387 protein-coding genes, 9 tRNA genes, 15 pseudogenes, 1 riboswitch and 1 other annotated feature (2 of these 413 running past the window's edge) are annotated in these 461,373 nt (G+C 54.8%); of the genes and pseudogenes, 229 read left to right on the forward strand and 182 right to left on the reverse strand.

The genetic code is table 11. The annotated features are described in order from the left end of the window. A protein-coding gene (gene mnmC / locus KB890_RS21810; RefSeq protein WP_004180775.1) for a bifunctional tRNA (5-methylaminomethyl-2-thiouridine)(34)-methyltransferase MnmC2/FAD-dependent 5-carboxymethylaminomethyl-2-thiouridine(34) oxidoreductase MnmC1 crosses the window boundary here: on the reverse strand, positions 1-1,290 show its 5' portion. 699 nt of this gene lie to the left of the window's left edge; the window shows 1,290 of its 1,989 coding nt (coding positions 1-1,290); its start codon is at positions 1,288-1,290; the stop codon falls past the left edge of the window. A gap of 158 nt (positions 1,291-1,448) precedes the next feature. Between mnmC and fabB the strand changes: the two genes are divergently transcribed. Continuing rightward, on the forward strand, positions 1,449-2,669 hold the full coding sequence (gene fabB / locus KB890_RS21815; RefSeq protein WP_002913291.1) for a beta-ketoacyl-ACP synthase I: 1,221 nt from the start codon (positions 1,449-1,451) through the stop codon (positions 2,667-2,669). 209 nt (positions 2,670-2,878) lie between these two features. Beyond that, on the forward strand, positions 2,879-4,054 hold the full coding sequence (locus KB890_RS21820) for an MFS transporter (RefSeq protein WP_004149211.1): 1,176 nt from the start codon (positions 2,879-2,881) through the stop codon (positions 4,052-4,054). 86 nt (positions 4,055-4,140) lie between these two features. Here the strand turns inward: KB890_RS21820 and flk are convergent, their stop codons facing one another. Continuing rightward, positions 4,141-5,118, reverse strand: coding sequence for a flagella biosynthesis regulator Flk (gene flk, locus KB890_RS21825; protein WP_004180772.1), 978 nt, complete (start codon positions 5,116-5,118; stop codon positions 4,141-4,143). A 110-nt stretch (positions 5,119-5,228) separates the two neighbouring features. Here flk and pdxB point away from each other — a divergent pair, with 110 nt between their 5' ends. The 10 genes from pdxB (at position 5,229) to KB890_RS21875 (ending at position 15,045) form a co-directional block, all read left to right on the forward strand. Continuing rightward, positions 5,229-6,365: a 4-phosphoerythronate dehydrogenase PdxB gene (gene pdxB / locus KB890_RS21830; protein ID WP_002913228.1), complete on the forward strand. Its 1,137-nt coding sequence runs from the start codon at positions 5,229-5,231 to the stop codon at positions 6,363-6,365. 63 nt (positions 6,366-6,428) lie between these two features. Then, entirely contained in the window at positions 6,429-7,442 is a 1,014-nt protein-coding gene (locus KB890_RS21835) for an aspartate-semialdehyde dehydrogenase (RefSeq protein WP_002913227.1), read from the forward strand. Then, complete coding sequence (gene truA, locus KB890_RS21840; RefSeq protein WP_002913226.1) at positions 7,442-8,254, forward strand: tRNA pseudouridine(38-40) synthase TruA; 813 nt, start codon at positions 7,442-7,444, stop codon at positions 8,252-8,254. Before KB890_RS21835 ends, truA begins: the two co-directional genes overlap by 1 nt. Positions 8,255-8,280: 26 nt before the next feature. After that, complete coding sequence (locus KB890_RS21845; protein ID WP_002913221.1) at positions 8,281-8,940, forward strand: DedA family protein; 660 nt, start codon at positions 8,281-8,283, stop codon at positions 8,938-8,940. A gap of 185 nt (positions 8,941-9,125) precedes the next feature. Continuing rightward, complete coding sequence (gene accD, locus KB890_RS21850) at positions 9,126-10,046, forward strand: acetyl-CoA carboxylase, carboxyltransferase subunit beta (RefSeq protein WP_002913220.1); 921 nt, start codon at positions 9,126-9,128, stop codon at positions 10,044-10,046. A 75-nt stretch (positions 10,047-10,121) separates the two neighbouring features. Continuing rightward, positions 10,122-11,390, forward strand: coding sequence for a bifunctional tetrahydrofolate synthase/dihydrofolate synthase (gene folC, locus KB890_RS21855; RefSeq protein WP_002913219.1), 1,269 nt, complete (start codon positions 10,122-10,124; stop codon positions 11,388-11,390). Then, positions 11,380-12,066, forward strand: coding sequence for a cell division protein DedD (dedD, locus tag KB890_RS21860; protein ID WP_022631297.1), 687 nt, complete (start codon positions 11,380-11,382; stop codon positions 12,064-12,066). Before folC ends, dedD begins: the two co-directional genes overlap by 11 nt. Before the next feature lie 217 nt (positions 12,067-12,283). After that, positions 12,284-12,772 (forward strand): colicin V production protein, encoded by a 489-nt coding sequence (gene cvpA / locus KB890_RS21865; RefSeq protein WP_002913214.1) that lies wholly within the window; start codon positions 12,284-12,286, stop codon positions 12,770-12,772. A gap of 33 nt (positions 12,773-12,805) precedes the next feature. After that, positions 12,806-14,323, forward strand: a complete 1,518-nt coding sequence (gene purF, locus KB890_RS21870) for an amidophosphoribosyltransferase (protein ID WP_004180758.1) — start codon at positions 12,806-12,808, stop codon at positions 14,321-14,323. Between the two features lie 137 nt (positions 14,324-14,460). After that, positions 14,461-15,045: a UbiX family flavin prenyltransferase gene (locus tag KB890_RS21875; RefSeq protein ID WP_004180755.1), complete on the forward strand. Its 585-nt coding sequence runs from the start codon at positions 14,461-14,463 to the stop codon at positions 15,043-15,045. 65 nt (positions 15,046-15,110) lie between these two features. On the opposite strand, the gene KB890_RS21880 is transcribed toward KB890_RS21875, so the two are convergent. Then, complete coding sequence (locus tag KB890_RS21880; protein WP_004140952.1) at positions 15,111-15,272, reverse strand: hypothetical protein; 162 nt, start codon at positions 15,270-15,272, stop codon at positions 15,111-15,113. Between the two features lie 40 nt (positions 15,273-15,312). Here KB890_RS21880 and argT point away from each other — a divergent pair, with 40 nt between their 5' ends. The 5 genes from argT (at position 15,313) to hisP (ending at position 19,390) form a co-directional block, all read left to right on the forward strand. Then, positions 15,313-16,095, forward strand: coding sequence for a lysine/arginine/ornithine ABC transporter substrate-binding protein ArgT (gene argT, locus KB890_RS21885; RefSeq protein WP_004180753.1), 783 nt, complete (start codon positions 15,313-15,315; stop codon positions 16,093-16,095). 267 nt (positions 16,096-16,362) lie between these two features. Continuing rightward, positions 16,363-17,145, forward strand: a complete 783-nt coding sequence (gene hisJ / locus KB890_RS21890) for a histidine ABC transporter substrate-binding protein HisJ (RefSeq protein WP_002913209.1) — start codon at positions 16,363-16,365, stop codon at positions 17,143-17,145. Positions 17,146-17,209: 64 nt separating this feature from the next. Then, positions 17,210-17,896, forward strand: coding sequence for a histidine ABC transporter permease HisQ (locus KB890_RS21895; protein ID WP_002913208.1), 687 nt, complete (start codon positions 17,210-17,212; stop codon positions 17,894-17,896). Beyond that, on the forward strand, positions 17,893-18,609 hold the full coding sequence (hisM, locus tag KB890_RS21900; RefSeq protein ID WP_020324243.1) for a histidine ABC transporter permease HisM: 717 nt from the start codon (positions 17,893-17,895) through the stop codon (positions 18,607-18,609). Before KB890_RS21895 ends, hisM begins: the two co-directional genes overlap by 4 nt. Before the next feature lie 7 nt (positions 18,610-18,616). Further along, positions 18,617-19,390 (forward strand): histidine ABC transporter ATP-binding protein HisP, encoded by a 774-nt coding sequence (hisP, locus tag KB890_RS21905; protein ID WP_002913206.1) that lies wholly within the window; start codon positions 18,617-18,619, stop codon positions 19,388-19,390. A gap of 5 nt (positions 19,391-19,395) precedes the next feature. On the opposite strand, the gene KB890_RS21910 is transcribed toward hisP, so the two are convergent. Next, positions 19,396-19,923 (reverse strand): GNAT family N-acetyltransferase, encoded by a 528-nt coding sequence (locus KB890_RS21910; protein WP_004180750.1) that lies wholly within the window; start codon positions 19,921-19,923, stop codon positions 19,396-19,398. Between the two features lie 119 nt (positions 19,924-20,042). Between KB890_RS21910 and KB890_RS21915 the strand changes: the two genes are divergently transcribed. Continuing rightward, the gene (locus tag KB890_RS21915; RefSeq protein ID WP_004217247.1) at positions 20,043-20,159 is read left to right on the forward strand and encodes a hypothetical protein; all 117 of its coding nucleotides are present in this window, start codon (positions 20,043-20,045) and stop codon (positions 20,157-20,159) included. On the opposite strand, the gene KB890_RS21920 is transcribed toward KB890_RS21915, so the two are convergent. From KB890_RS21920 to yfcG, 3 genes are all read right to left on the reverse strand, one after another. Further along, on the reverse strand, positions 20,139-21,032 hold the full coding sequence (locus tag KB890_RS21920; protein ID WP_004180748.1) for a TIGR01777 family oxidoreductase: 894 nt from the start codon (positions 21,030-21,032) through the stop codon (positions 20,139-20,141). The genes KB890_RS21915 and KB890_RS21920 overlap by 21 nt on opposite strands. An 18-nt stretch (positions 21,033-21,050) precedes the next feature. Continuing rightward, a complete protein-coding gene (gene folX, locus KB890_RS21925; RefSeq protein WP_002913200.1) occupies positions 21,051-21,413 on the reverse strand; it encodes a dihydroneopterin triphosphate 2'-epimerase in 363 nt (120 codons plus the stop codon). A gap of 65 nt (positions 21,414-21,478) precedes the next feature. Continuing rightward, on the reverse strand, positions 21,479-22,108 hold the full coding sequence (gene yfcG, locus KB890_RS21930; RefSeq protein ID WP_004174988.1) for a GSH-dependent disulfide bond oxidoreductase: 630 nt from the start codon (positions 22,106-22,108) through the stop codon (positions 21,479-21,481). Between the two features lie 180 nt (positions 22,109-22,288). On the opposite strand from yfcG, the gene yfcF reads away from it, so the two are divergent. From yfcF to yfcD, 3 genes are all read left to right on the forward strand, one after another. Then, a complete protein-coding gene (gene yfcF, locus KB890_RS21935) occupies positions 22,289-22,927 on the forward strand; it encodes a glutathione transferase (protein WP_004180746.1) in 639 nt (212 codons plus the stop codon). A 62-nt stretch (positions 22,928-22,989) separates the two neighbouring features. Next, complete coding sequence (yfcE, locus tag KB890_RS21940) at positions 22,990-23,541, forward strand: phosphodiesterase (RefSeq protein ID WP_004174991.1); 552 nt, start codon at positions 22,990-22,992, stop codon at positions 23,539-23,541. Between the two features lie 57 nt (positions 23,542-23,598). Next, positions 23,599-24,150, forward strand: coding sequence for an NUDIX hydrolase YfcD (gene yfcD / locus KB890_RS21945; RefSeq protein ID WP_002913197.1), 552 nt, complete (start codon positions 23,599-23,601; stop codon positions 24,148-24,150). Between the two features lie 92 nt (positions 24,151-24,242). Here the strand turns inward: yfcD and pta are convergent, their stop codons facing one another. Further along, on the reverse strand, positions 24,243-26,390 hold the full coding sequence (pta, locus tag KB890_RS21950) for a phosphate acetyltransferase (protein ID WP_002913196.1): 2,148 nt from the start codon (positions 26,388-26,390) through the stop codon (positions 24,243-24,245). A gap of 200 nt (positions 26,391-26,590) precedes the next feature. After that, positions 26,591-27,793 carry an acetate kinase gene (gene ackA / locus KB890_RS21955; RefSeq protein WP_002913195.1) on the reverse strand — a complete coding sequence of 401 codons (1,203 nt, stop codon included), beginning with the start codon at positions 27,791-27,793 and terminating at the stop codon, positions 26,591-26,593. Between the two features lie 337 nt (positions 27,794-28,130). Here ackA and yfbV point away from each other — a divergent pair, with 337 nt between their 5' ends. The 4 genes from yfbV (at position 28,131) to KB890_RS21975 (ending at position 31,748) form a co-directional block, all read left to right on the forward strand. Further along, a complete protein-coding gene (gene yfbV / locus KB890_RS21960) occupies positions 28,131-28,586 on the forward strand; it encodes a terminus macrodomain insulation protein YfbV (RefSeq protein WP_002913194.1) in 456 nt (151 codons plus the stop codon). 87 nt (positions 28,587-28,673) lie between these two features. Beyond that, the gene (locus KB890_RS21965) at positions 28,674-29,168 is read left to right on the forward strand and encodes a YfbU family protein (protein ID WP_002913193.1); all 495 of its coding nucleotides are present in this window, start codon (positions 28,674-28,676) and stop codon (positions 29,166-29,168) included. A gap of 11 nt (positions 29,169-29,179) precedes the next feature. Beyond that, the gene (locus tag KB890_RS21970) at positions 29,180-29,839 is read left to right on the forward strand and encodes a sugar phosphatase (protein WP_004174996.1); all 660 of its coding nucleotides are present in this window, start codon (positions 29,180-29,182) and stop codon (positions 29,837-29,839) included. A gap of 76 nt (positions 29,840-29,915) precedes the next feature. Next, entirely contained in the window at positions 29,916-31,748 is a 1,833-nt protein-coding gene (locus KB890_RS21975) for an SLC13 family permease (protein ID WP_004180741.1), read from the forward strand. A 44-nt stretch (positions 31,749-31,792) separates the two neighbouring features. Here KB890_RS21975 and yfbR read toward each other — a convergent pair whose 3' ends face one another. Both yfbR and alaA read right to left on the reverse strand, forming a co-directional pair. Then, the gene (yfbR, locus tag KB890_RS21980) at positions 31,793-32,392 is read right to left on the reverse strand and encodes a 5'-deoxynucleotidase (protein ID WP_002913188.1); all 600 of its coding nucleotides are present in this window, start codon (positions 32,390-32,392) and stop codon (positions 31,793-31,795) included. Positions 32,393-32,473: 81 nt separating this feature from the next. Continuing rightward, the gene (gene alaA, locus KB890_RS21985; RefSeq protein WP_002913185.1) at positions 32,474-33,691 is read right to left on the reverse strand and encodes an alanine transaminase AlaA; all 1,218 of its coding nucleotides are present in this window, start codon (positions 33,689-33,691) and stop codon (positions 32,474-32,476) included. 872 nt (positions 33,692-34,563) lie between these two features. Here alaA and KB890_RS21990 point away from each other — a divergent pair. From KB890_RS21990 to nuoN, 14 genes are all read left to right on the forward strand, one after another. After that, positions 34,564-35,490 carry a LysR family transcriptional regulator gene (locus KB890_RS21990; protein ID WP_002913183.1) on the forward strand — a complete coding sequence of 309 codons (927 nt, stop codon included), beginning with the start codon at positions 34,564-34,566 and terminating at the stop codon, positions 35,488-35,490. A 651-nt stretch (positions 35,491-36,141) separates the two neighbouring features. Further along, positions 36,142-36,588 carry an NADH-quinone oxidoreductase subunit NuoA gene (gene nuoA, locus KB890_RS21995; RefSeq protein ID WP_002913181.1) on the forward strand — a complete coding sequence of 149 codons (447 nt, stop codon included), beginning with the start codon at positions 36,142-36,144 and terminating at the stop codon, positions 36,586-36,588. A gap of 15 nt (positions 36,589-36,603) precedes the next feature. Then, entirely contained in the window at positions 36,604-37,278 is a 675-nt protein-coding gene (gene nuoB, locus KB890_RS22000; RefSeq protein ID WP_002913178.1) for an NADH-quinone oxidoreductase subunit NuoB, read from the forward strand. Between the two features lie 86 nt (positions 37,279-37,364). After that, positions 37,365-39,173 carry an NADH-quinone oxidoreductase subunit C/D gene (gene nuoC, locus KB890_RS22005; RefSeq protein ID WP_002913162.1) on the forward strand — a complete coding sequence of 603 codons (1,809 nt, stop codon included), beginning with the start codon at positions 37,365-37,367 and terminating at the stop codon, positions 39,171-39,173. 2 nt (positions 39,174-39,175) lie between these two features. Then, positions 39,176-39,676 carry an NADH-quinone oxidoreductase subunit NuoE gene (nuoE, locus tag KB890_RS22010; protein WP_002913160.1) on the forward strand — a complete coding sequence of 167 codons (501 nt, stop codon included), beginning with the start codon at positions 39,176-39,178 and terminating at the stop codon, positions 39,674-39,676. Next, on the forward strand, positions 39,673-41,010 hold the full coding sequence (gene nuoF, locus KB890_RS22015) for an NADH-quinone oxidoreductase subunit NuoF (RefSeq protein WP_002913158.1): 1,338 nt from the start codon (positions 39,673-39,675) through the stop codon (positions 41,008-41,010). Before nuoE ends, nuoF begins: the two co-directional genes overlap by 4 nt. A 32-nt stretch (positions 41,011-41,042) precedes the next feature. Next, a complete protein-coding gene (nuoG, locus tag KB890_RS22020) occupies positions 41,043-43,769 on the forward strand; it encodes an NADH-quinone oxidoreductase subunit NuoG (RefSeq protein WP_004149179.1) in 2,727 nt (908 codons plus the stop codon). Continuing rightward, a complete protein-coding gene (nuoH, locus tag KB890_RS22025) occupies positions 43,766-44,743 on the forward strand; it encodes an NADH-quinone oxidoreductase subunit NuoH (RefSeq protein WP_002913156.1) in 978 nt (325 codons plus the stop codon). The genes nuoG and nuoH overlap by 4 nt, the downstream gene beginning before the upstream one ends. A gap of 14 nt (positions 44,744-44,757) precedes the next feature. Next, positions 44,758-45,300, forward strand: coding sequence for an NADH-quinone oxidoreductase subunit NuoI (nuoI, locus tag KB890_RS22030; protein ID WP_002913152.1), 543 nt, complete (start codon positions 44,758-44,760; stop codon positions 45,298-45,300). 11 nt (positions 45,301-45,311) lie between these two features. Then, positions 45,312-45,866 (forward strand): NADH-quinone oxidoreductase subunit J, encoded by a 555-nt coding sequence (gene nuoJ, locus KB890_RS22035; RefSeq protein ID WP_002913150.1) that lies wholly within the window; start codon positions 45,312-45,314, stop codon positions 45,864-45,866. Beyond that, positions 45,863-46,165: an NADH-quinone oxidoreductase subunit NuoK gene (nuoK, locus tag KB890_RS22040; protein ID WP_002913148.1), complete on the forward strand. Its 303-nt coding sequence runs from the start codon at positions 45,863-45,865 to the stop codon at positions 46,163-46,165. Before nuoJ ends, nuoK begins: the two co-directional genes overlap by 4 nt. Further along, positions 46,162-48,003 (forward strand): NADH-quinone oxidoreductase subunit L, encoded by a 1,842-nt coding sequence (gene nuoL, locus KB890_RS22045; protein ID WP_004151106.1) that lies wholly within the window; start codon positions 46,162-46,164, stop codon positions 48,001-48,003. Before nuoK ends, nuoL begins: the two co-directional genes overlap by 4 nt. A 169-nt stretch (positions 48,004-48,172) precedes the next feature. Continuing rightward, entirely contained in the window at positions 48,173-49,702 is a 1,530-nt protein-coding gene (gene nuoM, locus KB890_RS22050; RefSeq protein WP_004180733.1) for an NADH-quinone oxidoreductase subunit M, read from the forward strand. Positions 49,703-49,708: 6 nt separating this feature from the next. Beyond that, positions 49,709-51,166, forward strand: a complete 1,458-nt coding sequence (nuoN, locus tag KB890_RS22055) for an NADH-quinone oxidoreductase subunit NuoN (protein ID WP_004151107.1) — start codon at positions 49,709-49,711, stop codon at positions 51,164-51,166. Positions 51,167-51,220: 54 nt separating this feature from the next. On the opposite strand, the gene rnz is transcribed toward nuoN, so the two are convergent. Beyond that, the gene (gene rnz, locus KB890_RS22060) at positions 51,221-52,141 is read right to left on the reverse strand and encodes a ribonuclease Z (protein WP_004180731.1); all 921 of its coding nucleotides are present in this window, start codon (positions 52,139-52,141) and stop codon (positions 51,221-51,223) included. Positions 52,142-52,198: 57 nt separating this feature from the next. Between rnz and KB890_RS22065 the strand changes: the two genes are divergently transcribed. The 7 genes from KB890_RS22065 (at position 52,199) to menE (ending at position 59,803) form a co-directional block, all read left to right on the forward strand. Beyond that, the gene (locus tag KB890_RS22065) at positions 52,199-52,660 is read left to right on the forward strand and encodes a GNAT family N-acetyltransferase (RefSeq protein ID WP_020324241.1); all 462 of its coding nucleotides are present in this window, start codon (positions 52,199-52,201) and stop codon (positions 52,658-52,660) included. 135 nt (positions 52,661-52,795) lie between these two features. Continuing rightward, positions 52,796-54,085, forward strand: a complete 1,290-nt coding sequence (gene menF, locus KB890_RS22070) for an isochorismate synthase MenF (RefSeq protein WP_020324239.1) — start codon at positions 52,796-52,798, stop codon at positions 54,083-54,085. Positions 54,086-54,167: 82 nt separating this feature from the next. Then, the gene (gene menD / locus KB890_RS22075) at positions 54,168-55,838 is read left to right on the forward strand and encodes a 2-succinyl-5-enolpyruvyl-6-hydroxy-3-cyclohexene-1-carboxylic-acid synthase (protein WP_004214600.1); all 1,671 of its coding nucleotides are present in this window, start codon (positions 54,168-54,170) and stop codon (positions 55,836-55,838) included. Then, positions 55,835-56,593, forward strand: a complete 759-nt coding sequence (menH, locus tag KB890_RS22080; RefSeq protein ID WP_020324234.1) for a 2-succinyl-6-hydroxy-2,4-cyclohexadiene-1-carboxylate synthase — start codon at positions 55,835-55,837, stop codon at positions 56,591-56,593. The genes menD and menH overlap by 4 nt, the downstream gene beginning before the upstream one ends. A 14-nt stretch (positions 56,594-56,607) precedes the next feature. Further along, positions 56,608-57,465, forward strand: coding sequence for a 1,4-dihydroxy-2-naphthoyl-CoA synthase (menB, locus tag KB890_RS22085; RefSeq protein WP_002913098.1), 858 nt, complete (start codon positions 56,608-56,610; stop codon positions 57,463-57,465). Next, a complete protein-coding gene (gene menC / locus KB890_RS22090) occupies positions 57,465-58,430 on the forward strand; it encodes an o-succinylbenzoate synthase (RefSeq protein ID WP_004180723.1) in 966 nt (321 codons plus the stop codon). Before menB ends, menC begins: the two co-directional genes overlap by 1 nt. Then, entirely contained in the window at positions 58,427-59,803 is a 1,377-nt protein-coding gene (menE, locus tag KB890_RS22095; protein ID WP_004180721.1) for an o-succinylbenzoate--CoA ligase, read from the forward strand. Before menC ends, menE begins: the two co-directional genes overlap by 4 nt. Before the next feature lie 55 nt (positions 59,804-59,858). Here the strand turns inward: menE and nudI are convergent, their stop codons facing one another. Then, complete coding sequence (nudI, locus tag KB890_RS22100) at positions 59,859-60,284, reverse strand: nucleoside triphosphatase NudI (protein ID WP_004180719.1); 426 nt, start codon at positions 60,282-60,284, stop codon at positions 59,859-59,861. A gap of 137 nt (positions 60,285-60,421) precedes the next feature. On the opposite strand from nudI, the gene KB890_RS22105 reads away from it, so the two are divergent. From KB890_RS22105 to yfaU, 7 genes are all read left to right on the forward strand, one after another. Further along, on the forward strand, positions 60,422-61,363 hold the full coding sequence (locus KB890_RS22105) for an Rpn family recombination-promoting nuclease/putative transposase (protein ID WP_004180717.1): 942 nt from the start codon (positions 60,422-60,424) through the stop codon (positions 61,361-61,363). Between the two features lie 273 nt (positions 61,364-61,636). Then, positions 61,637-62,179, forward strand: coding sequence for a YfaZ family outer membrane protein (locus KB890_RS22110; RefSeq protein WP_002913070.1), 543 nt, complete (start codon positions 61,637-61,639; stop codon positions 62,177-62,179). Between the two features lie 102 nt (positions 62,180-62,281). Then, a complete protein-coding gene (locus KB890_RS22115) occupies positions 62,282-63,478 on the forward strand; it encodes a nicotinamide mononucleotide deamidase-related protein YfaY (protein WP_004151110.1) in 1,197 nt (398 codons plus the stop codon). A gap of 204 nt (positions 63,479-63,682) precedes the next feature. Next, positions 63,683-64,468 (forward strand): IclR family transcriptional regulator, encoded by a 786-nt coding sequence (locus tag KB890_RS22120; RefSeq protein WP_002913046.1) that lies wholly within the window; start codon positions 63,683-63,685, stop codon positions 64,466-64,468. Between the two features lie 10 nt (positions 64,469-64,478). Beyond that, positions 64,479-65,684 (forward strand): L-rhamnonate dehydratase, encoded by a 1,206-nt coding sequence (rhmD, locus tag KB890_RS22125; RefSeq protein WP_004184969.1) that lies wholly within the window; start codon positions 64,479-64,481, stop codon positions 65,682-65,684. 42 nt (positions 65,685-65,726) lie between these two features. Next, positions 65,727-67,016, forward strand: coding sequence for an MFS transporter (locus tag KB890_RS22130; protein WP_002913045.1), 1,290 nt, complete (start codon positions 65,727-65,729; stop codon positions 67,014-67,016). Between the two features lie 14 nt (positions 67,017-67,030). Beyond that, positions 67,031-67,834 carry a 2-keto-3-deoxy-L-rhamnonate aldolase gene (yfaU, locus tag KB890_RS22135; RefSeq protein ID WP_002913043.1) on the forward strand — a complete coding sequence of 268 codons (804 nt, stop codon included), beginning with the start codon at positions 67,031-67,033 and terminating at the stop codon, positions 67,832-67,834. 21 nt (positions 67,835-67,855) lie between these two features. Here the strand turns inward: yfaU and glpC are convergent, their stop codons facing one another. From glpC to glpA, 3 genes are read right to left on the reverse strand one after another with little or no spacing between them, the layout of a single operon-like run. Then, positions 67,856-69,034 (reverse strand): anaerobic glycerol-3-phosphate dehydrogenase subunit GlpC, encoded by a 1,179-nt coding sequence (gene glpC, locus KB890_RS22140; RefSeq protein WP_020324244.1) that lies wholly within the window; start codon positions 69,032-69,034, stop codon positions 67,856-67,858. Then, positions 69,031-70,290, reverse strand: coding sequence for a glycerol-3-phosphate dehydrogenase subunit GlpB (gene glpB / locus KB890_RS22145; protein WP_015958752.1), 1,260 nt, complete (start codon positions 70,288-70,290; stop codon positions 69,031-69,033). The genes glpC and glpB overlap by 4 nt, the downstream gene beginning before the upstream one ends. Beyond that, entirely contained in the window at positions 70,280-71,902 is a 1,623-nt protein-coding gene (glpA, locus tag KB890_RS22150) for an anaerobic glycerol-3-phosphate dehydrogenase subunit A (RefSeq protein WP_002913020.1), read from the reverse strand. Before glpA ends, glpB begins: the two co-directional genes overlap by 11 nt. 271 nt (positions 71,903-72,173) lie before the next feature. On the opposite strand from glpA, the pseudogene glpT reads away from it, so the two are divergent. Next, positions 72,174-73,519, forward strand: a pseudogene (gene glpT, locus KB890_RS22155) (glycerol-3-phosphate transporter). 9 nt (positions 73,520-73,528) lie between these two features. Then, on the forward strand, positions 73,529-74,599 hold the full coding sequence (gene glpQ, locus KB890_RS22160; protein ID WP_020324250.1) for a glycerophosphodiester phosphodiesterase: 1,071 nt from the start codon (positions 73,529-73,531) through the stop codon (positions 74,597-74,599). A gap of 463 nt (positions 74,600-75,062) precedes the next feature. On the opposite strand, the gene yfaE is transcribed toward glpQ, so the two are convergent. The 4 genes from yfaE to ubiG all read right to left on the reverse strand — a co-directional run bounded on the left by yfaE (position 75,063) and on the right by ubiG (position 79,907). Next, entirely contained in the window at positions 75,063-75,317 is a 255-nt protein-coding gene (gene yfaE, locus KB890_RS22165; protein WP_002913017.1) for a class I ribonucleotide reductase maintenance protein YfaE, read from the reverse strand. Continuing rightward, positions 75,317-76,447 carry a class Ia ribonucleoside-diphosphate reductase subunit beta gene (gene nrdB, locus KB890_RS22170; RefSeq protein ID WP_004140835.1) on the reverse strand — a complete coding sequence of 377 codons (1,131 nt, stop codon included), beginning with the start codon at positions 76,445-76,447 and terminating at the stop codon, positions 75,317-75,319. The genes yfaE and nrdB overlap by 1 nt, the downstream gene beginning before the upstream one ends. Positions 76,448-76,548: 101 nt before the next feature. Next, positions 76,549-78,834, reverse strand: a complete 2,286-nt coding sequence (gene nrdA / locus KB890_RS22175) for a class 1a ribonucleoside-diphosphate reductase subunit alpha (protein WP_002913016.1) — start codon at positions 78,832-78,834, stop codon at positions 76,549-76,551. 344 nt (positions 78,835-79,178) lie between these two features. Further along, complete coding sequence (ubiG, locus tag KB890_RS22180) at positions 79,179-79,907, reverse strand: bifunctional 2-polyprenyl-6-hydroxyphenol methylase/3-demethylubiquinol 3-O-methyltransferase UbiG (protein ID WP_002913014.1); 729 nt, start codon at positions 79,905-79,907, stop codon at positions 79,179-79,181. 146 nt (positions 79,908-80,053) lie between these two features. Between ubiG and gyrA the strand changes: the two genes are divergently transcribed. Further along, positions 80,054-82,687, forward strand: coding sequence for a DNA topoisomerase (ATP-hydrolyzing) subunit A (gyrA, locus tag KB890_RS22185; protein WP_020324481.1), 2,634 nt, complete (start codon positions 80,054-80,056; stop codon positions 82,685-82,687). Positions 82,688-82,818: 131 nt separating this feature from the next. Beyond that, the gene (gene rcsC / locus KB890_RS22190; RefSeq protein WP_002913009.1) at positions 82,819-85,659 is read left to right on the forward strand and encodes a two-component system sensor histidine kinase RcsC; all 2,841 of its coding nucleotides are present in this window, start codon (positions 82,819-82,821) and stop codon (positions 85,657-85,659) included. Between the two features lie 45 nt (positions 85,660-85,704). On the opposite strand, the gene rcsB is transcribed toward rcsC, so the two are convergent. Next, on the reverse strand, positions 85,705-86,355 hold the full coding sequence (gene rcsB / locus KB890_RS22195) for a response regulator transcription factor RcsB (RefSeq protein ID WP_002913007.1): 651 nt from the start codon (positions 86,353-86,355) through the stop codon (positions 85,705-85,707). A 15-nt stretch (positions 86,356-86,370) separates the two neighbouring features. Then, complete coding sequence (gene rcsD, locus KB890_RS22200) at positions 86,371-89,028, reverse strand: phosphotransferase RcsD (RefSeq protein WP_002913006.1); 2,658 nt, start codon at positions 89,026-89,028, stop codon at positions 86,371-86,373. A gap of 771 nt (positions 89,029-89,799) precedes the next feature. On the opposite strand from rcsD, the gene KB890_RS22205 reads away from it, so the two are divergent. The 6 genes from KB890_RS22205 (at position 89,800) to mgtE (ending at position 97,156) form a co-directional block, all read left to right on the forward strand. Beyond that, positions 89,800-90,903: a porin OmpC gene (locus KB890_RS22205; RefSeq protein WP_002913005.1), complete on the forward strand. Its 1,104-nt coding sequence runs from the start codon at positions 89,800-89,802 to the stop codon at positions 90,901-90,903. A 104-nt stretch (positions 90,904-91,007) separates the two neighbouring features. Then, entirely contained in the window at positions 91,008-92,060 is a 1,053-nt protein-coding gene (gene apbE, locus KB890_RS22210) for an FAD:protein FMN transferase ApbE (protein WP_004180700.1), read from the forward strand. Positions 92,061-92,133: 73 nt separating this feature from the next. Then, on the forward strand, positions 92,134-93,198 hold the full coding sequence (gene ada / locus KB890_RS22215) for a bifunctional DNA-binding transcriptional regulator/O6-methylguanine-DNA methyltransferase Ada (RefSeq protein WP_002913002.1): 1,065 nt from the start codon (positions 92,134-92,136) through the stop codon (positions 93,196-93,198). Next, the gene (gene alkB / locus KB890_RS22220) at positions 93,198-93,851 is read left to right on the forward strand and encodes a DNA oxidative demethylase AlkB (RefSeq protein ID WP_004140817.1); all 654 of its coding nucleotides are present in this window, start codon (positions 93,198-93,200) and stop codon (positions 93,849-93,851) included. The genes ada and alkB overlap by 1 nt, the downstream gene beginning before the upstream one ends. Before the next feature lie 74 nt (positions 93,852-93,925). Continuing rightward, on the forward strand, positions 93,926-95,569 hold the full coding sequence (locus tag KB890_RS22225) for a multidrug ABC transporter permease/ATP-binding protein (RefSeq protein WP_094965463.1): 1,644 nt from the start codon (positions 93,926-93,928) through the stop codon (positions 95,567-95,569). A gap of 150 nt (positions 95,570-95,719) precedes the next feature. Further along, on the forward strand, positions 95,720-97,156 hold the full coding sequence (mgtE, locus tag KB890_RS22230; RefSeq protein WP_002912996.1) for a magnesium transporter: 1,437 nt from the start codon (positions 95,720-95,722) through the stop codon (positions 97,154-97,156). On the opposite strand, the gene KB890_RS22235 is transcribed toward mgtE, so the two are convergent. Continuing rightward, positions 97,119-98,279, reverse strand: a complete 1,161-nt coding sequence (locus tag KB890_RS22235) for a SulP family inorganic anion transporter (protein WP_020324457.1) — start codon at positions 98,277-98,279, stop codon at positions 97,119-97,121. The genes mgtE and KB890_RS22235 overlap by 38 nt on opposite strands. 359 nt (positions 98,280-98,638) lie before the next feature. Here KB890_RS22235 and mqo point away from each other — a divergent pair, with 359 nt between their 5' ends. After that, entirely contained in the window at positions 98,639-100,273 is a 1,635-nt protein-coding gene (gene mqo, locus KB890_RS22240; RefSeq protein ID WP_002912994.1) for a malate dehydrogenase (quinone), read from the forward strand. A 66-nt stretch (positions 100,274-100,339) separates the two neighbouring features. On the opposite strand, the gene eco is transcribed toward mqo, so the two are convergent. Both eco and KB890_RS22250 read right to left on the reverse strand, forming a co-directional pair. Beyond that, positions 100,340-100,831, reverse strand: a complete 492-nt coding sequence (gene eco, locus KB890_RS22245; RefSeq protein WP_014343358.1) for a serine protease inhibitor ecotin — start codon at positions 100,829-100,831, stop codon at positions 100,340-100,342. Between the two features lie 174 nt (positions 100,832-101,005). Beyond that, positions 101,006-102,115, reverse strand: coding sequence for an AI-2E family transporter (locus KB890_RS22250; RefSeq protein WP_002912992.1), 1,110 nt, complete (start codon positions 102,113-102,115; stop codon positions 101,006-101,008). Positions 102,116-102,510: 395 nt separating this feature from the next. Here KB890_RS22250 and KB890_RS22255 point away from each other — a divergent pair, with 395 nt between their 5' ends. Together KB890_RS22255 and KB890_RS22260 are read left to right on the forward strand one after the other, a co-directional pair. Beyond that, a complete protein-coding gene (locus KB890_RS22255) occupies positions 102,511-103,356 on the forward strand; it encodes a DUF6387 family protein (RefSeq protein WP_023304935.1) in 846 nt (281 codons plus the stop codon). A gap of 157 nt (positions 103,357-103,513) precedes the next feature. Beyond that, complete coding sequence (locus KB890_RS22260) at positions 103,514-104,845, forward strand: DUF4062 domain-containing protein (protein WP_020324475.1); 1,332 nt, start codon at positions 103,514-103,516, stop codon at positions 104,843-104,845. 172 nt (positions 104,846-105,017) lie between these two features. On the opposite strand, the gene KB890_RS22265 is transcribed toward KB890_RS22260, so the two are convergent. Next, on the reverse strand, positions 105,018-105,572 hold the full coding sequence (locus KB890_RS22265) for an SLATT domain-containing protein (protein WP_020324465.1): 555 nt from the start codon (positions 105,570-105,572) through the stop codon (positions 105,018-105,020). Continuing rightward, positions 105,565-106,878, reverse strand: coding sequence for a nucleotide-binding domain-containing protein (locus KB890_RS22270; protein WP_020324454.1), 1,314 nt, complete (start codon positions 106,876-106,878; stop codon positions 105,565-105,567). Before KB890_RS22270 ends, KB890_RS22265 begins: the two co-directional genes overlap by 8 nt. A 466-nt stretch (positions 106,879-107,344) precedes the next feature. On the opposite strand from KB890_RS22270, the pseudogene KB890_RS22275 reads away from it, so the two are divergent. From KB890_RS22275 to KB890_RS22285, 3 genes and pseudogenes are all read left to right on the forward strand, one after another. Beyond that, positions 107,345-107,551: pseudogene (locus tag KB890_RS22275) on the forward strand (ISNCY family transposase); the annotation flags it as partial. A gap of 113 nt (positions 107,552-107,664) precedes the next feature. Further along, a complete protein-coding gene (locus tag KB890_RS22280; RefSeq protein ID WP_031280849.1) occupies positions 107,665-107,940 on the forward strand; it encodes an ECs_2282 family putative zinc-binding protein in 276 nt (91 codons plus the stop codon). Then, positions 107,940-108,419: a hypothetical protein gene (locus tag KB890_RS22285; RefSeq protein WP_022631300.1), complete on the forward strand. Its 480-nt coding sequence runs from the start codon at positions 107,940-107,942 to the stop codon at positions 108,417-108,419. Before KB890_RS22280 ends, KB890_RS22285 begins: the two co-directional genes overlap by 1 nt. Before the next feature lie 189 nt (positions 108,420-108,608). Here the strand turns inward: KB890_RS22285 and KB890_RS22290 are convergent, their stop codons facing one another. The 7 genes from KB890_RS22290 to KB890_RS22320 all read right to left on the reverse strand — a co-directional run bounded on the left by KB890_RS22290 (position 108,609) and on the right by KB890_RS22320 (position 116,582). Beyond that, a complete protein-coding gene (locus KB890_RS22290) occupies positions 108,609-110,930 on the reverse strand; it encodes an AAA family ATPase (RefSeq protein ID WP_020324484.1) in 2,322 nt (773 codons plus the stop codon). Continuing rightward, positions 110,893-111,579, reverse strand: a complete 687-nt coding sequence (locus KB890_RS22295) for an ABC-three component system middle component 1 (protein WP_020324450.1) — start codon at positions 111,577-111,579, stop codon at positions 110,893-110,895. Before KB890_RS22295 ends, KB890_RS22290 begins: the two co-directional genes overlap by 38 nt. Continuing rightward, on the reverse strand, positions 111,569-112,807 hold the full coding sequence (locus KB890_RS22300; RefSeq protein ID WP_022631301.1) for an ABC-three component system protein: 1,239 nt from the start codon (positions 112,805-112,807) through the stop codon (positions 111,569-111,571). Before KB890_RS22300 ends, KB890_RS22295 begins: the two co-directional genes overlap by 11 nt. 152 nt (positions 112,808-112,959) lie before the next feature. After that, complete coding sequence (locus KB890_RS22305; RefSeq protein WP_020324474.1) at positions 112,960-114,216, reverse strand: integrase domain-containing protein; 1,257 nt, start codon at positions 114,214-114,216, stop codon at positions 112,960-112,962. Positions 114,217-114,422: 206 nt separating this feature from the next. Continuing rightward, positions 114,423-114,499: transfer RNA gene (locus KB890_RS22310), tRNA-Pro, on the reverse strand. A 76-nt stretch (positions 114,500-114,575) separates the two neighbouring features. Further along, a complete protein-coding gene (gene yejM / locus KB890_RS22315) occupies positions 114,576-116,336 on the reverse strand; it encodes an LPS biosynthesis-modulating metalloenzyme YejM (RefSeq protein ID WP_002912990.1) in 1,761 nt (586 codons plus the stop codon). Positions 116,337-116,354: 18 nt separating this feature from the next. Then, positions 116,355-116,582, reverse strand: coding sequence for a YejL family protein (locus tag KB890_RS22320; RefSeq protein ID WP_004195346.1), 228 nt, complete (start codon positions 116,580-116,582; stop codon positions 116,355-116,357). 186 nt (positions 116,583-116,768) lie between these two features. On the opposite strand from KB890_RS22320, the gene yejK reads away from it, so the two are divergent. Next, a complete protein-coding gene (gene yejK / locus KB890_RS22325; protein WP_020324366.1) occupies positions 116,769-117,776 on the forward strand; it encodes a nucleoid-associated protein YejK in 1,008 nt (335 codons plus the stop codon). Between the two features lie 19 nt (positions 117,777-117,795). Here the strand turns inward: yejK and KB890_RS22330 are convergent, their stop codons facing one another. Further along, positions 117,796-118,557, reverse strand: coding sequence for a DeoR/GlpR family DNA-binding transcription regulator (locus tag KB890_RS22330; RefSeq protein WP_002912986.1), 762 nt, complete (start codon positions 118,555-118,557; stop codon positions 117,796-117,798). Positions 118,558-118,639: 82 nt separating this feature from the next. Here KB890_RS22330 and KB890_RS22335 point away from each other — a divergent pair, with 82 nt between their 5' ends. Beyond that, a complete protein-coding gene (locus tag KB890_RS22335) occupies positions 118,640-119,236 on the forward strand; it encodes an NUDIX domain-containing protein (RefSeq protein ID WP_004144265.1) in 597 nt (198 codons plus the stop codon). Positions 119,237-119,254: 18 nt separating this feature from the next. Here KB890_RS22335 and KB890_RS22340 read toward each other — a convergent pair whose 3' ends face one another. Then, entirely contained in the window at positions 119,255-120,541 is a 1,287-nt protein-coding gene (locus KB890_RS22340; RefSeq protein WP_019704991.1) for a serine hydrolase domain-containing protein, read from the reverse strand. Between the two features lie 104 nt (positions 120,542-120,645). Between KB890_RS22340 and KB890_RS22345 the strand changes: the two genes are divergently transcribed. Further along, the gene (locus tag KB890_RS22345; protein WP_002912983.1) at positions 120,646-121,533 is read left to right on the forward strand and encodes a LysR family transcriptional regulator; all 888 of its coding nucleotides are present in this window, start codon (positions 120,646-120,648) and stop codon (positions 121,531-121,533) included. Positions 121,534-121,591: 58 nt separating this feature from the next. Here KB890_RS22345 and rplY read toward each other — a convergent pair whose 3' ends face one another. Both rplY and KB890_RS22355 read right to left on the reverse strand, forming a co-directional pair. Beyond that, positions 121,592-121,876, reverse strand: coding sequence for a 50S ribosomal protein L25 (gene rplY / locus KB890_RS22350; RefSeq protein WP_004189006.1), 285 nt, complete (start codon positions 121,874-121,876; stop codon positions 121,592-121,594). A gap of 134 nt (positions 121,877-122,010) precedes the next feature. After that, positions 122,011-123,768 (reverse strand): DEAD/DEAH box helicase, encoded by a 1,758-nt coding sequence (locus tag KB890_RS22355; RefSeq protein WP_004144263.1) that lies wholly within the window; start codon positions 123,766-123,768, stop codon positions 122,011-122,013. Positions 123,769-123,915: 147 nt separating this feature from the next. On the opposite strand from KB890_RS22355, the gene rsuA reads away from it, so the two are divergent. The 3 genes from rsuA (at position 123,916) to KB890_RS22370 (ending at position 126,504) form a co-directional block, all read left to right on the forward strand. Next, positions 123,916-124,635, forward strand: a complete 720-nt coding sequence (gene rsuA / locus KB890_RS22360; RefSeq protein ID WP_002912977.1) for a 16S rRNA pseudouridine(516) synthase RsuA — start codon at positions 123,916-123,918, stop codon at positions 124,633-124,635. Continuing rightward, a complete protein-coding gene (locus tag KB890_RS22365) occupies positions 124,632-125,828 on the forward strand; it encodes a Bcr/CflA family multidrug efflux MFS transporter (RefSeq protein WP_002912975.1) in 1,197 nt (398 codons plus the stop codon). Before rsuA ends, KB890_RS22365 begins: the two co-directional genes overlap by 4 nt. Before the next feature lie 331 nt (positions 125,829-126,159). Continuing rightward, positions 126,160-126,504 carry a YejG family protein gene (locus KB890_RS22370; RefSeq protein WP_002912974.1) on the forward strand — a complete coding sequence of 115 codons (345 nt, stop codon included), beginning with the start codon at positions 126,160-126,162 and terminating at the stop codon, positions 126,502-126,504. A gap of 3 nt (positions 126,505-126,507) precedes the next feature. Here KB890_RS22370 and yejF read toward each other — a convergent pair whose 3' ends face one another. From yejF to KB890_RS22415, 9 genes are all read right to left on the reverse strand, one after another. Then, positions 126,508-128,097 carry a microcin C ABC transporter ATP-binding protein YejF gene (gene yejF, locus KB890_RS22375; RefSeq protein WP_004151118.1) on the reverse strand — a complete coding sequence of 530 codons (1,590 nt, stop codon included), beginning with the start codon at positions 128,095-128,097 and terminating at the stop codon, positions 126,508-126,510. Between the two features lies 1 nt (position 128,098). Next, positions 128,099-129,124: a microcin C ABC transporter permease gene (locus KB890_RS22380; protein ID WP_020324348.1), complete on the reverse strand. Its 1,026-nt coding sequence runs from the start codon at positions 129,122-129,124 to the stop codon at positions 128,099-128,101. Beyond that, positions 129,124-130,218: a microcin C ABC transporter permease YejB gene (locus KB890_RS22385; RefSeq protein ID WP_004175058.1), complete on the reverse strand. Its 1,095-nt coding sequence runs from the start codon at positions 130,216-130,218 to the stop codon at positions 129,124-129,126. Before KB890_RS22385 ends, KB890_RS22380 begins: the two co-directional genes overlap by 1 nt. 9 nt (positions 130,219-130,227) lie before the next feature. Further along, on the reverse strand, positions 130,228-132,033 hold the full coding sequence (locus KB890_RS22390) for an extracellular solute-binding protein (protein WP_020324335.1): 1,806 nt from the start codon (positions 132,031-132,033) through the stop codon (positions 130,228-130,230). A 68-nt stretch (positions 132,034-132,101) separates the two neighbouring features. Continuing rightward, complete coding sequence (locus KB890_RS22395) at positions 132,102-133,664, reverse strand: cyclic di-GMP phosphodiesterase (RefSeq protein WP_020324282.1); 1,563 nt, start codon at positions 133,662-133,664, stop codon at positions 132,102-132,104. Between the two features lie 188 nt (positions 133,665-133,852). Beyond that, positions 133,853-134,422, reverse strand: coding sequence for a bifunctional murein DD-endopeptidase/murein LD-carboxypeptidase (gene mepS / locus KB890_RS22400; RefSeq protein ID WP_002912967.1), 570 nt, complete (start codon positions 134,420-134,422; stop codon positions 133,853-133,855). Between the two features lie 425 nt (positions 134,423-134,847). After that, entirely contained in the window at positions 134,848-135,561 is a 714-nt protein-coding gene (locus KB890_RS22405; RefSeq protein ID WP_002912965.1) for a phosphatase PAP2 family protein, read from the reverse strand. A gap of 37 nt (positions 135,562-135,598) precedes the next feature. Beyond that, positions 135,599-136,576, reverse strand: coding sequence for a CobW family GTP-binding protein (locus tag KB890_RS22410; protein ID WP_004144255.1), 978 nt, complete (start codon positions 136,574-136,576; stop codon positions 135,599-135,601). 120 nt (positions 136,577-136,696) lie between these two features. Further along, positions 136,697-138,163 carry a mannitol dehydrogenase family protein gene (locus KB890_RS22415; protein ID WP_004200498.1) on the reverse strand — a complete coding sequence of 489 codons (1,467 nt, stop codon included), beginning with the start codon at positions 138,161-138,163 and terminating at the stop codon, positions 136,697-136,699. Between the two features lie 207 nt (positions 138,164-138,370). On the opposite strand from KB890_RS22415, the gene uxuA reads away from it, so the two are divergent. Continuing rightward, the gene (gene uxuA, locus KB890_RS22420) at positions 138,371-139,561 is read left to right on the forward strand and encodes a mannonate dehydratase (RefSeq protein WP_020324303.1); all 1,191 of its coding nucleotides are present in this window, start codon (positions 138,371-138,373) and stop codon (positions 139,559-139,561) included. 70 nt (positions 139,562-139,631) lie between these two features. Here the strand turns inward: uxuA and yeiP are convergent, their stop codons facing one another. Further along, a complete protein-coding gene (gene yeiP, locus KB890_RS22425; RefSeq protein WP_002912951.1) occupies positions 139,632-140,204 on the reverse strand; it encodes an elongation factor P-like protein YeiP in 573 nt (190 codons plus the stop codon). Positions 140,205-140,351: 147 nt separating this feature from the next. On the opposite strand from yeiP, the gene KB890_RS22430 reads away from it, so the two are divergent. After that, positions 140,352-140,606, forward strand: a complete 255-nt coding sequence (locus KB890_RS22430) for a YkgJ family cysteine cluster protein (protein WP_004175066.1) — start codon at positions 140,352-140,354, stop codon at positions 140,604-140,606. Between the two features lie 39 nt (positions 140,607-140,645). On the opposite strand, the gene setB is transcribed toward KB890_RS22430, so the two are convergent. Continuing rightward, complete coding sequence (gene setB / locus KB890_RS22435; RefSeq protein WP_020324354.1) at positions 140,646-141,827, reverse strand: sugar efflux transporter SetB; 1,182 nt, start codon at positions 141,825-141,827, stop codon at positions 140,646-140,648. A gap of 336 nt (positions 141,828-142,163) precedes the next feature. Here setB and fruB point away from each other — a divergent pair, with 336 nt between their 5' ends. Genes fruB through fruA form a run of 3 tightly spaced genes read left to right on the forward strand, consistent with a single transcriptional unit; the run spans position 142,164 to position 145,944 of the window. Next, on the forward strand, positions 142,164-143,294 hold the full coding sequence (gene fruB, locus KB890_RS22440; protein WP_002912947.1) for a fused PTS fructose transporter subunit IIA/HPr protein: 1,131 nt from the start codon (positions 142,164-142,166) through the stop codon (positions 143,292-143,294). Continuing rightward, complete coding sequence (gene fruK, locus KB890_RS22445) at positions 143,295-144,233, forward strand: 1-phosphofructokinase (protein ID WP_002912941.1); 939 nt, start codon at positions 143,295-143,297, stop codon at positions 144,231-144,233. It abuts the gene before it with no gap. Positions 144,234-144,249: 16 nt separating this feature from the next. Continuing rightward, entirely contained in the window at positions 144,250-145,944 is a 1,695-nt protein-coding gene (gene fruA, locus KB890_RS22450; RefSeq protein ID WP_002912939.1) for a PTS fructose transporter subunit IIBC, read from the forward strand. Between the two features lie 51 nt (positions 145,945-145,995). On the opposite strand, the gene nfo is transcribed toward fruA, so the two are convergent. Together nfo and KB890_RS22460 are read right to left on the reverse strand one after the other, a co-directional pair. After that, positions 145,996-146,850, reverse strand: coding sequence for a deoxyribonuclease IV (nfo, locus tag KB890_RS22455; RefSeq protein ID WP_020806192.1), 855 nt, complete (start codon positions 146,848-146,850; stop codon positions 145,996-145,998). Positions 146,851-146,922: 72 nt separating this feature from the next. Further along, complete coding sequence (locus KB890_RS22460; protein WP_002912935.1) at positions 146,923-147,972, reverse strand: YeiH family protein; 1,050 nt, start codon at positions 147,970-147,972, stop codon at positions 146,923-146,925. Positions 147,973-148,237: 265 nt separating this feature from the next. Between KB890_RS22460 and yieE the strand changes: the two genes are divergently transcribed. From yieE to cirA, 3 genes are all read left to right on the forward strand, one after another. Next, positions 148,238-149,104 (forward strand): DNA-binding transcriptional regulator YeiE, encoded by an 867-nt coding sequence (yieE, locus tag KB890_RS22465; protein WP_002912932.1) that lies wholly within the window; start codon positions 148,238-148,240, stop codon positions 149,102-149,104. Positions 149,105-149,282: 178 nt separating this feature from the next. Then, positions 149,283-150,752 carry an amino acid permease gene (locus tag KB890_RS22470; protein ID WP_002912929.1) on the forward strand — a complete coding sequence of 490 codons (1,470 nt, stop codon included), beginning with the start codon at positions 149,283-149,285 and terminating at the stop codon, positions 150,750-150,752. Positions 150,753-151,250: 498 nt separating this feature from the next. Continuing rightward, positions 151,251-153,224: a catecholate siderophore receptor CirA gene (cirA, locus tag KB890_RS22475; protein ID WP_020324292.1), complete on the forward strand. Its 1,974-nt coding sequence runs from the start codon at positions 151,251-151,253 to the stop codon at positions 153,222-153,224. Positions 153,225-153,294: 70 nt separating this feature from the next. Here cirA and fghA read toward each other — a convergent pair whose 3' ends face one another. Next, positions 153,295-154,128, reverse strand: a complete 834-nt coding sequence (gene fghA, locus KB890_RS22480) for an S-formylglutathione hydrolase (protein WP_004151123.1) — start codon at positions 154,126-154,128, stop codon at positions 153,295-153,297. Between the two features lie 360 nt (positions 154,129-154,488). On the opposite strand from fghA, the gene folE reads away from it, so the two are divergent. The 6 genes from folE (at position 154,489) to mglC (ending at position 161,468) form a co-directional block, all read left to right on the forward strand. Next, positions 154,489-155,157: a GTP cyclohydrolase I FolE gene (folE, locus tag KB890_RS22485; protein ID WP_002912924.1), complete on the forward strand. Its 669-nt coding sequence runs from the start codon at positions 154,489-154,491 to the stop codon at positions 155,155-155,157. 15 nt (positions 155,158-155,172) lie between these two features. After that, the gene (gene yeiB / locus KB890_RS22490) at positions 155,173-156,330 is read left to right on the forward strand and encodes a DUF418 domain-containing protein YeiB (RefSeq protein WP_020324375.1); all 1,158 of its coding nucleotides are present in this window, start codon (positions 155,173-155,175) and stop codon (positions 156,328-156,330) included. 155 nt (positions 156,331-156,485) lie between these two features. Continuing rightward, positions 156,486-157,508: an HTH-type transcriptional regulator GalS gene (galS, locus tag KB890_RS22495; RefSeq protein WP_002912919.1), complete on the forward strand. Its 1,023-nt coding sequence runs from the start codon at positions 156,486-156,488 to the stop codon at positions 157,506-157,508. Between the two features lie 296 nt (positions 157,509-157,804). Continuing rightward, positions 157,805-158,803, forward strand: coding sequence for a galactose/glucose ABC transporter substrate-binding protein MglB (gene mglB, locus KB890_RS22500; RefSeq protein ID WP_020324332.1), 999 nt, complete (start codon positions 157,805-157,807; stop codon positions 158,801-158,803). Positions 158,804-158,921: 118 nt separating this feature from the next. Next, a complete protein-coding gene (gene mglA / locus KB890_RS22505) occupies positions 158,922-160,442 on the forward strand; it encodes a galactose/methyl galactoside ABC transporter ATP-binding protein MglA (RefSeq protein WP_002912876.1) in 1,521 nt (506 codons plus the stop codon). Between the two features lie 15 nt (positions 160,443-160,457). Further along, positions 160,458-161,468 (forward strand): galactose/methyl galactoside ABC transporter permease MglC, encoded by a 1,011-nt coding sequence (gene mglC / locus KB890_RS22510; RefSeq protein ID WP_094932891.1) that lies wholly within the window; start codon positions 160,458-160,460, stop codon positions 161,466-161,468. Between the two features lie 70 nt (positions 161,469-161,538). On the opposite strand, the gene sanA is transcribed toward mglC, so the two are convergent. From sanA to KB890_RS22530, 4 genes are all read right to left on the reverse strand, one after another. After that, complete coding sequence (gene sanA / locus KB890_RS22515) at positions 161,539-162,255, reverse strand: outer membrane permeability protein SanA (protein WP_002912870.1); 717 nt, start codon at positions 162,253-162,255, stop codon at positions 161,539-161,541. A gap of 275 nt (positions 162,256-162,530) precedes the next feature. Further along, positions 162,531-163,415 carry a cytidine deaminase gene (gene cdd / locus KB890_RS22520; protein ID WP_020324339.1) on the reverse strand — a complete coding sequence of 295 codons (885 nt, stop codon included), beginning with the start codon at positions 163,413-163,415 and terminating at the stop codon, positions 162,531-162,533. Between the two features lie 127 nt (positions 163,416-163,542). Beyond that, entirely contained in the window at positions 163,543-164,238 is a 696-nt protein-coding gene (locus tag KB890_RS22525; RefSeq protein WP_002912867.1) for a CidB/LrgB family autolysis modulator, read from the reverse strand. Further along, positions 164,235-164,633 carry a CidA/LrgA family protein gene (locus tag KB890_RS22530; RefSeq protein ID WP_002912865.1) on the reverse strand — a complete coding sequence of 133 codons (399 nt, stop codon included), beginning with the start codon at positions 164,631-164,633 and terminating at the stop codon, positions 164,235-164,237. The genes KB890_RS22525 and KB890_RS22530 overlap by 4 nt, the downstream gene beginning before the upstream one ends. A 357-nt stretch (positions 164,634-164,990) precedes the next feature. On the opposite strand from KB890_RS22530, the gene dusC reads away from it, so the two are divergent. The 6 genes and pseudogenes from dusC to mdtQ all read left to right on the forward strand — a co-directional run bounded on the left by dusC (position 164,991) and on the right by mdtQ (position 173,759). Beyond that, positions 164,991-165,923, forward strand: a complete 933-nt coding sequence (gene dusC / locus KB890_RS22535) for a tRNA dihydrouridine(16) synthase DusC (protein ID WP_002912862.1) — start codon at positions 164,991-164,993, stop codon at positions 165,921-165,923. 356 nt (positions 165,924-166,279) lie between these two features. After that, positions 166,280-167,644, forward strand: a complete 1,365-nt coding sequence (locus tag KB890_RS22540) for a carbohydrate porin (RefSeq protein WP_004189044.1) — start codon at positions 166,280-166,282, stop codon at positions 167,642-167,644. Positions 167,645-167,799: 155 nt separating this feature from the next. Further along, positions 167,800-168,633: a transcriptional antiterminator BglG gene (gene bglG, locus KB890_RS22545; protein ID WP_002912842.1), complete on the forward strand. Its 834-nt coding sequence runs from the start codon at positions 167,800-167,802 to the stop codon at positions 168,631-168,633. Between the two features lie 30 nt (positions 168,634-168,663). Beyond that, positions 168,664-170,638 (forward strand): annotated as a pseudogene (bglF, locus tag KB890_RS22550) (PTS beta-glucoside transporter subunit IIABC). Between the two features lie 15 nt (positions 170,639-170,653). Continuing rightward, positions 170,654-172,048, forward strand: coding sequence for a glycoside hydrolase family 1 protein (locus KB890_RS22555; RefSeq protein ID WP_022631304.1), 1,395 nt, complete (start codon positions 170,654-170,656; stop codon positions 172,046-172,048). A gap of 271 nt (positions 172,049-172,319) precedes the next feature. Next, positions 172,320-173,759 carry a multidrug resistance outer membrane protein MdtQ gene (gene mdtQ / locus KB890_RS22560; protein ID WP_009307417.1) on the forward strand — a complete coding sequence of 480 codons (1,440 nt, stop codon included), beginning with the start codon at positions 172,320-172,322 and terminating at the stop codon, positions 173,757-173,759. 33 nt (positions 173,760-173,792) lie between these two features. Here the strand turns inward: mdtQ and KB890_RS22565 are convergent, their stop codons facing one another. Continuing rightward, positions 173,793-174,362, reverse strand: a complete 570-nt coding sequence (locus KB890_RS22565) for a DedA family protein (protein WP_009307418.1) — start codon at positions 174,360-174,362, stop codon at positions 173,793-173,795. Positions 174,363-174,516: 154 nt separating this feature from the next. On the opposite strand from KB890_RS22565, the gene KB890_RS22570 reads away from it, so the two are divergent. Further along, on the forward strand, positions 174,517-175,104 hold the full coding sequence (locus KB890_RS22570) for a Yip1 family protein (protein WP_002912831.1): 588 nt from the start codon (positions 174,517-174,519) through the stop codon (positions 175,102-175,104). A 188-nt stretch (positions 175,105-175,292) separates the two neighbouring features. Next, complete coding sequence (gene pbpG / locus KB890_RS22575; RefSeq protein ID WP_004180615.1) at positions 175,293-176,243, forward strand: D-alanyl-D-alanine endopeptidase; 951 nt, start codon at positions 175,293-175,295, stop codon at positions 176,241-176,243. 222 nt (positions 176,244-176,465) lie between these two features. Here pbpG and KB890_RS22580 read toward each other — a convergent pair whose 3' ends face one another. Both KB890_RS22580 and dld read right to left on the reverse strand, forming a co-directional pair. Next, positions 176,466-177,020: a GNAT family N-acetyltransferase gene (locus KB890_RS22580; RefSeq protein ID WP_002912829.1), complete on the reverse strand. Its 555-nt coding sequence runs from the start codon at positions 177,018-177,020 to the stop codon at positions 176,466-176,468. An 85-nt stretch (positions 177,021-177,105) separates the two neighbouring features. Beyond that, a pseudogene (gene dld / locus KB890_RS22585) lies at positions 177,106-178,850 on the reverse strand (D-lactate dehydrogenase). A gap of 194 nt (positions 178,851-179,044) precedes the next feature. Between dld and bglX the strand changes: the two are divergent. The 5 genes from bglX (at position 179,045) to KB890_RS22610 (ending at position 185,222) form a co-directional block, all read left to right on the forward strand. Further along, the gene (bglX, locus tag KB890_RS22590; protein WP_009307419.1) at positions 179,045-181,342 is read left to right on the forward strand and encodes a beta-glucosidase BglX; all 2,298 of its coding nucleotides are present in this window, start codon (positions 179,045-179,047) and stop codon (positions 181,340-181,342) included. Positions 181,343-181,478: 136 nt separating this feature from the next. Then, entirely contained in the window at positions 181,479-182,396 is a 918-nt protein-coding gene (locus tag KB890_RS22595) for a glycine betaine ABC transporter substrate-binding protein OsmF (protein ID WP_002912823.1), read from the forward strand. Positions 182,397-182,403: 7 nt separating this feature from the next. Beyond that, positions 182,404-183,561 (forward strand): ABC transporter permease, encoded by a 1,158-nt coding sequence (locus KB890_RS22600; RefSeq protein WP_022631306.1) that lies wholly within the window; start codon positions 182,404-182,406, stop codon positions 183,559-183,561. After that, entirely contained in the window at positions 183,554-184,501 is a 948-nt protein-coding gene (locus KB890_RS22605) for an ABC transporter ATP-binding protein (RefSeq protein WP_022631307.1), read from the forward strand. Before KB890_RS22600 ends, KB890_RS22605 begins: the two co-directional genes overlap by 8 nt. Continuing rightward, the gene (locus KB890_RS22610) at positions 184,485-185,222 is read left to right on the forward strand and encodes an ABC transporter permease (protein WP_022631308.1); all 738 of its coding nucleotides are present in this window, start codon (positions 184,485-184,487) and stop codon (positions 185,220-185,222) included. Before KB890_RS22605 ends, KB890_RS22610 begins: the two co-directional genes overlap by 17 nt. On the opposite strand, the gene KB890_RS22615 is transcribed toward KB890_RS22610, so the two are convergent. Next, on the reverse strand, positions 185,197-185,310 hold the full coding sequence (locus KB890_RS22615) for a protein YohO (RefSeq protein WP_002912762.1): 114 nt from the start codon (positions 185,308-185,310) through the stop codon (positions 185,197-185,199). The two genes, KB890_RS22610 and KB890_RS22615, sit on opposite strands and share 26 nt — an antisense overlap. A 229-nt stretch (positions 185,311-185,539) precedes the next feature. Between KB890_RS22615 and KB890_RS22620 the strand changes: the two genes are divergently transcribed. From KB890_RS22620 to KB890_RS22630, 3 genes are read left to right on the forward strand one after another with little or no spacing between them, the layout of a single operon-like run. After that, a complete protein-coding gene (locus KB890_RS22620; protein WP_002912760.1) occupies positions 185,540-187,228 on the forward strand; it encodes a sensor histidine kinase in 1,689 nt (562 codons plus the stop codon). Further along, entirely contained in the window at positions 187,222-187,941 is a 720-nt protein-coding gene (btsR, locus tag KB890_RS22625) for a two-component system response regulator BtsR (RefSeq protein WP_004144215.1), read from the forward strand. Before KB890_RS22620 ends, btsR begins: the two co-directional genes overlap by 7 nt. A gap of 47 nt (positions 187,942-187,988) precedes the next feature. Further along, positions 187,989-188,459, forward strand: coding sequence for a YehS family protein (locus tag KB890_RS22630; RefSeq protein ID WP_002912756.1), 471 nt, complete (start codon positions 187,989-187,991; stop codon positions 188,457-188,459). 114 nt (positions 188,460-188,573) lie between these two features. Here KB890_RS22630 and metG read toward each other — a convergent pair whose 3' ends face one another. Then, positions 188,574-190,607, reverse strand: coding sequence for a methionine--tRNA ligase (metG, locus tag KB890_RS22635; RefSeq protein WP_031280870.1), 2,034 nt, complete (start codon positions 190,605-190,607; stop codon positions 188,574-188,576). Between the two features lie 153 nt (positions 190,608-190,760). On the opposite strand from metG, the gene apbC reads away from it, so the two are divergent. After that, complete coding sequence (apbC, locus tag KB890_RS22640; RefSeq protein WP_002912751.1) at positions 190,761-191,870, forward strand: iron-sulfur cluster carrier protein ApbC; 1,110 nt, start codon at positions 190,761-190,763, stop codon at positions 191,868-191,870. Here the strand turns inward: apbC and KB890_RS22645 are convergent. After that, complete coding sequence (locus KB890_RS22645) at positions 191,867-192,328, reverse strand: GNAT family N-acetyltransferase (protein WP_004200478.1); 462 nt, start codon at positions 192,326-192,328, stop codon at positions 191,867-191,869. The two genes, apbC and KB890_RS22645, sit on opposite strands and share 4 nt — an antisense overlap. Then, a complete protein-coding gene (locus KB890_RS22650) occupies positions 192,303-192,620 on the reverse strand; it encodes an RcnB family protein (protein WP_002912749.1) in 318 nt (105 codons plus the stop codon). The genes KB890_RS22645 and KB890_RS22650 overlap by 26 nt, the downstream gene beginning before the upstream one ends. 183 nt (positions 192,621-192,803) lie before the next feature. Between KB890_RS22650 and KB890_RS22655 the strand changes: the two genes are divergently transcribed. Continuing rightward, a complete protein-coding gene (locus KB890_RS22655; protein ID WP_004149074.1) occupies positions 192,804-193,703 on the forward strand; it encodes a LysR family transcriptional regulator in 900 nt (299 codons plus the stop codon). Here the strand turns inward: KB890_RS22655 and KB890_RS22660 are convergent. Both KB890_RS22660 and KB890_RS22665 read right to left on the reverse strand, forming a co-directional pair. After that, on the reverse strand, positions 193,693-195,036 hold the full coding sequence (locus KB890_RS22660; protein WP_002912743.1) for an NCS2 family permease: 1,344 nt from the start codon (positions 195,034-195,036) through the stop codon (positions 193,693-193,695). The two genes, KB890_RS22655 and KB890_RS22660, sit on opposite strands and share 11 nt — an antisense overlap. A 2-nt stretch (positions 195,037-195,038) precedes the next feature. Next, positions 195,039-196,850, reverse strand: coding sequence for an adenine deaminase (locus KB890_RS22665; RefSeq protein ID WP_021467963.1), 1,812 nt, complete (start codon positions 196,848-196,850; stop codon positions 195,039-195,041). A gap of 120 nt (positions 196,851-196,970) precedes the next feature. Here KB890_RS22665 and KB890_RS22670 point away from each other — a divergent pair, with 120 nt between their 5' ends. Further along, positions 196,971-197,885: a LysR family transcriptional regulator gene (locus tag KB890_RS22670; RefSeq protein ID WP_004175111.1), complete on the forward strand. Its 915-nt coding sequence runs from the start codon at positions 196,971-196,973 to the stop codon at positions 197,883-197,885. On the opposite strand, the gene KB890_RS22675 is transcribed toward KB890_RS22670, so the two are convergent. Further along, positions 197,882-198,304, reverse strand: a complete 423-nt coding sequence (locus KB890_RS22675; protein ID WP_004200472.1) for a universal stress protein — start codon at positions 198,302-198,304, stop codon at positions 197,882-197,884. The genes KB890_RS22670 and KB890_RS22675 overlap by 4 nt on opposite strands. Positions 198,305-198,489: 185 nt before the next feature. Next, positions 198,490-198,587: riboswitch (TPP riboswitch) on the forward strand. Between the two features lie 34 nt (positions 198,588-198,621). On the opposite strand from KB890_RS22675, the gene thiM reads away from it, so the two are divergent. The 3 genes from thiM (at position 198,622) to fbaB (ending at position 201,392) form a co-directional block, all read left to right on the forward strand. Further along, a complete protein-coding gene (gene thiM / locus KB890_RS22680) occupies positions 198,622-199,395 on the forward strand; it encodes a hydroxyethylthiazole kinase (protein WP_022631310.1) in 774 nt (257 codons plus the stop codon). Next, positions 199,392-200,192, forward strand: a complete 801-nt coding sequence (gene thiD / locus KB890_RS22685; protein ID WP_002912707.1) for a bifunctional hydroxymethylpyrimidine kinase/phosphomethylpyrimidine kinase — start codon at positions 199,392-199,394, stop codon at positions 200,190-200,192. Before thiM ends, thiD begins: the two co-directional genes overlap by 4 nt. Before the next feature lie 147 nt (positions 200,193-200,339). Next, positions 200,340-201,392: a class I fructose-bisphosphate aldolase gene (gene fbaB / locus KB890_RS22690; protein WP_002912704.1), complete on the forward strand. Its 1,053-nt coding sequence runs from the start codon at positions 200,340-200,342 to the stop codon at positions 201,390-201,392. 58 nt (positions 201,393-201,450) lie between these two features. Here fbaB and KB890_RS22695 read toward each other — a convergent pair whose 3' ends face one another. The 3 genes from KB890_RS22695 to KB890_RS22705 all read right to left on the reverse strand — a co-directional run bounded on the left by KB890_RS22695 (position 201,451) and on the right by KB890_RS22705 (position 205,199). Then, positions 201,451-202,734 (reverse strand): RbtT/DalT/CsbX family MFS transporter, encoded by a 1,284-nt coding sequence (locus KB890_RS22695; protein WP_004890769.1) that lies wholly within the window; start codon positions 202,732-202,734, stop codon positions 201,451-201,453. An 81-nt stretch (positions 202,735-202,815) separates the two neighbouring features. Continuing rightward, positions 202,816-204,423: an FGGY-family carbohydrate kinase gene (locus tag KB890_RS22700; protein WP_009307430.1), complete on the reverse strand. Its 1,608-nt coding sequence runs from the start codon at positions 204,421-204,423 to the stop codon at positions 202,816-202,818. A 26-nt stretch (positions 204,424-204,449) separates the two neighbouring features. After that, positions 204,450-205,199 carry an SDR family oxidoreductase gene (locus tag KB890_RS22705; protein WP_004180592.1) on the reverse strand — a complete coding sequence of 250 codons (750 nt, stop codon included), beginning with the start codon at positions 205,197-205,199 and terminating at the stop codon, positions 204,450-204,452. Between the two features lie 254 nt (positions 205,200-205,453). Between KB890_RS22705 and KB890_RS22710 the strand changes: the two genes are divergently transcribed. Continuing rightward, positions 205,454-206,455 (forward strand): LacI family DNA-binding transcriptional regulator, encoded by a 1,002-nt coding sequence (locus tag KB890_RS22710; RefSeq protein ID WP_002912681.1) that lies wholly within the window; start codon positions 205,454-205,456, stop codon positions 206,453-206,455. Positions 206,456-206,477: 22 nt separating this feature from the next. Here KB890_RS22710 and KB890_RS22715 read toward each other — a convergent pair whose 3' ends face one another. Beyond that, a complete protein-coding gene (locus KB890_RS22715; RefSeq protein WP_004144198.1) occupies positions 206,478-207,419 on the reverse strand; it encodes a sugar-binding transcriptional regulator in 942 nt (313 codons plus the stop codon). A 206-nt stretch (positions 207,420-207,625) separates the two neighbouring features. Between KB890_RS22715 and dalD the strand changes: the two genes are divergently transcribed. The 4 genes from dalD (at position 207,626) to KB890_RS22735 (ending at position 212,525) form a co-directional block, all read left to right on the forward strand. Then, the gene (dalD, locus tag KB890_RS22720; RefSeq protein ID WP_022631311.1) at positions 207,626-208,993 is read left to right on the forward strand and encodes a D-arabinitol 4-dehydrogenase; all 1,368 of its coding nucleotides are present in this window, start codon (positions 207,626-207,628) and stop codon (positions 208,991-208,993) included. 9 nt (positions 208,994-209,002) lie between these two features. Continuing rightward, entirely contained in the window at positions 209,003-210,466 is a 1,464-nt protein-coding gene (gene xylB, locus KB890_RS22725) for a xylulokinase (RefSeq protein WP_022631312.1), read from the forward strand. Positions 210,467-210,536: 70 nt separating this feature from the next. After that, a complete protein-coding gene (dalT, locus tag KB890_RS22730; protein WP_002912654.1) occupies positions 210,537-211,814 on the forward strand; it encodes a D-arabinitol transporter in 1,278 nt (425 codons plus the stop codon). 48 nt (positions 211,815-211,862) lie between these two features. After that, positions 211,863-212,525, forward strand: coding sequence for an HAD family hydrolase (locus KB890_RS22735; protein WP_004175126.1), 663 nt, complete (start codon positions 211,863-211,865; stop codon positions 212,523-212,525). 194 nt (positions 212,526-212,719) lie between these two features. On the opposite strand, the gene yegS is transcribed toward KB890_RS22735, so the two are convergent. From yegS to KB890_RS22775, 8 genes are all read right to left on the reverse strand, one after another. Further along, positions 212,720-213,616, reverse strand: coding sequence for a lipid kinase YegS (gene yegS, locus KB890_RS22740; RefSeq protein WP_004151134.1), 897 nt, complete (start codon positions 213,614-213,616; stop codon positions 212,720-212,722). A 243-nt stretch (positions 213,617-213,859) separates the two neighbouring features. Further along, positions 213,860-215,221 (reverse strand): prephenate-dependent tRNA uridine(34) hydroxylase TrhP, encoded by a 1,362-nt coding sequence (gene yegQ, locus KB890_RS22745; RefSeq protein WP_004144192.1) that lies wholly within the window; start codon positions 215,219-215,221, stop codon positions 213,860-213,862. Positions 215,222-215,539: 318 nt separating this feature from the next. Continuing rightward, positions 215,540-216,262: an envelope stress response regulator BaeR gene (baeR, locus tag KB890_RS22750; RefSeq protein ID WP_004175198.1), complete on the reverse strand. Its 723-nt coding sequence runs from the start codon at positions 216,260-216,262 to the stop codon at positions 215,540-215,542. After that, positions 216,259-217,737: an envelope stress sensor histidine kinase BaeS gene (baeS, locus tag KB890_RS22755; RefSeq protein WP_022631313.1), complete on the reverse strand. Its 1,479-nt coding sequence runs from the start codon at positions 217,735-217,737 to the stop codon at positions 216,259-216,261. The genes baeR and baeS overlap by 4 nt, the downstream gene beginning before the upstream one ends. Next, positions 217,734-219,149 carry an MFS transporter gene (locus KB890_RS22760; protein WP_004149057.1) on the reverse strand — a complete coding sequence of 472 codons (1,416 nt, stop codon included), beginning with the start codon at positions 219,147-219,149 and terminating at the stop codon, positions 217,734-217,736. The genes baeS and KB890_RS22760 overlap by 4 nt, the downstream gene beginning before the upstream one ends. 1 nt (position 219,150) lies before the next feature. After that, the gene (gene mdtC / locus KB890_RS22765; protein WP_022631314.1) at positions 219,151-222,228 is read right to left on the reverse strand and encodes a multidrug efflux RND transporter permease subunit MdtC; all 3,078 of its coding nucleotides are present in this window, start codon (positions 222,226-222,228) and stop codon (positions 219,151-219,153) included. Beyond that, positions 222,229-225,351, reverse strand: a complete 3,123-nt coding sequence (locus KB890_RS22770) for an MdtB/MuxB family multidrug efflux RND transporter permease subunit (RefSeq protein ID WP_004149055.1) — start codon at positions 225,349-225,351, stop codon at positions 222,229-222,231. After that, positions 225,351-226,589, reverse strand: a complete 1,239-nt coding sequence (locus tag KB890_RS22775; protein ID WP_004175207.1) for an MdtA/MuxA family multidrug efflux RND transporter periplasmic adaptor subunit — start codon at positions 226,587-226,589, stop codon at positions 225,351-225,353. Before KB890_RS22775 ends, KB890_RS22770 begins: the two co-directional genes overlap by 1 nt. 300 nt (positions 226,590-226,889) lie before the next feature. On the opposite strand from KB890_RS22775, the gene KB890_RS22780 reads away from it, so the two are divergent. Further along, positions 226,890-228,164: a dicarboxylate/amino acid:cation symporter gene (locus tag KB890_RS22780; RefSeq protein WP_022631315.1), complete on the forward strand. Its 1,275-nt coding sequence runs from the start codon at positions 226,890-226,892 to the stop codon at positions 228,162-228,164. A gap of 273 nt (positions 228,165-228,437) precedes the next feature. Here KB890_RS22780 and KB890_RS22785 read toward each other — a convergent pair whose 3' ends face one another. The 5 genes from KB890_RS22785 to yegD form a co-directional block, all read right to left on the reverse strand. Next, positions 228,438-229,049, reverse strand: coding sequence for a helix-turn-helix transcriptional regulator (locus KB890_RS22785; RefSeq protein ID WP_022631316.1), 612 nt, complete (start codon positions 229,047-229,049; stop codon positions 228,438-228,440). Between the two features lie 115 nt (positions 229,050-229,164). Next, positions 229,165-229,305 (reverse strand): small membrane protein, encoded by a 141-nt coding sequence (locus KB890_RS27710; RefSeq protein WP_004146563.1) that lies wholly within the window; start codon positions 229,303-229,305, stop codon positions 229,165-229,167. A gap of 237 nt (positions 229,306-229,542) precedes the next feature. After that, positions 229,543-230,244, reverse strand: coding sequence for a response regulator transcription factor (locus tag KB890_RS22795; RefSeq protein ID WP_019705215.1), 702 nt, complete (start codon positions 230,242-230,244; stop codon positions 229,543-229,545). A 14-nt stretch (positions 230,245-230,258) separates the two neighbouring features. Then, entirely contained in the window at positions 230,259-232,115 is a 1,857-nt protein-coding gene (locus KB890_RS22800) for a sensor histidine kinase (protein ID WP_031280879.1), read from the reverse strand. Positions 232,116-232,404: 289 nt separating this feature from the next. Further along, positions 232,405-233,757, reverse strand: coding sequence for a molecular chaperone (yegD, locus tag KB890_RS22805; RefSeq protein ID WP_022631318.1), 1,353 nt, complete (start codon positions 233,755-233,757; stop codon positions 232,405-232,407). Between the two features lie 137 nt (positions 233,758-233,894). Between yegD and alkA the strand changes: the two genes are divergently transcribed. From alkA to asmA, 4 genes are all read left to right on the forward strand, one after another. Continuing rightward, complete coding sequence (gene alkA / locus KB890_RS22810; protein ID WP_022631319.1) at positions 233,895-234,743, forward strand: DNA-3-methyladenine glycosylase 2; 849 nt, start codon at positions 233,895-233,897, stop codon at positions 234,741-234,743. Between the two features lie 114 nt (positions 234,744-234,857). Then, positions 234,858-235,499, forward strand: a complete 642-nt coding sequence (udk, locus tag KB890_RS22815; protein ID WP_002912442.1) for a uridine kinase — start codon at positions 234,858-234,860, stop codon at positions 235,497-235,499. A 90-nt stretch (positions 235,500-235,589) separates the two neighbouring features. Beyond that, on the forward strand, positions 235,590-236,171 hold the full coding sequence (gene dcd, locus KB890_RS22820; protein ID WP_004151145.1) for a dCTP deaminase: 582 nt from the start codon (positions 235,590-235,592) through the stop codon (positions 236,169-236,171). A gap of 30 nt (positions 236,172-236,201) precedes the next feature. Then, positions 236,202-238,049 carry an outer membrane assembly protein AsmA gene (gene asmA / locus KB890_RS22825; RefSeq protein WP_004180531.1) on the forward strand — a complete coding sequence of 616 codons (1,848 nt, stop codon included), beginning with the start codon at positions 236,202-236,204 and terminating at the stop codon, positions 238,047-238,049. Positions 238,050-238,691: 642 nt separating this feature from the next. Here the strand turns inward: asmA and KB890_RS22830 are convergent. Then, entirely contained in the window at positions 238,692-240,275 is a 1,584-nt protein-coding gene (locus KB890_RS22830; RefSeq protein WP_004151147.1) for a TerC family protein, read from the reverse strand. Between the two features lie 765 nt (positions 240,276-241,040). On the opposite strand from KB890_RS22830, the pseudogene galF reads away from it, so the two are divergent. Both galF and KB890_RS22840 read left to right on the forward strand, forming a co-directional pair. Then, a pseudogene (galF, locus tag KB890_RS22835) lies at positions 241,041-241,969 on the forward strand (GalU regulator GalF). Positions 241,970-242,329: 360 nt separating this feature from the next. Beyond that, positions 242,330-242,959, forward strand: coding sequence for a phosphatase PAP2 family protein (locus KB890_RS22840; protein WP_020956624.1), 630 nt, complete (start codon positions 242,330-242,332; stop codon positions 242,957-242,959). A 546-nt stretch (positions 242,960-243,505) separates the two neighbouring features. Here the strand turns inward: KB890_RS22840 and KB890_RS22845 are convergent. Beyond that, the gene (locus KB890_RS22845; RefSeq protein ID WP_032444491.1) at positions 243,506-243,628 is read right to left on the reverse strand and encodes a hypothetical protein; all 123 of its coding nucleotides are present in this window, start codon (positions 243,626-243,628) and stop codon (positions 243,506-243,508) included. 290 nt (positions 243,629-243,918) lie between these two features. Here KB890_RS22845 and KB890_RS22850 point away from each other — a divergent pair, with 290 nt between their 5' ends. From KB890_RS22850 to ugd, 18 genes are all read left to right on the forward strand, one after another. Further along, complete coding sequence (locus KB890_RS22850) at positions 243,919-245,358, forward strand: capsule assembly Wzi family protein (RefSeq protein WP_022631320.1); 1,440 nt, start codon at positions 243,919-243,921, stop codon at positions 245,356-245,358. Between the two features lie 145 nt (positions 245,359-245,503). Then, the gene (locus KB890_RS22855; RefSeq protein WP_022631321.1) at positions 245,504-246,637 is read left to right on the forward strand and encodes a polysaccharide export protein; all 1,134 of its coding nucleotides are present in this window, start codon (positions 245,504-245,506) and stop codon (positions 246,635-246,637) included. Between the two features lie 2 nt (positions 246,638-246,639). Next, positions 246,640-247,074: an arsenate reductase/protein-tyrosine-phosphatase family protein gene (locus KB890_RS22860; protein ID WP_022631322.1), complete on the forward strand. Its 435-nt coding sequence runs from the start codon at positions 246,640-246,642 to the stop codon at positions 247,072-247,074. A 15-nt stretch (positions 247,075-247,089) separates the two neighbouring features. Beyond that, positions 247,090-249,252, forward strand: coding sequence for a polysaccharide biosynthesis tyrosine autokinase (locus tag KB890_RS22865; RefSeq protein ID WP_085921146.1), 2,163 nt, complete (start codon positions 247,090-247,092; stop codon positions 249,250-249,252). 109 nt (positions 249,253-249,361) lie between these two features. Beyond that, on the forward strand, positions 249,362-250,789 hold the full coding sequence (gene wbaP, locus KB890_RS22870; protein WP_031280885.1) for an undecaprenyl-phosphate galactose phosphotransferase WbaP: 1,428 nt from the start codon (positions 249,362-249,364) through the stop codon (positions 250,787-250,789). Between the two features lie 60 nt (positions 250,790-250,849). After that, positions 250,850-251,959: a glycosyltransferase gene (locus tag KB890_RS22875; RefSeq protein WP_022631325.1), complete on the forward strand. Its 1,110-nt coding sequence runs from the start codon at positions 250,850-250,852 to the stop codon at positions 251,957-251,959. Next, positions 251,949-252,836: a glycosyltransferase family 2 protein gene (locus KB890_RS22880; protein ID WP_022631326.1), complete on the forward strand. Its 888-nt coding sequence runs from the start codon at positions 251,949-251,951 to the stop codon at positions 252,834-252,836. Before KB890_RS22875 ends, KB890_RS22880 begins: the two co-directional genes overlap by 11 nt. Before the next feature lie 195 nt (positions 252,837-253,031). After that, entirely contained in the window at positions 253,032-254,471 is a 1,440-nt protein-coding gene (locus KB890_RS22885) for an MOP flippase family protein (protein WP_031280889.1), read from the forward strand. A 21-nt stretch (positions 254,472-254,492) separates the two neighbouring features. Beyond that, positions 254,493-255,341, forward strand: coding sequence for a glycosyltransferase family 2 protein (locus KB890_RS22890; RefSeq protein ID WP_124724668.1), 849 nt, complete (start codon positions 254,493-254,495; stop codon positions 255,339-255,341). An 18-nt stretch (positions 255,342-255,359) separates the two neighbouring features. Further along, positions 255,360-256,136, forward strand: coding sequence for a glycosyltransferase domain-containing protein (locus KB890_RS22895; protein ID WP_071784515.1), 777 nt, complete (start codon positions 255,360-255,362; stop codon positions 256,134-256,136). A gap of 11 nt (positions 256,137-256,147) precedes the next feature. Continuing rightward, on the forward strand, positions 256,148-257,188 hold the full coding sequence (locus tag KB890_RS22900; RefSeq protein WP_022631329.1) for an EpsG family protein: 1,041 nt from the start codon (positions 256,148-256,150) through the stop codon (positions 257,186-257,188). A 127-nt stretch (positions 257,189-257,315) separates the two neighbouring features. Next, the gene (locus KB890_RS22905) at positions 257,316-259,325 is read left to right on the forward strand and encodes a hypothetical protein (protein WP_124724669.1); all 2,010 of its coding nucleotides are present in this window, start codon (positions 257,316-257,318) and stop codon (positions 259,323-259,325) included. Between the two features lie 266 nt (positions 259,326-259,591). Further along, positions 259,592-260,998 carry an NADP-dependent phosphogluconate dehydrogenase gene (gene gndA / locus KB890_RS22910; protein WP_014343305.1) on the forward strand — a complete coding sequence of 469 codons (1,407 nt, stop codon included), beginning with the start codon at positions 259,592-259,594 and terminating at the stop codon, positions 260,996-260,998. A 222-nt stretch (positions 260,999-261,220) separates the two neighbouring features. After that, positions 261,221-262,285 carry a dTDP-glucose 4,6-dehydratase gene (gene rfbB, locus KB890_RS22915; RefSeq protein WP_014343304.1) on the forward strand — a complete coding sequence of 355 codons (1,065 nt, stop codon included), beginning with the start codon at positions 261,221-261,223 and terminating at the stop codon, positions 262,283-262,285. A gap of 26 nt (positions 262,286-262,311) precedes the next feature. Further along, positions 262,312-263,181 (forward strand): glucose-1-phosphate thymidylyltransferase RfbA, encoded by an 870-nt coding sequence (gene rfbA / locus KB890_RS22920; RefSeq protein ID WP_004175258.1) that lies wholly within the window; start codon positions 262,312-262,314, stop codon positions 263,179-263,181. Continuing rightward, positions 263,171-264,103: a dTDP-4-dehydrorhamnose reductase gene (gene rfbD / locus KB890_RS22925; RefSeq protein WP_224146630.1), complete on the forward strand. Its 933-nt coding sequence runs from the start codon at positions 263,171-263,173 to the stop codon at positions 264,101-264,103. The genes rfbA (KB890_RS22920) and rfbD (KB890_RS22925) overlap by 11 nt, the downstream gene beginning before the upstream one ends. A 14-nt stretch (positions 264,104-264,117) precedes the next feature. Next, positions 264,118-264,672 carry a dTDP-4-dehydrorhamnose 3,5-epimerase gene (gene rfbC, locus KB890_RS22930; protein WP_004175260.1) on the forward strand — a complete coding sequence of 185 codons (555 nt, stop codon included), beginning with the start codon at positions 264,118-264,120 and terminating at the stop codon, positions 264,670-264,672. A 179-nt stretch (positions 264,673-264,851) separates the two neighbouring features. Then, positions 264,852-266,018, forward strand: a complete 1,167-nt coding sequence (gene ugd / locus KB890_RS22935) for a UDP-glucose 6-dehydrogenase (RefSeq protein WP_004175261.1) — start codon at positions 264,852-264,854, stop codon at positions 266,016-266,018. Positions 266,019-266,440: 422 nt separating this feature from the next. Here ugd and KB890_RS22940 read toward each other — a convergent pair whose 3' ends face one another. Together KB890_RS22940 and KB890_RS22945 are read right to left on the reverse strand one after the other, a co-directional pair. Continuing rightward, positions 266,441-266,563, reverse strand: a complete 123-nt coding sequence (locus KB890_RS22940) for a small membrane protein (protein ID WP_022631332.1) — start codon at positions 266,561-266,563, stop codon at positions 266,441-266,443. A 399-nt stretch (positions 266,564-266,962) separates the two neighbouring features. Continuing rightward, positions 266,963-267,967: an NAD-dependent epimerase gene (locus KB890_RS22945; RefSeq protein ID WP_004175262.1), complete on the reverse strand. Its 1,005-nt coding sequence runs from the start codon at positions 267,965-267,967 to the stop codon at positions 266,963-266,965. Positions 267,968-269,012: 1,045 nt separating this feature from the next. On the opposite strand from KB890_RS22945, the gene rfbA (KB890_RS22950) reads away from it, so the two are divergent. The 8 genes from rfbA (KB890_RS22950) (at position 269,013) to KB890_RS22985 (ending at position 277,715) form a co-directional block, all read left to right on the forward strand. Continuing rightward, positions 269,013-269,780, forward strand: coding sequence for an O-antigen export ABC transporter permease RfbA (rfbA, locus tag KB890_RS22950; protein ID WP_002912373.1), 768 nt, complete (start codon positions 269,013-269,015; stop codon positions 269,778-269,780). Then, positions 269,780-270,520, forward strand: a complete 741-nt coding sequence (gene rfbB / locus KB890_RS22955; RefSeq protein ID WP_014343303.1) for an O-antigen export ABC transporter ATP-binding protein RfbB — start codon at positions 269,780-269,782, stop codon at positions 270,518-270,520. The genes rfbA (KB890_RS22950) and rfbB (KB890_RS22955) overlap by 1 nt, the downstream gene beginning before the upstream one ends. Positions 270,521-270,535: 15 nt before the next feature. Continuing rightward, on the forward strand, positions 270,536-272,431 hold the full coding sequence (locus KB890_RS22960; RefSeq protein WP_019724801.1) for a DUF4422 domain-containing protein: 1,896 nt from the start codon (positions 270,536-270,538) through the stop codon (positions 272,429-272,431). A gap of 15 nt (positions 272,432-272,446) precedes the next feature. Continuing rightward, the gene (rfbD, locus tag KB890_RS22965; protein ID WP_022631335.1) at positions 272,447-273,601 is read left to right on the forward strand and encodes a UDP-galactopyranose mutase; all 1,155 of its coding nucleotides are present in this window, start codon (positions 272,447-272,449) and stop codon (positions 273,599-273,601) included. Next, positions 273,598-274,491 carry a glycosyltransferase gene (locus tag KB890_RS22970; RefSeq protein WP_022631336.1) on the forward strand — a complete coding sequence of 298 codons (894 nt, stop codon included), beginning with the start codon at positions 273,598-273,600 and terminating at the stop codon, positions 274,489-274,491. Before rfbD (KB890_RS22965) ends, KB890_RS22970 begins: the two co-directional genes overlap by 4 nt. A 61-nt stretch (positions 274,492-274,552) precedes the next feature. Further along, positions 274,553-275,250, forward strand: a protein-coding gene (locus KB890_RS22975; protein WP_223174630.1) for an IS1 family transposase whose coding sequence is annotated in 2 segments (ribosomal slippage) — positions 274,553-274,802 and positions 274,802-275,250 — 699 coding nt in all. Because the reading frame shifts where the segments join, the coding sequence is not laid out codon by codon here. 18 nt (positions 275,251-275,268) lie between these two features. Beyond that, positions 275,269-276,411: a glycosyltransferase family 4 protein gene (locus KB890_RS22980; protein WP_211778005.1), complete on the forward strand. Its 1,143-nt coding sequence runs from the start codon at positions 275,269-275,271 to the stop codon at positions 276,409-276,411. A 95-nt stretch (positions 276,412-276,506) separates the two neighbouring features. Further along, the gene (locus KB890_RS22985) at positions 276,507-277,715 is read left to right on the forward strand and encodes a glycosyltransferase family 2 protein (protein ID WP_020801535.1); all 1,209 of its coding nucleotides are present in this window, start codon (positions 276,507-276,509) and stop codon (positions 277,713-277,715) included. A 69-nt stretch (positions 277,716-277,784) separates the two neighbouring features. On the opposite strand, the gene KB890_RS22990 is transcribed toward KB890_RS22985, so the two are convergent. From KB890_RS22990 to hisL, 12 genes are all read right to left on the reverse strand, one after another. Continuing rightward, positions 277,785-279,245, reverse strand: a complete 1,461-nt coding sequence (locus KB890_RS22990) for a glucosyl transferase GtrII (RefSeq protein ID WP_020801539.1) — start codon at positions 279,243-279,245, stop codon at positions 277,785-277,787. Between the two features lies 1 nt (position 279,246). Further along, entirely contained in the window at positions 279,247-280,227 is a 981-nt protein-coding gene (locus KB890_RS22995) for a glycosyltransferase family 2 protein (protein ID WP_020801547.1), read from the reverse strand. Next, the gene (locus KB890_RS23000) at positions 280,224-280,601 is read right to left on the reverse strand and encodes a GtrA family protein (RefSeq protein ID WP_004198893.1); all 378 of its coding nucleotides are present in this window, start codon (positions 280,599-280,601) and stop codon (positions 280,224-280,226) included. The genes KB890_RS22995 and KB890_RS23000 overlap by 4 nt, the downstream gene beginning before the upstream one ends. Positions 280,602-280,793: 192 nt before the next feature. Further along, positions 280,794-281,393, reverse strand: a complete 600-nt coding sequence (gene hisIE / locus KB890_RS23005) for a bifunctional phosphoribosyl-AMP cyclohydrolase/phosphoribosyl-ATP diphosphatase HisIE (protein WP_002912260.1) — start codon at positions 281,391-281,393, stop codon at positions 280,794-280,796. Next, positions 281,387-282,163 (reverse strand): imidazole glycerol phosphate synthase subunit HisF, encoded by a 777-nt coding sequence (hisF, locus tag KB890_RS23010; protein ID WP_004180497.1) that lies wholly within the window; start codon positions 282,161-282,163, stop codon positions 281,387-281,389. The genes hisIE and hisF overlap by 7 nt, the downstream gene beginning before the upstream one ends. Then, a complete protein-coding gene (gene hisA, locus KB890_RS23015) occupies positions 282,145-282,882 on the reverse strand; it encodes a 1-(5-phosphoribosyl)-5-[(5-phosphoribosylamino)methylideneamino]imidazole-4-carboxamide isomerase (protein WP_022631339.1) in 738 nt (245 codons plus the stop codon). Before hisA ends, hisF begins: the two co-directional genes overlap by 19 nt. Next, complete coding sequence (gene hisH, locus KB890_RS23020; protein WP_002912227.1) at positions 282,882-283,472, reverse strand: imidazole glycerol phosphate synthase subunit HisH; 591 nt, start codon at positions 283,470-283,472, stop codon at positions 282,882-282,884. Before hisH ends, hisA begins: the two co-directional genes overlap by 1 nt. Then, on the reverse strand, positions 283,472-284,539 hold the full coding sequence (gene hisB / locus KB890_RS23025; protein ID WP_004144133.1) for a bifunctional histidinol-phosphatase/imidazoleglycerol-phosphate dehydratase HisB: 1,068 nt from the start codon (positions 284,537-284,539) through the stop codon (positions 283,472-283,474). Before hisB ends, hisH begins: the two co-directional genes overlap by 1 nt. Beyond that, the gene (gene hisC, locus KB890_RS23030) at positions 284,536-285,597 is read right to left on the reverse strand and encodes a histidinol-phosphate transaminase (protein ID WP_022631340.1); all 1,062 of its coding nucleotides are present in this window, start codon (positions 285,595-285,597) and stop codon (positions 284,536-284,538) included. Before hisC ends, hisB begins: the two co-directional genes overlap by 4 nt. Continuing rightward, entirely contained in the window at positions 285,594-286,898 is a 1,305-nt protein-coding gene (gene hisD, locus KB890_RS23035) for a histidinol dehydrogenase (RefSeq protein ID WP_004175275.1), read from the reverse strand. The genes hisC and hisD overlap by 4 nt, the downstream gene beginning before the upstream one ends. A gap of 39 nt (positions 286,899-286,937) precedes the next feature. Then, complete coding sequence (gene hisG, locus KB890_RS23040) at positions 286,938-287,837, reverse strand: ATP phosphoribosyltransferase (RefSeq protein ID WP_002912152.1); 900 nt, start codon at positions 287,835-287,837, stop codon at positions 286,938-286,940. A gap of 47 nt (positions 287,838-287,884) precedes the next feature. Then, positions 287,885-288,007: a sequence feature (His leader region), on the reverse strand. Next, entirely contained in the window at positions 287,983-288,033 is a 51-nt protein-coding gene (gene hisL, locus KB890_RS23045; RefSeq protein ID WP_004899375.1) for a his operon leader peptide, read from the reverse strand. Its footprint overlaps the feature before it by 25 nt. Positions 288,034-288,209: 176 nt before the next feature. Between hisL and KB890_RS23050 the strand changes: the two genes are divergently transcribed. The 4 genes from KB890_RS23050 to plaP all read left to right on the forward strand — a co-directional run bounded on the left by KB890_RS23050 (position 288,210) and on the right by plaP (position 291,611). Next, positions 288,210-289,034, forward strand: a complete 825-nt coding sequence (locus KB890_RS23050) for an SDR family oxidoreductase (protein ID WP_004152513.1) — start codon at positions 288,210-288,212, stop codon at positions 289,032-289,034. A gap of 38 nt (positions 289,035-289,072) precedes the next feature. Further along, a complete protein-coding gene (locus KB890_RS23055) occupies positions 289,073-289,963 on the forward strand; it encodes a LysR family transcriptional regulator (protein WP_004175276.1) in 891 nt (296 codons plus the stop codon). A gap of 237 nt (positions 289,964-290,200) precedes the next feature. After that, positions 290,201-290,263 carry a membrane protein YoeI gene (gene yoeI, locus KB890_RS27845; RefSeq protein WP_096335043.1) on the forward strand — a complete coding sequence of 21 codons (63 nt, stop codon included), beginning with the start codon at positions 290,201-290,203 and terminating at the stop codon, positions 290,261-290,263. Continuing rightward, positions 290,253-291,611, forward strand: a complete 1,359-nt coding sequence (gene plaP, locus KB890_RS23065) for a putrescine/proton symporter PlaP (protein ID WP_004148994.1) — start codon at positions 290,253-290,255, stop codon at positions 291,609-291,611. The genes yoeI and plaP overlap by 11 nt, the downstream gene beginning before the upstream one ends. Before the next feature lie 181 nt (positions 291,612-291,792). Here the strand turns inward: plaP and KB890_RS23070 are convergent, their stop codons facing one another. Continuing rightward, entirely contained in the window at positions 291,793-292,104 is a 312-nt protein-coding gene (locus KB890_RS23070) for an ArsR/SmtB family transcription factor (protein WP_002912109.1), read from the reverse strand. Positions 292,105-292,343: 239 nt separating this feature from the next. Here KB890_RS23070 and fusA point away from each other — a divergent pair, with 239 nt between their 5' ends. After that, positions 292,344-294,446 (forward strand): elongation factor G, encoded by a 2,103-nt coding sequence (gene fusA / locus KB890_RS23075; RefSeq protein WP_004180492.1) that lies wholly within the window; start codon positions 292,344-292,346, stop codon positions 294,444-294,446. 223 nt (positions 294,447-294,669) lie between these two features. Here the strand turns inward: fusA and sbcB are convergent, their stop codons facing one another. Continuing rightward, complete coding sequence (sbcB, locus tag KB890_RS23080) at positions 294,670-296,094, reverse strand: exodeoxyribonuclease I (RefSeq protein WP_014343294.1); 1,425 nt, start codon at positions 296,092-296,094, stop codon at positions 294,670-294,672. Between the two features lie 180 nt (positions 296,095-296,274). On the opposite strand from sbcB, the gene dacD reads away from it, so the two are divergent. The 6 genes from dacD (at position 296,275) to cobT (ending at position 301,886) form a co-directional block, all read left to right on the forward strand. Further along, positions 296,275-297,438: a serine-type D-Ala-D-Ala carboxypeptidase DacD gene (gene dacD / locus KB890_RS23085; protein WP_031280898.1), complete on the forward strand. Its 1,164-nt coding sequence runs from the start codon at positions 296,275-296,277 to the stop codon at positions 297,436-297,438. A 176-nt stretch (positions 297,439-297,614) separates the two neighbouring features. After that, positions 297,615-298,088 (forward strand): DNA gyrase inhibitor SbmC, encoded by a 474-nt coding sequence (sbmC, locus tag KB890_RS23090; protein WP_004144123.1) that lies wholly within the window; start codon positions 297,615-297,617, stop codon positions 298,086-298,088. A 98-nt stretch (positions 298,089-298,186) separates the two neighbouring features. Further along, positions 298,187-299,245 (forward strand): FUSC family protein, encoded by a 1,059-nt coding sequence (locus KB890_RS23095; RefSeq protein ID WP_002911885.1) that lies wholly within the window; start codon positions 298,187-298,189, stop codon positions 299,243-299,245. Between the two features lie 167 nt (positions 299,246-299,412). Then, positions 299,413-299,736, forward strand: a complete 324-nt coding sequence (locus KB890_RS23100; protein ID WP_022631342.1) for a DUF496 family protein — start codon at positions 299,413-299,415, stop codon at positions 299,734-299,736. Positions 299,737-300,050: 314 nt separating this feature from the next. Further along, positions 300,051-300,791: an adenosylcobinamide-GDP ribazoletransferase gene (gene cobS, locus KB890_RS23105; protein ID WP_004180482.1), complete on the forward strand. Its 741-nt coding sequence runs from the start codon at positions 300,051-300,053 to the stop codon at positions 300,789-300,791. 27 nt (positions 300,792-300,818) lie between these two features. After that, positions 300,819-301,886, forward strand: a complete 1,068-nt coding sequence (cobT, locus tag KB890_RS23110; protein ID WP_022631343.1) for a nicotinate-nucleotide--dimethylbenzimidazole phosphoribosyltransferase — start codon at positions 300,819-300,821, stop codon at positions 301,884-301,886. A 42-nt stretch (positions 301,887-301,928) separates the two neighbouring features. On the opposite strand, the gene KB890_RS23115 is transcribed toward cobT, so the two are convergent. Then, positions 301,929-303,038 (reverse strand): adenosylhomocysteinase, encoded by a 1,110-nt coding sequence (locus tag KB890_RS23115; protein WP_004180479.1) that lies wholly within the window; start codon positions 303,036-303,038, stop codon positions 301,929-301,931. Positions 303,039-303,236: 198 nt separating this feature from the next. Between KB890_RS23115 and KB890_RS23120 the strand changes: the two genes are divergently transcribed. Next, entirely contained in the window at positions 303,237-303,968 is a 732-nt protein-coding gene (locus tag KB890_RS23120) for an HPP family protein (protein ID WP_002911879.1), read from the forward strand. A gap of 21 nt (positions 303,969-303,989) precedes the next feature. Here KB890_RS23120 and KB890_RS23125 read toward each other — a convergent pair whose 3' ends face one another. Continuing rightward, positions 303,990-304,379, reverse strand: a complete 390-nt coding sequence (locus tag KB890_RS23125) for a tautomerase family protein (protein ID WP_004175282.1) — start codon at positions 304,377-304,379, stop codon at positions 303,990-303,992. Positions 304,380-304,494: 115 nt separating this feature from the next. Between KB890_RS23125 and KB890_RS23130 the strand changes: the two genes are divergently transcribed. After that, on the forward strand, positions 304,495-305,451 hold the full coding sequence (locus KB890_RS23130) for a LysR family transcriptional regulator (RefSeq protein ID WP_022631345.1): 957 nt from the start codon (positions 304,495-304,497) through the stop codon (positions 305,449-305,451). Here the strand turns inward: KB890_RS23130 and KB890_RS23135 are convergent. Further along, positions 305,411-306,151, reverse strand: a complete 741-nt coding sequence (locus KB890_RS23135; protein ID WP_022631346.1) for a lipoate--protein ligase family protein — start codon at positions 306,149-306,151, stop codon at positions 305,411-305,413. The two genes, KB890_RS23130 and KB890_RS23135, sit on opposite strands and share 41 nt — an antisense overlap. Positions 306,152-306,197: 46 nt before the next feature. Continuing rightward, a complete protein-coding gene (gene shiA, locus KB890_RS23140; RefSeq protein WP_022631347.1) occupies positions 306,198-307,517 on the reverse strand; it encodes a shikimate transporter in 1,320 nt (439 codons plus the stop codon). A 307-nt stretch (positions 307,518-307,824) separates the two neighbouring features. On the opposite strand from shiA, the gene KB890_RS23145 reads away from it, so the two are divergent. Beyond that, entirely contained in the window at positions 307,825-308,322 is a 498-nt protein-coding gene (locus KB890_RS23145; protein ID WP_016831857.1) for a putative pterin-binding protein, read from the forward strand. 10 nt (positions 308,323-308,332) lie between these two features. Continuing rightward, entirely contained in the window at positions 308,333-310,243 is a 1,911-nt protein-coding gene (locus KB890_RS23150) for a putative bifunctional diguanylate cyclase/phosphodiesterase (RefSeq protein ID WP_016831855.1), read from the forward strand. Here KB890_RS23150 and KB890_RS23155 read toward each other — a convergent pair. Beyond that, positions 310,240-310,368, reverse strand: a complete 129-nt coding sequence (locus KB890_RS23155; RefSeq protein ID WP_004144110.1) for a hypothetical protein — start codon at positions 310,366-310,368, stop codon at positions 310,240-310,242. The genes KB890_RS23150 and KB890_RS23155 overlap by 4 nt on opposite strands. 97 nt (positions 310,369-310,465) lie before the next feature. Between KB890_RS23155 and KB890_RS23160 the strand changes: the two genes are divergently transcribed. Both KB890_RS23160 and KB890_RS23165 read left to right on the forward strand, forming a co-directional pair. Further along, a complete protein-coding gene (locus KB890_RS23160) occupies positions 310,466-310,798 on the forward strand; it encodes a TehB family protein (protein WP_002911866.1) in 333 nt (110 codons plus the stop codon). A gap of 6 nt (positions 310,799-310,804) precedes the next feature. Beyond that, positions 310,805-311,140 (forward strand): DUF1869 domain-containing protein, encoded by a 336-nt coding sequence (locus tag KB890_RS23165; protein WP_002911862.1) that lies wholly within the window; start codon positions 310,805-310,807, stop codon positions 311,138-311,140. Between the two features lie 5 nt (positions 311,141-311,145). Here the strand turns inward: KB890_RS23165 and KB890_RS23170 are convergent, their stop codons facing one another. Next, entirely contained in the window at positions 311,146-312,060 is a 915-nt protein-coding gene (locus KB890_RS23170) for a LysR substrate-binding domain-containing protein (RefSeq protein WP_022631348.1), read from the reverse strand. A 131-nt stretch (positions 312,061-312,191) separates the two neighbouring features. On the opposite strand from KB890_RS23170, the gene KB890_RS23175 reads away from it, so the two are divergent. The 3 genes from KB890_RS23175 to KB890_RS23185 all read left to right on the forward strand — a co-directional run bounded on the left by KB890_RS23175 (position 312,192) and on the right by KB890_RS23185 (position 314,974). Further along, on the forward strand, positions 312,192-312,767 hold the full coding sequence (locus tag KB890_RS23175) for a hypothetical protein (protein WP_016532101.1): 576 nt from the start codon (positions 312,192-312,194) through the stop codon (positions 312,765-312,767). A gap of 192 nt (positions 312,768-312,959) precedes the next feature. Continuing rightward, positions 312,960-313,796: an alpha/beta fold hydrolase gene (locus KB890_RS23180; RefSeq protein ID WP_004180471.1), complete on the forward strand. Its 837-nt coding sequence runs from the start codon at positions 312,960-312,962 to the stop codon at positions 313,794-313,796. A gap of 206 nt (positions 313,797-314,002) precedes the next feature. Next, positions 314,003-314,974 carry a sensor domain-containing diguanylate cyclase gene (locus KB890_RS23185; protein WP_002911798.1) on the forward strand — a complete coding sequence of 324 codons (972 nt, stop codon included), beginning with the start codon at positions 314,003-314,005 and terminating at the stop codon, positions 314,972-314,974. Here KB890_RS23185 and KB890_RS23190 read toward each other — a convergent pair. Continuing rightward, complete coding sequence (locus KB890_RS23190; protein WP_022631349.1) at positions 314,971-316,074, reverse strand: AarF/UbiB family protein; 1,104 nt, start codon at positions 316,072-316,074, stop codon at positions 314,971-314,973. The genes KB890_RS23185 and KB890_RS23190 overlap by 4 nt on opposite strands. Positions 316,075-316,215: 141 nt before the next feature. Between KB890_RS23190 and KB890_RS23195 the strand changes: the two are divergent. Beyond that, positions 316,216-316,302: pseudogene (locus KB890_RS23195) on the forward strand (type II toxin-antitoxin system PemK/MazF family toxin); the annotation flags it as partial. A gap of 53 nt (positions 316,303-316,355) precedes the next feature. Here the strand turns inward: KB890_RS23195 and KB890_RS23200 are convergent. Continuing rightward, positions 316,356-316,431, reverse strand: a tRNA-Asn gene (locus tag KB890_RS23200). 5 nt (positions 316,432-316,436) lie between these two features. Here KB890_RS23200 and KB890_RS27850 point away from each other — a divergent pair. The 3 genes from KB890_RS27850 to KB890_RS23210 all read left to right on the forward strand — a co-directional run bounded on the left by KB890_RS27850 (position 316,437) and on the right by KB890_RS23210 (position 318,264). Next, the gene (locus KB890_RS27850; RefSeq protein ID WP_004217523.1) at positions 316,437-316,589 is read left to right on the forward strand and encodes a DUF5951 family protein; all 153 of its coding nucleotides are present in this window, start codon (positions 316,437-316,439) and stop codon (positions 316,587-316,589) included. A gap of 34 nt (positions 316,590-316,623) precedes the next feature. Further along, positions 316,624-318,060, forward strand: coding sequence for an EmmdR/YeeO family multidrug/toxin efflux MATE transporter (locus KB890_RS23205; RefSeq protein ID WP_004151469.1), 1,437 nt, complete (start codon positions 316,624-316,626; stop codon positions 318,058-318,060). Positions 318,061-318,188: 128 nt separating this feature from the next. Continuing rightward, positions 318,189-318,264, forward strand: a tRNA-Asn gene (locus tag KB890_RS23210). A 161-nt stretch (positions 318,265-318,425) separates the two neighbouring features. Here the strand turns inward: KB890_RS23210 and KB890_RS23215 are convergent. Together KB890_RS23215 and pmrD are read right to left on the reverse strand one after the other, a co-directional pair. Next, the gene (locus tag KB890_RS23215; protein ID WP_004148975.1) at positions 318,426-319,880 is read right to left on the reverse strand and encodes an AMP nucleosidase; all 1,455 of its coding nucleotides are present in this window, start codon (positions 319,878-319,880) and stop codon (positions 318,426-318,428) included. A gap of 129 nt (positions 319,881-320,009) precedes the next feature. Further along, on the reverse strand, positions 320,010-320,255 hold the full coding sequence (gene pmrD / locus KB890_RS23220; protein WP_004141189.1) for a signal transduction protein PmrD: 246 nt from the start codon (positions 320,253-320,255) through the stop codon (positions 320,010-320,012). Between the two features lie 272 nt (positions 320,256-320,527). On the opposite strand from pmrD, the gene KB890_RS23225 reads away from it, so the two are divergent. Next, positions 320,528-322,150, forward strand: a complete 1,623-nt coding sequence (locus KB890_RS23225) for an alpha/beta hydrolase (protein ID WP_022631350.1) — start codon at positions 320,528-320,530, stop codon at positions 322,148-322,150. Here KB890_RS23225 and KB890_RS23230 read toward each other — a convergent pair. From KB890_RS23230 to KB890_RS23240, 3 genes and pseudogenes are all read right to left on the reverse strand, one after another. Beyond that, positions 322,061-322,993 (reverse strand): nucleoside recognition domain-containing protein, encoded by a 933-nt coding sequence (locus tag KB890_RS23230; RefSeq protein WP_004184763.1) that lies wholly within the window; start codon positions 322,991-322,993, stop codon positions 322,061-322,063. The two genes, KB890_RS23225 and KB890_RS23230, sit on opposite strands and share 90 nt — an antisense overlap. A gap of 120 nt (positions 322,994-323,113) precedes the next feature. Continuing rightward, positions 323,114-324,076 carry an MDR family oxidoreductase gene (locus KB890_RS23235; protein ID WP_228298338.1) on the reverse strand — a complete coding sequence of 321 codons (963 nt, stop codon included), beginning with the start codon at positions 324,074-324,076 and terminating at the stop codon, positions 323,114-323,116. Continuing rightward, positions 323,967-324,792, reverse strand: a pseudogene (locus KB890_RS23240) (TetR/AcrR family transcriptional regulator). Before KB890_RS23240 ends, KB890_RS23235 begins: the two are co-directional and overlap by 110 nt. 591 nt (positions 324,793-325,383) lie before the next feature. Between KB890_RS23240 and KB890_RS23245 the strand changes: the two are divergent. Beyond that, complete coding sequence (locus KB890_RS23245; RefSeq protein ID WP_004148971.1) at positions 325,384-327,018, forward strand: Na+/H+ antiporter; 1,635 nt, start codon at positions 325,384-325,386, stop codon at positions 327,016-327,018. A 333-nt stretch (positions 327,019-327,351) separates the two neighbouring features. Here the strand turns inward: KB890_RS23245 and KB890_RS23250 are convergent, their stop codons facing one another. After that, positions 327,352-329,478, reverse strand: a complete 2,127-nt coding sequence (locus KB890_RS23250) for a CHAT domain-containing protein (protein ID WP_049243950.1) — start codon at positions 329,476-329,478, stop codon at positions 327,352-327,354. Positions 329,479-330,599: 1,121 nt separating this feature from the next. Between KB890_RS23250 and KB890_RS23255 the strand changes: the two genes are divergently transcribed. The 3 genes and pseudogenes from KB890_RS23255 to KB890_RS27855 all read left to right on the forward strand — a co-directional run. Beyond that, a complete protein-coding gene (locus tag KB890_RS23255; RefSeq protein ID WP_021551862.1) occupies positions 330,600-332,384 on the forward strand; it encodes an ATP-dependent nuclease in 1,785 nt (594 codons plus the stop codon). Further along, complete coding sequence (locus tag KB890_RS23260; protein ID WP_049016890.1) at positions 332,371-334,188, forward strand: ATP-dependent helicase; 1,818 nt, start codon at positions 332,371-332,373, stop codon at positions 334,186-334,188. Before KB890_RS23255 ends, KB890_RS23260 begins: the two co-directional genes overlap by 14 nt. A 174-nt stretch (positions 334,189-334,362) precedes the next feature. Next, positions 334,363-334,452: pseudogene (locus tag KB890_RS27855) on the forward strand (hypothetical protein); the annotation flags it as partial. A 166-nt stretch (positions 334,453-334,618) separates the two neighbouring features. Here KB890_RS27855 and KB890_RS23265 read toward each other — a convergent pair. From KB890_RS23265 to KB890_RS23280, 4 genes are all read right to left on the reverse strand, one after another. After that, the gene (locus KB890_RS23265) at positions 334,619-335,323 is read right to left on the reverse strand and encodes a hypothetical protein (protein ID WP_049202859.1); all 705 of its coding nucleotides are present in this window, start codon (positions 335,321-335,323) and stop codon (positions 334,619-334,621) included. A gap of 856 nt (positions 335,324-336,179) precedes the next feature. Further along, entirely contained in the window at positions 336,180-338,159 is a 1,980-nt protein-coding gene (locus tag KB890_RS23270) for an exonuclease SbcC (protein ID WP_049120017.1), read from the reverse strand. Next, the gene (locus KB890_RS23275; RefSeq protein ID WP_021551857.1) at positions 338,156-338,662 is read right to left on the reverse strand and encodes an ABC-three component system middle component 4; all 507 of its coding nucleotides are present in this window, start codon (positions 338,660-338,662) and stop codon (positions 338,156-338,158) included. Before KB890_RS23275 ends, KB890_RS23270 begins: the two co-directional genes overlap by 4 nt. Beyond that, positions 338,659-339,867 (reverse strand): ABC-three component system protein, encoded by a 1,209-nt coding sequence (locus KB890_RS23280; RefSeq protein WP_032431981.1) that lies wholly within the window; start codon positions 339,865-339,867, stop codon positions 338,659-338,661. The genes KB890_RS23275 and KB890_RS23280 overlap by 4 nt, the downstream gene beginning before the upstream one ends. Before the next feature lie 423 nt (positions 339,868-340,290). Here KB890_RS23280 and KB890_RS23285 point away from each other — a divergent pair, with 423 nt between their 5' ends. Beyond that, positions 340,291-341,235 (forward strand): ArdC family protein, encoded by a 945-nt coding sequence (locus KB890_RS23285; protein ID WP_049017039.1) that lies wholly within the window; start codon positions 340,291-340,293, stop codon positions 341,233-341,235. A 193-nt stretch (positions 341,236-341,428) separates the two neighbouring features. Here KB890_RS23285 and mobC read toward each other — a convergent pair whose 3' ends face one another. From mobC to ybtA, 29 genes and pseudogenes are all read right to left on the reverse strand, one after another. Continuing rightward, positions 341,429-342,175, reverse strand: a complete 747-nt coding sequence (mobC, locus tag KB890_RS23290; RefSeq protein ID WP_021551854.1) for a MobC family replication-relaxation protein — start codon at positions 342,173-342,175, stop codon at positions 341,429-341,431. Between the two features lie 9 nt (positions 342,176-342,184). Continuing rightward, complete coding sequence (locus KB890_RS23295) at positions 342,185-344,044, reverse strand: type IV secretory system conjugative DNA transfer family protein (RefSeq protein WP_063116534.1); 1,860 nt, start codon at positions 344,042-344,044, stop codon at positions 342,185-342,187. A gap of 709 nt (positions 344,045-344,753) precedes the next feature. Next, the gene (locus KB890_RS27615; protein ID WP_087205727.1) at positions 344,754-345,005 is read right to left on the reverse strand and encodes a dpoa decarboxylase; all 252 of its coding nucleotides are present in this window, start codon (positions 345,003-345,005) and stop codon (positions 344,754-344,756) included. A gap of 87 nt (positions 345,006-345,092) precedes the next feature. After that, the gene (locus tag KB890_RS23300) at positions 345,093-345,398 is read right to left on the reverse strand and encodes a hypothetical protein (protein ID WP_000754360.1); all 306 of its coding nucleotides are present in this window, start codon (positions 345,396-345,398) and stop codon (positions 345,093-345,095) included. A gap of 35 nt (positions 345,399-345,433) precedes the next feature. Next, positions 345,434-345,832, reverse strand: coding sequence for a cag pathogenicity island Cag12 family protein (locus tag KB890_RS23305; RefSeq protein WP_000592251.1), 399 nt, complete (start codon positions 345,830-345,832; stop codon positions 345,434-345,436). Continuing rightward, the gene (gene virB11 / locus KB890_RS23310) at positions 345,829-346,854 is read right to left on the reverse strand and encodes a P-type DNA transfer ATPase VirB11 (protein WP_000125558.1); all 1,026 of its coding nucleotides are present in this window, start codon (positions 346,852-346,854) and stop codon (positions 345,829-345,831) included. Before virB11 ends, KB890_RS23305 begins: the two co-directional genes overlap by 4 nt. Next, positions 346,844-348,094, reverse strand: a complete 1,251-nt coding sequence (virB10, locus tag KB890_RS23315) for a VirB10/TraB/TrbI family type IV secretion system protein (RefSeq protein WP_023339226.1) — start codon at positions 348,092-348,094, stop codon at positions 346,844-346,846. Before virB10 ends, virB11 begins: the two co-directional genes overlap by 11 nt. A 43-nt stretch (positions 348,095-348,137) precedes the next feature. Continuing rightward, positions 348,138-349,046, reverse strand: coding sequence for a P-type conjugative transfer protein VirB9 (gene virB9, locus KB890_RS23320; protein ID WP_000976328.1), 909 nt, complete (start codon positions 349,044-349,046; stop codon positions 348,138-348,140). Next, a complete protein-coding gene (locus KB890_RS23325) occupies positions 349,043-349,726 on the reverse strand; it encodes a VirB8 family type IV secretion system protein (RefSeq protein WP_000003229.1) in 684 nt (227 codons plus the stop codon). Before KB890_RS23325 ends, virB9 begins: the two co-directional genes overlap by 4 nt. 221 nt (positions 349,727-349,947) lie before the next feature. Beyond that, positions 349,948-351,021, reverse strand: a complete 1,074-nt coding sequence (locus tag KB890_RS23330) for a TrbL/VirB6 family protein (protein WP_001593439.1) — start codon at positions 351,019-351,021, stop codon at positions 349,948-349,950. Positions 351,022-351,024: 3 nt separating this feature from the next. Continuing rightward, entirely contained in the window at positions 351,025-351,267 is a 243-nt protein-coding gene (locus KB890_RS23335; protein WP_001593437.1) for an EexN family lipoprotein, read from the reverse strand. A gap of 7 nt (positions 351,268-351,274) precedes the next feature. Next, complete coding sequence (locus tag KB890_RS23340) at positions 351,275-351,982, reverse strand: TrbJ/VirB5 family protein (protein WP_045391609.1); 708 nt, start codon at positions 351,980-351,982, stop codon at positions 351,275-351,277. Between the two features lie 17 nt (positions 351,983-351,999). Further along, complete coding sequence (locus tag KB890_RS23345) at positions 352,000-354,738, reverse strand: VirB4 family type IV secretion/conjugal transfer ATPase (RefSeq protein ID WP_094965467.1); 2,739 nt, start codon at positions 354,736-354,738, stop codon at positions 352,000-352,002. A gap of 12 nt (positions 354,739-354,750) precedes the next feature. Continuing rightward, the gene (locus KB890_RS23350) at positions 354,751-355,044 is read right to left on the reverse strand and encodes a TrbC/VirB2 family protein (protein WP_000600171.1); all 294 of its coding nucleotides are present in this window, start codon (positions 355,042-355,044) and stop codon (positions 354,751-354,753) included. Continuing rightward, positions 355,044-355,754, reverse strand: coding sequence for a lytic transglycosylase domain-containing protein (locus KB890_RS23355; RefSeq protein ID WP_001593436.1), 711 nt, complete (start codon positions 355,752-355,754; stop codon positions 355,044-355,046). Before KB890_RS23355 ends, KB890_RS23350 begins: the two co-directional genes overlap by 1 nt. Before the next feature lie 72 nt (positions 355,755-355,826). Then, a complete protein-coding gene (locus tag KB890_RS23360; protein ID WP_001231171.1) occupies positions 355,827-356,060 on the reverse strand; it encodes a hypothetical protein in 234 nt (77 codons plus the stop codon). A gap of 568 nt (positions 356,061-356,628) precedes the next feature. After that, a pseudogene (locus tag KB890_RS23365) lies at positions 356,629-356,778 on the reverse strand (Hha/YmoA family nucleoid-associated regulatory protein); the annotation flags it as partial. Positions 356,779-356,999: 221 nt separating this feature from the next. Next, on the reverse strand, positions 357,000-357,209 hold the full coding sequence (locus KB890_RS23370) for a TraR/DksA family transcriptional regulator (protein ID WP_001112403.1): 210 nt from the start codon (positions 357,207-357,209) through the stop codon (positions 357,000-357,002). Further along, positions 357,199-357,780: a DUF2857 domain-containing protein gene (locus KB890_RS23375; protein ID WP_001593435.1), complete on the reverse strand. Its 582-nt coding sequence runs from the start codon at positions 357,778-357,780 to the stop codon at positions 357,199-357,201. Before KB890_RS23375 ends, KB890_RS23370 begins: the two co-directional genes overlap by 11 nt. After that, a complete protein-coding gene (locus KB890_RS23380; protein WP_001513329.1) occupies positions 357,765-357,947 on the reverse strand; it encodes a hypothetical protein in 183 nt (60 codons plus the stop codon). The genes KB890_RS23375 and KB890_RS23380 overlap by 16 nt, the downstream gene beginning before the upstream one ends. Before the next feature lie 21 nt (positions 357,948-357,968). Further along, positions 357,969-358,154 carry an AlpA family transcriptional regulator gene (locus KB890_RS23385; protein ID WP_000205185.1) on the reverse strand — a complete coding sequence of 62 codons (186 nt, stop codon included), beginning with the start codon at positions 358,152-358,154 and terminating at the stop codon, positions 357,969-357,971. A 139-nt stretch (positions 358,155-358,293) separates the two neighbouring features. After that, positions 358,294-359,220: a hypothetical protein gene (locus KB890_RS23390; RefSeq protein WP_211778007.1), complete on the reverse strand. Its 927-nt coding sequence runs from the start codon at positions 359,218-359,220 to the stop codon at positions 358,294-358,296. An 872-nt stretch (positions 359,221-360,092) separates the two neighbouring features. Then, a complete protein-coding gene (gene fyuA, locus KB890_RS23395; RefSeq protein ID WP_000784549.1) occupies positions 360,093-362,114 on the reverse strand; it encodes a siderophore yersiniabactin receptor FyuA in 2,022 nt (673 codons plus the stop codon). A 130-nt stretch (positions 362,115-362,244) separates the two neighbouring features. After that, positions 362,245-363,822, reverse strand: a complete 1,578-nt coding sequence (gene ybtE, locus KB890_RS23400; protein WP_094965470.1) for a yersiniabactin biosynthesis salycil-AMP ligase YbtE — start codon at positions 363,820-363,822, stop codon at positions 362,245-362,247. Positions 363,823-363,825: 3 nt separating this feature from the next. After that, positions 363,826-364,629 (reverse strand): yersiniabactin biosynthesis thioesterase YbtT, encoded by an 804-nt coding sequence (gene ybtT, locus KB890_RS23405; protein WP_000194282.1) that lies wholly within the window; start codon positions 364,627-364,629, stop codon positions 363,826-363,828. Next, positions 364,626-365,726 (reverse strand): yersiniabactin biosynthesis oxidoreductase YbtU, encoded by a 1,101-nt coding sequence (gene ybtU, locus KB890_RS23410; RefSeq protein WP_000982853.1) that lies wholly within the window; start codon positions 365,724-365,726, stop codon positions 364,626-364,628. Before ybtU ends, ybtT begins: the two co-directional genes overlap by 4 nt. Beyond that, the gene (irp1, locus tag KB890_RS23415; protein WP_094965472.1) at positions 365,723-375,214 is read right to left on the reverse strand and encodes a yersiniabactin polyketide synthase HMWP1; all 9,492 of its coding nucleotides are present in this window, start codon (positions 375,212-375,214) and stop codon (positions 365,723-365,725) included. The genes ybtU and irp1 overlap by 4 nt, the downstream gene beginning before the upstream one ends. Positions 375,215-375,301: 87 nt before the next feature. Next, positions 375,302-381,409, reverse strand: coding sequence for a yersiniabactin non-ribosomal peptide synthetase HMWP2 (irp2, locus tag KB890_RS23420; protein ID WP_094965475.1), 6,108 nt, complete (start codon positions 381,407-381,409; stop codon positions 375,302-375,304). Positions 381,410-381,599: 190 nt separating this feature from the next. Then, positions 381,600-382,559 (reverse strand): yersiniabactin transcriptional regulator YbtA, encoded by a 960-nt coding sequence (ybtA, locus tag KB890_RS23425; RefSeq protein ID WP_000140406.1) that lies wholly within the window; start codon positions 382,557-382,559, stop codon positions 381,600-381,602. Between the two features lie 256 nt (positions 382,560-382,815). On the opposite strand from ybtA, the gene ybtP reads away from it, so the two are divergent. The 4 genes from ybtP to ybtS are packed head-to-tail and all read left to right on the forward strand — an operon-like array spanning position 382,816 to position 388,922. Further along, positions 382,816-384,528, forward strand: coding sequence for a yersiniabactin ABC transporter ATP-binding/permease protein YbtP (ybtP, locus tag KB890_RS23430; protein ID WP_001327262.1), 1,713 nt, complete (start codon positions 382,816-382,818; stop codon positions 384,526-384,528). Continuing rightward, a complete protein-coding gene (ybtQ, locus tag KB890_RS23435; RefSeq protein ID WP_001593429.1) occupies positions 384,515-386,317 on the forward strand; it encodes a yersiniabactin ABC transporter ATP-binding/permease protein YbtQ in 1,803 nt (600 codons plus the stop codon). Before ybtP ends, ybtQ begins: the two co-directional genes overlap by 14 nt. Then, positions 386,310-387,590, forward strand: a complete 1,281-nt coding sequence (gene ybtX / locus KB890_RS23440) for a yersiniabactin-associated zinc MFS transporter YbtX (protein ID WP_001593428.1) — start codon at positions 386,310-386,312, stop codon at positions 387,588-387,590. Before ybtQ ends, ybtX begins: the two co-directional genes overlap by 8 nt. A 27-nt stretch (positions 387,591-387,617) precedes the next feature. After that, complete coding sequence (gene ybtS, locus KB890_RS23445) at positions 387,618-388,922, forward strand: yersiniabactin biosynthesis salicylate synthase Irp9/YbtS (protein WP_000703034.1); 1,305 nt, start codon at positions 387,618-387,620, stop codon at positions 388,920-388,922. 193 nt (positions 388,923-389,115) lie between these two features. Here the strand turns inward: ybtS and KB890_RS23450 are convergent, their stop codons facing one another. After that, entirely contained in the window at positions 389,116-390,378 is a 1,263-nt protein-coding gene (locus KB890_RS23450) for a tyrosine-type recombinase/integrase (protein WP_032425812.1), read from the reverse strand. A 174-nt stretch (positions 390,379-390,552) separates the two neighbouring features. Between KB890_RS23450 and KB890_RS23455 the strand changes: the two are divergent. The 3 genes and pseudogenes from KB890_RS23455 to KB890_RS23465 form a co-directional block, all read left to right on the forward strand. Continuing rightward, positions 390,553-390,870 (forward strand): annotated as a pseudogene (locus tag KB890_RS23455) (ABC transporter ATP-binding protein); the annotation flags it as partial. A 29-nt stretch (positions 390,871-390,899) separates the two neighbouring features. Beyond that, positions 390,900-391,847 carry an ABC transporter substrate-binding protein gene (locus tag KB890_RS23460; RefSeq protein WP_040167328.1) on the forward strand — a complete coding sequence of 316 codons (948 nt, stop codon included), beginning with the start codon at positions 390,900-390,902 and terminating at the stop codon, positions 391,845-391,847. Then, on the forward strand, positions 391,847-392,866 hold the full coding sequence (locus KB890_RS23465; protein WP_000930220.1) for a FecCD family ABC transporter permease: 1,020 nt from the start codon (positions 391,847-391,849) through the stop codon (positions 392,864-392,866). Before KB890_RS23460 ends, KB890_RS23465 begins: the two co-directional genes overlap by 1 nt. Positions 392,867-393,071: 205 nt before the next feature. On the opposite strand, the gene KB890_RS23470 is transcribed toward KB890_RS23465, so the two are convergent. Then, positions 393,072-393,554, reverse strand: a complete 483-nt coding sequence (locus KB890_RS23470) for a Fur family transcriptional regulator (RefSeq protein ID WP_060503931.1) — start codon at positions 393,552-393,554, stop codon at positions 393,072-393,074. A gap of 150 nt (positions 393,555-393,704) precedes the next feature. Between KB890_RS23470 and hisI the strand changes: the two genes are divergently transcribed. Continuing rightward, positions 393,705-394,106 (forward strand): phosphoribosyl-AMP cyclohydrolase, encoded by a 402-nt coding sequence (hisI, locus tag KB890_RS23475; RefSeq protein ID WP_094965570.1) that lies wholly within the window; start codon positions 393,705-393,707, stop codon positions 394,104-394,106. Between the two features lie 36 nt (positions 394,107-394,142). Next, positions 394,143-394,604: pseudogene (locus KB890_RS23480) on the forward strand (GTP-binding protein); the annotation flags it as partial. Here the strand turns inward: KB890_RS23480 and KB890_RS23485 are convergent. Continuing rightward, positions 394,585-395,661 (reverse strand): IS110 family RNA-guided transposase, encoded by a 1,077-nt coding sequence (locus tag KB890_RS23485; RefSeq protein WP_000227969.1) that lies wholly within the window; start codon positions 395,659-395,661, stop codon positions 394,585-394,587. The pseudogene KB890_RS23480 and the gene KB890_RS23485 overlap by 20 nt on opposite strands. Before the next feature lie 281 nt (positions 395,662-395,942). Between KB890_RS23485 and KB890_RS23490 the strand changes: the two are divergent. Next, positions 395,943-396,740, forward strand: a pseudogene (locus KB890_RS23490) (GTP-binding protein); the annotation flags it as partial. Positions 396,741-397,006: 266 nt separating this feature from the next. Here KB890_RS23490 and KB890_RS23495 read toward each other — a convergent pair. From KB890_RS23495 to KB890_RS23510, 4 genes and pseudogenes are all read right to left on the reverse strand, one after another. Continuing rightward, positions 397,007-398,656 carry a nucleoside recognition domain-containing protein gene (locus KB890_RS23495; protein ID WP_001190536.1) on the reverse strand — a complete coding sequence of 550 codons (1,650 nt, stop codon included), beginning with the start codon at positions 398,654-398,656 and terminating at the stop codon, positions 397,007-397,009. A gap of 11 nt (positions 398,657-398,667) precedes the next feature. Beyond that, complete coding sequence (locus tag KB890_RS23500; protein WP_004141234.1) at positions 398,668-399,798, reverse strand: NAD(P)/FAD-dependent oxidoreductase; 1,131 nt, start codon at positions 399,796-399,798, stop codon at positions 398,668-398,670. Between the two features lie 70 nt (positions 399,799-399,868). Further along, a pseudogene (cysS, locus tag KB890_RS23505) lies at positions 399,869-401,250 on the reverse strand (cysteine--tRNA ligase). A gap of 81 nt (positions 401,251-401,331) precedes the next feature. Beyond that, complete coding sequence (locus tag KB890_RS23510) at positions 401,332-401,784, reverse strand: Fur family transcriptional regulator (protein ID WP_000211298.1); 453 nt, start codon at positions 401,782-401,784, stop codon at positions 401,332-401,334. 97 nt (positions 401,785-401,881) lie between these two features. Between KB890_RS23510 and KB890_RS23515 the strand changes: the two genes are divergently transcribed. From KB890_RS23515 to KB890_RS23535, 5 genes are all read left to right on the forward strand, one after another. Continuing rightward, the gene (locus tag KB890_RS23515; RefSeq protein ID WP_040198874.1) at positions 401,882-403,081 is read left to right on the forward strand and encodes a CobW family GTP-binding protein; all 1,200 of its coding nucleotides are present in this window, start codon (positions 401,882-401,884) and stop codon (positions 403,079-403,081) included. A gap of 70 nt (positions 403,082-403,151) precedes the next feature. Next, a complete protein-coding gene (dksA, locus tag KB890_RS23520; protein WP_000165782.1) occupies positions 403,152-403,574 on the forward strand; it encodes an RNA polymerase-binding protein DksA in 423 nt (140 codons plus the stop codon). A gap of 63 nt (positions 403,575-403,637) precedes the next feature. Beyond that, positions 403,638-404,573 carry a GTP cyclohydrolase FolE2 gene (gene folE2 / locus KB890_RS23525; RefSeq protein ID WP_000020322.1) on the forward strand — a complete coding sequence of 312 codons (936 nt, stop codon included), beginning with the start codon at positions 403,638-403,640 and terminating at the stop codon, positions 404,571-404,573. Then, positions 404,563-405,123, forward strand: a complete 561-nt coding sequence (locus KB890_RS23530) for an LbetaH domain-containing protein (RefSeq protein WP_000944851.1) — start codon at positions 404,563-404,565, stop codon at positions 405,121-405,123. Before folE2 ends, KB890_RS23530 begins: the two co-directional genes overlap by 11 nt. A gap of 129 nt (positions 405,124-405,252) precedes the next feature. After that, positions 405,253-406,119 (forward strand): tunnelling fold family protein, encoded by an 867-nt coding sequence (locus KB890_RS23535; protein ID WP_151393778.1) that lies wholly within the window; start codon positions 405,253-405,255, stop codon positions 406,117-406,119. A gap of 16 nt (positions 406,120-406,135) precedes the next feature. On the opposite strand, the gene KB890_RS23540 is transcribed toward KB890_RS23535, so the two are convergent. From KB890_RS23540 to KB890_RS23560, 5 genes are read right to left on the reverse strand one after another with little or no spacing between them, the layout of a single operon-like run. Next, complete coding sequence (locus KB890_RS23540; RefSeq protein ID WP_000709111.1) at positions 406,136-406,945, reverse strand: DUF1460 domain-containing protein; 810 nt, start codon at positions 406,943-406,945, stop codon at positions 406,136-406,138. Between the two features lie 15 nt (positions 406,946-406,960). Further along, entirely contained in the window at positions 406,961-407,788 is an 828-nt protein-coding gene (locus KB890_RS23545; RefSeq protein ID WP_021575195.1) for a metal ABC transporter permease, read from the reverse strand. Then, positions 407,782-408,642, reverse strand: coding sequence for an iron/manganese ABC transporter permease subunit SitC (sitC, locus tag KB890_RS23550; protein WP_040167306.1), 861 nt, complete (start codon positions 408,640-408,642; stop codon positions 407,782-407,784). The genes KB890_RS23545 and sitC overlap by 7 nt, the downstream gene beginning before the upstream one ends. Continuing rightward, complete coding sequence (locus KB890_RS23555; RefSeq protein ID WP_000075719.1) at positions 408,639-409,460, reverse strand: manganese/iron ABC transporter ATP-binding protein; 822 nt, start codon at positions 409,458-409,460, stop codon at positions 408,639-408,641. The genes sitC and KB890_RS23555 overlap by 4 nt, the downstream gene beginning before the upstream one ends. A gap of 3 nt (positions 409,461-409,463) precedes the next feature. Further along, complete coding sequence (locus KB890_RS23560; RefSeq protein WP_000939730.1) at positions 409,464-410,378, reverse strand: metal ABC transporter substrate-binding protein; 915 nt, start codon at positions 410,376-410,378, stop codon at positions 409,464-409,466. Positions 410,379-410,630: 252 nt separating this feature from the next. On the opposite strand from KB890_RS23560, the gene thrS reads away from it, so the two are divergent. From thrS to KB890_RS23595, 7 genes are all read left to right on the forward strand, one after another. After that, positions 410,631-412,589 (forward strand): threonine--tRNA ligase, encoded by a 1,959-nt coding sequence (gene thrS / locus KB890_RS23565; RefSeq protein ID WP_053091880.1) that lies wholly within the window; start codon positions 410,631-410,633, stop codon positions 412,587-412,589. After that, a complete protein-coding gene (locus KB890_RS23570; RefSeq protein ID WP_000595497.1) occupies positions 412,582-413,433 on the forward strand; it encodes a M14 family metallopeptidase in 852 nt (283 codons plus the stop codon). Before thrS ends, KB890_RS23570 begins: the two co-directional genes overlap by 8 nt. Next, positions 413,430-414,776: a dihydroorotase gene (locus KB890_RS23575; protein ID WP_040167315.1), complete on the forward strand. Its 1,347-nt coding sequence runs from the start codon at positions 413,430-413,432 to the stop codon at positions 414,774-414,776. The genes KB890_RS23570 and KB890_RS23575 overlap by 4 nt, the downstream gene beginning before the upstream one ends. Positions 414,777-414,836: 60 nt before the next feature. Beyond that, positions 414,837-415,859 carry a porphobilinogen synthase gene (hemB, locus tag KB890_RS23580; protein ID WP_040167317.1) on the forward strand — a complete coding sequence of 341 codons (1,023 nt, stop codon included), beginning with the start codon at positions 414,837-414,839 and terminating at the stop codon, positions 415,857-415,859. 152 nt (positions 415,860-416,011) lie between these two features. Then, positions 416,012-416,347, forward strand: coding sequence for a hypothetical protein (locus tag KB890_RS23585; protein ID WP_004141207.1), 336 nt, complete (start codon positions 416,012-416,014; stop codon positions 416,345-416,347). 41 nt (positions 416,348-416,388) lie between these two features. Beyond that, positions 416,389-417,573, forward strand: a complete 1,185-nt coding sequence (locus KB890_RS23590; protein ID WP_004175377.1) for an NAD(P)/FAD-dependent oxidoreductase — start codon at positions 416,389-416,391, stop codon at positions 417,571-417,573. 363 nt (positions 417,574-417,936) lie between these two features. Then, a complete protein-coding gene (locus tag KB890_RS23595; protein ID WP_001419900.1) occupies positions 417,937-418,191 on the forward strand; it encodes a hypothetical protein in 255 nt (84 codons plus the stop codon). 223 nt (positions 418,192-418,414) lie between these two features. Here the strand turns inward: KB890_RS23595 and aztD are convergent, their stop codons facing one another. The 7 genes from aztD to KB890_RS23630 form a co-directional block, all read right to left on the reverse strand. Next, positions 418,415-419,665 carry a zinc metallochaperone AztD gene (gene aztD, locus KB890_RS23600; RefSeq protein WP_032105361.1) on the reverse strand — a complete coding sequence of 417 codons (1,251 nt, stop codon included), beginning with the start codon at positions 419,663-419,665 and terminating at the stop codon, positions 418,415-418,417. A 38-nt stretch (positions 419,666-419,703) separates the two neighbouring features. After that, positions 419,704-420,654 carry a zinc ABC transporter substrate-binding protein AztC gene (gene aztC, locus KB890_RS23605; protein WP_004175378.1) on the reverse strand — a complete coding sequence of 317 codons (951 nt, stop codon included), beginning with the start codon at positions 420,652-420,654 and terminating at the stop codon, positions 419,704-419,706. Positions 420,655-420,685: 31 nt separating this feature from the next. Continuing rightward, positions 420,686-421,543: a zinc ABC transporter permease AztB gene (gene aztB / locus KB890_RS23610; RefSeq protein ID WP_001104308.1), complete on the reverse strand. Its 858-nt coding sequence runs from the start codon at positions 421,541-421,543 to the stop codon at positions 420,686-420,688. Next, positions 421,540-422,277 carry a zinc ABC transporter ATP-binding protein AztA gene (gene aztA / locus KB890_RS23615; protein ID WP_049016581.1) on the reverse strand — a complete coding sequence of 246 codons (738 nt, stop codon included), beginning with the start codon at positions 422,275-422,277 and terminating at the stop codon, positions 421,540-421,542. The genes aztB and aztA overlap by 4 nt, the downstream gene beginning before the upstream one ends. Before the next feature lie 278 nt (positions 422,278-422,555). Next, positions 422,556-424,529, reverse strand: a complete 1,974-nt coding sequence (locus tag KB890_RS23620; protein WP_094965566.1) for a PhoX family protein — start codon at positions 424,527-424,529, stop codon at positions 422,556-422,558. 184 nt (positions 424,530-424,713) lie between these two features. Next, complete coding sequence (locus KB890_RS23625; protein ID WP_000059621.1) at positions 424,714-425,970, reverse strand: tyrosine-type recombinase/integrase; 1,257 nt, start codon at positions 425,968-425,970, stop codon at positions 424,714-424,716. A 161-nt stretch (positions 425,971-426,131) separates the two neighbouring features. Next, a tRNA-Asn gene (locus KB890_RS23630) sits at positions 426,132-426,207 on the reverse strand. Between the two features lie 330 nt (positions 426,208-426,537). Here KB890_RS23630 and nac point away from each other — a divergent pair. The 3 genes from nac to ldtA all read left to right on the forward strand — a co-directional run bounded on the left by nac (position 426,538) and on the right by ldtA (position 429,532). Then, positions 426,538-427,455 carry a nitrogen assimilation transcriptional regulator NAC gene (gene nac, locus KB890_RS23635; RefSeq protein ID WP_002911729.1) on the forward strand — a complete coding sequence of 306 codons (918 nt, stop codon included), beginning with the start codon at positions 426,538-426,540 and terminating at the stop codon, positions 427,453-427,455. Between the two features lie 106 nt (positions 427,456-427,561). Beyond that, the gene (cbl, locus tag KB890_RS23640; protein ID WP_004175385.1) at positions 427,562-428,512 is read left to right on the forward strand and encodes an HTH-type transcriptional regulator Cbl; all 951 of its coding nucleotides are present in this window, start codon (positions 427,562-427,564) and stop codon (positions 428,510-428,512) included. Between the two features lie 78 nt (positions 428,513-428,590). After that, positions 428,591-429,532 carry a L,D-transpeptidase gene (gene ldtA / locus KB890_RS23645; RefSeq protein WP_022631352.1) on the forward strand — a complete coding sequence of 314 codons (942 nt, stop codon included), beginning with the start codon at positions 428,591-428,593 and terminating at the stop codon, positions 429,530-429,532. Between the two features lie 149 nt (positions 429,533-429,681). Here the strand turns inward: ldtA and KB890_RS23650 are convergent. The 4 genes and pseudogenes from KB890_RS23650 to mtfA all read right to left on the reverse strand — a co-directional run. Beyond that, a pseudogene (locus KB890_RS23650) lies at positions 429,682-429,879 on the reverse strand (hypothetical protein); the annotation flags it as partial. A gap of 30 nt (positions 429,880-429,909) precedes the next feature. After that, positions 429,910-430,661: pseudogene (locus tag KB890_RS23655) on the reverse strand (LysR substrate-binding domain-containing protein). Positions 430,662-431,013: 352 nt separating this feature from the next. Next, positions 431,014-431,089 (reverse strand) — tRNA-Asn (locus KB890_RS23660). Positions 431,090-431,189: 100 nt separating this feature from the next. Further along, positions 431,190-431,990 (reverse strand): DgsA anti-repressor MtfA, encoded by an 801-nt coding sequence (gene mtfA, locus KB890_RS23665; protein ID WP_004227143.1) that lies wholly within the window; start codon positions 431,988-431,990, stop codon positions 431,190-431,192. A 90-nt stretch (positions 431,991-432,080) separates the two neighbouring features. On the opposite strand from mtfA, the gene KB890_RS23670 reads away from it, so the two are divergent. Then, positions 432,081-432,170 (forward strand) — tRNA-Ser (locus KB890_RS23670). Between the two features lie 272 nt (positions 432,171-432,442). Here KB890_RS23670 and ompC read toward each other — a convergent pair. Further along, positions 432,443-433,588 carry a porin OmpC gene (gene ompC / locus KB890_RS23675; protein WP_002911596.1) on the reverse strand — a complete coding sequence of 382 codons (1,146 nt, stop codon included), beginning with the start codon at positions 433,586-433,588 and terminating at the stop codon, positions 432,443-432,445. A gap of 538 nt (positions 433,589-434,126) precedes the next feature. Between ompC and drpB the strand changes: the two genes are divergently transcribed. From drpB to KB890_RS23695, 4 genes are all read left to right on the forward strand, one after another. Continuing rightward, entirely contained in the window at positions 434,127-434,408 is a 282-nt protein-coding gene (gene drpB, locus KB890_RS23680) for a cell division protein DrpB (RefSeq protein WP_004151461.1), read from the forward strand. A 42-nt stretch (positions 434,409-434,450) separates the two neighbouring features. Next, positions 434,451-435,158 (forward strand): phosphohydrolase, encoded by a 708-nt coding sequence (locus tag KB890_RS23685; protein WP_002911594.1) that lies wholly within the window; start codon positions 434,451-434,453, stop codon positions 435,156-435,158. 76 nt (positions 435,159-435,234) lie between these two features. After that, on the forward strand, positions 435,235-436,635 hold the full coding sequence (locus KB890_RS23690; protein WP_004180450.1) for a DNA cytosine methyltransferase: 1,401 nt from the start codon (positions 435,235-435,237) through the stop codon (positions 436,633-436,635). After that, a complete protein-coding gene (locus KB890_RS23695) occupies positions 436,616-437,110 on the forward strand; it encodes a very short patch repair endonuclease (protein WP_002911592.1) in 495 nt (164 codons plus the stop codon). The genes KB890_RS23690 and KB890_RS23695 overlap by 20 nt, the downstream gene beginning before the upstream one ends. Here the strand turns inward: KB890_RS23695 and yedA are convergent. Beyond that, entirely contained in the window at positions 437,085-437,996 is a 912-nt protein-coding gene (gene yedA, locus KB890_RS23700; protein WP_004180449.1) for a drug/metabolite exporter YedA, read from the reverse strand. The two genes, KB890_RS23695 and yedA, sit on opposite strands and share 26 nt — an antisense overlap. Positions 437,997-438,179: 183 nt before the next feature. On the opposite strand from yedA, the gene KB890_RS23705 reads away from it, so the two are divergent. After that, complete coding sequence (locus KB890_RS23705) at positions 438,180-439,091, forward strand: DUF808 domain-containing protein (RefSeq protein WP_002911591.1); 912 nt, start codon at positions 438,180-438,182, stop codon at positions 439,089-439,091. A gap of 114 nt (positions 439,092-439,205) precedes the next feature. After that, on the forward strand, positions 439,206-440,885 hold the full coding sequence (gene dgcQ, locus KB890_RS23710) for a cellulose biosynthesis regulator diguanylate cyclase DgcQ (protein ID WP_004180448.1): 1,680 nt from the start codon (positions 439,206-439,208) through the stop codon (positions 440,883-440,885). Between the two features lie 299 nt (positions 440,886-441,184). Here dgcQ and KB890_RS23715 read toward each other — a convergent pair whose 3' ends face one another. Continuing rightward, the gene (locus KB890_RS23715) at positions 441,185-441,406 is read right to left on the reverse strand and encodes a YodD family protein (protein WP_002911589.1); all 222 of its coding nucleotides are present in this window, start codon (positions 441,404-441,406) and stop codon (positions 441,185-441,187) included. A 133-nt stretch (positions 441,407-441,539) separates the two neighbouring features. Here KB890_RS23715 and dsrB point away from each other — a divergent pair, with 133 nt between their 5' ends. After that, positions 441,540-441,731 (forward strand): protein DsrB, encoded by a 192-nt coding sequence (gene dsrB / locus KB890_RS23720; protein ID WP_002911586.1) that lies wholly within the window; start codon positions 441,540-441,542, stop codon positions 441,729-441,731. Positions 441,732-441,763: 32 nt separating this feature from the next. Here the strand turns inward: dsrB and rcsA are convergent, their stop codons facing one another. Next, on the reverse strand, positions 441,764-442,387 hold the full coding sequence (gene rcsA, locus KB890_RS23725; protein WP_004180447.1) for a transcriptional regulator RcsA: 624 nt from the start codon (positions 442,385-442,387) through the stop codon (positions 441,764-441,766). Between the two features lie 372 nt (positions 442,388-442,759). Here rcsA and yedD point away from each other — a divergent pair, with 372 nt between their 5' ends. After that, positions 442,760-443,194 carry a lipoprotein YedD gene (yedD, locus tag KB890_RS23730; RefSeq protein ID WP_004189223.1) on the forward strand — a complete coding sequence of 145 codons (435 nt, stop codon included), beginning with the start codon at positions 442,760-442,762 and terminating at the stop codon, positions 443,192-443,194. 41 nt (positions 443,195-443,235) lie between these two features. On the opposite strand, the gene amyA is transcribed toward yedD, so the two are convergent. After that, entirely contained in the window at positions 443,236-444,723 is a 1,488-nt protein-coding gene (gene amyA, locus KB890_RS23735) for an alpha-amylase (protein WP_004175398.1), read from the reverse strand. A 200-nt stretch (positions 444,724-444,923) separates the two neighbouring features. Between amyA and tcyJ the strand changes: the two genes are divergently transcribed. From tcyJ to sdiA, 5 genes are all read left to right on the forward strand, one after another. Then, entirely contained in the window at positions 444,924-445,724 is an 801-nt protein-coding gene (gene tcyJ / locus KB890_RS23740; RefSeq protein ID WP_004141135.1) for a cystine ABC transporter substrate-binding protein, read from the forward strand. Between the two features lie 95 nt (positions 445,725-445,819). Further along, positions 445,820-446,806 (forward strand): D-cysteine desulfhydrase, encoded by a 987-nt coding sequence (gene dcyD, locus KB890_RS23745; protein ID WP_004180445.1) that lies wholly within the window; start codon positions 445,820-445,822, stop codon positions 446,804-446,806. Between the two features lie 15 nt (positions 446,807-446,821). Continuing rightward, a complete protein-coding gene (gene tcyL, locus KB890_RS23750; RefSeq protein WP_002911547.1) occupies positions 446,822-447,490 on the forward strand; it encodes a cystine ABC transporter permease in 669 nt (222 codons plus the stop codon). Beyond that, the gene (tcyN, locus tag KB890_RS23755; RefSeq protein WP_004151455.1) at positions 447,487-448,239 is read left to right on the forward strand and encodes an L-cystine ABC transporter ATP-binding protein TcyN; all 753 of its coding nucleotides are present in this window, start codon (positions 447,487-447,489) and stop codon (positions 448,237-448,239) included. The genes tcyL and tcyN overlap by 4 nt, the downstream gene beginning before the upstream one ends. 317 nt (positions 448,240-448,556) lie before the next feature. After that, on the forward strand, positions 448,557-449,279 hold the full coding sequence (sdiA, locus tag KB890_RS23760) for a transcriptional regulator SdiA (RefSeq protein WP_002911542.1): 723 nt from the start codon (positions 448,557-448,559) through the stop codon (positions 449,277-449,279). A gap of 67 nt (positions 449,280-449,346) precedes the next feature. Here sdiA and KB890_RS23765 read toward each other — a convergent pair whose 3' ends face one another. Next, positions 449,347-449,571, reverse strand: a complete 225-nt coding sequence (locus KB890_RS23765; RefSeq protein ID WP_002911541.1) for a DUF2594 family protein — start codon at positions 449,569-449,571, stop codon at positions 449,347-449,349. A gap of 461 nt (positions 449,572-450,032) precedes the next feature. Between KB890_RS23765 and uvrY the strand changes: the two genes are divergently transcribed. The 8 genes from uvrY to KB890_RS23805 all read left to right on the forward strand — a co-directional run bounded on the left by uvrY (position 450,033) and on the right by KB890_RS23805 (position 455,439). Continuing rightward, entirely contained in the window at positions 450,033-450,689 is a 657-nt protein-coding gene (uvrY, locus tag KB890_RS23770) for a UvrY/SirA/GacA family response regulator transcription factor (RefSeq protein ID WP_002911539.1), read from the forward strand. Beyond that, entirely contained in the window at positions 450,686-452,518 is a 1,833-nt protein-coding gene (gene uvrC / locus KB890_RS23775; protein WP_002911538.1) for an excinuclease ABC subunit UvrC, read from the forward strand. The genes uvrY and uvrC overlap by 4 nt, the downstream gene beginning before the upstream one ends. A 57-nt stretch (positions 452,519-452,575) precedes the next feature. After that, positions 452,576-453,124 (forward strand): CDP-diacylglycerol--glycerol-3-phosphate 3-phosphatidyltransferase, encoded by a 549-nt coding sequence (gene pgsA / locus KB890_RS23780; protein ID WP_004141115.1) that lies wholly within the window; start codon positions 452,576-452,578, stop codon positions 453,122-453,124. A 150-nt stretch (positions 453,125-453,274) separates the two neighbouring features. Further along, positions 453,275-453,350: transfer RNA gene (locus KB890_RS23785), tRNA-Gly, on the forward strand. A gap of 40 nt (positions 453,351-453,390) precedes the next feature. After that, positions 453,391-453,464, forward strand: a tRNA-Cys gene (locus KB890_RS23790). 13 nt (positions 453,465-453,477) lie between these two features. Continuing rightward, positions 453,478-453,564: transfer RNA gene (locus KB890_RS23795), tRNA-Leu, on the forward strand. Between the two features lie 226 nt (positions 453,565-453,790). Beyond that, complete coding sequence (locus tag KB890_RS23800) at positions 453,791-454,672, forward strand: dihydrodipicolinate synthase family protein (RefSeq protein ID WP_004180444.1); 882 nt, start codon at positions 453,791-453,793, stop codon at positions 454,670-454,672. Between the two features lie 98 nt (positions 454,673-454,770). Next, on the forward strand, positions 454,771-455,439 hold the full coding sequence (locus KB890_RS23805; protein WP_004141106.1) for a YecA/YgfB family protein: 669 nt from the start codon (positions 454,771-454,773) through the stop codon (positions 455,437-455,439). A 24-nt stretch (positions 455,440-455,463) separates the two neighbouring features. Here KB890_RS23805 and tyrP read toward each other — a convergent pair whose 3' ends face one another. Beyond that, the gene (tyrP, locus tag KB890_RS23810) at positions 455,464-456,675 is read right to left on the reverse strand and encodes a tyrosine transporter TyrP (RefSeq protein ID WP_004891013.1); all 1,212 of its coding nucleotides are present in this window, start codon (positions 456,673-456,675) and stop codon (positions 455,464-455,466) included. Between the two features lie 191 nt (positions 456,676-456,866). On the opposite strand from tyrP, the gene KB890_RS23815 reads away from it, so the two are divergent. Then, positions 456,867-457,106, forward strand: a complete 240-nt coding sequence (locus tag KB890_RS23815) for a YecH family metal-binding protein (RefSeq protein ID WP_004175410.1) — start codon at positions 456,867-456,869, stop codon at positions 457,104-457,106. Between the two features lie 35 nt (positions 457,107-457,141). Here the strand turns inward: KB890_RS23815 and ftnA are convergent, their stop codons facing one another. Beyond that, positions 457,142-457,639, reverse strand: coding sequence for a non-heme ferritin (gene ftnA, locus KB890_RS23820; protein ID WP_004141101.1), 498 nt, complete (start codon positions 457,637-457,639; stop codon positions 457,142-457,144). 57 nt (positions 457,640-457,696) lie between these two features. Further along, on the reverse strand, positions 457,697-457,876 hold the full coding sequence (locus KB890_RS23825; RefSeq protein WP_020324969.1) for a hypothetical protein: 180 nt from the start codon (positions 457,874-457,876) through the stop codon (positions 457,697-457,699). A gap of 170 nt (positions 457,877-458,046) precedes the next feature. On the opposite strand from KB890_RS23825, the gene KB890_RS23830 reads away from it, so the two are divergent. Continuing rightward, positions 458,047-458,685, forward strand: a complete 639-nt coding sequence (locus KB890_RS23830) for an RpiB/LacA/LacB family sugar-phosphate isomerase (protein WP_004180443.1) — start codon at positions 458,047-458,049, stop codon at positions 458,683-458,685. Between the two features lie 49 nt (positions 458,686-458,734). Here KB890_RS23830 and KB890_RS23835 read toward each other — a convergent pair whose 3' ends face one another. Continuing rightward, entirely contained in the window at positions 458,735-460,156 is a 1,422-nt protein-coding gene (locus KB890_RS23835; protein ID WP_004148871.1) for an MFS transporter, read from the reverse strand. A 150-nt stretch (positions 460,157-460,306) separates the two neighbouring features. Between KB890_RS23835 and KB890_RS23840 the strand changes: the two genes are divergently transcribed. Further along, entirely contained in the window at positions 460,307-460,558 is a 252-nt protein-coding gene (locus KB890_RS23840; RefSeq protein WP_002911524.1) for a DUF2766 family protein, read from the forward strand. A 37-nt stretch (positions 460,559-460,595) separates the two neighbouring features. Here KB890_RS23840 and KB890_RS23845 read toward each other — a convergent pair whose 3' ends face one another. After that, positions 460,596-461,373, reverse strand: partial view of an MFS transporter gene (locus KB890_RS23845; RefSeq protein WP_002911522.1) — the 3' portion only. Its footprint extends 734 nt past the window's final position; 778 of the gene's 1,512 nt are visible here — the last part of the coding sequence; its start codon lies off the right edge, out of view — the gene reads right to left on this strand; the stop codon is at positions 460,596-460,598.

The raw sequence follows: 461,373 nt of genomic DNA on the forward strand, positions 1-461,373 counted from the left end.
ATAACCATAGTGCACGTGCAGTCCGCGCGTGGCCGCCAGCGCCAGCAGCTCGGCGGTGAGCTGCTGCGGGCACAGCCAGCCGCCGGCCGGATAGGTGATGCCGCTGCAGCCGGTATCGACGCCGGTCAGCCCGGCAACCTGTTCCGCCGTCAACGCGCAGGCGATGTCCGGGGGTAAATTCAGCGCCAGCATCTGGGCGATTTTATGCGCGCTTTTCTCATCCCAGCCGAGCTGGGTAACACCGCACCATTGGTGATCGAACATCACCGGCAGCGCGTCATACATTCGGCGGGCGAAGGTAAAGGCGGCCGGAAAAAAGCGTGCCAGCGCCGGATCGTGCTGACTTAACAGCGGATACAGCGCGCCCTGGCGATTGCCGGAGGCGCCCTGCGCTGGAGCCTCATCGGCGCAGTAAAGGGTCACCTGCCAGCCGCGGCGCAGCAGCGCCAGGGAGAGCAGGGCGCTGGCGATCCCGCCGCCGATGATGGCCGCCTCGCGGGCATCGCTGCTACTGCGAGCGAACCAGGGGACGCGCGCAGGAAAGCTCAGCGTTTGCGCCATCTCGCCGGTCAGCATCTCCCGCTTGCGGCCGAAGCCTTTGCTTTTACGCATGGTAAAGCCGGCCTCCTGCAGGCCACGGCGGACAAAACCGGCGGAGGTAAAGGTGGCCAGCGTCCCGCCGGGTCGCGCCAGGCGCGCCATGGCGCTGAACAGATCCTGAGTCCACATGTCGGGATTTTTCGCCGGGGCAAAGCCGTCAAGAAACCAGGCGTCCACCTGCTGGTTCAGCGAATCATCCAGCTCCCTGGTCAGCTCATTGATATCGCCAAACCACAGATCGAGCGTCACCCGCCCGCCGTCGAGCAGCAGACGATGGCACCCGCCGAAGGCCGACGGCCATTGCGCCTGCAGCTGCTGCGCCCACGGAGCCAGCTCTGGCCAGCGCTGGTGCGCCAGGCGGAGATCCTCAGCCTTCAGCGGATATTTTTCAAAACTGATGAAATGTAACCTTTGCAAGGTAACGTTCGGGTTATCACGAACAAAAACGTCAAATGCCTGCCAGAGGGTGAGGAAATTGAGCCCGGTGCCGAAGCCGCTCTCCGCGACGATCATCAGCGGGCGAGGGTGGCTGGGGAAGCGCTCCGGCAGGCGATTTCCGCCGAGAAAAACGTAGCGAGTCTCTTCCAGACCGTTGTCATTGGAAAAGTAAACATCGTCGAAATCTCGGGAAACAGGTGTACCCTCAGCGTTGAATTCCAGGTTGGCGGGTTGTATGGCGTTTTGTTTCACGTAAGTTACTCGAATCACAAGGCGTAGCACGATCTTAACGATGTGTGCCTGAGGGCGCAAATTTATACACAAAATGTCTGATCGGACTTGTTCGGCGTACAAGTGTACGCTATTGTGCGACACGAAACTTAAAATAGTGCGACTTACAGAGGTATTTAATGAAACGTGCAGTGATTACTGGCTTGGGCATCGTTTCCAGCATCGGTAATAACCAGCAGGAAGTCCTGGCATCTCTGCGTGAAGGACGTTCAGGGATCACTTTCTCTCAGGAGCTTAAAGATTCAGGGATGCGCAGCCACGTATGGGGCAACGTCAAACTGGATACCACTGGCCTCATTGACCGCAAAGTAGTGCGCTTTATGAGCGACGCCTCCATCTATGCTTACCTGTCCATGGAACAGGCTGTTGCCGACGCAGGTCTGGCGCCTGAAGCATATCAGAATAACCCGCGTGTCGGCCTGATCGCAGGCTCCGGCGGCGGTTCCCCGAAATTCCAGGTCTTCGGCGCCGATGCCATGCGTAGCCCGCGTGGTCTGAAAGCCGTGGGCCCGTATGTGGTCACCAAAGCGATGGCTTCCGGCGTTTCCGCCTGCCTCGCTACGCCGTTCAAAATTCACGGCGTTAACTACTCCATCAGCTCGGCCTGCGCCACTTCCGCCCACTGTATTGGTAACGCGGTAGAGCAGATCCAGCTGGGCAAACAGGACATCGTCTTTGCCGGCGGCGGCGAAGAGCTGTGCTGGGAAATGGCCTGCGAATTCGATGCCATGGGCGCGCTGTCCACTAAATACAATGACACCCCGGAAAAAGCGTCCCGTACCTATGATGCTAACCGTGACGGCTTCGTTATCGCCGGCGGCGGCGGTATGGTCGTGGTGGAAGAGCTGGAACACGCCCTGGCGCGTGGCGCGCACATCTATGCCGAAATCGTCGGCTATGGCGCGACCTCCGATGGCGCAGACATGGTCGCCCCGTCTGGTGAAGGCGCAGTGCGCTGCATGCAGATGGCGATGCATGGCGTTGATACGCCGATCGACTATCTGAACTCCCACGGTACCTCCACTCCGGTCGGCGACGTGAAAGAGCTGGGCGCCATCCGCGAAGTATTCGGCGACAACAGCCCGGCTATTTCGGCAACTAAAGCGATGACCGGCCACTCGCTGGGCGCGGCGGGCGTACAGGAAGCCATCTACTCCCTGCTGATGCTGGAGCACGGCTTTATCGCGCCGAGCATCAACGTTGAAGAGCTCGACGAGCAGGCTGCCGGCCTGAACATCGTCACCAAACCGACGGACGCTAAGCTGACCACCGTAATGTCCAACAGCTTCGGCTTCGGCGGCACCAACGCCACGCTGGTGATGCGTAAATACAACGCCTAATCAGCATGTGATGCGCAAAGGGGAGCCACCGGCTCCCCTTTTTTGTCATCTTGACAGGGTAAGAGCCCGCAGGCACACTGCTCGCGGATCCATTAGTCTCTCCACTAATGCGTAAGCGTTTAACGTCAACCAACGCGCCTTAACCCTGATAATCAGGTGGAGGGGGCGTGTCGCTTTGCTCGCCTTACTCTGCGAATCTGGAGTAATGCATGTCCGCAGTTACTGAAACAACATCCAATTCTTCGGCCAATTTTTCGCTTTTCCGTATTACGTTTGCCGTCTTTTTGACCTATATGACCGTTGGTTTGCCGCTGCCGGTGATCCCACTCTTTGTCCATCAGGAGCTGGGATTTGGCAACACCGTGGTTGGCGTGGCGGTAGGGATCCAGTTCCTCGCCACCGTTCTGACCCGGGGGTACGCCGGACGTCTGGCAGACCAGTACGGCGCTAAACGCTCTGTCCTGCAGGGGATGCTGGCCTGCGCCCTGGCGGGCGCGGCATGGCTGGCCGCTGCGCTGCTGCCGCTGCCGGTGCTCGCCAGGCTCGGCCTGCTGCTGCTGGGCCGCTTGATCCTCGGGTTTGGCGAAAGCCAGCTGCTGACCGGAAACCTGAGCTGGGGGATGGGCCTGGTGGGACCGGCCCGTTCCGGCAAAGTGATGTCATGGAACGGCATGGCGATGTACGGCTCGCTGGCGGTGGGCGCCCCGCTGGGATTATTGATCTATAGCCATTTTGGCGTGGCGGTGCTGGCCTGTGTCACCATGGGACTACCGCTCGTCGCCTGGCTTATTAACGGTACCGTGCGCAAAGTGGCGGCCCACGGAGGCGAGCGGCCTTCACTCTGGAGCGTCATCGGCATGATCTGGCGGCCGGGCATTGGCCTGGGCCTGCAGGGTGTCGGCTTTGCGGTGATCGGCACCTTCGTCTCCCTCTATTTCGCCAGCCATAGCTGGCCAATGGCCGGCTTTACCCTGACGGCGTTTGGTGGCGCCTTTGTGCTGATGCGAGTGCTGTTCGGCTGGATGCCGGATCGGTTTGGCGGCGTTAAGGTGGCGATGGTCTCGCTGCTGATAGAGGCGGTTGGTCTGACGCTGCTGGGACTGGCGCCGAATGCCTGGCTGGCGCTGGCCGGTGCGGCGCTGACCGGGTGCGGCTGTTCGCTTATTTTCCCCTCACTTGGCGTGGAAGTAGTGAAGCGCGTCCCGGCGCAGGTGCGCGGCACCGCGCTCGGCGGCTATGCGGCCTTTCAGGACATCTCCTATGGCCTGACCGGGCCGCTGACCGGCCTGCTGGCGACCTCGCTGGGCTACTCGTCGGTGTTCCTTGCCGGCGCCCTCTGCGCGGCGCTGGGGATCCTCGTCACCCTTATCTCATTTCGCCGCTAGGTTATTGTCCGGTCTGAAATCGCTGTAGGAAACACCGCGGCGTTTGGCATGAAAGGGAGCCGCAAACGCCGCCGGTGGCTGCTGGGCTACAGCAGGAACCACAGCACAAGGAGCAGGACAACCGCGCCCAGCGCCAGCTGCCACGGCTTAGCGCTCCACGTCCGCCTGGCGACAGGCTCCTCCTGCGGGATGGCCAGCGTCTCCTGGGCGCGGGCCACCCGCAGCACAAACACCTTGTTCAGCAGCGCCAGGATCTGCGCCGGGCTCAGCGTGGTCTGCGGCGTGACCTGCCAGCTGCGACGGGCAAAGTCGACAATTTTCTGCCACTCCGCGGCCTCCAGTGGCTGCTTGAGCGCTCCCTGCAGCGAGGTGAGCGTCGGCGCGCTTTGCGCACTCAGCGTTTGCCGCGCCTGTAGCCAGTACGAAAGCGGCAGGAAGTGCGTCGCCGGGATCAGCTCCCCGGACTTGACGCCGCAAAGCTCCAGCATGGATTGCCAAATCAGCTTGCTTGGTTCGCCGGTGGCGGCCGCCAGCTTAGTCACCAGCTGATTGAGCGTATTATGCTCGGCTGGCAACAGCGGGCGCAGGGTCGGCGGGCGCTGCTGCGGCTGCGGGATCGACAGCTGGCCATGCTGCAGCAGATGCAGAATGGTCTCCAGCTGCGTCTGGCTAAGGGCATGCAGCGCCGTTTGCCCATAATGCTGACGAATATAATCGCTCACCGCCTGGCGGTTATTGCCCTGACCGAGCAGATCGCTGAGCTGCGCTAAGGTCTGGCGATGATGATGATTATCCTGAGCGGCGGCTAAGCGCTGGTTGAGACTGGCCTCCGCGGCGCTGAAATGGCAGGCCAGCAGGGGCGAGTCGCCTTTCAGTCCGAGGTCATGTTTGACGCAGGCCCACACTTCCGCGTTCTGCTGCGAGGTCAGCGCCACCAGGCGCGTGATCAGTCGCTCCAGAACGGTGCGTTGCTGCATGGAAAGCGAAGGTTCGCCGGTGGCGGCAGTGCCTGATGGGCCTCGCCCTGGAGGACGGTCTGGCATATCAGCAAGGGGGTGCGTCATGATTCATCCTTTCGATATCGCGGTGCAGGAACCAGGTGATGAGTATGCCTGGCGGCCAGATTATGGCACACTTCCCCAGTTAACTCTCGTTCTCAGACAGGTACTGAACTGTGAAAATCCTCGTTGATGAAAATATGCCCTATGCCCGTGAGCTTTTTAGCCGTTTAGGCGACGTGCAGGCGATCCCAGGCCGTCCGGTCCCGGCCGATGCCCTGACCGATGCGGATGCCCTAATGGTGCGCTCGGTCACCCGGGTCAATGAAGCATTGCTCGCCGGCAAGGCCATTAAGTTCGTCGGCACCGCTACCGCCGGCACCGATCACGTCGATCAGGCGTGGCTGCAGCAGGCGGGGATTGGTTTCTCTGCGGCGCCCGGCTGTAACGCCATTGCGGTGGTAGAGTACGTCTTTTCATCGCTGCTGATGCTGGCTGAACGCGACGGCTTTGCGCTGCGCGATCGCACCGTCGGGATCGTCGGCGTCGGTAACGTTGGCGGGCGACTGCAAAAGCGCCTGGAAGCGTTGGGGATCAAAACTCTGCTCTGCGACCCACCGCGCGCCGATCGCGGCGACGAAGGTGACTTCCGCTCCCTCGAGGCGCTGGTCCAGGAAGCCGATGTCATCACCTTCCATACGCCGCTGTATAAAGAAGGGCAATATAAAACCCTGCATCTGGCGGATGAGGCGCTGATAAGCCGCCTGAAGCCTGGAACGATTTTGATCAACGCCTGCCGCGGGCCGGTGGTCGATAACGCCGCACTGCTAAAGCGGCTGGAAGCTGGTCAGCCGCTGAGTGTGGTATTGGACGTCTGGGAGCCGGAGCCGGATCTAAACGTTGAGCTTCTCAAGCGAGTGGATATCGGTACCGCGCATATCGCCGGCTACACCCTCGAAGGGAAAGCGCGCGGGACGACGCAGGTTTTTGAAGCCTACAGCGCCTTTATCGGCCATCCGCAGCAGGTAGCGCTGGACACTCTGCTGCCGGCGCCGGAATTTGGCCGCATTACCCTGCATGGGCCGCTCGATCAGCCGACGCTGAAAAGACTGGTCCACTTGGTGTATGATGTGCGCCGCGATGATGCGCCGCTGCGGAAGGTGGCCGGCGTCGCCGGTGAATTCGACAAGCTGCGTAAAAATTATCAGGAACGTCGCGAATGGTCTTCGCTGTATGTGCAGTGCAGCGATGAGCAGGCGGCGACGCTGTTGCGCCAGCTCGGTTTTAACGCCGTGCATCATCCTGTTCGTTAATGTCTTCTTAATGCCCCTGCCGGATACTCCGGCGGGGCCGCTTTATTTCTGGAGTTAACCACCATGTCTGAAGGCTGGAATATTGCCGTACTGGGCGCAACGGGCGCCGTAGGCGAAGCCCTGCTCGAAACTCTTGCTGAACGCCAGTTCCCGGTAGGAGAGATTTTTGCTCTGGCGCGCAACGACAGCGCGGGCGAACATCTGCGTTTTGGTGGCAAGTCGGTGATCGTCAAAGACGCCGCCGAATTTGACTGGACCCAGGCCCAGCTGGCTTTCTTCGCCGCCGGCGTCGAAGCCAGTGCAGCGTATGTCGAAGAAGCGACCAACGCCGGGTGTCTGGTTATCGATCTCAGCGGCCTGTTTGCGCTGGAGCCGGACGTACCGCTGGTGGTGCCGGACGTGAACCCATTCGTATTAGGCGATTACCGCAACCGCAACCTGATTGCGGTGCCTAATAGCCTGACCAGTCAGCTGTTGACGGCGCTCAAACCGCTGATCGATCAGGGCGGGTTGTCGCGCATTAGCGTCACTAACCTGCTCTCCGCCTCGGGGCAGGGGAAAAAAGCGGTGGATGCGCTGGCGGGTCAGAGCGCTAAGCTGCTGAACGGCATCCCTATCGATGAAGACGATTTCTTTGGTCGCCAGCTGGCGTTCAACATGCTGCCGCTGCTGCCGGATCGTGAAGGTAGCGTGCGCGAAGAGCGCCGGATCGTCGATGAAGCGCGCAAAATTCTTCAGGATGACGGGCTGATGATCTCCGCCAGCGTCGTTCAGTCGCCGGTCTTCTACGGCCATGCGCAGATGGTGAGCTTCGAAGCGATGCGCCCGCTGGCGGCGGAGGAGGCGCGCGACGCTTTTACCCGCGGCGAGGATATCGAACTTTCTGAAGAGGGCGAATTCCCGACTCAGGTTGGTGATGCCTCAGGCAATGCCCGCCTCTCCATCGGCTGCGTGCATAACGATTACGGTATGCCGGAGCAGATCCAGTTCTGGTCGGTAGCGGATAACGTGCGCTTCGGCGGCGCGCTGATGGCGGTGAAGATCGCCGAGAAGCTGATTGAGGAGTACCTGTACTGATGTCTGAGATGGAGCAACAGCCGATCTGTAAAATCGCGCTGGGCATCGAGTACGACGGCAGCAAATATTACGGCTGGCAGCGGCAAAACGAAGTGCGCAGCGTGCAGGAGAAGCTGGAAAAGGCGCTCTCGCAGGTGGCGAACGAACCGATTACCGTCTTTTGCGCCGGCCGCACCGACGCCGGCGTCCATGGCACCGGCCAGGTGGTGCATTTCGAAACCCGGGCGCAGCGGAAAGATGCCGCCTGGACGCTGGGGGTAAATGCGAATTTACCTGGTGACATCGCGGTGCGTTGGGTCAAACATGTACCGGCGGATTTTCACGCCCGGTTCAGCGCCACGGCGCGCCGCTATCGCTACGTCATCTATAATCATCGCCTGCGTCCGGCGGTGTTAAGTCATGGCGTGACGCATTTTCACCAGCCGCTCGACGCCGAGCGTATGCAGCGCGCCGCGCAGTGTCTGCTGGGAGAGAATGACTTTACCTCGTTTCGCGCGGTACAGTGCCAGTCGCGTACCCCGTGGCGCAACGTGATGCATATTAACGTTACCCGCTACGGCGCGTATGTGGTGGTGGATATCAAAGCGAATGCCTTTGTACATCATATGGTCAGGAATATTGTAGGCAGCCTGATGGAGGTCGGGGCCGGAAACCAGCCGGAGAGCTGGATGGCAGAACTGCTGGCAGCAAAAGACAGGACGCTCGCTGCGGCAACGGCAAAAGCGGAAGGGTTGTATCTGGTGTCGGTGGATTACCCGGCCCACTATGATTTACCGGTGCTGCCAATGGGCCCGCTGTTTCTGGCGGACTAATAGGGTCATTAAGGGTAAAGACAAACATGGACTTGATTCACTTTTTAATTGATTTCATCCTGCATATTGATGTGCACCTTGCCGAACTGGTTGCCCAGTATGGCGTCTGGGTTTATGCCATTCTGTTTTTGATTCTGTTCTGCGAAACCGGGCTGGTGGTGACGCCATTCCTGCCGGGCGATTCCCTGCTGTTCGTCGCGGGCGCGCTCTCGGCCTTGCCAACCAACGATCTCAATGTCCACCTGATGGTACTGCTGATGGTCATCGCGGCCATCGTCGGCGATGCGGTCAACTACACCATTGGCCGGCTGTTCGGTGAAAAGCTGTTCAGCAATCCGAACTCAAAGATATTCCGTCGCAGCTATCTGGATAAAACCCACAGCTTTTACGAACGTCACGGCGGGAAAACCATTATCCTGGCGCGCTTTGTGCCGATAGTCCGAACCTTCGCGCCGTTTGTGGCGGGAATGGGGCATATGTCCTATCGTCATTTTGCAGCCTATAACGTGGTTGGGGCGCTGCTGTGGGTGCTGCTGTTCACCTATGCCGGCTATCTGTTTGGCGATTTGCCGGTGGTGCAGGAGAACCTGAAGCTGCTGATCGTGGCGATCATCGTGCTTTCCGTCCTGCCGGGCGTGATTGAGATTATTCGCCACAAGCGGGCGGCGGCGAAGCAGGCGAAGTAGTTTAGCCTGTGTTGCGCGTGGCGGTGCAGAGCGTCACGCGCAGCGGTTTGACCACTTTTTTATCCCATGTTCCGGGATGATATGATTTAATGTGCAACATTCATGGTCTGTAAGAGGCAAAAATGGCATTATGCGCCCCTTACGACAAAACTGGCATCGACCAGGTTCAGGCAGAAAGGTTATCAATGAGCTGGATTGAACGAATTAAAAGCAACATCACTCCCACCCGCAAGGCGAGCATTCCTGAGGGTGTATGGACCAAGTGCGACAGCTGCGGTCAGGTACTCTACCGCGCCGAGCTGGAGCGCAACCTGGAGGTTTGTCCTAAGTGCGATCACCATATGCGCATGTCGGCGCGTAATCGCCTGCATAGCCTGTTGGATGAAGGTTCTCTGGTAGAACTGGGTAGCGAACTTGAGCCAAAAGATGTGCTGAAGTTCCGTGATTCAAAAAAATACAAAGACCGCCTGGCGTCTGCTCAGAAAGAGACGGGCGAGAAAGACGCGCTGGTGGTGATGAAAGGTACTCTCTACGCGATGCCGGTGGTTGCCGCCGCCTTTGAATTCTCCTTTATGGGGGGATCGATGGGTTCCGTCGTCGGCGCACGCTTTGTACGCGCGGTGGAGCAGGCGCTGGAAGATAACTGCCCGCTGATCTGCTTCTCCGCCTCCGGTGGCGCCCGTATGCAGGAAGCGCTGATGTCGCTGATGCAGATGGCGAAAACCTCCGCGGCGCTGGCGAAAATGCAGGAGCGCGGACTGCCGTACATCTCCGTGCTGACCGACCCGACCATGGGCGGCGTATCGGCGAGCTTTGCGATGCTGGGCGATCTGAACATTGCCGAGCCGAAAGCGCTGATCGGCTTTGCCGGTCCTCGCGTTATCGAGCAGACCGTACGCGAGAAGCTGCCGCCGGGATTCCAGCGCAGTGAGTTCCTGATTGAAAAAGGGGCGATCGATATGATCGTTCGCCGTCCGGAAATGCGTCTCAAGCTGGCCAGCATTCTGGCGAAGCTGATGAACCTGCCGGCGCCGGTTGCCGTTTCGGAAGCGCCTCATGAAGGCGTGGTGGTGCCGCCGGCACCGGATCAGGAACCTGAGGCCTGATAAAGCAGAGGGCAGGGCCTGGCGGCGCTGCCCTTTTTTATTCATACGCGTTAACCGTCAATTCTTACGGGCATCATGGAAAAAGATCCTATTCCTCAGGCCACGTCGCCCCTGGCTACGTGGCTTTCTTATCTGGAACATCTGCACAGTAAAACCATCGACCTTGGGCTGGCGCGCGTCAGCGAGGTCGCCGGGCAGATGGATATCGTTAAACCGGCGCCGTTCGTTTTTACCGTCGCGGGCACCAATGGCAAAGGCACCACCTGCCGCACGCTGGAAACCATCCTGATGGCGGCCGGTTATAAAGTGGGGGTCTACAGCTCTCCGCATCTGGTGCGCTACACCGAACGCGTGCGCATTCAGGGGGCTGAACTGCCGGAGGCGGCGCATACGGCTTCGTTTGCTGAAATCGAAGCGGCGCGGGGTGACATCTCGCTGACCTATTTTGAATACGGCACGCTCTCGGCGCTGTGGCTGTTTAAGCAGGCGCAGCTGGATGTAGTGATCCTTGAGGTCGGGCTCGGCGGGCGTCTCGACGCCACCAACATCGTTGATGCCGACGTCGCGGTGGTCACCAGCATCGCCCTCGATCATACCGACTGGCTGGGGCCGGATCGCGAAAGTATCGGCCGGGAAAAAGCGGGCATCTTTCGCGCCGGTAAACCGGCGGTGGTGGGGGAGCCGGATATGCCGCTCACCATCGCGGAAGTGGCTAGCGAGAAGGGCGCGCTGCTCCAGCGCCGCGGCGTCGACTGGCGCTATGAGGTGGAGGGCGAAACGTGGTCCTTCCGCGATACGGCAGGGGCGTTAAGCCACCTGCCTCTGCCTCAGGTGCCGTTGCCGAATGCGGCGACGGCCGTGGCGGCGCTGCGCGCCAGCGGACTTGCCGTGGATGACGCTATCCTGCGCGCAGGGATCCGCGATGCGATGCTCCCGGGACGCTTTCAGATAATCAGCGATGCCCCGCGAGTGATCCTCGATGTGGCGCACAACCCGCACGCGGCGGCCTATCTCGCCGGGCGTCTCAAAACGTTAGCGAAAACGGGACGCGTGCTGGCGGTTATTGGTATGCTGCATGATAAGGACATCGCCGGCACGTTGGCCAATCTGGCCCCGGAAGTCGATGCCTGGTACTGCGCGCCGCTGGAAGGCCCGCGCGGCGCGACGGCAGAGCAGCTGGTGGAACATTTGCGCTGCGGTACAGTCTATAGCAGCGTGGCGCAGGCGTGGCGTGCGGCCATGGCTGACGCTAAAGTGGAAGATACCGTGCTGGTGTGTGGTTCGTTTCACACCGTAGCGCAGGTTATGGAAGAGATAGACGCGGGGAGAATCGGTGGCGAGTAAGTTTCAGAACCGTTTAGTCGGGACAATCGTGCTGGTGGCGCTGGGGGTGATTATCCTGCCAGGGCTGCTGGACGGGCAGAAAAAGCATTACCAGGATGAGTTTGCCGCGATCCCGCTGGTACCGAAACCGGGCGATCGCGATGAACCGGATATGTTGCCGGCGGCAACCCAGGCGTTGCCTTCGCAACCGCCGGAAGGGGCGGCGGAAGAGGTGCGGGCGGGCGATGCCGCCGCGCCATCGTTAAATCCATCGCGTATTCCGGTGAACAGCAACAGCTTCGATGACGTTCAGGAGCCGGTGGCCGCGAAACCGCAGCCCAAGCCGCAGCCGAAACCGCAGCCGCAACAGCAAGCCGCGACGCCAACGCCGCCGCCGGCTAAGCCACAGCAGCAACAGTCACCGCAGCAGCAGGCGGCCCTGCCGGCGCCGACCGGCAAAGCCTATGTGGTTCAGCTGGGCGCGTTGAAGAACGCCGATAAGGTGAATGAGATTGTCGGTAAACTGCGGGCGTCGGGCTTCAAAGTCTATACGTCGCCTTCGACGCCGGTACAGGGTAAAATTACCCGTATCCTCGTCGGGCCGGATGCGTCAAAAGACAAGCTCAAGGGCCAGCTGGGCGATCTGCAACAGATCTCCGGGCTCAGCGGGGTAGTGATGGGCTTCACCCCGAACTGATTGTTTTTTCCGCGATGCGGAAAGAACACGGCGGGGCTAAACGCCCCGTAAACCCTGTCTCAGCCGCCCTGAAGAGGCGAAAGACAGTCTGGCGTTGAATGTTTTTTCAGCGCCATTTTTATTTCTGTAGGGCAAGGAAATCCCTACGCAAACGTTTTCTTTTTCTGTTAGAATGCGCCCCGAACTGGACGACAGGGCGTAAAATCGTGGGACGTATATGGTCTGGATTGATTACGCCATTATGGCGGTGCTGGGTCTTTCTTGCCTGGTCAGCCTGATCCGCGGCTTCGTTCGCGAAGCTTTATCGTTAGTCACGTGGGGTTGCGCGTTTTATGTCGCCAGCCACTACTACGCTGATCTGTCTGTCTGGTTTACGGGCTTTGAGGATGAACGGGTTCGAAATGGGATTGCTATTGCGGCGCTGTTTATCGTGACGCTCATCGTTGGCGCTATCGTGAACTATGTGATAGGCCAGCTGGTGGAGAAGACCGGTTTGTCAGGTACCGACAGGGTATTGGGGATCTGCTTCGGCGCGCTACGTGGGGTGCTGATCATCGCCGCTATTCTGTTCTTCCTTGACACCTTTACCGGGATGGCGAAGAGCGATGACTGGCATCAGTCGCAGTTTATTCCCTATTTTACCCCCGTCATCAGATGGTTTTTTGAATACCTGCAAAGCTCGTCAAGTTTCTTGCCTAAAGTATAGACTTTAGGTCGTTGCTGAACGAGGAAAAGACGTATGTGCGGTATTGTCGGTATCGCCGGTGTTATGCCGGTTAACCAGTCGATTTATGATGCGCTAACGGTGCTCCAGCACCGTGGACAGGATGCCGCTGGCATCATCACCATTGATGCCAACAACTGCTTCCGGTTGCGTAAGGCTAACGGGCTGGTAAGCGACGTATTCGAAGCCCGCCATATGCAGCGTATGCAGGGCAATATGGGGATTGGCCACGTGCGTTACCCCACGGCGGGCAGCTCCAGCGCCTCCGAAGCGCAGCCGTTTTACGTCAACTCGCCGTATGGCATCACGTTGGCGCATAACGGCAACCTGACCAACGCCCATGAGCTGCGTAAAAAGCTGTTTGAAGAAAAACGCCGCCACATCAATACCACCTCAGATTCCGAAATCCTCCTCAATATTTTCGCCAGTGAGCTGGATAACTTCCGTCACTACCCACTGGAAGCGGACAACATCTTTGCCGCGATTGCGGCGACCAACCGCTTGATCCGCGGCGCGTACGCGTGCGTGGCGATGATCATCGGTCATGGCATGGTGGCCTTCCGCGACCCGAACGGCATTCGTCCGCTGGTGCTGGGCAAACGTGACGTAGGCGATGGCCGCACCGAGTATATGGTGGCCTCGGAAAGCGTGGCGCTTGACACCCTTGGCTTTGAATTCCTGCGCGATGTGGCGCCGGGCGAAGCGGTTTATATTACCGAGAAGGGCCAGCTGTTTACCCGTCAGTGCGCCGATAACCCGGTCAGCAACCCGTGCCTGTTCGAGTACGTCTATTTTGCCCGTCCGGACTCGTTTATCGACAAAATTTCCGTCTACAGCGCCCGCGTTAATATGGGGACCAAGCTGGGCGAGAAGATTGCCCGCGAGTGGGAAGATCTGGATATTGACGTCGTTATCCCGATCCCGGAGACCTCCTGCGATATCGCGCTGGAGATCGCCCGCATCCTCGACAAGCCTTATCGACAGGGCTTCGTGAAGAACCGCTACGTCGGCCGCACATTTATCATGCCGGGCCAGCAGCTGCGTCGTAAGTCTGTGCGCCGCAAGCTCAACGCCAACCGTGCGGAGTTCCGCGATAAGAACGTGCTGCTGGTGGACGATTCCATCGTTCGCGGCACCACCTCGGAGCAGATCATCGAGATGGCGCGCGAAGCAGGGGCGAAAAAAGTGTATCTGGCCTCAGCCGCGCCGGAAATTCGTTTCCCGAACGTGTACGGTATCGATATGCCGACCGCCAACGAACTTATCGCTCATGGCCGCGAAGTGGATGAGATCCGCCAGATCATTGGCGCCGATGGCCTGATTTTCCAGGATCTCAACGATCTGATCGAGGCGGTGCGCGCGGAAAATCCGGATATTCAGCAGTTTGAATGTTCTGTGTTCAACGGCGTGTACGTCACCCGGGATGTCGACCAGCAGTACCTCGACTACCTCGATTCCCTGCGTAACGATGATGCCAAAGCGGTTCAGCTGCAGAACGAAGTCGAAAACCTCGAGATGCACAACGAGGGGTAAGCCGTTCACGCGTCGCGGGCCCGCCGTTCCTGATGGACGGCGGGCCTTTTTTTCGCCCGGCAACGGTGCGTCAATGGTTGCGCCAACGGCTATAATCCGGCAAAGTCTGCGGCACGACGCGCAAGGGGTAACAGAACGTGAAACGACTGATTATTGGCATTTCCGGCGCCAGCGGCGCCATCTATGGCGTGCGGATGCTGCAGGTGCTGCGGGATGTGCCGGATATTGAAACCCATCTGATCCTCAGTCAGGCGGCGCGCCAGACGCTGGCGATGGAGACCGACTTTACCGTGCGTGAAGTGCAGGCGCTGGCTGATGTGGTGCATGATGCCCGCGACATCGCCGCCAGTATCTCCTCCGGCTCGTTTAAAACCGCCGGGATGGTGATTTTACCCTGCTCAATGAAAACGCTCTCGGGTATTGTCCATAGCTACACGGATGGTCTGCTGACGCGGGCGGCGGATGTGGTGCTGAAGGAGCGTCGTCCGCTGGTGCTCTGCGTGCGGGAGACTCCGTTCCATCTTGGCCATCTGCGACTGCTGGTGCAGGCTGCGGAGCTGGGGGCGGTGATTATGCCGCCGGTGCCGGCCTTCTACCATCGGCCGCAAAGCCTGGATGATGTTATCAACCAGACCGTCAACCGGGTACTCGATCAGTTCGACATTAGCCTGGAACAAGACTTATTTACGCGCTGGCAAGGGTCACAGGATTGCACCAAATAGGTGCGTGAAATGTACGCTTGCGCTGCGCTGGTGCAAATTTGTCGTCCCGATCAAATCCTCGACATTTATTTCGTCTTTTTGCGCTCAGGCGCTGCGGTTTCGCCAGTAATGCTGGTATCTTCCCTTTTAAGACAATCCTGCAACTTTATTTTAACAAATTTAACCCTGTTCCCGGCACGCACCGGGAAGATGGCACAAAAACTGCAGGATTGATCGGCAATCACCATAACAAGCAACGCACCACATCACGACACTTAAGGGTACTGTATGAAGAAGACGATTCTGGCTCTCTCTTTACTCGTGGGAATGAGCAGCACGGCCAGTGTGTTTGCTGCTCTGCCGCAGAGCATTCGCATTGGCACTGACGCGACCTATGCGCCCTTTTCGTCGAAAGACGCGAAAGGGGACTTTGTTGGCTTTGATATCGATTTAGGCAATGAACTGTGCTCCCGTATTAAGGTGAAATGTACCTGGGTCGGCAGTGATTTTGACTCCCTGATCCCCTCCCTCAAGGCGAAGAAAATTGACGCCATCATCTCCTCGCTCTCCATCACCGAGAAGCGCCAGCAAGAGATCGCCTTCTCTGACAAGCTCTATGCCGCCGACTCCCGGCTGATCGCGGCCAAAGGCTCGCCGATCCAGCCGACGCTGGAGGCGCTGAAAGGTAAGCACGTCGGCGTGCTGCAGGGCTCCACGCAGGAAGCCTATGCTAACGATCGCTGGCGCAGCCAGGGCGTTGACGTGGTGGCATATCAGAACCAGGACCTGATCTATTCCGACCTCTCCGCTGGTCGTCTGGATGCGGCGCTGCAGGATGAAGTCGCCGCCAGCGAAGGCTTCCTGAAGCAGCCTGCCGGGAAAGATTTCGCCTTTGCCGGCCCGTCCGTTAAAGACAAAAAGTACTTTGGCGACGGCACCGGTATCGGCCTGCGTAAGGACGACGCCGAGCTGAAAGCCGCGTTTGATAAAGCGCTGGGCGAGATGCGCAAAGACGGCACTTACGACAAAATGGCGAAGAAATACTTCGATTTTAACGTCTACGGCGACTAAGACTGCCGCAGGCCCGCGCTATCGGGTGGGCCTGCCGCCATGCTCGTGTAAAAGCCCTGAAAAGGTGCATCGCCAGACGCTGTGGATCATTTTAGTGCAAAGGCAGGCGCTTTTGTGGCTAAAAAATGCATAGTTAAGCGTTTGTGATGCAAAAAAATGGCCTTTCTGGTGCATAAATCTTTGCCCTCAAGGGGCGAATAATGGCACGATAACTGGTGTTAATAGTTCTAATAAACCCGTTAGAATGACAGTCTGTCGAGGATAGTTATGAAAAAACTGGCGTTGTCTCTCTCTTTAGCGCTGGCCCTTTCCAGCGTTTCCACGGTCTTTGCCGCTATTCCGCAAAAAATTCGTATCGGTACCGATCCGACTTATGCTCCCTTCGAATCGAAGAATGCGCAGGGGGAATTGGTGGGTTTTGATATCGATCTGGCAAAAGAGCTGTGTAAGCGTATTAATACCCAATGTACCTTTGTGGAAAACCCGCTGGATGCGCTGATCCCCTCTTTAAAAGCGAAGAAAATCGACGCGATTATGTCTTCGCTGTCGATTACCGAAAAGCGTCAGCAGGAAATCGCTTTCACCGACAAACTGTATGCGGCTGATTCGCGTCTGGTGGTGAAAAAGGGCAGCCCGGTAACGCCGGATCTTGCCACCCTCAAGGGTAAGCGCGTGGGCGTGCTGCAGGGTACGACGCAGGAAACTTACGGTAATGAGCACTGGGCGCCGAAAGGTATCGAAATTGTCTCCTATCAGGGGCAGGACAATATCTATTCCGACCTGACCGCCGGCCGGATCGACGCCGCTTTCCAGGATGAGGTCGCGGCCAGCGAAGGGTTCCTGAAACAGCCTATTGGTAAAGATTACCAGTTTGGTGGCCCGTCAATCAAAGACGAGAAACTGTTTGGTGTTGGCACCGGTATGGGGCTGCGTAAGGAAGACAACGAACTGCGTGAAGCGCTGAATAAGGCGTTTGCAGAGATGCGTAAGGACGGCACCTACGACAAGCTGGCGAAAAAATATTTCGATTTTAACGTATACGGCGAATAATTCTCACGCCTCGCCATTGCGTGCGTTTCGCGCGCAATGGTGAATGACAGACAGGGTAGGCAGCATGCTGTATGGGTTTTCACAGGTTATTTTGCAGGGTGCGCTCGTCACCCTGGAGCTTGCGCTCAGCTCGGTCGTTCTCGCCGTCCTGATAGGGCTGGCGGGCGCTGGCGCAAAGTTATCGAGCAATCGTCCACTGGCGCTGGTGTTTGAAGGCTATACCACTCTGATCCGCGGCGTGCCCGATCTGGTGCTGATGCTGCTGATTTTCTACGGCCTGCAGATTGCGCTAAACAGCGTTACCGACGCGCTGGGCATGGCCCAGTTTGATATCGATCCGATGATCGCCGGGATTATTACCCTTGGCTTTATCTATGGCGCCTATTTTACGGAAACCTTCCGCGGCGCCTACTTGGCGGTGCCGAAGGGGCATATCGAAGCGGCTACCGCCTTTGGCTTTAGCGGCGGGCAGACGTTCCGGCGTATTCTCTTCCCGGCGATGATGCGCTACGCGCTGCCGGGGATAGGCAACAACTGGCAGGTTATCCTCAAGGCGACGGCGCTGGTCTCGTTGCTGGGGCTGGAGGATGTGGTCAAAGCCACGCAGCTGGCCGGGAAAAGCACCTGGCAGCCGTTCTACTTCGCCATCGTCTGCGGCCTGATTTATCTGGTGTTTACCACCGTTTCTAATGGCGTACTGCTGCTGCTCGAACGCCGCTATACCGTTGGCGTGAAGAGGGCTGACCTGTGATTGAAATTATTCAGGAGTACTGGAAATCACTACTGTGGACCGACGGCTATCGCTTTACCGGCGTGGCGATTACCTTATGGTTGCTGATCTCTTCAGTGGTAATGGGGGGCATCCTGGCGTTGTTTCTGGCCATCGGCCGCGTCTCGAGCAATAAGTTTATCCAGTTCCCCATCTGGCTGTTCACTTACATATTTCGCGGCACGCCGCTGTATGTGCAACTGCTGGTTTTTTACTCCGGCATGTATACCCTGGAAATCGTCAAAGGCACGGAGCTGTTGAACGCTTTTTTCCGCAGCGGGCTAAACTGCACGGTACTGGCGTTAACCCTGAATACTTGCGCCTATACCACTGAAATTTTCGCCGGCGCGATCCGCTCAGTACCCGCCGGAGAAATTGAAGCAGCGCGGGCCTACGGCTTCTCGTCAGTCAAACTGTATCGCTGCATTATTCTGCCTTCCGCGCTGCGGATTGCACTGCCGGCCTACAGTAACGAAGTGATCCTCATGCTGCACTCTACCGCGCTGGCGTTTACCGCTACGGTACCGGATCTGCTGAAAATCGCCCGCGATATCAACTCGGCCACCTATCAGCCGTTCACCGCGTTTGGCATCGCCGCGGTGCTTTATTTAATTATCTCGTATGTGCTGATTAGCTTGTTCCGTAAAGCGGAAAAGCGCTGGTTGCAGCATATCAAACCTTCTTCGACGCATTGAGAACGCCATGTCCGACAATAAATTAAACGTTATCGATCTGCATAAACGCTATGGGGAACACGAGGTGCTGAAGGGCGTCTCGCTGCAGGCGAAAGCCGGGGACGTTATCAGCATCATCGGTTCATCGGGTTCCGGAAAAAGTACCTTTTTGCGCTGTATTAACTTCCTTGAAAAACCGAGCGAAGGCACGATCGTCGTCAGCGGCCAAAATATTGGTCTGGTACGGGATAAAGACGGCCAGCTGAAGGTGGCCGACAAGAACCAGTTGCGCCTGCTGCGCACCCGGTTGACCATGGTGTTTCAGCATTTCAATCTGTGGAGCCATATGACGGTGCTGGAGAACGTCATGGAGGCGCCGATTCAGGTGCTGGGCTTAAGCAAACAGGAAGCGCGCGAACGGGCGGTGAAATACCTGGCCAAGGTCGGGATAGACGAACGTCAGCAGGCGAAGTATCCGGTGCATCTTTCCGGTGGCCAGCAGCAGCGTGTCTCTATTGCCCGCGCGCTGGCGATGGAACCGGAAGTGCTGCTGTTTGATGAGCCGACCTCCGCGCTGGATCCGGAACTGGTGGGCGAAGTGTTACGCATTATGCAGCAGCTGGCGGAAGAGGGAAAAACCATGGTGGTGGTGACCCATGAAATGGGCTTTGCCCGCCACGTCTCTTCACATGTCATTTTTCTGCATCAGGGTAAAATTGAAGAAGAAGGGCATCCGGATGCGCTGTTTGGCGCGCCGAAAAGCCCGCGCCTGCAGCAGTTTCTGAAAGGTTCGCTGAAATAATCGGCTCATCCGGCGTCTGCGGACGCCGGATGAGCTTCCCGCTCCAGCCGATAGATCCAGTCATCGTAATCGACGCCGTTCAGATGATAGGCTTTCTCCAGCACCTGGGTGCGCACAAAGCCTTGCTTCTCCAGCAGGCGCGATGAGCCACGGTTTTCACCCAGCACCCAGGCATTGATGGCCTGCACCCCCAGGGTGGTGAAACCATACTCGCAGACCGCCCGCAGCGCTTCGCTGGCATAGCCTTTTCCCTGAGCCTGAGGCAGCAGCGCGTAGCCGACGTCAGCTTCGTGCGGATTTTTCGGACTGATGCGGAGCCCAATATCGCCCAGCGCCTCGCCGAATTTATCGCGCAATACAAACACCCCGGGATCGGCACAGCGACTGACGAAGACGCTGCGCAGCGCCCCATCGCTTAACACCTCCCCCATAAAACGCATCACCTGCGGATCCTGGCGCAGGCGCAGAAAAAAGGGCCAGTCATCGGTAACAAAGCGGGTAAGCGAAAGGCGTGGTGTGGTGATGGTCGTCATAAAGCAGTCAATACGCAGAAAGAAAAGCCTACCTTAGCACTTTGCTTCGCCAGGTAACACCGGCGAACCGGCCGGCTGGCGGTGAATTCAGGCGATTAAGGGAGCTGGTTGTCCTGAATATGGCGATGCTGCAGCGCCAGGGTGAGGCCATCCAGGCGTGGAGCATGAGCCAGCAGAATGGAATCAGAGGAGCCAATGCTCCCCTGTGTCAGCCATTAACTCAGCACATCCTTTAGCGCTTCGTCCAGATCGTACCAGCGGAAGGCAAAGCCGGCGGCCTCCAGACGCTTTGGCAGCGCGCGCTGGCCGCCGAGCACCAGGACGGCGGATTCCCCCATCAACAGGCGGATAGCGGCGGCGGGAACGCGGAAAATCGCCGGTCGATGGAGCGCATGACCCAGCGCATGGGCGAACTGCTCGTTATGCACCGGGTAGGGAGAAACCATATTGAACGGACCGCGCAGATCGTTATCCAGCAGCCACAGAATGCCGTTAACCATATCGTCGATATGGATCCAGGCCAGGTACTGTCTGCCGTTGCCGATAGGCCCGCCGAGGCCGAGCTTAAAGGCGGGTGTCATTTTGCCGAGAATACCGCCCCGCGGAGCCAGTACCACGCCGGTGCGCAGCAGGCAGACGCGGGTGCGCTCGCTTTGCGCTTCGCAGGCAATTTGCTCCCAGCGGGCGCACAGCTTATGGGTAAACTCATTGTGCGGTGGCTCTTCTTCGGTCACCACCACCTCGCCGAGGTCGCCATAGTAGCCGATGGCAGACCCGCTGATCAGCACGGAGGGAGGGGGGTCGCTGGCGTGGATCAGGCCCACCAGCCGCTGCGTGAGATCCCAGCGGCTATGGCACAAGCGTTGTTTCTGCTCGGCCGTCCAGCGTTTATCAGCGATGGGTTCACCCGCCAGATTGATGACGGCATCAATATCATTGAGGTGGTGATGGCCCTCGAAATCGCGCCACAGGGTGACGCGCGGATCGAGACGGGCGCGGGCGGTATCCGGATGTCGCGTGGAGACCGTGACGCTATGCCCGAGCTCCAGCAATCTGGGTATCAGATGTCGGCCAATCAGGCCGGTACCACCAGTAAGCAGGATCTTCATACCACCTCCCTGACATGGTTAGCGACGCCAGCTCATGGTCATGGACACCGAGTCGGCATAGCGCAGCGCATGAAGTTTATCAATCTCCACTTCAGCATATGTGACCCAGTGATGTTCGCATGCGATATTCAGCACATCCTGAGTTAATTTTTCCAGCAGCGAAAAACGGCCATTCTCAAGATGGCTGATTATACGCTTGGTAATGGTGCGGTAGTTCAGCGCATCATTGATGTCCTCGCTGTCGCGCGCTTTATCGGCAGGGTAGTGAATGGCTACATTCACTACCACGTCCTGGCGGTTGGCGATCTCTTCCTCTTTAATACCAATAAAAGTCCGCAGGCGCAGGTTCTTAATACGAATAATGGCGTCTGGTTGAGACATTGCAGGCTTCCTCCGTGGTGTAAGTCCTGCAATCATACAACAAAGCGCGACGGGCGAGCAGGGGGTTAATAAAGCTGAATTTTTAACATCGCTTCCGCCGTTGCCGGCCGCTGCTTAATGCGCTCATACCAGTTGTGCACCGCCGGATAGTTCGCCAGATCGATACGCTGTCGGACATGGCAGTTCACCCAGGGCCAGGCGGCGATGTCGGCGATACTGTAGTGGTCGCCGCCAAGCCACGGGCTGCATCCCAGACGCTGATTTAGCACCCCATACAGTCGTTGGGTTTCCACCTGAAAACGTTCAATAGCGTAGGGCACGGTTTGCGGCGCGGAGTGGGAAAAATGTTGATTTTGCCCCAGCATCGGCCCCAGCCCGCCGACCTGCCAGAACAGCCACTGCAGCGTGACGTAGCGTTCCCGCAGCTCGCCACTCAGCAGCTTACCGCTTTTTTCCGCCAGATAGAGCAGGATGGCGCCTGACTCGAAAACGCTCAACGGCGCCCCGCCGTCAGCAGGCATGTGGTCGACGATAGCCGGAACTTTATTATTCGGCGAAATCGCCAGAAACTGCGGATGAAATTGTTCCCCTTTGCCGATATCGACCCGAATTAGCCGATAGGCTAGCTCCGCCTCTTCGAGGAACAGGGTGATTTTGTGGCCGTTTGGGGTGGGTGCATAGTAAAGATCGATCATAATATTTCCCGCCGTCGTGGGTCGCAAACTGTTCGAGTATAGGTGAAGCTGCGCCACCCGGGAGAAATTCCGCAAGCGACCCGGCAGCCAGGCGACGAGTCGTCCGCGTTCGAGCAGTGACATCGCCTGTAAGACAGGCTATGTTGGCTTATTGTCCTGTCTACCACCCTTGAGGAAGCTATGAGCCAGCCTGTCATTACCCTGTGGTCCGATGCCGATTTTTTCTCACCGTACGTGATGTCTGTCTATGTCGCTCTGCAGGAAAAAAGCCTGCCTTTTACCCTTAAAACCGTCGACCTGAACCGCGGCGAACATCTGCAGGCGGGCTGGACAGGCTATGCCGCCACCCGTCGCGTACCGCTGCTGGAGGTTGATGATTTCGCGCTAAGTGAGTCTTCGGCGATTACCGAGTATCTGGATGAGCGTTTTGCGCCGCCGGAGTGGGAGCGCATCTACCCGCATGATCTGCAAAAACGAGCCCGCGCCCGGCAGATCCAGGCCTGGCTGCGCAGCGATCTGATGCCAATTCGTGAAGAGCGATCCACCGCCGTGGTGTTTGACGGGGCGAAAATGCCGGACCTCAGCGAGGCCGGCAGGCAATCTGCGGAAAAGCTGTTTGCCACCGCCACCACGCTACTGGCCCACGGCGGGCAAAATTTATTTGGCGAATGGTCTATTGCCGACGCAGACCTGGCGCTGATGCTCAATCGCCTGGTTCTCAATGGCGATAAGGTACCGGAGGCGCTGGCTGATTATGCGTCTTTCCAGTGGCAGCGGGCCTCAATCCAGCGTTACGTGGCGCTTTCCGCCAAACGCTGAGGCTGATAACCCGCCGCGCTTCCGCTATCATAGAGGCATCGTAACCAGTGGAGATGGAACCTATGAAGCTGATGTTTGCCTCCGATATTCATGGTTCGCTGCCCGCCACGGAACGCGTGCTTGAACGGTTCGCGCAAAGCGGCGCCAGGTGGCTGATCATACTCGGCGATGTGCTCAATCACGGTCCGCGCAACGCGCTGCCTGAGGGGTATGCGCCGGGTGAGGTGGCGGAGCGGTTGAACAGCGTGGCGGAACGCATTGTTGCTGTTCGCGGCAACTGCGACAGCGAAGTGGATCAGATGCTGCTTCGTTTTCCAATGACCGCGCCCTGGCAGCAGGTGCTTAGCGAACGCTATCGCCTGTTTCTGACCCACGGGCATCTCTATAGTCCGGATAATCTGCCGCCGCTGGCCGCTGGCGATGTCCTGGCATATGGCCATACTCATATACCGGTCGCGGAAAAACGCGGCGCAATTTACCTCTTTAATCCCGGCTCAGTGAGTATCCCGAAAGGGGGATATTCCGCCAGCTATGGGCTGCTGGATCAGGGGCGGCTGCAGGTTTTAGCACTCAATGATAATCAGGTTATTGCAGAGGTTGCAATTTACCCGTAATTTAGCCCTCAATCATAAAGACGCGCCGCGAGAGCGCATTTAAAGTAAGGTTTCCTGATGGCGGAACAGAATCATTTGGCAAGCACAGAATGGGTCGATATTGTTAATGAAAACAATGAGGTGATAGCACAGTCCAGCCGCGAGCAAATGCGCGCGCAGTGCCTGCGCCACCGGGCGACCTATATCGTCGTTCATGACGGAATGGGGAAAATTCTGGTGCAGCGACGCACCGAGACAAAAGACTTTCATCCGGGCATGCTGGATGCCACCGCTGGCGGCGTCGTGCAGGCTGATGAGCAGCTGCTGGAATCGGCCCGTCGCGAGGCGGAAGAGGAGTTAGGCATCGCCGGGGTGCCGTTTGCCGATCACGGCCAGTTTTATTACGAAGACAAATTCTGCCGCGTCTGGGGAAGTCTGTTTAGCTGCGTCTCCCACGGGCCGTTCGCCCTGCAGGAAGAAGAGGTCAGCGAGGTGTGCTGGTTAACGCCGGAAGAGATCACCGCCCGCTGCGATGAGTTCACGCCGGACTCCCTGAAAGCGCTGGCGCTGTGGATGACCCGCAACGCCGGTAATGAGTATGATGATGCGGAAGAGAGCGAGCGCGAATAAAGATCGCAAACGCGCGACAGCAATCGTCGCTCGCCTCCTGACGACAAAAAGGCAGCCATTCGGCTGCCTTTTGCTTTGACCACAGCGGCAGATTACTTCTGCTGCTGAGCCGATTGGATCGCGGTCAGTGCGATGGTATAGACGATATCGTCTACCAGCGCGCCACGGGACAGGTCGTTGACCGGCTTGCGCATACCCTGCAGCATCGGCCCGATGGAGATCAGGTCGGCAGAGCGCTGTACCGCTTTGTACGTGGTGTTACCGGTGTTCAGATCCGGGAAGATGAACACGGTCGCGCGGCCAGCTACCGGTGAGTTCGGCGCTTTGGACTTCGCTACGTCAGCCATCACCGCGGCGTCATACTGCAGCGGGCCGTCGATCATCAGGTCAGGACGTTTTTCCTGCGCCAGACGGGTCGCTTCGCGGACTTTCTCGACATCGCTACCCGCGCCGGAGGTACCGGTGGAGTAGGAGAGCATCGCCACGCGCGGTTCGATGCCGAAGGCAATCGCGGATTCAGCGGACTGAATAGCGATTTCCGCCAGCTGCTCGGCGGTCGGGTCCGGGTTGATCGCGCAGTCGCCGTAAACGTAAACCTGTTCCGGCAGCAGCATGAAGAACACGGAGGAGACCAGCGAGCTGCCCGGCGCGGTTTTGATCAGCTGCAGCGGCGGACGAATGGTGTTGGCAGTGGTGTGAACCGCGCCGGATACCAGACCGTCGACTTCGTCCTGTTCCAGCATCAGGGTGCCGAGAACCACGTTGTCTTCCAGCTGCTCACGCGCGACCGCTTCGGTCATGCCTTTGTTCTTACGCAGTTCGACCAGGCGACCCACATAGCTTTCGCGAACCACTTCCGGATCGACGATTTCAATGCCGGCGCCAAGCTCAACGCCCTGGGCCGCGGCTACGCGGTTGATCTCATCCGGGTTACCCAGCAGGACGCAGGTGGCGATCCCGCGTTCGGCGCAAATCGCCGCCGCTTTCACGGTACGCGGTTCGTCGCCTTCCGGCAGAACGACACGTTTGCCGGCTTTGCGCGCCAGCTCGGTCAGCTGGTAGCGGAAGGCTGGCGGAGAGAGACGGCGGCTGCGCTCGGAGGTCGCGGTCAGCGATTCGATCCAGTCGGCGTTGATGTAGTTGGCCACGTATTCCTGAACTTTCTCGATACGCTCGTGATCGTCAACCGGTACTTCGAGGTTAAAGCTCTGCAGGCTCAGGGAGGTCTGCCAGGTGTTGGTGTTGACCATAAATACCGGCAGGCCGGTCGCGAAAGCGCGTTCACACAGCTTGCTGATGCGCGCGTCCATTTCATAGCCGCCGGTCAGCAGAATGGCGCCGATTTCCACGCCGTTCATTGCCGCCAGGCAGGCCGCAACCAGCACGTCAGGACGGTCTGCGGAGGTAACCAGCAGAGAACCAGGGCGGAAGTGTTCCAGCATGTGCGGGATGCTGCGCGCGCAGAAAGTCACGGATTTCACGCGGCGGGTATTGATATCGCCTTCGTTGATGATGGTCGCATTCAGATGGTGAGCCATGTCGATCGCGCGGGTCGCGATCAGATCGAAGCTCCATGGCACTGCGCCCAGCACCGGCAGCGTGCTGCCTTTCTGCAGCTGAGCCGGGTCAATCTTCACGATTTTTGCTTTCGACGAGTCGTCGAAAATTTCCGACAGGTCAGGACGGGTACGGCCCTGATCGTCGACAGGGGCATTCAGTTTGTTGACGATAACGCCGGTGATGCTGGTATTTTTGGCGCCGCCAAAGCTGTTACGGGTCAGTTCGATACGCTCGTTCAGCTGTTCTGGCGTGTCGGTGCCCTGAGACATCACGAAGACGATTTCAGCGTTCAACGTTTTGGCGATTTCAAAGTTCAGCGCCTGGGCGAACTGATGCTTACGGGTCGGTACCAGGCCTTCCACCAGCACCACTTCCGCGTCCTGAGTATTCGCGTGGTAGTTGGCAATGATCTCTTCCATCAGCACATCTTTCTGATTGCTGGAGAGCAGAGACTCAACATGGCTCATCTTCAGCGGTTCAGCGGCGGTGGTGGTGGAGGAGCTGGCGCGAACGATGGTGGTGGTCTGGTCTGGGGCATCGCCACCGGAACGCGGCTGGGCGATAGGTTTAAAGACGCTCAGACGAACGCCTTTGCGTTCCATAGCGCGGATCACACCGAGGCTGACGCTGGTCAGACCTACGCTGGTACCGGTAGGAATTAACATGATAGTACGGGACACGGTATATCCTCTTTCGTTACCGCCAGTATCAGGCGGGATACAAAACAGCACCGCCAGCTATCCGTCATCTTTCAAGTTGCACGTGCGTTGGCTCTACTTGCTCACCCCGGTGGCGTACGCGCTGTACGCGGCCGGGGTTTTGCTGTGTCGCCGCCTTCCTGCTGCTCGAATTATTGCGGGTCAGGGCTGGCGATGTGGAATTATGCGGTCAGACGGCTGGCGTCTTGCGCGATGACCAGCTCTTCGTTGGTCGGGATAACCACGGCAGGACGGGTGCCTTCTTTGTTGATGAAGCCAGACTTGCCGAAGCGGGCAGCAAGGTTACGCTCATGGTCAACTTCAAAGCCCAGTACGCCCAGTTTGCCCAGCGACAGCTCACGCACCATCGCGGCGTTTTCACCGATACCACCGGTGAAAATAACGGCGTCAAGACGGCCGTCCATCAGCGCGGTGTAGGAACCGATGTATTTCGCCAGGCGGTGGCAGTAAACGTCCATTGCGCGTTTAGCGTCGGCTTTTTCCTGATAGTTGTCTTCCACGTAGCGGCAGTCGCTGGTGACTTCGGTCAGACCCAGCAGGCCGGACTCTTTGGTCAGCATTTTGTTGATCGCGTCAACGCTCATGCCCAGGGTGTCGTGCAGATGGAAGATGATGGCCGGATCGATGTCACCGGAGCGGGTACCCATCACCAGGCCTTCCAGCGGGGTCAGACCCATGGAGGTGTCAACGCATTTACCGTTACGGATAGCGGAAACAGAACCACCGTTGCCGAGGTGGCAGGTGATGATGTTGAGCTCTTCCACCGGCTTGTTGAGGATCTTAGCGGCTTCCTGAGTCACGTAGAAGTGGCTGGTGCCGTGCGCGCCGTAACGACGAACGCCGTGCTCTTTGTACAGGCTGTACGGCAGGGCGTAGAGATAGGATTCTTCCGGCATGGTCTGATGGAACGCCGTATCGAATACAGCCACGTTTTTGTCTTTCAGGTGCGGGAAGGATTTCAGCGCTTCAGCGATGCCGATCAGGTGTGCCGGGTTGTGCAGCGGTGCGAAAGACGCGGCGTCTTTAATACCCTGAATTACGGACTCGTCGATCACCACGGAGCTGGTGTATTTTTCACCGCCGTGTACGATACGGTGGCCGATTGCAGTCAGCTGAGCAGACAGTTCTGGTTTTTGTGCCAGAATAGTGTTAACGATAAAGTTCAGCGCTTCACTGTGCGCGGCGCCCGCGCCTAACTCGGCTTCTTGTTTGCTGCCGTCCATTTTCCATTTGATACGGGCTTCCGGCAGGTGGAAGCATTCCGCTAAACCGGACAGATATTCGTCGCCGTTCACGGCGTCAAGGATAGCAAATTTCAGAGAGGAGCTACCGCAGTTCAGAACCAGTACTAACTTACTCGACATGGAAGTACCTTTTTATGATACGTGGCTAAAAAAACGTCAGTGTGTCATTAGCGTAGCGCAGGATGACCTCGACATTTATGATTAACATCATGCCTTGTTCTGTTTTCGGGCACGATGAGAGAAGTACATTTGATTTTATGCCATTTTGCATAATTTTCAGCCAATGGCAGAATATGCGATAATTTGACTAGCCTGGCAAAGAGTCTAACCGCCCTTTCAGGCGGGCACAGGATACCTGATTGCGGCATCCTTTGCCAAAATCTTTTGAACGATGTCATGCATAGTTGGTGTTTTGCGCGAATTTTTTAAGTTTTATATGTAAAGTTGAGGAAAAGCCATGTCGACCCCTGAGAAACGCCCCGTTAGCTTCTTTAGCTTGTTCAACCGCGGGCAGCATTACGCAAAGACCTGGCCTCTCGACAAGCGCCTCGCGCCGGTGTTTATTGAAAACCGCATTATTCGTGCCACCCGCTATGCCATCCGCATCATGCCGCCAATCGCCATTTTTACCCTCTGCTGGCAGATAGCTCTTGGCGGCCAGCTGGGCCCCGCCGTCGCTACCGCGCTGTTTGCGCTGAGCCTGCCGATGCAGGGACTCTGGTGGTTGGGTAAGCGTTCGGTGACGCCGCTGCCGCCCTCCATTCTTAACTGGTTCTATGAAGTGCGCGGTAAACTGCAGGAGGCGGGGCAGGCGCTGGCACCGGTCGAAGGCAAGCCCGATTATCAGGCGCTGGCTGACACGCTTAAGCGCGCCTTCAAACAACTGGATAAAACTTTCCTTGATGATTTGTAATTCACTACGGAAAACGCATATAAAAGAAGGCGCATGATTTATGCGCCTTCTTTATTTCACGCCCTACCGTGCTACAGGAGTCACAACATGGAAATGACCAATGCGCAGCGTCTGATTTTATCCAATCAGTACAAAATGATGACGATGCTCGACCCGGATAATGCGGAACGCTACCGTCGTCTGCAAACCATCATAGAGCGAGGGTATGGGCTACAGATGCGTGAACTGGACCGCGAGTTTGGCCAGCTGACGGAAGAAACCTGCCGTACCGTTATTGATATCATGGAGATGTACCACGCGCTGCACGTCTCCTGGACCAACCTGAAAGACGCGGCGGGTATCGATGAACGCCGGGTCACCTTCCTCGGATTTGATGCCGCCACCGAAGCGCGTTATCTCGGCTATGTGCGTTTTATGGTCAACGTTGAAGGCCGCTACAGCCATTTTGACGCCGGTACCCATGGCTTTAACTCGCAGACTCCGATGTGGGAGAAATATCAGCGGATGCTGAGCGTCTGGCACGCTTGCCCGCGCCAGTATCATCTGAGCAGTAATGAAATTAATCAAATTATCAACGCCTGAGGGAGGTGCCCGTGCAGTGTAAAGGTTTCCTGTTCGATTTAGACGGGACGCTGGTGGATTCCTTGCCGGTGGTGGAGCGTTCATGGTGCAAGTGGGGGGATCGTTTCGCCATTGACCATGATGAAATTCTCAGTTTTATTCACGGCAAGCAGGCCATTACCTCCATTCGCCATTTTATGCCGGGGCGCAGCGAGGAGGATATCCAGGCCGAATTTCGCTACCTCGAGCAGATAGAAGCCACTGATATTGAGGGTATCGTCGCGCTGCCGGGGGCATTAGCCCTGCTGAATACGCTCAATGAGGCCGGGATCCCGTGGGCGATTGTCACCTCCGGCTCGATTCCGGTTGCCCACGCGCGTCACCGCGCGGCGGGCCTGCCGATGCCTGAGGTGTTCGTCACCGCCGAGCAGGTGAAACACGGCAAACCGGCGCCGGACGCCTATCTGCTGGGCGCCGAGCGGCTGGGTCTGCCTGCCGGGGAGTGCGCGGTGGTGGAAGATGCGCCGGCGGGGCTCCTCTCCGGACTGGCGGCCGGCTGTCGCACTATCGCGGTCAACGTGCCCGCCGATGCCCCTCGCCTGGATGAAGCCGACCTCGTGCTGAGCAGCCTGGAAGATCTGGTGGTTGAACGCCAGACTGACGGCGTGGTAAATGTGCGTCTTAAAGCGTAAACCCATGATTTCGCCCCGCGTCGTCGGGGCTTTTTTATGCCACTATGTCGACTCCCACTTGTGACAAGGAAACGTTGTGAACGGTGAATTGATTTGGGTTTTATCCCTCCTGGCCATCGCGGTTGTGCTGTTTGCTACCGGCAAGGTGCGCATGGATGCTATCGCCCTGATGGTCATTGTCGCCTTTGTCCTCAGCGGAACGCTGACGTTAAATGAAGCTTTTTCCGGATTCAGCGATCCTAACGTGATCCTGATTGCCGCCCTGTTTATTATCGGCGATGGCCTGGTGCGCACCGGAGTCGCCACCAAAATGGGGGCCTGGCTGGTGAGCGTGGCGGGGAACAGCGAAACCAAAATGCTGATCTACCTGATGCTCACCGTCGCCGGTCTGGGCGCGTTTATGAGCTCCACCGGGGTGGTCGCCATTTTCATCCCGGTGGTACTTAGCGTCTCGGCGCGGATGAATACCTCGCCATCGCGGCTGATGATGCCGCTGAGCTTCGCCGGGCTTATCAGCGGGATGATGACCCTGGTGGCGACGCCGCCCAACCTGGTGGTCAACAGTGAATTGCTGCGCGAGGGACTGCACGGCTTCAGCTTTTTCAGCGTCACGCCGATTGGCCTGGTGGTGCTGATCCTGGGCATCGTCTATATGCTGGCGGTGCGCTTTATGCTGAAGACGGATAATGGCGACTCCGCACGCGATGGGCGAAAAAGAAGCACCTTCCGCGATTTGATCCGCGAATATCACCTCACCGGCCGCGCTCGCCGGCTGGCCATCCGCCCGGGTTCGCCGATGATCGGTCAGCGGCTGGATGATTTAAAGCTGCGTGAGCGCTACTGCGCCAACGTGATCGGCGTTGAACGCTGGCGGCGGTTCCGCCGGGTAATTGTCAACGTCAACGGGGTATCGGAATTTCGCGCCCGCGACGTCCTGCTAATCGATATGTCCGCCTCCGATGTCGATTTACGCCAGTTCTGCGGCGAGCAAATGCTTGAGCCGATGGTATTGCGCGGCGAGTATTTTGCCGATCAGGCGCTGGATGTGGGGATGGCGGAGGTGGCGCTGATCCCGGATTCAGAGATGATTGGCAAAACGGTGCGTGAGATAGCCTTCCGCACCCGGTTTGGTCTCAATATCGTCGGCATGAAGCGCGATGGCAAAGCGATGGATGGTTCGGTGGTCGACGAGCCGCTGCAGCTCGGCGATATCCTGCTGGTGGTCGGCAACTGGCGGCAAATTGCCTTGCTGGCGAAGCGCGGCCGGGATTTCGTGGTGCTCAATATGCCGGTTGAGGTCGATGACGCTTCGCCGGCCCACAGCCAGGCTCCGCATGCGATTTTCTGCCTGGTGCTGATGGTAGCCCTGATGCTCACCGATGAAATTCCCAACCCGATTGCCGCGATTATCGCCTGTCTGCTGATGGGCAAATTCCGCTGCATCAATGCCGAAAGCGCCTACAAGGCGATCCACTGGCCGAGCATTATTTTGATTGTTGGGATGATGCCGTTTGCCCTGGCGCTGCAAAAAACCGGCGGGGTGGATCTGGTGGTGAAGGGACTGATGGATGTCGCCGGAGGCGAGGGGCCTTATCTGATGCTCGGCTGCCTGTTCGTGATGTGCGCGGCGATTGGGCTGTTTATCTCAAACACCGCCACGGCGGTGCTGATGGCGCCTATTGCCTTAGCGGCGGCGAAGTCAATGGGCGTCTCACCCTATCCTTTTGCCATGGTGGTGGCGATGGCGGCTTCGGCGGCGTTTATGACCCCGGTCTCCTCGCCGGTTAACACCCTGGTGCTTGGCCCGGGCAAGTACTCATTTAGCGATTTTGTCAAAATAGGCGTGCCCTTTACCATACTGGTGATGGTGGTCTGCGTCCTGCTGATCCCGGTACTGTTTCCGTTTTAAGATATTCTGGCCGGGTAGAGCACAACCGCCGCCCGGCCAGAACCTTACAGCGGCGAATCCTGGCTAATTTCGTCCAGCGACAGCTGGAAGCTTGGGACGAACACTTGCATAAAGTAATCCATCTCCGCGCTGCGCCGCGATGCCAGGGTCTTTTCCAGCCGACCTTTGGCCAGCAGAAATTCGTTATTGCCTGCAGACAGCTCTTCGAGGCACTTCAGGTAAGCGCAGAGGGCGTCAGCCTGTTTAACGATCGACTGCTCTTCCTCACTGTAGTGATGCTCATCAATCAGCGGCTCGAAAATATCGCGCAGCTCGTCAGGGACCATATCCACCAGCTTTTGCTGAGCAATTTTCTCAATCGCCTTATATTCCTGGGCAATCTGGGAGTTGAAATATTTCACCGGAGTAGGGAGGTCGCCAGTTAGTACTTCCGAGGCGTCATGGTACATCGCCAGCAGGGCGATACGCTCGGCGTTGACCTGGCCGCCAAATTTGCGGTTTTTAATCGCCGCCAGCGCGTGGGCGACCATCGCCACCTGCAGGCTGTGTTCGGAGACATTTTCGGTGCGCACGTTGCGCATCAGCGGCCAGCGGTTAATCAGTTTCAGGCGGGAGAGGTGGGCAAAGAAATGACTCTGACTCATAGGGACCCTTAATCAGTGACAACATCGGGTTCCATTGTGCGCAGGGATCGCCGCCGGATGCAAATGCCGGCGGCGGCGCGATTAAAGCTGATGGTAGCCGGAGAGGAAGCGGCCAAAGCGGGAGATAGCCATCTCCAGGTCGTCTTCGCGCGGCAGGGTCACGATGCGTACGTGATCCGGCCACGGCCAGTTAAAGGCGGTGCCTTGCACCAGCAGGACTTTCTCCTGCAGCAGGAAGTCGAGCACCATTTTCTGGTCGTCATGAATATTGAAGCGTTTGGCGTCGATTTTCGGGAACATATACAGCGCGCCTTTTGGCTTCACGCAGGAGACGCCCGGAATATCGTTGATAAGCTCCCAGGCGCGGTTGCGTTGTTCATACAGGCGTCCGCCGGGGATGATGAATTCGCTGATGCTCTGATAGCCGCCCAGCGCCGTCTGGATAGCATGCTGGGCCGGCACGTTGGCGCACAGACGCATTGAAGCCAGCATCTCCAGCCCTTCGATATAGCCCTTCGCGTGTTTTTTCGGGCCATTCAGCACCATCCAGCCCTGACGGAAGCCGGCAACGCGATAGGTTTTCGACAATCCGTTAAAGGTCACCGTCAGCAGGTCCGGCGCCAGGGCGGCAATAGAGTGATGCTGGGCTTCGTCGTAGAGGATCTTGTCGTAAATTTCATCGGCGAAAATGATCAGATTATGCTGACGAGCGATCTCCACGATCTCCTGCAGCAATTCTTTGGAATAGACCGCGCCGGTGGGGTTGTTAGGGTTAATGATCACGATCCCGCGGGTGCGCGGTGTGATTTTTGCGCGGATGTCGTCCAGATCCGGGAACCAGTCAGAGGATTCGTCACACAGATAGTGCACCGCTTTGCCGCTGGAAAGCGACACCGCCGCCGTCCACAGCGGGTAGTCCGGGGCGGGAACCAGCATCTCATCGCCGCTGTTTAACAGCGCCTGCATCGCCTGCACAATCAGCTCGGACACGCCGTTGCCGATATAGATGTCTTCCACCGTGACATCGCGCATACCCCGGGCCTGGTAATGCTGCATGATAGCTTTACGCGCCGAGTACAATCCTTTCGAATCGCAGTAACCCTGGGCGGTAGGCAAATTGCGGATGACGTCGACGAGGATCTCGTCAGGAGCCTCGAAGCCGAATGGCGCCGGGTTGCCGATGTTCAGTTTCAGAACCTTATTGCCTTCTTCTTCAAGACGTTTGGCTTCTTTCAGAACCGGGCCGCGGATGTCATAACAGACGTTCTCTAACTTGCTGGATTTTTCGATGGGGGACATGAATCTTGACCTTTTAGCTGTTATCGCCACTCCCTGCCGTGGAAGTCAGCACGGAACAATGTACTCCCCCTCCCCGCTGTTTTGAAGGCTTTGCAGGAGAAGATTTTGCTAACGCCGGATTTTAAGCGCAATTGATTTATCTACCGATTGCGGATTTGGTCTGTGGCTTATGCCTTTTTATGTCGATTTTTTGGTCGTAAATATAGATTTAGTAGCGATTTTGCCATCATTTATCTCGTTTGTTTGCCCGGTAATATGGGGAGGGAGAAGGGGGAGTCGCTAAAAAACGCTATCCTGCATACAAGCGCGATTGGCTTGTAATTTTGATGTTAAATAATTTTAATAAAAAACAGCGTGCGACCACATTATTATTATTTTTAGCGGGTAATAATCTGAGGTTTGTTAATTAATATAAAATGTTGAAAAAAATTTAAAATTGTCTCAGTTAATCCTTATTAAGGCTTATAAAAAGGAGGGGGATAGGTTAGAATATCACCGTTAATATCCGTGTTAACCGCCAAGAACTGCGGTTGCATTGAGATTTAATATATTGTTATTACAGGATTTTATTGTTCCTTTTCTGCCGGAAAGTTACGCCAGAAGAGCGATTTTCTCAGCATCACTGACCGGGTTCCCGCGGCGACGTATGGCGCCTGGCTGGTCGTGGTAATAAATAATAATGAGAAATACGAACAATATATTACTCCGCAGTTCTGCGCATTTGCCCAGACGAGTACTTTGGCATGTAATAACGTTCGTCCAGTTGTTTATCCGCCGTCAGACGGTGAGCACGAGGCTCAGGGAATAGCCGGAAACCTGGCGTAAAGCATCAACAAGGCAGGTCAGCGTTAGCCACCTGTAAGTGAAGAAAGATGATTAATACAACACGTCCCATACTCAACCTCGATCTCGATCTGCTGCGTACCTTTGTCGCGGTCGCTGATTTGAACACTTTTGCCGCCGCCGCCGCCGCAGTGTGTCGTACTCAGTCCGCGGTCAGTCAGCAAATGCAACGCCTGGAACAGCTGGTGGGCAAAGAGCTTTTCGCCCGCCACGGCCGCAATAAGCTGCTGACCGAGCAGGGGATCCAGCTGCTGGGCTATGCCCGCAAAATTCTCCGTTTTAACGATGAAGCCTGTATGTCGCTGATGTATGGCAGCCTGCAGGGGGCTCTGAGCATCGGTGCGTCAGAAGAAACGGCTGACACCATCCTGCCGTTTTTGTTAAACCGCATCGGCTGTTTCTATCCCAGAATGACGTTGGAGATCAAAGTTCACCCCCATGCCGCCATCATGGAGATGTTGGCCGAGGGGCTGGTCGATCTGGCGTTGACCACCCATCAGCCTCCCGGCTTTACCTCTTTTACCCTGAGAACATCACCTACTCTCTGGTATTGCGCAGCGGAATATGTGCTGGCGAAGGGGGAATCTATCCCCCTGATCCTGCTCGAAGAGCCAAGCCCATTCCGCCAGGATATTATCGCCGCGCTGGAAACTGCTCGCGTCAGTTGGCATCTGGCCCACGGAGCTTCCTCGCTATCGGGCGTGAAAGCGGCGGTGAAGGCCGGGCTGGGCGTGACGGCGCGCCCGGTCGAAATGATGAGCCCGGATCTACGCGTGGCTGGCATCAGTGAGGGGTTACCGGCGTTGCCGGACACCCGGTACGTCGTCAGCTGCAATCCGCGGACGGTGAGCGAACTGCCGCAGGCGATTTTTCAGTCTCTGAGCCAGGAGATCCATCCCTGGGAAACGGGCACAGCACTTACTCCGGAAGAGGGAGGGAATACCTTGGTTTTGTAAGGGTATTCTTGCTAACAAAGATCACAAAAACTGGTAACAGAATGTAAGTGCCCAAAAAGAGCCTCAGGAGTTGGTTTCCCGCCTGGCGGCTCTTTTTTTTGCACTCTTATTGATGTTTTGAATCTATTTTGTATTTCTTTGCAGAAAAATCAGCGTATTGGCGTGACAAGGCGCTCAGCTTGTCGACTTTTCCCTGCACTTTCAACACTTCCTGCTAATGTTAAAAAACCGGATGGATTGTTGCCGATTTCCTGGGGTAATTAACAAAACCGTGTCGCAGATCAAGAAAATACCCCTCTTTGGGGGGAGGAATCGAGGCTAAATCCTGTCAAAATAGAAGGGATTTTTGATTTACGACGGAAACGGACACGATTCAACAACACTAAAACCGAACAGTATGCAAGGTTATTTCGCAGAAAAGGGCATTTAATGTTAATGAAAAGATTCCAATGTAAATTAATGTTATGAAAACTTTTGTTAAAGTTGACAAAAGGTTAAAGAAAGGGGTAAAAAGCCACGGCATCTGGGCTTCTCACATCGACCAGGGACGCTTTTTTGCACGGTTATTTTTTATTCCTCCCGTGAAACGCTGTGGCGTTCATCTGCCAGTAAGAGCAGAGGGTTTTGGCGCTACACTTTTTTGGTTAAGCAATGCGTATGTCAACATCCACTGAAGTCATCGCTCATCATTGGGCATTCGCTATATTTCTCATCATCGCTATCGGCCTGTGCTGCCTCATGCTCGTCGGCGGCTGGTACCTTGGCGGTCGCGCGCGCGCGCGTAGTAAAAACACGCCGTTTGAATCGGGGATCGACTCCGTCGGTTCGGCCCGCTTACGTCTTTCTGCGAAGTTTTATCTGGTTGCCATGTTCTTCGTTATCTTCGACGTGGAAGCCCTGTATCTCTACGCATGGTCGACCTCTATCCGCGAGAGCGGCTGGGTCGGCTTTGTGGAAGCCGCAATTTTCATTTTAGTGCTACTGGCTGGTCTGGTTTATCTCGTTCGCATCGGCGCACTGGACTGGACGCCTGCGCGTTCCCGTCGCACGCTGGTTAACCCGGAAACAGACAGTCCCACTAACCGTCATATGCAGTAAAAGCGAGGCAATAAGATGGATTATACGCTCACCCGCATAGATCCTAACGGTGAGAACGACCGTTACCCCCTGCAGAAACAGGAGATCGTTACCGATCCTCTGGAGCAGGAAGTCAATAAAAGCGTGTATATGGGGAAACTCGAACACGCGCTGCATGACATGGTGAACTGGGGCCGTAAGAACTCAATTTGGCCGTACAACTTCGGCCTTTCTTGCTGTTATGTGGAAATGGTGACGTCATTCACTGCGGTGCATGACGTTGCGCGTTTTGGGGCAGAAGTTCTGCGCGCCTCTCCGCGTCAGGCGGATCTGATGGTGGTCGCGGGAACCTGCTTTACCAAAATGGCGCCGGTTATTCAGCGTCTCTACGATCAGATGCTGGAGCCGAAGTGGGTGATCTCCATGGGCGCCTGCGCCAACTCAGGCGGGATGTACGACATCTATTCCGTCGTCCAGGGCGTGGATAAATTCATTCCGGTCGATGTGTACATCCCGGGCTGCCCGCCGCGTCCGGAGGCCTATATGCAGGCGCTGATGCTGCTGCAGGAGTCCATTGGTAAAGAACGTCGTCCGCTCTCATGGGTGGTTGGCGATCAGGGCGTTTATCGCGCCAATATGCAGTCGGAACGCGAGCGTAAACGCGGCGAACGTATTGCAGTGACCAATCTGCGGACGCCGGACGAGATTTAATTTGCGCCTGCGGGCGGGAGAACCACTTCGCAAATCAATCTACAACAGCGCGAAGTCTCGCCGGCAGTCACCACGGACCTTTTGCAATGGTGAACAATATGACCGATTTAACCGCGCATGACGCCGCACCAGCCTGGCAAACCCGCGATCACCTTGATGACCCGGTGATTGGCGAACTGCGCAACCGCTTTGGGCCGGATGCCTTTACCGTTCAGCCAACCCGTACCGGCGTACCGGTGGTATGGGTGAAGCGTGAACAGCTGCTGGAGGTGGGTGATTTCCTGAAGAAATTGCCGAAGCCTTACGTGATGCTGTTTGACCTGCACGGCATGGACGAACGTCTGCGCACGCACCGCGATGGCCTGCCCGCCGCGGATTTTTCCGTTTTCTATCACCTGATCTCCATCGATCGCAACCGCGACATCATGCTCAAGGTGGCGCTGTCGGAAAACGATCTGCATCTGCCGACCTTCACCAAACTGTTCCCCAACGCCAACTGGTATGAGCGTGAAACCTGGGAAATGTTTGGCATTACCTTCGATGGTCACCCGAACCTGCGTCGCATCATGATGCCGCCGACCTGGGAAGGTCACCCGCTGCGTAAAGATTATCCGGCGCGCGCCACCGAGTTCGACCCGTTTGAGCTGACCAAAGCCAAACAGGATCTGGAGATGGAGGCGCTGACCTTTAAACCGGAAGAGTGGGGCATGAAGCGCGGCACCGACAACGAGGACTTCATGTTCCTCAACCTCGGTCCGAACCACCCATCGGCGCATGGTGCGTTCCGCATTATTCTGCAACTGGACGGCGAAGAGATCGTCGACTGCGTACCGGATATCGGTTATCACCACCGCGGCGCCGAGAAGATGGGCGAGCGTCAGTCCTGGCACAGCTACATCCCGTATACCGACCGTATTGAATATCTCGGCGGCTGCGTCAACGAGATGCCGTACGTGCTGGCGGTGGAAAAACTGGCTGGGATCACCGTACCGGATCGCGTGAACGTGATCCGCGTGATGCTCTCCGAGCTGTTCCGCATCAACAGCCACCTGCTGTATATCTCGACCTTTATTCAGGACGTCGGCGCGATGACGCCGGTCTTCTTCGCCTTTACCGATCGGCAGAAAATTTACGATCTGGTGGAAGCGATTACCGGGTTCCGTATGCACCCGGCGTGGTTCCGCATCGGCGGCGTCGCGCACGATCTGCCGCGTGGCTGGGATCGCCTGCTGCGTGAGTTCCTCGAGTGGATGCCGAAGCGTCTGGACTCCTATGAGAAGGCCGCCCTGCGCAACACCATTCTGAAAGGCCGTTCCGTCGGCGTGGCAGCCTATACCGCCAAAGAGGCGCTGGAGTGGGGCACCACCGGCGCAGGCCTGCGCGCCACCGGTATCGACTTCGACGTGCGTAAATGGCGTCCTTACTCTGGCTATGAAAACTTCGACTTCGAAGTCCCGACCGGGGGGGGCGTCTCAGACTGCTACACCCGCGTGATGCTGAAAGTAGAAGAGCTGCGCCAGAGTCTGCGCATTCTTCAGCAGTGCCTCGATAACATGCCGGAAGGCCCGTTCAAAGCGGATCACCCGCTGACCACGCCGCCGCCGAAAGAGCGCACGCTGCAGCATATCGAAACCCTGATCACCCACTTCCTGCAGGTATCGTGGGGCCCGGTGATGCCGGCCAACGAATCTTTCCAGATGATTGAGGCGACCAAAGGGATCAACAGTTACTACCTGACCAGCGACGGCAGCACCATGAGCTACCGTACCCGCGTGCGTACGCCGAGCTTTGCGCACCTGCAGCAGATCCCGTCGGCGATCCGCGGCAGCCTGGTATCCGACCTGATCGTCTATCTGGGTAGTATCGATTTTGTTATGTCAGACGTGGACCGCTAATTATGCACGAGAATCAACAACCACAAACCGAGGCTTTTGAGCTGAGTGCGGCAGAGCGTGAGGCTATTGAGCACGAGAAGCACCACTACGAAGACCCGCGTGCGGCGTCCATCGAAGCGCTGAAAATCGTTCAGAAACAGCGCGGCTGGGTGCCGGATGGCGCGATCTACGCCATCGCCGATGTGCTGGGGATCCCGGCCAGCGACGTGGAAGGCGTGGCGACGTTCTACAGCCAGATTTTCCGCCAGCCGGTTGGCCGTCACGTGATCCGCTACTGCGACAGCGTGGTATGCCACATCACCGGCTATCAGGGTATTCAGGCCGCCATTGAGAAGAAACTGAATATCAAGCCGGGGCAGACCACCTTTGATGGCCGCTTTACCCTGCTGCCGACCTGCTGCCTGGGTAACTGCGACAAGGGACCGACCATGATGATTGATGAGGATACTCACAGCCATCTGACGCCGGAGGCAATTCCTGACCTGCTGGAGCAGTACAAATGAAAACCGTAATTCGTACTGCGGAAACGCATCCGCTCACCTGGCGCCTGCGCGACGACAAGCAGCCGGTGTGGCTGGACGAGTATCGCAGTAAAAATGGCTATGAAGGGGCGCGTAAAGCCCTGACCGGGATGGCCCCGGATGAGATTGTCACGGCGGTAAAAGACGCTGGCCTGAAAGGGCGCGGCGGCGCGGGCTTCTCCACTGGTCTGAAGTGGAGCCTGATGCCGAAAGACGAATCCATGAACATCCGTTACCTGCTGTGTAACGCCGATGAAATGGAGCCGGGCACCTATAAAGACCGCCTGCTGATGGAGCAGCTGCCGCACCTGCTGGTGGAAGGCATGCTGATCTCCGCGTTTGCGCTGAAAGCGTACCGCGGCTACATCTTCCTGCGCGGGGAATATATTGAAGCGGCCCAGCATCTGCGTCGCGCGATTGCTGAAGCCACCGAAGCGGGTCTGTTGGGGAAAAACATCCTCGGCACCGGGTTTGACTTCGAGCTGTTCGTGCACACCGGGGCAGGGCGCTATATCTGCGGCGAAGAGACGGCGCTGATCAACTCTCTGGAAGGCCGCCGCGCCAACCCGCGATCCAAGCCGCCGTTCCCGGCGAGCTCCGGCGTCTGGGGCAAGCCGACCTGCGTCAACAACGTAGAAACCCTGTGCAACGTGCCAGCGATCCTCGCCAACGGCGTCGAGTGGTACCAGAACATTTCCACCAGCAAAGATGCTGGCACCAAGCTGATGGGCTTCTCCGGCCGGGTGAAGAATCCGGGCGTCTGGGAGCTGCCGTTCGGCACCACTGCCCGCGAGATCCTCGAAGATTACGCCGGCGGTATGCGCGATGGCCTGAAGTTTAAAGCCTGGCAACCGGGCGGAGCAGGGACCGACTTCCTCACCGAAGCGCACCTCGATCTGCCGATGGAATTCGAAAGCATTGGTAAAGCGGGCAGCCGTCTGGGCACCTCGCTGGCGATGGCCGTTGACCACGAGATCAACATGGTCTCGCTGGTGCGCAACCTTGAAGAGTTCTTTGCCCGCGAGTCCTGCGGCTGGTGTACGCCGTGCCGCGATGGTCTGCCGTGGAGCGTGAAGATCCTGCGCGCCCTGGAGCGCGGCGAAGGCCAGCCTGGCGATATCGAAACCCTTGAGCAACTGTGTCGATTCCTGGGCCCGGGTAAAACCTTCTGCGCGCACGCGCCGGGCGCGGTCGAGCCGCTACAGAGCGCGATTAAATATTTCCGCGAAGAATTCGAGGCTGGCATTAAGCAGCAGTTCAGCAATACCCATGCAATCAACGGGATTCAGCCGAACCTGCTTAAGACGCGCTGGTAATCTAAAGGTTTTTTATTTTTGGAAGCACGCAAATGGCTACGATTCATGTAGACGGCAAAGAATACGAGGTCAACGGGGCGGACAACCTGCTAGAGGCTTGTCTCTCTCTTGGTCTTGATATTCCCTACTTTTGCTGGCACCCGGCGCTAGGGAGCGTCGGTGCTTGCCGCCAGTGTGCGGTGAAGCAATATCAGAACGCGGAAGACACGCGTGGTCGCCTGGTGATGTCCTGTATGACTCCGGCATCCGACGGCACCTTTATTTCTATCGACGACAGCGAAGCGAAGCAGTTCCGCGAAAGCGTGGTGGAGTGGTTGATGACTAACCACCCGCACGACTGCCCGGTCTGCGAAGAGGGCGGCAACTGCCACCTGCAGGATATGACGGTGATGACCGGTCATAGCTTCCGCCGCTATCGTTTCACCAAGCGTACCCACCGCAATCAGGATCTGGGGCCGTTTATTTCGCACGAAATGAACCGCTGCATCGCCTGCTACCGCTGCGTGCGCTACTACAAAGATTATGCCGACGGCACCGATCTGGGCGTCTATGGCGCGCACGACAACGTCTACTTCGGCCGCCCGGAAGATGGCACCCTGGAGAGCGAGTTCTCCGGCAACCTGGTGGAAGTCTGCCCAACCGGCGTCTTCACCGACAAAACCCACTCCGAGCGCTATAACCGTAAGTGGGACATGCAGTTTGCGCCGAGCATCTGCCAGCAGTGTTCCATCGGCTGTAACATCAGCCCGGGCGAACGCTATGGCGAGTTGCGTCGTATCGAAAACCGCTATAACGGTACCGTGAACCGCTACTTCCTCTGCGACCGCGGTCGTTTCGGCTATGGCTACGTGAACCTGAAAGACCGTCCGCGTCAGCCGGTACAGCGCCGCGGCGACGATCTGATCACCCTTAACGCCGAGCAGGCGATGCAGGGGGCGGCGGATATCCTGCGCCAGTCGAAGAAAGTGATCGGCATCGGCTCCCCGCGCGCCAGCATTGAAAGCAACTTCGCGCTGCGCGAGCTGGTGGGCGCCGACAACTTCTATACCGGCATCGCCAAAGGCGAACAAGCGCGCCTGCAGATGATGCTGAAAGTGCTGCGCGAGGGCGGGATCCACACGCCAAGCCTGCGCGATATCGAATCCTACGATGCGGTACTGGTGCTGGGCGAAGACATTACCCAGACCGGCGCGCGCGTGGCCCTGGCGGTACGCCAGGCAGTGAAAGGGAAAGCACGCGAAATGGCGGCGGCGCAGAAAGTGGCCGACTGGCAGATCGCCGCGATCCTCAACATCGGCCAGCGCGCCAAGCACCCGCTATTCGTCACCAACGTCGATGACACCCGCCTGGATGACATCGCGGCGTGGACCTACCGCGCGCCGGTAGAAGATCAGGCGCGTCTCGGCTTTGCTATTGCCCATGCGCTGGACGACAGCGCGCCGGCGGTTGACGGCCTGAGCCAGGACCTGCAGGGTAAAGTCGACGTTATCGTTCAGGCGCTGGCCGGGGCGAAAAAACCGCTGATCATCTCCGGGACCAACGCCGGCAGCATGGAGATCATCCAGGCCGCCGCTAACGTGGCGAAAGCTCTGAAAGGCCGCGGCGCCGATGTCGGGGTGACCATGGTCGCCCGGGCGGTTAACAGCGTCGGACTGGGCATGATCGGCGGCGGCTCGCTTGAAGAGGCGCTGGACGAACTGGAAAGCGGCGCCGCAGACGCGGTTATCGTGCTGGAAAACGACCTTCACCGTCATGCTTCCGCCGCGCGCGTTGACGCTGCGCTGGCGAAAGCGCCGCTGGTGATGGTGGTGGATCATCAGCGCACCGCGATTATGGACAAAGCGCACCTGGTGCTCTCCGCGGCAAGCTTTGCGGAAAGCGACGGTACCGTGGTGAACAACGAAGGCCGCGCCCAACGTTTCTTCCAGGTTTACGATCCGGCTTACTACGACGCGAAAACCGTAATGCTGGAAAGCTGGCGCTGGCTGCATTCGCTGCACAGCACCGTCAACAACCGTCAGGTTGACTGGACTCAGCTGGACCACGTCATTGATGCGGCGATTGCCGCGCTGCCGCAGCTGGCGGGCATTAAAGACGCCGCGCCGGATGCGACCTTCCGCATCCGCGGCCAGAAGCTGGCGCGTGAACCGCACCGCTACAGCGGCCGCACGGCGATGCGCGCTAACATCAGCGTGCACGAGCCGCGTCAGCCGCAGGATAAAGACACGATGTTCGCCTTCTCCATGGAAGGGAACAACCAGCCGTCCGCCCCGCGTTCGCAGATCCCGTTCGCCTGGGCGCCGGGCTGGAACTCCCCGCAGGCATGGAACAAGTTCCAGGATGAAGTGGGCGGGAAACTGCGCCACGGCGATCCGGGCGTTCGTCTGTTTGAAGCGTCCGCCAGCGGACTGGAGTACTTCACGGCGGTGCCGGCCAGCTTCCAGGCGGAAGAGGGCAAATGGCGAATTGCGCCGTACTACCATCTGTTCGGCAGCGATGAGCTGTCTCAGCGCGCGCCGGTGTTCCAGAGCCGGATGCCTGAGCCGTACATCAAGCTGAACCCGGCGGATGCCGCGAAGCTTGGCGTCAACCCAGGCGCAATGCTCTCCTTTAGCGTGGAAGGCCAGACCCTGCGTCTGCCGCTGGTTATCTCTGAAGGCCTGACCGCGGGACAGGTTGGCTTACCGATGGGCATGCCGGGCATTGCGCCGGTGCTGACCGGATCGCGTATTGATTCACTGCAGGAGGCGAAAGCATGAGCTGGTTAACGCCGGATCTTATCGACATTCTGTTAAGCATCCTGAAGGCCGTGGTCATTCTGCTGGTGGTTGTCACCTGCGGCGCGTTCATGAGCTTCGGCGAGCGTCGTCTGCTCGGCTTGTTCCAGAACCGCTACGGACCTAACCGCGTCGGCTGGGGCGGTTCGCTGCAGCTGGTCGCCGACATGATCAAGATGTTCTTTAAAGAGGACTGGATCCCGCGCTTCTCCGATCGCGTGATCTTTACTCTGGCGCCGGTTATCGCCTTTACCTCGCTGCTGCTGGCCTTCGCTATCGTGCCGGTTAGCCCGACGTGGGTGGTGGCCGACCTGAACATCGGCATCCTCTTCTTCCTGATGATGGCAGGCCTGGCGGTCTACGCGGTGCTATTCGCCGGTTGGTCGAGCAATAACAAATACTCGCTGCTGGGGGCGATGCGTGCTTCCGCGCAGACCCTGAGCTACGAAGTGTTTCTCGGTCTCTCCCTGATGGGCGTGGTGGCGCAGGCGGGGTCATTCAATATGACCGATATCGTTAACAACCAGGCGCATCTGTGGAACGTTATCCCGCAGTTCTTCGGCTTCGTGACTTTCGCCATCGCCGGCGTGGCGGTGTGTCACCGTCACCCGTTCGACCAGCCGGAAGCGGAGCAGGAACTGGCCGATGGTTACCACATTGAATATTCCGGCATGAAATTCGGTCTGTTCTTCGTCGGGGAATACATCGGTATCGTCACCGTTTCAGCGCTGATCGTCACGCTGTTCTTCGGCGGCTGGAATGGCCCGTGGTTACCTCCTTTCATCTGGTTCGCGCTGAAAACCGCGTTCTTCATGATGATGTTCATTTTGATCCGCGCATCATTACCGCGTCCGCGCTATGACCAGGTAATGTCCTTTGGCTGGAAGGTATGCCTGCCGTTAACGCTGGTCAACTTGTTGGTAACGGCGGCTGTCATTCTCTGGCAGGCGCAATAAGGGGTGAATTGAACATGACCTTAAAAGAATTATTGGTGGGGTTCGGCACCCAGGTCCGTAGTATCTGGATGATTGGCCTGCATGCCTTCGCCAAACGTGAAACCCGGATGTATCCGGAAGAGCCGGTCTACCTGCCGCCGCGCTATCGCGGCCGCATCGTGCTGACCCGCGATCCGGACGGTGCTGAGCGCTGCGTCGCCTGTAACCTGTGTGCGGTAGCCTGCCCGGTGGGCTGTATCTCGCTGCAGAAAGCAGAGACGGTAGACGGCCGCTGGTATCCGGAGTTCTTCCGCATCAACTTCTCACGCTGCATCTTCTGCGGCCTGTGCGAAGAAGCGTGCCCGACCACGGCGATCCAGTTGACCCCGGACTTCGAGCTGGGTGAATACAAGCGTCAGGATCTGGTGTACGAAAAAGAGGATCTGCTGATTTCCGGTCCGGGCAAATACCCGGAATATAACTTCTACCGGATGGCGGGTATGGCAATCGACGGCAAAGATAAGGGCGAAGCGGAAAATGAAGCTAAGCCAATCGACGTCAAGAGCCTGTTACCGTAAGGAGAGGGGCAATGGAATTCGCTTTTTATATCTGTGGCCTGATAGCCATCCTCGCAACCTTGCGGGTCGTCACCCACACCAATCCGGTGCATGCGCTGCTGTACCTGATTATTTCGCTGCTGGCGATTGCCGGGGTGTTCTTCTCGCTGGGCGCGTACTTCGCCGGAGCGCTGGAAATCATCGTCTACGCCGGGGCCATTATGGTGCTGTTCGTCTTCGTGGTGATGATGCTCAACCTGGGCGGCACCGAGATCGAACAGGAGCGCAAGTGGCTGCAGCCGGGGATCTGGATTGGCCCGGCCATCCTCTCCGCGGTGCTGCTGGTGGTTATCGTTTACGCCATCCTGGGCATTAACGACCAGGGTATCGACGGTGCGGCGATTAACGCCAAAGAAGTGGGCATTGCGCTGTTTGGGCCGTACGTCCTGGCGGTGGAGCTGGCCTCCATGCTGCTGCTGGCGGGCCTGGTGGTTGCCTTCCACATTGGCCGCGAAGAGCGCGCCGGCGAGGTGCTGAGCAACCGTCTGAACGACAGCGACAAACGAAAAACGGAGGAACACGCATGATCCCCTTAACACATGGACTGATCCTCGCGGCCATCCTGTTTGTGCTTGGTCTGACGGGGCTGGTGATCCGCCGCAATCTGCTGTTTATGTTGATTAGCCTGGAAATCATGATTAACGCCGCCGCGCTGGCCTTTGTGGTGGCGGGTAGCTACTGGGGTCAGGCAGATGGTCAGATAATGTATATCCTCGCCATCAGCCTCGCGGCTGCGGAAGCGAGTATCGGCCTGGCGCTGCTGCTGCAGCTCCATCGTCGCCGCCAGAACCTGAACATCGATTCAGTAAGTGAGTTGCGTGGATGAACATGCTTGCCTTAACCATTCTTTTGCCATTGATTGGCTTTGTGCTGCTGGCCTTCTCCCGCGGGCGCTGGTCGGAAAATCTTTCCGCCGCCGTTGGCATGGGCTCGGTAGGCCTGGCGGCGCTGGTCACCGCGTACGTTGGCGTCGACTTTTTCGCTAACGGCAAACAGGCGGTCAGCGTGCCGCTGTGGACCTGGATGTCGGTCGGTGATTTCAACATCGGCTTCAACCTGGTGTTGGACGGCCTGTCGCTGACCATGCTCTCCGTAGTTACCGGCGTCGGCTTCCTGATCCACATGTTCGCCTCCTGGTACATGCGCGGTGAAGAGGGATATTCCCGCTTCTTCGCCTATACCAACCTGTTTATCGCCAGCATGGTGGTTCTGGTACTGGCCGATAACCTGCTGCTGATGTACCTCGGTTGGGAAGGCGTGGGCCTCTGTTCTTACCTGCTGATCGGTTTCTACTACACCGATCCGAAGAACGGCGCCGCAGCGATGAAAGCGTTTGTGGTGACCCGCGTCGGCGACGTGTTCCTCGCCTTCGCGCTGTTCATTCTTTATAACGAACTGGGCACCCTGAACTTCCGCGAAATGGTGGAGCTGGCGCCGCAGCACTTCGCTAACGGCAGCACCACGCTGCAGTGGGCGACGCTGATGCTGCTTGGCGGCGCGGTCGGTAAATCCGCCCAGCTGCCGCTGCAAACGTGGCTTGCCGATGCGATGGCGGGTCCGACGCCGGTCTCTGCGCTGATCCACGCCGCGACCATGGTCACCGCGGGCGTCTATCTGATCGCCCGTACCCACGGCCTGTTCTTGATGACGCCGGAAGTGCTGCATCTGGTCGGTATCGTCGGGGCGGTCACCCTGGTGTTGGCGGGCTTCGCCGCGCTGGTGCAGACCGATATCAAACGCGTTCTCGCCTACTCTACCATGAGCCAGATTGGCTACATGTTCCTCGCGCTGGGCGTGCAGGCATGGGACGCGGCGATTTTCCACCTGATGACTCACGCGTTCTTTAAAGCGCTGCTGTTCCTGTCGTCTGGTTCGGTCATTCTGGCCTGCCATCACGAACAGAACATCTTCAAGATGGGCGGCCTGCGCAAATCGATTCCGCTGGTATACGTCTGCTTCCTGGTGGGGGGCGCGGCGCTGTCCGCACTGCCGCTTATCACCGCAGGCTTCTTCAGTAAGGATGAGATTCTGGCAGGCGCGATGGCCAATGGCCATATCAATCTGATGGTGGCAGGCCTGGTCGGCGCCTTTATGACCTCGCTGTACACCTTCCGGATGATTTTCATCGTATTCCACGGTAAAGAGCAAATTCACGCGCACGCAGGGAAGGGGATTACCCATCATCTGCCGCTGATTGTGCTGCTGGTACTATCCACCTTCGTTGGCGCGCTGATTGTGCCGCCGCTGGAAGGCGTACTGCCGCAGACCACTGAGCTCGCCCACGGTAGCGTGATGACGCTGGAGATTGCCTCCGGGATCATCGCCATTGCCGGGATTCTGATCGCTGCATGGCTGTGGCTGGGCAAACGCACGCTGGTGACCTCCATCGCCAACAGTGCGCCTGGCCGCTTCTTCGGTACCTGGTGGTTCCATGCCTGGGGCTTCGACTGGTTATACGACAAGGTGTTCGTAAAACCATTCCTCGGTATTGCCTGGCTGCTGAAACGCGATCCGCTGAACTCGTTGATGAATATCCCGGCGATCCTTTCCCGCTTCGCAGGCAAAGGCCTGCTGGTGAGCGAGAACGGTTATCTGCGCTGGTATGTGGCTTCAATGAGCATCGGCGCGGTGGTGGTGCTGGCGCTGCTGATGGTATTGCGTTGATTTGATCGCGCGGTTTTGCCCGGTGGCGCTTCGCTTACCGGGCCTACGAGACCGTAGGTCGGGTAAGCGAAGCGCCACCCGACACAACAAACCGCACTCAAACGTGAATGTAGTCGAATTCGTTGAAAATCGGTCCTGAACGGGACTTTAACAAGGAATAAAAATCGCCATGTTACTACCCTGGCTAATATTAATTCCCTTTATCGGCGGCTTCCTGTGCTGGCAGACCGAACGCTTTGGCGTGAAAGTGCCGCGCTGGATCGCGCTGATTACCATGGGACTGACGCTGGTGCTTGGCCTGCAGCTGTGGATGCAGGGCGGCTATTCTCTGACGCAATCCGCGGGTATTCCGCAATGGCAGTCGGAATTCGTGCTGCCGTGGATCCCACGCTTCGGCATTAGCATCCATCTGGCGATCGACGGACTGTCGCTGCTGATGGTGGTGCTGACCGGTCTCCTCGGCGTGCTGGCGGTGCTCTGTTCGTGGCGTGAAATCGAAAAATACCAGGGCTTCTTCCACCTCAACCTGATGTGGATCCTGGGCGGCGTTATCGGCGTGTTCCTCGCCATCGACATGTTCCTGTTCTTCTTCTTCTGGGAAATGATGTTGGTGCCGATGTACTTCCTGATCGCGCTGTGGGGCCACAAAGCCTCGGACGGTAAAACGCGTATCACAGCGGCCACCAAGTTCTTCATCTATACCCAGGCGAGCGGTCTGGTGATGCTGATTGCCATTCTGGCGCTGGCCTTCGTCCACTTCAACGCCACCGGCGTGTGGACCTTCAACTATGAAGATCTGCTGAAAACCCCGATGTCTCACGGCGTGGAATACCTGCTGATGCTCGGCTTCTTCATCGCCTTCGCGGTGAAAATGCCGGTGGTGCCGCTGCACGGCTGGCTGCCGGACGCTCACTCCCAGGCGCCGACCGCCGGCTCTGTCGACCTCGCGGGGATCCTGCTGAAAACCGCCGCCTACGGTCTGCTGCGCTTTGCGCTGCCGCTGTTCCCGAATGCCTCCGCCGAGTTTGCGCCCATCGCCATGTGGCTGGGCGTGATTGGTATCTTCTACGGCGCGTGGATGGCCTTCGCCCAGACCGATATTAAACGCCTGATCGCCTACACCTCCGTGTCCCACATGGGCTTCGTGCTGATTGCTATCTACACCGGCAGCCAGCTGGCCTATCAGGGAGCGGTGATCCAGATGATTGCTCACGGTCTGTCCGCGGCGGGTCTGTTCATTCTGTGCGGCCAGCTGTACGAACGTCTGCACACCCGCGATATGCGCCAGATGGGCGGCTTGTGGAGCAAAATTAAATGGCTGCCGGCGATGTCGATGTTCTTCGCTGTCGCCACCCTGGGGATGCCGGGCACCGGTAACTTCGTCGGCGAATTTATGATCCTGTTCGGCAGCTATAAAGTGGTGCCGACGATCACCGTCATCTCCACCTTTGGTCTGGTATTCGCGTCCGTTTACTCGCTGTCGATGTTACATCGCGCTTACTTCGGTAAAGCGAAGAGCGAAGTGGCGGCGAAAGAGTTGCCGGGGATGTCCCTGCGTGAACTGTCTATCATCCTGCTGCTGGTGCTGCTGCTGGTGCTGTTGGGCTTCTTCCCGCAGCCGATCCTCGACACCTCGCATGCTGCGATGAGCAACATTCAGCAGTGGTTTGTTAATTCTGTTTCTACTACAAGGCCGTAATTCGCCATGACAATAACTCCACAACAACTGATCGCACTGCTACCGCTGCTGATCGTCGGCTTGACGGTGGTGGTTGTGATGCTCTCCATTGCGTGGCGACGCAATCATTTTCTCAATGCCACGCTGTCGGTTCTTGGACTTAACGCCGCGCTGGTCTCGCTCTGGTTCGTCGGCCAGAACGGGGCGATGGACGTCACGCCGCTGATCCGCGTTGACGGCTACGCCATGCTTTACACCGGTCTGGTGCTGCTGGCGAGCCTCGCGACCTGTACTTTCGCCTACCCGTGGCTTGAGGGTTACAAGGACAACAAAGAAGAGTTCTACCTGCTGGTGCTGATCGCCGCCCTGGGCGGCATTCTGCTGGCCGGCGCGAATCATCTGGCGGCGCTGTTCCTCGGTATTGAGCTGATTTCGCTGCCGCTGTTCGGCCTGGTTGGTTACGCCTTCCGCCAGAAGCGTTCGCTGGAAGCGAGCATCAAATACACCATCCTCTCCGCGGCAGCTTCGTCCTTCCTGCTGTTCGGTATGGCGCTGGTGTATGCGAACTCCGGCAACCTGTCCTTCCTCGCGCTGGGCAAAAGCCTGGCGGACAACATGCTGCACGAGCCGCTGCTGCTGGCGGGCCTCGGTCTGATGATCGTCGGTCTTGGCTTTAAACTGTCGCTGGTGCCGTTCCACCTGTGGACGCCGGACGTTTACCAGGGGGCGCCTGCGCCGGTCTCCACCTTCCTGGCGACCGCCAGCAAGATCGCTATCTTCGGCGTAGTGATGCGTCTGTTCCTGTACATGCCGGTGGGCAACAGCGAAGCGGTACGCGTGGTGCTGGGCCTGATCGCCTTCGCCTCTATCATCTTCGGTAACCTGATGGCGCTGAGCCAGACCAACATTAAGCGCCTGCTCGGTTACTCTTCCATCTCCCATCTCGGCTATCTGCTGGTGGCGTTAATCGCCCTGCAGAGCGGCGAAATGTCGATGGAAGCCGTTGGCGTCTACCTGGCCGGTTATCTGTTCAGCAGCCTCGGCGCGTTCGGCGTGGTCAGCCTGATGTCCAGCCCGTACCGCGGTCCGGATGCTGACTCGCTGTTCTCCTACCGCGGCCTGTTCTGGCACCGTCCGATCCTGTCGGCTGTGATGACGGTGATGATGCTCTCCCTGGCCGGCATCCCGATGACCCTCGGCTTTATCGGTAAGTTCTACGTGCTGGCCGTCGGTGTGCATGCGCATCTGTGGTGGCTGGTTGCCGCGGTGGTTGTCGGCTCGGCGATCGGTCTCTACTACTACCTGCGCGTGGCAGTGAGCCTGTACCTGAGCGCGCCGGAGCAACTGAATCGCGATGCGCCGTCAAACTGGCAGTACAGCGCCGGCGGTATCGTGGTGCTGATCTCCGCGCTGCTGGTGCTGGTGCTCGGTATCTGGCCGCAGCCGCTGATTAGCATCGTGCAGCTGGCGACGCCGCTGATGTAAGTTGATTGACTCAATAAAAAACCGCCGGGATGGCGGTTTTTTTATGCCCGGATTTTACTCCATCTTGTAGACCATAAAGTCTTCTGCCAGCAGCGTGTTAGGGAAAATCTCCCGGCATTCCGCCAGCATACGCAGACAGCCTTCGGCATCGTAGCGCGAGCTAAAGTGGGTGGCGATCAGCGTACCGACCCCCGCTTCTTTGGCAAGCGCCGCGGTCTGCTGACTGGAAGAGTGGCCGCGGCTATTGGCTTTCTCCGCCATCGCCTGCTCAAGGGTGGTTTCGTGGACCATCACATCCGCCCCGCGAGCCATCTCCAGCGCCTGCGGGCAGGGGGCGGTATCGCCGAAGATGGCCAGCGTTTTACCCGGGGTCGCTGGCCCCAGATAGCGGCTGCCGTCGATGACCCGGCCATCTGCCAGCGTGACGCGCTGTCCGCGCTTGAGTTGATGGAACAGCGGCCCGGGAGGCACGCCATCGGCAATCAGCTGGGCGGCGTCGAGGGTGCCGGGCTTGTCATGCTGCGCAATGCGATACCCATAGCACTCCACCGGATGGCTGAGCGGATACGCGGTGACCCGATAGCCCTCTTCGTCGAACACCAGACCAGGGCCGACTTCGATGATGGTGAGCGGATAGTCGGTCCACGAACCGCTCAGGCGCAGCGCGGTCTCAACAAACTCTTTGAGTCCTTTTGGCCCGTAGAGGGTGAGGGGCAGGGAGTTTCCCTGCATCGAGCGGCTGCACAGCAGGCCGGGCAGGCCGAACAGGTGGTCGCCGTGCAGATGGGTAATAAAAATCTTATTCAGTTTGCCGGGATGGTAGGGCGTGTGAAGAAACTGATGCTGGGTCCCTTCGCCGCAGTCAAACAACCACATTTCGGCGCGGGTCGGCTGTTGCAAATTCAGTATTATCGACGTCATATTACGCGTGCGGGTCGGCACCCCGGCGGATGTCCCCAAAAAAGTTAATTCCATCGTCCAGTGTCCTCAGGGCGAGTCGCAAAGTATCAGTATATCAATAAGGAGCAGCAGATGATGACCTGGCAGGATCTCCACCATAGTGAACTCACCGTTCCCCAGCTGTATGCGCTGCTGAAATTGCGCAGTGAAGTCTTTGTCGTAGAGCAGCAGTGCGTCTATCAGGATGTCGACGGCGATGATTTGGTTGGTGAAAATCGCCATCTGCTCGGCTGGCGCGATGGCGAACTGGTGGCCTACGCGCGGATCCTCAAAAGCGAAGAGGAGTTTGCGCCGGTGGTGATTGGCCGGGTCATCGTCAGCCCCGCCGCCCGTGGTGCGAAGCTCGGCTATCAGCTGATGGAGCAGGCGCTGGCCAGCTGTCAGCAGCACTGGCCGCAAAAGGTGATTTACCTCGGGGCGCAGGCGCACCTGCAATCCTTTTACGCCCACTTTGGTTTTACGCCGGTGACCGAGGTCTATGATGAGGATGGCATCCCCCACATTGGCATGGCGCGAGAAAAGCGCGCTGTCTGACTCCTCTGCACCCTCGTCCACACGCAGCTCTGGCCCGGCGAGCGGGTAAGATAAAACCCGCTCCCTCATCATGGGTACTGCTATTCCGCCGTCGAACCCCTTATAATGTGGGGTTTTACTACCGTGGAGGTTTGCGTGCTGTCTGTTTCCACTGCGCTGGCCCGTTTGCAAGACGGCCTGGGCGAGTCATTTCCAGACTCGCCCGGCACGCGAATTATCGATGTTGCCTTTCCGCTGAATGATGCCTTCGATCCGCTACTATGGTGCGGCCAGCAGGCGCAATGGCCGCAGTTTTACTGGCAGCAGCGCAATGGCGATGAGAAACTGGCGACGCTGGGGGCGGTAAAAACCTTTACCTCGCTCGACGCGGCGAACCGCTTTTTACGCCAGTCCGGCCGGCAGGATCTGCGTATCTGCGGCCTGAATGCGTTTGAACCGCAGCAGGGCAGCCTGGCGCTGCCGCGTCTGGAGTGGCGCCGGTGCGGCGGCAGGGCCGTGCTGCGGCTGGTGCTGCATAGTGATATCTCCCTGCGTGAGGATGCCGCGACGGCCCGCGCGTTTCTCGCCAGCCTGACAACCACTCAGGCGACTCCCGGCGCCATACCGCCGTTGCTGAGCGAGCGCCACTCATCCGACTATCCTCAATGGCAGGCAATGATTGCGCAGGCGACTAAGGCGATCAGCGCCGGTGAAATGGATAAAGTAGTACTGGCGCGGGCAACCGACCTGCAGTTTGCCTCCCCGCTGGACGCCGTGAGCATCATGGCGGCTAGCCGGCGCAGCAATCTTAACTGTTTTCATTTCCTGATGGCGTTCAATGCCCGGCAGGCATTTTTCGGCTCCACGCCGGAACGGCTGTGGCGCCGGCGCGGCGCGCTGCTGCGCACCGAAGCGCTGGCGGGGACCGTCGCGAACCATCAGGAAGACGCGAAGGCGCAGCAACTGGCCGACTGGTTGATGAAAGACGACAAAAACCAGCGGGAAAACATGCTGGTGGTAGAGGATATCTGCCAGCGCCTGCAGGGTGAGGCCTCGACGCTGGACGTCCTGCCGCCGCAGGTGGTGAGGCTGCGTAAGGTGCAGCATCTCCGACGCTGCATCTGGACCGAGCTGGCGGCGCCTGACGACAGCCGCTGTCTGCTGCAGCTGCAGCCCACCGCCGCGGTGGCCGGCCTGCCGCGCCGGGCGGCGCTGGCGTTTATTCAGCGTCATGAACCGTTTTCCCGCGAATGGTACGCCGGGTCCGCCGGGTATCTGTCACTGGCGCAAAGCGAGTTTTGCGTGGCGCTGCGTTCGGCGAAAGTGAACCACGACACCCTGCGGCTGTATGCCGGGGCGGGGATCGTCAGCGGCTCTGATGCACAGCAGGAGTGGCAGGAGATAGACAACAAAGCGGCCGGGCTGCGCTCGCTGCTGTGTCCATAAAGCTTGAATGACGATGCATATCAAAACGACGTCACTTTGCCTTATCTATACTTAGCATCAATATTTGATACCGGACAATTTCATGTCAGTAAGCGCATTTAACCGACGCTGGGCGGCGGTGATCCTGGAAGCTTTAACGCGCCATGGCGTGCAGCATATCTGCATCGCGCCGGGCTCGCGCTCGACACCCTTAACCCTGGCGGCGGCGGAAAACCGCGCCTTTATCCATCATACCCATTTCGACGAACGCGGCCTCGGCCACCTGGCGCTCGGCCTGGCGAAGGCCAGCCGGCAGCCGGTGGCGGTGATAGTCACCTCCGGGACCGCCACCGCGAACCTCTATCCGGCGCTGATTGAGGCAGGGCTCACCGGTGAAAAGCTGATCCTGTTGACCGCCGACCGTCCGCCGGAGCTGATCGACTGCGGCGCGAACCAGGCTATCCGCCAGCCGGGGATGTTTGCCTCCCATCCTGCGCAGACGATTTCTTTGCCGCGTCCCTCGCAGGATATTCCTGCCCGCTGGCTGGTCTCAACCATCGACCAGGCGCTGGGGGCGCTGCACGCCGGCGGGGTGCATATTAACTGTCCGTTCGCTGAACCGCTGTATGGTGATATGGATGAGACCGGCGTGGAGTGGCAGCAGCAGCTCGGCAACTGGTGGCAGAGCGACAAACCCTGGCTGCGCCAGGCGCTGCAGTTAGAGAGCGAGAAGCAGCGCGACTGGTTCTTCTGGCGACAAAAACGCGGCGTCGTCGTGGCGGGCAGAATGAGCGCCGCGGAAGGGAAAAAGGTCGCTGAGTGGGCGCAGACCCTCGGCTGGCCGCTGATCGGCGATGTCCTGTCGCAGACCGGGCAGCCGCTGCCGTGCGCCGACCTGTGGCTGGGCAACGGCAAAGCGGTCAGCGAGCTGGCGCAGGCGCAGATCGTCGTGCAACTCGGCAGCAGCCTGACCGGCAAACGCGTGCTCCAGTGGCAGGCGACCTGCGAGCCGGATGAATACTGGCTGGTGGATAATCTGCCCGGTCGCCTCGACCCGGCGCAGCACCGCGGTCGCCGTCTGCTCTCAAGCGTTGAGCGCTGGCTCGAATTACATCCGGCGGAGAAACGCCAGCCGTGGGCGACGGTGATCCCACAGCTTGCCGGGCAGGCGTGGCAGGCTGCGGTCGCCAGCAATGAGCCTTTTGGCGAAGCGCAGCTGGCGCAGCGTATTCGGCGCTATCTGCCGGAGCAGGGCCAATTGTTTGTTGGCAACAGCCTGGTGGTGCGCCTGATCGACGCCCTGGCGCAGCTACCGGCCGGGTATCCGGTCTACAGCAACCGCGGCGCCAGCGGCATCGATGGCCTGATCGCCACTGCGGCCGGCGTGCAGCGCGCCAGCGCCCGACCGACGCTGGCCATCGTTGGCGATCTCTCCGCGCTCTACGATCTCAACTCGCTGGCCCTGCTGCGCCAGGCGTCGGCGCCGCTGGTGCTGATCGTGGTGAATAACAACGGCGGGCAGATTTTTTCTATGCTGCCGACGCCGCAGGACGAACGCCGTCAGTTCTATTTAATGCCGCAGGACGTGGATTTCAGCCACGCGGCGGCGATGTTCGGCCTGGCCTATCATCGCCCTGATGACTGGCCGTCGCTGGATGAGGCGCTGGCCGGCGCCTGGCGCAGGGCGGGGGCGACGGTGATTGAGCTGGCGGTCAATGAGACCGACGGCGCGCAGACCCTCCAGCAGCTGCTGGCGCAGGTAAGTCGCCTGTGATCCTCAGCGCTGCTGTCGACAACGGCCAGCCGGGCTATCCCTGGCTGGTGTTTCTGCACGGTTTTTCCGGCGACCGCAACGAGTGGCGGAAAGTGGGCGACGCCTTTCCCGCCTGGCCGCGGCTGTACCTCGATCTGCCGGGGCACGGCGGCTCCGCGGATATCGCGGTGCAGGACTTTGCCGGGGTCAATACTCTGCTGCAGTCTACGCTTAATAGTTACAACATACATAAGTATTGGCTGATCGGCTACTCGCTGGGCGGCCGGGTGGCAATGAACTTCGCCAGCCAGCCGCGCGCAGGCATGCGCGGGCTGATCGTTGAAGGCGGCCATCCGGGCCTGCAGGATGTAGAGGCGCGGCAGGCGCGGCGCAGCAATGACAGCGCCTGGGCGGAACGTTTTCGCCGCGAGCCGCTTGAGCAGGTCTTTGCCGACTGGTATCAGCAGCCGGTCTTCGCTTCGCTGAATGCCGCGCAGCGTGAGTCATTGGTCGCCTTACGCAGCCGGAACAACGGCGCGACGCTGGCGGCGATGCTGCAGGCAACCTCCCTTGCCGCGCAGGCCGATCTGCGCGCGTCTCTGCAGGCGCGCGATTTTCCTTTTCACTACCTGTGCGGCGAGCGCGACGCGAAGTTTCGCGCCATCGCGCAGACGCTCGCGGCGGATCTCCATCTTATTCACTATGCCGGACACAACGCGCACCGGGACAACCCGGCGGCGGTGATTGCCTGTCTGGCGCAGATTCTGGCAAGTTAACTGAAGGACATTCTATGATCTCTCTTGATGAAGCAATGCTCTACGCCCCCGTTGAATGGCACGATTGCTCCGAAGGCTATACCGATATTCGCTATCACAAATCGACTGACGGGATTGCCAAAATCACCATTAATCGTCCGCAGGTGCGCAACGCCTTCCGCCCGCTGACCGTCAAAGAGATGATCCAGGCGCTGGCGGATGCCCGGTATGACGACAATATCGGCGTCATCGTGCTGACCGGTGAAGGTGAGAAAGCCTTCTGCGCCGGCGGCGACCAGAAAGTCCGCGGCGACTACGGCGGCTATCAGGACGACTCCGGCGTTCATCATCTTAACGTGCTCGACTTCCAGCGTCAGATCCGCACCTGTCCAAAACCGGTGGTCGCGATGGTGGCCGGCTACTCTATCGGCGGCGGTCACGTGCTGCATATGATGTGCGATCTGACTATCGCGGCGGAAAACGCCATCTTCGGCCAGACCGGGCCAAAAGTCGGCTCTTTCGACGGCGGCTGGGGCGCCTCCTATATGGCGCGGATCGTCGGGCAGAAAAAAGCGCGCGAAATCTGGTTCCTGTGCCGCCAGTATGACGCTCAGCAGGCGCTGGACATGGGGCTGGTGAATACCGTGGTACCGCTGGCGGATCTGGAAAAAGAGACCGTGCGCTGGTGTCGTGAAATGCTGCAGAACAGCCCGATGGCCTTGCGCTGCCTGAAAGCGGCGCTGAACGCCGACTGCGACGGCCAGGCTGGTCTGCAGGAGCTGGCGGGCAATGCCACCATGCTGTTCTATATGACGGAAGAGGGGCAGGAAGGACGCAACGCCTTCAACCAGAAACGTCAGCCGGACTTCAGCAAATTTAAACGGAATCCATAATGCGCGTTTCGCAGGTTTACCGCTGGCAGATACCGATGGACGCGGGCGTGGTGCTGCGCGAGCGGCGGTTAAAAACCCGCGACGGGCTGTTCATCCGCCTGCAGGAGGGGGAACGCGAAGGCTGGGGCGAAATTTCTCCCCTGCCGGGATTCAGTGTCGAGACGCTGGAAGAGGCGAAAATGGCGCTGTTAGCGTGGGCACAGGCCTGGCGCGACGGCGCCGAGCCGCCGCTTCCCACGCAGCCCTCCGTCGCGTTTGGCATCAGCTGCGCGCAGGCGGAGCTTAGCGGCGGACTACCGCAGGCCGCGGATTATCGCGCGGCGCCGCTCTGCTCCGGCGATCCGGATGAGCTATTCGCCAGACTGGCGGCGATGCCCGGCGAGAAGGTCGCTAAGGTCAAAGTTGGCCTCTGGGAGGCGGTCCGCGACGGTATGGTGGTCAATCTGCTGCTGGAGGCGATCCCCGACCTGCAGCTGCGGCTCGATGCCAACCGCGCCTGGACGCCGCTCAAAGCGCAACAGTTCGCCAAATACGTTAATCCGGCGTACCGCCAGCGCATTGCTTTTCTTGAAGAACCTTGCAAAACGCGGGAGGATTCTCGGGCCTTTAGCCGCGAGACAGGGATCGCTATCGCCTGGGATGAAAGCCTGCGCGAGGCGGATTTCCGCTTTGTCGCCGAGCCGGGCGTACGTGCGGTGGTGATCAAACCGACGCTAACCGGCAGTTTGCAGAAGGTGCAGCAACAGGTCGCCGCGGCGCATGCGCTGGGGTTGAGCGTAGTGATCAGCTCGTCGATCGAGTCCAGTCTCGGCTTGACCCAGCTGGCGCGGATTGCCGCCTGGCTGACGCCGCAGACTATTCCTGGGCTGGATACGCTGTCGCTGATGGGCGCCCAGCTGGTACGGCCGTGGCCCGAAAGTGCGCTGCCGGTGCTCAACATTGATGCGCTGGAGCCGCTGCTGTGACCTTTAACGACTGGCCCTGGCGGCACTGGCGTCAGCGGCGCGGAGAGGCCCTCGCCTTACGTCTGAATAACCAGCCGCTGACCTGGCGGGAGCTATGCGCGCGGGTTGACGCGCTGGCGTCTGGTTTTGCCGCGCAGGGCGTAATGGAAGGGCAGGGCGTGGCGCTCCGGGCCTATAACCAGCCGGAAACTCTGCTGGCATGGCTGGCGCTGCTGCAGTGCGGGGCGCGGGTGCTGCCGCTGAATCCGCAGCTGCCAGCGGTGTTGCTGCAGGCGTTGTTACCCGCGTTAACCATGCAGCATCAGCTGGTGCTGAATGGCGATGTGTTGCCGGGGAATTTACCGATGTTAACCCTGCAGTTGGTCGAGGGCGAGCATGCTGTTTGCTGGCATGGCGATCGGTTGGTGTCGATGACGTTGACCTCCGGTTCAATCGGCCTGCCGAAAGCGGCGGTACATAGCGCCAGCGCCCATCTGGCCAGCGCGGCTGGCGTGCTGGCGCTGATGCCGTTTGCCGCAGGAGATGACTGGCTGCTGTCGCTGCCGTTGTTCCATGTCTCCGGTCAGGGGATCGTCTGGCGCTGGCTGCTGGCCGGCGCGCGACTCACGGTACGTGACAAACAGCCGCTGGCGCAGATGCTGCACGGCTGTACCCATGCTTCGCTGGTGCCGACTCAGCTATGGCGCCTGCTGAATGATGATGCTGCGGTTTCCCTCAAGGCGGTGCTGCTCGGCGGCGCGTCGATCCCGGTCGAATTGACTGAACGGGCGCGAAAGCAGGGCATACGCAGCTTCTGCGGCTATGGCCTCACCGAATTCGCCTCCACCGTGTGTGCCAAAGAGGCCGACGGCGCTGCGGATGTTGGCGAAGCGCTGCCGGGGCGAGAGGTGAAAATAGTCGCCGGCGAGATCTGGCTGCGGGCGTCGAGTATGGCCGCAGGCTACTGGCGGGATGGTCAATTGTTGTCATTAACCAACAATGAAGGCTGGTTTGCGACGCGCGATCGCGGAGCATTGCATAACGGTCGGCTGACGGTTGTTGGGCGAATGGATAACCTCTTTTTTAGCGGTGGAGAAGGTATTCAACCGGAAGAGGTCGAGCGTGTGATACTCGCCCATCCACAGGTACAGCAGGTGTTTATCGTGCCGCTGGATGATGCGGAATATGGCCAGCGCCCGGTAGCGGTGGTGGAATGCGATGACGGCTGCGAGTTGAGCGCGCTGGCGGCATGGAGCGCTGAGCGGTTAGCGCGTTTTCAGCAGCCGGTGCGTTGGCTGCGGTTGCCGGAAACGTTAAAAAACGGCGGGATTAAGATTTCGCGCCGGGCGCTGTGCGAGTGGGTCAGGCAGCAGACGCATGCGACCGTATCGTAGCCACCGGCATTATCCCGCGGCATAACGCCGGGTGGGTTGAACGCGGTATGCTGGACTAAAGTAGCCCTTTCAGGCTGAGAGTAACGCGGGTGGCGGCATTAAGATCGTAGTTTTTGAGATCTTCGGCTTTGACCCAGGCGTAATTGTCAAACTCCTCGTTGATCGTCACATCGCGATTGGCGCTCACGCAGTCGAAGATGAGATAGATCATGTAGATCGTTTCCTGATGCCCGTCGGGGGAGGTTTTGACGCGGGTATCGTCGCGAAAGCACCATGGCGCGATATGGGTAAGGATGAGTTTTTCGCCGAGCTCTTCGCGTATTTCCCGCCGCAGCGCCTCTTCAATACGTTCCCCTGGCTCCACGCCGCCGCCGGATAAGGCCCATTGCCCGGGAAAAACCCCGCGGTCGGCGGCCATTTTGCAAAGCAGATAATGGCCTTCATTCTCGATCAGCGGGCAAACAATCGTCCTGTGGCGCATGGGTTTTCTCCTGCAGAGGGATGGGGCGGTATGCTGGTGAAATAGTTTGCGAACCGCCTCGGTAAACTGCAAGCGAAATACAGTTCAGGTCTTGTTGAGTGCTACGTTAAGCGAAAATGATTGTATGGAGCACCGCCATGGAAAGGGCGACGAATTCCCCCCACGATGCTGTATTTAAACACCTGCTGTCGCATCGGGCGACGGCCAGGGATTTTCTGGACATTCACCTTCCCGCACCGCTGCGCGCGTTATGTAACCTGAACACGCTGCGGCTGGAGTCCGGGAGCTTTATCGACGACGAACTGCGGGCGAGTCATTCCGATATCCTTTACTCGCTGCAAACGCAGGCGGGGGAGGGCTATATCTATCTGTTGATAGAGCACCAAAGCTCGGCGGACCGCCATATGGCATTTCGCCTGATGCGCTATGCGATAGCCGCGATGCAGCGTCATCTGGATAAAGGGCATACGCAGCTGCCGCTGGTGATCCCGCTGCTGTTTTATCATGGTCGCGTTTCTCCCTGGCCTTACCCGATGTGCTGGCTGGCAGGCTTTGCCGATCCGGACATCGCGCGGCGGATCTATGGTGAAGATTTTCCCTTAATTGATATCACTAGCACCCCGGACGATGAAATCATGCGCCACCGGCGCGTGGCGATGCTGGAGCTGCTGCAGAAGCATATTCGCCAGCGGGATTTGATGGACCTGCATGAGCAGCTGGTCAGGCTCCTGGCGCTGGGATACACTAGCCGCAGGCAGCTTAAGACGCTGTTGCACTATTTATTACAGGCAGGAAACGCCGCCGATCCGGTTGCTTTTTTGCGCCATCTTGCGCAAAACGTTCCCCGGCGGCCGCATAAGGAGACGCTAATGAATATTGCCCAGTTTCTGGAACAACGCGGCCATCAGCAAGGATTAAAGCAAGGTCTTGAACAAGGTCTACAGCAAGGTATCGAGCAAGGTGAGCAGCAGACCGCGGAGCGTATCGCCCGGGCGATGCTTGCTAACGGACTCGACCTGTCGCTGGTGGCGAAACTGACCGGCCTCGCCCCGGAATGTCTGGCCCGGCTGCAGCATTAATTATTCCCTTATCCACCCGCGCCGCGCCGATCGTGCGGCGCCAGCTCTCTGTTTTCGTCAATGTGTCAGCGTTAATCATAATAAACATGAATATTACTGGCGTTGAATAGGCTGTTCGTGGTTCTGGCAACGCTCGATGCCGTAAAAATACGCAACTGGTTACACTCTTGTGAAAATTCATTTCGCCAGGTCATTGATTCCTGATGGGTGCGCAGTAGAATTTTCAGGTTTTTCGGGACTTCTTTGATTTTAATTTTCTGGATAGAGTAAATAATGAAAAAAAGCATTTTTATGGCGCTGGCGGGCGTGATGATGGTTTCTTCGGCGGCCCATGCGATTAGCGTTACCGGTGAAGCCGGCGAGCATTACACCAACCTTGGCGTCGGCTTCGGCACCGAATCCACCGGCCTGGCCGTTTCGGGTAACTGGCTGCACAGCGATAACGACGGCGACGCCGCGGGTTTAGGCCTGGGACTCAATATTCCGCTGGGGCCGTTCCTCGCGACCGTGGGTGGTAAAGGTATTTACACCAATCCGAAACAGGGCGATGAAGGTTATGCGGCCGCGGTCGGCGGCGGCCTGCAGTGGAAAATCGGCGACAGCTTCCGCCTGTACGGCGATTATTACTACTCTCCGGATTCGCTCTCCAGCGGCATTGATAGCTACCAGGAAGCCAACGTCGGCGCCAGCTGGACCATTATGCGTCCGCTTAGCATCCAGGCCGGCTACCGTTACCTGAACCTGGCGGGCAAAGATGGCAACCGCGATAACACCATCGCCGACGGCCCATACATCGGCGCCAGCGCCAGCTTCTAATCTCTTCCGGCGCGGCATCTTCTTGCTGCGCCAGATTTTCCTCCTCGTCAGCATCCCGCTTTGCGTTATAGTATTTCTCACCTGGCAGGCAAGGAGTGAGCAATGTTGAATGTGGAAATGCTGTCCACCGGCGATGAAGTGTTGCATGGTCAAATCATTGATACCAATGCGGCATGGCTGGCGGATTTCTTTTTTAATCAGGGTTTACCGTTAACGCGCCGCAATACCGTTGGCGACGATCTCGATGCGCTGGTGGCGATTCTGCGCGAACGCAGCGAACAGGCGGATGTGCTGATCGTCAACGGCGGCCTCGGCCCAACCAGCGACGACCTGAGCGCGCTGGCCGCTGCCACTGCGAAAGGCGAAGGGCTTATTTTGCATCCGGAGTGGCTGGAAACCATGACCCGCTTTTTTGCCGAGCGCGGCAGGCCGATGGCGGAAAGCAACCGTAAGCAGGCGGAAATCCCGGCCAGCGCTGAGATGATCAACAACCCGGTCGGTACGGCCTGTGGCTTTGCCATCCAGCTCAACCGCTGCCTGATGTTTTTCACTCCCGGGGTCCCCTCTGAATTTAAGGTGATGGTCGAGCAGGAAATTTTACCGCGCCTGCGCCAGCGCTTTACGCTGCCGGACCCGCCGGTATGCCTGCGTTTGACCACCTTTGGCCGCTCGGAGAGCGAGCTGGCGCAAAGTCTTAATCCGCTGACGCTGCCTCCGGGCGTGGTGATGGGTTACCGCTCGTCGATGCCGATCATTGAACTCAAGCTAACCGGACCGGCCAACCAGCGCGACGCCATGCTGGCTCTGTGGCCGGAGGTGCGTAAGGTGGCTGGCGACAGCCTGATTTTCGAAGGTACGGAAGGGTTACCCGCGCAAATCGCCCGCTGTCTGCAGGAGCGGCAGCTGAGCCTGACGCTCAGCGAGCAGTTTACCAGCGGCCTGCTGGCGCTCCAGCTGTCCCGCGCCGGCGCGCCGCTGCTGGCCAGCGAAGTCGTTCCGGCGCAGGAGGAGACGCTGGCGCAGGCGGCCCGCTGGGCGGCCGAGCGGCGCATAAACCATTTTGCCGGCCTGGCTCTGGCGGTGAGCGGTCAGGAAAACGATCATCTTAACGTGGCCCTGGCCACCCCGGACGGCACCTTCGCACTGCGGGTGAAGTTTAGCGCCACCCGCCACAGCCTGGCGGTACGCCAGGAAGTCTGCGCTATGATGGCGTTAAACATGCTGCGTCGCTGGTTGAATGGCCAACCGCTGGCCAGCGAACATGGCTGGATTAACGTGGTGGATTCCCTCTCGCTGTAAGTCATTCCCCCCGGCGCACCGTATCCTCGGGGCGCCGGTCGTCCAACCTGTTGTACTCTTCTGAAAAAATTCTGTGCGTTAAGTCGCAATTTTCTGCTGCGAACGGTCCAGTATACGGGAAAACGATTGCCCCGCGATGTCGCTCACACTTTACCGCCCGGACAATCGCAACACTGATTCCAGTATTCAGGATTGGAGTCCAGTATGTTGGAATCAACGAAAGTCCCGGCGCTGACCCGCGCGATTGAGATCCTCAATTTAATTGGCCGCATCGGCCCCTGCAGCGCGGCGACGATAATAGCGGAGCTGGGGATCCCGAAAAGCACGGTGTATCTGCTGCTGGGCGAGCTGAAAAAGCAGCGCTTCATCAGTATGGATAATCAGGATAACTACTGCCTGTGGACCAAGCTGGTGGAGCTGGCCGGGCAGGCGCTGAGCAAAATGGACCTGCGCGAGCTGGCGCGGCCGCGCCTCACCCGGCTGATGGATGAGTGCGGCCTGCTTTGTCATCTGGGCATTATCGATCAGGGTAACGCCTACTACATTCTGAAAATTGAGTCTCCCGCCACCATCAGCGTGCGCTCGCATGAGGGTAAGAGCCTGTCGCTTTACCGCTCCGGGATCGGCAAATGTTTGCTGGCCTGGCAGCCCGCCAGCGTTCAGGCGTCGATTATCGAAGACCTGCAGTGGGAGCGGGCCACGCCAACGACCATCACCGATGCTCAGCAGCTGCGGGAGGAGCTGGGGCGGATCCGCGCCCGGGGCTGGAGCTTTGATAATGGCGAGGACTATCCGGATGTGCGCTGCGTGGCTGCCCCGGTATTTAACGCCAATAACGACCTGACCGCCGCCATCTCGGTGGTGGGTACCCGTCTGCAAATCAATGAAGACAATCGCGATTACCTGGCTGGTAAGGCGATTGCCTGCGCGAAAGATATTTCACGTCTGCTGGGGTGGAAAAGCCCCTTCGAACAACTCGCCTCATCATAAGGAGAACATCATGACCCTACCGAAAATTAAACACGTCCGCGCCTGGTTCATCGGCGGCGCCACAGCAGAGCAGGGCGCCGGCGGCGGCGATTACCATGACCAGGGGGCTAACCACTGGATTGACGATCATATCGCCACCCCGATGAGCAAATATAAACAGTATGAGCAGTCCCGGCAGTCGTTTGGCATCAACGTGCTGGGGACGCTGATTGTGGAAGTGGAAGCCGACAACGGACAGACCGGCTTTGCGGTGTCGACGGCCGGGGAGATGGGCTGCTTTATCGTCGAAAAACATCTCAACCGCTTTATCGAAGGCAAATGCGTCAGCGATATCAAACTGATCCATGACCAGATGCTTAACGCCACCCTTTACTACGCGGGATCCGGCGGCCTGGTGATGAATACCATCTCCTGTGTCGACCTGGCGCTGTGGGACCTGTTCGGGAAAGTGGTTGGCCTGCCGGTCTACAAACTGTTGGGTGGGGCGGTGCGCGACGAAATCCAGTTCTATGCCACCGGCGCACGTCCGGACCTGGCGCAGGAGATGGGCTTTATCGGCGGCAAAATGCCTACCCACTGGGGGCCGCACGATGGCGACGCCGGGATCCGCAAAGACGTCGCCATGGTGGCGGATATGCGCGAAAAATGTGGCCCGGATTTCTGGTTAATGCTGGACTGCTGGATGAGCCAGGACGTTAACTATGCCACCAAACTTGCCCATGCCTGCGCCCCTTATAACCTCAAGTGGATCGAAGAGTGCCTGCCGCCGCAGCAGTATGAAGGCTATCGCGAGCTGAAGCGCCAGGCGCCTGCCGGGATGATGGTGACCAGCGGCGAGCACCACGGCACGCTGCAGTCCTTCCGCACCCTGTCGGAAACCGGCATCGATATTATGCAGCCCGACGTCGGCTGGTGCGGCGGCTTAACCACTCTGGTGGAGATCGCGGCCATCGCCAAAGCGCGCGGGCAGCTGGTAGTGCCCCACGGCTCGTCGGTTTACTCACATCATGCGGTGATCACCTTCACCAACACGCCGTTCAGTGAGTTTCTGATGACCAGTCCGGACTGCGCCACGCTGCGCCCTCAGTTCGACCCGATCCTGCTCGGCGAGCCGGTGCCGGAGAGTGGGCGCATTCATAAATCGGTCCTGGACAAACCCGGCTTTGGCGTCGAGCTCAATCGCGACTGCAACCTGAAGCGTCCTTATCAACACTGATTGCGTCGGGCCGCCCGGCGGCCCGCGCCTGAGGATATTATGATGAGCAACACTCTGCTGGAGAGCGTGGTGAAGAAAAACCGCGCCCGCTTAATCCCCTTTATGCTGGCGCTGTACGTGCTGGCGTTTCTTGACCGTTCTAATATCGGTTTCGCCAAAGAGACCTACCAGCTGGATACCGGACTCAGCAATGAGGCCTACGCGCTGGGGGCCGGTATCTTCTTTGTGGTCTATGCCTTCCTCGGGGTGCCGGCCAATCTGCTGATGCGCAAATTTGGCGCCAGGCGATGGATCGGCTGCACCACGCTGCTGTGGGGCGTGCTGTCGGCGGCGATGGCGTGGGCGGATACGGAAGCGAAATTCCTGCTGGTACGTACCCTGCTGGGCGCGGCGGAGGCGGGCTTCTTTCCCGGAATGATCTACCTCACTTCACAGTGGTTTCCCCAGCAAAACCGCGCCAGCATTATGGGGCTGTTTTATATGGGCGCGCCGCTGGCCCTGACGCTGGGATCGCCTTTATCCGGTGCGCTGCTGGAGATGCATGGATTTATGGGCCATCCCGGCTGGTTCTGGATGTTTGTCATTGAAGGCCTGCTCGCCGTCGCCGCGGGAGCGTTCACCTTCTTCTGGCTGGACGATTCGCCGCAGCATGCCCGCTTCCTGAGCGCAGCGGAGAAACAGGCGCTGATAAGCGAGCTGGCGCGCGAGGAGGAGAAAAAGATTGCCTCGCGCCTGTCCGATGCGCTGCGTAACGGGCGGGTCTGGCAGCTGGCGCTGATTTATCTGACCATTCAGGTGGCGGTCTATGGTCTGATTTTCTTCCTGCCCACCCAGGTTGCTGCGCTGCTGGGCACCAAAGTCGGCTTCGTTGCCTCGGTGGTGACGGCCATCCCGTGGGTGGCGGCGCTGTTTGGCACCTGGCTTATCCCTCGCTACTCCGATCGCACCGGCGAGCGACGCAATATTGCCGCCCTGACGCTGCTGGCGGCGGCGGTCGGGATTGCAGTGTCCGGACTGGTGGCGCCGGTGCTGGCTATCATCGCGCTGTGCGTGGCGGCGGTCGGGGTGATCGCCGTGCAGCCGGTCTTCTGGACGATGCCGACGCAGCTGCTGTCCGGCACGGCGCTGGCCGCAGGGATTGGCTTTGTTAACCTGTTTGGCGCCATCGGTGGTTTTCTGGCGCCGATCGTGCGCGTGCAGGCCGAAACGTTGTTCGCCAGCAGCGCCGCCGGACTGTTAACCCTGGCCGGCGTCGCCATTGTTGGGGTGGTCATTATCTTTTCATTGAGCCTTACCCGCGCGGTACCCCAGCGCGGCAGCGTACAGCATTGAATAAAGGAATCGCTATGAACGCACTGTTATCTAACCCCTTCAAACGGGGATTATTACGCGGTGAGACGCAAATCGGCCTGTGGCTGAGCTCCACCTCATCCTACATGGCGGAGATCGCTGCGACGTCGGGATACGACTGGCTGTTGATCGACGGCGAGCATGCCCCGAACACCATTCAGGATCTTTATCATCAGCTGCAGGCGATTGCCCCCTATGCCAGCCAGCCGGTCATTCGCCCGGTCGAGGGCAACCGCAGCCTGATAAAACAGGTGCTGGATATTGGCGCCAGAACCTTGCTGGTGCCGATGGTCGATACCGCCGAGCAGGCTCGGGAGGTGGTCTCAGCGACCCGTTATCCCCCCATCGGGAGCCGCGGCGTTGGCGCCGGCGTGGCGAGAGCGGCGCGCTGGGGAAGGGTGGAGAATTATATGGCGGAGGCGAATGACGAACTCTGTCTGCTGATTCAGGTCGAGAGCCGAACCGCGCTGGAGAACCTGGACGCTATTCTCGAGGTGGACGGCATTGACGGGGTGTTTATCGGTCCGGCGGATCTCTCCGCCTCGCTGGGCTACCCGGACGATGCCGGTCACCCTGACGTGCAGCGGGTGATCGAGCAGAGCATCCGGCGCATTCGCGCGGCGGGGAAAGCGGCCGGATTTCTGGCGGTCGACCCGGCGATGGCGGAAAAATGTCTTGCCTGGGGGGCCAACTTTGTCGCCGTCGGGGTGGATACCATGCTGTATACCCAGGCGCTGGACCGCCGGCTGGCGATGTTTAAATCTGCCAGCGCCCAGCCGCAAGAGAAAACGAGCTATTGACGGCGGAGGCTGGCGCTGGGCTCAGACGAGCGCCTTCGCCAGCACCGTCAGCGGATGCTCGCAGCGTTTGCTGGTGGACATCTCAATCTGCCATTTGCAGGTCTCGCAGTCGGTGACGACGAGGTCGGCCCCGCTCTCCTCAATCTGACGGAACAGCGGGGCGCCGATAGCCTGGGATACCGCGTAATTCTCAGTTTTAAACCCGTAAGTGCCTGCGATGCCGCAGCACTGTGAATCCAGCACCTCCAGCTGCAGGCCGGGGATCAGCCGCAGCAGCTCGAGGGTATACAGCGACCAGCCCATCTTTTCCATATGACACGGGGTGTGATAGACCACCTTCAGCGGCAGCGGGCGCAGCGGTAGCGTCCTGCCGGCAGCCAGCTGTTTCCAGATCCAGCGGGTGGCAAGCTCGACCCGATCGCGAAGATCGCTGTTATCGACATCGAGGAGATGGGGGTATTCATCACGTAGCGTAAAGGCGCAGGTCGAGGAGGTGGCAATGATCGGTAGCGTGTTTTCCCGCATCGCGGCGACGTTGCTCTGCGCCTGCTTACGCGCCTTGTCGAAAAAACCGTTGGCGATCAGCGGTACGCCGCAGCATTTTTCTTTTGATAACAACTGCACCCCGGTACCCAGCGCGTTGACGACGCGAATGAGATCTTTACCCAACTGTGGATGGTTATAGTTGACGTAGCAGCCGTGAAAGAAAGCCACCTGTTCGCTGTATTGCTTCTGACGGGCGGCGAGCTGGCGGTAAGCGCGGCGGAAGGTGCCGAAACCATATTTCGGCAGCGTACGCCGGTGATCGATGTTGAGCGTCGCGTCGAGCAGACGGCGCACCGGTTTTAAGCCGGTGGCGGCGTTGACCAGGGGGGCAAAGGGGGTGGAAAGGGTACCCATCAGGTCGGTATGGCTGAGGATGGCGTCGCGCAGGGTCGGCTTTTGCTGGCCGTACTGTGCCCGGGCGCGTTGAATGATATCGCCAATTTTCACATCCGACGGGCAGGCGACCTCGCAGCGCTTGCAGTTAATGCAGTACTTCAGCGCCTCGTCGTACAGCGCGCCATCCTTCAGACGCAGGCGTTCGCCGTCCGGCCCCGCTTGTTTCGGGCCGGGATAGCGCGGATTGACCCGACTTACCGGGCAGGTGGTGGTACAGACCGTGCACTTAATGCAGCTTTCAAAACGGGTATCGTTCATGGCCGGCCTCCGGCAAGGGCGTGGATCTGTCTGGCGGCGTGCAGCGCGGTAACGGCGCAGACGCCGCCGCCACAGCCGAGCTGAATGGCATCGAACCCGCCGAGCAATGAGCCGATGGCGAACAGATTATGGAACGGCTGCCCGCCCAGCAGGGGGCGCAGCAGGGCATCGGTTTTCACGCCGAAGCGCTGCCACGGTTGTGAGGCGAAGAAATCGCGCTGGTACCAGCTTTCCCGTGGCAGGGTCTGGTGAAGGTCGAGGCCGAGGATCGGCTCGCGCACGCTATCGCGAGTGGCGACAAGACCGTTGCTGAAAAAGCTGCCGCTGGCCAGCACGGTAAAGCGCGGACGCAGCGCAATATCGCCGTGATTTCGCGTCCAGACCGCCTCGACGGCGTCCTGTCGATGGCTGATTTTCACCACCTCATCGCCTGCGAGCCAGGCGCCGCCCTCGCGAATGAACTGGCGTTGCAGCTGAGAATGCAAACGCATCCCGGGAACCGAAGGCGGCAGCGTCGGCAGCAGACGCAGCGGGCAGGGTAGACGCGCCTGCAGCCAGTGGTACAGGCGATCGTCGGCGAGGCCAAAACAGGCGGGCATGATCAGCAGGTCATACTGCTGCGCCAGCGGTAGCAGCGCTGCATGCAGGGCCGGCCACATATTCTCATCATCCAGGACGCGGGCGATATTGGCGGCGCGAAACTCGGTCGGGTTGTCACGCAGCACATCCAGCAGCGGTAACTCGATTTCCACCGCCGCGGCGGTAACTCCGTGTTGACCGAGCGCGGCGGCGGCGAGATGCGGCTGAAAATCAGCAAAGCCGCTGATCCCCACCAGACAGGCGCCCTGCGACGGCAGGGGCGCGACAGGCACCTCAAGGGGCGACAGCCATGCCGGGCGCAACGTCCCCAGCGGCGTTACCCGCCGGTGCGGCCGGCGCGCATCGCCCTGCATCACCGCGCCGCAGGCGGCCAGCAGGGCTTCGGTCTGTGTCGCGTATTTGAGTACCGCCTCGGCGCCGAGCCGGGAATAAGGGTGTTCAGGAAGCTGTTCAGCGAGCTGCTGCAGACCTTGTGCGACGTCAGTGACGTGATCGCCGTTGGGCAGCGCCGAGAGCAGGTCTAACGACGCGGAGGAAAAATGCAGCGCGCTCTGCCCGCGGCTGATGATGACGCTGCGCAGGCCGTGCTGATTCAGGGCCAGCCCGCACAGCAGGCCGGCGAGCCCGCCGCCGATAATCGCGCAATCAAACTTCATCCCGGTGCTCCTGTGGCAATCCGCACAGGCCGAGGTAGACCCAGCGGGTGAATTCGCTTTCGCGCAGCGCATCGCCCCAGGCGATGGGCTGCACGCCCTTCCAGCGTTCATTGAGAAATTCCGAGAGCTGGGTTAACGACTGCGCGGGCGTGGTGACGTTAAAGCGCTGCAGCAGGCCGGCAGCGCGGCAGGCGCAGAGTTCCCCCTGACAGGTACCCATGCCAATCCGGGTGCGGCGGCGCAGGTCGAGCAGGGTGTTGACCGCCAGGTTTTCCACCGCGTATTTCACTTCACCGGCAGTGACGGCTTCACATTCGCAGACCAGGCTACGGTGCTGGCGGCTGTCGCCAAGCCAGGACGGGGTGCGATCGCCGTGACGGTAGACGGCCGAGCCGCGCAGCGGGGTGGGGAGGGAGATTATCTTTTGCAGGGTACTTTCCGTTGGCTCCTGTGAACCGGGCAGCGGGGCTTCGGCCGTGGTACAGGGGGTGGTGTTTCCCAGCTTACGACAGACGGCGTCGGTGGCCCACTCGGCCATCAGGCGATAGGTCATCAGCTTGCCGCCGGTAATGGTAATGAAGCCTTCCATACCGTCACGCTGGGCATGGTCGAGCAGGACGATGCCGCGGCTGACGCTGCGCCCGCTGGGATCGTTATCGCTGGCCACCAGCGGGCGGACGCCGGAGTAGGCGCGGAGGATCCGGGTGCGGCCCATGACCGGCGCCAGCTTTTCCCCTTCGCGCAGCAGGGTATCGACCTCCGCCGCTGTTACCCGGTTGTCGTCAATTTCGTCATAAGGAATATGCATTGAGGTAGTGCCGATCAGCGAGATGGTATCGCCGGGCACCAGAATATCGGCGTCGGCCGGCTTACGGCAGCGGTTGATCACCAGGTTGTTAATCCGATGATCGAGGATCAGCAGCGATCCCTTCGCCGGGAACATGGTGATGCGCAGGTCGGCATATTCCGCAATACGCTGCCCCCAGATCCCGGCGGCGTTAACCACCATCCCGGCGTACAGAGTACGGGCCTGGTGAAGTTGGCGGTCGTATACCTGGACGCCGCAGACGCGATCGCCCCGGCGCAGCAGGCCTGTTACTTCGCAGCCGGTAAGGATCTGCGCGCCGTGTTCGCGGGCGTCGAGCATATTGGCCGCGGTGAGGCGAAACGGGTCGATGGTACCGTCCGGGACCTGCACCGCGCCCAGCAGCGTCGGGTTGACGGCGGGCTCCCGGCGCAGCGCTTCCTGCGGCGAGAGCGGCGTGGCCTCTATGCCAGCCTGCTGACAGGCGTCGATAAAGGTTTGCTGCCATGCCAGGTCATCTTCAGGCAGGGTGATAAACAGCCCATTGGTCGGTTCAATACAGTGGCGGGCGATGCGGCGCAGGATGCGGTTCTCACTGATGCATTCGCGGGCGGATTCGTTGTCGGTCACCGCGTAGCGGGCGCCGCTGTGCAGCAGTCCATGATTCCGGCCGGTCGCCCCGGTGGCGATATCATGGCGCTCAATGAGCAGCGTTCGTAATCCGCGCCGGGCGCAGTCGCGGGCGATACCGGCGCCGGTTGCTCCGCCGCCGATGATAATGACCTCGCTATCAAGACGTCCCGTCATCTTCAGCTCCTCTGCTTTCGTTTAACACCATTTAGCCACAATTAGTAAGGTTATTGTTTGATTTCGAGCATATTCGCGCGTTATTTGAGCGTGTTATGTGATTTCGTGCTCACATTGGAACGTTTTGTCATATTTCTGTAACAAATTGTGCGATGTTTCACAGTATCAACTCTACGTATTGCCTACCATCGCGACCATATTTGAAGTTGGTGATTAATCTGGGATTTTGTCGTGACGTCAGTAGAAAACAGCAAGGGCCACGGAGGCTGATATGTTAAGTATTTTTAAACCCGCCGCGCATAAAGCGCGTTTGCCAGCAGCGGAGATTGACCCGCTATATCGCCGATTACGCTGGCAGATTTTTATTGGCATCTTTTTTGGTTATGCCGCCTACTATTTGGTTCGTAAGAACTTTGCCCTGGCGATGCCTTATCTTATCGAGCAGGGGTTCTCTCGTGGCGACCTCGGCTTCGCCCTTTCCGGTATCTCCATCGCCTATGGATTTTCGAAATTCATCATGGGATCGGTCTCTGACCGCTCGAATCCGCGCATTTTCCTGCCGGCTGGCTTGATCCTGGCCGCGCTGGTGATGCTGGTGATGGGCTTCGTGCCGTGGGCGACGTCCAGCATCATGATAATGTTCGTGCTGCTGTTCCTCTGCGGCTGGTTCCAGGGGATGGGCTGGCCGCCGTGCGGCCGGACCATGGTGCACTGGTGGTCGCAGAAAGAGCGCGGCGGGATTGTCTCGGTGTGGAACTGCGCGCATAACGTCGGCGGCGGCATTCCGCCGCTGCTGTTCCTGTTAGGGATGGCGTGGTTTAACGACTGGCACGCGGCGCTGTATATGCCGGCCTTCGGCGCCATTCTGCTGGCGATTTTCGCCTTCGCAATGATGCGCGACACCCCGCAGTCCTGCGGTCTGCCGCCGATTGAAGAATATAAAACGACTACCCGGACGATTACAGCGAAAAGCACGAAGAAGAGCTGACGGCGAAGCAGATCTTTATGCAATACATTCTGCCGAACAAGCTGCTGTGGTACATCGCTATCGCTAACGTCTTCGTTTATCTGCTGCGCTACGGCATTCTCGACTGGTCGCCGACCTACCTGAAAGAAGTTAAACACTTCGCGCTGGATAAATCCTCCTGGGCCTATTTCCTGTACGAGTACGCGGGGATCCCGGGCACGCTGCTGTGCGGTTGGATGTCGGACAAAGTGTTTAAAGGCAACCGCGGCGCCACCGGCGTGTTCTTTATGACCCTGGTGACCATCGCCACTGTCGTTTACTGGCTGAACCCGCCGGGCAATCCGGGCGTCGATATGGCCTGTATGATCATCATTGGCTTCCTGATCTACGGCCCGGTGATGCTGATTGGTCTGCATGCCCTCGAGCTGGCGCCGAAAAAAGCCGCCGGCACCGCCGCGGGCTTCACCGGCCTGTTCGGCTATCTTGGCGGTTCCGTGGCCGCGAGCGCTATCGTCGGCTACACCGTCGATTTCTTCGGCTGGGACGGCGGCTTTATGGTGATGATCGGCGGCAGCGTGCTGGCGGTTATCCTGCTGGTTATCGTGATGCTCGGTGAACGTCGCCATCACCAACAGCTGAAACAAGCCTAAGGAGCGGCGATGAAAATGAAACTTACCGCGCTGATGAGCGGAATAATTCTGTCCAGTTCGGCGCTGTGCTTCAGCGCGACAGCGGCTGATAAAATGGTCATCGCCCACCGCGGCGCCAGCGGGTATCTGCCGGAACATACCCTGCCGGCGAAAGCGATGGCTTACGCTCAGGGGGCGGATTACCTTGAGCAAGACCTGGTGATGACCAAAGACGACCGGCTGGTGGTGTTACACGACCACTATCTCGATCGGGTGACTGACGTTGCGCAGCGTTTCCCGCAGCGGGCGCGTAAAGATGGCCGTTTCTACGCCATCGACTTTACCCTGGACGAGATTAAGTCGCTGAAGTTCACCGAAGGTTTTGAGCCGAAAAATGGTAAGAACGTGCAAACCTATCCCGGGCGATTCCCGATGGGCAAATCCGATTTCCGTATTCATACCTTTGAAGAGGAGATTGAGTTTGTCCAGGGGCTGAACCATTCAACCGGCAAAAACATCGGTATCTACCCGGAAATCAAAGCACCGTGGTTCCACCACCAGGAAGGCAAAGATATTGCCGCCAGCACATTGAAGGTGCTGAAGGAATATGGCTATACCAGCAAGCAGGATAAGGTTTATCTGCAGTGCTTTGACGCCAACGAGCTCAAACGCATTAAAAATGAGCTGGAGCCGAAGATGGGGATGGATCTCAATCTGGTGCAGCTCATCGCCTATACCGACTGGAATGAAACCCAGCAGAAACAGGCCGATGGTAAGTGGGTGAACTACAGCTATGACTGGATGTTCAAGCCAGGGGCGATGGCGCAGATTGCGCAGTACGCGGACGGCATCGGCCCGGATTACCATATGCTGGTAGCGGAAGGCTCGAAGCCGGGGGCGGTGAAGCTGACGGCGATGGTGAAAGAGGCGCACGCCAGCCATCTGCAGGTGCATCCGTACACCGTGCGCGCGGATCAGTTGCCGGAGTACGCGACTAACGTTAATCAACTCTATGACGTGCTGTATAACCAGGCGGGCGTCGACGGCTTATTTACCGATTTCCCGGATAAAGCGGTGCAGTTCCTGGACGCGAAACACTAAAAAGCCGGGTGGCGGCTACGCCTTACCCGGCCTACGAACTGCGGTTTTGTTGACACTGTTCTCGGCGTGCAACGATTTCGACCCGGGAATAACGTTTGTTCTATGTTATTTCCTGGAAGATTGCGCTCCCGATATTTCTTCTGCGTTATGCCTTTCATAGCGCAGGGAGCGCACAGGGGGAGGCCAGTCGCCGCCTCCCCCTGTACCCCCGGGCTCCGGCCAGCAAAATCGCCGCTGCGCGGTCCCTTCGACTTATCCCTGCAGGCTTCGGGTCGGGCCGAGGTAGCGTCCATGCAAAACACGGCCCTCAGCCCGCATCCATGCGGGCTGCCCCGGCCTTCCGGGAACGTCTCAGCGATTTTGAGGCCGTCAACACCGGCAGTTTCAGCAGCCCAGGGCGGCAGTGCGTAAACGGCCGGTCCTGGAACAGTAGATCGGGTAAGCGTAGCGCCACCTGACAAGACTACATCTCGATCTCAATATCGCCTTTCGCCCGGCAGCAGCAGGGCAAAATTTCTCCCGGCTGGATAAAGGCCAGCGGCTCGGTCAGCCAGTCAACCTGGCCGGAGACCAGACGCGTGCGGCAGGAGCCGCAGTAGCCTTCGCGGCACTGATATTCGACGTCGATATTATGCGACTCCAGCGCCGCCAGCAGGGAAGGGTGTTCATCCTGACACTCAAGGCGAGTGTCAGAGATTTTCAGGAAGATCCGCTTCATTACAGCTGGAAGTTACTCAGATCGTCGGCATCGACTTCAGAATCGATCTGGCCGACGAGATAAGAACTGACTTCCACTTCCTGCGGCGCCACCTGAACGTTGTCGGAGACCAGCCAGGTGTTGATCCATGGGATCGGGTTGGAGCGGGTCTGGAACGGCAGATCGAGGCCCACCGCCTGCATGCGGATATTGGTGATGTACTCGACGTACTGGCAGAGAATATCTTTATTCAGGCCGATCATCGAGCCGTCGCGAAACAGGTAGTCCGCCCACTCTTTCTCCTGCTGCGCCGCCAGCACGAACAGGTCATAGCACTCCTGTTTGCACTCTTCGGCGATTTCCGCCATTTCCGGATCGTCGCTGCCGGAGCGCAGCAGGTTCAGCATATGCTGGGTGCCGGTCAGGTGCAGCGCTTCATCGCGGGCGATCAGGCGGATAATTTTGGCGTTGCCTTCCATCAGTTTGCGTTCGGCAAAGGCGAAGGAGCAGGCGAAGCTGACGTAGAAGCGGATCGCTTCCAGGGCATTAACGCTCATCAGGCACAGATAGAGTTTCTTTTTCAGCTCGCGCAGATTCACGGTCACGGTTTTGCCGTTGACGGTGTGGGTGCCTTCGCCCAGCAGATGCCAGTAGCTGGTCATCTCGATCAGCGAATCGTAATAGTGAGAGATGCCTTCCGCACGTTTCTGGATCTGCTCGTTGGTGACGATGTCGTCGAACACGGTCGCCGGGTCGTTGACGATGTTGCGGATGATGTGAGTGTACGAACGCGAGTGAATGGTCTCGGAGAAGGCCCAGGTTTCTACCCAGGTCTCCAGCTCCGGGATGGAGATCAGCGGCAGCAGCGCCACATTCGGGCTACGGCCCTGGATGGAGTCGAGCAGCGTCTGGTACTTCAGGTTGCTGATGAAAATATGTTTTTCGTGTTCCGGTAGCGCCTGGTAGTCGATGCGATCGCGGGAAACGTCAACCTCTTCCGGGCGCCAGAAGAAGGAGAGCTGCTTTTCAATCAGCTTTTCAAAGATGTCGTATTTTTGCTGATCGTAGCGGGCCACGTTAACCGGCTGGCCAAAAAACATGGGTTCCAGCAGCTGATCGTTTTTCGTCTGTGAAAAAGTGGTGTATGCCATTGAAGTGAGTCCTGTTGAACTGTATTGCCCGGCGGGAATGGGTTGGCCGGGCCTACACAAACGTAGGCCGGGTAAGCGTAGCGTTACCCGGCAAAAATACCTTAGATCTTACAAGCGCCGCTTTCGCAGCCGTCGTCCTGGATGGACGGGGCCAGGTCATCCTGGGCGTCTTCAGCGCCATCACGGGTGTTGTGATAGTACAGCGTTTTGACGCCGAATTTATAGGCGTTGAGCAGGTCTTTGAGCAACTGCTGCATCGGCACTTTTCCGGACGGGAAGCGCGTCGGATCGTAGTTAGTGTTGGCAGAGATCGACTGGTCGATAAACTTCTGCATGATACCCACCAGCTGCAGATAACCGTCGTTGTTCGGCATCTCCCACAGCAGCTCGTAGGCGTTCTGCAGGTTTTCGTAATCCGGCACCACCTGGCGCAGGATACCGTCCTTGGACGCTTTGATACTCACGTGGCCGCGCGGCGGCTCTATGCCGTTGGTGGCGTTGGAGATCTGCGACGAGGTCTCGGACGGCATCAGCGCGGAGAGCGTGGAGTTGCGCAGACCGTGGGTTTTAATGGATTCGCGCAATGCTTCCCAGTCGTAGTGCAGGGGTTCGCTGACGATGCCGTCCAGATCTTTCTTATAGGTATCGATCGGCAGGATGCCCTGCGCATAGGTGGTTTCGTTGAACCACGGGCAGGCGCCTTGCTCGATAGCCAGCTCGTTAGAGGCCTTCAGCAGATAGTACTGAATCGCTTCGAACGTTTTGTGCGTCAGGTTGTTGGCGCTGCCGTCGGAGTAGCGTTTGCCATGCTTCGCCAGATAGTAAGCGAAGTTGATCACGCCGATACCCAGCGTACGACGCCCCATCGCACCGCGTTTAGCCGCCGGGATGGGGTAATCCTGATAGTCGAGCAGCGCATCCAGAGCACGCACCGCCAGCACCGCCAGCTCTTCCAGCTCGTCGAGGCTGTCGATAGCCCCGAGGTTGAAGGCCGACAGGGTGCACAGCGCGATTTCGCCGTTTTCGTCGTTGACATCTTCCAGCGGTTTGGTCGGCAGAGCAATCTCCAGGCACAGGTTAGACTGACGCACCGGGGCGACTACCGGATCGAACGGGCTGTGGGTGTTACAGTGGTCGACGTTCTGGATATAGATGCGGCCGGTAGAGGCGCGCTCCTGCATCATCAGCGAGAACAGCTCAACGGCTTTAATACGCTGCTTGCGAATGCTGTCGTCCTGCTCGTACTGGGTGTACAGGCGCTCAAACTCGTCCTGATCGGCGAAGAAGGCGTCATACAGGCCCGGGACGTCGGAAGGGCTGAACAGGGTAATATCGCCGCCTTTCAGCAGACGGGTGTACATCAGCTTGTTGATCTGTACCCCGTAGTCCATGTGACGAACGCGGTTGGCGTCGGTACCACGGTTGTTTTTCAGCACCAGCAGGCTTTCCACTTCCAGATGCCACATTGGGTAGAAGAGGGTTGCCGCGCCGCCGCGCACGCCGCCCTGCGAGCAGGATTTCACCGCGGTCTGGAAATGCTTGTAGAATGGAATGCAGCCGGTGTGGAAGGCTTCGCCGCCGCGGATCGGGCTGCCCAGCGCGCGAATGCGCCCGGCGTTGATGCCGATGCCGGCGCGCTGGGAAACGTATTTCACAATCGCGCTGGAGGTGGCGTTGATGGAATCCAGGCTGTCGCCGCACTCGATCAGCACGCAGGAGCTGAACTGACGGGTTGGGGTACGCACGCCGGACATGATCGGCGTCGGCAGCGAGATTTTAAAGGTGGACACCGCGTCGTAGAAACGCTTGATATAGTCCAGACGCGTTTCGCGCGGATAGTTCGAGAACAGGCAAGCGGCGACCAGAATATAGAGGAACTGCGCGCTCTCATAAATTTCGCCGGTGACGCGGTTTTGTACCAGATACTTGCCTTCCAGCTGCTTAACGGCTGCGTAGGAGAAGTTCATGTCGCGCCAGTGGTCGAGGAAACCGTCCATCTGCTGGAACTCTTCTTCCGTGTAGTCTTCCAGCAGATGATGATCGTATTTACCTTTCTCGACCATCTTCACCACGTGATCGTAGAGCGCCGGCGGCTCAAACTGACCGAAGGCTTTTTTACGCAAATGGAAAATCGCCAGACGCGCGGCGAGGTACTGGTAATCCGGTGCGTCGCGGGAGATCAGATCCGCAGCGGCTTTAATAATGGTTTCGTGGATGTCCGCGGTTTTGATGCCGTCATAGAACTGGATATGGGAGCGCAGCTCTACCTGGGAAATCGAAACGTTATTCAGTCCTTCTGCCGCCCAATCCAGTACGCGATGGATTTTGTCGAGATTGATGCGCTCGGTGGTCCCGTCGCGCTTTGTCACCAGCAGACTCTGATTCATGTGGATTTTACCTGTCCGTGAAAGAAAATATCCCCCGTTTATCCACAGAAGGCCGTTGTGACTAACTCTGTGGATAAATACTATATGTAGGGGGTTGTCGATAAAAGAAACGCTATATGGTGAGTATTTTAGTAAGGAATCTTTTGAGTACAAGGGTTGATTTTGACGTTAAATTGAGGTTGCGGAAGGGTAATAATCCGCAAGTCCACGTCGCATAAGGCCTGGAGAAGAAGTCAATAAAACAGAAAAAAAAATGAAAATTTGATCGAGTGCTGATTTCTTCATCGGAAGAAATAATCACGCGGCTTGATGCCGCGCAATCATCATAAGCGGAGGTGCTGACCTCAGTCCTGTTTGGCGGTTGTATGCAACATATAGTTAACATCAACCCCCGGCGCTAACTTGAAGGTATTGGTCAGCGGATTGTAATGCAGACCGATGATATGCTGCTCTTTCAGAGTAGTCTGATCTACCCAGCCCAGCAGCTCGGCCGGTTTGATAAACTTCTTCACATCATGAGTGCCTTTGGGCACCATCTTCATGACATATTCCGCCCCGACTACCGCCATCAGCCAGGCCTTGCCGTTGCGGTTGATGGTGGAGAAGAAGACCTGGCCGCCGGGCTTCACTAACCGCGCGCAGGCGTGCACCACCGACTGCGGGTCGGGCACGTGCTCCAGCATCTCCATGCAGGTCACGACGTCATACTGCTGGGGATGCTTCGCGGCATGTTCCTCAACTGTTTCCTGAACATAGTCTACCTGAATACCGCTCTCCAGGGCGTGCAGCCTGGCGACCTGCAGCGGTTCGGCCCCCATGTCCAGCCCGGTGACCGTCGCGCCTTCGCGCGCCATGCTCTCGGCGAGGATGCCGCCGCCGCAGCCGACATCGAGGACTTTTTTACCGAACAGGCCGCCGGAGCGTTCGGCAATATAGCCCAGCCGCAGCGGGTTGATGCGGTGGAGCGGTTTGAACTCGCCCTCCAGATCCCACCAGCGCGAGGCGACGGCTTCGAATTTGGCGATTTCAGCATGATCGACGTTAGGGGCTACCGACGTTTTTTCGGCATTCATGGGCGCTTTTACTCCTTTTCTGTTCAGACCTGCGAGTATATCAGCAGCGCGCCATGAATAAACCGTATTGCTTTACCTCTATTAGCGCGGCTGTGTTATAATTTGCGACCTTTGAATCCGGGATACAGTAGAGGGATAGCGGTTAGATGAGCGACCTTGCGAGAGAAATTACACCGGTCAACATTGAGGAAGAGCTTAAGAACTCTTATCTGGATTATGCGATGTCGGTCATTGTTGGCCGTGCGCTGCCGGATGTCCGAGATGGCCTGAAGCCGGTACACCGTCGCGTACTTTACGCCATGAACGTATTGGGCAATGACTGGAACAAAGCCTATAAAAAATCAGCCCGTGTCGTTGGTGACGTAATCGGTAAATACCACCCGCACGGCGACTTCGCGGTATACGCCACCATCGTGCGTATGGCGCAGCCGTTCTCGCTGCGTTACATGCTGGTGGACGGCCAGGGTAACTTTGGTTCCATCGACGGCGACTCCGCCGCGGCGATGCGTTATACCGAAATTCGTCTGGCGAAAATCGCTCATGAGCTGATGGCCGATCTTGAAAAAGAGACGGTCGATTTCGTCGACAACTATGACGGTACGGAGCGTATTCCGGACGTCATGCCGACCAAAATTCCTAACCTGCTGGTGAACGGCGCCTCCGGGATCGCCGTAGGGATGGCCACCAACATACCGCCGCATAACCTGACGGAAGTGATTAACGGCTGTCTGGCGTATGTTGACGATGAAGACATCAGCATTGAAGGGCTGATGGCGCATATTCCTGGCCCTGATTTCCCGACCGCCGCCATTATCAATGGCCGTCGCGGCATCGAAGAGGCCTACCGCACCGGTCGCGGTAAAGTGTACATTCGCGCGCGCGCGGAAGTGGAAGTGGACGCGAAATCCGGCCGCGAAACCATCATCGTGCACGAAATTCCGTATCAGGTGAACAAAGCGCGCCTGATCGAGAAAATCGCCGAGCTGGTCAAAGAAAAACGCGTGGAAGGCATCAGCGCGCTGCGTGACGAGTCTGATAAAGACGGGATGCGCATCGTGATTGAAGTGAAGCGCGATGCGGTAGGGGAAGTGGTGCTTAACAACCTCTATTCCCAGACCCAGCTGCAGGTCTCCTTCGGCATCAACATGGTAGCTCTGCACCATGGTCAGCCGAAGATCATGAACCTGAAGGACATTATCGCCGCGTTTGTACGCCACCGCCGTGAAGTGGTGACCCGTCGTACGATTTTCGAACTGCGCAAAGCGCGCGACCGGGCGCATATCCTCGAAGCGCTGGCCGTTGCGCTGGCCAACATCGACCCGATTATCGAACTGATCCGTCGCGCGCCGACCCCGGCAGAAGCGAAAACGGCGCTGGTTGCCCAGGCGTGGGATCTCGGTAACGTTGCGGCGATGCTGGAGCGCGCCGGGGATGACGCCGCGCGTCCGGAATGGCTGGAGCCAGAGTTCGGCGTACGCGACGGTAAATACTATCTGACCGAGCAGCAGGCTCAGGCGATTCTGGATCTGCGTCTGCAGAAACTGACCGGCCTTGAGCATGAAAAACTGCTCGACGAATATAAAGAGCTGCTGGAGCAGATCGCGGAGCTGCTGCACATTCTCGGCAGCGCCGACCGTCTGATGGAAGTGATTCGCGAAGAGCTGGAGCTGATCCGCGACCAGTTCGGCGACGAACGTCGTACCGAAATCACCGCCAACAGCGCTGATATTAACATCGAAGATCTGATCAACCAGGAAGATGTGGTGGTCACCCTGTCGCATCAGGGGTATGTGAAGTATCAGCCGCTGACCGACTACGAAGCACAGCGTCGTGGCGGTAAAGGCAAATCGGCAGCGCGCATTAAAGAAGAAGACTTTATCGACCGCCTGCTGGTGGCTAACACCCATGACACCATCCTCTGCTTCTCAAGCCGCGGCCGTCTGTACTGGATGAAGGTCTATCAGCTGCCGGAAGCCAGCCGCGGCGCGCGCGGTAGGCCGATCGTCAACCTGCTGCCGCTGGAAGCCGATGAGCGCATTACCGCCATCCTGCCGGTCCGCGAGTACGAAGAGGGCGTCAACGTCTTTATGGCCACCGCCAGCGGTACCGTGAAGAAAACCGCGCTGACCGAGTTCAGCCGTCCGCGTTCCGCCGGTATCATCGCGGTCAACCTGAACGAAGGCGATGAGCTGATCGGCGTCGATCTGACCTCTGGTCAGGATGAAGTGATGCTGTTCTCCGCGGCCGGTAAGGTTGTACGCTTCAAGGAAGACGCCGTTCGCGCCATGGGCCGTACCGCCACCGGCGTACGCGGTATTAAGCTTGCGGAAAACGACAGCGTCGTCTCGCTGATTATTCCACGCGGCGAAGGCGCGATCCTGACGGTGACGCAAAACGGTTACGGTAAACGTACCGCGGCGGCGGAGTATCCGACCAAGTCGCGCGCCACCCAGGGCGTTATTTCGATCAAAGTCACCGAGCGTAACGGTTCCGTGGTCGGCGCCGTGCAGGTGGATGACTGCGATCAGATCATGATGATCACCGACGCCGGGACGCTGGTGCGTACCCGCGTTTCCGAGGTGAGCATCGTGGGCCGTAACACCCAGGGCGTGATCCTCATCCGCACCGCGGAAGATGAAAACGTGGTGGGTCTGCAGCGCGTGGCTGAGCCGGTGGATGATGAAGAGCTGGATGCCATCGACGGTAGCGCGGCGGAAGGCGATGACGATATCGCCCCGGAAGCGGATACCGATGACGACATCGCCGAAGACGAAGAATAATCGTCCGAGGTAAATGTTCTGGAAGGGCCGGGTATTTTCCCGGCCCTTTTTGCATTAACATTGCGGCAAAGCCGGTTTACCGCTACCTTAACCGCATTCTGTTGAGTCCCTGACGGCCGAGCATCGCCACATTGAAATATCTTGCCTCTTTTCATACAACCCTGAAGGTTTCACGTTATCTGTTCAGAGCGCTGGCGGTATTGCTGTGGCTGCTTATTGCGTTTGTCTCAGTGTTTTATATCGTCAACGCGCTGCACGAGCGGGAAGCCGAAATCCATCAGGAGCTTAATCTCAACGCCGATCAGGCCCAGCGCTATATCCAGCGTACCGCGGATGTAATGAAAGAGCTGAAGTATGTCGCCGGTAACCGCTTGTCGGCAGGGGACGCGGTAGCGCAAGGGCAAAACGGCGATATGGCGGTGCCCAACTTTGAACCCCTGTACCCCGATTCCGACTGCAGCGCGATGAGCGCCACCTGGCGTAATTCGCTGCAGTCGCTGGCATGGTTTATGCGCTACTGGCGGGATAATTTTACTGCCGCCTACGACCTTAACCGCATCTTTCTCATCGGCAGCGATAACCTCTGCATGGCCAACTTTGGCCTGCGGGACGTGCCGATTGAGCGCGATCAGGCGCTGAAAGTCCTGCATCAGCGCATAGAGCAATATCGCAACGCGCCGCAAAACGAGCGCGGCAACAACCTGTTCTGGATAAGCCAGGGCGTTCGCCCCGGGGTGGGCTATTTTTACGCCCTGACGCCAGTCTATATGGCCAATCGCCTGCAGGCGATGCTGGGCGTGGAGCAGACCATCCGCATGGAAAGCTTCTTTACGCCGGGCAGCCTGCCGATGAGCGTGACGATCTTTGACGATAACGGGCAGCCGCTGATTTCGCTGGCCGGTGCGGAAGGTAAAATCCAGAGCGAAGCGAAGTGGATGCAGGAGCGGATGTGGTTTGGCTACAGTTCGGGTTTCCGCGAGCTGGTGCTGAAAAAAAGCCTCTCGCCGTCCTCCCTGAGCATCGTCTATTCCGTCTCGGTAGATCAGGTGCTGGAGCGGATCCGTATGCTGATCATCAATGCTATCGTTCTTAATATCCTCAGCGGCGCGATGCTGTTCGCGCTGGCGCGGATGTATGAGCGGCGCATTTTTATCCCCGCGGAGAATGACGCCCAGCGCCTGGAAGAGCACGAGCAGTTCAACCGCAAAATTGTGGCTTCTGCCCCGGTAGGGATCTGTATTCTGCGCACTGCCGACGGGACCAATATTCTCAGTAATGAACTGGCGCACAACTACCTGAACATGCTGACCCACGAGGACCGCCAGCGGCTGACGCAGATCATCTGCGGCCAGCAGGTCAATTTTGTCGACGTGCTGACCAGCAACCATACCAACCTGCAGATTAGCTTTGTTCATTCACGCTATCGCAATGAAAACGTCGCCATTTGCGTGCTGGTGGACGTTTCCGCCCGCGTGAAAATGGAGGAGTCGCTGCAGGAGATGGCCCAGGCGGCGGAGCAGGCCAGCCAGTCGAAATCGATGTTCCTGGCGACGGTTAGCCATGAGCTGCGTACCCCGCTGTATGGCATCATCGGTAACCTCGATCTGCTGCAGACCAAAGCGTTGCCGAAAGGCGTCGATCGCCTTGTGACGGCGATGAACAACTCCTCCAGCCTGCTGCTGAAAATCATCAGCGATATTCTTGATTTCTCGAAAATCGAGTCCGAGCAGTTGAAGATCGAGCCGCGGGAGTTCTCTCCGCGCGAAGTCATGAACCATATCTCCGCTAACTATCTGCCGTTGGTGGTGCGCAAGCAGCTGGGCCTGTACTGCTTTATCGAGCCGGACGTTCCGGAACAAATGTCCGGCGACCCGATGCGCCTGCAGCAGGTGATCTCAAATCTGCTCAGCAATGCGATAAAGTTCACCGATACCGGCTGTATTGTCCTGCACGTCCAGTGCGCGGGGGATTATCTGCAGATTAGCGTTCGCGACACCGGAGAGGGGATCCCGGCGAAAGAGGTATTGCGCCTCTTCGATCCTTTCTTCCAGGTGGGGACCGGCGTGCAGCGCAATTTTCAGGGCACCGGCCTTGGCCTGGCGATCTGTGAAAAACTGATCAGCATGATGGATGGCGATATTGCTGTCGAAACCGAGCCGGGGATGGGTAGCCGCTTTACCATCCGTATTCCTCTGTATGGCGTGCAGAATACCTCACCGGTGAGCAGAGACGGTTTCGCTGGCAAGACCTGCTGGCTGGCGATTCATAACACTTCGCTGGCGATGTTCGTCACCTCGCTGCTCAGCTACCACGGCCTGACGGTCCGCCGCCATGCCGGCGAAACGCCGGACGCCGAGGATGTCTTACTCACTGACGATGAGGCGCTGAGCGGATGGCAGGGAAGGGCCATGGTCATCTTCTGTCGCCGTCATATCGGTATTCCGCAGGAGCGGTCCGCCGGCGAATGGCTGCACAGCGTGACGACTCCCCACGAACTGCTGCCGCTGCTGGGGCGTATTTTCCATGTTGCGCTCGCCAGTGCGGAAAATAGCCCGGCGCTGATGGCCCCGGAGGCGCAGGCCGGCAATAACGACGACATGATGATCCTCGTGGTCGACGATCACCCGATCAACCGCCGCCTGCTGGCGGATCAGCTGGGTTCGCTCGGCTACCAGTGCGTGACCGCGAACGACGGGATCGACGCGCTCAACGTCCTCAGCAAGCAGCACATCGATATCGTGCTCAGCGACGTCAACATGCCTAATATGGATGGCTATCGCCTGACGCAGCGCATTCGTCAGCTTGGCCTGACGCTGCCGGTGATTGGCGTAACGGCCAATGCCCTGGCGGAAGAGAAGCAGCGCTGTCTGGAATCGGGGATGGACAGTTGTCTGTCCAAGCCGGTCACCCTCGACGTACTGAAGCAAACGCTGACGGTATATGCGGCGCGGGTGCGTAAAGGGCGGGAATAATGGGGAGCTCCGTCTCGCCGGGGCGAGACGGAGAGGGCGAAGAGATTACTCTTTGTCCGTCGCGCTCAGCGAGACGGAAGAGAGGTAGTTCAGCAAGGCGATGTCGTTTTCGACGCCCAGCTTCATCATCGCCGATTTCTTCTGGCTGCTGATGGTTTTAATGCTGCGATTAAGCTTTTTGGCGATCTCGGTTACCAGGAAACCTTCGGCGAACAGGCGCAGTACTTCGCTCTCTTTCGGCGACAGGCGTTTATCGCCATAGCCGCTGGCGCTGATTTTTTCCAGCAGGCGAGAGACGCTTTCCGGGGTGAATTTTTTCCCTTTCTGCAGCGCGGCCAGCGCTTTTGGCAGGTCGGTCGGCGCCCCCTGCTTGAGGACGATCCCTTCGATATCCAGATCCAGCACCGCGCTGAGGATCGCCGGATTGTTGTTCATGGTCAGAACAATGATCGACAGATCCGGGAAGTGGCGCTTGATGTATTTAATCAGCGTGATCCCGTCGCCGTATTTGTCACCGGGCATGGACAGATCGGTGATCAGCACATGGGCGTCCAGCTTCGGAAGATTGTTGATAAGGGCCGTGGAGTCTTCAAACTCGCCAACGACGTTCACCCACTCAATTTGCTCAAGTGACTTACGAATACCGAACAGTACGATCGGATGGTCATCGGCAATAATTACGTTCATAGTGTTCATGTATAAGGCTACCTTCTACAGCAAGCTCTTGACGTAAGCGTCAATGTCGCTGATATATTTTTCTATGCCTTGCGCATCCTTTTCGCGAATCAGATGCTCAAGCGTTTCACATAACTGCTTGCCGGGTATCAGATTAAGCATAGCAAATGCCCCTTTGAGGCGGTGGGCGGTTTGCGCCAGAGCAGCAAAATCGCCCGCTTCGATTTCAGTATACAATCTCTGAACATCATCCGGTACCGTATCGGCAAACAGTGCGTAATAGCCGCTGGCATGGAGTTCGGCGTTACTCTCGTTTCCTGAGGTGACGGGCTGAACCGCCTCCTCCGCCAGCTGCTGCTCAATAAGCTGCAGGATAGCCTCCTGCATCGCCGTGCTAATATTAAAGTTGACCCGCAGTTGGCCCGGGCCGATCTTGCGTATCCCGACCTCATCATCGCTTAAAAGCAAGCCTGAAGCAGTAAGATTAGACGGATTATCCGTTAAATAAAGATCAAAGGCTTGACTGGTCGCCCGATCGTCCGGTGTGATGCAGGACGCTCCCCAGCTCTCCAGCTGGCGAGTGACAATCCGCCGCACTTCGCTGGAAGTCACATCCAGCAGGACGATAACGTCATCCAGCAAATGCTCTCCCGCCTCTGGCGCCTCTTCGCTGGCCGGCATTTTCAGATGCAGGGTATAGCGCGTCCCCAGCGACTCCCGGGCTTTAATGGTCAATTGCCCGCCCAGCTTGCGCGTCATGCGGTCGCATAGCCAGAAGGTAAGGGCGTTTGCTTTGCCGTACAGGTCGCTCTGGGTCTCGTTGAGATACGGGAAGTGCATATTGTCGATCTCGTTTGCCGAGACGCCGTTGCCGGTATCCAGAATGCGGAAGGTCAGGCGATCGCTGGCCGACTCATCCTGACAGACGTCGAGGGTGATCTTGCCGATAGGCGTGGTGGTCACTGAATACTGGATTAACAGCACCAGCGTGCGCCGCAGAGCTTCACGGTCGCCATAGCGCTGCTCGCCGGCCGGGAGCGCATTGTTGATGAGCAGCTGCAGACCCTTGCGTTTCATCGCCGGCAGCACTTCCGGCACGACGTCGTCAATAAGCTCCTGCACCGAGAACAACGTCTGGTTGGTTTTCCAGGCATCGCTTTCCAGCAGATTGGCGAGCTGAATGTCATCGATGAGTTTGACCAGCTCATCGGCATGCTGGGCCAGCGTCCGATTCTCTGTACTACTGAGCGCCGCCGCCTCTGCCGCCAGCGTCAGCGCGGGCTGCTTCAGGGCGCTGCCGATGTGCTGCATAAAGGCGGCCCGTCCCTGCTGGTTTTTCTCATACAAGCGCTGGGCCTGCTTGAGCTTTTTATTGACCAGCACTTCGCGGTCCTGATCACGGATGATCAGGATCTGGGTGCGCGGCGCTACCTGGCTGCGATACTGGCGGATTTCATACTGCTCATTATTGACGGTGGCCTGAATTACCCCCTGATGCTGGTCCGCCATATTGGTGATGTTCTGCAGATTCAGGTGCGGAAGCAGATGGTCGGCAATTGGATTGCTGATAACCGTTCGGTTGGCTTCCTGATCGTGAACGAGCAGCCCCAGCGGCAGCAGAGAAACAATCTCTTCGTTAATGGCGCGCAGCAGACGCAGTTCGCTGTTGGCGGCGGAGGGGAGCCCGGCGCCAGACGAATGGCTGCGTCCTTTATAGTGGCGAAAGGTGGTAAAACCAAACAGCGCTAGCGCCAGCAGACCAATGTTGAGCAGCAGCGGCAGAAGAATGTTCTGCATGGACTCCAGCAGCATGGTGCTCATTGGTACCGTCCACAGCAACTGCATACCGGTGGTGCTGATGTCGGTGGCGATGTCAATCTGCATGCCGTTAAAGGTGATCCCGATATGATCGGCGCTCTCTTTATCCGGCGTGGTGGCGAGATTTTGCGACGGGTCAGGCTCGATACGGAAGCTGTCGATGGTCATGCCGGGCGGGATCAGATCGTTAATCGGCAGGTCGAAGGCGACCACCGTGGCAAGGTGTCCGGGCTGGTTGAAGGTGGTGCGTAACGTAAAATAGTGCGCGTTCTGCCAGGCGAGATGGCGCAGCGGCGAGAACGTCTCGCGCTCATCAAGGGTATTAGCCTGCAGCAGCATTTCCGCGCGCCGTGACTCCACGACGCTGCTGATCGTTGACTCTTTGAAGCTCGAAGAGAGGTCCTTCAACGGCAGGGTGGAGACCAGGATCAGACTATTGTCCAGGCCGTTGAGATAGTACATCGACCACGGAATGGTCTCCGCGCCCCACAAAATATCGAGATAATCGGACATTTTCTGCGTCATTTCGAGGGTGGAGCTGTCATGGGAGCCAAAGATCAGGGCTTCGGTTTTACGCCGGGGTTTCTCCAGGTAGTAAACGTCCTGTTTTAAACGCGTCTCCTGCAGACCGCCGCTTGCGGTGTTGACTGAGGTGGCGGCGATATTGTCGTAGATCTGCCAGGTGGCATAGCGCCAGGCGTCAATGCGCTGGTGCAGAGCGTGGGAGACATCAACCACCTGATAGCTTTTCTCCTTCAGCCAGGCATTGACGGCGCTTTGGATCATCACCCCCATTGTCGCCAGCAGGACAATAACCATCAAAATGAAGAAGCGGCTGATGTTGCCGGGGATCAGGGAGAATTTTTTCGGGGTCATCTTGTGGCTGAACGACTCATCATTGTTTGTAAACAGGATGTAGCGCCAGAGTAACTGGCAACAAAGCAGATGCTGCTGGCAGTATAAAGGCTAATGGCGTAAATCCATACTACAGATTGGCACCAGCGGTGCGATGCCGCCCAGGAATTATCTTAGAAACGAAGCGTAAATGAAACCGCGCCGGGAAGGTTAACCGGCGACGATATTGACGGAAACAAAAGGGAAGAATCGCACGAAATAACAAGACATTGGCAGAATATGCACCACTGATGGCCTAATTGATTGATTAATAGTCGTTAGGGAATCATTAGCCGTAGCACAGATAAATTAAAGTTGTGTAAAGAAGGGTAAAAAAAACCGGATGCGAGGCATCCGGTTGAAATAGGGGTAAACAGACATTCAGAACTGAATGACGGTAATAAATAAAGTTAATGATGATAGCGACTCTTATTTTAGCCACCAATGATCATTTTGTTTTACCATTCAGTGCTATAGATATGCTGTCGTCTATCACTTTGATTATAAAAGGTTAAATATTTTTTTTGATGATTAGTGCGTATTTCCCTGACCATTTTGCGGTGAAAAAAGTTCCGCTGAATTTACAAATTGAAACATCTTGTGGGAACTTTGAAACATCTTAGAAGTTTTAGTATCATATTCTTGTTGGATTATTCTGCATTTTGCAGCACAATGAAATAGCCGACTGATTAGAAGGGTAATCAGTAAGCAGTGGCATAATAAAAGGCATATAACAAACAGAGGGTTAATAACATGAAAGTTAAAGTACTGTCCCTCCTGGTACCGGCTCTGCTGGTAGCAGGCGCAGCAAATGCGGCTGAAATTTATAACAAAGACGGCAACAAATTAGACCTGTACGGTAAAATTGACGGTCTGCACTACTTCTCTGACGACAAGAGCGTCGACGGCGACCAGACCTACATGCGTGTAGGCGTGAAAGGCGAAACCCAGATCAACGACCAGCTGACCGGTTACGGCCAGTGGGAATACAACGTTCAGGCGAACAACACTGAAAGCTCCAGCGATCAGGCATGGACTCGTCTGGCATTCGCAGGCCTGAAATTTGGCGACGCGGGCTCTTTCGACTACGGTCGTAACTACGGCGTAGTATACGACGTAACGTCCTGGACCGACGTTCTGCCGGAATTCGGCGGCGACACCTACGGTTCTGACAACTTCCTGCAGTCCCGTGCTAACGGCGTTGCAACCTACCGTAACTCTGATTTCTTCGGTCTGGTTGACGGCCTGAACTTTGCTCTGCAGTATCAGGGTAAAAACGGCAGCGTCAGCGGCGAAGGCGCTCTGTCTCCTACCAACAACGGTCGTACCGCCTTGAAACAGAACGGCGACGGTTACGGTACTTCTCTGACCTATGACATCTATGATGGCATCAGCGCTGGTTTCGCATACTCTAACTCCAAACGTCTTGGCGACCAGAACAGCAAGCTGGCACTGGGTCGTGGCGACAACGCTGAAACCTACACCGGCGGTCTGAAATACGACGCGAACAACATCTACCTGGCCACTCAGTACACCCAGACCTACAACGCGACCCGCGCCGGTTCCCTGGGCTTTGCTAACAAAGCGCAGAACTTCGAAGTGGTTGCTCAGTACCAGTTCGACTTCGGTCTGCGTCCGTCCGTGGCTTACCTGCAGTCTAAAGGTAAGGATCTGGAAGGCTACGGCGACCAGGACATCCTGAAATATGTTGACGTTGGCGCGACCTACTACTTCAACAAAAACATGTCCACCTATGTTGACTACAAAATCAACCTGCTGGACGACAACAGCTTCACCCACAACGCCGGTATCTCTACCGACGACGTGGTTGCACTGGGCCTGGTTTACCAGTTCTAAGTTGCAAGCTGCATAACAAAAAGGCGCCTCTGGCGCCTTTTTTTTATGTCCGGTTTAACCTCGCTGGTATACTCTTGTCGCCCTGGTAAGAGGAGCCTCGATTAATGGATATGACTTTCTTTCGCGCCGCGCTGCTGGGCGCCTGCGTTCTGCTCTCTGGCTGCGATTCAGCTACCACTCCTGCGACCCCCACCGCGACGGCCACCGTGCTGGATGGCAAAACGATGGGCACCTTCTGGCGGGTCAGCGTCATTGGCGTGGATGAGGCAAAGGCCCAGGCGTTGCGCGCCAAGGTTCAGGCCCAGCTGGACGCCGACGATCGCCTGCTGTCGACCTGGAAAAACGACTCCGCGCTGATGCGCTTCAATCATGCCGCCACTACCGAACCCTGGCCGGTGAGCGAAGCGATGGCGGATATCGTCACCCTGTCGCTGCGGATTGGCGCCAAAACGCACGGCGCGATGGATATTACCGTGGGGCCGCTGGTCAACCTGTGGGGCTTTGGCCCGGATAAACAGCCGGTCACCACCCCGGATGCCGAGGCGATAGCCGCGGCGAAGGCGCGCACCGGCCTGCAGCATCTGCAGGTTATTAATCAGAGCGGCAGGCAGTTCCTGCAAAAAGATATTCCCGATCTGTTTGTCGACCTCTCCACTGTGGGGGAAGGCTATGCCGCCGACCACCTCGCGCGGTTGATGGAGCAGGAGGGGATCTCCCGCTATCTGGTGTCGGTGGGCGGGGCGCTGGTCAGCCGCGGGATGAATGGCGAAGGCAAGCCCTGGCGGGTAGCGATCCAGAAACCGACCGACCGCGAAAACGCCGTTCAGGCGATTGTCGACATCAATGGTCACGGCATCAGCACCTCCGGCAGCTATCGCAACTACTATGAACTCGATGGCAAACGCATCTCGCACGTTATCGATCCGCAGACCGGGCAGCCGATAACCCATAAGCTGGTCTCCGTGACCGTCATTGCGCCAACGGCGCTGGAGGCGGACGGCTGGGATACCGGACTGATGGTACTGGGGCCGGAAAAAGCGCAGCAGGTGGTGCGCGAGGAGGGGCTGGCGGTCTACATGATCGTTAAAGAAGGAGAGGGTTTTAAAACCTGGATGTCGCCGCAGTTCCGCACTTTCCTTGTCGGCGAGAAAAATTAAAAAGCAAGATTGCGGGTTTTTTACTGCGGGCTTTACCACAGACTGAGGGTACACTTACAGCTGGAGACCCGTCATGAAACCGATAGTTGCCGATACCGATGATCGCCGCTGGCAGGCGGTCTGCGAACGTGATACCCGGGCCGATGGTCAGTTCGTCTTTGCGGTACTGACCACCGGCATCTGCTGTCGTCCCTCCTGCCGCTCGCGGCGCGCGCGGCGAGAAAACGTACGCTTTTTTGCCGACGTCGCCGCCGCCGTGGCGGCGGGATTCCGCCCCTGCAAACGCTGCCAACCGGATAAAGACTACCCGCAGCAGCAAAGGGTCGACAAAGTGGCGCAGGCCTGTCGGCTGCTGGAGCAGGACGCGCCCCTGACCCTCGAGGCGCTGGCAGGCCAGCTGGCGATGAGCCCGTTTCATTTCCACCGTTTATTTAAATCCGTCACCGGCATGACCCCTAAAGCCTGGCAACAAGCGTGGCGGGCGCAGCGCCTGCGGGAAGCGCTGGAGCAGGGGATACCGGTGACCCGCGCCGCGCTGGCGGCTGGTTTTCCCGACAGCAGCAGCTATTATCGCCAGGCCGACGCAGCGTTAGGGATGACAGCCAGCCAGTTTCGCCGCGGCGGCGCCGCCACCGTGGTAACCTGGACCACGGGCGACTGCGCGCTGGGTCGTTGCCTGGTGGCGCAGAGCGAGCGCGGCGTCTGCGCGGTGCTGCCGGGTGATAACGATGCGGCATTGCTCGACGACCTGCGCCGGCGCTTTCCCAATGCCGAGCTGCGTGAAGGCGACCCCGATTTTTGTCAGCAGATGGCCGAGATTTTCGCCCACCTCGACGACAGCCGGCGGCCGGTATCGCTGCCGCTGGATCTGCAGGGCACCGCGTTTCAGCTGCAGGTCTGGCAGGCGCTGCGGCAGATCCCGGTGGGCGAGACCCGCAGCTACCGCCAGGTGGCAGAGCATATTGGCCAGCCGCGGGCGGTAAGAGCCGTGGCCGGCGCCTGCGCGGCGAATTCGCTGGCGGTGATTGTTCCCTGCCACCGGGTGGTGCGTGAAGATGGCGCCCTGTCCGGTTATCGCTGGGGAACGGCGCGAAAAGCGCAGCTGCTGGCGCGCGAGGCCCAACATGAGGAGGAGTAATGCTCGATCTGTTTAGCGATACCCCACCGTGGCAGGAGCCGCTGGCCCCCGGCGCGGTGGTGCTGCGGCGATTTGCCCGCGAACGCGCCCCGGCGCTGCTGCAGGCGATAGCCGACGTCGCCAGTCAGTCGCCGTTTCGCCAGATGGTCACGCCGGGCGGGTACACCATGTCGGTCGCCATGACCAACTGCGGCGCGCTGGGCTGGACTACCGATCGCCACGGCTATTTGTACGCCCCGGTCGACCCGGTAACCGATCAAACCTGGCCGCCGATGCCTGCCGTATTTCATGAACTGGCGCTGGCGGCGGCCGCCGCCGGCGGCTATCCGGAGTTTTCCCCCGACGCCTGTTTGATTAACCGCTATTGTCCTGGCGCAAAACTGTCGTTGCATCAGGATAAAGATGAACAGGATCTGCGGGCGCCGATTGTCTCGGTCTCGCTGGGCTTGCCGGCCATCTTTCAGTTTGGCGGCTTGCAACGCAGCGACCCGCTGCAGCGGCTGCTGCTGGAGCATGGCGATGTGGTGGTCTGGGGCGGCGAGTCGCGCCTGTTTTATCATGGCATTCAGCCGCTGAAAGCGGGGCATCATCCGGAAACGGGCGATTGTCGTTACAATCTCACCTTCCGACAGGCGGGCGGTCGCCAGTATTAAAATAAGAATTATTCTTGATGTCATCGGCGAGCCGTTTAAACTGCTGGCTGTTTTGCTTTTGCGGATAGCCTGTTATGGAACTTCTCTCTCTCGTCTGGCGCCAGTACCGCTGGCCGTTTCTGGGCGTTATTGCTCTCAGCCTGCTCAGCGCTGCGCTGGGTATCGGCTTAATCGCTTTCATTAACCTGCGTCTGATTACCTCTGTCGATACCTCGCTGCGGGTCCTGCCGGAGTTTCTTGGTCTGCTGGGGCTGCTGATGGCGGTGACCCTGGGTTCGCAGCTGGCGCTAACCACCCTCGGCCACCATTTTGTCTATCGTCTGCGCGGTGAGTTTGTTAAACGCATCCTCGATACCCAGATTGAACAAGTAGAGAAGATCGGCAGTGCGTCGCTGCTTGCCGGGCTGACCAGCGATATCCGCAATATCACCATCGCCTTTGTGCGCCTGCCGGAGCTGGTGCAGGGGATCATTCTCACGTTCGGCTCCGCGGCCTACCTCGCCTGGCTGTCAGGAAAAATGATGCTGGTGACGGCGCTGTGGATGGCGCTCACCATCTGGGGCGGCTTTGTGCTGGTCTCGCGGGTGTACAAACATATGGCCAGCCTGCGCGAAACGGAAGATAAACTGTATCACGATTATCAGACGGTGCTGGAGGGGCGTAAAGAGCTGACCCTCAACCGCGAGCGCGCGGAGTATGTGTTTAACCAGCTCTACCTCCCGGACGCCCGGGAGTACCGGCACCATATCGTTCGCGCCGATACCTTCCACCTCAGCGTGGTCAACTGGTCGAATATTATGATGCTTGGCGCCATCGGGCTGGTGTTCTGGATGGCCAACAGCCTCGGCTGGGCCGATACCGCCGTGGCGGCGACCTATTCCCTGACGCTGCTGTTTCTGCGCACGCCGCTGCTCTCCGCCGTCGGCGCGCTGCCCACGCTGCTCAGCGCCCAGGTGGCGTTTAACAAGCTGCGTCAGTTCTCCCTCGCCCCGTACCGGGCCGACTTTCCCCGGCCGCAGGCGCATCCTGACTGGCAGACGCTGGAGCTGCGCGATGTCACCTTCCATTATCCGGACCAGCGCTTTGCGGTAGGGCCGCTTAATCTGACGCTGAAGCGCGGCGAGCTGGTGTTTTTGATAGGCGGCAACGGCAGCGGCAAGTCAACGCTGGCGATGCTCCTGACCGGCCTGTACCAGCCAATATCCGGTCAGATCCTCGTCGACGGCCAGCCGCTGGCGGCGGAGAGGCCAGAGGAGTACCGCAAACTGTTTTCCGCAGTGTTTACCGACGTCTGGCTGTTTGACCGCCTGCTCGGGCCGCAGGGCGAGGAGGCCGATCCGGCGCTGGTGGCGACATGGCTGGAGCGTCTGCAAATGGCTCACAAGCTGCAGCTGGAGAACGGAAAAATCGCCGACCTGCGGCTGTCGAAAGGGCAGAAGAAGCGCGTGGCGCTCCTGCTGGCGCTGGCCGAGTCCCGGGACATCATTCTGCTGGATGAATGGGCGGCGGATCAGGATCCGCATTTCCGCCGCGAGTTCTACCAGGTCCTGCTGCCGCTGATGCAGCAGATGGGCAAAACCGTGTTCGCCATCAGCCATGACGATCACTACTTCCAGCACGCCGATCGTCTGCTGGAGATGCGCGCCGGCCAGCTCGCCGAACTTACCGGCGAAGAGCGGGAACAGGCTTCCCGCGATGCGGTGGCCCGTACGGCCTGACAATCGCCACGCGCCCGGGGAAAAGCCCGGGCGCCGCTGAAATTTTCAGCGTCTACATCGCTGACGGTTATTATTTCCCCCTCCTCGCGCTATGCTTAAGGCTTCCGGCCCGCAGGCCGGCTCACCATTCTCAAAAGGATTGCCCGATCGATGTCCGTTTTGCATAAAAAAAGCGCCCGCTTGCGTGACGAAGAGCGCGCCCGTCTGATTTGGCTCTTGAGCACCGATAAAGCGGTGACTTCCGCGCTGCTGGGCAAACTGACGCTGGCTGAGCGCTATGATGAAGGGACGCTGGCCGATGACCTGGCCGAAGTGGAAATGCTGGTCTCGCATCTGCCGCCGCCGGATCTCGCCGATGCGCTGGAAGCGCTTCCCTATGACGCCCGCACCGCGCTATGGTGCCTGGTGCCCGACGATAAACGCGGCGAAGTGCTGCTGGAGGCCTCAGAGAACGTCTGGGGCGACCTGATCGACAAGATGAGCGATCCCGAGCTGCTGCAGGCCATGCAGCCGCTGGATATCGATGAACAGGTTTACCTGCTGCAGCATCTGCCGCGCAACCTGACCGGACGGCTGCTGGCGACCCTGCCGGCCGAGAAGCGCGCCCGTATTCGCCAGATTATGCGCTACGCCGACAACAGCGTCGGGTCGATCATGGAGTTTGAGGTCATTACGGTGCGACCGGAGGCCACCCTGGCGGCGGTGCAGCGCTATCTGCGGCGTCTCGGTAAAATGCCGGAAAACACCGATAAGCTGTTCGTTACCACCCGTAACAAGCTGCTGCTCGGCGAGCTGGAGCTGCAGACCATTCTGCTCAATGATGCGCAGAAGCGGGTGGGGGAGGTGATGGAGGGCGACCCGGTCACCTTTCAGCCGCACGAAGAGGCGGAGAAGGTGGCGCGCACCTTCGAACGCGACGACTTGCTCAGCGCCGCCGTCATTGATGCCGACGGCAAGCTGATCGGGCGCCTGACCATCGATGAGATCGTCGATGTGGTTTATGAAGAAACCGATAACGATCTGCGGCGGATGGGCGGCCTGAGCGATGAAGAGGATGTCTTCGCCCCGGTCAGCAAAGCGGTGAAAACCCGCTGGGCATGGCTGGCGGTCAATCTGTGTACGGCGTTTATTGCTTCCCGGGTCATCGACGGCTTCGAACACACCATTTCACAGCTGGTGGCGCTGGCCTCGCTGATGCCGATCGTCGCCGGGATCGGCGGCAACACCGGCAACCAGACGATCACCATGATCGTTCGGGCGATGGCGCTGCAGCAGATCCAGCCCGGCAGCTTTACCTTTCTGATTCTGCGTGAAATGGGTGTTGCGCTGATTAATGGCCTGGTGTGGGGCGGGATTATGGGGGCCATCACCTGGTGGCTGTATGACGATCCGCAGCTCGGCGGGGTGATGACGCTGGCCATGATGCTCAACCTGCTGATGGCGGCGATGATGGGCGTGATAATCCCGATGGTCATGGTGAAGCTGGGGCGTGACCCGGCGGTCGGCTCCAGCGTAATGATCACCGCCATCACCGACACCGGCGGCTTCTTTATTTTTCTGGGTCTGGCGACGCTGTTTCTAATGTAGCCTGCGCTTTTGCCCGCAGGCGGCGGGGGATGATCGCCATCGCGACAATCCCCGCCAGTACACCGATCGCCAGATTGCTGGTTCCCACCGTCGCGGCGACGGTCACCAGCATCACCAGCGTTTCCGGCCACGGATTACGCGCCAGCTCGCCCGGGCGAATGCTGTGCCAGCTAAAGGTCTTCACCGCCACGATCACCATCACCCCGGCCAGAACCGCCATCGGGATCTTCGCCATCACCTGGCTGAGCGCTGTCACCAGCAGGAGCAGCACCAGGCCGGCGATTACCGTTGAGAGGCGGCTGCGGGCCCGGCCCATTTCCACGTTCACGATAGTCTGGCCGATCATCGCGCAGCCGGCGATGCCGCCATAGCAGCCGGCAAGGATATTGGCGATACCCAGCCCGGCGCTTTCCCGCGATTTGTTCGACGGGGTATGAGTGAGATCATCTACCAGCTTAGCCGTCAGCAAGGACTCCATCAGGCCGACAAAGGCGATGCTGAGGGCGCACGGCCAGATTATCTGCAGGGTGGTCAGGTTCAGGGGAACGGTCAGGGCGGTGAACCCCGGCAGGCCGCCGCTCATTGACCCTTCATCGCCGACGGTCGGCAGCTGCTGGCCGGTGGTCGCGGTATAGAGGGTGAGCGCGACGATGGCGATCAGCGGCGCCGGGATAGCCTTAATAACGCGCGGCGCCCACAGGACGATAAGCAGCGTCAGGACGAACAGGCCAACGATTAGCGGTTGTCGACTCCAGAAATGCGGCACCTGAGCAAAGAAAATCAGGATCCCGAGGGCGTTGACGAAGCCGGTCATCACCGCCGGGGGAATAAAGCGCATCAGGCGCGCCATGCCGCACAGACCAAACAAAATTTGAATAATACCCGCCAGAATGACAGCCGGTAAAATGTACCCCACGCCGTGCTGATGCACCATCGGGCCAATCACCAGCGCCACCGAGCCCGCGGCGGCGGTGACCATCGCCGGGCGTCCGCCGAAGACTGACATCGCCAGGCAGAGCACCACCGAAGCAATCAGGCTTACCTGCGGGTCAACGCCGGCAATGACTGAAAACGAAATCACTTCAGGGATGAGCGCCAGGGCGGTGAGCACGCCGGCCAGCATTTCGCGCGTCAGTAAAGACGGGGAGCGGAGGATGGGACGCAGGTTGCCGGAAGCGGCGGGGTCAGAAACTGGGGGCATAAAAAAAGTTCGCAGCTTATAAAAAAAGAGAGAGCGGTGTCAGGCCCTGCTTCCGTGCGGTCTGTCACAAAACCAGGGATGATAGCGCGGAATCTGTCAGCGCACCAGTACAAAAAGTGATTTGGTGTATACATTTATTAAACATTTTTATAACGGATCTCAAAACAGAACTTAAAATTTAAACAATATTTAAATTTTTGAGCTTCGGTGGTAACGTGAGGGGTGAGAATCGTATCACCTGCGCTAAATAAAAACAGCGAGTAAAGTAAGGCTCAAATCCGATGAATAAAAAGATGGCCGTACCACGCTCACAGGCGGTTGGTCCCAACAGCACTCGGACCAACACCCGCCATGAGCAAGAGACGGATGTATTGTTGATTGGCGGCGGCATTATGAGCGCCACACTGGGAACCTGGCTGCAGGAGCTTGAGCCAGACTGGTCTATTACCATGGTTGAGCAGATGTCCAGCGTGGCGGAAGAGAGCTCAAACGGGTGGAATAATGCGGGTACCGGCCACGCGGCGCTGATGGAGCTGAACTACACGCCGCAGACCGCCAACGGCATCAATATCGACAAAGCGGTCGACATCAACGAAGCCTTCCATATCTCGCGTCAGTTCTGGGCGCATCAGGTGACGCGCGGCGTCCTGAACAAACCAAAATCTTTCATTAACAGCGTGCCGCACATGAGCTTTGTGTGGGGCGAAGATAACGTCAACTTCCTCCGTGCGCGCTACGCGGCGCTGCAGCAAAGTGAACTGTTCCGCGGTATTCGCTATTCTGAAGACCATCAGCAGATCAAAGCCTGGGCGCCGCTGGTGATGGAAGGCCGCGACCCGTTGCAAAAGGTCGCCGCCACTCGCTCAGAAGTGGGAACCGACGTCAACTATGGTGAAATTACCCGCCAGCTGATCGCCGGTCTGCAAAAGCATGATAATTTCTCCCTACAGCTGGGCACCGTGGTGCGTCGCTTCAAGCGCAACGCCGACAAGAGCTGGACGGTCACCCTGGCGGATGCCGACAATCGTCGTCAGAAGCGGGTCATTAAAGCTAAATTTATCTTTATCGGCGCCGGCGGCGCAGCGCTGACCCTGCTGCAGGAGACCGGCATTCCGCAGGCCAAAGAGTATGCGGGCTTCCCGGTCGGCGGCCAGTTCCTGGTCTGCGAAAATCCGGAGGTGGTGAACCACCATCTGGCGAAGGTCTACGGTCAGGCCGAAGTGGGCGCGCCGCCGATGTCGGTGCCGCACATCGATACCCGTATTATCGACGGTAAACGCGTGGTGCTGTTCGGACCATTCGCCACCTTCTCGACCCGTTTCCTGAAGAACGGTTCGCTGTGGGATCTGCTGGCCTCGACGAATACCTCAAATATTTTGCCAATGCTCAACGTCGGCCTGGACAACTTCGATCTGGTAAAATATCTGATTAGCCAGGTGATGCAGAAAGATAAAGATCGTCTGGCCGCGCTGTGCGAATATTATCCGGAAGCGCGGAAAGAGGACTGGCGGTTGTGGCAGGCCGGTCAGCGCGTGCAGATCATTAAGCGCGACGCGAAGAAGGGCGGGGTACTGCGCCTGGGCACCGAAGTGGTCAGCGATGATGAAGGCACCGTCGCGGCGCTTCTCGGCGCGTCGCCAGGGGCCTCCACCGCGGCGCCTATCATGCTGCAGCTAATGGAAAAAGTGTTTAAAGATAAAGTCAATTCGCCGGAATGGCAGGCCAAGCTGAAGGCGATCATCCCAACCTACGGTATTCGTCTTGACGGCAACCCGGCGGAGATCGAGAAAGCGCTGGCGTGGACCAGTGAAGTGCTGGAACTGAAATATGAGCCAGCCGGGGCGGTGGATGAGGTACCGCAGGCGGAGCTGAAGCCGCTGAGCGGCGGCAAGCCGATGGCGGATATCGCGCTCTGATAAACGCTCTGACAAAAACGGCAGCCTGCGGGCTGCCGTTTTTTATTGCCGTTTGCGCTGTTCGCCTTAGCGGACGACAGCGTTGCTGATAGTCTCGTCGGCGCGCCAGATGCGATATTTCACATCGACATTGCTCGGCGTGTATACCACGATCGGCAGTTTGCTGTTGTAGCGCAGCATGGCGTCATCCCCGAGGCCGGCAGTGACAAATTTCTTCTCTTTTTTGCCGTCCGGGCAGGCCATCATGGTGGATACCGGGCCGCTCAGCTTCTCAAAGACATAGTAATCATAGCCCCAGCCTTCCAGGGTTTTACTTTCCAGTTCCCCGCCGAGACGATGATGGTTGCAGTCGACTTCCAGCGTCTGGCCGATCATCAGCTCAACCTTGAGCGCCGACTCATCCTGCTGCTGCGGCAGCTGAATAACCTGACGCTTCATGCCTTTTTCCGCTTTCGGGAACGGCGCGACTTTTTCCAGCGGCTGGTCTGCGGCCAATGCGCCAGCGGACATGCAGGCGGCGGTCAGCAGAGAAACGGCTAGCGTAGTGATTTTTTTCACGGTTGATCATCCTTTATTTTCGTTCCTGACAGAGATAGCCTATCATCACTCAGCTGAATGTTAAGATTTATTTACCAATTTTTGCAAAATGAATAGTGTTATCTACTGGTAAGACATCGACCGCGCAGAGCGCAACAGAGGCGCTGGCGGGCCGCCAGCCCCCTGCCGGTAAAGCTATTCATTACGGCTATTTTTCGCTTCCTCAATAAACTCTTCATCGATTTCATCGGTATTGCCGGCATGTTCTCGTCCCGACAGCAGGTTCCAGCAGGCGATAAACAGGGCGGCGATCAGCGGCCCGATCACGAAGCCGTTGATACCGTAGATCTCCATGCCGCCCAGAGTGGCGATAAGGATCAGATAGTCCGGCATCCTGGTATCCTTGCCCACCAGCAGTGGACGCAGAATGTTATCCACCAGGCCAATCACAATCACAAAGAAGCCGACGATAAAGGCGCCCTGCCACAGTTGGCCGGTGGCGAAGAGGTAGATGGCCGCTGGCACCCAGATAATGGCCGAGCCCACCGCCGGGATAAGCGACAGAAACGCCATCAGCGCTCCCCAGAGAATGCTGCCGTCCAGACCGGCGATCCAGAAGGCAAAGCCACCCAGCGCCCCCTGCGCCAGCGCCACGGCGACGGTACCTTTTACCGTGGCGCGGGCCACAGCGGCGAATTTAGCGAACAAATGCTGCTTCACATAGCTTGATAACGGTAGAGACTCGAGGATCAACAGCACCAGATAAGGTCCATCCTTCAGCAGGAAAAACAGCAGATACAGCATGATGCCGAAGCTGACGGTAAAGCCAAAAGTCCCTTTGCCAATCAGAAACGCGCTGCCGGCCAGATACTGACCGCCTTTCAGAGCGGCATCAGAGAGCTGCTGCTGGATCTGCTGCGCGCTATCAAGGTTATGATCGGCGAGGAAGCTTCTGGCCCAGCCGGGGAGATGGGCGAACAGGCTGGCGACCACCGTCGGAAACTGGGTGTCGTTATGCTGCAGTTTGCTGTACACCAGGTTGAGCTCGTAGGCCAGCGAGGAGAGAATGATAGCCAGCGGCGTAAAAACGATAAGACAGATAATGACGATGGTCATCAGCGCCGCGAGGCCATTGCGCTCGCCGAGGCGGGTACGGATCTTGTTTTTGACCGGATTAAAAATCACCGCGAGGATCGCAGCCCAAAGGATGGCGGAATAATAGGGTGAGAGAACATCAAAAAAGGCCAGGGTTACAATGAAGACGATAAGGATGAAAAATCCTTTGGTAAGTCCATTAACTCTCATGTTATCCGCTCCTGCTTATGAGTCATACGGTCGAATAATAGATGCTACGACGTAATTTACCATCAGGATAGTCGTACATCTTCACGATACATTGAAGAAAGGGCACAAATTAAGCGAGCGGGCGGCAACAGGGGAAACAGGCATAAAAAAACCAGCCTTAAAAGGCTGGTTTCTGTGGAGTTTTTGGTCGGCACGAGAGGATTAAATAAAATAATGTAATTTATTAATTTTCATGAGTTTGTGTAAGTGTTGTTTATCTGTGTATGCCTAAGCGTATGCCTAAAAGTGAAAATCATCGCACCAGCGAAAAACTGTCCCGGGCCCCAACATTTCAAGCGATAATAGTATTACTGTAAGCTAAAATGATTAAAATCGCTTTTAGAAGGAAAGGGATGATGAAAAACTGGTCAACGGAACATACGAAAGAGATCAAATCTTGGCTCGACATTGATACTTACCGCAAATTCGAAGAGCTTACGCTTATACGGTTCTATCATGAGCTATGGGCAAGGACGTTGTTCTTCAAAAGCTACAGAGAAAATTTTGAGAGCAAAGCTCTTATGGGATACTACTCGAAAATCTTTAGTGGGAATCCTTTTCTTATAGAAGAGGAAAAGCTTGGATATATGACTCCCGAAAACAAGTTGTTTCAACCTCCTCATTTCTTGCTTACTACAACAGATGATATTGCTCGATTAAGCATACTTTCTTTGAAAAGAGAAATGTATTTCTGGAGTGGCGGGGATGGGTATGCTGTAAATAAAGAGTTTGAAGAAAAACCTGTCTCTGAGAGTATGCCAGATCAGTTTCCCCGGACAGTTATGTTTGAAATAAATTTAGCAAGTGGGACTGACGAGGAAATTGCTGAATCACTTAAGGCTGCACTACCTCAATGGCGAAAAATTAAGGGTATAGAAGAAAATCCCTTGGAGTCAGTTCGGTTTGGGTATGGAACTATCAAGAAACTGATCAACTATCGTGTAATACCTATGCTGGATATTCTGGTCTGGGCCGCCATTAAAAAGATCCGTGTCTCTGACGACAGACTATCCAGGTTGCTATATACAGATGATGACGCAGAAAGTGAAATGAGACTACCCCAGCAGATCAAGGATACTGACCGACCTCTTGCCCTTAAAGCCTCAACAATTGACTTCATCAGGCAGTTTCATTTTTTTATAAACAAGAACAATCATTTGAAAAAAATGAAAATTTCTGATGTAATTAAACTTACAGATTAATGTTAATTTAACATACCTTTATGTTTGGATATGACAACCTCAACTGGTTGTTTCTATTATAAAAATGTTCTTTTGGTTTTCGCTGGCTTACTATGTAATTTAAAATACGTAATTAATGCTCAAAAAGTATAGCAATTAAGAGAAATGCGAGGTTATCTTGGAATCTACTAAATATCAAGTTTTCCTGAGTTCCACATATTCTGACTTAGCAGAAGAAAGAGAAAGTATTATAAAAGCTATTTTGGAAATGTATCATATCCCCATTGGGATGGAGATGTTCAGTGCTGAAGATGAAGACCAGTGGGAAATCATCAGACGAACGATTGAAGTTAGTGATTATTATATTCTTGTTTTAGGTTTAAGATATGGTTCAAAAACATCAGATGGCATTAGTTTCACACAAAAAGAATATGAGTATGCCTTAGAAAGAAAGATACCTATTCTTGCGTTTGTCATGAAAGACAATGTGCCTCTACCAATAGATAGAAGGGACGATGATCTCTCAGAAATTAATGGATTTAGAGAATTAGTGTTAAGAAATTCAAAAATGGCTCAATTTTGGGAGACAAAAGACCAGCTTATAAAAAGCGTATCAATTTCATTGATGAAGCAGATCATGCAGAAACCTGGGATAGGATGGATTCGTGGTGATAAGGCAGATATCGATGGAGCTCTTTCAAAAGAGTTAACATCTTTGAGTAAAGAAAACAGAGAGTTACGAAAAAGAGTTTTGGATCTTGAATCAAAAATTTCATTTAGAAAGCCATCGATCGATGTTTCCATAAATAAACCGACTATCGATGAAAATTTCAATTCATATGAAATCCTAACGATGCCTGATGTTTTGAGGTTACAAAATGTGCCATCACATTTACATAAGTATATCTCTGAAGATGACATAGAGAAATATAATAGGGAGATTCCAAGTCAAAATGAATTATTTAATTATAATAAAGAAATTGAAAGATTTTATAAGATAAATAATTATTCATCAGCACTTGAAATATTAGTGTCTAATATAGGAAGTATAAAAGCAACTAATGTATATATAGATATCGAATTTCCTGATGCTTTTTTAATTTATGAGAATGACGACACATTCAGTGAGCCTGAATCGCCTCTTCCAGTTAATCCTATAATTCGAGCGAAATCGGAATATAGTAAAAATAAATATATGCAAAATTCTGCATTATCCCGTTTACAGACACAGTTAGGTGGTGGTTATAGTGTGATGGATCGTTTTCCATCTTTGAATAATAATCTATCATTTCTGAGTAAAATTCCACCTATCAATCAAAAGTGGTGGACAAAACTTGATGGAAGAAAAATCACGATAAAAATTGATAATTTATTACACACGAGAGAGTCATCATTTGATGATGAATACATGATAGTTCCTTTAACAACAGGAAAGCATATAATTGAGGTCAGGATTATATGTGAGGAATATGAAGAAATAGAAACTAGATATATTGAAATTGATATATAAAAAATTATGTGATTAATAGTGTACACCTGATCCGACAGAAACTTGTAGAAATAATCGGTAACTGTCAGGTCAGGTCTGAGCTAAAACAGTTGAATTAGTGAAATTTGTCAAGCTGAGTATTAACTATCATATCTTATAATTCTCACTCATGTTAAGTTTTTAGGCTATAAGTTCAAGACCGCTTTAATTCTTTTGGTAAAAAGGCATCAATTTCACTATCTGAAAAAGTCATATCCTCCAGTTCCTTTAGAGCCTTTTGTGCGGCTATATAAGCTTTGTAATTTGTGCTCGGAGAACCTGCGTATACAGCCTGTAATTCTTTTGTAAGTTTATCTCTTTTTTCTCTTATTTTATCAAGGGATATATCCCCAATACGTATATCAGTCAACAATGAAAGATATTCTTCTCTTATAATCCATAGATCACAGCCAGCTTGCCGATGCTTTTGAGCTAGTTCTCCTAAATCATAATTTTTTGTATATGTATTTAAAATCAAAAGGATGGTTGAGAGGACAACACTGATAATAGCGCTAACGTTGCCCTTGTCAAAGAAAGTTGAAACTATTCCACCTGTAACTAATGCTGATACGACTATTTGCCATAATTTTATGTTTTCATGCTTACGGATAAGTATGTCAGCACATTTTTCATGAGTTTTATGGGAGTAAACGACCCGTCCGTAACATTCTCTTATCTGCCCTTCAAGGATTAAACGGTCTTCATTCATCACGGTTACCCTCGATTACTATTGGTACATGAATTCTATCTTTGGCAACGACAACTCCGTCTTTAACACAATAGCATTCGACAATGTGATCCCCACGAAAATTGGTGGACTCTATTTTCTGTCTCATCCCGGCATCTGCAACTATTTGTCCTCGAATATTATTTTTTCTCTTTGCCACTTCACCTCTATTCAATACTTTCCAGTATATATCATAAGGTTGTATAACTGAAATCTCTTTCACCTCAAACCTTAAATCCTTTTTATTTCGTAGAGGAATATGTCTTGAGATCATATCACGCAGAAAAAACTCTCGAAAACCATTTTGTTTCACTTCACAATCAATTTTTATGTTTTCTTTAATATCCACAGGGAATTTATCTTCGATAAATTCTTCTGTGTTTTTCCATGTTGCGTGGGTATGGATCGAAAGGGATGCCTTTGATACAGTTTCAGCTTTCGGGAACGGGCGACCATAGACCTTTTTCCATTTATCATTTTCATTCGATTGACCGCTAGCATCAATTGCTTCAAGACACAGATGGTATGCTTTTTTAGCTTTCTTTTGAAATTTTTTCTTAACTTTCACTCGTTGACGACTGCCAGGGGCTGAATACTCAGTCTGTTCTTCAAGTTCATGAATATACTTGAAAAAATCTCTACTTAACCAATCATAATAGTGATAGCTCTTATCATCATACTCAGTTGTTGAGTTTAGAAAATTGTATACCAGAGTATCAATCAGAAGCCCTCCCATAGCTAAGCCATGTTTGTTACGCCATGCCCTTATCATTTTACATAGCCGACGGAGGTTGCTATTTTTGTTTGCGTCAAGGTTATTTATAGCTGTCATTTCAGCTCTGGGCTTCGTTATTTTCCAACTGCCACCGTTTTTCGTGTCAGGATATTTATAACTACAATCCTCTTGTTCAAAAACAGGCTGAACTTCAACATGGAAATTGGTATAAGTTACAGTAACGACAAGTCTGTCCACACGAACTTTCGTCGTCGGATACCTTTTTAATATCGCTGATTTGACATCTTGAAGTAGTTCTAATTGTTTACCGTCTTTGTAATTATCCCATTTTGATTTAGGCATAATATATAGCATATCTAGATCTGAAATACCTCTGATTCCCGTTTTTCTCCCAAATGAACCCACTTGTAAAGTATTTGCTGTATTAGATTCGGTATCTCTGAACTGTTTGTTTAAAGCAGTGGTTAACTCACCATAGCGAGAGCTGATTGTTTCTGCATTATTGATAGATAAATTTGATATAAACCCTGAAAACATTTCAGATATAGTCATCGAATGAACTCCTCACTCTTATATTTTTTGTTTATGTACGCTAAGGGTTTGCTACAACTTCACTTTGGATTTGTGCTGTATGAATAAACAGTTATCTTAGCATAACTTAATCGAACGTTCAGGTGTTTATTTTTATTCATTAACATAATGATCTATAGTTATTTTTATGTAATTTGCCCTCTGATCCTACTTGGCGGCACTCCCTACAGAAAAGGCATCAAAACGGCATTTCGGTTTTTTCGTGATCGCCGTATTTACATCAACGAAGGAAAGAACGCAAGTTAATCAATCTGTATCTGCTTGATTAACATAGAATATGTCATCAACTTCCGCTCCTGGCAGAAAGCTGCCATATACAATAAGTTGAGGGGACGCTGTGAGCGAGAAGCGGAAGCTCACAATTGTCGCTACAGCCGATAGGGGCACTACTAACATTGGCGTATCGTATTGAAAGGGGCCAGGTCACCTCGGTCGTACACTCGAATTTATTAAACTGTTTCAGGATAAGCGTGACAATAATCGTTCACAGGCAATACCTGCCGGTGATGGCCCATCACGGCGACGTAGAAAACCAGCAGACAAGAAATCCCAACGTTCGCTGAATGGTGACGATATGCTCAATGCGTTGAAGACATTACAGTCACGTTCTGAGGAAATATTTGGTACAAGGTAATAGCTTCAGTGTTATGATATTTAAGGAGAATCTAAGTGAATCTCCAAAGTTTTAATCCAATAGCATCCATATTGTCAGCAACTAAAAATGGTATATAAGAAAGGTGAAAATAGATGAAATTGAATCCTGAAAAATACAATAGAAAAATCACTCTATTATGTCCTGTATGCGGGAACTCAGAAATGGAACATGCCGAAGATTCGGAGATCGTCAAATGCATAGGATGCGGAAAAATACTCACTAACGATGAGTTAATCCAAGAAAATGGTGTAAGTATTGATGCGCATGTTAATGAAGTAAAAGAAGAATTGACGAAGGATATACAAAAGCAGTTTAACGACATACTGAAGAAAGCTTTTAAGGGAAGTAAAAACATAAGGATCAAATAATGACTACAAGTGACGTCATCGCTTTAGGAGCGCTTGCAGTATCAATCTACACCATTATATCATCCGAGCTTAAATCAAGAAAAAGCGATAGAGAACAAAAGGTTATTAAAGATGAGCAAGATAGATTACGTAAGTTGCTTCTGGAAAAAGAAACAAAGTCAGCTATCAATGAAATGAAGGCTGAGCTTGGTGCTCGCTTGGTAAAAATAGCCAGAAACAATTACAGGCTAAAAATATACAATAGAGGCAAAGTCGAAGCTAGGAATATAGAAATTCACTTTCCTGATAATGACGGTGATGAATACCTTGTAATATCGGATGTAGAAGACAAGTTCCCATATGAGATACTGCATCCGCAACACGGAATTGAGATCATCGCGGGACTAAGTTTCGGTAGCAAAACTAAATATCGAATAAAACTCATATGGGATGATGATTATAAGAGGAGAAATGAAGAGGAGTTTTTCATTTCAATATGAATTAACTCACTCAATGACTGTATGCTAAAAAGGCCGCTGTGGAAGATATTTCTCAGCAGCCTTTTCAACTTTGCTGGCAGGCGGACATCTGAACTTAGCTTGGACACTGCTTTCGTTGCTGGTACATAACCGCCGACTATGAAGTCGCGTATAGCCCAATAATGTCATTGTTGCTTAGCTGATATCATCTTATTTACTCGTATGTGATTGCATATTAAATGGTTTTTGCGACAAGCCTGCACGCATAAATCTAAACCTGAGATATGAAGAAATATTATCTTCATGTGATGAGAGTATCAACTGCCTATTACTTAACTCACAGCGTAGTAAGTCGCTTAAAGAAGCAATATTTATCTCATCAAGAGATTGAGCTGGATCATCTATCAGAACAAGGGGGGACTTCGCATACACTTTATTAAGTGATAGGAAAAAGGCCAAACTTAATGCCGATAGTTGTCCAGAACTCATTGACATGGTTGCGTCATGTTCTGATTTTTCTGCTGTGCAGAACCTCAGTCTATCTCCATTCCCTTCATCTATAAATAGTCCTAAGCCACGTTGGTAGTTTTGGATAAGTCTACCGCTATAAATATGGAACGTTAACTCTATATCAGCGATAGTTTTTTTAGAATAATCTCTGTTTAGTATAGTTAGTTGTTCCTTTAATGTGGTAATTTTCTTTTTAGCATTTGTTAAGGCTTTATCCATATCTAACAAATCGTTAAGCTCTTTTTTTAAAGCTTTAAGTCTAAGATTATTTGCTTCAATCTTTTTGTATAAGAAGTATTTTTCCTTTCGATTGATCTGTGCTAAGTCTAAGTTGAAAACATCATCTGGTGTGGCGAATGATTCATTCAAGACTGATTCCCAACCTCCAGGAAGTGTGATCAGCTCATTTTTCTTTTGCTTACGTATCAGCGATATTAATGATTGTTTTCTTGATTCTATTTCTTCTGGTATATTTGTAAAAGTCTGCGGGTAAGATATTCCGATTTGTGAAAGCCTTTCATTTATTTTTATTATCTTTTCGAAAATACTCTCTGCCTTTTGTAAACTGTCAAACAAGTTCTTGTCAAATTTAAGTTGTGCTTGTGTTTCGACTAAACGCTGTATTTCAGCATCCTTATATTTATTTATTTCATTAAGTTCAGTTTGTAGTAATTTACCTATGTCATCTAATGAGCCTTCTAATAATTTACTTTTAATATCAATCGCGGCTAATAACAAATCTTTTGTGAGCCAGTCGTGCCCGCAAAGTAAACAATTTTTTTCTGATAGAGATGTAGCCTTCTGATGTTCTTCGGTTAATTTCTTTCTTGCTTGGTTAATGTCGACAAGAATAATATTTTTCTTGCCTATTTCGTTTCTATAATTATCTCGAAGTTGTAAACGCTTTTTGAAATCTAAGATATCCAAATTTACATAAGATTTAATTTTGTCTATGTCTTCCTGAGTTATAGAGTCTTCTTTTTTACGCAAAATTCCTAAAGATAAATTGATCCCATTATTAATTTTATTCTTTTGAGTCTGTTCTGGATAGGATTCAATATGGTGTCCTACTTTTATAACCTCTGTTAAAAGTTTTTCGGTTTTTGTTATGAAGTTTTCTATTCTGATATTATCGATAATTACGCGAAGCTGTTCCTTGTTAGTAATTAGATTTTTAATCAATAAAATTTTGTTTTCATTTGCTTTTGTTGTTTCAATGTCAGAAAAAAATGAAGGGTTCTCAACATCCCATGATGGTGTAATAAGATGGGTTGAGATTTTTTCATATTGAACAGGATTATTCTCATTCGTTCCCAACTCACTTATCGCTTGGATTTGTGATATAAGAGAGTTTCTCTTTTCAGTGAAATTAAGGCCATTGATTTTTCTTGTTAATGCTTTTTCAACTCGACCACACAAATTTATATTGTCAGTTAGTTCACTGACATTCATTAAACCACCGATAGCATTTTTCCGCTCTCTTATACTTTTAGCGAAAATAAATGAACTCTGTCCTTGTTCAAGATAGTTGAGGAAGTTGTAGTTCTCAGTGAATTTTTCGCCTAATATTTTATCAAGTTCATTTTGTGTGATTAAGGTGCTGTTTTCGTAGGAGTCTAACAACTCTAATTTATGTAGTTTAAATATATTAAAATTATCTGCTTTATTGTTCTGTATTATTTTTAAATCGTCTGCAAGTGCTCTGCGTGAAAAGTAAAGTTTTTCATTGTTATCATCCGACATCTCCACACTGATTTCGATATCCTCCTCTCCTTTTGTTTTGTTCCAGAAAAGGTTATCACTATAATTTCTAACGCCTCCTGGCATTATTGTTTGACATAGTTGTTCAATTCTCTTTATTTTTCCTGTAAACAATAATTCTAATGCATCATATACGCTCGTTTTGCCATATCCATTAGGACCTTCAAGTGTCAACAAAGAAGAACTCTCAAAATCGAATTCGACTTTATCAAAAGCCTTGAAGTTATTTATTCTCAGCTTTGATAGCTTCCAGTTCTTCATTTATTAATTCCTCAATTAGCATTTCTAAATTTATATCTGTTTGTTTATTTGCTGTGCTGATCTTATTATATGGCTCAGATAGATTTAATGAATCTACCAGTGTATTGATTTGGAGATCAATTGGAACAATATCCTTTTCTATATCAGGCATCTCTAAAAAAGGTAGTTTAATGAAAATTCTAGCTGCCAGATTATACAGGCTAGGTCGGGATGGATCTGCTTTATATGTGGAGAATTCTTCATGATCTGAGAGAACTGCTTTAAGATTATTGAAGTTCTTCCCGGAAATTAATTGATTCTCTTCAGTCGAATAATACAACACATATTTTTTAAAATGATAAGCATTTTCTTCTATATCAAATATACTTTTTTCATATTGCTTGTAATTTGAAAGCTTGTCGAGTTGAAATACTATTATAAGATCAGTGTTTTTTGCAAAGGCTGGTGCTTCTAAAAGTTCAGTTGGAGTGTTATTAATAATTATCTCATTAATAGAACTCGCATCTTCAAGTTTATCTGTTCTGTAGGTTATTATATATCGACGTAATGCATCCTTCTCCTTTTTAAAAAAATGAATATTATCTGACGTACTTTCAATTTTTATAAAGTGGTGGTCTTCAATAGCCTGTTTTATAAATTCATTTAGCATTTAGTTCCGCCTCTGCTTTATCAGTTGATATAACCCTTAAATCAAATTCCCTTACAATATGGTTATTGTTCTCTTTAGTGCCGTTAACTGTTGTAATTTTTTCTGAGGTTGCTGATACTATCGTTTCATCGGATACTTTATAGGCTATTATGTTATTATATTCATAAAGCAATGATGCAAGCGTGGAATTATCCCTTATGTGTTTTTTCAACTCTTCTTGGAATGAAGTATTTCGTCTTCTTCCATCTCTAATTGTCAAAGCTGTTGGAAGGTATTTGTTTATTTTTTTTGAATAATGAGGCAAGCCTATCAGATTTGGTATGTGAGATATTGCTGATACTACATCAAGATAATCCCGGACATCATCTTCATTTATAACATTGTTTTGTCTATGAGGCTGCAAAGAGGTATGCATCTGTATGGCAGAGTTATAATTTAAGCTATAAATAAATCTGAAAACGTTTGATATCGATTCAATTTGCCTCTCGCTAAAAGCGTCTAAGTCATTGTAGAACTCAGTTTCAATAATATTTGTTATTTTTTCTTTGGTTAATAATGCATGGTATACTTCGTCTGTACGATTAAGGGGAGGGGAGATTAGTAGTGCCAAAAAAATGCTACTTGCTATTCTATTATGGTAGGCAGCATAGTCTTGAGTTTGTCCCTTATGAACTAAGTTGTGAATCAAAATTACTTTGTTGGTTATAAATTCAGAGAGTAAAGTAGATTTTTCAATAATTAAATTTTTTGTTTTAATCAAATTATTGGTATCTAAAAATAATTCAATTTGCTCATCAATCAATTCATTTATTTTTGATAGTAAACAGTATTTAATATCGCCATAACTGTAAAACTCAACTATTTTTCCATCATTGCTTATGTAATTTTCAAAATTATCAAGTTTTTTAGCTACATGAAAATATCTGATTGTATCTTCATCACAGTCAGTAGCTATACATGCTGCTTTATAAATAGCTTTGACATATTCAGAACGATATTGCGATAACTTTGCTTTCACTTGATGAGTTGAAATCACCTTGCCATCACAATAAATAGCAAAGTCATCAGTGCTATCTAATTGCAACTCAAAATCATCAATTATTCTCTGTTGAAATGATTTCTCTGTTAATAATTTCAGGCAGTGATAAAGAGCCACTTTCCCTTGGTAAACAAAGCCCCCCCAAGAACTGATCGCACTTCCTGGCAGTGTTTCCTCTATGTTAGACATTTTTTATCCTATGAAAATTTTTACTAAACATAGCTATAAATCAGAATTCTTACATAGACATACTAATCATTTTAAGTGCGATTGAAATGCAAAATGTTCACTCTCTTGCTCATAACTGTGAGAAAGCTCAATTATGAGAGAAGCTAAAGATTTTAATCGGTATATCCTTCTGTTGAGGTTAACTTGCCAGTAACACTGATTGATGAGTTTCCAAAGGATGCTGCTTCTACATACTCACCCCACCAGCTCATCATCTCTCTACGCTGTTCAAGGTATTGAGCGCGATTGTAGGCTCTCCTAACTTCGTTAGTATCGATATGTGCTAATGCTGCTTCGATCACATCAGGAGGAAATCCTTTCTCGTTAAGGACTGTTGAGGCAATCGCTCTCATCCCATGAGCGACAAGAAGATCTTTGAAGCCCATCCGTTTAAGCGCCATGTTTGCTGTCTGACTATTCATTGGTTCAAGTGGATTACGGTAGCCAGGAAAAACATAATCTCTGTGCTTACTGATGGGCTTCATTACTTCCAGAATAGCCAAAGCTTGCTCAGAAAGCGGAACGATATGCTCACGCTTCATCTTCATGCGGCCAGCAGGGATACGCCATTCTTTTGCGTCAAAGTCGATCTCATCCCAGCGAGTCGTTGACGCTTCGGCAGGTCGGATCATCGTAAGTAATTGCCATTCGATAAGACAGCGGGTTTGTCGTCCGATACTGGCAAATGCCAGAGTTTTCATTAAAAGGGGGAGTTGCTCTGGAGGTAGGGCAGGGCGGTGCTTTACCTTAGGTTTATGAAATGTTCGCCCGATTCGTGCTGCGGGGTTTACAGATACCAGCCCAGAATTGAGGGCGTAATCCATAACTTCATTTATACGCTGGCTTAGACGTTTAACCGTTTCGAGTCTTCCGGCTGCGTGTGTTGGCTCTAACGCTCCGATGAACTGCTGAGCCGTGATGTTAGCAATGGGCATAGAGCCAATATGTGGGAATACATATTTACTCATAGAACGCCAGATATCGTTTAACGTATGAGTTGCCAGCCCCGCTGATTCTTTGGTTTTGAACCATTCGGCAGCGACCTTTTGAAAAGTGTTTTCAGTGGCATTTTTTTGCCGCAACTGTTCAGTTTTTTTATGTTCCTGCGGATCAATATCTTTGCTTAATAGAAGACGGGCATCTTCACGAAGTTGACGTGCCTCAGAGAGAGATACAGCAGGGTAAGCACCAAAGCTAATCATGGCGCGTTTGCGAGTGAAAGGTTTGTAATAGCGGAATCGCCAGAGTTTTGAGCCACCGGGCTTCACCAGTAGTTCTAAGCCGTCCCCGTCATACAGGATAGTGGCACGTTCAGTCGCTTTGGAATTTTTGACTTCGGTGTTGTTAAGGGGCTTTGTCTGACGCGCCATATCATTCTCCAATCACTGGTTAGGCATATGGCTCAGACGACACAATGGATTGTATGCCTAAAGATATGCCTAAAAATGTTGGATTTCACTGTATCAGTGTGGACTTTGCTAGACAACAGAAAAACAGCAGGTCTATGCAACCTACTGTATATTCTGTTTTTTATAGTCTTGTCTGGACTTCACTAGACAAAACGTTGGGGGAAATTTGGTCGGCACGAGAGGATTTGAACCTCCGACCCCCGACACCCCATGACGGTGCGCTACCAGGCTGCGCTACGTGCCGACGCGTGGGGAACAATATTACCCGTTCTCCAGGCGAATGCAAGCGGGTCACGCGCGATTGATTCATAATTAATCAATCAGTTAGCGATAAAGCGTTTTTCGTCAGTCAGGACCTGCAGCAACAGACTGAGCTGCGGTTTCTGATCTTTAATTTTCTCGCCGTCGCGGCTCCAGGTGGTATAGGTGCCGTTATGGTTGAGGACCACGGTGATGGTCGGGGTGGTGATGGCCAGCGTATCGCCGTTGGCCGCGGTGACCCAGTTACGACGCCGCGCGGCGCTGAACAGATCTTCTCCCTGCGAGTACTCATTGGCCGGCGTCGAAACGTGAAGCAGGCGCTGCATCAGCGTAGTCATCACATCTTTGTTATCGGTCAGGGTGGCAATCTCCTGCGCCGGCGTGCCCGGCCAGTGAATAACCAGCGGCACCTGCAGCTGCTCGCGCGACCAGTCGAACGCGTCGTGTTTCGCATTCAGCGGCTTGCCGTGGCCGCCGGTAATAATTACCACCGTATTATCGAGTTTGCCGGCTTCGCGCAGCGCAGTCAGCACCCGATCGATCTGGGCATCAACGTCGCCAGCCGCCTTGCTGTAGCGGCGGACAAAGCCCTGCTGCTGCGTGTCGTCGAGGGTGGTGCCATTGAGCGAGATCCACGAGAACCAGCGATTCTCATCCTGCGCGTAACGGTCCAGCCAGCCGATCCACTGATTGGCCGTCTGCTCGTCGCTCTGGGTCTTCGCGCTCGGCAGCGAGAAATCGGAGAGCAGCGCCTGGCGATACAGCGGGCTGCTAAACCCATCGGAGGAGAAGAGGCCCAGCTGGTAGCCCTGCTGGTTGAGGGCGGTAATCAGCGCGGCGGGAATACGCGCCGAGAGGACACCGTCCATATAGCCAGGCGAAATACCATAGAACAAGCCAAACAGGCCGCTGTCGGCGGTATTGCCCGAGCTCATATGCTGGGTAAAGTTAACGTTTTCTTTGGCAAATGCCGCCAGCGCCGGCATGGTCTTTTCAAACCGCGAGTAGTTCAGGTTGTCGACGGTGATCAGCAGCACGTTGTAGCCCGCGCCGAGGTCACGGTAGCGCAGGTTGCTAAGCGGATACTGGACCGATACCGCCTCCGGCGCCCCTTGCTCCACCAGACGACGCTGATAATCCTGGGCGTCGAGCAGGCCATGTTTCTCAAGGAAACGACGGGCGGTCATCGGATAGGAGAGCGGCAGATTCGCCCGCTGCATAGTGATCGGGCGATAGAAATTGGCGTCCGCCCAGATATAGACCAGGTGGCTGCTGACGAACGACAAAAAGAAGAACCAGGCGACCGGGCGGGCGTAATGGCGGCGGCGCGTCAGGCTGCGCAGCTTTTGCCAGCTCCAGGTGGCGAAGAGCATTTCAATCAAAAAGATGACCGGGACGCTGATAAACATCAGCTGCCAGTCGCGCGCCATCTCATTCTGGTCAGGGTTGATGACCAGCTCCCAGACGACCGGGTTTAAGTGCAGATGGAAGCGGGTAAAAACCTCGCTGTCTATCAGCAGCAGCGTCATCCCGGCGGTGGCAAGGATCACCGACAGGAAGCGCATCAGGCGCTGCGAGACCACGATAAAGGTCAACGGAAAGAGGATCAGCACATAGCTGGTAAACACCAGAAAGCTGAAATGCCCGACGAGACTGACGTACGAAAACAGTCGTCCGGCAAGCGTCGTCGGCCAGTCGGCGACAAAAAGGTAGCGGCTGCCGAGCACCATGGCCAACAACATGTTGAACAGGGCGAACCAGTGCCCCCAGCTAACCATCTGGGAGACTTTTTCTCGGTAGGGCTGACGTAGAGTCACCATATACTGTTGCTGTTATCCTTAATGCGCTGGATCGTCGTTAATCGAAGATTGCAAAGCCTGCGCGAAAGAACGGGCGATGGCCTGACGCTGCGCCGGCGCGACGCTACTGTTGATCAGGTTGGTCACCATATTGCCTAACACCATCAGTGAAAGGTCCACCGGGGCTTTGTGTGATTCCAGGACGTTCGTCAGCTCGCTGAGCAACTGTTCGACCTGTTGATCGCTATAGCGGGAAATTTGCGGCATAAACTCAAAATCTGTTTGTTCGTGAAAGGGCAACATATTACCGTAGCAGCAGCTTTTTTTCCGCATTTTTTCGCCGCGGCGCAAAAGCGCATCAATCGACGGTAACGACGTCGAAATGTGTGGCGCCAGTTGCGTCGGCCACCCGGCGGTGGTTGAATACCGCCCGGTCTAAAAGGAGAGTTTAACATGAGTCTGGATATCGACCAGATTGCCCTGCATCAGTTAATCAAACGTGATGAACAAAATCTGGAGCTGGTGCTGCGCGAGTCACTGCTGGAGCCGAACGCGACGGTCGTCGAGATGATGGCTGAACTGCACCGGGTCTATAGCGCCAAAAGCAAAGCCTATGGCTTGTTCAGTGAAGAGAGCGAACTGGCCCAGGCGCTGCGCCTGCAGCGTCAGGGGGAAGAAGAGTTTCTGGCGTTTAGCCGCGCGGCGACCGGTCGCCTGCGCGATGAGCTGGCGAAATACCCGTTCGCCGAAGGAGGCATTGTCCTCTTCTGCCAGTATCGTTACCTTGCGGTCGAGTATCTGCTGGTGGCGGTACTCAATAACCTGAGCAGTATGCGCGTCAACGAAGAGCTGGATATCCGCTCGACCCATTATCTGGATATTAACCATGCCGATATCGTCGCGCGCATCGATCTCACCGAGTGGGAAACCAACCCGGAGTCGACCCGCTATCTGACCTTCCTGAAAGGGCGGGTAGGGCGCAAAGTGGCCGATTTCTTTATGGATTTCCTCGGCGCCAGCGAAGGGCTTAACGCCAAAGCGCAGAACCGCGGCCTGCTGCAGGCGGTGGATGACTTCGCCGCCGATGCCCAGCTTGATAAATCCGAGCGACAGAACGTGCGCCAGCAGGTCTACGCCTACTGCAACGAACAGCTGCAGGCTGGGGAAGAGATTGAGCTGGAGTCGCTGTCCAAAGAGCTCGCCGGCGTCAGCGAAAAGAGCTTCCAGGAATTCACCGCTGAGCAGGGCTATGAGCTGGAAGAGAGCTTCCCGGCGGATCGCAGCACCTTACGTCAGCTGACCAAGTTTGCCGGCAGCGGCGGCGGATTGACCATTAACTTCGACGCCATGCTGCTGGGCGAACGCGTATTCTGGGATCCCGCCACTGATACCCTGACCATTAAGGGTACCCCGCCGAATCTGCGCGACCAGCTGCAGCGCCGGACGTCAGGCGGCAATTAAGCCCTGCGCCCCGGCGGCGCTACCGCTGAACGGGGACGATCTCCACGCCGCTCTGCACCAACTGTTGGCGCAGCGCGGCGTCGGGTTCTCCATCGACAATCAGCGTACTGGCGAGGCTCAGCTCGCCGATGGCAAAGGCCGACGCGGCGTTGAGCTTCTCCCGGGAGGCCATTACCACGGTTTCTGCCGCCCTGGCCGTCAGCGCGCGCTTGATGCCTGCCTCTTCGTAATCACCGGTGGTGAAACCCGCCCGCGGGTGGACGCCGGTCACCCCCATAAAGAACAGATCGGCGTTGATCCGCGCCATTCCCGCCAGCGTCTCGGCGCCGACGGCGACAACCGAATGTTTAAATACTCTGCCGCCGAGCAGGATCACCTCGATTCGCGGGTGGTCCACCAGCGCCACGGCGATGCCCGGGCTGTGGGTGACCACCGTGCAGCTGAGGTCGGCGGGTAAAAAGCCGATCATCGCCGCGGTGGTGGTGCCGCCATCGACAATCACCACCTGTCCCGGCTGGATCAGGGCGGCGGCGGCGCGGGCGACCGCCTGCTTGGAGGCGATCTGCACGCTTTTGCGCGTTTCAATTGGCGCAATGGCGGCGGATACCGGCAATGCCCCGCCATGGACCCGCTGCAGTTTTCCCTCCGCCGCCAGCTCGCGCAGATCGCGGCGAATGGAGTCCTCGGAGACGTTAAACCGCTGGCTTAGCTCCCCGGACATCACCTGTTTTTCCTCGGTGAGGATCTGGAGGATCTGCTGTTTTCTCTGACTGGCGAGCATCGGTTTTCCTTCATCGAATGATCTTGTTTGTGCATGATTATGCATGTTATGGTGCCTGCTGTCACCTCAAAGGGGAAATAACATGCAAACACATGCACCGCACGTCCGCCACGTTCGCGAGACGCTGCTCTCGGATAACTGGTACACGTTGAAAAAATATACCTTCGAACTGCTGCGTCGGGACGGTCGCTGGCAGGAGCAGAGCCGCGAGGCTTATGACCGGGGCAACGGCGCAGTCATTTTACTCTACAACCGGGAAAAGCGGACGGTGGTCCTGACCCGTCAGTTCCGTTTTCCGGTATTTACTCATGGCCACGACGGATATCTCATTGAGGCGGCTGCCGGGCTGTTGGATAACGCCTCGCCGGAGGCGCGGATCGTTGCCGAAGCGGAAGAGGAGACCGGCTTTCGCGTGACCCGTGTCGAACCCGTCTTCACCGTCTTTATGAGCCCCGGCTCCGTCACCGAAAAACTCTACTTTTTTATCGCCGAATATCAGGCCGATGACCGTCGGGGCGACGGCGGCGGACTGGCGGCGGAAGGTGAGGACATTGAAGTACTGGAGTGGCCGCTGACGCGGGCGCTGCAGGCCATTCGCGATGGCGAGATCATGGATGCTAAAACCATTATCCTGCTGCAACACCTGGCGCTGAATGCCGACACGCTCCTCGCCGGCTGAGCGGCAAGGAGCGGGGAGTTAACGCAGCTCGCGGGCAATGGCGCTGTACATCAGCGCCGCTTCCAACGGCTGAGCGTTGAAGGAAGGTTCCGCCTGCGGCCAGGTCGACCACTGGACGATCACCAGGTGTTCCGCGCGGTTCACCATGATCACCTGGCCGTAGATCCCCAGCGCCCACAGCGACCCTTTAAGCCCTTCCTGCGGCGTCGGCTGGACGTTTTGCGCATTCGCCGGAATTGCGTTATTCCACCACTGATAGCCGTAAATACCCTCCGGATGCGCTGCCGAGACCGAGTTTAGCGCCTTGGTCCAGCTGGCGGCTTGATCGAACCAGCCAGCCGGCACCAGCTGTTTGCCATTGCTTAACCGACCGTCACGGGCGACGAATTCACCAAAGCGGCCCCAGTCTTCAAGGGTGGCGTTAAAGCCGTGGGCGCCGACGTCGTGCTTCCCTTGCTGATAAGCATGCCACACGCCGTCGTGGGCCATCCCGGCCGGCTGCCATAGAGCCTGTTCAAGCCAGGCGGCCAGCGACATGCCGGTGGAGCGCTCCAGGATATCCCCAAGCAGCCAGGCGCCGCCGGAAGAGTAGGACCACTGCTCGCCCGCCGGGTGTTGACGCGCCAGGCCGGTGACGATCTTACGCACGCAGGCATAGGCGCCGGGGTGCGCTTCACACTGGGTCAGGCGGGCGAAATGCGACTGCGGGTCGGTGTAGTCTTCATTCCATTCCACCCCGCTGGTGTGTTGAATCAACTGCTTCAGCGTTACGCCGTCCCAGGCGGTGCCTTTCAGTTCGGGTTCATAAACGGTAATCAGGTCATCAAGGGAGTGGATTTTACCCTGTTGAATGGCGATACCGACCAGCGTCGAGACCACCGATTTGCCTACCGAGCGCGAGGTCCACAGGGTGGTGTCGGTATTACCTTCGGCGAGATATTTCCAGGCGACTTTACCATCTTTCAGCACCAGCATACCGCTGACGTTCTCGCGCTTCAGGTAATCCTGCAAATTCCAGGTGTGGCCGTTGAGCGTATAGCGGGCATCGGTCAGTTGTTTTTCAGCGCGCTCCAGCGGCGTCGAGGCGCCGTGGCGGAAGACATCGCCGATATAGTTGCGATAGTCATTGCGAAAGCCAATCACGCGTGAAGTCTGATCCCAGCTGAGCATGTCTTTGGCCGCGGGTAGCGTTTGATCGTAAGGCGTTGGGCAGACATCCAGCGTCAGGCTGCCGCAGTGTTGCGCCATTGCCGCCGCCGGCAGAGCCGCCAATATTAACGCCAGGGCCAGTGGTTTTCTTATCATTGTCATTTCCTCGTTTGCCATAGATTCGCTGCGCAGTATATAAATCGGCGCGCGCCGGCTAAAATCAGCACATGGGGGATTTTCCCCCTTAAGGGAGAAAAAGGATGAAAACCCTACAGTACTCATTCGCACAGATTGAAGCCTTCGCGACGATTGCTGAGACCGGCAGCCTGTCGCAGGCGGCCATTCGTTTAGCTAAAGACCGGACCACGCTGCGCGATCTGCTGGACTATCTGGAAGATGCTCTGGGCTACCGGCTGTTCAGCCGTGAAGGACGTAGCCTGACGCTAACTGCCGAGGGTGAGCAGCTGTTTCGCCAGGCGCATCTGCTGTTGCGTCAGGCGCAGGCTTTCGAGTCTTTTGCGCAAACGCTGCCGCAAACCGCCGGGCAGGCGCTGCGTCTGGTGTACGATCCCTTCGTGCCGCGTGAATTTCTCTGTGCGCTGGCCGATAACCTGGCCCGACGGCAGATCCGCCTGAGCTGCTGGAGCGCCTCGCGTCGCGAAGCCGAGCAGGCGCTGAGCGATGGCGTGGCGGAGATGGCGATATGTCAGGCTAACAACCGCACGCTGGGGAGCGAAATGGAGTGGCGGGCGCTCGGCACCGTGGATCTGCGTTTCTACGCGGCGGACAGCCTGTTCCACGACGCTCCGCGGCCGCTGACGCTATTGAATCTTTCGTTGACGCCGCAGTTAGTGATGCACCGGCGCAGTGACGATCAAATCGCCCGCCGGCTGCAGATTTCCGGCCATACGCTGTATATGAATGAAATTACCCTGTTGCGCCATGCGCTGGAGCAGGGGAGGGGCTGGGGGTTTTTACCGGACCATTTGCGACCAGGCGAGTGGCAGGGAGTCAGTGAAATCGCGACGGAGGTCGGCAGTCAGGGGCTGAACGTCACTATGGTGATGCTCTGGCTGCCCGGAATGAATAAGCATCGGATGCTTAGCGACATCGTGCACGAGGCGCCGGAGCTTTGGCAGCGCAGATAACAAAACGCCCCGGAGCCTGAGACCCCGGGGCGCTTGCCATACAACTTGCTATCGGCGATTACGCGCGAACGAAGTCGATGTGAGTCAGTTTCGGCTTGAACGCGTGGCGCTGAACAGCCTGAACTTTGACTTTTTCTTCTTTGCCATCAACAACGACGGTCAGAACTTCGCTGTAAAACTCAGCTTTGTCCTGCATGTTCCATACTTTGTCGTGGTCCAGTTCGATAGCAACCGGAGCAGCTGCGCCACCGTAGATGATTGCCGGGAACTTGTTAGCTGCGCGCAGGCGGCGGCTCGCACCCTTACCCTGCTCTTTACGTACTTCTGCGTTGATAGTAAACATTGATGTCTCTCTATATAAAGCCTGCTACAGGCGACCCAGCAACAGGCGGATTATCTGCTTTGCGAATGCAAAAGCGGGCGGCATTATAGCCGCCAAACGACACCCGGGCAATCAAAACCTCAGCTTTCCGGTAATTAACGCAGCTCGTTGGCGCGACGAAAACGCCCCTGATAATCGAACACTTTTTCCCGCACCTGCCAGTACTGCCCCTTCATGCGGGCGACGACAAAGTCCGGATGGCGCAGCAGCGCCTGCTGGGTCACGATATCCGCCGGCGTTATCCAGCGCAGCGGCACCCCGGGGGTGCGGGTATGCGGGCGAATAAAAAGTTGTTCGAAGGCGGTGCGCTGGGCGGGGGTCTGCAGACGGAAGCGCTCACTGACATCCGCCCCGTCTTCATCGTAGTAGGTGATTTTCAGCCACGGGCCCTTCTCGTCGCCGCCGTGCTGCAGGGCCATGCCGCTGCAGCGCAGCACCAGCGCGTCCTTCAGTTTCAGCGCCGCCTTCAGCATATCGTCCGGGTCAACCAGTATAGTGTCGCACTCCCGGCAACGGCGGGCGGCGATGTCGTTTTCCGCATTACACTGCGGACAGTTTTTAAAGCGAAAGCGGAAGTCGCATTGTTCGCGGTGGCCGTCGTCATCTTCGAACCACCCCTGGCAGCGGCGGCCAAAGTGTTCAATCAAGGTGCCGTCGGCGGTGGTTTTGCCCCAGAAGGTATTGGCGAAGCCGCAGGCCGGGCAGAAGACCTGCACCGGCACGTTGTCGCTTTTGCCCTTCGGCGTCCCCACTTCCGGGGCATACAGGTCATGCGGATTGCCGGCGTAGTCGAGGATCAGACAGTCGGTTTTCCCCGGCGCCAGGCGCAGACCGCGGCCAACGATCTGTTGGTAAAGACTCACCGACTCGGTGGGGCGGAGGATGGCGATCAGGTCGACGTGCGGGGCGTCGAAGCCGGTGGTCAGCACCGCGACGTTCACCAGATAGCGATACGCCTGCGCTTTAAAGGCCTCGATGATGCGATCCCGCTCCGGCCCAGGCGTTTCGCCGGTGATCAGCGCCGCCTGGCCTACCGGCAGCAGGCCGGTCACTTCCCGGGCGTGTTCCACGGTGGCGGCAAAGATCATCACCCCTTTGCGGTTTTCGGCGAACTCCACGATCTGGCTGACAATATGCGGCGTGATACGCTGTTGTTTTTTCAGCTCATGGTTAAGATCGGCTTCGCTGAACAGGCCGTTGCTTTGCGCCTGCAGGCGGCTGAAATCGTACTGCACCACCGGCATATCGAGGCGCTCCGGCGGCGTCAGATAGCCGTGTTTAATCATATAGCGCAGCGGTAGCTCATAGATGCAGTCGCGGAACAGGGCCTTTTCATCGCCGCGCACCATCCCATGATAATGGAACTGATAGATCCAGCCCTTGCCAAGGCGGAACGGCGTGGCCGTCAGGCCGAGCAGCCGGATCTGCGGATTGACCTGCCGCAGGTGACCGATGATCTGCTGATACTGGCTGTCGTCATCATCGCTGATGCGGTGGCATTCATCGACGATGAGTAGCGAAAATTCGCTGCGAAACTGGTCGAGATTGCGTGCCACCGACTGCACGCTGCCGAACACCACTTTGCCGTGACTCTCTTTTCGCTGCAGGCCGGCGGCGAAGATATCCGCCTCGAGGCCAAGGGCGCAGTATTTGGCATGGTTCTGCGCCACCAGCTCTTTGACATGGGCCAGCACCAGCACGCGGCCGCGCGCCAGCCTGGCAAGCTCGGCGATCACCAGACTTTTGCCCGCGCCGGTGGGCAGGACAATCGCCGCCGGCTCGGTATGGCGACGGAACCAGGCGAGGGTGGCATCGACGGCTTCTTGTTGGTAAGGACGTAATGTAAAAGTCATGAATTCACGGGGCTAATTAACTGGCGAATAGTATGCCATGAATCTTTTCCCTTGAGTGGTGTTAAGAGCCCGTTATACTAGCCGGTGAAATTCTTCTTTTTCGGGCGATTTGCCCGCTCCAGCACTATGACAGGCTAAAAAAATCTCATGCGACTTGATAAGTTTATCGCTCAGCAGCTGGGCGTCAGCCGGGCTATTGCCGGGCGTGAAATTCGCGGCAGCCGCGTTACCGTGGACGGCGACATTGTGAAAGATGCCTCTTTTAAGCTCCAGCCGGAGCACGAGGTGGAGTATGACGGAAATACGCTGACCCAGCAGAATGGCCCGCGTTACTTTATGCTCAACAAGCCGCAAGGGTACGTCTGTTCCACCGACGATCCCGATCATCCGACTATCCTTTATTTCCTCGACGAGCCGGTGGCGCATAAGCTGCACGCCGCCGGACGGCTGGATATCGACACCACCGGGCTGGTGCTGATGACCGATGACGGCCAGTGGTCGCATCGCATTACCTCGCCGCGCCACCACTGTGAAAAAACCTATCTGGTGGCGCTGGAAAGCCCGCTGGCGGAAGGGACCGCGGAGCTGTTCGCCAAAGGCGTCCAGCTGCATAACGAAAAAGATCTCACCAAACCGGCGTTGCTGGAAGTTATCACTCCGACCGAAGTGCGCCTCACCATCAGCGAAGGCCGCTACCATCAGGTGAAACGCATGTTCGCCGCCGTGGGCAACCACGTGGTTGGCCTGCATCGGGAACGCATCGGCGACATCCTGCTGGATGAATCGCTGGCGCCGGGTGAATATCGTCCGCTGACGGAAGCGGAAATCGCCAGCGTGGGCGCCCCGCAGCCACGGAGTAAAACGTGACGCTGAAGCAGAATTCTTCACTGGGGATTGTGTTTATCCTTGGCCTGCTGGCCATGCTGATGCCGCTGTCTATTGATATGTATCTTCCGGCCCTGCCGGTGATTGCCGCCCAGTATAACGTCCCGGACGGCAGCGCGCAGATGACGCTCAGCACCTATATCCTCGGCTTTGCGCTGGGTCAGCTGCTGTACGGCCCGATGGCGGACAGCCTTGGCCGCAAGCCGGTGATCCTCGGCGGGACGCTGGTCTTCGCGGCGGCGGCGGTAGCCTGCGCCCTGTCGCAAACCGTCGATATGCTGATTGTCATGCGTTTCTTCCACGGTCTGGCAGCCGCGGCGGCCAGCGTGGTGATTAACGCCCTGATGCGCGACATCTATCCGAAAGATGAGTTTTCGCGCATGATGTCGTTTGTCATGCTGGTCACGACCATTGCGCCGCTGGTGGCGCCGATGGTCGGCGGGGCGGTGTTGGTCTGGTTCAGCTGGCATGCCATCTTTTGGATCCTCGCCCTGGTGGCCCTGCTGGCCTCGCTGATGATCGGCCTGTTTATCCGCGAAACGCTGCCGGCTGAAAGGCGTCAGCCGTTCCATCTGCGCACCACGCTGGGTAACTTTGCCACTCTGTTCCGCCACAAGCGGGTACTGAGCTATATGCTGGCGAGCGGCTTTAGCTTCGCGGGAATGTTCTCATTCCTTAGCGCCGGTCCCTTTGTCTACATCAATATAAACCACGTCGCGCCTCAGCACTTTGGCTACTATTTTGCGCTGAACATCGTTTTTCTGTTTCTGATGACCATGTTCAACAGCCGGTTTGTGCGGCGGGTAGGGGCGTTGCGTATGTTCCGCGCCGGGCTGTGGATCCAGTTTGCCATGGCGGTGTGGATGGTGGTCTGCGCGCTGCTGGATGTCGGCTTTTGGTCACTGGTGATCGGCGTAGCGGCCTTTGTCGGCTGCGTATCCATGGTGTCGTCTAACGCCATGGCGGTGATCCTCGATGAGTTTCCGCATATGGCGGGCACTGCTTCGTCGCTGGCGGGGACTTTCCGTTTCGGTATCGGGGCGATTATCGGCGCGCTGCTGTCGATGGCGACGTTTACCACCGCCTGGCCGATGCTGATCTCTATTGCCTTCTGCGCAACCTGCTCTATTTTCTTCTCGCTTTACGCATCCCGGCGGCGAAAAATCGCACGCTAGGTCACATTTTCAGGGGCGAAATCGCCCCTTTCTTGATGCATGTCAACCGCAATGGGCTTCAGGGTTCTGCGATTTGTTTCCTTTATGTAAAATCAATTAGTGTAAAAAGTCGCATTGTTGCGATAAAAAAGTTGTTTTGGATCACAGAAACGGGTACATATAGCGCCAATTGGCTCGCCAGGTATAAAAAATAAAGCGCTGGATTATAAGCGCTTAACCCTGGTCCGCCGCCGCTGTAAACGTTTTCTGCCTCAAGGCAGGACTATTTGTCAACAGTGTGTTAATATTGATGTAAATTTATTGTGAAGCCTTTTGCTTCCGGGGAAACCAAGTGAATACACAACAACTCTCTATCGTACACCGTCTGCCGCAGAGCTATCGCTGGCTGGCCGGTTTTGCGGGTTCCAGAGTTGAACCGATTCCGCAAAACGGCGCGCAGAACGAGAACAGTCTCGTTGCCCTGAAATTGCTGAGCCCGGACGGTGAGAAAGCCTGGCCGGTGATGCATAAGCTCAGCCAGGCGTTAAGCGACATCGAAGTCGACTGTTCCGTGCTGGAGTGCGAAGGTGAACCCTGCCTGTTCGTAAACCTGCAGGATGAGTTTGCCGCCACCTGTCGTCTGAAAAACTTTGGCGTGGCCATCGCCGAGCCCTTCTCCGGCAATAACCCTTTCTGACCGTCAGCTTAGCGCCAGCAGCTGGCGGGTATACTCATGCCGGGGTGCGCTGAAGACGGACTTGCACTCGCCCTGTTCGACCACCTCTCCCTGACGCAGCACCATCACCTGGTGACACAGCGCCCGCACCACGCCTAAATCATGGCTGATAAAAATATAGGCCAGCTGATGCTTTCGCTGTAAGGCTTTCAGCAGGTTCAGGATCTGCGCCTGAACGGTTTTGTCCAGCGATGAGGTCGGTTCATCGAGGACGATCAGCTGCGGTTTGACGATCAACGCTCTGGCGATGGCGATACGCTGTCGCTGGCCACCGGAGAACGCCGCCGGATAGCGCTGGCGGCTGGCCGGGTCGAGGCCGACCTCCTGCATGGCAAGGATCACCGCCTGTTCGCGTTCGGCCGCCGTCAGCGTCGGCTGGTGGACGCGCAAGCCTTCCTCAATGATCTGCTGCGCCGTGAGGCGCGGATTGAGCGACGAGTTCGGATCCTGAAAAACCACCTGCATCTGTCGGCGCAGCGGTAGCAGCTGTCGGCGGTTACGGCCCTGAATCGGCTGGCCGGCGAAGGTTATCTTGCCCCCGGACGGGATCAGGCGCAGCAGGGCCAGGCCGGTGGTACTTTTACCGGAACCCGATTCCCCCACCAGGCCCAGCGTCTCGCCGGCGCGCAGCTGAAAGCTAAGGCTGTTGACCACCCGATGATGATCGACCACCCGACGCAGGATCCCTTTGCGAACGGGAAACGCCACCTTTAAATCGTCCGCCTGCAGCAGCACCGGGGCATCGGCGGCCAGCGGCACAGGCTCCCCGTCCGGCTCGCTATCCAGCAGGCGTTGGGTGTAGGGATGCGCTGGCGCGCTGAACAGCGCCCGACAGTCATTGTGTTCCACGCAGCGGCCGTTCTGCATTACCGCCACCCGGTCAGCCAGCTGGCGGACGATGCTCAGGTTATGAGTGATAAACAGCAGCCCCATGTTCAGCTCCTGCTTCAGCTCGCGCAGCAGTTGCAGAATTTGCGCCTGCACCGATACGTCCAGGGCGGTAGTCGGCTCGTCAGCGATCAGCAGCTCCGGGCGCGTCAGCAGCGCCATGGCGATCATCACCCGCTGGCGCTCGCCGCCGGAGAGCTGATGCGGATAGTCCGCCAGCCGCCGCGGCGCCTGACGGATCCCGACGCGCTCCAGGCAGTCGAGGATCTCCCCGCGCGCCGCCTGTTTGCGCATTCCCCGGTGTAACGACAGCACCTCGTAGAGCTGTTTTTCCAGGGTGTGCAGAGGATTGAGCGATACCATCGGTTCCTGAAAGATCATCGCGATCCGGTTGCCGCGCACGCCGCGCAGGGTCGCCTCATCCGCATGCAGCAGCGACTGGCCATGAAAACGGATGTCACCGCTGGGGTAGCTGGCCGGCGGGGTAGGGAGCAGCCGCAGCACCGACAGGGCGGAGATGCTCTTACCGGAGCCGGATTCGCCCACCAGGGCCAGCGTTTCGCCGACCGCCACCTCGAGCGACAGATTGTGCACCACGGTCTGCGTCTCACCCTGCTGGCGAAAGGCAATAGAGAGATTGTCGATAGCTAACAGCGGGTGGGTCATATTACACCGCCTTACTGGGATCAAAGGCGTCGCGAACCGCTTCACCAATAAAAATCAGTAGCGTCAGCAGCACGGCGACGGAGAGAAACGCGGCAATGCCCAGCCAGGGCGCCTGCAGGTTGTTTTTGCCCTGCAGCAGCAGCTCGCCGAGGGAGGGGGAGCCGAGCGGCAGGCCGAAGCCGAGAAAATCCAGCGACGTCAGGGTGGTAATGGAGCTGCACAGGATAAAGGGCAGAAAGGTGAGGGTCGCCACCATCGCGTTGGGCAACATATGCCGCAGGATGATCTGCCGGTCGCTAACCCCTAACGCCTGCGCCGCCCGAACATAGTCGTAGTTGCGGGTGCGGAGAAATTCCGCGCGCACCACGCCCACCAGCGTCATCCAGCCAAAGAGAACGGTGATTGCCAGCAGCCACCAGAAGCCCGACTGCACGACGCTGGAGAGCAGGATGATCAGGAACAGCGTTGGCATGCCGGACCAGACTTCGATAAAGCGCTGTCCCCACAGGTCGATTTTACCGCCGTAGTAACCCTGTATCGCTCCGGCCAGCACCCCCAGCACGCTGGAGAACAGCGTCAGCAGCAGACCGAAGAGCACCGAGATGCGTGTCCCATAAAGGATCCGCGCCAGCACATCGCCGCCGTTGGCGTCGGTGCCGAGCCAGTTGCTGGCCGAGGGCGGCGATGGAAAGGGAACCGTGCTGGCAAAATTAATTGTCGTCGCGCCGAAGCGCACTGGCGGCCATAGCGCCCAGCCGTGAGTCGCCAGCTGCTGCTGCAGCCAGGGATCCTGATAGTCGGCGGCGGTGGCGAACGCGCCGCCGAAGGTTTGCTCGGTGTAGTTTTTTAACACCGGGACGTACAGCTGGCCCCGGTACTGCACCAGCAGCGGGCGGTCGTTGGCCAGCAGCTCGGCGCCCAGGCTGCAAAGGAAGAGAATTAAAAACAGCCACAGCGACCAGTAGCCGCGACGGTTGTGGCGAAAGCGCGCCCAGCGGGCCTGATTAACGGGACTGAAGAAAGACATTAGCGGCCCTCAAAATCAATGCGCGGGTCGACCAGCGTATAGCTGATATCGCTGACGATATTCAGCAGCAGGCCAATCAGAGTGAAAATATAGAGCGTGCCAAACATCACCGGATAGTCGCGGGAGACCGTCGCTTCATAGCCCAGCAGACCCAGGCCGTTTAGCGAGAACATCACTTCGATCAGCAACGAGCCGGTAAAGAACATACTGATAAAGGTGGCCGGGAAGCCGGCGATCACCAGCAGCATGGCGTTACGGAACACGTGTCCCCAGAGGATCTGTTTCTCACCAACGCCTTTGGCGCGGGCGGTGACCACATACTGTTTGCGGATCTCGTCGAGGAAGCTGTTTTTGGTCAGCATAGTCAGCGCAGCAAAGCCGCCAATTACCGTCGCCAACACCGGCAGGGTGATGTGCCACAGGTAGTCGAGGATCTTCTGATACCAGGGGAGGGTGTCGAAATTTGGCGAGACCAGACCGCGCAGCGGGAAGAGGTCGAAATAGCTGCCGCCGGCAAAAATCACGATCAGCAGGATGGCGAACAGAAAGGCAGGGATCGCATAGCCAATGATAATCAGCGTACTGCTCCAGATATCAAAGCGGCTGCCGTTGCTGACCGCTTTGCGGATGCCCAGCGGAATGGAGACCAGATAGATAATCAGCGTGCTCCACAGCCCGAGGCTCACCGAGACCGGCAGGCTGTCTTTAATCAGCTGCAGCACGGAGGCGCTGCGAAACAGGCTGTCGCCGAAATCAAAGCGCAGATAATCGCTCAGCATCTTCAGATAGCGCTCGTGGAGAGGTTTATCGAAGCCGTAGCGGTGGGTGATCTCGGCGATGACTTCCGGGTCGAGGCCGCGCCCGCCGCGATAGTGACCCTCGCTGATATTGCCTGCGCCGGTGCGGGCATGGCTGGCGCCCATGCCGCCGTCGCTAGCCCCCGGCATCCCGCCGCGCTGATTAAACTCGATGGCGGCGATGGCCTGATCGACCGGGCCGCCAGGCGCGATCTGGACAATAAAAAAGTTAATGGTGATGATGGCCCACAGGGTGGGGATGACTAACAGCAAACGGCGGATCAGGTAGCTGCCCATGGGATGTCCTTAGCGTCTGTCCGCGGGGAGGGTGGCCGCTTTGTTCACGTCGTACCACCAGGTATCGAGGCCGGACGAATAGATGGGGCGGGTCGCGGGGAAAGAGAACTTATTCCACCACGCGGTGCGGTCCTGCGCCATATACCACATCGGCAACATGTAGTTATTCCAGGTCAGCACACGATCCAGCGCCCGACCGAGAGGGATCAGTTTCTGCTTATTGCCCTGCCACTGCAGGATCTGCGCAATCAGCTTATCCACTACCGGGCTTTGCACCCCCGGCGCGTTGTAGCTGGAGTGAATATAGTCGGACGCCCAGGAGATTTGCAGGTCGGTCCCCGGCCAGGGCATGGCGCGCCACAGGCTTGGCATCATGTCGTAATCCCGGCTGCGGCGGCGGTTGCTGTACTGCGAATTATCAACCTGACGAATATCCATGACGATCCCCAGACGCTGCAGGTTGTGCTGAAACGGCAGCACCCAGCGGTCATTGCCTCCGGCCGGCAGCAGTAGCTCAAAGCGCAGCGGCTTGCCGGTGGCGGCGTTGACCCGGCGCTGGTTCTTCACCGTCCAGCCCGCCGCATTGAGCAGGGCGTCGGCTTTGAGTAAGTTGGCGCGGTCGAAGCCATCGCCGCGGGAGACCGGCGGCTGGTAAACCTGGCTGAAGAGCTCCGGAGGCAGTTCGTTTTTCATCGGCGTCAGCAGGGCCAGCTCGGCTGCGTCGGGCAGGCTGCGGGCGGCATATTCGGTGTTCTGGAAATAGCTGTTGGCGCGCTGATAGGCGCTGTAAAACAGCGCCTTGTTCATCCATTCGAAATCGAACGCCAGGGTAATGGCCTGCCGCACCCGGCGATCGGCAAAAATCGGGCGCTTAATATTGAACGCCAGCCACTGGGTATCCTGCGCCGAGGTATTGGTATGCTCATCTTTAATGATGTAGCCGCGGCTGAAGTTGCGACCGACGTAGCGGGTAGCCCAGTTTTTGGCGACGGTCTCTTCCCGGCGATCGACGGCTCCCGCTTTAAAGGCTTCGAAAGCGACATTGTCGTCGAGATAATAGTCATAGCGCAGCGTATCGAAATTCCAGCGACCGCGGTTGACCGGCAGGTCGGCCGCCCAGTAGTCGGCGACGCGGGAATAGGTAATATATTGCCCCATTCGCCAGGCGCTGATGCGGTATGGCCCGCTGGCCAGCGGCGGCTTCGACAGCGGGTCGCTGAGTTTGTGCTGGCGCCAGAACGCCTCGGGCATCACCGGCAGGCTCAGCAGACTCAGCATGTTCTCTTTGCCGGGCTGGCCGAGGTCAATACGCACGGTCAACGGCGCGATGGCCTTCACGGTGGTGCCTTTATAAAACAGGCGAAACTGCGGCACCCCTTCGGTCATAAACTTGTTGAAGGTAAACGCCACATCGCGGGCGGTGATCGGCGTGCCGTCATGGAAGCGGGCGCGCGGGTTGAGCGCGATCTCCATCCAGGAATAGTCCTCGGCATAGCGCGCCCGCTCGGCAATCAGCGGGTAGTAGCTGCCGGGCTCATCATCCGAGGTGGTGAACAGGGTATCGTAGAGCGCCTCCGTGCGTACCGCGGGGTTGCCGCGCAGCGCATAACGGTTGAAGTTATCAAAGGTGCCGATCGCCGCCAGGGTGAGGGTGCCGCCTTTCGGCGCCCTGGGATTGACGTAATCAAAATGACTGAAACCGGCGGCGTATTTCGGTTCGCCGATAATCGCGAAGGCTACGCTTTCCTGAATGGTTTGCGCCTTAGCGTCCAGGCTAAACAGAGCCAGCAGAATCAGAAAGAGGCGCGCATACATAGGCGGCAGAATACCCTGTCATGGCCGGCCCCCATGGCCGACATCCGTTCCCGCATCATAAGTGAGACTTAGCGCGTTGTGAAATAGTTCGCGGGTTCATCGTGCGCAGCCACCAGCCCGGCCAGCGACAGCGGTCGGCTGATCCAGTACCCCTGCAGGAAATGAACGCCCTGGCCGCGAAGCCACTCCGCCTGTTCCTGGGTCTCCACCCCTTCGGCGACGGTCATTAATTTCAGCCGGCGGCTGAGGGTCAGTACCGCATCCAGCACCGGCGAGGTTACTGTTTCAGTACCAATCGCCTGCACAAAACCGCGATCGATCTTCAGATAATCGAAGTTATAGCGTTCGAGATAGATCAGCGCGCTATGCCCGGTGCCGAAATCATCAATCGCGATTTCGAATCCCTGGCGGTGGAGCCAGGCGAAGTTAGCCATCGATTTTTCTTTATCAATCATCGCCCGCTCGGTTACCTCCAGCACCACGTGAAAGTGGTCGGCTGGCAGCGCGGCGGCGAAGCGCAGCATATCGTCGCGGAAGCTGTCGGTCTGCAGATGGGCAGGGGAAATATTCAGCCCCAGCTTCACGCCGCGCGGCAGAATACGCTTCAACACCGCAGCGTCGCTGGCGATCAGCGCGAGCAGGTGATGGGTTAGCGGCACGATCATCTGCTGGGTTTCGGCCAGGTTAATAAAAACGTCGGGCGGAATTTCACCAACCACCGGATGGCGCCAGCGCATTAGGACCTCCACGCCGCTGATACGTAGAGTCTGAGCATTAACCACCGGCTGATAAACGATGTAGAACTGGTTATTTTTGATCCCCAGCAGAATGGATTTTCGCGGATCCGATTTGATCGTCAGCACGTAATAGCAGAGCAGCCCCGCCAGCAGGCCGCAGACGACCCCGAGCAGCAGAGCAAACTGCGTATTTTCCGCCAGCCAGCTGTTGGCATACAGGTAGACCTTCAGCGGTAAGTCCTCGATCTGTGCCTGGCGGATCGGCGCGTTATGCAGCGTTTGCGGATCCACCAGCCGATTACTGAAGGTGGAGATAGCGGTGTGATCGATGGCCAGCGCAATGCCGCTGAAATCGTTTTGCCGCGCGGAATAGAGGATATACGGCGTGAGATTAGCGTTAATCGACACGAAAATGCCGCTGTTTTGATCGCCGGGTTTACCTACCCACAGCGCCAGCGCCGCGCTCTTCGGCATCATCGGCGTGCCTGGTAAAATCGCCATAGCAACGGGTTTGCTGATATCGATGGCCGGGATCAGCTGGCTGAGGGGCGTATTCATGGCTCCCGTAGCCGATGAGCAAAAGGCGATGCCGTTTTTGACCAGCAGGAAAGCGCGGACGTTGGGGCTGAACGCGGCGTGGGAGGTAAGCCCGGAGTCAATATTCTCGCAGGGCTGGTCCACCAGCGGCTGCAGGCCGTCAATGGTCTGGCGCAGGTCGTGAAAATAGCTTTTCAGATAGGTATTAACATTGTTGATAATGGCGTCGAAACGCTCGGCCCGGTTATGGTAGATCACCATAAACTGAATGCTCCCGGCCAACAGCGCGACGATGATCCCCACGCTCAGGCTGGTTAACCAGGTTTTACGCTGGGGCGAAAAGTAGCGAGTAAGCATAGCCAGATTCTTTCCGTGTTATTGAAGCGCATCAACGGAGTGTCGGTCGTCGTTTTTCTCATTCCCACTTAAAAGACATAGCTTATTTTGCGACGTTGAGAACCAGGTGGCAAAAAAAAACACTGCCTGGGGCAGTGTTTTTTATCCCGCAGCCAGCCAAGGGATAACCGGCGGCGGTGGAGGACAGTTTACGAGCGGCTCAGGACTCGACGCGCTTCATTGTAGCGCTTTTTCCAGTATGGCTCATCCATGCTGGAGATAGTCACCCCGCTGCTGGTGGAGGCGTGAACAAACTGGTTGTTGCCGAGGTAGATCCCGACATGGCGGCCGGTAGAGCCGGCGCGAAACAGAACCAGATCGCCTGTACGCAGTTGGGCACGGGAAATCGATTTTCCGGTTTCCTGCTGTTCAGAGGTTGAACGCGGCAGTTCCAGACCAAATTGTTCGCGGAAGGTGCGCTGCACAAATGCTGAGCAGTCGATACCCTTGCGGGTGCTGCCGCCGAGGCGGTAACGCACGCCTTTCCAGCTGGCATACTGATCCATTAAACGGGACTTTACGTCCAGGTTACGGACCATCGTTTCAAATTCATCCTGAGAGGCTTGCAGTGATGATAAATCGCCACTACCCACAGCATGCGTCTCAGAATGCATATTCCTGGCGGTACTTGTTGAACTACACGCGGAAAGCAGAACCGCTACTGCAATCGCGGGGGCTACCCGCAAGATATATCTCAAAATCGGCTGAGATTTGACCATGCTGTTTATTTTCCCTTGTTGTCCTTAACGACAATGTCGTTATAAAAAATGCCAAACGTGTTAGAGCCTAAATACCCATCCGCAATGAGACAATTCCTTAAGCTTAAATTTGTGCAGTCACGCACAATTTTATTCATGCCCTGAATTAATGCTGCGGAAAAGGCAAAACGAGAACGAGATTACCCTATCAAACGCCGCATGGCGAGCGGTTTTGCGCGATTTCTTATAAGTATTTTGGTGACAAAAAGTGAATCATCGGGAAAGGCCAAAATTACGGCAATATCGGGCAAAAAACAGACAATTCCTTCATTTGTCACGGGATTAATGTGACAAGAAGATGAACGTCATGTTGAAAAAAAGGAAAATGTAAAAAGGGACCCAAAAGGTCCCCTTATAGTTAATGACTCTGGCGGCTGCCGGATACATTATTTGGCCGATATTCTGCTGGGTAAGTAGCGATCGAAAAAGGCGATCAATTTATCGCTCAGCGGGGTCATCAATACCCAGGGCGCGCCGATCAGCACGGCGGTCAGGGAGCCGACGGCAATATCGCTAAACCAGTGGGCGCCAATCATTACCCGCGGGAAAGCAAAGACCACAAAGATAATCAGCGCGACGCCCAGCGCGCGACGGCCAAAATAGCGCCACATAAAGCTCGCGAAGATCAGCAGCATCATCCCATGATCGCCAGGGAAGCTGTCCTTCGACGCATCCTTAGTGGGGAAGTTAACGACGTCGCTGACGCGGGTAATATCGCTAAAAAACAGCGACGGGCTGGCGCGCTGTACCGGCATCAGGTGTTGTGCGAGCTGGTTGATGATCACCGCCGCCAGCAGCATCACCAGGCCCATGATGGCGATCTGACGACGGCCTGCAGTCGGCGCCTTTAGCCAATAGCTCAGCATCAGGCAGCCCATCGCCAGCAGCGAACAGGCGTCGAAGGCGCGATTGTTGATGATCGCCAGCAGCCAGGCATAAGCATGGCTGACGCTGACGCCATGGTTAAAGAAATGGAAGATCGCGGAGTCGACCGGCAACCACGCGCCATGGTTGGCTGGCAGATACCAGGAGCAAAATAGCGCTACACCCGCGATGTTAAGCAGCAGGATTAAAGGAATTCGGTTTTTCATCATAGCCATTGCGATTTTGTGACAGTCGGCGGCAACCTTAGCCGCCTTAACTTAAACGAAGCCTCAACAATGAGGTCTGGAGTGCGTTCCAGTCGGCTTCATTCGCGGAAATAAGCTCGATCCGGCTATCGGGCGGAGCGACGCTGAGGGTCTCGATATGGAGATCCTCCCCCTGACGGTTGATTCGCACCGCCCCCTCGGCAATGCGCATCACGCCTTTAACGCGCCCCACTGGCGCCAGCCTGGCCCATTCGAGCAGGCCGATGGTGTCAAAGACCGTCTCCGCGTCGAAGATCCAGCCGCAGCCCTGATAGCCCTGGCCATTGTTGAGATGTCGGCGCCAGCGCTGGTGTTCCGCCAGGCTGAGCGCGGCGAGGCCGGAAGTGGGGGAATGGCGGTGGGCGTGCTCCGCGCTCGCCGGCAGCGGGGCGGTGTTCCGTCGTGGCTCATCGAGCAGGGTCAGATCGATATTGCCCTGGATTGCCGACACCTTGCGACGCTCGCCGCCCCAGCGCTGCCACCAGTCGGCCAGCGCCCGGGCGCTTTCGGGGGTTTCCCGATCACTTTTATTCGCCACAATGATGTCCGCCGCGGCCAGCTGATCGCGGAAGTTGTCGTTGCTGACGGCTCTTTCATCCAGCAGCTGGCGGGGATCGAGGATGCACAGCGTGGCGCGCAAATCGATCCAGGGCTCATACACCGCCGCGGTGAGGATATCGAGGATCTGCTTTGGGTGGCCCAAACCGGTGGGTTCGATCAGCAGGCGATCGGGTTTGCCCTGGCGCAGCAGGGTGTTCAGCCCAACCTGCATCGGCAGGCCATTGACGCAGCACATGCAGCCGCCGGGGATCTCTTTGAGCAGGGCGCCGCTGTCGGCCAGCAGCGCGCCGTCTATCCCGACTTCGCCAAACTCGTTAACCAGTACGGCCCATTTTTCATCCGCAGGCTTCTGCGCCAGCAGATGAAGAATCGAGGTCGTCTTACCGCTGCCGAGAAAGCCGGTGATCAAATTGGTTCTGGTCACTCTTTTCTCCAGGATAAATGTAATGTTGTAACAGTTACGCCTATCCTGACGAAAAAAGGGGGAAAAGAGAAGTCCTGAGGCGGACAGAAGAGAATTCTGTCCGCATAAGCGCAAATATTGTTAAGAATTCAGCGCGCGGGCGACGGCCTCGCGGGCGCCGTGCGTCGCCAGCTGTTGCCAGGCGGCGCGGATCCCGGCGACAAACTGGGCGTTGTGCGGCAGGTCGCGGCCAAATATTTCCTCCAGCCCCAGCAGGGCGTCGACGCGCTGCTGCTCATCGCTCTGGGCCACCCGCTGCCGGATCTTGTCGACCAGCGGATCGCGCACGTCGATCGTCTGACCGGCGTCGTCCGTGCCGCTGACGTAGCGCATCCAGCCGGCCACGCCGAGAGCCAGCAGCGGCCAACGGCTGTCGCGCGCCAGATGTACGCGGATGCCATCGAGCATGCGCTGGGGCAGCTTCTGGCTACCGTCCATGGCGATTTGCCAGGTGCGGTGTTTGAGCGCCGGATTGCTGAAGCGGGCGATGAGACTGTCGGCATAGGCCAGCAGATCAACGCCGGTAATGGTCAGCGTCGGAGCCTGTTCGTCAAGCATCAGCTGGCGGGCGGCGCGGCGGAAGACGTCATCCCGCATGCAGTCGCTAATGTGCGCATGCCCTGCCAGATAGCCAAGCCAGGCGAGGAAAGAGTGGCTGCCGTTGAGCATCCGCAGCTTCATTTGCTCCCAGGGCAACACGTCGTCGGTCATCTGCACGCCCGCCGTCTCCCAGGCGGGTCGCCCGGCGACAAAGTGATCTTCGACCACCCACTGAATGAAGGGTTCGCAACTGATGGCGCAGGGATCGTCGACCCCCAGCACGGCGGCGATTTCCGCCAGCGACTCCGGTGTGGCCGCGGGAACAATGCGATCCACCATGGTGCCCGGGAAGCTGACGTTGTCGGCGATCCAGTCCGCCAGCGCCGGGCTGCGTTTTTCCGCCATGCCGAGGACGGCATTTTTTACCACGTGACCGTTGTCGGGGATATTATCGCAGGAGAGCACGGTAAAGGGCGGAAGGCCTCGTTCCCGGCGGCGGGCCAGCGCTTCAACTAAAATACCGGGAGCCGACTGCGGCAGCGTCGGATTCTCCAGATCGTGAATAATGCGCGGATGCGTCGGATCCAGTTTCCCGGTCGCCGGATCGATGCAGTAGCCTTTTTCCGTAATGGTCAGCGAGACAATCGCTACCTGCGGCTCGCAAAATTTTTCGATAATCGCCGCCAGCGAATCGAGCCTGGCGTTCAGACATTCGTGCACCGCGCCGATCACAATGGGCTGGTTGCCGTCGGCGCCTTTTTCCAGCACGGTAAACAGATGGTCCTGTTCGCGAAGTTGGCTCATCAGCGTGTCGCCGCTGAACAGACTGATTTCACAGATCCCCCAGTCGCCGCCGACGTTATTCAGCACGCGATCGGTGAGCAGCGCCTGGTGCGCGCGGTGAAACGCGCCAAAGCCGAAATGGACAATACGCGAGCGGAGCTGGCTGCGATCGTATTGAGGGTATTGCACGTTCTTCGGTAGCGTAGCGGTTGCAATTGTTGTCATTCTTCCCACACCTGTTTAACTGCTTATTAACAATGCCAGTCTAAAGTTATATGACAGGAAGTTAAATTGGTAAGCCGAAATTATCCGCTGACTGTGAGCTGGATCAATCAATAGGCCAGCACTGTTTGCAGCCAGGCGAGAAACATGTATGGTAGTCGTCATGAGTGTCGCCATTATTGGTATAACAACTTTTGTGAGGACATAGCGATGGAGCAAACCTGGCGGTGGTATGGGCCGAACGATCCGGTATCGCTTGATGATGTACGGCAGGCGGGGGCGACCGGCGTCGTCACTGCGCTGCACCATATTGCAAACGGTCAGGTATGGCCGGTCGACGAGATTAAAGCGCGTCAGGCGCTGTTAGCGGCAAAAGGGTTGACCTGGTCGGTCGTCGAAAGCATTCCCGTCCACGAGGATATTAAAACCCACAGCGGGCAGTATGCGACCTGGATTGCCAACTATCAGCAGAGCATCCGCAACCTCGCGGCCTGCGGCATCGATACCGTGTGCTACAACTTTATGCCGATCCTCGACTGGACGCGCACCGATCTGGAATATGAGCTGCCGGACGGCTCCCGGGCGCTGCGTTTCGATCAGATCGCTTTCGCCGCCTTTGAGCTGCATATCCTTAAACGCCCGGGAGCGGAAGCGGATTACAGTGAAGAAGAGCAGCGTCAGGCTGAGGTCTATTTCAAGGTGATGAGCGAAGCAGATATCGATAAACTGACTCGCAATATCATCGCCGGCCTGCCGGGAGCGGAAGAGGGCTACACCCTTGACCAGTTCCGCGCGCGTCTGGCGGAGTACGACCACATTGATAAAGCGCAGCTGCGTGAAAATATGGCCTATTTCCTGCGCGCCATCGTGCCGGTATGCGAAGAGGTAGGGATCCGCCTGGCTGTGCATCCGGACGATCCGCCGCGGCCGATCCTTGGCCTGCCGCGTATCGTGTCGACCATCGAAGATATGCAGTGGCTGAAGGAGACGGTGGACAGCATTAATAATGGCTTCACCATGTGTACCGGATCGTATGGCGTTCGCGCCGATAACGATCTGGTGAAGATGGTGGAGACCTTTGGCGATCGCATCCATTTTACCCATCTGCGCTCTACCTGCCGTGAAGCAAACCCAAAAACCTTCCACGAGGCGGCGCACCTTAGCGGCGACGTCAATATGGTGGCAGTGGTGGATGCTATCCTGCGCGAAGAGCAGCGGCGTAAACAGGCCGGCGATCTGCGCCCGATCCCATTTCGGCCGGATCATGGTCATCAGATGCTCGACGATCTGCGCAAGAAAACCAACCCAGGCTATTCGGCGATTGGCCGTCTCAAGGGGATGGCGGAAGTGCGCGGCGTCGAGCTGGCGCTGAAAATGACCAAATACCCTGAACTGCTGTAATCGCGGCAATGGGGATAATAAAAAGGACAGCCAGCGCTGTCCTTTTTTACTGTCGGGGCGTTACCGATGATTAATCCGCGCGGCCCATATAGCGGCACTCTTCGATATGAATGCGGATTTTCTCACCGGTGGTCAGGTATTCCGGCACCTGAATCACCAGGCCGGTGCTCATGGTGGCTGGCTTGGTGCGGGAGCTGGCGGACGCACCTTTAATACCCGGCGCGGTTTCGATAATTTCCAGGTCAACGGTCTGCGGCAGCTCCAGCGCCAGCAGCTGGCCGTCCCAGGTCAGCACCTGCATGTCCGGCATCCCACCTTCCGGAATAAACTGCAGCTCTTCTTCAATCTGCTCTTTGGTAAAGGTGTAAGGGGTATAGTCTTCTTTATCCATGAACACGTATTCGTTGCCATCGACGTAGGAGAAGTCGACGAAACGGCGGGTCAGGGTGACGGTATCGACGATATCGTCGCCTTTGAAGCGCTCTTCTACTTTCAGGCCGGTGCGCACATCGGAGAAGCGCATTTTATACAGTGTCGCAGCACCGCGGGCGCTGGGTGACTGAATATCAATATTTTTCACAATCAGCAGCTTGCCGTTGTAATTCAGCACCATACCTTTTTTAATTTCATTCGCTCTTGGCATTGCAGTAATCCTGTCACTTAACGAGTCAAAAATATCGCGTAAAACTACTCGCGCCCGGGCGTTCAGGCAAGCGGATTTCGCGAGTTTTGCTATCTTCTGGCAAAACGTTTAGGCTGTGGCGCAAAATGAGCGTTTGGGAGTCGGGTTGTGGAATGTCGTACTGATTGTGGCGCATGTTGCATCGCCCCCTCTATATCATCGCCGATCCCCGGCATGCCGCAGGGCAAGCCGGCTAACACCCGTTGTATCCAGCTTTCCGAGCGCAATTTATGTCTTATTTTCGGCTCCCCTCTGCGCCCGAAGGTGTGCGCCAGCCTTCAGCCCTCGCCGGAGATGTGCCTCACCCACCGCGATGAAGCGATCACCTGGCTGCTGGAGCTTGAGCTGGCCACCGCGCCCTGAGCTCAACACAGCAGATGAGAGGGATGGAAACCAATGTGCTTACACGTCTTTTATCCGCCACAGGCAGGCCTGAGTGACAACGCCCATCGCCAGCGCAATCCAGAACACTGCGTGATAGCTCCAGATCTCCGCCACTACCCCCGCCAGTGAACCGGCGATGATCCAGCCGACGCGGGTAGTATTGGTATAGAGGGTGGTGGCCGCGCCCGCCTGCCCCGGCATCAGGTCCTGGAAATAGAGCATGCCGATCCCGGCGAGGATCCCGATATAGATGGCGTTCAGCACCTGCATCGCCAGCAGCAGCGCTGGCGTATGCACCGTCAGCATGCCGACGTAAAACAGCACCCCGGCCACTGCAGAAAGACGCATCAGAAAGCGTTTGCCGAAACGCCGGGCGTAGTAACCGGCAATCAGCATGGTCGGAATTTCCAGTCCGGCGGCGGTGCCCATCATCAGCCCCGCCAGCTTCTCCGGCAGATGCAGCTCGTTAATGATAAACAGCGGCATGTTAATGATGTACAGGCTGTTAGTACCCCACATCAGGGTGCAGATGCTGAACAGCAGCAGCGCATCGCGGCGATGCGTGCGCGGAGCTTCCAGCCGGCCGGTCGCTACCGGGTTTTCTTTGCGCATGCTGGGCAAGAATAGCCAGACCATGATCCCGCAGACGATAAACGCCGCCGCGGCGCTGAGATACATCGCGGTAAAACCAAACCCCATCGCCAGGGCGTAGGCCAGCGGGGGACCAATCACCCATGCCAGGGAGACCTGGGCACGTAAAATGGAGCTGAACATCACCGCTTCGCGGCCGGTCCTGTCGGCATGCTCCCGCGCGAGGGCAAACATCTGCGGGTTGGCGGTCGATCCAAAGCTGCTGAGAAAAACGCCGATGAACAGCAAAATGAAATAGTTGCGGTTCCAGGCAAAGAGGACGCAGGCCAGCACCCCCAGCAGACAGCAGACGACAATCAGCTGCTTGCGATCGCCCTGACGGTCGGAGCGGCCGGCGAGGAACTGACTGACCAGAATGCCAATAACCGCGCTGCCGGTAAAAAAGAAACCGACCATCGCCGGGCGGACGTGCACTTCGTTGGTCAGAAACAGGCTCAGGGTCGGGGTTTGCAGCGCCCCGGCAATGCCCGTCAGAAAGGCGACGATCAAGAAGGCGGAAGAGGTGACATCGAACCCGCGTCGGGGGAGAGCGGCGCTACGGTTTTCCATGGGTTTGGTTTTCTGTAGTTTCAGGAGACGGCGCGGAGTTTACGCCTGCTGGCTAAAAATAAACAGTAGTATGGCACGAATAATTAAAAAGGCGTTTCAAAATATAGGGTTCAGCAAAAAGCTGACGTTCGAGGCGGTCGATAGCTAAGGCTTCAGCAAAAGTGTGCAGTACCTCTAAGTTCTGCGATCAAGTCGCTGACGTACCTTGCGCGTTGAGCAAGAAAGGTACAAAATTCTTGAAACGTTTCAGCGTCATTCGGCAATCCGTTCCCCGTCAGATGGCGCCTTTTTTCTCAAGTTAGCTGAAACGATTCAATTCAGCAGGAGAGGAGAACCATGTTCCAGTTATCTGTGCAGGATATTCATCCCGGCCAGCAGGCCGGTAATAAAGAAGAGGCCATCCGGCAGGTCGCCGCCGCGCTGGTCAGCGCCGGCAACGTGGCCGATGGCTACGTGAACGGCATGCTGGCTCGCGAGCAGCAGACCTCGACCTTCCTCGGCAACGGGATCGCGATCCCGCACGGCACGACGGATACGCGTGACCAGGTGCTGAAGACTGGCGTTCAGGTGTTTCAGTTCCCGCAGGGCGTCACCTGGGGCGAAGGGCAGACCGCCTATGTGGCGATCGGGATTGCCGCCAGCTCAGATGAACACCTCGGCCTGCTGCGTCAGCTGACCCACGTGCTGAGCGATGACGCGGTCGCCGCGCAGCTGCAGTCCGCCACTACCGCGGAAGAGCTGCGCGCGCTGCTGATGGGAGAGAAGCAGAGCGAAGCGCTGAAGCTGGATAACGAGACCCTCAGTCTCGACGTCGCGGCCAGCGATCTGCTGACCCTGCAGGCGCTGAACGCGGCGCGTCTGAAAGAAGTTGGCGCTGTCGATGCCGCCTTCGTTAGCCACGTCATTAACGATACGCCGCTGAACCTCGGTCAGGGCGTCTGGCTGAACGACAGTGCGGAAGGCAATTTGCGCAGCGCCGTGGCGGTCAGCCGCGCGGCTAACGCCTTTACCCGCGACGAGCAGCCGGTTTCCCTGCTGGTCACGGTGGCGATGGCCGACGAGCAGCCGACCGCAGTGCTGAACCGTCTGAGCAAGCTGCTGCTGGACAAGAAAGCTGAACATTTGCTGAAAGCCGACGCCGCCACCGTGCTGGCGCTGCTGACCAGCGACGACGCCATTGCCGAAGATGTGCTGAGCGCCGAATTCGTGGTGCGCAATGAACACGGCCTGCATGCCCGTCCGGGCACCATGCTGGTCAACACCATTAAACAATTTTCCAGCGACATCACCGTCACCAATCTCGACGGTTCCGGCAAGCCGGCTAACGGTCGCAGCCTGATGAAGGTTGTGGCGCTGGGTGTGAAAAAAGGTCACCGTCTGCGTTTTACCGCGCAGGGTGAGGATGCGCAACAAGCGCTGGATGCGATTGGCGAAGCGATCGCCGCAGGCCTTGGGGAGGGCGCATAAATGAGCAGACGTGTAGCAACGATTACGTTAAACCCGGCATACGACCTGGTGGGATTCACCCCGGAGATTGAACGCGGCGAAGTGAACCTGGTGCGCACCACCGGCCTGCACGCTGCCGGGAAAGGCATTAATGTGGCGAAAGTGCTGAAAGATCTCGGCATTGACGTCACCGTCGGCGGTTTCCTGGGTAAAGACAACCAGGACGGCTTTCAGCAGCTGTTCAGCGAGCTGGGGATCGCCAACCGTTTCCAGGTGGTGCAGGGCCGGACCCGTATCAACGTTAAGCTGACGGAAAAAGATGGCGAAGTGACCGATTTCAACTTCTCCGGCTTTGAAGTCACCCCGGGCGACTGGGAACGCTTCGTCAACGACTCCCTGAGCTGGCTCGGGCAGTTCGATATGGTCTGCGTCAGCGGCAGCCTGCCGTCCGGCGTTAGCCCGGAAGCCTTCACCGACTGGATGACCCGTCTGCGCAGTCAGTGCCCATGCATCATTTTCGACAGCAGCCGCGAAGCGTTGGTTGCCGGACTAAAAGCGGCGCCCTGGCTGGTGAAACCGAACCGTCGCGAACTGGAAATCTGGGCTGGCCGCAAGCTGCCGGAGATGAAAGATGTTATCGACGCCGCCCATGCGCTGCGCGAGCAGGGTATCGCCCACGTGGTGATCTCCCTGGGCGAAGAGGGCGCGCTGTGGGTCAACGCCTCTGGGGAGTGGATTGCTAAACCACCTTCAGTGGAAGTAGTCAGTACCGTTGGCGCCGGCGATTCGATGGTCGGCGGCCTGATTTACGGCCTGCTGATGCGTGAATCCAGCGAGCATACCCTGCGCCTGGCGACCGCCGTCGCTGCCCTGGCCGTCAGCCAGAGCAATGTAGGAATTACCGACCGTACCCAGTTGGCCGCGATGATGGCGCGCGTCGACTTACAACCCTTTAATTGACAGCAGGAGAGGCATAATGAAAACGCTGCTGATTATTGATGCCGGACTCGGACAGGCGCGCGCCTACATGGCGAAAACCCTGCTGGGTGCCGCGGCGCCGAAAGCGCACCTTGAGCTGATTGATAACCCGAATGACGCCGAACTGGCCATCGTGCTGGGAACCGCGCTGCCGGCCGATAGCGCGCTGAATGGTAAAAACGTTTACCTGGGCGATATTAACCGTGCTGTCGCCCATCCGGAGCTGTTCCTGGGAGAAGCGAAAGACCACGCTAAGCCCTACGTTGCGCCAGCGGCGGTAGCCGTTCCGGCCGCCGCTCAGGGGCAGAAACGCATTGTCGCGGTCACCGCCTGTCCGACCGGCGTCGCCCACACCTTTATGGCGGCAGAAGCCATCGAAACCGAAGCCAAAAAACGCGGCTGGTGGGTGAAGGTGGAGACCCGCGGCTCCGTTGGGGCGGGCAATGCCATCACCCCGGAAGAGGTGGCCGAGGCGGATCTGGTGATCGTCGCTGCCGATATCGAGGTGGACCTGGCGAAATTCGCCGGCAAGCCGATGTACCGCACCACCACCGGTCTGGCGCTGAAGAAAACCGCCCAGGAGCTGGATAAAGCGGTGGCGGAAGCCAAACCGTACCAGCCATCCGGCAAACCTCAGGCGGCTGCTGAAGGGAAAAAAGAGTCGGCGGGCGCCTATCGCCACCTGCTGACCGGCGTCTCCTATATGCTGCCGATGGTAGTGGCCGGGGGCCTGTGTATCGCGCTCTCCTTTGCCTTCGGGATCAAAGCGTTTGAAGTGAAAGACACCCTGGCGGCGGCGCTGATGCAGATCGGCGGCGGCTCGGCCTTCGCGCTGATGGTGCCGGTACTGGCAGGCTTTATCGCCTTCTCCATTGCCGACCGTCCGGGTCTGACCCCGGGCCTTATCGGCGGTATGCTGGCGGTTAGCGGCGGCTCCGGCTTTATCGGCGGGATCATCGCTGGTTTCCTTGCCGGTTATGTGGCGAAAGCCATCAGCACGAAGCTGAAACTGCCGCAGAGTATGGAAGCCCTGAAGCCAATCCTGATCATTCCGCTGGTCTCCAGTCTGATCGTGGGTTTGGCAATGATCTATCTGATCGGTAAACCGGTAGCCGGTATCCTCGCCTGGCTGACCCACTGGCTGCAAACCATGGGCACCGCCAACGCGGTTCTGCTGGGCGCGATCCTCGGCGCGATGATGTGTACCGATATGGGCGGGCCGGTAAACAAAGCGGCCTATGCCTTTGGCGTTGGCCTGCTGAGTACCCAGACCTATGCGCCGATGGCGGCGATCATGGCGGCCGGTATGGTGCCACCGCTGGCGATGGGTATCGCGACGCTGGTAGCGCGCAATAAGTTCGACAAAGGGCAGCGGGAAGGGGGCAAAGCCGCGCTGGTTCTTGGCCTGTGCTTTATCTCGGAAGGGGCGATTCCTTTTGCCGCCCGTGACCCGATGCGCGTTCTGCCGTGCTGTATCGTCGGCGGCGCGGTAACCGGCGCTATCTCCATGGCGGTCGGCGCGAAACTGATGGCGCCGCACGGCGGGCTGTTTGTTCTGCTGATCCCGGGGGCGATTACGCCGGTGCTGGGCTACCTGCTGGCGATTGTTGCCGGAACGCTGGTGGCGGGCCTTGCCTACGCGGTGCTGAAACGCCCTGAGGCGCAAACAGCGGAAGTTGAAAAAGCGGCATAATCCTACCGCAATAAAAAAGGGCCGATTGTTCGGCCCTTTTTTTGTCTCTATTTACGCCACTTCGGCAATCTGCTGCGCCCGCAGCCAGGCAATCTCTTCCGCCCAGATATCCGGGTTGATGGTTTCCAGAATCAGCGGAATACCGTCGAAGCGGCTGTCCTGCATGATCCAGCTGAAGCAATCGTGGCCGATGTTGCCTTCCCCCAGGCTGTGGTGACGGTCGACCCGGCTGCCGAAGGCGCTCTTGGCATCGTTGAGATGCATGCCGCGCAGATACTGAAAACCGACGATGCGTTCGAAGGCGGCGAAGGTTTTTTCGCAGGCTTCGGCGCTGCGCAGGTCGTAGCCGGCGGCGAAAGCATGGCAGGTATCGATGCAGACGCCGACGCGGGATTTATCTTCCACACCGTCGATGATGGCCGCGAGGTGCTCGAACTTAAAGCCGAGGTTGCTGCCCTGGCCAGCGGTGTTTTCGATCACCGCAGTAACGCCTTCGGTCTTCGCCAGCGCGATATTGATCGATTCGGCGATGCGCGCCAGGCACTCCTCCTCCGGGATCTGCTGCAGATGGCTGCCGGGGTGGAAGTTGAGCAGCGTCAATCCCAGCTGCTGGCAGCGGGTCATTTCATCCATGAAAGCATCACGGGATTTTTCCAGCGCTTCTTCCACCGGGTGGCCAAGGTTAATCAGGTAGCTGTCGTGCGGCAGGATCTGCCCCGGGCCAAAGTGATACTTTTCACAGGCGGCTTTGAATTCGGCGATGGTCTCGTCGCTGAGCGGCGCGGCGCGCCACTGGCGCTGGTTCTTGGTGAAGAGGGCGAAGGCGGTTGCTTCGATTTCGGCGGCGCGAATGGCGGCATTGGCCAGTCCACCTGAGGCGCTCACGTGCGCTCCTACGTATTTCATAAAAAAAACTCCAGTTAAAGCCGCTGGGGGGTGGGTAATGATAGCGGCTTAACTGGAGAAAGATGTAGTGCTTTATGCCATCAGGCTGTGGATAGCGACGTTAATGACCCCGCCGCCGACAATCAACCAGACGAACAGCATCAGCGCCATCAGCAGCGGTTTCGCCCCGGCTTTTTTCAGCGCGCTGACGTGGGTGGTGACCCCGAGGGCGGCCATTGCCATCGCCAGCAGGACGGTATCCAGCGTCACCAGCATATCCACCACGGCTTTCGGCAGCAGATGGAAGGAGTTAAACACCGCCACCAGGATGAACATAATGGCGAACCACGGAATGGTGATTTTGCTTTTCTCGCCGTTGCCTGCCGGGGTCAGCTGTTTAACACGCGCCGCCAGGAACAGCAGGAACGGAGCCAGCATCATGACGCGCAGCATTTTGGCGATAACCGCCGCGTTCTCCGCGTCCGGGCTGACCGCATGGCCGGCGGCAACAACCTGCGCCACTTCATGCATGGTGGAGCCCATATAGATCCCGTAGGTCTCCGGGGTAAACCAGTGCGCCAGCAGCGGGTACATCGCCGGGTAGAGGAAGATGGCGATGGTACCGAAGATAACCACTGTAGCGACGGCAACCGTCACTTTACTGGCTTCGGCTTTGACCACCGGCTCGGTGGCGAGCACGGCCGCCGCGCCGCAGATGCTGCTGCCGGCGCCGATCAGCCAGCTGGTGTGTTTATCGAGACCAAACACTTTCTGGCCAAGGAAGCAGGCGATGAAAAAGGTACTGGAGAGCGTCAAAACGTCAATCAAAATACCGCTCACGCCGACGTCGGCAATCTGGGCGAACGTCAGGCGAAAGCCGTAGAGGATGATCCCCAGGCGCAGCAGATGCTGCTTGGCGAAGATCACCCCGCCGTCGCAGGGCTGCCAGATTTTCGGGTAGACCGTGTTGCCGACGACCATCCCGAACAGGATAGCGAGGGTCAGGGCGCTAAAGCCCGCGCCGGCGATGGCCGGGAAACTACCGGCCCACAGGGCGGCGCCGGTCAGAGCGGCGGTCAGCGCCAGGCCTGGGACAAAATGCCACAGGGAACGATGTTTGGTGGGTAAAGTGAGTGCTGTCATAACCTTCTCCTTTGTCTGCCTAAAGGTTACGCCGCGCGGGATTAAATATAAAATTGATTATATGTTTATAATCAATCGTAATAAGTGGTTAATGGCCGCTTCGCCGGTTACAACGGGGCGAGAGCGGGTTAGGCAGAAGCGGGGCGGTCTCGCCGGCAAGACGATGATTTTGTGATATAAGCGGATTTTCCTTCCGTCAGCCGCCTCGATTTGTGTCACCATAGTAAGGAAGGTTATTCAGGTTGGATTACTAAACGGGTGGGTTATGCATATTACGCTGCGGCAGCTGGAAGTGTTCGCCGAAGTCCACAAGAGTGGGTCGACCACTCAGGCGTCACAGATGCTGGCGCTTTCGCAATCCGCGGTCAGCGCCGCGCTGACCGATCTGGAAGGGCAGCTCGGCGTGCAGCTGTTTGACCGCGTCGGTAAACGACTGGTGGTGAATGAGCATGGACGGCTGCTGTACCCGCGTGCGCTGGCGCTGCTGGAGCGGGCCCTGGAGATCGAGCAGCTGTTTCGCGGCGATAACGGGGCGATCCGAGTCTACGCCAGCAGCACCATCGGCAACTATATTATGCCGGAGATTATTGCCCGCTATCGTCATGACTTCCCGGATCTGCCGGTCGAGCTGAGCGTCGGCAACAGCCTGGACGTCATCAACGCCGTCGCCGACCTGCGGGTGGATTTCGGCCTGATTGAGGGGCCGTGCCATGCCGCCGATATTATTGCCGAGCCGTGGCTGGAGGATGAACTGGTGGTGTTTGCCGCGCCCAACTCACCGCTGCTGGCGGGGGAGGTGACCCTGCAGCAACTGGCTGAGGCGCCGTGGATCCTGCGCGAGCATGGCTCCGGCACCCGGGAGATTGTCGATTACGTTCTGCTGTCGCATCTGCCGGCGTTTCATCTGGGCATGGAGCTGGGTAATTCAGAGGCGATCAAGCACGCGGTCAGGCATGGCCTGGGCATCAGCTGTCTATCGCGGCGGGTGATTGCCGAACAGCTTGCCTCGGGCACGCTGGCGGAGCTGAAAGTGCCATTGCCCCGGCTGACGCGCACGCTGTGGCGGATCCATCACCGGCAGAAGCATATTTCTAAAGCATTACAACGTTTTCTGCACTATTGCCAGGTGTAGCAGCCCGGTTTTATCGCCTGATTACGGGGGGAATTCGCTGGCAATTCCGCAGGTTAGTGCTTTACTAATAATTTGCGGGCGATCATGAAGCTCTCTTATAACTTTGCATTTGTACCGGATGGAACCCCGATCGTCTGCTACAATCGCGCCTCATTTTTTGGATGGATAGCATTATCACATGGTTTCGGAAACTAAAACCACAGAAGCGCCCACGCTACGTCGTGAACTGAAGGCGCGCCACTTGACCATGATCGCCATCGGCGGTTCCATCGGTACGGGTCTTTTTGTTGCCTCTGGCGCAACCATTTCGCAAGCAGGTCCCGGCGGGGCGCTGCTGTCTTATATTCTGATCGGTTTGATGGTCTATTTCCTGATGACCAGCCTCGGCGAGCTGGCGGCGTTTATGCCGGTATCCGGTTCCTTCGCCACCTACGGGCAGAATTATGTTGAAGAAGGCTTCGGCTTCGCGCTGGGCTGGAACTACTGGTACAACTGGGCGGTGACGATCGCCGTTGACCTCGTGGCCTCACAGCTGGTGATGAGCTACTGGTTCCCCGACACTCCGGGCTGGATCTGGAGCGCCTTGTTCCTCGGCATCATGTTCCTGCTGAACTGGATCTCGGTGCGCGGCTTTGGCGAGGCGGAATACTGGTTCTCGCTGATAAAGGTAGCCACCGTCATTATCTTTATCATCGTCGGCGTGATGATGATTGTCGGCATCTTCAAAGGGGCGCAGCCAGCCGGCTGGAGCAACTGGGGGATCGCGGATGCGCCGTTCGCCGGCGGTTTCTCGGCGATGATTGGCGTGGCGATGATTGTCGGCTTCTCGTTCCAGGGCACCGAGCTTATCGGCATCGCTGCCGGTGAATCTGAAAATCCGGAGAAGAACATTCCGCGCGCGGTGCGCCAGGTCTTCTGGCGTATCCTGCTGTTTTACGTCTTCGCGATCCTGATTATCAGCCTGATCATTCCGTATACCGATCCGAGTCTGCTGCGCAATGATGTGAAGGATATCTCCGTCAGCCCGTTCACCCTGGTGTTCCAGCATGCTGGTTTGCTGTCGGCGGCGGCAATCATGAACGCCGTTATCCTGACTGCCGTGCTGTCGGCGGGTAACTCCGGGATGTACGCCTCCACGCGTATGCTGTACACCCTGGCCTGCGACGGTAAAGCGCCGCGTATTTTCTCGAAGCTGTCGCGTGGCGGCGTGCCGCGTAACGCGCTGTACGCGACCACCGTGATCGCGGCGCTGTGCTTCCTGACTTCCATGTTTGGCAACCAGACGGTGTACCTGTGGCTGCTGAACACCTCCGGGATGACGGGCTTTATCGCCTGGCTGGGTATTGCGATCAGCCACTATCGTTTCCGTCGCGGCTACGTCCTGCAGGGTAACGATATTAATAATCTGCCGTATCGTTCCGGGTTCTTCCCGCTGGGGCCGATCTTCGCCTTCGTGCTGTGCCTGATCATCACCCTCGGACAGAACTACGAAGCGTTCCTCAAGGACACCATTGACTGGGGCGGCGTGGCGGCGACCTACATTGGTATTCCGCTGTTCCTCGTCATCTGGTTTGGTTACAAGCTGGCGAAAGGCACCCGCTTTGTTCGCTACAGCGAAATGACCTTCCCGGACCGCTTTAAGCGTTAATCTTCGCGATTGTGCGATAAAAGCCCTCTGTGAAGAGGGCTTTATATTGCTGGCAAAGTGCAATTTTCAGGGATTGCCCGGCGGCGCTGCGCTTGCGTAGGCCTACAGATAACCGCGTAACTGATTGATATTGCGATGTTTCGTAGGCCTGGTAAGGCGGAAGCCGCCACCCGGCAGACATGTGAGCGCAATAACGAAGACAGATTTGTCATCACCCGGAAGCCCTCTGAACAGAGGGCTTTTTTTATGTTTGTGCGGTTACAGCTTGTCACAATTCTTCATAATTATATTGATAATCGTAATCATTATCTTTATCATTTTCGCCCATTACGGATGAAGCCACTCCCCGTCTCTGCCGCTTGTACAGACTGACACCGGGCGACCAGCCACATCGACGAGAAAACAGCGCGAGCATGCCGCCGACAGAGCGACAGGCCGCCAGCGCGTGTGAGCAGCACCTTGTTGTTTGTTTGGTTGTACACCTCATGGAGATTTGGAATGTTCAGGTTAAACCCTTTTATCCGGGCGGGATTGTCTGCGTCCGTCGTATCGTTGGCGTTTCCGGCTCTGGCCGATGTGAATGAAGAAACGCTGGTGGTGACCGCCTCGGCCACTGAACAGAATGTCAAAGACGCGCCGGCGAGCATCAGCGTCATCACCCAACAGGATTTACAACGCAAGCCTGTTCAGAACCTGAAAGACGTGCTGCGCGATGTGCCTGGGGTCCAGCTCACCAACGAAGGGGATAACCGCAAGGGCGTTAGCATCCGCGGTCTGAGCAGCAGCTATACCCTGATCCTGGTCGACGGCAAGCGCGTTAACTCGCGGAACGCCGTCTTCCGCCACAATGACTTCGACCTTAACTGGATCCCGGTGGATGCTATTGAGCGTATCGAAGTGGTGCGCGGCCCGATGTCCTCCCTCTACGGCTCCGATGCGCTCGGTGGGGTGGTCAACATTATTACCAAAAAAATCGGCCAGAAATGGACCGGGACGCTGAGTGCTGATACCGCTATTCAGGAGCACCGCGATCGCGGGGATACCTATAACGGCCAGTTCTTCACCAGCGGCCCGCTGATCGACGGCGTACTTGGAATGAAGGCCTACGGCAGCCTGGCAAAACGCGCCAAGGACGATCCGCAGTCATCCAGTAATGCCACCGGCGAGACGCCGCGCATCGAGGGCTTCACCAGCCGCGATGGCAATGTTGAATTCGCCTGGACGCCGAACGAAAACCACGATTTTACCGCAGGCTACGGCTTTGACCGTCAGGATCGCGATTCCGATTCCCTTGACCGCAACCGCCTTGAGCGGGAGAACTACTCTCTGAGCCATAACGGCCGCTGGGATATCGGCAATAGCGAGCTCAAGTTCTACGGCGAAAAGGTGGATAACAAAAATCCAGGGCAGAGCGGGACTATTACCTCGGAAAGCAATGCCATCGACGGCAAGTATGTCCTGCCGCTGGGCATGATTAACCAGCTGGTGACCTTCGGCGGCGAATGGCGCCACGACAAACTGAAAGATCCGGTCAACCTGAGCAGCGGCGGCCAGTCAACGTCGGCTAGCCAGTACGCCCTGTTTATCGAAGACGAATGGCGCATCATCGAGCCGCTGGCGCTGACCACCGGCATTCGTATGGACGACCATCAGACCTATGGCGATCACTGGAGCCCGCGCGCCTATCTGGTGTATAACGCCACCGATACCGTCACCGTCAAAGGCGGCTGGGCGACGGCGTTTAAAGCCCCGTCGCTGCTGCAGCTTAACCCCGACTGGACCACCAACTCCTGCCGCGGCTCGTGCAGCATCGTCGGTAACCCGGATCTGAAACCGGAAACCAGCGAAAGCTTCGAGCTCGGTCTCTACTACCGCGGGGAAGAGGGCTGGCTTGAAAATGTCGAAGGCAGCATCACCACCTTCCAGAATAATGTCGACGACATGATCGACGTTCTGCGCACCTCCAGCGCCAGCGAAGCGCCGGGCTATCCGAACTTTGTCGGCTGGAAAACCGTCAACGGCAAGCGCGTGCCGATCTTCCGCTATTTCAACGTCAACAAAGCCCGCATCAAAGGGGTGGAGACGGAGGTGAAGATCCCGTTTGGCGATGAGTGGAAGCTGACGGTGAACTACACCTACAACGATGGTCGCGATCTGAGCAATGGCGGCGACAAACCGCTGCAGACGCTGCCGTTCCATACCGCCAACGGCACGCTCGACTGGAAACCGCTGGACGACTGGTCCTTCTACGTGACGGCCAACTATACCGGCCAGCAGCGCGCGGTGAGCGCCACCGGCAAAACGCCGGGCGGCTACACCCTGTTTGACGTTGGCGCGGCATGGCAGGTGACCAAAAACGTGAAACTGCGCTCCGGGGTGCAGAACGTGGGTGATAAAGATCTGAGCCGGGACGACTACAGCTATACCGAAGAAGGCCGTCGCTACTTTATGGCGGTGGATTATCGCTTCTGATTGCCGGCGCTAAAACGCGTCCTGTAGGCCTGAACATGCGCCGCGAAGCAGCTTCGCGGCGCATTGGCGTTTAGCCAAAGAGATGCTGCGCATGGAAGCGCAGATGGTCTTCAATAAACGAGGCAATGAAGTAATAGCTGTGGTCGTAACCGGGCTGGATGCGCAGCGTTAACGGCCAGGCCTTCTGCCGCGCGACCTCCGCCAGTACCGCCGGCTGCAGCTGTCCGGCAAGGAAAGGATCGTTGTCGCCCTGATCGATAAGCGTCGGCACGGCGTCCTCCGGCCGGCTGGCCTGCATCAGCGCGCAGCTGTCCCAGGAGTGCCATGCCGATTCATCCGCGCCGAGATAGGCGGTAAACGCTTTCTTGCCCCACGGGACCTGGGAGGGATTGACGATCGGCGCGAAGGCGGAGACGCTGGCGTAGCGGCCGGGATTTTTGAGCGCCATAATGAGCGCGCCGTGGCCGCCCATCGAGTGGCCGCTGACGGCGCAGCGTTCGCCGACGCTAAACTCGCTACGAATAAGCGCGGGCAGTTCGTCACGCAGGTAATCGTACATTCGGTAGTGCGCCGCCCAGGGCGCCTCGGTGGCGTTCAGGTAGAAGCCGGCGCCTTGTCCGAGATCGTAACCGTCGTCGTTGGCCGCCTCGTCACCGCGCGGGCTGGTATCCGGCATCACCAGCGCGATGCCCAGCTCGGCGGCAATGCGCTGGGCGCCCGCCTTGGTGGTAAAGTTCTCATCGTTACAGGTCAGCCCCGACAGCCAGTACAGCACCGGCGGCGGCGTTTCGCGCTCAGGCGGTAAAAAAATGCTGAACGTCATGGCGCAGTTCAGGACAGGGGAGTGATGACGCCAGCGTTGTTGCTGGCCGTCAAAACAGCGATGCTCTTCAAGCAGTTCCATGCAAGGCTCCTCGGAAGGGATGTGCGCGTAAACGTTCATAATACAGATATTTCATTAGCCGGTGAGCAACTTTCACTTTCTCCTTTTGAGAACTTACTGCATCATTAATGCAACTTATAGCCAACATGCCGGTGTAGCGACGGCGCTTATGAATGCGTACAGCGGTTGGAACATTCCGGATACGGCGATAAGGATTTGGCGTTGCGCCTGAGGCATGGCTTCGCTCCCTAATAAAAGGCAGCGCCAATTTCAATAATTATCGTTACGGCTACTGGATTCTGTGCGCCACCTCACGCACAATGAATACAAACTTTGCCCCCAGAAAAAGCAAAGAGCGCCACACCTGCAGGAGAAACATAAATGTCATCACTGAGTAAAGAAGCCGTCCTCGTTCATGAAGCGTTGGTCGCTCGTGGGCTGGAGACGCCGATGCGTGCGCCAGTACAAGAAATTGATAACGAAACACGCAAGCGTTTGATTACCGGTCATATGACCGAGATTATGCAACTGCTGAATCTGGATCTGAGTGATGACAGTCTGATGGAGACCCCGCATCGCATCGCCAAAATGTATGTCGATGAGATCTTCTCCGGGCTGGATTATTCTCGCTTCCCGAAAATCACCGTCATTGAAAACAAAATGAAGGTCGATGAAATGGTCACCGTGCGCGATATCACCCTGACCAGCACCTGCGAACACCATTTCGTTACCATCGATGGTAAAGCGACGGTAGCCTATATCCCGAAAGATTCGGTGATCGGCCTGTCGAAAATCAACCGCATCGTGCAGTTTTTCGCCCAACGTCCGCAGGTCCAGGAGCGTCTGACGCAGCAGATCCTGATCGCGCTGCAGACGCTGCTCGGCACCAACAACGTGGCGGTATCCATTGACGCGGTGCATTATTGCGTGAAGGCGCGCGGCATTCGCGACGCGACCAGCGCCACCACCACCACCTCTCTCGGCGGCCTGTTTAAATCCAGCCAGAATACCCGCCAGGAATTCCTGCGCGCAGTACGTCACCACAACTAAAACGGAGCAGGGTGCATGGAGAGAAATGTCACGCTGGACTTTGTCCGCGGCGTCGCCATCCTCGGTATCCTGCTTCTCAATATCAGCGCCTTCGGCTTGCCGAAGGCCGCTTATCTCAATCCCGCCTGGTCAGGAAGCGCGTCCCTTAGCGATGCCTGGACCTGGGCGCTCCTCGACCTGCTGGCGCAGGTGAAGTTTCTCACCCTGTTCGCGCTGCTGTTTGGCGCCGGTCTTCAGCTATTGCTTCCGCGAGGGAAGCGCTGGATCCAGTCGCGGCTGACGCTGCTGGCGCTGCTCGGTTTCATTCACGGTCTTTTTTTCTGGGATGGCGATATTCTGCTGGCCTATGCCCTGGTGGGGCTGGTGAGCTGGCGCATGGTGCGTGAGGCGCACCATGTCAAATCGCTGTTTAACACCGGGGTGGTGCTCTACCTCACCGGCATTGCGGTGCTGGTCCTGTTGGGGATGATCTCCGGGACCGCGGCGAATCGCTCGTGGGCGCCGGACGCGGCGAACCTGCAGTATGAGCAGTACTGGAAGCTGCACGGTGGCATGGAGGCGGTCAGCAACCGGGCGGATATGCTATCTGACAATCTGCTGGCGCTGGGCGCGCAGTATGGCTGGCAGCTGGCGGGGATGATGCTGATGGGCGCGGCGCTGATGCGCAGCGGCTGGCTGAAGGGGCAGTTTAGCCTGCGTCACTACCGGCGTACCGGCGCGCTGCTGGTGGCGGCCGGCATGGCGGTCAATCTGCCGGCAATATTCGCCCAGTGGTATCTGACCTGGGACTATCGCTGGTGCGCGTTTTTACTGCAGGCGCCGCGCGAACTTAGCGCCCCGCTGCAGGCTATCGGCTATGCCGCGCTGGCCTGGGGCTACTGGCCGCAGCTCTGCCGTTTCCGCCTGGTGGGCGCTATCGCCTGCGTCGGACGCATGGCGCTGACCAACTACCTGCTGCAGACCCTGATCTGCACCACCCTGTTTTATCATCTTGGGCTGTTTATGCGCTTCGATCGTCTGCAGCTGCTGGCCTTTGTCCCCCCCATCTGGGCCGTTAACCTCCTTATCTCATCGCTCTGGCTGCGCCGCTTCCGCCAGGGGCCGGTGGAATGGCTGTGGCGTCAGTTAACCCTGCGTGCGTCAGGCACATCATTGAAAGACACATCCAGATAACGATCTCGATCACAATCATTAACAAAACGGATGTAAACGTTTCCAGCCGTGTGACCTCACTCACGCAGCGGACCGCGGGTCGCTGCCAGAATAGCCTCCTTGCTAAGCACAGGAGGTGAATGTGACGTGCTGTAATTCTCTTAAGGTCGCTGAGTATGATCACCATTCGTGATGTCGCCCGCCAGGCGGGCGTTTCCGTGGCCACCGTGTCGCGGGTGCTGAATAACAGCGCGCTGGTGAGTCCGGATACGCGCGACGTGGTGATGAAAGCGGTGACCCAACTGGGCTACCGGCCCAACGCCAACGCCCAGGCGCTGGCCACCCAGGTCAGCGATACCATCGGCGTAGTGGTGATGGACGTCTCCGATGCCTTCTTCGGCGCGCTGGTGAAAGCAGTGGATACCGTTGCTCAGCAGCATCAGAAATATGTGCTGATCGGCAACAGCTATCACGAGGCGGAAAAAGAGCGTCACGCCATCGAGGTGCTGATCCGTCAGCGCTGCTCGGCGCTGATCGTCCATTCGAAAGCGCTGAGCGATGATGAACTGAGCGACTTTATGCAACATATCCCGGGGATGGTGCTGATCAACCGCATCGTGCCGGGGTATGCCCATCGCTGCGTCGGACTCGACAACGTCAGCGGCGCGCTGATGGCCACCCGTATGCTGCTCAATCATGGTCACCAGCGTATCGGCTATCTCTCCTCAAACCACGGCATTGAAGATGACGATATGCGCCGGGAAGGGTGGAGCAAAGCGCTGCAGGAGCAAGGCATCATCGCCCCGGACAGCTGGATCGGTTCCGGCTCCCCGGATATGCAGGGCGGTGAAGCGGCGATGGTCGAACTGCTGGGGCGCAATCTCGGCCTCACCGCGGTGTTTGCCTATAACGACAGCATGGCGGCCGGCGCGCTGACGACGCTGAAGGACAACGGCATTGTCGTGCCGCAGCATCTGTCGCTGATTGGCTTTGATGATATTCCTATTTCCCGTTACACCGATCCTCAGCTCACCACCGTGCGCTATCCGGTAATGTCGATGGCAAAGCTGGCCACCGAGCTGGCGCTGCTGGGGGCGGCCGGCAAGCTGGATCGCGAGGCGACGCACTGCTTTATGCCGACGCTGGTGCGCCGTCATTCCGTTGCCCAGCGGCAAACTGTGGGCCCGATCACTAACTGACGCGATCGCGGGATGTAACCGCTTTCAATTTGTGAGTAAATTCACAGTATATTAACATTCGCCTGATTATGATGGCAGCGTTTACCAGTCTGAACCACGAGGTGATGGATATTCCTCACTTTATTTATTAGGAACAAGGCGTTAAACGAGTTTTACAGTCGTATTTTTCTGGAGCGTTACCCGACACGGAAGACCGAATTTTCGTCGTGAAATGCGTTGTGCGGTAACACAAATGCAACAAATCCCGCCTGCATTTTCTCACAATAATGACCCTGCATAATAAAACCGGAGATTCCATGAATAAGAAGGTGTTTACCCTGTCTGCTGTAATGGCTGGTCTGTTATTTGGCGCCGCCGCACACGCAGCAGATACCCGTATCGGCGTGACGATTTATAAATATGACGACAACTTTATGTCGGTAGTGCGTAAGGCGATTGAAAAAGATGGCAAATCCGCGCCAGACGTCCAGCTATTGATGAATGATTCGCAGAACGACCAGTCGAAACAAAACGATCAGATTGACGTGCTGCTGGCGAAAGGCGTGAAGGCGCTGGCGATTAACCTGGTTGACCCGGCCGCCGCAGGTACGGTGATTGAAAAGGCGCGCGGGCAGAATATTCCGGTGGTGTTCTTCAACAAAGAGCCTTCCCGCAAAGCGCTGGATAGTTATGACAAGGCTTATTACGTCGGTACCGACTCGAAAGAGTCCGGGATTATTCAGGGCGATCTGATCGCCAAGCACTGGAAAGCCAACCCGAACTGGGATCTGAATAAAGACGGTCAGATCCAGTACGTCCTGCTGAAAGGCGAGCCGGGCCATCCGGATGCGGAAGCGCGTACCACTTACGTTATTAAAGAGCTGAATGATAAAGGTCTGAAGACCCAGCAGCTGCAGCTGGATACCGCGATGTGGGATACCGCCCAGGCGAAAGACAAAATGGACGCCTGGCTCTCCGGCCCGAATGCCAACAAGATTGAAGTGGTGATCGCTAACAACGACGCCATGGCGATGGGCGCGGTTGAAGCGCTGAAAGCGCACAACAAGAGCAGCATTCCGGTGTTCGGCGTTGATGCCCTGCCGGAAGCCCTGGCGCTGGTGAAATCCGGCGCGATGGCCGGTACTGTGCTGAACGATGCCAATAACCAGGCGAAAGCGACCTTCGAGCTGGCGAAAAACCTTGCCGACGGGAAAGACGCCGCGGCAGGCACCAACTGGAAAATTGACAACAAGATTGTTCGCGTCCCCTACGTGGGCGTCGATAAAGACAACCTGAGCCAGCTTACCGGCAAATAATCGTGATGTGAGTTGCGGGCGTGGGTTATCCACGCCCGATTATTCCTGATACAGAACCAGACTCCTGCTGGCGCTAGTGCGCCGGACGGGGCTTGCATGAACGCAGCCAGGTATAACTATGGTCAGCAATAATAGCGAACGGTCAGGCGAATATTTGTTGGAGATGAGCAACATCAACAAATCGTTTCCTGGCGTCAAGGCTCTTGATAATGTCAACCTGAAGGTTCGTCCGCACTCCATTCATGCGTTAATGGGTGAGAACGGCGCCGGTAAATCGACATTATTAAAATGCCTTTTTGGGATCTATCAAAAAGATTCCGGTAGCATTCTTTTTCAGGGAAAAGAGATCGATTTCCATTCGGCGAAAGAAGCCCTGGAAAACGGTATTTCGATGGTGCATCAGGAATTAAACCTGGTATTACAGCGTTCGGTCATGGATAACATGTGGCTCGGGCGCTATCCAACTAAAGGCATGTTTGTCGATCAGGACAAAATGTACCGGGATACCAAGGCCATTTTTGATGAGCTGGATATTGATATCGATCCGCGCGCCCGCGTCGGTACCTTATCGGTATCTCAGATGCAGATGATTGAGATCGCGAAGGCGTTTTCCTATGACGCCAAAATCGTCATCATGGATGAGCCGACGTCATCGCTGACGGAAAAAGAGGTCAACCATCTGTTTAAGATCATCCGTAAGCTGAAAGATCGCGGCTGCGGTATCGTCTATATCTCGCATAAAATGGAAGAAATTTTCCAGTTGTGCGATGAAATAACCATCCTGCGCGACGGCCAGTGGATCGCCACCCAGCCGCTGGAAGGGCTGGATATGGATAAGATCATCGCCATGATGGTCGGGCGTTCGCTTAACCAGCGTTTTCCGGATCGCGAAAACACTCCGGGCGAAGTGATCCTCCAGGTGCGCAATCTCACCTCGCTGCGCCAGCCCTCCATTCGCGATGTCTCCTTTGACCTGCATAAGGGCGAAATTCTCGGTATCGCCGGCTTGGTGGGCGCTAAACGCACCGACATCGTGGAGACCCTGTTCGGCATCCGTGAGAAGGCCAGCGGCACCATCACGCTGCACGGCAAGAAGATCAACAACCACAGCGCCAACGAGGCGATTAACCACGGTTTTGCGCTGGTGACCGAGGAGCGGCGCTCTACCGGGATTTACGCCTATCTGGATATCGGGTTTAACTCGCTGATCTCCAATATTAAGAAATATAAAAACAGCGTCGGCTTGCTGGATAACTCGCGAATGAAGAGCGATACCCAATGGGTTATTGACTCGATGCGCGTCAAAACCCCCGGTCAGCATACGCAGATTGGCTCGCTTTCCGGTGGTAACCAGCAAAAGGTCATTATAGGCCGCTGGCTGCTGACCCAGCCGGAGATCCTGATGCTGGATGAGCCAACGCGCGGTATCGACGTCGGCGCCAAGTTTGAAATCTATCAGCTGATTGCCGAACTGGCTAAAAAAGACAAAGGGATCATTATTATTTCTTCCGAAATGCCGGAACTGCTGGGGATTACCGACCGCATTCTGGTGATGAGCAACGGCCTGGTCGCGGGCATTGTTGAGACTAAAACCACCACGCAAAACGAAATACTGCGTCTTGCGTCATTGCACCTTTAAGATCAGGGGCTTCACATGAGTGCGTTAAATAAAAAGAGTTTTCTCACTTACCTGAAAGAGGGTGGGATATATGTTGTCCTTCTGGTCCTGCTGGCCATTATTATTTTCCAGGATCCGACATTTTTAAGTCTGCTCAACCTGAGTAATATTCTGACCCAGTCCTCGGTGCGTATTATAATTGCCCTCGGCGTGGCCGGACTTATCGTCACGCAGGGGACCGACCTCTCCGCCGGCCGTCAGGTGGGTCTGGCGGCGGTAATTGCCGCCACCATGCTGCAGGCGGTGGATAATGCCAATAAGGTATTCCCGGATATGGCGACCATGCCGATCCCGCTGGTGATCCTGCTGGTGTGCGCCATCGGGGCGGTCATCGGCCTGATTAACGGGATCGTCATTGCCTACCTGAACGTGACGCCGTTTATTACCACTCTCGGCACCATGATCATCGTGTACGGCATTAACTCGCTGTACTACGACTTCGTGGGCGCGTCGCCGATCTCCGGCTTCGACAGCCACTTCTCCCATTTCGCGCAGGGGTTTGTGGCACTGGACTCCTTCCGCCTGTCCTACATTACCTTCTACGCGCTGATTGCCGTCTTCTTTGTCTGGATCCTGTGGAACAAGACGCGCTTTGGCAAAAACATTTTCGCTATCGGCGGTAACCCGGAAGCGGCGAAGGTCTCCGGGGTTAACGTAGCGTTAAACCTGCTGATGATCTATGCCCTCTCCGGCGTGTTCTACGCCTTCGGCGGCCTGCTGGAAGCCGGACGTATCGGTTCGGCGACCAATAACCTCGGCTTTATGTATGAACTGGACGCCATCGCCGCCTGTGTGGTGGGCGGCGTATCGTTCAGCGGCGGGGTAGGGACGGTGTTTGGCGTGGTGACCGGGGTGATTATTTTCACCGTCATCAACTACGGCCTGACCTATATCGGCGTCAACCCTTACTGGCAGTACATTATTAAGGGGGCGATTATTATCTTCGCCGTGGCGCTGGACTCCCTGAAATACGCCCGTAAGAAATAAGATTGAACGCATCAAAAACCCGCGCCTGGCGCGGGTTTTTTTATATCTGAAACGAATGCGTTGATGGAGGCTACTTTTCTTTCTGCAGCTCCAGCAGCTGCTCCGGGGTGACGGCCGGGTAGGACTGGGCGTCATCCGGCACGTCATGCTGCTGCGCCGGAATCGGGATGAGAGGGCCGAGAAACCGCGGTTCCCGTTTGAAGATATAGAGGTCCGCCAGCGCGCCAAAGCGGGCGCCGAACTCGCGCAGCCGCACGCTCCACATATCCTTCGGCGACGGCACCGCGTAGCACTGGGCCTGGATCCCCATATGCAGGGCGATAAACAGCGCCCGTTCGCAGTGGAAGCGCTGGGTGATGATAATGAAGTCGTTGGTGTCGAACACTTTCCGGGTACGGACGATCGAGTCGAGGGTACGGAAACCGGCATAGTCCAGTACGATATCCGCGGGATCGACGCCGCCTTTAATCAGGTCCCGACGCATAGTCATCGGTTCATTGTAGCTTTGCAGAGCATTATCGCCGCTCAGCAGGAGATAGTTGACCTTGCCGCTGTTGTAGGCGTTCAGCGCACCCTGGATGCGGTAACGGTAATACTGATTGATGACGCCGGTGCGGTAATATTTGGCGGTGCCCAGCACCACACCGACCTGACGGTAGGGCAGGTCCTGCAGTTCATCATAGATATAGGGCGCGGTTTTCCAGCTCATCCAGCGGTCAAGGCCCAGCACGGTCAACAGCAGCAGGCCGAGCAGGACTAACAGGCTGTAGAACGCACGCTTTAACATGAACTTGGCTCAATAATAGACAACGGAGTCTTCAGGCTACTTTACCCGCCGGGTAAGCGCAAGAAACCCGCGTTTGATTGCGGGGATTTTCAGCAATATAGACAGATCGCCGAACGCAGGCCGGGTAAGGCGTGAGCCGACACCCGGCATAGGGATCTTCAGCTCGCCATGGCGCGAACCGTAGGTCGGGTAAGCGTAGCGCCACCCGACACCTAACGGTATAAAAAGTCGGCCGGATAAGCCGAAGACGCCGTCCGGCAATCTGCTCAGGCTGATCAACCTAACAGGACGCGCTCAATATTGTGGCAGCCCAGCGCCTTCAGGGTGGCGACGGTGGCATCCCACTGGATCAGCGCCGCGTCGGCTTTCTCCGCCAGGATTGCCCGCTGGATAGCGGGATAATCATAGCCGTTGAGGCTAAGGAGATTCAGCGCCCCCTGCAGCGGCGGCAGCGTCGGGTTGAACGCTGCGTTTTCCGCATAGCTACCGCTGAAAATGGTACCGTCTTTCAGCTCAAGCGCCACGCCGGAAGGCGAGTGGCTGTAGGGCGCATGGCAGCGGTTGGCGGCCTGAATAGCTGCCTGGGTCAGGACATCGCCGCTCACCGGGTAGCCATGGTCCTGTTCATCCATCAGCAGGGTTTTGATCTCCAGGTCTTTCGGGCCAAAGGCGTCCGGCAGATAGTGCTCCAGAGCATGCGCTTCGCGACCCGGCAGATGAATGCGCAGCGCCAGCCCGCTGTTCAGTTCGTTCATAAACTGACGGCAATGACCGCACGGCGTGTAGTTCACCGTGATAGCGCGCAGGGAGGTCTCGCCGCGCAGCCAGGCGTGGCTGATGGCGCTCTGTTCCGCGTGAACGGTCTGCTGCATGGTAGCGCCGAGAAACTCCATATTGCCGCCAAAGTACCAGCGGCCGCTGACGCCGCGGGCGATAGCCCCGACGTTAAAATGAGAAAGGTCGGGGCGCGCGCAGGCAGCGGCAAGCGGCAGTAGCGCAAAAGCCAGCGCGTCTTCGTCCAGACCTGTCGCATGCTGCAGCGTCGCCACCTGATCGGCTTCGAGCAGCGCCGGGAAATGCGGGTCGGCGAGCATCGGGGCGATGGCCGCCTGCAGATCTGCTGCCAGAGTCGTCAAAGCAGCTTGAAAACGTGAGTGCATAGCGTTGCCTCATAACAGTGTAATGGGAAGCCAGTGTACGGGCGGCCAGCGGTTCCATATGTGATGAATATCTCATTCTTTATGCAACTCTGATTTGTTGCATTAAAAAATGTGATTTAAATCACTATTAACCTACCACTGCGAGGATCAGCGGAAATAAGAACGGCGCCATCAACGAGGTGATGATCCCGCACAGCACCAGCGCCAGTGAGCTAAACGCGCCTTCCTGATAGTCCAGCTCGGCGCAGCGGGCGGTGCCGAGGGCGTGCGAGGCGGTGCCCATTGACAGGCCGCGCGACGCTTTGGTGCGAATGCGCATCAGGTTAAGCAACGTATGCCCAAATACCGCGCCGAGGATGCCGACAAAAATTACGCACACGGCGCTGATGGCCGGAATGCCGCCGATGCTGCCGCTAACCGCCATAGCAATCGGCGTAGTGACTGACTTAGGCAGAATAGAGGCGGCGATTTGCGGCGTGGCGCCCATCAGCAGAGCGACGGTGGTGCCGGTGATCATCGCCACGCAGCTGCCAATAAAGCAGATGGTAATGATAGATTTCCAGCGGGCGCGGATCTGGTGCAGCTGTTCATACAGCGGGAACGCAAGGGCCACTACCGCCGGCTGCAGCAGATCGTTCAGGACTTTGCTGCCGGCAAAATAACGCTCATAGGAGATCCCGGTCAGCAGAAGAAATGGAATAATCACCACCATCGCCACCAGCAGCGGGTTGAGCAGCGGGAACTTAAAGCGGGCCGCCAGTTTGCGGGCGAGAAAAAAGACGATCAGGGTTAGCGGTAGCGACCACCAGATTTCATGCATCATTCTTCTTTTCCTTTTTGGCCAATCACTTTACGTTCGCCATGCACCAAATGGGAGCTCCAGCTCACCACTACAAACACCACCAGCGTACTGATGGCGCAGGAGATAACGACAGGCCCCAGCTGGGCGCGCAGCAGATCCCAGTACTGCATCACCCCAACGCCGATCGGCACGAACAGCAGCGCCATATAGCGGATCAGGATATTGCAGCCGGGGTTGACCCATTGCGGCGGCATAATTTGCAGCGCCAGCAGCACGAAGAGGATCAGCATGCCGATGATGCTGCCGGGGATAGTGATAGGCAGCAGCCCGGCGATAAAAATTCCGGCGTACAGGCAGGCGTAAATCAGGACGAAAGCCCGCAGGTACTGCCAGATAATAGTCAGCGATTTACTCATGGTAATAACCCTTGATGAAGTGCATTCATCATACAATTAATCCCTAAAATGTGCTACCGATCACATCATGAATTCTATGCATAGCGCTGATAGCTTACGGGAACCATAGTCTCACCCGTCAGGGCCCGACACCTTGCGGCTCAGGCGGGATCGCTCCCCACGCTACCTTGCTGGATGAGGCGCGGCAAATAAAGGCGAATGGGACGCCACAGACCTCTGTAAAGCATAGAGATTATCTCGCCGCTTTGCCGCATCGAGCGTGCGGGGAACGGCGTGCGTCTGGTCCGACGCATTGAGCGCTTTCAACCAGCGCCCGGAGGCGCTACCATAGCGCCTCTTTTTTTTCCGGGTAACGATATGCGTGTTCTACTGGCGCCGATGGAAGGCGTGCTCGATTCGCTGGTGCGCGAGCTGCTGACCGAGGTTAACGATTACGATCTCTGCATCACCGAATTTCTGCGCGTGGTGGATCAACTGCTGCCGGTAAAATCGTTCTACAGGCTATGCCCGGAACTGCATCACCAGAGCCGCACGCCGTCCGGCACCCGCGTACGCGTCCAGCTGCTGGGACAATATCCCGAGTGGCTGGCGGAAAATGCCGCCCGCGCGGTGGCGCTGGGTTCATGGGGGGTGGATTTAAACTGCGGCTGTCCGTCGAAGCTGGTAAACGGCAGCGGCGGCGGGGCAACGCTGCTGAAAGATCCAGAGTTGATCTATCGCGGCGCGAAAGCCATGCGAGAGGCGGTTCCCGAGCATCTGCCGGTGACGGTGAAAGTTCGTCTTGGCTGGGACAGCGGTGAACGGCGCTTTGAAATCGCCGACGCGGTGCAGCAGGCGGGGGCCAGCGAACTGGTGGTTCACGGCCGTACCAAAGAAGATGGCTACAAAGCCGAACGCATCAACTGGCAGGCGATCGGCGAGATCCGCCAGCGCCTGACTATCCCGGTGGTCGCCAACGGTGAAATCTGGGACTGGCAAAGCGCCCAGGATTGTATGGCTGTCACCGGCTGCGATTCGGTGATGATTGGCCGCGGGGCGCTCAATGTGCCGAACCTCAGCCGGGTGATCAAATACAATGAACCGCGCATGCCGTGGCCGCAGGTGGTCCAGCTGTTGCAAAAATATACCCGCCTGGAAAAGCAGGGTGATACCGGTCTGTATCATGTGGCGAGAATTAAGCAGTGGTTAGGCTATTTACGCAAGGAATATACCGAGGCGCTGACCCTGTTTAATGAAATTCGCGCCCTGCAAACGTCTGCTGAAATAGCGGCGGCGATCGGCCGCTATTAACCGCCATACTGTTATTCGCTTCACATATTATTACTTGCATGCCTATTGATGATAGGCATGGGTTGAATAAAGTGATAATGTGCGGTCAATCAATTCAGGATTGCTACTGAACTCAGGCAAAACCTAAGCACTTTCGTTATTCGTGGCGCAAAGTGCTTAGGTTTTTTTTTGGTAAAAATTCAGGGTGGGTAAAATGATGATGTAAAACAATGAGATGTGAATAACGATTTCTCTGGCATTGTCGCGGTTTTATTACCGACGGACGCTTTTTGCCATTCATTTTTAAAAAAAGAAAACGGGTAAATAAATAGCCTGGGGATCCCCTTTGTTTTTATTCAGTCACGGTGGATATCACAATGCATAACAAAAAAATAAATCAGCTTTTGATCGGCGCTATGCTGGCGGCCATGGCGCCTGCCGTGAGCGCCGCGGACATCCCGGCGTGGAACGGCAGCGCGCTGGGGTTTGAAGCCGGGCAGCAAGGGCTGCTGGGCGATATGCTAGGCATTCGTCCGATCCTTGAAGAAAACGGCTTTCATTATAATCTCGGCTATCTTAACGAGATGGCCTACAACGCCGGCGGCGGCTATAACCATGATAAACATCTGGCCTATATTGACCAGGTGTCATTGACCTTTACCCAGGATCTGGAGCGCTGGACCGGCATACCGGACGCGCGGCTTGAGGGCAATATCGTCAACCGCAACCACGATGATAATCTCACCACGAAACGGCTGCAGGATCCGCGGGTGAGTTTCAACGATCTATCGCAGGAGAGCTGGGGCGGCGGGTCGATTACCCGCCTTGGCTGGCTCACCTTTGCCCGCAGCTTTGACGACCGCCGCCTGACCTGGCGCATCGGCATGATGAACAAGGTGCAAACCTTCGACCAGATCATACCCTGCGATTTTCAGCTGCTGACCCAGTGCGGTGGGAAATCGGCCAACTCGCTGACCTGGAATAACTGGAACATTCATACCTGGGGCACCACCCTGGAGTACAAGCTGACGCCGACGGTCACCCTGAAAGGCGGGGTGATGGAGCAAAACCCGCAGGCTACCGCGCGCAGCCACGCGTGGAGCTGGTCGACGAAGGGTAGCAAAGGCATCTTACTGCCGATGGAGATCGAAACCCGTCCGCTGATTAATGGCCTGCCGGGAGCCTATAACCTTGGCGTGGTCTGGACTAACGCGCCGCAGAGCGACCTCTACAGCGGTAAATCCGGCGGCGCCGGGGCGACCGATCCGCAAGGTTACGCCGAGCACGATAGCACCTGGTTTATGTACGCCGGCCTGAACCAGCAGATCACCCGCCACGCCGACGACCCGCTGCGGGGGATGAGCGTCTCACTGAGCGGCAGCCTCAGCGACCAGCGCAGCAACTATATCCACTCCGCCGTCGCCGCCTCCATGCGCTACCGCGGTCTGTTTGACGCCCGCCCGGAGGACTGGATTGGCTTCGGCCTGACGTGGATCGACATGAGCAGCCACTACGCACGTAATCAGCGCTATATGAATCAGATAAGCGGCGCCACCGACTATAACGATCCGGCTTACCAGCCGGTGGCCGGTCATTCGCTGAACGGTGAGCTCTATTATCGCTTCCGCCCGGTCTCCTGGCTGGAGCTGCAGCCGGGCCTGCAGTACTGGCACCGTCCGGGCGGCGTCGCGCAGACCCAGGATGCGTGGGTAGTGGAGTGGAAAACCGTCGTGACCTTCTGATAGTCGCGATCTTAATCACGTTTTTTCACTTGTCAGGTTGAGCGCGCAGCAGAAGTTGTTACAGTGCGGGTGTTGGATTGCAACTGCTGCGGCAGGCAAAACCTGATCACCTGGCGTTTCGTCGGGGGTCAGGTTTTTTTGTTTCTGGGGTCTATATGCAAATCGCCAAAGTACTCAATAACAATGTGGTGGTGGTTCTCGACGAGCACCGGCGCGAACAGGTGGTGATGGGGCGAGGGCTGGCCTTTCAGAAACGCCCGGGCGACGTGCTGGACGACAGTAAAATTGAAAAAGTTTTCGCCTTACAAAGCGATGAGCTGGTCGGCCGCTTAGGCGAGCTGCTCAGTCAAATACCGTTAGAAGTGATGACCACCTGCGATCGCATTATCGACCTGGCACGCGGACGGCTGGGCAAGTTACAGGAAAGTTTGTACATCACGTTAACGGATCACTGTCATTTTGCTATCGAGCGGCAGAAAAAGGGCATCGCACTGCGTAACGTGCTGCTGTGGGAGATTAAGCGGCTGTATCCGAAGGAGTTCGCGCTGGGCCAGGAGGCAAGGGCCATCATTGCCAAAAGGCTCGGCGTGGAGCTGGCGGAGGACGAAGCCGGATTTATCGCCCTGCATCTGGTGACGGCGCAGCTCAACAGCGAAATGCCGGAGGTCATGCACGTGACCCGGGTGATGCAGGAGATCCTGCAGCTGGTGAAGTATCAGCTGCAGCTTAACTACGATGAAGAGTCGCTGAGCTATCAGCGTTTCGTCACCCACCTGAAGTTTTTCGCCCAGCGGATGCTGACGCGCACGGTGGTGGAAGATGACGACGTCTCGCTGCACAGCGCGGTGAAAGATAACTACGCCAAAGCGTGGAAGTGTGCGGAAACGGTGGCGACGCATCTGCAAAAGCAGTATCAGCGGTCGCTGACCACCGAAGAAATTATGTTTCTTGCCATTCATATCGAACGGGTAAGAAAAGAGGGGCGTTAATTCTCCCCAACAAAACTGGATTGTTACTGCATGATGCAGGCAAAACCTGAGCGCGACGCCCACCGGCGTGGTTCTCGGGTTTTTTTATTTTTTACTACTCAGTCGCCGGTTGTCTGCGGGCAGCGGCAGTAAGGAAAAGAGCATGGAATATAAAGCACTCGCGCAGGATATTCTCAACCGCGTCGGCGGCAAAGAGAACATTGTGAGTCTGGTTCACTGTGCGACACGTCTGCGTTTTAAACTGAAGGATAACGGCAAAGCCGATGCCGAAGGGCTGAAGGCCAATCCGGGCGTGATTATGGTGGTGGAGAGCGGCGGCCAGTTTCAGGTGGTGATTGGCAACCACGTTCACGACGTCTGGCTGGCGGTGCGCCAGGAGGCGGGGTTAAGCGATGACAGCGAACCGGTTGCCGAGGAAAAAGCGGCCAAAGGATCGGTGTTAAGCCAGCTTATCGACATCATCTCCGGCATCTTTACACCGTTTATCGGCGTGATGGCGGCAACCGGTCTGCTGAAAGGCCTGCTGGCGCTGGCGGTGACCTGCGGCTGGCTTACGCCGGAGCAGGGGACTTATAAAATCTGGTTTGCCGCCAGCGACGCGCTGTTCTTTTTCTTCCCGCTGTTTCTTGGCTATACCGCCGGGAAGAAGTTTGGCGGCAACCCGTTTATCTCGATGGTGATTGGCGGGGCGTTAACCCACCCGCTGATGATTCAGGCCTTTGAGGCCAGCCAGGCGCCGGGCGCGGCGGTGGAGCACTTTCTCGGCATTCCGGTGACCTTTATCAACTACAGCTCATCAGTGATCCCGATTATTCTCGCCTCATGGGTCTCCTGCTGGCTGGAGCGCAAGAGCAATGCGCTGTTGCCGTCATCGATGAAAAACTTCTTCAGCCCGGCGATCTGCCTGGCGGTGGTGGTCCCGCTCACCTTCCTGGTGATTGGCCCGGTCGCCACCTGGCTGAGCCATCTGCTGGCCAACGGCTACCAGTTCATTTATGCGTTTGCCCCATGGCTGGCGGGCGCGGTACTGGGCGCCATGTGGCAGGTGTGCGTTATTTTCGGCCTGCACTGGGGGCTGGTGCCGTTGATGATCAACAACATGACGGTGCTTGGTCACGACTCCATGCTGCCGATTATTCTTCCGGCGGTGATTGCCCAGGTGGGCGCCGTGCTCGGTATTTTCCTCGCCACCCGCGATGCGCGCCAGCGGGTGCTGGCCGGTTCCGCCTTCTCCGCCGGGCTGTTCGGCATCACCGAGCCGGCTATCTATGGCCTGACCCTGCCGCTGCGCCGTCCGTTTATCTTCGGCTGTGTCGCCGGGGCGATTGGCGGGGCGATCACTGCCTTTAGCAACAGTTATGCCTACTCGTTTGGCCTGCCAAACATCTTTTTCCCGGCGCAAATGATCCCGCCCGGCGGGATTGACGCCAGCGTCTGGGGCGGGCTTATCGGCACCGGCGTGGCTTTCGTGCTCGCCTGCGTGCTGACCTTCTTCGCCGGCCTGCCGCGCGGTAGCGCCGCACCAGGCGCCGTGACGGTAGCCCCGGTCTCGGCAAACGATATTCTGGCGCCGATGAGCGGCAGCGTTATCGCCCTCGAGCAGGTGCCGGATAGCACCTTCGCCAGCGGCCTGCTGGGTAAAGGGGTCGCCATTATCCCGGCGGTGGGCCAAGTGATTGCCCCGTTCCCGGGCGAAGTGGCCTCCCTGTTTCAGACTAAACACGCCATCGGCCTGCAAAGCGACAGCGGCATTGAGCTGCTGATCCACGTCGGCATCGACACGGTCAAACTCGACGGCGTGCCCTTTACCGCGCATGTGAAAGAGGGCGACAGGGTACAGGCCGGCGATCTGCTGATTGAGTTTGATCGCCAGGCGATTCTGGACGCCGGCTACGACCTGGCGACCCCGATCATTATCAGCAACAGCGACGACTACCGGGAGATTGATACGGTGGCGTCCAGCACCGTCGAAGCCGGTCAGCCGCTGTTGTCAGTCAGCCATTAATCACAGGAGAAAAAGATGAAAACATTCCCGACGGATTTTTTATGGGGCGGCGCGACCGCGGCCAATCAGGTGGAAGGTGCTTATCTGGAAGATGGCAAAGGCTTATCCACCTCCGATGTGCAGCCGCACGGCGTTTTCGGCGAAGTGGTCGAGCGCGTACCCGGCGACAGCGGCATAAAAGATGTGGCGATCGATTTTTACCATCGCTATCCGGAAGATATCGCCCTGTTTGCCGAGATGGGTTTTAACTGCCTGCGAGTCTCTATCGCCTGGACCCGCATCTACCCCAACGGCGACGACGCCGAGCCGAACGAAGCCGGCCTCGCGTTCTACGACAAGCTGTTCGACGAGATGGCCAAGCACAACATCACCCCGCTGGTGACGCTGTCGCATTATGAAATGCCATGGGCGCTGGTAAAAAACTACGGCGGCTGGGGCAGCCGGGAGGTGATTGGCTTCTTTGAGCGCTACGCCCGGACGGTGTTCAGCCGCTATAAAAATAAGGTCAAACTGTGGCTGACCTTTAACGAAATCAATATGTCGCTACATGCCCCGATGACCGGCGTCGGCCTGCCGGCCGGCAGCAGCAAAGGCGAGGTGTATCAGGCGATTCACCACCAGCTGGTGGCCAGCGCGCTGGCGGTCAAAGCCTGTCATGAGCTGGTGCCTGAGGGCAAAATCGGCAATATGCTGCTCGGCGGGCTGATGTATCCCCTGAGCTGCAAACCGGAGGATGTGTTCGAGACGCTGCAGGAGAACCGCAGCTGGCAGTTCTTCGGCGACGTACAGGCGCGCGGCGCGTACCCGGGCTATATGCAGCGCTATTTCCGTGACAACGGCATCGCGCTCACCATCACCGACGCCGATCGTGAAGCGCTAAAAACCACCGTCGACTTTATCTCCTTCAGCTACTACATGACCGGCTGCGTCACCGCCGACGAGGCGCTGAACCAGCAGGCGCGCGGCAATATTCTCAGCATGGTGCCGAACCCGCACCTGGCGAGCTCGGAGTGGGGCTGGCAGATAGACCCGCTGGGCCTGCGCACGCTGCTGAACGTGCTGTGGGATCGCTACCAGAAGCCGCTGTTTATCGTGGAAAACGGTCTGGGCGCCAAAGATAAGGTGGAAGCCGACGGCAGCATTAACGATGACTACCGCATCAGTTACCTGAACGACCACCTGGTGCAGGCGCGGGAAGCCATTGACGATGGCGTTGAGCTGATGGGCTTTACCAGCTGGGGACCGATTGACCTGGTGAGCGCCTCAAAGGCGGAGCTGTCGAAGCGCTACGGCTTTATCTATGTCGACCGCCATGATGACGGTACCGGCACCCTGGCGCGCAGTAAGAAGAAGAGCTTTAGCTGGTATAAAGAGGTGATTGCCAGCCGCGGCGCCAGCCTGAAAGCCTAAAGAATGCCCGCCCGGCCATCGCCGGGCGGGGGGTTAGCCCGGTTTACGCGCGCGCAGTAAAAAGGTCATCGGACGTTCTTTCTCTTCATCCAGATCGAGTAGGGTGGTAAAGAGGTGCGGCTCGTTAAAAGATGTCTGCTCATATTCACCCCCTGAATTGATAAGGTTGTTTATTTTTAGCAAACTAATAATTTAGTCACACGCTTTACTAAACGCGTTTAATTCAATTAACTTATGATAACCAACCTGATTAAGTTATCTGACCTGTCCAATGAAATTGATATTAAATAAAAGCGTGCTGGCGGCATTGCCCCTGGCCATCGCGCTGGCTGGCTGCGCGCCATCTCATGAGGTTGCTAATCCGCCGCAGCAGCAAATTCCAGCCTCCCATGTTTCCATGGATCTCCCTGCCGCCGTGAAAAATGGCTGGCCGCAGACTGACTGGTGGAAAAATTACCATGACCCACAGCTTAATAATCTGATTCAGCGAGCGTTGGCCAACGCGCCGGATATGCAGATTGCCGAACAGCGCATCAGGCTTGCCGAAGCGCAGGCGCGAATGTCGCAGGCGAATCTTGGCCCGGAGATGGATTTCTCCGCCGATATTGAACGCCAGCGCATGTCGGCCGAAGGCCTGATGGGACCGTTTGCTACCGACACCGACGGCAATACCGGCCCGTGGTACACCAACGGTACCTTTGGCCTGACCGCCGGTTGGGATCTCGATCTGTGGGGCAAAAACCGTGCGCTGGTGAAAGCGCGTATCGGCGAGCTGAAAGCCCAGGTTGCTGAACAGGCCCAGACCCGTGAGCTGCTCTCCGGCAGCGTGGCGCGTCTGTACTGGCAGTGGCAGACGGAAGCGGCGATCAAAGCGGTGCTGCAGCAGGTGAAAAACGAGCAAAATAATATCGTGACGGTCGACAAGGCCCTGTATCAGCGCGGGATCACTAACTCCGCCGAAGGGGCGGAGAACGATATTAACGTCAGCAAAACCGACCAGCAGCTGGCGGACGTGACGGGCACGATGAAAGAGATTGAAGCGCGGCTGATGGCCCTGACCAACAGCCAGAGCCAGTCGCTAAACCTCAAACCCGCCAGCCTGCCAACGGTCAGCGCGCAGCTGCCAGATACCCTCGGCTATGAGCTGCTGGCGCGCCGCCCGGATCTGCAGGTCGCCCACTGGTATATTGAGGCGTCCCTGAGCGAAGTGGACGCGGCGAAAGCGGCGTTTTATCCGGACATCAATCTGATGGCGTTCCTGCAGCAGGATGCCCTGCACTTAAGCGATCTTTTCCGCCATTCGGCGCAGCAGATGGGCGTTACTGCCGGGTTGACGCTGCCGATCTTTGACAGCGGCCGCCTTAACGCCAACCTGGATATCGCCAGCGCGCAGAATAGCCTGTCGATCGCCCAGTACAACAAAGCGGTGGTGGATGCCGTTAACCAGGTGGCGAAAACCGCCAGCCAGGTCGAAACATTAATGGCCAAAAGCCAGCAGCAGCAGCAGGTTGAAAAAGACGCTCAGCGGGTAGTGGATCTGGCGCAGGCCCGAATGGCGGCAGGGATCTTACCTGGCTCCAGAGTCAGTATGGCGAAGCTCCCGGCGCTGCAGGAACGGATCACCGCATTGCGCCTGCACGGCCAGTGGATTGACGCTAGCATTCAGCTGACCTCGGCCCTCGGCGGCGGCTACCACCAGACGGTGAAGTAACCGCCAACCACGGTGCGCCCGCGGGTGCGCCGCTTAGTCTTTCTTCTTACTCTCGCGCCGCCTGAGCCACCAGTGGGCGGCCACCACCACCACCACCGCGAGGATCAGCCAGATCCAGTGCTTCAGATGGGCATCCAGATGGTGCAGCCACGGGCCAACCACCTCGCCGCCGAGATAGCCAATGGTGGTAAACAGCAGGGCCCACACCAGCGCTCCGACAATATTCAGCGGCAGGAAAATGCGCGGCGGCAGGCGGCTGGCGCCGATCAGCAGGGGGCCGATTACCCGGAAGCCATACATAAAGCGGGTGCCGATGACAAACAGCCACGGCCGGAGCTGGATCATACGCTGCGCTTTACGGATCCGCGCTTTCTGACTGGCGAAACGGCGCAGGATGCGTCCCCCGAAGCGGCGACCGACCAGATAGAGCAGCTGATCGCCAATCATCCCGCCGAGGGCGACGGCGATCACCACCAGGGGAAATTTCAGTAGCCCCTGATGCGCCGCGACGCCGCCCAGCAGGGTAATGGTCTCACCTTCCGCCATGCTGCCGACGATCAGCGCCGCGTAGCCATACTGGGAAATCAGGTGATTGATATCCATAAAAAGCTTTTCTCCTTACCTCATCACCTCTTAATCATACACCCTGCTGACCAAAACGCGGCGACGCAGAATTTTCTGTGCTGTACATAAAATAATCTACAGGGTGAATTATACTTGGATCAGTGCAGTACGAAGCCGTGACAAGGGGGACGCTATGAACCATGTCTGGGGGCTCTTCGCTCATCCCAACCGGGAAATGAGCGTGATTAAGAGCGAGAATGAAACCATTTCTCATCACTATACGCATCATGTGCTGCTGATGGCGGCGGTTCCGGTAATCTGCGCCTTTATCGGCACCACGCAGCTGGGCTGGAACTTCGGCGATGGCACCGTGATTAAACTGTCGATGCTGACCGGACTGGCGCTGGCGGTGCTGTTTTACGCCGTGATGCTCGCCGGGGTGGCGATCATGGGGCGGGTCATCTGGTGGATGGCGAGGCAGTATCCGCAGCAGCCTTCCCTGAAACGCTGCATGGTGTTTGCCGGCTACGTCGCCACCCCGCTGTTTCTGAGCGGGATTGTGGCGCTCTATCCGCTGGTCTGGCTGTGCGCGCTGGTCGGTACTATTGCGCTGTTCTATACCGGGTATCTGCTGTATCTCGGCATTCCGACCTTCCTGAGCATTAATCGGGAAGAGGGGTTAAGCTTTGCCAGCTCGACGCTAGCTATTGGGGTACTGGTGCTGGAAGTGCTGCTGGCCATCACCGTGGTGCTCTGGGGGTATGGCTACCGACTCTTCTGATCGGGCGACACGGGTAAATATGCATTGCCGGCAAATATGTATTTTATGTCGGCAATGCAGCATTTCTTCACGATTCTTATTAGGCACAGGGCCTTACGGCGCGGTATGATGGCGTTTGCCAGCGAAGTTGCCCACTTAACCTCGCGGCGTACGTTCCATAACGTGCAAAAATACTTTTCAGAATGCCCATGATGCCGAAATTTCGAGTCTCTTTGCTCAGCCTGACCTTGCTGCTGGCTGTGCCTTTTGCGCCCCAGGCGTTAGCAAAAACCCCGACGGCGGTGACCGCCTCGCAGCCGGAAATTGCCTCCGGCAGCGCCATGATCGTCGATCTGGCCACGAAAAAAATCATTTATGCCAGCCAGCCGGATCTGGTGCGCCCGATGGCGTCGATCACCAAAGTGATGACCGCCATGGTGGTGCTCGATGCCCATCTGCCGCTGGATGAGATGCTGACGGTGGATATCAGCCATACGCCGGAAATGAAGGGGATCTACTCCCGCGTGCGCCTCAACAGCCAGATTAGTCGCCGCGATATGCTGCTGCTGGCGCTGATGTCTTCCGAGAACCGCGCGGCCGCCAGCCTGGCGCATCACTATCCGGGCGGCTACGACGCTTTTATTCGCGCGATGAACGCCAAAGCCCAGGCGCTGGGCATGACCCATACCCGCTACGTGGAGCCCACCGGCCTGTCGGTGCATAACGTATCCACCGCCCGCGATCTGACCAAACTGCTGATCGCCAGCGAGCAGTATCCGCTGATCGGCCAGCTGAGCACCACCAAAGAAGAGACCGCCACCTTCGCCCATCCGGCCTACAGCCTGCCGTTCCGCAACACCAACCATCTGGTGTATCGCGATAACTGGAACATTCAGCTGACCAAAACCGGCTTCACCAACGCTGCCGGCCACTGCCTGATTATGCGCACGGTGATTAACCAACGTCCGGTGGCGCTGGTGGTGATGGATGCCTTCGGCAAATATACCCACTTCGCTGACGCCAGCCGCTTGCGGACCTGGATTGAAACCGGGAAGGTAATGCCGGTACCCGCCTCGGCGCTGAGCTATAAAAAGCAGCGCGAAGCGCAGATGGCGGAGGCGATGCTGAAAGGCGGCGCGCAGACCGCGCAGAACGATTAATCTGCATGTCTCACGGATGGCGGCGCATTGCGCCTTATCCGGGCTACGTGATTTGGCGCCGGGTTCGCCCCTTTCGTAGGCCCGGCAAGCGCAGCGCCGCCGGGCAATCAGGCCGAGTGCCGGTGTTTGTGCAGGATGGCGGCTGACGCCTCTCCGGAACCGCGCTGAACGGTAGCCCGGCTAAGGCGTTTACGCCGCGAGCCGGGGATTTGGCGCCGGATATCACTCCGGTAGCGTCCAGTCGCCGTCACCCAGCGCGCGCTGCATAATCAACGTATCCCGCCAGTCGCCCATCTTGTAGCCGACGCTGCGCAGCTGACCCGCCACGGTAAAGCCGAACTTTTTATGGATCGCCAGCGAGCCGGCATTGTTATGGCCATCGCCGATGATCGCCAGCATCTGCCGCCACGGGCCTTTTTCGCACTCAGCGATTAGCCTGGACAGCAGCGCGCTGCCGATGCCGCGTCCGCCCATTCCGGATTCCACGTATATCGATTCCTCGAGGGTGTAGCGATAGGCCGGACGCGGGCGATAGAAGGTGGCATAGCAGTAGCCGACGATAGCCCCGCGCCACAGCGCTACCAGCCACGGCAGCCCGTTGTCGCGCACGGTCTGGATCCGTTTACGCATTTCGTCAACGGTGGGGGGGATCTCTTCGAAGGAGGCGCGGCCATTAAGTACGTGCCAGACATACAGCGCGGCGATGGCGTGCGCATCGTCGGGCAGCGCTTCGCGAATTTCTAAATCACTGTCGAGTAACGGGGCCTCTGCGGGCATGGCGGCGCTCCTGAATCTGCCGGAGAAACATTCTCCGGCGTGCAGCGTAATACAGAAGCGCCAGGCTGAATAGTCCTGCCGTCGATTATTGCGGATCCGCCGGAGAGGCTGGCGTCGGGGCCGCTTCACCCCAGTATTTCTGCTTGCTGGTTTTACCAATCCCCGGGTTCATGCTGTTGGTCGGATCGTTCTGGCGATAGAACTGCTGCAGGCTCTCCGGGGCCTCATACAGATGACCCACGTTATGCTCCGCCGGGTACTGGGCGCCGCGCGCTTTCAGTAACTCCAGCATTTTTTCCTTCAGCGCGTGGGCGTCGACCCCTTTCCTGACGATGTAATCCTGATGGAACACATGGCACATAAAGTGGCCATAGTAGAGCTTATGCACCAGCTGGCTGTCGATTTCGGGCGGCAGATGTTCGAACCACTCGGTATCGTTACGGCGCAGGGCGATATCCAGCGCCAGAATATCTTCGACTTCGTCGGCATGCACCGCCTGATAGCGGATCGCCGCGCCGGCGGCGGCAAAGCGATGGAGGAACGCCTTGCTGCCTTCCTCCGGCGTACAGGCGAAGAAATCCCCCTCGGCCTGCTGGAAGTACTCCGTCAACCAACGCTGCGCTTCTTCGATGCCGTCGCCAGCCATCTTCAGCAGCAGATGATGTTCATATTTATCACGCCAGGTTTTCATCCGCTCCGGTAAATGCGCCGGGAAGACGTGGCCGAGCTTCTGCATAAAGCGGTCGGTAAAGTGCGGCTTAAACAGCGAGACTTTCTCCAGCATCGCGTCGGTGCGCCCCTTCATGGTGAAGAAGAACGGCATTTTGTCGGTGCCGAGCTTGTCGATCATCAGGAAGGTGTCTTTGCCATACTTCTCGGCGATATCGTAAATATCGCGGTGCATATATTCCCCCGCCACCGGCAGATGCTGGAACTCGGCGAGGATATGGCGGCGGATCTCGGTCAATACCTGCGGCTGGTTGGTGCCAATGTAAAACACCTGCTGGCGCTTTTCCGCCGGGAAAGTATCGAGACGCACGGCGAAAACCGCCAGCTTGCCGGCGCAGCCGGAGGATTCGAACAGGCGGTCCGGGTCGGCGTTATAGCGCGCCGGGGTGTCGGCATCGACATCGCGCACGCGGGTGACATAGTCGTGATCGTGGGCGTGGCGGCCGTCGTGCAGCACATCGCTATCGCTAATCCGTTCGTCATCGAGGCGGCTGAGGATCTGCTCCGGCGTGCTGCCGAGATCGATGCCCAGATGATTGACCAGCTTCAGCTTGCCGTCGGCGTCAATCTGCGCGAACAGCGACATCTCAGTGTAGGCCGGCCCGCGCTGCACCAGCGAGCCGCCGGAGTTGTTGCAGATCCCGCCGATGACCGATGCGCCGATGCATGACGAACCGATCACCGAGTGCGGTTCGCGTCCCAGCGGTTTGAGCGCTTTTTCCAGCGAATAGAGGGTGGTGCCGGGCCAGGCCAGCACCTGCCGCCTTTGTCCAGCAGATGCAGTTTGTCCAGGCGCAGGGTGCTGATAATCACGATCTCGCGATCGTAATCATTGCCGTTGGGGGTCGAACCTTCGGTCAGGCCGGTGTTGGCCGCCTGCATCAGAATAATTTTATCGGCGTCTACGCAGGCGTTGAGCACGCGCCAGAGTTCCAGCAGGGTGCCGGGAAAGACAACCGCCAGGGCCTCGCCCTGACCGGAGCGGAAGCCTTTGCGGTAGCGCTGGGTTTTTGCCGGGTCGGTCAGCAGATGCGAAGGGCCAACCAGGCGCGCCAGGTCAGCCAGAAACGTTTTATGGGTGTCAGTGGGTGCAGATGACATGTTCCACTCCTTGTGGTGGTGCGCGAAATATCGAGGATAAGCATAGCGCTTTGTATGACAATTTGATGCATGAATGTTTCGCAAAAATCAGAGAAGAACCTTAGCATTCTGCGGGCGCGTTGTTTATATATATGGCAAACTGCGGTTTTTATTATGTTTTACCGAGTCCCCGTCTGAGATAAAGCGAGATAACAATGAAATGGCTCTGCACTGTAGGCGTCGCCGTGAGTCTGGCGCTGCAACCCGCGCTGGCGGATGAACTGTTTGGTAACCACCCCCTGACCCCGCAGGCGCGGGATGCCTTTGTCACCGACCTGCTGAAAAAAATGACGGTGGACGAGAAAATCGGCCAGCTGCGTCTGATAAGCGTTGGCCCGGATAACCCGAAAGAGGCGATCCGTGAAATGATCAAGAACGGTCAGGTGGGGGCGATTTTTAACACCGTTACCCGCCCGGATATCCGTGTGATGCAGGATCAGGTGATGCAGCTTAGCCGCCTGAAGATCCCGCTGTTCTTTGCCTACGATGTGCTGCACGGTCAGCGTACCGTGTTTCCGATAAGCCTCGGCCTGGCCTCGTCGTTTAACCTTGATGCGGTGAAGACCGTGGGCCGCGTGTCAGCATATGAAGCCGCCGATGACGGCTTGAACATGACCTGGGCGCCGATGGTCGACGTCTCCCGCGATCCGCGCTGGGGACGCGCTTCCGAAGGGTTCGGGGAAGACACCTATCTGACCACGATGATGGGCCAGGCGATGGTGGAGTCGATGCAGGGCAAGAGCCCGGCGGACCGCTATTCGGTGATGACCAGCGTCAAGCATTTCGCCGCCTACGGCGCGGTGGAGGGCGGGAAAGAGTACAATACGGTCGACATGAGCCCGCAGCGCCTGTTCAACGACTATATGCCGCCGTATAAAGCCGGGCTTGATGCCGGCAGCGGCGCGGTGATGGTAGCCCTGAACTCGCTGAACGGCACCCCGGCGACCTCTGATTCCTGGCTGCTGAAAGACGTCCTGCGCGACCAATGGGGCTTTAAAGGCATCACCGTTTCCGACCACGGCGCCATCAAAGAGTTGATTAAGCACGGCGTGGCCTCCGACCCGGAAGACGCGGTGCGCGTAGCGCTGAAGTCCGGCATCAACATGAGCATGAGCGACGAGTATTACAGCAAGTACCTGCCGGGGCTGGTGAAGTCCGGCAAGGTGACCATGGCCGAGCTGGATGATGCCACCCGACACGTGCTCAACGTGAAATATGATATGGGACTGTTCAACGATCCCTACAGCCACCTGGGACCGAAAGATTCTGACCCGCAGGACACCAATGCGGAAAGTCGTCTGCATCGTAAAGAGGCGCGCGAAGTGGCTCGCGAGAGCCTGGTGCTGCTGAAGAACCGTCTTGATACGCTGCCGCTGAAAAAATCCGGCACTATCGCGGTGGTTGGCGCGCTGGCGGACAGCAAGCGCGACATGATGGGCAGCTGGTCCGCGGCCGGGGTGGCCGACCAGTCGGTGACCGTCCTGACCGGCATCAAAGAAGCGCTGGGCGATAACGGCAAAGTGATTTACGCCAAAGGGGCGAACGTTACCGATGACAAAGGCATTGTCGATTTCCTCAATTTGTATGAGAACGCGGTGCAGGTTGACCCACGCTCGCCGCAGGAAATGATCGACGAAGCGGTCGCGGCGGCGAAGCAATCCGATGTGGTGGTCGCCGTGGTGGGCGAGGCGCAGGGCATGGCGCATGAGGCCTCCAGCCGGACCGATATCACCCTGCCGCAGAGCCAGCGCAATCTGATTGCCGCTCTTAAAGCCACCGGCAAACCGCTGGTGCTGGTGCTGATGAACGGGCGTCCGCTGGCGCTGGTGAAAGAGGATCAGCAAGCCGATGCGCTGCTGGAGACCTGGTTTGCTGGCACCGAAGGCGGCCACGCCATCGCCGACGTGCTGTTTGGCGATTACAATCCGTCGGGCAAACTGCCGATGTCTTTTCCGCGCTCGGTGGGGCAGATCCCAACCTACTACAGCCACCTGAATACCGGCCGGCCGTATAATCCGGAGAAGCCGAACAAGTACACCTCGCGTTACTTCGATGAAGCCAATGGCCCGCTGTATCCGTTTGGTTACGGCCTGAGCTACACCACCTTTAGCGTCTCCGATGTCAACATGTCGTCAGCCACCCTTCCGCGCGACGGCAGCGTGACCGCCAGCGTGCAGGTGACCAACACCGGCAAACGCGAAGGGGCAACGGTGATTCAGCTGTATCTGCAGGACGTCACCGCCTCCATGAGCCGGCCGGTGAAAATGCTGCGCGGCTTTAAAAAGGTCACCCTCAAACCGGGCGAAACGCAAACCGTTAGCTTCCCAATCGACGTCGACGCGCTGAAGTTCTGGAATCAGCAGATGAAATACGTTGCTGAGCCGGGCAAATTCAATGTCTTTATCGGCGTGGACTCCGCCCGCGTGAAGCAGAGCGAGTTTGAGCTGCTGTAAGGCATCGCTCTTAAGTCCAACGTCACGCTTTAAAGGCCGATTAATCGGCCTTTTCTTTTTCGCATCGCTGGCAAATGGGCTACGCTTTTCTCTTAAGCTTCTGTAAGCGAAGCGCAAAAGAACTGAGGGATGCGGGATGAAGATGGCAACGACATGGTCCGGCGCGCTGGCGCTGGCCGCCCTGATAAGTTTACCGCTGCAGGCGGCGGAGCCGGTGAAGGTCGGCTCGAAAATTGATACCGAAGGCGCGCTGCTGGGCAATATGATCCAGCAGGTGCTGGAAAGCCACGGCGTAAAAACGATTAATAAAATCCAGCTCGGCACCACGCCGGTGGTGCGCGGGGCGATTGTCGCCGGCGAGCTGGATATCTACCCGGAATATACCGGCAATGGCGCCTTCTTCTTCAAAGATGAAAACGACCCGGCGTGGAAGAATGCCCAACAGGGCTATGAGAAGGTGAAGCGCCTCGATCAGGAGAAACATCAGCTGGTATGGCTCACCCCGGCGCCGGCCAACAACACCTGGACTATCGCCGTGCGCCAGGACCTGGCGGAGAAAAATAAGCTGACCTCGCTGGCCGACCTCAGTCGCTACCTGAAGCAGGGCGGCGAATTTAAGCTGGCGGCTTCGGCGGAATTTATTGAGCGCCCGGACGCGCTGCCGGCGTTTGAAAAAGCGTATGGCTTCAACCTCAACCAGAACCAGCTGCTGTCGCTGGCCGGGGGCGATACGGCGGTGACCATCAAAGCGGCGGCGCAACAGACCTCCGGCGTTAACGCGGCGATGGCCTACGGCACCGATGGCCCGGTGGCGGCCCTGGGGTTACAGACGCTGAGCGACCCGCAGGGCGTGCAGCCGATATATGCCCCGACGCCGGTGGTGCGCGAGGCGGTGCTGAAGGCCTACCCGCAGATCGCCGACTGGCTACAGCCGGTCTTCGCCAGCCTCGATGAAAAAACGCTGCAGCAGCTGAACGCCCGCATTGCGGTGGAGGGCCAGGATGCGAAGCGCGTGGCGGCAGATTATCTGCAGCAGAAAGGCCTGCTGAAGTAAGCCACCGGTGACCATTCGCTGTACTCATCGCGTCGGCCTGCTGCTGACAGGTCTGCTGCTGGTTACGCTGGCGCTGCCGTTTGTCACTTATGCGCCGAATCGCTTACTCTCCGGGGAAGGGCGCGGGCTGTGGCAGGCGCTGCCCTGGCTCGCCGGCGTTCAGCTGGCGGCGGCCCTTGCCGGGATGCTGCTCTGCTGGCTGCCGGGCAGGATCGTGCCGTTTCTCCACCTGCTGCTGGCCGAACTGCTCTTCCCGCTGCTTATCTGGGGCAGCGGCCAGGCGGCGCTTGAGCTCTTCCGCCATGGCTCGCCGCTGGCGCGCACCTCGCCCGGCAGCGGCCTGTGGCTGTCGCTGGCGCTTTGTCTGCTGCTGGCCAGCGAGGCCATCCGTCATCTTACCGTCCGGCCGCTCTGGCGCTGGCTGCTCAATGCGCAAGTCTGGCTGTTGCCCATCATCCTGCTCGCTATCGGGGCGCTCGATCAGCTCTCCTTGCTGAAGGAGTATGCCAACCGTCAGGAGGTATTTGATGACGCCCTGCGCCAGCATCTGCTTCTGCTGTTCGGCACCCTGCTGCCGGGCCTGCTGATTGGCCTGCCGCTGGGGGTATGGCTGTGGCGGCGTCCGCGCTGGCAGGCGCCAGCTTTCACCGCGCTCAATGTGATCCAGACTATTCCGTCGGTAGCGCTTTTTGGCCTGCTGATTGCGCCGCTTGCCGGTCTGGCGCGTTATTTCCCGACGCTGGGCGAGCTGGGCGTCTCCGGGACCGGCGTGGCGCCAGCCCTGATCGCTCTCACTCTCTATGCGCTGCTGCCGCTGGTGCGCGGGGTGGTGACCGGCCTGCAGCAGGTGCCGCAGGAGGCCCTGGAAAGCGCGACGGCGATGGGCATGAGCGCCGGGCAGCGCTTTCGTCAGGTGCAGCTTCCGCTGGCGATGCCGGTACTGCTGCGCAGCCTGCGGGTGGTCAGCGTGCAAACCGTCGGCATGGCGGTAGTGGCCGCGCTGATCGGCGCCGGCGGCTTTGGCGCGCTGGTTTTTCAGGGGCTGCTGAGCAGTGCGCTGGATCTGGTGCTGCTGGGCGTGGTGCCGACCATTGCCCTGGCGGTGGTGGTGGATGCCCTGTTCGCCCTGTGGGGCGCCTGGCTAAAAGGAGAGGCCAATGATTGAATTTCAAGGGGTCAGCAAAGTGTTTGCCGGCCACCCGGCGGTGAAGGACCTGACCCTGGAGCTGCGCGAAGGCGCTTTCTCGGTGCTGGTGGGGACTTCCGGCTCGGGCAAGTCGACGACGCTGAAGATGATCAACCGTCTGCTGGAGCCGGACCGGGGCACCATTCGCTTTGCCGGCGAGGACATTCGCCAGCAGCCGGTCCTGACCCTGCGGCGGCGGATGGGCTATGCCATCCAGTCCATCGGCCTGTTTCCCCACTGGACGGTGGCGCAGAATATCGCCACCGTGCCGCAGTTGCAAAGATGGCCGCGGGCAAGGATCGCCGACCGGATCGACGAGCTGATGGCGCTGCTGGGGCTGGAGGCGACGCTGCGCGACCGTTACCCGCATCAGCTCTCCGGCGGCCAGCTGCAGCGGGTGGGGGTGGCGCGGGCGCTGGCGGCAGATCCGGAGGTGCTGTTGATGGATGAGCCCTTCGGCGCCCTCGACCCGGTGACCCGCGAGGCGCTGCAGCAGGAGATGCTGCGCATCCACCGTCTGCTGGGACGGACGATTGTGCTGGTGACCCATGATATTGACGAAGCGCTGCGTCTGGCGGACCACCTGGTGCTGATGGACGGGGGCGAGGTGGTCCAGCAGGGGGCGCCGCTGGAGATGCTCCTGCGACCGAAAAATAGCTTTGTACAGACCTTTTTTGGTCGTAGCGAGCTGGGCGTGCGCCTGCTGTCGCTGCGCGAGGTGGGGGACTATTTGCGTCCCGACGAACGGCTGGCGGGCGAGGGGCTGACCGTCACCATGACCCTGCGGGAAGCGCTGTCGCAGTTTGTCGCCCGGCGCTGCGAGACGCTGCCGGTGGTCGATGCCGAAGGCAGGCCCTGCGGTACGCTGCATTTTGCCGATCTGCTGCGTCAGGAGATGAGCCATGAAGGCGCTTCGTGAGCCGCTGTGGTGGCTTATCGCGCTGTTTATCGGCCTGCTGGCAGGGCTGCCCTACAGCGCGCCGCTGTTCAGTCGGCTGTTCCCGGAGCTGCCGCGGCCGGTCTACCAGCAGGAGAGCTTCTGGGCGCTCACTCTCGATCACGGCTGGCTGGTGGTGGCGTCCAGCCTCGCGGCAACGGCAATCGGGCTGGGGGCTGGGGTGGCGGTCACCCGGCCCGCCGGCAGCGCGTTTCGTCCGCTGGTGGAGACCATCGCCGCTATCGGGCAGACCTTTCCGCCGGTGGCGGTGCTGGCGATGGCGGTGCCGGTGCTGGGCTTTGGCTGGCTGCCGGCGCTGATAGCCCTCGCGTTGTATGGCATACTGCCGGTGCTGCAGGGGACGCTGGCCGGGCTGGGTTCGACACCGCCGGGGGTGTCAGGTGTGGCTGAAGGGATGGGAATGACCGGCTGGCAGCGTCTGTATAAGGTGGAGCTACCGCTGGCGGCCCCGGTGATCCTGGCGGGGATCCGCACCTCGGTCATCGTCAATATTGGTACCGCGACCATTGCCTCGACGGTGGGGGCCAGTACGCTCGGGACGCCGATCATCATCGGCCTGAGCGGCTTTAATACCGCCTATATTGTTCAGGGGGCGCTGCTGGTGGCCCTGGCGGCGATTATCGTCGACCGCGCGTTTGAGCGTCTGACCCGCTGGATCAGCCGACACCGCCACGCACAATAAAGGAATAGCCGGCCAGCATTACGCCGCTGATCCCGCCGATGGCCATAAGTAAGAAGAGAGTGACGACCGCGATTTTCGCTGGCTTCATAATAGGCTCCTGATGTTAACAGGGGGATTATACGGTGAAGCGCAGGTGTTAATGAAACATTAATTGCGGTTTAGCGCGCCGCGCCGGGCTTTTTGCCGCGTTTGCTGCGCAACGCGCCGCAAAAAAGTGTGATCCTGGCCGTCATTTTTCATTTTTATGCAGGGCTTCAAAGAAAGTTTTCGCCAGGCAGGGTATGGTACGCGCTTTCAGGCATGTGTGGTTTGCGGGTATGTACGAGTTTGATCTGGTGTTGCTGCTGCTTCAGCAGATGTGCGTATTTTTGGTCATCGCGTGGTTGATGAGCAAAACCCGACTGTTTATCCCCCTGATGCAAGTCACCGTTCGCCTGCCGCACAAGCTGCTGTGCTACGTCACCTTCTCCATTTTCTGCATTATGGGGACCTATTTCGGTCTGCATATCGAAGACTCGATCGCCAACACCCGCGCCATCGGCGCTGTGATGGGCGGCCTGCTCGGCGGGCCGGTGGTCGGCGGGCTGGTAGGGCTCACCGGCGGCCTGCACCGCTACTCGCTGGGGGGAATGACCGCCTTAAGCTGCATGGTTTCCACCATCGTTGAGGGGCTGCTGGGCGGTCTGGTGCACAGCGTGCTGGTCAAACGCGGCCGGCCGGACAAAGTCTTTAGCCCGCTGACCGCCGGGGCGATCACCTTCGTGGCCGAGCTGGTGCAGATGATGATCATTCTGCTGATTGCCCGCCCGTTCCAGGACGCCCTGCATCTGGTGCAGAGCATTGCCGCGCCGATGATGGTCACCAATACCGTCGGTGCGGCGCTGTTTATGCGCATTCTGCTGGACAAGCGGGCGATGTTTGAGAAGTACACCTCCGCCTTTTCCGCCACGGCGCTGAAGGTGGCGGCGTCCACCGAGGGGATCCTGCGTCAGGGATTCAACGAAGAAAATAGCATGAAGGTGGCCCAGGTGCTGATCCAGGAGCTGGACATCGGCGCGGTGGCGATCACCGATCGCGACAAGCTGCTGGCGTTTACCGGCATCGGCGACGATCACCATCTGCCGGGCAAGCCTATCTCCTCCTCGTATACGCAACGGGCGATTGAGACCGGGGAGGTGGTCTACGCCGACGGCAACGAGGTGCCTTACCGCTGCTCGATTCATCCGCACTGTAAGCTGGGGTCGACGCTGGTGATCCCCCTGCGCGGCGAGAACCAACGGGTGATAGGCACCATTAAACTGTATGAGGCGAAAAATCGCCTGTTCAGTTCGATCAACCGCACCCTCGGGGAGGGGATTGCCCAGCTGCTGTCGGCGCAGATCCTCGCCGGACAGTACGAGCGGCAGAAGGCGCTGCTGACGCAATCCGAAATCAAGCTCCTGCATGCCCAGGTCAACCCACACTTCCTGTTTAACGCGCTTAACACGCTGAAGGCGGTGATCCGCCGCGACAGCGATCAGGCCGGCCAGCTGGTGCAGTATCTGTCGACCTTCTTTCGCAAGAACCTGAAACGGCCGACGGAAATTGTCACTCTTGCCGATGAGATCGAGCATGTTAACGCCTATCTGCAGATTGAGAAGGCTCGCTTTCAGGCTAACCTGCAGATCCAGATGGCGGTGCCGGAAGGGCTGGCGCATCACCAGCTGCCGGCTTTTACCCTGCAGCCGATCGTGGAAAACGCCATTAAGCATGGTACATCGCAACATCTTGGCGTCGGCGAAATTACCATCCGCGCCAGCCAGGACGATCGCTGGCTGCAGCTGGATATCGAGGATAACGCCGGGCTGTACCGGGCCAACCCCCAGGCCAGCGGGCTGGGGATGAATCTGGTGGACAGGCGGCTGCGGGCGCGTTTTGGCGCCGACTGCGGCATCAGCGTCACCTGCGAGCCGGAGCGCTTTACCCGTGTCACCCTACGTCTGCCCCTGGAGGAGAATGCATGCTGAGAGTATTGATCGTCGATGATGAGCCGCTGGCGCGGGAAAACCTGCGCATTTTGCTGGAGACACAGCGCGATATCGAGATCGTCGGCGAGTGCGGCAACGCGGTGGAGGCCATTGGCGCGGTGCATAAGCTGCGTCCCGACGTGCTGTTTCTCGACATCCAGATGCCGCGCATCAGCGGTCTGGAGATGGTCGGGATGCTCGACCCGGAGCACCGCCCCTATATCGTGTTTCTCACCGCCTTTGATGAATACGCGGTGAAAGCCTTTGAGGAGCATGCCTTTGACTATCTGCTGAAGCCGATTGAAGCTGCCCGGCTGGAGAAAACCCTCGCCCGCCTGCGCCAGGAGCGTAATCTGCAGGATGTGTCGCTGCTGGATGATGCTCAGCAGACGCTGAAATACATTCCCTGTACCGGCCACAGTCGTATCTGGCTGCTGCAGATGGAGGATGTGGCCTTCGTCAGCAGCCGGATGAGCGGCATCTACGTGACCGACCGCGAGGGAAAAGAGGGCTTTACCGAACTGACCCTGCGCACCCTCGAGAGCCGCACGCCGCTGCTGCGCTGCCATCGCCAGTATCTGGTGAATATGGCGCACCTGAAGGAGATTCGCCTGGAGGAGAATGGCCAGGCGGAGCTGCTGATGCGCGCCGGGCAAACGGTGCCGGTGAGCCGGCGCTATTTAAAAAGCCTGAAAGAGGCGATTGGCCTGTAAAGCTGGTACACTGCGCCCCATTGCATCATCGACAGTAAAAGGCCCTCATGCTCAGTAATGATATTCTTCGTAGCCTGCGCTACACCCTGAAAGTCAATAATAACGATATGGTGCGCATTCTCGCGCTCTCCGCTATGGAATCCACCGCCGCCAGCTTCGACACCTGGACGACGAAAGAGGATGAAGAGGGCTTTGTTCGCTGCCCGGACATTATCCTGTCGGGTTTCCTTAACGGCCTTATCTATGACAAGCGCGGCAAAGATGATTCGGCCCCGGAGCTGGCGCTGGAGCGTCGGGTGAATAACAACACGGTGCTGAAAAAGCTGCGGATCGCCTTCTCGCTGAAAACGGACGATATCCAGGCGATTATGAGCGAGCAGAAATACCGGGTGTCGGTGCCGGAGATCACCGCCATGATGCGCTCGCCTGACCACAAAAACTACCGCGAGTGCGGCGACCAGTTTCTGCGCAATTTCCTGCGCGGACTGACCCAGCGGGTGCATAACCCGAAGGCATGATTTTTTGCCGGGTGGCGGCTTCGCCTGACCCGGCCTACAACGACTGCCCCCGGGCGCGTGCTAGCATAGCGCCGCCGGGCAAAAAAAAGCCGGAGATACTCTCCGGCTTTTTTGTTATTTCACCTGCTGACCCGGCTTGGCGCCGTCGTCAGGGCTTAACAGGAAGATATCCTTCCCGCCAGGGCCGGCGGCCATCACCATGCCCTCGGAGATGCCGAAGCGCATTTTGCGCGGCGCCAGGTTGGCGACCATCACCGTCAGGCGGCCAATCAGCGGCTGCGGATCCGGGTAAGCGGAGCGGATGCCGGAGAAGACATTGCGTTTTTCGCCGCCGAGATCCAGCGTCAGGCGCAGCAGCTTGTCGGAGCCCTCGACGAATTCCGCGTTTTCAATCAGCGCCACGCGCAGATCGACTTTGGCGAAATCGTCAAAGGTGATGGTCTCCTGAATAGGATCGTCCGCCAGCGGACCGATGACCGGCGCCGCGGTGGCTTTCACCTCTTCTTTAGAGGCTTCCACCAGGGCTTCCACCTGCTTTATCTCGATACGGTTGTACAGCGCCTTGAACGGATTGACCTTATGCGCCAGCAGCGGCTGCTGAATGGCGTCCCAGCTCAGTTCGCTGTTGAGGAACGCTTCCGCACGCGCGGCCAGCTGCGGCAGGACCGGCTTCAGCCAGGTCATCAGCACGCGGAACATATTCAGGCCCATGGTGCAGATTGCCTGCAGGTCGGCGTCGCGGCCTTCCTGTTTCGCCACCACCCACGGCGCCTGCTCGTCGACATAGCGGTTAGCCACGTCGGCGAGGGCCATGATTTCGCGGATGGCTTTACCGAACTCGCGGCTGTCCCACGCTTCGCCGATGCTTTCCGCCGCGTCGGTGAAGGTTTTGTACAGCGCCGGGTCGGCCAGCTCCGCGGCCAGCACGCCGTCGAAACGCTTGCTGATAAAGCCGGCGTTGCGTGAGGCGAGGTTAACCACCTTGTTGACGATGTCGGCGTTCACGCGCTGCACGAAATCTTCCAGGTTCAGGTCGATGTCATCGATGCGTGAAGAGAGCTTGGCGGTGTAGTAGTAGCGCAGGCTGTCGGCATCGAAATGATTTAACCAGGTGCTGGCCTTGATAAAGGTGCCGCGCGACTTGGACATCTTGGCGCCGTTAACCGTCACGTAGCCGTGCACGAACAGGTTAGTCGGCTTACGGAAGTTGCTGCCTTCCAGCATCGCCGGCCAGAACAGGCTGTGGAAGTAGACAATGTCCTTGCCGATAAAGTGATACAGCTCGGCCGTGGAATCTTTCTTCCAGTATTCGTCGAAGCTGGTGGTGTCGCCGCGCTTGTCGCACAGGTTCTTGAAGGAGCCCATGTAGCCGATCGGCGCGTCCAGCCAGACGTAGAAATATTTGCCCGGCGCGTTGGGAATTTCGAAGCCGAAGTACGGCGCATCGCGGGAGATGTCCCACTGCTGCAGGCCGGATTCGAACCACTCCTGCATCTTGTTCGCGACCTGCTCCTGCAGGGCGCCGCTGCGGGTCCACGCCTGCAGCATTTCGCTGAACGAGGGCAGGTCGAAGAAAAAGTGCTCGGAGTCACGCATCACCGGCGTGGCGCCGGAGACCACCGATTTCGGGTCGATAAGCTCGGTAGGGCTGTAGGTCGCGCCGCACACTTCGCAGTTATCGCCATACTGGTCCGGAGATTTGCACTTCGGACAGGTGCCTTTCACAAAACGGTCCGGCAGGAACATGCCTTTTTCCGGATCGTAGAGCTGAGAGATGGTGCGGTTTTTAATAAAACCGTTCTCTTTCAGGCGGGTGTAGATAAGCTCCGACAGCTCGCGGTTCTCGTCGCTGTGCGTCGAGTGATAGTTATCATAGCTGATGTCGAAGCCGGCGAAATCGGTCTGATGCTCCTGACTCATTTCGCCAATCATCTGCTCCGGAGTGATACCGAGCTGCTGCGCTTTGAGCATAATCGGCGTGCCGTGGGCGTCGTCGGCGCAGATGAAGTTGACCTCGTGGCCGCGCATTCGCTGGTAACGGACCCAGACATCAGCCTGGATGTGCTCCAGCATGTGGCCGAGGTGGATGGAGCCGTTGGCGTACGGCAGGGCGCACGTTACCAGAATTTTCTTCGCGACTTGAGTCATAGTGAGCATTACATCTTCTGTTGTAAAAAGGGCTTCCGATATTACCAAAAGGGCTGTGGGTGCGCCATAAATGGCTGCCCATATATGGATAATCGTTACCTGTGATAAACTCTGTGATTACTGAAAGCATCTCAAAACAACAAAGGAGTCGGGATGAATTCGCAATCCCAGGCCAAATCCCCTGAGCGCCTACGTGCGATGGTCGCCGGGACGCTGGCCAATTTCCAGCACCCAACCCTGAAGCATAATCTCACCGCCCTTAAGGCGCTGCACCATGTCGCCTGGCTGGACGATACCGTCCATATTGAACTGCAAATGCCGTTCGTCTGGAGCAGCGCTTTCGAAGCGCTGAAAGAGCAGTGCAGCGCCGAACTGCTGCGCATCACCGGCGCGAAGGCCATCGACTGGAAGCTGACCCACAGCATTGCGACCCTCAAGCGGGTGAAAAACCAGCCCGGGGTCAACGGCGTGAAAAACATTATCGCCATCAGCTCCGGCAAAGGCGGCGTCGGTAAATCTTCTACTGCCGTAAACCTGGCGCTGGCCCTGGCGGCGGAAGGGGCGAAGGTGGGCATTCTGGATGCCGATATCTATGGTCCGTCGATTCCGACCATGCTGGGTGCGGAAGACAGCCGCCCGACCTCGCCGGACGGCACTCATATGGCGCCGATCATGAAATATGGTCTGGCAACCAACTCCATCGGCTACCTGGTGACCGACGACAACGCCATGGTCTGGCGTGGGCCGATGGCCAGCAAGGCGCTGATGCAGATGCTGCAGGAGACGCTGTGGCCGGATCTTGATTACCTGGTGCTGGATATGCCGCCGGGCACCGGCGACATCCAGCTGACCCTGGCGCAGAACATCCCGGTGACCGGCGCGGTGGTGGTCACCACGCCGCAGGACATCGCGCTGATCGACGCCAAAAAAGGCATCGTGATGTTCGAGAAAGTGGAAGTGCCGGTGCTGGGGATCGTGGAAAACATGAGCATGCATATCTGCAGCAACTGCGGGCACCACGAGCCTATCTTCGGCACCGGCGGCGCGCAAAAACTGGCCGAGAAATACCACACCCAGCTGCTGGGCCAGCTGCCGCTGCATATTACGCTGCGGGAAGATCTGGATAACGGCACGCCGACGGTGGTGGCGCGTCCGGACAGCGAATTTACCGACATCTACCGCCAGCTGGCGGGCCGGGTGGCGGCCCAGATGTACTGGCAGGGAGAAGTGATCCCGGGTGAGATTGCCTTCCGCGCCGTTTAAGGCCGCGGCGAGCGCATCAGCCAGTATCTGCCCTCGGGCGACGCGCCCTGTGCTTCGATGGTCCAGCCATGACGCTGGTAGAAGCGCAGGGCGTTTTTATTTTCCATCAGGCACTTCAGCGTTCCGCTGGCGGTAAAGGTCCGTTCGACCTGCGCCAGCAGCGCGCTGCCGATATGTTTGCCTTGCCAGTCGGGGTCGACAAACAGATGGTGAAGGAAATTATCGGCGGTCCATACGGCGGCAAAGCCCACCGGCTGGCCGTCGCATTCCGCGACCCACAGCTGTTCATCCGCGGTGGCGGCATCGAAATCCTCCAGCCGCCACGCCGCGGCGGGAAGCCAGGTCCACGATAAACTGCGCGCCCGCAGGAAGATCTGGCGCAGCGCCGGAGAGTCCGCTGGCTCGCCGGGGCGGACGTGGAGATTGCGCGGATCAGCGGTGATAGAAGATCTCGCCATCGTACACTTTGAGGATTTTGCCTTCGGTATCGGTGATCAGCACGTAGTTACCGCCCATATAGGTCCAGTGGCTGCCGGCGTCCGGCGCAGGCAGGTTACGCTGCTGCCACTGTTTGATGTTGTATTCCGGGGTGAGGTACATCGCCGGAACGGTGTCGCCGATGTGAAACTGGGTGAAATCGGCGGTGAACTCTTTCAGCGCATACTGATCGATCCCCGCGGCAGTAGCCGTCCAGCTGGCGCCAGCGGTGGCAAGAAGTACGCCCAGAAGCATCATTTTTGTTTTACGCATAGTTTCCTCAATATTACCTGGACTCAAAATAGCAGCCTCGTATCATTCCTGAAGCGTTGCTGAAATGGCAAGCACTGGATTTTTAAAAAGTGTAAGCAAAACGCGGCGCAAGTCTTGTGCCGCTTGCGTTGCAGCGACGGTGATGCGTATTTTGGGAGCAATCTGAAGCAGGGGAGAATCAGCATGTTCAGGCTGGAAGATCTGACCTTATTTGTCCGCGCCGCGGCGCTGGGCAGTTTTAGCGACGCGGCGCGCGAGGCCGGGCAGCAGCCGGCGCAGGTCAGCGCGGCAATTAAGCGTCTGGAGACGATCCTCAATATTCGCCTGTTTGCCCGTTCGACCCGCAGCCTGCGCCTGACGCCGGAGGGGGAGACCTGGCTGCCCTACGCCACCCAGATGCTCGATACCCTCGAGGCCGGTCTGCAGAAGATCCAGACCCCGGATGATGAAGTTCGCGGCATGTTGCAGATTGCCGTGCCGTCGGACCTCGGGCGTAACCTGCTCCTGACCCTGTTCCGCGATTTCCGCCAACGCCACCCGGCGCTGCGCCTGCGGCTGCTCTTTTCCGATCAGCTGACCGACGTGTTTAAAGATCCGGTGGACGTTGCGTTTCGCTATGGCAATAACGACGATGCCTCGTTTATCTCGCTGCCGGTGGCGCCGGAAAATCGTCGGGTGCTGGTGGCCTCGCCTGAGTGGATCGCCCGCCATGGCGAACCGCAGACCCTCGAGGAACTCAGCCAGCACAATGCGTTGATCTACATTTTGCGCGGCCGTCCGTTCGACCGCTGGTCGCTGAGCCTCGACGGCGTGGTTCAGCAGCAGAAGGTTTCCGGCACGGTGATGAGCGACGACGCCGAGGTGATCCGTCGGCTGGCGATCGCCGGGGAGGGCATTGCCTATAAATCGATGCTCGACGTCAGCGACGATCTGCGGGCGGGGCGCCTGCGGCGCCTGCTGCCGCGTTATCAGGGGGATGTGGTGCCGTTGAATCTGATTTGTCCGCACCGCAAACAGCTCTCTGCCGCGGTGCGTTTGTTATATGAAGAGGTGAAATCACATTGTGAAGGGCTTAATGCCTGACTAAGGTCGCGAAGTAATACACCAGCGGGACGGCCAATACCCACAGGCCAATCGGGATCTCCCGCCACTTACCGGCGATAGCCTTGATCACAATGTAAAACAGCAGCCCGCCGGCAATCCCGGTGCCAAAGCTGTTGGCGATAAGGGTGATCATCACCATCATCAGCACCGGCAGCCCGTCGGTGAAGTTGGCAAGATCCACTTTGCGCAGGCCGCTGAACATGTTCAGGCCAATCAGGATCAGCGCCGGGGCGGTGGCTTCTTTCGGGATCATCAACGCCACCGGCGTGAACAGCAGCATCAGCAGGAACATTACCGCCGCTGACAGCGCGGTGAGGCCGGTTTTGCCGCCCGCTTCCGCTGCCGCCGAAGATTCAATCAGCGCCGTCGCCGCCGGAATGCCCACCCACGGGCCGAGCGCGGCGGCAATCGAATCGACCATGAACGGGCGATTAATCTGCGGCATGTTGCCTTCTTCATCCAGCAGACCCGCCTCGCCGCCCACCGCCAGCGTTGTCCCCATAGTGGAGAAAAACTCAGATGCGAAAAAGACGAACAGGAACGGCAGGAAGGCGATGTTTAACGCCCCCAGCAGGTCAACCTGTCCCAGCACCGGCGCCAGCGAGTGGGGGGCATCGATAAAATGCGTCGGCAGTTTAGTCACGCCGAACGGGATACCCACCAGGGTGGCGCACAGAATGGCCCACAAAATGGCGCCCGGAACCTTACGCGCCTGCAGGGCTATCGCCAGGAACAGGCCGCACAGCGCCACCAGCGCGCCGGGGGCGAGAAAGTCGCCGAGCATCAGGGCGTTGGTTTTCGCATTGGCCAGCACCAGCCCGGCATTACGAAAACCGAGCACGGCGACAAACAGGCCGATGGAGGCCGTCAATCCCAGCTTGATCGACTGCGGCACCGAGCGGGTGACCACTTCGCGCAGGCCAAAGCGGGTCAGCAGGAAGAAGAGGATCCCCGACCAGCAGGCAATTCCGAGGCCAGTCTGCCAGCCAATCCCTTCGCTACCGGCCAGCGTCACCCCCACCAGCACCGAGCCGCCAATGCCCGGGCCGACGATAAACGGCAGGTTGGCATAAAACGCCATCAGCAGCGAGCCGACGACGAAGACCAGAATGGTGCCGGTGGTGGCGGCGCCTTTATCCATCCCGCCGATCGCCAGCAGCCCCGGGATAACCACCAGTAAATAGGCGGCGGCGAGAAAGCCGGTGATCCCGGCCAGGCATTCGGTGCGTAGCGTGCCGCCGCGCGAGCGCAGCGCAAAGCGGCGCTCCAGCCAGTTAGCGCGGGCGGAAGAGTGAAGTGTGTTATCGGCCATGCTCAGGCTCCCTGAGGATTATTGTTGTGATCGGTTGGCTCCGGGATCTCCCGGCAGGCTATCAACGGGTCGACTATCTGGCGGCTGCCGCCGTCGGTCAGACCCAAATCGGTTAAATGCGGCCCGGCGTTACAGGCAAGGCAGGTGCCTTCAATGGCCTTGAAGACCCGGTACGGCGGCTCCCAGTCGGCGACTTGGCTGCTCAGATCGCGCAGCTCGCGGAACTGACGCGCCAGTTCCGCGGCCGGGAGATCCGACAGCATGCCGGCAATCGGCATCGCCACATGGGCGAGGATCTCGCCCTGTTGCGCCAGCGCCATCCCGCCGCCGGAGGCGATAAGCTGGTTGGCCGCCAGCGCCATATCATTAGCGTCGCGCCCGAGCACCACCAGATTATGCGAGTCGTGGGAGTAGCTGGTGGCGATGGCGCCGCGCAGCTCACCCCAGCCTTCAAGCAGGGCGATTTGCGGCGTCGCCTGATGGCGGCCGTGGCGGTGCTTGACCCAGATCAGACTGAAGCCGGCGGGCAGCTGGACTATCCCGTCACGAACCTGCACTTCCACTTCGCCCCACTGGGTGAAGCGCGCGCCGCGGATATGGCGCAGGCGGGCGATGCCGTGACGAATGCCCTGGACGCGCAGAATAAAGTCATCGGCGCGGAGGGGGGCGATCTGCAAAGTATCGCGCGGCGGCGTGACGCCCGCGGCGGGCGCGATCGGTGTCAGCAGGTTGCCCGCGCGGGCCAGCAGCTTACCGCCTATGTAGACTTCGCGGGCCACCAGTTTCTCCAGGGAATCAAACACCACCAGATCGGCGCGCCGCCCGGCGGCAATCAGCCCGAGATCGTGGCGCTGCAGGCGAATAGCGGCGTTGAGGGTGGCGAATCGCAGCGCATCGACCGCCGGTAAACCGTGCTCGATCAGCAGGTTAAGCAGGGCGATGATGCCGCCTTTCTCCAGCAGCATATCCGGCGGCACGTCATCGGTGCAGACGGTGATCTGCGAGGAGAGGTGCGGCAGCGTTTTTAACGCCGCGACGATATCTGGCAGCAGATAGGGGTGCGAGCCGCGGATCTCGATCGTCAGCCCGGCGCGCAGTTTTTCCAGCGCGTCGTCCGCCGAGGTAAGTTCGTGATCGGAGGTGACGCCGGCGGCGAGGTAGGCCTGCAGGTCAGCGCCGCTCAGGCCGCGGGCGTGGCCTTCAATCAGTTTGCCGCTGTTGAGACCGGCCTGGACAATCTCCTGCATCCGCTCGCTACCGTGCAGCACGCCGTGCATATCCATCACCTCCGCCACGCCGCGCACTTCCGGCCAGCCGAGCATGGTCTCCATCTCCGCGCCGGCGAAATCAGCGCCGGACATTTCGAGACCCGGCGTGGAGGGGACGCTGGACGGGGCGGCGACCATCACCTGCAGCGGCAGATGGCGGCTGGCGTCCACCGCATAGCGCACGCCAGCGACGCCGAGGACGTTGGCCAGCTCATGCGGATCCCAGAACACCGCGGTGGTGCCCTGGGTGAGGACGATTTCCGCATAGCGCTCCGGCGGCAGGTGCGAGCTTTCGAGATGCACGTGGGTGTCCATCAGGCCGGGGGACAGGTAGCCACCGGCCAGGGAACGCACTTCATGGGCGTCTTCGCGACTGCCGCGCGGATGGACGCTGGCGATCATCTCGCCGACGATACCGACGTCAGCGGGGCGAATTTCGCCCGTGGCCATATCGACGATCTGCGCATCGATCAGCAGCAGATCAAACGGGGATTCACCGCGCGCGGCCTGCACGGCGCGACGGCGGACTTGAGCATTGCTGGACATAACCACTCCGGCACAAGGATAATGCGGATACTCTAGGGGCACAGCAAACGTTTGCCCAGATGAATAAATTTATCACCCGATAAGCTCGGGTTATTGTGCAGGACCACCGTAGCGAACCCGATGATGAACGAACCCTGGCAGCGGCTGCCCGCGCTCTCTCTTAAACAGCTTCAGTATTTCGTCACCCTGGCCCAGCTGCGCCATTTTACCGATACCGCCAGTCGGCTGGCGATTAGCCAGCCGGCGCTGAGCAGCGCCCTGCGGCAGATTGAAACGGTACTCGGCGGCAAACTGGTCAACCGTACCGCTGCGACGGTCACCCTGACTGAACTGGGGGCGGCGATTTTACCCCACGCCCAGCGGATCCTCAGCGTGGCGCAGGCGGCCTTTTCCGATATGCAGCAGATTGTCGAGGCGGGTGGCGACGGGACGGTGCGGATCGGTCTGGTGCCGTCGGTCAGTTCGCTGCTGTTTCCGCTGCTGCCGCAGACCCTGGCTGAGGCCTTTCCGCGTCTGCGCATTGAATTTCACGATCAGACCAACGATGCGCTTATCCAGGCGCTGCAGCGCGGCGAGATTGATTTCGGCATCGGGGCGATCGACAGTTCACTGCCCGCAGAACTGCTAGTCTATCCGCTGCGCGAAGATCCCTTCGTGGCGGTGCTGCACCGCGACGATCCGCTGGCCGCGCAGGCGCATCTGCCGTGGAAACAGCTGGTGGGGCGGGATATTGCTGTGTTCTCGAAGGGCAATATCCAGCGGCTGGTGGCGGCATTAGTGGAGAGCCATCGCCTGACGCTGACCACCCGCTACCAGGTGGACTATATCGAAACCCTGTATGGTCTGGTGCGCTCGCGCTTAGCGGTGGCGATTCTGCCGGCGCTGTACACCACCCATCTGCAGGACCCGGCGCTCAGGGTCGCCCACCTGCAGCAGCCGGCGCTCGCCCGCACAGTGGCCCTGATGCGCGGCCCGCAGGCGCTGCCCCCGCTTATTGAAGACTGTTTTTCTCTGCTGCAGGCCGCCTTGCGCTAGGGCAGGTGCTTGATCAGTACGTCCAGGTTTAAGTGGTTGATATACTCCAGCGAGTGTGAGGAGAGGACGCCCAGCAGCCGGTTATGGTGCCCGGCAATAATTAAATCGATCTGCCGCTGCCGAACGCAGGTTTCCACGTCTTCAAACCGGCGGGTGGTCACCAGCGAGAGGGTATCCACCGGCAGGGAGACGGTGCAGGCCAGCTCGTTGAGCAGGGCTTTGGCCTGGATCACCTCCTGCGAGACCTGATCGTCGCGCAGGCTGTCGGAAACATAGTTCAGCGCCCGGTAATCGGTGCTGATGTGGGCGATGGTGATGCGCATGCCGTTCTCTTCTGCCATTCTGGCGGCATGCTGGAGCAGCGGGACGCCGTCCTGACTGCTGTTAATCAGTACCAGCGCATGGTGATAAACGGCCATGGCGTATATCCTCGGTAGGCTAAATAGCGCATGATGTCATTATTTTCCGCCCGCCAGCAGCGGAATGCAATCCCGTCCGGTTGCCTGATGAGCATGATGGCCGCGAAGGTGTCGTATCCAGGGCTAAAGGCTTGTTGTATGAACCGGTGAGTTGCGGTAAATTCCACAACGCTTAACAATTTCACTATTTTGACTCGGGGTGCCCTTCTTAGTTGAAGGCTGAGAAATACCCGTACCACCTGATCTGGATAATGCCAGCGTAGGGAAGTCAGAGACCGCAGGGTCATTGCTTCTACCTCGTCTGGCGGGAGCAAACCATGCCTGAGCTGCTGAATCCCGCGCCTGTCGCGCACCTGCGCCATCTGCTGCGCGCCCATTCCCCCCTTGTGCACTGCATGACTAATGACGTGGTGCAGACCTTTACCGCCAACGTTCTGCTGGCCGTCGGCGCCTCGCCGGCGATGGTGATCGATCCCCGCGAAGCGGCGCAGTTTGCCGCTATCGCTGATGCGCTGTTAATTAACGTCGGTACCCTGACCGAAGATCGCGCCGTGGCGATGCGCGCCGCGGTGGAGCACGCCCGTCAGGCCGGCAAGCCCTGGACGCTGGATCCGGTGGCGGTCGGCGCCCTGACCGTGCGCACTGCCTTTTGTCACGAGCTACTGGCCCTCCAGCCGGCGACCATTCGCGGCAATGCCTCTGAAATTCTGGCGCTGGCCGGGATGAGCGCCGGCGGGCGCGGGGTGGATACCACCGATACGGCCGCCGCGGCGCTGCCGGCGGCCCAGGCGCTGGCTCGTCGGCTGGCTACCGTGGTGGCGGTCACTGGCGAGGTGGACTACGTCACCGACGGCGAGCGGGTGCTCAGCGTGGCGGGGGGCAATCCGCTGATGACCCGGGTGGTGGGCACCGGCTGCGCGCTGTCGGCGGTGGTGGCGGCGAGCGCGGCGCTGCCGGGAGACCGGCTGGAAAACGTGGCCGCCGCCTGCGGGCTGATGAAGCAGGCCGGGGCGATCGCCGCCCGTCAGGGAGGCCCAGGCAGCTTTATTCCGGCGTTTCTCGACGCGCTGTATCAGGAGGTGCAGGGATGAAACGCATCAACGCCCTGACCATCGCCGGCACCGATCCCAGCGGCGGGGCCGGTATCCAGGCCGATCTGAAAACCTTCTCCGCGCTGGGGGCCTATGGCTGCTCGGCGATCACCGCCCTGGTGGCGCAGAATACCCGCGGCGTACAGTCGGTCTATCGCATCGAACCGGATTTTGTGGCCGCGCAGCTCGACTCGGTGTTCAGCGATGTGCGTATCGATACCACCAAAATCGGCATGCTGGCGGAGACCGATATTGTGGAAGCCGTGGCCGAGCGGCTGGCGCGCTACCGGGTGGCCAACGTGGTGCTGGATACCGTCATGCTGGCGAAAAGCGGCGATCCGCTGCTGTCGGCTTCGGCGGTGGAGACCCTGCGTCAACGATTGTTGCCGCAGGTGTCATTGATCACCCCGAACCTGCCGGAAGCGGCCGCGCTACTCGATGCCCCCCATGCGCGTAACGAACGGGAAATGCTGGAGCAGGGGCGGGCGCTGCTGGCGCTGGGCTGCGGCGCGGTATTGATGAAGGGCGGCCATCTCGACGATGCCGAAAGCCCGGACTGGCTCTTCACCCGCGAAGGGGAACAGCGGTTCACCGCGCCGCGAGTGCAGACCAAAAATACCCACGGCACCGGCTGTACGCTCTCCGCCGCGCTGGCGGCGCTGCGCCCGCGTCACGCGGACTGGGCGGCCACCGTTATCGAGGCGAAGGCCTGGCTGTCGGCGGCTCTGGCGCAGGCCGACTCTCTGGAGGTGGGCCACGGTATCGGGCCGGTGCACCATTTCCACGCCTGGTGGTAAATGGCAGCGCAACGGGACAGCAGAATCTCCTGAAAAAATGGCCCCCCGGCTGGAAAATAGGCTAAGTCGGTACCAGGCTTAACCTGCCCAAAAAAATTGGGTTGGGATAATGCATGCCGGCTTCGGCCGGCCTTACGGGAGATTGCTATGACTGATATTACGCAGTTGCTGGGCAAAGATGCCGAGAGCCTGTTGCAGCACCGTTGTATAACCATTCCGTCCGACCAGCTGTATCTGCCTGGCGCAGATTATGTTGATCGGGTGATGGTGGATAACAACCGACCACCGGCGGTGCTACGCAATATGCAGACCCTGTACAATACCGGACGCCTGGGGGGAACCGGCTACCTTTCCATTCTGCCGGTTGACCAGGGCGTGGAGCACTCGGCGGGCGCCTCCTTTGCCGCCAACCCGCTGTACTTTGATCCGAAAAATATCGTCGAGCTGGCGATCGAAGCCGGCTGTAACTGCGTGGCGTCGACCTACGGCGTGCTGGCCTCGGTGTCGCGCCGCTACGCGCATCGCATCCCTTTCCTGGTGAAGCTCAACCATAACGAAACGCTGAGCTATCCCACCGAATACGACCAGACTCTCTACGCCAGCGTTGAGCAGGCGTTTAATATGGGGGCGGTGGCCGTGGGAGCGACGATCTATTTCGGCTCAGAACAATCGCGTCGTCAGATAGAAGAGATTTCCGCCGCCTTTGAGCGGGCCCATGAGCTGGGCCTGGTCACCGTGCTGTGGGCCTATCTGCGCAATTCGGCGTTCAAGAAAGACGGCGTCGACTATCATGTTTCCGCTGACCTGACCGGTCAGGCCAACCACCTGGCGGCCACCATCGGCGCCGATATCGTTAAGCAAAAGATGGCGGAGAATAACGGCGGCTACAAAGCGGTTAACTTCGGCTATACCGACGATCGGGTATACAGCAAACTGACCAGCGATAACCCCATCGATCTGGTGCGCTACCAGCTGGCCAACTGCTATATGGGCCGCGCCGGGCTGATCAACTCCGGCGGCGCGGCGGGCGGGGAGACCGACCTTGCCGACGCGGTGCGCACGGCGGTGATCAATAAACGCGCCGGCGGCATGGGGCTGATCCTGGGCCGCAAAGCGTTTAAGAAATCGATGGCCGACGGTGTGAAGCTGATCAATGCCGTGCAGGATGTTTATCTGGATGGCAAAGTGACTATCGCATAAGGCAAAAATCCGGGCGGCACCGCCCGGATTGCTCGTTGTTTGTACCAGATGCGGTTTATTAAGACTCTGCCGCGTTGGCGGTAAACGGTTTCGCATGCTGATCGCTGGTAAAGCCAGGCTGTTCAACGCGGATTAACGGGCACAGGAAGAAGGCCAGAATATATAAGGCGGTATAGGCTATTACCACGCCGATAGTGCTGAAATAGGGCAGCAGTACCACGGCAATCGCCGGCGCCAGAAAGTTCGACAGCCCGGCTGACAGGTTATAGACCGAAATCGCCGCGCCTTTATGGTTCGGCTCCAGCGCCGGGAACACCGCCGCCATCGGCACAAACGCGGCGACAAAAATCCCCAGGGCAATAGCCGGTACCAGCGCCATGGCAAAATTATGGCCGAAGTGCTGGGGCAGGTAATAGAACGCCAGGCTGGAAAGCGCCATCCCGATGCAGCCGAACCAGCGGATAACCTTCATCCAGCCCATTTTCTCCGCCATAATCCCCCAGAAAACGTTCGAAAAGATCGTGGTGAAGAAGAATGCCGCCCATACCTGCAGCCATTCCGAGGTGGTAAATCCCAGCTCATCAACAAACATCATCGGCATGATCACCGCAAAACCAAACAGCGACAGGGTGTTGATAATGCGCACAATGCTCGAGAACAGAATGCTGCGGTTGGTATAGAGCAGCGTCGCCGCGCGCCCCAGTTCGGCGAATTTTTCACGAGTGGTCAGGTTCTGCATATGGCGCGGCGTTTCGGTATGACGCATCGACACCAGCGCAATAATGCCGCCGGTGGCGCAAAAGAGCAGCGCCAGCCACAGGGTGCCCATTTCGCCAATGTGGGGAATGGTAAAGCTCGGAATATAGCTGCCGAACACGCCGATACCCACCGAGTAGACCGCCCAGAACCAGCCCAGCGCGGAGCTGGAACTGTCGCTGCGGACGTTGTGGATAATGGCGACGATAAAGGAGTAGAGGAACAGCGGGTAGGCCAGGCCGCGGATGCCATAAAACAGCAGGATCAGCGCATAGTTGGCGCGACCGAGGCCGAAGACGAGGAACAGTACGTGGAACACACACCACAGCACGAAGCCAATCAGCATGGCTTTACGTGGGGTAATGATTTCCGCCACCACGCCGGAGACCCACGCCGACAGGGCGGCAGCCAGACCGTAGAGAGTAAAGGCAAAGGAAGCCTGCGCCGGGGTGAATCCGAGTGCTTTGATGTAGTGCGACAGAAAAGCCAGCTCAAAGCCGTCGCCGGTCATAAACACGGCGATGGCGACATATCCCCAGATGAGGTTGAGCGGTAGACCGTACCACTGTTTGTTATTAACGGACATGTTGACCTCGATTTCAGAGTGCAGATGAGTGTCTCCGCTGCACAGCAGCGGAGCATTATTGTTATAAAATAAGGAGGTATGTTATTCGCGAATCAGCCTGCCGGCCTGTTGTAGCGCCTTATAGGCCGCATACCTGCGCTGATGAAGCGGGCTAAACGCCGTCTCGCTGTGATAGGTGGCATCCACCTGAGTAAACTGCTTCATGGCCTCCGGCAGCGAAGCCGCGACTCTGCCCGCCACCGCGCCGAGGATGGCGGAACCTAACAGCACCGGCTCGCGGCTGGCGGTGCTCACGACGCTAACGCCGCAGGCGTCGGCCAACAGCTGACGCACCAGCGGATGCTGCCCGGCTCCGCCGCTGATGACGATATTTTCACTCTCAATTCCGCAGGCGCGCTGGGCGTCAATGATCTGTCGCAGACCATAGCCAATCCCGCATAGCCCGGCAACGTACAGCGCGGTCAGGTTATCCAGGTCCCGCTCCATCCCCAGCCCGGCAATCAGCGCTTTCGCGTGGGGATCGGCAAGCGGCGCGCGATTACCGAGAAACTCCGGAACGACGTGCAGACCGGCGGCCAGCGTTACCGCCTCAGAAGGGGAAGCAACTTGCGTCAGAACGCGATCCGCCAGCCAGACCGGTAGAGGGACGCCTGCGGCTTTCGCCTGCTCGCGCGCTTCCGCCGCCGCCGGATGGAAGCTCAGCAGCTGGTCGATAGCCGCGCCGGCGGCGCTTTGCCCGCCTTCACTTAGCCAGTAGCCCGGCACCATCGCCGAATAGTAAGGGCCCCAGACGCCCGGGACGAATACCGCTTCCTGAGTGGTGGTCATGGTGCAGGAAGAAGTGCCGAAGACATAGGCCATATTGTTGACCGCGCCGTTAAGCACGCCGACGGTACCGATGCCGCCCGCGTGGGCGTCAATCATCCCCACCGCCACCGGCGTACCGATCGGCAGGCCCATCTCCTCTGCCGCCGTGGCGCAAAGGCCCTCGCCGCAGGGGGTGCCTGGATCGACAATCCGCTGGCCGATGCGGACAAAATCTTCATCCGCCAGCTCTTCGAGGCCAATCTGGCGGAAGTAACCGGCATCCCAGCGTTGTTCATGCGCCAGGTAGGTCCATTTACAGGTCACCGTGCAGACCGAGCGGGCTTCATCGCCGGTTGAGCGCCAGGTGAGGTAATCGGCGAGGTCGAAGAAGTGGCGCGCCTGCTGATAGATGTGCGGGCGATTCTCCTTCAGCCACAAAATTTTCGGCGTTTGCATCTCCGGCGAGATTTTGCCGCCAACGTACCGCAGTACCGGGTGGCCCGTGGCATTGATCTTTTCCGCCTGCCCGGTGGCGCGATGATCCATCCAGACAATAATGTTGCGGTCCGCATCGTCCGAAGGCCCGACCGCCAGCGGCGCATCGTTATCGCCAATCACCACCAGCGAGCAGGTGGCATCGAAGCCGATCCCGGCGATCGACGACGGCGAAACGCCGGCGCTGGCCACCGCCGTTTTAATGCAGTAGCACACCGCCTGCCAGATCTCACGGCTCGACTGCTCGACCTTGTTTCCGGCGCTGCGAAACAGGGTTATTTCCCGGGTCGCGTGGGCGAGGAGCTCGCCCCGCAGATTGAATACCCCGGCGCGCACGCTGCCTGAACCGACATCCACGCCAATAATGTTTTGCGTATCGTTTTGCATCACATCCTCTCACAGGCTGGCCAGGGTCAGAGATCCACGCTGTTCGGCAGGATCACAATGTCGCGTACGGTGACGTTTTTCGAACGCGTCACCATAAACAGCACCGACTCCGCCACTTCAATCGGCTGCATCAGGCTGCCGTTGGCCAGCGCTTCGTCCATTTTGGCTTTTGGCCAGTCGTCCAGCAGAGCGGTAACCACCGGGCCCGGCAGTACGGCGCCGACGCGCACGCCATACTGCGCCACCTGGCGACGAGTGGTGTGCACAAATGCCTGCACCGCGAATTTCGACGCGGTATAGACAGGCTCCCAGATCACCGGCACCACGCCCGCGATCGAGCTGGTGAAGATAATATCCCCGGATTTTTGCGCGATCAGATGCGGCAGGACGCTGCGCACGCAGCGGAAGGCGGCGTTGATATTAAGGTGCAGCACGCGGTCCCAGACGTCCGGGTCGCCCTCGGCCACCGGCCCGCCGATATAGGCGCCGGCGTTGGCGTGGAAGATATCGAGACGCCCGGTAAGCTGCAAAATGCCCTGCAGTAGGTTATCGACCTGGTCCGCCTGCATCAGGTCGACCTGCAGGGCGAAGGCGTTTTCGCCAAGTTCGGCGACCAGTTTGTTGAGCTTTTCGCCTTCGCGGTCGATTAGCACTACTTTTGCGCCAGCCCCCAGCAGGGTCCTCGCGCACTCGAGGCCGATACCGGACGCCGCGCCGGTGATCGCGGCGACTTTACCGCTGAGGGAAGTATTCATAGAGGAGACAGAGTGGTTCATTTTATAATCCTTTGCCGTGTCTGGTTAAAACTATCGAACGCGAGGGCATCACGTTCGAGGTGATAGACTAAAACTGGTAACATATTGAATATCAGCATCTTAATTCAGGCTTGCTGGCATGTTGAGGCGGTATGCGCGCGTACTTCCTGGCGTGAAAAGGATGCTCAATCGATGAAGCTATGTTGCTCTCGCTTCATCGATTGAGCAAGTGGGGAAATTAACAGCGACATGATTTTGTGACGCAAGTTGGAAAAATGAAGAAGATAACGATTTACGACCTGGCGGAACTTTCCGGCGTTTCGGCGAGCGCGGTGAGCGCTATCCTCAACGGTAACTGGAAAAAGCGCCGCATCAGCGCCAAGCTTGCGGAAAAGGTGACGCGGATTGCCGAGGAGCAGGGCTATGCGATTAACCGTCAGGCCAGCATGCTGCGCAGTAAAAAATCACACGTCATCGGTATGATTATCCCCAAATATGATAACCGCTACTTCGGTTCCATCGCCGAACGCTTTGAGGAGATGGCCCGCGAGCGCGGCCTGCTGCCGATTATCACCTGTACGCGCCGGCGTCCGGAACTGGAGATCGAAGCGGTAAAGGCGATGCTCTCCTGGCAGGTTGACTGGGTGGTCGCGACCGGGGCGACCAATCCGGATAAAATTTCCGCGCTATGCCAGCAGGCGGGCGTGCCAACGGTCAATCTCGACCTGCCGGGCTCTCTCTCGCCGTCGGTGATTTCGGATAACTACGGCGGCGCGAAAGCGTTGACTCATAAGATCCTGGCTAATAGCGCCCGCCGCCGCGGAGAGCTGGCGCCGCTGACCTTTATCGGCGGGCGCAGCAGCGACCATAACACCAGCGAGCGTTTACGCGGCTTCCACGATGCGCATCGCGAGCTGGGGCTTAGCGTGCCGCAGGCGAATATTCTGGCTCCCGGCTATTCGAAAGGCCACGTTGAGGACTGCCTGCAGGAGCGGTTTGGCAGCGAGAAGACGCTGTTGCAGGGGATATTTGTTAACTCGACGATATCCCTGGAAGGGGTTGTGCGCTGGCTGTCGCAGGTGGGGCTAACCGGCAGCGAGCAGCCGCCGATGGGCTGCTTCGACTGGGATCCGTTTGTCTATCTGCTGGGGCACGATATCGACATGGTGCAGCAGGACGTGCCGGCGATGCTGGACGCGGTTTTTTCGATTATTGACGCCGGCGAAGCCAGCCAGCAGCGGATTGAAATTCCCCCGCGACTGATGAGCAGCAGCTGAGTCGCTGTCTGGCTGTTCGACGTTACCGCGTCAGCAGCCAGCGGGCGGTATGCTCATCGGTCACCAGGCCATTAATCCAGCCGCCTTTAAGGGCGGCCAGGATCGCCGGTCGTTTATGTTCTCCACAGGCAGCGGCAATCCGCGGGCAGTGGCTCTGGCGGATATCATAGCTGGTGATCATGCGGTTGATCTCGCTGTCTACCACGTCGCCTTGCGCATCAATAAACCGCCCGAGGATCTCCCCGATGCCGCCGCGGGCGGTCAGCTCATCCATCTGCGCCTGATTGATAAAGCCGTCTTTAAAGATCGGACTTTGCGTGCCCAGCGGACCAATGCCGACAAAAATCACGTCCGCCTCGCGGGCGACGCCGGAGACGCTGCGGAATAAGCGATTGGTGCACCACATTTCATACTCATCCGCGCTTTGGGCGTAGCGCGGTGCCGGCCACTGATAGTACTTGGCCTTAATTTTGCGGGTCAGCAGCAGGGGCACGTCATCGTAATAATTGCACTGCCCGTCGGCGTTCATGGCGCTGATCAGCGCCACGCAGCGGGTATTCAGGCTGTCAAAATCGATGCGCTGCAGCGCTTTTTTCAGGGTCAGGCCCGAGCCCAGACCGATAATTTTCTCTTTATCATCCTGCAGATAGCGAGCCATCAGCTGATAGCAGCCAAATGACACACTGTCGAGGGTACTTTCTTCGCTAAAGGCGGGGACCACATTGCACTCGATCAAGCGGTATTTTTCCTGCAGCAACTGCGCATAATCGAGGCAGTTCGCTACCGGATGGTGCAGATTAATCGACACAATCCCTTCTTCTTTCGCGGCGGCGATCAGCCGTTGCACCACCGGTCTGGAGGTGCCCAGCTGGCTGGCAATCTCACTCTGATTCTGGCCGGCGATGTAGTACATCCATGCGGCACGCACCTTCTGATCCAACCGGATATCGTCTTCTTTACTCATGGTTTCCCGCCCTAAGTTGCTGGCCAGGGCACGCAATTGGCCCGGCGAATACCCGCATTCTCGCCGTGGTTGGCATAACTGGCAAGCTTTTGCTCTTTACTGGTCATTTGTAATTTAATTGGGTAATTGCTCTTTTGTGATCGATGGCTCTTATTTTGGTCAAATGATCAATTACAGTGGCGCAATCAACTCAAGGAGAGCAGAACATGAACAATCAATTCACATGGCTTCATATCGGTCTGGGTTCTTTTCATCGCGCGCATCAGGCGTGGTATCTGCATCGTCTGATTGCTTCCGGGGATAATCGCTGGCGCATCGCGGCGGGGAATATTCGCAACGACGCCGAGCAGGTGGTACAGGCGCTGGCGGCGCAGGGAGGACGTTACGTCCTCGAGACCGTCAGCCCGGAAGGGGAGCGCGAATATGAAGAGATCACCTCAATCCAGAAACTGCTGCCGTGGCAGGCCGGGCTACAGCCGCTGATTAACGAAGGGGCAAACCCGCAGACCAAAGTTATCGCCTTTACCGTGACGGAAGGGGGGTACTACCTGAACACTCGCCATCGGCTGGAAACCAGCAACCCCGATCTGCAGGCCGACCTGCAAGGCGAGTGCAAAACCATTTACGGCACCCTCGCGCGGATCCTGGAAAAGCGCATGGCCGACAACGCCGGGCCGCTGACCCTGCTCAACTGCGATAACGTGCGCCATAACGGCGAGCGTTTCCACGACGGTATGGTCGAGTTCCTGCAGCTCACCGGCAAACAGGCGGTGATTGACTGGATGGCGGCCAATACCACCTGTCCGAACACCATGGTGGACCGCATCACCCCGCGTCCGGCGGCCGATCTGCCGGCCCGCATCAAAGCGCAAACCGGAATTGATGACAAAGCGCCGGTGATGGGGGAGACCTTTATCCAGTGGATAGTGGAGAACAACTTCCGCGATGCCCGCCCGAATCTGGAGGCGGTCGGCGTGGAGATGGTGGAGTCGGTCATCCCGTATGAAGAGGCGAAAATCCGTATTTTGAACGCGTCGCACAGCTGCATTGCCTGGGCGGGAACCTTAATCGGCCAGCAGTATATTCATGAAAGCACGCTGACCGATGTTATCTACGCCATTGCCGACCGCTACGTCACGGAGGACGTTATTCCGTGTCTCGGCGATAACGGTATTGATCTGCCGACCTACCGGGATGTGGTGCTTAAGCGCTTTACCAACCCCTATATCCAGGACACCAACCAGCGCGTCGCCGCCGACGGTTTCTCGAAAATTCCGGCGATGATCGCGCCAACCTTGCAGGAGTGCTACCAGCGCGGCGTCCGCCCTGAGGCGACCGCCATGCTGCCGGCGCTGTTCTTCGTCTTTATGGAGCAGTGGCACAAGGGAACTCTGCCGTATCAGTACCAGGACGGCATCCTGGATGCGCAGGCGGTGCATGAGATGTTCGAGGCTCAGGATCCGGTGGCTGTCTACGCGCGCGATAAAGCCCTGTTTGGTGATCTCGCCAACAACGCGGATTTCCTGGCGCTGATGCGCGAGAAAGTCGCTGCCGTTTACACGCTGATTAACTAAGAGGTGGCTATGTATCTGGGTATCGATCTCGGCACATCGGAAGTCAAAGCGCTGGTCATTGATGAGAACCATGAGGTTATCGCCAGCCATAGCGCGCCGCTGAGTATTCAGCGGCCTCATCCGCACTGGTCAGAACAAGCGCCGGAGCTATGGTGGGAGGCGACGGAGTACCTGATGGCCACGCTACGGGAAAAATGCGCCCAGCATTGGCCGGCTATTAAGGCGATTGGCCTCTCCGGGCAGATGCACGGCGCGGTGTTGCTGGATGCAGAGGGGAAGGCGATCCGTCCGGCCATTCTGTGGAACGACACCCGCTGCGCCGCAGAGTGCGCCGAGCTGGAGGCGATGGCGCCGGAGCTGCATCAGGTGGCGGGCAACCTAGCGATGCCGGGCTTTACCGCGCCGAAGCTGTTGTGGGTGCGCCGTCATGAGCCGCAGCACTTTCAGCGCACCGCCACGGTGCTGTTGCCCAAGGATTATCTGCGCTACCGGATGACCGGGAAGAAAGTCTCCGATATGTCGGACGCCGCCGGGACGCTGTGGCTGGACGTGGCGAAGCGCGACTGGTCCGACGCTCTGCTGGACAAGTGCGGCTTGTCACGCAGCCAAATGCCGACGCTGGTCGAAGGCTGCGAGGTTTCCGCCACCCTTGACCCGCAGGTGGCTGCGCGCTGGGGGCTGAACGCCTCGGTGATGGTGGCCGGGGGCGGGGGGGATAACGCGGTCAGCGCCATTGGCGTCGGCGCGGTCTCGCCGGGAGATGCGTTTATTTCGCTCGGCACCTCCGGGGTGCTGTTTGTGGTGACCGATGCCTATCGTCCGGCGCCGCAGTCGGCGGTACATGCGTTTTGTCACGTGCTGCCGAACCTGTGGCACCAGATGAGCGTCATGCTGAGCGCCGCCAGCTGTTTGCAGTGGTTCTGCCGCCTGACCGGCACCACGGAGGTGGCGCTGCTGGCGGAGATTGCCGAGCTAAGCGAGGAGGATAAAGCCAACGCGCCGTTCTTCCTGCCCTATCTCTCCGGGGAACGAACCCCGCATAACGATCCTGACGCGCGCGGCATCTTCTGGGGCATGACCCACGCCAGCCTGCGCGCGCAGCTCGGCTACGCGGTGCTGGAGGGGGTGAGCTTTGGGATCAACGACGGCCTGCAGGCATTGAAAGAGAGCGGGACGCCGATCGCGCAGTGCTCGCTGGTGGGCGGCGGCGCCCGCAGTCCGTTCTGGGCCCAGCTGCTGGCCGATATTCTCGCTATGCCGGTGGTGACCCACAAAGGCGGAGAGACCGGCGGCGCGCTGGGCGCGGCGCGGCTGGCCTGCCTGGCTGCGGGCAAACCGGTTGCCGCGGTGTGTGAAAAACCGGAAGTCTGGCAGACCTGGCGTGCGGATCCCATTCGCCACCACACCCTGATGCAACGCTACGCGCAGTTTAAGGCCCTGTATTTAAACGATCTGCACTATCGACAGCACTGATTTTCATCATAACCGCCGCTTCGTTGCACGTCGCGGAGCGGCCACCCTGTACCCTGAAAACGAGGTCATTATGTCTATCAATAATAAACAGTGGCTCGGTTTACCCCTGAACCTGCTCTGGGGATACATCGCCATTGCCGTATTTATGACCGGCGACGGTTTTGAATTAGCCTTTCTGTCGCACTATATCAAAGCGCTCGGCTTCTCTCCGGCGGAGGCCTCCTTTGCCTTTACCCTCTACGGCCTGGCCGCTGCGCTGTCGGCGTGGATTTCCGGGGTGGTGGCGGAAATTATCACCCCGCTGAAAACGATGATGATTGGCTTCGTGCTGTGGTGCGTATTCCACGTGCTGTTCCTCGTTTTCGGCCTCGGTCACGCCAACTATGCGCTGATCCTGCTTTTCTACGGCATCCGCGGCTTCGCCTATCCGCTGTTCCTCTACTCGTTTATCGTGGCGATTGTCCATAACGTCAAAAGCGACAACGCCAGCTCGGCCATCGGCTGGTTCTGGGCGGTGTATTCCATCGGCATCGGGGTCTTCGGCAGCTATATTCCGAGCTTTACCATTCCGCACATTGGCGAAATGGGCACCCTGTGGCTGGCGCTGGCCTTCTGCCTTACCGGGGGCGTGATTGCCCTGGTTTCCCTGCGCCATATTCAAACGCCGCAGCATATGCAGAATCTCACCACCCGTGAGAAGTTTTCCGAGCTGGGACGCGCCGCGACGCTGCTCTATACCAACCGCAATATTCTGCTGTCGAGCATGGTGAGGATTATCAATACCCTCTCGCTGTTCGGCTTTGCGGTGATTATGCCGATGATGTTTGTCGATGAGCTGGGCTTCAGCACTTCAGAATGGCTCCAGGTATGGGCAGTCTTCTTCTTCACCACCATTTTCTCTAACGTGCTGTGGGGGATCCTCGGGGAAAAACTGGGCTGGATGAAGGTGGTGCGCTGGTTCGGCTGCATCGGGATGGCGCTCTCCAGCCTGGCGTTTTACTACATTCCTCAGCACTTTGGCCATAGCTTTGCGATGGCGCTGATCCCCGCCATCGCCCTCGGGATCTTTGTCGCCGCCTTCGTGCCGCTGGCGGCCGTGTTCCCGGCGCTGGAGCCGAAGCATAAAGGCGCGGCCATTTCGGTCTATAACCTGTCGGCGGGGATGTCGAACTTTCTCGCGCCGGCGATTGCCGTGGTGCTGCTGCCGTTCTTCAGCACCATCGGGGTGGTGATCGCCTATACCGCATTGTACGTGGTGGCCTTTTTCCTCTGCGCCTTTATCCGCGTGGAGCAGCCGGGGTTCTCCCACAAGGAAGCAACCGCCCGCGAGCAGGTTGAATTCTCTTAGGTGATGCGGCTGGCATGAAGCGCATGCCAGCCTTAATGAGGTGAACGAATGAGTATGCAGGCGGTTATTTTTGACATGGATGGCGTGATTATTGATTCCGAGGCGCTGTGGCGCCAGGCGCAGATTGACGCCCTCGCGCAGTGGGGGGCAACGGCGAGCGTTGCTGAATGTGAAACCCTGACCAAGGGCAAGCGCCTCGACGACATTGCCGGCACCTGGTGCCGCTATTTTCAGCTTGATCTCGCTCCGCAGCGGCTTGAAGACGCCATCCTGCAGCGCATTACCCGCCTGATTGCCGCGAAAGGCGAACCGATGCGCGGGGTGCAGGAGGCGTTACGCTATTTTCGCGAAGCGGGTTATAAGATTGCGCTCGCCACGTCATCATCTCGTCAGGTTATTGCCGCTGTGCTGAACAAGCTTTCGCTCTGGCACTTTTTTGACGCGATCTCCAGCGCGGATGATGAACCACGCGGCAAACCGCACCCGGCGGTGTACCTCACGACGCTGCGGAAGCTCAATCTCAACGCCAGCCAGTGTCTGGTGATTGAGGATAGCTTTACCGGCTTTTGCGCGGCCCAGTCGGCGGGGATTGCCACGATAGTGATTGCAGAAGATAGCCAGCACGCGCGTTTTCAGGCCGCCGCTGGCCGCTATCAAACCTTACCTGAACTGCTGGAAGCGCTTAGCGCGGAGCCAGCGGCGGCGGTTTAAGTCAGCCATTTGTGGGCGCAGACATTCCCGGGATGTAGCTGGTCGGTTAATCTCTTTTCTGCGCTCACGCCCCATTGATAGCCTTAATCCGCGGGAAAGGTTCAGGGGGGGCGCCAAACCGGTTTTTTGCCAGGTGGCGGCTGCCGCCTGACCCGGCCAGCGCAGCGCCGCCGGGCAGTGTGCCCCTGTCCGCCTCAGCGTAGCAGCGGGCAGTCGGGCGGCAGCCGGCAGCGCAGGGCCGCCGGTAACAGCTCCATACGGAAGGTTTTGCCGCTGAGCGGCTCGCCGTCGAGGTTAAAGGTCATCTCATGGGGCGCGGTTATTTCAAACCACGAGGAGACACCGTCAACAATATTCGGCGAGTTTTCCGGATTCGCCAGGGTGCTGAACAGGGCAGGGATCAGCTCTTCGCCGGTGAAAATGCGCAGATGCAGCAGACCATCGTTAATCAACGCCTCCGGACACAGCTGCTGGCCGCCGCCGGCCTGGCGGCCGTTGCCGATGCCAATGACCAGCGCATCGCCCTGCCAGTGAAAGTTCTCCCCGCGGATCTCGCAGCGGTCCGGCTTCAGGGTATCCATGCGCATCAGACCGTGGATTAAATAAGAGACACCGCCGAGCGCGGCCTTGAGTTTTTCCGGCGTTTCGGTGGTGATCCGGGTGCCGAACCCGCCGGTCGCCATATTAATAAAGCCGGTTTTATCATTCACCCGGGCGATATCTATCGGCACATCGCGGCCGACGATCGCCAGCTTGAGGGCGCTGGCCAGATCCTGCGGAATACCGACGCTGGTGGCAAAGTCGTTAGCCGTGCCCAGCGGTAAAATCCCTAGCGCCATCTTGCCGCCGCGCTCCACCAGCGCGGTCGCCACTTCATTAATGGTGCCATCGCCACCGCCGGCGATCACCGTTTCAACGTTCAGCTGCAGGGCTTCATCGATAAACCGAGCGGCATCGCCCTTTTCCCAGGTCACGCGGACGTGAATATCAATCCCTTCATCGCGTAACAGGTTAACCGCTTCGCGTAGCTGCGGTTCATTGGCACCTTTGCCGTTAAGGATCAGTAAGCTGGCAGGAAACGTAGACATCATCAAGGGAACCTTTATTGCTCAATGTTGCATAAAGTGTACCGCATGACGAAAGCGAAGACCGGAGGAGAGGCAAAAAAATAAGCCCGCGTAAGGGAGATTACGCAGGCTAAGGAGGTGGTTCCTGGTACAACTAGCATTTATGGGTTATGTTTTTCAGCGAAATGGATGATACCTGTTTCGATCGAAACGGTATGTGATCCGATTCTAATATCCTTACATCGTGAAAAAAATAACGCAAATTAACTAGTTACCGTGCGGATTTCTGGTTGTTTGACCAGTAAAGTTGCGCATCAGCAGGGCATACTGCAGGGGCAGGTCGTCCGGCACAGGCAACCAGACGGTATAGCCATCGCCCGGGGCCACCGGCATGGTTTCGCCTTTGCCATTCTCCATATGCTCAAGGGTGAAATTGACGTTACCCTGCGGGGTCATCAGCTCAAGGCTGTCGCCGACGCTGAACTTATTTTTGACCGCCACGGCCGCCAGCGGGCCGTTACGCTCTCCGGTGAATTCGCCGACAAACTGCTGGCGCTCGGAGACGGAGTAGCCGTACTCGTAGTTCTGATAATCGTCATGGGTATGGCGGCGCAGGAAGCCTTCGGTGTACCCGCGGTGGGCCAGCCCCTCCAGGGTCTCCAGCAGGCTGGTGTCGAACGGTTTGCCGGCGGCGGCATCGTCGATCGCCTTGCGGTAAACCTGAGCGGTGCGTGCGCAGTAGTAGAAGGATTTGGTGCGGCCTTCGATCTTCAGCGAGTGAACGCCCATCTGGGTTAGACGCTCAACGTGGGCGATAGCCCGCAGATCTTTCGAGTTCATGATGTAGGTGCCGTGTTCGTCCTCAAAGGCGGTCATGTACTCGCCCGGACGTTTGGCTTCCTCAATCATAAAGACTTTATCGGTCGGCGCGCCGATGCCGAGGGTGGGCTCCACGGTCTGCACCGGGATCGGCTCATATTTGTGGACGATGTTGCCGACGTCGTCCTCTTTGCCTTCCGCCACGTTGTATTCCCAGCGGCAGGCGTTGGTGCAGGTCCCCTGGTTCGGGTCGCGCTTGTTGATATACCCGGAGAGCAGGCAGCGGCCGGAGTAGGCCATGCACAGCGCGCCGTGGACGAAAATCTCGATCTCCATCTCCGGCACCTGGCGGCGAATCTCTTCGATTTCATCCAGCGACAGTTCACGCGACAGGATCACGCGGGTGAGCCCCATCTGCTGCCAGAATTTGACCGTCGCCCAGTTGACGGCGTTGGCCTGCACTGAAAGATGGATCGGCATCTCCGGGAAGTGTTCCCGCACCAGCATGATTAAACCCGGATCGGACATGATCAGCGCGTCCGGACCCATCTCCACCACCGGCTTCAGATCGCGAATAAACGTTTTCAGCTTGGCGTTATGCGGGGCGATGTTGACCACCACATAGAATTTTTTACCCAGCGCGTGGGCTTCATTGATGCCGAGCTGCAGATTTTCGTGATTGAATTCGTTGTTACGCACGCGCAGCGAGTAGCGCGGCTGGCCGGCATAGACGGCATCGGCGCCATAGGCGAAAGCGTAACGCATATTCTTCAGCGTTCCCGCCGGGGAGAGGAGTTCTGGTTTAAACATGGTGTTCTCGTTCTGATGACAGGTCAGATTCGCCGCACCTGGTGCGGCGAGTTGGGGAGTGTCCCCACATTAAGGGCGGGCATTGTAGCGCCGCGGCGAAGGGGAGTAAATATCAGATAGGTATCTTTCAGTATGGCTAATTTGTTTGCCATTTTGAACCTGGGCAGTGCTCACACTGACAGCGTTAATAACGCCTGGTGGGATAGGCTCTAGGGAGTTCCCCGGGTTGCGGCGTAAACGCCTTACCCGGGCTACGGATTGCAGATGGCGGTGAACGTGTAGCCCGGCGAAGCGCAGCGCGAGCCGGGAAAAGGCTAACTACGCCAGCCGGCAGGCGTCCGCTTCCCAGCGGTAGCCAACGCCATACACCGCGCGGATAAACGACTGCTCGGCGTCCAGCGCCTCCAGCTTGCGCCGCAGGTTCTTGATGTGGCTGTCGATGGTGCGATCGGTGACTACCCGATAATCGTCATACAGATGGTTGAGTAGCTGTTCGCGGGAGAACACTTTGCCCGGCTCCTGGGAGAGGGTTTTCAGCAGCCGGAACTCGGCGGGAGTGAGGTCCAGCAGCTTGTCGCGCCAGGAGGCCTGAAAACGACCTTCGTCGACAATCAGCGGGCTCTGGGCGTCCAGCGCCTGCAGATCGCGCTGCGGCTTGCAGCGGCGGAGGATGGTTTTTACCCGGGCGACCACTTCCCGCGGGCTGTAGGGCTTGCAGATATAGTCGTCGGCGCCTATTTCCAGCCCCAGCAAACGGTCGATCTCTTCGATTTTCGCCGTCACCATCACCACCGGAACATCGGAGAAGCGGCGAATTTCCCGGCACAGCGTCAGACCGTCGGTACCGGGCAGCATCAGATCCAGCAGGATCAGATGCGGCGGCGTCTGGCGGACGTAGGGCAGGACCTTGTCGCCGTGGTTAATCAAGGCAGGCGCATAGCCGGCGGCCTGCAGATAATCAATCAGCAGCTGGCCGAGCTTCGGTTCATCTTCCACGATAAGGATGCGTGGGGTGTTTTCATCTACAGGCAATTCAGTCATACGTCTCTCGGTAAATCATGTTCCAGAGGTAACTCAACTTTAATGCTAACCCCGCCAAAAGGCGAATGGTCGGCACGCAGGGTGCCGCCGTGGGCCGCTACGATATTGAGGCAAATCGCCAGCCCGAGGCCGGAGCCGCCGCTGGCGCGGTTGCGCGATCCTTCCGCCCGGTAAAAGCGTTCGCACAGGCGGGCCAGCTGCTCATCGCTGACGCCGGGGGCGCTGTCGGCGAAGTCAATCACCAGCATCCGGCCGCTGCGGCGGGCGGTGATGTGCAGGCTGCCGCCGCTGTCGGTATAGCGCAGGCTGTTCTCCAGCAGATTGTTGAAGAGCTGCATCAGGCGGTCGCGGTCGCCGAAGATCATCGCCTGCTCCGGGAGCGACACCTGAATGCTTAGCTGCCGGCTGGCGAAGCGCTCGCGAAAAGCGCCCGCCGCCACTTCCAGCAGGGTGATGATATCCAGTGAGGTTTTCTGGTAGGCCAGCGCCCCCTCGTCGGACATCGACAGCTGATGGAGGTCGTCCACCAGCTTGGTGAGAGTAGCCACCTCGGCCTGCAGAGAAGGAATCGACTCGGGGGTAAAGCGCCGGACCCCGTCCTGAATCGCCTCCAGCTCGCCGCGCAGCACCGCCAGCGGGGTACGCAGCTCATGGGAAATATCGGCCATCAGATCGCGACGCATCTGCTGGTTGCGCTCCAGGGTGCTGGCGAGCTGGTTAAAATCCTGCGCCAGGCGGCCGAGCTCATCGCCGCCGGTCACCGTCACGCGGGTGGAAAAGTCGCCTGCCGCCAGCTTATGGGTGCCTTCCACCAGCCGCTTCACCGGCGCCAGCAGACCGCGGGCCAACGGGAAAGTGGCCAGCGCGGCAAGCAGGGTGGCAAGGGCGACGATCAGCCAGCTGGTGCGCTTTTGCTGCCGGTCGAAGTTAATGTCGGTATTGCGCGTCAGCCGCTCTACCGGCGAGGCGATCACTTTGCCCACCTCCGCGCCGTTGACCACGATGCTGCGCTGGGTGCCGTCCTCCGGGACGCGCTCACGCGGCCCCACCAGCACGCGCCCCGACTGATCTACCACCCAGAACATGGTGCGCCAGCCGTGGGGCGGCATTTCCGGCCTCGGGCGCGGGCCGTCAGGGGGGCCATCCGGCGGCGGCCCGTCCGGGGCGGCGTCCGGCTTCATGGTGTGCCCCGGCGGCGAGCGGTCGTCGTTATCCCGTTCGAAGGTGCGCAGCAGCTGGAAGATAAAGCGGTCATTATTGCGCAGAAACGCCCAGCTGCCATGCTGGGCATACTGCTCGCTCAGCGCGTCGCTGAGCATGGTTAAGCGTTGCTCATTGCCGCGCTTGATATAGTCGATAAACCCGCGTTCAAAACTAATGCGCACCGCCCAGTGCATGCTGATCAGCAGCACGATGCAGGTGGCGAATATAGCGAGGAACAGCTTGCCGGTAATACCCGGGCGCCAAAATTTCACGATCCACTCCTGTTGCGTCGACGGAGGACGGTATTGCTGCCGACGTCATCCGGTACCCGGGAAAAGATGAGCGCCGGGAGGGCGATGATCGCCGCCATGCTCAGATAGGTGTAGAGAAAGACCTGATGGGTGCTGGCGGCGTCGAGACTCATATGCTGCTGGCCATACAGCCCCAGCAGCAGCCCGGCGATGGTCACGCCGATACTCATCGACAGCTGCATCACCATCGACAGCAGGCTGTTGCCGCTGCTGGCCAGATCGTCCGGGAGATCTTTCAGCGTCAGGGTATTCATCGAGGAGAAGCGGCTGGCGTTGATCATCCCCTGCAGAAACAGGACCAGCGGCAGCACATAATACCAGCCGGCCAGGGCGCTAAACATAAACAGCAGGCTGACCGCCGCCAGGCCCAGGGTGCTGGCGACCAGCACCCGACGGTAGCCAAAGCGGTTGACCACCTGGACCACGATCCGCTTCATGCCCATGCTGCCGAGCACCATCGGGATCATCATCAGCCCGGCGTGAAAGGGGGAGAAGCCGAGGCCGATCTGCAGAAACACCGGGGTCATAAACGGCAGCATGCCGCTGCCGATGCGTCCCGCGAAGCTGCCGCCGAGGCCGAGAGAGAAGGTGCGGTTGCGAAACAGGTTAAGGCTAAACAACGCCCGGGCGTTACCGCGGGCGTGCCACAGGTAGAGCAGCAGGGCGCAGAGGCCGACGGCCACCAGCCCCGCCAGCCAGGCAGGGGAAATGCCGAGCCCTTTCTGGCCGTCGAGCGCCAGGGTCAGGGTCGCCATTCCGGCGGCCAGCAGCAGAAAGCCAGAGAGATCGAAGCGCCGGGTCTGCATGGTGTAGTTGGGCATCAGACAGAGGGTGGCGATCGCGCCGACGATCCCCACCGGGATATTGATGAGGAAGATCCAGTGCCAGGAGGCGTACTCCACCAGCACCCCGCCCAGCGCCGGGCCGAGCAGCGGGCCGACCTGGCCCGGCAGGGTGACGAAGGTCATCGCCGCCATATACTGATCGCGCGGGACGATCTTCATCACCGTCAGGCGGCCGACCGGCACCATCATCGCGCCGCCGACCCCCTGCAGCACCCGCGCCATCACCAGCTGGTCGAGGGTGCTGGCCTGGGCGCAAAACAGCGATCCGGCGGTAAACAGCACGATGGCGGTGAAGAAGATATTGCGCACCCCGACCCGGTCGGCCAGCCAGCCGCTGGCCGGCAGCATCACCGCCACCGTTAACACATAGGAGACGATAATCATATGCATATGCAGCGGACTCTCCCCGAGGCTTTTGGCCATCGAGGGGAGGGCGGTGTTAACGATGGTGGTATCCAGCGACTGCATAAAGAAGCCGAACGCCACTATCCATAGCTGCCAGCGCACGCTGGCCGGGAGGTCTGTCATGTTATTCGCTTACCGGTTGAGAGGAGTTACGCGAAAAACGCAGCCGCAGACGGTCAAAGAAAAGATAGACCACCGGCGTGGTGTAGAGCGTTAACAGCTGGCTCATCACCAGACCGCCGACGATGGTGATCCCCAGAGGCTGGCGCAGCTCAGAGCCATCGCCCCCGGAGAGCACCAGCGGCAGGGCGCCGAACAACGCGGCGAGGGTGGTCATCATAATCGGCCGGAAACGCAGCAGGCAGGCCTGGAAAATCGCCTCTTCCGGCGTCAGGTTGCCGTTACGCTGCGCCTCCAGGGCAAAATCAACCATCATGATGGCGTTTTTCTTAACGATGCCAATTAATAACATAATCCCAATCAGGGCGATTAGGCTGAACGGGGCATCGAAGATCTCCAGCGCCAGCAGAGCGCCCACCCCGGCGGAGGGCAGCGTCGAGAGGATGGTCAACGGATGCACATAGCTCTCATATAGCACCCCCAGCACGATATAGACCGTGGCGATAGCCGCGAGGATCAGGATCACCTGCGCGTTCATGGTCTGCTGGAACACCTGAGCGGTACCGGCAAAGGAGCCGCGCACGCTCGACGGCACCCCGAGCTGGGTCATCGCGCGGTCAATGGCCTCGCTGGCTTCCGACAGCGAGCGGCCGGTGGGCAGGTTAAAGGAGATAGTGGATGCCGCCGACAGCCCCTGGTGGTTCACCGACAGCGGGGCATTGGCCGGCTGCCATTTGGCGAAGTAGGCCAGCGGGATCGGCTTGCCGTCGCTGTTAATGACGAACATCTTATCCAGGGCGCTGACGTCCTGGGTGTAGGCCGGATCCACCTCCATCACCACCTTATACTGGTTGAGCGGCTGGTAGATGGTAGAGATCTGCCGCTGGCCAAAGGCGTTGTTCAGCAGGTTGTTGGCGTCCTGGACGCTGATGCCGAGGCGCGACATGGTATCCCGGTCATAGACCAGGTCCATTTCGGCGCCATTGTCCTGCTGATCCGAGTTGACGTCCGCCAGCTCCGGCAGCGCCGCCAGCGCTTTGCGGATCTTCGGCTCCCACTCGCGCAGCGCCGACAGGTCGTCGGACAGCAGGGTGTACTGATAGCTGGCGTTCGACTGCCGGCCGCCGACGCGGATATCCTGCACCGCCATCAGAAACAGGTTGGCCCCGGGCTCGTTGGCCAGCTTTTTGCGCAGCCGGTCGATCACCTGCTGCGCCGTCTCGTGGCGCTGGTCGCGCGGCTTGAGGGTGATAAACATCATCCCGCTGTTGACCCGCGAGCCGCCGGTAAAGCCGGTGACGTTATCCACCGCCGGATCTTCGCGAATGATCTTCATAAAGTCCTGCAGCTTGCCGCGCATCGCCTGGAAGGAGATGCTCTGGTCGGCCTGAATGCCGCCCATCAGCACCCCGGTGTCCTGCTCCGGGAAGAAGGTTTTCGGGATCGAAATGTAGAGCCAGACGCTGAGGGCGATGGTGCCGAGCACCACCAGGCCGGTCAGGCGGGTATGCTTCAGCACCCATTTTAACGATTTACCATAGCCGCCCTGCACGGCCACCAGCAGGCGGCCAAAGCCGCGGTTGCGCGTCGGCTGGTGGGGCTTGCCGCTTTTCAGCAGCCAGCCGCACATCATCGGCGTCAGGGTGAGGGAGACCGCCAGCGAGATGCCGATCGCCACCGACAGGGTGACGGCGAACTCGCGCAGCAGGCGGCCGGGCAGGCCGCCCATCAGCAGCAGCGGCAGGAACACCGCCACCAGCGACAGACTCATCGACAGCACGGTAAAGCCGACCTCGCGGCTCCCCTGCAGCGCCGCCTGCAGCGGTTTCATCCCCGCCTCCAGATGGCGGGAGATATTCTCCAGCACCACGATAGCGTCATCCACCACGAAGCCGGTGGCGATGGTCAGGGCCATCAGCGACAGGTTATTGAGGCTGAAGCCGCACAAATACATCGCGGCGAAGGTGCCGATTAAGGAAACCGGGACGGCGACGGCCGGGATCAGCGTGGCGCGCCCCGAGCGCAGGAACAGGAACACCACGAGGATCACCAGCGCCACCGAAATCACCAGCGTCTGTTCCACTTCCTCCAGCGAGGCGCGGATGGTCGGCGAGCGGTCCTGGGCGATCTGCAGGTCGATAGCCGCCGGAATGGTCTGCTGCAGCTCCGGCAGGCGGGCGCGGATGCTGTCCACCGTCTGGATAATATTGGCTTCCGGCAGTTTGCGGATCATCAGCAGGATCGCCGGTTTGGCGTTGGTCATCCCGGCGTTGCGTACGTCCTGCACCGAATCCGAGACGGTGGCGACATCTCCCAGCCGCACCGCGGCGCCATTCTGGTAGTGGACGATCAGCGGCTGATAGTCGGCGGCGGTCTTCAGCTCATCGTTGGTCTGCACCTGCCAGCGGTGCGCGCTGTCCTCCAGCGCCCCCTGCGGTTTGCGCACGTTGGCGTCGCTGATGGCGGTGCGCACCGCGTCCAGCGACACGCCCTGGTTGAACAGCGCCTGCGGGTTGAGGTCGACGCGCACCGCCGGCAGGGAGCTGCCGCCGACGTCGACATCGCCCACGCCGTCGATCTGCGCGATGGTCTGCGCCAGCTGGGTGGAGGCGAAATCATACAGCTCACCCTGGGAGTAGGTGTCCGAGGTCAGCGTCAGGATCATGATCGGCGCATCCGACGGATTGGCTTTGCGATAGGTCGGCCGGCTGGGCATCCCGCTCGGCAGCAGGCTTTGCGCGGCGTTGATCGCCGCCTGAACGTCGCGCGCCGCGCCGTTGATATCGCGGTCGAAGTTAAACTCGAGAATGATGCGGGTGCTGCCCAGCGAGCTGGAGGAGGTCATCTCATTGACCCCGGCAATCCGCCCCAGGGAGCGCTCCAGCGGGGTGGCCACCGACGAGGCCATGGTCTCCGGCGAGGCTCCCGGCAGCGAGGCGCTAACCATGATCACCGGGAAGTCCACCTGCGGCAGCGGGGCCACCGGCAGTAGCCGGAAGCCGAGAATGCCGCACAGGGTGATGGCCAGCGAGATGAGGATCGTCGCCACCGGGCGGTAAATGAAGAGGGCGAAAAACTTCACTTACGCCTCCTCTTCCTGACGCGGGAAGCGGCGCTTCAGGTGCAGCGACAGGCGGTCGAACAGCAGATAGATCACCGGGGTGGTGAACAGGGTCAGCACCTGGCTGAGCATCAGACCGCCGACCATGCCGATCCCCAGCGGACGCCGCAGCTCGGCGCCGACGCCGGTGCTCAGCATCAGCGGCAGGGCGCCGAGCAGGGCGGCGAGGGTGGTCATCAGGATCGGACGAAAACGCAGCAGACAGGCCTGGTAGATCGCCTCCCGCGGCGGCATGCCCTGCTCGCGCTCAGCGGCCAGCGCGAAGTCGATCATCATGATGGCGTTCTTCTTCACGATGCCGATCAGCAGAATGATGCCGATGATGGCGATCACGTCCAGCTCGCTGCCCGCCAGCCACAGCGCCAGCAGCGCCCCGACCCCGGCGGTGGGCAGGGTGGAGAGAATCGTGATCGGATGGATAAAGCTCTCGTACAGCACCCCCAGCACGATATACATCGCCACCACCGCGGCGACCACCAGCCAGACGGTGCTGCCGAGCGCCGACTGGAAGGCCAGCGAGCTACCCTGGAACTGGGTGCGAATATCGGTCGGGAAATCCAGCGACTGTTCGGCGGCGAGGATCGCCTCCACCGCTTCGCCCAGCGAGTAGTTGTCCGGGACGTTAAACGAGATGGTGGTCACCGGGAACTGATCGAGGTGGTTCACCGACAGCGGGGTAAAGCGCTGCTCCACCGTGGCGATGGCGGTCAACGGCACGATGCCGCCGTCGCTGCTGGTGAGACGGATATTCTCCAGCGCCGCCAGGCCCGGCGTCGCCTCGGTATCCTGCTCGAGCACCACGCGATACTGATTCGCCTGAGTGTAAATAGTGGAGATCAGCCGCTGGCCGAAGGCGTTGTACAGCGCATTATCGACATCGGCCATTGAGATACCGAGGCGGCTGGCGCTGTCGCGATCCACCTTGATATAGGCGGCCAGGCCTTTGTCCTGCCAGTCGCTGCTGACGTCGGCCAGCTGCGGCTGGGCCTGCAGGCGGCTGAGCAGCGGCGGCACCCAGGTGCTCAGCGCCTCGAGGGAGTTTGCCTGCAGGGTGAACTGGTACTGGGTGCGGCTCACCGTGGTGTCGATGGTGAGATCCTGGGTCGGCTGCAGGTAGAGCGCCACGCCCGGGACGCCGTCCACCGCCTGCTGCAGGCGGCTAATCACCGTCTGGACGCGGTCATCGCGTTCGTCCAGCGGCTTGAGGTTGATCTGCAGACGGGCGCTGTTCAGCGCCGGGTTGGTGCCGTCGACGCCGACGAAGGAGGTCAGACTCTCCACCGCCGGATCCTTAAGGATAATGCTGGCCACCTGCCGCTGGCGCTCGGCCATGCTGGCGAAGGAGACCGACTGCGGCGCCTGGAGGGTGCCCTGGATAATGCCGTTATCCTGGATCGGGAAAAAGCCTTTCGGGATAAAGACCCACAGGATAATCGACAGCGCCAGGGTGCTCAGCGCGACGCCGAGCGTCAGCCACGGATGGTTCAGCACCCGGCTCAGCCAGCGGCCATAGACGGCGATCACCCGTTCGAAGAAACGCTCGCTGGCCCGCGAGAATCGGTTCTGCTTGCGCAGTGATTCGTGGCTTAGCATACGAGCGCACATCATCGGCGTCAGGGTCAGGGAGACCACCGCCGAGATAAGAATAGCGACGGCAAGGGTGACGGCGAATTCGCGGAACAGGCGGCCGACGATATCGCCCATAAACAGCAGCGGGATCAGCACCGCGATCAGCGAGAAGGTGAGGGAGATGATGGTGAAGCCGATCTCCCCCGCGCCCTTCAGCGCGGCGGCCAGCGGCTTCTCGCCTTTTTCGATATAGCGCGAGATGTTCTCGATCACCACGATGGCGTCATCCACCACGAAGCCGGTGGCGATGGTCAGGGCCATCAGCGTCAGGTTGTTGATCGAGAAGTCGAGGAACACCATCACCGCAAAAGTGCCCACCAGCGATAGCGGCACCGCGACGCCGGGAATAATGGTCGCCGGCACGTTGCGCAGGAACAGATAGATGATCATCACCACCAGGGCGATGGCCAGCATCAGCTCAAACTGGGTGTCGCGCACCGAGGCGCGGATGTTGGTGGTCCGGTCGGAGAGGACCTGCACCTTCACCGATTTCGGCAGGCTCTCGGTGAGCTGCGGCAGCATCTGGCGAATGCTGTCGGCGGTGTCGATGATGTTGGCCCCCGGCTGGCGCTGGACGTTCATCACGATGGCCCGCTGCTGGTTGGCCCATGCCCCCAGCCAGCTGTTTTCGGCCCCTTGTTCGACGCTGGCGACATCGCCGAGCCGGATCGGCGCCCCGTTCTGATAAGCGATAATCAGCCGGCGATAATCCTCAGCGGACTGCATCTGATCGTTAGCGGAAAGCGTCACCGCGCGGGCCGGACCGTCGAGGCTGCCTTTCGCGGAGTTAACGTTGGCGCTGGTGATAGCGGTGCGCACGGTTTCGCTGGTCAGGCCGAGGGCGGCGATGGCCTGGGCGTTAAGCTTCACCCGCACCGCCGGGCGCTGGCCGCCGGCGAGGGTCACCAGACCGACGCCGGAAACCTGGGAGATCTTCTGCGCCACCCGGGTCTCCACCATATCCTCAACCTGGGTCATCGGGATGGCGGAGGAGGTGACGGCGAGAGTCATGATCGGCGGATCCGCCGGGTTCACCTTGCTGTAGACCGGCGGGTTGGGCAGATCGCTCGGCAGCAGGTTGGTGGCGGCGTTAATGGCCGCCTGCACTTCCTGCTCGGCGACGTCCAGCGGCAGGGTCAGCTGGAACTGCAGCGTGACTACCGAGGCGCCGCCGGAGCTTTGCGACGACATCTGCTTAAGGCCGGACATCTGGCCGAACTGGCGCTCCAGCGGGGCGGTGATGGCGGAGGTCACCACGTCCGGGCTGGCGCCCGGATAGAGGGTGACTACCTGAATGGTCGGGTAATCGACCTCCGGCAGGGCGGAGACCGGCAGAAAGCGGTAGCCGATGATCCCGGCCAGCAGGATCGCCACCATCAGCAGAGTGGTGGCCACCGGACGCATAATAAACAGCCGGGACGGGCCGCCGGTGCGGCCTGGAGGTAACACCTGCATCAGGAACGCGCTCCGTGTTTACCGCTCTGGCGCGGGGCGGGCTGCGCCTGCTCGCCGCTGCTGGCGGTGACAACTTCTACCTTCGCCCCCTCGGTCAGGCGGTCAATCCCGTCGGTGACCACGCGATCTCCGGCGGAAAGCCCGGCGCTGATGACTACTTTCTGGCTGTCCTGGATGCCGGGCGTCACGCTGTGTTTGCTGACCTTATTCTCATCGTTCAGCACCCATACGAAATGCCCTTCGTTGCCCATCTGCAGCGCGGCGGCAGGGATCACCACCGCGTTCTGCTGGGTGTCCACCAGCAGGCGGGCGTTAACGAACTGATTGGGGAACAGCGCGTCGTCCAGATTGCTAAAGCGCGCCTTCAGCTTGATGGTCCCGGTGGTCGCATCGATCTGGTTATCGAGGCTCAGCAGCTCGCCGACGCTGATTTTCTGCTTATTGGTGCGATCCCAGGCTTCGACGCTGAGCGCTTTGCCCGCTTTCTGCGCCTGCACCACCGTGGCGATGCTGCTTTCCGGCAGGGTAAAGACCACGTCGATCGGGTGCGTCTGGGTAAGGACCACGATCCCGGTGGTATCCCCGCTGGAGATCTGGTTGCCGATATCGACCTGCTTTAAGCCGACGCGGCCGTCAATTGGCGCGGTAATGCGGGTCCAGTCGAGCTGCAGCTGGGCGCTGGCGACGGCCGCTTCATCAGCTTTCACCGTGCCGGCGGATTCCACCACCAGCGACTGCTGAGTGTCGAGCTCCTGGCGGGAGACGAGGTTGGTCTTCACCAGCTGCTGGTAACGAGCGAGATCGCGGCGGGCGTTGGCAAGGGTGGCCTGATCTTTCGCCAGCTGACCCTGCGCCTGGGCGAGAGCGACTTTAAACTGGCTGGGGTCGATCTGCGCCAGCAGGTCGCCGGCTTTGACCTGCTGACCCTCCTGGAAGTGAAGGCTCAGCAGTTGGCCGTCGACCCGGCTGCGGACGGTGACGGTGTTGGCCGCCGTCACCGTACCCAGCCCGGTGAGATAGCGCGGGACCGCTTCTTCGGTGGCGGTGGCCGCCTGCACCGGCGCCAGCGCGGCGCCAAAGCGGCCATGGCGTGCGCCGCCCGGCCCCTGCGGGCCCTGTCCGGCGGCGGGAGCCCCGCTGCCGCTCGTCCCGCGATCGTGCCAGAACCAGTAGGCGGCCCCGGCGATAATCACTACCGCCAGCGCGGCGCCCCAACGACGTATGTTACTGCCTTTCATTAGTTTACGGTCTCATCCTGAAGCGTTTCGCTGAATGATACTAGTTTAGTGAGGGAAGGGGCCGTAAAAATGGAGGAATTATGAAAAGAAGGTTGAGAAATGTCTGGATAACCGCCGCGACGCCGGGCGCTCCCGCGGCCGATATCCGGGGTGATATCAACTTTTAGTTTAAAAAAGCAAAAAATAGTTGTATCCGCGGGGGCTTTAATTAGATTTATGCGGTGAATAAATCAGTGCATTCTCATAATAATAAAATATGCACTTAAAAATCAACGGGTTAAATAATCAGGGGTCATTGCTGTGGCAAACGCAAACAAACTCACGCTCTTCATCGTCGTTTTTATGCTGATGGGGATCCTCTCCGGCGCGGCTATCCATGCCTACGCGACGCCAACCACCGTTTCCGCCTGGGCGGACAATATTACGCTGCTTACCGATCTGTTTCTGCGGTTGATCAAAATGCTCATCGCGCCGTTGGTCTTCAGCACCCTGACGGTCGGCATTATGCGCCTCGGCGAGACGGCGACCATCGGCCGGGTAGGCGGCAAGGCGATGGTCTGGTTCATCACCTCCTCGGTATTATCCATTCTCGTCGGGCTGGTGATCGTCACCTTCCAGCACCCGGGCGCCGGGTTAAACCTGGCGGTGCCGAAAGAGGCGGTGGATACCGGCCTGGCGGTCAGCGGCATGAGCCTGAAAGGGTTCCTGTCGCACACTATCCCCACCAGCATCACCGAGGCGATGGCCAACAACGAGATCCTGCAGATCGTGGTGTTCTCGATGTTCTTCGGCATCGCCGGCGCGTCGCTGGGGGAGAAGTTTAATGCTCCGCTGGTGGCGGCCCTTAACGTGGTGTCGCACATTATGCTGAAGGTGACGGGCTATGTGATGTACGTTGCGCCGCTGGCCATCTTCGCCGCCATCTCGTCGGTGATTGCCTCCCAGGGGCTGGGGATCCTGCTCAACTATGCTTCGTTCATCGGCGGCTACTACCTGGCGGTGCTGTTGACCAGCGCGGTGCTGATTGCCGTCGGCTATATGGTGCTGAAAAAAGAGGTTTTCCGCCTGCTGAACATGCTGAAAGATCCGGTGCTGGTGGCCTTTACCACCAGCAGCTCGGAAGCGGCCTATCCGAAGACCCTCGAGCGACTGGTGAAGTTTGGCTGCTCGCGCAATATCGTCTCGTTCGTCCTGCCGATTGGCTACTCGTTCAACCTCGTTGGCTCGATGGTCTACTGCTCCTTCGCCGCGATGTTTATCGCCCAGGCCTATAACGTGCCGCTGAGCTTTAGCGAGATTACGGTCATGATGCTGACCCTGATGCTGGCCTCGAAAGGTATCGCCGGGGTGCCGCGTTCTGCGCTGGTGGTGCTGGCGGCGACGATCCCCAGCTTCAATATACCGGTCGCCGGGATCCTGCTGCTGATGGGTATCGACCATTTCCTCGACATGGGGCGCTCCGCCATCAACGTGCTGGGTAATGGCATCGCCACCGCGATGCTGTCGAAAAATGAAGGGTTGCTGACCGACGAGGAAGCGCAGCCGGACTGGGAAGTGGAGAAAGCGGAAGCCTGATCCTGCCGCGCCCTTTCACTGAGGGCGCTATTCCACAAGGAAAAAAGGACCCCTGACAGGCACGTCAGGGGCAATGTGACGAAGTATCAGTTTTCCTCGTGTAGCGTGTTTTTTATTATATAAAGACGGGCGGTAATGTCTTTATACCGAGGAAGCGTCAGAGTTTAACGTTATGTCCGCCAGCGCTGGATATTTTTTAGCATCCTGCGACTATTTTCGGATTTCCGACAATATAGCCAGGTCAATATCTTATTTTTTTGTGCTGCTCTTTGCCTACCAGCGCTCTCGTAAAAGATTCATAAACTGGAAAAATTCATGATTATTATTCAGGCTGTATTTTTCCATGATCTTATTCTTATGATAGGCGGCGGTGCGGGGACTCACACGCTGCAGGGCGGCGATTTTACTTATATCCAGCCCTTCGAGAATACCGTGCACTACGGCGGTCTGCGATCGCGATAACACGCGATGCGGACAGCTGGCGCAGCTGAGTTCCCGGCCTGCGGCGTCGGTAGCCGTGGGGGTCATACAATGCTGAAGCTCGCTTTTAATGATCGTCAGCAATTGCGGAATACTGGCCGTTTTTAGCGAAACAAAAATGACCCCTTTCAGGCAGTTAATCATGAACTCATCTTCCGGCAGCTGGTCATAGCTATGGAGGATAATCAACGAACTTCCTCTTTTTCTGTTCTTAATCAGGGTATTACACAGGTATATTTCCCCGGGGATCACTTCGCAGATAATGATATCTTCAGCTGACAGATCGGTGTTACGCCAGGAAAAACGCGCCCGCAGATCGCCCCGGGTGAGGTCATTGACCATGGCCACCAGCGATTCACGGACAAAGGCGTTGCGGGTGTTGATGGTGACATTAATGTTTCTCATGGCGTTATTTCCTTACGCAAAACATAACGCCATGCTGTGACAAATCCTCCGGGCGTATGCGGTGTGTTGAAGATATAAAAGTACCTACAATAATTTTTTATTATTTTAAAGTGAATTATTTACGACGCATCGAACGCTTATCGTTAAAAGTAAATTTCTGCCGCCTCCTGTCTTTCAGATAGGAAATAAAACTGTATACAGAGATGCTGAAGAAAAAAATGCATAGCAATAAAACTAACCACGTTTGCATGGCCATCGTTTTTACCCTGATTGTGTTGCATGGTGTCAGAATTTGCCGCGAACGGCTAATACGTTTTGTTATATGCTTTTCTGTCCCGTGAAAATCTTACGCCATCATCCTGATGTGCTAGCACTATAAGAAAGTTCTTAAGGTCATCGTCAGTCTCATTCCTCTCATTTCTCTCAGAAAATGAGAAAAATTAACACTTACGAGTTTTTTATATCCCGCGCGGCCGCCGACGCGCCCCGTCGTTCAGGAAATAAAGGCCAGTCCCTTACCAAAGATTGCGCGAACGGGCAGGTGGATCCCCTGCTGGCGTGCCTTGTGACGCAGGCGGCTAACCACCACGTCGATCCGGTGCAGGTCAGGCTCGCTTTCATGGGAAAACAGGCAGGCATGGAGATCCAGTTTGCTGCACACTTCGTTGCGATTGCGCATCAGGAGCTCCACCAGGCGATATTCCTGCTGGGTTAACTCCAGCGTCCGGGCGTCGGGTGAAATCAGTTTATCCTCGTGCAGACGCCAGCTGCCGGGGGAGACGGCCGGCGGCGTGCCGATCGCCTCCGCAGTCGGAGCCGCCGGACGGTCCTGGCGCAGGCGCGCGCCGAGGGCGGTGAGGGTCTCGGCAAGATGGGCGAAGTTTACCGGTTTGATCAGATAGGCATCGGCTCCAAGGCTCAGCGCCTGCAGTTTATCCTGCTGCTGGCCGCGGGCGCTGACCACCACCAGACCGTAGTGCCCCAGCTCATGCAGATAGTTCAGTACGCTGAAGCCATCCTCGCCGGGCAGGCCGATATCAACCAGCACGATATCCACCGGATGGCTGTGCAGTTGCCGCCAGAAGGCTTCGGCGCTGCGCGTCCCCCACACCTCGAAGCCGCGATAGCCCAGCCAGGCCAGCAGTTCATCCAGCAGATCGGCGTTATCTTCAATTATCGCCAGCCGTAAAGCCATACGTCGTTCTCCTCTTAAGCAACCGTGGGGAGGGTGAGAATAAAGGTGCAGCCGTCCGGGCCATGCTCGGCCAGCCACAGTTTGCCATCATGAGCCTGCACTATCTGACGCGCAACATACAGTCCGAGACCGGTGCCGCCTGGCACCGGCGATGTGTGCTCGCCGCGGCGGTAGCGCTCAAAGATCAGTTCCGCCTGTCCGGCGGGGAGTCCCGGGCCGTGGTCGCGAATGCGTAGCTCCGTTTGCCCGGCATCGGAATGAATATCGATGGCGATTTCACCGGGGGGCGAATACTTGACGGCGTTATCCAGCAGATTAGCGATGGCGATGCACAGCAGGCCGGCATCGGCCTGCAGCTGCGGGCTTTCCACCGCGCCGTGCTGGCGGATGTTCAGGTAGTGATCATGGGAGATGGCCACCACCGAGGCGGCCATGTTGATCACCGTCAGCAGGGCGGTCTGCTGGCGCTCGACGTGCAGATCGTGGGAGGCGAGCCGGGCGTCGGCAAGGCAGTTATCGGTGAGCTGCACCAGGCGGGTGGCGGCGCGGCCGATGCGATCGAAGCGCGCCTCCTGGCTGGTCGAGGCCGCCGAGAGGCGAAGATTCTCCAGCGCCGCCTGGATCACCGCCAGCGGGGTGCGGAATTCGTGCGCCACCATGCCCATAAACTGCCGCTGGTGGAAGCTGGCTTCACGCTCAATCTGCAGTTCGCGCGCCAGGCGCTGCTTCTGCTCCAGCTGGCGGTTTTCAGCACGCACCCGCAGGATGGCAATGATCAGCACCGTAATGATGTGGACGATCAGCGCGTACTGCCAGAGGGAATAGATCGCCATATGGAACGGGATAATCCCATGGATCGACAACTGCACCAGCACCGCGGCGACGACATAGAACGGCGGCAGCAGACCCAGCAGCAGGGTGGTACGGTCGATAGCTTTTTTGCGCCACAGCCACCAGGAGGTGAACAGCAGCACCGGGGTGATAATGATGAATACTACCCCTTCAATCTGCATCGCGAAGCCGTAAAACCCGAGCGGAATACTGACCTGCAGCACCAGGTTGAGCACCACCGCGGCGATCAGTAGCTGATGAAGCCGCGGCATATTCTTCTTCAAATCAAAAATCTCGCTGTGCAGCCAGAGGGCGGTAGCATAGCTGAACAGGGAGAGGCTGCTGATCATGAAGTCCTGGAACGGCAGCGCCGCGTGGCCGAAAAACCACTCCGGGAAGCCGTGCAGGGCGGCCACCAGCGGATAATTGAGCGAGAAAAGACAGATGCCCCACAGCAGACGCCGGCGCAGGGCCAGCGCCAGCCACAGCGCCACGCCGCTGGCGACGGCGGCCAGGCCGAAATAGAAGCTCCAGAACGCGGTGTCGGCGGTCGCCCGCTGTACAAATTCCTGCGGCGAAGAGAGCGAGGCCAGCAGGATCAGAGTGCTGGTGCTCTGCAGGCGAAAGACCACCTCATAGCCGGCGGCGGTCAGCGGCGGGGGGAGGATCAGCACGCTTTCGCGGTAGTGCAGGTCGCTCTCGCGGGCGCCGTCGCGGTCGCCAAAGGTGCGCTGTGCCCAGGGGGCATCGCTGCCCAGAGGCCGGTAGTAAATGGTCAGATGGTCGACAAAAGAGGGGCCCAGCTGCAGCCAGCGCGGCTCCCCGGCAAACCACGTTCCCGGCAGTTCGCTGCGCAGCCACCAGGTTTTTCGCGAATAACCAAAGGAGGGGATCTGCCGGGTGGTGGCGAGCTGGTCTGTGGGCAGGGCGGCAAAGCGATCGAGGGTCATCTGGCCGCTGTCGTCGGCGTACCACTGGACCGGAATATCAATCCCCACCTGGCGCGTCGCCGCCTGCGCCTGCGGGGCGACCAGCAGCAAGAGTAATCCACAGCTGAGCAGCCAGCCTGCCAGGAGCCGCGGCCGGCAACGCCGGACCGCCGCGAAGATCGCAGACACCCTTTTCAATCACGCCCCCTTGCGGCATGCAAAGATTACTGACCGCAGACGTCTGGCTACGGTATGGATAATACGCCCCCGGAAGCGGGCGAGAGTGGACAGGCCTGTCCGGACGAACAGGCCATTTTGCGTGGGAGACCAGGAATATTCCAGCGTAATCTGCAGCGTCAGGATCAGGACAGACCTGCTGCGCGGCAGCGCCGGACGAGGGCTAGCGGAAAACCACCTGCGCCCAGCGGGCCAGCCCGGTGGTCACCGAGCCAAAATCATCGCCGCCGGCCAGCGGAATACCCGGCAGCTGAGCGGCCAGCGCCTTTTTGATCAGCGGCGAACGGGCGCTGCCGCCGGTAAGATAGATCACGTCCGGGGTGGTCTGGCTGCTGTCGAGCGCGAGCCGCACCTGTTCCATAATGCGGGTCAGGGGCTGATCCAGCGCGGCTTCCAGACCCTGCTGGGCGATGGCGGTGGCCAGCTCGTCCTGAATAAACGGCAGCGCGGTTTCGACGCTGGCGGCGCTGGAGAGGGCGATTTTGCTCTCTTCGGCGCTGCGCACCAGACGATAGCTGAGACGCTGGCGCCAGACCTTCAGCAGCAGAGCCACCTTGTCGGCATCCCGGGCGCTGCGCAGCAGATCGTTCAGCAGGCGGCCGTTGGCAGTGCTGTAGAAATCGCTCTGCGCCGGCACGTCGTTGATCGCCACCGCGTTCCACCACGGGAGGATCGGCAGCGCGGTGCCTTTTTCCGTTTCGCCGCCCATGCCGAGGAGGGGCATCAGGCATTTGAAGGCCAGGGCAATGTCGAGATCGTTACCGCCGATGCGGCAGCCGCTGTGGCCGAGCAGGCTCTGCTGGCGGTCGGCGCGCTCCCGCCACTGCGGGCCCATCAGCAGCAGGGAGCAGTCGGTGGTCCCGCCGCCGATATCGACGACCAGCACCCGCTTTTCTTCACTGAGGGTCGCTTCGAAATCGAGCCCGGCGGCCACCGGTTCAAACTGAAAGACCACATCGCGGAAACCGGCGCGGAGGGCAGCCCGCTCAAGGATACCCTGCGCCTGGGCGTTCGCCTCATCGCCGCCGAGGCCCTGGAAGTTAATCGGCCGGCCAATCACCGCCTGGTCGATCAGCTCGGGCAGCTGGCTTTCGGCCTGCAACTTAATATGCAGCATCATGGCGCAGACCAGGTCTTCAAACAGGGCCACCTGCTGCGGCTTCAGCCCGCTGGCGCCGAGGAAGGATTTGGGCGATTTAACGAAGTAGACCTCTTGCGGATCTTCAACATACTGCTGCAGGGAGGCGAGACCGAACTGCACGCTGTTGCGCAGCACCTCGATGTCTTCGTCGCGGTTGGCGGCGATGGCCCGACGCAGCAGCGCCTGGTTTTCGTCGCTGTGGGTGGGGACGTCATGATGGCGATAGAGCCACTCGCTGACCGCTTCGCGCGTCGGCGCGCAGAGCATGGAGGGCAGCAGGGCGCTGCCGTTTTCCAGCGTTAACAGTTGGGGGGTGTTTTCCCGCATCACGGCCACCGAACAGTTGGCGGTGCCGTAGTCAAAACCAATAAACATCGTCTGCAAAATCCCCATGCCGGTGAAGAAGGGGGGCGACTTTAGCGGATCGTCGCCATGCCGACAACCGGAATTTAAAAGCAAGGCGCTTATGGTCAAGGGCGACTATCATTGAAACGCTATATAAAGGAGAGCTTATGGTGCTGTTACCCTGGACCCCGCCCTATGACTGGGCGTGGATGGTTGGTTTTCTGCAGGCGCGCGCGGTTGCCGGCGTCGAGCGTTTTCACGATGGGGGCTACAGCCGCAGCTTTGGCGTGGAAGACCACCGCGGGCTGATTCATCTGGCGCCGGACGAAGAGGCGCAGGGCCTGCGGGTGACCCTTTCCCCCGGGCTGCAGCCGGTGGCGGAGATCTGCTATGCGCGAATTGGCCAGCTGTTTGATTTAGCCTGCGACCCGCGGCAGGTCGCTCGCACGCTGGGCGATCTGGCGCAGGCGCGGCCGGGGCTGCGCCTGCCGGGGGCGCTGGATGCCTTCGAGCAGGCGGTGCGCGCGGTGCTGGGCCAGCTGGTGAGCGTGGCGATGGCCGCCCGGCTCACCGCCAAAGTGGCGGCTGGCTGGGGCGAACCGCTGGCGGAGGCGCCTGGATATGTCTTGTTCCCGACGCCAGAGGCCCTGTCCCGGGCCGATCCGCAGGCGCTGAAGGCGCTGGGGATGCCGCTGCGACGCGCGGAGGCGCTGATCCACCTCGCCCGGGCGGCGCTCAGCGGCGAGCTGCCCCTGACGGCGCCGGCGGATATTGACGCCGGGCTGCGTCAACTGCAGACCCTGCCCGGGATTGGCCGCTGGACGGCAAACTACTTTGCCCTGCGCGGCTGGCAGGCGAAAGATGTCTTTTTGCCGGATGATTACCTGATTAAACAGCGCTTTCCGGGAATGACCCCGGCCGCCATCGCCCGCTATGCCCGCCGCTGGCAGCCGATGCGATCCTACGCACTGTTGCATATCTGGTACACCGATGACTGGGCGCCGGCGGCGGAATAGCCGCCCGGGGCGCATACCACTGGTATCGGGACGCTGAAATCCCTATAATTGCCGCGTTTGGCGGTCCGCCGCCACCCTCCATCTCTATCCAGGTTAATCAGGTCGCAAAAATTTATGACTGATATGTCCCATCAGTGCGTCATTGTAGGCATCGCCGGCGCATCGGCTTCTGGCAAAAGTCTTATCGCCAGTACTCTCTATCGCGAATTGCGTGAACAAGTTGGCGACGAACATATTGGCGTCATTCCGGAAGACAGCTATTACAAAGATCAAAGCCATCTGTCGATGGAAGAGCGCGTCAAAACCAACTATGACCACCCGAGCTCAATGGACCACAGTCTGTTGTTCCAGCATTTGCAGATGCTGAAAAGCGGCCAGCCGATTGAACTGCCGGTCTATAGCTACGTCGAGCATACCCGCACGCCGAACACCATTCACGTCGAGCCGAAGAAGGTGATTATCCTTGAAGGGATCCTGCTGCTGACCGATGCGCGCCTGCGTAACGAGCTCAACTTCTCTATTTTCGTCGACACCCCTCTCGATATTTGCCTGATGCGCCGTATTAAGCGCGACGTTAACGAGCGCGGCCGCTCCATGGACTCGGTGATGGCCCAGTATCAGAAAACCGTGCGTCCGATGTTCCTGCAGTTTATTGAACCGTCGAAGCAGTATGCCGACATCATCGTGCCGCGCGGCGGCAAAAACCGCATCGCTATTGATATTCTGAAGGCCAAAATCAGTCAGTTCTTTGAATAACCTGGCCGAATTGTGTAACGTGCAAAGAGTAGCCCTGTTGCCCTCTCCGCCGCGAAGCGTGCGGGAAGCAGCCTTATAAGGAGAAAGCCCATGCGTCTGTGTGACCGAGATATCGAAGCCTGGTTGGATGAAGGGCGACTCGCCATCAATCCGCGTCCGCCCGTTGAGCGTATTAATGGCGCGACGGTTGATGTACGGCTGGGTAATAAATTTCGCACCTTCCGTGGCCACACGGCGCCGTTTATCGATTTAAGCGGCCCGAAGGCCGAGGTCAGCGCCGCGCTGGACCGCGTGATGAGCGAAGAGATCGTCCTGCCGGAAGGGGAGGCCTTTTTCCTGCATCCGGGCGAACTGGCGCTGGCGGTGACCTACGAGTCTGTCACCCTGCCTGCCGACCTGGTAGGCTGGCTGGACGGACGCTCCTCGCTGGCGCGCCTGGGGCTGATGGTGCACGTTACCGCGCACCGTATCGATCCAGGCTGGTCCGGCTGCATCGTGCTTGAGTTCTACAACTCCGGCAAGCTGCCGCTGGCGCTGCGCCCGGGGATGCCCATCGGCGCGCTGAGCTTTGAACCGTTATCGGGCCCGGCGGCCCGGCCGTATAACCGCCGTGAAGACGCCAAATATCGCGACCAGCAGGGCGCGGTGGCGAGCCGAATCGACAAGGATTGATAACGTCAACGGGGTGTTGCTGAGGGTGCCATGAGACGAATACTGACAACGCTGATGATCCTGCTGGCGGTCATTGTCGCCGGGCTTACCTCGTTGGTATTGCTGGTCAATCCCAACGATTTTCGCGCCTATATGGTGCATGAGGTGGCAGAGCGCAGCGGTTATCAGCTTGACCTTGATGGCCCGCTGCGCTGGCACGTCTGGCCGCAGCTCAGCATTCTCAGCGGACGGATGACGCTGACCGCCCGAGGCGCCGAAGAGCCGGTGATCCGCGCCGACAATATGCGCCTCGACGTGGCGCTGCTGCCGCTGCTCTCGCATCAGCTGCAGGTTAAGCAGGTGATGCTCAAGGGCGCGGTGATCCAGCTGACCCCGAAAACCGAGGCGGTTCGCGACAGCTCAGCGCCGGTGGTGCCGCATGACAACACCCTGCCGCTGGCCCCGGAGGATCGCGGATGGTCCTACGATGTGCGTCAGCTGCAGGTGGCCGACAGCGTGCTCTTCTTCCAGCACGAGAACGGCGAGCAGGTGACCGTGCGCGATATCCGTCTGCAGATGGAGCAGGATGAGAATCACCGGGCCACCGTGGATTTCTCCGGCCGGGTGAACCGCGACCAGCGCGACCTGGCGCTGAACTTCTCCGCCACCGTGCAGGGCGGGGATTATCCGCACTCCTTAAAAGCCGACTTTACCCAGCTTAGCTGGCAGCTGCGCGGCGCCGAGCTCCCACCGGACGGCATTAATGGTCAGGGGAGTCTGCAGGCCAGCTGGCAGGAAGATGACAAGACCCTGCGTTTTGACAACCTGAATCTGATGGCTAACCGCAGCACCGTTACCGGCAGCGGCAGCGTGGTGCTGGGGGATCGCCCGGACTGGTCATTGGATTTGCACGCCACCACTCTCGATCTCGATAGTCTGCTGGCGCAAAGGTCGCCGGCGACGGACAGTAGCGCCAGTCAGCAGGGCCAGAGTCAGACGCGACCGCTGCGCCCGGTGATCGCCGACAGCGATGAGCGCGAAGATTACCAGAGCCTGCGCGGCTTCAACGGCCGAATGGCCCTGAGCGCCGACCAGCTGCAGTGGCGCGGTCTGAACTTCACCCAGGTGCAGAGCGAAATCAGCAACCAGCAGGGGCTGCTGACGGTCAGCAAAATGCAGGGCAATCTTGATGGCGGGCAGCTCTCTCTCCCTGGCACCCTGGATGCCCGCGGCGACACGCCGCTGGCGACGTTCCAGCCGGCGCTGCAGAATGTGGAGATCGGTTCGCTGATCAAAGCCTTTAACTATTCCTTAAACCTGACCGGCAAGCTGTCGCTGAGCGGCGAATTTTCCGGAACGCGCATTGACGCCGATGATTTCCGTCGCCACTGGCAGGGACAGGCTCAGCTCCAGATGGCCGATACCCGCACCGAAGGGCTGAACTTCCAGCAGCTGGTGCAGCAGGCCGTGGAGCGCAGCACCAACGTGCGGGCGCAGGAAAATTACGACAATGCCACCCGCCTGGATTCCGTGAGCAGCCGGCTGACGCTGGATAACGGGCTGGTGACGCTGAACCGCCTGCAGGGGCAGTCCGACGTGATGGCGATGACCGGCGAAGGACAGCTCGATCTGCAGAAAGAGAACTGCGATATGCGCTTCAACGTGCGCGTGCTCGGCGGCTGGAAAGGGGAGGGCAAGCTTATCGACCGCCTGAAACAGACCGCTATCCCGCTGCGCATCTACGGCGAGTGGCAGTCGCTGAGCTACAGTCTGCAGGTCGACCAGATCCTGCGCAAACAGCTGCAGGATGAAGCGAAGCAGCGCCTCAACGACTGGGTTGAGCGTAATAAAGGCAGCAAAGACGGCAACGATGCCAAAAAGCTGCTCGATAAGTTGTAATTCCTACCACCGCGGCCCGGAAGTTTCCGGGCTGTGTTTATCGTCAAAGCGTAATGTCACAATGACGCCGGGTGGCGGCTGCGCCTGACCCGGCCTGGATTATACGGTGGGTGTCATACCCCGATTAGTTCGCCATCCCGTAGGCCTGATAAGCGCAGCGCCATCAGGCAGTGTGGCGGCTACGCCTGACCCGGTCTGGATTATACGGTGGGTGTCATACCCCGATTAGTTCGCCATCCCGTAGGCCTGATAAGCGAAGCGCCATCAGGCAGTGTGGCGGCTACGCCTGACCCGGCCTGGATTATACGGTGGGTTTCATACCCCGATTAGTTCGCCATCCCGTAGGCCTGATAAGCGAAGCGCCATCAGGCAGTGTGGCAGCTAAGCCTGACCCGGCCTGGATTATACGGTGGGTGTCATACCCCGATTAGTTCGCCATCCCGTAGGCCTGGTAAGCGCAGCGCCATCAGGCAGTGTGGCAGCTACGCCTGACCCGGTCTGGATTATACGGTGGGTGTCATCCCCCGATTAGTTCGCCATCCCGTAGGCCTGATAAGCGAAGCGCCATCAGGCATTAAACAGGATACCTGGCTATCAATTTTACTACCCTGGATACCCCGAGCCGTTATTTATGCCTGAGAATTACACCTCATAATCCAGCTCATCCTGCTTTACCGGCGGGACGATCTGCACCTTCTGCACCCGATGGCTGTCGACCTGCAGCGTGCGCAGCGTATAACCGTCAATCTCAATGGTCTCCCCCACCTGCGGCACATGCTGCAAATACTCCATCAACAGACCGGCAACGGTGTGATACTCACGTTTATCATCCAGCGGCAGCGGAACGTACTGCACCAGGTCCTCCAGCGGCATATGGCCATTGACCGTCCATGAACCGTCCTGATGATGCTGAATATCGTGCCGGGCATCGATCTCCTCCACCTCATTGGGCAGATTGCCGGCGATGGTCTCCATCACGTCGCTGAGGGTCACAATCCCCTCGACGGAACCAAACTCATCGACCACAAAGGCAAAATGGGTGCGGGCCTGGCGGAACTGCTCGAGCGCCGAGAGGAGCGGCAGACCCTCCGGGAAGACCAGCGGTTGACGGACCAGCGCCTGCAGATCCAGCGGCTCCTGACGCAGGGACTGCTGGAGCAGGTCAATAACATGCACCACACCCAGCAGATCTTCATTATCCTTCCCGCCGGTGACCACCAGCCGGGTATGCTGATTTTTCTCCACCAGGCTGCGGATCTCTTCCTCCGGCGCGCTGAGGTTGATGCGCTCAATATCATGGCGCGACGTCATAATACTGCTGACGCTGCGCTGATTAAGGTTCAGCACCCGCTCAATCATCAGTCGTTCCTGCGGATTAAACAGTGGATGTTGATCCTGATCGGCGACCAGCGACGCCGTGTCAGCATCCAGTTCAGCTTTTTCTTTCTGCCCGCTCAGCAGATTCATCACCGCTTCGGTAGTGCGCTGACGCAGCGTCATATTGGCGGAGAGGAAGCGACGGCGGTTAAACTGCGCCAGCTGGTTAAGGGCTTCAATCATGACCGAGAAGCCAATGGCCGCATATAAATAGCCTTTCGGAATGATAAAGCTGAAGCCTTCAGCAATCAGGCTGAAGCCGATCATCAGCAGGAAGCTCAGACAGAGGATCACGATGGTCGGGTGGCTGTTAACGAAGCGCGTCAGCGCCTTGCTGGCCATCAGCATCAGGCTGATGGCGATAACCACGGCGGCCATCATCACCGCCAGGTGATCGACCATGCCGACGGCGGTGATCACCGAGTCGAGTGAGAAGATGGCGTCGAGCACCACGATCTGCGCCACGACGGCCCAGAATTTCGCCCCTTTGCGCTGGGTGGGGTTATCGCTGTCTTTCCCCTCCAGCCGCTCATTAAGCTCGACGGTCGCTTTAAACAGCAGAAACAGGCCGCCAAACAGCATAATTAAATCGCGGGCGCTAAAGCTGAAGTCGTGAAAAACAATCAGCGGTTTGGTCAGGGTGACCAGCCAGGAGATAGAGGCCAGCAGCAGAAGACGCATGACCATCGCCAGCATCAGGCCAGTGATCCGCGCGCGATCGCGCTGGGCGGGAGGGAGCTTCTCGGCGAGGATAGCGATAAAGACCAGGTTATCGATACCTAACACCAGTTCGATAACCACCAGCGTGACGAGACCTGCCCAGATTGACGGATCGGCAATCCATTCCATATGTATTAAAACCTGTACGACTGCGGTATGTGTTACCACGATCATGGATAAGATGAGTCTAAAATGCAATAACGACGCGGATATCGCCCTGCCGTGGATGGATATATTTCCAGTGGATTAAGCGAACCGATAAGAATTATGTTCCGGAAAAGAACAGTGAAAAAATAACACCATGGCGGCCACCATGGAATAAGCTTGCCGATATCAGAACTTTTTCCGCTGCGTTTCAGCGAGGGCGGCAAAAGGGCTTCCTCCCGCGGTTCGTCACGGTGAGCGCGGATGCGCAGAGCAGAAGCGAAGCGCGAAGCCCGCTCACAAAACCGGCAGAATTCATATTATGAAGTGAGTGCAGAATAGGGCGGATCGCAGTTCACCGCTGTGGATTCAGGCTAATATGTCGTCATATCCGGCTGTTTATGCTGAAATATATTGCCTGGCGAAATTTATTATCTATATCTATTCTTTCCAGGCATACGCGCGGCGCGGCGGGGCCGGCGGCCAACAGACCCCGATAGACGGGCCTCTCAGCCACATCCACATCGCGCGGCGCAAAGGAACGAGCCGCTGAATAACCTGAACGAAAATAAGATTATTCTCACTTCTGACTGTTGGTAAAAGGGAGTTGTGTGTATTCTTTTACGTGACAGTGAATTTAAGAATTTGGCGGGCAGATGCCCGGGCAGTATCCGTGTATTATCAGTTCCAATGGATTTGTGACATGTACAATTTTGCAAAACCGCGTGTTTTGCAACCAAACAGGTGAAGATGAATATGGCGAATTTGAAAGCGGTTATTCCGGTCGCAGGACTAGGCATGCATATGCTGCCGGCCACAAAGGCAATTCCAAAGGAGATGCTGCCGATCGTTGATAAGCCAATGATTCAGTACATCGTTGACGAAATCGTCGCCGCCGGGATCAAAGAGATTGTTCTGGTGACGCACTCATCGAAGAACGCGGTGGAAAACCACTTCGACACCTCCTACGAGCTGGAAGCCCTGCTGGAACAGCGCGTGAAGCGCCAGCTGCTGGCGGAAGTGCAGGCCATTTGCCCGCCGGGCGTGACCATCATGAACGTGCGTCAGGCGCAGCCGCTGGGCCTGGGCCACTCCATCCTCTGCGCCCGGCCGGTAGTCGGCGACAACCCGTTTGTGGTGGTCCTGCCGGATATCATCCTTGACGGCGGCACCGCTGACCCGCTGCGCTATAACCTCGCCGCTATGATCGCCCGCTTTAACGAGACCGGCCGCAGCCAGGTGCTGGCGAAACGCATGCCGGGCGATCTCTCCGAATACTCCGTCATCCAGACCAAAGAGCCGATGGTGGCTGAAGGCCAGGTGGCGCGTATCGTCGAGTTTATTGAAAAACCGGACGAGCCGCAGACTCTGGACTCCGATCTGATGGCGGTGGGGCGCTACGTTCTGTCGGCGGATATCTGGGCCGAACTGGAACGTACCGAGCCGGGCGCATGGGGCCGTATCCAGCTGACCGACGCCATTGCCGAACTGGCGAAGAAGCAGTCCGTCGACGCGATGCTGATGACCGGCGAAAGCTATGACTGCGGGAAGAAAATGGGCTACATGCAGGCCTTCGTTACCTACGGAATGCGTAACCTGAAAGAAGGCACCAAATTCCGCGAAAGCATTAAAAAAATGCTGGCCTGAGCGCCAGCGTAGTGCCGGGGGGCAGGGCGTGAACATTCGTCCTGCCGCTCATAACGTTATGCAGAAATTATTCATAACGTGAATGTTATAACGATTGTAAAGAAACGTATGGCTTCGGAGACTTCTGGTAGTTTGTCTCTGGCCTCTGTGGTGCAATGGTCGGAGTAGCGGCAATAATGCTTTATGAATAGTCACTTAGTACGACAATTCCTAAAGCGCAGGGAAAGCGGTCAACGACAGCCAAAAATAAAACTTGACTGCGATCATGTTTCCGCTTTAAACATCTCACTTGCATGCATAAAAATGTGAAATGAATTGGCATGCGAGCTGGTACAGACATTACGGATAATCCCTGAGCACGGCAGTGGACATCATCGAAGGATCACAGGTATATGAACTGGCAACTCATCTCATTTTTTGGCGATAGCACCGTTTTGCTGCCAAGCGCAGCGGCGCTGTTTATTGTCCTGATGCTGCGTAAAACGTCGCGTTTGCTGGCGTGGCAGTGGAGTTTGCTGTTCGGCATCACCGGCGCTATCGTCTGCGCCTCCAAACTGGCCTTTATGGGCTGGGGTCTGGGTATTCGCGAGCTGGATTACACCGGCTTCAGCGGCCACTCCGCGCTCTCCGCGGCCTTCTGGCCTATCTTTCTGTGGCTGCTCAGCGCTCGTTTTTCCGCGGGTTTGCAAAAAGCAGCCGTCGCCACCGGCTATATTCTGGCCGCCGTGGTGGGCTATTCGCGGCTGGTCATCCATGCGCATTCCGTCTCGGAAGTGATTGCCGGCCTGCTGCTGGGCGCTGCTGGCAGCGCTTTGTTCCTGGTGTTGCAAAAACGTACCTCTGATCCGGAAAGCGTGAATATCTCATGGGGCGGTGTCGCATGCCTGGTGATGGTTCCACTTATCCTGTTACATAGCGGTAGCAAAGCGCCGACTCAGTCCCTGCTGGGACAAATCGCCACCGCGGTGGGGCCGCTGGATAAACCCTTTACGCGTACCGATCTCCACAAGCAGGCCTGGTAATCGCCATTTGTTTTACAGGGGAAATTAAGTTTTCGCCGGTTAATTAGACAAATAAGAAAATATTCTACTATATATCCGGTAATTGATAATTCATATTTATGAAATAATGAAGTGCTACTACATTGTTATTGCATATTTGTCTGGATATAGCTTTGATCAGACGTTTCTTAAATGCGCTGAGACGTTACCTGAGGCACATTCAATGAATATCCAGACACAGGAAACTATTAGAAATTGTAGTTGACTATAACGCCATCATCTGATTTTTGCATGATGATGAGCTATGTAAAAAGACGTTTTTTTACAGTCAGTTAGCTGCATGTGTGATGCTGTAGCAGTACCGGGAAGATCTCTAACCCTGGAAATCAGTGAATAATCTTAATTGGTGACCCGCTTATTTTTTGTCAGTAGAACGACAGACGGCATTAATTGGCAGATATTCGGTAACAACACTCCCAATTGTGACCGAAATCCCGTAAACTTAACGCCGCCAAAAATAATGGCCTGACCAATTATTCATCCACAGGTCGATAAAAATTAAGTCGTTCAGATAGTCAGTGCGCTGGTAGCTGTTAAGCCAGGGGCGGTAGCGTCGCTGAAGCCGCTTGCTGTTGCACAGAGGTTCTCTTCAACGGCTGTAAATATCGACCCGGTCAGGATGATCATCATCAATAGATATCTATCAATTTTCTACGGATATCCTCAGAAGTTGGCCAGGAGCGGCTGCTGATATCGCCTGGACATTAACTTTCCTGTCTCATCCATAGCCTGTAGGGTAAAATTCGCCTACATTGTGAGCTGAGTGGATGTTATAAGGCTAACAAGCAGCTTAGGGTAAATGTACTTGCCTCGCCGGTGTTGCACAGCGAAGTCAGCTGGTGCCGCGAGCGCTTTCTATCTTGGTATTCCCCTCATTCTCATTGAGATACGACAGCGGGGCTGAAAATGGATCTTGTACAATGATAAAAATTGCGCGCATTGCCGTGACGTTGGGTTTGCTTTCCTCACTGGGAGCCCAGGCTTTCGCGGCCGGGTTAGTGGTAAATGACAACGACTTGCGTAACGACCTGGCCTGGCTTTCCGATCGCGGGGTCATCCATCTGAGCCTGTCGACCTGGCCGCTGAGCCAGGAAGAAATCTCCCGGGCGCTAAAAAAGGCCAAACCGTCCTATTCTTCTGAGCAAGTGGTGCTGGCTCGTATTAACCAGCGACTGTCTGCCTTAAAAGCGGATTTCCGGGTTACCGGCTACACTTCAACCGATCAGCCGGGCACTCCGCAGGGGTTTGGTCAGACACAGCCGGCAGATAACTCGTTAGGCCTGGCGTTCAACAACAGCGGCGAGTGGTGGGATATCCACCTCCAGGGCAACGTCGAAGGAGGGGAGCGGATCAGCAACGGATCGCGCTTCAACGCCAACGGCGCATACGGCGCGGTGAAGTTCTGGAACCAGTGGCTCTCTTTTGGTCAGGTTCCGCAGTGGTGGGGACCGGGCTATGAAGGTAGCCTGATCCGCGGGGATGCCATGCGGCCGATGACCGGTTTCCTGATGCAGCGCGCAGAGCAGGCAGCGCCGGAAACCTGGTGGTTGCGCTGGGTCGGCCCATGGCAGTACCAGATCTCCGCCAGCCAGATGAATCAATATACCGCGGTACCCCATGCCAAAATTATCGGCGGTCGTTTTACCTTTTCACCATTCCAGTCTTTAGAATTAGGCGCATCACGCATTATGCAGTGGGGTGGGGAAGGGCGGCCTGAATCACTCAGTAACTTCTGGGATGGTTTAACAGGCAAGGATAATACCGCCGCAAACGATCCCAATGAACCAGGGAACCAACTGGCCGGTTTTGACTTTAAGTTCAAACTCGAGCCGACTCTAGGGTGGCCGGTGAGTTTCTATGGGCAAATGGTCGGCGAGGATGAGTCAGGCTACCTACCATCGGCGAATATGTTCCTTGGTGGAGTGGAAGGGCACCACGGTTGGGGTAAAGATGCGGTGAACTGGTACGTGGAAGCGCATGATACTCGTACCAATATGAGCCGGACGAATTACAGCTATACCCACCACATCTATAAAGATGGTTATTACCAACAAGGGTATCCACTGGGGGATGCGATGGGTGGGGATGGTCAACTCATTGCCGGGAAGGTTGAGCTGATTACTGAAGATAACCAGCGCTGGAGTACGCGCCTCGTTTACGCCAAGGTTAACCCGGAGAACCAGTCGATCAACAAAGCATTCCCACATGCCGATACCTTGAAAGGTGTACAGCTAGGCTGGAGCGGGGATGTTTATCAGTCTGTTCGTCTGAATACCTCTTTGTGGTACACCAACGCTAACAACAGCGACAGCGATGACGTTGGGGCAAGCGCAGGGATAGAAATACCGTTTAGTTTATAAGGCTGAATGCTGAAAATAGAGGAGAGAGGGTGGTAGTGCTGCAGGAGGCAGTCAGTTTTTATCTCTCCACAAGCCGGCAGGTAAGCAACGGCGATGACAGCTGCTCAGGAATTGGCAAATTTTGATTTACTGATGATGTGACATTATGAAGAAAAAACTTGTTAGATTTTCGGCATTAGCGTTGGCAATTGGGTTTTTATCGGGTTGTACAATCATCCCTGGTCAGGGATTAAACAGTCTGCGCAAGAACGTGGTTGAGCTTCCAGACAGCGACTACGATCTGGATAAGTTAGTGAACGTGTATCCAATGACACCAGGCCTGATCGATCAACTCCGTCCGGAGACAGTACTCGCTCGTCCAAATCCGCAGCTGGATAATTTACTACGCAGTTATGAATATCGCATCGGGGTTGGCGACGTATTAATGGTAACCGTTTGGGATCACCCGGAGCTGACAACACCGGCAGGTCAGTACCGTAGCGCCAGTGACACCGGTAACTGGGTTAACTCCGATGGTACCATTTTCTATCCATATATTGGTAAGGTTCAGGTGGCGGGCAAAACGCTTAGCCAGGTACGCCAGGATATAGCTAGTCGTTTAACCACTTATATTGAGAGCCCGCAGGTTGATGTAAGCGTTGCGGCCTTCAGATCTCAAAAAGTATATGTGACTGGTGAAGTTGCAAAATCTGGTCAGCAGCCAATTACCAATATTCCGTTAACAGTCATGGATGCGATCAATGCTGCTGGTGGGCTGGCACCGGATGCAGATTGGCGAAATGTTGTACTAACGCACAATGGAATAGATACTAAAATCTCTCTATATGCATTAATGCAGAAAGGTGATCTTACCCAAAATCATATGCTTTATCCGGGAGATATTTTATTTGTACCACGTAATGATGACCTTAAAGTTTTCGTCATGGGTGAAGTCGGTAAACAGAGCACGATGAAGATGGATCGTAGTGGCATGACTCTTGCTGAAGCATTGGGTAATGCTGAAGGTATGTCTCAAGCTTTCAGCGATGCAACAGGTGTTTTTGTAATACGCCAATTAAAAAATGATAAGACCGGTAAAATTGCAAATATTTATCAATTGAATGCTCAAGATGCCTCAGCCATGGTGCTTGGTACTGAATTCCAATTACAACCTTATGATATTGTATACGTCACTACAGCACCATTGGTTCGCTGGAATCGTGTAATATCACAATTAGTTCCTACAATCACAGGGGTACATGATATTACAGAAACTGTGAAGTACGTTAAGGATATGTGATTATGTTTGATTCGATACTTGTTGTTTGTACAGGAAATATCTGTCGTTCGCCGATCGGCGAGCGTTTGCTGAGGACATTATTGCCAAATAAAAAGATAGATTCAGCGGGTACAAACGCTTTAATTGATCATGCTGCCGATGATAGTGCAATAAGGATTTCTGAAAGCCATGGCCTTTCTTTAGATGGCCATCGAGGTAAACAGTTTACCCAGACACTTGGGAGACAATATGATTTAATTTTGGTTATGGAAAAACACCATATCGAGCAGGTATGCCATAGTGGTCCAGAATTGCGCGGAAAAACCATGCTTTTCGCTCACTGGATGAATCAGCGTGATATTCCAGACCCATATCGGAAAAGTGATGAGGCATTTGTATCTGTCTATAAACTTATTGAACAGGCTGGAATGCTTTGGGCCCAAAAATTAAATGCATAATTCAGGAATAGACGCATGCCATCAGTTATAAATAAGAATTCCCTTAAAGAAAAAGATGAGATTGATTTAGGACGCCTGATCGGTGAATTTATAGATCATCGAAAGCTTATTATTTCTGTGAGCTCACTTTTCACTCTCTTAGCATTGCTGTATGCTATTTTCGCGACACCGATATATCAGGCTGATGCATTAATTCAGGTCGAGCAGAAACAAGCAAATGCAATTCTTAGTAATTTGAGTCAAATGTTACCGGATAGTCAACCACAATCCGCCCCCGAAATAGCATTACTTCAATCCAGAATGATATTAGGGAAGACAGTTGATGATCTTAATTTGCAAACGCGTATTAAGCAGAAGTACTTCCCTTTAATTGGTAGAGGGTTTTCACGCTTATCCGGGGAAAAAAGTGGTATTGTAACAATTTCTCGCTTGTATTTGCCTGATAATGGTAAGGATGAATCTGACTTACTATTGACTGTAAAAGATTCGAATCATTACATTATATCAAATGATGATTTTGAAATTGAAGGCAAAGTTGGGGAATTATTGGATGAGAAGGGAATTTCCCTTAAAGTTGATGCGATAGATGCAATTCCTAATACTCAGTTTATTATAACATATGTAAGTCGTTTAAAAGCAATAACAGACTTACAAGAAAAACTGGCAGTAAATGACCAAGGCAAAGACACTGGCATACTAACAATATCTATGACAGGTGATAACCCACAGTTAATAGAAAAAATTGTGGATAGCATTAGTGAGAATTATTTAGCTCAAAATATTGCAAGACAGGCCGCTCAAGATGCGAAAAGTTTAGATTTTTTAAGTAAACAGTTACCCCAAGTCCGCAGTGATTTAGATCAGGCGGAAGACAAACTTAATCAATATCGGAGACAAAGTGATTCAGTAGATTTATCGCTTGAAGCAAAGTCTGTTCTTGATCAAATTGTAAATGTCGATAATCAATTAAATGAACTAACATTCCGTGAGTCAGAAATATCACAGCTTTATACTAAGGAACATCCTACTTATAAGGCGTTGATGGAGAAAAGAAAAACTTTACAGGATGAGAAACTTAAACTTAACAAGCGCGTTAGTGCAATGCCGGAAACACAGCAGGAAATACTTCGATTAAGTCGGGATGTTGAATCCGGTAGAGCTGTATATATGCAGCTGTTGAATAGGCAACAAGAATTAAATATTGCAAAATCAAGTGCTATTGGAAATGTTCGTATTATTGATAATGCAGTTACACAGCCAAAACCTGTTAAACCTAAAAAAATAATAATTGTCCTCATAGGGATTTTTTTGGGAATAGTTGTATCTGCTGGAATTGTATTATTAAAAGTACTATTACGTCGTGGGATTGAAACGCCAGAACAATTAGAAGAGCTTGGTATAAATGTATATGCTAGTATACCTGTAGCAGAAGCATTCGCCAGAAAAAAAGTTAATGATAAAGGATGGGGTAACAGAAATTCTGAGCAAAGTCAGAGCTTCTTGGCGATAGAGAATCCCGCCGATCTTGCAATTGAGGCTATACGAGGTTTAAGGACAAGTTTGCATTTTGCGATGATGGAAGCACGTAACAATGTGCTGATGATATCTGGTGCTAGCCCAAATGCAGGTAAGACTTTCGTCAGTTCTAATTTAGCAGCTATAATTGCCCAAACTGGCAAGAAAGTAATATTCATTGATACAGATATGAGGAAAGGATATACTCACAAACTTTTTAATGTAAAAAATGATAAAGGGCTTTCTGATATCTTATCTGGTAAGTCAGATATTAATGGTGCTGTTAGAACTATAGAACAGGCGAATTTTGATTATATATCTAGAGGTGCTGTACCACCTAATCCTGCTGAGTTGTTAATGCATCGTCGCTTTGGTGAATTGCTCAATTGGGCTAGTGAAAGATATGATATAGTAGTACTTGACACACTACCTATCTTGGCTGTTACAGATGCTGCGATTATAGGTAATTATGCGGGCACGACATTATTAGTTGCCAGATTTGAATTAAATACCGCTAAAGAGATCGATATTAGTGTTAAGCGTTTTGAACAAACCGGTGTTAATGTCAAAGGATGCATTTTGAATGGTGTTGTCAAAAAGGCAAGTAGCTATTATGGTTATGGTTATAATCATTATGGTTATTCCTATACCGACAAAAAATGACATGTAAATATATTTAAGCAATTACCAAGAGCATGAAATTTTAATGCTCTTGGGTTGTTGTATCATAAGTCCAATAAATTTAAACATTTTTATGATTAGAGAGGGGAGTATGACGCTTCTCGTCAGAAATATTATAGTCAGTATAACATTGGCTTTATCTGATTTTATCAGTTTTGTACTATCATTATATATTTCGTTAGGAATTTTGAAGTTAGCAATAACGGATTATGACAGACTTATTCCATACCAGGAAATAGACAGTTGGATAATACTTCATTGGCTATTAGCTTGCTGTTGTGTTGCATGGTACTCGATGAGATTGCGTCATTATTTTTATCGCAAAACATTTTGGTTTGAACTTAAAGAAATTTTGAGAACATTAGTCATTTTTGCTGTAATAGAAATTGCAGTTATGGCATTTACCACATGGACATTTTCAAGATATATATGGGTACTAACATGGGTTTTCATAATGTTATTACTCCCGCTAGCGAGAATGACAACAAAGCGAATACTTGACTCTTTCGGCTTATGGAGACGAGATACTTGGATAATAGGAAACGGATCCAATGCTCAAGAGGCATATAAAGCGATAAATAGTGAGCGTAACTTAGGTTTAGTAGTTGTTGGTTATATCTCATCGGAGTCTGATGTCCCAAAGGGAGAAACTATTGGAAATATTCCAGTATTACCCAACAATCCTGATTGGTTGTCGACTGTAGATAAAAAAACTCAGTTCATTGTAGCAGTAGAGTCTAATCAAAGTGAAATGCGTAATAATTGGTTACGCAATTTTATGATAAAAGGATATCGCTACGTATCAGTTATCCCAACATTACGCGGTATGCCACTTGATAGCACTGATATGTCTTTCATTTTCAGCCATGAAGTCATGATTTTTCGTGTCCAACAAAACCTTGCAAAGTTGTCCTCTCGAATCCTCAAGCGAATTTTTGATATAATTGGTGCTATTTCAATAATAATAGTATTATCACCATTATTACTTTATATTAGTCTAAAAGTAAAAAAAGATGGTGGACCAGCAATTTATGGTCATGAGCGTATAGGGAAAGGTGGGGTATCATTTAAATGCCTAAAATTTAGATCCATGGTTATGAATTCAAAAGAAGTTCTTGAGGAATTATTAATTCGAGACCCTATGGCAAAAAAAGAGTGGGATGAAACATTTAAATTAAAGAATGATCCAAGAGTAACCAAGATCGGTGGCGTTTTAAGGCGTACTAGTTTAGATGAATTACCTCAATTGTTTAATGTTCTCAAAGGCGAAATGAGTTTAGTTGGACCTAGACCAATAATTACAGCCGAATTAGAGAGATATAACGAAGAAGTCGATTATTATCTTTTAAGTAAGCCGGGAATGACTGGTTTATGGCAAGTAAGTGGGCGAAGTGATGTCGACTACGAAACAAGAGTATATTTAGATGCATGGTATGTTAAAAACTGGTCCATGTGGAATGATATCGCTATCCTTTTTAAAACTATTGGTGTTGTTTTGAAGAAAGATGGAGCATATTAACACTCAATCAGTAGCTGATACAGATTCAAATACCATCATGGCAAAAGGAAGTCTTAGCAGATGAAAGTATTGCACATTGCTGAAACAGCGAAGGGCGGTGTAGGGACTATAATTAATTCTCTCATGGAAATGGATTCTATCGAAAGTAGTGTATTAGTTCCTGATACGCAGTGTGAGATGATATTAACGGGAAAGAAATATCTATTTAACCGAACTGGAAGGAATGCAATTTCTCTTTTTAAGCTGGCATTGGAAAGTTATAAGCTAATAAAGAAGAATAAGCCAGACGTGATTCATCTACACAGTACCTTTTCGGGGATGGTTGTTAGATTTTTATATCTCATTCATATATTGAAAAAAAGTGATGTGACTATTGTTTATACTCCACATGCATTTTCATTTTTGATGAATGTTTCAGAATCTAGGAAAAAAATTTATTCAATAATAGAAAAAGTATTAACTAAAGTAACTGACTATATTGTATGCACCAGTCAATACGAGATGGACACAGCCATATTATATGGAATTAATAACGGTAAATTGAAGGTAATTTATAATGGAGTTAATATACCAATTATAGATGATTCAAATTTAAAAGAAGAATATCCATTAAGTGAAAATGCAGAAAAAATAAAAATTTTATTTTTGGGTCGCTTTGATTATCAAAAAGGATATGATATTTTACTTGAGTTAATTAAGATATTAGACGTCAACAAATTTGAGTTTGATATAATAGGGGACTCTGTTACTGGTGAAGCGTTTATCTTGAACAAGACAAATGTAAAATATCATGGCTGGTTAAATCATAGTCAATTAGAGGTTTTCTTTAAAGAAGCTGATTTTTTAGTTATGCCAAGTAGATGGGAATCGTTTGGATTAGTTGCAGTTGAGGCGCAATCATATGGTTTACCTGTATTAGCCAATAACTGTAGTTCTTTGCCGGAAGTTATCGATAATAATAATACTGGTATATTGCTTGATTTCTCTAATATCAAAGCTGTTGCAAGTTTTATTTCTATAAAAGATAAGACTTTCTGGAACTCAAAGAGATGCGCTTGTATAAAATTTGTTGAAAATACATTTCTTATTGAAAAAATGAAATTACAATATTTTTCTTTGTATATGAATGAGTTTGATTATAAAGAAGGTCGAGGTAGTAATGGAAAATAAAATTGTATCAGCAATTATTGTTACTTATAATCCAGATGTTGATGTTCTTACGACATTAATTGAAGGACTTGAAAAACAAATAAGTAATATAATTGTGGTCGATAATTTCTCACAAAATGTTTCAACAATAGAAAAAATTAACAAAGAGTTTAAATTTATAAAACTAGATAAGAATATAGGATTGGCGTCCGCTCAAAATATAGGTATCAGGGAAGCTTTTAATTACAGCACTCACATCGTAATATTCGATCAAGATAGTGAAATTACTGTTGATTTCGTTGCTAACCAACTCAAGTGTGAATCTTTATTATTAAGTAGAGGTATTAAAGTTTCTGCTGTTGGTCCAAAGTTTTATGATAAGGATAGTGGATATGAATATCCTGCTACTGTTTATAAGGGACCATTTATTAAAAAAATTCCTGTGGTTGACGAGCCTGTAGAAGCGACTTTTGTTATTGCATCAGGCTCATTGATGCGAACAGAAGTTTTAAAAGATGTTGGTTTAATGTTAGATGATTTTTTCATTGACTTTGTTGATGTAGAGTGGTGTCTGCGAGCTAGCTCTAAAGGATATAAATGTTTTATAAATCCTTATGAAACTATGAAACATTCAATTGGCGATCTCAGAATAGATGTATTTGGTAGAAAAATTTCTTTACATTCGGACTTTAGGAAGTTTTATATATATCGTAATGGGGTATATATGACAAGGCTTGGGTATGTTCCAGTAGGTTATAAAATTCGTGTGTTTGTATTTAATTTGATAAGGACATGTATTGGCTTAGTCTTAAGTAAACAAAAAAGCAAAACTCTCAAAGCATCCATCAAAGGATGGATTAATGGTATGGGGAGATTTAATAAAAAGAGCCCACTATAAAATCACCATCTATATTTAGTGAATTCCTTATTAAGGCCAATCAGTATAAAAATCATTGTATTTGGTATTCTAGATGTGTTCATTAAGATGCATTGATTGGCAATATACAATTTAGTTGTCGTGCATTTATATCTTTCATTAAAAACTATAAATGTTAATGACTTAAATTATTATAATTATATTCATTGAGGGGTTATGGGGATTTTATCTAACACAAAATGGGTTGCGGTTTCTCAACTATTCAAAATTGGCGTACAACTATTAAACATCGTTGTATTAGCTAGATTGATCCCTCCGAGTGAGTATGGGCTAATGGCAATGGCTCTTGTTGTTACAAATTTTGCAACGTTAGTAAGAGACCTAGGTACGTCTGCCGCAATTATTCAGCGTAAGGATTTGTCGAACCAAACTATCAATGCTATTTTTTGGCTAAATGTGAGTATGGGCGTGGGGATCGGAGTCATAATTGTTATCTTATCTCCATTAATATCATTTCTGTTCCATCAAGAAAAGTTAATAACAGTACTATGCCTTCTTGCAATTAGTTTTCCTTTAGCAAGTTCATCATCATCACATTTAGCCCTTCTTGAGCGAGATTCGAAATTTAGATCTATAGCTTTTATTGAAATAACATCATCTGCTACTGCAGTAATATTGGCAATTACGTTGGCGTATATGAATTGGGGAGTGTATAGCCTTGTTATTCAAGCGATAACATTAGCATGCATGTCGACTTTTCAATTATGGTATAAATCCAAGTGGCGTCCTAATGTAAGAAAGATATTTGATTTTGATGAAATAAAAGGTTTATTAGGTTTTAGTGGTAATTTAACTCTTTTTAATTTTATCAATTATTTTTCAAGAAATGCTGATAGCATGATTATCGGACATTATATGAGTTCTGCTATTTTGGGGGCTTATTCATTAGCGTATAGGGTAATGCTTTTTCCGATCCAGAATTTAACATTTGTTATTACAAGAGCTTTGTTTCCTGTATTTAGTACATATCAAGAAGATAATGTTAAGTTAAAAGAAACATATTTGAATACCTTGTATTATATATTAATGCTTGTTTTACCCTTAATGATAGGTTTAATGGCGTTAAATGAACCTTTCGTAAAATTAGTTTTCGGTGACAAATGGAATGAAACAGCTTTTATTTTATCATGGCTAGCGCCTACAGGAATTATTCAAGCTGTGCTAAGTACATCAGGCACTATTTTCATGGCAAAAGCAAAAACAAACATGCTTATGAAGTTAGGCATTATTGGAGCCATTCTCCAAGTGGGGGCGTTTATAATTGGAGCTCATTTTAATATCATCACTTTTGCAAAATTATACTTCTTCGCTAACGTCATTAATTTTTTTCCAGTAATGTTAAGCGTAATGTATTGTATAAACGGTAATTTGATAGATCTTTTTAAAAAAATATATCCTCTTTTAATATGCGCAATCGCGCTATTTTATATAATAACTCTTTTAATTTTAAGGGTTTCTTATTTTACGAATATTAATAGTCTTTCGAAGTTATTTATCGTAAGCATATTTTCAGCTGTGGTTTATATAATTATGGTTTTTGCTGTAAACCCAAAATTATGCTTGTCCATAATCCGTAAATATAATGGGAATCATTGATGTGGTATGAGAGGTAATGTAATGGTCGATAATTTGATTCTTGTCGTTTTATATAATAAAAAAATTGAAGACAGCGCTACCTTGATGAGTTTATTAGCGTGTAATACTGTAATAAGCTCGAAAGTCATTGTTTGGAACAATGGTCCTAATACTATATCTTTGAATGATTTCCATGAAAAATTTGAAGATCATGGATATCAATTTGAGTATGTTGAGGCTTTAAATAACTCTTCATTAGCGATGATTTATAATAATGTATTAAACATCCCTGCAACTAGGTACATTATCCTTGACCATGACTCAACCCTCAATGACGAGTATTTAAGTGATATTGTCCATATTTCCTCAAATGAAGTTGGAATGCCCAAAATTTACTCAGGAGATGCCTTGGTTAATCCCTGTGTAAATATGTTACCTATTTTCAATTTATCAAAAGTATTACCGGGTCAATTAGTAACTACGATCGGGAGTGGATTAGTTATTGGGAATGGTATAGCATCATCTATAAGAAATAAATTTGGTGATGTTTTTGATGAGCGCTTTATGCTCTATGGTGTCGACACTACTTTCTGTTATAGATTACATAATCTTCATAAGAAAAATGTGGTAAAAATTATCAACGGGTTCGAACACTCATTATCTCGTCTTGAAAGTAATATTGAGTCTAAAGAAACGTTAATGTTCAGGAAAAAAGAACGCAGTTGTGATTTAGGACTTAGAATTAGATTCTATAAAAATGGGCGTTTTAAAGAACTAACCTCTTTGATATTAAGTTTTTGTAAAAGGTTTATTTTAAGAAGAGAACAACAATATTCTTTATATATCGTTTTCTATTGCTTATTTACTGGTGCGCATATTAGGAATAATTAATTATATAGGGTGAGTCTAATGGATAAAATAGTCGTTTATACCGCAGTTACAGGTAGCTATGATGATTTGCAACCTGTTTGCTGTGTGGAGTCTTGTTTTGACTATATTTGTTTTACCGATTACGATTTTAGCGGGAAAGTTCCTTCTCCTTGGAAGCATATACGTCTACCAAAATCATCTTTTGATAATAAAGATATTGCTCGATATTGTAAGCTTAATCCTCATAAATTGCTTCCTATGTATGCAAGTAGTATTTGGATTGATGGGAATATTTCTATTAAATGTGAAATTGCTAATTTAGCGAAGGATATATTAGCTTCATCAGATGTTGCATCATACCAGCATTGGTGGCGTGATGCGACTGAACAAGAGTTTTATGAATGCGCTAGATATGGTTTTGATTTTGCATGGCAATTAAAATCCCAACTGCAAAGATATTATAAAGAAGGTTATAGATCAGTTGATTTTTTCGAAAATAATGTAATATTTAGAAATCATATGAAGCAATCATTAATACTCATGCATGACATTTGGTGGAGTGAATATTTACAGGGTGGAAAAAGAGATCAGTACTCTTTTACATATGCAGCGTATAAAGCAGGCGTACATATAAGATCATTAGGTATGCATGATCCAAGGATTAATAAAATCTATTTTGATTATTTTCAACACGCTAAAAAACGGCCCTTTAAACAGACTATTATCAAAATAATCAATCGCATATACATATTTGCTACTCAATGGCGAGTCTCAGAACCCAAAAGAGAAAATGCTTTAGCCAAAAAAAGTAAATAATCAGGGTGTTTATGAACAATAATATTATACGTTATGTAATAGGCTTTTCCTGTGTTTTTTTACTTTCAGTTGCAGCTGGACTGAGAGTTTTTGGTATAGACAGGGATTATTACCAATATGTGTATTTCTACAATTCAATCTCACATAACGATTTAAGTAATTTACCTAATTTAGAAATTGGTTTTTTTTATATCGCTAAAATCAACGCATTGTTAGGAGGTAGTTTAAACACTTTTTTTATATTATATGCGTTTCTGGCTATATCTATAAAGCTCTTCGGCATATATAAAGCTTCGCCTTCACCGTTATTAAGTTTTCTATATTATCTGGGAGGGTTTTATTTCTTGCATGAGATGATGCAGATAAGGATAGGACTTGCTGGTGCTTTTATCTTTCTTTCTTTTTACTATCTAACTAATAATGATAAAAAAAGATTTCTGTTATTTACTTTCATTGGTCTTTTGTTTCACTATTCCGTTCTTATGTCATTGTTTATGATTTTTATTTCTGGTAAGAAAAAAGCTGGTATTCTATATTTGATTCTTCCGGCAAGTGCATTGGTCTTTAGTCTTTTTAATTCTTTCCTTTCAAATATATTAGACTCTATATTAATATATTTTCCTTCTTTTATTTATGCTAAAGTCTCAATGTATATATATACTCAAGAGAACTATGGTGCGAATAGAGCTTTGATTATTTACGGGTTTGGTGCTGTATTTATTTATGTTACCATGTTTTTTTTATGGTTTAGATTAAGAAATGCCATGCTCGATGAATATTATGTTCGTCTAAATTTCCTTATAAAATCAACCTCACTAGTTTTAACTATATCTTTATTTCTATCTTTTAATATTGAGTTGTCAAATCGATTCTATTCTTACTTAGGCTTGCTTTGTTTCTGCTTGTTGCCGGCCTATGTTATTAATGAATTCAAACAAAAAATAATTGTAATTCTGATTCTATTAATAGTTCCTTTAAAGCAATTTTATACTAGTTACAATGAACTATTAGCAAATGAAAAAGATGCTATATATAATAATATCCGATATTGAGTTTTTTTGTTATTAACGTTTTATTAAGTATGGTTCAAATGCTATGGTAAGTAATATTGGTTATACTATTAATGCTATTAAATAAATTTATTTAGGGGCATCCATGAATAGATCAAGAAGACTACTTATGAGAGGTATTGGTTACCTAACTTTGTTTCCTTTGCTTTTTTTATTTTCTAAAAAAGTATCCTCTGCCCCGAATGGATTAACTGAAAAAGTTAAAAATAGAAAGATTGAGAAGGATGTGAGTGAATTACCTAATCAGATTTCCTATTTGGAGGATATTTATAGTTTGGTTCCCAGGATTGATGGGCAGCTAATAACATCAAAACATGCAATAAAAAGTGGGCCATTACTAAATAGCCAAATTTTTTATGATAAAGACGATACGGTAAGTACGGCTGATGGATATTCCGTTTTTGTCAGCCATGACAAATTAAGATGGAAAGCTGATGTATCTAATGGAGTAGATGTAAGACTAGCGGGTTTGCTCTCAGATGGTTCTAATCTTGGCAGTTGTATTAATAAAATAATTCTCGGTGAAATTGCCAAAGTTAAAGCTGGGAAATCTATTTTTGAATGTGTTACTACGATTTATATCCCCTCAAAGTTTAATGGGCGTGCGAACCCTAATTACATATTGGATGAACCAATAGTACTTCCTTCTTTTTTTTGCTTGAAAACAAATGGATTTGTTTATATCTCAGTTCCAGATAATATTACTTATGCTATAAAAGTCACTAATGATATTCTTGACTTTTCAACTAATACACTTGATAAGTCCCCTACTGATATCCAAGGATGTAAAACTTTTGATGCAGGTGGGGGGCGTTTTGTATTTAGTGGTTCTGGAAGTCATAATTCAACAACTGGTTTGTATATTGGAAACCAACGCCAACATAGTTTTGCTGTAAGGGATTTGCTTATTAATGATATTACCCTTCAGTATTTCGAAAATGGAATTGAGTTTGCACCTAATAATAATTTTATTAATACATTTGATAAAATCAATGTTGTAATGTGCAAATATGGATTTTTAGTTTCAGCTGATAACTCAGTTAGTGCTGGTGAAAAAATAGTATTTAATGATTGTGTCTTCGGTAATAATGACATAGCTCATTTTCGTCTCGCTGCTCAAGTAAATTATTATATTATTAACTGTTCTTTAGATTATACAGGGCAGCATGTGTTTTTTATAGATGAAACATGTGCTCTATCAAGGCTTATTATCGACAAGGGACATATAGAAGGCGTTCCGCAATATTTAGTTTATTGTCCCAAAAAACTACCGTTACCTTTAAAAATCCAATTCCGTGATGTCATGCTTTATATGAATGGTGCAATTTATAACTCAATGCGTCAATTAATCTTTTCACCAGAAGGTAATTGCCATATAATTTTCGATGGTTGCGATTGGACCTTCATCAATTATTATGAACACTCTCCATATATTTCGCTTACAGGTTATAGGGATAAAACTGATATTAATAATAGAATTGTAATTAATAATCCACTGCCTAGGGTTACAGGTTTAAGATCAAATTGTATTTTACCACAATATAAAAGTAGTTTATTGGGTGCTATTCCTATTTCTCATGCAAAAAAGGGCGCATCCGTTTTGAATAAGTTCGTTGATTCTTCTAATGTTATATTTATAAGTGAAACATCTGGTGTCGAAATTATCTATGGTGATATAGATGATGACAATGCTCAAATTATTGAAGTGATTTCTTATTCTAATGATACAGTCGTAGACTTAATTAGCGCGTTTTATCATTCTGGTTCTATTGGGTCATTTTGGAGTGGTGGTTGCTCTATAGAATTGGTTGACGTTAAATCAAAGCATTGCAATATGTTTTTTATTATTGACTCATATAATGAGAACTATAAAAAAGTTATTAATTTCGATGAGTACAAAGATGCTAAAAATAATATTGTAGAGTCCTATTTTTCCGACGTCATTGATTTAAATAAGATATTTTCTACTGCTAAGAATGCAAATAAACACTCTGGTTTTATAGGTGTTTGGCAAAGTGTTAATCAGCCAAAATGTGCGGTAACCTTTCAACCCAAAATTCGCATTCAAGAATTTAAAGGGGTAATTAGAGTTAAATTACCTGTTTTTTGGCGTGAGTGAATTTGTTTTTGAATTGTTTTTATTTCAGAAGTGACCTGAAATATTCGTAATGGTATTTTTATCGTTTTTGTCGTTCGTTTACTTTTGTGTGAGTTTTTACTTTGACTACGTACTTTTATTCTAAATAAAGCTTTATTTTCAACTTTAGCTCAAAATGATGATTTTCATTTTGCTATGCTAATTACTTTCTTTGCGTTAAAATATACATCATATTTACATTTCAGCTGCGAACATGTCGCAGTGACCACACCTGACAGGAGTATGTAATGTCCAAGCAACAGATCGGGGTTGTCGGTATGGCCGTGATGGGGCGTAACCTTGCGCTGAACATCGAAAGCCGAGGTTATACCGTCTCCGTTTTCAACCGCTCCCGTGAAAAGACCGAAGAAGTTATTGCCGAAAATCCAGGCAAGAAATTGGTTCCTTACTACACAGTACAAGAGTTTGTTGAATCTCTCGAAACACCACGTCGTATCCTGTTGATGGTGAAGGCCGGTGCTGGCACCGACAGCGCCATCGATTCCCTGAAGCCTTACCTCGACAAAGGCGACATCATCATTGATGGCGGTAATACCTTCTTCCAGGACACCATCCGTCGTAACCGTGAGCTGTCTGCTGAAGGTTTCAACTTTATCGGTACCGGTGTTTCCGGTGGTGAAGAGGGGGCTCTGAAAGGACCTTCCATCATGCCTGGTGGGCAGAAAGAAGCCTATGAGTTAGTTGCTCCAATTCTGAAGCAGATCGCGGCGGTTGCAGAAGACGGTGAGCCATGTGTGACCTATATCGGTGCTGACGGTGCTGGCCATTATGTGAAGATGGTTCATAACGGCATCGAGTATGGTGACATGCAGCTGATTGCCGAAGCTTATGCGCTGTTGAAAGGCGGTCTTGCACTTTCCAACGAAGAGCTGGCGAAAACTTTTACCGAATGGAATGAAGGTGAGCTAAGCAGCTACCTGATCGACATTACCAAAGATATCTTCACCAAGAAGGATGAAGAAGGTAAGTACCTCGTTGATGTCATTCTTGATGAAGCTGCAAACAAAGGTACCGGTAAGTGGACCAGCCAGAGTTCACTGGATCTCGGCGAACCTCTGTCTCTGATCACCGAGTCCGTGTTTGCTCGCTATATTTCTTCGCTTAAAGACCAGCGTGTAGCCGCTTCGAAAGTGCTGAGTGGTCCGCAGGCCCAGCCGGCCGGTGATAAAGCTGAATTTATCGAAAAAGTGCGTCGCGCGTTGTACCTCGGTAAAATCGTCTCCTATGCTCAGGGCTTCTCCCAGCTGCGTGCTGCTTCTGATGAATACAACTGGGATCTTAACTACGGCGAGATCGCTAAGATTTTCCGCGCTGGCTGCATCATTCGTGCGCAGTTCCTGCAAAAGATCACCGATGCTTATGCGCAAAATGCTGGCATTGCTAACCTTTTGCTGGCGCCGTACTTCAAACAGATCGCTGATGACTATCAGCAGGCGCTGCGTGATGTCGTAGCCTATGCCGTGCAGAATGGTATTCCGGTACCGACGTTCTCTGCCGCAATTGCCTATTACGACAGCTATCGTTCCGCAGTTCTGCCAGCTAACCTGATTCAGGCTCAGCGCGATTACTTTGGTGCGCACACCTATAAGCGTACCGATAAGGAAGGCGTTTTCCACACTGAGTGGTTAGATTAATATTTATATTATTAGACCTTCATGACTTTATTGGAGGTCTAATAAAAAGCTTGAGTATTATCAAGATCTATTATGATGAATAGTGAAAAATTAAGAATTTCGCTATTTGTTTTTAAAGTGTTCCTCCGATATTATCCCCATGAAATTACATCTCAATCATTTTAATATGGAGATGTATGCAATTATTTTCTTTTTGCATGAGTAATCAAAGGTAAATAAAATATGAAGATTCTTGTCACCGGTGGCGCAGGCTTTATCGGCTCTGCCGTGGTTCGTCATATCATTGAAAATACCCGGGATGAAGTCCGCGTGATGGACTGCCTGACCTACGCCGGCAACCTCGAATCCCTGGCGCCGGTGGCCGGGAGCGAACGCTACTCGTTTTCCCAGACTGATATCACGGATGCTGCTGCCGTGGCGGCCCAGTTCAGCGAGTTCCGCCCGGATATCGTGATGCACCTGGCGGCAGAAAGCCATGTGGACCGTTCCATTGATGGCCCGGCAGCTTTCATCCAGACCAACGTGATCGGCACCTTCACTCTGCTGGAGGCGGCCCGTCACTACTGGTCCGGGCTTGGGGAGGAGCAGAAGCAGGCTTTCCGCTTCCACCACATCTCCACCGATGAGGTGTACGGCGACCTGCACGGCACCGATGACCTGTTCACCGAAGAAACCCCGTACGCGCCGAGCAGCCCGTACTCTGCCTCCAAAGCGGGCAGCGACCATCTGGTTCGCGCCTGGAACCGCACCTACGGCCTGCCGGTGGTGGTGACCAACTGCTCCAACAACTATGGTCCGTATCACTTCCCGGAGAAACTGATCCCGCTGACTATCCTTAACGCCCTGGCGGGTAAACCGCTGCCGGTATATGGCAACGGGGAGCAGATCCGTGACTGGCTGTATGTCGAGGATCATGCCCGTGCGCTGTACAAAGTGGCGACCGAAGGCAAGAGCGGCGAGACCTACAATATCGGCGGTCATAACGAGCGTAAAAATATCGATGTGGTGCGCACCATCTGCGCCATTCTCGACAAGGTGGTGGCGCAGAAGCCGGGCAACATCACCCACTTTGCTGACCTGATCACTTTTGTCACCGACCGTCCGGGGCACGACCTGCGCTACGCCATTGATGCCGCGAAAATTCAGCGCGATCTGGGCTGGGTGCCGCAGGAGACGTTCGAGAGCGGGATTGAAAAAACCGTGCACTGGTATCTGAACAACCAGACCTGGTGGCAGCGCGTGCTGGACGGCTCCTATGCCGGTGAGCGTCTGGGCCTCAATAACTGATATCTGACTGATTAAGGAATAGATTTATGAAAGGTATTGTTCTGGCCGGCGGCTCCGGCACGCGTTTATATCCGATCACTCAGGGCGTCTCCAAGCAGCTGCTGCCGATCTATGACAAGCCGATGATTTTCTACCCGGTGTCCGTCCTGATGCTGGCGGGTATTCGCGACATCCTGATCATCTCCACCCCGGACGATATGCCTTCCTTCCAGCGCCTGCTGGGTGACGGGTCGCAGTTCGGGGTGAACTTCAGCTACGCCATCCAGCCGTCGCCGGACGGCCTGGCGCAGGCCTTTATCATTGGCGAGAAGTTCATCGGCAACGATGCCTGTGCCCTGGTGCTGGGAGATAACATCTACTTTGGCCAGAGCTTCGGTAAAAAGCTGGAAGCGGCGGCGGCGAAGACTTCCGGTGCCACGGTGTTTGGTTATCAGGTGCTGGATCCGGAGCGTTTCGGGGTGGTGGAGTTTGATGAGAATTTTAAGGCGCTGTCCATCGAGGAGAAACCGCTGAAGCCGAAATCGGACTGGGCGGTGACCGGGCTCTACTTCTACGACAACAACGTGGTGGAGATGGCGAAGGACGTCAAGCCTTCTGAACGCGGAGAGCTGGAGATCACCACCCTGAACCAGATGTATCTGGAGCGCGGCGATTTGCAGGTGGAACTGCTGGGGCGCGGATTTGCCTGGCTGGATACGGGCACCCATGACAGCCTGATTGAAGCTTCTCAGTTTATTCATACCATTGAGAAGCGCCAGGGGATGAAGGTCGCCTGTCTGGAAGAGATAGCCTACCGTAATCAGTGGCTGTCGGCGGAAGGGGTGGCGGCTCAGGCGGAGCGTCTGAAGAAAACCGAGTACGGTGCCTACCTGAAACGTCTGCTCAGTGAAGACTGAACCCGCACGGCCATTAAAGGAAAATAACAAGATGAAGATATTACTGATTGGCAAGAATGGTCAGGTGGGCTGGGAGCTGCAGCGCTCCCTGTCCACGCTCGGTGATGTGGTCGCGGTGGATTACTTTGATAAAGAGCTGTGCGGCGATCTGACTAATCTGGACGGTATCGCGCAGACCGTGCGTACCGTCCGCCCGGACGTGGTGGTGAATGCCGCCGCGCACACGTCAGTGGACAAGGCCGAAAGCGAGCGGGAGCTCTCCGACCTGCTGAACGACAAAGGGGTGGCGGTGCTGGCGGCGGAGTCGGCGAAGCTGGGTGCCCTGATGGTGCACTATTCCACGGACTATGTGTTCGACGGCGCCGGCAGCCATTATCGCCGGGAAGATGAGGCAACCGGCCCGCTGAACGTCTACGGTGAAACCAAACGTGCCGGTGAACTGGCGCTGGAGCAGGGCAACCCGCGTCACCTGATTTTCCGTACCAGCTGGGTGTATGCCACCCGCGGCGCCAACTTTGCCAAAACCATGCTCCGCCTGGCGGGTGAGAAAGAGACGCTCTCCATCATTGACGACCAGCACGGGGCGCCCACCGGCGCAGAGCTGCTGGCAGACTGCACGGCGACGGCAATCCGTGAAACGCTGCGTGATCCGGCGCTGGCCGGTACCTATCATCTGGTGGCCAGCGGCGAGACCAGCTGGTGCGACTACGCCCGCTATGTGTTTGAGGTGGCGAGAGCGCACGGTGCAGAGCTGGCGGTTCAGGAAGTGAAGGGCATTCCGACGACGGCCTATCCGACGCCGGCGAAGCGTCCGCTCAACTCTCGCCTGTCGAATGAAAAATTCCGGCAGGCATTTGGGGTGACTCTCCCGGACTGGCGTCAGGGTGTGGCTCGCGTGGTAACAGAAGTCCTGGGTAAATAAACGGGTGGCAAAAGATGAACATTATTAAAACAGATATTCCTGAGGTGCTGATTTTTGAACCGCGCGTGTTTGGTGATGCGCGGGGTTTCTTCTTTGAGAGCTTCAGCAGCAAGGTGTTTAATGAGGCTGTGGGCCGCCAGGTGGAATTCGTCCAGGACAACCACTCCCAGTCCCAGAAAGGCGTATTGCGCGGGCTGCACTATCAGCTGGATCCGCACGCTCAGGGCAAACTGGTCCGCTGCGTGGAAGGTGAGGTATTTGACGTGGCGGTGGATATCCGTCGTTCATCGCCAACCTTTGGCAAATGGGTGGGCGCGGTGCTCAGCGCAGAGAATAAACGTCAGCTGTGGATCCCGGAAGGGTTCGCCCACGGGTTTATGGCGCTGAGCGACACGGTGCAGTTTGTCTACAAGGCGACGAACTACTACGCGCCACAGTCAGAGCGGAGCATCATCTGGAACGATCCGGAGATAGGGATTGACTGGCCGGCGCTGAGCGACTGCGCGCTGTCGCTGTCGGAGAAAGATCTGCAGGCACATACTCTGGCCACTGCAGAAGTTTATAAATAATTAGGTTGTTTTTCCTAAAATGGCGGGTTCCAAATGGAACTCGTCATGTTTATTCGTTTACAAGCTTGGTCAACCGACCGACTTGACTTACCTTCCTTCTCAGCGTAAAACCGCGCACAGCATTATTTAAATTCGTGGCTAGCCGCCATTACCCAGTTAACTGATTAAAGTGTAATCGAATGAAAATTACTATTTCCGGTACAGGTTATGTTGGTTTATCGAACGGTGTCCTGATTGCGCAAAACCACGAAGTGGTGGCCCTGGATATCGTACAGGCCAAAGTGGATATGCTTAACCAGAAGATCTCTCCGATTGTCGATAAAGAGATTCAGGAATATCTGGCAGAAAAACCGTTAAATTTCCGTGCCACCACGGATAAGCACGACGCATACCGTAATGCCGACTACGTGATTATTGCCACGCCGACCGACTACGATCCCAAAACCAACTACTTCAACACCTCTACGGTGGAAGCGGTTATTCGCGATGTCACAGAGATCAACCCGAACGCGGTGATGATCATTAAATCGACCATCCCGGTGGGGTTCACCCGCGACATCAAAGAACGTTTAGGGATTGATAATGTTATTTTCTCTCCTGAGTTCCTGCGTGAAGGTCGTGCGCTGTACGACAACCTGCACCCATCGCGCATTGTCATTGGTGAGCGCTCTGCGCGTGCCGAACGTTTTGCTGATCTGCTGAAAGAAGGTGCGATCAAGCAGGATATCCCAACCCTGTTTACCGACTCCACCGAAGCGGAAGCGATCAAACTGTTCGCTAACACCTATCTGGCGCTGCGCGTTGCCTATTTCAACGAGCTCGACAGCTATGCTGAAAGCCAGGGGCTGAACAGCAAGCAGATTATCGAAGGGGTATGCCTGGATCCGCGTATCGGCAACCATTATAACAACCCGTCCTTTGGCTACGGCGGCTACTGCCTGCCGAAAGATACCAAGCAGCTGTTGGCGAACTACGAATCGGTCCCGAACAATATCATCGCGGCTATCGTCGATGCTAACCGTACCCGTAAAGACTTTATCGCGGATTCTATTCTCGCTCGTAAGCCGAAAGTAGTGGGTGTATATCGCCTGATCATGAAGAGTGGTTCGGACAATTTCCGCGCCTCTTCTATTCAGGGCATCATGAAGCGCATCAAGGCGAAAGGTATTCCGGTTATTATCTATGAACCGGTGATGCAGGAAGATGAGTTCTTCAACTCCCGCGTCGTGCGCGACCTGAATGCCTTCAAACAAGAGGCGGATGTGATCATCTCTAACCGTATGGCGGAAGAGCTGGCGGATGTCGCGGATAAGGTTTACACCCGCGATCTGTTTGGCAACGATTAATTCTGCCGGTCTGACACTGGCGGCTCCCTGCCGCCAGTATGCTTCTTTATCTCCCCGCTCTATCCCTCACTACGCGTATTTCTCGCACATTCAGATTAACCTCAATAAATTGTGATGGACATTACGATCTTGTACGAAACCCGTTGCGGGCGCAGAACAGGTCCGATAAGTTAAACTTACCTTGTGAAGAGCTACCGTCACTGTGATGTAGATGCCGGAGATAAGCGCCGGGAGGTAAAACAAAGCCTGCAACGCAGGCTTTTGTTATTTCTGTGTGCAGGGCAAATGATGAGCATGGCCAGCCAAGAGTGCTTTTCTCATGCCTTTATGCCATGGCAAATCACAGAATGAATAGTTATTCTGTCAGAAAGTTATTTTATCTCTTAATATTATCTTAATGTCATTGTAATATGAAGCTAGCCTTACCACTTGCGTTTATTAAACATCAGTTTCGTTTTTTTTCTTTCTTTTAAATAAGAAATTAAAAAATAAACGGAAATAGCAAGTAGTATGGCAGCCACCACTAAGAAAAATAGGTTTTCCATAATATCTACCACATAGCGTATGTTGATTAAATTATTAGGTTGATAAGCAATGCGCCAGTTTTGTTCTGTAGCATGGCTTGCTCTAACATATCCTGGATTTAGGAAAATTCCTACAGAGTGTAATGTTTTTTATTACTCAGTATTTCATGCTACTTTTTCGATTGGAAACGGCATGGATACAGCCGAAGTGCAGTACTGTGGCATGTGGAGATTTGCTTTTTTAACAAAGGCTGGATGAAACTGGTTTCAGTTAGGCCAACTAAAGGGTAAAAAAATACGCTATAGCATAAAATATTATATATAACGTAATGCAGCTGCAGTTGATTCACATAACGTAAGGGTATTCAGAGTAGCTGCAAGAAGTTGCCGCAACCTGACGATTGCGGCAGGGCAGGGGGATTAGATCTGATAGTAATCCTTGTACCATTCCACGAAGTTCTTCACGCCGTCCTTCACTGACGTTTGCGGCTTAAAGCCCACCAGGTCATACAGCGCTTGGGTGTCTGCGCTGGTGTCCAGCACATCTCCCGGCTGGATCGGCATCATATTCTTCTTCGCTTCCATCCCCAGCGCCTCTTCCAGGGCGGTGATGTAGTCCATCAGTTCCACTGGTGAGCTGTTGCCAATGTTATATACCCGATACGGCGCGGAGCTGGTGGCCGGGGAACCGCTCTCAACGGTCCAGTCGGCATTGGCCTGCGGGATCACATCCTGCACCCGAACCACCGCCTCGACGATGTCGTCGATATAGGTGAAGTCGCGCTTCATTTTGCCGTAGTTGTAAACGTCGATACTTTTTCCTTCCAGCATCGCTTTCGTGAACTTGAACAGCGCCATATCCGGGCGACCCCACGGACCATAAACTGTAAAGAAGCGCAGCCCGGTGGTCGGGATGCCGTACAGATGGGAATAGGTATGCGCCATCAGCTCATTGGCTTTCTTGGTGGCGGCATACAGGGAGACCGGATGATCGACGGAATCTTCGGTGGAGAACGGCATTTTACGGTTGAGGCCGTAAACCGAGCTGGAGGAGGCGTACACCAGGTGTTTCACCTTGGTATGACGGCAGCCTTCCAGAATGTTCAGGTACCCCATCAGGTTAGCGTCTGCGTACGCATACGGGTTTTCCAGCGAGTAGCGCACGCCGGCCTGGGCGGCCAGGTGGATCACGCGGTCAAATTGCTCTGTGGCGAACAGCTTTGCCATACCTTCACGGTCGGCCAAATCCAGCTGCTGGAAATGGAATGCCGGAGATGCCAGGCGATCCAGACGTGCCTGCTTCAGGCTGACGTCATAATAGTCGTTCATGTTGTCGATTCCGACAACATCATGCCCTTCATTCAGCAGGCGCTGCGCGATATGGAAGCCGATAAAACCTGCGGCACCAGTGACCAAAAACTTCATATTTTTCCTCCGGGGTGTGGATATCCCGTTCTACATAAGTGCCGATTTTACACTGGCTTGCGGTTGGGATCACTTGCTTTGCCATGACAAGATATGCAAGTAACTGTAAACAGCGGCGTCTGAGAGTAAATGCCTTGTAATTAATTATCATTCGTGAAAGGTATTAAGCCATTCAGAAGATGAAAAGCACTATAGAAACCAATATAAACAATGGGTTATCTGTTTGTTTCGGTTTTATCGAGTATTGCTAGGTTTTAGACGCGGTCTGGCCTCGTAGAGTAAAGATTGTTACTTTGGTTTGCCCGGTGTGTTTGTTTCCCGAGAGCACTTTAGCGATAATGCCATCATATCGTCTAAAGTGTGTCCATTTTTACATTGAGAAAGCCATGCACCGGATTTTTACTTTTATTCCTTACTTGCAGAGTTATAATACGCTGCCGTTCTATTTGGCAGACTTAGGTATTGCTTGATAAATCATCACCAAAAGTTGTTATTAATATGCAAGAAATTATTTCAGAATTTCATGCTGTCCTTAGATGGTTCTTTTGCATGTAAGGGCGTGATGAGCAGGTGAGGGGAGTGCTACGCCAGGCATGCTGCTTGCGGAAATGAGAAAGTCCTGATAGCTAACGGAGAAGGGAAACGCCAGAGTAAAGCCTTTTTGTTGCTAAGGTAACGAGATGCATGGCTGTACTGAACAGTAATGCCATCTGCAGTGCGGTTTGAACGGATGTGAGTGTTAAAAACTCGGTGGATCACGCATTTTGGTTGCGATAGCCAATGGCGGTAGCGTGGAAGAAAACATAAGGTGATTTTTTAATTTATTGAATTAAAAGGGTTTTTATCGTTTTATTGCTGGGGTGTCGCTTGCGCTTCCGTTCAAATCATTGGTTGCAGTCGATGAATGGCAGCTGGCCTCATAAACTTTGCCCGCAGCACAAAGCAGTCAGTTTCTCGATTGTTGAGCCTGACAGGATCGGCGAGGTAGACCTGGTATGACTAACTCATTCAGTGGATATTTGCAGAATAATTTATGAGTATAAAGATGAAGTACAATTTAGGGTATTTATTTGATTTACTTGTTGTCATAACAAATAAAGATCTAAAAGTGCGCTATAAGAGCAGCATGCTAGGCTATTTATGGTCAGTAGCAAATCCATTGCTTTTTGCCATGATTTATTATTTTATATTTAAGCTGGTAATGAGAGTACAAATTCCAAATTATACTGTTTTCCTCATTACCGGCTTGTTTCCGTGGCAATGGTTTGCCAGTTCGGCCACTAACTCATTATTTTCATTCATCGCTAACGCTCAAATTATCAAGAAGACAGTTTTTCCCCGGTCCGTGATTCCGCTAAGTAATGTAATGATGGAAGGGTTGCATTTTCTTTGCACCATCCCGGTTATTGTAGTCTTTCTTTTTGTTTATGGCATGACGCCGTCCTTGTCCTGGGTTTGGGGTATACCTCTCATTGCTATTGGCCAGGTGATTTTCACCTTTGGTGTTTCAATCATCTTTTCAACGCTGAACCTGTTTTTCCGTGACCTGGAGCGCTTTGTCAGTCTAGGGATTATGCTGATGTTTTATTGTACGCCGATTTTATATGCGTCTGATATGATTCCGGAAAAATTTAGCTGGATAATTACCTACAATCCGCTAGCGAGTATGATTCTTAGTTGGCGTGATTTATTCATGAATGGGACTCTTAATTATGAGTATATTTCTATACTCTATTTTACGGGAATCATTTTGACGGTTGTCGGTTTGTCTATTTTCAATAAATTAAAATATCGATTTGCAGAGATCTTGTAATGCACCCAGTTATTAACTTCAGTCATGTTACAAAAGAGTATCCTCTGTACCATCATATTGGCTCAGGAATCAAAGATTTAATTTTCCATCCGAAACGCGCTTTTCAGTTGCTGAAGGGGCGGAAATATTTAGCTATCGAAGACGTATCCTTTACAGTTGGCAAAGGTGAGGCTGTTGCCCTGATTGGACGTAATGGGGCAGGAAAGAGTACCTCTCTTGGCCTGGTTGCCGGCGTGATTAAGCCAACTAAGGGAACCGTCACCACTGAAGGACGGGTGGCATCGATGCTTGAACTCGGCGGAGGCTTTCATCCTGAACTTACCGGGCGTGAGAATATTTACCTGAATGCTACTCTGCTGGGCCTTCGGCGTAAAGAGGTCCAGCAACGTATGGAACGTATTATTGAATTTTCGGAACTGGGAGAATTCATAGACGAGCCAATCAGAGTGTACTCAAGCGGAATGCTAGCTAAGTTAGGTTTTTCGGTCATCAGTCAGGTTGAACCGGATATTTTAATTATTGATGAAGTTCTGGCAGTAGGTGATATCGCTTTTCAGGCAAAATGTATTCAGACCATCAAAGATTTTAAGAAAAGAGGCGTGACAATATTGTTTGTTAGCCACAATATGAGTGACGTTGAAAAAATCTGCGACAGAGTCATCTGGATCGAAAATCATAGGCTCAGAGAAGTGGGGTCTGCAGAGCGAATCATTGAACTGTACAAGCAAGCAATGGCTTAATCAGTGGGTAATATAATGAACAATAGCGTTAAAATCTATACCAGCCACCATAAGCCTAGTGCTTTTCTTAATGCTGCAATTATCAAACCTCTGCATGTCGGCAAAGCTAATTCTTGTAATGAAATTGGTTGTCCAGGAGATGACACTGGCGATAATATTTCCTTTAAGAATCCGTTTTATTGCGAACTTACTGCGCATTATTGGGTTTGGAAAAACGAAGAGCTGGCAGACTATGTCGGTTTCATGCACTATCGCCGTCATCTTAATTTTTCCGAAAAACAAACTTTTTCTGAGGATACGTGGGGGGTCGTGAACCATCCATGCATTGATGAAGAATATGAGAAGATCTTTGGATTAAACGAAGAAACAATTCAACGGTGTGTCGAAGGTATTGACATCTTGCTGCCCAAAAAATGGTCTGTCACTGCGGCGGGAAGTAAAAATAATTACGATCACTATGAACGAGGTGAATACTTACATATTCGTGATTATCAGGCTGCCATTGCCATCGTTGAAAAACTATATCCAGAGTATAGCGCGGCAATAAAAACGTTTAATGATGCCAGTGATGGCTATTACACAAATATGTTTGTCATGCGCAAAGATATTTTTGTTGACTATTCTGAGTGGCTCTTTTCCATTCTGGATAATCTCGAAGATGCTATCTCGATGAACAATTATAATGCTCAGGAAAAACGCGTTATTGGGCATATAGCAGAACGGCTGTTTAATATTTACATTATTAAGTTGCAACAAGATGGTGAGCTTAAGGTAAAAGAATTACAGCGTACTTTTGTCAGCAATGAAACATTCAATGGTGCACTGAATCCAGTTTTTGATTCTGCGGTTCCAGTGGTTATCAGTTTCGATGATAATTACGCAGTCAGCGGTGGTGCATTAATTAATTCCATTGTCCGGCATGCGGATAAAAATAAAAATTATGATATCGTCGTACTCGAAAACAAAGTAAGCTATTTGAATAAAACGCGGTTAGTAAATCTAACCTCGGCTCATCCGAATATTTCTCTTCGTTTTTTTGACGTTAATGCTTTCACTGAAATAAACGGTGTGCATACCCGAGCGCATTTTAGCGCATCAACGTATGCCCGTCTTTTTATTCCTCAACTGTTCAGACGATACGATAAAGTCGTATTTATTGATTCGGATACCGTTGTAAAGGCTGACCTGGGCGAACTGCTTGATGTCCCTCTGGGCAACAATTTAGTTGCAGCGGTTAAGGATATCGTCATGGAAGGTTTTGTAAAATTTTCTGCAATGTCGGCATCAGATGATGGCGTTATGCCGGCAGGCGAATATTTACAGAAAACCTTAAACATGAATAACCCTGATGAATATTTTCAGGCAGGGATTATTGTTTTTAATGTCAAACAAATGGTCGAAGAAAATACTTTTGCTGAATTGATGCGGGTATTAAAGGCAAAAAAATACTGGTTCCTCGACCAGGATATCATGAATAAAGTTTTCTACTCTCGAGTCACATTTCTGCCATTAGAGTGGAACGTTTATCATGGTAATGGCAACACGGATGATTTCTTCCCTAATCTTAAGTTTGCAACGTATATGAAATTTTTAGCAGCTCGCAAGAAGCCTAAAATGATTCATTATGCGGGTGAGAACAAACCATGGAATACCGAAAAAGTCGATTTTTATGACGACTTTATTGAAAACATCGCTAACACTCCATGGGAGATGGAAATCTATAAACGTCAGATGTCGTTAGCGGCTTCGATTGGTTTAACCCATAGCGAGCCGCAACAACAAATCTTGTTCCAGACCAAAATCAAGAACGTACTGATGCCTTATGTTAATAAATATGCACCAATAGGCACGCCAAGAAGAAACATGATGACTAAATATTATTACAAAGTACGCCGTGCTATTCTTGGATAATAAAAGAGACAACAGATGAAAAGTAAAAAAATATTGATCGTAGGTGCTGGCTTCTCTGGTGCAGTTATCGGTCGCCAACTTGCTGAGAAGGGACATCAAGTCCATATTATCGATCAGCGTGATCATATTGGGGGGAATTCCTATGATGCACGGGACGCTGAAACGAATGTGATGGTACATGTTTATGGACCCCATATTTTCCATACTGACAATGAAACAGTGTGGAACTATGTCAACAAGCATGCAGAGATGATGCCCTATGTGAACCGGGTTAAAGCGACAGTTAATGGTCAGGTATTTTCCCTGCCTATTAATTTGCATACTATCAATCAGTTTTTCTCAAAAACTTGTTCGCCTGATGAGGCCAGAGCGCTCATTGCTGAGAAAGGGGACAGCACTATTGCTGATCCACAAACTTTTGAAGAGCAAGCGTTACGCTTTATTGGTAAAGAGTTATATGAGGCCTTTTTTAAAGGATATACGATTAAACAGTGGGGGATGCAACCCTCGGAACTGCCCGCATCTATTCTTAAACGTCTTCCTGTTCGTTTTAACTATGATGATAATTATTTTAACCACAAATTTCAGGGCATGCCGAAATGTGGTTATACGCAGATGATTAAGTCCATTCTCAATCATGAAAATATCAAGGTTGACTTACAGCGGGAATTTATCGTTGACGAGCGAACTCATTACGATCACGTATTCTATAGCGGTCCATTAGATGCGTTTTATGGCTACCAATATGGCCGTCTGGGCTATCGAACATTAGATTTTAAAAAGTTTACCTATCAGGGTGATTACCAGGGCTGCGCAGTGATGAACTATTGTTCTGTTGATGTCCCCTATACTCGCATCACTGAACATAAATATTTTTCTCCCTGGGAACAACACGACGGCTCTGTTTGTTATAAAGAGTATAGCCGTGCTTGTGAAGAAAATGATATTCCTTACTATCCTATTCGCCAGATGGGAGAGATGGCTCTTCTTGAAAAATATTTGTCACTGGCCGAGAATGAAACCAATATCACTTTTGTCGGTCGTCTTGGAACCTACCGTTACCTCGACATGGATGTGACCATCGCCGAAGCATTGAAAACGGCAGAAGTCTATTTAAATTCACTCACTGATAATCAGCCAATGCCTGTGTTTACGGTTTCTGTACGATGAAATATACGGCATTGATAGTGACATTCAATCGTCTCGGCAAACTGAAAAAAACCGTTGAAGAGACCCTCAAACTTGAATTCACTAATATTGTTATTGTCAATAACGGGTCCACGGATGGGACCCAAGCCTGGCTTTCGTCAATTGTTGATACACGAGTCATTGTATTAACCCTCACCGAGAATACCGGTGGGGCGGGGGGCTTTAAAACCGGTAGTCAGTATATCTGTGAACAGCTGGCAAGTGATTGGGTATTTTTCTACGATGATGATGCTTACCCCTATCCAGACACGTTGAAGTCCTTTTCACAGCTGGATAAGCGGGGATGTCGGGTATTTAGTGGACTGGTGAAAGATCCGCAAGGAAAACCGTGTCCGATGAATATGCCGTTCTCGCGTGTGCCAACTTCACTTGGCGACACTGTACGCTATTTACGCTACCCTGGAGAGTTTATCCCGGCAGCTAATCGTTCTATGTTCGTACAAACGGTTTCATTTGTTGGGATGGTCATACATCGTGATCTGCTCGCGACCAGTCTTGACCACATCCATGAACAGCTTTTTATCTACTTTGATGATCTTTACTTTGGCTATCAGCTATCACTAGCTGGTGAGAAAATTATGTATAGCACGGAGTTGCTTTTTTATCATGATGTGAGTATTCAGGGCAAACTTATTGCACCTGAATGGAAGGTTTACTATCTCTGCCGTAATTTGATCCTGTCGAAGAAAATATTCCAGAAAAATGCCGTGTATAGCAATTCAGCGATAGCGATACGCATCCTAAAATATATATTAATCCTGCCATGGCAACGTCAAAAATATTCCTATATGAAATTTATTCTTCGTGGAATTTCACATGGCATAAAAGGTATTAGTGGTAAGTATCATTAAGTGGGCGGTGATGCTACCAACTTGCTGATTTAGTGTATAATGGTGTTTTTGAGGTGCTCCCGTGGCTTCAGTCTCCGTCTGCTGTCCCTCCTGTTCCGCTACTGAAGGCGTGATGCGTAATGGCAAAAGTACTGCCGGGCATCAACGTTATCTCTGCTCTCACTGCCGTAAAACATGGCAGCTCACCTTCACTTATGCCGCTTCTCAGCCCGGTACACACCAGAAAATCATTGATATGGCTATGAACGGCGTCGGTTGCCGTGCCACCGCACGACTAATGGGCGTGGGCCTCAACACCATTTTGCGCCATTTAAAAAACTCAGGCCGCAGTCAGTAACCTCCCGGATACAGCCGGGCAGTGATGTCATTGTCTGTGCGGAGATGGACGAGCAATGGGGCTACGTCGGTGCAAAATCACGTCAGCGCTGGCTGTTTTACGCGTATGACAGGATACGCAGGGCGGTGGTAGCCCACGTTTTCGGTGAACGCACTATGGCCACACTGGAGCGTCTTCTGAGCCTGCTGTCAGTTTTTGACGTGGTGGTATGGATGACGGACGGCTGGCCGATGTATGAGTCACGTCTGAAGGGAAAACTGCACGTCATCAGTAAGCGTTACACGCAGCGAATTGAGCGACACAACCTGAATCTGAGACAGCATCTGGCAAGGCTGGGCAGGAAGTCCCTGTCGTTCTCAAAATCGGTGGAGCTGCATGACAAAGTCATCGGGCACTATCTGAACATAAAACACTATCAGTAAATTGGAGTCATTACCTAAGTGGGCATAGCAATAAGAAAATTGTGTTATTTCATAAATTCGGATTGGTACTTCGATTTACACTGGATCGATCGTGCCATCGCCTCCCGTGATGCAGGTTATGAGATTCACATCATCAGCCATTTTATTGATGACAACATAATAAATAAATTCAAAACATTTGGCTTTATTTGCCATAATGTTACTCTTGATGCTCAATCTTTTAATGCATTAGTTTTCTTTCGTACTTACCATGATGTGCAAAAAATTATTAAAAATATAAAACCGGATCTCTTGCATTGCATCACTATCAAGCCATGTTTGATTGGTGGTGTGCTCGCGAAGAAATTTAATCTGCCGGTCATCGTAAGTTTTGTTGGGCTTGGAAGAGTATTTTCTTCTGACAGCATGCCTTTAAAATTATTGCGGCAGTTTACTATTGCTGCATATAAATATATTGCCAGTAATAAGCGCTGTATATTTATGTTTGAACATGACCGCGACAGAAAAAAACTGGCTAAGTTGGTTGGACTCGAAGAACAACAGACTATTGTTATTGATGGTGCAGGCATTAATCCAGAGATATACAAATATTCTCTTGAACAGGATCACGATGTCCCTGTTGTATTGTTTGCCAGCCGTATGTTGTGGAGTAAAGGACTGGGCGACTTAATTGAAGCGAAGAAAATATTACGCAGTAAGAATATTCACTTTACTTTGAATGTTGCTGGAATTCTGGTCGAAAATGATAAAGATGCAATTTCCCTTCAGGTCATTGAAAATTGGCATCAGCAAGGATTAATTAACTGGTTAGGTCGTTCGAATAATGTTTGCGATCTTATTGAGCAATCAAATATCGTTGCTTTGCCGTCAGTTTATTCTGAAGGTGTTCCGCGAATTCTTCTGGAAGCATCTTCTGTGGGTCGCGCTTGTATTGCTTATGATGTTGGTGGTTGTGATAGCCTTATTATTGATAACGATAATGGAATTATTGTTAAAAGCAATTCACCTGAAGAGCTGGCTGATAAACTTGCCTTTTTACTTAGCAATCCTAAAGCACGCGTTGAAATGGGTATTAAGGGGAGGAAACGTATACAAGATAAATTTTCTAGTGTTATGATTATCGATAAAACATTGCAAATATATCATGATGTAGTTCGATGATGTGTAAGTTTCACATTTATTATTGCGAAAAACCTTCATATTGATAATAGTAATGTTTATATAATGTAATTCAATTTACTACTAATGGTATTTTTATGGCTCATGAAAAAAGTGATATAATTGTTTCGGTCGTTATTCCTGTTTACAACGCCGAAGAGTATATTGCAGATACTCTAAAAAACATTGTTTCACAGTCATTGTATGAAATTGAAATTATAATAATCAATGATCATTCGAGTGATAATACATTAGATATCCTTAAGGAGATTGCATCCAGCGATGAAAGAATACGAATTATTGATAACGCTGTAAATATTGGAGCTGGCATATCACGTAATATAGGTCTTTCAGAAGCAAAGGGAGAATATATAATATTTCTTGATGACGATGATTATGTCGATACGAACATGTTGAAGCACATGTCTGATTGTGCGGAGCTATCAGGGGCAGATATCGTTGTATGCAGAAGCCGCTCATTTAATCTACAATCTCTCCAGTATGCTCCAATGCCAGATTCAATTCGAAAAGATTTATTACCTGAAAAAGCAGTTTTCTCGCCTGGAGATATTGAGCGAGACTTTTTCAGGGCATTTATATGGTGGCCATGGGACAAACTATTCCGACGTGAATTTATTATTCAGCACTCGTTGAGCTACCAAGATTTAAGAACATCAAATGATCTGTTTTTTGTGTGTGCATCTATGCTTAGTGCCGAAAAGGTAACTATTCTTGATGAAATATTGATTACTCATACGATTAATCGAAAAACATCATTGTCTTCAACTCGCTCCGTTTCCTATCATTGCGCACTTGATGCTCTTGTTGCTCTAAGGGATTTTCTTTTTAAAAATGGCATGATGCAAAAGCGACAAAGGGATTTTTATAATTACATTGTCGTATTCCTTGAGTGGCACTTAAATACGCTATCGGGTGAAGCCTTTAATAAACTGTTTCAAGATGTCAAATTATTCATCAGCAGTTTTGATATCAATAATGAAGACTTTTATGATGAGTTTATTCTTTCTGCTTATCGACGAATCGCTGATATGTCTGCTGAAGAGTATCTTTTTTCATTAAAAGATCGGGTTCTTAATGAATTAGAGAATGCCCAACGAAATATTTTGACCTTACAAAACGAAGTTGAGGAGATAAAACAGCAGCTTCAACAAAAGGACGAAATGATTGCTTCTATGAATAGGGAAAATTTAGCTATTAAAGCAGATAATAAAATTCTCGAAAATTACAATGAAGAACTAAAGACTGTTCAGACAAAGTTTCTTAAACTACTCTCAAGTAAAGACTAGTATTTAAAAGCGTATTTTATGATTACTGTAATAGCGCCCCCATAAAAAATGAGGGCGGCATAGAAATTACTAATAATTTATCGTTGACCTTCGCATTGCATCTGACGTTTTAATAACCATACAATCATCAATACATCGATTGGTCTCAGAAATTATAACGTTGTTAGATAGTTTGAAATTAAATCCTTTCATAATTCTGATCTCTTCAGCCATACCTTTGAGCGCCCAGGGCGCTGCTAATGAAATATTCCCAAACTCATCATATCTCTGTGTTTTTGTAAAGGCATTGTAAGCAGGATCTGTGAGATCGAACATTAATTTTCCTGTGTAATTCTTAGGTATTTTATTAGTTATTTCCGCAGCAAGTGCCTGAATTTCAGAGCGTTGAGGAATAATAAATCCATTTATAATATTATACTGAGCTATTATCATAATTGTTAAAGCGATAAGAGGCCAGACAAATGCTTGCTTAGAAATTCTACTGACAAGGCTATTTATGCCAATAAGAAATAGAGTTGATATAATAAGTTCTAAGGCCACTAACGAGCGGAATGCTGCCCAATTTTCTTTTGTCGCTAAATTTGGAGCGTAGGAACCTATCCCGATCGTTATGACTATGAACGTTTTCCATCTGCCTGTTTTTCCCACAAAAATAGTGTATAAGCCGATTAAAATTGCAAATGAGGAGAACCAAGAATATATTTTTACTGGTTGTATGTTATAGTTATTTACAGCGTTTATTAGTGATTCATTTATGAACCATTTCATCTTTCCACCGATATCTGCGGTTAACTCGGCTCTCGATAATGATTCCCCATATAGCCAGACAGGAAGTACTTTTGACATGATAAAACTGCCTGCAACACCGATAACTAAAATGATAAAACATGTCGCAACTTTTTTCACAGTTAAACTACTTTCTTTTTTTATGCAACTATCAAGCATAAAAAAGAATAAGAATGTAATTGCTGTCGGTTGATATATTGCAAATGCCACCCATAAGACAACAATGGATGCTAATTTTTCTGGCAATGACGACCGCTGCTTCGAATGTGGGAAACATTTATTATAACTAATACCTGCCAGCAATACTGAAATAGTGAACGGGAAACATGTTGCCCATGAAGCATAAACTTGAAACGCAGGGAGTAAGCAAATTAACAGCGGAAATATTATTTTGAATACGGGGTTATCAAATATTTTTCTGCTGTCTATGAAGTTGTAAATAAAACAACTTAAGACAACAAGACTTAATATATTAAAAAGCCGCAAATACGAAAATGAAGAAATATCATTAATTAACATTTTTCCATAGTAACGGAACACAGCATAAACGGGACGACCAGATTGGACATCCCACTGAAACGAAGAGCCGTTTCTTGTTATAGCATCAAAGAGTGTTGACCAGTCGTCTGAAAATGCATATGAAAAGAAAATTACCGGTGAAAATGTTAACATAAGCAAAAAGAAATAAAAAATGTAAACGTTTTTTTTATTTCCCTCTGCTAAAGGATTGATCAGATTTTGCATGTTATTTTCCATTGCTATCATTACCTACGCTTTCGTCAATGAAATATTTAGGTCTATTTTTCGTCTCTATATAAATTTTTCCGACATATTCTCCTATAATACCTAAAGAAAGCATTTGCACGCCGCCAAGAAAGAATATAGCGATCATGACTGATGTCCATCCCTCAACTGTAGTACCTGTTGTTTTTTGAATTAAAGCATAAATCGCAGCGATGGTAGATATGATGCAAGTTATAAAACCTGTCATAGCTATAATTCGTAACGGTGTAACTGATAATGAGGTAATTCCCTCGAGAGCCAGCGCAAGCATTTTTTTAATTGGATATTTTGATTCACCGGCAATTCTTTCTTCACGGCTATATTGCACCTCGATCGAGGGGTATCCCACAAGAGGCACTAATCCACGTAAATATATATTTTGCTCTTTATATTGTTTAAGAGCCTCCAATGCTCGATTACTTAATAATCGATAATCTGCATGATTTGGAGTTTGATTTACTCCCAAGTGGGACATTATTGCGTAAAATGCATTAGCTGTTGTACGTTTAAAAAACGTGTCACTGTCTCGATTACCTCTTACGCCGTATACTATGTCATATCCCTGGCTGTAAGCGTCAATCATTTTTTCGATGCAATTTACATCGTCTTGTAGATCCGCATCGATGCTAATGGTTACGTCTGTATCGACCGAGCGTAACCCTGCCATCAACGCAATTTGATGTCCTTTATTTCTTGATAATTTTATTCCTCGCACATAGTGATAAGCGGTCGAGGCATCTTTAATTTGTGCCCAAGTATTGTCACGACTACCATCATCGACAAACAAAAGATAACTATTGTTATTAATTTTATTTCTGGCTATCAATGAATTTAGTACATTCGAAAGCTTTTCGAGACAGAAAGGAAAAGCCTCTTGTTCATTATAGCAAGGTACCACAATAGCTAAAGAAGGAGTGCTTTTTATATCAGTTGAGGTTGTCATTTCATCGCCCAGAACTTGTTTAAAATAAAACCTGTGATAGTGTATGTGAACATCCCAAGGATTTGTGCTGAATATATTTTTTCTGGCATAAAAACGAAAAATATTTTTATGACAATGATATTTGCCACATAACAAATGAAGCAAACACATAAAAATTTTATTAGTCTATTGATACTGATTGGTTGCGTAAATGTAAATATTGTGTTTGCTATAAAGCTGAAAACAATACCTACAACATAACCCATCGCATTGGACAGATAAATGCCAAGACCCAAATGCATTAGCAGGAAAATTACAACTGCTGTAATTAGTGTATTGACTATCCCAACTAACCCATATTTCATTAGTTGCCATAATGGGCCTGAACTTGGCATTATATACTCCGCTAGCGTTCCAATTGGATGTTAAAAGCGGCAGCATTCTAACAAACTACATCTATCATGTGAATCCAATTCACATCTCAAATATTAGGTTGTAAAGGATATTGGGAGGTATTTCGAGTGCTGCGTGAAGGGTTCATTTAGAAAGAGTAATTAATGGCGGCTTTATAACCGCCATGTCTTATATTACCTATGCCGTGCTCTTAAATTATCAATCACTTCCCCGAGATCCAGCCCCTGGTCCTGCAGCAGCACCAGCAGGTGATACATCAGGTCCGACGCCTCATTCTTCAGTTCGAAGCGGTCGTTCACCGTGGCGGCCAGCGCGGTCTCCACGCCTTCTTCCCCCACTTTCTGCGCAATACGCTTGGTGCCGCTGGCATACAGCTTCGCCGTGTAGGAGCTCTCCGGGTCGGCGTGTTTACGCTCGGCCAGCAGCTGCTCCAGCTGATAGAGGAACAGCCACTGGTGGCCGGTTTCGCCGAAGCAGCTGGTGGTGCCTTTGTGGCAGGTCGGCCCGATCGGGTTTACCAGCACCAGCAGCGTATCGTTGTCACAGTCCGGCGTGATGCTCACCACGTTGAGGACATGGCCCGAGGTTTCACCCTTGGTCCACAGCCGCTGCTTGGTGCGCGAGTAAAAGGTGACCTTGCCGGTGGCTTCGGTTTTCTCCAGCGCCTCCTTGTTCATGTAGCCGAGCATCAGCACTTCGCCGGATACGGCGTGCTGCACGATGGCCGGCATCATGCCGTCCGTTTTTTCCCAGTCCAGCTGTTCAGTCAACATACCCTTATCTCCACGCCCTGTGCCGCCAGGTACGCTTTCAGTTCGCCAATATTAATAATCTGTTTGTGGAATACCGAGGCCGCCAGCGCGCCGTCAACGTCGGCGTCGCGGAAGGCTTCGAGGAAGTGTTCCATAGTGCCCGCGCCGCCGGAGGCGATCAGCGGGACGTGGCACACCGCGCGAACCTTCGCCAGCTGCTGCAGGTCGTAACCGTTGCGCACCCCGTCCTGGTTCATCATATTGAGAACGATCTCGCCTGCGCCGCGCTTCTGCACTTCCTCCACCCAGTCGAGGGTTTCCCACTGCGTCACCCGGGTGCGGCTCTCGTCGCCGGTATACTGGTTGACGTGATACTTGCCGGTCTCTGCGTCAAACCAGGTATCAATCCCCACCACGATACACTGCACGCCAAAGCGGTCGGCAAGGCGGGTGATCAGCGTCGGGTCGGCGAGAGCAGGGGAGTTAATCGAGATCTTATCGGCGCCGAAGGAGAGGATCTGCGCCGCGTCTTCCAGCGACTTGATCCCGCCAGCCACGCAGAAAGGAATATCAATTACTTCCGCTACCCGCGACACCCAGCTCTTGTCGACCACCCGACCGTCGCTGGAGGCGGTGATATCATAGAACACCAGTTCGTCGGCCCCTTCGTCGGCATAGCGCTTGGCCAGCGGGACGATGTCGCCAATGATCTCGTGATTACGGAACTGCACGCCTTTCACTACCTGGCCGTCGCGGACGTCGAGGCAGGGGATTATCCGTTTTGCCAGCATTGAATGGCCTCCGTTACGTTGAATTTACCTTCCAGCAGCGCGCGACCGACAATCACGCCGCGCACCCCGGTGCCGCGCAGGGCGGCAATATCATTGAGATCGCCGATGCCGCCGGATGACTGAAACGCCACCTGCGGGTAGCGGGCGCAGACTTCCTCGTACAGCGAGACGTTAGAGCCTGCCAGCGTGCCGTCGCGGGAGATATCGGTGCACAGCACGTGCTGCAGGCCGACCGGCAGATAACTTTCCACCAGCTCCTCTAGCGTCACGCCGGAGTTTTCCTGCCAGCCGCTGACCGCCACCTGCTTATTGCCGTCGGCGTCGATACGCACGTCGAGGGCGAGCACCAGCCGTTCTGGGCCAAAGCGTTTGAACCAGCCTTTCACTTCCTCCGGGGATTTCACCGCGGTGGAGCCGACCACCACGCGGGCGACGCCGGCCTCAAGCAGGGCCGCGACATCCGCTTCGGTCCGCACGCCGCCGCCGACCTGCACCGGGACGTCAACCCCGGCGACCAGCGCTTTCAGCAGCGGGATTTGGCGCTTCGCCGGATCCTTCGCCCCGGTCAGGTCGACCAGGTGCAGGACTTCCGCCCCCTGAGCGGCATAGGCCTGCAGGCGCGGCAGCGGATCGCTGCCATAGTCGCGCTGCTGGCCGTAATCGCCCTGATGGAGACGAACGACGGTGCCGTCGATTAAATCTAAAGCAGGAATAATCATCACATCTCCAGGAAGTTTTTCAGCAGCTGCGCCCCGGCGCTCCCGGAGCGCTCCGGGTGAAACTGCACGCCAAAGAAGTTATCTTTCTGCACCGCGGCGGTGAACGCCTCGCCGTAATTGCACTGGGCGATGGTGTACGGGTTGACCGGCATGGCGTAGCTGTGCACGAAGTAGAAATACGCGCCTTCTTCAATGCCGCGGAACAGCCGATCGCCAGCTTTGGCATACACCCGGTTCCAGCCCATGTGCGGCAATGGCAGACCGTGGTCGGTCATCTTCGGCACCTCTTCTTCGATAATGCCCAGCAGATCGACGCCGTTGTTCTCCTCGCTGCGCTTGCCGAGCAGCTGCATGCCCAGGCAAATCCCCAGCACCGGCTGGGTACAGGCTTTGATCAGGTCGATCAGCTCCCGGTCGCGAAGCTGATCCATCGCCGCCTGGGCGGTGCCGACGCCGGGAAGAAACAGTTTATCGGCACGCAATACCACTTCCGGATCGCGGCTGACCACCGGCTCATAGCCGTGGCGGCCAATCGCCGATTTCACCGAATTGAGGTTGGCGCAGCCGGTATCAAGGATCACCACATTCATTACAGCACCCCTTTGGAAGACGGCAGGGCATCGCCCTGGACGCGGATCGCCTGGCGCAGCGTACGGCCAAAGGCTTTGAACAGGCTCTCCACGCGGTGGTGATCGTTCTTGCCCTTGGTTTTCAGGTGCAGGGTCACCGCCATGGTGTAGGAGAGCGAGCGGAAGAAGTGTTCCACCATCTCGGTGCTCAGATCGCCGACGCGCTGATAGGTGAAGTCCGCCTTATACTCCAGGTGCGGACGGCCGGAGATATCCAGCGCGCAGCGGGCAAGACACTCGTCCATCGGCAGCACGAAGCCGAAGCGGTTGATGCCGCGCTTGTCGCCAAGGGCCAGCTTCAGGGCTTCGCCGAGGGCCAGGCCGGTATCTTCCACCGTGTGGTGATCGTCGATGTACAGATCGCCGCCGACGTTAACCTCCATGCGGAAGCCGCCGTGGGTGGCGATTTGGTCGAGCATATGGTCAAAAAAGCCGACGCCGGTATGGATCTTGCTGCCGCCTTCGCGGTCCAGCCACACTTTCACATCCACCTGGGTCTCTTTGGTGATGCGCTCGACGTGGGCATAGCGGTCGCGGCGGGTCAGCTGCTCGCAGATGGTCGGCCAGTCCAGGGTCTCGCGGTCATAGCGCAGACCGGTAATTCCCATGTTATCCGCCAGCTCAAGGTCGGTGGCCCGGTCGCCAATCACATAGCTGTGGGCTTTATCCAGCACGCCCTCTTCCAGCCACGGCAGCACCAGCTGCGTTTTTGGCTTGCGGCAGGCGCAGTTGTCGCCCGGGAAGTGCGGACAAATCAGCACCTCTTCAAAGTTAACGCCCTGCGAGGCGAAGATCTGCATCATCAGGTTGTGCGGGCCATCAAACGCTTCCTGCGGCAGACTGTCGGTTCCCAGGCCATCCTGATTGGTGATCATCACCAGCTTATAGCCTTCCTGCTGCAGCTTCAGCAGCGCCGGGATCACCTGCGGCTCAAACGCCAGCTTGTCGAACCGGTCCACCTGGAAATCCTCCGGCGGTTCGGAAATCAGTGTGCCGTCACGGTCAATAAAGAGATACTTCTGGGTCATACATTCTCCGCAGTCAAGGCGTCAATCACGCGCTGGCTCTCGGCACGGGTACCGATAGTGATACGCAAACAGCCGCTTAATGAAGGTTGTTTATTCTGGTCACGTAAGATAATGCCCTGATCCCACAAAGATTTAAACACTGCGCTGGAGGCGGTTATCCGCGCCAGCACATAGTTGGTCTCGGAATCGAAGACCTGCTCCACGCAGGCGATGCCGCGCAGCTGTTCCACCAGGTAGCGGCGCTCGTCAAGGATCTGCGCCACGCGCTGGCGCATCGCGGCGATCCCCTCCGGGCTCAGGGCCTGGGCGGCGATATCGGCCACCGGCGTGGAGAGCGGGTACGGGGCGATCACTTTCAGCAGCACGTTGATCACCTCGGCGTTGGCGAGGGTGAAGCCGCAGCGCAGGCCGGCGAGGGCGAAGGCTTTGGACAGCGTGCGCAGCACCACCAGGTGCGGATAGTCGCTGAGCCAGCCGGCCAGCGTCGCCTGCGGGCAGAATTCAATATAGGCTTCGTCGGCCACCACGATGGCTTTGCCGCGGGTCATCTCCAGCAGGTCGCGCATCGACTGCGGGTCGATAATCTGCCCGGTCGGGTTGTTCGGGCTGCAGACGAAGACCACCTTCACGCCGTCCAGCCGCGCTTCGATGCCCGGCAGGTCGAGCTGCCAGTCGGCCAGCGTCGGCACGGTGCGGCACTCGACGCCGATGGTCTCGGCGCTGACGCTATACATGCCGTAGGTCGGCGGGCAGTAGAGCACCGCGTCTTCGCCGGGCTCACAGAAGGCGCGGATCAGCAGCTCGATGCCTTCGTCAGCGCCGCGGCTGACCAGCACCTGCTCCGGTTTGACCTCGGCGTAGCGGGCGTAGCTCTCAATCACGGCCTTCGGCTGCGGCTCCGGATAGCGGTTCAGCGTCTGTTCGGTAAGCTGGAAGGCTACGGCGGTAGGGAATTCGTTGGCGTTGAGCCAGACGTCGCCTTTGCCGCCCAGCCGGCGAGCGGATTGATACGGGGTCAGCGTGCGGACGTTGGCGCGGGCTAAATCTTCAATGCTCATGCTTGCTCCTTCAGGGCGGCAACGCGCAGCGTTACGGCGTTTTTGTGGGCGTCAAGGCGCTCGGCGGCGGCCAGGATCTCAATCGTTGAGGCGAGGGCGGCAAAGCCGTCGCGCGACAGCTCCTGCACGGTCATCCGCTTCTGGAAGTCGGCCAGACCGAGGCTTGAGCAGGTGGCGGTATAACCATAGGTCGGCAGGACGTGGTTGGTGCCCGAGGCGTAGTCGCCCGCGGATTCCGGTGACCAGTCGCCAAGGAAAACGGAACCGGCGCTGGTGATGCTATCCACCAGCTCGCGGGCCTGACGGGTCTGAATGATCAGGTGCTCCGGGCCGTACTGGTTGGAGATAGCCACGCACTGCGCCAGATCGCGGGCCACGATGATCCGGCTGGCGGAGAGCGCCACGCGGGCGGTTTCCGCGCGCGGCAGGGCGGCCAGCTGGCGCTCCACGGCTTCGGCGACGCGGCTGCCCATGTCGGCGTCCGGGGTCAGGAGGATCACCTGCGAGTCCGGGCCGTGTTCCGCCTGCGACAGCAGGTCAGAGGCGACAAAGTCCGGGTTGGCGCCGCTGTCGGCGATGACCAGCACTTCCGACGGGCCGGCCGGCATGTCGATAGCTGCGCCGTCCAGACGTTGGCTGACCTGGCGTTTGGCTTCCGTGACGTAAGCGTTGCCCGGGCCAAAGATTTTATCCACCTTCGGCACCGACTCGGTACCGAGGGCGAGGGCGGCGATGGCCTGGGCGCCGCCGACGTTAAAGATGGTTTTTACGCCGCACAGCTGCGCGGCATAGAGGATCTCATCGGCAATCGGCGGCGGCGAGCAGAGCACCACCTGCTGACAGCCGGCGATGCGCGCCGGCGTCGCCAGCATCAGCACCGTGGAGAACAGCGGCGCTGAGCCGCCGGGAATGTACAGTCCGACGGAGGCGATAGGGCGGGTGACCTGCTGGCAGCGCACCCCCGGCAGCGTTTCGACATCCACCGCCTGCAGCTGTTGCGCGTTGTGGAAGGTCTCGATGTTTTTCACTGCCACCGCCATCGCCTGCTTCAGCTCATCGCTGAGGCGCTCGCCGGCGGCGGCGATCTCCGCCTCGCTCACCTGCAGCGCGGCGACGGTGGTTTTATCAAACTTCGCGCTGTATTCGCGCAGCGCCGCGTCGCCGTTGGCTTTGACGTTATTCAGGATCTCCGTCACCGTTTTACTGATGCTGTCGGAGGCGGAAATCGCCGGGCGCGTTAAGAGTTGCTGTTGTTGGTCTGCGCTACAGCCGTTCCAGTCGATGATTGTGTTGAAGCTCATGATTGTATTCCCCTGTGTGTCCCGTGACCGGCTGGCCGATTACTCCATCATTTTCTCAATCGGCAGCACCAGAATGGAGCTGGCGCCCAGCGCCTTCAGTTTTTCCATGGTCTCCCAGAACAGGGTTTCGCTGCTGACCATGTGCATCGCCACGCGCTGCTTGTCGCCTGCCAGCGGCAGAATAGTCGGCCGCTCGGCGCCCGGCAGCAGGGCAACCACTTCTTCCAGGCGTTCGGTCGGGGCGTGCATCATGATGTATTTCGACTCGCGGGCCTGAATCACGCCCTGAATACGGGTCAGCAGGCGGTCAATCAGCTGCTGTTTGGCGTCTGCCATTTCGCCGTCGCGCTGGATCAGACAAGCTTTGGAGCGGTAGATCACTTCCACTTCGCGCAGGCCGTTAGCTTCCAGAGTGGCGCCGGTGGAGACGAGGTCGCAGATAGCGTCGGCGAGGCCGGCGCGCGGCGCCACTTCCACGGAGCCGTTCAGCAGACAGGACTTAAAGGAGATACCTTTTTGATCGAGGTAGCGCTTCAGCAGGTGCGGGTAAGAGGTGGCGATACGTTTGCCGTCCAGCGCCGCCGGGCCGTTCCAGGCTTCATCCACCGGAGTCGCCAGCGACAGGCGGCAGCCGCCGAAGTCGAGACGGCGCAGGGTGAAGTAGCGCGGGTCTTCGCCCTGGGCGCGGCGGCTGAGCAGCTCTTCTTCCAGCACGTTTTCGCCGATAATACCGAGGTCGACAACACCGTCCATCACCAGGCCCGGGATATCGTCATCACGCACGCGCAGAATATCGATTGGCATATTTTCCGCCAGCGCAATCAGACGCTGGGTGTGCAAATTGACTTTAATGCCGCAGCGGCTGAGTAATTCGCGTGAATCTTCGCTTAAACGGCCTGATTTCTGAATAGCTATGCGTAAACGGGTGTTGTCTAACATTGTTCTTTTCCTCTGAATACCTGTCTGAATCTGTCCGAATTTGGTCCAAAAAAAAGCCCCCGGAAGTGAATCTTCCGGGGGCTCTCTGCGCGTTCATGCACCACTGGAAGATCCAAACGTCTTCCAGCACACATCGCCTGAAAGACTAGTCAGGATGATGGTGATGATGGTGGTGTTTAAATTGAACGCGGTTCATAAAAATTCTCTGTGAATGACTATGCATTTGATGTCCTTTAACCTAAACCACTTCCGCCGCAGAAAGCAAGGGCTTTTTTCTATCATTAATTCATTTCATATTGAGCGAAGAAATTGTCAGTTGCCGCTGGCTGGCGTAGCCTGTAATCAGCACAGCGAAAGAGTCAGGAGCCTGGGATGAAAAAGGTCGCGATAGTCGGTTTGGGATGGCTGGGGATGCCGCTGGCGCTGTCGTTGACGGCGCGAGGCTGGCAGGTCACCGGCAGTAAAACTACGCAGGATGGCGTGGAGGCGGCGCGGATGTGCGGGATCGACAGCTATCCGCTGCGCCTGGAGCCGCAGCTGGTCTGTGATACCGAGGACCTCGACGCGCTGATGAACGTCGATGCGCTGGTGATCACCCTGCCGGCCCGGCGTACCGGGGCAGGGGAAGGGTTTTATCTACAGGCGGTGCAGGAGATCGTCGATACCGCGCTGGCGTACCATATTCCGCGGATCGTCTTCACCAGCTCCACCTCGGTGTATGGCAACGTCAACGGTACGGTGAAGGAGAATTCCCCGCGTCTGCCGCAAACCGCCAGCGGACAGGTGCTCAAGGAGCTGGAGGACTGGCTGCACAACCTGCCGGGGACGTCGGTGGATATTCTGCGCCTGGCCGGGCTGGTGGGGCCTTCCCGCCATCCGGGACGTTTTTTCGCCGGCAAGTCGGCGCCGGATGGCCAGCACGTGGTCAATCTGGTGCATTTGCAGGATGTGGTGGCCGCTATCGAACTGCTGCTGCAGGCCCCGAAGGGCGGGCACATCTATAATCTATGTGCGCCCCGCCATCCGGCGCGCGGCCTCTTTTATCCGCAGATGGCCCGCGAGCTCGGTCTGCCGCCGCCGGTGTTCAGCGACAGCCCGGACGGCGGCCAGGGCAAGATTGTGGATGGCAATCGTATCTGCAATGAGCTGGGGTTTGAGTACCAGTACCCCGATCCGCTGGTGATGCCGATGGAGTGATCCGCCAGCGGTGATTCGCATACCGTAAGGGGGTAGCGATGAAACCACTGCTGGATGTCCTCGTGATTCTGGATGCCCTGGAAAAAGAGGGGAGCTTTGCCGCCGCGTCGGCAAAGCTCTTTAAAACGCCCTCGGCGCTGAGCTACACCATTCACCGCCTGGAAAGCGATCTCAATATTCAGCTGCTCGACCGCAGCGGCCATCGCGCGCGCTTTACCCCCAGCGGACAGATGCTGCTGGAGAAAGGGCGGGAGGTGCTGCATATTGCCCGCGAACTGGAGATCCGGGCGGTTAAGCTGCAGCAGGGGTGGGAGAATAGCCTTCGTCTGGCGGTGGATAGCACCTTTCCCGTAGCGCTGCTCTCGCCGCCAATCGCTGCATTTTATCAACAACAGCCGCTGACCCGGCTGCACTTCACGCTGAACCCCTCCCTGCTGGACTGGCGGCCGCTGACTGACGGGCAGGCCGATCTGCTGCTGGGGGCGCTCGGCGAGCCGCCGCCGCTGAGCGGTTATGACTATCTCCCCCTCGGCGAGCTGGAGCTGCTGCTGGTCGTTGCCCCACAGCATCCGCTGGCGCGACACCGCGCACCGTTGAGCTGGCGAACCCTGCGCCGTTACCGGGCGGTGGCCACCGGCGAGGGCGGGGCGCTACTCAGCGATCAGGAGACCCTGACGGTGTGTGACGCCGCGGGGCAGCTGGCGCTGCTGCGCCTGGGGCTGGGCTGGGGGTGCCTGCCGCGCTATCAGGTGCAGGGTCTGCTGGACAGCGGCGAGCTGGTCTGCATGACCGTGCGCGGGCTATCGCCTCGTCAACGCGCGTGGATCGCCTGGAATGACGCCACCTGCGGTTTGGCTGGCAAATGGTGGCGGGAAACGCTATTAGCAAATAGTGCTATTTTTACAATTTATCATACGGAAACCGTATAGATATTAGCACGTTAAAAATTATGCTTACGCAATGAACTTCATAACATCTTGTCAACGCCGTTGAATTTGTTGCAAAATATGCGGCCTGAAAACCAGAGACTAGCCGACGCTTTTTTTTAAAGTGTCGGTTATTTTTTTGGTCGAAAGACACATCATTCAATACCAAGAGGCCGGGCTTCGTACCGGATAGATATTTACTAAAAACCGACAGTCGTTGTCGCTGAGGAATAGAAAGAAATGGGGCAATTTTTTGCTTACGCGCTGGCGTTCACCGTAAAAGGGGATAACTATGTCGCATAACGCTACTCCAAATACCTCTCGCGTGGAATTACGTAAAACGCTTACGTTAGTTCCGGTTGTAATGATGGGCCTGGCCTATATGCAGCCGATGACGCTGTTCGATACGTTTGGTATCGTCTCTGGTATGACCGACGGTCACGTGCCGACGGCCTACGCCTTTGCGTTAATCGCTATCCTGTTTACTGCCCTGAGCTATGGCAAGCTGGTACGTCGTTACCCTTCTGCCGGCTCGGCGTATACCTATGCGCAGAAATCCATCAGCCCGACCGTTGGCTTTATGGTGGGTTGGTCCTCGCTGCTCGACTACCTGTTCGCGCCGATGATCAACATTCTGCTGGCGAAAATCTATTTTGAAGCGCTGGTGCCTTCGATTCCGTCGTGGGTGTTTGTTATCGCGCTGGTCGCCTTTATGACCGCCTTTAACCTGCGCAGCATTAAATCCGTGGCCAACTTCAACACCGTGATCGTGGTGCTGCAGGTGGTGTTGATTGCCGTTATCCTCGGCATGGTGATTTATGGCGTGTTTGAAGGCGAGGGCGCCGGTACGCTGGCCAGCAGCCGTCCGTTCTGGTCCGGTGACGCGCACGTGATCCCGATGATTACCGGGGCGACGATCCTGTGCTTCTCGTTTACCGGTTTCGACGGCATCAGCAACCTGTCTGAAGAGACCAAAGATGCAGAGCGCGTCATTCCGCGCGCGATCTTCCTGACCGCGCTGATCGGTGGCCTGATCTTCATCTTTGCCACCTACTTCCTGCAGCTGTACTTCCCGGATATCTCGCGCTTTAAAGATCCGGATGCGTCACAGCCGGAAATTATGCTCTACGTGGCAGGTAAAGCCTTCCAGGTTGGCGCGCTGATCTTCTCCACCATCACCGTACTGGCGTCCGGTATGGCGGCGCACGCTGGCGTGGCGCGTCTGATGTACGTGATGGGCCGCGACGGCGTGTTCCCGAAAAGCTTCTTCGGCTACGTGCACCCGACCTGGCGCACTCCGGCGATGAACATCATCCTGGTCGGCGCGATTGCGCTGCTGGCGATTAACTTCGACCTGGTGATGGCGACGGCGCTGATTAACTTTGGTGCGCTGGTGGCGTTTACCTTCGTTAACCTGTCGGTGATTTCCCAGTTCTGGATCCGTGAGAAGCGCAACAAGACGCTGAAAGACCACTTCCAGTATCTGTTCCTGCCGATGTGCGGCGCCCTGACAGTTGGCGCGCTGTGGGTCAACCTGGAAGAGAGCTCGATGATTCTGGGCCTGATCTGGGCCGGTATCGGTCTGGTCTACCTGGCCTGCGTGACCAAAAGCTTCCGCAACCCGGTGCCGCAGTACGAAGATGTGGCCTAAGGCATAGCGTGATGTAAATAAGAAAAGCCGGAGGGTAACCTCCGGCTTTTTTTTGTCTGCGCCGGTTCGACATCGAGGCCTGATTTTTTTGCAGGGCGGCGCTTGCCGGGCCTGGGGGACATAAGCTGACGGGAGGCCGCCGTAGGCCGGGTCAGGCGCAGCCGCCACCCGGCAGAAGAGCTTATCCTGCCTGCACCATAACTTTCAGCAGCGTATCCAGCAGGCCGGGAAAACGGGCGTCCAGATCTTCCCGGCGCAGCGAAATCATGTTCTCCCGTCCCTGAGGCCGTTGCCAGATCACACCGCTGTCGCGCAGGACGCGCCAGTGGTGGGTCATGGTGGACTTGGCCACCTCCTCCTGGCGCAGGGCGTTGCAGCTCAGTTCGCTGCCGTCGGCCAGCGTACGAATGATCTCCAGTCGCAGTGGGTTACCGAGCGCGGAAAGGACATTTTCCAGGCGAATTTGTTCTCGTTCGGGGTGATTGGCGATCATAATAATCCTGTGTCGGCGGTGGCGCGGCGCATGGCAGCCGCAGCCCATATCGGCGGCTGGCGGCTACTATACCCAAACTCCGGTTCAGATACCACGCGCGCCGCCGCAACCTGCCCAATCGTAATGATAGCAAAAATAGTTCGAATATACTCGTACAGTTGTACTAAGATAGACGCAGTTAAATGAACTGCGGATCATTTCGACCGCAGACTGACCGTCAAAACGACTAAGGACGCATCATGCCCCGACCCATCCCTCTCGAACGTTATCGCAACATCGGTATCTCCGCGCATATCGATGCCGGTAAAACCACCACCACCGAGCGCATCCTGTTTTATACCGGGATGAGCCATAAGCTGGGTGAAGTACACGATGGCGCGGCAACCACCGACTGGATGGCCCAGGAGCAAGAGCGCGGGATCACCATTACCTCGGCGGCGGTAAGCTGCTTCTGGCCGGGGATGGACCGCAGCTTCGAGCCGCACCGGATCAATATCATCGACACCCCGGGGCACGTGGATTTCACCATTGAGGTGGAACGTTCCATGCGCGTGCTCGACGGCGCGGTGATGGTGTATGACTCCGTCGGTGGGGTGCAGCCCCAGTCGGAGACCGTCTGGCGCCAGGCGAATAAATACCACGTTCCGCGGCTGGCCTTCGTCAACAAGATGGACCGCCCCGGCGCGGACTTCTTCCGCGTGGTGCAGATGATGATCGACCGTCTGAAGGCTAACCCGGTGCCAATTGTGATCCCCATTGGCGCAGAAGAGCATTTCACCGGCGTCGTCGATCTGGTGAAAATGCGCGCCATCCTGTGGGATGACGCCACCCAGGGCATGACCTTCAGCTATGGGCCTGTCCCTGACGATCTGCTGGCGACGGCACAGCAGTGGCGGGAGAAAATGGTCTCGGCGGCGGCGGAAGCCAGCGATGAGCTGATGGATAAATACCTGGAAACCGGCGAGCTGGACGAGGCGGAGATCGTTGCCGGTCTGCGCCAGCGCACGGTGAAGGGGGAAATCCAGGCGGTGCTTTGCGGGAGCGCCTTTAAAAACAAAGGCGTGCAGCGCATGCTCGATGCGGTGGTGGAGCTGATGCCATCGCCGCTGGATATTCCGGCGATACAGGGCGTCGATGAGCAAGGCCAGCCGGCGGAACGCCATCCGAGCGACGATGAGCCGCTGTCGGCGCTGGCGTTCAAACTGATGACCGACCCCTACGTCGGCCAGCTGACCTTTATCCGCGTCTACTCCGGGACGCTGAAGAAAGGCGATGCGGTGTGGAACCCGGTGAAGGGTAAGAAAGAGCGCATCGGGCGTATCGTGCTGATGCAGGCCAACGACCGTCACGAAGTTGACGAACTGCACGCCGGGGATATCGCGGCCTGCGTCGGTCTGAAGGATGTGACCACCGGTGATACGCTGTGTGATCCGGATGCGATCATTACCCTCGAACGGATGGAGTTTCCGGAGCCGGTGATTTCGCTGGCGATTGAGCCGAAGACCAAAGCGGACCAGGAGAAAATGGGCATCGCGCTGCAGCGGCTGGCGGCGGAAGATCCGTCGTTCCGTCTGCATACCGATGAAGAGTCCGGCCAGACGATTATCTCCGGCATGGGTGAGCTGCATCTGGAGATCATTGTCGACCGGATGAAGCGCGAGTTTGGCGTCGAGGCCAACATTGGCCGTCCGCAGGTCACCTACCGCGAAACCCTGCGCAAGAAAGTGACGGACGTGGAAGGCAAATTTGTGCGCCAGTCCGGCGGCAAAGGGCAGTATGGCCACGTCGTGCTGACCCTGGAGCCGCTGGAGCCGGGCAGCGGTTTCGTCTTCGAGGACGCCACCAAAGGCGGCGTGGTGCCGCGCGAGTACATCCCTTCCGTGGAGAAAGGGCTGCGCGAAGCGATGGGCACCGGCGTGCTGGCGGGTTATCCGGTGGTTGACGTGAAAGCGACCCTGACCTTCGGGTCGTACCACGACGTGGACTCCTCGGAGATGGCGTTCCGCATGGCGGCGATCTTCGGCTTCCGGGAGGGCGCACGCAAAGCGGACCCGGTGATCCTTGAGCCGGTGATGCACGTCGAGGTGGAGACGCCGGAAGAGTACGCCGGGAATATTATGGGCGATCTCTCTTCCCGTCGCGGGATGGTGCAGGGGATGGAAGAGCGCTTCGGCAGCCAGATCATCCGCGCCGACGTGCCGCTGGCGGAGATGTTTGGTTATTCCACCACGCTGCGCTCGATGTCGCAGGGACGGGCAACCTACAGCATGGAGTTCCACCATTACGCGGAAGCGCCGCGTAATGTGGCGGATGAAATCATCGCCAGCCGCGCGAAAAGCTAAGCAACGTTCCCGGGTGCGACGCGAGGCGTCTTACCCGGGCTACTCTGGTACCAGCGCCCAGGCCCGGTAAGGCGAAGCCGCCACCGGGCAAAAAGGTAAGCACGAACTGGGGACGCAATGCCCGGCGGCGCTGCGCTTGCGCGGGCCTACGGTCAGGCGTCCTCCCCGGTCATCGTTTGTAGTCCGGGTAAGGCGTTAGCCGCAACCCGGGAATTTCAGCCAATCAGACAATATCCTGTGCGTACTGCCACAGCGCCTTCAGCTGCGCCAGCTTCTCTTTATCATCCGCATACTGCTGATACAGCATCTGCAGCTCATCGGCATAGGCCTGCAAAAAAGCCGGCGTAAACACCTGACGACGGTGCTCTAACCAGCGCTGCTGCTCATGTTCATCGAGCGTGCCGGGGAAGTTGCGCGCCCGGTAGTTAAACAGCAGGCGTTCGATACGCTGGTCGGCGAAGGTGATATCCAGCGCCGGCAGATTGCGCGGTTCGGTTTCCAGCACGATTTTCATCGCCGCGCGGTCGGCATCGCTAAAGAACCCATTGTACAGCTGGGCGTCGACGTTTTCGGACGGCACGAAGGGTTCGGCTTCGGCATAGACCGCCACTACCTTCTCGCGCACCTGCGGATTCGCCCGCAGCAGCTGGGCGTTCTCCAGGCAGCGCTGAATGGAGATCCCCAGCCGGTCGGCATCCTGCGGGCGCAGGGTATTGGCCTGGGCCAGTACCGGACATTTATTTAAATGCACCAGCTTAATCGGCGCCGCCGGCAGATCGCCAAGCTCGGCGCGCGGGGTGTAAAGCCGCTCGCGCAGGGCATCGGCATCCAGTTCCAGCAGCGGCGCCATATCGCCCGCCAGATCGACCATAATCACCGCATTGCGGTTTTCCGGATGCCAGGCCAGGGGCGCCACCAGGCTGGTGTTGCCGCGCGCGGCGCCAAACATGCCGGAGACATGCACCAGGGGCTTCATCTGCGGCACGTCGATAAGCGTCGCCAGCTTGCGCTTATTGCGGTGGCTGTAGAGATAATCAAACAGCCGCGGCTGCCGGGTTTTCACCAGTTTCGCCATGGCGATGGTGGCGTATACGTCGGCCATCGCGTCATGGGCGTTCTGGTGTTCAATACCGTTGGCGACGGTCAGATGTTCAAGCCGGAAGCTCGGCAACCCTTCGTCATTCTCTGGCCAGGCGATCCCTTCCGGGCGCAGGGCATAGCAGGCGCGCATCACGTCGAGCAGATCCCAGCGCGAGTTATCGTGCTGCCAGCTCCAGGCATAAGGGTCATAGAAGTTGCGATAGAAGATATTCCGCGTCACTTCGTCATCAAAGCGCACGTTGTTATAGCCGACGATACAGGTTTGCGGCACCGTGAACAGATCGTGGATGCGGCGGGCAAACGCGGCCTCATTATCCCCTTTGGCCAGCGCTTCCTGCGGGGTGATCCCGGTGATCATCACCGCCTGCGGCTGCGGCAGGTAATCGTCAGCGGGTTTGCAGTAAAACACTTCGGGCTCGCCGAGCACATTCAGCTCCGCGTCGGTGCGGATGGCGGCGAACTGCGCCGGCCGGTCGAGGGAAGGGCTGGTGCCGAAGGTTTCATAATCGTGGAATAAAAATCCGGGCTGGTTGACGCTATCTTGCATAGTCTGTTCATTATCCGTGGTGGCGTGCGACCGGTATGGTAAACGATTTGCCCGGTCATCAGAAGGGTCGCGGCAAGCAACTTCCTCCGCTGTGTCATATTTTCTTGCAATTAAACCCTGATATGAAACGCGAAGTTCCGTAAAAAGGACGGCGGATCTGTAAATCTAGAGGATATGCCGTTGAAAGGCCGTTTGTTTATTGCTGTATCTTTGCTCGCTTCGAGCGTTTCCTGCGCATTTGCCGTCGACTTACCTGCTACGGTCGCGCCGCCTTCCATTCAGGCTGGCTCCTGGGTGCTGATGGATTACACCACCGGTCAGGTCCTGACCGCGGGTAACGAACATCAGCAGCGTAATCCTGCCAGTCTGACCAAACTGATGACCGGCTACGTGGTCGACCGCGCCATCGACAGCCATCGTATCACCTTTGACGATATCGTCACCGTGGGTAAAGACGCCTGGGCGAAGGGCAACCCGGTGTTCGACGGGTCATCGCTGATGTTCTTAAAGCCAGGGGATCGCGTCAGCGTCCGCGACCTCAGCCGCGGGCTGATTGTCGACTCCGGTAACGACGCCTGCGTCGCGCTGGCCGACTATGTCGCCGGCGGCCAGCCGCAGTTTGTCGCCCTGATGAATCAGTATGTCGAAAAACTGCACCTGCGGGACACCCATTTCGAAACCGTCCACGGCCTCGACGCTCCGGGCCAGCACAGTTCGGCCTATGACCTCGCGGTGCTCTCGCGGGCGATTATTCATGGCGAACCAGACGTCTACCACATGTACAGCCAGAAAAGCCTGACGTGGAACGGGATCACCCAGCAAAACCGTAACGGTCTGCTGTGGGATAATACGATGAACGTCGATGGCCTGAAAACCGGCCACACCTCGGGGGCCGGGTTCAACCTGATCGCCTCGGCGGTGGATGGCCAGCGCCGGCTGATCGCCGTGGTGATGGGGGCGGACAGTCCGAAAGGCCGCGAGCAGCAGGCCGCTAAACTGCTGCACTGGGGGCAGCAGAACTTTGATACCGTGCAGGTGCTGCAGAAGGGGCAGAAGGTCGGCACCGAGCGTATCTGGTACGGCGATAAAGAGCAGATTAAGCTCGGCACCGATCAGGATTTCTGGTTAGCCCTGCCGAAGGCGGAAGTGTCGCGCATTAAAGCGAAATATGTGCTGGATAAGAAGGATCTTGAGGCGCCGATCGCCGCCAATCAGCGGGTTGGCGAGATTTCACTGTATGACGGCGACAAGGTGGTGGGGCACTATCCGCTGGTCACCCTCGAAAGCATCAATAAAGGCGGAGTGTTCTCGCGAATGAGCGATTACCTGCATCACGAGCTGTAACCACGCCAACCGCCTCTTTGCAGGCGGTTTTTTTTCGTCTGTCGTTCGTGCTGGCGGGGCGCCGGTTTTTACAGCAGTGTGGTGGCGACTCTGTGAATTCGCGCACATACTGAGGGGGGATCTCCTGTTAAATTAACTGTATATTCATACAGTAATTTATCTCCAAAGGAGGCAAGATGAACTACAGCATCACCACCCTCGGCAAGAAAACCATCGCCGGTTTCCATCTGGTCGGGCCCTGGGATCACACGGTCAAGCAGGGGTTTGAGCAACTGATGATGTGGGTTGAGAACCACCAGGTGCCCGCCCGCGAATGGGTGGCCGTCTACTACGATAACCCGGAGGAAGTGCCGGCGGAAAAACTGCGCTGCGCGACAGCGGTCGCCGTGGATGAGGATTATGTCATTCCCGCCAACAGCGAAGGGGTGATCCTGGCGGCGATTGCCGGCGGGGATTACGCCTGCGCCCGCGCGCGGGTGGTGGATTACGACTTCGCCACTCCGTGGATGCAGTTTTTCGACAGCCTGCAGCAGAGCACGGCGTATCGCATCGCCCCCCAGCCCTGCTTTGAGGTCTATCTTAACGACGGCAACCACGACGGCTACTGGGATATCGACATGTATGTTCCCGTTGAGCGCGTCGCGTCGTAGCGGTTTACCCCTGTTCCGGACAAGGTTTTTTACATTCCCGGCATGCTCCGGGCGAAAAAGCAGTTACAATTGGCCTTTTCGTTTTGCCGGAGAGGGTTGTGCGCGCTGATAAATCACTCAAGCCATTTGAGATCCGCTTGTATCGCCATTATCGGGTGGTGCATGGTGTGCGGATTGCGCTGGCCTTTGTGCTCACCTTTTTGCTGGTGCGGCTGCTGAACGTGCCTGAGGGAACCTGGCCTCTCATCACTCTGGTGGTGGTGATGGGGCCGATCTCCTTCTGGGGTAACGTCGTGCCGCGGGCGTTTCAGCGTATCGGCGGCACGATCCTCGGTTCGGCGCTGGGGCTGGTGGCGCTGAAGCTTGAGCTCATCTCTCTGCCGCTGATGGTCCTCTGGTGCGCGGCGGCGATGTTCCTCTGCGGCTGGCTGGCGCTGGGCAAGAAACCCTATCAGGCGCTGCTGATCGGCATCACTCTGTCGGTGGTGGTCGGGGCGCCGCCCGGCGATATGCATACCGCGCTGTGGCGAAGCGGCGACGTGATCTTCGGCTCGCTGCTGGCGATGCTGTTTACCGGCATCTGGCCGCAGCGGGCGTTCATCCACTGGCGCATCCAGATGGCCAGCTATGTCACCAACTTTAACCGCCTCTACCAGGCCGGCTTCTCGCCAAATCTGGTGGATCGACCGCGGCTGGAAAAGCATCTCCAGCAGGCGCTGAACGACGTGGTTAAAATGCGCGGGCTGATCACCCCCGCCAGCAAAGAGACGCACATCCAGAAGGCGATCTTCGAGGCTATCCAGACCGTCAGCCGCAACCTCGTCTGCATGCTGGAGCTGCAGATCAACGCCTGGTGGGCAACGCGTCCGGGTCACTTCGTGATGCTCAATGCGCACACCCTGCGGGAGACGCAGCAGATGACCCAGCAGACGCTGTTGTCCATCGCCCACGCGCTGTACGAAGGGAACCCTCAGCCTGTGCGCGCCAACAATGAAAAGCTGACTGAGATCGTCCTCGAACTGCGCCAGCTGCTGAAAGAGCAGGGTGATGACGGCCTGGCGGAAACCCCGGTCCATGGCTATGTTTGGCTCTCAATCGAACTGGCGCGCCAGCTGGAGCTGCTCTCGCATCTGATCTGCCGCGCGTTGCGCAAATAAACACCAGATGCACCGGGTAACCACATGGGTTGTTTCGATTCAGCAGCGTTTAGGGTTATGATAAACGCAAAGGAAAAAACATTGTCATCAGCGGCTGCTAGCAGTTATGTTAGCCCTATAACGCAGTCGCTTTACGAATCCGAATCTCAATTATTAGGGGTGTAAAAATGGAAACAACTAAGCCTTCTTTCCAGGACGTACTGGAGTTTGTTCGTCTGTACCGTCGTAAGAACAAACTGCAGCGTGAAATTCAGGACGTTGAGAAAAAGATCCGTGATAACCAGAAGCGCGTTCTGCTGCTGGACAACCTCAGCGACTACATCAAACCGGGCATGAGCGTGGAAGCCATCCAGGGCATCATCGCCAGCATGAAGAGCGATTACGAAGATCGCGTTGATGATTACATCATCAAAAATGCCGAGCTGTCCAAAGAGCGCCGCGACATCTCGAAAAAACTGAAAGTGATGGGCGAAGCCAAAGTCGAAAGCTAAACCCTGCCGGTCCGGCGGCGGTCAGCGTCGCCGGGCTGTTCCGCGTTTCCCTCTCTTCCCTGCTTTTTTCTGCGAAAACTTTGTTCCGGCAACTGCCTCTCCTCACCGACACTTTGCTATACTGGCCCGCGAAAAACGTATTGATATCGGAAAGGTTTCTCTCATCCTGGCCGGGCATCTGACGCAGCGGCGTCAGGGCGATATCTCAACACCTCTCACCTCTCCGACGATCGATTCGCCAGAAGACAAACTCAGGTGCTGACCGGGCGCGACAGAACTCTTCCGCTGCTTTCGCCGACAGGAGTCAACCTCACGTGATTAAGTCATTCTTTGCTGCACTCTCGTTTATCAGCCGCCTGCCGGTCCCGGCGCGGTTATCTCAGGGCCTGGAGATCGAACAGTACCAGCGCAGTATCGTCACCTTTCCGCTGGTCGGTTTACTGCTTGGCGCCATCGCCGGCGCGGTGGCGCTCCTCCTGCAGCCGTGGTGCGGCGTCCCGCTGGCGGCGCTGTTCGGCGTGCTGGCGCTGGCGCTGCTCACCGGCGGATTCCATCTTGACGGGCTGGCTGATACCTGCGACGGCATTTTCTCCGCCCGCACCCGCGATCGGATGCTGGAGATCATGCGCGACAGCCGGCTGGGCACCCACGGCGGGCTGGCGCTGATCTTCGTGCTGGTGGCGAAAGTGCTGGTGGTTGGCGAGCTGCTGCTGCGTGATATCCACCCCATCGCAGCCCTGGCGGCGGCCTGCGCCGTCGGTCGCGGGATGGCGGTGCTGCTGATGTATCGTCATCGCTATGCGCGGGAAAAGGGGCTAGGCAATCTGTTTATCGGCAAAATTAGCCTGCAGCAGACGCTGGTGACGATGGCGATGGCGATCGCGCTGGCCACCGCCCTGCTGGGGCTGCAGGGGCTGCGCGCCGCGCTGATCACCCTGGTGCTGATCTGGGGTCTGGGATGGGCGCTGAAGCGAACCCTCGGCGGGCAGACCGGAGATACCCTCGGGGCGGCGATTGAGCTGGGCGAATTACTCTTTTTACTGGCGCTGCTGTAAGGCCTGACGCCAACGGTGAGGAACAGAATGGAAACACTTTCGGCGTTACTGGCTGCCATTCCGCAGCCCGATGTGGCGGCCATGGCGCGCGCTCAGCAGCATATTGATGGCCTGTTAAAGCCGCCCGGCAGCCTTGGCCGTCTGGAGTCGCTGGCGGTGCAGCTGGCCGGTCTGCCTGGCTTGCAGGGGCAGCTGGCGCTGGCGGAGAAAGCGATCGTTGTCATGTGCGCCGACCATGGCGTCTGGCATGAAGGCGTGACCCCTTCGCCGCAGGGGGTGACGGCCATTCATGCCGGCAATATGGTGCGGGGCAACACCGGCGTCTGCGTGCTGGCGGCGCAGGCCGGGGCCAGGGTGCAGGTAGTGGATGTCGGCATCGATGCCGACCCGCTGCCGGGCCTGATTAACCTCAAAGTGGCCCGCGGTAGCGGGAATATCGCCCGGACGGCGGCGATGAGCCGCCAGCAGGCGGAGACGGTGCTGCTGGCCAGCATGCAGCTCACCCGCCAGCTCGCTGCCGACGGGGTGAAAGCCTTCGGCGTCGGCGAATTGGGAATGGCCAATACCACCCCGGCCGCAGCGACGATCAGTGTCCTGACGGGCAGCGACCCTGACGCGGTGGTGGGCTGTGGGGCCAATCTGCCGCTGGCACAGCGGGGCCATAAGGTGGCGGTGGTGCGCCAGGCGATAGCCCATAATCAGCCTAACCCGGCGGACGGGCTGGATGTCCTGGCGAAGGTGGGGGGTTACGATCTGGTGGGCATGACCGGGGTGATCCTCGGGGCGGCCTCCTGTGGCCTGCCGGTGGTGCTGGATGGCTTCCTCTCCTATGCCTCTGCCCTGGCCGCCTGCCGCATGGCCCCGTCGGCGCACCCTTATCTTATTCCTTCACACCTGTCGGCGGAGAAAGGAGCGCAGATCGCCCTCGACGCGCTGGGTCTGCGGCCGTATCTCGATATGGACATGCGCCTGGGAGAGGGCAGCGGCGCCGCGCTGGCGATGCACCTGTTGGATGCCGCCAGCGTGATGTACAACCAGATGGGAACGCTGGCGCAGAGCAATATTGTGTTGCCCGATAGCGCGCCGTCATCCTGATGGTAAAGCGCATCGTCCCGCGATGGGGGCGATGCGCCAGGTTTACAGGGCCTGCTGCCAGACCGCCTGGGGCAGGAGATAAACCTTCGCCGGGGCGCGCATGCCCTCGGTGACAATATGGCGGATGCCGCTGGCCATCACCGCGAGGGTGACGTCAAAGGCGTTCAGGCTGTCGCCGAAGCCCGCGGTCAGATTGAGCATCGAACCATTGGCCAGCAGATAGACGGTTTTGTCGGCCATGCGGTAGGCGTTGATATACGGCATCACCTCTTCCTGGGGGTACTGGCGCAGGTAATCGCCGTCGATCTCTTCCGCCACGTGGCCGACGTTAAGGATAAATACTCCCGCTTTCGCCCGGTCCAGCGCCTGGCGATTAACCACGTTTTTACCGCCTGTCGCCGTGGCCACCACGTCCGCCGAGGCGATAGCCTCCTGGAGGTCCACCACGTGCCAGCCGTCGTAGGCCGCCTGCAGACGGCGGGCAGGATCGATCTCCGCCACCATCACCTGACCGCCAAAAGCTTTTGCCGCCGCCGCGACGCCCTGGCCGACCAGGCCGTAGCCGATCACCAGCACTTTTTTCTCATGCAGGGTGAGGTGAGTGGTCTGGAAGAAGGTGTGCCAGGCGGTGAGACCGACCATATGGCGGTTGTGCAGCCCCTCTTTGACCGGCAGATCGTCCCAGTTAAAGATCGGATAGCCTGGCTGAATATCCCCCAGCCGATTGACGCCCGAGCCGGTGGCTTCCAGACCCGCCACGATGTTCCCAAACTCGCCGCGCTGGTGGAGCAGGGTGGTGATATCGGCGCCCATCTCGCACAGGTGAGTGGGCTGCCAGGCAATCGCTTTTTCCCATGACTGTTGCCAGTCGGCATCGCTCATATTGCGCCACGCGCAGGCCTCGGCGCCGCGCTCCACCAGCCAGGCCACCACGTCGTCCTGCACGGTGGTGGGGTTACAGGTGGTTAAAAAGACCTGAGCGCCCTTGTCGAGGATCCCCTGCACCAGCGGGATCATTTTCATGTCGAGGTGCATACAGCAGGCCAGACGCACGCCGCTGAGGTCGGGCAGCGCGGCGACCTGACGCAGGGTACGCGGCATATTCTGGCTGGCCCATGCCACTTCTTTCGCTAAAGAGATTTTATTATTCACTGGGTTATGACCTTCAATTCGCAAAAGGGGTATCCCCCTGACCGAAAAGGGATTCTATCAGCCCCCGCGAGAATTCACAGCACAATGCCGTCGGACATCGCCGCCCGCGCTATCCCCTGCGAAAGACAGGGTTGTTAATTTAAGGTTAAAAAAAGAAAATAAAATATAAGTAATTCCTATGATTTGAGCGATGAAGCGATGTTGAGTGTTATTCCTGCGGGGATATTTTCACGGCTGCGGATTTTCCTTGGCCGCCTGAAGCCGCACGCGCTGCCGGTGGCCCGCCGGCATATCGTGCTGGGATCCATTGGCGCCGGCACCGGACTGGCGGTGACCAGCATGTTCAGCCACTGGCTGCTCGGCGAAGTCAATCTGTGGTTTATTGCCCCGATGGGGGCCTCGGCGGTACTCCTGTTTGGCGTACCGAGCAGCCCGCTGGCGCAGCCGTGGTCGATTGTCGGCGGCAACGTGCTGTCGGCGCTGATCGGCGTCACGGTGGGTATGCTGGTCCCCGATGCGGCGCTGGCCTGCGGTCTGGCGGCGGCTCTGGCCATCGCCGGGATGTATTTTCTGCGCTGTCTGCATCCCCCCGGCGGCGCGGTGGCCCTGACGGCGATCCTCGGCGGCGCCGGGGTGCACAGCGAAGGCTATCACTTTGTGCTGACCCCGGTGCTCCTCAACTCGCTGATGCTGGCGCTGCTGGCTATTGTGTTTAATAACCTGGTTGGCCGCCGTTATCCGCATCCGCTGGCGGCGGAGGAGGTCAAATCCAGGGCGGTGCCGCTGGGTATTTCGGTCACCCGGGAAGATATTCACGCCGCGCTGCTGGAAGGCCAGTTCCTCGACATTGATGAAGACGATGTCCAGGAGTTGCTGGAGAATATCGAGCAGCAGGCGCGGCAGCGTATCGCGACGGCAGCCCGCCGCTAAGGGCGTACTGCGGGCTGCGGGTTACAGATCGCCGGTAAGATACTGCGCGACCCCGCGGCCAAAGCTCCAGTCGCCTTTCTGGTTACTGATAATCGACACCATCAGATCATCGCCGCTCAGGCCGCAGTGTTCCGCCAGCTCCTCCTGCAAAATGGCGAAGAAGCGCTGCTTCTGCGCCTCGCTGCGCGGGCTGGTATAGACCCGCACCACCACCAGATCCCGCGTGCGGGTCAATCCGAGGCCGGTATCTTCAATCACCATATGGTGGGCTTTGTTTTCATGAACAATCTGGTAACGGTCGCGTTCTGGTACCTCGAAGGCGCGCAGCACGGCGCGATGGGCGGCATCCAGCAGGGTTTTGACCTCCTGTTCCGTACGGCCTTCAATCAGGTCAAATGTCAGTAATGGCATGCAGGTGCTCCTTATCGTTAGGGAATAATGATGGGCTCAACAAGATGCTAGCCGATGCCGCCGCCGGCAAAAACCGCTATAGTTGAATACATTGTTTTTACTGGTGAACAATCACATGAGCGAGAGTCGTCCGGAGAGTTACTGGCCCCATCTGTACTGGCTGACGGTGCTGGAAGAACAAAAAAGCTATACCCGGGCCGCGGAAAAGCTGGGGATCAGCAAGTCGGCTATCAGCCAGAAAATCAGCGAGCTGGAGCGGGTGACCGGTAAAACCCTCGTCCATCGCACCACCCGCAGCGTGAGCCTCAGCGACGACGGACTGCGGCTGGTGGCGGAGCTCAACGAGCCGTTTGGTCAGCTGCGGGATATATTCACCGGCGCCTGCGATGAGGGCGGGCCGCTGCGGGGAACGCTGCGCCTGACCGCGCCGGTGGCCTTTTCCCGCCAGCAGCTGGTCCCGGCAATCGCGCCGTTTTTGCATCAGCATCCCCAGCTGCATCTGCAGCTTGAGGTCACCGACCGGCTGGTCTCTCTGGCCAGCGAAGGGTTCGATCTCGCCATCCGCCACTGTCGACGCGAGGCGCTCCCCGATACCCACGTCGCCTGGTCGCTGTGTCACACCGCGACGCTTACCGTCGCGTCCGCCGACTATATTCGCCGCCATGGCCGCCCGGAGACCCCCGAAGATCTGCGCCACCACCAGTGCCTGACCTATCCCCGTGGGCCACAGCGCCCGCAGTGGACGTTCGCCTCCCGTCAGTCGCCCGATGCTCGGGTGACCATCAACGTGCAGGGGCCATTCGCCACCAATAACAGCGAGTCGCTACGTGATGCGGTGCTGGCGGGGCTTGGGGTGGCGCTGTTGCCGGATTTCAGCGCCCGGGAGGCCATTGGCCGTGGGCTGGTGCAGGAGCTGCTGCCGGCGTGGCAGCCGGTGGAGGTGTTTGCCGATCGGCTGTACGTCATCCGGCCCTATACCCCGCGCGTGTCGCGCGCGGTGGAAACCTTCAGCCGCTACCTGAAAGCGACCTTCAGCGAGACGCGTCCAGCTCCTGCGCCAGCGCCTCGCTAAAGCGGGGCAGCAGATGGCGCTCGCCGGGAAGCAGCTGCGCGAGAGTAACGGTCTTGTCAGCGCAATAGACCCGCTCGCTGCCGAGCTGCGCTTCGAAGGCGTTCGCCGCCTGATGCGCCGCGCTCAGATCGGCGTCAACAAGGATCACCGCATGGGCCAGCACCACGTGGCCGCCGCCAGCCGCCAGCGGCCGCCAGTACTGGGCGGTACCGACAATCTTGCGCGCCTCCGCGCCTTCTCCGCAGGCAAGATTATACCGTCCATCGCAAAAGGAACCGCTCACCGCCCGGGGGTGGCTGGCAACGCCGAAGCGCGCGAGGGTACGCTGCAGCACAGCGCACAGCGAATGATAGATCGGTTCGGCGGCTTCGCCGAGCGGCTGCTGCACCGGCCAGGCGAGGCTAAGGTTTATAATGCCCGGCCCCTGGGGCACCAGACCGCCGCCGGAGCGGCGAAGCCATACCGGCCAGCCGCGCGCGGCAAAATGCGCGCTGATCGCCGGCAGATCCGTAAACTGACGATAGCTCCCCGGCACCACCAATCCCTGCGGCGCCTGCCAGAGCTGGGCGACGGCCTCGCCGGCGCTGGCTTTGGCAAACAGCGGCTGTTCGGCCTGGGTGGGATCCTCGCAAAACTGCAGCGCCAGCGAGGAGGGGGAAAAACGGCGAGGCCAGCAGTCGGCCAGGGTTAACTGAGACATGCATTCTCCTTACCGGAGGGCGCGGGTTACGCCCTCCGCTGGTGGGTCAGTCGACGGGGTGCTTTTTCATCAGCAGCGCGGTGAGCGCTGACAGCAGGCATCCTGCGGTCAGATAGAGGGCCACGCTGTGCCACGATCCGCCGGAGAAGGTGACCAGCGCCGCGGCAATAAACGGGGTAAAGCCGCCGCCGACCACACTCGCCACCTGGTAGCCGACGCCGGCGCCGCTATAGCGATAGCTGGCGCCGAACAGCTCGGTAAACATCGGCTGCTGGACGCAGACCACCATATCATGGGCGATATTGGCCAGCATCTGGGCGAAGAACAGGATCCAGAAAACGGACTGACTCTCCAGCGCCATAAAAAACGGGAAACCGCTCAAAGTGCCGATCAGCGCCCCGGTGATATAGATCCGCCGACGGCCAAAGCGGTCTGCCAGCCAGGCGAAACAGGGGATAGTCAGGCAGCTAAGACCGCCCACCAGCAGGCCAATGTTGAGAAACAGCTCGCGCGGCAGGCCGAGGTTTTGCGTGGAGTAGTTGAGGGCGAAGGCGGTGACGATATACATCGTCAGCAGTTCACACAGGCGCAGGGCGATAATCAGTAAAAACGCTCCCGGATGGCGAAGCAGCGCTTCCACTACCGGTAGCCGCTTTTTCATCTGCGGCGCGTTGTCCTGGCTCTGCTGCGCTTCAAACTCCTGCGATTCCGCCATGCCGTTACGGATCCACAGCGCAATAAGGACCAACACCACGCTGAACAGGAACGGTAAGCGCCAGCCCCAGCTGAGGAACTGCTGGTCGCTGGTCAGGCTGCTAATCAGCGATACCAGCCCGGTAGAGAGCAGGAGGCCGACGCCGTAGCCCACCTGCACCCCGCTGCTGTAAAAGGCTTTTTTCCCCTGTGGGGCATTCTCCACCGAGAGCAGCGCCGCGCCGCCCCATTCGCCGCCGACGGCGAATCCCTGAACCGCTCGCAGGAACACCAGCAGCACCGGCGCCCACCAGCCGATCTGGTTGAACGAGGGGAGCAGGCCGATGCAGGCAGTGGCGATACCCATCATCCAGACGGTCATCATCAGCATCCGTTTCCGCCCGAGGCGATCGCCGAAGTGGCCAAAAATAATTCCGCCGAGCGGGCGAAAAAGAAACCCAACGCCGAAGGTGGCAAAGGCGGCAAGCGTTCCCATCGCCGGGCCGATTTGCGGGAAAAATTCGCGGTTGAACACCAGCGCGGCGGTAATGCCATAGAGAAGAAAATCGTACCAGTCGACCACCGCGCCGGCAAAACTACCCCAGGCCGCCCGCCGGGCCCGATGTAGTGAATCTGGCGCCTCGCCGGGCTGCACGCTTATTGTTGAATCCATACCCTGTCCTGTCAGTCACGTACTTCATTGTTATTGGAATGAGACGCTTTTACCGTTGCGTCTGCTCTGAGACTACCGCGCAGCGGCCGTGGAGGAAAGTAGTTTGCCTGCTAAGCGGGGGAGATGGCGCAAAAAAGAATCGATGGGAAAGGCGGTCGAAATCACACCCTGGACTTAACATTCAGGCAATTTGCCATCCAGCTTATACTTTTAATTAAATCAACGGATAACAAAGATGGACACCTTTTAAGAATCGACGTAAATGGTTTACACTTAACGTGTCTCCCTCTCTGGAATGGTGAGTAAAATGCGTCTACTTCTTGCAGTTTTATTTTGTTCTGTCATGTTGCCTTCTGCTTATGCTGAAAAACTGCCTGCGCCGACAGGAAAACCTGTACTGACCATTTCCGGAAAAATCGGAAATATGAATGTCGGCGACAAGGCCGTTTTTGATCTCGCAATGCTGGAAAAACTGGGGATGAAGACGATAGAAACCACCACCCCCTGGTACACCGGCAAGGTTCGTTTTGACGGCATTCCCCTTAATAAACTCATGGATTTAGTCGGCGCGAAAGGCACATCGGCCCGCGTGCTGGCGCTGAACGACTACACCACCATTATCCCGATTGATGATTTTTATAAATTCCCGGTCATTATGGCGTTAAAAATGAACGGTCAATATATGCGCATTCGTGATAAAGGTCCGTTATTTATTGTCTACCCTTACGACAGCAGTGCTGAATTACAGAACCAGATCTATTATTCCCGATCGGCCTGGCAAGTTTCAAAGATGATTATAGAATAAGGGTTGGATCTTGAATCGAATACTCACGGCTATTATTTTGTCGTTATTTGTTGTCACCGGATATATTACTTATCTGGTGCATGAGCGACAAAGTGAGTTGCAAAAATTTACCCGCTATACGGACTCGTGGTCAATGTCGCAAATGGTGTCGGAATATATGCGGCTGGAGTCTCGTCTGGCGGGAATGGCGATTGGGGCCGAAGGGGCGGACCACGATGAGGTGCGCCTGCGTCTTGAGATCATGATGAGCCAGATCGAGCTTCTGCAGGAGGGCGATCTGGGTAAATTTATCAATAAAAGCGAGCAGCGGAAGACGGTGGTTGCGACGCTGATTCGTAATCTTCATCTGCTCGATAAACAAGTTGATACCATGACGCCGGAGCAGGTCAGACAGATCCTGCCGGTGTTAAGCGAGCTGGATGGTCCGCTGACCTCAATAGCCGCTGCCACCCTGACGCAAGATATCAATATCGTTAATATCACCCATGATAAAATCCAGCATCTCTATTATATCTACTCGGTGATCTCCATTCTGCTGATCGCCATGTGTATAACTCTCGGTCTGCTGATGCTCCGACAGAATAATAATCTGCGTCGCGCCCATGTTCGTATGAAAACGCTGGCCAACGATCTGCAGGCCTCGAAAGAGAAGCTGCAGGTGCAGAACCGCCGACTGCAGTACGATGCCTACCATGATTCGCTGACCGGTATGCCCAACCGTCTCTCTTTCTGGCAGCGGCTGCAGGAGATCGTCAACCAGGTGCGTCCGTATAAGGGATGCGCCGTGGTGATGCTTTTCGACCTCGACAGCTTTAAGGATGTGAACGATACCCTTGGCCATGATGCTGGCGATAAGCTGCTGCAGGATCTGGCCAGTCGCCTCTCTTTTTTCCGCAAAACCTCCGAGACGCTGTATCGCCTTGGCGGTGATGAGTTTGCGATGCTCTCCTACGATCTCACTGAGGAGATGGCCCTTGAGCGGGCCAATGTTATCCGGGAGAAGATCAGCCAGCCCTATCAGATCTACGATGCGCAGATTAATATCGACGCCTGCATTGGGATCGTGATCTCTGACGGTGAAAGTCGTACCGATTATCTGTACAAGTGCGCCGACCTCGCGCTGTATGAGGCGAAAAAAGAGGGTAGCGGCCATGTGCAAATCTTCCGGCCGGGGATGCTGCAGCGCCTGCAGGAGAACAAATCGTTTGAAGACGATCTGCTGCAGGCCCTGGCCCATGACGAATTCAAAGTCTACTATCAGCCGATCGCCGATACCGTCACGCGCGAAATCTACGGCTATGAAGCTCTGGTTCGCTGGTTCCATCCGGTGCGTGGCGCCGTGCCGCCGACGGTGTTTATTCCGGTGGCAGAGAAAATCGGTCTTATTAATGCCCTTGGCGAATGGGTGCTGAAAACCGCCTGTGCCGAAGCGGCCAGCTGGGCGACGCCGCTGAAGGTCTCGGTCAACGTTTCACCAATTCAGTTGATGAATACATCGCTGACCGACACCATTATCGAGGTGCTGCATCAGACCGGCCTCGATCCGCGACGTCTTGATCTGGAGATCACCGAGTCGGACGTATTCAATGAGAACACCCGTTCGCTGGAAATTCTCAGCCAGCTGCGCGAGCTGGGCATTCAGATCTCCATCGATGACTTTGGTACCGGCTATTCTTCCCTGTCCCGTTTAAGCTACTTCCCGTTCGATAAAATTAAAATCGACCGCTCGTTTGTCATCAATATTCCGGAACAAAAAGACGATCTGGATATCGTCCGCCTGATTATCAGCATGGGAAAGAGCCTGCATATGCGCATTGTGGCGGAAGGTGTAGAGACCGAAGAGCAGTTGGCTTCGCTGCAGGCGCTGGGCTGTGACCTGGTTCAGGGATATTTAATCGGCAAACCGAGTCCGCTGCGCTAACAAATTTTTAACGCGTTTATTTTTATTCTCCCGGGCGATTTCAGGATCCTGAAATCGCCTTTTTTATTTTCTCTTAGCGCTAATCCCTGCGAGGTATAAAAAGGAGTAGGCGTAAAATTCCACAACAAAATAATATCCTTAACGTTTAAAAGGGGTATATGATATGCATCATATAGGCTATTTCTGAACGTTGCGTTTGAGACGGTAAAGTGAGGCACAATCATGCAGCGAATCATTATTCCCACCCATTACGTTCACACCCGCAGCACGCCGCTGTGGACCAAAGAGACCGCCCCGGCCTCTATCTGGCGCCGCCATCTGGATGCCGGCACCCGGCAGGGCGTCTACCCTCGTCTCTCGGTGATGCAGGGGGCGATCCGCTATCTCGGCTATGCCGATGAAACCAGCCCCGAGCCCGTTGAAACCCTGACTATTGAAGCCGGCCAGTTTGGCGTCTTTCCGCCGGAGAAGTGGCACTGTATTGAGGCCCTCTCAGAGGACACGGTTTTTAATGTCGACTTTTATGTTGATCCAAAAATTCTCATCGAGGGATAACAAGAGATGACCAGTGAAAATAAAGGTTATACCTTAGCGCTAGAGAATGGCCGACTTCACCAGAAGCAGGAAAAAATATTTCTTAAACCAATGGTGTTGTATATTCCACAGCAGGCGGTGGAGGCCGTTAATGACCTGCTGAGCAAGTTGCCGGACGACAGGGAAGAGGGGGAGTTTCTGTTGACGGTCACCAATAATAATAACGGCGTCTCGGTTGATAAAACCTTTTCCTCGCTGGCGGCGCTGCGCGACCCACTCACCGCGGCTGATGCGGTGAAGGATCTGATCAATATCGTTCGCGGCTACGAGTCCGATGAAGAGACCAACGTCTGCGGCTGGTAAGCCCGCTATCCCGCAGTCGGATGGCCGCCGTCGCCCGACGCCATCTGGCTGAGCAGCCACTCCCGCAGAGCGATAATATCCGCCCGCTGCGCTACCGCTTCGGTAGTGACCAGGTAGTAGCGGGCGCCAGGCAATGCGTTGCTGAACGGTGCGGACAATACGCCGCGCTGCAGCAGATCCCGCGCCAGCAGTTCGCTGGCGATCACCACTCCCTGACCGGCCACCGCCGCCTGCAGGGCATGGGTCTCATCGCTAAAGGTTAACCCCGCATCAATATTCAGCGTCGGCGGTCCATAGCGCCGACGCCAGTTCTCCCAGCTAGGCGAATCAGCTGGCACGCGCCGGTTGGCAACGTGAAACAGCGTCACCCGCTGCAGATCTTCAGGCCGGCTGAGGCCCAGAGTCGGGCTGGCGACCACGATAAAGCGATCCTCATACAGCAGCGTGCAGTACAGGTCCGGCTCCGGCTTTTCACGATAGCGAATCGCGGCGTCTACCGTGCCCAGATGCAGATCCACTCGTTCGACGCTGGTGTGTAGCCGCAGGTCGATAGCCGGAAAGCGGGCGGTGAAATCCGCCAGCCGCGGCACCAGCCAGTGGGTGAGAAAATTGGAGGTGGTGGTGACGGTTAAGGATGGCGGCTGACGGGCATGAGCGATCTGGACGACGGCCTGTTCCAGGGCGCTAAAGGCGCGTTGGGTGGCCGCATAAAGGATCTCCCCATCAGCGGTCAGACTGACGCCCTGCGCGCTGCGTTCGCAGACCCGGCACTCCAGCACCGACTCCAGCAGTTTAATCTGATGGCTGACCGCCGTCGCGCTGACGCCGAGCGCCTCGGCGGCCTGTTTAAAACTGCGGTGGCGGGCGACGGCATGAAAAGCGCGTAGCGCCCCCAGCGGCGGCAGACGGGGTGGTCTCATGGCTGAGTTTTTCTCATCTATGGCTGAAAACTATGCGTTTGTGTAAGGCGATATTGTGGCGATAGGCTACGGGAATGTAAAGACAATGACATGAATTAAATTCATGTATCTTCATCTGTCAGGAGTCAACTATGCACGTTGTAAGCCGCTACACCGCCGCGGAAGCCGCGGCAACGATCGACCCCCGCGGCCGCGCTATCGCCCTTAGCGTGGTCATCGCCGCCGGGGCCTTGCTGTTAATCATGCCCCCGGTTATCGGGGTGACCGGCACGCTGAGTCTGCTGACGGCGCTGATTGCGGCCTTTAGCGTCGGGTGGGGATTCACACGCGGACAATCCTGGCTTTATCGCTCACCCCTGGCGGCGACGCGCTGGGCCTTTCTGCTGTCAGCGGCCGGCTGGCTGCTGGCGCTGGTGGCCTGGTATGGCGGGCAGGACTGGCCGGCACTGCTGCCGGGCGTGGCGTGCGGTGGGGCGGGAGCGGCTGTCGCCTGGCGCATTGCGGCGGGTAGGACGGCGCTGCCGGGGATGCGGGTCAGCGGCGCCACGGTGCTGAGCGTAGCTATCGCCATCGCGGCGACGCTGCTGACCTGGCATACTGCGGGGGGAGGACGCCATGGCGTCTGCTTTGCCTTCGCCGTGCTGCTTGACTGGGCGCTGCTCGGCGCGCTGATGGTGCGGATCCGCCAGCAGGAGAGTGCGGCCTGATACCAGACGCGGTCTGGTCCAGGATCGGCGAATCAAGCGAGACAGGGTAAGTTGTCCCGCCCGGCGTTAAATATCTTCTACACTGTTACAGGCATCACATTCCTGTGCGGTCGGCACTCCTGCCGGCCGCCGTCGGCGTTCAGCCCAGGCACGGGCCTGCGGGCTGGTTATCCTGAAAGAGGAGTCTGTAATATGGCATTTGTCACCACCCAAGACGGCGTCAACATTTACTTTAAAGACTGGGGACCAAAGGAAGCTCAGCCGATTGTCTTTCATCACGGCTGGCCGTTAAGCGCTGACGACTGGGATAACCAGATGTTATTTTTCCTTGCCGAAGGGTTCCGGGTCATCGCTATCGATCGTCGGGGTCATGGCCGCTCCGATCAGGTTAGCGAGGGGCACGATATGGACCATTACGCGGCGGACGTCTCGGCGGTGGTGGAGCATCTGGATCTGCACAATGCGGTCCACGTCGGGCACTCCACCGGCGGCGGCCAGGTCGCCCGCTACGTCGCCCGCTACGGTCAGCCGCAGGGGCGGGTGGCGAAGGCGGTGTTAATTAGCGCCGTCCCGCCGCTAATGGTGAAAACCGAGCAGAATCCGGGCGGGACGCCGATCGAGGTGTTTGACGGTTTCCGCAAAGCGCTGGCGGCGAACCGCGCCCAGTTCTATCTCGACGTCGCCTCTGGCCCGTTCTATGGCTTCAATCGTGATGGAGCAGAGATATCCCAGGGGACGATCCAGAACTGGTGGCGACAGGGGATGATCGGCAGCGCCAAAGCCCATTATGAAGGCATTAAGGCGTTTTCAGAGACCGACCAGACGGAAGACCTTAAGTCGATCACTTTGCCGGTGCTGGTGATGCAGGGAGATGACGACCAGGTGGTGCCCTATAAAAATGCGGCCATCCTGCAGGACAAGCTGCTGCCGAACAGCCAGCTGAAAATTTATCCTGGCTTCCCGCACGGGATGCATACCTCCCACGCCGATACTATCAACGCCGATCTGCTGGCGTTTATCCGCGCCTGATCTGCCCTATTTGCCGGGCAGAGTGCCGTTAATGGCATTCCGCCAGCGCCCTGGGCGCCAGTCGCCTGGGGCGCGCCGGTTGACGTGCAGAGGAAATCTGCTTAACTCATGGGGTACCTGACGACTATTTTCCCCTCGCAGGATAAAACGCCGGGTTTCTCTGCGGAAACCCGGCGGAATTCTGCGCAAGAGACAAGTGAGAGACAATGAAATTAGCCGGACTTCATCCCGACGAGCAGCGTCGCCTGCAATCGCTACGCTCTTCCGGGCTGTTGAATAGCGGAAAAGAAGAACGCTTCGATCGCCTGACCAGGCTTGCCCGTTCGCTGTATAACCTGCCGGTGGCGTCCATCAGTCTGGTGGGGGAAGATCTCCTGCATATCAAGTCCTGTGCCGGTCTCGATGTGGACACGGTGCCGAGAGATATTTCATTTTGCGCCCATACCATTCTGCAAACCGACCCGCTTATCGTCAACGACATGCAGCAGGACGAGCGCTTTCACGATAACCCGCTGGTCATTGAGGCGCCGTTTATCCGCTTTTACGCCGGGTATCCGGTGCAACTGCCGGATGGCGCGACCGTCGGGTCGTTCTGCCTGATGGATCACCAGCCGCGATCGTTTTCCGCCCATGAAATGCAGATCTTAAGCGATCTGGCGGCGATCGTGGAGGATGAGTTCAAGGTGCTGGATGCGGCAACCTCGGATGAGCTGACGGGACTGTTTAATCGCCGGGGGTTCCTCACCCTGGCAGAGTATGCCCTGCTGACGGCCCAGCGCCGCCATGAGCCGGTGAGCCTGGCGTTTGTCGACCTCGATCGCTTCAAGCACATCAATGATACCTGGGGGCATGAAGAGGGCGATCGCGCGCTGATCGCCATCGCCGACTTGATGAAAGCGGCCTTCCGCGAGTCCGATATCCTCGCGAGGCAGGGGGGGGACGAATTTATCATTCTGTTCGCCAATACCAGCCGCCACGATGCCGCGACGGCGATGGAGACGCTCAGCCACAACGTGGCGCGTTTCAACCAGCAGGCGGCCAATCCCTGGCAGCTGGCGTTCTCCTGGGGCTGCGTCGAATATGATCCCGCCAGCCATCCCAGTCTCAACGCGCTGGTGGCCACCGCTGACCGCCTGATGTACCAGGCGAAGCAGAAGCAGGGACGCGAGCGCCGTTAATCCTTCGCGGCGGTGGCCTTCAACAGGTACTGCTGCGCCTGCTGCCGCTTCTGCGCATAGCTGCTGAGCAGCGCCTGCTGCGATTTCCCTTCGTTATCGTAAAACAGGCCGCCTTCGTCGGCGATAAAGCGATAATGCTGTTCCAGCTGGTTTATCACCCAGTCAATGCGTTGCAGGGTGAGTAAGGTACAGGACTGACCATGCAGGTCGTCTTCAATATCCAGCACATGTGAGCGAAAGGCCTCTACGGCAAACAGCCGGCTCAGCGCGGCAGGGTCAGCCAGCGCCGACTCCCAGCGCGCCGTCAACTGCTGAAAGTGAGCCTGCACCAGCGGGTCAGCGCGCCGGGCGCGAAGCCAGACCAGCTTCCGGCGGTAGCTTTCGACCGCCAGCCGCTTCATCTCGCGATATTGCGCCAGCTGCTGTTCGGCGTCAGGGATCCTGGTCATCAGCCAGCTAAAAAAGAAGCGAGTCTCAAAACGTTCGACAAAGTGGAACAGCGGGTCGGCCAGACCATTGCTGTTGAATTCTCTCAGCGGGTCGAAGGGATACATATAGCCAAAATCGAACAGCCACAGCTGCTCCTGCCGGTCCACCAGCAGATTCCCGCTACAGAGATCCCACTCCATCAGCCCCTGTTCTTCGCAGGCTTCCAGAGTAGTAAATAGCTGGGCGATCAGCGGCGGGGTTAACTGGTGTATCGGCTCGCCATCGATCCAGGGGGAGAGCAGGATGCCGAGGCGATAATCGGCATACAGCGTTGGGACGATGTGGGTGAAGCGCGGCGCGGTGACCGGGTCATCCTTCAGCTGTTGCAATGCCTGCCGACGCTGTACCTCATTTAAAAACGACAGCTGGCCGTTGAGGTTGGCAACGCCGGCGACGGCGCGACGTTTCTTTAAATTGTACTCCTTGCCGGCGATGCGCAGACGATAAACCTCGCCGGTCAGGCCTGAGCCGTATACCTGCACCACATAGGGGGAATCGGGGCCCAGTGCGGCGAGGGTCTCCGGCGGCAGCGGGCAGTGGCTGACGTTGCCGACGATAAGAGGTTCTCCGCTGCGATCGAACGCCTGCTGTTGCTGTTGTCTGAGGTTCATGGTGCCTCCGGGTATAACGTTAGACAGAGTGGATAATCCACGCTATCTCACCCGCAAACGGTAGTGAATTCATCCTACTGGCAGGCGCTTTTTCAGGCTGAGCTGGGGTGCGTTCACGGAGGACACGCGGGGCGTAGGGAGGCGGCCCGGAACGGCAAGCGTCTGGAACGCATACCTGACGTCGTTGTCAACGAGGTGCTTGCCAGGCTGGATGCGATGCTGAGTTAACGTCAGCGACGCAAAAAAGCAAAAAGCCTGCTCGAAAGCAGGCTTCTTAAATTTGGCTCCTCTGACTGGACTCGAACCAGTGACATACGGATTAACAGTCCGCCGTTCTACCGACTGAACTACAGAGGAATCGTGTGGAGTCGTATCTTAGCGGCGAAAAAACTTTTGTCAAACATCAATTCGCCTGTTCAGGTGCAACTGCCGCTTACATCGACAATTTGTTGTCATTTCCGACAATTATTACGGAAAATACTTTGCAGGATATCCATTTCTCAATCATCATTTGAAATGTTGTTTCAACATTTCTCACTAAGGTCTCTCTTGAACGTCACCTCCGCCGTACGCCAGGCCGTCGAACGGACATCCTGGTTTAAAAAACGTCAGCGTTATCGTGTGCTGTACTGGCGCGAAATCAGCCCTCTCGCTGTGCCCATTCTGCTGGAAAATGCCTGTGTGCTGCTGATGGGGGTGTTGAGCACCTTCCTTGTCAGCTGGCTGGGAAAAGAGGCCATGGCCGGGGTGGGGCTGGCCGATAGCTTTAACATGGTCATCATGTCCTTCTTTGCCGCCATCGATCTGGGCACCACGGTGGTGGTGGCCTTTAGCCTCGGCAAGCGCGATCGGCGGCGGGCGAGGGCGGCCGCGCGCCAGTCGCTGGCTATTATGACGCTGTTTTCCATTTTGCTGGCGGGGGTGATCCATGCCTTTGGCCAGGAGATTATTGATTTTGTCGCCGGCGATGCCACCGCCCAGGTCAAGGACCTGGCGCTGACCTATCTGGAACTGACGGCGCTGAGCTACCCGGCAGCGGCGATTGCGCTGATCGGCAGCGGGGCGCTGCGCGGCGCCGGCACCACCAAAATCCCGCTGCTGATCAACGGCGGGATGAATATCCTCAATATCTTAATCAGCAGCGTGCTCATCTACGGCATCTTCTCCTGGCCGGGGCTGGGGTTTGTCGGCGCCGGGCTTGGGCTGACCATTGCCCGCTATATTGGCGCGATAGCCACGATCTGGGTGCTGATGGTGGGCCTCAATCCGGCGCTGCGGCTGTCGCTGAAGGGCTACTTCAAACCCTTTAACTTCGCCATTATCTGGGAGGTGATGGGGATCGGCATTCCGGCCAGTATCGAATCTGTCCTGTTCAATGGCGGCAAGCTGCTGACCCAGATGTTTGTCGCCGGGATGGGCACCAACGTTATCGCCGGCAACTTTATCGCCTTTTCGGTGGCCTCGCTAATTAACCTGCCGGGCAACGCCCTCGGCTCTGCCTCGACGATCATTACCGGCAAGCGGCTGGGAAAAGGGCAGATTGGTCAGGCTGAATTCCAGGCCTGGCACGTATTTTGGCTGTCGACGATCATTCTGACGCTGATCGCCTGGGGCAGCGCCCCCTTCGCCGGCTTTATCGCCTCGTTCTACACCCATGAAGAAGATGTAAAAGAAGTGGTTAAACAGCTGCTGTGGCTCAACGCCCTGTTTATGCCGATCTGGTCGCTGTCGTGGACTTTACCCTGCGCTTTTAAAGGCGCCCGTGACGTACGCTACACCATGTGGGTGTCGATGCTCGGCATGTGGGGCTGCCGGGTAGTGGCGGGCTATACCCTGGGCATCGTGCTGGGGATGGGGGTGATTGGCGTCTGGTTAGGGATGGTGCTCGACTGGGCGGTGCGCGGCGTGCTGTTTTATTTCCGCATGGTGAGCGGCCGCTGGCTGTGGAAATATCCGCGCGTGAAGGCTTCATCGGAGGAAAGCTGAGCCGTTTGCGAGGCTAAACGCCATTTTTTGCGCAAAGTGAAGAATAATTCGGCAAACGATTCATTTTATTGAAAACAGGCTTTGACAGCGCCGGGCGTCATCGATAATATGCGCCCCGTTCACACGATTCCTCTGTAGTTCAGTCGGTAGAACGGCGGACTGTTAATCCGTATGTCACTGGTTCGAGTCCAGTCAGAGGAGCCAAATTTAAGAAGCCTGCTTTCGAGCAGGCTTTTTGCTTTTCTGTTTACCGCCTTTCTTCCGTGGACAAACACCGCCGGGTCGTTTGTTTCGCTTATCCGGACGCTGACGCTCCCTGGCGGGTAACGTCAGCGTTTATCTCACGATTCCCACGTCATCGACGATTAACGGAACGGCGGCTCGTTGAAGGTGCGCAGCTTACGCGAGTGCATGTGATCTCCCTCGGCGCGCAGCAGGTCAATCGCCCGGATGCCTATCTGCAGATGCTCGGAGATAGCGCCCTCGTAAAAGCGGTTAGCCTGGCCGGGGAGCTTGATCTCACCGTGCAGCGGTTTGTCCGAGACGCAGAGCAGCGTGCCGTAGGGGACGCGGAAGCGATAGCCCTGGGCGGCGATGGTCGCGCTCTCCATATCGATAGCTACCGCCCGGCTGAGATTAAAGCGCAGCGCCGAAGCGGAATAGCGCAGCTCCCAGTTACGGTCGTCGGTGGTGACCACCGTCCCGGTACGCAGCCGCTGCTTAACCTCTTCGCCGGGCATCCCGCTCACCTGCTTGGTGGCGTCGTAGAGGGCGCGCTGCACTTCGGCAATGCTGGGGATCGGAATATCTGGCGGCAGCACCGCATCCAGTACATGATCGTCACGCAGATAGGCGTGGGCCAGCACATAGTCGCCGATGGCCTGGCTTTCGCGCAGGCCGCCGCAGTGGCCGATCATTAACCAGACGTCCGGCCGCAGTACCGCGAGATGATCGCAGATGGTTTTGGCGTTGGCCGGGCCGACGCCAATGTTAATCAGGGTGATCCCTTTGCCGTCGTGGGTGATCAGATGCCAGGCCGGCATCTGGTGCTTCTTCCACGCCAGATCGGAAATGGCCTGTTCCGGCGCTTCGGTCTCGGCGGTGATCCAGATCCCGCCGGCGCAGGAGAGAGCGATATAGGGGCTGTCGGGATCGAGGATCTGGCTGCAGCCCCAGCTGACGAACTCATCCACGTAGCGGGTATAGTTGGTGAACAGCACGTAGGGCTGGAAGTGTTCCGCCGGCGTGCCTGTGTAGTGACGCAGACGCGCCAGCGAAAAATCGACGCGGCGGGCGTCAAAGTGCGACAGCGGATAGAACTCGGTGGGATGGAACAGGCCATCCGCGGTCTCATCGCCAATTTGTGACAGCTCGGTGGTAGGGAAATAGCGCGTCAGACCGGCGCTCATCGAGCGGTCGAGTGTCAGGGTGGAACCATCTATCACGTAAGGATAGGGGATCTCATGCTGCGACAGCTCGACGCTGATATGCGCGCCATAGTCCTGGTACAGCAGGGTCAGCTGTTCCAGCAAATAGTTGCGGAACAGTTTCGGATTCGTAATGGTGGTGGTATAGCAACCGGCATGGGTGAAACGTCCCCAGGCGCGCGTTTTGAGGGCTTTATGATCGGCGCCGTCCCAGGAGACCGACAGCTGCGGATAGACAAAAAGACCTTCCGCGCGGGCTTCGGTATCGGGGAGCGTATTATGGTCGATATAGTCGCCGATGGCTTTGCGTAACGCCGTGACCGAGGCTTCATAGCGTGCTTCCAGCTCGGCAAGCGCTTGTTCCGGGGTCAGACTGGCGGCCTTGATATTCATGATTCGCTCCTTGTTTCAGGTCTGCTGACATTCCCGATAGTATGTCACAGCGGGAAAAGGGCGAAGGAGAATTTATCTGTCAAATGCGACGATACTCAGACCATAACCAGTAAAGGGAGCGGGCTCGTGTTATTTGCCGGCGTTTGTCCAACGCTCGCTGCTATAATGAGTGGCGTTGCGAATCTTCAAAGTTTGCGTCGGATTATTATTCAGACAATAGCGCGCATCGGCCAGCGGAGTGAGTTTATCCCCTTCCCGCAGGCGGAGGCGACAGGCTTCAATCTCTGCGATCATCTCCAGCGCACCGCTCTGAAGCACGACGCGGCAGAGGCTGGCCGAAGCGTTGTCCTGTACTTTTTTTACCCACCACTCCATCTGTTTTTTATCCTCTCATAGCGACATGTGCGTCGATAATTCATGTTTCTTAAAAATCTGACAATAAGATTATCCCCTTGGTTTATGCAGTGTTTAAAAATACGCAACCGATTGTTGATCTGTGCGCTAGGTTTTTTTATGCCGGGGGGCAATGATCTGCCGGGTTTAATTTGCAGGAAGCGATGACTATGCTGAAAAGCAGACCGTGAGAATAGCCTGTCAGGAAGAGGGCTGATAAGTCCGGCTACGCAATAAATATAAGAGAGAGCGTCATGAAGCATCTATTTCGACACTGGCGAACGTCGGACGCCGTTATCGGCTCACTGCTGAAAAAAGGGAGCATTGCGGTACTGGCGCTGCTGGTGGTCTTTCTCGCCGGGCGGATCTATGAGTCCCAGCGCGGCCCGGCCCTGCATCGCTGGCATACCTGGAGTGGCAACGAGATGTCGGCCGAAGAGATCGACCAGGCGACCTTTGCCCAGTATTTGGCGCGGGAGAAGACGATTTTCGCCGATCTCCAGCGTGAGGTGACAGAGGCTTTGCCGGAGGAAGATAAAACCCCTGTCAACCGCTTTTATCGTCACAGCCGGGTCTGGCCGGGGCAGTTTAAGCAGGACTGGAACCGTTCTTTTGTGCTGCTGCCGCTGGGCAAGCCGCGCGGCAGCGTGGTGCTCCTCCATGGCCTGACCGATTCGCCCTACAGCGTGCGCTATCTGGCGCAACTCTGGCAGCAGCGGGGTTATGTGGCGGTGGCGCCGCGTTTGCCGGGACACGGCACCGCGCCGGGGGCGTTAACGGCGGTTGACTGGGAGACCTGGCTGGCGGCGACGCGTCTGGCGGTACGCGAAGCGACCCGCCTTGCCGGGGCGGACGTGCCGCTGCATCTGGTCGGCTACTCTAACGGCGGCGCGCTGGCGCTCAAGTATGCCCTCGATAGCCTGGAAGACAATCACTTGCGCCAGCCGCAGCAGATCATTCTGCTGTCGCCGATGATCGGCGTGACCGCGTTTGCCCGTTTCGCCGGCCTCGCCGGGCTACCGTCCGTCTTCCCGGCGTTCGCCCGCGCGGCCTGGCTGAACGTGGCGCCTGAGTTTAATCCGTTCAAGTACAACTCCTTTCCGGTCAAGGCGGCGAGACAATCGTGGTTATTGAGCCAGGCGCTGCAGCAGCAGATTATCCGCGCGGCCCGGCAGGGCGAGCTGAAAGCGCTGCCGCCGATCCTCACCTTTCAGTCGGTGATGGATTCCACGGTCAGCACCCGCGCGGTGGTGGAGTCCCTGTATCGTTATCTGCCGGATAACGGCAGCGAGCTGGTGGTGTTCGATATTAACCAGGCGGCGGATCTCCGGGTCCTGTTTCGCCCTGCGCTCTATGCGGCGGTGAATACGCTGCTGCCCCCGGCGCCGCGGGCCTATACCACCACGGTGGTGACCAACGCGACGGCACACACGCTGCAGACCGTCGCCCGGACCACGCTGGCCCAGGATCGGGAAGAGCATCGTTATCCTTTACACCTGGCCTGGCCGGCGGATATGTACTCTTTGTCGCATGTGGCGGTGCCGTTTCCCCTGAGCGACTCGCTGTATGGTCGCGAGCCGGACGAGAAGAACCGCTACGGCATTAGCCTGGGCACCATTTCACTGCGCGGAGAGACCGGGACGCTGAGCGTGGGGCTGGAGACGTTAATGCGCGTCACCTCCAATCCATTCTTTCCATGGATGATGACGCGCGTCGATGAGCGCATCGTCTGCGGCGAACAGGCGGCGGTGGCGGCCTGCCTGAAAGCGCAGACCAGAGCAGAGGCATTAAAACAGGATCAGGTGCAGAACGGTACGCAGCAGGATACCGACGATCGCCGCGGGAGCCACGAAGCGGAACAGGCGGACAAACCGTGAGCTGATGCCAAGAAAAATGCCGATACCGGGAAGATCAAAGGTCTGGATCAGTAGACCTGCCGAGGCGTTGACCTGGTCCACGGTGACTTTGCCCTGCTGGATCAGCTCGGAAATGACGCCAAAGTAGGCGGTGCCCCCGGCAACGCACTTCACCAGCGCCGGCAGCACAAAGTTCTGGGGGATGTGCAGCCAGCTGAGAAGCGGCTTCAGCAGCTGCTGCAGCAGGTCGATAGCCCCGGCGCCCTGCAGCAGCCCGACGATGGTTAACGACAGGATCAGCATTGGCACCGCGCCGAGCGCCAGGCGGATGGCGTCGGAGCCGGCGCTGTTAATCACGGCCAGAATTCCCTGGCTGTTCTGCTCGGCGTTCGGCAGCGCTTCCGCGCGGGGGTTCTCGGCGACCGATAAGCGCCGTCCGGTGACGTGCCAGGCGACGGCGGCCGCGCACAGGCCGCCGACCACCGAGATAACGATCGAGGCCAGCCAGTGCAGACCAAAAGGGGTAAGAGGATAGAAGACGTTGCCTTGCCCCATGGCGAACACCATGGCCAGCGTGGCGGCCATTTGTCGGTCCGAGACGCCGCGTTTATCCATAATCGACAGCGTGGCGAGCGGGGCGGCAAAGCTGACAAAATTAATCTGGATCAGGGCGAAGGCGCTCATCCCGGTTAAGCCGAAGGGCTTCAGCAGCGGGGCCACCCAGCGAACAATCACATCGAGGATACCGCGGACCTCAAGGTATTTCATGATGATCAGCATGATCACCATGATCGGCAACAGCGTATACAGCGCGACGTCAACGGACGACTTGCCCGCCGCCATAATGATGCTTATGACATCCATTTACTTTTTTTACCACTCGCAGAGCTATTCGTTCGCGTCATCATAATCCCGTGGGGAAGGAAATGATATGCCTTGATCCCTCTCGGGATCCGGCGCCGCACGGGCGCCGGGAGAAGAGGATTACTGGCCGATATTGACCAGCGTCCGACCATGAATATTATTGCTGAGGAAATCTGCGGCATACGCTGGCGCCTGCTCCAGCGTGATTTCAGTGGCCGCCTGCTGGTAGTAGCTCTCCGGCAGAAGCTGGGCCAGACGCTGCCAGACAGCGTCGCGTTCAGCGGTCGGCACCATCACCGAATCCACCCCCTGCAGACGCACATTGCGCAGAATAAACGGCATCACGGTGGTCGGCAGATCGAAGCCCCCGGCCAGACCGCAGGCGGCGACGCAGCCGCGATATTGCGTTTGCGCCAGCACTTTGGCCAACACCGGGCCGCCAACGGTATCCACCGCGCCCGCCCACAGCTGTTTCTCCAGCGGACGGGTCTCCGCGAAGTCGCTGCGCGACAGGATCGTATCGGCGCCCAGCTGGCGAAGGTAATCGTGTGTCGATTCCCGGCCCGATACGGCCGTCACCCGGTAGCCAAGGGCTTTGAGCAACACCACGGCGGTGCTGCCGACCCCGCCGCTGGCGCCGGTGACCAGGATATCCCCGCTATCAGGGGTGACACCCGCACTAACGAGAGCATCAACGCATAGCATCGCGGTAAAGCCGGCGGTGCCGATGATCATTGCCTGGCGCGCGCTGAGCGTCTCCGGCAGAGCAACCAGCCAGTCGCCTTTAACGCAGGCTTCGGTGGCCAGGCCACCCCAGTGGTTTTCGCCCACGCCCCAGCCGGTGAGGATCACGGCCTGGCCGGGAACAAAGCGCGGATCGCGGCTTTCTTTCACCTGACCGGCAAAATCAATGCCCGGCACCATCGGAAACTGACGGATAATTTTGCCTTTGCCGGTGATCGCCAGGGCGTCTTTATAATTGAGACTCGACCAGTCGATGGCGACCCGGACGTCGCCTTCGGCAAGAGCGGGCAGGTCGATATCTTTGACGGTGGCGACGGTGCGGTTGTCGATCTGGTCCAGAACTAATGCTTTCATGACAGAGTATTCCTCGTCGGAAGGGGGTTATCGGCGCTAGCGCCGTCCTGTGCAGGTGTTTTTGTTGTCATACTGTGCGCAAAAAAATCCCAGTACTGGTTAAGCGGTGCGGCAGACTGGACCAGCCTGGCGCGCATCACCGCGCCTTCCCAGCCGATCCAGAACACCTGGGCCAGCGCCTGCGGTGAGGCGTCGCTGGCGATGGCCCCGGCTGCCTGCGCTTCGCGCAGGCAGCGCGCCACGCGCGACTCCCATGCCGACAGGATAGCCATCAACCGTTGGGGAAACGTCTCGGGTAACAACGGGGCTTCCTGCAGCAGGTTGCCCACCAGGCAGCCGCGGCGAAACTGGAATTTCTCCATTCCCTGACCGGCATGACGCACAAAGGCCGCCATCCGTTCCAGCGGCGGCACGGCGTCGTTCAGCAGGAATTTATCTAATTTATGCGCAAAGAAGTCGCCATAGGCGGCAAGCACGGCGAGGCCAAAGGCCTCTTTGCTTTTAAAGCAATGATAAAACGACCCCTTTGGCACGGCGATATTCTTGATCACCGCATCAATACCCGCCGCGAGATAGCCCGTTTCGGTCAGCACTTCAAGGCCTGAGCGAATCAGCGCCTGACGCGTATCGTCAAACTGGCGATCGACCTTGGGTGGACGGCCGCGGCGGGGCTTCAGGACGGTGGAGGTATTGGGATTCATGATTTAGACCGTGTGGTTTAATTGTTTGTCAGGGTACGCCCAATTCAGGGGGAGGGCAAGCATTGCGCGTAGCGTAAGGCTGGCTGTCCAATCATCCTGAAATGGGGGGGCGTTAAGAATTATTTATCGCAAATACGTGGTTCGCACTGCCGGCGGGGGCACGAAATATAACTCTGCCGGGTATATTAGACTGGTCATTAATATCCATATTCACAATGCATAATACGAATTAATAATATTGGAAATATATAAACAGCGGGGGGCTGGAGCGGTTGAGTGGTTTTGTCCATGTGAAGAGGCTAATTTGCGAAGTACCCGGTCGACAGTCCTGTGAGGACTTCTCCCCGGAATGCCGGCCGGCGATGATTTGCAGACGATAGCGGATTGACAAACGCGGCTTGATAAAAGACATTGTCACCCCTGATCCGGCACCGGTTGCCACCTCAGTTTAAATATTATCGCCGGCAGACAATGACGTCTGTCTTAAATTATCGGTGACTGGGTAAATAATCTGTTACCGAAACAACACCTGCGAAAAAGGATTAACAGTCTGATGTACAGAATGAATATTGCCGTCAGAGGAGGGGATGAATGTCGCTAATTGCTATCGTGCTGGTCTTTATCATGGCCATCGTGGTGACCGTGTTCCTGTCCCATCTTCTGCCCGTTAAAGTGCCGCTACCGCTGATCCAAATCGCCGCGGGCGCCGCGCTGGCCGCCAGTGGCTTTCAGGTCGATTTTGACCCGCATATTTTTTTACTGCTGTTTATCCCGCCGCTGCTGTTCCTCGATGGCTGGCGCATCCCCAAAGACGCTTTTTTCCGCGATATGAAGCCGATTTTATCGCTGGCGATAGGCCTGGTGATGGTGACTATTCTCGGTATTGGCCTGTTTATTCACTGGCTGATCCCGGCTATCACCGTGGCGGCAGGGTTCGCTCTCGCGGCTATTCTGTCGCCTACCGATCCGGTGGCGGTATCGGCAATGACCGCCAGCTCGCCGCTTCCCTCAAGGATGGCGCATATTCTCGAAGGGGAGTCGTTGTTAAACGATGCTTCAGGCCTCGTCGCCTTTAACTTCGCCATCGCCGCGGTGCTGACCGGCAGCTTCTCCCCGGGAGACGCGGTGGTGAAATTTTTCCTGATGGCCTTCGGGGGCATCCTCAGTGGCCTCGTGGTGGTGTGGGTCACCGGCAAATGTAATAACTTTCTGGTTCGGCGCACCCGCGAGGAGCCAGCCATCCAGATCCTGATCAGCCTGCTTATCCCTTTCGCCGCCTATCTGCTGGCCGAGGCGTTCCATGTCTCGGGCATTCTTGCCGCCGTCGCCGCCGGCATTGCGATGCATTATGAGCAGCTGTCGGGGCCCCGGCTTCCGGCGACGCGCATGAAAAGCAGCGCGGTATGGTCCATGCTGCAGACCACCCTCAACGGGATGATCTTTCTGATGCTGGGCGAGCAGCTGCCGCGCATGCTCAGGACGCTGCCGGCGGTAGCCAGCCAGGCCGGCGTCTCTTCGCCCTGGTATCTGCTGCTGTACGCCGTGGCCATCACCCTGGCGCTTGGTCTGATGCGCTTCGCCTGGGTATGGCTGTCGATGAAGCTGACAATTTTTCGCCGCAAACGTCGGGGCAAGGCCATCACCGTCCGTCCACGCTTCAGTATCCTCGCCGTCATGGCGCTGGCGGGAGTGAAGGGCTCTGTGACCCTCGCCGGTATTCTGACGCTGCCGGTGGTGCTGGCAGATGGTTCGCCGTTCCCGGGCCGTGAACTACTGATCTTTCTTTCGATGGCAGTGATCCTGATGTCGCTGGTGGTGGCGGCTATCGGTTTGCCGTTTATGACTCGTTATCTTGCCGATGATCTACCGCATGACACCGGTAAGGACGACATTGGCGCCGTGATGACCGAGGTGGCCATTAACCGTCTTAACGCGCTACTGGACGAGCCGGTGGAGGATCCCAGTGAGCAGGCCCTGCGGGCCGATGCCGGCAATATGCTGCTCGAAACCTATCAGCGGCGGCTTCACTATAACGACAATGACGAGGGGCAGGATGTCGGGCTGGAGCTGGCTAAGCGCGCCAGGCTGGAGAAATATATGCAACGAGAGGTCATTATCGCCCAGCGTCAGGAGCTGTTCCGGCTGCGCCGCGCCCATAACATCAGCGATATCACTTTTTATGAGGTGCTGCGGGAGATAGATCTGAAGGAAGAGAGTTTACGCTAAAGCCGCAATCGCCGGAGGGTGGCCATTCGCCTTCCGGCAGAAGTACCGGCGCTGAAAAGCAAAAAGCCTGCTCGAAAGCAGGCTTTTTAAATTTGGCTCCTCTGACTGGGATCGCTTTTACCAGTAACTGGCTAATAATTAAGCTAATCCTGAATTACCCTTTTGTCAAGACCACCAGAGTGACCACCAATTGAAGCTGGTGATCATTCTGGTACATTTGGTTCTCGCTTCTTAATTCATGAAGATTGAGTTGTTGTACGACCTGAACCAATCTCCTTTGCATTCTAAGATCTACAGGTTGTTTTATCTGCTGATTCTATATCAGTAAGTTTTTTATTCTATGCCTATATCTTCTGCAGAAATTAAAATTTTTTCAGGAGAGCCTATTTGCACATAGTTCAGGCATTCAGCAAACAAGAAGTGGTTATTAAGTTCATCACTAATTTGGTTTTTAGATAGGTCTGTTAAATTTTCAAAGAAATAATAAACCCCATCTAAAAAATCGTGAGGGTGATTTTCTAATGCAATATTTATGTGATTTCGTAATTCTATTAATATGGAGTTGTCATTAATCTTATACTTTCTGAAAATGTACATTAAGAAATAATCAAAATAAACTCGGCGATTAAGTCCCGTAATGAACTCTGACCACCTTAAACTTTTTTTTGTGGATAAAATTCTTTCAGGTAAATAGTATCTTAAGCGTTTATATAATCGTCCTATATAGATTGCCGCGTCTCTGCTTAATATGGGGTATGTACTAGCCAGTACCGTTTTTGCGCCTGCACATAGAAAAGCATTTGCTGCATTGAAATGATTTCTATCGGCTGGGCTTGTATCACAAGCACTTAATACGACTATTGGTGGGATATTTGCTAAACTCATTAATTCATAAGGGTACAAAATTTCACCAGATAACTCAAGGAATCCATGCCCATCACAGTCATGTCCACCGTGCATATCGAATATCACAAGAGCGAATTCAAAGGAATTCAAAGCGTCCACTAGCTCATTTTTATTTGTGACATCTTTAAATATCACTTCCATTTCAAAGTTCGGGATGTAAGACCCCTTACTAGAAACTTTTTCATTGACTACAGAATTAATTCTAGGGTCGTTGCATTCTTTTAATACCCGATGCAATTCATTTTTTATATCATTACTTATACGGTCCCCAGTTTTAAAGGAGCTGATGACTAATATTTTTTTAAAACTATCTATACTCATTGAAAATTCGTTATTATTAAGAAGGATGTTTTGTTTTATAAAACCTGGGGTGTTGAATATACGACTTGCGTTATGCCTTATCATCAACGGTAAGCCATTTACATTAGTCCATTCCAAAGGGAAGTTTGATATTATTTTTATATTCTTATTTAATGTGTTAGAAAAATAATCAAACATAGTGTCAGATTTATCAATTACTTCAGATGAGAAAGTCTTTATCATTTTTTGTATTTTTGATATGTTATTATTTCTAATGTTTTTACCAATGTCTGAAACTAAGCTGAAAAGATCATTGTTGCATATTCTTATTTTTATTTCTGGAGTTAATGTCGAAGAAGCATAAATGGATGATAATAGACTGTTGAAATATAACTCATTCCGATATTTAGTGATATAATTGTTATAATGTAAACTATCAATGTCTGTTGTTGTTTTAGCATATGAGATTGAGTCGGAAATCAGCTCGTAGTCTATGGTTTGATTTTTCATTAATGTATGCTTTGAGTATTTCTTTGCATTTATAGAATACTCCAGATCAATGGTAAAATCAGTGATTAAATAATCTGCACTTGGTATTGATAATTCAATGTGCATGTTGTTTTTTATTTCATTCTTAATGTGATTTATAAGATTGATTGATGTTTCAATATTTTTATTTTTGCCTTTATTACAAGTGTTTTTAGGGTTAAGAATGAGATTTATTGATTCTAATGTTTTTATATTGCAAAAGGTAGAAATATTCTCGTCTATGTTAATATCGGTTTCTATGTGTTCTTGTTTATAAGTATCAGGTAGGTTGGTATAAACCGAATCTTGTTCTTTAATTTTGGAGAAGAAAAAATTTCTCAGTACGTCGATATTAATTTCTTCATGTATGATGGTATTCTCAATTGCAATATTTTGATTTATTGAGATATATAGTATAGTATCGCATTTTTTCTCCGCGTTGGGGAATTCTTCATCTATGAAAACAACTTTAAAAATATAAGGTAATTTTTCAATCTCATTATAATCTTTTATGAAATGTATTACTCTTCCGGGGTATATGCCGCTAGTTCTTATTCTTATCTTCTCTTCTTTCTCGCAAAGTAATTCAGGTATGCTTATTGGTAAGTTATTAATCCTTCCTAATAAAGGTGATAATTTAAGTAGGTAATTAGATGATCTTAGAAAAAAAGACTCTCCCTCGTTTTTATCTATTATAATATAACAAATGCTGAATTTATTTTTCATTTAAAGACTCTTTCTGCTAAGTTATTCTTTAATAAATTATCTGGTTGAATATTTCATTGTAAATTAACAGGCTACAACTTTTAGTTATTATGACATTTTGAAATGTATAAGTATAGGTTTTGTATTCAAAAATGAAACGTAGCCATGCAAGTATCTACCCTGTGTAAGACAGTGTTTAAGAAGTTTTGTTGTCTGTACAGTATTAGACGTGGGCATCCTTACACATATCTTGTTATTTTAAGTCCAGTTTTCCACTAGTGGTAATTTTTCGAGTGCCAGAAGTTACTTTTCCTTTACCCTGTGGCATTGATAAACCGCATCTTGCAGTTTTCCACTAACACTATCATCATAGTTGGTATCCAACTGTTGATATTGAAGGTTTTTTATGACCGACTAATATTTAGTGGACAAATAAGGCGTAAATCCCCAAGCAATTAAAATTTTTTCGACATTAAGTAAGTAGTACTTTCATTTGAAGAAATCACTCCCTACCAAGCCGAGTCTCTAAAATATTTAGCAGGATAGGAGGCAGCATGCACGCTATAGACATGAGGGTTTAGAACCATTATACCTGATGTCCTGGGAAACATTGACCTACTCCCAGTTGATATTGTGCCGTTTCGCAGAGTTGATAGCCGCTTCGCCTTAGCGCGCCTCGCAGACCGTCACCAACGGTAGCGCGGGAGTCTTCCGGCAATGTCACGCCGGTTACCTTCAATATTAGGCCGAGCTGCGCTACATCAGGTACCAGCTTTAAAAGAGTGTAGTGCCCATACGGTACGTCGGGAATAAACCGGGCTCAGCATTTTCAAGCACAAGAGAAACATCCTTAGTGGGGGAAGGCAGGGGAGGCGAGGAGGTTGTCGCGCAACCACTGAGCAAGGCAGTGACGACAAAATGCCGCTTTGTGAGATGGATCATAGGCATGGTTTAGCTCTCTGTTACGATGAACTTTTACCTTCTTCGGACGAATAGATTTGATCAGCAAAAAATGTGCAATGGCCAAAAACCGTTTTGATCGCAACTGTACCCCTCAGCAGATTTGGTCGTGCTAGGCAGTCTCTTGCGGTTTGAAGTCTACTCTTATTTTGGAAGATAATCAAAAAGATAGGGAGGCAGTTATGCGGATTTCCCGAATTCGGTTAATTAATTTCGCCAACTTCTCTGACGTTGATGTTGAAACGGGTGAGAGTATTGTTATTGTTGGTGAAAACAAGGTTGGCAAGAGCAATTTTATTCGCGGCCTGCAGCTGATTCTTGACCCAGGGTTGTCTGAGCGTGACCGTCAACTGGGTTTTGAACATTTTTGGGATGGATTGGGCGAAGAAAAATTGGGGGAGACCATCGAAATTTCAGTGGATCTTACTGATTTCACTGACGATCCCCGATTGATGGCCCACCTGAATGACTGTGTCCTTAATCCGGGACCTCCGATGGTGGCCCGTCTTACCTATCGCTTTCAGCCCAAAACCGGGTTAAATCGAGCTCCTGAGTCGTTAAAAGATTATGAGTATGTGATCTTCGGTGGCGCTGATCCTGACATGCATATTGGTGGTGCGTTTCGCCGTATGTTACCCATCGATGTTCAAGGCGCGTTGCGTGATGCCGAGAAGGATCTTTCAAGCTGGCGTAATTCACCCTTAAGACCACTTATTGAAGAACTATCCGCATCTCTGGACGACGAGACTCGTGAGGAGATTCAAACCCAGGTTGATGAGGCTCAGCAGGAACTGGCTAATCATGATGAGGTGGCAGCAACAGCCGAACGAATTAGCGAACGGTTGGTTGCTATCGCAGGTGAGCAACATGCCGTTCCGCTATCGTTAGGACTTGCACCGACTCGCGTTGATGCGCTACTACGTAGCCTGCGCTTGCTGCTTGACAGTGGCATTCGTGGCATTGGCGATGCCAGTCTGGGGACGGCTAATCTGATTTTTCTGGCCCTGAAAAGCCTCGAACTTGATCGTCTTGTCGATGATGGAGAACGAGACCATACGTTTTTCGTAGTTGAGGAGCCGGAAGCGCACCTGCATCCGCACGTACAGCGTCTGGTGTACCGTTATTTCCTGGGTACTGATGGGGGGAATGATGATGAAGGGACGCCGCTGACAACGATCCTGACCACCCACTCCCCACATATTGCCAGCGTCACGCCTGTCAGATCTATCGTTCTGCTGCGTTATGACTCAGAGGACGAGAAAACAATTGCTGTTTCAACTGCGAACGCACCGTTTTCGCGGCGGGACGAAGATGATTTGCAGCGCTATATTGACGTCACCCGTGGTGAAATATTCTTTTCACGTGGTGTAATCCTAGTGGAAGGAGATGCCGAACGTTATCTTGTCCCGGCATTTGCCGATGCTCTTGATATTCCCCTCGATATGCTTGGGATCACGGTGTGCTCCATCGGTGGAACAAATTTCACTCCGTATGTGAAGCTATTGGGGCCACACGGGCTCAATATTCCGCATGTGATTCTGACAGATCGCGATCCTATAGCGGGTAGAGAGCCTCTGGTTCGTAGAAGACTTATCAATATTTTAGGCGTACTTGAGGGAGATGTTGACCATGATGATATGGATACCGATGAGGTGATTGCACGTGCTGGGGAGTATGGATGCTTCGTCAATGAGATCACACTGGAGCCTGAGCTGTTTACCGGTGGATTGGCCGAAGCCATGCAGTCGGTAATTGAGCGGGAATTGTCGCTGGCGCAAGTTACCCTAGATCGGATACAGGCATGGGTGGATGACACGGACCAGCTTGATATCGTCCGGTTGTTGAAACTGATTGAGCGAATTGGCAAAGGGCGGTTCGCCCAGGCGCTGGCACCTTCGGTGTCGGAGGATAATTGCCCGGATTACATTCGTGAAGCACTGGAGTATATCTGCGATGCCGTCACGTAGTGTCAGTGCAGCCTACTTAGCTCAGGCTGCCGAGTTGGCCGGAAATCCGGGCCAGTTAGCCGCGTATCACTCCCAGGGACACTGCGTGGTGCTCGCCGGACCAGGGAGTGGTAAGACAAAGACGCTTGTACTGAAGCTGGCCCGAATCCTGGCTGAGGATGTTCAAGCTCCACGTGGTGCGGCATGTATCACATATAGCCAAGAATGCGCACGCGAGTTAACCCGTCGTCTCGAAGCGCTGGGGCTCAGAGAGGCACCGAATCTCTTTATTGGAACCGTTCATGGGTTCTGCTTGCGCCATCTGTTGATGCCCTATGGACGACTTGCCGATCTGCCAATCCCATTTCCGCTGTCAGTAGTGTCTCAGCGCGAGAGCGAACGGTTACTTCGACAATCTGGTGACCGTCTATTTGGCGCAAACCATCCCTATAAGGCTATTGATCTCGGACGGCATCGCCGTTCGGTGTTGAATCGCAATAGCGTTGCCTGGCGTGCAGAGGAGGAGCTCGCTGCATGGGCCGAGGCCTACGAAGTAGCATTGCGCCAGCAAGGGCTAATAGACTACGACGATATGGTGATATTCGGCCAGCGTCTGATCATTGAGCATGATTGGGTTCTGCCCCTAGTACAGGCGAAATTTCCGATCCTTGCTGTGGATGAATATCAGGATTTGGGCGTGGCGCTCCACCGTATGGTTAAACGCCTGGCTTTCGAGGGAGGCGTACGCTTATTTGTTGTGGGTGATGCAGACCAATCGATTTACGGTTTCACTGGTGCCGATGGTGCGTTACTTCTAGAACTGGCAGACAGGAGAGACGTTGAAACAGTTCGGCTCCAGTTGAACTATAGATCAGGGGCGGGCATCGTCAATGCATCGGAGATGGTGTTGGGTGAGGTTCGTGGTTATCGAGCAAACGACCCGAACCGCCAGACAACCATTGCGTTCCAGCTGTGCCCGGATGGTTTGGTGGATCAGGCTGTCCATGCTGTTGCGCAGATTATTCCTGCTGCGTTGGCCGCTAAGCCGGGTCGAACGCTGGGTGACATCGCCATTCTGTACAAGGACTACCGTGCCGGCGATGTGGTGGCCGATGCGGTGACAGCTGGCGGTTTTGATTACATTCGTGTGGACACCGCAGCACCTTATCGCAAGGTTACCTTGACGAGCTGGGTGGAGGATTGTGCGGCATGGTGTGCTGGCGGTTGGCGTATTGGGCACCCTCAACTGCGCGGATTGATAGACCGTTATATAGCATTTCATCGGGCAAGGTTGGATGATGCATGCGCCCGGCGTAAGGGGCAGGAATTAACTAGGCTGCTTTGGGCGCTTCGTGCAGACCGACATCCTGCGTGCGATTTTGTCGCATCTTTGCGCAACGGTCTCGTTGATTCCCTGCTGGCAACTGAGCCGACGCTTTCTGATCAGGCTGAGCAACTAGATCGCATGACTGCTGCACTTGCCGAAGGCGGTACGTTAGCGATGTTGGATATCACGAGCCTAGGTGGTCGTGACGGTTCACCTGAGCACCTCAATTTGCTGACACTTCACTCAGCAAAAGGTTGCGAATATGACGTGGTCATCATGGTCGGCTTGGATCTGGGGAATTTGCCGTGGCGCAATGAGGCGCCAGAGAAGCTGCGTGAAAGCCGTCGTCTTTTCTATGTAGGGCTGACCCGCGCACGGGACGAGGTGCATATGCTGTATTCCGGTTTTGTTGATGGTCGCTACGGCCCTATGCGTCTAGGGCGTTCCCCATTTCTGGATGAACTGGAGGAGCGAATGCGAGGGGCCGGTTTACGGTAGTCGGGAATAAATGCGTGATCCAATCTGTGGACAGCCAGTAAAAGAAAACGCCGATAATTGTGACACCTTCCAATGCTGAACCTAAGGCACAATGCATCTTCCATAATTTAGTCCAATGAACAGGTAAATCATCACCTGCGACTGAAACTGGGCCGAAAGATGGTTTGCTACCTGTTAAAAGCGATGAAAAACGACAAACGCTCTAATTTCAAAGCCGCCAGCACGGCATCGAAAACGCATCGTTATTTGATGGATAAAATTTGAGTCTGTTAGCGATTCACCAATCAAACCAAAGCAAGAGCCCGCTCAGGTTTCCCTGAGCGGGCTCTTCAAATTGACTGGACTCGTACTTCATTTGTATCCCTTGTTACAAGGGATGATAATATTTTAATAAAACCACCCCTAATTCATAAGGGGGGGGTATTTTAAATTAACCTGTAATAAATAATTTTGACTTGTTGCTAGGCGCTTTAAAATTACTCAATCCTCTCTTTTGCCCTGCATCATGACAAACTAAATATATAGGATATCGTTTATTTTCCCCAATTGTTTCCATGTCTATTTTCTTGTTTTTCCCTTCTGCATGGTATTCACCGAACAAATCAGGCTTTGGTTTCTTATTTGTTTTTTTAAAAGCGGGATCAAAAGTCAATAAAAGATTGGTTCTTTCTAATGTCCCTTTTTTTACCTTGCAATAGTGGAAGTGATATCCAAAATTATGGTTTTCAACCGCAACACCTTCTTTTGTACCTGGGATTTGTAGGAGATAACATATATTGGGTATTGATTCTTGAGGCACAAGCAGTTTATGGTCTTCAAGTAAGATAGCATCTTTGTAAATAGGAATGATATCAATAACATCGTGATAAAATGGTAACGGAGTTTTAAAATTTATTTTAGTATTTTTTCCATTTATTCGTATTTCATTCTCTTGTCGTTGTAAGAGCTTTTCCAAATGAAATTCGATCATTGATTCAAGTTCAAATATTATTTCAAGATAAGACTCTATATTCTTTTCGTCAGGAAATTCCCTTAGAAAGCTCCAATGAAATCCTCTGTCCCAATCACCTATTATTTCTAACTCATGGATGATTTTTCTAATAAAATCTATTGTTGACCTATCTACTGCTTCCATAGATTGAACCTTTTTTGTAGTCGATTTTATAGTTTATCATAACAATAAGGAAATTAATCAGATATATTTAAATTGTTCTGTTGCCTTTAATTTCTTGCCCATTAAAATAGTATAATTGTTATCAGTCAATCGATTTTCTTAATTATTTCATGCAATGCTTCCCCGGATGCTCATGTGCCGGAAGGCAAATGTTACACCATTGCGGATTACAATATCAGTTTTCCCGGTTTGATGAAACAGCTCAGCAACTGGCGCACGGGACCGGGTGTTTTATCCGGATGGACCTCAGCAGGACGGCCCCGGTCAGGGTTAATCCCTTTAAAGGCAGGATGACCATCAGGGATGCTCTCTGTACCGCACTCGCGGGGGCGGGGCTGAAAGTGACTGAACAGCAGGCTGATTCGATAACGGTCAGATGATGAGTGCGGAAAGAGGATAAAGTATGAGTAAGGTATTGAATTTTTTTATGCTGTATACCCTGGCATTTTCAGCATTGACTTATGCCGGGCAGAGTGACTCAAAGGACGGGTGCAAACTGTAGCGTACAAATGATGCCAACGGCGGAGCCAGACTTGCCGGGAAAAACGGTCAGCGGGGCATGAATGGTTGCTCGGGAGGAACCAGCCCCTCGCCTGATGGCAGATACTATCTCCCCGGTACACATGAGGAATGTAATTCCGGGCATAAAAGCTCCCTGCACCAGAACAGATATTCGTCCGGAGCGCAGGATTATGAGAGAGCCTGAGGTAGCCATATCCTCGAGCTGGGGTGCGGCAATGGAATGATGGCATCCCTGTGGTTTGCCTGTAAGTATCACAGTGAAAACCAAAGTTTAGCATCCCTCAATCTAAAGTAGTTAATGTTTGTAAATGACATCATCAATTAGTCCGACAGGTAACCCGTTTTCCTTACTTGCACTATAGTGAGCAACAGTTATAGATTTTAATCTGCCAGAAAGCTTATCAGGGACATCATTGTCTACAACAATTATCTGACACGGACTTCTTTTTTTCTGCGCATAATTAGTTATTTCTATGAGTGCATTATAGATGTTTTCATATTTTTCTGGATCAGAGATTCCTTCATCAATATCATCTTTTATATTGGTCTCGGATGCATATTTCGCCTTCAAGTTTTTTCCGAGATACTTACCTATAGTATCAAGCATCAAAAAACGAGGATGGTTTATGTCTGAGTCAATAGAGCTCTTTAATATTGATGACATATACCCTATGGAAATAATAGTTCTTAAACCTCCAGATGTGATATTAAAATAGTCTCTATCTCTTACAATGGGCGAGAAATGTTTTTTACTTATGCTTATCCCAGTTCTATTCTTTATTTTCACGTCGGTTAAAAAAGTCATCAAATCATCCCCTAAACAAGATAATATACCATCTATGCTAGGAGCATTAACTCTTAAGTCGTTAAGTTTTTCTATAAGAGTTTCTATATTATCTGTAAGGCTTTTTTGCTTGGTTAAAAGTTCCTCTTGACGGTTTCTAACTTTCAAGCTTGATACTAAAGTCTCTCTTTTTTTACTTACAGATGTTATTTCTTTTAATAAAGAATCACGTTGGGTGAGAAATGGAGTAATAAACTGTTTTGCTTCTGTATCTATCATTCCACTGACTTTGTTCAGATCAGCTTCAAGTTGAATTTTATCATCCAGCAAAATCCTATGTTCATGAGTCAGGTTAATAATTAGATCGCTAATGGATTTTTCTCTTTTTTCTAATGATAATAATTCTTCATCGAGAGACTCAGGTTTGGATTTGATAAATCCACCTTCACCGTTCTCAATGGTAATTATATTATCACAAATAGGGCAATTACATTTAATGTCTTGAGTAAGGCCAATTTTTTCATTAGCCAAATGAATCGCTTTTATTTTCTTTATGTCATTAATGTAATCGTTTTTAAGTCTAATGTATTGATCTTTTTTTAAATTTATTTCTTCAATGCTTCTTACGATCATTTTTATTTTTAGGTTGAATTCTGAATGGTACGATTTAAACTGATTGTAATTGTCAGAGTTTGCCATCATACTACTATTTAATGAGTGAAGCTCAATGTTCAACGATTCATAGATTGAATCACATTCTTCTATTGCATCATCAATTGATGGAATGCTTTCATAACCTGTCTCTCTCAAAAACTCCGAAACATGTTCATACTTTTTACGCAAGTTGTTTAATTCAGATCTTTTATCTGATATTTGTTGCTCAATATCGGATATGTCAGTGTCTAGTACGTTATATATATATTTGAAAACTTCTTTAGTGTACGTATATTTAGCCCAGTCAGTCATTCCCAAGAGAGACTTGCTTCCCATATCATCTTGATTGACGTAGGAATATTTAATGATATTTCTGAAACTTAACCGCTTAAATTGACTAGTCACCTGAGTGGGTGACACTTTTAATTTTAATTTGGGGAAATTTAATGCATCCATCAAGAAATCAGAAAAGAATCCATCTGGGGCATTGTTATTAGAGAAGTTAGGAGCATATTTTCTAGAAATGAATGCCTCCCTCCTCTCGAAAGGACACTGATAGACCTCAATGAAATTTTGTGGTTTGTAAATATCTCTAACTATGGTATAAGCCGAATCATTTATTATGACCTCTAACGCCGCATAATTAACAGATGATATAATCTCATCGGCCAACTCTATTTTACTGGCGCCAAGTAAATAGTTAATAAACTCTAAAATACTAGATTTTCCTGTATCTGAATCACCATGTATAATATTTAATCCATCTTCAAACTTGACAATGTAATTCTTACGTACACCAACAAGGATTAATCGTTCAATTCTTAAATAGGATTTCATTTTGACACCTTGAATACTTCATTCAGAATGGAATTTAATTTACTGGAGGTTAGTGACTTTATTTTATCCATGGATTTGGTATAAGTTTTCACTGAGTTAAAGTATTCGCCGCCAAACTGCTCGTAAGCGCTTTCACCCTGAGTTGTTAAACTAAAATAAGATGCACCATCAGACTTTGTTACACGAAGCCATCCCAGTATCGACAATTTTTTCAAAAGTGTTTTTATTTTTGGAGTGCTGAAAAGAATGTCAACGTTTAATGATAGACTTTTAATTGTATAAGTTTCTGTCATATCAATGGATGTGTTTTGTTTACCTGCCAGAATCATTACAGCCTCAAGTTTTGACGGGTTTTTAATCAAATATAAAAATATTTGAATTTTATTTCTATCCAACAATAGAACATCATTTCTATTCTTGCTTAGCGTATGAATTAAAATAATCAGAAGAGCAACATTTAAATTAAAATCTTCATCAAGAGGAATATAAGGTAATGAACTCATTTTTGCCCCCTTAAACTATTCAAAGAATCAAGAGATGTGTCTGGGGACCAAATTATATCTCTATCTAGCTTATTAGCAAGCTGATGCAGCATTCCTTTCTTATGTACACTATCAAGTGTATCAAGAAGAGATGATAATTTAACCTTATCTTCATCTTCTATTTTTTTGTGTATTGCAGCTAAGAGTTGGTTTGCTGTATTATGATTTGCTATAGAGTCATGATACTGTGTTTGATATATCTCCCTTATTTTTCTATACAAAACACTTAAGGTTTCTCTATCTCGATCGCTAGTGAAAATATTTCTGGCCAATTCTGCATTATAATAATACTCCTTAGCATGTTTTGATATATCACTATGTACATCAGCGACTATCATTTTCAATACAAAAAATTCTTTGTCATATTGCTTATCATCTTTAAATTCTGGTGATGATGAAATTAGTTCCGTTTTGTTATGTATTTCAAGAGCTAGTTTCTTAACGATAAGATAAACATTAGAATCCCTATCCTTTGGTTTGCAAATTGTCGAATGATCCTCCTGAACAGCTATAGACTCTTTGGCAGAAACTTGAACAGGAATTGCACTGGCTTTAACTACAATACTATCGTAGCTTCCATACAAAAACTTTAACTCAGGGAGTTTAGGCAACTTTACCCATCTGCGGTTTAGAGAATCTGTTTCTTTACTAAATACACTTAAATCACCAAGCTGGACATTTGATGAAACCATACTAGCCCATGAAGCAGTTTCTGAGCCCGAATGAGGAACAGCAAGTGAAATAAATCCAGTTATATTGTGAGAAAGATCTCTTTCATGCATTTTAATAATGCATGATTTTGCTATTAAACCTCCCATGCTGTGAGCGACAAATATTATATTACTATAATCGGATAAATTTATTTGACATTCACCAACAAGTAACTCTGATAATTCATCAACAGGAAGATTGACTTCTTTTTTTGTTAGTGATGTGAACAATCTGGCGAGTAAATTTCTACTTTTACCGTAGGTATTCGTAAAATTAGTGAAATACTCAAAACAAGCTATATCAAAGGCATCACAAAAATCTTCATCCTCACATATAAGCTGTGGGAAGGATGTGATCTTATCAACTGCCCACGTATCACTTCCGCCTTTTAAGCCATGTATAAACAAGATTAAGTGTTTAGCATTATTTTTTTTCTTCCAGATTAACATACTCATTACTGTCTCTTTATTTTTTTCAGTAGGATTTCTGTGTGAATAGTTACATTCTCTAACCAATTGTTTCACTAATCAATCAGAATTTTCACTCTAAACGAGTGGCTTAAAAAATATTTTAAATCAATAAGTTATGATGGTTTTGATTGCATGCGTATTACTACGGTGCAGTTATTCATTTAATAGTTCAAACCCTTTTCACCGCTGCATAGCAAGGGGCGCTACGCCCGGCTATGCAAGGGCAGGTTTTTTCTCCTGTGCGCTTTTCGTTCTCGCATCAACTTCCGGTTAATCGTTTCCCAACACAACCCGTTCCGCAAGGATAAATGGCACGCATTCTGCGTCCTTGCGTGCCGGAACGATGTCGGGAAAACGAACCGTCAGGCGATACGAAGACGAAAATCACACACTGACGGAGAAAAAACCATGACGATTTCCCTGCATAACCAGACTACCGCCCCTAACACCGCAGTGGCGACCAGCGTATCCCCGCTGGACCCGTCAGGCTCCTCAAAAACGAAATTTTCTAAAACCGGAACGGATATTTATCAGATCGTTACTGACAACATCATTGCAGCGCTCGAAGCCGGTGTAAAACCGTGGTCCTGCCCGTGGCAGCGCGTATCAGGCATGCCTGGTCTGCCATCCAATTACGCCACCGGCGTAGCCTACAGTGGCATGAATATCATGTTGCTGTGGTGCAGTGCGTCAAAACAGGGGTTCAGCGATTCACGCTGGTTGACCTATAAACAGGCACAGGCAGCCGGTGGACAGGTTCGCATGCGTGAACATGGCACAACAGCCATTTTCTACACCACGCTGGAGAAGGAAAACGACGCCGGAGAAATCGACCATATTCCGATGCTGAAAACTTTCACCGTGTTTAACGTTCAGCAAATCGACGGTTTGCCCCTGACAAAGGAAACGGTCAGCCCGGAAGCAACCTTTGACCCGTTACCGCAGGCTGAAAACCTGTTACGGAAGAGTGGGGCAAACATCATCGAGAAAGGACAAAACGCTTTTTTCAGCCCATCAACTGATGAAGTCTGGTTACCGGAGCGCCATCTGTTTTCAGATGCAGCTAATTTCTACGCTACAGGCCTGCATGAGCTGGTTCACTGGAGTGGTGGTAAAAAACGCCTGAACCGTGAAATGAAAGGGAAGTTTGGCAGTGCAGATTATGCAGAGGAAGAACTGGTGGCGGAGCTGGGAAGTGCTTTTCTGATGGCGGACCTGGGGATTGAGGGCGAGGTACAGCATGAAAGCTATATTGCTTCCTGGCTGAAAGCGCTGAAAAACGACAAGCGTTATATTTTCAAAGCGGCCAGCGCCGCCTCTAAAGCACATCGTTACCTGATGGATAAACTCTGAGACCGGAATCAGACAACCGCAAGGGAATGCGGTTACATGGTTTTTAACCGGCAACGCTGCAAGGCGCAAACTGAGGCGGAACGCAGCACAGCGAGTACCGAACAGTCTGCGCCTCGCAGTGGAATAAAAAATTCCGGCCTGGCGAGTATCGCCGCCAGGCCGGTGAGGCCATCACGATGGCCTGAGTAAAAGCTTACGTATAGCTGCCTAATGACAGGTGTTTCAGTTCATCAAAGGTATAAATGCGAAACACCCGACGGTGACGTTCTTCCAGCGGGACGTGCTGATGGTTGATGATGACATGCCTGATGCTGTCAAACAGCAGTTCAAGCGCACGCTTCTTCTGCGGATCGGGCACAACATAAAAAACGTAAATCCACTGCTTGCGGGTACGTGCCAGCAGGTGGCTTGCCATGATCGACTGATAACGGGCTCGGGTTTTCAGGCGGCGCTCGGTTTCAATGGCAATAACGTTACCGTCAGGCAGGGTCAGTAACCCGTCCGGGCGATGTTTCACCTGATACTGGCTGATAAAAGTGGTCCGGTCGCCGTTAATCCATCCCGACGCGCCTTTTTTCTCCAGAATAAGCCTGGCGGCCTGATTATCAAGATGGTGCTCCAGCGTCCAGCCGGTGATTTTTGATGGTTCAAACCGCGCAGGAAAGATTTTATCATTCGGGGTTAATACCACCGCCAGCCCGTCGCTGGTGATCCCCCATAATGAAATCCTGATTGTCCGTGATTCAAGTACATGCTTCTGGATTAACCCCATTCGCTCCGTTTTTGCCAGCAACGAATAAAGCGACTTATGATCCCGGAAACCAAATAACTGCATCAGCGTTTTAAAATCACTGTAGGTTTCTTCTTTCAGGAAGTTCAGCAGTTGTTTTATTTTTTTGTTGTTACGCGTCTGGCGCTCGTGAAAGGACGAAATCAGCATAACCGCTCCTTAAAAATCCAGCGGGGACAGGTGTTCTTCATCATCAGGTTTCGGTTTTACCGGTTTTACTTCGCTTTCGTCGAAGAAAAGAGCCGGGTGCGTTGTCATCACATCCGGCATGGCTGGTTTATCATCCTCGCCAAAATCCAGCATTATCTTCACCGTGGCTGCCGCTGCGGCAATATCAGGGGAAACCGAAAAGATTTTTAGCTGACGCTTTCTGACCTTTATCGGTGAAATCAGTGAGGCAGAAGGTAGTGTTTTTGTCGTAAAGATAAAGCTGACAAAATCGGGCAGGTTCAGGATCATATTGCTGTCAATAAAGAAACGTTCGGCCTGGCGGATTGTGCGCTCACTGTCGATGGTTTCCGTCAGCATATTATCTGTCTTAGCCTTACGGAGTTCGTCATCCACCAGAATCGTGCCTGACATTCTCGCCACCCATTCCGCTGTATCCGGGTCCATAACCCGGTAAACCAGTTTGAATTTGGCATTTTCAACGACCGCACCGACAACGGCGTCACCTTTCAAATCTGCCGGGCAGTCTTTTAAATCGGCGATGGACTGGTGGTCCATAATAATATGCACACCTTTATCCCGCGCCGCACCTAGACCTTCCAGCGCTGGTCTGGATAAATGGTATTTCAGTTCGGAAAGATAAATAGCAATGGGGCGGGGGACGTCTGTTACTCGATCGCGCTTTTCTGCCAGCTGGTAAAGGCGAACCAGCAGCATGCGCTGGGCGGTAATTATTTTGCTGTTTCGCATTGAACCGATGACGTAACAGCAACCGCCTTCATCAAACATTTGTTTAAGTGAAAAGCCTTTTGGTGAGTTAATGGCATTAAGTAATGCCAGTTCCTCAATCTTCCCAAAGAACGCTTTGATTTTTTCGGCAATACCCTGCACGTAATCACCGTTATAAACATCCCGGATTGTTGCCGATGAATCATCGCTGACAAATTGTGCGGCCATACGCGCGGCTTTCCGGTCTTCGATCCGATAAAAATCCGATTCCTGTCCTTTTTCCGCCAGGCTGAAACCGGCAACTAACAGTTCTTCCAGTTCATCGGGAGTGATATCTTCAATCAGGTTTAACTGATATTGCTGTTTTCGCAGGTCAATTAAGGCAAAGGGTTTGCCTGCATCCTCGCAGGCTTTGCGGTAAAGATGCGGTGCCCATTCATCATCCTTGGGGTCCATAACAAAGACACCTTCACCGGCCAGAATGCTTTGATATAGCAATATGCCGGCGGCAACGCCTTTACCGGCTCCGGTGGTACCGATAATATCCGCGTGCTGTTTCTGCCAGTCTTTTAACGGGAGATACATTGGTTCGTTCTCCCTGTCCATGCCAGTAAAAATACCTTTATTCAGGTCGATATAATCCAGCGGATCATAGTGCAGTGTTTCCGGTAGCAGGGACTTTACGGTGCGGACATCGGTGCGTAATTCCCGCTCAAGGGTGGTTTTTTTAACAAGGCGTTTCTTTATTTTGTCCAGTTCCGGCGTGAATACCCGGCGAAGCATAATATGAAAAATAATCCCGGTCACGGTGAAAGCAATCCGTACTGACCAGGCCAGTACCGTATTATCACTGGTGAGTCTGCTCTTATACAGCCACTGGAAAAAGCCGATAACGACCGGGGCCAGTGTGCCAGAGAGAAAACACAGCAGGGAAAAAGCGATAATCAACCTTTTCCATAATGGGGCTTTCTGCCGTTCATCGCTTTTCATTGATGCAAAAAACGGTATCGTCAGCCCCGCTAATAACGCCAGCATCAGTTGCTGCTGTTGCACAAAAGCGAGCAGTGCCTGCATCCCGTTCACTATCGGTGACAGTGAAGCGGCAAGCTTATTTAAAATCATGATGCCTCCTTAGTCAGCTACTCGCCCCATGACATCGCCCCATCAATTCGCCCCATGGTGTCGGGCGAAAATATGGGGCGAGTGTCTGGGGCGAAGAAGGTGGCCGCGTTGCGACCATGTGCAGGAAAGCATGCTTCCCTGCACGAAACGGCGTGCGCCAGTACATGCGGGCTGGACGCCCTTATTGCCTGCCGCATGGGGGTAATGTCGTGGCTGAACGCCGCGCCAAAATCCCCAGGGTCAAAGGCGGCACACCGTCGCCCGCTACGCGCGACCAACCCCTTTAAGACGCGCGTTTAGCCTATTTTTTCTTCGCAAGCTCGAAAAAATGGGAACGCTGCTTTAAAGGGGTTGGTCGCGCCTAATCGGCATATTCCCCGCCGGGGCGGGAAATATAGCCTGGCTGCGACGGTGTGCGGGGCAAGCCCCCCACAAAAACCGGCACGTGGGCGTGCCTTTTTGCTCGCTGGGGCGGCAAAATTTTTGCGGCTCCCCCCGGCCCGCTTCAATTCGCTGGGGCGAATGTTCGCGGGTGGACGTGGATCCTGAAAATTAGCAATTTCTCCGAAATTGAATTTTCTGTCCACGTTCCACTTCATTATTTTTCGTCTTAACAATTTCTTCGAAATTGAAGCCAAAAATAATGAAGCCTTAAAATCCCGTCGCCTGTTAGTCTCTGTATTGTACAATACACTTTTGTTTTGTGTGATTACATTTGCTCGCGGTATATTTCAGCCCTGCACTCCCTTTCAGCTTCCAGTGCTTCACTGTAGGACGCATCATCAATTTTCGTACCTTTACTCTCGGCATAGCGTCTTAATCTATTTGCGTCAGCTTCATTAAGTTCTGAAAGATGATCGCGCAAAAGACCGATAAAACAGCTTTCGTATATTTCGTAATACAGCCCACAACCTCTGTGGGCTTCTTTTGATAACGTGTCATATACCATGGCTACAGATATTCTGTCCTATTTTTTTGAGTGTATATTCTTAATGAATAAATCTTCGTTTATCATTTCGAACCTCTCATATCAAAATGGATATGTCAGTTATCCTTTCACTCTGCCAAATTTTGAAAGGATTTTACTTATTGATTCAGGGTCTGCGGCTTTGCACTCCCCTAAAAATTCTTTTCGCATATCGAATGTTTTACCCGGATTGAAACGATGGTGTTTTTTAAATGCGTTGATTTTAAAAAATGCGCGTTCTGCTGAACTGCATTCACTCCCACCACTATTACCTGTAGCTTTTCCGTACATGCAAAGAACAACTTCGCACGGGTCAGCGGCAAAGGAATAAATCGGCGTTCCTGCGGTCAGGCATAATACAGTCGCCGCGATAACGGTTTTTTTCATGATAAATCCTTATTAGATTGTGTTGCTTAAATGGATTAGCGAGAGAAATAAATAGTGGTTTCTCTGCACGTCAGGCAATTAAATACAGGCTGGTATTCAATAACGCCTTTTGCGCCATTCTGGCGAAGCCAGTTTTTGGCATTAAAGAAATCAGTGCCGGATTGTGCAGTGACGACAATTCGTGTTGAATGGGCGACTGCGTAAAATACTGCTGGAGTCCATATTGTATCGTAGAAACTTTGTGCGCTGATTGATGATGTCCATTTACCGTTAACTGTCGGGGAAGGGACTATAACGTTATTGTCACTCCATTGCGGTAAACTGGTATTTAATGGGTCAGCGGCTTTATCCCACTCCACAGGAACGGGAGGCGGCGGCGATGAACATCCGGTAACTATTGCTGCCAACATGATGACTTTAAGTTTCTTTATCATGCTTTCATTTCCTCAAAATACTGGTTTCGATGAATTGGACGGAAATAGATGTCATTCATACGGCGAACATTTCCGTCTAAATCAATGCTCACAATCACGTCCAGGCTATCCAGAACCTTACGTAACATAAATGTATAGGGGAGCTGGGCGCACTGTGGATTTTCATAGCAACGGGTAATAAACCCATCTATAGCTTCTTTCGCTGATCCTGCATGAATGGAGGTCATACTCCCTTCATGGCCGGAACCTGTTATTTTAAGGAAGTCCCAGGCTTCCGCACCGCGAACCTCTGTTAATAAAATGCGGTCAGGGTTCATACGGTAATTCCAGCGTAAAAGGCTCGCCGGGGTAACGATAGAACCTTTTTCATCTGATGATTCTGACGGATAAAAAAGATGGACGTAGTTTTTATGGATAAAGAACGTGATTTCCGGGTTGTCCTCAATGGTTGATATCCGAAGATGTACAGGAATATACCCTATCAACATTTTCATATAGGTGGTTTTCCCGGTGCTTGTTTCCCCGGCGACCGCGAGAGTTTTACCGTACTCGACGCATTTCTCCATAAACAGAGGAATATTTTTTGTATTGTACAATGCAATTAATTCCTCGTCGTGCGTCTCCGTTTTTTCCTCGCCTGTTACCCGGTTATAAAATCCCGCATCGATGTATGACTGATGCGGGATTTGTACCTTCGATGGCTTACGGATGGTGATAGACACCGTATCGCGCTCACAGGCCGGGGGAACAATCACCTGGCACCGTTCGCCAGATTCCAGCGTGGCTGACAGCCCCGGCTTAATATCTTCGATATTGTCGCCGTGGTGCTTTGCCAGGCACCGGGCAAAGTTGTAGCAATCCTCATAGGACAAAGGAACGGCGTGCTGCTCCCATACGCCGTTGATTTTGGTATACAGCTCACCTGGACGATTGACGGCGATCTCCGTCAGGCCGGGAAGCTCTAGAAAGTCGCCAAAGAAACGCTGTTTATAGCGGTCGAGGGAAATATTCTTAGCGGTCATTTTTCAACCTCAGTGTATAGATGTTGGAAAAATCAATATCCTCGCCTGTGATTAGGTTGATGATCTCGCCCTGATTCTTATAGAGCGTTGGGGGAATATTGATGCTGTTCTCCAGCGTGGTACGTGCCATATCTGCCATAGCCTGGCGGCTGTTTTCCGTATAGTCCGTATTGCGGTCTTTTTTACCCGCGCTGTTGGATGCCCATGCGCCAATATCGGGGATCATGCCGACCATTAACGCGCCGCCGAACCGTTCCCAGAAGTGCGAATCTATCCAGCCATCAACGCCAGCCTCGCCCAGATCGCCAGCCGCGCTGGTATCAACCAACGGGATATCGAGATAAGGCGGCTGGCGGGTGCGTAGCTTCGTCGCAATGATGAATGCCCGCCCTTGCCCGTGCTTCATACCTTCTTCCGCTATGGCGCGGTAAAGTAATGATGCGGTGGTGCCTTTCTCTATCAGCTTCGTGTTGCCGCTGGCGCTCCAGATGTCAGTAGTGACCGTGCAGCGAAGTTTCCCCGCCCGGTCAGATACAAAGCGGCGATCCAGTGAGCAGGGGATCGAGGTATTTTCCGGGATGTACAGGTCAGGGTTATAGGGTATGCGGCGCACTGGTGCGGGGCTTTGTCCCGGCGGCGGTGCGGCGGTATTTGTGGCCGCGCTGCTGTCCTGTTGTCCGGTGGTCGTTGCCGATGTCAGCGTCATTTCCTGCTGCCGGGTTTTTACCGGGTTCTGTGTGGTGGCCGAACCATCATGGCGAATAAGGAAGCTGGCTTTGTTGAGTTCTGGCGGGGCGGCCGGAGCCACCTGCCCTGTTCCCCCCGTGCTGCTCTGGCCGTTATCCTGTTGCTCTGGCTCTTCTTCGGCTGTATCGGTGGACATACCGAGATCGTTACGCTGCCGGTAATCGGTTTTGTTCGTCTGCGGGGCTGTGTCCTGTTTCTTTTCTTCCGTAGGCTGCCACAGGATATTGCGATAAACCCAGTTACCACCCCATGCCAGGAAGATAAGCGTGACCGCGACAATGGCAAGAAAGGCGGTTGCTTTGCCCCGTTTGCGCTTTTTCAGCTTGTTAACGGCGGGTTGTACCGGGTCTTTCTCTTCGTCGTCCTGCGCATTGAGAAGCTCGGCCTCCCTTTTAGCGCGGGCTTCCCGCTCAAGCGTGGCAATATCATCCTCAGCGTGTGCCGGGAATGCCTGCGCTTCATCCGGCACAGGCATTTTGTTTTCGTCGTTCATATGCACGTTTCCTTTTATAAAAATATAAAAATATTTTTATAGGTTAATTGGATTCCGGTTTTTCCACTCTTTCCACCTGCCGGGATACGGTGGAACCATCGGCGGCGTGTACCTTGCCAAATCCGCTATTTTCCAGACCCACAACGGCATTACCGGAACGCAGTACTAGGCGTGGCGTCACCTCCTGAATCACCAGTACGGTGAAATCGCCTTTCTTCTGGATACTGCTGTTAACCACATGCTCTTTGCCGTTCAGCTCTTTGGTGACGGAAGGAATGGACTTAGACGGGGAGAAGCCCACGAACGTAAAGCGGCCATCGTCGTAAGCAAAATCGGGAACAATGTTGAAACTGCCTTTGCCCGGATATTTGGTGTAACTCCAGTTGCGGGGCGTCTGCGCCGAGTTCAGCGCTTTCTGGACGCTGGCCTGTTGCTGTTTCTGCTCCCACTCGCGCTGTCTGGCCGTCGCCTCCCGGCTCGCTTTGTCCCGTTCTTCGCCCGGATAGCGATAGCTCACCTGGAAAGCGGGTTGTTGTGCCGATTTATCATCGATGACGTTCAGCTCGACGTTGTACAGGCGCTTACTGGTGACAACCAGCATATTGGTATGCCAGTCCCGGCTGTTCGGGGGGATCACGACCTGCGTTGTGTTGCCATCTTCTCCGGGCGCTCCCTGCGTGAGCGCGACCGGGCGAACGTTGACCCGGTTTGCATCCGGCGTGGCTTCCCACGCCTCATCAAAGCCAGGTTTGGCGCTTATGACCGCCTCATCGTTATCAAAGACTAGCGTTGTCATAAAGCCGGGTTTGGTGTTAACGACAGTGACGTTCTGCGGGTTATAGATAACCTGCTGCACGCGGGAGTCATAGCGGCTTGCCTGCGGTATGGCCGCAGCCCATGCCGCGCCGCACATCATCAGTGCCAGTGCGGTAAACGTTAACTTTTTCATCATTCACCTCCCCGGATTTCGCGGTCGGTCTGCCAACTGGTGACGGTAAAGCCGAAGTAGTTGATCTCGCGTTCCGCATCGCTCATTTCCTTGTCAGGGTTAGAATGGAACGTGAACCGGGCATCCCAATATTCGTTGCGGGTGCTGTTATCAGCCAGACGGCGGATAATCTTCTTGTAGCGGATGGTGGCGACCCTATCAGGGGCTGTCGCATCGGTGATCTGGTTGGACAAGATCTCCACTTTCACGGTGTGCGCCCCGTTCTTATAAACCTTGTCTGGGGCGTTTTTTCCGGCGTAAAGCGCCAGATAGTCATCGTTTACCTGGGGAGCGTTGTAGACCTGTACCGTCTCGTAGTCGTCCTGCAAAGAGGGATAGACATACCGCTCACGCACTTTGACGTAGTTTGCGGCCATCGCCTTTTGATAGGCTTCTGTTGCGGTCAGGCTGGTTTTCGATGTCCGGGTAACGTGTTCCACCCGTCCTGTGTGGTTATCCAAGGTATACAGCTCAACGTCCGTCTGTTTCAGCGGCAACATCACGACCACGGCGACGAGCGCCAGTACCGCAATCAGCAGACCCATACCGCCAACAACAAAACCGGCTTTTGTGGCGCGTTTATCCCGCTCAATCATTTGCTGCTCAAAAGTGCGGGATTCAGCTATTAATTTCTGTTCACTCATGACTGTTTAACTCCGCCATAATTTGAGGGGTGTTTACGGGTTCTCCCTTACCGCTAAAGGCAGAGGGAGGCGTGTTCTGGGCGCAGCCAGAAAGCGCGCACAGCAAAGCCAGCGCAATCAAGCGTTTCATCAATGATTTCCTCAACTAAATTAGATATATGAAAATATAATTATATTTTCATATGATGATATTTCGGGGGGATGGACGGGAGACGTCTGGCCTAGCTGTTGAACTTCTTAACCGCGGATTCTCTCGACTGTGCCAGCCTCCGCGCTTCGTTCCGGGCTATCATCTGCTCAATCGCGTACTTCCGCGCTTTAGATGCGTTATAGCCTAACTCACCTCCGGGCTTGCCGGGCTTACCTGCATTCGCATCCTTCCAGCCCTGAATGTTGTCCTGGGCGGAACGTTTGGTTTCTTTAACTGCACCCCCGGCTAGCTTCCCGGCACCAAAAGCAGCCGCACCGATACCTACAGCGGCCAGCCCCTGCATGGATACGGTAGCGCTTGCCCCGGCCAGAGCTGCGGCTACCTTAGCGGAAATATACACCAGTATTGCAGCGAAAATACCTGCAAGGCAGACTTGAGCACCAAGTTCAACAATTGTTGAACTGTCTGCTACCTTCGTCGCCTTATTAAGAACGAGATTCAAGTAATTCACTACAATTCTCAATGAGAGAGCGGCAAATAGAATTGTTAATATCCCTGCAAATATATTTTGCAACCAGTTATTGAACATGGGGCGGAGGAAACCATACATAAGGCAGAATATGAAAATAGGTGCAGTTATTCCTAATAGTAGAATCATTACTTCGGCAACCATTGAAACAAAGCCCGCTAGAATCATAAGTGCGAATATTCCAAGCCATACACAAAATTGAGCAGTCATTCCCTCATCTTTTACATATGTAGAATTATCCATGTCATGTAGCGTTTTCCCTAACACTTTAGCCTTATTCCATAGGGTGTCTAATAACTGCCATATATTATCACTACCAGAAAAACCCTCCTTTATTCCGTTTATGGCATCAATAACGCCATCGAGGTAGCCGCCTAAATTAGCCACAAAGGACAGGATGATCGCCATCCTCATGATGTCCCACATCGTGTCTTCCATAGGCGTAGATAGCTTACCAGCCAAAGTCTGGTATCCACGCCACATGATGTAGATGGTAGCTGACGCTGCTGCCAGCCCCATCATCATAGAAGAGTACGACATCATCAATCCCTTTGTGGCGTCTGTAATTCCTCCTATCAGGTATTTCTCAACCCCAACAAAAAGACCGCCACTCATATATTACTCCTCTAAATTATTTAAGTCTGGAGTTGGTGCGTTTAGCTGCTTGATTTGATAGTGGGCTTCATTTGCATTCTTGCAATTTTCAGAAGCGTCACCACTCTTTTGGCACTTTTCATAAACTAGTTTTAATTCGTCAGGGTGATCCCTATACCATTTTGTTGTTTTAGCTTCCTCTTTGCATCCAACAATAGAAAAGCACAGGGTGATCGTCGAAATTAAAATAATTTTTTTTGATAACATAAATACCTCATAAATTATTAAGGTCAGCAGTTGGCGCGTTTAACTGCTGCTGATTCCACTGCTTAACACGCTCCGCTTCTAGCGCATTTTCGCGCTTCTCTGCTGCTTTCACGCTCATTTCCCATTGGGTGGTAAGCGTGTTCAGCATGACAGATTTTAGCTGAATACTGTTTGCAATGTCTTGAGATTCTTTCGAATCTTTGGCTAACGCTACCCTGTTGGAGAGACTGTTTATTTCCCCCAGGGTCTGGCTTACCTGGTTCTGAACCTCGTCGGTTTGCTCAAGCTGGATAGCCTTGTTGATGACCTGCTGCTTGCATACGTTGGCATAACTCCCCGATTGCGCAGTGTTGCAGGTGTCGAAAATTTTATACTTCTCGTACAACGCATCGAACTGCCCGGAGGAACCGCCGGAGAGAAGCAGGTCATTCAGTGCCTGTCCGGGCTTACGCAGCTTTTCAAGGTCAGCTTTCAGGCCTTTGGCCTGGTCAACAAAATCAGCAATATCACGAACGCCAGTGGCCGTCGCCAGTTGGTCTTTATATGCCTGTATTTGTGACTGGTAGTGTCTGGCCGTTTCCATCCAGCGTTTTAACTCCTGCGCCCACTGCACGTCCCGCATAGGGTCAGCATCAACAGCGACGGGAATACCAGCATGAGCCAGTGGGCTTGCAATGACGCAAGCCAGAATAAGAGTACGAAAGCGAGTTTTCATCGTATATCTCCTTTGGGTCAGAGCGCTTTAGCCAGGTAGGTATCGAGCCATTCATGAGGCTGCATTCCTTCCCGGTAAATCGATTCGAATATTTCGAGGTTGGGGGCATCGCCGCTCATGACTTTGGTGTATCTGCCGATACCCGACAGGTCGAGCGTGACACGAGCGGCAAAACGTTTGGTATCGCCGCGCTTGAACTGATTTTTCACCACAACATACTGGCGGGCTTGCGGGTCAAGCCCTTTCACCACGTCGAACACTTCCGGTTCAAACTTCATACCGTCAACATAGTGTGCGCGGTCGGCGTTGGGGTTCGCCGCCAGAATCTGTGTCCCGCACTGCTCAATCACTGCCGGGGCGATATCATCTTTGATGATCTCTGCCGGGGATTGAGTACCGACGACCAGCATCCCGTTCAGCTTACGGATGGTTTTCAGCTTGTTATAAGCAAAGTCCTTAAACACCGGGTCGCGTAACCACTTCCAGAATTCATCCATGAAAATGACCAGGCGTCGCCCGTCAAGCAGGCTGGTAATGCGGTACAGCAGATAAAACGAGATTGGCGCACATACGCTTGCATCGTCCAGGAACTCCGTTCCGTCGATGCCGAAGTTATCGCAGTTGCTGATATCGAACGTGTCAGACTCGTTATCAAACACCCAGCCGAACTCACCGCCCTGCGCCCACTGTGACAACCGAATGCTAAGGCCGTTTTCCTGGGCTTCTTTCGTAGCCGGCTCAGGCAAATTTTCCAGCATTCGGGTAATGCCGTAGACGCGATATTGCGGCTCGTCATTCATCACAGCATTGACCGCATCACTCAGACGTCGTTCATCGCGTGGGGAGATCGTCGAGCCGTTACGGGTACAAAGGATTTTCATCAGTTGCTTGATGAAATTGATATTGCGTTTGGTTGCTGGCAACGAGAACGGGTTCCACCCTGTAGACTCACCACTGATAACCCGATAGTAACGGCCACCCAGCGCCCGGATGTTCATCTCTGCGCCCCGGTCTTTATCGAGGTAAACGGTTGTCAGCCGTTTGGTTTTGGCATCCGGGGAGAAGCTATCCTCGCGCCCGTATTTCTGCTGCATGATCTCAAAGAACGTCATCAACATGGTTTTACCCGAACCGTTCGTACCGAGGATGCAGGTACTGGCCGGGTTCTTCTCGTTGAATTCGTCCTTATCTGCCAGTGTGTTATGCAGGTTGATATAGTAGCCATCGCCTGACGGGGTGCGCAGTAAAGCCATCGCATCCCCCCAGGGGGCTTTATCGCGCTTGCCCGGATAGAAATTATGGAGCGCGGCCAGCTCCACAAAGTTCTGGCTACTCAGCTCCCCTTTACGTGGCCTCAGGTTGTAGTTGCCTGGCAGTTGCGCCATATACGCCGCTGAAAGCGATATTTCTGCCGGAACAGGCGTTATCCCTATGTTGTTCAGCGCGTTACTGATTTCATTCGTATCAGCAACCAGGCTTTCCAGCGACGGGGAATACACCATGATGGAAAAATGGTGCTTGCCGTAAGCGATTTTCCCCGATGTCAGCAGGTCAAGCGCCACATCCAGATCCAGCCGCTGGGAAACAGCATCGTCGTCGGCACTCATCAAAAGGCGACGGGTACGCTTAATGGCTTTCTTCGCTTCCTCGCGTGACATGCAGGTATAGGACTGCGTGATCACGTAATCGCAGGGGGCGTAAAGAAGGGAGTCCATCATCCCCGTGGCGGTCTCTTCGGAGAACTCTTTAACCTCCAGCCCCCGGAAATATTGCGTACCGTTGGCGTGGTTTATCTGCCCGGATTCAGCCGAAAAGAACAACACCGCCGCCCCCATCACGTCATAGGCTGGGGTACGGGTGACGCGCACTTTTCGCCACTGGTGCGTTAGCAGATATTCATAGAAAGCCAGTTGCGACGAAAACACCGCGTTTCCTTCGGTAAACGTACCGAGAGGTCGCGCACCATAGCGCGACAGCGCGGTATCGAGCGTGCTTTTTATTTCCAGCATTTCCAGCAAAGCACCGTCCAGCTCCTTTAGTTTCTGGCTGTCTTTCATCCGTTTGCGTTCTGCTTTTTCAAGGCTGACAAACGGGCGATAGCAGACCGTCAGGAACAGGCGGTTGCGCCGGAACAGACCGACAGAAGCGTAGTAAAGACGGCTAACTTCATCGGCATACGGGTTGCCGGAATCTTTATGAAGATTGTCGGTAAACGTATTGCGGTCGTTATGGATATAGAAAGTAACTGGCATACCTTCGAATGAGCGGATTAGCCCGTGTAACTGGTTCGTCCCGAACTGGAGCGACTCGTCAGACTCGCAGTCGAACGGCGTTCCCATCAATTCCCAGGTGCAGTACAGATCGCTCTTAGGGGAACGAACCACATGCTGATGAATGTGCGATGAGTACGGGATGTACTTCTTGATGGTGGCACACTGATTTAGTTTCATGGCGTCGAGAAACTCCTTGATATCAACATCATCATGCTCAACGGGCATAAATGTTGTTGCGCCAAATAAACGGTTTGCTACCGGCTTTCCCTTCGCTCTCAGCCATACGGCAATCAGATTGAACCGCATCGGTTCATTTCTGGTAAGGGACTTCATCACCAGAAATTGCACAGGAAGTAAGAACAGGAGAGCGACGGAAGTCCAGATAGCAACGATGATGGTTACACCCGTGACAGCCAGCAGGGGCACCATTGGCACCCCCCACAGCGCCGCCGGGCGTTTCATTGCCTTGAGCAGCTTTGCCATATGTTCAGCCTCTTAGCTCATCAGCAGAGCGCCGATTTCACTGCCTCCGCCAATTAAAATGCCGCCAATGATGATGTAGCCGCACTGCGACAGGCTCTCGCCTTTCCACAGGGTCTTATAGCCAATCCAGATCACGGCCACGGTGATCGTGATTGCCGCCAGACCATGCAGCCCGGTTGACACTTTTTGCATGACAGTATTTGCCCGCTGAAATCCGTCGGCCAGTGCCGGGGTTGCAGAAAAAGTCGTCAGCGTACAGGCCGAAACGGGGGGGACCACAGCTTTTAGCTTGCGGAAAAGTATCATTATTCCTCCTCCTCACGGGGTGACAGGGAGAAACTCCGGCGCACTGACGGCGCGGAGAACGGTGCGATGAAGATTTTTTCTTGGCGGAGTTTCGCAGGGACGCCACGGACGACGACTCCGGGCCAGATCACGTGGTGACGGGATGAGTCACTGGCAGGGGCGGTTTTCAGGGGAACGGCAACTGATGATTTGTCCTCACGGGTTCCGGGGACCGCATAGCGGGATGATCCCGGCGGATAACCGATTCGCTGGATATAGCTCGTTCCGGAAAACGCCGTTTCAGGTTGTTGCCCGGTACTGAAATTGCCGGAATAATAACAACTCAGCGCCCTTTTCAACGTGCCGCCGCGCCGGTAGCAGTCTCTGAGAATGTGTTCGAAGACGGACAGATTGGTACAGGGATCAAGCAGCTCTGTGGCGGACACACCATAATGGCGGAAATTGGTGCTGGTGATTTGCATCAGCCCGACAGAGTAACGGCGATCCTGTGCTGACAGGCGACGGAGAATATGCTCTGCATCTCCCCGGCTGGCTGGCAGGTGAGAAATAATGTGTTGATCGCCGAAAGAGGGGCCGGCCTTCGGGACAATCTCAGCGATGGCATAAGGGTTAAAACCGGATTCCACCCGTGCCACGTCGAATGCCGTGGACGGATGAATGCTGGCGGCGCACTGCATGGCTATCGCCAGAAAGGCTGTGGTGGAAAGCATGGTGACCTCAGTAAACAAGTGACATGCAGGGTCTGCTGATACTGCATGCTGTGGGAACAGAATTAAGGGTGGTTACGACACGGTTTCGATGGGGCCCGTATTCTGTGGTGGATTATTTTCCTCCCGGGGCTCAAGCAGGACCAGTTTGCCGGAAACGGCAATACCGGGCGTCAGGACAATATTCAGACCGGATTTACCGTGGTGGGGAAAGGCGACTCCGACCTTTGTCCACCAGGTATTTTTCTCACCCTGAGAGTCCGGATGACTTTCCTGGGCAACATACGCGTAATAAACAGGCTTTCTCATAGTGTCCTCGTTTAATTAAAATTGTTGAAGATGATTTCTTCGATCACATTCCGATCCTGCATTCCGGTTTTAACGGGTCAGCGAGAACATTCAGCGGCACCCTGAATTATGGTTGTGTGACAGCCCGCTCCATATTGTTAAAGAGCATGGTCAGGATGCAGGAGGGGTAATGAAATTTTAACGGGAAAATAAATACCGGAAGGAATGATAAAAAAGTATGTGAAATTAACGTATTACTGGCACGGTGTGTGTGTGCATGAATGATGACGGGCGGGCTGATAATAATATTTGTTGATTATTATCAGGTTAAATTAAACATCCGGAGGAAGACTTTCTTTATATGTCAGATGGGGTTGTATGCTGTCTCTGTGGCTGAATTTGGTAACGACAATAATATGTAAGGCGTGAAAGACAGGAATACAGTAGTCCCTTTTGTTGTAAGGGACGGTCTTTAATCTGGTTAAACGTTTCCCGGCCACTTAGGCCGATACTTACCGGGCCGGGTGGTGAAATTCGTTTTCATGCCGCAGTGGTGTCCGTCTGTACCTGTTGCATAAAAAACACAGAGTTATCTGACATATTTCCAGACATTACCGGGAACCTTATCAAAGTACTGGTTCATTACAATCTCTGCGCGGCGATAATCTGCTGCGGCATAAAGCATTTCAAGCTCATTCCCTGTGAGCTTTTCTTCCATATGCCCGACAACCTTTTCCAGCAGGCTGCCGTCATTTATTTACCGCAGTTTTCTGACGAATTCCATCTTGTTTGCCGGTTTGTTCATGTCTGACCTCTGGTGTACTGACTGTAAAAAAGGATTGCCACAGCAGGAGATGTGAGCAGGTTATTCATCCATGACATGGAGGCACGGGAACCTGAAAACAAGCCGGCTGGTGCATATTAAAATGTGCGGAGCTATTCTCCTCCGCACATACAGATTTAACGTCTGCGTTTCTCCAGTATCGACTGACAGTCAGTACAGGTTGTTACACCCGGCAGCGTCTGACGGCGTTTTTCCGGAATAGCCTTGCCGCAAAATCGACAGTGCTGCAGGGAAGGTGTCGGTGTGGGTCTTAACCGGCTTTGTTCAATCAGTGCTTCTAGGCACCGTTCATTAAACGCCTGATCGCGATCGATTTCATCTGGCACGTTGTATTCTCCTTACCGTGTTCTTTCTTTCGCAATGCGTGATGCAGTTCCAGACAACGGTCAGCGAGGGGGCAGTACACGCTGAAAGGTTTTCTGTAACCTGCATCATGGCGTCCAGCGCCTCCGGGGAATCAATGTTTTCGACCCGATATTTTTGCCACTGATGCCAGATTGCAGCATCGGTTTCTTCATCCGGAATGGGTGTTCTCCCGTTTGGAACGGAGACACCGAGTAACCGGCGGCGTGCACAGGTTTCTCTGGAGCCAACCCCGAAATAACGGTTCATCAGTGCGATTGAGCCCCCCAGCCTGACAGCTCTGTTCAGTTGTTCCTGACGCCTGTTTTCCTCGTGGGATGATGCCAGTAATTTTTGCAGGACATCATGGCGGATAGTAATATCGACAAGCGGTAAAGGTGCCTGACTGAGGGTGATAAGATCGTTTATTGATAAGCAACCGAGCAAATTCATTTCATCGTAAGTGAATCCCATAGTTTCGCAGTGATGAATATTTCCTTCCCGTAGCGCCTGAAGAGCAACGGTTAATATAATATGATTCAGGGATGGAAGCATGAAATTGACTCCTTAACTGAATAAGTGCTCAGTAATTCAGCTGAATATTCAGTGAATGGTATAGTGTCATATAGCACAATACCGGGCAGGTCTGAAATATACATGCAGGTGCTTTTTTTTATACCTGCAGGATCGAAGTTTATGAGTGCCGGGATATTAATGTTCATCATCTTCTCCTCATTGCGTCTTTATCGGTCAGATAACTTTTTGTTGATCCACTCGTCAATCTCAGACTCGAGCCAGGCAACACTAGCAGGGCCTATTTTTATTGAACGGGGAAATGCACCCTCTTTCATATAAAGGTATATCTGTGAACGCTTCAGCCCTGTTTTTTGCTCAACCTGTCTGAGGCGTAGTAACTGATAAGATGTCATATATCCTCCTGTGACTGAAATAAACGGTGGCCGGAGAATAAAAAAACACAGTGGAAGCCTGAGAGAAAGCTGGTGAGCCCTAAATAAGGGATGCAAAACCCTTATTTAGGGTTGTCGGCCATTACAAATGGGGATGGTATTAGCCGGATAAGGATGTCGAAGATGGCGAACCACGCTTCAGCGCATTTTTCAGTGTTTCAGCGTCCAGTTTTTCCCCGATGCCATCGTCTGATGCCCATTGTTCAAAAATAGAAAGGAGCTTATAGGGATGATTCAGCAGTGGGCTGATAGTATCATTGTGCTTGCAGGCCAGCCAAAACAGGCGTGATAACGGTGTTGTCATACGGGAAGGTGAAATGGGATGACTCTCCCTTTTTTTGTATAAATTAATTAGTCTTTCGACTTCGGTGTGGCGAATAACAAAACAGGCATCAGGCGGTAATGTATAAAGAGGAAAGCACCCATTGTGATTATATTTTATGGTCGTCACTTCTGTTAGTTTTTTTATGACATCTAATGCTGTGTTTTTAGGTAGTCTGGAAATTTGTTTTTCTACGCGTTCTTTCCAACTCATCGTTTCGAAAATTTGAAAAAGCTCCTCTGAAAATCTTACTATAATACCATGGTTAGTTTTTCTTGCCCCCACAATTGGGGAGGGGAATTTAAGTTCACGTGCCAGTATGCGCTGAATCAAAACATATTCATAGCCTATCAGGGGGGTATCTATAATTTGTTGCACAGGACAAACATATCTGGCTTCTGTACAGAGTCTTAAATTTTGACCATAAATAAAACCGTCCCTGTCAAGCATGCATAGTTTATCAAGTAGGTCTCCCTCAAACTGCCTGAATTTTATTTTTCCATTAAAAGTTTGTATCTTCTTAAGTATCACAGGAGACTGGAAATAGACCGATAGTAGGATGTTGCCACTCAAGGCATGACGATAAATATCGCTAGGAGTAATTTTTTGTTTTATGGCTTTGGTAGTGATCTCAACTGCTTCCGTTACAGTGACCCATGTTGACATATAATGAGTTATAAGCAATGGCTGATATTTTTTTGACATAATATTATCTCCTTCTACACAACAATTCGTTCCGTTAAGGAAAAAGATTGGTGCCACAAGTATTTATTTATGATTAATCAGAGGGTTTATGACAGAGAAAAGGATGTATATTTCTGAGTGAACATGTACAGGCCTATGGGGTGACTATTTAATGAGTAAATGCCGAATGATTTTCGGGGTGATGATTATAACTTGAGGAAAAATCCCAGCGTGGTTTGAGTAGTGTACCTGAGTGATATTTGTGTTATGTATGCATTGATTGCAGAAGAATAAATATAGTTCAGGCTAGTATAGTTTGTGGTAGCTATGAGAATATATAATCTATTTTACCTATAAAATAATTTATATGTATGGGGTGGTTTTTTTTGTGGCGAATTGGTTTTACTGAACCCTAACTTTTGATTTTTAAGTTTGCACTTATTGATATGTTAATATGATAAATGCTTTATATCAGTTTTACTCTACAGAATTTCAAAAAAATAGATGTGTTAATGACTGTTTTTGCCGATGAAATCTTTGAGTTTTCGAAATTGTTTTGAGTTGAGGGTGTGTAATTGTAAAGGTTTTATTAATTCGGGTTGTTTTTTTTAGGTTGTTTGTCTGTGCTTTTATATTCTGGAGATGTGCCTTGTATATAGGATTGTTTGTTGGTTGTGTTTTTAATGTTGCACTGTTGTGAATTTTTATTTTGATATGATTATTTCTTTAGTATAAGGAGAGAAAGGAACGAGAAAGTTAAATCTATTTGTCCTAATCGCAATTTCATTGTTTAAATAATCACTATGGATTAATATTTTTTGCGACTCTGCTGAGTTACTGGTTTTAACTAGTGGTGTAAAAGGGATACCTTTTCGGTATCCCTTTTACAATAATCAGAAGAAATCAATTCGCGTATTGATACCGACGGTGCGACCCATATTGACCTGCGCGACGGCGCTGCTGCCGTTCATGTAGCCATAGGTACGGTAACGACGGTCGAACAGGTTATCGACATAGACGGAAATGTTCATCCGTTCAGTCGCCTGCCAGCCCAGGCTGCTGTCCAGGGTGGCATAGGTGCCTTGCCGCAACTGGTTGTCGCCATCGAAATAATGCGGCCCGACCAGATTAACCGCCAGTCGGGGCATCAGTGCGCCATAGCGCGTATCAATCACGCCGTTCACGCTGCTTCCCGCGCCATAACGTGGTACGAACGGCACCCGGTTACCGTGATACAACTCACTGTCATTGGTGAATTCGGAACGGATCACGTTGCCATTGATATCCCATGACCAGCCTGGCGCAAACCGCCACTTCGCTTCAAGCTCAACGCCGGTGGCGTCGGCTTTACCCGCATTGCTTAATGTCTGCATCCCGACCGGGCCAGAGTAAAGCTGCATGTCTTTGGTGTGGGTATAAAACGTCGCGGCTTGCAGCGTGACGTCAGCGGTTTCGTAGCGGGTGCCAAGTTCATAGTTGATGGATTTCTCGGCGACGAACGGTTTGGCATCAAGACCCGCAGTAGGCACGATGTTGTACCCGGAAGGTTTATATCCCTGGGCTACACGGGTATACACTCTCCAGTCATCGGTCAGCATATAGCCTGCGGATAGCTGCCCGAGCACCTGATCGTCATTGCTCTTACCCTGGTCGCCAAACGGGTTGCCGAGCATGCTGCCGTGATATTGTGTACTGGATTTATCATGCGAGAAGCGCACGCCGCCGCCGATATCAAAACGATCGGTTAAATGCCAGGTCAGGTCACTGTATGCGGCCAGCGTTTCAGCGGTGGTATAGCCGGTACTGCTTAAATAAGGCATTGTCGGCATGTCGTAGGCTGAATTTAACTTCTCGCGGGTGTTCTGCCGGTACAGCCCAAACACCATATCAACGGTACGCGCATCGCCCAGGGTTGCGGCGCGCAGCTCCTGCACATCCTGATTCCAGCGCTGAGGCATATTGACGATTAACGAACCGGAAGGGAAGGTGCGCGAATAATGCTGCTGCTGCCAGGCGCTGATCAGGTTGAAAACCCAGTCATCGGTGGTGTATTTCCCACTCAGGGTCTGGCTGTCAGTGCAGCGCCGCATGTACGGGTCTGGTGAACCATCGCTGATCGACAGCTTACGGCCCTTAATATCATTCCATCCCACATAGGCGTCCTGGGTGGCGCGGGTACATTCGCGTGAGGCGGCAAAGCCCATTTCCCAGGGCTGATCGTCCGGCGCCAGACGCAGTTTCACATTCCCTATGCTGGCGCGGGTGCCGCCTAAGTCATCGCTTCCCGTCGCGGGGTTAATCATGTCGCCGTCATCAACCTGGCGTAACAGGGTGACGCTGCCGTACAGCAGGCCATCCTGAATGGGGCCGCTCAGGTTGAACTTACTTCGATAACTGTCGCGGCTACTGACGCCGCCTTCAATATAGCCGCGCGGCGTGCTGTCCGGCTGCTGGGTGACGATGTTGATGATCCCGCCCTGAGCGCTTTTGCCATATAACGTTCCCTGTGGGCCTCGCAGCAACTCCACGCTTTGCACATCGGTAAGCGCCTGGATGGTGTTGGTGGAAAGCTGAGGGACGCCATCGACATACAGGGTGACGGCGGGGTTATAGAAGTCCTGCGCTGAAGAGACGCCGCGTAGCGAGATCGTCGAAAAAAGCATGTTGCCGCTATTTTCAATATTGAGCCCGGGCAAGACTCTGGGGAGTTTGTCGCTGGCGGTGACGCCGGCGTCGCTTAATTCCGGCGCGCTGACAACAGTAGACGAGACGTTGTTGGCTGATGCCGAGCGGGAAGATTGTTTACTGGCGGTAACCACCAGCGTGCTTTCGTCTTGCTGTGAAGTCTGGGCATTAGCAATGGCGGGGAGCAATAATCCCCCCAAGGCCAGAGGATAAAGCCGTGTCATTTTCATTGTTGTGAGTCCCTGTAAGACGGCGAAACGCCAAAAATACCGACAATGGTGAATTGAAAATGATAACTATTTCTAATAGTGGTGCTACCCGAAACGGGTTTATTTCAACCTGTTTCGGGTCGGTTTGCGCTTATTGGGCAGAATGGCGATAACGGTCGACGGCGAGAGCCGTCAGGCGTTTTTTGTCTATCTTGCCGACGGCGGTGAGCGGCCAGTGGTCCAGAAACTCGATTTGGTCAGGAATTTTCCACGCGCTGAGCCCCATACGGGTCAGTTGTTGACGCAACTGCTGATAGTCAGTTGGCACCTGCTGCGCGATGATAAACGCGCAAATCCGCTCGCCAAGCAGCGTGTCCGGCGCGGCGACCACCGCGCAATCTTGCACTTCCGCTAAATGCAGCAGTGCCGATTCCACTTCAGCCGCGGCTATTTTTTCTCCGGCGCGGTTGATCTGCTCTTTTATGCGTCCCTCAACGTGCAGGTTCCCCACCTCATCCAGCCTGACATTGTCGCCTGTGCGGTAAAACCCTTGCGCGGTAAAGGCCTGCGCGTTGTGGGCAGGGGCGCGGTAATAGCCCGAAATGGTATAAGGGCCGCGCGTTAACAATTGCCCGGTTTCGCCCGGCGCGACGTCGTTCTCGTCTTGATCAACGATGCGGATTTCATCCAGAGGGGACAACGGGCGCCCCTGGCTGTGGAGAATGGTGGCATGCGGATCGTCCAGCCGGGTAAAACAGAGCAGGCCTTCCGCCATACCGAAAACCTGTTGCAGGGTACAGTCAAAGGTGGCGATAACCTGCTCAGCAAGCGTCGGGTCGAGCCGGGCGCCGCCTGCCTGAATGACGCGCAGCGACGAAAGGTCGCTGTCTTCCCACTCCCTGGCCTGCACCCATAATTGCGCCAGCGCCGGAACCAGGGCGACGTGAGTCACTCTTTCCTGCGCGATTAAAGGCATCACCTCATCACAGCTGGCGCTGTCGGTCAGCACCACTTTTCCGCCGCAGGCAAGCGTTCCCAGAATACCGGGGCAGGCCAGCGGAAAGTTATGCGCCACCGGGAGGACGGCGAGATACACGCTCTGTTGGCTGATGCCGCACAGTTCAGCAGAAGCGCTGAAGTTATAGCTATAGTCGGCATGTCGGCGCGGGATGAGTTTGGGCGTGCCGGTTGTGCCGCCTGAGAGCAACAACAACGCGGTGGCGGAAACATCAGGCTGCGGCCATGCCTGTCGCTCACCGTGAAGGGAGAAGAACGGCGTAAAATCGTCGCTCACGGTCTCTCCAGCGACCAGAACATGACGCAAGCAGGCGTGTTTGTGCGCCATCTGTCGGGCCAGCTCTGCGTGGTTTTCCCCGTGAATAACGTAAGCGACGGGTTGCGCCAGCTCAATCAGCGCGTCGATATCCAGCGCCCGTTGCGAGGGCATCGCCAGCACGGGGATAACGCCCAGTCTTAACAAGGCGAACAGCAGGGTAACAAACGCGTTGTCGTTGGGAAGCTGCACAATTACATGCTCCCCCGAACGCAAACCCAGTGATGACAGACCTGCGGCAAGTTCGTCAACTTGTGCATCAAGCGCGCTGTAGGTTAACGACCCCTTTGCATCAACGACGGCAATTCGCGAGGCATAACGGGCCGCCCAGTGGCGCAACTGTTCGGCAATGGGTAAGGGATACTGTTCAATCAGAGATTTAAAGGAAGAATTCATGCGTCACCTTTCTGAAGTACTGGGCTGTTTTTGCAACGCGGTCATTGCAGAAAATGCGTGGGGAAAATGGCGGACAATCTGCGTAAAAAAGGACCGGGCTTGTTGAATGGGATAGAAATGATCGCCGTCAATCACCACCGGGCCTGTAACGTGGCTCAGCCACTGACGCCAGGCATCGACCTGCTGCCAGGAGGCTTCGCGATCGTGGCTGCCGCACAATAACAGCGCAGGCGTGCGCAGCGGCGGACAGACGTCGGGCGAGTCGTAGTGATAGCTCTCGGTGGCGTAAAAATCAGCGCGCAGAAGAGGAAGAAACAGCGACATTAATTCCTGGTTTTCCCGCAGTTCAGGAGAACATCCGCCAATGTCTATCAGCTCAGCGATAAAGTCGGCATCATCCCGATGGCTGAGCTGGCGTTCAGAATGCAGATGCGGGGCATGGCACCCGGAAATAATCAGTCCTTGTGGCGCAAGCCCCCGTTGCTCCAGAAGTCGGCAGGTTTCAAACGCCACCTGCGCCCCCATGCTGTGCCCGGCGAGTAAAAGCGGCGTGTCAGGCGATACGGATGCTTCCAGCTCGTTCGCCAGCAGTGCCGCCAGTTGTGTAATGCTTCTGAGCGGTTCCAGATGGCGAAGGCGATCGCGCCCCGGCCAGGTCACCAGAGAAAGCGCGCAATCAGCCAGTTGCTCAGCTTGCCAGTGGCGAAACGCGCTACTGCTGCCGCCAGCGAAAGGGCACATGACCAGATGCGCAGTATTGCCGTTCCGGGCGGGCCACAGCGGGATGCACATTGCAGATTGCGTCACAGCGCCTCCTTATCATCATCGTTGTAGAAACCGGCTAACCGGTCGTGGTGCGGCGGTGTCAGGCGTCTGATCTCCGCATTGCCGGTCTTACGTAAAATCTGCTGCCATAAACGTGATAACGCGATCTGATGTACGCTTTGGCAGGCCGCTGGTGGATGTTCGCCCGCCAGATGGCTGCGCAACTGGTGTAGCAACCAGCTGACGCCCTCCGGCCCGACGGTTTCGCAGCAGTCGCGCCAGCTCAGGGGCGCCGCGCTGCGCGTCAGACCCGGCAGATCGCGCAGGATCTCCGGTCTGCGGTAGAGGCTGTGGGCGTTCTCCTGATGGTCTGCGACAAACAGGCTGGATGACCAGATGACGGGGCCGTAGCTCGCCTCCAGCGAAAGATGACCTTCCGGCCAGCCCAGCAGCAGGCGGTGCATGATAAGGCTATGCATATCTGGATCGTCAGGATCGAGATAGCGCTGAAGCAGCAGGCAGGCTTCTCCCTCCGGCCAGAAGAGTCTCAGACAGTGAAAATCGCTAAAGCTGCCAACCACGTCGCACTCCACGGCGGCGGCATCAACGCCCAGAGCCAGCAACAACAAATCCAGAGTGGAGTAGAGCAACTGTCGGCTGGTGGTGGCGTGGACTACCGGCGGCGTCTTAGCCAGGCAGCGACGCAGCTGCTGAGCATCGCGAAGCCATGTGCGTCCCGCGCGCGTATGCGGATAAAACGTGTTTACCCAATAGCAGCAGCCCTGTTCCTGCGCCAGCGTTTGTAAGGAACTGATGTCATCCGGGTGGAGGGGATGCTCCTGAATGACGTGTACGCCGCGCGTCAGAAAGTGTCTGGCAAGCTGCGTACCGGTTCCTCCGGCGACGGTCGAACGCACGACAATACAGGCGATATCCGGCATCTTGGTTATCTGTTCCGGCGAGGTATACAGCGGAATGCCAAACGCATGAGCCAGCTCTCTTGAACGGGCGCTTCCCTGCGCCAGCAGGCCGACCAGTTCCAGCCCCTCCGGGGGCTGCATAAAGGCATTCAGGTACATTTCGCCAAATTTGGCGCCCACAATCAGTACGCGTTGTTTTGGGGAGGCGGACGGCATCATAACGTGTTCTCCGGTTGCGTTGAGGTTGCGCAAAGCCAGCGCGTAATGTGTTGCGCACAAGCCTGAACGTGGGGGGCTTCCATCATGATTTGCCAGTGGCTGGCTTCAATCACAGCGTCGTCGGCGTTGTTTATCCAGCCCTGCCACTCGGTTTCTGCTGGCGTCCAGCGCGCGGGTCTCCCGGCGGCATACACCATGAGACAGGGGACCGGAACGCTTTCGCCCGGCGTATGCTCAGTCAGTAAACGCAGCAGATGCGCGATGTTGTCGAGCCACGTTTCTGCCGCTTGCAGCGTCAGGTTTTGCGACACCATACCGGCCGTTTTAGCGAGGCTGATAAAGTCGGCAAGCTGGCTGTCGGGCGTCTGCTGGTCGAAATGTTCGGGCAGTGCCAGAGGCGTTTGTCCTTCGGCTAACAGGCGCAGCAGGGCCGCCCGGTTTTCGCAACAGAAATCCTGTCGGCACACGGGATCGATTAACACCATCCGAACCTGCTCGCCTTTGGCGTACAGGCGCTGTGCGGCGCCCGCCGCAAGAAACGCGCCATACGACCAACCCGCCAGCACATAAGGGCCGTGAGGCTGCTGACGACGGATGCACCCGACATACTCATCGATCATCTGGTCGAGCGTGGCAAAGCGCTGCGGCGATTTTGCTTGCAGGCCGAAAACGCGCCTGTTCAACGCGCTAGCGAGCGGCAGCCAGGCGCTGATATCGCCGTCTGAAGCGTGGAAGACAAACAGGGTTTCCTCACCGTCGCCCTGGCAAAGGGGTATCGGGTTGTCCTCTCCTGACGTAGCCGCCTGTAGATGGGCGCAGAAGTCGCTCAGCGTCGAATGGCTGAACAGATCCTGAAGGTTAGCCCTGGCAATCCCTCTCCGGTTTAGCTGCGCGACCATCCTTGTCGCCATCAGGCTGTCGCCGCCCAGTTCGAAAAAGTCGTGATGCCTTGCCACGGGGCGAGACAGCAGCGATTGCCAGAGTTCAGCCACCTGTTTTTCCAGCGCCGGATTCCCCCCGGCAACTGGCGTGGGTTTGGCTGGCTCAGTCGGCGTATCAGACGGGGCATGCAGCGGTGTAAATAACGCTTCTCTTTGCCGGATCTGTAAAATGGGCAGACCGGTGCCAAAGCGCTGCTGTAAATAGCGGCTCACGGCTTTTTTATCCGGGCGATTTACGCCAGGCGAACGCGCCACCAGCAGATGCTGGCGCAGCGGCGACGATTCCTGCGCGGGCCACGCCAGCTCGTTTGCAAACCCGGCCTGAACGAGAACCTCCTGCCATGCGGAGCGGGTGAGCATCGGTTTCTCATCCCGGCGGCGGAAATCGCGGTATCCGCTTAATCCCTCAATAAAGCCCACGCTCGCCAGCTGGAATACGCTGTTTCGCTCCGTCGCTTCAACGATCAGCAAACGTCCGCCGGCTTTCAGCAACAGTTTTAATCTGCGCAACGTCTGGACGACATGGCTGGCGTCGTGGAGCACATTGACGGCAACGATCAGGTCGTAACCCGCCTCCGGGTGGGCGGTGAAATCCAGCGGCTGGTTGATGTCGAACAAGGCATAAGACACCTGCGATTCATCATGGAAACGGGATCTGGCGTCATTGAGGAACTGCGCGGAGACGTCCGTGAAGTGGTACGACTGCCGCGTGTTCCGCGTGGCCTTCAGCACCGGCGCGGTAGTGGCTGCGGTTCCGGCGCCAACCTCCAGAATCCGTTCTGCGCTGCACAAGGCGGCAATCTGCGCGGTATAGCGATTCAGACAGGCGCTGGCGGGGTTGTCGCGATACAGCGCGTCGGTAACGCGATGCTGCTCGTTGAACAGCAATTCCAGCGGAGAACACCGCCCGGAGAAGAGGGCGTCGTGCCGGGCGATGCAGGTTTCCAGATACTGCGCCAGCGCCTGGCTCCATTGGCTTTGCGGGCACGCTTCCTGAGGCTCAGGAATCTCGCTGAGCGGAATGCGGCAGCGCCAGCTTTCACCTTCGCGGATTAACCACTCTCTTTCCGTCAGACACTGTAGCCACTGGCGCAGCAGACGCTGGTGAGACGCTTGCGCGGACAGCGCCTGTACTATTGCGCTAAAGCGATGGGCGATCTCCGGCGTGGTAAACAGGCCGTGACGATTTAGCGTAGCCGCGATCCCCTGTAGCGCACGCGCCTCCAGCCAGCGCCAGGTCGCCTCCAGCTCATCAAGCTGCGCCTGCTCAGGCAACGGCAGCGCCAGTTGGGTAAGTTCGTGCTCATCAGGCATCGCCGCTGATGGCGACGGATCGTCGGCCATCACGATATCCAGCGTCAACGCGCCCTGTTCGGTTATTTCCGCTCTGGCCTGCCGGATGCCGGGGTATTCGAGCGTCGCCTGCTCAATATCCCGCAGGTCGTAGTCCGCCTGCGCGTTCAGCGGCCAGCGTCGGCGGGGAATGTGCCCGGCGATGCCGCTGGCGAGAGTCTTCAGGCTTTCAGGGGCGGCGATGACGGCTTGCAGGATGGCGCAATAGTCATTAAACATCGCCTCGGCAGCGCCGGGTTCCAGCACGTTGTCCATGCAGTACCAGCTAAACATCAACTCGCCGTCGCTCTCCATGACCTGATGATCCAGCCAGACCTGCGGCGTTTGCGTGAATACATAGCAGGGTTCGCCGAACAGATGGCTCATCGCCTGATCGATAGTCATGCCTTCCAGCGTCATCCCCAGCATACTGGTAAACACTACCGGCATCAGCGGTTGACGTTGTGATCCGCGCAGGCGGCCCAGCTCACGGATCACCTCAACACCGTTCATTTCACTGTGCGCCATGTTTTGCCAGAGGCGCTGTTGGGTCTGTTGCATCTGCTCTTGCAACGTCACCGGCGCTGAGAAGTTAAAATCAACCAGCGTGACGGAGGTAAAATCACCAATCAACTGGTTGATTTGCGGATGGATCGGCTGGCGATTGAAGAACGTCAGGTTCAGCGTAAATGTTGTGGTACGGCTCCAGCGCTCAAGGGTGGCGGCAAACAGCGTGAGCAGCGCGGCAGACGGTGTGACGCCTTGCTGCTGCCAGCGCTGTTTCACGGCCTGCCATTCTGTCTTGCCGATCGTCGATTTGAAGGTGGTGAAGTGTGGCGTTTCCGGGGGCGTCTCAACCACCGGCAGCTCTGGCGCTAAGGGCAGTTGCGGCAGTTTTTCCTGCCAGTAATCCCAGGCATCGTGCCATGCCGATGTCTGTCGGCGCGCCTGTTCAGCCATCACATAATCACGGAAGGTAATAGCGAGCGGCGCCAGCGTTTCACCGCGCCAGACCTGCGCCAGGTCGTCCATCATGACTTTAAAACTCTGCACATCAAACTGCAAAAGGTCGAGGTTCATATGCAGACGGTAATGGCAATCGTCGATTTCGCTGACCACCAGCTCAAAAAGAGGCCACTGGTCGGCAGGCAAAACGCGATAGCTCAGTTCATGCCGCCGTTTTTCCAGCGCGATGCGCTGTTCTTCCGGGGAAAGCGCGCGCAGATCGTCACGCGGGATGTGATACTCCGGCGTTGTCGCCAGGATTCGCTGCTGCCCGTCGGCATCAACCACCATACGCAACATATCGTGGCGTGCGATGAGCTGGTTCCATGCTTTCTCCAGTATGGCGAGATTGAACTCATCGTGGCGTTTATCCCACTCAAACAGGACGTGACAGGCGACGCCGCCATAGCCAATGAGGTGGGTTCGCCCCAGCCAGTAGGCGTGCTGAATGGGCGTCAAAGGGAAGGGCGCATAACGCTCGTCGGCGTCGTGCCGCAACACTTCCGGCTGCGAAGCGGCAGGCGTCGCCTCTGGCTTAGAACAGATAAGCTGCGTGAGTCCATGAGGAGACAGATCCTGCCACGCCCGTTCCGCATTGATGCGTACGCCCAGGTAGTGCTGAATATCGCTACTGAGTTCAAGGAAGAGCAGCGAGTCCATGCCGAGTTGCAACAGATCCTGGTTTGGATGCAGTGACGCCGGATCGCTCAGCCTTAGCTGAACCGCAATCCGCTTTTTCAGCCATGCCATCACCGCTGTTTCATCGCTCAGGCTGCCGTTAAAGGCGTTGTCATCAGCAGGAGGAATGACCGGCGTTGCGGCTTTTTCTGTGGCGCTGATGTTAAACAGAGCCTGTTGTAACGGGGGCATTTTGTCGGTAAAAACGCGCATCGCCAGTCGCCACGGGGCGCCGCGCATCACCGCCTGTTCCAGGTGCCAGCAGCCTTCGGCATCGCTTAACGCGCCCATACCTCGGCTGGCGAGCGTCGCCAGCATTTCCGGCGTGGCCGCCCGACCGCTTTCTCCCCATGCGCCCCAGGCGACAGAGAGCGTTTTCGGCGCATCAAGGGTGGAAAACTGCTGGGCCAGCCCGTCCAGGTAGCCGCAGGCCAGCGCATGGGCGCTCTGACCCGGCGCGCCGAGGGTGGCGGCAGCGGAAGAGTAGAGAATAAGATAGCGTCCGTCGTGGTTGCGCAGGGTTTGCAACAGCTGGCTTGCCGCCTGCGCTTTTACCGCGAAAACGGCAGCCAGCTGGTGGTCATCAAGCTCCTGCAAGGGCGCGTCAGCCAATACGCCAGCGGCATGAATCGCTCCGGCAATGCCGCCGTTGGCCGCCAGATCGTCAAGAACCGTGGCCAGTTGCCCGGCATCGCCCACATCACAACGGCAGACGCGCGTCTGCCCGCCCTCCACGTCGCGTAGCCATGACTCATCCACGCGCGGCGCCAGCAGGGCGATGCGTCGCGCCCCTTTTTCTCTGAGCCAGTTCACGGCAAGGCGGCCTAATCCGCCAAACGCTCCGGTCACCAGATGCCAGCGGCTATCGCCGGTAAACACGTTTGCCGGTAATTCAGCGGCGCATCCCGTATTGGGCGCCAGTGAAGGGAGCCAAAGGGTGTCACCCCGTGCGGCGAGCCAGCGCTGTGATAGTGAGACTGCGCTCAACCCTTGATGCAGCGTTTCCCACGGGGGGGGTTCGGCGAGATCGATGGCGGCAAGCAACCGTTCCGGCTGTTCGTTGGCCGCGACGCGAAGCAAGGCCCATAGCGCGTGATGGGATGCAGAGAGTGCTTCATTATCCTCGACTCGCCACGCGCGGCGAGTAACCACAATCAATCCGGCTGCGCTGGCGGTGAGCGCTGCTATCACTTTCTCCGCTAAGGCCAGCGTATCCTCGCTCTCCTCAACAATCATCAGTCGCGAAGAGGCGTGCGGATCGTGAATGATGCCGTATTGCGCCAGCTCGTCGCTGCGCGCAAGCGTACCGGCGCTGAAGCTAAAGGTAAGCGGTTGGTCAATGCTGGCGACGTTGAGGGGCGTCCAGCGCCATTGATAATGCGTCTGCGGCGCAGGAAGAGGCGCGGCGGGCGATAGCGGCAGCCACTCGCCAGCAGGATGACGGGCTTCAACGCGCATCTGACCGCGGGAAAAGGCTTCGTTTTGCCAGCTTAAGCGAACCTTCCCCAGCCACTCCGGGGCGGCGACGGGGGGCGGTTCCACAGGCAGAGCGTCGCCATGACGCTGTGAAAGCAGACGCCAGGCCTCCTGCCAGCGGGCGTTAAACCGTTCGGGCTGACCTGCGCAATCAGACCAGTCGGCGAGATAATCACCGTTATCCGTCAGCGCCTGCCCCAACACGGGTTCTGATGGCGCGGTGAATGTTACGGCGCTAACCGCCTGACCGGGCAGCGTGGCGAGAATGATATGTTCGCTCATCCCGGCGGTCGGGCTGCCATCCTGCGGTAGCCACGCCACTTTGCTGAATCCGGCGTGGCGGCACTGTTGTTGCCACTGAGCGGTGGTGAGGAATAACTCACCTTCGCGGGCGTCGAGATCCTGTAGCGGAAGAACCAGCGGGCCGAAAACGAAGTCAAACAGACGCATTGGCTGGGTGATTTCGCGCATCAGCAGGCGCCCGCCCGGCTTGAGCAGGGGGCGCAGATTATCGAGCGTGCGGCCAATATGGCGGGTGGCGTGAATCACGTTCGCTGCCACGATAAGATCGTAAGACTGTGCCTGGAAACCCTGAGACTGCGCCTCTTTTTCGAGATCCAGCTCGCTATACTTCACAAAATCATAGTCGGCGAATTTCTGCTGGGCGCGACGGGTGAACAGCGCCGAGATATCGGTGAAATGGTACTCCAGTGCCGGAACGCCGTTGAGTTCCGGCAGCAGCCACGCGGTGGTGCCGCCGGTTCCGCCGCCAACTTCAAGAATACGCAACGGCTGGCGGGGCTGACGCGTCTGGACAATGCCGCGTAATACCCCGGCGGCGATTTGGTTGAAATAGCGGCCAAAGCTGAATTCCTGATACAGCACTTCCACGCCGTCGGAGGCGCTTTGCGGGAAGATAATCGCCACCGGTTCTTCCGCGCCGCTCATCATTTCATATAACCGATCGCCGGCACGGGCGATGGTGTCGGGAATAGCCTGAAAACCTTCACAATAACCGGCAAGTTCCGTCAGCAGTGATTCCCGCTGTTGATGTTCAATGGGGCGGGCGCGGACGTATCGCCCGTCGGTGCAGCGGTAATCGCCGTCGACCACGCAGTTATTCAGCAGGCGCTGGAGTAGCTGCTGGTAGCGGGGCAGCAGACGTCCACGGCGCATGATGGTCATGGCGTCCACGCCGTTCTCAATGGCATCGCCGGTACAGCGTTGTACCAGTTGATCGACGTAGATGGCGTGCAGTCGCGTGGCGCACTGTTTAAGCGCTTCCAGGCGAGGGAGATCGAGCGCTGTCGCGGCGCGACTCGCCACCTCCAGCCCGGCAGACAGCGCTGCGTCGGCAGGCTCGCAGGCCGGGGAGACGCGCTCTTTCCAGTAACGCTCAGTATCAAACGGATAACATGGCGCAGCGATACGTTGTCCATCGCCCGCCAGCAGGTCGGCCCACGGTAGGGCGACGCCGGCAGCGTAAAGCTGGAGCAGGGCCTGATTGAGGACATCGCTCGCCTCTTTGTTACGCCGGGCGCTGGCTATCCAGTATGCGTTATCGCGGTATTCGCGCTGCCCGCAAGCAACCAACTGGGCATCGGGCCCCATCTCCAGAAAAACGCGGGCGCCGAGCTGATGCGCCACCTGAATACTCTGGATAAAACGCACCGGCTGGCGCATGTGTCGGCGCCAGTAATCCGCCTGGTTGAGCGTTGACTCATCAATGACGTCGGCGGTGAGCGTGGAAATAATCGGTATTTGCCCCGGCTCCGCGTGCAGTCCCGCGCAGGCGTCCTGGAACCGATCGAGTATCGGCTCCAGTAAAGCGGAGTGCGCCGCACCGGTTACGCTCAGGCGACGATAGTTAATGTCATGCTGCGAGAGCGTGGCGCAAAATACTGCGAGACGGGCTTCCGGCCCGGAAAATACCGTATGTTGCGTACCGTTATTGGCGGCGAGATCCAGCTCAAACTGGCGAGCCAGCGGCATCAGCGTGTCTTCGTCTGCAAATACCGCCACCATCGCGCCGCTTGCGCACTGCTGCATTAGCGCGCCGCGCCGACAAACCAGTGGCATGACCTGTTCAATCGTATAGTGTCCGCAGACAACAGCAGCGGCAAATTCACCGACGGAATGCCCAATGGCGAAGTCTGGCTTCAGTCCTTCAGCACGCCAGTGCGCCGCCATCGCGATTTCAAACGCGACAATCGCCGGCTGCGCCCAGGCCATATTGTCCAGTTGCGCCGAATCGGGGTTAAACATCGCTTCGCGCAGTGACGGCGTGAGCATTTCGCTACAGGCGGAAAAACAGCGATCCAGCGTGTCGGCAAACGCCGTTGAGTGCTGGTACATCGTTTGACCCATAGTGCGCCAGTGCGAGCCCTGGCCGGTAAACAGCCACACCTGCTTGCCGCTGGCGCCGTGGCCGCTGTAAACCAGCGCCCCCGATTTCTCACCGGCCCAGGCGCTGAGCGCCTCGGCGGTTTCACGGTTTAATGGCGCCGCCAGGCGGAAGGGGAGATCGAGACGGCGCGCGTGCAGGGCTGTGAAGGCCAGAGAGCTGGCATCCGCATTCTCTCTCAGCGCCCCGGCATAATCCGTCGCCAGCCGCCGCAACGCGCTGTCGCTGGCGGCGCTGAGCAGCAGCGCGGTACTTTTTCTGCCGCTATCCGTATTGGGGAGGCGCGCGTTGAGCGCGTCGGGCAGCGAGGCGACGATCATATGGCAGTTGGTGCCGCCAATACCAAAGGAGGAGACGCCCGCATAGCGCATTTCGTCCTGCCATGCCTGTGCCGACACCGGTATGGTAAAGGGGCTCTCTTCAAGTTTCAGCGCCGGGTTGGGGGTGTGAAAATTCAGTAAGGGAGGAATTTGCCCGCGACTGACTGCCAGAACGGTTTTCAGCAGTCCGGCAATGCCCGCCGCGGTATCCAGATGGCCCATGTTACTTTTCACGGAACCGAGCGCACAGCGCTGATCCTGCGGGCGAGGCGCATAGACGTTGCGTAACGCTTCAATTTCAATCGCGTCGCCCAGCGGTGTGCCGGTGCCGTGGGTTTCAATGTAACCTACCTGCCTGTCGTCGATGGCCGCCAGCATTAACGCCTCTTCGATGACTGCCTGTTGCCCTGCGACGGAAGGGGCGGTATAGCCGACCTTTCTGTTGCCGTCGTTGTTGACCGCGCTGGAGAGGATCACCGAGATAATCGGATCGCCTGACAGCAGCGCGTCTCTCAGGCGACGCAGCACCACGCAGCCGAGACCGTTACCGGCCCAGGTGCCCTCAGCCGAGGCGTCAAAGGGACGACAGTGACCATCAGGAGAGAAAATCATTCCGGGCTGGTAGCGGTAGCCTGCCTGCTGGGGGAAAGAGAGCGCCACGCCGCCGGCAACCGCCATATCGGATTCGCCTGCGCGCAGGCTTTCACAGGCCAGATGCACGGCAACCAGCGAGCTGGAGCAGGCGGTCTGTACCGATAACGCCGGGCCGTGCAGGTTGAGTTTGTACGCGGCGCGGGTGGCAATATAGTCTTTATCATTGCCCATCAGAGATTGCAGACCTTTTACCTGCGCGACTTCTGTCACGTTCAATGCTTCGCGACCGGGGTAGGTACTCATCCGGGAAGAGGCGAAAACGCCGGTCTTATGGGGGACGGCGCCGGGGGCATAACCGGCATGTTCCAGCGCATGCCAGACCGCCTGCAAAAATAGGCGCTGCTGCGGGTCCATCGACTCCGCTTCCTGTCGCGAATAGCCAAACAGGGTGGCGTCGAAGCAGTCGGCGTTGTCTAACACCGTACCGATATTGACATAATGAGGATCGTCAATGATGGCGGCATCCAGACCGACGGCCAGAAGCTCTTCGCGCGTAAAGCGTCGGCTGCATTCACGACCTTCCAGCAGATTTTGCCAGAACGTTTCGCCATCCGGCGATTCAGGAAAATGGCAGGCGTAGCCGATAACCGCGACAGGTTCGCAGTCCGGGTAGTGTTGAGCGATCGATGCATCAATGGAATCTGCTGTCGGCGCAGAAGAGAAGCGCAAGTTATCCATAATCGGTCCCGTTTCCTAAGATTCACAAAGTCAATGGAACGCCATGCGTTCGCGATGGCGTTCCGGGGAAAATCAGTTTGCTTCGCGCTAGATCCGCCGCTGACGACGGCGAACAGGGCGAGGTCGTTTTGTTTTCTCCACCGTGGCGACGCCGGCCAGATAATCGGCCAGGGCAGCAGGAGAAGGGTGGGTGAAGAGGTCAAGCAACGTCAGGGTGGAAAATTCGTGACGTTGTAACAAAACGTGCAGTTGCACCAGATTCAGCGACGTTGCGCCCGCCTCAAAGAAGTTTTCTGCGGGCGTGACAGACTCGCCAACCACCTCGCGGAAGGCGTCGCAAATCAGGCTGACGGTGCTCTCGTCCGCCGCAATGTGTGGCTGAGATTGCTCAGGGCATACGCGCGGTGAGCGCTCTGCGCATTGCCCTGCGTGTTTAACGGGAGGCACCAGCGCGGCGAGCGGCAGTTGCCAGCCGCTTTCATCCTCGGCCATTCGGTTTAGCAATGCGCAATACTGTTCAAACTGGCGCTCCACCTGCCCGGCAGGAAACAGCGCGGCGACAAAATCCCAGTTAAAGCGCAGTTCGCCTTCGGATTCATAAATCTGGTGATCGAGCCAGACCTGCGGCGTCTGGGAGATGCCCCAGACCGGTTTGAGCAGATTACGCCGGGCGAGGAAGTTATCCTGCTCAAAGCCCAGCGCGCTGGTAAAGACGACGGGCATCGGAACGGCAGGCACGTTTTGCTGTTGCGCCAGTTGACGCATCACGCGGATGGCTGACACATCGCGGTGGTTGAGGTTCTGGCTCAGCCGCTGCTGTAGTGACTGCGCGCTGTGCAGCCAGCTTTCGCCGGGATGCCAGCTCAGCAGCATCAGCGAGGTGAAATCGCCCAGAATCTGGTTGATTTGCGGGTGCAGCGGTCGCCTGTCGAAAAGCGTAAGGTTAAGCGTGAACTCAGGCTGTGCACTCCATGCAGAGAGAACCGTTGACCACACCGACAACAGTACGGCCGACGGGGTGAGATGGGCGTCAGCCGCCCGTTTTTTCAGCCGATGCCAGCGCGTGCTGTCCAGCGCGCCGTTCAGGCGGGCGAAGCGCGGTGTTTCAACCTCCTGAGGCAAGCAGCGCAGCGGCAACGCAGGCGCCGGAGGAATATCATCAAGCTGCGCCTGCCACCATGCCAGAGAATCTGGATTGGGCGACTGTAGCGAGGGTTGTTGCAGATAATCCCTGAAGGTGACGGGCAGCGGCGGAAGCAGCTGTTGCGGGTAGCGGTAGCCGTGCTCCAGCTCCGCCAGCAGGATCTGCATGCTCAGACCGTCAAGCAACAGGTTATCCAGACACAGCCACAGGCGGGCAGGCATCCCGTCCACGTATCCGACCTGGAGATCGAATACCGGCCACACTTCGGGGTTGAGTACCTGATGCGCCAGTTTTTCGCGCACCCGCAACGCCTCTTCAGGCGTATGGAGGGTGTGTGCGGGTATCACCCAGGGGGGCGTCTGTTCGAGCACCTGTTGCTGTCCATCACGCACGATGGCGCGCAGCATATCGTGGCGGGCGATTAATCGGTTCCAGACCGTCTCCAGCCGGGTGAGGTCCAGATCGGCAATTTCAAATTCAACAAAGAAATGTGAGCCGACGCCGCCCAGGGCAAAGCCCGGCTGACGCCCCACCAGGTAAGCCTGCTGCACGTCGGTAAGCGCAAAGGGCTGGTAGCGATCTTCAGGGGAGTGGACGAATGGTTGTTCGACCGGGACGTCGGTTTTCCGCAGCGTGGCGGCAAAATCCGCCAGCCGGGGATGATTAAACAGGTCGCTTAATTGCGCTTCATAACCTGCCTGATGAAGTTGCCCGGTCAGACGGGTCGCCAGCAGGCTATCGCCGCCTTGCTGGAAGAAGTCGGTTTCTCTGGTGACATTGCCAGTTGATAAGAGTTGCTGCCAGAGGGCGGCAACCTGTTTTTCAATGTCGCCCTGGGGTAAATCCGCTTCGGCCGGGTTTTCCGCTTCAGGGGTATGACGACGCTTCAGCGCCTGGTAGTCAATTTTCCCATTAGCCGTCAGCGGTAAGGCGTCGAGGAAGACGATCCGTTGCGGCACCATCCACCCCGGCAGACGTCCAGCGAGGGCGGCCTGAAGTTGACGGGGATCGCGGCGCACCTGCCTGTCAGGACATTGTACGAGGAAGCGTTGTAACCCCGCGACCTCATCGCCATGCTGACAGTTGAAGGCGGCCGCGCTAAATAATGCCGCCCAGTCGGCGCTGTTATGCAGCAAGGCCTCCGGCTGCCCATTGGTTAACAGGAGCGTGCTGAGCAGGGCGGACGGCGTTAACTGGCGAAACTCCATCACGTAGAGCAGCGCGCCGGGAACGGCAAGCTGTTGTAATGTCGCAAGAAGCCCGGGATCTTCCGGCAGCAGACGATGCAGGGCGTTATTAAGCCAGATAATGTCCGCCGAGTGAGCGTGCGCCGCCAGCGTGTCTGCATTCCAGAGGGACAGACGGGCGCCAGGCCAGGGGGCGAGCCTCTGCCGGGCGCTCAGCAGCATCTCCTGGCTCTGCTCAAGCCCGACATACTCAATCTGTCCGGCGTTGAGCTGTGCTAACAGCGATTCTGCGGCGCGGCCAGTGCGGGTTCCCACCTCAAGCAGGCGTATCGGGCGCTGTAAGCGCTGTGCAAGCTGTTGGCAAATTGTCGCCAGTTCCTGAATATACGGGGCGCTGGCCGGATGGTTAAAGGCCAGGCTTTCCGGCGACCACTGCGCGTCGTTCAGTAACGACAGTTCGTTACGGGCACCGCGAAGAATTTGCGATAACGTTAAATCATGTCCGCTGAAGTGCGGGTGCTCATCCTCGCGTTCTTCACCAGCGCAGACCTGATAACCTTCAGCAGCGGGCTTCAGTCGCCGTTGTGTCACCAGAAATGCTAACCAGCGTTCCACCACGGCCTGCCAGCGCGGCTGGATAGCGAGTGAGTTCATCAGGGGGAGAGGATCGGCGCCAGCGGTGTGACCCGGCTTCAGTTTTAGCAGGCGATGCTGAAGGAAATCGGCTACCTGTTCTGCGGAGATCTCTGGCGAGATGGCGCAACAGGGCAACGTTCCCGCAAGCGTGTGCCACGCCTGCGGCAGTGCCGGGTTCCGATGATCGGTAATGCAAAAAGCCTCGCCTTGAGGAACAACGTATGCCGCCAGCGTTTTTTCTTTTTCGCCGATCGCCAGAACGGTTGCTTGTTTCACCCCCGCCAGCTGGCTGAGCGCGCTTTCGATTTCGCCCAGCTCGATGCGATATCCTCCGACTTTGACCTGCTTGTCGCGACGACCGAGGAACTCGATTGTGCCATCTGGCCAGTAGCAGCCGAGATCGCCGGTGCGATACCAGCGCTCGTCCGGGAGCGTCAAAAATTGCTGCTCGCTACGCAGGGGATCGTTGAAATAGCCTTCCGCGACCCCAATGCCGCCAATCCATAATTCACCCGGCACCCAGTCAGGGCAGTCCCGGCCCTGTTCATCCACCACCCGGTAGCGTTGGTTGGTTAGCGGAAAACCGTAAGGGATGGAACGCCAGTGGGCGGGGACGTCGTGAATTTCGCAGGCGTTAGACCAGATAGACGCCTCGGTGGCGCCGCCCATCGCGATAAATTGTCCTTGTGGCCGGAAGGCCCGATAACGGGCGGGGAGGTCAAGCCCGATCCAGTCGCCGGAAAGCATCACTGCGCGCAGGTTTTCCGGCGTGGCGTCGGCGAAACCTTCACACCAGGTCAGCAGCATATCGAACAGCGCCGGGACGCTGTTCCAGAGCGTGACCTGATGGCGCTGGATCAGCTCACACCATGCGTGAGGATCGCGCCGTTGATTTTCCATCACCATCACCAGCGCGCCGCCCGCGCGCAGTACGCCAAAAATGTCGTAAACCGATAAATCAAAATGTAGGGCGGAGAGGGCCAGCACCCTGTCATGCGGGCCAACCTGATAGCGGGTATTGATATCGCAACAGGTGTTAAGCGCTCCCCGGTGAGAAATGACTACCCCTTTCGGCGTACCGGTAGAGCCGGAGGTGTAGATAATGTAGGCCGGTTGCGTGGGGGCGCGTACTACCGGGTTGGCGATCGGCTCCGCCTCAATGGCCTGCTGCCAGGCAAGGACGGGAATATCGTCTGACCCGGCGCTGGCGTCGTGCTGACAAATGAGCACCAGCCGGACGCTGGCGTCAGCGTAGATTTTCTCGCGCCGTGCGGCAGGCTGATCCAGCGAAACCGGAACGTAAACCGCCCCGGCCAGCAGGACGGCCAGAACCGCAACAAGTTGTCCTGCGCCTTTCGACATCGTGATAGCCACATTATCGCCGGGCTGAACCCCGCACTCGATTAACCTGCCCGCGCAACGGCGGGCATAGTCTGTCAGCTCATGATAATTCCACTGATAACGCATGTCCGTTACCGCCAGCGCCTGCGGCTGTTGCAGAGCGATACGGAAAATGCCTTCATGCAGCAAGCCTTCGGGAATGGGGGCGCCGGTGGCGTTGACCCGTTCGCGTATCGCGCGCTGGCTGGCGGGCATCATATCTGCGAACGGCTTTTGCCAGGCGCTTTCGTCATCGCAGAGTTGGTTAATCAACTGGCAGTAGGCGTCGAACAATGTTTCGACTAACGCCGGAGGGAACAGCGCGTCGTTGCTGTCCCATTGTAGCCAGACCTCGCCGTGATGCTCGAACGCCAGATGATCTATCCAGACCTGCGGCGTTTGCGAGATGCCCCATTCCGGCTCGCCCAACGGCGATTCTGCGCGGCTGCTGTAGAGGGAACGCCCCAGATTGCTGGTAAATACCACCGGGGCGCCGTGGGGGTAGCGCTGCTGGCGTTTGAGTTCACGGAGTAATTCGACGCCGGACCAGTGGCGATGCTCCCAGTCCTCCGTAAACGTGAGCTGGTTTTTACGCGCCAGGTTGCTGACGGTATCGCCATCGCAGGCGGTATCCAGCAGAAGAATATTGGTGAAGTCGGCAAGCATCGCGCCAACCGCCGGGTGCAGCGGCTGGCGGTCGAATAAGGTGATGTTAAGCAGCAGACGCGTCAGGCCGCCCCAGCGAGCCAGCACGGCAGAAAAACAGGTCGCCAGCGCCATTGTCGGCGTCACGCCATACTCGCCGGCCCGGTTGCTAAAGGCGTGCCAGCGTGTTGCCGGGACAATCATGCGGCGTCGGGTATTACGGACTTCACGTAGCGTGGCGGGTTCGCAGGCCAGCGGCAAGACGGGCGCGGGGGGAAGCGTCGATGCTTTCGCCAGCCAGTAAGCGCGCGCGTCGTCTCTCAGTGGTTGATTGATCTTCTGCTGGTGCAGCAAATACGAGCGGAAATCATAGCGGGTGTCGATAGCCGGCAGCGATTCTCCGGCCAGCAGGGCGTTAAGCTCATCGAAGAAAAGCGTAAAGCTGGAGGCATCCATAATCAGCAGGTCAATATTGACATGGAGGCGGTGGCGATTGTCCGGCAAGAGCGTCAGCTGAAAATCAAACGTTTCGCCGATTTCCACGCGTAAAAGACGGTGGCTCAGGCGCTGGCGCAGTGCGTCCAGATAGGCCTGGCGGCTTTCAGCGTCGTTATGGCGTAAATCATGAACGGTGACGCCGTTCCAGTAAGGTTGCGGTAGCCAGACCTGCTGCCCGTCGGGGCGAAAGGCGATATGCAGCATTGGGTGGCGTTGCAGCAAGGTCGTGATGGCCTGCTCCAGCTGCGACGCCGTCAGACAATGGCCTTCAAACTCCTGATACAGGTGGCAACCCACGCCGCCAAGCTTCTGCCCCGGCATGCGGCCCGTCAGGTAGGCGTGCTGTACTGGCGTCAATGGGAAGGGGGTACTTTCGGTCATGTTCGGCCAGGATGATTCGTCGGGCGGCGTTTCTTCTTCCGCGTTCTCAGGCGACCGGCTGAGCATTAACTGGTTCCATGCCGCCAGCGTGGGGGCGGCATACAGCTCGCGAAGGGTAAGGCGGTAGCCATTTTTACGAAACCAGTGTAACCATCTCATCAATCTTATGGAATCCAGGCCGGCCAGGATCAGGTTGCTCTCTTCATGTAACTGCTGCGGCGTTAAATTCAGTTCCTGTATGAGCCGCTCGCGTAATTGTTGGTAATCAGCCGCGTGGCGGTTGTCCGGTAACAGCGAATCCTGAGATGGTGCGCCAGAAATCATTCTTCCTCCTGATGGCACGTCTTACCGAAAAGCATTGCTCATATGAGAATAATAATTATTAACAATTGGATGCTACCCGAAACGGGTTTATTTATGCCCGTTTCGGGTTGGTAACAGGCGGAAAGAACAGAGGCCCGGATGGGGTATCCGGGCCTCTGTCAGGGAGGAGTTTAGGGGGGCGCGACCCCGGTTACATCACGCGTTTAAAGGTCGAAGGGGTTACGCCAAACTGTTTCTGGAAGGCGGCAGAGAAATGGCTGGCGTTGGCATAGCCCAGATCGGCCGCCACCGTCATGACGGAGGTATTGCCGTTGGCCAGGCGTCTTCTGGCTTCCTGCATTCGTTCAGCCTGAAACAGGCCATAGACGCTGTTGTTGAACAGAACGCGGAAGCCTCGCTTAATTTTGAGAACGCTCAGACCGGACTCTCTGGCCAGCTCCGCGACGCCCGGCGCTTGCGTCAGATCAGCCAGCAGCAGATCCTTCGCCCGCAGCAGTTTCTGGCGTTCCATCGGGTTGAAGTGGCAGGAGAGGCAACTGGCGTCTTCGCGATGTTCATCCAGCACCAGACTGAGCATGACCAGACTTTGCCCCTGCAACCATAGCGTCGACGGCTTTTGTTCATGACTGAAGCCGCCGTGCATGCGCATCAGCGCGTGACGCAAGGCCTGAGCCGTTAAGTGGGTTTCAGCATTACAACGCTGCTGCTGGCAACAGCAGTGGGAGTCGATCTTATTCTTAATGACCGCGCTAATATCCGGCACCCACAGCGCGAGGGTTTCAGGGCTGAAGGAGAGGGTAATGCTCTCGAATCGGCCACAATAGGAGGCGCTGCCGCGACAGTCTGGCGTATGGGTAATGTAATGGCGATTGCGCGCAAGCTCCCAGTCGGTGTGGCGCCGGAGTCCCTGAATCGCAAAGCGCGATGTGCCTTCCAGGATGCACGAGAAGTTAATCCTGCCCAGATCGTCGTGTAGCTGCAACGTCTCAGGCCGCGCAAAATGGCCCCTCCAGAGCAAAATATCCATACCTTCCTGCAACGAACAGCGCAGCAGTTCACACTGAGCAGGAATATTGCCATCGTTTGCAGGTTTCCCGACCACCAACTGGTGAATAGAGATTTCAGATTGCGTTTGCGGTGACTCCGTCATGACCTGGTTATCTCCCTGTGGCTTAGACCAATGCGGGTATAAATAGAACCGAATGGGGTAGATGAGTTATTGATAATGGTTATTATTCACATTAATTCTCAGAACGCCACCCTGAATTGTCGTTTTTGGCGTCCGTAAAAATTCATCAGGAAATTCAGTTACTCCCATGTCATCTCAATCATCCAATACTGAATCGCTGTCCCGATTTCCTCTCTGGCAGGTGATTACACCGGTTCGCAGGAAGGTTATTTTAGCTATGGCGCTGGCGGGGCTGGCGGCATTAACCAGCCTGGGGGCGCTCCTTTTTCTGGCGTGGAGCCTGCGTGACATTCGCGCGACGCCTGACGCTATTCCGGCCTGGCCGCTGGGCGGCGTGATCGGCTGCGTGGTCTTAACTTTTGTTCTGCGCTTACAGGCGTTCAACACCTCTCATTACGCGGCTTTTCATCTGGAGAACATTCTGCGCAGCAGGTTAGCCCGTAAAGCATTGCAGCTTCCGCCTGGCGTGTTACAGCAAATGGGCAGCGGGTCAGTGGCGAAAGTGATGCTGGATGACGTGAAGTCGTTACATATTTTTGTGGCCGACAGCACGCCGCTCTATGCCCGCGCGATCATCATGCCGCTGGCGACAATCGTTATCTTGTTCTGGCTGGACTGGCGGCTGGCAATCGCGACGCTGGGGGTACTGGCGTTTGGATCGGTTGTTCTCGTGCTCGCCCGCCAGCGTTCGGAAGATATGGCTCAGCGTTATCATAAGGCGCGCGAGCAGGTTAGCGCGGCGGTGATTGAGTTCGTGCAGGCCATGCCCGTGGTGAGAACGTTTGATAGCGGCAGCACCAGTTTTTTGCGCTATCAACGCGCCCTTGAAGAGTGGGTCGATGTGCTCAAAACCTGGTATCGCAAAGCCGGTTTTTCAGCGCGTTTTTCCTTCTCGATTCTGAATCCTCTCCCGACCCTGTTTGTCCTGATCTGGTCGGGATACGGCCTGCTGCACTATGGCAGTTTCGATTTTATCGCGTGGGTGGCCGTTTTACTGCTGGGCAGCGGAATGGCCGAAGCCGTAATGCCAATGATGATGCTCAATAACCTGGTCGCGCAAACGCGTTTAAGCATTCAGCGTATTTATCAGGTTCTCGCGATGCCGGAGTTATCGCTGCCGCAGTCTGACCAGCAGCCGCAAGAGGCGAGCATTACCTTTGAGCAGGTGAGCTTTCATTATCCGCAAGCGCGTACTGGCGCCGCGTTGCAGGAGGTGAGCTTTCATGTGCCTGCCGGGCAAATTGTGGCGCTGGTCGGGCCAAGCGGCGCCGGAAAAAGCACCGTGGCGCGCTTGCTGCTGCGTTACGCCGACCCGGACAAAGGCCATATCCGTATTGGAGGCGTGGATCTGCGTGATATGCAGACGGACACCCTGATGAAGCAACTCTCGTTTGTGTTTCAGGACAACTTCCTTTTTGCCGACACGATAGCCAATAACATTCGTCTGGGCGCGCCGGATACGCCGCTGGAGGCGGTAATAGCGGCGGCCAGAGTGGCGCAGGCCCATGATTTTATTAGCGCTCTGCCAGAAGGTTACAACACACGAGTCGGGGAACGTGGGGTATTTCTCTCCGGCGGCCAGCGGCAGCGCATTACTATCGCCCGGGCGCTTTTGCAGGATCGCCCCATCCTGGTGCTCGATGAGGCGACGGCGTTTGCTGACCCGGAAAACGAAGCGGCGCTTATCAAGGCGCTCGCGGCGGCCATGCGTGGCCGGACGGTCATCATGGTCGCGCATCGTCTCTCAATGGTGACTCAGGCCGATGTGATATTGCTGTTTTCCGACGGACAGCTCAGGGAAATGGGGAACCATACGCAACTGTTGGCGCAGGGCGGCCTGTATCAACGGCTCTGGCAACACTATCAGCAGGCGCAGCATTGGGTGCCGGGTGGAACACAGGAAGAGGTGGTGGAAAATGAAAGACAATAATCCTGCGGATAACCTGGCCTGGCGCGTCAACTGGCGCCAGCTTATCTCCAGCGTTGGCAGTCAGGCCAGGATGCTGCGACGCAGTATGCTGGCGCTGTTGCTGGCGGCATTCATGCAGGGGATCGCCTTTGCCTGTCTTTATCCGATCATTGATGCGCTGTTACGGGGAGACGCGCCGCAACTTCTTAACTGGGCTATGGCCTTCAGCGTCGCCGCAATTGTGACGCTGGTGCTACGCTGGTATGGCCTGGGCTTTGAATACCGTGGTCATCTGGCGCAGGCCACCCATGAGTTGCGCCTGCGACTTGGCGAGCAGTTACGCCGCGTGCCGCTGGAGAAGCTCCAGCGCGGCAGGGCGGGTGAAATGAACGCCTTGCTGCTGGGCAGCGTGGATGAAAACCTCAATTATGTTATTGCGATAGCCAATATTTTGCTGCTCACCATTGTCACGCCGCTGACGGCGTCGCTGGCGACATTGTGGATAGACTGGCGGCTGGGGCTGGTGATGTTGCTGATCTTCCCTCTGCTGGTGCCGTTTTATTACTGGCGCCGCCCGGCGATGCGGCGACAAATGCAGACGCTGGGGGAAGCGCACCAGCGTCTGAGCGGCGATATCGTTGAATTTGCTCAGGGGATGATGGTATTGCGCACCTGCGGCAGCGATGCCGATAAAAGCCGGGCGCTGCTGGCGCATTTCAATGCGCTGGAAAACTTACAGACCCGCACTCACCGTCAGGGCGCTGGCGCGACGATGCTGATCGCCAGCGTCGTGGAGTTGGGCCTACAGGTGGTGGTGTTATCCGGGATCGTCTGGGTAGTGACGGGCACTCTGAACCTCGCCTTTTTGATTGCCGCCGTCGCGATGATTATGCGCTTCGCAGAACCGATGGCGATGTTTATCAGCTACACCTCGGTTGTGGAACTGATCGCCAGCGCCCTGCAACGGATTGAGCGGTTTATGGCGATAGCACCGCTTCCCGTCGCAGAGCAAAGCGAGATGCCGGAACGTTACGATATCCGCTTTGACAACGTCAGCTATCGCTACGAAGAAGGCGACGGCCACGCGCTTAATCATGTTTCTTTGACGTTCCCGGCAGCCAGTATGAGCGCGCTGGTGGGTGCCTCCGGCGCAGGCAAAACTACGGTCACCAAACTGTTAATGCGCTATGCCGATCCGCAGCAAGGGCAGATTTCTATTGGCGGCGTCGATATTCGCCGCCTGACGCCGGAACAGCTCAATAGCCTGATTTCTGTTGTTTTCCAGGATGTCTGGCTGTTTGATGACACGCTGCTGGCGAATATCCGTATCGCGCGCCCACAGGCGACGCGGCAGGAGGTAGAAGAGGCCGCCCGCGCGGCGCAGTGCCTTGAGTTTATTTCCCGTCTTCCGCAAGGCTGGCTGACGCCAATGGGAGAGATGGGCGGCCAGCTATCGGGCGGCGAGCGCCAGCGGATTTCCATTGCCAGAGCGTTATTGAAAAACGCGCCGGTCGTCATTCTCGATGAACCGACTGCCGCGCTGGATATTGAAAGCGAGCTGGCGGTGCAAAAAGCGATCGATAACCTGGTTCACAACCGGACGGTGATTATCATCGCTCACCGTTTATCCACCATCGCCGGGGCCGGAAACATTCTGGTGATAGAAGAGGGACAGGTGGTTGAGCAGGGTACTCATGCGCAATTGCTCTCACATCATGGACGTTATCAGGCGCTGTGGCAGGCGCAAATGGCCGCGCGCGTGTGGCGCGACGACGGGGTTTCCGCGTCTGGAGAGTGGGTGCATGAGTGATGTTCAGTCGAATGTGAAACCGCTGACGTTGACGACCGGGCGGGTGATTTTTGCTATTGCCGGCGTCTATGTGACGCAGAGTCTGGTATCGGCGCTGTCTATGCAGTCCTTACCCGCGCTGGTGCGCGCTGCTGGCGGATCGCTGGCGCTTGCCGGTGCGACAACCCTGTTCATGCTGCCCTGGGCGCTGAAGTTTATTTGGGCGCCGTGGATCGAACGCTGGCGGCTTCCGCCCGGTAGCCAGGAACGCCGTTCGCGGATGTTAATCCTGCGTGGTCAGGTCGCGCTAGCGGCGATCCTGATGATTGCCGCAGCGATTGGCTGGTTTGGGCGAGAAGGAGGATTTCCCGATACGCAAATCGTCGCGTTATTTGTTCTGTTTATGGTGGCAGGCACGGTCGCTTCCACCATTGATATCGCCAGCGACGGCTTTTGCGTCGATCAACTGACTCGCGCGGGTTACGGCTGGGGAAACAGCGTGCAGGTCGGCGGCAGCTATCTGGGAATGATGTGCGGCGGCGGGGTGTTCCTGATGTTGTCGGCAGCATCCGGCTGGCCTGTCGCCATGCTGATGATGGCGATGCTGATGATGGCGCTGTCATTCCCGCTGTGGCGCATTACGGAGCCGACGCGAACAGCGCCTATCCCGCATGTTCCGGCGTTAGGTTATGCGCTAAGGAGGAAGCAGGCGCGCCTGGGCTTACTGCTGGTATTAATGCTGAATTCAGGCATGCGGTTTGTGCTGCCTCTTCTGGCGCCGCTGTTGTTGGATCATGGGTTGAGCATGTCTGCGTTGGGCGCGCTGTTCAGCGGCGGCAATATTGCAGCGGGCATAGCAGGAACGCTGGCCGGCGGATTACTGATGAAATACACCTCACCCGGCAGAGCGCTGTTGACGGCTTATGGCGTCCAGGGGATCGCGCTGCTGGCGGTGGTGATGACGTTCATGATGGCGCCGGGTCATCTGTTGCTGCCGATTCTCCAGTGTCTGGTCATTGTCCAGTCCATTTCGCTGGCCTGCGCGCTGGTCTGTCTTTACGCCACGCTGATGTCGCTTTCATCGCCTTTGCAGGCCGGTGTCGACTTCACCCTCTTTCAATGTACTGACGCGGCAATCGCCATCCTGGCTGGTGTTATCGGCGGCGTTGTTGCTCAACATTTTGGCTATGCGGCCTGCTTCCTGTTTGCCGGGGTATTCACGTTGCTGGCGGCGTGGGTTGCTTATATCCGGCTGCATTCGGCAAGAGAACTGATGACAAGCGCAATTGATTGATCCGGGAATAACACAGAGAGGTAAGGGATGAAAATCAGTGAATTTTTACACCTGGCGTTACCAGAGGAACAATGGCTGCCGACGATTTCTGGCGTTTTACGCCAGTTCGCAGAAGAAGAGTGTTATGTCTATGAGCGTCAACCCTGTTGGTATTTAGGCAAAGGGTGCCTGGCACGGTTGCACATTAATGCCGACGGAACGCAGGCGACATTTATTGATGATGCCGGGGAGCAACAATGGGCGGTGGATTCCATTACCGACTGCGCGCGTCGTTTTATGGCACATCCTCAGGTCAAAGGACGTCGGGTTTATGGACAGGTTGGGTTCAACTTTGCGGCGCATGCGCGGGGGATTGCCTTTAACGCCGGGGAGTGGCCGCTGCTGACGTTAACCGTTCCCCGTGAAGAACTTATTTTTGAAAAGGGAAATGTCACCGTTTATGCGGACTCCGCCGACGGGGGCCGACGTTTGTGTGAGTGGGTAAAAGAGGCCAGTACAACGACGCAGAACGCACCACTGGCGGTGGATACCGCCCTCAATGGCGAGGCGTATAAACAACAGGTTGCACGCGCCGTTGCGGAGATCCGCCGTGGCGAGTATGTCAAAGTGATTGTCTCGCGCGCTATTCCCCTGCCATCGCGGATTGATATGCCCGCCACGCTGTTATACGGGCGGCAGGCAAATACACCTGTGCGCTCGTTTATGTTCCGTCAGGAAGGACGCGAAGCGCTGGGCTTTAGCCCGGAACTGGTGATGTCAGTGACGGGCAATAAAGTGGTCACTGAACCGCTTGCGGGCACCCGCGATCGCATGGGAAACCCGGAGCATAATAAGGCGAAAGAGGCAGAACTGCTGCACGACAGTAAAGAGGTGCTTGAGCATATCCTTTCTGTCAAAGAAGCGATTGCTGAACTGGAGGCCGTTTGCCTGCCGGGCAGCGTGGTGGTTGAAGATTTAATGTCGGTTCGCCAGCGTGGCAGCGTTCAGCATCTGGGGTCCGGCGTGAGCGGTCAGCTTGCGGAAAACAAGGATGCCTGGGATGCGTTTACCGTGCTGTTTCCGTCGATTACCGCCTCAGGTATCCCTAAAAACGCTGCCCTGAACGCGATTATGCAAATTGAGAAGACGCCGCGAGAGCTCTATTCCGGCGCAATTCTGCTGCTGGACGATATGCGCTTCGATGCGGCGCTAGTTCTGCGTTCCGTATTTCAGGACAGCCAGCGCTGCTGGATACAAGCGGGGGCGGGAATCATCGCGCAATCTACACCGGAACGCGAACTGACGGAAACCCGGGAGAAATTAGCGAGCATTGCGCCCTATTTAATGGTGTAGGAGTAACTGTTTTCTAACCTCACAACCAGACTGTCCAAAGACAATTGAGTCGCTCTTTGATTCCTCTGTGACTCTATTGTCTTCTTTTTGGATAAAATAGGTGTTTTTCGTCATGAAGTTGATAAAAGTCTATATAGAACCACCTCCTGTAGAGGTGGTGGTAATTTGCCAGAGTGTGGGATTCGTTAGTATACTATGGGATAAACTTATTTTTACCAATTGTATAAGGCGGTGCATAAGATTCTCGGCATGCTTCCAGATAATCCGACCACCACTGCATCATCGCTTTGCGGGCTTCTAGGTGCTCTGCCTTATGAATATAAGCCATGCGCACGGTATTGCGCTCCTGATGACTCATCTGGCGTTCTACTGCGTCCTTTGCCCATAAACCCGATTCCATCAGCGCACTGCATGCCATTGCCCGGAAGCCGTGACCGCAGATATCCTTTTTCGTGTCGTAACCCATCACCCGCAGTGCCTTATTGACCGTGTTTTCACACATTGGCTTATACGGGTTATGGTCGCCGGGGAAGATCAGTTCATTATTACCGGTGATATCCTTAATCTGTTTCAGAATGGCGATGGACTGTTCTGAGAGGGGGACGATATGCGGCATTCGCATTTTTGCCCCGCGGCCGGAATAACGCACTCCAATAATGGGTTCTCGCGTCGCGGGTATCGTCCAGACTCGGTTTGTGAAATCAATCTCTGACCAGCGGGCGAAACGCAGTTCACTGGAGCGAATGAACACATGCAGCATCAGCAGGACGGCCAACCGCGTCAGTTCACGGCCCTGATGATATGCCTCAATACGTTCAAGCAGTTCAGGCAGCCGCTCCAGTGGCAGGGCAGGATAGTGCCGTCTGACAGGAGGTGTGGTCACGCCGCCAAGATTTGCTGCCGGGTTCGTATCGATTAACCCCTGATGAACCGCATGGCGCATTATGTTACTCAGGTGCTGCCGCGTGCGGGACGCAACTTCCAGCAGACCTTTTTCCTCGATCCTTTTCAGCAGGTCAATGAAATGACGGGGTTTAAGTTCTGATACAGGCAGGTTGCCAATGACCGGAAAGATGTGATTGTTCATGCTGGCAAGCAGACGGTCAGCGGTGTTCTGCGACCATTTTCGGTTACTTTTATGCCACGCCAGCGCCACGTTTTTAAAAACTTTATCCGGTGTTCGTGAGCCACGTTCAGCAGCCCGCTGCTGTACCGGGTTGATATTCAGCGCCAGCATTTTACGGATACCTTCACGTTGCTGTCGCGCATCAGACAGGGAGATGGCTGGATAGGCACCCAGCGCAATGCGGGATTCTTTACCGCTAATACGGTATTTGAGATACCAGTGGCGGGAGCCACCCGGCTTGACCAGCAGATACAGACCGTGGGAATCGGAGACTTTAAAGGGTTTATCAGAAGGCTTGAGGGTGCGGATTTTTGCGTCGGTAAGGGACATATGGGGGTCACTCCATTATCGAACTAACCTGACCCCAGATTTGACCACCAATTTTTCCCGATGCGTAGGGTAAAATCAAAAATGCACCGGGAAGAGTTTTCACACTAACCTGTTGAATCAACATCAGATAAGGATTCGCAAGGATGCATGAAAACAGCAAATTGGCTCCTCTGACTGGCACAGACGCCCGACCTGGTATTGCTTGATGAACCCACCAATCATCTCGATCCTCCCGGGCGCGAGGAACTACTTTCCCTTGTAAAAACCAAGGGAATTACCGTCGTGGCGGTATTGCACGATCTGACACTGACAGAATCATTTGCTGACCGTGTTCTCCTCTTGTCGCAGGGGCAATCAGTGATCTGTGACACACCGGAGAGGGTATTGGTATCAGAATACCTTTATCCCATCTTTGGCTTGACCAGTTTTACCGTACCGCATCCCCATACAGGAAAGGCGTTGCGTATTTTTGAAGTTCCGCATTGTGCATAAATTACTTTCTGAGAGTCAGTGATGAAAAATTGTTTATATCCCTGCTGGCGGTACTGTCTGCCTCAGTAGCCAGTGCTGCTGATTTTCCTGTTACTATTGAAAGTTGTGGGACTCCTGTCACATTCGCCGGTCCGCCGAAAAGGGCTGTTATCAACGACCTTAATATGTCAGAAATGGCGTTTGCACTGCATTTACAGGATCGTATTGTTGGGCTGACTGGTATTAGTGGCTGGTACAAAATGACGCCGGAATTTAAAAAGGCGATGGGCTCGATCCCAGAACTGGCACCCAAATATCCCACTCTGGAAACATTGCTGGCAGCCGAACCTGATTTCTTTTTCGCTGGCTGGAACTATGGGATGAAGGTGGGTGGCGAAGTGACGCCGGATACGCTAAGCAAATATGGCATCAAGACTTTTGTTCTGAGTGAAAGCTGTGTGTTCACCACTGCGCACAAAAATAAAGCCACCATGGATCTGCTGTATAACGATGTCCTCACGCTGGGTAAGATTTTTGGCAAGCGCAATGACGCACAGTCCCTGGTCAGCGGCTGGAAAAAGAGGTTGAATGAACTGCCGAAGCCAGCGGCAGGTACCCGTCCTTTAAAGGTGTTCGTCTACGACTCAGGCGAGGATAAACCGTTTACCAGTGGTAAATATGCGATGCCTACGGCCATAATTGAGGCGGCTGGTGGTAAAAATGTAATGGAGGCGGTGGATACCAGTTGGGGAACGACTTCCTGGGAAAGCGTGGCCGCTACTGAGCCGGACTTCATTATTTTGTTGGATTACCAGACGGGCAGCGGTGCGGATGCACTGCGTCATTTTCTTGAGAATCATCCGTTAATGAAACTGACTCCGGCTGTTCAGCATCATCGATACCTGAAATTACAATATGCTGAACTGACACCGGGGCCTGCCAACGTTGATGCGGTGGAAAAACTCGCGCGGGCGATGTACCCGTCAACGGCGAAGTGATGCTCATGTCGTACCGTTATCACTGGGCGATGTGGGGAGCCATGGTAGTGCTGATTGGGTTGATGTTATTCAGTATTACCAGAGGGACAGTTTCACTGTCGCTAATGCAGGTGCTGGGAGCACTGAAGCTGGTGGATGAGCCGGTATCTGCCATGGTCAGCAGAATTGTGACGGATTTACGCGTACCGAGGATGTTGCTCTCTGTGCTGACAGGGGCGGGACTGGCAATGGTAGGGGCGTTGTTACAAACTACCACCCGTAACGATCTGGCCGATCCTTTTTTGTTCGGGCTATCCTCCGGCGCGTCAGCGGGGGCGGTGCTGGTGATCACCCGTTTTGGTGATCGACTTGGTGTATTAACGCTCCCCGTATCGGCGTTTGTTGGTGGTGTGTGTTCCGCCATAGCAGTAATGCTGTTGTTTCATTTTAAAAAGCAACGCGGAGCTGAGCATCTAATTCTCTGCGGTCTTGCCATCTCTTTTTTGTTCGGGGCGCTGACCAGTTATTTCATTTTTTCGGGCGATCAGCGAGCTGCCAGCTCTGTGCTGTTCTGGTCACTGGGTGGTCTGGGATTAGCCACCTGGAATAATTTGCCTTTCGCAGTGTTCAGCCTGGTGTTGCTGTTTGCTTTTGTCCTGTTACGGTGGCGCTCTCTGGATGGTGTGCTGGCAGGAGAACAGACAGCGTTGTCGCTGGGGATTAACGTGAGTCGTCTGCGCATCGAGATTTTTCTTTGTTGCGCACTGGCAACATCGTTGATGGTGGCATTAACCGGCGTGATTGGATTTGTTGGCTTAATGGTGCCTCATCTGTGTCGGCATTTTGCAGGAGTTAAGCATCTGTTGTTGTTACCTTTGTGTGGCGTCTGGGGTGCAATATTACTGTGTGGCGGCGATATAGTCAGCCGGACGATACTGGCACCGCAGGAACTACCAATTGGCATTATTACGGCGGGCATTGGAGGGTTGTTTATTATCATGTTACTCGCACGAAATTCGTCCAGAAATACGGCCTGTTAAGCACATATAAGACAGAAAAATAAGGCTCTGATGTCTTTTATTCATTCTGAAGGTTGAGGTTGTTGATGCCAATTATGAAAGCAACCGACAATCCTTGTTGACGGTTATATTTATTATAGAGTCAGGTAATAGTGTGATGGCTTTTAGATATTTTAAAATTTATTTATCGCCTGACTCGATTTCAATGATTATTCGTATTGGTGATTTAACCCTTTCCTCGACAATCAGGGCAAATTACTTTAACTTCAATATCTTTTTTTTGTACAGCACAACCATAATCTATTGCTTTTTTCTCAATGTAAGTATGAATGAGGTGGTCAGTATGTTGGATTATTGTTCCGCAGTTTGAGCAAATAAAAAAAATAGTCACAACATCAGAGGATAAATTATTTTTTTTGATAAATTTGCTACAGCATTCTATTTTTACGATAATCCCTGCCTGTTGCAAATAATCCAGAGAACGATAAACCGTAGCCGGTTTTGCATTCGGATTATATTTCTTCATTAATTCCAGTATCTGGTATGCGCTAATGCCTTTTTCTTTAGCATGACTGACGAAATTATAAACTCTCTCCCGGAGCGGTGTGATTCGTATTTTCTTACTCTCAATCAGCTCTCTCCGCCCGGAACAATCCGTAGACGATAATGCAGTGTCCCTTGTACTTAGAGAATATGGGCTATTACTCACCGGGCCTCCTGTAATTTTCAAGCGATGTTATCTTTTCTTGTCCTGAAACGATGGAAATCTACTGATGTTTTGATCGTGCCATGTAAGGAAAGAAGAACTGGCAAATTTTATTGTTACGTTATAACATAACACATGATAAGTGAGGTGCCAATGTTTCTCTTACTGGAAAAAGCCCATGCAGGTGCAGTTTTTAAACTTGAAGATATCCTGGCATCAATACCCTGGGATTCTCATGGATTGATCGCTGCGATTGCACAGCAATATGACACTGGAGAGGTGTTGATGCTTGCCTGGATGAATCAACAGGCTCTTGATGAAACCTTATTGACTGGCAGAGCCTGTTACTGGTCGCGATCCCGATCATGCCTTTGGCGAAAAGGTGAGACCTCCGGCTGCGTTCAGCAAGTAAATGATATCCGTCTGGATTGTGACGGAGATGCGGTACTACTGCTTGTGGATCAAAAAGGTGGAGCCTGCCACACAGGTCGGCGGAGTTGTTTTTACAACGCCATTAAAGGCGATGAGCTAACCGTGCTCAACGATCCTGGTTAATCCGAACACAACGAATATCTGAGGAGATGTAAGGTAATGTCCGAAGTCAGTGCAAATTTTCATGGCGATAAACGCCTGCCGGTTACCGTACTTTCGGGATTTTTGGGAGCAGGGAAAACGACACTGCTTAACCATATTCTGAACAACCGGGAAGGCCGTCGTGTTGCTGTCATTGTTAATGATATGTCTGAGGTGAATATTGATGCTGCCCTTGTGAGGGAAGGTGGTGCAGAACTCTCCCGGACTGATGAAAAACTGGTAGAAATGAGCAACGGTTGCATTTGCTGCACATTGCGCGAAGATCTTCTTCTCGAAGTTAATCGTCTGGCAAAAGAAGGGCGTTTTGATCAGCTTGTCATTGAGTCCACCGGTATATCTGAGCCTCTGCCTGTTGCTGAAACATTTACCTTTGCGGGCGATGACGGTGAAAGCCTTTCGACGGTGGCCCGCCTTGACACCATGGACGCCCTTCTAAGAGTCAAGCTGTTATCGGGATACTGTTGATCCGCCTGTTTTGATTGCGCAGTAACGTGTAAACTTCGCGGGAGATATATCGCTTTAGACAGCGTATCGCTTCCATTTTTGTATGTCCTTCGGCTACACGCCTGGCGACATATTCCTTTGTTTTTGCGTCAGTTCGTAAGCGTCCGATGGCGATGATGTGAAGTGCACTATTTGCAGCACGATCTCCACCACGATTAAGTCGGTAACGGTTCGTTTTTCCAGAAGAAACGGGGACCGGGCTGACACCACACAGTGCCGCAAATCCTGATTCTGATCTTAACCGTTGAGGATTGTCTCCGGCAGTGATCAGCAACTGTGAAGCGCTTTCGTATCCGATAGCATTACGTTTAATCAGTTCAGGTGCCAACTCGTCGACAATTGCCGCAATCATGACATCCAGATCAGCGATTTCGTCATGTAACTCGAGATAGCGTCGGGCAAGGGACTTTAATGAAATGCGATAAACGTTGGTTACATTGCGGTATTCACTGGCATCAGGTCTCCAGGAACCCAGGGTCCTGATGAGCTGCATGCGCGTCATATTTCTGAGCTGTTCACGTAATTCATCCGGGGCAGAGATAATATTTGAATGGATAATCTGGAGAGCGACTCTGCGGGCTGATATTGCTGTTTTTCGGCAAGTTTTTAATACCCGCAGGGACTCAATCATGCCATCACGCGTTTTGGGAGTAACTGTCCTGATGCCTGAGAATGCTGCATGAGCGGCACATTCAGCATCAATTGTGTCACTTTTACCCCGTTTGCGTCGCTCCATCCGGTCTGGAGCAGTCACCTCAAGAACTTCTAACCCGGCGTTCTGAAAATAACGAAGCAAACCGGAACCATAGGTACCTGTGCACTCAACACCAATTCGCTTTAATGTCCCAAACGAGGTCATCCATGCCAGCATCTGCCGGTAACCTTGTCGTGTTGTGGAGAAATACTGAGTCCCAAGGACTTTATTGTTCTGATCTACGACAGCGGCAACGTGCAAATCTTTATGTGTATCCACGCCACCCACAACGGCAGCTTCGGTAACTTTATCAACCATGACAGAGCTCCTGTGAGGAAACAGAGTTGAATCTCCAGACAGATAACCCGGACAGGACAGTAACGAGACAAGCCGTCAGGCCCTTCTTGAGTCACGCGCATCGGTGAGGAGATGCCTCGCATGAAGGCGCTTCCGGCAACCGACGGGTCCAGGGCAGGACACAAAAGGTCGATCGCTGTGTGAGTCAGGATGCGGGAAGGTCTTCACTGCATCAGTAATCACACCAATCTGGTTAAACGGCAAACTAAGTGGTGGTAAAGACTGACATCGGCATTATTACTGTCACTGTGGTGGATGCGTACAATTTTCTGAAAGACTACGGTTCGGAAGACAGCATTCAGTCACGCGGAGAATCGTTAGGTGAAGGTGATGAAAGGAGCGTTGTTGACTTGCTGATCGATCAGATTGAATTCTGTGATGTGCTGGTCCTTAATAAAGTTGACCTTATCAGTGAAGCGCAAAAAGAAAAACTGATGGCGATTTTACGTTCGCTTAATCCACGGGCCAGAATCGTTGTTTCACAGTTTGGACAGGTTCCGCTGGGCAACATACTTAATACCGGGCTGTTTGATTTCGAGCAGGCCGCTCAGGCACCCGGCTGGCTTAAAGAACTCCGGGGCGAACATACGCCGGAGACAGAAGAATATGGGATCACCAGCTTTGTCTTTCGCGCCCGCCGGCCTTTTCATCCGACCCGTTTCTGGCAGGTGATGGAAAATGAGCTGGATGGAGTCGTCAGATCAAAAGGTTACTTCTGGCTGGCCAGCCGTCCGGAATTCGCAGGTTCATGGTCGCAGGCAGGTGGCATTGCGCGCCAGGGGCTGGGGGGCATGTGGTGGGCTAGTGTGCCGAAAGGACGTTGGCCAGAGGATGCTGAGTCACTGAAGTTCATCATGTCTAACTGGATAGATGGCATTGGTGATGCCCGTCAGGAACTCGTTTTTATTGGAATGGATATGAATGAATCAGAACTGCGCAACAGACTGGATTCCGCCCTGTTAACGGATGCAGAAATGGCAGAAGGGCCTCAAAAGTGGCGGCATTATTCCGATCCTGTTGAGCCCTGGTTCGAAGAATGAATCGAAGGCACCCGCATTTGTCGGGTGCCTTCGTATGAAAGCGAAAAGGGGGCAGATTTACAACAATTCTTCCCCAGCTTTTTTGAACCACTGTACAACACTATTCAGATGTGGTTGCCCATATAGCGAGACAAAACGTCTGGTTTCCTGATGATCTTGGGACTCAAGGACTGCCAGACGGGATGCAATAAATGCCTGCGTCAAGGGAATTCCACATTCTTCTGTGATGCACCGGTACCATTGCTGGTAAGTCTTGGGGATCATACTTATGCCTCATGAATAAATAACTGGGATATCACCAGAGCCACCACCAGAGAACTTAATACCTGTTTTCCCGCCACTGCTGCTGCAAACCGCCAGTTTATTTCCCGGGCGATGGTAAATACCGTGACAAGGCAGGCCATCAACGTAGAGGCGAGCCATACAAGTAGCAGTAACTGAGATGTGCTGAGAGACTGTATTAAGCTGCCGCCATCCTGATTGAGCACCATCAAACCATCTTTCCTTAGCAGTGAAAAAATGATCCCGGGCATCAGTTCTGCTGGCAGTTTAAAAAGATGAAGTAAAGGTGCCGTCGTTTCACTCAGCCAGCGAGTGATCCCTGCGTAATCAAGCATCCCCGCAACAATGCAGATAATCAGGAATAACGGCATGGCTTGCGTAATGAACTGACGGAGGATATTTTTCAGCATCCATGTCACATTTCGCCAGCGTGGCCATTGTAGCCAGGTGAGCTCTGTCAGACGCTGGTTTTGGCCAGGCTTCAACGACCCGTTCCAGAGGCGCGTATGTATTGCGCCTGTGAAAAACAGCAGACTGAGATAGGGGATAAAGAGCCATGGTTGATGGGCGGCATTAAAAAGAGAAAGCGTCGCCCCCGTCTGATAGCTGCAAGCGGACCCAAAGCTAATCATACTTATACAAGCATGCCGGGTGCATCGCGAACACGAACGGCTCTGAAAAACCGCCACGACATTACAGCCGAAACCGCTTAATACAGGAATAAGGTCCTGACCGCTGAGGCCGAGTTTTCTCAACCAGGGATCCAGCGTCGCTGTAATTCTTTCCTTAAGTCCACTGTCGTCAGTCAGCGAAAGAGACAACCCTATCAGTACCACCACAGGAAATGCCCATACAAACGAATAAAGTCCCAGACTAAAAAGACCGTAATTGCCGACAAATAGTGTCTTCAGAACGTCGGGCCAGCTCGTCGTTATATTCTTAAGCGGCTGAATAACCGCACTGTCAATGACAGGCTGAATAAAATCTGACAGCAGCCATGCCCCCCATACCGGAACGGCAAACAGCAGGAAAAGGCATACTATTGCAGCAACTTTTCCACACCAACGATGTTCAAATATCGTTTGTTGAGGAAATTCAGCCAGCAGATTAATTACCGGTATCTTTTGACGGGGTAAAGAGACAGCGGAGGGTGCAGGTTTATCCTGCAACAGCAACTGCACTATTCCCTGGCGAACATTGCTGCCAGCTTCCCGGGCATTGACTGCCAGTACCGGCGCACCTGATGTTTCACTCAGGTATTCAGTCACTTCCAGAAGGCCCTTTCTGATCTTATCAGCAAAGGTCAGGAGTATAACAACGTGTTTTGCCTGTGGCGGTATGAGGTGACAGAGCGTTTGCCACTCCTGCTGAGCGTGCGTGGCCCGCAGAACCACCAGAATGCCATCATGCTGATTTAGCGCATCAAGGGCGAGTTTTGTGGTTTCACTGTCGCTCTGAAAACGTATGCCTGGCGTATCAACCAGGCAGATCCCTGCATCATTAATGAGACCTTCCCGACATACAACGGTCGATCCCCTGAAATTACGCTCATCACTGGCAGCACTTTCCGTCAGGATATTAAACAGGGTAGATTTTCCTGCACTTTCTAATCCCATTAAAACGAATGATTGCATAAACACGGACCTCAGCACGCACAGTCCTCATCGGCACAGCAGTCAGGCTCTGAAGGCAGAACCCACCAGTCCCGTACTCCTTCAGAGGACAGGCCCAGATGACGCGTGATACTTTCTGCCACGACGGGAAAGCGCTGACGGAACTTATAGATAAAGCAATAAATATTACCGGCATGCCGCACATGAGGGCCGACAAGGTACAAACCAGGAAAAAGGGTTGAGCAGTCTTCGTCCGTTAAGACCGGATAGCCATCATCATTCCATTCAAAAAAAGCAGCCAGTTGCCTTGCTCCCCCGCCACACTGGAAGCCGGTAGCAAGCACAGGCACCTCGTCAGTAGCCCAGGCGCGTCCGTTTGTGGTATGGACTTTGTACGAACTTCCCGGGCCGGGCATTCTGATTACTTCACAGACATCCGCATCTTCATAAATTTCGAAAAGACGGTGATTCATCACTCTGTTCAAACGCTCACGGGTATAAGGGGAAAGCGATAGACTGGGATCGCTGATGTGGTTAGTTGACCAGGGGGCTGAGCGGGTTAACATTTTTACCGATGAGCCATTTTCCAGCAGGTTTACAGCGGCATCCACCGCGCTTTCATAGCCGCCTATAACAATGTATTCACCTTTCCTGAAATCCTTCCAGCTGGTCACATCACCGTAATGGCAACAAATATCTGCTCCAGGAAAAATCTGCCGGTCTGGGAACTGGAATTCGCCTGTAGCCCATATTAAAGAGCGTGTTTCCAGCTTCTCTCCTGCTTCTGTTGTCAGTATAAAATTACCGGAACTGAGCAACGCAACCTTTGCAATCCTGGCGGGAGCCATGACGGGTATCTGATACTCATCCAGTACGACCTTAAGGTAACTGGCATAAGTTTTCCCCCCAGGATGTTCTTCACCGCAGAAAAGCGCCAATGAACTGTCAGGGGTCACAGAGTTCAGGTCTGGTTGTCCAAACGGATTGGAAAAAAAAGAAGGAGTAATAAAACGGGTTTCTTCCGGCCAGCGCATAAAGGAGGCACCTACTTCGTGACTGTCAACGACCAGGATATCCTGTATGGCACTACGACGAAGAAGCGCCGCCATACCCACCCCGGCCGGACCCGCACCGACAATAACGACTTCGCGTGGTTGGTTCATAAAATTACCCTTTGCATTACGTTATAACATAACAATTGATATTGAAATTTTTTACATCCAGAGGGACAACTTATCGGATACGCCATGAGGTATTTTCGCCGACATCTTCAAGATCAATGCCTTGCTCCGCTAATTCATTTCTTAAACGATCGGCCTTGTCCCATTTGCCCATACGTCGTGCCTCACTGCGTTGGTGAATTAACTTTTCAATAAGTTGCAGTTCTGCAGGATGAAGATCACTGCGGTTTTTCAAAAAGGCATCCGCTGATTGTTCAAGCAAACCCAGCACATTCCCCAGGTCTTTCAGCGTGGTGGCAAGTGCTGCGGCTTCATCATCATTCGTTCCGCAAAGCCTGTTAATCTCTCTTGTCAGTTCAAATAAAATGGCAAGCGCCTGGGGTGTATTGAAATCATCATCCATTGCCTCACAGAATCTGGCCCGCCATGCATCGTGCTGTTCAGATCGAGACCCGTCAGCGAACTGGCATGCGGTGTAGAGCCGTGTCAGCGAGGCGCGCGCGAGGTGAATATTCTCCTCGCTATAATTCAGCGGCTTACGATAATGTGCGCTTAGCAGGAAGAAGCGCACACTCTGGGCATCGAACCGATTCAGAATATCGCGCAGGGTAAAAAGTTATTCAGCGATTTCGACATCTTCTCTTTATTCACCGTCACCATGCCGGTGTGAAGCCAGTAATTTACGTAAGGGCCATCATTGGCGGAGGTGGATTGGGCAATCTCATTTTCATGATGGGGAAATATCAGGTCAGAACCACCGCCATGAATGTCGAAATGGGTACCAAGGTAATGGCAGTTCATTGCGGAACATTCAATATGCCAGCCAGGTCTCCCTTCACCCCAGGGTGATGGCCAGACGGGCTCGCCGGGTTTTGCCCGCTTCCAGAGAACAAAATCCAGCGGATCGCGTTTATACTCATTCACTTCGATGCGGGTCCCGGCACGAAGCATGGTAATATCCTGTCCCGAAAGCTTTCCATAGCCTTTTGCCGATGCAGTGGAGAACATGACGTCACCATTCTCTGCAATGTAAGCAAATTGTCGATGCAGAAGTCGTTCGATCATACTGATGATTTGTGGGATGTGCTCTGTGGGACGAGGTTCGATGTTTGGCGGCAGGATGCCTAACTTTGCAAAATCAATGTGCATTTCATGCACCATCCGCTCTGTCAGGCTGCGCCAGTCCTCTCCCGTATCACGGGCGCGCTGAATAATTTTATCATCTATATCAGTAATGTTACGCACGAAAGTCACATCGTATCCGCGAAAACGCAGATAGCGGACAATCATATCAAAAGCTACAAAGGTTCTGGCGTGCCCAAGATGGCAAAGGTCATAAACCGTCACGCCGCATACATACATGCCGATTTTGCTCTCTTTAACCGGAACTAATAGCTCCTTTTGCATACCAAGCGTGTTTGTTAGTTTAATCATTACGTTTACCTCATTATTTTTAGATAGCAGCACACGAACACGCCTGGCGCTAATTAACAGTCGTCCGGAATAAGAAAAAAATTATTTGGTGATAGTACGATTACAGTCCGGACAGATACCATGACTGGAAAGGGTAATTTCCCGTTCGGTCATACCATGTCCAGTGAGATGTGATTTTACCAATTCAATGGCCGCTTCCAGGGCTGGATCCTGCTCAATAGGAATAACATGATGGCAGTTATCGCATTCAAAAAGTCCTACGGCAGCCCGTTGGGTCAGAGCGAAACGCTGAGTTCTTGCCGAGTCGGTATAACGCTGGACAATACTGACCTGCATTAGCCGTTCCAGTATTCGGTAAAGGGTCACACGATCGGGAGCCTGCTCGCCCAGTTGCTGAGTTAAATCGTCATGGCTCATGGCCTGGCTGGCATGTTCAAGGCACTGCAGTGTAGCAAGGGTGGATGGCGTTGCCCGCAAACCATGTGTGCGCAACGTTTGCTTCCAGTCATACGTTTTGGCTACTGGTGTTGTCATATTTCCCCCTCCGAGTCATGTCATTTGAATTTTGGCAGGAAGCCGGTATTATTGCAACTTGATTGCATTAACGTTTAGCGGCATAAGGCTGGATGCTATGAAAAGAACACCGCTCATTATCCTTAATGGTTTTCTGGGGGCAGGGAAAACTACTCTGCTAAAAAACCTTCTTACACAGGCACACAAACGGCGAATGACTGTATCCGTCATCGTTAATGACATGAGTGAACTTGATGTGGATGGCGTCCTGATAGCAAACACAGAAATCGTTGATGCAGCCAGTAACAATTTTGTGAGTATTTCAGCAGACAGTATCAGCAGCAGAAGCGGGATCCAGAAGCTGGATTCCGCGCTGAAAAACCTGCTCGAAAAACGGTCTGCGGATTTTATTTTACTGGAAACCTCAGGTAGCAGCCATCCTCTTCCCCTGGTCCGCTATCTGCGAGAACATACCCAGGTAAGTCTCAAAGCATTTTTGTCTCTTGTTGATACGGTCATGCTTAATGATGACTACGACGGTGGAAAGAAGCTTATTCCGGTTTTCCAGGAGCACCTCAATAAAGGAACCCGGGGAGTGGAAAGCCTGCTGGCAGAACAGATTATGTTCTGTAATAAGCTCTTATTAACCAAAAACGACCGGTTACCCTTCTATGTGGTTACTGAGGTAGCCAGAGCCATACATCCCCTTAATCCCCAGGTTGCAATTATGGCCGTGCCCTGGGGAAATTTACAGCTGGATGAATTGCTTTCCATGCCGGATTACGATTTTCATCGGGTGGCGTTACTTATCGATGAGCTTCAGGATGCCATTGACGCAGTTTTGCCGGATGAAACCGATAAAAAATACGATATTTCGTGGAGGGTCATTGAGGATGACCGTCCATTTCATCCGCAGCGGCTGTGGGATACCTGCCATTGCTTCATGGGCGCAGGCGTTTACCGCAGCAAGGGGTTTTTCTGGCTACCGGGAAGGGATGACCTGGCATTATTGTGGAACCAGGCAGCAGGGAGCATCAATCTCGAATTCATAAGCTACTGGAAAGCCGGGGTCCTGACTCACACTGATAATTCATTGACAAAGGAAGAACGCGCAGCTATCCGTCAGCAACTGGCAAAAATGCCTGGCAGATTTGGTGACCGGCGCTGCCGCCTGACTGTTATTGGCGAGAGCGGCGAAATTGACGATTTTGCCCTCGCATTGCGCCAGTGTTTACTCACTGAAGAGGAAATTCTCTGGTGGCAGCAGGGGGGGATTTTCCACGATCCCTGGCCCACGAAAGTGGCCCGGCTGGCTTAACAGGTTATTTTGCAGCGGCAGTTAATGTTATGTTATAACGTTTCATTACGCAATTTTATCGGTACAGGACATGACTAAACCTACCCGCGCTGAACGAGAAAAAATCCTGGCGATGCTGCCAGAAGATTACATGAATCCTGTGCAACAGGACTACTTCCGGCGGCTTATCCGCCACGAAAGGCAGGAGGTGCTTGATCATATAGACCAGATGAAGCAACAACTGCAGGATAATCCAGAAACGGGTGACGAAGGTGACATCGCCATTCGTGAAGAGCAGTTACGTCTGCTGTTCAGACAGATAGACAGAGAAAGCCGCCTGTTGCCGAAATATGATGCAGCGCTTATGCGGCTTGAAAAAGGAGAATATGGCTTCTGCCGGGATACAGGCGAACCTATCGGTCTGCAACGCCTGCTACTCAGGCCCACCGCAGAATTAAGTATTGAAGCCAAAACAAAGGAGGAAAAAGTTGAGATTCAGTACCGAAAGAAATAAAGCGGTGGCTCAGGCAGGGGGCAGGGTAGGGATGAGAGTAAATATCAGATCAGGCAGATATATATGAGTATTGCAGCCAAACAAACCTTATGCCCCGGAATGCTACCGGATATTCAGTCCACTAAGGGTGACGGTGAGGGCGAGTCATTATCCTGGGTTGGCATGGAACAAATTGACCTGCCGATAGACATCGCAGGCAGGCCGGTATCAGCAAAGGTCAATGCTGGCATAAACCTTCTCAGTTCACCTGAAGCTGAAAAGGGGATCCATATGTCTCGTCTTTATCTTCTTCTGGACGAACTGACACAAGGGGAAATCACACCGGCATTATTGCAACATGTGTTGAAAGCATTTCTGGTATCTCATCAGGGACGTAGTGATGAAGCCAGTATTGAGATTTCAGGGGATTTGTTACTGTCGCGTAAGTCGTTAAATTCTAATCACTCCGGCTGGAAAGCTTATCCTCTGACTCTGAGCGCCGAACTCAGGCAATCTTTTACGGTTACCCTCAAAGTGGGTATCCCTTATTCGTCCACCTGCCCGGCTTCCGCTGCACTTAGCCGCCACGTCGCGGGTTTGCAGTTTAGCAAAGACTTTGGTAACAGGATCGACAGGCTCCCGGCAGCAGAAATAGCCGACTGGCTTGTTGAGAAAGGAATGCCGGCAACCCCGCACAGCCAGCGAAGCTGGGCATGGGTGAGTATCCGTCTTAATCCTGAAGCAAAATCACTGCCTGTGATTGAACTGATTGATTATGCTGAAGTTGCTCTCGGGACAGCCGTGCAAACGGTTGTCAAGCGGAGCGACGAACAGGCTTTTGCGGTGGCTAACGGTCAGAATCTGATGTTTTGCGAAGATGCTGCCCGTCGGCTCAATAACGTTTTTCGTTGTGCACCCTTTTGTGAAGCATTTGATATCAGGGTTGAGCATCAGGAAAGCCTGCATCCTCATAATGCCGTTGCCCGTATTCACTGGAAAGGAAGTAAAAATGTTACGTAAAAACCCATCAGGTCATACCCCAGTGGTGTCAACAAAGGCCTATATCGATCCCACCGCGGTAATTTGTGGACGTGTCATTATTCATGATTATGTTTACGTCGGACCTTATGCGGTTATCCGGGCTGACGAGCTAAATGCAGACGGGGATATGGATCCTATCATTATCCATTCCCACTCTAATATTCAGGACGGGGTGGTTATTCACTCAAAAAGCGGCGCGCCAGTGACAATAGGAAGCGGAACGTCTATTGCCCACCGTGCAATAGTGCATGGCCCCTGTCAGGTTGACGAGCGGGTATTTATTGGATTCAACAGCGTGTTGTTTAACTGTCATATTCAGACTGGTTGTGTTATTCGCTATAATGCAGTTGTGGATGGCGTTACCTTGCCTGAGAATACCTATATTCCATCAACGGAACGCGTGGGGCCTGATTCCGATCTTAAAAGTTATTCGAGGGTAGACCCCGCTTCTTTACAATTTTCAGAAGAAGTGGCCAGTACCAACGTTAAACTGGTCGAAGGTTATCAGAAGTTACGCAATGAATTCTGAGTATGGCTCGGCTAGTGCCGTTAACGTAACACCGTATTATTAACGATTTGTTATTAATGTAGCAAAATGATACTTACCTCTTCTTTCCTTTTGCGGAAGAGGCTTTTCTGTTTTATTAAAGAGGTAGCGGTGAAACTTTTTATTAATGATCTGACGGTCATGGATTTTAGTTTCCTTGATGCGGAATCCGGGTTGATTGGCGATAGCCTTATTGTTGATATTATTCTTGAGGGAGATCTGAATGCTGAGTCAATGGTAATGGATTTCTCACATGCTAAAAAAAGTATCAAACATGAAATTGATAAACTGGCCGATCATGTCCTGATTGTGCCGGAACAAAATAGTCATATTATTGTTAGTCATGCAGGCACTACGACGGAAGTCGCCATGCTGCGTAAGAATGGGGAGACCCAGTGTTTTATTTCCGGGCCGCAGGAGAGTTTCTGGCTGGTCCAAACAGATAATATTAATTCCCGTTGCCTTGAATCCCAAATAGAAAAACATTTACTGGCGTGTTTGCCGCAAGGAGTAAAAGACATAACGATAACGTTACGGCCGGAAAGTATTAATGGGGACAGTTATCACTATTCGCATGGACTGAAAAAACACCGCGGAAATTGCCAGAGAATAGCGCATGGGCATCGCTCTGCGATCAGAATTTTTGTGGATGGTGAGCGAAGCCATATGTGGGAACAGAAGTGGGCAACGCGATGGAATAACGCTTATCTATTAAGCCGGGAAGATGTCGTTACAGTGACAACACTTTCACCGCGTGCCGTTGCATACTGGCATAAGGGGCTGACATGTTCTTCCTGGCGGAGTTCTCAGGGATACTTTGAAATCATGCTTTGTTCTGAGGTAGTAGATATTCTGCCGTGTGATACCACGGTTGAGTCACTGGCTTTATTTATCAGGCAGTCAATTGAGCACGGTTTACCCGCAGCGAAAATAGAAGTCCATGCCTTTGAGGGAGTGGGGAAAGGCGCTATTGCCTGACACACTATTCTACTTTTCAGGGGTATTGATCTGTTTTGTCTCGTAAAACTACAATACCCGGTTTTGTAGCCATGTATCTAATAAAAGGTGAGTCAACTACCTTTCTATTTTTCGCTAATGACGATGCATTTCTGAACCAGATGTTATTGTGGTCTTTGATAATGATCCCAACATGTGAAACATCCAGACCTCTTTTTGTTGAATAAATACCCACATAATCACCTGTTTGCAGTTTATTTATTACCTCTTTATCTATTGCAGAAGCCGGTATGTAACTTATCCGTCGTGAGATAATGCCGAGACCCTTAACATATTCTTGTTTTTTATTCTTTTGGTTTAGCTGTTTGTTGACAGTAATAGTATACGGACTGATGTCCTGAGTAACATCTTGTGCATTTCGCGGAGATATGACCGCCCAGTCCGTGAAAAAATGTTTTCTGCCAGTAAAATCAATCATTCCGTTTGTATAACGAGTCTTAACAAGTTCAGATACATAAGTTTGCCAGCTACTGGCGTGCGCCATGGAGCGAACATAATCAAGAAAAGTAAAACAATCCACGGTACTGGGATTAGTGACCAGCCTCTCTTGCATCGAAGATGATCCAATCAGTGTATGCGCCTGGTAAGGCGTTCCGAGGAAACGGGAGGATATCTCAGCAACGCGTTCATTATAGCTGAGGCCATTTCTGTACAACGAAGTGGTATGAAGGATTTTGTTAACTTTCGCCTGACTTTCTTCAATAGAATAGTCGCTTCGTGCCTGCTGAGGCTCAGCGAATCCCACGCAGCTATAAAATGAAAGGAGAAAGATAATTGCTTTTTTCATAAAATATCAACTTCCTCAGAGATATTTCTCATTATATTTAAAGCTTGAGTATATAAAAATAACTATAAATATCAGGGCAAAAAGCAAAACAACCGTTGGCGCAGGCGCACTATCAATGAAATAAGAGAGGTAAACGCCGGTCGTTGATACCAGAGCCGATAAAGCCACAGCGATGAATAATGCGTTGCTAAATCGTTGCGTCAAAAGAACTGCAATAGCACCGGGCGCGATAAGCAAAGAGACGGATAAAATAATCCCCACGGACTTTAGCGTGGCGACAACAGTAAGCGAAATCATGCTCAGTAATCCGTAATAGAGCCATCCCGTCCGTAGTCCACTGACCCTGGCCTGCTGAATATCAAAACAGTAAAGCAGGAAATCACGCCATTTAATTCCGGTAATCAGCAGTATAAATAAGGCAATGGTGCCCGTCTGGAGTATGTCGGTGGCGTTTATACCAAGCATGTCGCCAAAGAGGATATGTTCAAGCGGAACATCCGGACGGACTGAGACATACAAAATCAGTCCGGAGGCGAACATACCCGAAAAAATGATACCCAGCAGCGTATCCTGCTTTATGCGGCTGTTATCTTTAATATATCCGGTAAGTAAAGCACAGGATAATCCAGCCACAAAAGCTCCGGTGCCTAATGGCAACCCTACAATCCAGGCCAGTACAACCCCGGGAAACACGGCATGGCTCATGGCATCCCCCATCAGAGCCCAACCTTTCAGCACGAGAAAAACAGACAGCAGGGCGCAGGGAACAGAGACCAGCAGCGCGATTATCAGGGCATAATTGATGAAGTCAAAGCGGAAAGGTTCAATGAGCATATTCAGCATTTACGCGGTCCTTTTGACTGAGAAACCGATCGGCGGTTCGCCAGTAAGCCATGTACCGGGGCGAAAATGAACACCAGCAAGAAAATGAGGGTCTGAGCGACCACGATAATGCCACCCGTTACGCCATCAAGGTAATAACTTGCCCACGCACCCAGAAAGCTGGTGACACTGCCTATGGTCACCGCAATACAGACCAGGCGGGGGAAGCGATCAGTAAGCAGCCAGGCCGTTGCGCCAGGCGTTACCACAAGGCAGATCACCATGAACGCGCCTACGGTCTGTAATGCCGAAACGGTGGAGAGGGTTAACAGAAGGAAAAATAATATCTTAAGCCTTTCCGGATGTAATCCTACCGCCCGCGCATGATTTTCATCGAAAAAGGTCAGTAATAAATCTCTCCATTTTAATAACAACGTAATAACCGAAATAATGCCAATGACGGTAAGCTGAAGAATATCTTCTGGCGGAACCGCCAGGATATTTCCCAGAATGATTGATTGTATATTTACCGAAACAGGATTCAGCGAGATGATAAATAATCCAAGCGCGAAAAAGGATGAAAAGATCAAACCAATGATGACATCTTCTTTTAGACGGGTACGTTGATTAAGAAGGAACATGCTGCCTGCTGCCAGCCCGCCAGAAACAAACGCACCCACCGAGAAGGGCAGTCCCAGCATAAAAGCGCCAGCTACTCCGGGTACGATAGAATGGGACAGCGCATCGCCAATTAGTGACCAACCCTTCAACATCAGATAACAGGATAAAAAAGCACATATTCCTCCGACCATTGCCGAAATCCACATGGCATTGAGCATGTATTGATAACCAAAAGGCTCCAGAAGCCAGCTCATGATGACCTGCCTTTATCTTCATATTCAGCGGAAGGTTGATAATTTGGCTGTGTTGATCCTCCCTGAACTGGCAATATATCTGACTCACTCTCAATGTTTGCACTAAACGTCTTTTTTATATTTTCCGGCGTAAATGTCGTGGCGACAGGACCGCTTGCCAGCACGGTGCCTTTCACCAGAACGGTATAATCACAATATTCGGATACGGAGGTAAGGTTATGCGTTGAAACCACCAGGGTGCTGCCTTCTTCTTTCAGTTCGCCAAGCAGCGTGATGATTTTCTTTTCGGTATTGACATCCACACCGGTAAAAGGCTCATCAAGAAGGATTACTTTGCCCCGTTGTGCAATAGAACGCGCGAGGAACACCCGCTTCTTTTGCCCTCCGGATAATTCACCAATCTGCCGGTGGCGGTAAGGAAGCATATCTACACGCTCAAGCGCATCATTAACGATCCTGCGATCTTCTTTACCCGCTCTACGCAGCATACCCATATGGCCATACCGGCCCATCATGACGACATCTTCCACCAATACCGGGAACGACCAGTCAATTTCCTCGGACTGAGGTACATAGGCAATAATATTGCGGCGAAGCGCCTGTGCAGGAGGCATCCCGAGAAGTGAAATCGTTCCGCATGAAGGGGATACGAATCCCATCATTGCCCTGAATAGTGTGGATTTTCCGGAACCATTTACCCCCAGCAGGGCCGCGTTCGAACCTTTAGGGACGCTGAATGATGCATTCTGTAATGCCTTATGGCCGTTACGATAAACAACAGTTAAGCCCGCTACTGTGATGCCTGCCGCCTGGCTCATCTTTTACTCCTTCATTCCGCTGTGCAAACCCTGTACCACTGTCCGGGTAGTGACGTTCAGCAGATCAAGGTAGGTGGGAACCGGGCCATTTGCTGCGCTCAGGGAATCCACATAAAGTACGCCCCCATAATGTGCACCTGTTTCGCGTGCGACCTGACGGGCTGGTTTATTGGAAACGGTACTTTCGCTAAATACCGCCGGAATTTTATTCTGCCGGACTTTATCGATTACGTTACGAACCTGTTGCGGGGTTCCCTGTTGATCGGCATTAATCGGCCATAGATAGAGTTCTTTCAGTCCCAGATCGCGTGCCAGATAAGAAAATGCGCCTTCGCTCGATACCAGCCAGCGCTGTTCGGCAGGGAGGGTTTCTATTTGTTTACGCAGCGGTTCAAGCGTCTGACGGATCTTTTGTTTATAGGCGTCCGCATTGGCTTTGTAAGTTTCAGCATTTCCCTGATCGTATTTCACCAGCGCATCACGAATATTATCTACATAAATCAGTGCATTATCAGGCGACATCCAGGCATGAGGATTTGGTTTTCCATCATACGGACCCTCGGTAATGCTTATTGGAGTGATACCTGTAGTGACCACCACATCCGGTACGTTTTTCAATCGTTGATAAAATTTTTGAAACCAGAGTTCGAGGTTGAAGCCATTTGAAAGGATTAGCTGTGCCCCCTGAGCACGCTTTATATCTCCGGTTGTAGGCTGATATTCATGGATTTCTGCGCCAGGCCGGGTAATCGAACTGACTTCGGCGGCGTCCCCTGCCACGTTCTGTGCCATGTCAGCAATTACCGTGAATGTCGTGATGACCTTAAACTTTTCAGCAGCATAAGCGCCATGAATAGCTGTCAGTCCTGTGATAAAGGTGCTTAACAGGATTATCTTTACCGTCTTTAGTTGAAGCATGGTTATCTCCTGATGAAATCACTGTTTGTTAATAATTAGTAATGTTATAACATAGCTTATACTATGCAACATAGCACAGGCTATATTTAAATGAGAAAAATTATCTTTATCATTTAAGAGCTGATGGCACAGTATTTCATGGCTTATGCAAGCGCTGATATCTCAGACATGCCACCTTTAATGCAACATGGTTGCGTTAAAATGTGCATTAATGCAACATAGTTGCTGTTAATCACTGAGCTATGTTGGGATATGAAAATGTCAGAAGCGCCTATAACAGAGTCAGAACCTCTCACTTTTACTCTTCCTGATGGCTCTCTGAAGCACGTCAGAAAAGGGGCAACTTTGCAGAACGTTGCAGAAAGCATCGGTTCTTCCGTCTCGAAAAGCGCTGTGTACGCGGAAATTGATGGTAAATGTGTGGATCTGCTTGAGAAAGCAAAGAACAGTGGAAAGCTCAATATCATTACAGTTTTTGATGAAGAAGCGTTGGGCCCGATTCGCCGAGGTTGTCTTCTCCTTCTCGCAGCGTCTGTAAAACAGCTGTTTCCCTCGGCCAGGATGGTTGAAGGGCAACTGACTAAGGAAGGGTTTTATTACGATTTCGCGGTAGATAAACCTTTTACTCGCGATGACCTGGGGATGATTGAGCAGCACATGACAAGTCTGATCGCTGAAAACCCGCCGATTATTAAAGAGCAGGTCACGCGGGCACAGGCTATTGACTGTTTTGAGCAGCGGGGCGAGAAATTCAAATCAACGGAGTTGATGGAAATACTGGCAGATAAGTCGGTGACACTATGCCATCTCAGGCAGTTCACGGACGGCTTTAATGGCCCATTGGTTCCGGATCTTCGTTTTCTAAAAAATATGAAGTTGCTTAACGTATCCGGTGCTTACTGGCGTGGTGAAGCCAACAATGTACAGCTACAGCGGATTTATGGCACGGCATGGGCCAGCAAAAAACAGCTTGATGGCTGGCTTGAGAAAACGGCAGAAGCGGAGAAACGTGATCATCGCAAGCTGGGTCGGGAGCTGGATTTGTTTCATTTTCAGGACAATGCGCCAGGCGCGGTTTTCTGGCATCCCAGGGGGTGGACAATCTTTCAGTCGCTTATTGCCTATATGCGTAGCCGCCATGAGGTGGCGGGTTACGTTGAGGTCAATACGCCTGATGTCATGGACCGCAGCCTGTGGGAAATTTCCGGTCACTGGGATAATTATCGTGATCATATGTTTACGACACAAACCGAGGATGGCCGGAATTTCGCTCTCAAGCCGATGAACTGTCCTGGGGCGGTATCGCTGTTTAAATACGGGATCAAGAGTTACCGCGATTTACCCGTTCGCCTGTCTGAATTTGGTAAAGTCCATCGTTATGAACCCTCTGGATCGCTGCATGGCTTATTACGGGTCCGCCATTTTACTCAGGATGACGCGCATATCTTTTGCACGCTGCAACAGGTCGAGGGGGAATGTAAAAGTATCCTTCAGTTGGTGCTTGATATTTATAAGCAATTTGGATTTGAAGAGGTCGCAATCAAGTTATCCACTCGTCCTGAAAAGCGGATGGGAAGCGACGCAGACTGGGATAGGCTGGAAAACGCGCTCTCAGCCTCTCTGGAAGCGCAGGGATTACAATGGTCGGTAAATCCCGGTGAAGGTGCCTTCTATGGCCCTAAACTGGAGTTTGTGTTACGCGACGCGATTGGTCGTGACTGGCAGTGCGGAACGCTACAGGTGGATATGAATCTGCCTGAGCGATTTGATATTGGCTATATTGCCGAGGATGGCTCGACAAAACGCCCGGTGATGTTGCACAGGGCGCTCTTCGGCTCCCTTGAGCGGTTCACCGGTATCCTTCTTGAACATTACGTCGGTAAACTGCCCGCCTGGCTGTCGCCGGTTCAGGCCGTGGTCATGACGATTACCGACAAGCAGCATCACTATGCGGAGCAGGTTTTGAAGGCGCTTCGCAAGAAAGGGCTGCGTTGTGAGGCCGACCTCCGCAATGAAAAAATTGGATTTAAAATCCGTGAACAGACTCTGGCCCGCATTCCTTTCCTGCTGATCGTTGGCGATGCGGAGGAGAATGCGGCGCGTGTCACGGTGCGCGATCGTACCGGGAGGTGCATGGGGACGCTGTTACTCAATGAGGCGGCAGACGCTATCAAAATATGTTGCCAGCCACCGGAGGTTCACCTTGATTAAGCAAAGCAGAAGCGATATCCCCCGACGCGAGAGCGGTCGTCACGTCTGGCCGGTGAAGGAGGATGATACCCAAAGCAACGATATCGATTTTTATAAAACGGCGTTCAGAGAACAGTCCAGGCGATGGGGGCTTTCCGAGATCATTCTTAGTAATACTGGTGATGGAGAAATATCACTCTATCAGTCTGTTAATCAGGGGGCAGATGTTCCTCACGTACTGATTGCGGCAGGGTTTCATGGAGAAGAACCCGCGGGATGTTGGGGGATGCTGGATTTTTTGCGCGAGGGCTCCCCTGAATTGTTTGATAACGTAGCCGTGAGTTTTTTACCGCTTGTAAACCTCTCTGGTCTGCGCACTGGTAGCCGCCTTAATAGTCTTGGACAGAATCCAAACCGAGGCTTTACCAAAGGTGCAGAAGTCGAGCCTTCTATTGAAGGAAAAGTACTGCTCAACTATGAAACGCTTCTGAAAAACGCAGCAAGTCATGGTGTGCTCTGTTGCCATGAAGATATTCTTCGTCATAAGGCGTATCTCTACACTTTCGAACATGCTACTCGCTTGGGTCATTTCAGCGTGGCATTACGTGATGAACTTGAACGCTTTTTCCCGGTCATGGAAAAAGAGCGAGTTGATGGTTGTGAATGTGAGGATGGCATTATTTTTAACCATTTCGATTCGTCATTTGAATCATGGTTGTTTTCTTCCTGTTCCGACGTCGCAGCGTGCACTGAAACGCCGGGATTGCAACCCTTTGCAAAACGAGCAGAAGCAAACCGTTATTTAATCGGCGCGTTTATCTCATCGATACTGGAGCGCAACAGCATCGGGAGCGGGATGTCATGAAGCCTTTATTACTGACCAATGCATTAATAATCAATGAAGACTTGCGCTATCCGGCCGACATCCTCATTGATAAAGGACGGATCCAGAAAATTGCCTCGCTTATTCCCTCCCGAACGGAATGGCAGGTTATTGATGTGCGAGGGAAATGGGTGATCCCCGGTATGATTGACGATCAGGTTCATTTCCGCGAACCCGGTCTGACGCATAAGGGAACCATTGCCAGTGAATCAGCTGCCGCTGTAATGGGAGGCATTACCAGTTTTATGGAAATGCCTAACGTTACGCCACCAACAACGACCCTTCAGGCGCTGCGTGAGAAATTTCAACGTGCCTCGCATTCTTCGCTGGCGAACTACAGTTTTTACTTCGGCGCGACGAACGATAATCTTGACGAACTGAAAGCGCTTACGGCTTCGCAAGCCTGTGGGGTGAAGGTGTTTATGGGAGCTTCTACCGGAAATATGCTGGTGGACGATGAACAGATCCTGGAAAGTATTTTCGCCAACGCACCCTGCCTGGTAGCAACACATTGCGAGCATACCCCGACAATAAAGCATAATGAGGAGACATGGCGGGCTCGTTTGGGGGACGCTATTCCTGCTGGCGAACATGCCGCTATTCGTTCTGTGGACGCCTGCCTGACATCTTCCCACCAGGCCGTCTCTCTGGCGAAAAAACATCGTACCCGATTACATGTCCTGCATATCACCACCGCAGATGAACTCGCTCTCTTTGATGCTGCTCCCACGCTGGAGGCGCTGCGCCAGAAAACCATTACAGCTGAAGCCTGCGTTCATCACCTGTTTTTTAATTATGACGATTATGAAATGCTGGGGCATAAGCTCAAATGTAATCCATCCGTAAAATCCTCTTTTCATCAGGAAGCCCTCCGGAGAGGCGTTAATGAAGGCATTATTGACGTTATCGCGACTGACCATGCGCCGCATTTGCTGGAGGAAAAGCAGAATGACTATTTTGCTGCGCCTTCCGGCTTACCGCTGGTGCAGCATGCTCTTCCTGCACTGCTGGATATGAGCAGCAGGGGGATTTTTACCCCGGAAATGGTGGTGAGAAAGACCAGCCATGCTGTAGCCGAGCGCTTCCAGCTCAAAGATCGTGGCTATATCAGAGAAGGCTATTGGGCGGACCTGGTGGTTATCGATCCGTTTAGTCATCAACAGATAATCCGGGAGGATGTGGCATACAAATGCGGGTGGTCCCCCTTTGAAGGCCGGATTTTGTCAGGCGGGGCGGTTGATATGACGCTGGTAAATGGCCACGTTATCTGGAATGGGCGCACCATACAGCAGAAGTACGGCCTGCCACTGGAATTCTGTCGCTAGCCACGTATTTATTTTGCTCAGGCATAACTTCTCCCCGAGAATTCAGAAGAGGCAAATCTTGTGAGTATTATTATTCCTGGTTCTTTCCCGGCACGACGACTGCGCCGTTCTCGCACCCATTCTTTCAGTCGCCGTCTGGTCGCTGAAAATCAGCTGACCGTAGATGACCTGATTTTACCGGTATTCATTATTGAGGGGCAAAACCTGCGACAGGAAGTGCCGTCGATGCCGGGCGTATTTCGTCTGTCGGTTGATATGTTGCTTCATGATGCCGCGCAATTTGTTCAGGCAGGTATACCTGCTATTGCACTATTTCCGTGTATAGACAGTTCTGCTAAATCGCTGATGGCAGACGCTTCGTGGGATCCATCCGGTTTAGTACCGCGAGCTGTAAGGGCGCTGAAAAAGGCTTTTCCTGAACTCGGGGTGATAACTGACGTTGCTCTTGACGCCTATACGACACATGGTCAGGACGGCATCACTGACGAAAATGGATATGTACTTAATGAGCCGACAAAAGAAATTCTCACCAGACAGGCGCTTACCCACGCCGAAGCAGGCGCAGATATTGTCGCTCCAAGCGACATGATGGATGGCCGCATCGGTCATATCAGACAAGCGTTTGAAACGAATGGACTGCTTAATATCCAGATAATGGCGTATTCAGCAAAATACGCGTCGAACTATTATGGTCCTTTTCGCGAGGCGACGAAATCTGCTGTATCACTGGGTAAACGGGACAAAAAAAGCTATCAGATGGATCCGGCGAATGCAATGGAAGCTATGCATGAAATTGCCCAGGATTTGCAGGAAGGGGCAGACATGGTGATGGTTAAGCCGGGCATGCCTTACCTGGATATTATCAGGGAAGCCAGGAAAACTTTTGCAGTACCCGTCTTTGCCTATCAGGTTTCAGGGGAATATACGATGCATATGGCCGCTTTCCGAAATGGTTGGCTGGACGAAGAAAAAACGGTGCTTGAATCACTTATGTGCTTCAAACGCGCCGGGGCGGATGGAATACTGACTTATTTTGCCAATACAGTAGCCCAGTTGCTTAATCAACATAAACGGGAATATTGATTCCCTGTTGACAAAATTCCTTAGTCGCTAAGCAGGAGCACCGCTGAGAGTAAACGTCATAATCAGCGAGAATTTCTATACTTTAATTCTTATCTTTATTGCGAATTCTGACGAATCGTTTGTATCAGCCCAATAATCTGGAGGAAGCAGTTATGGTCGAAACCAGTAAACAGGACCGTATGCCTTATCTACTTTTCCTGTGTGAAAACCGCATTCTTGCACAGAATATCGATGGTCATGTCATTGATCTTGGTGGATTAACCAAACAAAACGGCACCATTGACTGGCTTCTGGATGGCAATAAGGAAAAGGGGGAAAATCTCAAAACAGAAATCGAAGCGCTGGAGGATATTGCCAATAAGATAGATTTTCTTTTTCTTGATGGTCAGTTTACCAGCCTTCCTGACATATCGGCTGAATATAAAGATAAGCTTACATCAGCCCCTTCAATGGAAATCGTATTGAATGAACTTGGCGATAAGCCATAAGAAAGCCCAACGTCAGGAAGCTGATAAAAAGGAGGAAAGGCATGTCGGTCAAAAAAATAGCAGTTATTGGTGCAGGCGTACTCGGCCTGTCCGTGGCCCGCTCCCTGGCGCAACAGGGAGCAAAAGTCACTGTTTTTGAGCGTAGCCATGTGGGGGCGGGGACAAGCAGCACGACTTTTGCCTGGATTAATTCAAATGGCAAAACACCAGAAAGTTATCATCATCTCAATGCCCTGGCGATTGACGAGCATATCCGGCTACAACAGGAACGGACCACAGAAGGTCATTGGCTAAAAGCGACTGGGACTTATGAATGGGCGGCTGGTGCGCCAGAGCAAAAACGGTTACAAGACCGGGTCAGCCGTCTTTTGGAACTGAACTATCCTGTTCAGAACCTTTCCGCAGATGAACTTAAGCGCAAAGTTCCTGAAATCCGCGTGGGATCTCATGCCGGAGATATCTGGTATTTTCCAGGTGAATGCTTACTGGTACCTTCCGTTTTTATGGCATGGCTGGTGTCCGAGCTTCATGTTCATAACGCCGAACTGAAAACACAAAGCGAAGTGACAGAGTTAACTGAAGAAAAAAATAGGGCAGAGATAAGCCTTGCCAATGGCGAACGTTGGCAGGGAGACAGTATAGTCATTGCGGCGGGAAGATGGTCTGCCGAACTCGCTTCGCTACTTGGGCAGCAACTGGCAATGATCGATCCGAACCAGCCGAATAAAATCGCATGTGGTTTTCTGGGCTATACGCGCCCGGTGTTAACCCAGTTACAGGCGAATTTAATCACGCCAGGGTTAAATGTCCGGCCAGAAGGAGGGGGGCGATTACTGCTTCAGTGTCCCGACCTTGACAGCTTTGCCAATCCTGCAAATCCGGCACCGGTAGATAGCTATATCGGTGAAGAAATGCACAAAAGGCTACGGAAGCTATTTAATAATATGGAAATGGCACAGCTGGAACGTATAGCTGTTGGGCAGCGTTCCCGACCGGCAGATGGTCTTCCAGGGCTTGGTTATATCTCTGGTAAGCGACGAATCTACCTCATGGTGACGCACAGTGGTATGACTCTGGGGCCGTTGATCGGACGGCTTTGCGCGGAAGAGATTCTCCACGATAAGCGTTCTTCGCTTTTGAGTGATTTCTCTCCTGAAAGATTACTTGGGAAAACGGCAAAGGATTTTCCTGCTTTTACTACGTTACATTTCCCGGCTGCACAGTAATTTTTCAGTCGATGTTCACCACTGAAATGAAGATCAGAAAGCTAATAAACTAGATCCTGTTCAGCGGCATTAACAAAAAGCCTGTCCAACATGGGCAGGCCTGAAGCGTTTAAACTTGCAAAAATACGACAAGGTGTGTGATGTCAGGCTATATCTGGCCATTATAGCCCGCGTACGCATTGGTTACAGTCAGCCAGAACGCCTTCTGTAGAGGAACATCACTACCCAATAGTATCATTTTTTTGTGGGTGTGTTATGTTATTTTATAACATCCAGGCTCATATTCCGCATACCGAAAGATAACTAGTTGTTATGCGTTTTCTCATACTGTAGTTTCAGAGGAATATTTAACAAGAGGTTAACATGAAAATCAGTAAGATAGTTGCATTCTCCCTGACAATGGCTTCGACTCCGGCTCTGGCATTTCAGGCGAAAGATACGACTGGTTCAGATCTTTCAGGAAAGCAGTTGCGCGCAACAGAAGACAGCATCATCAGTAACTTTTACAGCCAGCATAGCAGGCAGTTTCAGACGACGACTTTAGGAACCTGTGCTGCTGTGGCAGTACCTGGATGCAATTGCCCTTTCTGTTCAATGTTGCGTAATCAAAAGCTTTGAGAGAGTTAAATAAATATATTACTTGTAAGAGCTGAAAGCTGAAAAGATTCTGGTGTAATCAACTAGAGCAGTAAATGCTGTAAAGTGAGGTGAATAGTATGAAAGGGAATTTGATATTCATGGATGTTATTCCCAGGGTAAATTCAAAAAGATTATTAAAGCCAGAAAGTAGATCTGCTATCAGCAGATCTACTATGAAAGGCGTTGTTAGGTTTGACAAGTATTAATGAGCGTGATCATCATGATGATGAGCTTCATGATCGTGATGTTCACCATGTACTTTTCCTGAACCGCCGACTGCAACAATATTAAATGGCTGCCCTTCGACGCTAATTTCACTGGTCTTTTTAAAAGAAGTAGCGTCTAACACAATAATTTTACTTTTCAACGGATCGGTGACGTAAATTTTATTGTCAGCGACTGCGATTCTCGGCCGTGGATCATTCCAGTGGCCATCCATTGAATAGGGATCAGTGACACGCACTGACTGCGAAATTTCCCCTTTCAGGACATCTATTTGATTAAGCTTTCCGTCTTCTGTAAACACATAGGCGAATTTCGCGCGTACCGGGTCTACAACGAAATGGACTCGACGGGTAGGCAACTGAATCAAACGGAAGCTATCCGATTCGGTAGGATCGACCAGAATAATCCGGTCTGGCCCATAATTACCGATAAAATATTGCATTCCCTTACCACCGATCAAGGTGGATGTGCTTCCCTCTGGCAACGTTTTCGCGTAGGGAAGGTGCCTGATAACCGGTGCCGCATTTTTTTGCGTAATCAGCAGGAGGCCAGTCTCACATGATAGGGCAAAAGTATCACCCGAGCCGGCTGAGCCGTGAAGTCCGGGGCATAAGGCATCATCACCCACTTTTTTACCTTGCAGGTCCACCACGCGAGCGCCGACAGGTCGTTTTGACGCATCATCAGGGTTGGGAATGGATACGACAGCATAATTATCGTAAGGAACAGCAACGCCGTGATGTGGCGCAACAACATTTACTTTCGTTATATTCTTCTGACCTTTAAGAACGGCGCTTTCACCCAGGATTTGCGCGCTATCTTCCCCGTCAAACCACTGGGCAATTTTGCCCTGACGTTCAACAAAATGACCAGGTTTTTTACCCGTTAGTTCCAGCGGTAATAATTTGGGAGCGTCAATATCAATGTCTGCATGATCTCCGTGATCATGGAAAGCAATGCCTGAAGCGATTGTAGATACTACGCCAGCACTACCCTGGATAGCGAAAATTGTGGCACCACTTTCGCTGCGAGATAAATTTGCAGGGCCTTTAACATTAAATGTTGCGAGCTTATCTCCATCCAGTGCATCAATAACATTCACAACGGGTTTATCATGATCGGCGACGAACAGACGCCATGCGGTTACGTCTTCATCTGCGAAAGCAGGCATCACAGAAAGGCCCAAAAGCAGCGTTGAGATTGAAGTAGATAATAAGCGTTTCTTCATAATGTTCTCCATCATATATAAAACTGTTCGGCGGGTATTTATGGCTGGGTATTACGGCTATTGCTCGCCGCTGTCGCAATCGCCGTTACGTTATGTTCCATCATTTCCAGGTAGGTAGAAGCCGGTCCTCCTGGTTCTGACAAGGCATCTGTATAAAGCACGCCAGCCACGTTAAGGCCAGCTTCTCTGGCAATTTGTTCAACCAGACGTGGATTGGAAATATTTTCAGAAAAAACAGCTGATGCGTTATTTTCTTTAATTTTCTTAAGTATGCCGGCAACGTCAGCGGCAGAGGCCTCTGATTCGGTGGATATACCCTGAGGGGAAAGGAAATGTATACCATATGCCTGTTCAAAATATTTGAATGCATTATGGCCTACGACGACAGTACGCTTTTCCTGTGGGATCGTAGCGACAGTCTTAATAATTTTATTTTCCAGATCCGCAAGTTTTGCATCATAAGCACGGGCATTAGCCTGATAAAAATCACAATTACTTTTATCTTGTGCACAAAAGGCTTCTGCAATATTTTTCACATATATTCTGGAATTCCCTACTGATTGCCAGGCATGTGGATCAAACGGTGCAGCATGAAAGACCGCTTTACCGTCATAAAAATGATAGTGTCCGCCTGCCGGGTCCTGGAGAATATTTGCTCCTTTTGTTGTTTCAATTACCGGTGCGGAAGTTTCACTTGCCTCGATCAACCGTGAAATAAAGCCTTCAAGTTGTAAACCATTTACCAGTATGACATCCGCTTTAGACATAGCGATCGCGTCAGCAGGAGAGGGCTCATAAACATGGGCATCGCCATTAGGGCCGACAATAGTACGCAGTTCGATGCGGTCCCGACCGATGTTTTTTGCCATATCGCCAATAACAGAAAAGCTTGCTATGACATTAATTTTCGCTTTCGCCGGGAAAGTAAAAAGTAAAAAAAGCATAGATGTCGTCAGGATGCATAAAGATATAAAACCGGGTTTTCTCATTAAATAATTTCCTCGATTTGTAGTGAAAAGATTAACGAAGTTTTTTTAAGTGGATGTTTTTCACCATCATGGCAGCAGCAGAGACAAGATACATAATTCCCACAGATAATATGATTGACGGTCCTGAAGGTAGTGAAAAATGAAATGAAAATAACAAACCGCTTATACATGCAAGCATTCCTATCAGGACAGAGGCTATGCACATTGTTGCTACACGTCTCGTCCAGAAACGAGCCGTCACAGCTGGCAAGACCATTACCCCGACAGAGAGCAAAGTGCCGAGTGCCTGAAAACCAGCGACAAGATTCAGTACCACCAGGGCCAGGAAAATAAAATGGACTGGCGATCCCAATCGTGAAACGGAGCGAAGAAATAAAGGGTCAAGGCACTCAGCAATAAGTGCGCGCCAGAATATAGAAACCAGCAGAAGTGTGAGCAGCGCGACAGAGAAAATTAACAACAGCGCTTCGTGATTGAGTGCAAGCACAGTTCCAAATAGGACATGCATAAGATCCACGCTTGAGCCTCGAAGCGATACAATGAGCACGCCGACTGCGAGTGAGATTAAATAAAAAGCAGCCATTGAAGCGTCTTCTTTTTGCACTGTTAAGCGGGAAACCGCCCCTGCAAAAATAGCGACTATCAGCCCTGCGACAAGCCCACCAATAGTCATCGGTAATATATCTAATCCGTAGAGTAAGAAGCCAAATGCAGCACCGGGCAAGATAGCATGTGACATGGCATCACCAACCAGACTCATACGGCGTAATGTTAAAAAAACGCCAACCGGGCAAGCGCTTAAACAAAGCAGAAATGAACCATAAAGCGCCCGGCGCATAAAACCGAAGCCGACAAAAGGTGCTAGAACCCATTCATGAAGCCAGTTCATGAATGTGTAGCCTCATGTTGCCCAGGTAAAGCACGTGCTGTGCCCATATTCTGTGCCGGTAGAAGTGAGGTATGGCGCAGAACTTGTTCTGTTTCGTCCCATGCCACTAATTTACCGTTTAACAAAATGGCCTGTGGAAAATGATTTCTAACCAGACCGATATCATGCATGACAGCTAAGACAGTACGTTTCTGAGCATGCCAGCGGTTTATCAGCACAAGCAAGTCATCAATAGTAGTGGCGTCAATGGCATTAAAAGGCTCATCAAGCAAGATGATGTTTGCCTGTTGAAGAATGACCCGTGCGAAGAGCGCGCGTTGAAGCTGCCCCCCGGATAATGCACTAAGCTGTCTTTTTTCAAACCCTGCTAATCCTACTGATCCCAATGCATCACTAAGCCGTTTACGATCCTCAATTCTGTGATGACGGAATAACCCTCTTTCAGGCCATAAACCTAGGGAAACTAAATCTGAAACAGTTGCAGGGAAAGTGCGATCCAATTCCGATATTTGTGGCAGATAGGCAATGCGCGCCTTTGGTTCTACGGTACAGGAGCCACTTAACGGAGCCAGAATCCCTGCGATACCTTTAAGCAGTGTTGACTTACCAGAACCGTTAGGGCCGATGATGGCTGTAAGGGACCCTTTTTGTATCGTCCCGGTAATATTTTGTATCGCAGGTAAACCCTCATAACCCAGCGCCAGATTTGCAAAACGCAAAGAGTAGTCGTGCATGACATCCATTCCACATAATAAGTTACTTTTTGTAACGTTATAACATAACAAATGTAATGTAAACGTTTAATCGATTTTTTGATATGGAACGTGCATGTACGAAGCCAGGCTTAAGGTAGCGTTAAAATTGATAATCGTTTCAGCGAGTAAGAGAAAACATAAAAGGCTAAGGTTAATTCCTTCAGATAACAGCGAGATTAAATATTTGATACCTAGGGAATGTTGGGAGGATCAAGCTGTTGCCATAAAAAATGGTGCCCAAAAGGGCACCAGATGCATCAGGTACCGATTATCCCGCCATTCGATTTAGTGATAACGACTGTTGAAGAACGTGGTCGTCCGTCTGATCTTGAATCTGGCCAGTTGGAGATAGCCCGAGGGTTGCTCGGATCGGTAATGTCGTCGCCGCCTTCGCCGGGATGCTGGATATTAATAAACAGCGTACGGTTGTCCGGCGTAAAGGCGATACCGGTAATTTCACACCCGCGTGGCCCGGTCAAAAAGCGGCGATACTCATTGGTGCCGGGCAGGGTCGCTATCATCTGGTTATTCCCAATCCCTTCATACGCCTTTTTATTAATCGTACTGGAGGAGACATCAGTCTGGATCCACAGCACGCCGCGGTGATCGAAGGAGAGCCCATCAGGGCTGCCGAATTCTGCCCCCTGCATGGAGCCTTTCGCTTTAGGATCGTCACTGTCAGTACGCCCGGCGAGCACCAGAATATTCCACGTAAATTTCGCTGAGGCGGGGTCTGCCCTCTCTTCGCGCCAGTGCATGATATGGCCGAACTGGTTGTTGGCGCGCGGGTTGGCTGCGTCAACCGGGGCTTTGCCCTCTTTACCGCGATCGGAATTGTTGGTGAGCGTGCAATACACGCTGCCTTTCGCATGGGTATCAACGGCTATCCATTCCGGGCGATCCATTTTTGTTGCGCCCACCGTATCGGCAGCAAGGCGCGTTTTGATCAGCAGATCGCCCTGATTGTCGAAACCCTTGCTTTGATCAAGGCCATTTTCACCGAAGATTAGCGGCAGCCAGTCGCCGGAACCGTCGTCATTGAATCTGGCGACATAGAGCGTGCCTGACTCCAGCAACTGCATATTTGCCTTGCGATCGCCAGGGTCATATTTGTTCTCGGAGATGAATTTATAGATGTATTCAAATTTCTGATCGTCGCCCATATAGACCACAACGCGATTATCCCCCGCCAGCGTCACGGCGGCACCTTCATGCTTAAAGCGACCTAATGCGGTATGTTTGCGCGGTGTGGAGGTCGGATCGTAGGGGTCAATCTCCACCACCCATCCAAAGCGGTTCGGCTCGTTGGGCGTTTTATCGACGCTGAAACGTTCGTCAACCTCGTTCCAGCGGTAGGATTCATCGCTATCGCTAATGCCGTAGCGCTTCTCCAGCACGTTACGCGGCGCTTTTTTAACAAAAATATCCGACCAGTTCTCTTCACAGGTCAGGTACGTCCCCCACGGGGTTTTACCATTGGCGCAGTTTTGCATGGTGCCCAGTACCACTTCGCCTTGCGGATCGGCGGCGGTTTTCATCAACGCCTGATGACGCGCCGGACCGCTCAGTTGCATTGGTGTATTAACGGTAATGCGACGAGCAAAGCTGGAGGGACGGACTACCTGCCAGCCCACGTTATCTTTTTTCACCTCGATAACTGATATACCCATCGCATTCTGACCCTTACGGGCCTTATCAAGATCCCAGTTGGCGGTACCGTCTTTAAACAGCATGCCGTTATCAATGTACTCATGGTTGAGCGCCAGCAGACCGTGTGCCGGGTTCTCTTTGCCCTGCGGCAGGCTAAACCAGGCCATGCCGTCATGGTGCATACCGGCCTGCGCCGCCTGTTCGTCGGTGGTGTTGCTAGCGTCGAATTTAAATTCCGGCAGATTACCCTTTATGCCCACAGCATCGCCCCAGCGATAAAACGGACGGGCTATATAGCCTTCCGGCACGGTGACAGTGTCTGCTGTCGAAACGGGAATGCTGGTGAAGCCCAGTGACACCGCTTTAGATAATGCTGAGGGATTTGCCTTCGCCGCGAAGGCGTTTTCTGGCTTGACTAGATAAGGAAAGGAGACGGCAGCGCCCGCCACCATTCCCATTTGCAGAAAGCGGCGACGGGACATAAAAGCGCTGACTACCTCAGAAAAGACGGGGTTCACGCTGTGGTTACTGATCTCATCGCTGTGCTCCTTTTTAAACACCGATTTAAGGGGGCTGCTCATATCGTTTTCCTGTAATTTCCATAGATTTGCGTGGCAATACAGGACAGTTTAAAAAATATTTGTTACAAATTTATAACATGAGAAATAACGGAGGTTCAGGAGAAAAAGCTCACTGGCATTTTTGTATTACTGATAAATAAAGCCGTCCCCACCTAAGCGGAGACGGCTTCGTTATACTAACAATTCAGCGGTTCTCCTGAACCATCATATAAGGCGACACATATGCTTTTCTGCATATATCCAGATAGTCCGACCACCACTGCATCATCGCCTTGCGGGCTTCCAAGTGTTCTGCCTTGTGAATATAAGCCATGCGCACGGTATTGCGCTCCTGATGACTCATCTGGCGTTCTACTGCATCCTTTGCCCATAAACCCGATTCCATCAGCGCACTGCATGCCATCGCCCGAAAGCCGTGGCCACAGATATCCTTTTTCGTGTCGTAGCCCATCACCCGCAGTGCCTTATTGACCGTGTTTTCACACATTGGCTTATACGGGTTATGGTCGCCGGGGAAGATCAGTTCATTATTACCGGTGATATCCTTAATCTGTTTCAGAATTGCGATGGACTGTTCTGAGAGGGGTACGATATGCGGCATTCGCATTTTGGCCCCGCGGCCGGAATAACGCACTCCAATAATGGGTTCTCGCGTCGCGGGTATCGTCCAGACTCGGTTTGTGAAATCAATCTCTGACCAGCGGGCGAAACGCAGTTCACTGGAGCGAATGAACACATGCAGCATCAGCAGGACGGCCAACCGCGTCAGTTCACGGCCCTGATGATATGCCTCAATACGTTCAAGCAGTTCAGGCAGCCGCTCCAGTGGCAGGGCAGGATAGTGCCGTCTGACAGGAGGTGTGGTCACGCCGCCAAGATTTGCTGCCGGGTTCGTATCGATTAACCCCTGATGAACCGCATGGCGCATTATGTTACTCAGGTGCTGCCGCGTGCGGGACGCAACTTCCAGCAGACCTTTTTCCTCGATCCTTTTCAGCAGGTCAATGAAATGACGGGGTTTAAGTTCTGATACAGGCAGGTTGCCAATGACCGGAAAGATGTGATTGTTCATGCTGGCAAGCAGACGGTCAGCGGTGTTCTGCGACCATTTTCGGTTACTTTTATGCCACGCCAGCGCCACGTTTTTAAAAACTTTATCCGGTGTTCGTGAGCCACGTTCAGCAGCCCGCTGCTGTACCGGGTTGATATTCAGCGCCAGCATTTTACGGACACCTTCACGCTGCTGTCGCGCATCAGAGAGGGAGACGGCAGGATAGGCACCCAGCGCAATGCGCGATTCTTTACCGTTAATACGGTACTTGAGATACCAGTGACGTGAGCCACCCGGCTTGACCAGCAGATACAGACCGTGGGAATCGGAGACTTTAAAGGGTTTATCAGAAGGCTTGAGAGTGCGGATTTTCGCGTCGGTAAGGGACATATGGGGGTCGCTCCATTATCGAACTAACCTGACCCCAGATTTGACCACCAATTTTTCCCGATGCGGAGGGTAAAATCAAAATGCACCGGGAAGAGTTTTCACGCTAACCTGTTGAACCAACATCATATAATGATTCGCAAGGATGCATGAAAACAGCAAATTGGCTCCTCTGACTGGACTCGAACCAGTGACATACGGATTAACAGTCCGCCGTTCTACCGACTGAACTACAGAGGAATCGTGTGAACGGGGCGCATATTAACGATGCCATCCGGCCTTGTCAAAGCCTGATTCAAAGAATTGCGTTCGACTGCTGACAATTTCAGCAATCGCCACCCATGCGCTGTTTTTTTCACCATGTTGCACCGTTGTAGTGCGAATGTACCCCTAATGGGGCATACCACAATCTGCTTACCGGGCAAATAAAAACCGAATTGCTATCACTATCCCTTATAACACTGCCTGCGGCGGGCGACAGCCGAGGAAATGCAAAGCTGGCAAGCAAATTGCAAAAGCCAGTGCATCATACTCCCAGCGTTGACGCTGGCGTTCCTTACAGGAGGCAAAATGAACTTAAGACGACTGAAATATTTTGTGAAAATCGTCGATATCGGCAGTCTGACCCAGGCCGCTGAAGTCTTGCATATCGCCCAACCGGCCCTCAGCCAACAGGTCGCGACCCTGGAAGGTGAAATGGACCAGCAGTTGCTGATACGCACCAAGCGAGGGGTCACGCCAACGGAAGCCGGTAAAATTCTCTACACCCATGCGCGCACTATCCTGCGCCAGTGCGAGCAGGCGCAGCTGGCGGTCAATAACGTCGGCCAGACGCTGCGTGGTCAGGTGTCGATCGGCCTGGCGCCAGGCACCGCGGCCTCCGCCATTACCATGCCGTTGCTGCAAACGGTGCGCAATGAGTTGCCTGAGGTGATGGTCTATCTGCAGGAGAGCAGCGGCACAGCGCTGAATGACAAGCTGCTGGCGGGCCAGCTGGATATGGCGGTGCTCTATGAGCGTTCGCCGGTGGCAGGCATCGTCAGCCAGCCGCTGCTGAAAGAAGACCTTTACCTGGTCGGCACCCGCGACTGCCCGGGGCAGAGCGTGGATCTCACTGCGGTGGCGGAGATGAACCTGTTCCTGCCGCGCGATTACAGCGCAGTGCGGGCGCGGGTCACCGAGGCATTCACCCTGCGTCGTCTGTCGGCGAAAATTATCGGCGAGATCGAATCCATCACCACCCTGACCGCGGCCATCGCCAGCGGCATGGGGGCGACGGTGTTACCGGAATCCGCTGCTCGTTCCCTGTGCGGGGCGGCGAACGGCTGGATGGCGCGGATCAGCACGCCTTCAATGAGCCTGTCGCTGTCGCTGAACATGTCGGCTCGCGGCAGTCTGTCGCCGCAGGCGCAGGCGGTGAAAGAGATCCTGCTGTCTCTGGTGAGCCGCCCATCGCTGGAAAACCGTGAACTGCAGCTGGTCAGTTAGGGTATATTCTCTTAAGGAATAAGTTGCTGGTTTTTATTATTTGTTACCTGGGACAACAGACTTTAACAATAGCAGATACGTTAAGTCCATTGGCCCGGAGGAAAGGGTGAACTTCCAGCAGCTGAAAATTATCCGTGAGGCGGCCCGTCAGGATTACAACCTGACGGAAGTCGCGAATATGCTCTATACCTCGCAGTCAGGCGTCAGTCGCCATATCCGGGAACTGGAAGAGGAGCTGGGGATTGAGATCTTTATCCGCCGCGGCAAACGCCTGTTAGGCATGACCGAGCCGGGTAAAGCGCTGTTATCGATTGCCGAGCGGATCCTCAATGAAGCCAGTAACGTTCGGCGGCTGGCGGATCTCTTCACTAACGATGCGTCAGGCGTCTTAACTATCGCCACCACCCATACTCAGGCGCGCTACAGCCTGCCGCCGGTCATTAAAGCTTTCCGCGAGCTGTTCTCAGATGTTCGCGTCGAGCTGGTGCAGGGTACCCCGCAGGAAATCGAAGCGCTGCTGCATAACGGCGGAGCGGATATCGGCATCGCCAGCGAGCGCCTGAGCAACGATCCGACGCTGGCGGCTTTCCCCTGGTTCCGCTGGCATCACAGCCTGCTGGTGCCGAAGGATCATCCTTTGACGCAGGTTTCCCCCCTGACGCTGGAGGCGATCGCCCGCTGGCCGTTAATCACCTACCGCCAGGGGATCACTGGCCGTTCGCGCATTGATGAGGCGTTCAACCGCAAGGGGTTGATGCCGGATATCGTGCTGAGCGCGCAGGATTCCGATGTGATCAAGACCTATGTGGAGCTGGGGCTGGGCGTCGGGCTGGTCGCCGAGCAGTCCGGTGATGCCCGGGAAGCGGACACCTTTACGCGTCTTGATACCCGCCATCTGTTCGATGCCAATACCGTGTGGTTGGGACTGAAGCGGGGCCAGCTGCAGCGGAATTACGTTTGGCGCTTTATCGAATTGTGCAATGCTGGACTGTCGCTGGATGAGATTAAGCGTCAGGCGATGGAGCCGGAAGAGGTCGCAATCGACTATCAGATTTAAGGAAATGCTGGCCAGCGGGTCGGGGAGTGGAAATAACGCTATAATTCACACACGTGAGTCGCGACTGAGGAAGGGAAAATGACGATGCGGCGTGTGAAATTACTCTGTACGGCGCTGATACTGCTTGCCAGCCACGGCGCGCTGGCCGTCAGCTATCCGCTGCCGCCGGAGGGGAGCCGTTTGGTGGGCAGCGCATTTACCATTGCCGTTCCGGAGAATAACACCCAGCCGCTGGAAAGTTTTGCCGCCCAGTACGGCCAGGGGTTAAGCAATATGCTGGAAGCCAACCCCGGGGTCGATGTCTATTTGCCGCACTCCGGTTCGACGCTGACTATTCCGCAACAGCTGATCCTGCCTGACACCGTGCGGGAGGGGATCGTGATCAACGTCGCCGAGATGCGTCTCTATTATTACCCGCCGCTGGGCAATAGCGTGGAAGTCCTGCCAATCGGCATTGGTCAGGCCGGACGCGAAACGCCGCGTAACTGGGTGACGGCAGTAGAGCGTAAGCAGGAAGGCCCCACCTGGGTGCCAACCGCCAATACCCGCCGCGAGTATGCGAAAGAGGGCAAAACGCTGCCGGCGATGGTGCCCCCCGGGCCCGATAATCCGATGGGGCTGTATGCGATCTACATCGGCAGGCTCTACGCCATCCACGGCACCAATGCCAACTTTGGTATCGGGCTGCGCGTCAGCCAGGGATGCATCCGCCTGCGCAATGACGATATTAAATTCCTGTTTGATAACGTGCCGGTTGGGACGCGGGTTCAGCTGATCGATCAGCCGGTGAAGTACAGCGTGGAGCCGGACGGCAGTCACTGGCTGGAGGTGCACGAGCCGCTGTCGCGCAACCGCGCGGAGTTTGAATCCGACAGAAAAGTCCCCTTGCCGATGACCTCGGCGCTGCGCGAGTTTACTCAGGGGCCGGGAGTGAGTCCTTCGCAGGCCGAGCAGACCCTGCAGCGCCGCTCCGGCATGCCGGTGAATATCAGCGCCACAGCGGCGCAGGGAAGTTTGTAGCGGGTCGTTTAGTCTGATTAACGGCTATTGTAAGAAGGCTCTTTTGCTGACGATGCATTCAACGTTGTTGGGAATAAGGATCGGGAAACCGATCCTTAACTTATCAATAGTGGCTGTGATGGCGTTTTAATAAGGGCGCCAGGAGATGCTCAGGAGGGTATGATAAAGTCTGCAAATATATCTATGGACTTAATCTTGTTACTGAGGATTTTTTTTGGGCTGCCATTGTCCATGAAAGCGAAGATCCCCTTTATAATAGCCATTATCCAGAATATAAGACGGATGAGTTCTGCTGAATCCCTATTGTCAAAACACGCCTGACCACAGTCACTACCGCTGAACCCCATCGCCGCTGATAAGCGAATCAGGGGATGGCGTCACTGATTGTTGGCAATGGGGACATGCTGCAGCATCACTTCAACGATCCAGTCAATAAAAACGCGCAGCTTGGCGTTGACATGGCGGTTCGGTGGAAACGCCAGGTACAGAGGCATTGGGCTAATCCGCCATTGTGTAAATAATGGAATCAAAGCGCCAACGGCCTGATGCGCTGCCGCCATATAGTTGGGCAGCGCAATCACGCCTAAGCCAACTAACCCAGCTTCGAGGTAAGCATTGCCATCATCCACGGCAAGTACGTAGTTGCCCGTGATTTCAATACGTTCATTCTCACTGCACAGTACCAAAGGATCAATCTTACTGGTGCGTGAGGACAAGAATCCCACTATGCAATGGTCAGTATTTTGCAGCTCGCGCGGGTGTGCGGGAGCGCCAAGGCGTTCCACATAGCTGGGGCGACGTAGACGCCGATTTGCAAATCGCCGACATGGCGTGCGATTAGGGACTGGTCGGTGATTTGACCACCGCGCAGAACGCAATCCACGTTGTCGCCGATCAGATCCACTACCCGGTCGCTCACACCCATGTCGATCTGGATATCAGGGTAGCGGGCGTGGAAAGCCGGTAGCGCCGGCACCAGAATAAGGCGGGCCAGCGGACTCGGTACATCCACCCGTAGCCGTCCCCTGGGCGTCATCGCCGCACTGGACAGGCTGTTTTCAGCATCCTCCATGTCTGCTACGCAGCGGCAGACCCAGCGGTTACCGCCGGATCGAAAGTCTGTAGCCATAAGGTTGGGAGCAGCATCGCTGCTTTTCACCTGCGGGGATCACATACGGAACGTTGGACGGTACCTACGTTACGATGCTGCTTATACCCGCTGGCGGAGAGATGTCAGAAGCGGCGGTGTTGCCGATCTTTTTTGGAACCGCGCATTATTGCCTTACACCCAGGTATGGTCCGGCACGGTTAAACCGCCTTTATTTAAGCCTTTGCGGGAGCGTGGGGCTCACGGCCGTTCAGCTTGCCTGATAGCAAGAAAATAGCACCTACACCAGGATAAGATTGCATGCTTGGGGAGCGGAGAGGATCACGGAAAGCAAAAATCCCGCTCAGGTTTCCCTGAGCGGGATTTTTAAATTTGGCTCCTCTGACTGGACTCGAACCAGTGACATACGGATTAACAGTCCGCCGTTCTACCGACTGAACTACAGAGGAATCGTGTGAACGAGGCGCATACTACTGGCCTCGCATTTTTGTGTCAACACTAAAATTAACCTGCTGATTCAAATGGCTAAATTTAGCTCAACACGTTGTTTTAGTGAACAATGCGCCGATCGCCTTCGTCCTGCAGGCCATTCTCACGTCTACGCGCCAGCGGATCCTGGCGGTAAAAGTGGCAAAAACGCTGCCACAGGGCCGGGAAGCGAGGCGCGAACAGTTCGGGCGCACTGAAAAAATATTCCGAGAGGACAGCAAAGCATTCTGCGGGATCGGTGGCGGCATAGGCGTCAATACTGGCGGCGCTTTCGCCTACCAGATCTATCTCATCCTGAATGTTGTTCATCGCGGCGTGGAGATCGTGCTCCCAGCCGGCAACTTCACGCAACGGGATAAGCGGCACGCCGCTGGCCCGGTCGCCGTTCCGCGTATCAAGCTTATGCGCCACTTCATGCACCACAAGGTTAAAGCCTGACGCATCAAAAGAGTCTTGAATATCCAGCCAGTTCAGCACTACAGGACCCTGTTGCCAGCTTTGTCCCGACTGTACCACCCGCTGGTTGTGGACCAGACCAATATCATCCTCCCATTCATCATCGACGATGAAAGGGGCAGGGTAGATCAGCACTTCATGGAAGCCATCCAGCCACTCAATGCCCAGCTCTAGCACCGGCAGACAAAAGAGCATAGCAATGCGCGCCTGATGCAGCGGGGTCAGCTCCAGCCCCTGCAATGCCACCAGCCGCTTTTGCTGTAAAAAACGGGCAGCCATCTGCGTGAGCTTGTGCTGCTCAGTGGACGAAAGATGGGCTAAAACCGGAATGGCAAGCGCTTGCTCCCAGGGCATCTCTGCGTTGCCGGACTCATCATCTGCTTTCCAGGGCCATTTAAACATCATATTGCTCGCAAAGTCGTCACTTGAACACAATTACCGAAACGGGAGCTATTAAAATGCCAAAGATCCTGGCATTATAGCAACCATCACAGCGGAGAGATGCCGGAGCGGCTGAACGGACCGGTCTCGAAAACCGGAGTAGGGGCAACTCTACCGGGGGTTCAAATCCCCCTCTCTCCGCCACTTTTCTTGCTCTAACCTTCCCTTCAATAACACCGTTAGCTTCAGGTATAACGCCTGCGCTGGGGTATCACCATCATCATCGTCCTGGTTTCAGCGTAGAGTCGCGGTAGCGCGCTTTATCCTTTTGGCACCTTATCGCCGCTTTTAGCCCGAACGAGCTTAAACGCATCATAAAGAGGGAAGGTACGCCTGGAAAGCGGCAATGTCGAAAAGAGTGATCTCAACGGAGCGGGAACATAAAAAAGCCCGCTGAACGCGGGCTTTGACGGGGATCAGAACTGATAGACCAGGCCGAGGGCGACGATATCATCGGTCGCGATACCGCTGTTTTTGTAGAAGCGGTCGTCTTCATCCAGCAGGTTGATTTTATAATCCACATAGGTGGACATATTTTTGTTGAAGTAGTAGGTCATGCCCACGTCGACATACTTGACCAGATCCTTGTCGCCGTAGCGAGAATAGGCGTAGAGATCTTTACCCTTCGACTGCAGATAGGCCACCGACGGACGCAGCGGTAAATTAAAGTCGTCGAACTGATACTGCGCGACCACTTCGAAGTTCTGCGTTTTGTTGGCAATTCCGCCAAAACTATCGTTGCCATAGAAGGTCATGTTGCGGGTCTCAGCATACATGGCGGCCAGATAGATGTTATTGGCGTCATATTTCGCGCCGACGGTCCAGGCATCGGCTTTATCGCCGTTGGCATAACGCTGGCTGCTACGCGCGGCCGCCAGCTGGTTATGGGTACGGTCAGAAGACGAATACGCTGCCCCGAAGCTGATGCCCATATCGAGATCGTAGTAGCTGGAGATACCAAAACCGTCGCCATTTTCCCGCGCCAGCTTACGTTTCCCACCGTTATTAGTGCCTTCGCCAGAACCGGCGTTTTCATTATTACCCTGATACTGCAGGGCGAAATGCAGGCCGTCGACGAGGCCGAAGAAATCGCTGTTACGGTAGGTGGCCACGCCGTTAGTACGGCCGGTCATGTAAACGTCGGTCTGGGTGTAGGTATCGCCGCCGAATTCCGGCAGCATATCGGTCCAGGATTCAATGTCGTAGACCACGCCGTAGTTACGGCCATAGTCCAGCGACCCGCAGTCGGCAAACTTCAGGCCGGCAAAGCCGAGACGGGTCCAGGAATTCGCGCCTTCTTTTTCGCTGGTGTTCGCCTGAATGTTGTATTCCCACTGACCGTAGCCGGTTAACTCGGAAGTAATCTGCGTTTCGCCTTTCAGACCAAAGCGAACATAGGTCTGGTCGCCGTCCTCTGAAGCGTCGTCAGAGAAGTAATGCAGGCCGTCAACTTTCCCGTAGAGGTCCAGTTTATTACCGTTTTTGTTATAGATTTCGGCGGCATTAGCGGCGCTAGCCATTAATAATGCCGGAACCATGAGTGCCAGTACTTTTCTTTTCATTATATATTCCCTTTTAATAATAATTTCTATGAATTATGACAATCCCTCCGGAATGACGATCCGATACTAACGACTAAGTTCATCTTTATTTAAAATAAAATATGTAAATAAATAATGTTAAACATTTCAAAATATTTCTAAGTGGTTCTTTATATTAAATTTTGATGCTTGTGCAAAATCCATTATTTTCTTATATAGCAATGCTTTATTATGTCTTTGGTTGGTTGTTGTTAATTTTATGAAATAAATTGCACAAATAACAATCAAGCTCATTATTCATTATGGAAATTTATTTTGTGTGAATGTAAATATCCAGGGGATTATCAACCCAGCTTGCGATATTTAAGGAATTAATAGCTTTCAGCGTACGGGAGATAATAAGGACATCTCTTCAGCCTGTGCGCATTGGCAGCATAAGTCGCGAGAAGGCGCAGAAGACGAAGATGAAACTGCTGCCTGTGACGCAGGTTAGCGGTATAATGTGATGCGTGTCACGTTTTAAGTGACAATAGTCTGTTGTGTCACGGAGAGGAATGAGATGGAAGAGCAGGCAAAACGCAGCCCGGGAGGGAAACTTGCGCTCTGGGCGTTGTATGCTTTTTGCGGATATTGTGTCTGGGTCATTGTGCGTTACTGGTGGGTAGTGGGAAAAATTCACAGCGTTCCCGGCGCCAGCGTGGAGGGTGATTTTGGAACAACGGCCGGGAAATGGCTTGGCGCCCTGTTGGGTATGCTGGTCCTCGGCGGCATTGGCTCTATTCTCGGCGCGGTCGTCTGGTATACGCGTCCATCCCGCGGCGAGCAGGATCATCAGCGCTAAAATTGCTATGCTCGAGGCTGACCCTCAGATAAAGGAAAGCCTATGGACCTGGTTGACTGGCAGCAACGATTTGAGCGCTGGATACTGACGCACCATGCGCAGGATGACGCCGCACACGATCTGTCCCATTTTCGTCGCGTCTGGGCGACCGCCACTCAGCTGGCCGCGGGGGAGGAAGTCGACCGGCTGGTACTCCTCACGGCCTGCTATTTTCATGACATCGTCAGCTTGCCAAAAAATCATCCGGAGCGAAGTCGATCCTCGATGATGGCCGCCGAGAAAACCCTCGCCATTCTGCAGTCGGCCTTTGCTGATTTTCCTGCGGATCGTTACCCGGCGGTCAGCCATGCCATCGAGGCGCACAGCTTCAGCGCGGCGATCCCACCGCGCACGCTGGAGGCGAAAATAGTTCAGGATGCCGATCGACTCGAGTCGCTGGGAGCCATTGGTCTGGCGAGGGTCTTCGCTGTCGCCGGCGCCCTGAATACCATCTTGTTTGATGCCGAAGATCCTTTTGCTGATCGGCGGGCGCTGGATGACCGCAAATATGCCCTCGACCATTTCCAGTGCAAACTTCTGCGCCTGCCGGAAACCATGCAAACTGACAAGGGGAAAGCGATGGCGCAGCATAATGCCCGTTTTCTCGTCGAATTTATGGCTAAGCTCAGCGCGGAGCTGCAGGGGGAGCCGCTGGCGCTGGATGAAGCGGTTTTGCGCCGCTTTGCACCGCAGGCGTCAACCGACCGGTGATTTATGGTACTCTCTGCCAAAATCGTCCGCGTTGGTTGAGGATATGCCGCAAAAGTTAAGCAAGGAACACAGGTCGTTGTCGTTGGCTGAACAGGCCGGGGAAGACGCTGAGGCGCTGCTGCGTCAGCTGATGACGATCTACGATGTAAAAACGCTGGTTGCCGAACTGGTGAGCGTCGGCGAACAGCACTGGAGCGCGGCGATCCTCAAGCGCGTGGTGGCGCTTGGCCGCGTGGCGGAGCGTTTGCGCCCGCAGGAAGTTGCTCATCTGGCGACGCTCCTGCCTTCGCCGCCGGCCCATCATCCGCACTATGGGTTCCGTTTTATCGATCTGTTTGCCGGTATTGGCGGGATCCGCAGTGGTTTTGAAGCCATCGGCGGGCAGTGCGTTTTCACCAGCGAGTGGAACAAGCACGCGGTACGCACCTATAAGGCCAACTGGTACTGTGATCCGCAGCAGCACCGTTTTAATGAAGATATCCGCGATATTACCCTCAGCCAACGCTCTGACGTTAGCGACGAGGAGGCGGCGCGGCATATTCGCGAATCTATCCCTCAGCATGATGTGCTGCTGGCTGGCTTCCCCTGCCAGCCTTTCTCGCTTGCCGGCGTCTCTAAGAAAAATGCGATGGGCCGTGCGCATGGCTTTGCCTGCGAAACCCAGGGAACGCTGTTTTTTGACGTGGTGAGAATTATCGCGGCTCGTCAGCCAGCGATTTTTGTGCTGGAGAATGTCAAAAACCTCAAAAGCCACGATCAGGGGCGCACTTTCCGTATCATCATGCAGACGCTGGATGAGCTGGGATATGAAGTAGCTGACGCGGGGCATACCGGGCCGGATGACCCGAAGGTGATTGACGGGCGCCATTTCTTGCCTCAGCACCGGGAGCGCATCGTGCTGGTGGGTTTCCGTCGCGATCTGCAGCTGCATGCTGGATTTACGCTGCGCGACATCGCGGCGCAGTACCCGGCGGTGCGGCCAACATTTGGCGAGCTGCTGGAGCCGACGGTCGATGCGAAATTTATTCTTACGCCGGTGCTGTGGAAATATCTTTATCGTTATGCCCGCAAGCATCAGGCGCGGGGCAATGGCTTTGGTTATGGCCTGGTTGACCCCGCCAATCCCCACAGCGTGGCCCGGACGCTTTCTGCCCGCTACTATAAAGATGGTGCCGAAATTCTCGTCGATCGCGGCTGGGACCTGCCGCTCGGTGAGAAGCATTTTGACGATCCGCTGAATCAACAGCGGCGCCCTCGCCGGTTGACGCCGCGCGAATGCGCCCGGCTGATGGGCTTTGAATCCCCGCAGGGGGCGCGTTTTCGCATCCCGGTATCGGATACGCAGGCCTATCGTCAGTTTGGCAACTCGGTGGTGGTTCCGGTCTTCGCCGCGGTGGCGAAACTCCTGGCGCCGCGCATCGCTCAGGCGGTGGCGCGCCGTGAAGCGGATGATAATGATGGCGGATGTTCACGATAAAGCGACGCGCAGTAAAAATATGCGGGCGATCGCCACGCGCGATACGGCGATCGAAAAGCGGATAGCGGCGCTGCTGACCGGGGCGGGATTCACCTTTGTCGCCCAGGATCGCGCGCTGCCGGGACGTCCCGATTTCACTTTACCCGACTACCGTTGCGTTATCTTTACTCACGGCTGTTTCTGGCATCACCATGACTGCTATCTGTTTAAGGTGCCGGCCACCCGCACGGCATTCTGGCTGGACAAAATCGCCGGTAACGTGGCGCGCGACGCCCGCGACCGGCAACAGCTGGCTGAGCAGGGCTGGCGGGTGCTTATCATCTGGGAATGCGCCCTGCGCGGGCGCCTTAGGCTGAGTGATGCGGCGCTCACCGAGCGTCTGGAAGAGTGGATCTGCGGCGCCGGACACGACGCGCAGATCGATACGCAGGGGATCCGCGAACTGACGACTACTTCGACGCCTTACAAGGAGTAGCCTCGCTGCGGACGGGGAAGAGATATTTCCCCAGCGTCACCAGCACTACGGCGAAAATAATCACCGCCAGCGCCAGCCACTCAATGAGCGACAGGCTCTCGCCGCCGAACCCAGTACCGAGGAGCACCGCGACCACCGGATTAACATAGGCGTAGCTGGTGGCGACCGCCGGGGTGACATTGCGGATTAAAAACATGTAGGCGTTAATGGCGATCAGCGAGCCAAAGATGGCCAGATAGGCCAGGGCGGCCATCCCGGACCAGGAAGGGACGCGGGTTAAGGTTTCACCGCTCAGCCATGAGGCCGCCAGCAGGACGATCCCGGCGGCGAGCATCTCGATTGCCCCCGCCATCATGCCGGTCGGCAGTACGATTCGCGAACCGTAAACCGAGCCGAAGGCCCAGCTTAGGGAACCAATCAGGATCAGCAGTGCGCCCCAGGGGTTGCCGTTCAGGTTGCCTCCGCTGTTGAGCATCACGATACCCGCAAGGCCAATGGCAATGCCCAGCCACTCCAGTTTACGGGTGGCGATGCCGAAAAAGCGGCTGAAGCATAAGGTGAACAGCGGTACGGTGGCGACCATCACCGCCGCGATGCCGGAGGGGACGTGCTGATGTTCAGCCAGCGTCACGAAGCCGTTGCCAACCGCAAGCAGCAACACGCCGATCAGCGCAGCGTTAAGCAGCGGACGACGCGCCGGTAGCTTATGGCCGGTGGCCAGCAGCCACCCCAGCAACAGCACTCCGGCAGCGAGAAAACGAATGCCGGCCATCATTAGCGGCGGCCAGCTGGCGACCCCGACGGCGATAGCGAAATAGGTAGAGCCCCAGATGATATACAGCGCAAACAGCGCCCCGATGAGCGGTAAAAGCTGACGGGTAGACATACTTCCTCACGACGGTGCAGAGATAGAAAGGGGACATATAGTAAACGTGAAAACTATCGTGCTGGCGAGTGGTTAATTTGCGTCAGGTTGTTAAATTTATATTGACTAATTGTACCTTGGGCACCGGCCGTTTTTTAACGCATACTCGAGGGAGACATTGATGAAAAGAGAAGGAAAATCATTTTGGCAGGAAGTAGTCTTTTAACATTACTTGATGATATCGCCACGCTGCTGGACGATATTTCCGTGATGGGCAAGGTAGCGGCGAAAAAAACGGCGGGGGTGCTGGGCGACGATTTGTCTCTCAATGCCCAACAGGTTACCGGCGTGCGGGCGAATCGCGAGTTGCCCGTGGTCTGGGGAGTGGCGAAAGGGTCGTTCGTTAACAAAGTGATCCTCGTGCCACTGGCTTTGTTGATCAGCGCCTTCATCCCCTGGGCGATTACGCCATTGTTGATGCTGGGCGGCGCGTTTCTCTGTTTCGAAGGGGTGGAGAAGGTACTGCACAGTTTGGAAGCGCGGAAACACAAAGAGGATCCTGAACGGCGGCAGCAGCGTCTCGCCGCGCTGGCGGAGCGCGATCCGCTGGCCTTTGAGCGTGACAAAGTAAAAGGCGCGATTCGCACCGATTTTATTTTGTCCGCGGAAATTGTCGCCATTACCCTCGGCATCGTGGCGGAAGCTCCGCTGCTTAACCAGATCCTTATTCTCTCGGGGATTGCGATTCTGGTTACTATCGGGGTGTATGGCCTGGTGGGGGTGATCGTCAAGCTGGACGACATGGGTTACTGGCTGGCGGAAAAACGTAGTGCGCTGGCGCAGTGGCTGGGTAAAGGGCTCCTGGCCGTCGCTCCCCGCCTGATGAAGGTGTTGTCTATCGTCGGGACGCTGGCCATGTTCCTCGTCGGCGGGGGGATTGTCGTTCACGGTATTGCGCCGCTGCATCATGCCATCGAGCACTGGAGCGCGGGGTTGGGTGGGGTGATGGCCTCCACGCTGCCGGTCGTCGCCAACCTGGTGCTGGGTTTTATCATCGGCGCGGTGGTGCTGGCGGGCGTTAAGGCGGTGAGCAGCCTGCGTGGCGCTGGAAAGTAGCATGGCGAAACGCAGCGTAACGGCGCCGCGTGTTCTACCCTAAAACGCCCCGGGTATCGACAGAGACCGGGGCGCTGACGCCGCGAGGTTTGCGCAACGTACTGCGAGAGAAAGATGGATAAGCCACTGCGGTTGAAGTTAAAAAAGTGCTACCACCTGGCTCGCCCGGCGCATGTGGTTAACGCTTGTTTTATCGCAGTGCTGTTTTTCTCCACGCTGCTGATCTGGCGTGAAATCAATGTCCTGGAAGAGGCCTACGTGGCCAACCAGCGTAACAATCTGGCTAACGTCGCTCATGAAATGGATGGGCTGTTGCAGTTCAATATCGATAGAATGATGTTTTTTCGCCATGGGATGCAGGCGGCGCTCGAACAGCCGCTTGATATCGATGTATTGCGTAAGGCCAGCCAACGCTATCTGAGCCAGCGCCATCAGCAGGCCTGGCGGGTGGCGCTACCGAACCGGCGTACGCTGCCGGTGTTTGGCATCTCGGGCAGCGTCGCTGGCGACAACCCTATCCTGCTGGTGGACGATCCGCTGGCGGCTGATGAACTAATGGCGACGCTCGAGTTGGGCTATCTGCTAAATCTGACGCAGCACGATCGCGATTTCGCCGAGCGGATGCAGTATATCTCTCGTAGCGGCTTTTTTACCTCGACCCTGCCGCTGCGGGATGAGTCGCAGGTGATAACGCACTATTCCCAAGCCCTCAGCGCTCCGTGGTTTACCCGCCAGACCCAGCGAAATAATCCGGGGCGAGGCGTTATCTGGCAAACCTATCCTGACGATGACCCGCAGCTGGAAGAGCAGGTGGTCACCGCTTCGATACCGTTGGATTTTGCCGGTTACTGGCGCGGCGTGCTGGCGATGGATTTCTCAGTCAGTGAAATCAAAGCGTTTTTGGTTAGCGCCATGCAGGGGGGACAAGAGGGAGAGTACCAACTTTATGATAGCCATTTGAACCTGCTGGCTTCTTCCGCGCCGGGGAATGTCCTGACCCTGCTGTCGCCGCGCGAGCAGGAGCTGCTGAGCCGCGCGTTTGTCCATGATAACCAGGGAGGGCTGCGTCTGCTGACGCGCTATATCAGCTGGGCCAAACTGCGCAATTTTGACGGCGTGCTGCTGCGGATCCACACTCTGCGGGAAGGCGTCCGCGGGAACTTTGGCACCATCACCATCGCCCTGACCCTGATGTGGGTCCTCTTCACCTTGATGCTGTTGCTCTCCTGGCTGGTGATCCGCCGCATGGTCCGCAACATGAGCGTTCTGCAAACCTCTCTGGAGTGGCAGGCATGGCATGATGCCTTGACCCGCCTGCTCAATCGCGGGGCGCTGTTTGAACAGGCGATGGCGGTAGCCAGCGACTGCCAGCGCAGCGGACGGCCGCTGGCGGTGATCCAGCTCGATCTGGATCATTTTAAGCACATCAACGATCGCTATGGTCATCAGGCGGGGGACAGGGTGCTGTCGATGGTGGCCAGTACGCTGTCCAGCGCGGTTCGGCAGGGCGATCTGCTGGGCAGAGTGGGCGGAGAAGAGTTTTGTATCGTGATGCCGAATACCACCCTGCAGGAAGCGGCGGCGGTGGCGGAGCGATTGCGCCAGCGTATCCAGGGACGGGAAGTCTTTTTGCATAACAACGTGACGCTGCGGGTTAGCGCCTCGTTAGGGGTGAGCGCCAGCGAAGAGCGGGGGGAGTATCAGTTTGAAGCGCTGCAGTCGGTGGCCGATGGGCGACTCTATCTGGCCAAGCAAAATGGGCGTAACCAGGTCTGTTTTCGCAGCGCAGCGTGAGTAAAACGTTTCGATGCCGATTGGCAAAATGAGAATTATCTTAAAGTGATCGCAGGCGATCGCGCTATCGAATGAAACCGGTTTGCGGCTAAGCCTTCTCACATCAGCCTTGCAGCCCGATAAGTCATCAAGCGCCAACATTCTCAATATTTTGCGTAATGAATATCTCTTGTCATGCAAAATAATTGAGGATAATGTTTCAACGCATCGGATTTCCCGGTGTAACGAATTTTCAAGTGCTTCTTGCATTAGCAAGTTTGATCCCGACTCCTGCGAGTCGGGATTTTTTTCGCCTGCCGCTAACGGTTGGCTTCACTGGCGCTGAAATCGTGAATATCGAGTTCGAATGCCTCCGCCAGCTCACGCCAGGTATGTGACCCGCGGCCATCAATGCTGGCGCGCTGCGGGTCGTCCAGCGTGCGATGGACTTCGCTTTCGCTGATCTCATTAATCGCCGCCAGCAGGGCATCTACGTTGACGTCAAGGTCGTCCCCGGTCTGGCCTGTTAATTGGTGCTTCATCATTACCCCCTCGCTGAGCGTTGCTCAAGCCTCTCTAAGTATAGCCGGTCTAAAAAAGCGCCAGTCACGTGCCGCGACGCTGCGAGTTGCGTGGTTTTGTTCTACACTGGCTGAAAATATAGAGGAGATGATTATGCAGGTGAACGATCGTGTCACGGTGAAGACCGACGGTGGCCCACGTCGATCGGGGGTAGTGCTGGCGATTGAGTCGTTTAGTGAAGGAACGATGTATCTGGTTTCACTGGAAGACTATCCTCTGGGGATCTGGTTTTTTAATGAAATAGGCCACCCGGATGGGATTTTCGTGGAAAAAGAGGTCTCGTAAAACTGAACTGGCGGGAGCGCCGCCAGTTTGTTTCAGCGCATATTTACCTGAATACCGGAGGTGATGTTTTCGGTCAGCCGAACGATATGATAAATCACCTGCTTATTATGCGTTTGTATTTTCTTTTTAATATTGCCTTTATGCGACGATACCGTCTTCGCTTTGATGTTCATTTGCGTTGAGATTTGCGAAGTACCATGCCCGGCCATCCACATTTGCAGCATATTTGATTCTGTTTTACTCAGTGACAATGTCGGTAAAGTTAACTGCCCTACACTGGTGTTTTTGTATTTAAGATAATTAACCAGAATAACATCAAGGTCTTTTGGGGTTATCGATTTTGAACTGATTAGCAGATTCTTCCGTACCCGCAAATAGCGGTCAAAATGGATGTTCGCCAGCGACATAAAGATAACAAACAGCGTCGCCGGGTTTTGCGTAATGATCTGGCGAATAATGCCATTACTTTCATCATCATGCACGAAACAGTCTTCATTCAGAAACACCACCGCCGGGCAACACGACGTACAGTGTTTCTGCAGATCCGCAGCATTGTTGACCTCAACGATTTCCTGTTTTTTAATTCCCCGACTGGTCAGATATCCCGTCAATCCCAACCGGGTATAGCTGCACAAATCCATAATCATCGTTGACATGACCCATCCTCAATCAACACGTAACGATATACACTTCGCACTGGCTGTGCGAAGCAGTCCTTGCGGGCGATAATAATAGTAGGTTTAGAAAGAACCCATTAGCTCCATTAAACTATTCCGCATCTATGCATATAATTTGCCAGGAAAACTCTTAAAGTAAAGTCAAGAACCGGTAGTGTGACCGAATTAAAAACAAAAAGTGCCCATAGATGCTATGGTTACGCGCCCAGTATTCTTTTACTTTCAGAATTTCCTTACTTCAAATGAAACCCACGTTAGCGGTTGCTGGCTTGCTCGCTTATCCCTTTGCGGTGGGGGTGGAAGGCTTAACGCTTTAATGCCACAATACTTTTTTATCGGCTTGTGGGATGAATGATGAAAAAGTTATTTTTTGCTGGCATGGTGGTGGCGCTGGCCGGTTGCGTACAGGTTGATCGTTATGAGGACGTCGTTAAAGCGCCGGCGCCGGCTGGCCTTGCAGGTTTCTGGCAAACGAAAGGGCCGCAGAGCGCGATGATGAGTCCTGACGCCATTGCCAGCCTGATTGTCACCAAAGAAGGGGACACCTTCGACTGCCGCCAGTGGCAGCGCGTGATTGCGCAGCCGGGGAAACTGATGAATCGTGACAGTGAGATCTACAACGTGACCGCTTCCCTGGACATCTATCCTGTCGAGCGCGAGGGCAACACAATCTCCTACGATCGGATGACGTTGTCCCGTGTTGAACGTCTGACTCCGGAGTGCGAGAAGGCGTGGGCCAAAGCGCGAGCGACGGGGCCCGTCAGCGCGCCGGCCTCCACGCGCTGAGATTTTGGCGGGCCATAGCTGGCCCGCCCGGCGTCAGGGAACTACAGCACCTCCTCTAACACCCACACGCTAACGCTCCCCCCGTTACAAGTAAAGGTCGCGCAGCCTTCGCCATCGGTTTCGACAATCTCTTCCCGGTTACCGAGAAAATCCCGCCAGCGTTTGTTGCCATAGTTTTCGCCCAGCGTCAGCGCCTTTTCGCCCTCATCGCCATTGGACATGATCACCACGCAGCCTGGATCGTCGTCAGTACCGCTACGACTAAAGGCGATGCAGTTAGGATGATCGAACCAAAGGGTTTGCACGCCATGGGCAAAACGCTGACGGGCGTCGATCAGCTCGTGGAGTTGTTCGATAACGGGCATCTCAATGGCATAGGTCTCTCCGTCGCCGCCGGTATCCTCATAGGAAGCGCCGAAGAGATCGGCATAAAAGACCGAGGGCACGCCATTCTCCCGCAGCAGGATCAGCGCATAGGCGAGGGGCTTGAACCAGGGTTCAACCGGCGCCTCGAGGGCCTGCAGCGGCTGCGTATCATGATTGGTGACCAGAGTGACGGCATGGAAAGGGTCGGCTTCGACCAGCGTCCCGCTGAAAATCTGGCTCATGTCATAATCGCGGCCCTGGCGCGACGCTTCATGAAATTTCATCTGCAGTGGGGCATCAAACAGCATCGTTTTGCCCTCGACCAGGTCGATATACTGCTGGAGCTTCTCCACTTCATGGGACCAGTATTCCGCTACAATAAACAGCGGCTGCGGGGCCACCTCCTGAACATGCTCGATCCACGCTTTATAAAACCAGGCGGGGATATGCTTGACCGCGTCAAGACGAAAACCGTCGCAGCCGGTCTGCTCCATTACCCAGCGCGCCCAGTATTTGATCTCCTCGGTCACTGCATGATTGCGGAAATCGATATTGGCGCCCATCAGATAGTCAAAGTTGCCGAGCTCATCATCGACCTGTTCATTCCAGCCTTCGCCGGTGTAATCGTTGACGATTTTAAACACACCGTCTTCCGTCGGGTTCTCGATGTGGTCAATGCCGCTAAAACATTTGTAGTCCCAGACAAACTGCGAATACTGTCCGGCGCGCACCGGGAAGGTGTAGCGCGTCCATGCCTCGCACTCAATGATCTCCTCGTCAATTTGCGTACGATCCTGCTCATCGACGCGCTGAACGCGCAGAGCCTCTTTTTCATCAGCGCCCATTTTATGGTTTACCACCACATCCAGCAGCACGGCGATATTGTGCTCCTTCAGGGCGTTGATCGCCGCCAGCAACTGCGCTTTGTCGCCATATTTGGTGGCGACAGACCCTTTTTGATCAAACTCGCCGAGGTCAAAGAGATCGTAGGTATCATAGCCGACGGAGTAACCGCCCGAGGCGCCTTTGTAGGCGGGTGGCAACCAGACCATATTGATGCCGATTTCATTCAGGCTGGGCGCCAGCGCTTCGACCTCAGGCCACAGCTCGCCGCCGGTGGGGTAGTACCAGTGAAAACATTGCAATAAGGTGGGGTTTTTCATCTTCCATGCTCCAGACGTCAACAGGCTGACCTTTGCAGTATGGGAGATATCCAGCAAAAAGGGTGAGGAAAGCCCTGATTTTCGCTATACCCTAAAGCGGATCATATATAATAAATTTGCATAAGATGTAGCGTAACGATGTTGGTGTCAGGGCGTTAAGCGCCTTACACTACAGGAAAATCCTAACCTTCGGGGTATCTATGAAATTAGCACTTCTGGGTCGTCAGGCGATGATGGGCGCGATGGCCGTTGTTTTGATGGCTGGCGTCAGCGTGAAAACTTTTGCGGCGGAAAACCTGCTCAATCAGATTAAAGAGCGCGGCACTCTACGCGTGGGCCTCGAAGGCACCTACCCTCCCTTTAGTTTCCAGGGGGATGACGGCAAGCTGACCGGGTTTGAAGTGGAATTCGCTAACGAACTGGCGAAACATCTTGGCGTGAAGGCCGATCTCAAACCGACCAAGTGGGACGGTATGCTGGCCTCGCTGGACTCCAAGCGTATCGACGTGGTGATTAACCAGGTCACTATCTCTGACGAACGTAAGAAGAAATACGATTTCTCCACCCCATATACCGTCTCCGGCGTGCAGGCGCTGGTGAAGAAGGGTAACGAAGGCGTGATTAAAACCGCGGCGGATCTGAAAGGCAAGAAAGTGGGCGTCGGACTGGGCACTAACTATGAAGAGTGGCTGCGTCAGAATGTCCAGGGCGTGGACGTCCGTACCTATGATGACGATCCCACCAAATACCAGGATCTGCGTGTAGGCCGTATTGACGCCATTCTGGTAGACCGTCTGGCGGCGTTGGATCTGGTGAAGAAAACCAACAATACGCTGGCGGTAACCGGCGAAGCCTTCTCTCGTCAGGAAGCTGGCGTTGCGCTGCGTAAAGGCAACGACGACCTGCTGAAAGCGGTAGATGGCGCGATTGCAGACATGCAGAAAGATGGCAGCCTGAAGGCGCTGTCCGAGAAATGGTTTGGCGCTGACGTGACGAAATAACGGACAGCGGTGAAAAAAGGCGCTCCTGGAAGCGCCTTTTTTTATTTAGCGCGTAACTGTGTGCATAATGAAGCATAACTGAGTCAGGAGGGGCCATGTCACTGCAAAACTTAACCCGCTTTCCGCGCCTGGAATTGATCGGCGCGCCGACGCCGCTGGAGTATCTCCCGCGTCTGTCCGATCACCTTGGGCGCGAAATTTTTATTAAACGTGATGATACGACGCCGCTGGCGATGGGGGGCAACAAACTGCGTAAGCTGGAGTTTCTCGCCGCCGATGCGCTGCGCGAGGGCGCGGATACCTTAATCACCGCCGGCGCGATCCAGTCTAACCATGTGCGTCAGACGGCGGCAGTCGCTGCGAAACTGGGACTGCATTGCGTGGCGCTACTGGAAAATCCCATCGGCACCCGGGCGGAGAACTATCTGAGCAATGGCAACCGTCTGCTGCTGGATCTCTTTAACACCCAGGTTGAGATGTGTGATGCCCTGACCGATCCCGCCGCCCAGCTCGATGAGCTGGCGACCCGCATTGAGGCGCAGGGGTATCGTCCGTATGTTATTCCGGTCGGCGGCTCCAATGCCCTCGGCGCGTTAGGCTATGTGGAAAGCGCACTGGAAATCAGCCAGCAGTGCGAAGACGCGGTGGCGATCTCGTCAGTCGTGGTCGCCTCCGGCAGCGCCGGCACCCATGCCGGATTGGCGGTCGGCCTTGAACAGCTGATGCCGCAGGCGGAACTGATTGGGGTGACCGTGTCGCGCTCGGTCGCTGACCAGTTGCCGAAAGTGGTGGCGCTGCAGCAGGCCGTGGCCAACAGTCTCGAGCTACAGGCGAAGGCTGAAATTATACTGTGGGATGACTACTTTGCCCCAGGATACGGTACGCCAAACGAAGATGGGATGGCCGCCGTGAAGCTGCTGGCGCAGCTGGAAGGTATTTTGCTCGACCCGGTCTATACCGGCAAAGCGATGGCCGGGCTTATCGACGGCATCACGCAGAAGCGCTTTAAGGATGAAGGGCCGATACTGTTCGTCCACACTGGCGGAGCGCCGGCGCTGTTTGCCTATCATCCTCACCTCTAATACAGAAACGACAGCATGCAAGAAAGTATCCAACTGGTCATTGATTCCGCCCCTTTTCTGCTGAAAGGGGCCGTCTTTACGCTGCAGCTGAGCATTGGCGGGATGTTTTTCGGCCTGGTGCTGGGCTTTATCCTGGCGCTGATGCGCATGTCGCCAGTCTGGCCGGTAAAATGGCTGGCGCGCATGTATATCTCCATTTTCCGCGGCACGCCGCTTATCGCCCAGCTGTTTATGATCTACTACGGCTTGCCGCAGTTCGGCATTGAGCTTGACCCGATCCCGGCGGCGATGATCGGCCTGTCGTTGAATACTGCGGCCTATGCGGCGGAAACGCTGCGCGCGGCCATCGCCTCGATTGATAAAGGGCAATGGGAAGCGGCGGCCAGTATCGGTATGACGCCCTGGCAGACGATGCGTCGGGCCATTTTACCCCAGGCGGCGCGGGTCGCTTTGCCGCCGCTGTCGAACAGTTTTATCAGCCTGGTAAAAGATACCTCGCTGGCGGCAACGATCCAGGTGCCGGAGCTGTTCCGTCAGGCGCAGCTAATTACCTCGCGAACCCTGGAGGTCTTCACCATGTATCTGGCGGCCTCCCTGATCTACTGGGTAATGGCGACAGTGCTCTCCTCGCTGCAGAATTATTTTGAAAACCAGCTGAACCGCCAGGAGCGTGATCCGAAATGAGTGCGATAGAAGTGAAAAGCCTGGTAAAAAAATTCCATGGCCAGACGGTGCTCCATGGTATCGACCTGGAGGTACAGAAAGGGGAAGTGGTGGCGATCATCGGCCCCAGCGGCTCGGGCAAAACCACCCTGCTGCGTAGCATCAACCTGCTGGAGCAACCGGAGAGCGGCACTATCCGCGTCGGCGATGTGACGATCGACGCCGGTCGCAGCCTCGGGCCGCAGAAAGGGCTCATTCGCCAGCTGCGCCAGCACGTCGGCTTTGTCTTCCAGAACTTTAATCTGTTTCCCCACCGTACGGTGCTGGAGAACATTATTGAAGGGCCGGTCATCGTAAAAGGTGAAGATAAGCAGGAGTCCATGGCGCGGGCGCGCGAACTGCTGGCGAAGGTGGGGCTCAGCGGAAAAGAGAATAGCTATCCGCGCCGTCTCTCCGGCGGGCAGCAGCAGCGAGTGGCTATTGCCCGCGCGCTGGCTATGCGTCCGGACGTGATCCTGTTTGATGAACCCACCTCGGCCCTCGATCCTGAGCTGGTGGGGGAGGTGCTCAACACCATCCGTCAGCTGGCGCAGGAAAAACGCACCATGGTGATCGTGACCCATGAAATGAGTTTCGCCCGCGACGTAGCCGATCGGGCGATATTTATGGATCAGGGACGCATTGTCGAACAAGGCGAGGCAAAAGCGTTGTTCGCTTCGCCCCAGCAGCCGCGTACCCGTCAGTTCCTTGAAAAATTCCTGATGCAGTAAAGCATGGGCTGGCGTGGCGGCTCAGCTTCGCGGGAGCCGCCGCGTTTAGCCCACTCTCGCGGCGGGGTAACGCCCCCGCGACATGTCTTTGCGCTATTGACTCCCACGGCCGTATACACCGCTTCCCATCGCCCTTGGCAGGGTGTAGAACATGATGGGAGAAAAACGCTATGTTTCTGTGCGGCGAGCGGGAAAATGGCAAGCCTTCAGACTAATAAATGCGACAGCTACGATATTTTATACATATAAATAAGATTTATGTGTTAGTTTTCTGTATTTATAATAATGATTATCAATCAGGAGTTATTTGCACAGCTATGAGGGACAATGATTTTTTCAGCTGGCGGCGGGATATGCTGCACCAATTTCAGTCCATGGCCACCGGCGAGGAGGTTTATAATCTCCTGCAACGTGAAACCGAAGCGCTGGAATATGATTACTACACGCTTTGTGTGCGCCACCCGGTGCCTTTCACCCGCCCCCGCGTTACGTTCCAGTCGACTTACCCCCGCGCATGGATGTCGCACTATCAGGCAGAAAATTATTTCGCGATAGATCCTGTGTTACGGCCGGAGAATTTTATGCGTGGCCATCTGCCATGGAACGACAGCCTGTTTCGTGATGCGCCGGCACTGTGGGACGGGGCGCGTGACCATGGTCTGCAAAAGGGCGTGACGCAGTGCCTGACGTTGCCAAACCATGCTCAGGGATTTCTCTCTGTCTCCGCGAACAATCGTCTGCCGGGCGGTTACCCTGAAGATGAGCTTGAGCTGCGTCTGCGAACGCTGACTGAACTAAGCTTGCTGACGCTGCTGCGTCTGGAAGATGAGATGGTGATGCCGCCGGAGATGAAGTTCAGCCGCCGCGAACTGGAAATCCTCAAATGGACGGCGGAAGGAAAGACTTCGGCGGAGGTGGCGATGATTCTCTCGATTTCGGAAAATACGGTGAATTTCCATCAGAAGAATATGCAGCGGAAATTTAATGCGCCGAATAAAACGCAAATTGCCTGCTACGCCGTGGCGACTGGGCTAATCTGAATGCGCCTGCCGTTCTGCGTGTCAGACGTGATACCGGCTGTCAGTGATACTTTCAGCCGGCACAGGATTACTGCCGATAGGCTTGTTTAATCTGCTTAACGGTGCTGGAGAATACGGCGGCCTGAGCCTCATCTTCCATCTGTGAAATCTGCTTTTCCATTTTAATAATCACGCGCCCCGCATCCGCCTGGCCCATCGCCTGCAGCATCAGCGTAATCATCGCTTTCAGGCAGGAGACTTCCTGCGCCAGTTCCTGCTTATTTTCTGCAGTGGAAAAATCTGGTGTGCTCATCGATATCCTCGTTTACTCGCTGCGCTATTGCGCTCTACTCAATGTGAAGGCCGCGCAGTATACCACAAGCGACAGAAAAAAAAGGTGTGCTTAATTTCTGTTCTCTCATCTGAGCTGTGAATGTTTTTATGCTTCGGATAATGCGTAATAGCCGTCGGCAAGCCAATAATTTCCCCCATCTATTTAGCTCGTTAATAATTGTTACATATTTTGCTTCGTATTTATGCGCTACGTAATCTGTTGTGTTTTTTGTGCCTTCTGTATGAGTATTGTTAAAAAATAAGAGCCGGGCAACTGACTGTTCTCAATGACTTTCCACTTAGTGTGCACAGACATTGCCATAAATGAGAGCCAAATCGAGGCGAGGGCATTTTTTTGCCTTTTAAAATAGCAATAAAACCCGGTAATATGTGGGAGATAAAGTATCAGTAGCGTTATCCCTCATTCTGGAGATTATTCCTTTGATCAACGTTCTTCTTGTTGATGACCACGAACTGGTGCGCGCAGGGATACGACGCATTCTGGAAGATATAAAAGGGATTAAAGTCGCTGGCGAAGCCTGCTGCGGCGAGGACGCCGTCAAGTGGTGCCGGGCTAATTCCGCAGATGTCGTCCTGATGGACATGAACATGCCTGGGATCGGTGGTCTTGAAGCGACGCGCAAAATCGCGCGCTCCGTGGCGGGCACCAAAGTGATCATGTTGACCGTGCATACCGAGAATCCTTTACCTGCCAAGGTCATGCAGGCGGGCGCGGCGGGCTATCTCAGTAAAGGCGCCGCGCCGCAGGAAGTGGTGAATGCCATCCGCTGCGTCGCGTCCGGGCAGCGCTATATTGCCTCCGATATTGCCCAGCAAATGGCGTTAAGTCAGATTGAACCCGAAAAGACAGAATCGCCGTTTGCCAGTTTGTCTGAACGCGAATTGCAGATTATGCTGATGATCACCAAAGGTCAGAAGGTGAATGAGATCTCAGAGCAACTAAATCTGAGTCCTAAAACGGTTAACAGCTACCGCTATCGGATGTTCAGTAAATTAAACATTCATGGCGATGTCGAGCTGACCCACCTGGCAATTCGCCATGGCCTGTGTAATGCGGAGTCGTTAGCAAGCCAGTGAGTGATGTTTTTGACGCAAAAGCTTTCCTGAAAACGGTGACCAGCCAGCCCGGTGTGTATCGGATGTATGATGCTGGCGGAACCGTCATCTATGTTGGCAAAGCCAAAGATCTGAAAAAGCGGCTCAGTAGCTACTTCCGCAGCAACCTTGCGTCGCGTAAAACGGAAGCGCTGGTAGCGCTGATCGCGCAAATCGACGTGACCGTCACCCACACCGAGACGGAAGCGCTGCTGCTTGAGCACAACTATATTAAGCTGTACCAGCCACGTTACAACGTGCTGTTACGCGACGATAAATCGTATCCTTTTATTTTTCTCAGCGGCGATACTCATCCGCGTCTGGCGATGCATCGCGGCGCCAAACATGCGAAGGGCGAGTATTTTGGTCCTTTTCCCAACGGCTATGCCGTGCGCGAGACCCTGGCGCTGCTGCAGAAAATCTTTCCCATCCGTCAGTGTGAAAACAGCGTCTACCGCAATCGCTCCCGCCCCTGTCTGCAGTATCAGATTGGTCGCTGCCTGGGGCCGTGCGTGGCCGGGCTGGTCAGCGAAGAAGAGTATGCTCAGCAGGTAGAGTATGTGCGGCTGTTTCTCGCCGGCAAGGATGACCAGGTGCTGACCCAGCTCATCGCGCGGATGGAGAAGGCGAGCCAGAACCTGGAGTTCGAAGAGGCCGCGCGCATCCGCGACCAGATTCAGGCCGTCCGCCGCGTGACGGAGAAACAGTTTGTCTCCAACACCGGTGACGACCTCGACGTGATCGGCGTCGCCTTCGATGCCGGCATGGCCTGCGTGCATGTGCTGTTTATCCGTCAGGGCAAAGTGCTGGGCAGCCGAAGCTACTTCCCGAAAGTGCCGGGCGGCACCGAGCTGGGAGAGGTCGTGGAGACCTTTGTCGGCCAGTTCTACCTGCAGGGCAGCCAAATGCGCACGCTGCCGGGGGAGATTTTGCTCGACTTTAACCTTGGGGATAAGACGCTGCTGGCCGACTCGCTGTCGGAGCTGGCGGGTCGTCGAATCAATGTGCAGACTAAGCCGCGCGGCGACAGAGCGCGTTATCTTAAGCTGGCGCGGACCAACGCCGCGACAGCGTTAACGACCAAATTGTCTCAGCAATCGACCATTCATCAGCGTTTGCAGGCGCTGGCCAGCGTACTGGAGCTGCCGGCCGTCAAGCGAATGGAGTGTTTTGACATCAGCCACACCATGGGCGAACAGACCGTAGCATCCTGTGTGGTGTTTGACAGCAATGGCCCACTGCGCGCGGAGTATCGGCGCTACAACATCACCGGCATTACCCCTGGCGATGACTATGCGGCGATGAATCAGGTCCTGCGCCGTCGCTATGGTAAAGCGATTGATGACAACAAGATCCCGGATGTGATCCTGATAGACGGCGGCAAGGGACAGCTGGCCCAGGCGAAAGCCGTGTTTGCTGAACTGGACGTCCCCTGGGATAAACATCATCCGCTGCTGCTGGGCGTGGCGAAAGGTAGCGATCGAAAAGCGGGTCTGGAAACGTTATTCTTTGAGCCGGAAGGGGAAGGGTTTAGCCTGCCGCCGGATTCGCCGGCCCTGCATGTGATCCAGCATATTCGCGATGAATCGCACGATCATGCGATCTCCGGGCATCGCAAAAAACGGGCGAAAGTGAAGAGCACCAGCTCGCTTGAGACTATCGAGGGGGTGGGGCCGAAGCGTCGTCAGATGCTGCTGAAGTATATGGGTGGGCTGCAGGGGCTACAGCAGGCCAGCGTCGAAGAAATTGCTAAAGTACCGGGCATCTCTCACGCTCTGGCAGAAAAGATCTTCTACTCGTTGAAACATTAGGGGCTCTGTAGCAACATAGGGCTAATTTTTACTTACAACAGATAGTTACCCGTCACTATGCAATTTAATATCCCTACGTTGCTTACTCTGTTTCGCGTCATCCTGATCCCGTTTTTTGTGCTGGCGTTTTATCTGCCCTTTAGCTGGGCGCCGTTTGCCTGCGCGCTGATCTTCTTTGTTGCCGCGGTAACCGACTGGTTTGATGGTTTCCTCGCTCGTCGCTGGAATCAGAGCACCCGTTTTGGCGCCTTCCTCGACCCGGTTGCCGATAAAGTCATGGTGGCTATCGCCATGGTGCTGGTTGCCGAACACTATCACACCTGGTGGGTCACGCTACCGGCGGCGACCATGATTGCCCGTGAGATCATTATCTCCGCGCTGCGTGAGTGGATGGCGGAGCTGGGGAAACGCAGCAGCGTGGCGGTCTCGTGGATTGGCAAAGTGAAAACGACCGCCCAGATGACCGCCCTGGTATGGATGCTGTGGCGTCCTTATCCGTGGGTGGAGTGGGCCGGGATCGCGCTTTTCCTCGTGGCGGCGGTGCTGACGCTGTGGTCGATGCTGCAGTATTTGAACGCGGCGCGCGGCGATTTGCTTGATCAGTGATCGTTTCGCCGTTATTTTCAGCAAACGATACAAAGTTGCGAAAAATACCGTTGACTCACCGCGAGAGATAAGTAGAATGCAACGCATCGAACGGCGGCACAGTCTTCCAGACGATAACAAAATCAAGTGATTAGCAAATAACTTGATGATGCGGGAATAGCTCAGTTGGTAGAGCACGACCTTGCCAAGGTCGGGGTCGCGAGTTCGAGTCTCGTTTCCCGCTCCAGATTAACAGCATCGGCAGTTGCGGGTGTTTCAGTATTAAAGGCGCGTTAGCAAAGCGGTTATGTAGCGGATTGCAAATCCGTCTAGTCCGGTTCGACTCCGGAACGCGCCTCCACTTTATATCCCGAGCCCGGATGGTGGAATCGGTAGACACAAGGGATTTAAAATCCCTCGGCGTTCGCGCTGTGCGGGTTCAAGTCCCGCTCCGGGTACCATTGGGAAATACAGAATAATCAAAGCAATAAGCAGTGTCGTGAAACCACCTACGGGTGGTTTTTTTGTTTCTGTACTTCGCTTTCTGATACCTTTCCCGCCAGCCTGACGCCACGGCGTTTTTCGGTTAACTCTTGCCTTACAGTCAATTTCTCATTTGTCCCAGGACAAAACGATCGCGCCTTGCTACTATCAAACGGACTCTCAGCCCAGCCTGCCGGAGGCAGCATGTTCAGTGGACTTTGCGCATTTCCTTTGACACCTTTGCATCAGCAAGATTTTGATGAAAAAGCGTTTATTCGTATTCTCGCCCGTCTTACCGATGCCGGAGTCGACTCTCTGGGCATCTTAGGTTCAACCGGTAGCTACGCTTATCTCAGCCGTGAGCAGCGCAGACGAGTGGTGCAGGTGGCGAAGGCGCATGCGGGGTCGATCCCGATGATGGTCGGCGTCGGCGCCATTGCGACTAACGAGGTGCTACGCCTGGTGGAGGATGCTCAGGAGGCAGGGGCGGATGCGTTATTACTGCCGATGATGTCCTATCAGCCGCTTTCCGCGGAGGAGATCTTTGCCTTTTACGAAGAAGTCTGTCGGCATGTCTCGGTGCCGGTTTGCCTGTATGACAATCCCCGCACTACCCACGTAATGCTGGCGGATGAGCTGCAGGGGCGCATCGCCGCCTTGCCGGCCATTGCCTCGATTAAAATTCCCGGCCTGCCCGCGCCACAGGCGAGCGAACGTGTAGCGGCCCTGCGTCAGCATCTTCCCTCTCGCGTTACGCTTGGCGTCAGCGGCGATGCGTGGGCCACTGCCGGGTTGCAGGCCGGCTGCGAAGCCTGGTATTCGGTCTGCGGCGGACTCTTTCCCCGCTGCTCACTGGCGCTGGTAAGAGCGATACGTAGCGGCGATGTGGCGCAGACTGCGGCACTGAATGAGCAGCTGGCCCCCCTATGGCGATGCTTTGATCGCTATGGTGGTAGCCTGCGAGTGATAGCCAGCGCCGCAGCGATGCTCGGACTCTGCGATCCAGACTCGCTTCCCCGTCCTTTGCTTTCGTTAGGGGAGGAGGCCTGTCGTGAGGTGGCGTCGGCGCTGCGCGGCCTGGCCTGATCGCGTATCGTTGACACCGGCGCAATAGGTATCGCCGGGTGGCTTTCTGTCGGCAATTCGGCTACTGTAGGCCCGATTTTTACCATGCGAGCCTGTGAATGAATACCGGACCTTTGAACGAAAACGAACTGGAATGGCTGGATGACACTCTGGCGAAATACGCCGCCGAAGGCGCCATTCTGGATGTCTCTGAACTGGATGGCCTGCTGACGGCGATCCTCTCTGCGCCGACCGACATCGAACCCGCTCAGTGGCTGCTGGCGATTTGGGGCGGGGCGGATAATGTCCCGCGCTGGGCCAACGATCGCGAGCGCGATCGCTTTGTCAATCTGACGCTGCAGCATATGAGCGATATCGCCGAACGCCTGGAGTCTTATCCCGATCAGTTCGAACCGCTGTTCGGCACCCGCGAAGCGGAAGGTCAGGAGCTGACCATAGTTGAGGAGTGGTGCTTTGGCTATCTGCGCGGCGTGGCGCTGAGCGACTGGTCGACGTTGCCCGCTGAACTCCAGCCGGAGCTGGACGCTATCGCGCTCCACGGCAGCGAAGAACAGTTTAGCGCGCTGGATAATCTGACGGCGGATGAATTTATCGCCAGCATCGAGCGTATCACGCCGGCGGCGCTGGCGCTTTACCAGTACTGGATAGCGAATCCGCAGCCGGTGGAGGCCCCGCAGCCAATAAGAAATGAAGCGAAAGTCGGACGCAACGATCCCTGCCCATGCGGCAGCGGTAAAAAGTATAAGCAGTGTTGCTTAGCGAAATGAACAAGGGGCCAGCAGGCCCCTTTTTTATCCCACCGCGGGCAACAACCCGGCAGCGATGCTGAACTGAATAGCCACGATGCCGATCCCGCACAGCAGAACCAGCCATAGCGTCGGTGCGCCGCCGGCGACCCGCCAGGTAGCCTGCGGATGCTCTCGGCGACTCTTCATGACCAGCAGGGCCGGCATTATCAGCGCCAGCACGGCTAATGCCACCCCGGCGTAGCCGAGGGCCATGACGAAACCGCGGGGATAGAACAGGGCGAACGCCAGCGGCGGCAGGAAGGTGATTATCCCGCTCTGCAGACGCCCGCCGACGCTGTTTTTACGCTGAAACATATCCGCCAGATAATCAAACAGGCCGAGCGAGACGCCGAGGAATGACGTCGCCAGCGCAAGGTCGGCAAACAGGTGAACGGCCAGCTCCACATGCGGTGACGCCACCACTTCGCGGATCGCCTCCAGCAGGCCGTTCAGACCAGCGTTATTTGCCAGCATGGCGGTAAAGGCCGGGGCGTCGATACTGCCCAGCGTCGCCAGCTGCCAGAAAATATAGGCCACCAGAGGAATAAAGCTGCCGATGATAAATACCCGGCGCAATTTGCGAATATCCCCCCCCAGATAGCTGACGATGCTCGGGACGCTGCCGTGAAAACCAAAGGAGGTGAAAATCACCGGAATGGCCGACAGGGCCAGGCCTTGCTCAACCGGCAGCGTCAGAAGGTTCACCTGATGAATGTGCGGCATCAGCAGGGCCAGCATAATCACCAGGAAGACGATTTTGGCGCTAAACAGGAAGCGATTGAACAGATCCACCAGCGCAGTGCCAATGCACACTACCGCCCCGCCGAGGAGGGTGAAGATCAGTACGCCTGCGGCCGGTGGTAGCTGCCAGTCCAGCCACTGGTTGAGGCTGGAAGCGAGTAATTCACCGGCGCCACTGATATAGGCTGCCGTGAGGGCGTACAGCAGAAACAGCATGCAGAATCCGGTAACCCACTGCCCATAACGGCCCAGATAGCGCGCCGCCAGAGAACCGAGCCCCATATCGGCAGGGACATGCTGGTAGACTTCCAGCAGCAAAAGGGCGGTATAGCACATCAATGCCCACAAGGTGAAAAGTAAACCCAACGTGACGGTAAAGCCGACGCCTGCGGCGGCCAATGGCATTGCCAACATTCCTGCACCGATGGTGGTGCCAGCTACGATTAAAATACTGCCCAGAGTGCGGTTTTTCACGCTTTTCGCTATCCCTACAGCAAATAACAATAAATTATGCCGCGCAGAGTAGGGGATATTACGGCTTTCGTCAAATCGGGATTACAAGTTGTGTAATGAAATGTTTACACAATAAGAGGGCGAAAGCCTGCGCTAGCGCAAGGCGCGGGTTGACGGTCTGGCCTAAGCTGGCGGTTTTTGCAGGAGGGGTTATGTCTTCTATTCATGGTCATGAAGTTTTACAGATGATGCTCGCCTCGGGTGAATCCTGGACGGTCGCCTCGCTGGAGGCCGCCATTCGCCGCCGCTTTGGCGAAGAGGCGCGGTTTCACACCTGTTCAGCAGAGAATCTAAGCGCCGCACAGTTGGTGGCGTTTTTAGAGAAAAAAGGCAAATTTATTGCCAGAGAGGAAGGTTTTACTACCGCAGAAAATAAGATCTGCCGACATTAAGAGGGCCGCGACACGGACTGTCGCGGCGCGGGGGATTAATTCTGCGCGTCGAGGGTAGCCAGCTCTTTATCGATAAAGTACAGACCTTCGCCGCTTTTTCCAGCGAGGGTCAGTTTATCGATCACCGATTTAAATAATTTCTCTTCTTCATGCTGTTCAGCAACATACCACTGCAGGAAATTAAAGGTCGGGTAATCCTGGCTGGTCATGGCCGCGTGCGCCAGTTCATTTATTTTTTGCGTGATCAGCTGCTCATGCTCGTAGGTCTGGCGGAACAGCTCGTCGAGTGAGGCATATTCGGCAAACGGGGAGGCGATAGCGTTGATCCGCGGCAGGCTGCCGGTGTCGGTTAGATAGTCGAACAGGCGCTGCATATGGGTCATCTCTTCCTGAGCATGGCGACGCAGGAAGGCCGCGGCGCCTTCAAAACTGTGGTAACTGCACCAGGCGCTCATCTGCTGATAAAGAAGAGAAGAATAGAGTTCAAGATTCATCTGTTCATTCAGTTTGTCAATCATGTCCGTTTTCAGCATCGTTGCACTCCTGGAATTAAATAATAGATGTTATTGGCTGCCACTATAATTTGTTATTTAATTATTTGCAAAAAGTAAATTTAAAAATGTTTTATTTAAAATGCTAATGGGAATAACACGCATTGGCAGTTTAATAATAAATGAGAATGCTTTTAATTTATTATTCATTATTGCCTGGGCGGTCAGGACTTTGTCGCCGGCGGGTGGTAAGGGAGGACGAAGCGGATTCGCCAGCATGCAGAGGGCTGAGGTCAACAGACAGGGGGAGCCTGCGAAAGTGTGAAGCACTGCGTAAATTTTAAAACAACTTTTCATAAAATTTGAAAGTTTGTTTTCAAGGTAGTAAAGTGCAGTCAACGTCAATGACATTCTGCGGGCAGGCCCGCACAGCATTCAGGAGAATAACCATGAAGATTGCACTGATGATGGAGAACAGCCAGGCGAACAAAAACGCCATCATCCTCAAGGAGCTTAACGCGGTTGCCGACGAAAAAGGATTCCCGGTCTATAACGTCGGCATGAGCGATGAGAACGATCATCATCTGACCTACATCCATCTTGGGATCATGGCCAGTATTCTGCTGAATTCGAAAGCAGTTGACTTCGTGGTCACCGGCTGCGGTACCGGTCAGGGGGCGCTGATGTCGCTGAACATCCATCCGGGCGTGGTCTGCGGCTACTGTATCGATCCGGCGGATGCGTTCCTGTTTGCCCAGATCAACAACGGTAATGCGCTGTCGCTGCCGTTTGCCAAAGGCTTCGGCTGGGGCGCCGAACTGAATGTGCGGTTTATCTTTGAAAAAGCCTTTACCGGCCGCAACGGCGAAGGCTATCCGCCGGAGCGCAAAGAACCGCAGGTGCGCAATGCCGGGATCCTCAACCAGGTCAAAGCAGCAGTAGTAAAAGAGAACTACCTCGATACCCTGCGCGCCATCGATCCGCAGCTGGTGAAAACCGCAGTCTCCGGCCCACGCTTCCAGGAGTGCTTCTTCGAAAACTGCCAGGATAAAGCAATCGAAGACTTTGTTCGCCAGATCGTCGCTTAACCGTCATCAGGGCCAGCGCCGCTGGCCCTTCCGTCGTTTATTTTTTCTTCTATTTCTTCTTCTCCGACACGCTGCTGCCGGCCGTTTTGGCCAGATGCAGGCTGTCGATCATCCCTACCAGACAGATCAAGGCGATAAACACAAACGACAGGCGGAAGCTGATCCCCGGTAGTTCAGTAAGATGCAGCCAGTCGCCGACCTGCTCGCCCAGGCGAATGCCAATCGCCCCAAGCGTGATCCCCAGCCCTACCGCCAGCTGCGACGCGGTACTGAACAGCGTATTAGCATCACTCATCTGCGCGGCGGGGACATCGGCGAAGGCCAGCGTGCTTACACCGGTAAACTGGATTGAGCGAAACACCCCGCCGAGATAAAGGATCAGCATGATGGCCCAGACCGGCGTCTGCGGCGTAAGCAGCGCGCAAGCCAGCAGCGAACAGACGTTCAACGCGCCATTGATCAGCAGTAGCCGACGAAAGCCCAGCCAGCGAATGAGCGGTGTGGTGGCGGGTTTAATGGTTAAATTACCGACAAACACCGCCAGCACCAGCAGGCCGGAATGAAAAGGATCCATACCGAATCCCACCTGGAACAGCAGGGGGAGCAGAAAAGGCACCGCGCTGATGGAGGCCCGGAACAACGAGCCGCCGTACATTGTCACCCGGAACGTCGGCACCTGCAGGGCGTCGAGACGAACCATAGGCGCCGCCGCCCGGCGGAAATGACGAATGGAATATAACAGACAGCCGAAGCCAAGCGCGGCGAGAGCCAGCGTCGGCCAGATCTGCGGCTGGCGATCGCCGAGCCGCTCCATCGCAGTCACCAGACTGACCATCGCGACCGAGGTAGTGATAAATCCGCTGAGATCGAAGGAGCGCCGTTCCGTTTCGCGAATATCAGGGATAATGCGCAGCGAAAGGATGATGGCGGCAAGGCCCAGCGGGACATTGATAAAGAAGATCCAGTGCCAGCTGGCGTAGCGGGTTATAAAGCCGCCCAAAGGCGGGCCGATAATGGGGGCCACCAGCGCCGGCCAGGTCAGGGTGGCGATGGCCTTGATCAGCTGGTGTTTCGGCGTGGTGCGTAGCACCGCAAGGCGACCAACGGGGACCATCAGCGCGCCGCCGACGCCCTGAAGGATACGCATGGCGACAAAGATATGCACCTCGGTGGAGAGGCCGCAGAAGACCGAGGCAAGGGTAAAGATCGCCAGGGCGAGAGTAAAAATAGCCCGGGCGCCGAAGCGATCGGCGATCCAGCCGCTGGCCGGGATCAGGACCGCAAGGGTAATCAGATAGGCGCTGATGCCGATATTCAGTTCGACCGCGGTGACGCCAAAATCCCTCGCCATATCGGGCAGGGCGGTGGCGATCACCGTCCCGTCGAGAAACTCCATAAAAAAGGCACCTGCCACCAGCAGCGCCGGCGCTGAAAAAGCACGTTCATCGCGGGAAGAGATCGCGGTATTCATGTTGTCACTGCCATCAAGAGTGTGATCCTGTGCAAAGCGGCAGGAGACGACCCGCCAGCCAGTAAGGTAGATAAAAAAACCTGCGACGGCAGGTTTTATTATCGTTAACGATTTAGGGTACTATTACGCTCCTGAAAAAAGGAGTAATTAATGTCTCAACATCTTACCGAACACGACGAGCTGGTTTCCGATGTGGTTGCCTGCCAGCTGGTTATCAAACAGATCCTCGATGTCATTGACGTCATTGCGCCGGTGGAAGTGCGTGAAAAAATGACCACTCAGCTGAAAGCTATCGACTTCGCCAGCCATCCGGCCTCTGCCGATCCGGTGACCCTTCGTGCGGTGCAAAAAGCGATCGCGTTGATTGAGCTGAAGTTTACTCCACAGGAAGAAACGCATTAATACCAGGCCTCGCCGGATACCGGCGGGGCCTTCTTCTTTAATGGGAAACGACGGTCTGCGCAGGCGCAGGGGCAGCATCTTTGAACAATTTGCTGTTGCCCCAGCACTCTTCGTAGCGATGGCCGACCAGATCCTCCACGATAACCCGCACGTCCGGCGCAATATCGCTAATTTTGCCGCCCGCTTTTATCCGCGCGACTTCCTGCAGCACCACCAGATGGGCCTTCCGGTCCAGCTTCATCTGCTTGCTGAAGACGATGGCGGCCAGGGCTAATGCGATCACCCCGACGCAGAATACCACTGCGATAGCGGTCACCGCGCTTTCCGGTTGGCTGTGCGCTTTTGACTGGAAACCGTAGAAGCTCAGGATCGCCCCCATCGAGAACACCACAATCGAGCGCAGAATTTTTCCTGAGAAGGTCATGGCGCCGGCATAGATCCCTTCCCGCCGGCGTCCGGTGTAGATCTCATCGACATCGGCCAGGAAGGTGTAAACGGTCCAGGGTATATAGTAAACCCCGCCGGTACCCAGGCCGAACAGCACGGTAATGCCGAACATCAGCACTGTCGCCAGGCCGGACGGTAGATGGAAAAACCACAGCGAGGTATACAGCAGAACCGCGAAAATGACGATCCCCAGCGCCAGAATATAGGGTTTGCTGAAGCCCTTTTTCACGCACAGGCCGATAAACAGCGCCGTAGAGATCAGCTGCAGAATCGAGTTCAGGCTGTTCAGCCCGGCCACCATCGCTGGATCGTGTTGTAGAACGAAGATCACGAAATAGGTGAAGATGGAGGCAAACAGCCATTCCGCG

The sequence above is a fragment of the Klebsiella sp. P1954 genome, assembly GCF_018199955.1.
Classification (GTDB): Bacteria; Pseudomonadota; Gammaproteobacteria; order Enterobacterales; family Enterobacteriaceae; genus Klebsiella; species Klebsiella pneumoniae.

Coding starts and splice junctions, on each gene's coding strand:
- KB890_RS22710 (WP_002912681.1), top strand. CDS start 205,454: ATGAAGAAGATAACGATTTACGACCTGGCGGAACTTTCCGGCGTTTCG.
- yfcE (WP_004174991.1), top strand. CDS start 22,990: ATGAAGCTGATGTTTGCCTCCGATATTCATGGTTCGCTGCCCGCCACG.
- xylB (WP_022631312.1), top strand. CDS start 209,003: ATGTATCTGGGTATCGATCTCGGCACATCGGAAGTCAAAGCGCTGGTC.
- KB890_RS23275 (WP_021551857.1), bottom strand. CDS start 338,662: ATGAGTTCATTACCTTATATTCCTCTTGATGAAGATTTTAATTTAAAT.
- nuoL (WP_004151106.1), top strand. CDS start 46,162: ATGAACATGCTTGCCTTAACCATTCTTTTGCCATTGATTGGCTTTGTG.
- fyuA (WP_000784549.1), bottom strand. CDS start 362,114: ATGAAAATGACACGGCTTTATCCTCTGGCCTTGGGGGGATTATTGCTC.
- glpC (WP_020324244.1), bottom strand. CDS start 69,034: ATGAACGATACCCGTTTTGAAAGCTGCATTAAGTGCACGGTCTGTACC.
- nudI (WP_004180719.1), bottom strand. CDS start 60,284: ATGCGCCACAGGACGATTGTTTGCCCGCTGATCGAGAATGAAGGCCAT.
- KB890_RS23510 (WP_000211298.1), bottom strand. CDS start 401,784: ATGACAACACCAGTAGCCAAAACGTATGACTGGAAGCAAACGTTGCGC.
- yedD (WP_004189223.1), top strand. CDS start 442,760: ATGATGAAAAAGTTATTTTTTGCTGGCATGGTGGTGGCGCTGGCCGGT.
- KB890_RS23485 (WP_000227969.1), bottom strand. CDS start 395,661: ATGGTTGATAAAGTTACCGAAGCTGCCGTTGTGGGTGGCGTGGATACA.
- hisD (WP_004175275.1), bottom strand. CDS start 286,898: ATGAGCTTCAACACAATCATCGACTGGAACGGCTGTAGCGCAGACCAA.
- KB890_RS22880 (WP_022631326.1), top strand. CDS start 251,949: ATGGAAAATAAAATTGTATCAGCAATTATTGTTACTTATAATCCAGAT.
- KB890_RS22940 (WP_022631332.1), bottom strand. CDS start 266,563: ATGGAAAACCTATTTTTCTTAGTGGTGGCTGCCATACTACTTGCTATT.
- asmA (WP_004180531.1), top strand. CDS start 236,202: ATGAGACGAATACTGACAACGCTGATGATCCTGCTGGCGGTCATTGTC.
- nuoM (WP_004180733.1), top strand. CDS start 48,173: ATGTTACTACCCTGGCTAATATTAATTCCCTTTATCGGCGGCTTCCTG.
- KB890_RS22660 (WP_002912743.1), bottom strand. CDS start 195,036: ATGGCCGATAACACACTTCACTCTTCCGCCCGCGCTAACTGGCTGGAG.
- truA (WP_002913226.1), top strand. CDS start 7,442: ATGTCTGAGATGGAGCAACAGCCGATCTGTAAAATCGCGCTGGGCATC.
- KB890_RS23465 (WP_000930220.1), top strand. CDS start 391,847: ATGCTCATGTCGTACCGTTATCACTGGGCGATGTGGGGAGCCATGGTA.
- KB890_RS23325 (WP_000003229.1), bottom strand. CDS start 349,726: ATGAGTGAACAGAAATTAATAGCTGAATCCCGCACTTTTGAGCAGCAA.
- yfbV (WP_002913194.1), top strand. CDS start 28,131: ATGTCGACCCCTGAGAAACGCCCCGTTAGCTTCTTTAGCTTGTTCAAC.
- gyrA (WP_020324481.1), top strand. CDS start 80,054: ATGAGCGACCTTGCGAGAGAAATTACACCGGTCAACATTGAGGAAGAG.
- hisI (WP_094965570.1), top strand. CDS start 393,705: ATGTTTCTCTTACTGGAAAAAGCCCATGCAGGTGCAGTTTTTAAACTT.
- KB890_RS21820 (WP_004149211.1), top strand. CDS start 2,879: ATGTCCGCAGTTACTGAAACAACATCCAATTCTTCGGCCAATTTTTCG.
- KB890_RS22985 (WP_020801535.1), top strand. CDS start 276,507: ATGGCTCATGAAAAAAGTGATATAATTGTTTCGGTCGTTATTCCTGTT.
- KB890_RS22675 (WP_004200472.1), bottom strand. CDS start 198,304: ATGGCCGTTTATCACCATGCGCTGGTACTGATTAACAGCAGTCAGGAC.
- dalT (WP_002912654.1), top strand. CDS start 210,537: ATGTCTATCAATAATAAACAGTGGCTCGGTTTACCCCTGAACCTGCTC.
- KB890_RS23515 (WP_040198874.1), top strand. CDS start 401,882: ATGAAAAGAACACCGCTCATTATCCTTAATGGTTTTCTGGGGGCAGGG.
- KB890_RS22460 (WP_002912935.1), bottom strand. CDS start 147,972: ATGACAGCACTCACTTTACCCACCAAACATCGTTCCCTGTGGCATTTT.
- ybtU (WP_000982853.1), bottom strand. CDS start 365,726: ATGATGCCGTCCGCCTCCCCAAAACAACGCGTACTGATTGTGGGCGCC.
- mglC (WP_094932891.1), top strand. CDS start 160,458: ATGAGTGCGTTAAATAAAAAGAGTTTTCTCACTTACCTGAAAGAGGGT.
- KB890_RS22385 (WP_004175058.1), bottom strand. CDS start 130,218: ATGGGCAGCTACCTGATCCGCCGTTTGCTGTTAGTCATCCCCACCCTG.
- hisA (WP_022631339.1), bottom strand. CDS start 282,882: ATGATTATTCCTGCTTTAGATTTAATCGACGGCACCGTCGTTCGTCTC.
- KB890_RS22615 (WP_002912762.1), bottom strand. CDS start 185,310: ATGAAGCCAGCGAAAATCGCGGTCGTCACTCTCTTCTTACTTATGGCC.
- hisB (WP_004144133.1), bottom strand. CDS start 284,539: ATGACCCAGAAGTATCTCTTTATTGACCGTGACGGCACACTGATTTCC.
- nuoC (WP_002913162.1), top strand. CDS start 37,365: ATGGTGAACAATATGACCGATTTAACCGCGCATGACGCCGCACCAGCC.
- KB890_RS22845 (WP_032444491.1), bottom strand. CDS start 243,628: ATGATGATCATCCTGACCGGGTCGATATTTACAGCCGTTGAAGAGAAC.
- KB890_RS21895 (WP_002913208.1), top strand. CDS start 17,210: ATGCTGTATGGGTTTTCACAGGTTATTTTGCAGGGTGCGCTCGTCACC.
- KB890_RS21880 (WP_004140952.1), bottom strand. CDS start 15,272: ATGGTGATTGCCGATCAATCCTGCAGTTTTTGTGCCATCTTCCCGGTG.
- cdd (WP_020324339.1), bottom strand. CDS start 163,415: ATGCACTCACGTTTTCAAGCTGCTTTGACGACTCTGGCAGCAGATCTG.
- KB890_RS23620 (WP_094965566.1), bottom strand. CDS start 424,529: ATGAGCAGCCCCCTTAAATCGGTGTTTAAAAAGGAGCACAGCGATGAG.
- KB890_RS21910 (WP_004180750.1), bottom strand. CDS start 19,923: ATGACGACCATCACCACACCACGCCTTTCGCTTACCCGCTTTGTTACC.
- yedA (WP_004180449.1), bottom strand. CDS start 437,996: ATGTCTACCCGTCAGCTTTTACCGCTCATCGGGGCGCTGTTTGCGCTG.
- KB890_RS23050 (WP_004152513.1), top strand. CDS start 288,210: ATGAAAAAGGTCGCGATAGTCGGTTTGGGATGGCTGGGGATGCCGCTG.
- KB890_RS22270 (WP_020324454.1), bottom strand. CDS start 106,878: ATGACTATATCTGAAATGTTTTCAGGGTTTATATCAAATTTATCTATC.
- KB890_RS23175 (WP_016532101.1), top strand. CDS start 312,192: ATGCACGTTGTAAGCCGCTACACCGCCGCGGAAGCCGCGGCAACGATC.
- tcyL (WP_002911547.1), top strand. CDS start 446,822: ATGCAAGAAAGTATCCAACTGGTCATTGATTCCGCCCCTTTTCTGCTG.
- KB890_RS22355 (WP_004144263.1), bottom strand. CDS start 123,768: ATGACTTTTACATTACGTCCTTACCAACAAGAAGCCGTCGATGCCACC.
- yegS (WP_004151134.1), bottom strand. CDS start 213,616: ATGATGTCTACGTTTCCTGCCAGCTTACTGATCCTTAACGGCAAAGGT.
- nuoI (WP_002913152.1), top strand. CDS start 44,758: ATGACCTTAAAAGAATTATTGGTGGGGTTCGGCACCCAGGTCCGTAGT.
- pgsA (WP_004141115.1), top strand. CDS start 452,576: ATGCAATTTAATATCCCTACGTTGCTTACTCTGTTTCGCGTCATCCTG.
- KB890_RS21990 (WP_002913183.1), top strand. CDS start 34,564: ATGATTAATACAACACGTCCCATACTCAACCTCGATCTCGATCTGCTG.
- rfbC (WP_004175260.1), top strand. CDS start 264,118: ATGAACATTATTAAAACAGATATTCCTGAGGTGCTGATTTTTGAACCG.
- KB890_RS23500 (WP_004141234.1), bottom strand. CDS start 399,798: ATGAACCAACCACGCGAAGTCGTTATTGTCGGTGCGGGTCCGGCCGGG.
- KB890_RS22305 (WP_020324474.1), bottom strand. CDS start 114,216: ATGGCGCGTCAGACAAAGCCCCTTAACAACACCGAAGTCAAAAATTCC.
- KB890_RS23450 (WP_032425812.1), bottom strand. CDS start 390,378: ATGTCCCTTACCGACGCAAAAATCCGCACCCTCAAGCCTTCTGATAAA.
- sanA (WP_002912870.1), bottom strand. CDS start 162,255: ATGTTAAAGCGTGCGTTCTACAGCCTGTTAGTCCTGCTCGGCCTGCTG.
- rcsD (WP_002913006.1), bottom strand. CDS start 89,028: ATGACCCCGAAAAAATTCTCCCTGATCCCCGGCAACATCAGCCGCTTC.
- KB890_RS22255 (WP_023304935.1), top strand. CDS start 102,511: ATGAAAAACTGGTCAACGGAACATACGAAAGAGATCAAATCTTGGCTC.
- KB890_RS22760 (WP_004149057.1), bottom strand. CDS start 219,149: ATGACAGACCTCCCGGCCAGCGTGCGCTGGCAGCTATGGATAGTGGCG.
- ybtA (WP_000140406.1), bottom strand. CDS start 382,559: ATGACGGAGTCACCGCAAACGCAATCTGAAATCTCTATTCACCAGTTG.
- KB890_RS22335 (WP_004144265.1), top strand. CDS start 118,640: ATGCAAACACATGCACCGCACGTCCGCCACGTTCGCGAGACGCTGCTC.
- KB890_RS22105 (WP_004180717.1), top strand. CDS start 60,422: ATGGAAAGGGCGACGAATTCCCCCCACGATGCTGTATTTAAACACCTG.
- glpA (WP_002913020.1), bottom strand. CDS start 71,902: ATGACGGGACGTCTTGATAGCGAGGTCATTATCATCGGCGGCGGAGCA.
- menB (WP_002913098.1), top strand. CDS start 56,608: ATGATCTCTCTTGATGAAGCAATGCTCTACGCCCCCGTTGAATGGCAC.
- KB890_RS21965 (WP_002913193.1), top strand. CDS start 28,674: ATGGAAATGACCAATGCGCAGCGTCTGATTTTATCCAATCAGTACAAA.
- KB890_RS23180 (WP_004180471.1), top strand. CDS start 312,960: ATGGCATTTGTCACCACCCAAGACGGCGTCAACATTTACTTTAAAGAC.
- ybtS (WP_000703034.1), top strand. CDS start 387,618: ATGAAAATCAGTGAATTTTTACACCTGGCGTTACCAGAGGAACAATGG.
- KB890_RS22605 (WP_022631307.1), top strand. CDS start 183,554: ATGATTGAATTTCAAGGGGTCAGCAAAGTGTTTGCCGGCCACCCGGCG.
- KB890_RS23360 (WP_001231171.1), bottom strand. CDS start 356,060: ATGAGAAAGCCTGTTTATTACGCGTATGTTGCCCAGGAAAGTCATCCG.
- mtfA (WP_004227143.1), bottom strand. CDS start 431,990: ATGATGTTTAAATGGCCCTGGAAAGCAGATGATGAGTCCGGCAACGCA.
- rfbB (WP_014343304.1), top strand. CDS start 261,221: ATGAAGATTCTTGTCACCGGTGGCGCAGGCTTTATCGGCTCTGCCGTG.
- KB890_RS23160 (WP_002911866.1), top strand. CDS start 310,466: ATGCAGCGAATCATTATTCCCACCCATTACGTTCACACCCGCAGCACG.
- KB890_RS23125 (WP_004175282.1), bottom strand. CDS start 304,379: ATGCCATTACTGACATTTGACCTGATTGAAGGCCGTACGGAACAGGAG.
- KB890_RS22405 (WP_002912965.1), bottom strand. CDS start 135,561: ATGGCTATGATGAAAAACCGAATTCCTTTAATCCTGCTGCTTAACATC.
- menD (WP_004214600.1), top strand. CDS start 54,168: ATGTCAGTAAGCGCATTTAACCGACGCTGGGCGGCGGTGATCCTGGAA.
- nuoE (WP_002913160.1), top strand. CDS start 39,176: ATGCACGAGAATCAACAACCACAAACCGAGGCTTTTGAGCTGAGTGCG.
- tcyN (WP_004151455.1), top strand. CDS start 447,487: ATGAGTGCGATAGAAGTGAAAAGCCTGGTAAAAAAATTCCATGGCCAG.
- KB890_RS22665 (WP_021467963.1), bottom strand. CDS start 196,850: ATGTCCAGCAATGCTCAAGTCCGCCGTCGCGCCGTGCAGGCCGCGCGC.
- KB890_RS23250 (WP_049243950.1), bottom strand. CDS start 329,478: ATGAAAAATAAATTCAGCATTTGTTATATTATAATAGATAAAAACGAG.
- KB890_RS22715 (WP_004144198.1), bottom strand. CDS start 207,419: ATGAGTAAAGAAGACGATATCCGGTTGGATCAGAAGGTGCGTGCCGCA.
- KB890_RS22795 (WP_019705215.1), bottom strand. CDS start 230,244: ATGGCTTTACGGCTGGCGATAATTGAAGATAACGCCGATCTGCTGGAT.
- argT (WP_004180753.1), top strand. CDS start 15,313: ATGAAGAAGACGATTCTGGCTCTCTCTTTACTCGTGGGAATGAGCAGC.
- KB890_RS22565 (WP_009307418.1), bottom strand. CDS start 174,362: ATGGATATCAATCACCTGATTTCCCAGTATGGCTACGCGGCGCTGATC.
- yejK (WP_020324366.1), top strand. CDS start 116,769: ATGAGTCTGGATATCGACCAGATTGCCCTGCATCAGTTAATCAAACGT.
- yfcF (WP_004180746.1), top strand. CDS start 22,289: ATGAGCCAGCCTGTCATTACCCTGTGGTCCGATGCCGATTTTTTCTCA.
- purF (WP_004180758.1), top strand. CDS start 12,806: ATGTGCGGTATTGTCGGTATCGCCGGTGTTATGCCGGTTAACCAGTCG.
- fruB (WP_002912947.1), top strand. CDS start 142,164: ATGTTCCAGTTATCTGTGCAGGATATTCATCCCGGCCAGCAGGCCGGT.
- KB890_RS23130 (WP_022631345.1), top strand. CDS start 304,495: ATGAGCGAGAGTCGTCCGGAGAGTTACTGGCCCCATCTGTACTGGCTG.
- KB890_RS23285 (WP_049017039.1), top strand. CDS start 340,291: ATGACGATTTCCCTGCATAACCAGACTACCGCCCCTAACACCGCAGTG.
- yfaE (WP_002913017.1), bottom strand. CDS start 75,317: ATGAAGCGGATCTTCCTGAAAATCTCTGACACTCGCCTTGAGTGTCAG.
- KB890_RS23765 (WP_002911541.1), bottom strand. CDS start 449,571: ATGAGCACACCAGATTTTTCCACTGCAGAAAATAAGCAGGAACTGGCG.
- KB890_RS22610 (WP_022631308.1), top strand. CDS start 184,485: ATGAAGGCGCTTCGTGAGCCGCTGTGGTGGCTTATCGCGCTGTTTATC.
- bglX (WP_009307419.1), top strand. CDS start 179,045: ATGAAATGGCTCTGCACTGTAGGCGTCGCCGTGAGTCTGGCGCTGCAA.
- irp1 (WP_094965472.1), bottom strand. CDS start 375,214: ATGGATAACTTGCGCTTCTCTTCTGCGCCGACAGCAGATTCCATTGAT.
- KB890_RS22945 (WP_004175262.1), bottom strand. CDS start 267,967: ATGAAGTTTTTGGTCACTGGTGCCGCAGGTTTTATCGGCTTCCATATC.
- cirA (WP_020324292.1), top strand. CDS start 151,251: ATGTTCAGGTTAAACCCTTTTATCCGGGCGGGATTGTCTGCGTCCGTC.
- KB890_RS23335 (WP_001593437.1), bottom strand. CDS start 351,267: ATGTTATCAAAAAAAATTATTTTAATTTCGACGATCACCCTGTGCTTT.
- fbaB (WP_002912704.1), top strand. CDS start 200,340: ATGACTGATATTACGCAGTTGCTGGGCAAAGATGCCGAGAGCCTGTTG.
- virB10 (WP_023339226.1), bottom strand. CDS start 348,094: ATGAACGACGAAAACAAAATGCCTGTGCCGGATGAAGCGCAGGCATTC.
- cvpA (WP_002913214.1), top strand. CDS start 12,284: ATGGTCTGGATTGATTACGCCATTATGGCGGTGCTGGGTCTTTCTTGC.
- dalD (WP_022631311.1), top strand. CDS start 207,626: ATGAACAATCAATTCACATGGCTTCATATCGGTCTGGGTTCTTTTCAT.
- dgcQ (WP_004180448.1), top strand. CDS start 439,206: ATGGATAAGCCACTGCGGTTGAAGTTAAAAAAGTGCTACCACCTGGCT.
- KB890_RS21915 (WP_004217247.1), top strand. CDS start 20,043: ATGGCGATGCTGCAGCGCCAGGGTGAGGCCATCCAGGCGTGGAGCATG.
- KB890_RS23185 (WP_002911798.1), top strand. CDS start 314,003: ATGAAATTAGCCGGACTTCATCCCGACGAGCAGCGTCGCCTGCAATCG.
- baeR (WP_004175198.1), bottom strand. CDS start 216,262: ATGACTGAATTGCCTGTAGATGAAAACACCCCACGCATCCTTATCGTG.
- rsuA (WP_002912977.1), top strand. CDS start 123,916: ATGCGACTTGATAAGTTTATCGCTCAGCAGCTGGGCGTCAGCCGGGCT.
- mgtE (WP_002912996.1), top strand. CDS start 95,720: ATGTCCGTTTTGCATAAAAAAAGCGCCCGCTTGCGTGACGAAGAGCGC.
- nrdA (WP_002913016.1), bottom strand. CDS start 78,834: ATGAATCAGAGTCTGCTGGTGACAAAGCGCGACGGGACCACCGAGCGC.
- KB890_RS22290 (WP_020324484.1), bottom strand. CDS start 110,930: ATGAAGAACTGGAAGCTATCAAAGCTGAGAATAAATAACTTCAAGGCT.
- irp2 (WP_094965475.1), bottom strand. CDS start 381,409: ATGATTTCTGGCGCACCATCTCAGGATTCGCTGTTACCGGACAACCGC.
- uxuA (WP_020324303.1), top strand. CDS start 138,371: ATGGAGCAAACCTGGCGGTGGTATGGGCCGAACGATCCGGTATCGCTT.
- KB890_RS23230 (WP_004184763.1), bottom strand. CDS start 322,993: ATGGATGTCATAAGCATCATTATGGCGGCGGGCAAGTCGTCCGTTGAC.
- mobC (WP_021551854.1), bottom strand. CDS start 342,175: ATGCTGATTTCGTCCTTTCACGAGCGCCAGACGCGTAACAACAAAAAA.
- nfo (WP_020806192.1), bottom strand. CDS start 146,850: ATGAAATACGTAGGAGCGCACGTGAGCGCCTCAGGTGGACTGGCCAAT.
- KB890_RS23215 (WP_004148975.1), bottom strand. CDS start 319,880: ATGAATATCAAGGCCGCCAGTCTGACCCCGGAACAAGCGCTTGCCGAG.
- yegD (WP_022631318.1), bottom strand. CDS start 233,757: ATGTTTATTGGTTTTGACTACGGCACCGCCAACTGTTCGGTGGCCGTG.
- hisJ (WP_002913209.1), top strand. CDS start 16,363: ATGAAAAAACTGGCGTTGTCTCTCTCTTTAGCGCTGGCCCTTTCCAGC.
- KB890_RS23805 (WP_004141106.1), top strand. CDS start 454,771: ATGAATACCGGACCTTTGAACGAAAACGAACTGGAATGGCTGGATGAC.
- KB890_RS23715 (WP_002911589.1), bottom strand. CDS start 441,406: ATGAAGCACCAATTAACAGGCCAGACCGGGGACGACCTTGACGTCAAC.
- glpQ (WP_020324250.1), top strand. CDS start 73,529: ATGAAAATGAAACTTACCGCGCTGATGAGCGGAATAATTCTGTCCAGT.
- aztD (WP_032105361.1), bottom strand. CDS start 419,665: ATGAAGAAACGCTTATTATCTACTTCAATCTCAACGCTGCTTTTGGGC.
- folE (WP_002912924.1), top strand. CDS start 154,489: ATGTCATCACTGAGTAAAGAAGCCGTCCTCGTTCATGAAGCGTTGGTC.
- KB890_RS23555 (WP_000075719.1), bottom strand. CDS start 409,460: ATGAGCCAGGCGGCAGGCATCACAGTAGCGGGCTTAACTGTTGTTTAT.
- KB890_RS22775 (WP_004175207.1), bottom strand. CDS start 226,589: ATGAAAGGCAGTAACATACGTCGTTGGGGCGCCGCGCTGGCGGTAGTG.
- KB890_RS23305 (WP_000592251.1), bottom strand. CDS start 345,832: ATGATAAAGAAACTTAAAGTCATCATGTTGGCAGCAATAGTTACCGGA.
- yfcD (WP_002913197.1), top strand. CDS start 23,599: ATGGCGGAACAGAATCATTTGGCAAGCACAGAATGGGTCGATATTGTT.
- nuoA (WP_002913181.1), top strand. CDS start 36,142: ATGCGTATGTCAACATCCACTGAAGTCATCGCTCATCATTGGGCATTC.
- alkB (WP_004140817.1), top strand. CDS start 93,198: ATGCTCGATCTGTTTAGCGATACCCCACCGTGGCAGGAGCCGCTGGCC.
- KB890_RS22860 (WP_022631322.1), top strand. CDS start 246,640: ATGTTTGATTCGATACTTGTTGTTTGTACAGGAAATATCTGTCGTTCG.
- KB890_RS22285 (WP_022631300.1), top strand. CDS start 107,940: ATGACTACAAGTGACGTCATCGCTTTAGGAGCGCTTGCAGTATCAATC.
- nuoG (WP_004149179.1), top strand. CDS start 41,043: ATGGCTACGATTCATGTAGACGGCAAAGAATACGAGGTCAACGGGGCG.
- KB890_RS23380 (WP_001513329.1), bottom strand. CDS start 357,947: ATGAACATTAATATCCCGGCACTCATAAACTTCGATCCTGCAGGTATA.
- rhmD (WP_004184969.1), top strand. CDS start 64,479: ATGACCCTACCGAAAATTAAACACGTCCGCGCCTGGTTCATCGGCGGC.
- rplY (WP_004189006.1), bottom strand. CDS start 121,876: ATGTTTACTATCAACGCAGAAGTACGTAAAGAGCAGGGTAAGGGTGCG.
- ugd (WP_004175261.1), top strand. CDS start 264,852: ATGAAAATTACTATTTCCGGTACAGGTTATGTTGGTTTATCGAACGGT.
- mepS (WP_002912967.1), bottom strand. CDS start 134,422: ATGGTCAAATCTCAGCCGATTTTGAGATATATCTTGCGGGTAGCCCCC.
- KB890_RS23120 (WP_002911879.1), top strand. CDS start 303,237: ATGTTGAGTGTTATTCCTGCGGGGATATTTTCACGGCTGCGGATTTTC.
- metG (WP_031280870.1), bottom strand. CDS start 190,607: ATGACTCAAGTCGCGAAGAAAATTCTGGTAACGTGCGCCCTGCCGTAC.
- KB890_RS22970 (WP_022631336.1), top strand. CDS start 273,598: ATGAAATATACGGCATTGATAGTGACATTCAATCGTCTCGGCAAACTG.
- dksA (WP_000165782.1), top strand. CDS start 403,152: ATGACTAAACCTACCCGCGCTGAACGAGAAAAAATCCTGGCGATGCTG.
- KB890_RS22855 (WP_022631321.1), top strand. CDS start 245,504: ATGAAGAAAAAACTTGTTAGATTTTCGGCATTAGCGTTGGCAATTGGG.
- KB890_RS23685 (WP_002911594.1), top strand. CDS start 434,451: ATGGACCTGGTTGACTGGCAGCAACGATTTGAGCGCTGGATACTGACG.
- KB890_RS22580 (WP_002912829.1), bottom strand. CDS start 177,020: ATGCCCGCAGAGGCCCCGTTACTCGACAGTGATTTAGAAATTCGCGAA.
- yejM (WP_002912990.1), bottom strand. CDS start 116,336: ATGGTGACTCTACGTCAGCCCTACCGAGAAAAAGTCTCCCAGATGGTT.
- rfbB (WP_014343303.1), top strand. CDS start 269,780: ATGCACCCAGTTATTAACTTCAGTCATGTTACAAAAGAGTATCCTCTG.
- KB890_RS23385 (WP_000205185.1), bottom strand. CDS start 358,154: ATGACATCTTATCAGTTACTACGCCTCAGACAGGTTGAGCAAAAAACA.
- KB890_RS22120 (WP_002913046.1), top strand. CDS start 63,683: ATGTTGGAATCAACGAAAGTCCCGGCGCTGACCCGCGCGATTGAGATC.
- virB9 (WP_000976328.1), bottom strand. CDS start 349,046: ATGATGAAAAAGTTAACGTTTACCGCACTGGCACTGATGATGTGCGGC.
- KB890_RS22300 (WP_022631301.1), bottom strand. CDS start 112,807: ATGTCTAACATAGAGGAAACACTGCCAGGAAGTGCGATCAGTTCTTGG.
- virB11 (WP_000125558.1), bottom strand. CDS start 346,854: ATGACCGCTAAGAATATTTCCCTCGACCGCTATAAACAGCGTTTCTTT.
- KB890_RS22295 (WP_020324450.1), bottom strand. CDS start 111,579: ATGCTAAATGAATTTATAAAACAGGCTATTGAAGACCACCACTTTATA.
- KB890_RS23280 (WP_032431981.1), bottom strand. CDS start 339,867: ATGAGTATGTTAATCTGGAAGAAAAAAAATAATGCTAAACACTTAATC.
- KB890_RS22235 (WP_020324457.1), bottom strand. CDS start 98,279: ATGCTGGCCGGCGTGCTCACCGCCCTGGCGCTCATCCCTGAAGTGATT.
- KB890_RS22840 (WP_020956624.1), top strand. CDS start 242,330: ATGAACTGGCAACTCATCTCATTTTTTGGCGATAGCACCGTTTTGCTG.
- wbaP (WP_031280885.1), top strand. CDS start 249,362: ATGACGCTTCTCGTCAGAAATATTATAGTCAGTATAACATTGGCTTTA.
- KB890_RS22895 (WP_071784515.1), top strand. CDS start 255,360: ATGGATAAAATAGTCGTTTATACCGCAGTTACAGGTAGCTATGATGAT.
- rfbD (WP_022631335.1), top strand. CDS start 272,447: ATGAAAAGTAAAAAAATATTGATCGTAGGTGCTGGCTTCTCTGGTGCA.
- aztB (WP_001104308.1), bottom strand. CDS start 421,543: ATGAACTGGCTTCATGAATGGGTTCTAGCACCTTTTGTCGGCTTCGGT.
- KB890_RS23145 (WP_016831857.1), top strand. CDS start 307,825: ATGCGTCTACTTCTTGCAGTTTTATTTTGTTCTGTCATGTTGCCTTCT.
- KB890_RS21845 (WP_002913221.1), top strand. CDS start 8,281: ATGGACTTGATTCACTTTTTAATTGATTTCATCCTGCATATTGATGTG.
- sdiA (WP_002911542.1), top strand. CDS start 448,557: ATGAGGGACAATGATTTTTTCAGCTGGCGGCGGGATATGCTGCACCAA.
- KB890_RS22380 (WP_020324348.1), bottom strand. CDS start 129,124: ATGTCTTTCTTCAGTCCCGTTAATCAGGCCCGCTGGGCGCGCTTTCGC.
- KB890_RS22645 (WP_004200478.1), bottom strand. CDS start 192,328: ATGGCGAGATCTTCTATCACCGCTGATCCGCGCAATCTCCACGTCCGC.
- KB890_RS22525 (WP_002912867.1), bottom strand. CDS start 164,238: ATGATGCATGAAATCTGGTGGTCGCTACCGCTAACCCTGATCGTCTTT.
- hisF (WP_004180497.1), bottom strand. CDS start 282,163: ATGCTGGCAAAACGGATAATCCCCTGCCTCGACGTCCGCGACGGCCAG.
- bglG (WP_002912842.1), top strand. CDS start 167,800: ATGCAAATCGCCAAAGTACTCAATAACAATGTGGTGGTGGTTCTCGAC.
- shiA (WP_022631347.1), bottom strand. CDS start 307,517: ATGGATTCAACAATAAGCGTGCAGCCCGGCGAGGCGCCAGATTCACTA.
- dcd (WP_004151145.1), top strand. CDS start 235,590: ATGCGTCTGTGTGACCGAGATATCGAAGCCTGGTTGGATGAAGGGCGA.
- KB890_RS22735 (WP_004175126.1), top strand. CDS start 211,863: ATGAGTATGCAGGCGGTTATTTTTGACATGGATGGCGTGATTATTGAT.
- KB890_RS23070 (WP_002912109.1), bottom strand. CDS start 292,104: ATGATCGCCAATCACCCCGAACGAGAACAAATTCGCCTGGAAAATGTC.
- KB890_RS22320 (WP_004195346.1), bottom strand. CDS start 116,582: ATGCCGCAAATTTCCCGCTATAGCGATCAACAGGTCGAACAGTTGCTC.
- yieE (WP_002912932.1), top strand. CDS start 148,238: ATGCATATTACGCTGCGGCAGCTGGAAGTGTTCGCCGAAGTCCACAAG.
- KB890_RS22770 (WP_004149055.1), bottom strand. CDS start 225,351: ATGCAGGTGTTACCTCCAGGCCGCACCGGCGGCCCGTCCCGGCTGTTT.
- ftnA (WP_004141101.1), bottom strand. CDS start 457,639: ATGCTGAAAACGGACATGATTGACAAACTGAATGAACAGATGAATCTT.
- KB890_RS21835 (WP_002913227.1), top strand. CDS start 6,429: ATGTCTGAAGGCTGGAATATTGCCGTACTGGGCGCAACGGGCGCCGTA.
- nuoN (WP_004151107.1), top strand. CDS start 49,709: ATGACAATAACTCCACAACAACTGATCGCACTGCTACCGCTGCTGATC.
- KB890_RS22530 (WP_002912865.1), bottom strand. CDS start 164,633: ATGAGTAAATCGCTGACTATTATCTGGCAGTACCTGCGGGCTTTCGTC.
- yeiB (WP_020324375.1), top strand. CDS start 155,173: ATGGAGAGAAATGTCACGCTGGACTTTGTCCGCGGCGTCGCCATCCTC.
- KB890_RS23495 (WP_001190536.1), bottom strand. CDS start 398,656: ATGCAATCATTCGTTTTAATGGGATTAGAAAGTGCAGGAAAATCTACC.
- KB890_RS22225 (WP_094965463.1), top strand. CDS start 93,926: ATGGAACTTCTCTCTCTCGTCTGGCGCCAGTACCGCTGGCCGTTTCTG.
- ybtE (WP_094965470.1), bottom strand. CDS start 363,822: ATGAATTCTTCCTTTAAATCTCTGATTGAACAGTATCCCTTACCCATT.
- KB890_RS22395 (WP_020324282.1), bottom strand. CDS start 133,664: ATGCTTACTCGCTACTTTTCGCCCCAGCGTAAAACCTGGTTAACCAGC.
- KB890_RS23585 (WP_004141207.1), top strand. CDS start 416,012: ATGGTCGAAACCAGTAAACAGGACCGTATGCCTTATCTACTTTTCCTG.
- sbmC (WP_004144123.1), top strand. CDS start 297,615: ATGAACTACAGCATCACCACCCTCGGCAAGAAAACCATCGCCGGTTTC.
- KB890_RS23695 (WP_002911592.1), top strand. CDS start 436,616: ATGGCGGATGTTCACGATAAAGCGACGCGCAGTAAAAATATGCGGGCG.
- KB890_RS22960 (WP_019724801.1), top strand. CDS start 270,536: ATGAACAATAGCGTTAAAATCTATACCAGCCACCATAAGCCTAGTGCT.
- amyA (WP_004175398.1), bottom strand. CDS start 444,723: ATGAAAAACCCCACCTTATTGCAATGTTTTCACTGGTACTACCCCACC.
- fruK (WP_002912941.1), top strand. CDS start 143,295: ATGAGCAGACGTGTAGCAACGATTACGTTAAACCCGGCATACGACCTG.
- KB890_RS23625 (WP_000059621.1), bottom strand. CDS start 425,970: ATGTCCCTTACCGACGCGAAAATCCGCACTCTCAAGCCTTCTGATAAA.
- cobT (WP_022631343.1), top strand. CDS start 300,819: ATGGAAACACTTTCGGCGTTACTGGCTGCCATTCCGCAGCCCGATGTG.
- KB890_RS22830 (WP_004151147.1), bottom strand. CDS start 240,275: ATGGAATGGATTGCCGATCCGTCAATCTGGGCAGGTCTCGTCACGCTG.
- KB890_RS23540 (WP_000709111.1), bottom strand. CDS start 406,945: ATGAAAAAAGCAATTATCTTTCTCCTTTCATTTTATAGCTGCGTGGGA.
- KB890_RS23100 (WP_022631342.1), top strand. CDS start 299,413: ATGGAAACAACTAAGCCTTCTTTCCAGGACGTACTGGAGTTTGTTCGT.
- KB890_RS22470 (WP_002912929.1), top strand. CDS start 149,283: ATGGTTTCGGAAACTAAAACCACAGAAGCGCCCACGCTACGTCGTGAA.
- aztA (WP_049016581.1), bottom strand. CDS start 422,277: ATGCACGACTACTCTTTGCGTTTTGCAAATCTGGCGCTGGGTTATGAG.
- folX (WP_002913200.1), bottom strand. CDS start 21,413: ATGTCTCAACCAGACGCCATTATTCGTATTAAGAACCTGCGCCTGCGG.
- KB890_RS23530 (WP_000944851.1), top strand. CDS start 404,563: ATGTTACGTAAAAACCCATCAGGTCATACCCCAGTGGTGTCAACAAAG.
- KB890_RS23800 (WP_004180444.1), top strand. CDS start 453,791: ATGTTCAGTGGACTTTGCGCATTTCCTTTGACACCTTTGCATCAGCAA.
- mdtQ (WP_009307417.1), top strand. CDS start 172,320: ATGAAATTGATATTAAATAAAAGCGTGCTGGCGGCATTGCCCCTGGCC.
- KB890_RS23355 (WP_001593436.1), bottom strand. CDS start 355,754: ATGCTTTCCACCACAGCCTTTCTGGCGATAGCCATGCAGTGCGCCGCC.
- KB890_RS22850 (WP_022631320.1), top strand. CDS start 243,919: ATGATAAAAATTGCGCGCATTGCCGTGACGTTGGGTTTGCTTTCCTCA.
- KB890_RS22065 (WP_020324241.1), top strand. CDS start 52,199: ATGATGACCTGGCAGGATCTCCACCATAGTGAACTCACCGTTCCCCAG.
- KB890_RS22875 (WP_022631325.1), top strand. CDS start 250,850: ATGAAAGTATTGCACATTGCTGAAACAGCGAAGGGCGGTGTAGGGACT.
- galS (WP_002912919.1), top strand. CDS start 156,486: ATGATCACCATTCGTGATGTCGCCCGCCAGGCGGGCGTTTCCGTGGCC.
- glpB (WP_015958752.1), bottom strand. CDS start 70,290: ATGAAGTTTGATTGCGCGATTATCGGCGGCGGGCTCGCCGGCCTGCTG.
- KB890_RS22700 (WP_009307430.1), bottom strand. CDS start 204,423: ATGCAAAACGATACGCAAAACATTATTGGCGTGGATGTCGGTTCAGGC.
- KB890_RS23375 (WP_001593435.1), bottom strand. CDS start 357,780: ATGCTTCCATCCCTGAATCATATTATATTAACCGTTGCTCTTCAGGCG.
- dusC (WP_002912862.1), top strand. CDS start 164,991: ATGCGTGTTCTACTGGCGCCGATGGAAGGCGTGCTCGATTCGCTGGTG.
- KB890_RS22705 (WP_004180592.1), bottom strand. CDS start 205,199: ATGAACCACTCTGTCTCCTCTATGAATACTTCCCTCAGCGGTAAAGTC.
- rnz (WP_004180731.1), bottom strand. CDS start 52,141: ATGGAATTAACTTTTTTGGGGACATCCGCCGGGGTGCCGACCCGCACG.
- folC (WP_002913219.1), top strand. CDS start 10,122: ATGGAAAAAGATCCTATTCCTCAGGCCACGTCGCCCCTGGCTACGTGG.
- yegQ (WP_004144192.1), bottom strand. CDS start 215,221: ATGTTTAAACCAGAACTCCTCTCCCCGGCGGGAACGCTGAAGAATATG.
- ldtA (WP_022631352.1), top strand. CDS start 428,591: ATGACGATGCGGCGTGTGAAATTACTCTGTACGGCGCTGATACTGCTT.
- KB890_RS23255 (WP_021551862.1), top strand. CDS start 330,600: ATGCGGATTTCCCGAATTCGGTTAATTAATTTCGCCAACTTCTCTGAC.
- KB890_RS23390 (WP_211778007.1), bottom strand. CDS start 359,220: ATGTCAAAAAAATATCAGCCATTGCTTATAACTCATTATATGTCAACA.
- KB890_RS22115 (WP_004151110.1), top strand. CDS start 62,282: ATGTTGAATGTGGAAATGCTGTCCACCGGCGATGAAGTGTTGCATGGT.
- KB890_RS23170 (WP_022631348.1), bottom strand. CDS start 312,060: ATGAGACCACCCCGTCTGCCGCCGCTGGGGGCGCTACGCGCTTTTCAT.
- KB890_RS22655 (WP_004149074.1), top strand. CDS start 192,804: ATGTTCAGGCTGGAAGATCTGACCTTATTTGTCCGCGCCGCGGCGCTG.
- KB890_RS22990 (WP_020801539.1), bottom strand. CDS start 279,245: ATGCAAAATCTGATCAATCCTTTAGCAGAGGGAAATAAAAAAAACGTT.
- KB890_RS22390 (WP_020324335.1), bottom strand. CDS start 132,033: ATGTATGCGCGCCTCTTTCTGATTCTGCTGGCTCTGTTTAGCCTGGAC.
- apbE (WP_004180700.1), top strand. CDS start 91,008: ATGGATATGACTTTCTTTCGCGCCGCGCTGCTGGGCGCCTGCGTTCTG.
- menC (WP_004180723.1), top strand. CDS start 57,465: ATGCGCGTTTCGCAGGTTTACCGCTGGCAGATACCGATGGACGCGGGC.
- KB890_RS22865 (WP_085921146.1), top strand. CDS start 247,090: ATGCCATCAGTTATAAATAAGAATTCCCTTAAAGAAAAAGATGAGATT.
- sbcB (WP_014343294.1), bottom strand. CDS start 296,094: ATGCAAGATAGCGTCAACCAGCCCGGATTTTTATTCCACGATTATGAA.
- KB890_RS23000 (WP_004198893.1), bottom strand. CDS start 280,601: ATGCCAAGTTCAGGCCCATTATGGCAACTAATGAAATATGGGTTAGTT.
- KB890_RS23575 (WP_040167315.1), top strand. CDS start 413,430: ATGAAGCCTTTATTACTGACCAATGCATTAATAATCAATGAAGACTTG.
- ybtQ (WP_001593429.1), top strand. CDS start 384,515: ATGAAAGACAATAATCCTGCGGATAACCTGGCCTGGCGCGTCAACTGG.
- KB890_RS22630 (WP_002912756.1), top strand. CDS start 187,989: ATGCTCAGTAATGATATTCTTCGTAGCCTGCGCTACACCCTGAAAGTC.
- KB890_RS23260 (WP_049016890.1), top strand. CDS start 332,371: ATGCCGTCACGTAGTGTCAGTGCAGCCTACTTAGCTCAGGCTGCCGAG.
- plaP (WP_004148994.1), top strand. CDS start 290,253: ATGTCGCATAACGCTACTCCAAATACCTCTCGCGTGGAATTACGTAAA.
- fabB (WP_002913291.1), top strand. CDS start 1,449: ATGAAACGTGCAGTGATTACTGGCTTGGGCATCGTTTCCAGCATCGGT.
- ybtX (WP_001593428.1), top strand. CDS start 386,310: ATGAGTGATGTTCAGTCGAATGTGAAACCGCTGACGTTGACGACCGGG.
- pmrD (WP_004141189.1), bottom strand. CDS start 320,255: ATGGAGTGGTGGGTAAAAAAAGTACAGGACAACGCTTCGGCCAGCCTC.
- folE2 (WP_000020322.1), top strand. CDS start 403,638: ATGAGTATTGCAGCCAAACAAACCTTATGCCCCGGAATGCTACCGGAT.
- nuoB (WP_002913178.1), top strand. CDS start 36,604: ATGGATTATACGCTCACCCGCATAGATCCTAACGGTGAGAACGACCGT.
- KB890_RS22345 (WP_002912983.1), top strand. CDS start 120,646: ATGAAAACCCTACAGTACTCATTCGCACAGATTGAAGCCTTCGCGACG.
- nuoH (WP_002913156.1), top strand. CDS start 43,766: ATGAGCTGGTTAACGCCGGATCTTATCGACATTCTGTTAAGCATCCTG.
- fruA (WP_002912939.1), top strand. CDS start 144,250: ATGAAAACGCTGCTGATTATTGATGCCGGACTCGGACAGGCGCGCGCC.
- KB890_RS22885 (WP_031280889.1), top strand. CDS start 253,032: ATGGGGATTTTATCTAACACAAAATGGGTTGCGGTTTCTCAACTATTC.
- tcyJ (WP_004141135.1), top strand. CDS start 444,924: ATGAAATTAGCACTTCTGGGTCGTCAGGCGATGATGGGCGCGATGGCC.
- mqo (WP_002912994.1), top strand. CDS start 98,639: ATGAATAAAAAGATGGCCGTACCACGCTCACAGGCGGTTGGTCCCAAC.
- KB890_RS23545 (WP_021575195.1), bottom strand. CDS start 407,788: ATGCTGAATATGCTCATTGAACCTTTCCGCTTTGACTTCATCAATTAT.
- nuoJ (WP_002913150.1), top strand. CDS start 45,312: ATGGAATTCGCTTTTTATATCTGTGGCCTGATAGCCATCCTCGCAACC.
- KB890_RS22620 (WP_002912760.1), top strand. CDS start 185,540: ATGTACGAGTTTGATCTGGTGTTGCTGCTGCTTCAGCAGATGTGCGTA.
- thiM (WP_022631310.1), top strand. CDS start 198,622: ATGCCTGAGCTGCTGAATCCCGCGCCTGTCGCGCACCTGCGCCATCTG.
- KB890_RS23165 (WP_002911862.1), top strand. CDS start 310,805: ATGACCAGTGAAAATAAAGGTTATACCTTAGCGCTAGAGAATGGCCGA.
- KB890_RS23340 (WP_045391609.1), bottom strand. CDS start 351,982: ATGAAAACTCGCTTTCGTACTCTTATTCTGGCTTGCGTCATTGCAAGC.
- KB890_RS22785 (WP_022631316.1), bottom strand. CDS start 229,049: ATGAGAAACATTAATGTCACCATCAACACCCGCAACGCCTTTGTCCGT.
- KB890_RS22265 (WP_020324465.1), bottom strand. CDS start 105,572: ATGAATGAAGACCGTTTAATCCTTGAAGGGCAGATAAGAGAATGTTAC.
- KB890_RS23560 (WP_000939730.1), bottom strand. CDS start 410,378: ATGCTTCAACTAAAGACGGTAAAGATAATCCTGTTAAGCACCTTTATC.
- ompC (WP_002911596.1), bottom strand. CDS start 433,588: ATGAAAAGAAAAGTACTGGCACTCATGGTTCCGGCATTATTAATGGCT.
- thiD (WP_002912707.1), top strand. CDS start 199,392: ATGAAACGCATCAACGCCCTGACCATCGCCGGCACCGATCCCAGCGGC.
- sitC (WP_040167306.1), bottom strand. CDS start 408,642: ATGAGCTGGCTTCTGGAGCCTTTTGGTTATCAATACATGCTCAATGCC.
- KB890_RS23840 (WP_002911524.1), top strand. CDS start 460,307: ATGTCTCAACATCTTACCGAACACGACGAGCTGGTTTCCGATGTGGTT.
- KB890_RS23835 (WP_004148871.1), bottom strand. CDS start 460,156: ATGAATACCGCGATCTCTTCCCGCGATGAACGTGCTTTTTCAGCGCCG.
- KB890_RS22415 (WP_004200498.1), bottom strand. CDS start 138,163: ATGACAACAATTGCAACCGCTACGCTACCGAAGAACGTGCAATACCCT.
- ybtP (WP_001327262.1), top strand. CDS start 382,816: ATGGCGCTGGCGGGGCTGGCGGCATTAACCAGCCTGGGGGCGCTCCTT.
- KB890_RS21920 (WP_004180748.1), bottom strand. CDS start 21,032: ATGAAGATCCTGCTTACTGGTGGTACCGGCCTGATTGGCCGACATCTG.
- KB890_RS23225 (WP_022631350.1), top strand. CDS start 320,528: ATGAAGCATCTATTTCGACACTGGCGAACGTCGGACGCCGTTATCGGC.
- KB890_RS23590 (WP_004175377.1), top strand. CDS start 416,389: ATGTCGGTCAAAAAAATAGCAGTTATTGGTGCAGGCGTACTCGGCCTG.
- KB890_RS22555 (WP_022631304.1), top strand. CDS start 170,654: ATGAAAACATTCCCGACGGATTTTTTATGGGGCGGCGCGACCGCGGCC.
- KB890_RS23595 (WP_001419900.1), top strand. CDS start 417,937: ATGAAAATCAGTAAGATAGTTGCATTCTCCCTGACAATGGCTTCGACT.
- KB890_RS22995 (WP_020801547.1), bottom strand. CDS start 280,227: ATGACAACCTCAACTGATATAAAAAGCACTCCTTCTTTAGCTATTGTG.
- drpB (WP_004151461.1), top strand. CDS start 434,127: ATGGAAGAGCAGGCAAAACGCAGCCCGGGAGGGAAACTTGCGCTCTGG.
- KB890_RS23300 (WP_000754360.1), bottom strand. CDS start 345,398: ATGAAAAAAACCGTTATCGCGGCGACTGTATTATGCCTGACCGCAGGA.
- yejF (WP_004151118.1), bottom strand. CDS start 128,097: ATGACCCACCCGCTGTTAGCTATCGACAATCTCTCTATTGCCTTTCGC.
- fghA (WP_004151123.1), bottom strand. CDS start 154,128: ATGGAACTGCTTGAAGAGCATCGCTGTTTTGACGGCCAGCAACAACGC.
- yfbR (WP_002913188.1), bottom strand. CDS start 32,392: ATGAGTCAGAGTCATTTCTTTGCCCACCTCTCCCGCCTGAAACTGATT.
- fusA (WP_004180492.1), top strand. CDS start 292,344: ATGCCCCGACCCATCCCTCTCGAACGTTATCGCAACATCGGTATCTCC.
- KB890_RS23295 (WP_063116534.1), bottom strand. CDS start 344,044: ATGATTTTAAATAAGCTTGCCGCTTCACTGTCACCGATAGTGAACGGG.
- KB890_RS22250 (WP_002912992.1), bottom strand. CDS start 102,115: ATGAGAGTTAATGGACTTACCAAAGGATTTTTCATCCTTATCGTCTTC.
- KB890_RS22670 (WP_004175111.1), top strand. CDS start 196,971: ATGATGAACGAACCCTGGCAGCGGCTGCCCGCGCTCTCTCTTAAACAG.
- KB890_RS22650 (WP_002912749.1), bottom strand. CDS start 192,620: ATGCGTAAAACAAAAATGATGCTTCTGGGCGTACTTCTTGCCACCGCT.
- alaA (WP_002913185.1), bottom strand. CDS start 33,691: ATGTCCCCCATCGAAAAATCCAGCAAGTTAGAGAACGTCTGTTATGAC.
- dsrB (WP_002911586.1), top strand. CDS start 441,540: ATGCAGGTGAACGATCGTGTCACGGTGAAGACCGACGGTGGCCCACGT.
- mglB (WP_020324332.1), top strand. CDS start 157,805: ATGAATAAGAAGGTGTTTACCCTGTCTGCTGTAATGGCTGGTCTGTTA.
- rfbA (WP_004175258.1), top strand. CDS start 262,312: ATGAAAGGTATTGTTCTGGCCGGCGGCTCCGGCACGCGTTTATATCCG.
- btsR (WP_004144215.1), top strand. CDS start 187,222: ATGCTGAGAGTATTGATCGTCGATGATGAGCCGCTGGCGCGGGAAAAC.
- flk (WP_004180772.1), bottom strand. CDS start 5,118: ATGACGCACCCCCTTGCTGATATGCCAGACCGTCCTCCAGGGCGAGGC.
- KB890_RS23330 (WP_001593439.1), bottom strand. CDS start 351,021: ATGAGTGGCGGTCTTTTTGTTGGGGTTGAGAAATACCTGATAGGAGGA.
- KB890_RS22340 (WP_019704991.1), bottom strand. CDS start 120,541: ATGATAAGAAAACCACTGGCCCTGGCGTTAATATTGGCGGCTCTGCCG.
- aztC (WP_004175378.1), bottom strand. CDS start 420,654: ATGAGAAAACCCGGTTTTATATCTTTATGCATCCTGACGACATCTATG.
- hisC (WP_022631340.1), bottom strand. CDS start 285,597: ATGAGCATTGAAGATTTAGCCCGCGCCAACGTCCGCACGCTGACCCCG.
- KB890_RS23270 (WP_049120017.1), bottom strand. CDS start 338,159: ATGAAATCCTATTTAAGAATTGAACGATTAATCCTTGTTGGTGTACGT.
- hisG (WP_002912152.1), bottom strand. CDS start 287,837: ATGTTAGACAACACCCGTTTACGCATAGCTATTCAGAAATCAGGCCGT.
- ackA (WP_002913195.1), bottom strand. CDS start 27,793: ATGTCGAGTAAGTTAGTACTGGTTCTGAACTGCGGTAGCTCCTCTCTG.
- rfbA (WP_002912373.1), top strand. CDS start 269,013: ATGAAGTACAATTTAGGGTATTTATTTGATTTACTTGTTGTCATAACA.
- nrdB (WP_004140835.1), bottom strand. CDS start 76,447: ATGGCATACACCACTTTTTCACAGACGAAAAACGATCAGCTGCTGGAA.
- KB890_RS22890 (WP_124724668.1), top strand. CDS start 254,493: ATGGTCGATAATTTGATTCTTGTCGTTTTATATAATAAAAAAATTGAA.
- KB890_RS22130 (WP_002913045.1), top strand. CDS start 65,727: ATGAGCAACACTCTGCTGGAGAGCGTGGTGAAGAAAAACCGCGCCCGC.
- pbpG (WP_004180615.1), top strand. CDS start 175,293: ATGATGCCGAAATTTCGAGTCTCTTTGCTCAGCCTGACCTTGCTGCTG.
- hisP (WP_002913206.1), top strand. CDS start 18,617: ATGTCCGACAATAAATTAAACGTTATCGATCTGCATAAACGCTATGGG.
- hisH (WP_002912227.1), bottom strand. CDS start 283,472: ATGAATGTGGTGATCCTTGATACCGGCTGCGCCAACCTCAATTCGGTG.
- KB890_RS23055 (WP_004175276.1), top strand. CDS start 289,073: ATGAAACCACTGCTGGATGTCCTCGTGATTCTGGATGCCCTGGAAAAA.
- KB890_RS23815 (WP_004175410.1), top strand. CDS start 456,867: ATGTCTTCTATTCATGGTCATGAAGTTTTACAGATGATGCTCGCCTCG.
- KB890_RS23135 (WP_022631346.1), bottom strand. CDS start 306,151: ATGTCTCAGTTAACCCTGGCCGACTGCTGGCCTCGCCGTTTTTCCCCC.
- KB890_RS23350 (WP_000600171.1), bottom strand. CDS start 355,044: ATGATACTTTTCCGCAAGCTAAAAGCTGTGGTCCCCCCCGTTTCGGCC.
- rcsA (WP_004180447.1), bottom strand. CDS start 442,387: ATGTCAACGATGATTATGGATTTGTGCAGCTATACCCGGTTGGGATTG.
- KB890_RS22110 (WP_002913070.1), top strand. CDS start 61,637: ATGAAAAAAAGCATTTTTATGGCGCTGGCGGGCGTGATGATGGTTTCT.
- KB890_RS22695 (WP_004890769.1), bottom strand. CDS start 202,734: ATGTCCGTTAATAACAAACAGTGGTACGGTCTACCGCTCAACCTCATC.
- dcyD (WP_004180445.1), top strand. CDS start 445,820: ATGTCACTGCAAAACTTAACCCGCTTTCCGCGCCTGGAATTGATCGGC.
- hisIE (WP_002912260.1), bottom strand. CDS start 281,393: ATGTTGACTGAACAGCTGGACTGGGAAAAAACGGACGGCATGATGCCG.
- nuoK (WP_002913148.1), top strand. CDS start 45,863: ATGATCCCCTTAACACATGGACTGATCCTCGCGGCCATCCTGTTTGTG.
- KB890_RS27710 (WP_004146563.1), bottom strand. CDS start 229,305: ATGGCCATGCAAACGTGGTTAGTTTTATTGCTATGCATTTTTTTCTTC.
- alkA (WP_022631319.1), top strand. CDS start 233,895: ATGGTGCTGTTACCCTGGACCCCGCCCTATGACTGGGCGTGGATGGTT.
- udk (WP_002912442.1), top strand. CDS start 234,858: ATGACTGATATGTCCCATCAGTGCGTCATTGTAGGCATCGCCGGCGCA.
- ada (WP_002913002.1), top strand. CDS start 92,134: ATGAAACCGATAGTTGCCGATACCGATGATCGCCGCTGGCAGGCGGTC.
- KB890_RS22280 (WP_031280849.1), top strand. CDS start 107,665: ATGAAATTGAATCCTGAAAAATACAATAGAAAAATCACTCTATTATGT.
- KB890_RS22570 (WP_002912831.1), top strand. CDS start 174,517: ATGAACCATGTCTGGGGGCTCTTCGCTCATCCCAACCGGGAAATGAGC.
- thrS (WP_053091880.1), top strand. CDS start 410,631: ATGAAAATGTCAGAAGCGCCTATAACAGAGTCAGAACCTCTCACTTTT.
- KB890_RS22330 (WP_002912986.1), bottom strand. CDS start 118,557: ATGCTCGCCAGTCAGAGAAAACAGCAGATCCTCCAGATCCTCACCGAG.
- mglA (WP_002912876.1), top strand. CDS start 158,922: ATGGTCAGCAATAATAGCGAACGGTCAGGCGAATATTTGTTGGAGATG.
- yfaU (WP_002913043.1), top strand. CDS start 67,031: ATGAACGCACTGTTATCTAACCCCTTCAAACGGGGATTATTACGCGGT.
- KB890_RS22595 (WP_002912823.1), top strand. CDS start 181,479: ATGAAGATGGCAACGACATGGTCCGGCGCGCTGGCGCTGGCCGCCCTG.
- KB890_RS22900 (WP_022631329.1), top strand. CDS start 256,148: ATGAACAATAATATTATACGTTATGTAATAGGCTTTTCCTGTGTTTTT.
- rcsB (WP_002913007.1), bottom strand. CDS start 86,355: ATGAACACTATGAACGTAATTATTGCCGATGACCATCCGATCGTACTG.
- KB890_RS23245 (WP_004148971.1), top strand. CDS start 325,384: ATGTCGCTAATTGCTATCGTGCTGGTCTTTATCATGGCCATCGTGGTG.
- KB890_RS23265 (WP_049202859.1), bottom strand. CDS start 335,323: ATGGAAGCAGTAGATAGGTCAACAATAGATTTTATTAGAAAAATCATC.
- nuoF (WP_002913158.1), top strand. CDS start 39,673: ATGAAAACCGTAATTCGTACTGCGGAAACGCATCCGCTCACCTGGCGC.
- KB890_RS22540 (WP_004189044.1), top strand. CDS start 166,280: ATGCATAACAAAAAAATAAATCAGCTTTTGATCGGCGCTATGCTGGCG.
- nac (WP_002911729.1), top strand. CDS start 426,538: ATGAACTTAAGACGACTGAAATATTTTGTGAAAATCGTCGATATCGGC.
- setB (WP_020324354.1), bottom strand. CDS start 141,827: ATGGAAAACCGTAGCGCCGCTCTCCCCCGACGCGGGTTCGATGTCACC.
- KB890_RS23825 (WP_020324969.1), bottom strand. CDS start 457,876: ATGCTGGCGAATCCGCTTCGTCCTCCCTTACCACCCGCCGGCGACAAA.
- KB890_RS23830 (WP_004180443.1), top strand. CDS start 458,047: ATGAAGATTGCACTGATGATGGAGAACAGCCAGGCGAACAAAAACGCC.
- apbC (WP_002912751.1), top strand. CDS start 190,761: ATGAATTCGCAATCCCAGGCCAAATCCCCTGAGCGCCTACGTGCGATG.
- KB890_RS22205 (WP_002913005.1), top strand. CDS start 89,800: ATGAAAGTTAAAGTACTGTCCCTCCTGGTACCGGCTCTGCTGGTAGCA.
- yfcG (WP_004174988.1), bottom strand. CDS start 22,108: ATGATCGATCTTTACTATGCACCCACCCCAAACGGCCACAAAATCACC.
- accD (WP_002913220.1), top strand. CDS start 9,126: ATGAGCTGGATTGAACGAATTAAAAGCAACATCACTCCCACCCGCAAG.
- gndA (WP_014343305.1), top strand. CDS start 259,592: ATGTCCAAGCAACAGATCGGGGTTGTCGGTATGGCCGTGATGGGGCGT.
- KB890_RS22905 (WP_124724669.1), top strand. CDS start 257,316: ATGAGAGGTATTGGTTACCTAACTTTGTTTCCTTTGCTTTTTTTATTT.
- KB890_RS23345 (WP_094965467.1), bottom strand. CDS start 354,738: ATGGCAAAGCTGCTCAAGGCAATGAAACGCCCGGCGGCGCTGTGGGGG.
- KB890_RS23190 (WP_022631349.1), bottom strand. CDS start 316,074: ATGAACCTCAGACAACAGCAACAGCAGGCGTTCGATCGCAGCGGAGAA.
- yeiP (WP_002912951.1), bottom strand. CDS start 140,204: ATGCCAAGAGCGAATGAAATTAAAAAAGGTATGGTGCTGAATTACAAC.
- ubiG (WP_002913014.1), bottom strand. CDS start 79,907: ATGAATGCCGAAAAAACGTCGGTAGCCCCTAACGTCGATCATGCTGAA.